Genomic DNA, 461,373 nt, shown 5'->3' with positions numbered 1-461,373 from the left:
CAAATTATAGTGAATCTATGGACTAAAGTCAATGCCCTTTTCAATGATCCACATGGTTGTGCTTGTCCATGTTCGATACGGAACAGTGCCGGACCATCGACCTTGCTAACTTAGAACGGTCGCACATTCGCACTGCAAAAGTTTTGATTTATTGTATTTCTTTTACAAACAAAAATTCGTCCCGTATCGGTATATGGTTCTCGGGATTCATAAGGGGGATTTCAGGCTTTTTCTTTCTCGCGATATTCACGGCATTCGGGATGACCTTTATACATTGATATCCTCTTTTTTGATAAAAACGGATGGCTCTCAAATTATCATTAGTCGTAATAAGTTTCATCTTCTTACAATTTTGTTCTTTAGCAAAAAGTTCAACACGATTCAGCAAAGAAGTTCCAATGCCTTTATTTTCTTCCATACTGTCCAACGATATAATTTCGCATTCATCTTTTGAAATGTAAAAAGTAATGAATCCATTGATTTCTCCTTTTAAGTTTAGAGAGACAAATCCATCCAATTCCAAGCAATCGTATGTACCGCTTGATGTCACCATTTCTGTGCTTCCCCATTGCTCTTTAAAAAATTTTAAAATGAACTCCTTCCTTACATCTTTTATTGGTTTTATCATTCATCATTCTCCTCTCCTTTGCAGTGGTTCAATGGCTATGCATTGATCGTCAAGCATTGTGCCACTCATTTCTTCCATTGAGGAAAAAGCGAGCCTATATGCAAGTTTCTTGGTGTAAAAGTCCAGTTTGGGTTATTTGTTTGAAAAGTGTTTAATGGAAAAGGGAAGACCTAATTTACTAAATAAAAGGAGTGTGACGGGTTATCTTTACTATTTGAATGGAGAAGAACCGCCTTCACTTTCATTGTAAAAGATTTTTTTGTTGCATACACACTTCATTTTGAAGATTATCAGTATTTCGAATTCCATTCGTTCGGCGATCATGTTCGCCATGATGATGAGGATTTATCAGGCCGATAGAAAGAAAAGCAGGCCCTTAAATATGTTTAAAAATGAGATCATGATAAGGCCGACATACAAACAACAGGCTGATTCAGAGAGAATGCCTCTAAAAATCAGCCCGTATAATGAAATTCAATGTTCAACCTTTTTCCAGACTTCGCGTTAAAACGCTACTGCCGGGATAGTAAGAAAGCAAGGCAATGTTTGAACACATTTAATTTTGATAACCGATTTTGTCGAAACTTTTTCCAAATGTCAAACATACTTCTTCGCAATAAGCACCTTACTAGTAACCGAAACCAACGAAAGCCGTACCAACAATAATCAACAAAATAAACAACACAACAATCAACGCAAAGCCACCTGCATAAGCTCCGCCCATCATAACACCTCCATTTGTGAGTACAGAATAACATATTCCAATTGCCCCTCAGATGCCCGGGCTCGTGTAGCTGTCCATCGATTTTTTTCAAAATGAAAAAGAGAGCCTGACATGTGTCAAGCTCTTCCATACCTTAAAAATTAATATATTTCCGTGGATTAACAGCATATCTTTTATCCGGAGTCCATGGCCCTTCATGAATTTCAAAATGAAGATGCTGGCCGGTTGATTGTCCCGTGCTTCCCATATAACCGATCACTTGTCCTTTCGAAACGTGTCCCGATTGGACGAGACGCGCGGACATATGGGCATAAACCGTCGTAAATACTTTTCCATTAATGGAATGTGAAATAAAAATACAGTTTCCATAAGAAGTAGAATAATAGGAGCGAATCACTTCTCCTGATGCGGCAGCCACTATTGGAACGTTGGAGCCGCTGTTCGCGATATCGATTCCTTCATGGAATTCAGAACCTCTAGCGCCAAACTCAGAAGAAATCACCCCGGCTGCCGGCCGAGTAAAGGCCCCAGACGAAACTTCAGGCATCGGACCTTGGCTGGCGGACTGAACGGAATGTTCATTGCCAGTTGGCTGTGGTGCTTGTGCGGCCTCTTTTTTTCGGTTTTTCTCGCTTTGAATCGCTTGTTGAATAGCCGACTGTTGAGATGCCAGCAATTCTTGTTCTTCTTGAAGGCTTAATTTATCGTTTTCAACGTCTTTCTGCTCTTTTGCCAACTGCTTCATCAACGAGTCTTTTTCCGTTCGTTTGGCATTTAAACGTGCCGTTAAATCTTTTAAATCCTGCACCATTCCTGTTAAACGGTCCAACTCTTTTTCTACTTCTTTGCGATTATTCTCTAGCTTTTCTTCATCTTTTTTTTGCTCATCCAAAATCGTTTTATCGGCGTTTACAAGAGCTGTCACCGCTGTGGCGCGGTCGATAAAATCACTAAAACTTTCAGCACCAAGCAGCACGTCTATGTAGCTAGCGCTTCCCCCGCTTTGCTGAAGTGCACGTGCCCGTTCCTTAAGCACTTCGTTCCGTTCCTGAATACGCTTTTGAATTACTTTAATTTCTTTTTTCAGATTTTCGATTTTTTCGTTTGTCTCTTTCATTTGTTTTTGTTTCTCAGCAATTTTTAATTCGGCATCTTGAGCAGCCATATCGATCGCTTTTATTTCTTTCGCCAACTTGCTTTGCTGGTCTTTTAGCTCGTTTAGTTTTTGGTCTTTTTCTTGAAGATGATGCTTGAGGTCCGCCTTTTTTTGTTCGATTTGTGTATTTTTCGATTCCAAATCTGAAATTTTGGAAGCAAAAGCGGCTTTTGTGAAGCCAAAATTGCTTCCAAGCCCTAAAGAAGCAGCCAAAGCGGCTGAAAGAACGACTCTCTTTTTCACCATAAATCCCCTTTCCCTATCATTTTTTAACGTTACAAGTATGTAGATCTAAAAAACTTTAAATTTTCAAGAAGCGGCGAACAGACAAGAAGCTTCCCCACATTCCGATAAAAACGCCGACCAATAAAATAATGGCGCTTACTTGGAACACAAAAGGCGTATAGGAAAGAATTTGGATAAAATGATCATGCACATGCGTTTGAAAATATTGATAGATTACTTTATAGACGACCGCCACAAATGCGATTGGAATGACAGAACCTAAAATTCCGATCCAAAGCCCTTCCAGTAAAAAAGGCCAGCGAATAAACGAATTGGTGGCTCCAACGAGTCTCATAATTTCAATTTCTTTTCGTCTTGAAAAGATGTTCATTTTAATCGTGTTCAAAATTAAAAACATGGCGGTGAACAATAATCCGATCAGAAGCACAAGGCTGACATTCCTTGCCGTTTCAAGCACCCGAAACAATTTTTTGATTTTCTTTTCTCCGTAGACCACTTTTTCCGTATGATCGAAATGACTGATTTTCTCAGCCACTTTTGACGTATCTTTCGGATTTTTCGTTTTGACGATGAACACATCGTAAAGAGGATTATCTTGTTTAAAAAGTTTAAATTCGTCTCCCATGTCTTTAATCAAATTTTGCAATTCTTGTTCTTTTGAGGAAAACTGGACGGATTTCACTTGGGGCATCGATTCAATTTGTTCTTTGAGCTCTTGTTCGTCTTGCTTATTGGCGTTAAGAGCAATATGCACCCTGATTTCGACGTCTTTTTCCATATCCGTGGCTGCTTTGTTCATATTAAATAAAATGATCAGAAACACTCCGACCATCAATAAAGTGACGGTCACTGCCGAAACGGATGCGAACGTCATCCAGCCGTTGCGGCCGAGGCTCTTAAAACTTTCTCGAAAGTGGCGACGCACTGTTCTAGCTTTCATATCCGTACTCACCTCGCTGCTCGTCACGTACAATCCGCCCGTTATCAATAGCAATCACCCGATGGCGGTTTGTATTGACAATTTCTTTGTTGTGAGTCGCCATGACAATCGTCGTGCCTGTTCGGTTGATTTTTTCAAAAAGATTGATAATGTCCCAAGATGTCTCAGGGTCTAAATTTCCGGTTGGTTCATCCGCGATCACCACTTTCGGACGATTCACAATCGAGCGCGCAATCGAAACACGCTGCTGTTCCCCGCCTGAAAGCTCATCGGGAAACATTCTCGCTTTATGCTTTAAGCCGACCAATTGCAGTACTTCCATGACTCTTTTTCTAATTTTTTCCGGTTCTTCTTCAATCACTTCCAACGCAAAGGCGACATTTTCATAAACAGTCAGCGTCGGCAGCAGTTTAAAATCTTGGAAGACAACTCCAATATTTCTCCTCAAAAACGGAACTTTGCTGTTTTTCAAGGTAGAAACGGTGGTCCCATTGACAATCACGGTGCCTTTTGTCGGTTTTTCTTCCCTATAAATCAGCTTGATAAAAGTGGACTTGCCTGCACCGCTCGGGCCAACGATGTAAACGAATTCTCCTTTACCAATCCTTACATTAAAACCATTGGCCGCCACTACGCCGTTCGGATATTGCTTAAAAACATCCTTCATTTCTATCATTTTAAAACCACCTAAGTCTTTTATTTCTTGTCGAATTTATGACTCTAACCCATTTTTTTAGGGAAAAATCGCAAAATCTAGCGAATTTTCAACTCAAAACTCATTATAGCATTGAATATCTTTCACTCATTGAAAATTTATGTTACATTTTGATTTCAGAATGTAAAAATAGTAGAGAAGTCCGCAACCGGCTCATGACGATATACGAAAGAATACAATCCTTTTTTCGATCGAGTAGGAGGGGGTGATTAACCCCCGTCCTCTCACACCACCGTACGTACGGTTCCGTATACGGCGGTTCAATCAAGATAAATGACGCAAGAATTCATAACGTTTCTGTAGACTTTTAAGCCCTTGGTTACTCCAATAGGAGTTTCCAAGGGTTCTGTGTAATATGGGACTTTTTGAGATTCGCCAATAACCTTTGCGACTGTTCCCCCATTCATAAGCTTTCCATTCAGGAACTCCTAGTTTTATGAGGTTGCGTATCCTGGTCTTTGAGGTCTTCCAGTTTTTCCATAAACACATCCGGAGTCTTCGTCGAATCCAGCCATCCAAATCTTCAAAGATACTCTTTGTGTCTGCTAATGCAAAATATCCACACCATCCAAGTAGATATTGGTTAAGTTTCTTAATCCGATATTCCATTGGGTATGGTATTTTTCTTGACGTGATTTCTCGCACCTTTTTCTTCATTCGTTTTAGACTTTGCTTGGCAATCCGAACTTTTGGCTCTTTTGAAGGTGTAAAACTAAATCCTAGAAACTTTCGTTTCCATGGTCGGTCAACCGCAGATTTCTTCTCGTTGACTTTTAGACGAAGTTTTCCCTCAATAAATCGTTTGACACTAGCCATGGTTCTTTCACCAGCCCGTTTTGACTTCACGTAAATATTACAGTCATCGGCATAACGAACAAATTTATGCCCTCTTTTCTCTAATTCTTTGTCTAGTTCATCTAGTACAATATTCGAAAGTAAAGGGCTTAGGGGGCCACCTTGCGGCGTCCCTTCTTCTGTCCTAGATACCACACCATTAATCATGACACCAGCTTGTAGATATTTGCGGATTAGCTTCAATAGTGGCTTTTCTTTAATAGTCTTGGCTAATGTACTCATCAGCCTGTCATGATTCACTCGATCGAAGAACTTTTCTAAATCCATGTCTACTACCCATCTATAACCATCTCTGATATAGCCTTTTGCTTTCCTAACTGCGTCATGAGCACTTCGATTTGAACGAAACCCATAACTATGTTCGGAGAACATAGGGTCATATATCCTCGATAATACTTGGGCAATTGCTTGTTGAATCAAACGGTCTGTTACGGTTGGAATACCTAGTAACCGAACACCGCCATCAGGTTTCGGGATTTCGACTCTTCATGGCTACCTTTGTTCTTTTCTACTCTTTGTAAAGCTAAAAGCATATTCTCCCGTGACAGGATTTGATTCAAAAGCATTGTTATTCTTCCTTCCGTGAATAGCTTATCTTCTTATGCCAGTGGTCACTCCACCCTCCAAGAGGTCCCCCACGGGATTCACCGTTTCCTTCCTCAAGTGAGGTACTACGTTTTCTGTGTTCAACATGACACACTGAATGCAAAGGGCTATTCTCTCTTAATTGTTCAGTCCTTCCGAATTGTTCTAGACCAATTCGTACTATGACCTCTGCTGACTTCTGATGGCTCAGCTACTTATCACTAAGTAGGTTATGAAGGCTACTTCACGTATCCATCAGACCTCCCCGGGTAAGAGTGTAATCTTTCCTTCCATCCATCTGCTTCATTTACTCTGTATCACCTTCGGCAGAAAGGGCTTTGTTTTGTTGTGCAAACTCACCCAGTGATACCTAGCCTCCTATGAAGTTCGTGTTCCTCAGATCGGAAGTTTGCCGCCCGCTTCCTTCAGATTCCGCGTCACCACGGACACCCTTGCGTTAATCTAACTGCTACTTCTGCCTTCGCAGCTCGGGACTTTCACCCTATAGATTACACCCATGCCGGGCGCACACAGAAAAAAAGCTGAGCGCTTCCATCGCACTCAGCTTTTTTCTTTTCATCCCTTTTTCCATTTGATTTTCTAGAAACAACATTGTTAAGCGTTTTATTATTTTTTATTGGCCAGCCATTCTGCCATTTTTTCGGCGTCCTTTCCTTGTACAACTTTTGGAGGCATTTGTCCACGGCCATTTTTCAGAATATTTAAGATTTCCTCTTTGCTGTATTTAGAACCAACTTTTTGCAAAGAAGGACCGACACCGCCTTTTAAATTTTCCCCATGGCAGCTAATGCACTTATTGTTGTAGATCTGTTGCGGGTCATCTCCTTTACTAGCCGATTCTTTTGCATTATCGCCATTGCCTCCACCACAAGCGGCAAGTAGAATCGATGTTCCAAGTATAAGCCCCATCAACTTTTTCATTTTTATCCTCCCTTGTGATCAGAATAGAACTCCTAAAAAATTATACCAATTTTATTTCACTTTGGAACTGTTCCACATCTCTTCCATTTCCCGATGACATCATAAACATGCAGCCAGGACATTCCTTTCCGTAAATGGTTTCTATTTCGTGAATTTCCGTTTGAATCTGATCCAAACCGATTATCTATTATTTATTATGAGCGTAATAAATGAAAAAAATCTTCCTATATAGGGAAACGAATTTCAAAAAGAAAAGGTCTGTTTCTAAAGTCAATAAAATGCCCAGGAGCACCCCTTTCTTCATGTAAAACCTTATTTCGGGTAATTATGGATGATCGCGAAATTCACTCGCTTTCCGCGGGCTCTCCGTTCCTTTACCATTTCAAATAATTCGTATTTAAGAAAAAACATTAAAAAGGCTCCCGAAAACTATGTTATCGGGAGCCTTGATTTCCTGCAGTGAAAATCTTATTTTCCAACGAAATTTGGTTTTCTCTTCTCTACAAATGCCGCTACTCCTTCTTTAAAGTCTTCCGTTGTCCGAAGCAAACCATATGCTTTTCCTTCCAATTCAATACCTGCGCTAAGAGGCGTTTCATCTGCTGCATTCAGTACTTGCTTACATACTTTTAATGCAAGCGGCGAAAACTTTAACAGTTCCTCAACCAGTGCGTCCACTTCTTTTTCCAAATCTGCTTTCGGGACTACTTTCGTGATCAGTCCCCATTGATAACCCTCATCAGCCGGTATCCTTCTAGCTCTCATGATCATAAGCGACGTAATTTCTTCGCGTTCCAATAGTTCAAGGGCTTCTTTTTCATCAAAGTCAGTTAATACGACATATTTGCCATTTAAAAACATGATGGATAAAAGGGATCTCATTCCCATCGTATGATAAAGCGGCATTGTGCCTAACGTACTTTTTTCTAAAGCATCTTCCGCGATATAGCGGTTTTTGGCCGCAACGACCGCTACCGGCTCGCCAACATACCGCACTTTATCAATAGCCATTGGATAGTATTGAACTGGCGCTGTCACTCCGACACTGAATGGATTTAATAAAGGCTCAATATCCTTCCCAGTCACAACTCCTTTTACCCCCGGAATTTCCAGCGCTTCTGAATAATCGATAGAAACGATTTTAGCATGAGGGTAAGGACTTCTTAATATCGCCACATGAGCGGTATTAGGCGGCGTCCCGATATCATCGATGTATTTTCCCTGCCCTGTCAGCAGTCTGGCATCTTCTATACGAGTTACTTTTTTACCAATCAATTGACTCATTTTACCTTACCTCCTTCCGAAGAAGTTCCTCATAATCTTCCGGTGTATCAACATCCTCAGGATATGGTTTATCCAACCTAGCCAAACGAATCTGGTTGGCAAACTTCTTTAAGATGGATCTGGCCCCTTCATCCCCTGTTATATGGAAAAGATACGGAAACATCGAATGGTCAAACAGAACGGGATGCCCTCTTTTGGACTGATATTGCGCTTGAACAATAGGGGCTTCATTCGATACATAACATCGAATGACTTCATTAATATCGTCCGCTGTTACAAGCGGCTGATCACCGAGCAGCACGACGGCAGCATCCGTCGTAGAAGGCAGATTTGTCACCCCTGCTTTTAGCGATGTAGACATTCCTTTACCCGCCTCATCATTCAACACTAGTTTGTTTACAGACGAACTCCGTACTTCCTGTTGAAGCCCGGCTATGTCGGGATTCACGACGACAATGACGCCGTTTAAGCAGGAATTGGTGCTGGCATCCAAAACATGCCGGATCATGGATTTCCCTTTATATGGAAGAAGCAGCTTAGGTTTTCCCATCCTCTTTGAAAAACCTGAAGCTAAAATAATTCCCCAAATGTTTTTTCTCTTCTTCTGTAAAATCGGCAGACGCCTCCTTCACACAGATTGCCTCATATCCGCTAATTGCGATAGCTTCTGTCCGGAGCCACCTCTATATACGATCGTAATTTCGGCCAATATGCTCAATGCGATTTCTTCCGGTGTTTTGGCCCCGATGTCCAATCCTATCGGGCTGTGAAGGAGATGGACTTTGTCATTATTCACAAGGATGTCGCTGGCCGCAATCAATTGATCCGTCCTTTTTCTCGGTCCCAACAGTCCGATATAGGCAGCATCCGAATTTAAAATCTCTTCTAAAATTTCCTTATCGTGCAGGAAGTTATGTGTCATGATAACGACATAGGAGTTTTGGTGAAGAGAAACTTTTGGTACGCTTCCGGAAGGATATAAGCAAAGATCATCCGCATCCGGAAAATGATCTTTGCTGCAATAGGATGGGCGATAATCGAGTACGGTCACCTTCCATTTCAAATTTTTCGCCATCTTGACGAGTGGTATTGCATCAGGACCTGCACCGAAAACGATTAGATGAGGAGGTGGACTTACCGATTCATAGTACACGTATAAATTTTGTTCGCCGCCTAGGTGAACCAATTCATTTTTTAAATTTTTTTTCCTTTTCTTATAATCATCTGCAATATCTTGAACAGAAATCGTTGAACCTCTCTTGGTGTCAACAGCATCGATTATCCACGTTTTTCCTTGCAGTGATTCATCATTCGCTTCTACGACGGTAATGGCATGCAACGGTTTCTTTAAGGAATCTGAAAAATATCGTTCGATCAAGGCTGCCTTTTCAGGCTGCTTTGCAGGAAGATAGGGCTCTAATAAAATATTGATTTTTCCATTGCATCCAACGCCAAGCCCCCAGACAATATCTTCATCTCCGTAAAAATTATAATGAAGGACAGTCGGCTTCTCATTCTCAAGAACTTTGAAGGCGTGTTCCATAATGTCGGATTCAACACATCCCCCACTTAAAATCCCCGTTAAATGTCGATCTTCTGAAATGAAACATTTGGTGCCGGCCTTTTGATAAGTCGAACCCTCCGTTGAAATAATGGTTCCTATGACACCCGAGAGCCCTTTCTTTTTGCAGCGTTCTAATTCTTTTTGGATCGCAATCATGGATTCACCCCCTGTTCTTGAAAATAAAATTGATCCCGATATTCACTTGGCGTTTTCCCTACTAATTTTTTGAAAGTGGTAGCAAAATAGCTGGGATTCGAAAACCCTGTATTATTCGCTATCACCTCAATCGGTAAACAGGAAATTCTGAGCAAACTTTTGGCTTTCTCCACTCTAACAAATGATAGATACTCCACAAACGTCATGCCAACTTCTTCTTTAAACAATCGGCTGAAATAGGATGGGCTCAAATATACTTGATCTGCTACTTGTTTTAGTGTAAGAGAATAGCCATAATTCATCTGAATAAATTGAATCGCGCTTTCAATCGGGTTTTTTAAGTCTGAAGAAAAATGACTGTTCCCTTTGATCGTTTGATGAAGCTCTTGGTTAAGTCCCAGAGGCAAAACCCGTTCTAACGCTTGATACAAATCATTTTTGGAAAGCGGTTTCAATAAATAGGCTGAAAATCCGGAATTAATAGCCTCTTGTACAAGTTCAAACATTTTTAAATGCGACACGATAATAACGGGCAAATCTGAATATAATTGTAATGCCGATCTTCCAAATTTTAATCCATCCATATCGGGCAGCGAAATATCTAAAATTAACGTGCTCGGACGGCTTTGTTTTAAAAGAACTAACCCTCTTTGAGCTGTATTGGCCTCGAAAATGGTCAGAAAACGAAATTTACTTTTCTCGATGTACTTTCTAATTTCTTTTCTCGAATGTTTGTCGTTATCGACAATTAAGACTTCAGCCAATTATTACCCTCCCTGTTCATATGATAGTTAAAATGATCGTTCAATGGTTTTAAAATTTCACTTTCTTGCTTTTGAATTTTTATACTTTGGAATTTTCTGAATAATAATACGGGAAAATTAGGAATCTGCCATTCTTTCAATAAAAATCATATAAACACTTTCAAAATACAATCTCATTTAAGAAACTCCAAAAAATTCGAAGAAAGAACTGCAGCGGCCTTCCTTTAAAATAACGGAAAAAATTTTCGTCGAACGACTCAATCGTTCCGTGTTTAGCTCGTGAGCGGGGCTGTTCATCAATGAAGATTTCCAAATTCTAGCGGAGGGGTCGACTTCCATCAAAATGAGAGCGCTTGTTAAGCGGATCTTGCATGGATATTTCCATTTTACTAAGAAACCATTCTCTTTTAAAGTCAAAAAAAGCTGACTCTAAACCAACGCGATTCGTTCGTTTAGAGTCAGCCCCAACTGTGTTCTGTTTCCTTTCATCTACTCCGTCAGCTCAGACATCCGCTGAAGTCTGAGTATAAAGGATCCCAGATGAAAAACATTATTTCAGCCGTGAACGGAGATAGGCATCGATAAACATATCAATTTCTCCGTCCATTACCGCTTGTACATTTCCGGTTTCTGTATTGGTACGATGGTCTTTCACCATGGAGTACGGATGAAATACGTAGGAACGTATTTGGCTTCCCCAGCCAATTTCCTTTTGTTCGCCGCGGATTTCTGCCAATTCTTTTTCCTGCTCTTCCAATTTTTTTTGGTATAATTTCGCTTTCAACATGTTCATCGCCCGTTCGCGGTTTTGAATTTGCGAACGTTCTGATTGGCACGTCACAACAATACCAGTCGGCAAGTGGGTAATTCTGACCGCGGAATCGGTTGTGTTGACGTGTTGTCCGCCTGCACCGCTTGAGCGATAAGTGTCGATTTTCAAATCTTCATTGCGAATTTCAATTTCAACTTCCTCATTAAATTCCGGCATCACATCGCAAGAAACAAAAGAAGTGTGGCGCCGTCCGGATGAATCAAATGGAGAAATGCGTACAAGGCGGTGGACTCCTTTTTCAGCCTTTAAGTAGCCGTAAGCATTATGCCCCTTAATTAACAAGGTGACACTTTTAATGCCCGCTTCATCTCCAGGCAGATAATCGAGAGTCTCGACTTTATATCCCTTCTTTTCCGCCCATCTTGTATACATGCGAAGAAGCATGGAACCCCAGTCTTGCGACTCTGTTCCTCCAGCACCGGGATGCAGTTCCAGTATCGCATTATTTTTATCGTACGGTTCGCTTAACAACAGCTCCAATTCATAACGATTCAGCCGTTTTGTGAAGTCTTCCAGCTCTGATTCTAATTCTGCTTTCAATTCCGTATCGTTTTCTTCTTTTACAAGCTCATAGGTTAAATCCAGATTTTCTTGCGTCTCTAAAAGATCTTTATACTCGTTCACAAGATCTTTTAATCCATTGGCTTCATTGATGATGGCCTGGGCTTTTTGCTGGTCGTTCCAAAAATCAGGCTGCATCATAATGTCATCCAATTCCGCAATGCGCGCTTCTTTATTTTCTAAGTCAAAGAGACCCCCTAAAATCCGCTAATCTCTTAGCTGTTTTATCCAATTCATTTCGAATTTCAAAAAGTTCCATTCCTTCTCACCTCATCGTTTAATCTCGTAGCTATTTTGTATTTTACCTTCGCCCTAATTTACCGGGCAAGAGAGAACCCCTTCTCTTATCTCATCAGAAAAGAAAAGGGGGCAAAAGAATCACTGCCGGCCAAACGTTTATCCTGCCGTCTTACCATGGCAGTTTTTATATTTTTTGCCGCTTCCGCATGGACACGGGTCGTTGCGGCCGATATTGACTTTTTTGCGGAATGGCTGCCGCTTTACTTTTTCACCGTCTTCTTTCGGATTGACCGCTTGTCCTTTCGCCACTTCTTGGCGTTCCAAATTGCTGTGGATTTCCGCTTTCATAATATATTTTGCCGTTTCTTCCTCAATCGCTTCAATCATAAGCTCAAACATCTGATAACCTTCATTTTGATACTCGCGAAGCGGATCAATTTGCCCGTAAGCACGCAAATGGATGCCTTCCCTGAGCTGTTCCATAGCATCAATATGGTCAATCCATTTAGAGTCGACAGCGCGCAGAAGAATGACTTTTTCAAATTCGCGCATCTGTTCTTTCGACAAGCTTTCTTCTTTTTCATCGTAGCGTTTTTGCACTTTCGAAAAAATCAGATCCACCATCTCGTCCGGCTCTTTTCCGAGCAAGTCTTCTACTGTGACGTCTCCTTCCGGAAGAAGATTGGCATTGACATAATCGACGATTCCTTGCAAATTCCATTGTTCCTCGTCTTCTGCAGTAGAAGCATGGGATTGAACGACTCTTTCAAGAACGGAGTGAATCATATTCTCAATAATAGAACGTAAATTGTCCGATTCCAATACTTCATCGCGCTGTTTATAAATGATTTCCCGTTGTTGACGCAGGACATCATCGTACTCCAACAACCGCTTTCTGGCATCAAAGTTATTGCCTTCCACACGTTTTTGCGCAGATTCGACCGCTCTCGTGACCATTTTGCTTTGAATCGGCTGGGAATCGTCCATACCAAGACGCGACATCATATTTTTTAGATTATCTGAGCCGAAACGCCTCATTAACTCATCTTCCATCGATAAATAAAACTGGGTAACCCCCGGATCGCCTTGACGACCTGAACGTCCGCGGAGCTGATTGTCGATCCGGCGAGACTCATGGCGTTCTGTCCCGATCACGGCAAGTCCGCCTAATTCGCTTACCCCTTCGCCCAGCTTAATATCGGTTCCGCGTCCGGCCATGTTCGTTGCGATGGTGACAGCCCCTTTTTCACCCGCATGGGCAATGATTTCCGCTTCACGCTGATGGTTTTTGGCGTTCAATACGTTGTGGCGGACACCTTTTTTTGTCAGCATCTTCGACAACAATTCAGATGTTTCAATGGCCACTGTCCCTACAAGCACAGGCTGCCCTGTCATATGGCGCTGATAAATATCTTCCACTACTGCGCGAAATTTTCCTTCCATCGTTGCGTAAATCAAATCAGGGCGATCTTCACGGATGACAGGCTTATTCGTAGGAATGACAATGACTCTCATATTGTATATATTTCGGAATTCTTCTTCCTCCGTTTTTGCTGTTCCTGTCATCCCTGCCAATTTCGCGTACATCCGGAAATAGTTTTGGAATGTGATCGTAGCCAACGTCATGCTTTCGTTTTGAATTTTTAATCCTTCTTTTGCCTCGATGGCTTGATGGAGCCCATCGCTGTAGCGGCGTCCTTTCATCAAACGCCCTGTAAATTGGTCGACAATGACGATTTCGCCGTCTTGAACGACGTAATCGACGTCACGGTGCATGCTTACATGAGCTTTCAAAGCTTGGCTGATATGGTGGTTTAGCGTGACGTGTTTTAAATCAAACAAGTTATCGATTCCAAAGTATTTTTCCGCTTTGTTGATGCCTTCTTCTGTCAGCAGCACGGCTTTTGTTTTTTCATCGTACGTATAATCTTCATCGCGTTTTAAAGTTTTGACAAACGCATTAGCTTGGATATAAAGCTGAGTGGATTTTTCCGCTTGTCCGGAAATGATTAACGGAGTGCGGGCTTCATCGATCAAAATCGAGTCTACTTCATCGATGACAGCGTAGTAAAGAGGGCGCTGAACTTTATCTTCTTTATACAAAACCATGTTATCTCGCAAATAATCAAATCCAAATTCGTTGTTCGTTCCGTACGTGATATCTGCTTGGTAGGCTTCTTTTTTTTCCTCTTTTGACATGCTGTTTAAGTTAAGCCCTACGGTCAGTCCAAGAAATTCATAAAGCTTGCCCATTTCCGTGGCGTCGCGGGAAGCCAAATATTCGTTTACCGTCACTACGTGAACGCCTTTTCCGGCGAGAGCATTTAAATAAACCGGCATAGTGGCGGTCAACGTTTTTCCTTCCCCTGTTTTCATTTCCGCAATATTGCCTTCGTGAAGGGCAATGCCACCCATGAGCTGCACTTTGTAAGGATACAGGCCGAGAACTCGGCGTGCTCCTTCCCGTACAACGGCAAAAGCCTCTATTAATAAGTCATCTAACGATTCTCCGTTTTGATGACGCTGTTTAAATTCTTCTGTTTTGGCACGAAGTTGATCGTCAGAGAGCTTTTCCATTTCAGAACTAAGTGCGTCAATTTGGTCAGCCATCTTTTTCAGACGTTTGACCTCTCGCTTGTTGGCATCAAACAGTTTATTTAGTAATCCCATTCATTGTACTCTCCTTTATTAGCTTTCAAAACTCTCTTCTGACTAAAATATGTGGTCAACACTTGGAAAGGAAGAAATTGAACAAAATTGTTTAGCATGTAATAGACCACTTATAAACACAGATCATTGCACTTTTTCACTATTTTATAATACCACTGTCGCTATACAGAGACAACTTTTGTAAACGGCGTCCGATATGGTGGAAATAAACCTTCTTTGTGTGAATGATGAGAACATTGCCGATGATTTTTCCAAAAACAAAGAGCCGGACTTCCTCCGAAAGCACAATGTCTATCGACGATGTACTTTAACTTTAACAAATCGGAGCAGCCCGGCCCTATCATCAGCCTCTTATGATCAATTGTTAATTCGTTTCAATTAAACCGTATTTGCCGTCTTTTCGACGGTATACAATATTGGTTGCATTTGTTTCAGCATCTGTATAAATAAAGAAGTTATGACCAAGCAGATTCATTTGTAAAATCGCTTCCTCACTGTCCATCGGCTTTAAGCTAAATTGTTTTGTCCGGACAATAGTAATGTCGTTTTCTTCTTCAGCATTTGACTGTCCGCTTTCATTGACAGTGAAAAGCTCTTTTGTACTGCCTTGTTCTCTCAGTTTTCGATTAACTTTCGTCTTATGTTTACGAATCTGACGTTCAAGCTTGTCGACAATTAAATCGATTGCTGCATACATATCTTGATTGCGTTCTTCTGCCCTGAGCACAAGATTTGGAAGAGGAATGGTAACCTCCACCTTCGCCATTTTATCTGGATAAACTTTCAAATTTACATGGACGTTTGCATCAGGAGTTTCATTAAAATAGCGTTCTAATCTTCCGATTTTTTTTTCGGCATATTCACGGATTGCCGGCGTTACTTCAATATTTTCGCCTCGAATGTTGTAGTTCATCATGCAAACTCCTCCTTTTATGCAAGAAGCTAAAAGCTATATGTATATATTTCGTTTTCTCCCCTTTCATTCCTGCCTAATCTTCGAAAAAACTGTGTCTATTTTTTGTCGAATAATTCACATTTATTGTTCTAATTCCTTCTACAGATTATGCAGTTCTCTTTCTTTTCGACAAGGAGTAGAACTTCACTTTCGATCATGAAAGAAGAAGCCTACCAGCAGGCAAGCTTCTTTTAATGGACTATATACGGTTTGAAAGTGTTTTGAATTTCACGAAGCCAACGGACAAAAGCAGGGTACAATACATATTCCAAAATCCGTTCTTGTTCGGACAAAACGTTCTCATTTTTTAAAAAGTCTTTCATATGATCTTCCAAAATTTGAAAACTGACAACGGCCTCCAGAGCTTTTTGATCTTCTTTTAAAAACTCAGAAACGGTTAAATGGGCAAAATGAATTTCATGAAAAGCATGAATCACGTCTTTCAGTATTTTTTGAACGGAGTTGGAGTTTTGTCCTTGAAGAAAATGGGAAACAATCCAAACCAACCCCTCATCAATCGTTTCCAAAAGCTGAAGATAGTCTCGCAGCAACTGAAATTGATTTTCTGTCAAATTCACTTTTGGCAATCTTTCCACCTATTTTCTTCTATCATAAAACACGCCATCCGTCTGCAAAGACGCATACGGATTCAAGTACTTTCTCATGTTTTGCTTCTTGTTGTGAATTCCATGAATGCTTTGTTTAATCTCTGCTTGAATTCCCTTTAATGCTTGTTGAATCACATCATTCCATTTCATGATGGTTTGGCCAAGTTTCTCTTCCTCTGCAGTAAATGGCGGCTTAAGGCTTTTTAAGACCTGCTCCCGCTCATCGAGCAAATCAAGCAATCTCTTAATCCATTCATCTCGATCTGCCACTGCCGGCTTTGCTTGAACGTGGTGAAACAATTGCTGCGTAATGTGAAAACAGGTCCGCATGTCTCCCATTACACTCGACCGCCTGTCCCATACTGCTGTTTCCGTTGTTCTTGAATCGCCTGCTTCCACGTATCACGCAGTTCCGTAATGAATTCCATCACCTCATCTAAAATCTCGAGATCATTTTTCACATTTGCTTCAATGAGACGGCGATTCATATAGTCATATACAGCCATTAAATTTTTGGACAGCTCTACATCCATATTTAAAGTGACCATCAATTCACGAATGATATTTTGCGCTTTTTGAATATAGGTATTTTTCTTCTCAAAATTTTTGTCTTCGATAGCTTTCTTTGCCTGAAGCAAAAATTTCAGACAGCCATTATAAAGCATTAACGTCAACTCGCCAGGCGATGCAGTAGAAACAGCGTTTTTTTCGTATGCTTGGTATGGATTATTGATTGCCATGTCCGTATCTCTCCTTTAGTAAGCTGTTAGTTTCCATCCATAGTCCGTTCTGAAATGACCGTTAAGGGACCGGAAAACCTGTTTATCAACGTGGAAATATTTTCGCCATTTTTCTTAATTAATTACCGCCGGAAAGCATTTGTGTTAAATATAAAGATTGCTGATTAGCTTGTTGAATCGCTTGTTCCATTGCAGTGAATTGATTATAATAGCGATTTTCTAAGTCATCCAAGCTGTTTTGCATATCTGTTACACGTTTATCAATATCATCCAATTGACGGCCAATCGAAAACTGCTGATTCGTCGAATACGAATTTCCGGCTTTATCCTTTAATTGACTCATTGCATTATTGACCGTATCATACAGCTGCTGAATAATGCCTCCATCCCCGCGGAAAAGATTTTCAACCGACGTCGGATCATCTTGGATCGCTTGTTTTAACTTCGCGTCGTCGATGATTAATTTTCCGCCGTCTAAAAAGTTGCTCGAAGTGGTAATGCCGATTTTGGCAATTTGGTTATAGTTTGCGGAAACGGAATCATTTTGGACCGTACTGTAAAAATTGGTGCGCATCTTGCTTAAAAGGCCCGTTAAAATCGGATCATTGCGCAAAAGACCGCTTTTTGCCTTTTCTTCCCATTGTTCCTGCTGCTTGTCCGTTAATTGCTCGCGCTGGTCATCAGTCAAAGGCGGGTAATCGCGATAACGTTCTTCCGACGTTTTCTTGCTAATCTTGTCGATCAAGTCATTATATTTATCTATAAAGTTTTTTATATTCTGATACACGGTATCACTGTCATTAGTCACGGACACGGTAACCGGACTATCAAATGTTTGTTTAAGAGTAAAGTTGACTCCATTGACAGTAAAAGTATTGGACGTCCGCTCCGTTTCTAAGCCGTTTAAAGTGAACTTCGCGTTTTTTCCTTCTTGAACGTTCACATAACTATTACTGCCACTGTCCGCTCCATTTGTTTCTAAACTAATTGCTTTGGCAAAATCTCCGGTGATTTGAAGATCCAATCCGGCGCTGTTAAAATCTCCCGTTTCCGTACGTACAACGGACATTTTCCCCGAAAAAGAATCATAGAACATGTTGACACCGACGCCGGAAGAATTCACTTTACTGATGACAGTATTCAGTGAATCGCTCCCTTGAACGAGGAAGTTTTGCTTTACTTCCCCTTTGGATGTCCAAGAATCTATCGAAAAGCTGCTGTATTGTTGAGTAAAGGTTACATCTAATTTTGTATCTTTTGCCAGCGGGTTATTAAACGTGATTTTGCCCGTTGTATAATCAATATTTCCAATAACCGCATTAGTGCTGTCCAATATAGAACCATCAGAATTGACTGTATAGGCTGTTACATTATTATTTGTATCAGTCGTGGTGATAGAAACGTTTCCCACCAGAGTTCTTGAAAGCTGATAAGTCGTAGTACTGCCGTCACTTGTAAAGGATTCCGTTCTATTTGGTGCAATATAATCTACTTTGACAGTATCTCCAGTTACTAATGGTGTTCCAAATTTTAGCGTACCATCTGCAGCAACTTGAACTTCATTTGTACCAGGAGCAGGATCACTTGCTACAATTTTATACGTTTTTCCATTTACCTTAACGCTCCATTGATCGACTGTACTTAGGTAGATATTAGTTAACGAAATTGTTTGATTATCTGAAGTAACATTAAATGTTTGCGTTTCAACAACTCCTGTTTTCCAGTTCGGATTGGTAACAAACGATTGTGTTTGCAGACTTTTAGTCGGATCAAAATTAGCTGCATCATTTGTAATACTATTTTTCGCCGCAATCGTTTCCGCACTGGCCAATTGTGTCACGTTGGAAATGCTGTAAGAGGTGAGTCCCGCAGCACTGGAAGCAGTCGCTGTCACTTTTGAATCGTCTGATGATGCTACTTGACGGGCACGATAATTCGTCGTCAGCTTCATTTGTGTGAGGAGACTTCTGAAATCAAGAAGGGCAGAATTCATATCACGGTAATCATCTCTCTGCCATTCGAGAATTTGTTTTTGCTGCTTTAACTTATCTAACGGCACTTTTGCCGCTGTCATCAACTGTTTCACCATGGAATCAATGTCCATGCCGCTGGCGAGTCCTGTGATTCTCGTTACCATATTTTTCACTCCCCTAAATTTTCTTATCTACTAATATACCTAAATAATTGGCCATTGCTGCATAAATATCCAACAATTTCTTTGGCGGGATTTCTTTCACCACTTCGTTCGTTTCATCGTTCACAATCTTCACATAATATTCTTTCAATTGATCATGAAACACAAATTTCAAATGCGTGTTGGATGATTTTAAAAAATGATTCATGCTCTCGACAATCTCATGAACTTGCTCTTTTGAGTGACTTAGTTGAGGGAAAGCTGGCTGTTGAGTCATCGTTGTTTGATCTTCAGCTGTCCGTTTCAGTACGTCTTGCTGCAACGTCACTGCCTGATAAATCAATTCCGAATTGGCTACTTTCTCAACCATTTTCCGAACCACTCCCCTCTGATAACTCCACATCCTATTCTTTTTATCGTCAGCGGCTGGCTTTTTTTTATCTTTCTCTCTTAAAATTCATAATTCATGCTTAAGGTAAATAATTTTGGACGAATCACCATGTCTGATATTTTTTAATTTAAGAGTCCCAAGATGAGAAAATGATGTTCTGTTCATTAAACTCTTACCTAAAATAAGTTGTTTGCCTAAAACAATATTAGAACAAACGCATAATTTAAAGTGAGCTGTTAAGCTAAGTAAAATGAGGAGGAATGAAAATGCACCCTGATGTGACAAGTGACGAAAGAATAATTGGAAGACCATTTGGGTTTGGGTTCGGAAGACCTTTCGGATTTGGGAGGCCATTCGGGTTTGGGTTTGGAAGACCATTTTTCGGTGGATTTTTAGGAGGTTTGACTTCAGCAGCTTTACTTTCTCCTTTCTTATACGGTCCAGGCTTTGGTTATGGGTACCCCTACGGATACGGAGGATACGGAGGATTCGGTTACCCGTTTGGGGGCGGCTTTGGCTGGTAATCACAGACATTGTATAAAAAAGGCCATCGGCTTCTCGACTTTTTAGAATCGCGAAGCCTTGGCTCTTTTTATTTATGAAACCATATCTTTTAAAAGAATCATAATCATACTGGAATTTTGCCCTCTCAAAAACAAAACAGTACAGATTGAGATCTCTAAAAAAGACCTATATCCGCTGTCTAACAGCGTACAGTTTTTCTGATAATAATTCTAATTCTTGCTTGACCCGCAATATCTCTGTAAACCTGCGAGGTAAACGATGAAACCCCGCTTCCAGCCCTTTCAGTCCACCGGCAATGGAAGCAATGGTATCGCTGTCCCCGCCCCTGTTAGCCGCTTCGATCACTACTTCTTCAAACGTATGGCAATTCCAAAGCCAATGCAATACCCATATCAACGTATGGACAACATAGCCATCAGGAGGACAATCCGGCTCTTTACGAAAGCAAACAGAAGAATAGGATGTATTCATTATTTCTTCTTTCAGGGACGTTTTAAGATTTTCTCCCTTTAACAAACGAAACGCTATTCTGTTATAGATCAAGCAAGCTTCTGCCGCTTCATCGGCGTAATGGGTCATCTTTGACTGCAGAAAGGTAATCTTCTCCATCATCTCTTGATCGGAATAAGCAAGCGCCACCGGGAGGCATCTCATTAAAGATCCGTTGCCGCTGCTTTTTCCTTGCTGCGCACAATGAACGTGAAACGCCGTTTGAAACCAATCCCCCTGATACTGAGAAAGAACAAGGCTTATCGTTCGGCCAACTCCCCGTGGATTCCGACGATACCATTTTAAAAACTCCTCTCCAATAGCCGGAATCGGGTTTTCCGGACTTTGGGTGATTCCGTTGGCAACGGCAATCATCATGTCCGTATCATCCGTTACCTCCCCCGGATCTAGTGTCAGCCAGCCGCCTCCGATAATCGTTTTGATTTTCCCGTACTTTTCTTGAATTTCTTCTTTATTCATACATTCGGTAGTCGCTCCGAGCGCATCGCCGACTGCCGCTCCAAACAATCCTCCTCGAATTTGGTCAAGCACTGTTAATCCCCCCATGCAACATGCCATCTATCCAATAAAATTCCCTTTATTTTTAAGTAGGTAAAACGCCTATTTCTTTTGTTTGCAAGATAATCGCCCAGCATTTCTATCCGCATTTGCATATGATTGATTGAGCTTACAAAATTATAACAAAATTCTAAGGAGGAAAAGGTATGTCTTTTATCAACAATGAAATGAATGGTTACTTGGCCGAAAATCCTTATGAGGAAGAACGAGTAGATCCCTATGGCGGCTATCCCGGAGTAGGGTATCCTTATGGTCATGGATACGGACACGGCGGATATTATCCTGGACATGGTCACTATGGACATTACGGATACCCTCACGGATATGGACATCATTACCCTTATCATCATTATCATCCGCACCATCATTACGGAGGCGGATGGTACGGCGGACATGGCGGATATGGAGGATATGGAGGACATGGCGGAGGCGGATGGTAGCAGTAGAATGAAAGATTTCAACCAAAACGTTTCAACCGTCGTTTAATAATTGGATGGCATCCATTTTGCGCGATCAGGTCGTCGAGTAACCCTCGAAAGCCTGATCCGCTATCTTACTCCTTTTATTAAGAGAAACAAGGTTAAAAACGGATCGAGAGACTATCTTTTGCTTCAAAAAACGTGATAACGGCAATCCAAATTTGCCCATGAACCGTCTACTTTTAAATGTGAATCATTACATATTTCTACCCATAAGACTGTGAAGATGCTCCCATTTATAGCGAAACGGTTGGTTTTGTTTTAAGTTAAAGAGTCTTTTGAAGAAAAACAAATTCGTTTCTGCGTCAAAACACTCGGGTTTATAGCCAATAAATGTATTTCCGTTTTTGCAAAGGTGCTGCCATCACAAATCTGCTTTTGCCGCTCTGGAAAAACCAGAAAAGCATCAAAGAAAAATACACTATTTTGATTTATTCGTTTTTCGGCGGGGTAATGATGGAAAATAGATCGGCAATTCCTCGCGAAGCTTTGGCGTTTTCCGCTTGAATTTCCAAATAGACTTCTTTTCTGTGGATATCGACATGTTTCGGCGCTTGGATTCCGATTTTCACTTGATCTCCTTTGACGGCCAAGACCGTGATTTCTATATCATCACCAATTTGGATCGTCTCGCCCTTTTTTCTTGTCAGTACCAGCATCTTGATTCAACCTCTCTGGAGCGCAAATAGGGGGGTTCGCACATTGTATTTTCCGTCATTTAAAATGACTTGTTTTCCCTTTCGGTTCGTCTTATTCAAAATAAGAGGAGCTTGAAGATTAGCCGTCGTGTTTTGAAACGGCTCTTTCACCGTTAAAATGACCAGCACCAGGACTTCTTCTTTCTTTTTGAGATCCAATTGATCCAACGTCAAATCATCAAGTACAAATTGATAATCGCTAAAAAAGACAAATGGATCGGAAACTACAAACGCTAGCTCAGGCGTTTGAACCGATTGAAGAATCCAATATACTTCATTGTCTGGAAGCGGCAGCAAGACGAATTCCTTTTCCTCCAAAAAGCCCGGAATTCCTTTGTCAAATCGCCAAATATCGGCTTTTTGCACTTCCATTTTGCCATGATACTTCGTTTCAATAATCATTGCCCTCTTCCTTTATACTAAATTTCTTGTTCGTAGTGGATTCCTTTGTATTTTAAATGGACAAAATCAATTTTCAGTGCCGGATACTGGGCCATCTGGATGGAAACATTTCCAGGTCGATAATCTATGATCGTTTTTTGCGCTTTTGTATGATTTTCTGCCTTATGCAAATCCCAATCGATTTTTAATCGATCGGGTTCATAATGAAGTTTTACACTGAAATAAGGCGGAATAAAACCGATGTTAAATTGGTGCTCAGGGGGCTCACTGTTGCGCTTCGCTTGTTCGGCCAGCGGATTGCCTTTATGTTCAATTTCCATCAGTTCACGTCCATCTTCCGCACGTCTTGCAATCCCTTCAAGCCAGTCCTGGTACCCGATTTCGGCAGCTTCTTCTATTCGTTTGGAAATGGGCTTCAAATCCATCGATTCCCATGCTTTCGTTTGATCAATGGTTAAACCGCCTCTTATCCGTTCAATGTGAAGTTCAGCTTTCGCCTGCTTCAGATCCAGCTGGGCAGGAGGCTGTTCAATCGTTTGTTTAGGAGGAGTCGTGGCAATGGAAATTTGTGCTTTTTGCGACTGAATTCGAATTTGCGGAAATTCCACTTCATTTCACCTCGTGATGAACCCGTTAGGCTTTTTCAAAGGGGTGATCCTCTCGCCGTTCTTCCTGCCTCTTGTAAAAAGAAGAACCGGATTAGCAATTTAACGCTTTGCAAATCTATATCCAAGCATCTTATGGATGATAGTTGATCAAATTCTTTACAAAAAAGGTCCAACTCGAACAGGAGTCAGACCCATCGCCCAGCCGTTTACGTCAAAAAGTCCATTAAAGTTGGCTGAAGAACTCTAGCACCTACAGCTAATGCCGCGCGGTGAACGCTTTCCTGAGCCGTTAAATCCGTAATGGCTTTCTCGTAGTCCACATCCTCATTGTCTGAAAGAACTTTTGTGGCAATGACCTCTTGGTTATCTACACGCGATTCCATCATTTCGAGTCGGTTTTGCCGAGCCCCGAGGTCCGCACGGGCATTATTGATCGCATCAATATGTTGGTCGATTTGATCCAAATAACTAGCAGGGTTCTTTCCTTGATCCAAATCATCAGTAAGCGCCTTTAAATCCGAAAACAACTGTTTCCCAAATACTTTTTCTCCCGGTACGTTTACCGGCAAATAAATCCCTTTCGAAAGTTCGATTTCAACCGGCTCGGTCGGCTGGGACTCACTCGGATAATTTCCATTCTGCAGATCTACCGGCTTTTTGGTCGTATTCGCCCCGTTAAACAAATATTTATCTCCAAATTTCGTATTTGCAACCTCCGCCAAATGGTCGCGAAGTTGTTTAATTTCCGCTGAAATGGCCTGTCTTTGAGAAGCATCATACGTATCATTGCTGGCTTCAACTACAAGTTCGCGGATTCTTTGCAAGGCTTGTCCCGCATTGTCTAAAGCCGCATCCGAGTTTTCTATCCAATTGTACGCTTCGGAAAAATTCCGTTTATATTGCTGCACTTCTGAAAGGTCCGCGCGATAAGAAATCCCTTTCATGACCACCACCGGGTCATCGGACGGACGATTGACCTTTTTACCTGTGGAAATTTGATCCTGATATTTCGACAGCCGCTCATAGCTGGAGCTTAGATTGCGAAGCATATTATTGGAAAGCATAGACTGAGTTACACGCATATTTTTTCACCTTCCCTACCGTCCTACAACGCCCATTCCGTTGATGACTTTATCAAGCATTTCATCCATAACCGTAATATTGCGGGCAGCAGCATTATAGGCATGCTGAAATTTTATGAGATTCGTCATTTCTTCATCCAATGACACGGAGCTGACAGACTGTCTTCTTTCATCGGCTGACTGAACCAGCGAATTGCTGTTATTGGATAGCCGCTGCGCCTGTTGAGAGGCGACGCCAAGACCACCGATGATTCCTTCATAATAGGAGTTAATCGTACTTGTCGTAATCGGAACATTCACTTGTTCCGCACCGCTTCCAAAAGTCAAGGTAACCGGATTGCCGGTGCTGTCTTTTACACCTTCAAGCGTATAAGGCTGTGATAAATCCATCGAAAAAATATTTCCTAAATTAATCGCATTTTTTCCGTCTCCTGATAATTTATTGGAAGAAGCTGCGATATCTTTTGTTCCTATATTTGAGTTTAATTGAATATTTTTAGCCGCATCACTAATACTTTGTAAACCAGTAAAAAAGGCATCGGTACCTTGATTTTGGTTTAGATCATAACCATAATGATGAACAGTATTAAACAAAGTTCCAAACGTATAAGCAAGCTTATCCAATTTAGCTTCCATGTCCGGATAAATGCCCGCTGTTATCGGATCTCCATTCGTATCTACACCGACTTTATAACCGTATGATTCAATTAATCCTCGCAACTTTCCTTGAGAAAAAGTTACATTGCCATTTTGATAAAAAGAAATCGAAGCCACTGACTGTCCGGACACGATATCATTATCCATTCGAGACGGATCATCCGGTTGATAAACCACTAAATTGTCTATAGGACCTGTCACCGTGCTTGTAAATTGATTTGGTTGATTGGACGAAAATCCCAGCTGATTGAATTGATTGCCATTAACAAGCGTTACATCATTTCCACCGGAATCTTTAACAGGGTTTCCGTTCGCATCCAAAAGCGTAATTTTATACTGTCCTTCGGCAATATCCAGAGCATTGCCTCCGGACGGCATTTTTTCCACTTTCACATTCAAATAGCTTGACAGTTGATCGACTAGACGGTCACGCTCATCGTACAAGTCGTTCGGCAAATAGCCGTTTGGTTCTACTTCTCCGATCTGTTGGTTCAGTTCGGCAATTTGCTTCAAGATCGAATTGACATCTTTAATGCCGACGCTGATTTGGTTGCCTAAGTCTCCTTGAATGTCGCTTATGGAGTTGGATAAATAATGAAACGTATCGACAACTCCTTGTGCCCGTTGAAGGACGACAGAACGTGCTCCTTCGTTTTCCGGATTGACGCTCAAATCTTGCAAAGATTGCCAAAACTCATTCATCACAGCAGACAAACCATCCGTATCGCTTGGCTCGGCAAACACGTCTTCCAACCGGCTCAAAGCTGTCGATCGTGAATCCCAATACCCCAGTTTGTTATTTTCGTTGCGGTATTGTACATCTAAAAACTGTTCGCGAACGCGTTCAATCGAACCAGCCTCTACTCCTGTCCCCATTTGCCCCGGAATTTGAGGTCTGTTCATTGAAGCAGCCGGGTAAGGCTCTGTTTGAACAAAATTGACGCGCTGGCGGGAATAGCCCGGGGTATTGGCATTGGCGATATTTTGGCTCGTTGTATATAAAGCTGTCTGTTGAGCCATCATCCCCCGCTTGGCGACTTCTAAACCATGAAAAGTGGAAGTCATAAAATATTCCTCCGTTTCTTTCATCCTTGCTTCCATTAAGCTTTTGAATCGAAAAGAGAGCGCCCTTGCCTATCTTTTATTTTTTGATTAGGATGGGAATACGTTGCAGCCTTTGGCTGAGGATGAAGCAAGTTTAAACTGAATGTGATAAATTGAAGCGATTGATAGATTAATTGCTGGTTCAATTTATTTTGTTGTTTTAACAATTCCACGATGTCCATAAGCTTTTCTCGAAGATATACCAGCTTTTCTTTCTCTTCATCCACGGCTTTCTCTATGCAGTCAGAAATGGTTGCATTCTCCCGTCCCAGCCAGTTTGCCACCTCTTTTTTCCGTTCTTTTTCCATTGTCTGTATGGCGGCAATATATTTCTGTTCCTTGGCAAGCAGATTGTTTAGCCCGTCTACATCGTTCTCTTTTACAATCTTTTCTTTTTCCTGCTCCAATTCATACAGGATCTCATGAAGGGCACACAATTTTTCCATTATCGTGATAACTTGAGCACCAGACATTTTCATCCCATCTTTCTATCTGCGGTAAAAACGAAGTATACCTTTGGCAATCTCTTCCGGATGAGGCTTATACTCGCCGCTTTCAATCTTTTGCTTAAGCTCATTTACTTTTTTTTGCCGATCTGCTGTCAGCTGGGAGGCTTCCTGCATTTCTTTAGCTGCAGCGGAAATTTCGACTTTATCCTTCTGGGTATGTTCCGGTTGCTTGGACTCATCAAACTTGCTCATAGCCTTTTTATAAAGATTCACGCCGGATAAGCCGATAGGTTGGATCTTCATCCCATATCCCTCTTTTCTTTTCCGTTGTTCCTATGTTCATTATATCGGTTTGATTATGAAAAAGTTTAGCAACCGTTCATAGTTCCTTTTTCCTTTTTTCCATTATCTTTTTATCCAAAGGATCCTTTTCTTTTCCGCCCTCTAAACAGACCCTTGAATGTTTTCCATACCCGTTATTTCGTATCGTCCTTCAAAGAGTAGTAAGTAATATTTCTTTCCTTTTTTCTTTCCTGTTCTTTTTCAAACGTCTCTAAATCGTGGCGCAATTGATCGGCACAATCGGAACATAATTTTCCTTTTGTAATAATTTTCCCGCAATTGTCGCACGGATATCCCATGTTCGGAAAAACAGCCGGCTGCAGCCTTCCCTTCCTCACCCATTTATAAATCAATTCTTCGTCCACTCCCGTCGCTTCCACTACCCTCGTGATGGTGGCAGCCCGATTTTCTCTTTTTCTCAGAAATTTATATACTTTGTCATAAAGATTTTCCTCTTCTTTATAGCAATTTTCACAAACGTCGCGAAAACTTGTTTTCATAAACAGCGACCCGCAGCGGGGGCAGTTTGAAATCTCTCCCATTATTTCTTTCCTCCCGTTAAATCTCCTTTTTCTTAATATCGTCTTTCATTTCCGCTCATGAAGATTTTTTGCCGTCAAAATGATTTTTCTATCGTCCATTCGGACCTATCCTCTTGCCAATGTCAAGGCGAGCACAGTTTGTGCACCATGTTTTTTCAGCACTTTGGCCGCATGGCGTAAAGTAGAGCCGGTCGTATAAATATCGTCCACGAGTAAAACCGTCTCGTTGGCAAGTGATGCCGGGTGTATCATATAAAATACTTCCGGCAAATGAATTCTTTCAATCCGTGACTTTTTCGATTGTTTTTCCGTATGGAAGCGGCCTAATAGCTCTTCCGCATGAAATCCTGCTTCTTCAACAAGTGCTTTTGCTTGGTTAAACCCCCGCTCCTGCAGACGTTCCTCACTCAAAGGAATGGGAACGATCTTGTCGGGAGCCATCCGCCGGATCTCATTCCGTATTTCTGAAGCAAAACAGCGCGCTAAATGATAATCCCCCCGATATTTAAAACGAGCCAGCCACTCTTTCATACCTTTATTATAATAAAACAGCGATACATTTTTTGTTAAAACGCTCCGCCAGTTCTCATCTTCCTCCCAGCGAACGCAATCCAAGCAGCAATGCGAGCGGGGCCATTCAGCAGGCCATTCTGAAAGCGGCCGCCCGCAAATAGAGCAGCAATCCCCACTGATTCGCTGAAATCGTTCTTGGCAATCTAAGCAAAGCGCAGGTTCTTCTTTTAATCGGAACACCGTCAGCCAAGAATATCGAGAAGATTGTTCTTTCCCGCAATATAGACAGTTCAATCAATCAACCCCCTTTTCTTCGCTTCCAGGTTCATCCGTTCAATATGTCGGATAGCTTTGATGATCTCTCTCGTAAGCCCGTAATGAAAAAACATGATTTCCCCATCGGGATAATCGGCGCTCCGACCCACCCGGCCGGAAATTTGCACAAGTGCGCTTTCATTAAAAATCATCTCTTCTGCTCCTATTACAGCTACATCAAGATTCGGAAACGTAACCCCTCGTTCTAAAATAGTGGTCGTCAACATAACAGGGATCTCTTTGCGGCGCATGCCTTCCACCTTTTCGATGCGGGCGGGGTCTTCAGCGTGGACAGCTTCAATTCGAGAATGAAGCCTTTTAAATAAGGGGAGAGCATCGTTCATCATACGAACGCTGGGGAAGAAAAGAAGGGCTTGCTTGTTTTTTGTCAAACGTTTTTGTGTCCAATCTTTCAGTTCTTTCGGAATACAACCTTTTTTAAAGGATTTTTTCCAATTTCCTATCCAGCGTATTTTCGGAACGGGGAGAGGATGTCGATGATAACGGGCGGGTATGGAGACAAATTTTCTTTTTCCTTGCCGGCATTGCCGCTGCCATATTTCATTTGGAGTGGCCGTTAAATAGATCATGGCCGAGGAAGGCTTACGCGATTTTTCCACCGCATATTGCAACGTGGGATCATAGGAATAAGGGAAGGCATCGACTTCATCTACGATTACAACGTCAAACGCTTCTTTGTATCGATACAATTGATGAGTTGTGGATATGACAAGAGAGCCGTATTCATTTCGCTGCGGGCTTCCTCCGTACAACGCTGTAACAGGGACCGTGGGAAAAACTTTTTTCAGTCTTGGCGACAGTTCAAGAACAACATCTGTCCGCGGAGCAGCGATGCAGACACGGTCTCCTTTCTGAAGCGCGGCATTTATACCGTCAAAAAGAATTTCCGTTTTCCCTGCTCCGCAAACAGCCCAGACTAATAAGTCTCCCTTCTCTTCTACCGCGTTTTGAACAGCCCTAGCTGCCGTTAATTGTCCCTTGGATAATCGGCCGTCCCACTGAAGCAAATCGTGACTGGTAACGGAACGAGGTGGCGGTCCTTTCCATGAAACTAAAGGAGTGCATTCTGATACACGGCCCATCATTATACAACAGCGGCAATAAAGGCAAAACTTCCGGCAACGGGCGCAAGGAAATGAGGCAAACATTTGGGGATCTCGATTTCCGCAGCGGGCGCAAACATAATATCGGCCTTCTTTGCGAATACCGTCTTCCAATTGCAAATATCCGTTGTTTAAATGGTGTTGAATCAAATCTTGAGGAAAGGGAAGTTCTGAAAGCAGCAAATGGCGGCCGGATGTAAAAGATTGGACAGAAGAGGAAAAGCGGTTCATATTTCACCTCTATTCAAATGTATAAAGAGATCGTTTTACGGCTTAAGGGGCTAAGATAGACAGCAGCCCCCGTCAATTTTGGCCGAATAGAAAATGGTGCTTTGCTAGAATAGTTTTTTCGCCCAAGTCATTCCTAAAGCCCCTTCGCCAAGATGCGTGCCGATGACAGGACCGAAATAACTGATCTGGAATTCTGTTTCAGGATATTGATTCTTTAATTCTTCCATCCAGTCAGAAGCTTCCTGAGGGCGATTGGCATGGATTATAGCAGCTTGAAGCGGAATTCCTTTCTGATAGTCTTCGGAAAATAATTGTTCGATCCGTTTTAAAGCTCTTTTTTTCGTACGGATTTTTTCAAAAGGAACAATCACTTTGTTTTCAAAGTGGAGAAGAGATTTTACTTGTAGCAAATTTCCCACAAACGCTTGAGCACCCGACAATCTCCCGCCTCGTTTTAAATGGTCAAGGTCGTCCACCATAAAATAAGCGCGGAGAGTAGCTTTCAATTCATCGAGCTTCTTCAGTATGTTTTGGGGCTCCATTCCTTCCCTTGCCAATCGGCTGGCAGCCATTACATAAAATCCTTGAGCAGCACAGCTGATTTCGGAATCATAAGAAAAAACTTCGAGTCCGTCGACCATTTTACCTGCAGCAACTGAAGTTTGATAAGTACCGCTTATCCCGCTGGAAAGAAGGATGCAAATAGCCGCATCATACTCTTTTGATAAATCTTCAAACAACTCTACAAACTGACCGATGGAGGGCTGAGAAGTTGTGGGAAGCTTCTGTTCATTCTGGACTTCTTCATAAAACTGTTCCGCCGTGATGTCCATTTCTTCTTTAAAAGACTCTCCGCCGATCACCACATTTAAAGGAATCATATAAATGTTCCATTCTTTTCGCAGCGTTTCCGGAATATACGATGTACTATCTGTTATAATCGCAGTTTTCATTTGAACACCTCCTATTAGTTTGAGTGCTGAACGGACGAACTTCATCCTGTGATGTCATCAGACAAATTACTTGTAGAAACCATCGTTTCCGACTGTCGTTTTATCAGTTGAACCGCAGTTGACCTACTCATTCCCTTTACTACTGTAAAATATGGTTTTTATTTTACCAGAAAGCCAAAAGTTTTCATCTTTTTTTTCAATAAACGTTCATGAAAACGTTTTATATTTTTTCTTGACACCTTGTATATACATGAATACAATAAAAGTAAATCTTGTATATACAAATTAAAATTCTTCACCCGGTGAAGCGATCATTTCATTAGATTTTTAGTTATCTTTCTTTCAATTTATAATTTTGGCCACTATTGAAAACGGTTACGGAGGGGAAAGAAATGAGTGAATATCGCGACTCGGTCCGGCAAATCATCGAAGCGGTCGGCGGCAAAGAAAATATCAACACTGGCACTCACTGCGTTACTCGTCTTCGTCTCGTTTTAAATGATGAAGAGAAAGTCGACAAAAAAAAGTTGGAAAATATTGATCTTGTAAAAGGTTCATTTTCGGCAAACGGCCAATTTCAAGTGGTAATTGGTCAAGGAATTGTAGATAAAGTATTCGATGTATTCGTTCAAGAAACCGGCATCGGAACTGCCACTAAAGAAGAGGTAAAAAATGCGGCAGCCCAAAAAATGAATCCGCTTCAACGTGCGATTAAAGTATTGGCGGATATTTTTATACCGATCCTTCCAGCGATCGTTACGGCCGGTCTCTTGATGGGGATTAACAATATTTTAACAGGACAAGATATTTTTTACAAAGGGAAATCCTTTATAGAGGTTCACCAAAATTGGGCCGATATCGCCAGCATGATTAACCTGATTGCCAATACGGCATTTACATTCTTGCCTGCATTAATCGGTTGGTCAGCCGTAAAGCGGTTTGGAGGCAGCCCTTTGCTCGGGATCGTACTAGGTTTAATGCTTGTTCACCCGGATTTGCTTAATGCCTGGGGCTATGCTGAAGCGAAAGCTAAAGGAGCCATCAAGTATTGGGATTTATTCGGATTGAAAGTTCAGCAAGTCGGTTATCAAGGACAAGTATTGCCGATTTTATTTGCTTCCTATTTACTGGCAAAAATCGAAGTATTTTTAAACAAGCGTGTTCATGATTCCATAAAGTTGCTGGTTGTGGCACCGGTCGCTTTGCTGATTACCGGGTTCGCCTCATTTATCATCATCGGTCCAACCACCTTCTGGCTTGGTAATGAAATTACGTCAGGGATTGTATGGATCTTTGACCACTTTGCATGGCTAGGCGGACTGATTTACGGAGGATTATACGCAGTGCTAGTCATAACGGGAATGCATCACACCTTCTTAGCCGTTGACTTGCAGTTGATCGGAACAACCGGAGGAACTTTCCTCTGGCCAATCCTCGCCCTTTCCAATATTTCTCAAGGATCAGCGGCGTTGGCGATGATGTTTCTGGCTAAGAAAAGCCAAAAACTGCGCGGTCTTTCCGGAACCGCAGCGCTATCCGCTTATTTAGGTATTACTGAACCAGCGATGTTTGGTGTGAACTTGCGGTATCGCTACCCATTTATTAGCGCCCTGATTGGATCAGCTATTGCGGGTATGATTCTCTCCATCGGCAAAGTGAATGCTTTTTCCGTCGGAGTTGGCGGTTTACCGGGGTTCCTTTCCATTAAACATGAATATTGGGGGACATTTTTCCTTGGAATCGGAATCGTGCTTGTAGTTCCATTTATTCTCACCGTCATTTTCAGTAAATTTTCCAAAGAAGAAATTTAATGGAAACATTAGGGGTCAGACGCTTTTAGCCTTGACCCCTCTCTGTTTTCAGCACTGAAAATGGACTAGTTAATCAAATGGAAATATGTCTTCAGCAACTTCCCTTATGGCGACAGCATAAGCGAACATCATAAGGGGCCGCTCTGCTTCAACAGGCATTCAATTTCGACCGCCGCGCTCCCCCTCTTTCTTCACTTGATTTTTGGGAGATATGGATCTTACTGCAATGAACTCAATGGTATAGATGCCTGTTTTAGCTAATATTTTGCTGCATGGATTTTTTCACTTGATCAAGCAAAATGGTTACTAGCTTAAGAGCATTCTTAATCATGCTGATTATCAATTCCATTACACCAAGAAAGGAGGAAACACAGGAAGCAATTTTGACAGATGCGGACCGTATCCCGCGTCTATTTTCGAAAATGTTTCCTGTGCAACGAAGATGAAACAGCCATGGTGGAAAAAAGCCGTAGTATATCAAATTTATCCAAAAAGCTTTTATGACGCTTCCGGTGACGGAATTGGCGATATTAAAGGAATCACGGCCAAACTCGACTATTTAAAAACTCTGGGGATCGACTGTATTTGGATTACGCCTATTTATCAATCCCCCCAAAGGGATAATGGCTATGACATAAGCGATTATTATTCCATCGATGAAACGTACGGAACGATGGATGACTTTGACGAGCTTTTAAATGAAGCCCATAAACGGGGCATTAAGGTGATCATGGATATAGTTGTAAACCATACTTCTACAAAACATTCATGGTTTATTGAAGCTCGAAAATCGAAAGAAAGTCCGTACCGTGATTTTTATATTTGGAAAGACGGAAAAGAAACTGGAGAGCCCCCTACCAATTGGGAGTCAAAATTCGGAGGATCCGCTTGGCAATACGACGATGAAACAGGTCAATATTATTTGCATCTATTTGACGTGACACAAGCGGACTTAAACTGGGAAAACGAAACATTGCGCAAAAAACTGTACAAAATGATGCATTTTTGGCTCCAAAAAGGAGTCGATGGCTTCCGTCTCGATGTCATTAACTTGATTTCCAAAGACCAGCGCTTTCCGGACGATCCAGAAGGAGACGGTCGAAAATTTTATACCGACGGACCTCGCATTCATGAATATTTACAGGAAATGAACCGTGAAGTGTTTTCCCAATACGACATCATAACAGTGGGTGAAATGTCCTCCACCACGATAGAAAATTGCATTCTTTATACACGTCCAGATCGCCGGGAACTAAATATGACGTTCAATTTTCATCATTTGAAAGTGGATTATCCAAACGGCGAAAAGTGGACAAAAGCAGAGCTTGATTTTCCACAATTAAAATCGATTCTGTCTACCTGGCAAACGAAAATGCAGGAAGGCGGAGGATGGAATGCTCTCTTTTGGTGCAATCACGACCAGCCCAGAATTGTCTCCCGCTATGGAGACGACGGACGCTATCGGGTGGAATCGGCCAAAATGCTTGCTACCACGATCCATATGATGCAAGGAACTCCTTATATTTATCAAGGAGAAGAAATCGGGATGACCAATCCTTATTTCTCCTCTATTGAAGAATATCGGGATGTGGAATCGCTGAATATGCACAAAATTTTGCTTGAACAAGGAAAAAGCGAAGCCGAAGTAATGGACATTCTCATGCAAAAGTCACGTGATAACTCCCGGACGCCTGTTCAATGGAACGATAAGGAAAACGCCGGGTTTACAACCGGAACTCCTTGGATCGGACTGGCTAAAAACTATAAAGAAATTAATGTAGAAAAGGCGCTTAAAGACCCCGATTCTATTTTCTATCACTATCAAAAATTAATTAAGCTTCGAAAAGAATATGATATTGTGACAGAAGGGGATTACCGGCTGATCTTAAAAGATCACCCTCAAATTTTCGCTTATCTGCGGACAAGAAAAAGTGGAGAGAAGCTGCTTGTGGTGAACAACTTTTTTGCAGAGGAAACGACATTTGAAAAACCGGAATTTCTGGAGGAAGACTCCGGTAAAGTACTGATTTCTAACTATAAAGACACACCGGAGCATTTCCGCCGGCTCGTCCTGCGTCCGTACGAGTCTGTCGTATACTATATCCGCTAAAACATCGTGTTTCTTCCATTTGCTGCCGGAGCTTTCCGGCAGCATTTCATTCACAACACCATGCTCAAACTGATGCAAGACAGCCGCTGATTCTTCTTCTTGTAAAATAGAAAACCTCTTGGATCCAAAAGGAACAGAGAGCTTAGATCTTTTATGATAAAAAAAGAAAGGGCTGTCAATTCTTACTCGATTGCATGCATGTATTTCGATGAAATATTGTAGCCGCAAAGATGCCCTTGCGCCTTTTGGAAGATTGGCAGAATAGAATGGCCAAACGAATCGCTTTTTCCTTTTCTTCATTCGCTAAATGATGAAAAGCTTTTTTGAACTCCATTTTATTTTTCTTTTTAAAAGTTCTGCTTTGATCCGTGGGCGTTTTTTGGTTGTTCCATCCTTTTCAGAGGATGATCACACTGGTCCTGATATGGTACAATGATCATCAGGTGATACTATGAGAAATAATAAATATAGGCAAATTTATCAAGAATTGGCAGATAAAATTCAAAACGGGGTTTATAAACCAATGGAAACGTTGCCATCGGAAAACGAACTTTGCGAATTGTACGACACTTCGAGAGAAACCATTCGAAAAGCCCTCAATTTGTTGGCACAGAACGGATTAATCCAAAAAATCCGCGGCAAAGGATCCATTGTGTTGGATACGCCAAAAATGAGCTTCCCGATTTCCGGCCTAGTGAGCTTCAAAGAACTTCAAGATTCTCTTTGGGGGGACTCCCGAACGATTGTGTACGATCTCGGACTTATTCATCCAGATCCATGGCTTTCAAGACAATTGAATGTTTCCGAAAAAACAGAAGTATGGAAAGTCATTCGAGCTCGTGAAATTAAAGGCGAACGGGTGATATTGGATCGCGACTTTTTCATCAAGCAATATGTCCCGTTGCTTACGAAAGAAATTTGTGAACACTCCATATACGAATATTTAGAAAATGAATTGGGGTTGGCCATCAGTTTTGCCAAAAAAGAAATTGTGGTAGAGCCGTGCACTGAGGAAGATATCCGCTTTTTGGATATAAAAGATTACAATCACATTGTGGTGGTGAAAAACTATGTCTATTTGGAAGATGCGACTCTCTTCCAATATACCGAATCGCGTCACCGATTAGACAAATTTCGTTTCGTCGATTTCGCCCGCCGAAACAAGCATGGATGAATCATTATGTACCGCTTTAAAATGCTAAAGGGGTCAGACCCCCCCTAGCGTACTTCTACCCAACCTCTTTTAATGGCGGTTACGACTGCTTGTGTGCGGTCGTTCACATTCATTTTTTGCAAAATATTACTTACATGGTTTTTTACTGTTTTTTCGCTGATATACAGCGCTTCACCTATTGCCCTGTTGCTTTTTCCGTCCGCCAGCAGCTGGAGCACTTCACATTCGCGTTTCGTTAATAAATGATAGGGGCGCCGCACTTCGCCTTGCTGAAAGCCTTTTTTTCGATCGCTGGAAGTGAGTCGACGATAGTCGGCGATCAAATTATGAGTAACTTTTGGATGCAAGTACGATCCACCCTCTGCCACGACTTTGACGGCTTCAATCAGAGCATCCGCATCCATTTCTTTCAAAAGATAGCCGCGCGCTCCTGATGTTAAAGCGTGCGCCACATAATTTTCATCATCATGAATGGATAAAATGATCACTTTCGTTTTCGGATAGGCATCCACCAATTGTTTCGTTGCCTCTACACCGTTTACGCCAGGCATATTAATATCCATTAAGACCACATCGGGTCTGTGTCTTTCGACAAGCTCAAGCACATCTGATCCGTCGTCTCCTTCAGCAACGATCTTAAAAGATTTTTCAAACTCTAATATTCGTTTTACTCCTTCACGGAATAATTGATGGTCATCGATTATGACAATCTTCGTTGCCATTGTTTCTCCTCCCTTATTATGTCAGCACTTTCTGCTTCTTAATATAATTTCTATTTGGACCAATTATTTCCTTGTTCATATTACCTTTTCATCATTTATTTTTATAAATTCTTTTCAAATTCTTTTCAAATGTTTTACTTAAAGTATAGCTTAATCCTTTCCATGAACATGAATCGGGACGCTTAACCTTACAACGGTCCCCTTTCCTGGTTTCGAATCAATGTTCAACTCACCTTCCAAAAGTTCTATTCTCTCTTTCATGCCAAGAATCCCAAACGAATTTGATTTGCGTTTATGAATGTCAAACCCTTGGCCATTGTCTTTAATGACCGCCAATACCTTCTCTTTCCCAATTTCCAGTTTCACAACAATTTCGCTGGCATTTGAATGCTTTAACGCATTTTGAACGGATTCTTGAATCAGGCGAAAAAGAGCAATTTCCAACTTTGAAGGGAGCCGTACTTCCAGCCCAATGTTTCGAAAGCGAATAGTCGTATTTCTTTGAATGGATCGATTATACTCCTCAAGAGTGCTTAAAAATTTATTCAGAGCCGGGACCAGGCCCAGATCATCAAGCGCCATTGGCCGCAAATCGTATATAATGCGTCGGACTTCATATAGCGCACTGCGAACCATGTTCTTTAAGTTGCGGATTTCTACAAGAGCTTCTTCCACTCCTCTTTCTTTGTACACTTTCTCGATCAAATCCGAGCGCATCAAGACATTGGCCATCATCTGGGCCGGACCATCATGGATTTCGCGTGAAAGCCGCTTTTTTTCTTCCTCTTGAGCCTCTAATATCCTAAGGCCAAACTCCTGCTTCAACTTCGCATCTTCAAGCGCTTGGCCAATTTGCTTCATGTCGCTGGTCATATATTTCAAAACAACTGATATTTGAGCCACAAGATTGTCCGCTCTCTCAATCGTATTTTTCAAATTTTTAAGACGCCGTTCCAAATCATCGCGACGCTCCATCAGCTGTTTTGCCTTTTGTTTCGTCAGGATTAATTTCGTCTGTAAATCATGGGCATACTGATAAGCTTTTCGGATATCTTTTTCAGAATATGTATGAAAAAATTTGCTTACTTCCGAAAGCCTTCTTCTCGCTTGTTTAGTTTGATAATCAAGTTCTTCTTCTTGTTGAAGAGCTTGCTTTACTTCATCTTTGATCGCTTTTAGTTCCATCAATCCCGATTCTAAATCTTGCCGGCATCGTTCGCCGATTTCAAAGATTTCATCTTTACTTTGATTGACTGTAGAAATCATTTTATCTAATATCTCATCTAGCTTTTCCGTTTTGATACCTCTTAATGACATAGAGAAGACCTTCCTCGTGGTTACTGATTTTAAAACAAATGATATTTGTTCATCTGCAACCTTTGAACTGCTGAATAAAAGTAAGCAAAATCTCCTGGTAAAAATACAATCACTTTTACAGACAATTCCATTATATCATGTCATATTTTGCATAGGATTAAAGTTTGGTTACCAATAGATTAAATTTTTTTTCTATATTTGTATTTCAGAGGCTTTTCGTTTGCACAAAGAAGATTTTTCTATATCATAAGGATGTCTATACCCGTTTATTTTGAAAATGAAACATGATGGAGTGAGAGCTTTGCTTCCTAATTACTATACAGTAAAAGGATATGGAGAACACGAAATTGTTATACAAAAGTCACGGTTTATCGCCCACGTCAATCGAGCGGAAACAGAAGAAGAGGCAATAAATTTTATCGCGGAAATCAAAAAAAAGCATTGGAACGCCACTCACAATTGCTCTTGCTACATGATCGGCGAGCATGATCAGATTCAAAAAGCAAATGATGACGGTGAGCCGAGTGGTACCGCAGGTGTTCCGATGCTGGAAGTGCTTAAAAAACGAAATTTAAAAGATACAGTCGTAGTGGTTACCAGATACTTCGGAGGAATCAAGCTAGGGGCCGGTGGATTAATTCGCGCCTACAGCAAATCAGTCTCCGAGGGGCTTAACCATACCGGTATTGTCGAACGAAGATTGACGAGGGTCATGCATACTACATTGGATTACCACCTTCTCGGAAAAGTAGAAAATGAGTTAAGGTCTTCAGTTTATGATATAAAAGATATTCATTACTTGGACCGAGTCACCATTGAAACATTTGTCGAAGAAGGAGATAAAGAAACGTTCAAAAAGTGGATGACTGAGCTGACGAATGGACAGGCAGCCATTACGGAAGGCGATATGCTTTATTTAGAAAAGGATATCGAAATGTAACAAAGCTGAAGCTCTTTACATTCAGTTTAAAAACTTTCTCCGGAAACTCAGCTTAAACATGCCAATCATGAACTTCCAGGTGCCCGGTCTGTACGTCAAATTCTTCATCAAAGAAAATCCCTGTTTCCTTTTTTAACACCGGTAAAAGTCCTATTTCATTTAATCTTATTTATGAGCTTCCGACCATGCCGCTTGTTTTTCCGATCTGTATGGAGAGGTTTCCTTCAAAAAGGAGACCTATTTTTTCTGCAGAATTTTTGAAAATAAACAAAGTCTATTAAGCGATTTCCATAAAATAATTTACGAACAATGCTTCTTCATAGTAAAATGGAGTTTAGAAGACTTGTTGAAATTTGAAAAAATTTGTTGATTTCGCTTTATTTCATTATTCGCAAAAGGAGCAATGGTATGGCTGAACAGAGACAGCAGATCAGAGAACGGAGAAAACGGAGGAAACGACGAAGAAGAATCATGTTCTTTCTACTACTCCCCTTCATTCTAGTGGCATCTACAGCAGCAGGTTATGGAGCCTATTTATATAAAAAAGCAGAAACGGTTTTTACCGATGCTTATGACCCAGCTGTTGAAAAATCTGATTTGAGAGATAAAGCTGTGGATCCTAGCAAGGACAATATCAGCATTTTATTTATAGGAGTGGATGACAGAAGTCCCGATTTCAAACAAAAGACAAGATCAGATGCTCTGATTCTCGCAACACTAAATAGAAAGAATCATAGTGTAAAACTGTTAAGCATCCCTCGTGATTCTTATGTGTATATTCCCATTATTGGAGAAAAGCAAAAAATTACCCATGCTCATGCCTATGGAGGAACTCAGGCAACCATCGATACAGTAGAACACTTGCTTGATGTTCCGGTAGACTTTTATGTCAAAATGAATTTCAAAGGTTTTGTGGATGTGGTAAATGCTCTAGGCGGAGTGAAAGTAAAAGTACCGTATGAATTCACTGAAAAAAATTCAACCGACTCAGAACCCGTCCATTTAACGCCCGGAGTTCATAATCTCAGCGGAGAAGAAGCCTTGGCGTTGGCCCGAACAAGAAAACATGACAACGATATTATGCGCGGCGAACGTCAGCAGATGATTTTAGAGGCGATTGTCAAAAAAGCCAAATCCGTCAATGCAGTCACTAAGTATCCGGACGTAATTGAAGCAGTCGGACAAAATATGAAAACAAACCTTTCGTTCTCTCAGATGAAGTCGCTCGTTAGCTTCGGTACATCCGGCGACTTAAAAATAGACCATTTAACCTTAAAGGGAACGGACGGTCATGATCCGAATAACGGTGCTTATATTTATAAGCTAGATGATGTTGAACTGGAAGTGACAAAACGAATTTTAAAACGTCAATTAGGTATTAACTAAAAAAGACTGTCGTGAAGGCCCTCAATGGAGCCTTTTGCGACAGTTTTTTATCTGCTTTTCCTTTTCAATTTTCCAATCCCATTTCCAGTCATTAACTGAACATTGCCAATGACCGTTAGAAAGAACAACGGAATTTCCTTTATAAAAAAAGCAACCACCGTTCCTTCTCCTTTTTCCTAAGGTTGATCAATCCCCTTTATGGGAAGATCAGCTTACGACTCGTATTATGCATCTCATACAAAATCGTACAAAAACAACGTATGATATCGGTAAAATTCACCGCGACCACGCTACGCTCTGCCGCGCTTTTTATACTTCGCAAAGCCAAAGCCAAGCTACTTGATTACACCGATATCAAGAGTATTTCTAACCCATTTATTGATAAAAAAAGGTGCCCCAAAAGCTTGATTTCAGGACACCCTTTTCTTTTTCCACTTCTAAGCGAAATTGGATTATCTGCTTTTTCTCATGACTAATCTCAACAACGGCTGGTAATCGGATCCGACTAAGCCAACACTTTCGACGAAAAGTTCAATTCCTATAATCAAAATAGCGCCAAACAGAAGAGCCCCCCATATGGTAGCCATTGAAAAAATAATGGCTGCCAGTCCAAACATGGCTGAAATGGCATAGATGATCAGCACCGTTTGTTTGTGGGTGTATCCCATTCGCAACAAACAATGATGCAAATGAGATTTATCAGGCGCTGAGAGTGGCTTCTTATGGATAAAACGGCGAATAATCGCAAAAAACGTATCGGAAATTGGCACCCCGAGAATAATAACAGGGATGACAAATGAAAGAACTGTTACATTCTTAAATCCAAGCAGCGACACAACGGACATCATATATCCTAAAAAGAGAGCTCCTGTATCTCCCATAAAAATCTTGGCAGGATGAAAATTGTAAATCAGAAAACCTAATGTACTGCCAAGCAAAATGAGTGCAATACTCATGACATATGCGTCGCCTTTAAGAAAAGCCATAAAGCTAATGGTAATTAAAGCGATCGAAGAAACCCCGGCAGCCAGTCCATCTAATCCGTCGATTAAATTAATGGCATTGGTCACACCGACGATCCATAAAATGGTTAGCGGAACGCTTAACAATCCAAATTCCAATTGGCCTCCGAAAGGCAAATTAATAAATTCCACATGCACCCCGCCGATCACGACCACGACAATGGCTGCCAGCAGCTGACCAGCTAGTTTAAGTTTTGGCGAAAGCTCAAACTTGTCATCCAGTAATCCTGTAAGGACAATAATAAAGCTGCCAATTATAATCGGCCAGTTATAAGGATCTTGCGGACGTAAAACCAAAAGTCCAATAAGAAAACTTAAAAAAATCGCCAAACCACCCATACGGGGCATTATTTTCTGATGCACTTTTCTGTAATTAGGCTTGTCAACAGCTCCGATAGCGATCGCCAGCTTCTTCGCCAAAGGAGTCAGCAGAAGCGAAGCGATAAAACATAGTACAAAGGTAAGGTAAACCATGCCGTACCTCCTCTTTCTTAGCATGCCCAAAAAAGCAACTAAAGTTCATTGCAAAATTTGTTATTGCATTCAAAAAAAATCGGTATTCTATCTCTCATTTGGAAAATTTCTTCTGCAAAGAATTTCCACCACTTCAATTTCAATATTATAAAACGGATTGGTCATAATATCTATATCAAATTCTTTAAAAATTCATTTCATGCTATTTTTCTTTTATTCTCGACCTTTATTTTACATCTTGTACTGTTTATAGTAAAAAAGCATTGGTTCTGGTAAGATATTAATATAATAGAAGATTAGGATTTTTCTTCAAGGAGCGTACCTAATATGATCTCACTTATCAAAAATATGGTCGATGCGAACGAAAGAAGATTGAAAAAATATTATAAATTAGTTGAGAAAATCAATGAGATAGAACCAGAGTTTGAAAAACTTTCAGACCAAGAATTACAGCAAAAAACCATTTGGTTTAAACAACAGCTGCAAAACGGAAAAACGATTGATGATATTAAAGTCGAAGCCTTTGCGACAGTCAGAGAAGCAGCCAAAAGGATTCTTGGCATGCGCCATTACGATGTCCAGTTGATCGGCGGCCTTGTATTGACCGAAGGCAATATTGCTGAAATGGCTACCGGTGAAGGAAAAACATTGGTAGCCTCCCTTCCCAGCTATTTACGAGCTTTGGAAGGAAAAGGTGTCCATGTCATTACCGTCAATGAATATTTAGCAAAGCGCGATCGCGAAATCATTGGCCCTATCCATGAATTCCTTGGATTAACAGTGGGATTAAATTTACCGCTTATGGAGCAAAGCGAAAAAAAACAGGCCTATCTTGCCGATATCACTTACGGCGTCGGAACAGAATTTGGTTTTGACTATCTGCGTGACAATATGGCTACCCGGGCTGAAGATCGAGTCCAACGCCCTTATCATTTTGCCATTATCGACGAAGTGGACAGTATATTAATCGACGAAGCAAAAACACCGCTCATTATCGCGGGTAAAGTAAGGGCAAGTTCTGAATTGCATTATATTGCAGCTCAATTGGCAAAAAAATTCAAAAACGAAGAGGATTATTCCTTCGATATGGAAACAAAGGCGGTCAGCTTAACCGATCAAGGAATTGAGAAAGTGGAAAATGCCTTCGGTATCGATAATTTATACGACTTGGAACATCAAATACTGTACCATTATGTCATCCAAGCCGTACGTGCCCATGTCATGTTTAAACGCGACGTAGATTACATTGTGAAAGACGGCAAAATTTTTCTCGTGGATAGTTTTACAGGCCGCATCATGGAAGGAAGAACGCTGAGCGACGGACTTCATCAAGCTATCGAGGCTAAGGAAGGACTGGAAATTACAGAAGAAAACAAAACTCAAGCGTCCATTACCATCCAAAACTATTTTCGTATGTACCCGTATTTATCGGGGATGACCGGAACGGCAAAAACGGAAGAACAAGAATTCCTTCGAGTGTACAATATGGAAGTCATTCAAATTCCCACCAACAAACCAAAACAACGCATCGATTTGCCGGACCGGATTTATAAAACGATACACGATAAATACACCGCTGTAGCGAAAGAAGTAAAAAAGCGCCATGAAAAAGGGCAGCCGGTTTTAATCGGGACTACTTCCATTCTTCAGTCGGAAAAACTGGCGAAGTATTTAGACCAAGAGCATTTAGACTATGAACTGTTGAACGCTAAAAGCGCCGATCAAGAGGCAGCGCTGATTGCCAAAGCCGGACAACGAGGACAGATTACGATCGCCACCAATATGGCTGGACGCGGGACAGATATTATTTTGGAAGAGGGAGTCGCCCAGCTTGGGGGCCTTCATGTCATCGGAACAGAGCGGCATGAAAGCAGAAGAATTGATAATCAGCTAAAAGGGCGCGCCGGCCGCCAAGGTGATCCCGGTTCCACCCAGTTTTTTATTTCATTAGAAGATGACATGTTCCAGCGCTTCGCCTCCAAAGAAATGGAAAAATTATCTAAAAAAATCAAAACCGATTCTACCGGCTTAGTGCTAAATAAAAAAATGGACGAGTTTGTCAACAAAATTCAGCGAATAGTGGAAGGCTCAAACTTTTCTGTACGTGAATACAATTTAAAACTGGACGATGTCATTAACATGCAGCGAAATGTCATTTACGGACTAAGAAATAAAATTATTGATGAAAGCGATCTGTTGAAACTATATTTTGAAATGATTGATTCGGCTGTAAAAGAACAAATACAACGACTTTGTCCGGAGACAGAAACACCGGATAATTGGCGTCTGAATCAATTGCTTTCGACGATTCAATCGTTCATTCCCGGTGAGACTGTCAACTTGCCGGAAGGATTGGAAGATCTGAAGGATGTGGAAGAAGCCGTCTTCCCTGCCGTTGCTTCTTACAAAAAACGAATTGAACAATTAAATTTTGCAGAATGGGCCAGTTATATAAAAGAAATTATGCTTTCTGTCATTGACCGACATTGGATCGAACATATGGAAAGCATGACGCGTCTGAAAGAGGGAATCGGATTAAGATCGTATCAACAAGAAGATCCTATGAGGCTTTACCAAAAAGAAGGATATGAAATCTTTTTAGAAACGTACCATGAAATCGAAAAAGAGATCTCTGTCAGAATCGCCGCTTTTTTAAAAGAGATGCAAACAAAGGAGTAGCTGATCATGTTTCCATTATTTCGAAAAAAAAAGAAAGAAGATATCCAATTAGAAGGCTTGACTAATACCATCGACTCCGCTGAATTAGTCGACTCTCCACAACAAGGAGATCAAGATTCAGAAGTGAAAACCGAACTTTCCATCCACCCGTTGTGGAATGTTTCAAAAGAACAATACTATGTATTTCGTTTTTTAAATAATGAGCTGCCAACACTGAAGCCCAATCAGCTTTCTCTGTCCAGCATTCAATGGGAAGAAACACCCGAAGGGCTTTCGGTGACCGCCTTTATTCGTAATTCATTAAAAAAGCCGATCCAATTGGAAGAAGTTCCCCTTATTCTATTAGATGAAAATCGGGAAGTTGTGGCTAAACACACCTTTAACCTTCATGATGCAGGAGAAATCCCGGCCGAAAGCAGCCGACCGTGGACTTTTGTTTTCCCTAAAGAGTCCTTGTTGAAAGATCATCTGCAAAAAGAAGGCTGGACACTCGCCTTCGATTTAAGCACAAAACAACATCAACTCGATTTAGAACCTTCTTGGGAACAAAGTTTGCCTGACGAAGAAAAGAAAAAACTCCAACAGCTCGTTAGCCAATTGGAGCCTCCAAAGAAAAATGAACTCAATTTTATGGGATTAGAAGCCAAAATGCTGCAATCGGGAGATTTGGCCGTGACTCTCTTGATCCGAAACGGCTACGAAAAAGCGATTCAAATACAACAACTTCCGCTGAGAATTATCGATGCGAACGATGCCATTGCGGCTGAAGGGCAATTCAATATCGGTCAATTGGAAATCAAGCCAAATACAACAAAACCGTGGACCTTTATTTTTCCGAAAAACAATATAAAAAAATCTGCTCCTGACTTGTCTTCTTGGAAGGCTGTTGTAATCCAAAAACAGGACTAGCCGATATTGTGAAACTTCCATCAGAAGGGGAAGAAAAACTCCCCTTCTGATGGTTAGTTGAACCAATCGGGCCTTTAGGGGCAGTTAGTCCCAAAGGGTTCTTCTTCCCCGCCAATCCTATGAAAGGGATTTACTGCCCCTTAATGCGGGATACAGTGACACTTCCATTAGAGGGGATTCTTTCCTCCTCCAGCTTTAAACCATAACCTTAAATTTGGACTTATCTCCTCTTTTATAGCTGAATGAACCTAAGACTTTCCATTTAATCAGGAAATAAATCCGTCCGACTTCATCACCATTTCCAGTTCATTTCGTTAAAACGAAAAATCCTTTTTGGGAGTCATTGACTTTCCCCGTTTCCCTTCTCTTATTCTCTGTTCTCAAACATCCTATTCAACCTCAACGGGTACGGTCATTTTCCTTATGGATCCATAGTCCAGATAAATCCGATTACAGACTTTTTTAAGGGAATCGAGTAGGAGGAGGTGTGAACCTCCGTCCTCTCACACCACCGTACGTACCGTTCGGTATACGGCGGTTCAATCAAATAAATGACGCTTTTCACCATATTTTCTATACAGGCTTTTCAGCCCTTGGCTACTCCAATAAGAGTTGCCAAGGGTTTGGTGTAATATGGGACTTTTAGAGATTCTCCAATATGATTTCCTCGAATTCCCCCATTCATATGCTTTATATGGTTGAACTCCGAGTTGAATGAGTTTCTTCACTTTCGTTTTCGGTTTCTTCCACTGTTTCCAGATCATCATTCGGAGCCTTCTTCTTATCCATTTATCAAGGTTCTTAAAGACAGTAGGAGTGTCAGCTAGTGAAAAGTATCCGCACCAACCCATTAGGTACTGATTTAGTCTTTTGATTCTTTCTTCCATTGAGATCGAATGGGAGCGGCTGGTGAGTTCCCTGATTCTTTGTTTCATCTTTTGAATGCTCTTCCGAGCGATTCTTATCTTTGGTTCTTTATGATACGTAAAGCTAAACCCTAGATAATCCCGTTTCCATGGGCGGTCTAATGCCGTCTTTTCCCTGTTCACCTTGAGTGATAGCTCTTTCTCTATGAAGTTTGTCATGTTCTCCATGACTCTCTTTCCGGCTTTTCTACTCTTGACAAAGATATTACAATCATCTGCGTATCTTACAAATCGAAGATTTCTTCTTTCGAGTTCTTTGTCTAATGGATCCAACATTATATTGGATAAAAGCGGACTTAATGGACCCCCTTGGGGGGTCCCTTCAAGGTTTGAAGTGACTAGCCCGTTTTCCATAATGCCTGCCTTCAAGAATTCTCGGATTAGATGAAGGATTCTTCCATCTCTTATTTTCTTGCCAATTAAATGCATTAGCTTATCATGATTCACATGATCGAAGAACTTTTCTAAGTCCATATCAATGACCCAGCGGTAACCTTCTTTGATGTAGGATTTCGCTTTTCGCACAGCTTGATGTGCTTGCTTGTTTGGTCTAAAACCAAAGCTATTCTCTGAAAATCCCGGGTCAAATATGGGTGTTAGCGCTTGGTTTAATGCCTGTTGAATGAAACGGTCTATCACCGTAGGAATCCCTAGTTTCCGTTTACCGCCGTTCGGCTTCGGGATTTCGACTCGTCGGATTGGTTGTGGTTTATAGGTTCCCTCTAATAGAGACGTGCGGATTTCATGCCAGTGTTCCATCATGTACGGTCGTAATTCGGATACACTCATTCCATCCACACCATGACTTCCTTTATTTCGTTCCACTCGGTGAAGTGCCTCTAATAAGTTTTCACGTGATAGTACCTGTTCCATTCTCATAAATATGACTCCTTGCGTGTGTTTTCTATTCTCTTCCATAGACCTAATATAAGCTCCACCCTCTTGAAGCCCCTCGTGGGATTCACCACTACCCTCTTCAAGCAAGTCCGTTTCGGATTGTCTGTGTCATTGCTTCATTAGAATATCCGAGTAGAAAACCCTCTTTGATTGTTCCGTCCTTCCAAATAAGGAGCGACCTTATTTGTACTATGACTTCTGCTGACTTCTGACGGTTCAGCAATCTATCGCTAAATTGGTTGCCAACTTAGTTGGCGTATCAGTCAGACCTCCCCGGGTAAGGGTGCAATCTTTCCTTCCATCCATCTGCTTCATTTACTCTGTATCACCTTCGGCAGAAAGGGCTTTGTTTTGTCTTGCAAACTCACCCAATGATACTTAGCCTTATATGAAGTTCGTGTTCCGAGAGACCCTAAGTTTGCCGCTCGCTTCCTTCAGATTCCGCGTCACCGCGGACACCCTTGCGTTAGGCTAGCCGCTACTTCTGCCTTCGCGGTTCGGGACTTTCACCCTAGAGATTACACCCATGCCGGGCGCACAAGAAAAAGGCACCTGCATGTGTATACATGCAGGTGCCTTTTCGGCCATCACCAACCGTCGCCTCATTCTCTCTCGAACATTACAAAACGGAAAACATTACTCTTTTATTGTACCACAACCTTTTACTTTGACAAGAAATATTTTCATCTAATGCCTCAATTTACCTCCATATAATAACATTTCATTTGTTTTTTCCGCCATGGCACATTCTTTTCACAGTATTCGCAGCTCCTTCAAAATCACTTGAATTTTTGAACCAGCCCATGCTCTAAAAAGTAAAAATCATAACCATTTCTATTGTTCTTTCAGTAATATTTGATATTCTTGTAGATAGAGAAGAAACTAGAAGGAAAGGGATTTAAGAGAATATGAGAAGCGATAGACATAAACATAAAAAAAAGAAAAGACGCGGTTTAAAAATTTTACTTACCGTTTTAGCCATTCTTTTAGCGGGTGCCGGTGTGTACGCGTACTCCATCTACCATTCTGTGAACAAAGCGGTAGAAAGCATGCATGCACCGATTGCTCATGATCAAGCTAATAAACGTACACATCCGGTGTCGCTGGATAACAAAGATCCGTTTAGCGTCCTGTTATTAGGTGTAGACGAGCGGCAAAACGATACAGGGCGTTCCGATACGATGATTTTAGCCGCCGTCAATCCGAAAAAGCAGTCTGTTCAACTTTTAAGCATTCCACGAGACACGCGAACAGAAATTGTCGGAAAAGGAACGGAAGATAAAATCAATCATGCCTATGCTTTTGGCGGTGTACCGATGTCGATTGCAACAGTGGAAAAATTTTTGGATATCCCGATCGACTATTACATTAAAGTCAATATGGAAGGATTTAAAGATATTGTCGATGCAGTGGATGGAGTAACGGTACAAAACGATTTGGATTTTACTTATGAAGGAGAACATTTTCCGAAAGGTACATTGCATTTAAACGGCGAACAAGCTTTAAAATATTCTCGCATGCGTTATGATGATCCTCGCGGAGACTTTGGAAGGCAGCTTCGTCAAAGACAAATCCTTGAAGGAATTCTCGCAAAAGGGATTGATTTCTCTTCCTTATGGAAATATGGTGATATTTTAAACGCTTTACAAAAAAATGTAAAAACCAATTTAACAATGGATGATATGATGAAAATCCAAAAAAATTACAAAGCAGCCCGAAATCATATTCAGCAAAACGAAATAAAAGGAGAAGGTACCAAAATAAACGGTGTATACTACTATATCGTTTCCGATTCAGAAAAACAGCGCCTTTCCCAAATATTTAAAGACCAATTAAACCTAAATTAATGGATTGGAATCCATCATTCCAATCAAAGAACCACTCACTATTAAAGACCCCTAGCAGGAAACATCCGTCCGATGCACAACATTTCCTGTTAGGGGTCTCTCGTACTCTACACAATCATAGGTTCAAAACTTCCTTTATTTGGACCATTTTCTTTTATAGATCATTTTGTCCATACATTTTTCCATAGTCCTGAATCGCGACTTCATTAAAAAGCCTGACCCATTTACCTAAAGGGCAGGATCCAATTCATGGAACTCCCTTCTACACAAGGTTTTAAAGGGTCAGGCTTATTCCTAATTAATAAAATCTCTTGAAGCTGTCGAAGTGGCTTTGATAATAGGAATTGCTCAAGCTGCTGATTTGAACTTGATCTCCTCCGGCATGAATAAATTGATTGTTTCCAATGTAGATCCCCATATGAGAGACGCCTTGTTTGTATGTATTATCGAAAAAGACAAGATCACCAGGTTGTGGGTTGGAGACATAGTAGGAACGGCTGTAGTATCCTTCCGCACTGGTTCGTGGGATGCTTTTTCCGACTTTGTTAAATACATAGTAGACAAACCCGCTGCAATCAAATCCTACCGATGGAGAAGAACCTCCGAAAACATACGGGACGCCAATATATTTTTTTGCTTCCGCAACCACTGCGGTATTGATGTTGCTTCCAGTTTGCTCTATGGAACTGCTATTTGCCGCGCCGCTAGGAATGATCAGTTTTTGGCCAACGTAAATGGTGTCAGAAGAAAGGTGATTGGCTGATTTTATTGCTGAAACGCTTGTACCATATTTAGAAGCTATTTTGGTTAGTGTGTCGCCTTTAACAACGGTATAGGTTTTAGAACCTGAAGAGGAATTGGAGTTGGTTGTTCCGGAAGATTGAGCTCCCGAGCTTGAACTAGCTGCAGCAGAAGCTTTCACTTTTAAAACCTGTCCTGGATAAATGGTATCAGAACTCAAACCGTTCCAGCTTTTCAAATTTTGGACGGTAGTCCCATAAGCTCTTGCAATTTTGGAAAGTGTATCTCCAGATTTCACGGTGTATGTAGCGGTGCCAGAGGACGTGCTGGACGAGCTGGTGCTGACAGATTGCGTTGAACTCTTCCCGTCATCAATTTTTAAAACTTGAGAAACGTAAATCGTATTTGTAGACAAATGGTTTAAGTTTTTAATAGAATCAATCGTTGTATTATATTTTTTTGAAATGCTGTATAATGTATCTCCGGATCGAACTTGATAATTGATAATAGCTGCTTCGCTCTTTGAAGCAAATCCTGCTGAGATAATCGCAGCTGTGGACAAAGTAAATAATGCTTTTCTCATTTTGGGCCTCCCTAATTGAATATTCACGTTTAATATCGGTTTTTTCAGTGTCATATTAACAGATTAATAGTTGAAAATTTTTTAATTCTGTGTAAAATTGTAGAATAAAATGATCTACACTTCTGTTTCGATATGTTTTCGTCATTTCCTTTTGGAAATTTCATACATTTCGTCGAATATTCTTAACAACACACAGCAATATACTATCATAGAGCGACAAAAATCAAAAGGTAAAAAGGACATATTTATCCAAATCTACTAAAAATAGATCATATTTTTGTATAATATTGGTAATTATTACTACTTTTTTTCTGTATGATCAACATAAATTGGAGAATATGTTATCTTATGGCGTTCACGTAATGCTAATTTCGTGTCGCTAAAGGGATCTCTTTGTCAGTCTATAGTATGTAGTAAAACACACTTTTTAAGGCTTTATATCCACTGTTGTTCCTTCTTAAAAGGATGGTATGCAAAATGATATTCCTAAAAAAAGAGGCGGTTTCTTTTGAAACTGCCTCTTTTCTTCTTTATAGAGGGTTCATTTGCTCCCATTGAAGAAAGATATTTTTGGATAATTGAACAACGGAACTGCTGCCGCCTCTGGAATTGACTCCTTCCATTAAAATGGCGAGAACCATATTCGGCTTGTTTTGGTCATAGGCAACGAAAATACCATTCTCTTTTCCCGATTGTCCAAAATTGGATTTTAATTCAGCCGTTCCGGTCTTTCCTGCCAGTTTTAAAGACGGATGATTCGCTTTTTTTGCCGTTCCTTTTTCTACGATAAGCCTCAGATCCTTCTGCAGAATTTTTGCATCTTTTTGAGAGATCAAGTCCTTTTTCCATACTTGTGGTTTTTCATCGCTATACAAAATCGGCTTCATCATTGTGCCTTGATTGACAATGCCTCCGTACATGGAAGCCAAATGAAGCATGCTGACTAACAATTCACCTTGACCGTATCCGGAGTCGCTTAATAGCCTTTCCTTGTCAAAATGGCCACTGTTCGATATCTGCGAAGAGCGGATAGGAAAAGCAAACGGCAACTTGGTTTCAAATCCAAAATTCTTCAACCCATTTTCCATATCTTGCTTTCCAATTTCTAAAGCCGTTTGGGCGAAATAAATGTTGTCCGAATAAACGAGGGCACTTTCCAGATTTATCGGTTTCCCTGGGTCTGTCACTCGAGTCACGTGATAATTTCCCCATGAAGCATCTTTTTGCCATTTGAGCCCTTTAATATTGCGCGCTTTAAACGGATCCAGCTTTCCTGTTTTCAGCCCAATCGCCGCTGTAATCGGCTTGATAGAGGAACCGGGAGCATAAGTAGCTGCAAACCGATTCAAAAAAGGCTTGGCCGGATCATTTTGCATCTGTTGATAACGGCTCTCAGACAATCCTGTAATAAAGTCATTTGGATCAAAGGCCGGTGAACTTACAAGGGCAAGAACCTTCCCGGTTTTAGGATCAATAGCCGCAGCGGTCCCCGGTTGTCCGTTCATTTGGTTGTATATGACTTTTTGCAATTCGGCGTCTATCGTCAATTTTACGGATTTGCCGTTCTTTGCTTTCGTTTCGGCGAGAACAACCTGATTGCCATCCGATTTTTCAATCACTATTTTTTGGCCGTTTATCGCTCGCAGTTTGTCTTCAAGCAGCTCCTCCAATCCACGCTTTCCTATCCAATCGCCTTCCTTATATCCTTTTTTCTTTTGCTTTGCTAATTCCTCCTTTGTGATGGTGCCAACATACCCGGTTAAATGGGCCAAAGCTTGATGATAAGGATATTCTCTAATAAGCTTCTCGTTGGCCAGCACGCCCGGAATACTCAACAATTGATTGATATTTCCATCATCATACAAAACATCTTTCAGCGGCACAAAATAATCGGGTTTCACCCAACTTTGGCTTAACTGTTGATCGATGTAATGGACAGAAACCCCAAGCAAATGAGCAAGCTTACTTTTTTTTCCGGCATCATGACCAAATTGTTTAGGAATGATCCCTACCTCATAACCTTTAGAATTAATGGCTAAGGCATTGCCATTTCGGTCAAATATTTCGCCGCGTTTTCCCTCGACGGTTTCAAGCCGGACTTTGTCTCCTTTTCCAAGCTCAGGGAAAATATAGGTTGTATTCCAATCGACGTACCAATTCTTTTTTCCTTCTTTTTCTTCCAGTTTCAAATGGACATTCTTTTTAAAATGAATCGGACCGGCAGCAGTATCCATTTTTACGTCAATCGGCAGTTCTGCCCGGTCAGCATCTTTCCAATCCTTTTCTTTTGCTGATAACACAGTCACTTTTAAATGCTTCACGTCTAGATCCCTATAAATCGTTTTATACCGATCTGCGAAATCCACTATTTTATATTTTTTTTGAGAGGAAGACGTTAAATAATCATGGTACATTTGGCTGAATTTCTGATCATTCCATAGCTTGACATAATCAGCTAACCGTTCTTCCGGACTCGGTGTTTTCTCGCATGCAGCCATGGAAAGAACGAATAACAGCACCAAAAAAACGGGCGTCAGATTTCGAAAGCGTTTCAATTTAATCCCCCCCTTCGTCCCATTTCATTATATCAAAATCTGGAACTAGGAAAAAAAGCGAGGCGTCTTTCAGCCTCGCTTTAAATTTAAATATTCGTGTTCCAGACAATGTCATGAACGGGTGAATATCTGCTTTCGTCTAAAGAAATAATTGATTTTTTGCTTTAAGCACTAATCATCCCTTTTCGTGACCATTATGTACATCATACGAAACGTCTTGTCTGTTTGGCAGCCAAAAGGAATGATAGAATTGGATGGACGAATAAATCCATGCTTGTGTTTCGAACTGAATGGAAAAGTCATTTGAAGAAATTTGTTGTTTCTTTTTAAATTTTTGCATCGTTCCGGGTTATCACGTTTAAAGATAAATAAATAGAACTTGATAAACGGTGAGGTTCTTTCTGAGAAGTACGGCGCTGGAATTTGGTTTTTCTTTGAAGGCAATGCTTTTGGTGAGGAAGATACGCGATAAAATAGAAAACTTCTCCAATTTTCAACAAAAAACTGGTTAATACCTTTTCTACTACTCTTTCCGGGACCCACTGTTCATTTAAGTTTGATAGTTTGATAAGCCTTTTATTTAAATAAATCTCCATTTTGAATGTCCACTCATCCAATCCCCATCCCACTGTTAACAGAAAGGAATCGTACTCTTCGTGAAGAGGCAATTCAACATAATTCGTGTTACGGATTCGATAAAAAAATTTCTTAGAAGAGTAAATATTGGTGATGACATCGTAAAAACCACATATAGACAATAACTGAACGCAATCCCTATTTTTCTTTTTTCCATTGAAAATAAGAAAAGATTGCTCCTTTTCCACTCGATCTCGCCCCCTCCCATTTAAAATATTTGAGAAATAAGTCTTTTGTAATAGATATATTTTCCTTTATTCCCATCATATAGGAAAAACATGTCGAAGCAGCTCGTTATTCTTTAATGGAATGGATTTTATAATTTCAATTCGGAAACTATTTGTTCTTTTTACAGAAAAATCGCTATCTTAATAATCAATCATGGTAAAACTTTCATAGGTGGGTCTTTATGCATTTTCACGAAAAATTAAAGAAATATAGAGAAGAAATTTTACAACTTTCTCAAAAGGAAGTAGCCTTTCGTTTAAAGCTTTCGCAATCCGCTTTGTCCAAGTATGAAAATGGTCGAGCTCAAATTACCGCGGACATGCTGAAAGATTTTAAAGCCGCTTACGAAATCCCTTCTGATCTTTTCGCAGAAATGCTTTTTGAATCCTCAGACTTATACTCTTCCACTACTCCAGAAGTTTTGCGGGAAAAATTAAAAGAAGCAGAACTTCAGCGCGTAGAAAAAATGGTAGAAGAATACCCGGAGATCAAAAAAATGATTACCAACCTTTCTTACTTGCCAAAGGCAGAATCCAGAAAAAAAGTTAAAGTACTTTTCAGAATTTTTGAGGCGATTAAAGATTTAAAGTAAGAGCCTTTAAAAAAGACGGTTTGTCCGTCTTTTTTTGCAATTCGGAAACATTCTCGATTTCATGACAGTCTTTTTCTTTTTCGATATAATTTTTTCAGAGTATGCTAGGAAGGTTGGATTCTTTTGAAACCACAAACTTGGTTGTCGATTAATTTTTTCTTGTTCTTTTTTACTTGGGGAGTATTTATTCCTTATTGGAATACTTGGCTGATTAATGAAAAAGGGCTTTCTATTCAAGCCGCCGGTACGATCATTGCGGTCGGATTATTGATCCGCGCATTTAGTACATTTTTTGTATTCCCATTTTTAAGCAAGAAAATGGCGATCGGTCATGAAATGAAAATGATTTCCTTGCTTTCTGTACTAATCCTTTTATTATTTCTGCCGGTCCACTCTTTTCGATGGATTTTGGCGGCCATGATTTTATTCAGTTTTGTCTATCCCATGATGTTGGCAATTTCCGAAAGCCTAGGATCGATCATGATGAAGACAGATCAAATTCAATACGGAATCAGCCGATCTTTCGGATCCATCGGCTATGCGACCGCACTAGTAGCCGTCGGAGCAATTTTGTCTTTTTACAATGAGAGTTCTATTTTTTGGACCATGTTTGTTAGTTGTTGTCTTATGGCCATTGCGGCTCATGTCCAAACTCCGAAATCGCTTATGGCCAAGCACCAAGAACAGTCGGTTTCCTATCTGCCTCTGTTTCGATCCAAACGGTTTATGGCGGCAATGGTAGTATGTATCCTTATTCAAGGAGCCCACGCCTCTTACTATAATTACGGATTTATTTATTTACAAAAATTGAATGCCGGAGATTTTTGGAGTGGCATGATTTTAAACTTGGCCGTCCTTGCTGAAACATTGTTCTTTATGACGGCGGATCGCCTTTTTCAAAAAGTCTCCACTTCTCGCATGTTTGCCATTTCCGCGGCGGCTTCGATCGTGCGCTGGGGGCTTGTCTATCTTGTGCCAACGGTATGGATGTTTATTTTCACCCAGTTTCTGCATTCTCTTACATTTGCACTTGCCCATTACGCATTTATACGCCTTCTTCATGAGGAATTAGACAATCGACTCATTCCGGCGGCTCAAGGCATCTATGCCTCTCTAGCTATGGGGCTAAGCATCAGCGTCTTCACTTTTCTGGGAAGCTATCTCTACTCCAAGTCGGCTGGGTTGGCGTTTGCCGGAATGGCAGCAGCGGTCATACCTTCTCTCTTTATCGCACTGATGATGGTCCGAAAATTCGAAATGCATCCCGTGAAAGAATAAAACATTAATTGTGAAATCAATAAAGTATTAAGCCCCCCGGCTCGATTTTACGTTTCCAATGGAATTTTGAAAGCAAGCCTATTTGAAGTTTCGTTTTTCATCTAAAAGGCTGCTTTTACAGGTTCTGTTTCGATCAAAAGGATTCCATAAAAAAACTCGTCCTTTCGCCACTCTCAATAGTAAGCCAACCTAAACCTTGTGGCTATCCATTGAGAATCCAAAAAGGACGAGTATTCTCATTCATTTATCCATATACAAACAGCGTGACTGGTCTTTTTTATTCTGCTTCAAAATCTACTCTTTTACTACAATAGAACACATGTGCCAACAGGAAAATCAATTCATCTATCAAGGGTGTCATCTCAAATGATTTCGAAGGAGGGCATGGTTCCTCCCCCCAATTTAAGTTCCTTATTATTTAAGTACTTTTACTGTTACCGTTCTAACTCCCCAATTACGAGCTTGTTGATCATTTGGAACGAAAACGTCGATTCTGTTTCCGTTAATGCTTCCACCAGTGTCCCCGGCAATCGCTTCACCATATCCTTCAACATATACTTTTGTTCCTAATGGAATGACGCTCGGATCAACCGCAATGACTTTCGCATTCGGATTGGCTTTTAAGTTCATTCCCGTTGCTGTTACACCGGAGCAACCACCGCAATTAGCTGTATAAGCTGTGGCCGTCATAGTAAAGGTTTCTCCTTGAGCAGCATTGTCTGGTTGTGTATTAGACTGCTGTGCCGGCTGAGATTGAACTTGCTGAGCTGGTTGTTGAGATTTTTGTACCGGTTGTTGAGATTTTTGTACCGGTTGTTGAGATTTTTGTACCGGTTGTTGAGATTTTTGTACCGGTTGTTGAGATTTTTGTACCGGTTGTTGAGCATTTTGTGCCGGCTGTTCAGATTGCTGTACAGACCGGCTTGGTTGTGCCGTTGTATTTTGCTGTTGAACAGCTGCTGTTGTCGCTTTTGTTTCAGTTTGACCGGTTTGATTAGCTTGTTGATTTTGAACAGGTTGCTGTGCAGCCTGACTTTGAACAGGTTGTTGTACCGATTTATTCTCAACAGTCTGCTGAACTGCTTTTGAACCGTTTAGTACAATGCGATCTCCCGGGAAAATAAGATCAGAGTTTAATTGATTGATTGATTTTAAAGTTTGGACAGACATACCGTAAGCTTTGGCGATTTTGCTTAATGTATCTCCTTTTTGAACTGTATAATACTCAGGTATATCCGAAGTAGTTAGGACTTGATTTGGGAAGATTAAATCAGAGGAAAGGTGATTCATTTCCTTTAACTTATCTACAGTAGTATGATGTTCACGTGCAATCTTCCATAATGTGTCTCCTCGCTCCACCTTGTACGAAGCAGCAGATGCATCGGCAACAAAAGCACCTGATAACATCGTTGCGGCTGCTAGAGCAATTACAGATTTTTTCACGTAATTAACCTCCTTTATTCACTGACGAGGTTCATTTTAACATGAAAAACAGCACTGTGATTTTAAAAACCGATTACGTTTCCTTGCCATTATGTTACGCGATCATTTCACTTCCCCTTTTTCCCCTTTCTTTGTAACATTCATGTAATGATTATGGATTGATATAACTCAGATGGAAAAAGAAGTAATTGGTAATACATGGTCATTCCAAACAGATTAGTAGATGAAATGCCTTTTCTACTTGATGAAAAAATCGAGTAGGAGGGAGCGATTAACTCCCGTCCTCTCACACCACCGTACGTACGGTTCCGTATACGGCGGTTCAATTAAGATAATTGACGCAAGTCTTTATAACTTCCGTGAATAGCTGTTCTCTTTATGCCAGTGGTCACTCCACCCTCCAAGAGGTCTCCCACGGGATTCACCGCTTCCTCCCTCAAGTGAGGTACTACGTTTTCTGTGTTCATCATGACTCACTGAATACCAAGGGCTATTCTCTCTTAATTGTTCGGTCCTTCTTAGTTGTTCTAGACCAACTAATACTATGACCTCTGCTGACTTCTGACGGTTCAGCTACTTATCACTAAGTAGGTTATGAAGAGTACTTCACATATCCGCCAGACCTCCCCGGGTAAGTACATGCACTTTCACACCATCTATCCGCCTCATTTACTCGATATGACCTTCGACAGAAAGAGCTTTGTTTTGTTATGCAAACTCACTCAATCATACCTAGCCTTATATGAGGTTCGTGTTCCTCGGACCGGTGTTTTGCCTCCAGCTTCCTTCAGATTCCGCGTCACCACGGACACCCTTGCTCTTGGCTAACCTCTACTTCTGTCTTCGGGGTTCGGGACTTACACCCTATAGTTCATGTACATGCCGGGCGCACATAAAAACGTCTGGAATTTTGTTGCTTCCAGACGTTTGAAATTCGATTTTTAATAGGTTTTCTCTGCTGCGTTCACTCCCGTGGGCAGGAGTTCGCCCAACAATTTAGCTCATTTCGTGAGAAGCCAAGATTTCACACGAAATGAGCTAACACGATCAAGATAAACGGAGAAAATTTATTGTAAGATCGTCACCTTCGTTGTCCTTACTCCCCAATTACGTGCACTTTGAAGGGATGGAACAAACACGTCGATCCTATTTCCTTTAATAGCAGATCCTTTATCGGCTGCGATTGCTTGGCCGTATCCTTCCACATATACTTTTGAACCGAGCGGAATAACTTTAGGATCCACTGCAATCACTTTCGCGTTCGGATTTTTTTTCAAGTTGATTCCCAACGCTGTAACGCCGGAACATCCTTTGCAAGATGCTGTATAAGCAGTGGCCTTAACGACGATCACTTTCTTTCCCGCAGTAGAGTTTACGGCGGATGTTGTAGACGTATTCTTGGCTGTTGCGGTCGAACTAGATTGAATGATTAATTTCGTTCCTGCAGTAATGTTGTTAGATGTTAGATGGTTCCATTTTTTTATATTATCGACAGTCGTTTTATAAGCATTGGCAATCTTCCATAATGTATCTCCCTTTTTGACAGTATATGTCGTGCTTGCCGCATTCGAGGAATGAGCAAAGCTGAAACATACTACTGCAGTAAAGAGAGCGGCAATTGCTTTCTTCACACCATAACCTCCTTTTCTATTAACGAGTATCATTCTATCATGACTAAACTACTAGTGATTTTACAGTTCATTATCTTTTTATTACGTAAATGTTTCATTTTCTTAACATGATAGAATAATTGGTTATAATAGTAGAAAGAGGAGGCAGTCACACACAGAGATTATGGTATATTCGTCTGGTATGTGTCTTGCCGTTTCTATATAATAAATAATTGCTGTTATTTATAACCTGTTATGGAGGATGTTGCAACTATGTATCAAGTAAAGCTTTGGAAGGGAGTTTTTAAGACTCGGAATGTGCTTTATGAGCTGGAACAAGCTGAAACCATCCGAGGGTTAAGCAGTCGAATCATCATTTTGCTGGTGATTAGCGTCATTCTATCAGCTGTAAGCAGCTGCCTTGGCATTGGAAGCGAAGACCTTTCTCATCGATTAGCGGATTGGACCGCAAATGAATTGGCTGCAAGAAAAGTCTTTTTTGTTTTAGGAAGCGTGTTTTGGGGCATCCTCTTTGTTTTGTTAGTGTTAGTCGTTCCGTCATTGTTATTTTGGGGCTTAATGGAAGTAGACTTCCGCAAAGCACTTGTCTTGCAGCTTTTTGTTCTAACCATTCTGATAGGAGAAAGGGTTATTCTTTTGCCATTTGAGTTTCTATACGGATTGAAATGGTACTATTCTCCTTTCGCATTAGGAACGGCGATTCGCTATTTGACCGATCATTCGATCCTTATTCGCTTTTTTGGAAGCATCTCTCTTTTCCAAATTTGGACATTAGTCCTGCAATATCGATTCTTAAAAAGAATGACGGATCATAAACCGCTTTATATTGCGGCTGTGATCGCAGGATTATCTATTGTCTTTTGGGCCTTTACCGCTTTCTTCACTTCCATACATATCGAAAAACTTATTTAAGATAGGAGGGCAGAATCGTGCGAAAAACAACGAGAAATATGATCATCGCCGTTTTGTGTGCTTGTTTAATAGCAGGCAATCTTTACTTGATTTTTAAAAAAGATAGCAAAATCGAGAAAACGCAGTGGATAGACAAATGGGCGCGGGTCAAAATCGGCAATCTGGCTGAAACATTCCATACATCGGGCGTTATTACACCACAAGAGGAATATCCGGTCTATTTCGATCCTTCCATGGGGCAATTCAGCAAGTTTTTAGTAGAAAAAGGGGATAAAGTTTCTCCCGGGACGGAACTCTTTCAATATTCGCCGGCTGAAATAGAAGAAGAACGAGCAAAATGGCTGGCAGAAAAAGAGCAGGCACAAAGAGAAATAGATCTGGTCACGGAGGAAGTGCAAAAGTTACAAAACATACAATCTTCTCTAAAAAGCTCTGATCAAACGCCAAGCGCTGCTGAGGTAACAGTTAAAAGTCAAATATTAGAACAGCAAGCGGAAATCGGCAAATTACAAGAAGAAGTGAAAAAGTATGATACTCTTCTCCGTGAACTTGATCAAAGAAAACAACAACTTACTGTAAAAAGTCCTTATGCAGGCTATGTAGAAAAAATCGACGATCGATTAAACAACCCAATCGTAACGATCCGCTCCTTGAAACCGGCCGTTCAAGGGGTATTGAACGAAAAGCAGCGCAAAAAGGTAACAGAAGGATTAAAAGTCAAAGTTTCTGTTGATACAAAGAAAAAACAATATACAGGAAAAATCATAAAAGTAGACTCTTATCCGGAAAATGAACCTTCTGTACATAAAAATAGCTATTATCCTTTTAAAGCCCAATTGTTCAATGTAAAAGATTCAAACGAACCTCTTCTACCCGGTTCAAAAGCAAACATTACCATCATAACGAAAGAATCTTTAAGTACGTTAATGGTGCCATCATCCAGCGTTTTTCAAGATCATAAGAAAAACTACGTACTCGTTCTCAACCGAAAAGGAATCGTAGAAAAACGTGAAATAACGAAGGGGATTCATGTCGGACAAAAACAAGAAATCATTCGAGGTGTAAAACAAGGAGAAGCGGTCCTTCCACATCCACAGGATATTCAGAAAGTCAATTCTCCTTTTATTACACCGCTTAAATTCACTGATGCTGATAAAAAAGCGATTCAGAACATACGCAAAAAAGATATGCTCCTTTATTTTATGTTAGGTGTACTTTCCTAAAATAATGATGAATGGTTGGCCAATTCAAAACATGTTATATAGAATGAAAGAAATCTATTTTTCTATATAACATGTTGACGGCCGCCTTTCCTGTTATGAATGGAAATGATCATGTCGAGACGCTTGTCTTGATTGAAAGAAGAAAAAAGAGTATAATTATATCCGTTTTAGGTTAAAATCCGTTTTAATTTTTTAACAAAATTTAATATTCAGGGGGTTTGTCTATGTCTGAAAAAAACGGAAAAAAATTCGTCCCCTACGTTCCGGCGTCAAAGTCGCTGCCTGAGCTTACTGTCACAGCGATTATATTAGGAATTGTTTTATCCATTTTATTCGGAGCCGCGAACGCTTATCTAGGTTTAAAAGTTGGTTTGACAGTATCAGCTTCCATCCCTGCAGCTGTCATTTCCATGGGAATTTTGCGCGGAATTTTCAGAAAAGATTCTATTTTAGAGAATAATATCGTGCAAACCATGACAACTGCCGGTGAAGCGCTTGGGGCGGGCGCCGTTTTCACCATTCCGGCACTCTTTTTATGGGATATCCCCATCAGTCAGTCCATGCTGATTTTCATTGTTCTGACAGGGGGCTTTTTAGGCGTTTTTATGATGGTTCCACTGCGCCGTATGTTAATTGTCAAAGAACACGAAACATTGCCTTATCCTGAAGGAACAGCCTGTGCCGAAGTGTTAATCACAGGTGAAAAAGGCGGATCGAATGCCATCATGGTTGCGTCCGGTCTTTTGATCGGCGGTTTGATGAAAGCTTTGGGAGACGGCTTTAAGCTGTTTAAAACAGAAATTGAAACCGGCATATATAAATTTAAAAATGCGGTAGTGGGAGCGGATGTTTATCCAGCTCTGCTCGGTGTTGGCTATATTATTGGTCCTCGTATATCCGGTCAAATGTTGGCGGGAGGATTGCTTGCTTGGATTGTCATCATTCCTCTCATCGGATTTTTCGGTGCAGATAGCACCCATGCCATTTTCCCATCGACAGAACCGATTAAACATTTGGATGCGTGGGGAATTTGGGACAACTACATCCGCTATATTGGTGCAGGTGCGGTTGCAGCCGGCGGGATTATTACATTGGCCAAATCAATCCCGACATTATATCAAACCGCGGCTGCCACATTTAAAAATCTTTCCAATGGATCGAATGGCCAAGCGTCCTTAGACAGAACCGATCGGGACATGCCGATGAAATACGTAATTTTAGGTGCACTCGTTCTCATCGTTATCATTGCTCTTGACCCGTTTGTGAAGGTAGGAATTCTCGGAGCGCTCGCTATCGCCGTTTTTGGCTTCTTATTTGTAACTGTCGCTTCCAGAATAGTCGGAATCGTTGGAAGTTCTTCTTCTCCGGTTTCTGGGATGACGATCGCCACACTGCTCATCGTCACGCTTATTTTTAAACTGACAGGTTATCACGGAAAAGAAGGAATGGTTGCAGCCCTTACTGTCGCTGCCATTGTTTGTACGGCACTGGCCGTAGCAGGTGATATTTCCCAAGATTTAAAAACCGGTTATCTTGTCGGAGGAACACCGTGGAAACAACAAGTTGCCATGATGATCGGTGTCTTGGCTTCCGGTCTTGTAATGGGCTTCATCCTTGTGATGCTGCATAAAGCCTATACGATGGGGTCAGCTGCTCTGCCTGCTCCAAAAGCTATGTTGATGAAAATATTAGTAGAAGGAATTATGGGTGGAAACTTGCCTTGGGAACTGATATTAATCGGTGCTTCCATTTCAATCGTGATTGAATTTTTAGGATTGAATTCCCTTGTCGTCGCCGTTGGTATTTATTTGCCGGTTCACACAAGCGTTCCGATTATGGCAGGAGGAATCGTCCGCTGGCTTGTAGAAGTACTTTCAAAATCGAAAGAAGAAAAAGAAAAACGCAGCGAAAAAGGAGTTCTTTTTGCATCCGGTCTGATTGCGGGAGAATCTCTCGTCGGCGTGATCATCGCAATTTTAATTTGGCTGAAGGTGCCGGTTCCTGAAAATGTAGCAACCGAAAACCAATGGCTGCCTCTTCTTTTATTTATCATCATATGCGTGATGTTATACATGGCTTCTACCAGCAAAAAAGGGCTGGCTAAAAAATGATCCGGCGGAAGAAAAATCTCTTGGAAATGGTGCCGGTACTGAAAGACAATCTAAAGATCGACCATGAAAATCAGAGTTTAATCGTTCCACGTACTAATCTGATCGAACGATTTTCCGTCCGATTTTTAAAGCAGCCGTCAGAAAGAAAAATCCAATTGGATGACTTAGGGTTCTTTGTCATCCGACATATAGACGGGAAAAGCACAGTTTTAGAGCTTGCGAATGTCGTAGAAACAAAGCTGGGGGACAAAGCCTCCCCCGTTTTGGAACGCTTAGTCACGTTCCTGTCCATCTTGGAATCCTATGACTGGCTCAAATGGAAAGAAAAATAGTATCCATATTATGTGAGTGCGAAGGCATTCTCCTTTATTTTGATCAGTAAATCGAGTAGGAGGGAGCGATTAACTCCCGTCCTCTCACACCACCGTACGTACGGTTCCGTATACGGCGGTTCAATCAAGATAAATGACGCAAGAATTCATAACGTTTCTGTAGACTTTTAAGCCCTTGGTTACTCCAATAGGAGTTTCCAAGGGTTCTGTGTAATATGGGACTTTTTGAGATTCGCCAATAACCTTTACGACTGTTCCCCCATTCATAAGCTTTCCATTCAGGAACTCCTAGTTTTATGAGGTTGCGTATCCTGGTCTTTGAGGTCTTCCAGTTTTTCCATAAACACATCCGGAGTCTTCGTCGAATCCAGCCATCCAAATCTTCAAAGATACTCTTTGTGTCTGCTAATGCAAAATATCCACACCATCCAAGTAGATATTGGTTAAGTTTCTTAATCCGATATTCCATTGGGTATGGTATTTTTCTTGACGTGATTTCTCGCACCTTTTTCTTCATTCGTTTTAGACTTTGCTTGGCAATCCGAACTTTTGGCTCTTTTGAAGGTGTAAAACTAAATCCTAGAAACTTTCGTTTCCATGGTCGGTCAACCGCAGATTTCTTCTCGTTGACTTTTAGACGAAGTTTTCCCTCAATAAATCGTTTGACACTAGCCATGGTTCTTTCACCAGCCCGTTTTGACTTCACGTAAATATTACAGTCATCGGCATAACGAACAAATTTATGCCCTCTTTTCTCTAATTCTTTGTCTAGTTCATCTAGTACAATATTCGAAAGTAAAGGGCTTAGGGGGCCACCTTGCGGCGTCCCTTCTTCTGTCCTAGATACCACACCATTAATCATGACACCAGCTTGTAGATATTTGCGGATTAGCTTCAATAGTGGCTTTTCTTTAATAGTCTTGGCTAATGTACTCATCAGCCTGTCATGATTCACTCGATCGAAGAACTTTTCTAAATCCATGTCTACTACCCATCTATAACCATCTCTGATATAGCCTTTTGCTTTCCTAACTGCGTCATGAGCACTTCGATTTGAACGAAACCCATAACTATGTTCGGAGAACATAGGGTCATATATCCTCGATAATACTTGGGCAATTGCTTGTTGAATCAAACGGTCTGTTACGGTTGGAATACCTAGTAACCGAACACCGCCATCAGGTTTCGGGATTTCGACTCTTCGAACAGGCATTGGTTCATAGGTACCCTTGAGAATTGCTTCTTTAATGGATATCCAGTTTTCGACTATGTGCTGACGTAGGTTTTGTACGGGCATCATATCTACTCCATGGCTACCTTTGTTCTTTTCTACTCTTTGTAAAGCTAAAAGCATATTCTCCCGTGACAGGATTTGATTCAAAAGCATTGTTATTCTTCCTTCCGTGAATAGCTTATCTTCTTATGCCAGTGGTCACTCCACCCTCCAAGAGGTCTCCCACGGGATTCACCGCTTCCTCCCTCAAGTGAGGTACTACGTTTTCTGTGTTCATCATGACTCACTGAATACCAAGGGCTATTCTCTCTTAATTGTTCGGTCCTTCTTAGTTGTTCTAGACCAACTAATACTATGACCTCTGCTGACTTCTGACGGTTCAGCTACTTATCACTAAGTAGGTTATGAAGAGTACTTCACATATCCGCCAGACCTCCCCGGGTAAGTACATGCACTTTCACACCATCTATCCGCCTCATTTACTCGATATGACCTTCGACAGAAAGAGCTTTGTTTTGTTATGCAAACTCACTCAATCATACCTAGCCTTATATGAGGTTCGTGTTCCTCGGACCGGTGTTTTGCCTCCAGCTTCCTTCAGATTCCGCGTCACCACGGACACCCTTGCTCTTGGCTAACCTCTACTTCTGTCTTCGGGGTTCGGGACTTACACCCTATAGTTCATGTACATGCCGGGCGCACATACAAAAAAGTTCACGGAATCCATATGTTCCGTGAACTTTTTTGCTAATAAACCTCGAAAGATTAAAAGAAAGAATACTAGAATAACAGTTTAAGCCTGAAACTCCCTATCCATCGATCGTGACGTCGCCTTTAGGTTATTTTCTATTTTCTAAAATCTTTTAAACTGGCAGATCAAATGGACCGAACAGCCACAACTCCCTTGATTTCTTTTATTCTTGCTTCTACACTTGGCAGCACATCGCCATTCACTTTATTGTCAATATCAATCAACGTATAAGCCCACTCGCCTTTGCTTCGATTCAGCATATCGGCAATGTTGAGATGGCTTTCTGCTAAAATGGAAGTCATCTGTCCCACCATATTTGGAATATTTTGGTGGATCACCGTAATCCTTTTTCTGCCGACATAAGGGAGCTCTACATTGGCGAAGTTAACAGAATTTTTAATATTCCCTGTTTCTAAATAATCCTTTAACTGTTTGGCGGCCATGATGGCGCAATTTTCTTCCGATTCTTTCGTGGAAGCTCCGAGATGCGGGACTGCAATGACGTTCTTCATGTCCAATATGCGGTCATTTGGAAAATCCGTTATATACTTAGCCACAATCCCTTTTTCAATCGCCTCATTCAAATCATGTTCGTTTACTAGTTCTCCACGAGAAAAATTCAAAATCCGTACCCCTGGCTTCATTTGGCTAAATGCTTCTCGATTGAACATTTCTCTCGTTTGATCCGTAAGCGGCACATGAACGGTAATATAGTCACATGCGGAAAAAATTTGTTCAATGTTCATAGCCCTTTGGACGTTTCTCGACAAGTTCCAAGCCGTATCGACGGAAATAAACGGATCAAATCCAATGACTTCCATATCGAGTTCGAGGGCATCGTTAGCCACCAGGGCCCCTATGGCACCCAAGCCAATAATCCCTAATTTTTTCCCTTTAATCTCTGTTCCGACAAACTCTTTTTTACCTGCTTCCACCAAGGAAGGAACTTGATCACCTTGCCCCCGAAGCGTTTTCGCCCATTCCACGCCATCAAATAAGTTCCGTGAGGAAGCAAGCAATACAGCCAATACCAGTTCTTTCACAGCATTTGCATTGGCTCCAGGCGTATTGAAAACCACAATTCCTCTTTCTGAACAAGCTTGCACCGGAATGTTGTTCACCCCCGCACCTGCACGCGCAATGGCTTTTACACTCCTCGGAATATCAACATTATGCAAATTATAGCTACGCAATATAATGCCGTCCGGTTGGTCGGCATCATTGTTAATCGTAAAATTTTCTTGGCGCAAAATATTTAAACCACTTTCGGCAATGCTGTTGTAAGTTTTAATTGTGTACATTGCTTCTATTCCTCCTAGCTGTTTTTGCCTCAAAGCTTTTCATAAATTCCACCAGCTTTTTTACTCCCTCAATCGGCATTGCATTATATATGCTTGCACGCATTCCTCCGACGGTACGGTGGCCTTTTAATGTTTCCAATCCTTGCTCTTTTGCCTCTTTAATAAATTGAGCGTTCAATTCTTCAGAAGGCAGTGTAAAAGGAATATTCATTAATGAGCGACTTTCTTTTTCCACAGGGGAATGGAATAGCTCGGATTGATCCAAGAATTCGTAAAGCAGCTGGGCTTTTTCTCGATTGATTTTTTCCATCACGGATACCCCGCCCAGTTCTTTCAACCATTCAAAAACAAGTTTTGCCACATAAATGCTGAACGTCGGCGGCGTATTATACAACGAACCTTTATCACTGTGGGTCTGATAGTTTAACATGACGGGGCAATTCTCAGGTGCGTTTCCAATGAGATCTTCCCGTATTATGACGACGGTCAAACCGGCAGGGCCAATGTTTTTTTGTGCTCCCGCATAGATCAGACCAAATTTTGACACATCATATTCCTGTGCAAGAATATTGGAAGACATATCCGCAACGAGAGGGATGCTTCCCGTATCCGGAACTGAGAAATAACAAGTTCCTTCAATGGTATTATTCGTCGTAATATGGACATAATCTGCATCCTCGGAAAACATAGCCGGATCCAAGGATGGAATATAACTGAATTTCTTATCTTCTGAAGAGGCGACAACACGAACTTCGCCGAATTTTTTTGCTTCCGCCATGGCTTTTTTCGACCATGATCCTGTATGTACAAAATCCGCTTTTTTATTTTTCACAAGCAAATTCATGGGGATCATCGCAAACTGCAAAGAAGCGCCCCCTTGCAAAAATAACACTTTGTAATTGTCAGGAATGCTCATTAATTCACGCAGCAAAACTTCTGCTTCCTGAATAATTTCTTCAAATGCACTGGATCGATGACTGAGTTCCATTACAGACATCCCAGTTCCACGATAATTGAGCAATTCTTTTTGGACTTTTTCCAAAACGGGCAACGGCAACATCGACGGACCTGCAGAAAAATTAAAGACTCTCTCCATTCCACTTCTCCTCGTTTTACTTGTGATTTCAATTCTGAAAATTTATACTATAATAATATTTAAAAATTATACGCCAAAATACTCCAACTATCAAGATCCACTTGCAAGAAAACTCATTTAGTTGTGCTTTCACAGCAGAAACGGATGTCTATTTTTATAGGAAACTTTCTCCCTCCCATTTCTTCCGAAAAGGCGGCTTTCATCATGCCCAGATTCGGAAGCCATCTGCTTACTTTTGCAATCCAAAACGGACAAATATCGTGTTCCATCTGCTGCCTTGCCAATAGATCGCTCGGCTGCTTTCTTCCCGCAACTGAAAAGAATGGAATCTTTTCCAACTTTTTTAGATTAAAAAGAGACCGGTTCCTTTTCTTCCAAACCGGTCTCTTTTTTGCACTCTATTTTTCTATGTAAATACCCTGTTTCATTTAAGAGTTGTTCGATTCTAATTTCACCATCTGTGTTTTGATCAAGTTTAAAATATTTTCCAAATTGCTATCTTTTTTATATCCTTCTTCATAAGCTGCTTTTAAAATCGATAAAAACATTTGCTGTTCTTTTGTCATATCCCTCCATCCTTTCAACTTAAAATGTTTGTCAATACGTGTCTATCATAGTTTGTTTTTGACTGATTTACAAGAATTTTCTCTGCATTATGAACCTTAACTAAGCATAAAACAGAATGAGAAAGGCAAATCGACAATCTATGCGTAAAAAGTCTGTACTTTTCCCCTTTCGAAGAAAAGATCTTTTTTCGTCCAATTGATCCTTTAAAAAGCAAAAAAAGCCGGCTCATTATAGGTTGACTCCCTTTTGAGCAAGCCCTATGCTTTCATGGATTCGATATTTTTTCCTTTTTTCACTACTATGTTTTTCTATGTCTCTCGATGAACAGCCAAGGAAATGATCTCCGCCTTAAAGTTGAAAATTAGGCTCGTCCAATCTCTCACTCTATGACAACCCATTCTTTCACGAACTACGCTTATGAACGAGCCATCCTCTATAAACCCTGATCGTCGACAAGACATCTATTATTCATTGTCCGTTGTTTGTTTTATTGGCTGACAAGTAACAAACAAAAGAATTCGATGGATTGGATTGAATGTTTTTCCTTTTTTCACTAGAAATCATTTCTTGCGGAATAACCATTTTTTGGATAAATAACTGTCCAATCTCCTTGCCGGGCAGCGACTTACTAAATAAAAATCCTTGAATTTCATCACAACGGCATTGCTGCAAAAACTGCAACTGCGATTTTGTCTCTACTCCTTCTGCCACGATGCGCGTTCCCATTGCATGCGCCATCTCGATCAACGCTTTTATAATGGCTTGATCAATAACGTTCTCCTCTAAATATTGGATAAAAGAACGGTCGATTTTTAATGTATCAATCGGATATTTTCTTAAGCTATTAATGGAAGAATACCCTGTGCCAAAGTCATCTAAAGCAATCCGCACTCCTAAGTTTTGTATTTTTCTCCATTGTTCCAATACCAGGTCATTCAAAAGAAGTAAAGACAACTCCGTTATTTCCATTTCCAGCTGCGAAGGTTCGATTTGGTGGTCCGTCGTTGCTTGCAGGATCGTTTCATATAAACCTTTTTTCAAAAACCGTTTTGCTGATATATTAATAGAGATCGTTGGAACTTCAATGTTTTGGCTTTGCCATTCATGGATTTGTTCGCATACTTTCCTTATCACCCAGTCGCCGATCTCGTTAATTAATCCTCCTTCTTCCGCCAACGGAATGAACTCCGATGGCAGCACGGTCCCCCATTCAGGATGGTGCCAACGCAAAAGAGCTTCTGCACCAACAATTTGATTCGTGTTGGCTTCTATACGCGGCTGATATTCGATCGATAAGCCATCGTTTTTTAAAGCTTTGCGCAGCTCTTTTTCTAGATGATACATTTTAAACGTCGATCTTTTCATAGACGAAACATAGATTTGGCAATTATTTTTACCGAACTCTTTTGCCCGGGATAAAGCCACTTCTGCGACTTGAAACAATGTGTCAGGATCTTCACCATCGTTAGGATAAAAACTTAATCCAATGCTGGTAGTGATAAAAAGTTCGTATTCTTCCACTTCCATTTTTCTGCCAATCACTTCCATTATTTGCTGCGCTAATTGAACATACGGTTCCCTTTTTTCTCCGTATTTCACTAGAGCAACAAATTCGTCTCCGCCGACCCTATAGACCGTCCCATGTTTCCCGATGACTTCTTGCAACCGTTCGGCTATTTTTTCCAACACTTTATCTCCGATCCTGTGACCTAGTGCATCATTCATTTTTTGAAAGCTATCCAAATCGAAGCAAAAAACAGCAAACATCCCACCGTTGCAATCGATCCATCTATTCAAATCTTCCATGAAAGCATTTCGGTTGCGGAGCCTTGTCAATAGGTCGTGACTGGCCATTTGTTTTATCGACATGTCTTCATAATTTTCTGCAAAAAAAATGGACATTTAAACCGTTTTCCTTCCTGGCACGACTTTTTTTGACGAATCTTTTTGCAGTTCTCTTGCTATGAAAAAGATTCCCTCCATTTACTTATTATAGGAAAAAAACATCTAATAATCTACATATTTATACAAATTTTCCCTTTGATTTTCTGTTTCTTCATTGATTTTTTTATTATTTTTATTTTCTCAATATGTAATTCTCCTATTCAGTTCATCCAATTTTCTACAAAATATGGTATGAACTTGGTGCTTTGCATGGAAAAAATGTCAAGTTGCCCCTTTTCGAATATGGCTGTAAATAGTTGTAATCCAGTCCCAAGACGTTTCTATAAAAAACGGCAGCCAGACAAAAAAATATTATATTAAAATATTATTAATTTTCCGTTAAAATATGGTTAATTATTTTTAAAAGAATGGCACCCACTTTGACGAAACAGCATGATCCATGCCATTCTGCTGCCACCCCATACAGCTTATTAAATCATCAAAATCTCCTATCAAAACTATTTTTTCAATACCATCACAAATCCGAGGCTGTCCGACGATTCATAATCGCTCCCGGTGCATCCCTTTATTCATGTAAAGATTGATATCGGGCATTGCTTTCCGCGGGCGGTCCCGAAGCCTCTTATTTGTCCCCCGCAGTAGGGTCTCGCCCGACTCGCTTTTCCGCAGAAATCTCGTCACTTTCACGATCACAGTAAAATCTTAACTTTGACAAATGAAAAACATCCAATTCTGGTGGGTTGCCGTCACCCATACACTTTCTGAAACAAGCCTTGTATTCCATTTCCCTTTCAAAATACTTATTTACAGCGAATAGTTTGAACTCAACTGAATAGTTTATGAATTTTGGTCCCTTTTTGCCAAAACAAATCCCTCCTATGCAAAACAGTATGGGTTTTTTTCCAACTGTCTACACAAGAGGGATAATATCAACCTCGGCGGGTTTTCTTATTTAACCACGTTCACTGGAGAATCCCAGTATTTTTGTAAATTTCATTCCAGCTTTTTCCCTTGAAATGTCTTTAACATTTGTCCATGTCGATTAATGACTTGCATCCTCAGCTAATCGAAAGCCCTGTTTTATTTCGCTTGCGTTTCTTTTTTTCTCCAAACAACACGGTGGCTAAACTTTCAAAAGGGCGAACCCATTTTTTTGATTTATTTACCTGCGTTGTCCCTAAGCTCTGAATTAAATGACGGTCTCGTTCTTCAATTTTGATTTCTTCCATTTTTTGCTTGATCCACAATTGTTGCTGTTCTAATTTACAAATCAGCTCACGATTAATCTCGATGAGTCGATTTTGTCCTTCTTCCAACTGCTGCAAACGTTCATAAACATCTTGACTTTGAACATGAATTTCCTGTTTTGGAGACTCAATCGCTTGATTTTCTTGTTGCTCCCGGCTTTGTTCGGCCGCCATTTGAATCGCTTTTTCAAAGGAAACGTTATTTTTTGTGATCGCTTCAATGATCCGCTGAATGACTGCCACATCTTTCGGATAAAAGACACGTGAATGGTTGATGCCTCGCTCAAAATGATAGCCATTCTCTTCAAGAGCCAAAGCGTATTTGCGAAGTGTGCTCGCCCCGATCCCTAAGCTTTTTGCTACTTTCGAACTAAAATATGCCTGCTCCACATTGTTCCCTCCCGTTTTTCCTTCTAAATAAGGATATTCAACAAAGCCGTCTAAAAGCCTTTCACTAACTTTGGAGATTCATAAGAAGTTTTGTCAGTGGCACATAAAGGAAATCGACTTCTTTCACATTTGGACAAGGAATTGTTCGAATTTTGTCGTATAATAGTACAAGAAATTTATCTTCATAATTTTTATACAAAAGGAGCTTAATCAATCGATGAAAACATTTGATGTAGATGAGCGGCCGTCTTTTGCAGCTCTAGTTCCGTTGAGTCTGCAGCATCTATTTGCGATGTTCGGCTCAACTGTGTTGGTGCCTATTTTGTTTCATGTCAACCCTGCCACCATTTTGCTGATGAACGGAATCGGCACTTTACTTTATTTATTCATTACGAAAGGCAAGATACCGGCTTTTCTAGGTTCCAGCTTTGCTTTTATTTCACCCGTATTTGTTGTTTTGGGAGAAAAGAGCTATCATGAAGCACTGGGTGGCTTTATAGCAGTAGGAATTATTTTTATTCTGATCAGCCTTATCATTCATCTGGCCGGAACAAAGTGGATCGATGTCGTCTTTCCGCCGGCAGCGATGGGAGCCATTATTACGGTTATCGGTTTAGAACTGGTTCCTACCGCGGCTGACATGGCGGGGTTGATTAAACCTTTAAGCCATCCACCCGCTCATTGGTCGCCGGACGGAAAAACCATTTTCGTTTCTCTTTTGACGTTAGGAGTGACGATTCTTGGAAACGTAGTGCTCCGCGGCTTTTTGAAAATCATCCCTATTCTGATCGGAATCACGGTTGGCTATATCAGCGCCTTATCCCTTGGAATGGTCGATTTTCAACCGATCAAAGAAGCGAAATGGTTTGCGATCCCTGATTTTTATGCTCCATCATGGGATTGGGCAAGCATCGCCATCATCGTTCCAGCCGCTCTAGTAGTTGTCGCTGAACATATTGGACACCTTGTGGTCACGCAAAATATTGTGGGGAAAGACTTATTGAAAGACCCCGGTCTTGCCCGTTCTATTCTCGGAAACGGAATCTCCACCACTTTATCAGGCTTTGTAGGATCCACGCCTAATACTACTTATGGGGAAAACATTGGTGTATTGGCACTGACGAAAGTGTACTCGACTTGGGTGATCGGGGGAGCTGCCGTTCTGTCCATTCTCCTGTCCTTTTTCGGAAAACTGGCTGCCTTGATTTCGTCCATCCCTACACCCGTTATGGGCGGTATTTCCTTGCTATTGTTTGGAGTAATAGCCGTTTCTGGATTGAGAATGCTGGTCGAATCGCAAATCGATTATTCCAAACCGATCAATATGATCTTGACAGCGGTCGTGCTTGTGATCGGGATCAGCGGAACGACTTTTACATGGGGATCTTTCTCGATAAAAGGCATGGCATTGGCTACAGTCGTGGCCGTTCTACTAAGCTTGCTCTTTAAATTGTTCGAAATCTTGCATATTTCGAACGAAGATTAAAACAATCTAGTATTCAAACAGTGATCCCCCAACCAATCTTTTTGCTTGGCGACAGGCGATATGTAAAATTTTCGGGGCAATGAATGAAAATCGGATAGACGTTATCATCAATGTACACTTCCAAACAAATACATTTCAAAAAGACCCTCAAAAATAAAAAGAAAAGGCGAAAATGAAAAAAGGATGAAAGGGAATATTAATGTTCCTCTCATCCTTTTTTCAGTTTATCTTACAGCATTGAATTGAAGATCACACTCTCTCGCCGCTTCATCTCAAATGCAGGCACTAGCTAAAAAAGGAATCGTTTGTTCATCTCTGACTGATGGACGTAAAGCAAACAGGCTGCACGAACTTTAAAGCGATTATCATTTTTGATTCATCACCACATTTTGTGATTTAACCCAAAAATAGGGAAAACACTCACGAATTCCTGGCAGTAATGTTAGCGTCACTTAACATAACAGGAGGTTCTAAAGTGTTTTCCGTATCACTAGATTTGCAATTTGAAGTTGTTAAACAAGTGTTTCTTGAAGATTGCAATTTGTTACATGTTGAGAAAATACTACAGAAGAACGCTGTTCTTACTGCGGTTTTTTTTCTAGTCATGTCCATGACTGGCGGACAAGAAAGGTTCGTGACTTGTCCGTATTAGGTAAGCCCCTTTTCTTATTTGTCAGAGTGTATAGATACCGTTGTCACAACTGTAATGAGGTATTTTCACAAACATTTGAATCTATCAGTCCTAATAAGCATCAGACCAATCGGTACAGAGAATATCTGTACGAAATGTGCATTGGCTCTACTATCCAAGAAGTGAGTCGAAAGGAAAAAATACCTTATACAACTGTTGAAAGAATATTTTATTCCGTTGCTAAAGAAAAAGAGAAGGAGCATGTAGAAACTCTTGAAAGTGTTTTAGAAAACAATGAATTAATCCTTAGCCTTGATGAGATCGCTGTCCGAAAGGGTCACCGATATGAAACAGTTCTTATGGATACCCAATCCGGGAGTGTGCTTGGTATGGAACATCAACGGAGTTATCGTTCAACTCAGATCTTACTTGCCAAGAAGATTCTGTCTGATAAATGCGTTCATACCGTTGTTATGGATATGTGGGATCCCTTCCATAAAGCTGTTAAATCTATATTCCCAGAGGCCTGTATCGTCATTGATAAATATCATGTGGTGCAAAAGGTGACACATGCACTTGACCAAGTTAGAAAGAAAACTCCTGGACTAAAAAAGGGACGGTTTAAACTCTTGAAAGGTTCTGAAAAGTTAACGGCTAATGAAAAACAACAATTAGATGAGATGCTCAAAGAGCATTCAGAATTGTCATATGCCTATTTTCTAAAAGAACTCTTTAGAGAAATATACCAAGTGAATGACTATGATACAGCTGATTCACTCTTAGAAGAATGGATTCAACTCGCATGGAGCAGCCCATTTCCTTCATTTCATCAAGTTGCCAAGACGATAGAAAATTGGAAGGCACAAATTTTACAATATTTTCTTACCCCTTTTACGAATGGCCGGATTGAAGGTACAAACCATAAGATTAAGAACATCAAAAGACGTGCTTTTGGCTTCAGAAACCTTGAAAGATTTCGACTACGTGTATTTTTGGAATGTACAGGTAAAACTTATAAAAATCAGGTTGCTTAACCATGCCCTTCATCAGCTTTCCGCATTGTAGTGGCTAGAATGGAAGCCGTCAAGGAAAGCGCTTGACCTCTTCCATTCTACCCACTTAGTGGTCTGCAAGCTGACGAAGGAGCTACTCTAGATTGAGTATCAATCTCGCTAACTTATTACCGGAATTGTGTGAACATCACAGAATATGGTGATGAGACTCATTTTTTATCAACATTATCCTGATTATACTCATTTTAAAAATTATCACACTTTTAAAAACATCCATACTTTTATTCCAACTATATTTATAGTATATTTAATTCGGAACAGTATTTAATAAAATGGCTTGTTTAAAGTTGCCGAAGGAAAATAAGGTCCTGGCTTCCTTCTTTCGGTTTTCAAACCGTTGGATGAAAATTTTTGAAGCACAGCGTTATTTAACGAGAATTCAAAGGAAAAGGGATGATGAATATGGCCAATTCAAAAGCAAAAAAATGGCTCTTATATGGTGCACTGATTGCTCCAATCGTGTATCCAAAGTTGAAAAATTTTTATGACACCAAAAAACTGAGAAGGCAGTTTCAAGAAGCACAATTTTTGCGGAAATTACAAACAAAAGAAAACTAATGAAAAAACGGACAGAACTTCTTTTGAAGGGAGTCCGTTTTTTCATACACTTTTTCTTCATTTTTCCTATAGAAGGGAACAACTAAGGTTATAGGCAGAATTCCGGTTCATCCAATAAAAACGCTCTCCGCTTCATGAACCCTTATAAATCCATTAAAAGCAATCTGTGAAACTATTGTATTAACAACAGCAACGCTGCTACGGCCGGCGTTAAAACCATGGCTACTTTTAAAACACTTTTCGGGGCTAAATTGGTAAATTTAGCTCCTACATAAGCCCCCGTCATGGTACCTACCAATACTTCCAACAGCAATATCCAGTCCAAGTATCCAGCCTGTCTATACCCCGTTCCGCCTCCAATCGCTATCGGCAAAATCACCAGCATAGTAGTCCCGACCGATTGGCGGATCGTCAAACCAAGCATCGTCAAGAGACCCAACTGAATAAATGGAGTGGCTCCGATTCCAAATGTTCCTGATAAAATTCCGGCCACTATTCCAAGTATTATCGCCTTTATCATTGTCAGCGGCTGATTCCACTTCACTTCTTTCGTTTTTGTCTCTTCGGCCTTTTTAGACAGAGATAAACGGACTAACAGTAAAATGGAGGATAAAAACAGCATTCCCGCTGTCAGCCAATGAAGATCACCGGCAGGGATAACAGTCGCAATTTTAGATCCGATGTAAGAACCTATCGCGCCAAAAATTCCGACAACCAGTCCGACACCGACAGCTGTATTGCCTTCTCTAAAATGGCTATAAGCTCCTGATAAACTGGTAAACGCCATTGCCGTAAGCGACGTTCCCAGCGCCGTATGTATTGGGATGTTAAATAGAACAGTCAATATAGCAATAATAAAGCCAGACCCCCCTGCTCCTATAAAACCGAGCAAGAGCCCCATGGCAAACATGGTCAAAACAATCGCCAACTTCTGTTTCCTCCTTCTTTCTCCACATTCCCAAAGATCATGTTTCTTATTATGGTATACTAGTTTCATTTTTTTCACAAACTTCCAAGAGCACTCTTCTCTATAAAATGGATTTTTTCTTTTGGCTGTTTTTCTTCCCGCAAACCTTCTCTTGCTATTCCTAAATAGCGGCGAATCCTTGTGACAATTGGAAAGCAAAGGGAGCAAGGAGAACAAGTACTTCTATTTTTTTATTCGGCTATACAGAAAACGAGATATAATAAGGGGGAAGGAGTGGGAAGTTTTATGATTCGATATGTACATATGTATTTGGTAGCGATCCTTCTTGTCGCCGGGATCAGTATGTCGTTTCCAAGCGGCCGCCATTCGAAAGCAGAAGCAGCCAGTGACATGAGCGTTCATGCCAAAGCGGCGATTTTAGTGGATGCAAAGTCCGGAAAAATTCTTTTTGGCCAAAATATGGATGAATCGCTGTCGGTCGCTAGCATGTCTAAATTGATGACGCAATATCTCATTTTAGAAAAAATCCAAAAAGGCGATCTCAAATGGGATGATGTCTACCATGCGGATGCCACCGACCAAGACTTGTCCACTAGGCCGGGGCTGGGAAATGTTCCTCTGTATCAAGGGCAATCGTACACCGTGCGTGATTTATATAATGCCATGACGCTGGTATCGGCCAACGCCGCCAGCCGTGCTCTTGGTCGAATGGCCGGCAAATCGGACAAGCACTTTGTCCAAATGATGAATAACAAAGCCAAACAGCTTGGCTTGAAACATTCGTCTTTTGTGAATACTTCCGGATTAAACAACCAGGATCTTGCTCCGTACCAAGTGAAAGGAACAGCTTCCGATGGCGAAAATAAGATGTCAGCCCGTGATCTCGCTTTATTGGCATACCATTTCATTCATTCTTTCCCAAATGAAATGGATATCGAAAAAAAAGAACTTGATCAGTTTCCTGTTACAGATTCGTACAGCATCCCTCTTCGCAATAAAAATCAATTGCTGCCAAATGGCAAATATCCTTATAAAGGCGCCATCGGTTTGAAAACGGGCATGAATGACGCAGCAGGCTACGGCATCGTAGCATTAGCTAAAAGAGGGCAACGCGAATTGATTGCCGTCATCATAGACGCCAAAAATAAAAAAGGAAAACGATCTTCAAAAGCCCGTTACATGCAGGCTCAAAAATTGCTGGACTACGGCTTTACCCATTGGGACTATGAAAAAATTTCACCGGAAAAATTCTTACCAACGAACCAGCAAAAGATCCCCGTAGAAAACGGGACGAAAGAAAAAGCAGCCATTACATCTAAAACAACCGTTACTGAATTGGTTCCTAAAAACGGCCATTCGATCAAAGCCAAGCTGACGCTTATGCCTAAATTTTTAACAGATCAAAAGAAACTTAAATCTCCTATTCAAAAAGGGACCGTTATTGGGAAAATTACGTTGCGGGATGGTTCTTACGGATATTTAACGACAAAATTAGAGAAAAAGGCTCAAGTAAAAGCAACGGTAAAAGAAGAAATTCAGAAGGAAAACTGGTTTGCCGCCCTCATGGACGGAATCTTTTAAAGTGATGAATTCCATCGAGTAGGAGGGAGCGATTAACTCCCGTCCTCTCACACCACCGTACGTACGGTTCCGTATACGGCGGTTCAATTAAGATAATTGACGCAAGTCTTTATAACTTCCGTGAATAGCTGTTCTCTTTATGCCAGTGGTCACTCCACCCTCCAAGAGGTCTCCCACGGGATTCACCGCTTCCTCCCTCAAGTGAGGTACTACGTTTTCTGTGTTCATCATGACTCACTGAATACCAAGGGCTATTCTCTCTTAATTGTTCGGTCCTTCTTAGTTGTTCTAGACCAACTAATACTATGACCTCTGCTGACTTCTGACGGTTCAGCTACTTATCACTAAGTAGGTTATGAAGAGTACTTCACATATCCGCCAGACCTCCCCGGGTAAGTACATGCACTTTCACACCATCTATCCGCCTCATTTACTCGATATGACCTTCGACAGAAAGAGCTTTGTTTTGTTATGCAAACTCACTCAATCATACCTAGCCTTATATGAGGTTCGTGTTCCTCGGACCAGTGTTTTGCCTCCAGCTTCCTTCAGATTCCGCGTCACCACGGACACCCTTGCGTTAAGCTAACTGCTACTTCTGCCTTCGCAGCTCGGGACTTACACCCTATAGTTCATGTACATGCCGGGCGCACATAAAGAAGTCCCTCCTTGACAATGCAGGAGGGACTTCTTTATATGATCTAGTATAAATCGGCACCACCGCATAGCAGGTGGTTTATTGTTTCGCACAATATCGCAAGCTCAACTGACTAATGTCATAAAATCAAAAAGGTTCCCGGGATCAACCCGAGAACCTCTTGTCAAATGGGTAACGGAGAAGGTGGGATTTGAACCCACGCGACGGTCACCCGTCCTAACGCATTTCGAGTGCGTCCCCTTCAGCCGCTTGGGTACTTCTCCATATGACCTCTTTCATTAGCGCAAAATATATTATATACGAAACAAAGCTATTTTGTACAGCCCTTCAATAAATGACGAAAAATTCTTATTAATCTGTCGAAAAGGCAAAAACTTGTCATTCCACGCAATTAAGGCAGCCCCGACTTATAAGAAGTTGTGTCGGGGCAGGATGAAGCAAATTTCCATTGCCCTTTCTAATCCAAAGATTTCGATTTCAAAATCGATTTAACTGTGTATGTCCGTTGCATCCACCGGTCTTTCGGCATCGGTGATTTCTTTTTCCAATTCTTCCATATAAGATTCTTTCGTTTCTTCATCCCAATGAAAAATTTCGGCCATCGTCGCTACAATTGGTTCTTTCCATTTTTTTGCCCATTTTATATCAAAGAAAACAGATCCAGTCCTTCGAATAAAAAAGTCGACAGGTTTTACAGCCATTTCATAACGGATGGCATACAGGAGCTGAGCGTATATAGCAGCCGGCAGCAGCTTTTCACCGGATGCTTTTTGATATTCACTGGCTATCTTATATAAAATTTCGACATTGGAACCGTACAGCTGTGCCAGTCTGCGGCCTTCCTCTTCTTTCAAGCCATACTGCGTCGCTTTTTTTGCCATTTGCGCCACGAAAATCGGCCAGTTGTCCGATCCGCCGACATCACCTCCGGAAATCGGCAAATAGCGGGTTTGGCAAGGCTTAAACGTTTTTCCTTCTTCTGACGCTAATTCTTTTGCCACAAGATCTACCACGGTTTCCGCCATTTTGCGGTATCCGGTCAATTTTCCACCGGCGATGGTAATCAGGCCGCTGTCTCCTTCCCATACTTCGTCTTTGCGGGAAATTTCCGAAGGGTCTTTCCCTTCCTCGTATATAAGCGGCCTTACTCCTGCCCAGCTGGATTCAATATCTTTTTCGTTTACTTGGACATCCGGAAACATAAAATGAATAGCGTTCAACAAATATTCCCAGTCTTTTTTAAGCGGTTTAGGATAGCGAGCATCGCCGTCATAAAACGTATCGGTTGTACCAACATACGTTTTCCCTGCTCGTGGAATAGCAAACACCATTCGACCATCAGGGGTGTCGAAGTATACCGCCTGCCTTAGCGGGAATACAGATTGATCGATGACAATATGAACTCCCTTTGTCAAACGCAAATGTTTACCATTCATCGAATGGTCTTTTTTTCGCACTTCATCCACCCACGGCCCGGCGGCATTGACCACTTTTTTGGCACGAATTTCAAAACTTTCTCCTGTAACACAATCTTTTACGCGGGCACCAATCATTTTTTTGCCGCTGTATAAAAACTGTTCCGCTTTGACATAATTCAGCAAGCAAGCGCCGTTCTCCACTGCTTTTTTCGCTACCTCAATAGTGAGCCGGGCGTCGTCCGTGCGATATTCAACATAATATCCACCGCCTTTTAAGCCTTCTTTCTTAATGAGAGGTTCCTTGCGCAAGGTTTCCTCAGCGGAAAGCATCGTCCTTCTTTCCGATTTTTTGACCCCTGCCAAGAAATCATAAACACGCAGCCCAATGCTTGTCGTAAACGCACCGAACGTCCCGCCTTTATGAAAAGGAAGAAGCATCCATTCCGGTGTCGTCACGTGCGGCCCGTTTTCGTAGACGATCGCCCGTTCTTTCCCGACCTCGGCCACCATTTTTACTTCCAATTGTTTTAAATACCGCAAACCGCCGTGCACGAGTTTGGTAGAACGGCTTGACGTTCCTGCTGCGAAATCCTGCATTTCGACCAATGCCGTTTTCATTCCCCTTGCGGCAGCATCCAAAGCAATCCCGCAGCCGGTAATTCCGCCGCCAATCACTAGCAAATCAAATGTATCTGTTTTCATCTTCTCTATCACTTCGTCACGATTTTCTGAGGAAAAAATCATGGACAGCTCCCTCCCCTTACCGAATGTACATAAGCCCATAAAAAAGGAGAGACCAAAAAAACATTACAGCAACCTATAATGCTTCTTGGTCTCTCCTAATCTCTAGACTTATTATTAACTTGTTTTCATTATAGCATACTTTGTTACCATTTAAAAGCCTGTGCCGCTTCAATCGCTTTTTTCCAACCGTTGTACAATGTTTCACGCGTCTCTTGAGCCATTGTCGGCGAGAATTGCCGATCCTGTTTCCATTGAGAAGATATTTCTTGGCGATCTTTCCAAAAGCCAACAGCAAGCCCAGCCAGATAAGCAGCTCCTAAGGCTGTTGTTTCATTAATAATCGGCCGTTCGACAGGTACATTAAGGATATCGCTTTGGAACTGCATCAAAAAGTTATTCATGACTGCTCCCCCGTCGACTCTGAGCGTTTTCAGGAAGATTCCCGAATCTGCTTCCATGGAAGTCAGTACATCTTTTGTTTGGTAAGCCAGCGATTCCAGCGTGGCCCGAATAAAATGCTCTTTGGACGTACCTCGTGTCAACCCGAAGACAGCCCCCCGGACATCGCTGTCCCAATAGGGCGTTCCGAGACCCACAAAAGCCGGTACGACATAAACTCCTTCCGTTGATTCCACACGAGTCGCATAACTTTCGCTTTCCGGAGCACTTTTTAACATTCTCAATCCATCCCGAAGCCATTGAATGGCCGAACCGGCTACAAAAATACTGCCTTCCAGCGCATATTCGACTTTATTGTCGATCCCCCAGGCAATGGTCGTCAACAAACCATGTTTCGATTCTACCGCTTTATCGCCTGTATTCATGAGCATAAAACAGCCGGTTCCATACGTGTTTTTCGCCATCCCTTCTTCAAAGCATGCCTGACCGAACAGCGCTGCCTGCTGGTCCCCGGCAGCCCCGGCAATCGGCACTTCCTCGCCAAAAAAATGATAAGAAACCGTTTTGGCATAAACTTCCGATGACGGTCGGACTTCCGGCAGCATTTCTTTCGGCACGTCCAGAATTTCCAACAGCTCTTCATCCCACTTCAGCTCATGGATGTTGTAAAGCAACGTGCGGGAAGCATTCGAATAGTCCGTCACATGGGCTTTTCCGCCGGATAGTTTCCAAATCAGCCAAGTGTCAATCGTTCCAAACAGCAACTCTCCCTTTTTCGCCCGTTCGCGCGCACCTTCCACATGATCTAATATCCATTTGATTTTTGTTCCGGAAAAATACGGATCAATCAATAATCCCGTTTTTTTATGAAACAGCTCATTATACCCTTTTTCCTTTAATTGTTCGCATATGTCAGCTGTTTGCCTTGACTGCCATACAATAGCATTGTAGATCGGTTTTCCGGTATCCTTCTCCCAAACGACCGTCGTTTCCCGTTGGTTGGTGATCCCAATCCCCGCTACTTGATTTGCCTCAATCCCTGCTTCGGAGAGTACGGCTGCGATGCAAGCAAGAATAGAACCCCATATTTCATTAGGATTATGCTCGACCCAGCCCGGCTGCGGAAACAGTTGATGGAACTCTCTCTGCGCCGTATGGACAATTTTCCCTTCTTTATCGAATAAAATCGCTCTGGAACTAGTCGTTCCTTGATCTAATGCTAAAATGTACTTTTCCATTAGATTCCCTCCCATTTTTCACTTTTTACTTGGATGCGGTGATTTCTTTTTTTCTCTGCTAAAAAAGAACTGAATAATAGAATCACAGATACAGCCAACATTCCCCATAAGGCCCCTGTTGCTTCTCCTAGAAAAACAGCTCGATAGAATAAAGCTCCGACAGAACCTCCTAATATAGGACCGACAATGGGAATCCAGGCATATCCCCAATTAGAAGAGCCTTTTCCTTGGATGGGCAGCAAAAAGTGAGCAAGCCTCGGTCCGAAATCGCGCGCCGGGTTGATCGCGTACCCAGTTGTTCCTCCGAGAGAAACCCCGACGGCTACAACTAAAAGCCCAACACACAACGGATTTAATCCATCAGTAAATTTATTAGCTCCGATTGTCAAAATTCCTAGCATCAATACAAAAGTTCCGATAAATTCACTCAATAAATTAGCAAAAATATTGGGAATCGCCGGCCCCGTTGCAAAAATTCCCAACTTCGCGGCGGGATCTTCCGTCACCTTCCAGTGCGGCAGAAAATGAAGATACACTATACAGGCTCCAATAAAGGCTCCGATGACTTGAGCCAAAATATAGCCTGGCACCTTGGACCACGGAAAATCTCCATTGAAGGCCAAGGCGATGGTGACCGCCGGATTTAAATGGGCACCGCTGAATTTTCCAACCGCATAAACCCCCATTGTGACACCAAGCCCCCAACCAATAGTAATAACAAGCCAACCCGCATTGTGAGCAAATGTTTTCTTCAAATTCACATTGGCGCATACACCGGCTCCAAATATGATCAGGATGGCCGTACCTACTAGTTCGCCAATATATGACATCCCATCATCCCCTTTACATTTTCATTTTAAAAAAATAAAAACCCACGAAATCACCCATTCATATGAGGATTTTGTGAGTCTCTTCTTCTCCGTCACGATTTATTAACTTAACTCCATCATAACGACGGATGAAAGCGTTGTCAACGGTAATTTGAAATTTTCAATCTACTTTTTATAAAAAATGCGGAATGCCTTTCTTTTCCCGTCTAAGGCGTTCCCGGCATTTTTCAGCCGCCCTATATAAATTGTTTCCATAAATCCACATTGGAAATCGTAATCGCACAAGCCCCAACTGCTAAAGCCTGTTCCGCATCTTCCACGGATTCGATCAGCCTGCAAGCAAATATTGCCTTTTAATTTGTGAAATATTTCACAAGTTTGTCATACATTTTTGCAAAAAACTGATTTATATTAATCGAGTAGGAGGGAGCGATTAACTCCCGTCCTCTCACACCACCGTACGTACGGTTCCGTATACGGCGGTTCAATTAAGATAATTGACGCAAGTCTTTATAACTTCCGTGAATAGCTGTTCTCTTTATGCCAGTGGTCACTCCACCCTCCAAGAGGTCTCCCACGGGATTCACCGCTTCCTCCCTCAAGTGAGGTACTACGTTTTCTGTGTTCATCATGACTCACTGAATACCAAGGGCTATTCTCTCTTAATTGTTCGGTCCTTCTTAGTTGTTCTAGACCAACTAATACTATGACCTCTGCTGACTTCTGACGGTTCAGCTACTTATCACTAAGTAGGTTATGAAGAGTACTTCACATATCCGCCAGACCTCCCCGGGTAAGTACATGCACTTTCACACCATCTATCCGCCTCATTTACTCGATATGACCTTCGACAGAAAGAGCTTTGTTTTGTTATGCAAACTCACTCAATCATACCTAGCCTTATATGAGGTTCGTGTTCCTCGGACCGGTGTTTTGCCTCCAGCTTCCTTCAGATTCCGCGTCACCACGGACACCCTTGCTCTTGGCTAACCTCTACTTCTGTCTTCGGGGTTCGGGACTTACACCCTATAGTTCATGTACATGCCGGGCGCACATAATGTGAAAGCAAGAACCTAACATTCTTGCTTTCATTTACCCTTATATTTGTGAAATATTTCACATTATTTCAAAGTGTAGCCGGCATTATTTGAACTAAAAAAATGGAAACTGCTTAGCACTGCTTTTTAACAAAGGTAGAATTCTACTAATCACGGAAAACTCGAATGCAACGTCCATTTCGAAAGATTTTCTAAAAGGAGTGGGAGTATGAAAGCGGCAGTAGTAAAACAATTTAAGGAAAGGTTAGAAGTGCAAGACGTTCCTAAGCCAAAGCCAGGTTTCAATGAAATATTAGTCCATATCCAAGCATGCGGCGTATGCCATATAGATTTGCACGCCGCTCATGGAGATTGGCCGGTGAAACCAAAGCTGCCTCTCATTCCAGGGCATGAGGGTGTCGGAATAGTAGAAGAAGTAGGAGAAGGTGTTACTCACTTAAAAGTCGGTGACCGAGTGGGTATTCCTTGGCTTTATTCAGCGTGCGGGCATTGTGAATATTGTTTGTCAGGACGCGAAACTCTTTGCTTAAACCAAGAAAATGCAGGGTATTCAGTAGACGGCGGCTATGCAGAATATTGTGTCGCAGCTGCCGATTATGTAGTAAAGATTCCTGACAATTTAGGATTTGTAGAAGCCGCTCCTATATTTTGTGCAGGAGTGACTACCTATAAAGCATTGAAAGTATCCGATGTCAAACCAGGTGAATGGGTAGCCATCTTTGGCATCGGCGGATTAGGTCATCTTGCGGTCCAATATGCTAAAGCTATGGGAATGAATGTAGTGGCCATTGATATGCATGATGAAAAATTAGAACTTGCCTTAAAACTAGGTGCTGATAAAGTGGTCAATGCAGCAAAAGAGGATGCAGCAGCGTGGATCCATAAAGAAATTGGCGGTGTGCATGGTGTTGTTAGTACGGCTGTTGCGAAAAAAGCATTCGATCAAGCTTATCGTTCGATTCGACGCGGAGGCACTTGCGTCATGGTGGGACTGCCACCAGAATCAATAGATGTCCCCATTTTCGATACAGTCTTAAATGGAACCAAAGTTGTCGGTTCTATTGTTGGGACGCGTAAGGATTTGCAAGAAGCTCTGCAATTTGCCGCAGAAGGAAAAGTAAAAACGATCATTGAAACCCGTACGCTAGAGGAAATCAATGATATTTTTGATGACATGTTAAAGGGCAAAATTAATGGACGCATTGTGATTGATATGACAAAATAACACAAAGGAATTTCATATTTTATGAAAGGGAAAGGTCTCCTTAGTTGTCTAAGGGGATCTTTCCTATTCATTCTGCCTCTTTTTGCACCTCGTGAATCGACTTTTATATCGCCTGCAAAGCTTGCAAAATATCCGCTTTCAAGTCATCGATATGCTCAATGCCAACCGAAAAGCGTACGAAATTAGATGGGATCCCGGCAGTCCGCATTTGCTCCTCGTTCATCACGCCTTCCCACATCGCAGCTGTATGTACAACCAGTGAATCGACCCCACCGAGGCTGACTGCGTTAAGCGACAGTTTTAAAGCAGAAACGAAGCGCTGAGTTTCTTCATAACCGCCTTTGACTGCAAAAGCGATCATTCCGCCGAAACCGCGCATCTGGCGTTTCGCCAATTGATGCTGCGGATGGCTGGCAAGACCGGGATAATACACCCGTTCAATCTGCGGCTGCTTCTCCAGAAATTCGGCCAAGGCGAGGGCATTGGCGTTGATGCGTTCAACTCTCATCGGAAGTGTACGCAAACCGCGTAACAGCAGCCATGCGTCCATTGGCGAGAGCACAGAACCGATTGAGATATGCGTGTGCCAAATACGTTCAGCTAATTCTTCGCTTGTGCAAATGACGCCGGCGGTCAAATCATGGTGTCCGCCCAAATATTTTGTTGCGCTGTGGATAACCACGTCGACACCCAGATCATGGGGCCGCTGGTTAATCGGCGATGCAAATGTGTTATCAGCCACGACGATAATGCCCAGTGGACGGGCCAACTCTACTACTGCGGTAATATCGGTTAACACCAACGTCGGATTGGCCGGAGTTTCAATCATAATAAGCTTTGTATTAGGGCGAATGGCTTTTTCAAAAGCTGCCACATCAGATTGCTCCACAACCGTCACTTCGACACCAAACCGCGGCAGCATCTCATCCATAATTTTGGCAGTGCTCATATAATGGCGTGTCTGTGCAACCACATGGTCGCCTGCACTGACAAGCGCTAGAAGCGTCGTAGCAATCGCTCCCATCCCAGAACCTGTTACAAGTGCGGTTTCTGTACCTTCGAGCTCAGCTATCACTTTCTTTACACGCTCATGCAATGGATTGCCGTAACGCGTGTAATATTGCGGATGGCGCGGCGTACCCGCCATATCAGCAAATTCGGAGGCATTATCTGCACGAAAAGTAGCAGAGTAATAAATAGCCGGAGCTACCGTCCGATCATTGGTCACCCAGTCGTCAGCATGTACGGCCAAAGTTTCATTTTGAAGTTCCTCGAGATTGTGATCTTTACGTTTATTCATACTCCCCCTCCTCTTTATTTTTCTTAATAACATTCCGGGAATTATCCTTAAATTAAGAATATAATAAATAATATAAAAATTATACTATTAATTACTCAACTTTCAAAGTTCGTGTATTCGTTAACGGGTTGGAAATCGAGAATAAAAATGATTTTGTTCATTGGCAAAGCGAAAGAAATAAAAAAAGCCCGTTTTTTCGAAAAATGAAGCTCATATTCTTGAATAGAGGCTCATTCATGAAAATAACGGCTCATATTTCTGCACGAATGCTCATAACCTTCCTTTTTTTCATGCTTTGGAGCGGAAAACCCTCATCCAAAACGAGAAACAGTTCCTTTTCCGTGATCATTGATCGATCACCAAATCGCTTCAACAGAATTAAGAGAGATGAACCATGAAGAAGCTAGTACGCAATGGAATCAATAGATAACGAGAGGCGATTCTCGATTTAACGTGTCCGTTTCTTGACATAATACCTATACGCTCTTTAAAGCATGGCATGGACAATGAACAGATAAAAACAAAATTCATTAAATGCTTTACTATTTCAATAGAAGAGTAGGAAATGGATTAAAAAGCAGCCTAAAACCTGAATTAAAGAAGGTCCAGACTGCTTTCTTTTTTTCGACCCTTAAATTTTTTAGGATATGCACTTGTTAAGTGCTTAAAAGAACGGACATCATTCAAGGTTGCTTGCTTATACGAAACTTTTTTACGTCATTTTCATAAATTTAATATTGCCGCTAGATAAGGCTAGATTGAGATGTCGGAAATAAATAGGAAAAATAAATCCGATACCGCTAATTGACTTCGTCTTCACCAGGAAACACTAATTCCAAAGGAATTTGTGTATGTCCTCCGGTAAGGCGTTCGGGCAATCCGATCGGCATTTTTCAGCCGCCCTAAATAAATTGTTTCCATAAATCCACATTGGAAGTCGTAATCGCACAAGCCCCTGCTGCTAAAGCCTGTTCCACCTCTTCCGCGGATTCGATCAGCCCACCGGCAAATATTGGCTTTTTTGTTTTTACATGCAGTTCCTTTATAATTTTCGGCACCACACCGGGAAGCACTTCTATGTAATCCGGATTGGTTTTTTCAACTAATTTAACGCTTCTCTCAAGAGCGCTGGAATCGATGATAAAAGCGCGTTGTGTCGCGAAAATCCCTTTTTGCTTTGCTTTCAAAATGACGCTGCCTTTTGTGGAGATGATCCCGTAAGGCTTGGCGTACTGGACGATAAATTCCGTCGCATTTTCATCGCTCGTTAAACCATGTATCAAATCAATATGTAAAAACATCTTTTTGTCGTATCGGCGTGCATACTCATACACGCTTTTTACCATTCCAAGATGAAGGTCAAGAAATACCCCATATTGATACGGCATCTCCAGCATTTTTTCAAAATCCTTCATGGAACGAATCGCCGGTAAAATTTTTTGCCCATGAAATCCCATGCTAAAGCCTCCTACATCCCCTAATTCCAAATTATTCTTTTCTGACTCATTTTAACATCACCATTTAGAATATAGAAGAGCTCAAAATCACAGGAAACGCATTTTTTCATAGATGGAAATTTGTTTTTCAAAAAATTTTTCAGCTAACCGTATTAGGGCCGCCTTTCATTTCCCGATACATCGTAAGAAGTTTGAACGTAAATTCTTGAACGTTATCATGAGGATTTTCCAATTCTTTTACTACCTTACCGCTTTCCAGAAAGATAATCCGATCTCCTAATTCGGCCGCCACATCCATCATATGCGTAGAAAAAATAATAATCGTTCCTTGTTCTTTCAGCTTTTTCATAATTTGAACAAATTGGTTAATCCAATATGGATCCAAACCGTTTGTCGGTTCATCCAACAAGATCACTTTCGCCTCGGGCAACAGCGCTTGGCCAAATAATAGACGTTGCCTCATCCCTTTTGATAATTGATTGACTTTCACGTTCTTCTTTTCCAGCAGCCCGACAATCGATAACACTTCGTCTATTCTGTTTGTTGGAATTTTTCGGAGAGAACCGTAAAATGAGAGAAATTCTTTCACTTTCAAGTGGCCTTGTGCAAAAAAATCATCCGGCATATAAGAGATTTGAGACAAATATTCCTTCCGGTTTTTTTCCAAAGATAATTCATTGAATGAAACGGTGCCGCTGGAAGGAATAGAGATTCCAGACAACATATCAATCAGTGTGCTTTTTCCCGCACCGTTGCCGCCACAAAGTACAACGCAATCTCCACTATCGGCTTCAAAAGACATAGGAGCCAATGCGACATGATGTTTATATTTTTTCGATATGTTTTGGACAACAAACATTATTTTCTTCTCCTCATCGTTAGATTGGTATCAGAAACTACTATACTGATAAACAAAACCACTACAGTGTAATAGAAAAGCACCGCCCATGACAGCCAATGTTCGTAGAAGGACACAAGCGAGTCATATGCTTGGCCGAAAATAGAACCTCCATTTAGCTGAATCACAAAAATGAATCGAATGAGTTCAGCCGGATTCACAAAAAGAAGGCTTTTTAGAACGAGACCAATCATCTGATAAGGGATGTGGTTTAACACACTAATCAAAGCTGTAGGCCACAGCATGATAAGGAAAAACCAGACAAAAACCGAAATTGACAATGCCTGCCATCGCGTTGAAGTAAAAGAGCCTATGACGATCCCCATCAGGAGGAAAAAAAATATAAGACCCACGGCAAAAAAATAGAGCGCAAGCATCCATTTCATGGAAAAGGGTATTCCGCAAATCAATCCAATCATCAAACTTATCCCATAACTTAAGGTAAAAATCAGCAACTGCGAAGTAAATTGGCCCGCCACTTTTCCAATGACATAAGAAATACTGGAAAGCGGATAGGTGGATAATAAGCGAAATTGGCCATTTTCCATTTCGTTTGCGATCGAGAACGACCCGTTAATCAGCATAAACAACGGAATGATATAGAGAAGAAGGTTCATGATCGTTCCGGTTATATTGGTATATCCGCTAAAAGCAGGGGACGTCCCTTGAAGCAAAAATAAAAACCCGAGAATCACCACCCACAAAATCACAAAAGAATAATACGTTCGCTGTCTGAACGATAACATAAGTTCTGAGCGCCAAATGTTCCGCATGATTCTCACTCCCCTCAGGTGAACATAATCTTTCTTCTTACATACAAATAGTGTAAAAGACAACCTTTCGATTGTCTTTTACACTAAAGCCCGTTTTTATTAATGATGAAACCCGTTAAGAAGCCTTTGGCAGGCATGGCCATTTTCGTCATACGTATGATCACATATTGCCTTTCATCTTTTTCATCATATCTTTATTCTTTACCCATTTATGAGAATTCAGGTCATCATAGGATAAGACTGTTCCGTTATTTTTCTTTGCAAAGGATTGGGCATCGTTTTTATTTTTAAAAGCAACGACATTGTAAGACATAGGAGTTTTCAAGGATTTTGCATAAACATAGGTAGCCTTTTCAGCTTCGAGCCACTTCTTCGTATTGAAATCACGAACGAATTTCGCCTGGATCTTTTGATCTTTATTTTCGCTTATCCATTTATACATACAGCCAAGATCATCAAATTTCATCGTCTTATTATTGGCTAGCACAGCCTCTGTTGCATACTGGTTGTCCATAATACCCATATGACAATATTCGCAAGTATCCGTTTTTGGATTAATGGCCACCGGTTCGGCTTTTTTCCCGCAGCCGCTTATGATCAAAAACAAACCTAATAACGCTATCGCATACCATACTTTTTTCATATTGATTTCCTCCCTAATGTAATAAGTGAAAAACTAATCGTTATCATCGCAATGCTAACGATCCATACCCCTATAGGAGAGGTGGAAGTATTTTTGCTTTCGTTCAGTTGGGCTGTCATTAAAGGCGCATGATCTGATAAAACCAATTGATCCGGGCTTTTCAGCATCTTTTGCAAAAGGATCATTCCGGGCGATTGAAAAAAAATCTGATATTCAGGAACTTCCTCAGTTAAGGATAGAAAAAAAGGATCTGCTTTATACGGAATCATACTGACACCGGAATTTCGAATATCCAGCTTCCAAGCACCATCCCAATAGTTTTTATTAACATCATTTTCTTTACTGTTCACTGCTTGAATATCATTCACATTTCCTACAAATGTATTCTTCGTCACAGTATTAGAATGGGCTTTATAAAATTGAATACCAATAAAATTGGATAATGCCGTATTTTGAAATACTTGGTTGTATTCCGATTTTTCCACTTTCATGCCGATTCTATTATGAGAAAAGTCGTTATGAGCCACTTTCGTAAAAGTGGTGTCAAACAATTGCAAGCCGTAGGAATTCACATTTTGCGCATTGTAAGAAAACGTATTGTTTTCAATAGTACTTTTCGCCGTCTCCATGATCATAGCCCCAATATAGTTTTTCTCTGATTTGTTTTCTTTTATGGTTAAGTTTTTGGAAAACATCAAATGAAAACCGTATCGGGAATTCTCCAATGTATTTCTCAGGAAACGGTTATGATCGCTGTTTTCAATATAAATGGCATCCAGCATACGGGATATAAACGAATCTTGAATGATATTTTCGGAAGATTTCGAAACAATGATCCCGTTTTCCTTGCCACTGCCTTTTATGGTGACGCGGGCAATTTTGGAGCGGTGGACATTTTCCATATCGATTCCTAACGACTTCGTATGGACCGTCACTCCTTCTATGAGATGACCGTTCCCCTTTACAGAGATGGCAGGAATTTTGGGGTCCTTTGACAGCTGTTGAACGGTTAACTGTTTCAACTGAATGGAGTTTCCTTTTAAAGCAATGGTCGGACGTTTACCGTTCGATTGAATGACCGTGTTCTTTTGGCCTACAAGGGTAATAGGCTTTGAAATCGTAATAGGTCCTTTGTACGTCTTTCCCTTCAGTTGAATCACATCACCCGGCTTAGCCTGCTGAATCATGGATTGCAAATTTTGTTCCGCATGAACTTTCGAATTCGGAAACAAAAAGCACAACAAAAGGAAAAAAACAACATAAATTCTTGTTTTCATTTCACCATACCCTTAACTTTTCTTATTGACAATTTTATTATACCAACCAAGAATTCAAGAAATTGCAACGGTTGTGGAAATTTTGTGAACATAGGTGCAAAGTAATCGTTAATATGTTATTTTGCCCAAATGGGAACCTTACTATACAAGCCCACAAAAGAGCTCCCATTGTTTGCTGTCCCAATTTTTTCATTAAAAAATGCAGTTCTTCCTTGGGGAAAACCGCATTTTTATTCACAATTATTGAATTAATCATGATAGAACATCCCGACTGTAATTGAATTGCTAGGGCTTTTATTTTACATATTTGTTTGTAAAACTTAAGATAAATCATACATCCTATAGGACTTTATAGCCGCCCAATGTATGGTACCGTCAAGAATTTTGTGTAAGAGAGTATTCTCAGATACGTTTTTTTAATCTTGGAGGAGGTGTTTAGTTGTCTTATATGAGACTGAATATTCAGTCTCATATAAGACAACTTAGTCTCCCTAGACTCTGTTCTTCATGAACAAAATTTGGTCTTTCAGTATCTTTCTTCAAACATATCTTGAAGTGCCTTGTATGCCGTAGAAAACCCTTTAAGTTTTCTAGTGGACCATTTTTCATTCAAGTCCTGTACCGTTAAGAACGTGATTTTTTCTGCTGCTTCAATACTGGTTAAGCTGTTCATCGTTTTGAGTCGTTTACGTATATCTTTAATCGTTCGTTCAATCGCATTGGTCGTGTAGATGACACTACGAATACTGGTCGGATATTTCATGAATGTTAGGAGGACATCTAAATCTTGTTCCCAAGATTGGACTTCTCTAGGATACTTTTTAGACCACTTGTCTTTAAACTCATGAAAGGCTTGAATGGCTGCGTCTCTTGTCATCGAACGATAGATCAGCTTTAGGTCTTCAGCCACTTCAAATTGGTCTTTTTTCCTTACCTTGTTTAACGTATTTCTTACTTTGTGGACCACACATCGTTGAACATCGGCTTTCGGATAGACGGCTTTAAAGGCTTCTTCAAGACCTGGGAGTCCATCAAAAACACCAAGTAAGACTTCATGAGCACCGCGTGTATAAAGGTCTTGGAGAATCTCTTGCCAGCCATGCGCGCTTTCTTGACCTCCAACGTAAAAGCCAAGAATTTCACGATAACCTTCTTCATTGACACCAAGAACAACGTAAATGACTTCTTTGGCATACGTATCACGACGAACTTTTATATAAAACCCATCAAGATACAACACAGAATACCGTTTGTTTAATGGACGTTGTTGCCATTTTTGAATATCCTCCAACGCGGCATCTGTAATATGACTAATCGTGGTAGGAGAGTAGGTTGAACCAAGAATTCTTTCGATAAACTTCCCAATTTCTCGAGTGCTCATCCCACTTTGATACATTTTAATAATCGCCTGTTCCAGCCAGCCGTCTTGACGTTGATAAGGCTCAAACAGTTGAGTCTGGAAATCCCCGTTGCGATCTCTTGGAACCGTAAGAGCTTCTATTTTCCCGTACTTTGTATCAAGAGTACGGTGATAATAACCATTTCTTGAGTTTTGAACGTGTTCCTGTTCCACTTGGAGGAAATTTTTGATTTCTTCTCTCATGATGAATTCAAGCTTTTCTTGAACAAAATCTTTTATCATATTTTCCAGTTGATTTGCGAAATCTGAGTTGAGTATACTATTACTCATAAGGTAGGGTATCTCCTTTCAGTTTTGTTTGGTCGCAAATCTGAGAATACCCTGCCTTTTTCTTTTTTTCTAGTAGAAAAATTTGCTTACACAAAATAATTTACATCATCCAATGTATTCACTGATGAAATTTTCATTATTTGCTTATCAAATACTCTTTAGGACACTTAGCAACTAATGAATAAAAAGTATCTACCATATTTCCAACGTGGAGTTTTCCTACCTGTGTTAACAACTGATAGGCTTCAAGAGGATCAAATCCATAATCCTCTTGCATCCACATGATCAATTCCTTATAAGCTATTCTTGCCGCATCTTCCATCGGGCGAGCGCTGCCTATGACCATAATCTCATCTTTCGATTCAACACGTGGCCAAGCGACTTTCTTCCCTTTGACTAATTCAATTCGAAAAGTCCCAACGGCAGTATGTTCTAAAGCTACCCCACAAAGTTCACCATCACCCTGATTTGCGTGCGCGTCTCCAACATAAAAATAAGCACCGTCTACATTTACCGGGAGCCAAATTTTATTCCCTACACAAACATCAGGGCAATCCATATTTCCTCCGTAATTGCCAGGTGCCAAAGAAGAAATTTGTTCATTTTCGGGGGCAGTTGCAATACTTCCGTAAAACGGTTTGTACGGAATGCCAATTTGCTCATTGTACCAAACTTTCCCGTTTCTTATTGGATAAACCCAAACCTTTTCTGGAAGTGGTTCATTCAAAAGAGCTGTCATATCCGTTCCTGTCAATCCACCAAAATCTTTAATCAATGCACTAACAGCAAAGTCTCGGGCAGGCTGGATATCAATGATTTCAACGATAATAGAATCTCCCTTTTCTGCCCCTTTTACATAAATAGGTCCGGTCATTGGGTTTAAATTAGGAATATCTTTTAATTTTTCACTAGGCAAATCCGATGTTTTTGTTATTCTACTTTCAAAAGCATCATCAGTATAGACTTTGAAAATTTCCCCAGGTGCAATTTCTACAATGGGCGTAGAATAAGGACCAATAGAATAGTTATAAGAACTGGTTTGTTTGATTTCCTGAATTTTTTTATATTTTTCATATTTATACTCCTCGTTTGTTTATCAAATTAACAAATAATATGAATTTTCAGTAAAAATATAATATAATTATTTAGTTACCGAACGTTTAACAAGTTCCTTTCTGTGATGTGGTTCCTCATAAAAATAAGGAGGAATCCATGTTGTTTTCATATCAGTAGGAAATTGACTAAAATAATAGCGGCCCTTTGTTGCCCTTGTAATGAAAATATGTAAAATCGGCCCAATAATCATTGATAAGAAGGAGGCATAATAAATTGGGTACAACTCAAATACCCCCATTGCCCCAATGACAACCGCAATCAACAAAGATACAATCCCCGAGGGATTCCAAGAACGAAGATATTCACGGCGATATTCCACGAAATCAGACGGAACAAGATTCAACCATTTCCTACAAATGTAATAGTCTGCTAAGATTATAAATACCCATGTATTTGTCAGTATTCCTGTTATAGCCAAAAATGTACTTGTATATTGGGGTACATTGAACGCATAGAATATGACTCCCAGCAGCCAAACTAAAAGCATCCACCATTGTCGTCCCGGACGAAAGTTTAATGCCATATCCATCGTATTCGATAATGCAAGTGAACCTGAATAAAGATTCATTACATTGATTCGAATTTGAGTAATTACGGCGAATACCATTCCCATAAAGCCCATTATAAATGGAAATGTAAATCCTGGATCTGAAGCCAAAGAGGCAGCGTTTGCTTTTCCGAGATGAGGAATTAATGTATAGGCTAGCATAGTTCCAAACAACATTACAAGAATAGCCGGAACTAGCATTCCAATCATGATTATTGCAGTTCCTTTATAAGTGATGGTAGGTTTAGCAAAACGTCCATAATCCGTTGCCATCAGTCCTTGGAAAGCAACTTGGCCATTCGCCATGTTCATGACTGTCCAAATAGAGGCAGCCGTTATTTCATCTTTTGGCATCCAAGATTTTGGACCGATAATAGAATAGTTTACCGATAATTCATAGAGACCAAATAGGAAAAGGATCAAAAAAATCGGAACGCCCCATGTTTGCAGAAATTGCATGGAAGTCATTCCTTTCCAAGCAAACCATATCGTGATCAAACCGATGATAGCAAAGATTGTGATACCGGCAGGGGAATTGATTTCAATTCCCGCATAATTTGCAATAGCATGCGAAACTATAGTTCCTTCAAATAAGAAATAGAAAATATAGTTTACGGCGTAAATCAATGACGTAACGGCAGAACCCATGTATCCAAAGCCTAGACCTCTAGTAAGCAAGCTTAGTGATAACCCCTCTTTACTTGCGATTTTCATCGTACAAGAGCCTATTATCGTTGTCCCGATGAGCATGTACAAAATAGGTCATATAACCATCGGCCATCCTACCTGATAACTTAAATTCGCACCGAAACTAAAAAAAACATGGCCGTTGAATTTCCTAAAAGTACTAGGATTATGGCTGGTATCGGCCAACGATATCGACTCGGTCACGACCAACAGCATAATCTTCAACCGCTTCAGCTTTGGTGATATTTTCCGGACCTTGAAACCATTCTTTAAATTTGCTCAACTTAATCCCCCTTTTTTACATTAGATGAAATAACTCTCTCCTCCTTTTTGTAATTGTGTTTACTATGATGATTGGTTCAGATCAACTACTTGCTATTTTCATTATACTGAATATTGTTACATTCAACAACAATATATGTTATATTTTATTACATAAAATTATAAACACCTTTAAATTCACCATATAATTTTATTGGACAAAGATTTGTCAAAACATTTATGTTATATTATCTATCGTAATGTATCGATAGGCTTCTAAGTTCCTTTTTCTAGGATATTAATTTCTTTTATTATCTGTCCTTTTAAGTCTTCGTGGTTTTTATTTACTCCACTATCTAAAATGGCTACTTTAACTCCCGTTCCATTATTACCAACATTTGAGTTTATTACTTTGTTATATCCCCAAGTTTGTATTTGATTATAATTTTTTTCTTTTAATATATCTAAGTCTGTAGTTTTCTTTGTTGTATCTTTTAATAGTTTAGTATTACTTTCTATTTCCTTTTGTTTATGCATATTTTGGATATAAAAAATGGATACTACTAAAACTAATAGTGAAGTATATACTAATATGTACTTTTTTCCTTTAATCAGGATAATCACCTCTTTAATTTTAATGGAAAATCAAATAATATAAAAAATAATGGCTCAAAAATTAACTTGAGCCATCGGGAACCCTGAACCCTATACTAACCATAAAATGATTTCTGCTAAAGATTCAGCAGTTTTGCCAGGTACTCCGGCAGCTTGTAGAGCTTTAACTAAAGCACCTTTTGTAGCGCTGTTTAGTCTTTCTGTTGCATAAGCAATTTGTCTAGCATAGTGATCAACTAATCTTGCTTTTGATGGAGAAAGTGGTTTAATTGCATATTTTAAAGATTTGCCGCCTACTCTACAAATCCAACCAAATGCTTTAATAGCTTTCAAGGAAGCACCAACAACACCAGAAGCATGTACAGCATCTTCTTGATCTTTTCCAATATAGCTTTTAAATTCTTTTGTAGTAGAAGCATATTGTATAAAGTCTCTAGTATCTTCAACACTAGTTGGTTGCCCTTCAGCGTATATGTAGTCTAAAAGTGACTTCGGCGTTGTTGTATTTTGGTTGCTGTTCACAACAGGAGTATTATCATATTCTTCCGCGAATGTCGCTGTTACGGGTGCTAGACCTGTTATTAGAATTGATAAAGAGGTTGTTAAAACAATTCCTTTAAAAAAACGATTACTTTCCATATAATTCCCTTCCTTTCAAAAATATGGTATTATCACATGTAAAATGTTACCATATAAAAAAGAAAGGAAAAGGAGAATTTTGAAAAAATGACAAAAAATAGCCGGGAACAATATACTGTATCGGATCATGTTTTTGCTATAACTACTGTAACCTTAATGTGCTTAGTAATTATCTCAATACCATTTCTATGTTTCTATTTTGTATTGTATTGTATCTCTTTAACCCCAGATGTAGATATAAATGCATCGGGTACTTTTTCTTCTTTGAAGATTATTTTTAAGTTTTTTGCTACTACAATTGTTATTACAGGTATTGTAGATGTTATTTTTTCTCAGCTAATTAAAACAAAAAGTGGAGTTATTAATACTCTGTCCGAAGTAGCCCTAATGTTTTTAGTTTTTTATTTATTTGTCATGATATATTGTCGTGTAAATGATGATATCATCATAAAACATAATGGTAACTTGTACGTTGCTTTATTCTTACTAGTTTTGTATTTAACGTTGCATTTAATTTACATAGCATCTAAAAAGCTGTATACAATTATGATTAATCGTATACAAAATAAACACAACAATAAAAATGTTTAATTAAAAATTCCCTTAGTCTAAAAGACAAATGTAATAATCGGGACAATATAATACCATTTTTATTATGTATTATAGAGAGGGCACTAACACTCTATTAAAGACAGTGTGTTAGTGCTTAACTGTCTTGCTCGCTTTTTCGCATTAATATTGTCTAATTTACGCTTCTTTCACATATACAACCCATCCGAATTCCTTTTTAATTTTGACTACCATCTGATCGGCATCTTCTTTTTCAGTAGGTTCCAGTCATCAATCGTAAACCATTTTTGTCGACCTCATAAACCGCAATTTTTTCTTTAGCTTTCAACTTTAATGCCGTATTGTGAAGATTAGTTTTATTTTTAAATGTACAAGTCATCAGACGGAATTTACCCAAAACTACACTTGGATTTGTGGTTAATTTACTGTTGCTTAGATTTGTCTTGGCCGGCTTTGTATTGCTTTGTAGTTTCGACAGCAATGTGATTGCTGACGTTTGGTAACCACTCTAAATAGCAATGTCAATCAACAACAGATCATCATCGCTCGGCATTTCATCAATCCAGTAGAAAAGATTCATATTGTAAACCATGTCGCCAAGCACGATGACCTCGCCTTTGTACATCCATCGCCAATAGTCGTAGTCGTTTTCTTTGTACTTCTCAATTTTTCGAATCCATAACATAGCCTTTAGCAATCTTCGCTGATTTAATTTTCATCGGGTCATCCACACAGTAGAAATAAAAAGCTGTGTTTGTTCTTTTGTGTCTAATGATTAGAGGAGATTTACCAAAATAGAATTCATTCTCCAATTTCACATGTAGATAGCCCATTTAATTTGCTCATAAACTGATGTTGAAAGGTATTTTCCAACTTTCCGCAAGACAACCACATTGCCAAATCAGTCAGCAATTTCAAAGAAATGACCGATGATTTCAAAATCCCTCCCCGGCTGGAGAAAAAGAAAAATTAGGCGATTTTTGGGAAGGCGGTGAATATGATTTTGTATTTTCCAAATTAAATGGACAACCTTACACTCCTATGGCTGCTACAAGATGGTGGAAAAGATTTATTAAAAGAACCGGGTTTCGATTTATTCGATTCCATGATTTACGCCACACATCCGCTACTTTATTAATTAATCGTGGTGTACATGCCAAAATAATTAGTAGTCGTTTAGGTCATGCTGATATTAGGACAACAATGCAGAAAAATTTGAAGCCATTTTAAGAGGAAAAAAAGAGTAAAAATATGATTTCGTCACCAATTGGTCACCAACTTTATTTTAGAAAAGAGAAACGCGGTCTCTCAGTTAATGAGAAACCGCGTTATATCAACATTTTTCTTATGCTGGTGACAGGACTCGAACCTGCGACCCCTTCATTACGAGGGTCGATCTCACCAAACCTTATTATATCAACGATTGCAAGAAGATTTCCTACAATCAAAGTCACTTCACAATCATATTTTATGAAAATTATTATAAAGCACATGCCTAAAAATGTAAAGTGACTATGTAAATTTTTCGATATTTTTTAAATTTATTATTCCACTGCCCTCTCACACTTTGCTATAAGCAAACCAACTTTTGTTTTATCGAACCCGATAACCTTATACGTCTCTCCTGAAATCGTAAAAGTATCATTTAATTTAATTTTTCTTGTTGTGTCGTTATCTTGTAACGTTAAATCAACATTTCCATTGGGCAGATTTATTTGTCCTCCGTTTATGCTCGCAGTTTGGTTGGCGATAATACATTCCTCATTTTTGTATATTGGTGTCGTTTCATACTCTGGTCTACCTAAATCATCATATCCTACAATTGTTTTTTGATCTCCTACATGTATCTGAATCACAAAATTTGTTCGTCTCATTAAGCCCCTGTATTTTCCGTATCGTGTACCATTAATTTCTGAAATGATTAGATATGTATTGCCTTGATAATTGATTTTGTCGCCCCTTTTGATTGACTGCAATGTTTTAATCTTTTTGTCATCATAATTTTGATTGATTGGAGTATCAGAAATGACCGCTCTTGATATTACACCGTTAATTTCAACATTAGTGCCTAAGTTATCAAGTAAATAATTAAAATCGTCTGAATTACTATCAAATAAATTGATCAATTATATTCCCCCTTTTTAGTCAGCAAAAAGCATAAAAAAGTCGCTGTCGTTTTGTTCATCCGATTTCATTTGACGGATTTTCCTTTCTAGGCTATCAATCCGATTCATAATGTTAGTATGGAAATCGGATACGGTCATGTCATCTTCCTTGTAATTTTTCATTGTGCTAGGACTGTTTGCTATGGATTCGAGAATCCCAAGTGCCGCTCGATATATATTTTTCTTATTTGTTGCAGAAGAAGGCACATATTCGTCAAAAGGTTGTAAGTCGTTTTCTTGAAGGTAAATAGTCAATTCTTCTTGATCTAAATTAATATTTTGTATCTCCATTTGTAATCGTTGCATGTTATTCATACTATCAATTCCTTTCATAATAGTTTTAAACGCTCCCCAACGAAGGGGAACGTTAAAAAATCATTTAATTAAAATAAAAACTACTGAATACTCATCAATTTTTGTAATTTTTCCTTGTGCGTGTAAATGGGCTTGCTAGGGAAATTTTTTCCAAATTAGGGGTATCGGGTATCCCTTTATACCCCTTCCAATGTCCATTTTTTATACCATTCAAGTTGCCCATATAATATTCATTATATAGGCAACTGTTGATTTTTTGCATATTAATGAATATATTATACATTTTTGATGCTTTACCGACTTCCGATAATATAAAATTATGTAAACTACAATTCAAGAAGAAACATTGATAAATCAATGTTTTTCTGTAAAGTATTTTTACTTGTCAGATAAAAATCGCACACCTACATAGGTATGTTTTTTATACATTATTGCCTATAAACGTTGATATATCAAGGTTTTTGATTGCATAAAAGTTATAAACTATATGATTGTCTCTAATCACTCTTTTTATACGATTTTTGACGCTGAAATGACTAAAAATGTATAAAGAAATGCCTTGTTTTCCATTAAAAATCAACGTTTTTTTTGATTCATTCGCTCATAAAATTGTAAAATAATGGTAATTATATTAGTTTTTTATCCAATTTTTGGAAAATTAACTTTGGAAATGTCCAGTTTCGGGAAATAAAATTATTTCCCATATATTAACAGCGGTGCGAAACTGGACATAACCCCATTTTTCCATTTACAAGATATTTCAACATTTCCATAAAAATATTCAACTAATTAATTATTTTTTGAGTTATCCACATTATCCACAGTATCCACAATTCGGTTGCTATTAACATTTCCGTTATTATTTACAAAATTATTTCCCGAATTATTTCCCAAACTATTCTCTTTTAGTCGTTTTATTTCCGTATTCACATCATTAACGTATGGATTCTTTGCTAATATTGTTTCCAAACTAATTGCGCCCATATTATTAAGCATTTGCAAGTTCTCGATAACCTCTTTGTCATTTGATGGCATATTGTAATGGAATACAAAATCTAATGTTTCGTATTCTTCATCACTAAAAACTATTCCTTGTAATTCTAACAATTGTCTGATCTTATTAAAACGTTGCTCTATGCCTTCACGCATAAATTGTTCATTTATTCCTGCCTTAACATTTGCCAATGAGAATAACAAACGAATAGATACTTCACTAAGGTTTGATATGTCTGTCTTATTCATTGACACTGCTGGCACTTGAGCAATGTCTAACAACGATTGAACCAGCGTTTTAAAAACGGTCTCGAATGATTTATGATCTAATTGATTACTAATATATTTTGCGTCTGCCGTGTCATCTAAATGAATACCTTTGCCAATCACGTCACTTGGAAACGGTTCTCCATGAAGTGACTGCCCTTGAATAATAAATATTGGATCGATAAATTTGTATGTGGCATCCATATATTTTGATAAAATATCTTCAAGCCCATCCAAAATACTAATCCAATCATCCAAATCTGATTTCCCTTCAACCTCACTTAATTCATTCACATTGTGGTAAATGATAGGTAGTCCACTTAATGACACCTTTTTATCAATTAGTTTTAGATTTCCGCCTTCATCACTGTATTGTTCCACTGTGTCACCATTGAACACATTATAATAACTAATCCCATCACTTATGTATGCTTCTACAAAGGCAATTAAATTGTTTTCATGGTCATATATAGGACAACCTTCTGATGGGTCAATTATCTTTGATTTAATAATCCCATTATCTAAATAAACGTATTCTGCCACTTGTCCATACTTTAAAACTTTGTCAAATACCTTTTGGTTTATCCTGTCATATTTCCCTTTTCTATTAACCGTTTGATACTCTTTAACAACCTTCTCATTTCCAGTAAGAGTGATAGGATTGCCCAAAAGATAGTTTTGTTGGAAATTAAGCAAAGTTTTAGCATATTGTAAAACAATCTTTCTAGGATTAAATTCCTTTCCGTTATACTTATAGGATTCTCTTTGTAAAATCTTATGCTTTCCATTTAAGTATTCTTTTTTATTTATAACGTCTAAAATTCTTTGTTGATTCGTCACTGATTCAACCTCTTGAACAAACCAATCAGATTGATTATCATATTTATCTCTTATATATTGTTTCAGTTTACTATTCAATTTAATATTCCCCCTTTTTAAATAAAAAAATGACTTAACATAATAAATCATCCTTTAAATATCAACGTAATATTTACTTTGTTTCATCGCTTGACATGCCATAGCATTGGCAATTACTAAGTCATCATGTAAATTAGCGCCCTTTTTATTACCCATTTTTCCGTTGCTATCTTCTTGATAAATTTTCATTTCTTCTAATGTTTGCACGCAATTAATATTAATAAGCCCCAACTCAAAATTTTCCTTTAGATCATTGATTATAATAGGCTTTGTTGTATTTGTAGTCATGAAGCCTAACTGTAATTTACGTTTCCCCTTTTGATCGAATACTTTCTGTTTAAGTAAATTCATATAGCCATATTCTTTCCGCAATCTTTCCAGCAAAGGCAAACCATATGAATTCCTCTCAACACATAAGAAAGCATAATTAAAAAACCTGCCTACTTCGTTTACGATTTCCGCAAATTTATAGACAGGAACATCATTTGCATAAAAAGAAGCCATTTGCTGACCGTCTGCGTCGTATATAGCAATTGTTGAATTATCTGTTTGATTACCTGCTCCCGAAGCCACGTCCACACCTCCATAGCACCTAACACCTTTCTTAGGCATATGGAAGATAAATAGATTCTTGTTTATGTATGGTTTCAAAACGTCTGGTAACTCATCATATATTTCATTCGTTGATAGTGGCGGAATGACATTTTGTAGACGTTCAATGATCTTATTCGTATCAAAAATACTTTGTGACGTTCCAGCAAAAGCATGATCGGGAATCGTTGGTAGTTCCCGATTAAATTTTTGCTCTGAACCTCTCATTATTTCCCAACGTCTGTACATGAGTTGTTTATATGTAGCACCGTATTTATCGTGTAATTCTCTTTCTGTTTTGTCTAAATCGTCATAAGTCAATCTTCTGCCGCCATTATTTGCTTTATACCACGCTTCGGCTTCTTGAAAAGAGTGCTTATATAAAAGATTGTAACCATCTGCAAGCCAATTAAAAAATATAGGTTTCCATACACTATCCTTTTGTCTATATGCTTTAAGGAATAATTCTGCAAAATAATCATAACCTAGCCCAGTTGATTCGATTATAATTTTAGAATCCTCATTTTTGGCTAATGCAAATGTAGCAGTAGTCAATAATTCTTCTTTTATCTCATCATTTGGCCATTTCGACATCTCCGAAAATTCCACCATTTGCCAAGTCACACCTGAAATGTTATCTGTACCGTTCGCTGTGCCTATGCTTATCATTGAGCCATTACTTAGTTTGAATTCCTCCCGATTATCCAATAAAACAGTAGGGAATAGTTCTGGGTATTTATCATGAGGAAGATTTTTATAATAGAATTTTAATTTATTAAACAATGCCTTACTAACTTTATTATGATGAGTTATTATCAAATAGTTTGTATTTGGTTTACGTATTGCCTGCCAAAGCATATAACAAAGGACGACACTTGAGATCCCGATTTGGCGTCCTTTTAAACAAATTGTCATTTTGCCCAAATTATTAATAAATTCTTCTTGTTCTTTATGCAGAACGAATGAAACCGTATCGCCATTATTGTCAACGATTTTCACAAAATTCTTGCAGAATAACCTAAAATCCCCCATTACTTTTTTTAATGCTCTACTTTGTTTAGTTTTAACCTTCATCATTTCACCTCCAAAAGAAAAAAGAGTGTCAATATAGACACCCATTAATCAAGAATCAATTCATCCTCTTCTTCCTGTTCTTCTTGCTCATCCTCAACCATTTCAAATGTTTTAGCCGCCATTTTGGCATTCTGTTGCACTTCTTTTTGTAACTGTAAAAACAATTTGATCGCTTTTTCATCACCTTTTTTGCTTTTATCCACAACGATTGAGTAAATTTCCTTAAAGTCATCAGCCACTTTTGTTTCCAAATAAAGCATGACCAAATTTTTAAACTCTTGAGTTTTCTCCCATCGCTCAAAGGAATTGATTGTCTTGTTGCCTACATAACGTAAAAAATCCTCTTTAGTTTTAGGTGGAATTGATTTGTCCCACCGCAAATCTGGAAATTTATATTTAAAATACTCTCTTTTCTTCCAGTTAATTTGCTTTAAGGCTTCGTATATATTCATTGTTTACCATCTCCTAATTAATTTTGTTAAATAAAAAAGATTGTCCTAAATGCGGACAATCTTAAAATATTTCTTCAATATTAATAAGTTGTTCTTTTGTTTTCTTTTGAGTATTATCCATTTCTAAACTTTCATTCAATAAGTCAACATATTCATCAGATGGATTTGTTGACTTATTTATTCCTTTTTCTTCCTCATACAGTTGTCTACCCTCTTCAAATTCAATATGAAATTGAGGATTATTTTTTAAATAATTTATGCGTCTTTCAGCAACTTTGATGAATTCTTTTTCCAATCCACTCGGCTCTCTATCCTTTACATTATCCTTAACTTTGAAATAGGTTGTATAATGTTCAGCAGAAGGAAAGACATCTCCATCTTCATCCTCATACGTCTTAAAGAAATACATGGCTTCTTTTATTTCCTCTGTATAATCATCAGGATGAAAACCATTTTTGATTTTATTGGCTCTTTTTTCGTTTGCTTGAACTATTTCAACCTTTTTGGTTTGGAAACTCTTTTCTTCGTTACTAAAAGGAATCGTCTTATATGTGTTTTTATCTTGCTTTTTCTGATCACGATTATTCAATTTTTCTTCTTTGTAATCTCCGATATTTTTATAAATGATTTGCTTTTTGACTGCTTCTTTGATTTTTTCTTTTGCTGTTCTTTCGGTACATCCTAAAATTTTTGCCCATCTTTTATAATCACAGGTAAAGCCACCGAGTTTATCAAACCGTTTGACTGTGAAGTAAATATAATGTTCCATCATAGTTGAAAATGAATTAAATTTAACAAAATCAACATTCTCAAAGCCTTTTACTCCCTTGCCAACGGAATCATCTTTTAAATCGTTCATAAAAGAAATGATTAACAGTGATTTATTATCAATCATCGTTTCATTCTCAAAGTGAATGACTTCTTTTTCTTTAAGTGATAATAAATGTTGTCTAATACGTTGCTTTGATTCTTTTTCTCTACTAAAAAAATTAATCGGTGAAAATTGATGGATAACGTCTACATTTGTGATTGTTACTTGTTGTTTATTTTTTATTGTGCTTAAGAGACCATACAAATACAATTCCTCAATCGACAAATGATACCTTGAATTTTCCTCTGCAAACACGTTATAATATTGGATAGATGGATTCTTCATAATAATGACTCCTTTTCAATTATTTTTTTAAGTTACTTACTACTACCACTTACTCGTTTAATCTTGTAGTAAGTAATCTTGTAAACATAAGTCTAAATGTAATACTAGGCAATATCCTGCCCATTTTGGCAGGATTTTTCTTTTTACTAAGAAATATTATGCCAATTTGGGCAGGATTTTTCAATAATACCATGCCAAAATGGGCATGATTTTTCCAAAAATATATTTTCTAAGAAATTTCATGCCTTTTTGGGCATGTTTTTTCTTTCTTTGAATTCCTTGATGGATTCTTGTAATTTATCAGTTATTGTAAATAACCAAAACTCTCGATTATCTTTAATGCTTAAGGCGTGGGTTATAAATGTAAAGCCCTTATTCGATAAATGATTTTTTAATTTACGATCATATACGAAAAAATAACCTTTCATTTTTGGGACTCCTTTTCATTTTGGTTGGTATGTATATTTAAATTTCTTTCTACCAGTTAAAGCAAAACTTATTATATTTCCTAATTGTTCTTTTGAATGAATATTGTATGTATCGCCTATATCTTCCTTAAATTGATTTCTCAAAGTAAATTGTTTTGTCGGCAATTCTATTGGAAAATCAAAAAACCCCTGCAATTTTGCAAGGGGCAATTTTGTTTCAAGATAACCTTCACTATTCAAATTTATTTTAGATTTCAATTTGTATTTGCCTTGAATTTCCTCAAATTCAAATTTATATGTATTATTCAGCAAATCAATTAATTCCTCAAATTCTAATAACTTTAAATATGCAGTATGTACATCTTTAAATCTGTCATCATAATGACCCAAATAACTACTATCAACTGCAAGAAGTATCATTTTTCCTTCATCTGTTTTTGGTAAAGGTAAGCCATAATAACTCCACATAGTTAATGTTGTAGACATAGCATATTTTTTGAAATAATTCCCTTTATTAATATTCAATAAAGCATTGATATTTGCAGTTTGTGGATTCACATAATCATTTTCATTAATTCTCACAACATGATTGCACCATGACTTACCAAAGTGCAAGGCTAAATCAATTCCTATCGCTTTTCGTTTATCTGTTCTATCAGCAACATACAACTTGTTAAAATTGTAAAAATAATTAATGTCATTGCCTTTGATATACTTTTCTATAGCACAACCTAAAAGAGAGTCTAAATCATCTGTTAAAACAATCGTATTTTGTGCTTGTGTATAATCACTACACCAAGCAGGAAAAAGTTTTTTTAGTTTATCTTTCATGTAACAGTGAAAGAACAGAAAATTCTCCCACTCCTAAACTCCCAAAACAAAACGACAAAATAATAAAATATAAACATCAATAACCTCTTATTATTAAAAACGATAATAAGAAACTCCTTTTACTCCAATTAGATTTTTTTGAAGTAAAAGGAGTGGTCATGACGAATCTTTTGTCACCTTCACTTTTTCACCTCCGCTTTTTTTATTTTTTCTACTTATTTGTTATCTATATATTCTCTATACAATTCCACTTTTTCTTTCTTCATTCCTGATTTCCCACTTTCGTATTTAGAAAGCAACGCAATTGAACATCCAACATATTCGGCTAATTCCTTAAGTTTGATCTCCTTTTTCCTGCGTTTTAAATGATACTCATCACACAATTTGATATTCATTTTTATATTCACCTCCAACAAAGAATTAAAAATTTGAATTTTTTTGATTTAAAAAAAGAGAGGACAGATAATCTGCCCTCAAACTACTTCCATTTTATATGCCGAAATGCAGTTTTTTTAATGCTGCGTTAGTTACAACAGCGAATCGAAAACTGCAAACCTCTTCGCCTGTTGCTTGCAAATTTTTTAGTATTGTGGAAGATAGAAAAGATAGCAAAATCGAAATTTGCGAAAACCTCATTTGCTATCGTAGTTATGTATTGATTATTCAGAAACTGTTAAAACTGCAACTGCTTTTGGAGAAGCGACTTTAAGAGTGGCTTCTGCTACAACTTGCCCTTTTACACTGTCTCCAGTTTTTGCCAGTGGTTCAAATACAGGTTCACGCAAATAAGCCAAGTTTAAATAGGAATCATTAAAGAAAATGGCCTTATCTGCTGGAACATGTTTGGACAATGCAATATTGACCGTTCCATAGTTCGTGTTGATCGAATCAACAACTAAACCAAAATTTGTTGTCAAGTGATTATAATTGTATCTATCTTTATAGATACTATCAATTTGCTCTTTAATATCAGCATTTACCAAGCAATAATAACTACCTTCAGCCAAGTCTTGTTCCCACAATTTACGCATTGCTTGTTTGATTGTATCTTCCGTAACTGCACCAGTAACAGAAACAGCATTTGATGGTTCTGCAAACTCAATTAATCCAGACATTCTGCGAATAAATGGAGATGTAGAACCATCATTTTTAAGTGAGTTTATCAATGCTTTTTCCATATTAATTTTTAATTCGAGTAGCCTATCTGCCACTTCCTCCGCAAATTGAGTAGATTTCATGGCTAATGCAGTGCCACTAATACTAGCACCCTTTTTAAAAATTTGAAGCACGTTGTTTAATTCACGTCTTGCAGATTCCTGGAATACTGTCGTTTCGTCTCCCTCTACAGCCGAAATGTCATCTGTTTTATCGAGCGTCTTTTCCCGCCATGTGTAAACAGTGGACGTTGCTTTTTCTGTACCTTTAGACAATAACAAAGAAGTTAAAGGTGTTGCTTGGACTCCAATCAAAGCAATTTCTTGAGACAAAGAAACTTGTTCCGCATTTGTAAAATTTGACGATTTAAACATAATTTATCAATCTCCTTTAATTATTAGTATTTAAAAAGATTAGCCAGTTTAGTGCTAATCATTCCTTTAGTATCCTTCTTTTGAGCATACATATCGTATTCAGTTTGTTGTTTATGATCACTTGGCACATAGCCCATTGATACTTTAATGTCATTTACAATTTTATTTAGTAATTTAATTACATCTTTTAATTCTTTTTTATCGTTTACTTTTACAATATCCGCAAACGCTTCTAAACCTTCTTCTTTTAAAGTAAGTTTTACTTCCTTATCAAAAAGTTCCTTTTCTTTTGCTTTAATTGCTTTTTCTTCATCTGTTAATTCTTTAGGAAGTTTTGATTTTACTTCCTCTAGTTCAGCGACTACTTTGTCATAATCTTCTTTTAAAACTGTTTCCATATGTTGTTCTTGCTGTTGCTCATGTTGTCCTTGTTGCTCTTGAATTTGTTTTTTCTCCATTTTCTTACCTCCTATTTATTAAATTGAATTTTCACCTTTCCTCTTGAAAGGATAGGTTTTTCGTTGTATAACCCTCGAAACTCGAAAATGATTTCGGGTTTGTCATCGGGTAAAACATAATCATAAAAATAGACACCGATATTTTCTTTATCGCTGTCTGTAAGAGTAATTTGTTCAATTTGTTGTTTATTGGAATCATAAATAGTTAATTTCACGTCTGTTGGCTCAACTGATTGCCCATCAAACGTTTTAAAATGACATTTTAATCTAATCGTATCCCCTGCAAGTGCCATTTAGTTAATCACCTCCACTGTGGAAGGATTTTTGATTGCGTATAAATTAGAAAGATTATCTTCAAATTGTATAATTGAAGGATTTTCAATAATGGATACATAAGCATTTACAGATTTATTTCTTATCGGAGCAATTACGTTTACATTAGATTTAATATTATCAACATAAGACAATAAATGTTTAAACGTCTTTGTTTTACGTTCTACAATCAAAGCAATAGGACTAATATATGTATTTACATTGGAAACAGCCCGTCTGACCGTTCTGTTTGACTTCTGAACGCTTGTTTTAATGGGAAGGGTAAATGTCGTACTTATTCTTTTCGTGGCTATATGACGCTCTGAAAGCGTCTGAATAGAATTTAAAAACGATTGTGTTTGTTTGATTGCTTTATTTGTTTTACTAATTTTTGAATAAAAAGGATTAATGTAAGATTGTACTGTAAATAAAACCTGTTGTGGCGGTCTTGCAGGTGTTCCAAACACTTGCAAATAAGGATAATCACCATTTATGCCCCATACATTAATAAAATCCCATCCAATATACGTTAATTGCTGTTTCATTTGTGCAGTTGTTTTTCCTATGCCACCTGTCGATTGTGTTACTCCACTTTTTTCTATGTCCCAGTAGCACGAAGAAATTGAGACACTTGAGCCTACAACAGTTATAAATCCTGCATATTCTGTATTTCCTGCGGTTGCTTTACCCAAAGAATAACAATTTTGAATCATTGGGGAATCTACAGTGCTAGACACAAAACCCGCTGATCTATAAACTCTTGCATGTGTTCTGACGTCTGTCCAACAGTTTCTTACAGTTGTTGTTCCTCTCACAACCCCTGCTAAACCAGCGGCATAATAATCAGTCGTAATTGTACCTTTAACATAAACATTTTCTATTAATCCTCCATTTGACCATGCAATCCCCACAACACCGCCTGCACGATAACCTGTTGCATTAATATTTACATTCTCGAAACCAATATTTCTAATAAAAAAAGTTTTACTTGAATTTGTACTACTAATAAAGCCGCTATCTCCTGGGCCATTTGTGATGGTTAAATTAATAATCTTATGCCCTTTACCATCTATATTTCCTTCAAAGTTAGCAATAGGTGTCCAATTACCCCAACTAGATAAATCAATGTCATTTGCCAATTCATAATATGCTGAAAGATTATTTCTAATTGAGTTCAAATCGGCTGGTGTTTTAATGATAAATGGATTCTCTTGAGTTCCCGCACCTAACATTAATAATCACCGCCTTTAAACTTGCGGCACTTGGATTTCGTAAATAACTGTCAATTCATCCATATCACTTTCAATCGTAAATGGCGTGAATGATTCAATTGAATAAGGTTGGCCACCCGTAGCAACATTATAAATTGCTGATTTTGCAAATGTTTTAGGTTTAGTAATATCACTGTCAGAACCTTTAATTATCGCTTGTAATTTTAAAGTTTGATCTCCTGCATTATGAACCCACGTTACCCGACTATCAGCAGGACTTAAACGAATAATTGGATTTCCGTTGTCATCTTGTAACTCAATGTATTTCCAATTTGCTTGAATATAATCTCTTAAATTTTGATACGCTTGAGAAGTAATTTCAGCCATCCTAGAACCCCCTTATTAAAATTGTCAATACGTTTATATAATAAAAATTAAAATATTTAACAAAATTTTAAGCAAAAAAATAAAGCCCCAAGAAGAAGGGGCTAAACAAAAAGAAAAAATTGAAACTGCTTCTAAGAAAAAAGACGATATAAAAATAGGAGGTAAATAAAAATGAAAATCACAAAAGATTCGCGCATTGTCGTTTTGCGAAGGAAAATCCTTCATTCAATGCTCACAACAAAGTGAGCAATCAATGAAAAACTCTCCTCACTAATAAGTACATTTTTCAAAAAATGTACCATTCTCCATAAAATTTTATTGATTTCCCTATACTTTTTTTGTCCAAAAATGATAAATTTTTTAATTTTTACCCACCTACTCTTACCCTCTCACTAATAAGTACATTTTTTATTAAAGAAGGGCAAATTCAAATTTCACACTTATTTTTTGTTGATTTTTCAGTGTCGTCATTTTAGTGACAACCTATATTTTTTGCATTTTACCCACTTCAATAAATCCCTCTCACAAATAGGGACATTTTTTATTAAAAGGGTACAAACTCAAATATAGTAGTTGATTTTTCAATGTTTTGTTAACTGATTTATTGATAAAAATTTTAACTTTACCCACCAAATATCCCCTCACTAATAGAGACATTTTCCATTAAATATATCATTTTTAAAATCTTCCTCACTAATAGTGACATTTATCAATAAGTATCGTGTTTTCAAATTTTCACGTTGATTTTACTACCTTTTTGTCTGTTCAACATTCATCATTTACGTTAAATTACCCACGTTAAAAAACTCCCCACACTAATAAGGACATTTTTTATTAAAGTCAACTTTTTTTGGTTAAACTCCCCTCACTAATAGGGACATTTTTTATTAATTATAACCTTTTTTGGTTAAACTCCTTCTCAATAATAAGGACATTTTTTATAAAAGTTATGTAAATTGATATAATCCCATTGATTTTCCAATAATTTTTCTGATCAAATATTGATTAATTTTTGTATTTTACCCACTTCGTTCCTGTATTAAAATTCCTCCTCACTAATAGTGACATTTCTTAATAAATACATCCTTTTTTATTTCTCGCATTTATTTTTCGTTGATTTTTCAACGTTTTTGATTTTGTAAATATCGAGGAATACCATAAATTTTTTGCAATTTACCCACCTCAAGTATTTTTCTCCGCTACCAAAACCACTTTTTGTTGCTACGATATCACGAGTCTCACCCAAATCATTCCGTTCCGGAAAATTTTCCGTATCGGTGCTTGCGTTTTGTTTAAGTGTCGCTTTTTTTCTCTCTTCTGCTTTAACTCTCTCAATTCTCTCCAACCGTCTTGCCCATTCTAGTTTTACCTCAATTTTTTGCTTTATAACATAAGTTTTTTGACATAACCTTTTAATAAACAGAATACCTTTACGTTAGATATTAACCTTAATTTTTTATGTTATAACGTTAAAAATTAAAACAAAATTGTAAATCCTAATGTTTTATGCTTGACTTTTTGTTTTGAGTCGTGGCTTTTAGATTGAGAACGTGGACAACGGCTCGGACATAAGTTGCCTACCTTGTTGCAAGATAAAAAATTATCTTGCAACAGGATAGACGACATGATAATCTAAATACTTTTAGCGTATCGAACTGTGGTATCCGTTTCGTATCATCCCTATTTGTCGCAAGGATTTCTCCAAAACATGCCTACTCTGTCAGGTAGCCCTAAGAGTTTCACCAATCCTTCAATCTTACCGCTTTGGCGTTTTCAATTGATTAATCCCTTACCTTTTTATCTTAAGGACTCGGAAAAGGAATGGTTACTTGTGGCATGTCCTACTGCAACCGTAATTGCACTACCCATCCTCCGATCAGCGTTTAAATTGGTGGCTTTCACCATTCGGACACAGCATTAATAGGGAAATGCTTGGTGTGTCCTATCCTGAATTATTTGCAGTGGCTCAGTCAGACCTGACCAGTTTATTTTATAGTTGCGTTATTGGGCAACCGCAACTGAAACACCCTACCAAAAAAGACAATAGGAAACTAAGCCCTTGATTTTACAATTTTTTTCAAATATAATAAGGGCAGAATAGGATGTTTCTTATTCAGTTTTTACTTCGTTAATATCTGAATCAGGGGCTTAGAGGTGTTCGCAGCACCTCTAAGCCTTTTTTTGTTGTTTTAACCTTTATTGCTTATTCTTAAATCTTCCTCAAATTCCAGCCATTCAAATTGTGGCTCAAAGGCTTCGATTGTGTGTACACTACCATCTGCCAAAGTTACATTTAACTTAATATCTAAAATTGAATCAGGATCGAATTTATTTTTGATTTCTTCTTCATTAAAATTAGTGGGAAAAAATAAGGTAAAATTTCCTTTGCCATGAGCAAACTGTCTCATTTCGTTTTTTCCTCCTTAATTTGCAGAATTTAATGCTTCAAATGTTTGTTGGGCTTCCGCTAGCACTTACTCCTGAAACGTTGTATTTTTACCTTCTTGTTGTGCTTGTTGAATGTCTTTTCTTATTTGTTGAATGTGTGAAAATAAAGCAATTTTAATTGTGATGAGTTCGTCTTCTGTAAGTTTTACGGTTTTCATTAGGCCACCATCTTTCTGATGACTACTTGTTTACCTGCAAATTTATTATCTAGGTAAATTTGTTGACCAGTTAAATCTTTAATGACGAACGAATTGTTAAGCGCAATCAATTCGCCAATTTCTAATTCTAAAAACCACTGCCCATTTAAGAAAATAAGTGTTCCGAATGCTTCCAAATATTGATAACCTCCTAAACATCTAAATTGTTTAATGGATTGTATTTATCATTTTGTTCCTTTAAATCATTGCCCCACATTGCAACATATTTCATCGTTACACTTATATCCTGGTGTCTCATCAGTTTTTGGATAGCAAATGCTGACATTCCAGACATGGCAAGTTTTTGACAGAATGTATGTCTAAAAGTGTGACAACTCAAGCGAACATTCTTAAAATTCATAATTTTTGACAATCTTTTAAAGATTGATTGGACTGCATTCTTTGTCATTTGTTTCCCTTTTATATTGGTAAAAACATATTCAATTTGCTTATCTTTAAAATAACCTTTAACAAAGACTTGGTAAGCCAATAATTCTTTAACCAACTTTTCTGTAATGGGAATCATTTCACGTTTTCGATTCTTCCCAAAAACAGTAAGGGTGTAGTTTTCAAAATCTAAATCCGACCATTTTAAATTGACTACTTCTTGCAATCTAAGACCTGTCCCCAATAAGGTAACGATTAACGTGTAATCACGATAAGCGAATAAACTTTTTTCTCGTTGTTTTATTCGTCTGTAATAAGAAAGCATTTGTTTAATTTGCTGATCTGTAAATACATCAATTTTGACATCCGTTTTTGCTTTTTTAACCTTTTTGGCTGGGTTCTCTTTAATAACATCACATTCAACCATGTAATTTAAAAAAGCCCTAATACGTGCCAATTTGGAATTAATACTTGTGGCGTTATTTCCTTTCTTTTGGCAAGTGACAAGAAAGTTTTTGACTAAGTTAGGAGTTATATCTTCCACATTCACAACTTCATGCTCATGACAAAACTCTTGAAAATCTCTTAAATAATAACGATAGGTGGTCAAAGTGTTTTCTGTTACATTGTTGAACTTTCTATCATCAAAAAAATCCTCAATAGCAAACTTTATGAGCACAAAAAAAGTCACCTCACATTTGACTGCGAAGTGACTTCTGTTTGTCGGAAAAATTCTGCTTCCGACCACTACATATTTGATTGTTTAGAAATCGTTCAAACCGTTGATATTACTGGGTTTATGCTGGTGACAGGACTCGAACCTGCGACCCCTTCATTACGAGTGAAGTGCACTACCAGCTGTGCTACACCAGCATGATATTGAAATTTCCGCTTTTCGCAACGGCCAATATATAATTTACCTCTATTTACTCCAAAATTCAAGTAGAAATTGCAGATTTCCATGATTTTTTTGTTTTGGCACGCATTCACTGCTGATAGGCTTTATCTCTTTTGCTATCGAAGCGGCGTTTTCTCCCTCTAATCCGTGAAAAAGACCTCGTATATCCACCTGCGATTCCCGGACACGAAAAACTCAACGTGGTGCTAGTTACCCTTCCTAAATTAATTTCATCATTGTATTTTTGATCGAATGTTCTAATAATTATGTAAAATTAAATTTGATAAGGGGGAACTAAAAATGGAGTTAATTCCCGAGTCAGCTAATTTAGTGGACTATCTAGTAGAATTAGATGTTGTCAATTTTTCTCACCCTCTCATTCAGAAAAAAAGGAACGAACTGTTTTATGAAGGGCAGTCAGAAATTGAAAAAACTAAAATAGCATTTGAATTTGTAAGAGATGAGATTTCGCACTCGTGGGATATACAAAGCACAAGAGTTACGTGTAAAGCGTCTGAGGTGCTTAGATATAAAGAAGGAATTTGTTACGCCAAAGCGAATTTATTAGCAGCTTTATTAAGATCGCAACGAATACCAACAGGTTTTTGTTATCAACGGCTTATGATATTTGATACTCCTGACAAGGGTTATTCCCTTCATGCATTGAATGGTGTTTTTCTTCGTTCATTCAATCGGTGGATTCGTCTAGATGCTCGTGGAAACAAACCAGGAGTGCAAGCAGAATTTTCTATCGATCAAGAAATCTTAGCATTTCCAATCCAAGAAAAGTATGACGAAAAAGATTTCCCCATCATCTATACGAAACCTATCCAAAAAACCATTGCCGTTTTAGAAAAACACACCAATGCGTTAAACATGTATCAACATTATTTGCCTGAAAACTTATAAAATCTCCAATGCTTATTCATTCATAAGAAAAAGGCAAGCAAACATATTATGCATGATAATATGTGCCTACCTTTTTTTGAAAGATTTTTAGATTTTAGGTCTTAAAAAATTTTTCCAACGATTATAACTTTACAATCGTTCTTCCGCGCATTTCGCCTCTTAAGATTTTAGCCAATACATCCGGCAATTCATCGAGCGTAACTTCATGGCTGATCGAATCCAGTAGATGATCCGGTTTCCACTCATCAGCCAACTTCTCCCAGAGATGCAATCTAGTCTCCATTGGGCAGAAGACCGAATCAATGCCAAGCAAGTTTACCCCACGCAAAATGAATGGAAATACGGTAGATTGAAAGTTGGTTCCACCCGTCATTCCGCTTAAAGCAACAGAACCTCCGTATCGAATCGACGCTAATATGTACGGCAAATATTGTCCTCCGACCGGATCGACAGCGGCAGCCCACTGTTGCTTCAACAAGGCGCGTTTTTCAGGCATGACAAATTCTTCTGGAGAAACAAAATCGCTTGCACCCAACTGCTTTAAGTAGTCATGCTCCGCTTTTTTGCGAGTACTTGCCGTTACTTCATAACCAAGTCGGCTCAGTATGGAAATGGCATGGCTTCCAACTCCTCCAGTCGCTCCAGCCACCAATACCCGTCCTTGGCTTGGAGAAAGATGATTTTTCTCTAGTCGATGGACGGAAAGAGCAGCCGTAAAACCAGCCGTGCCTATTGCCATCGCTTCCTTCATGGAAAGACCTTTCGGCAACGGAACAACCCAATCAGCGGGAACACGAGCCACTTCGCTGTATCCGCCAAAATGGGCCACACCTAAGTCATAACCCGTAATTAACACTTCGTCTCCTTCTTTGAAACGATCATTTTTGGATTCAATAACTTTCCCCGCCAGATCGATCCCCGGAACCATAGGATATTTTCTAACCACTGTGCTGTTGTTTATCGATGCCAACCCATCCTTATAGTTCACGCTGGAATAATAAACTTTTATCGTAACATCGCCTTCTGGAAGATCCTCTTTTGTCAGCTCTTTTATCTTTAGTGAAAAAGCCTCCTCCTGTTTGTCCGCCACTAAGGCACGAAATTTCTCCATGTCGAATCCCCCTTTATTCTAAATTTCCATATCAGAATATAATTCTCCTTTTGCGTTGCTAATTCCTTCTTTTTCGCGATATTTCATTTCGAAAAAGCACTGCTTTTGACGATGCCGTTCATGATCCATCCCTTCTATGTCCTAAGACAAGAAGATCATCTATTCATTTAAATACACAAATTCACCGCCAATGTTAAACTAACCACTCCATAATGAATGATAAAGCAAAAGAAAATCACGTGGTTTGTCATGATTTCAAAACTTAGCTATAGCTCAATTATGAATTCCCATTAGCAAAAAAGAAGCATAGTTCACGAATGGTTTGGTAATGACAGGAAATGTTGGAAAGGTTAAGATAAATCTGTATTATCGTTTATCTTATTCACAGAAGGAGAATGATGAATGGAAAGAGTAAAATTAGCCAGTGATTTATCATTTTCTCGAATCATCCACGGTTATTGGCGGTTGGCGGATTGGAAAAAATCAAAAGAAGAAACTCTTTCAATCATTGAATATTGTCTTGAACTAGGCATTACGACCTTTGACCACGCTGATATTTACGGTAGCTACACATGTGAAGCGCTATTCGGAGAAGCATTGGCCCTTAAGCCAAGTTTGCGAGAAAAGATGGAAATTGTCACAAAATGCGGCATTGTCCTTCCCTCGCCAAATCGGCCGAAACATTTATCACATCATTATAACACCAGCAAAAAACATATCATTCGTTCCGTCGATCAGTCATTAAAAAATTTTCAAACTGACTACATTGATGTACTGTTGATCCACCGCCCCGACCCGTATATGGATCCCGAACAAACTGCCGAAGCCTTTGCCGAATTAAAAAAAGCCGGAAAAGTTCGCTATTTTGGAGTATCCAATTTCAAAGACCACCAATTTGAAATGCTTGAGTCTTATTTAGAAGAAAAATTGATTACCAATCAATTAGAGCTTTCCGCTTATCATTTAGAAAATTTCGAGGACGGTACTTTGAATTTTTGCTTAAAAAAACGGATACCACCTATGGCTTGGTCGCCTTTAGGCGGTGGCGCCATTTTCTCGTCCCAAGAAAAAAAGGCAGTGCGAATGAGAAAAACATTAGCGAAAATTGCCCGGGAAATTCAAGCGGAGAGCATAGACGAAGTTTTGTATGCCTGGCTTTTGAACCACCCGGCCAAGATTATGCCAATCGTGGGGTCCGGAAAAAAAGAACGCATCCAAAAAGCGGTCCGATCTTTAGAGCATACATTAACACACGACCAATGGTTCGAAATACTTCACAGCTCCATGGGACATGAGGTGCCTTAATCCCTTTCCGACCATATAACAACTTTCTAAAATCTTAAACCCAGCCTATGTCCGGCAAATCCCCTTTTCCCGCTCACGGATACAGTGCGGGAGAAGGGGATGATCAATGGTCATGATCGGAAACGTTGAAACAAAGCCGAAAGCCCAATTCCACCGCCTATCCCTAAAGTGGCAAGGCCCGTTTCTCCAAAATCACGCTTTATTTCATGAAAAAGCCTTGTCACAATAATGGCCCCTGATGCCCCATAAGGATGTCCAATGGCTAAGGCGCCTCCGTGAATATTCACTTTTTCTTCCGGCAACCCCAATTCGCGAATGGAAGCAATCACTTGAGAAGCAAAAGCTTCATTAAATTCAACCAAGTCAATGTCCTGTAGGCTGATTCCCGTTCTGTGCAGCAATCTCTTTACCGCTGGAACCGGTCCAATTCCAAGCAGATTCGGATCGACTCCAGCTACGGCACTGTCGACAAATTCCATCACCGGCTCCAGATTCAGTTCGCGACATTTTTCCAAAGACATCACAAGGACGATGGCCGCCCCGTCATTGATCGGACACGCATTCCCCGCTGTCACCGTCCCGCCTTCTTGAAAAACGGGCTTTAGTGCTCTCAATAAAGAAAGAGTAAGTCCGGGACGAGGACATTCATCTTGACTCTTATTGTTTATCGGGACAATTTCTTCAGCGAATAATTGATTTTCTTGGGCCTTGACAGCTTTTTGATGGCTTCGTAGTGCATACTCATCCTGTTCTTCTCGGCTCACATGATACACTCGTGCCACATTTTCCGCCGCGATCCCCATTTCCGGATCCCCGATCCAATCTGGAGAAAATCGTGCGCGTGTATAAATTCGCGGAGCAGCCGCCGAATATAAAGAAGCTGGCTTTTCTATTTTCCATGGCGCCAGACTAGTACTTTCCACTCCACCCGCTATATAGATATTTCCAGCACCGGCCTGAACGAAGCGGCAAGCAGTAATAATAGCTTCCAATCCAGATCCGCACTGACGGTCAATGGTCATGCCCGGTATTTCAACAGGCAAACCCGCTGTTAAAGCGGAAAGCCTGGCAAGATTTCCTCCAGGTCCCACCACGTTCCCTAAAATCACATCATCTATTTCTTCCGCGGGAATAGGGCATTCCTCTAAAACCGCTTGAATCACTTTCGCTGCCAACACTTCCGGCAGAACATTACGGAAAATTCCGCCAATTTTTCCAACAGCACTTCTTTTTGCTGCCACAATCACTGCTCTTGGCATGACAACACCTTCTCCAGCCACTGTTTTAATGTGAAGCGATCTACTTTTCCGCTTTTGGTCAAAGGCCAATGATCCATTTCAACCCATTGTTTTGGGCATTTGTAAGCAGCGAGATGCTGCCTGCAAAAACGCTTGATTTCTTCTTCCGATTCTTTTTTTCTCCACTGCACACACGCGACGCCTTTTTCGCCCCAATACTCGTCCTTTATTCCAATGACCACCGCTTCTTCTACCGAAGGATGCTTTTTAATGACATGCTCTACTTCCTCTGGGTAAACTTTCAGCCCTCCGCTTTTAAACATATTTTTGCGTCGCCCGACAATATGAAGGCGGCCTTGTGAATCCATTCTTCCCATATCGCCAACAGTGGCCCCAAAATGGGTTAACACTTTTTTCGTTTCGTTCTCGTCTTTTACATAACCGGAAAATAATAATGGGCTGTCTATGTAGACTTGCCCGATTTCCCCCGGTTCGACATCCCGTCCTGCTTGATCACAAATGCGAATGTGAACACCCGGAAATGGCTTGCTTCCTTTTTCTTCAGCCGGATATTCTTGATAAGCGACAAAGCTTAGCTCCGAAGCTCCATAATATTCAAACAATCTTGCCTGCGGAAAAAGCTGCTTTGCCCGCTCCTTTGAATTTTCCTCCCAATAAGCACCGGAAGCCAAAATCCATTTGACACTTTGATGGATGATGGGTTTCCATCGGTATTGAGCCATTATTTTTTCCAGCATCGTCGGGACAACATGCAGCATATCCACACAGCCTTGCTTCAACAGACGACAGACTTTGTCCACATCAAACGACTCAAGCATATAAAAAGTGCTGCCGCCATGAACGGCATGAACAGCGGCAAACAACGACAAAGAGTGGCATAAAGGCCCCGGAGCCAAAACGCTATGGCCGCTATGAAAACCAAAGGCTGTCTCTCCGGCGGAAAAGCTTTTAAGCCATGAACCATGATTGCGAACATAGCCTTTCGGTTTTCCCGTCGTACCTGAAGTAAATCCCAAATAAAAAAGGTCGTCTTCTGTCGGAGGCTTTGGCAAATTCGAACTGCCGGCAGAATACTGATACAGCTGTTCGACCGGTATTACCAAAGTTTCTTGCCATCCCGGAGAAGAATCATTCTCTGCAATCACTGCATCAGGGCAGGCAATACTCATGGCATGACGCAATTCCGCCGTCGTCCATTTTCTATCTAAAGGGACAGCGATCCAACCGAGACGAATAATCGCAAAAAAGGCTTCGAGGAATTCCGGCCTATTTCCTAGCCATAAAGCGACTTTTCGTCTTCTTCCCTCACCTAATATTTGAAGAAGCCTATCGGATATTCCTTTGATGTGATCCCGGAATTCCCTATAAGTAATCTGTGTGTGTTCAAAACAAACAGCCGGTGTATCTGGCTGCGTTTCTGCATAGTGCGATAATGATTCTCCTATATACATGACCGGCTCATCCTTCATCCGCAAACCTTTTGAAGGATAAACGCTTTCTCAATTCAATGGCTACTATGGCCGACACGATCGCTTTCGTCAAATCTCCCGGCAAGTAAATCAGAGCTGCTGTCATCGCCGCCAGCCATGGCGTACCGGTAACAACGGATAAATACGTTACTCCGCATAAGTAAACGAAAATCATCCCACCTAAAATATTAAAAAGAAGCAACTTCCACACATTTAGATTATTTCGATAGCGGTCCGCCAAATAACCGATCAAAAACGCCGCAATCGGATAAGACATAATATATCCTCCGCTCGGGCCAAGGAGTACGGACATACCTCCTCTTCCACCTGATAATACCGGAACGCCCATTGCTACTAACAGATCAAATAATAATAAACTCAAACCTCCCAATCTGGGACCAAGGACCGCCCCAGCCAGCATCACTCCAAATGTTTGAGCTGTGATCGGAACTGGCGAAAACGGACTTGGGATTGGCGGTATCAACCCTAGCGCCGCCACCACAGCTGTAAACATCGCCGCTAGCACCATATCTCTTGTTTTCATCTTCATCCTCCTCATGATGTATGATACTAGCATTATAGTAAACAATACTTTTTATGTAAACTGAAAAATAACAAAGTTTACATAAAACAAAACTTGCTCAGCCTGCTATACATTGATAAAAGGCTAGCCATCAAAACCCTATGGAACGCTCCCCCGCCCTCTCTACCTAATGCTTTAATGGCTTTCTTTTTTAATCCCTTTATCAATATCGGTGGACCGTCAATCGATGGAAAAAATCATCCATTAAAAAAGACCGCAACTACATCCTTTCTCAACGAATCACTCATGATCCGCGCTTTTAGGTGTAGTTAACGGTCCTGACAACGAATAGTTTAAGATCTTTCTACTGCATGCCCGCCAAATTCATTTCGTAAAGCAGCAACTACTTTTCCAGTAAAGGTATCGTTTTCGAGCGAACGATACCTCATCAATAAGGACAGGGCGATGACCGGTGTGGCCGTTTGTAAATCCAGAGCCGTTTCCACCGTCCATTTTCCTTCACCGGAAGAGTGCATCACGCCTTTGATGCCGTCTAATTTCGCATCTTTCGAGAAGGCGCGTTCGGTTAATTCCATCAGCCAGGAACGAATGACGGACCCATTGTTCCATACTCTCGCGACTTTTTCGTAGTCAAAATCAAAGTCGCTTTTCTCCAATACTTCAAATCCTTCTCCAATAGCGGCCATCATCCCGTATTCAATGCCGTTGTGGACCATTTTCAAGAAGTGGCCGCTGCCCGGTTTACCGGCATATAAATAGCCGTTTTCCACAGCGGTATCCCGGAAAATCGGTTCCACGATGTTCCAAGCTTCGGGATCTCCCCCTACCATATAACAAGCCCCATGGCGAGCTCCTTCCATGCCTCCGGAAGTACCGGCATCCATGAAGCGGATGCCTGCTTCTTTGAACTCGTTGTAGCGGCGAATCGATTCTTTATAGTGGGAATTCCCCGCTTCGATCACAATATCGTCTTTTTCCAAAAGCGGCTTCAGGTCGCTGAGGACGGAATCCACCACACCATGCGGCACCATGATCCAGACAATTCTTGGCTTTTCCAACGAGTCCACCAGTTCTTGTAAGCTGGAAGTTCCTTGAGCGCCATATTTTTGGATTTCTTCCACCGCCTTGGGATTGACGTCATACGCTACCACTTCGTGGCGATGGTCGATTAAGTTTTGGCCTAAATTCAGCCCCATTTTTCCTAAACCGATTAATCCAATTTTCATATTCATTCTCCTATCTTAATAGAAAAAAATTTTCTTTTTATCCTTATTTTATAATAAAAATTTTTTAATTCAAAGATGGCAATGAAAATATATTTTATTCACAGCTTTTTTCATGTACACTAAAATAAGAAACTTTCGTTCGACAACCCGATACGTATCCGGGACGAAATAGGATCAAAGAGCAATCGTCAAAAATTTTTCCAACTATATAGGTTATTCACGTAAGGCAGGCAACGGAGCTTATCATCATATGGAGATAAGACCTTCGGGAAGTGCAAAACACAAGAAATCAAAACCGTTTAATGGAAGCGTTCACAAGATTATGGTTAACAAAGCCAAAGAACCTGCAGATTCAGCCGCTGCACTATGATCATCCCTGCTTTGGATTGCTTGTCTGTTTTAAAAACACGAAAAAGGAGAGAGTGACTTATGGCCACCCGATCTTGCTTGCAAACCATTCGATCTGCTTATTCCAGCTTTAGTCCTAAGGAACAAACGATTGCCGATTACTTTTTGGAAAAACCGCAAGAAGTTATCCACAGCACTATCAACCAAGTAGCTGACGACCTCCAAGTGGCCGAAGCTACGATTTTCCGTTTTTGCAAACGTATAGGTTTTAAAGGGTTTCAAGCAATGAAAATCGCCTTGGCATCTGAAATTGTGACCCCCATTCAAGATATACATGAAAACATATTAGAAGATGATACAAGCGATCAAGTCGCTGAAAAAGTGTTCCAATCCAATATCCGAACATTGCAAGATACTCTGAACATTTTAAACCTTCAACACTTTGGGGAAGCGGTTGAGTATCTCCTGCAGGCAAAAAAAATTTCATTTTACGGCACAGGCGGCTCAGCCATCGTGGCTTTGGATGCTCAGCACAAATTTATGAGAACAGGCATCCCTACAGAGGCATTTATGGATGCCCACTTTCAAATCATGTCCGCCTCCTTGCTGTCCAAACAAGATGTCGCGGTCTTTATCTCTCATTCCGGAATGAATAAAGATTTGCTTGAAATTGTGGATGTTGCTAAAAAAACCGGCTGTAAAACCATTGCCATTACCAGTTTTTCGAAATCGCCGCTCACTCAAAAGGCCGATCTATCCTTGCATACCGTTTCACAAGAAACCGAATATCGTTCAGAAGCTCTCGCTTCGCGCATTGCCCAATTGTCCATCATTGACGCTTTATTTGTCAACGTCATGAAGGAGAGAAAAGAAAAAGCCGCAGGCACGCTTCAAAAAATACGGGAAGCAATCGCTGTGAAAAAAGTGTGAACAACGCTTTTTCTCTTACGAAAAAAACCACCCATTTGTAAATGAGCGGCAGCATGTAATCCTTCGATTATGGTTGGGGAACTTCTTCCCTTTTTTGAGAGATTTCTTCATAAAAACGGGCTAATGAGCTGTAGACGTAAGGAACTAACCAAAGAAACCCGATACCTAAAGTAATCAAACTGAGGATGAACCAGCCAATAAAACTTAATTGCAGCAGAAAGTATCTCCATTTGTATCCGTTCATCATTTTTCTGCTCTCTGTAATGATTTGATTTAATGAATAGTCCGGATGATCTTTCAAAATAAAGTAAGCTTGAGAATAAGCGAAGCTCTTAATAATACCGGGAATGACTAATAATAAAGACCATAAAAACGTGTAAATGGTTATGAGAATGGTCAAGCCGAGCGATTTCCAGTACAACTTGCCGGAGAACAGCTCGAACGTGTTCTTTATTTGAACAGGTTCTTTTCTCACCAATCGTAAAAATACCCAACTGTATCCAACCGTAACCGGTGTTAACAACAATGTGAGGATTTGAGACACAATGGCAGGCCAGTTTTGCTCTTCAGACGCCCATCGTGTAAAACCGCCGCTTAAAATGACTTCTACTAAATAAGGGACAACTGAATAAACCAAAAAGACGACGATGCTCAAAAGCACTGCAAATCCCCAATGGTTTTTTAGCGCCTGCCGCGCTTCTCTCTTGATGCTCCTTATTTTCATGCTTTTTCATCTCCTCTCCATACAACATATTCAAAAGACATCAAAAATTGTTTAAAAAAAGTTAATGAATAAGTCTATTTTTTTGTTTTCCCACTCCTCCTAAAGCCTAATTGCTTTAGAATTTAACTTATCTAAAACGTACTTTCATTCATCCAATGTGTTGATCTTTTTCCTAAACCCTTCTCCCGATACTGTTTCATTCTCCTTTAACATCTATCTTACGAGCGCTTGTATGAAAAAACTGTTTAAATTGACAATTGTTACTATCACTCTTATACTTTAATTATCGCATTATATTATTTATTAACACTAACTTACTTTTAGTAATAATATTGGTGAATTGGAGGAATCAAAATGACCATTTCCAGATGGATCGTGGACCCGGCCCATAGTAACATTGATTTTTCTGTCAGACATATGATGATATCGAGAGTAAGGGGCGCATTTAAAAACTTCAATGCTTCCATTGAAGCGGATCCAACCGATTTAACAACGGCAAAGATTCAAGTAGAAATCGATTTAGCCAGCATTGACACTCGCAACAGTGACCGTGATCAACATTTAAAGTCCGCTGATTTCTTTGACATCGAAAAATACCCAACATTGACATTTCGCACTACAAACATTCACAAAAAAGGCGATGGAGAGTATGAAGTAACGGGAGATGTCAATTTTCATGGCGTCACTCGCCCAGAAACATTTACAGTAGTGTTTGAAGGCTTGGCGAAAGATCCTATGAGCGGTAAAGAAAAAGCAGGATTTTCCGCTAATGGCGTGATTAAACGCAGCGACTACAACCTGACTTGGAATGCTCCGCTCGAAACCGGCGGTGTTCTTGTCGGCGATGACGTTAAAGTAGCCATCTACATTGAAGCTGCAAAAGAAGATTAAAAGAAAAGCCCGAATGGGGGCCATACGCCTCCTTCGGGCTTTTACATCATCACGTTAGATCGTGGTTCTTTTCTACTCCTATCTTAGACCTTTATCAGGCCAATAAATAAGGACATTAAGTTTTTTATCAAGAACAAATTTTAAAAAGATAAATAAAAGGACATTACATATTTTATATGGCTAAAATGTAATGTCCTTTTTTTAAATGAACGCCCTCTTAGTGGAATAACCTCTTCATTAAATCCACTTGGCAAACCAAGCGACATAGTAGGCAGCGGGAATAAACAAAAATTGAGCCACGATTGTGCCTAAAAATTTTGAACTAACCATTGTCAAAGTGTAACTTTTTAAATAAATATAATCAATTTGATTTTTCATTACTCTATCTGCTAATACAGAAGCTTTTGGATCAATAAACAAAGTTAACAAAATGGTCGCTATTCCATTTATAATCCCAGATGACATTAATGCAGCCTGTGCATAATATTTCGGAACTAACAATGAAGCATATATGGAAGAGAGTACACCAGTTGTAAATATAGCAGAAATAATGATATTTATCACAAAAAGACGTTTAGGTATTGTTTTTAAGGTAATCCCTTTTAGGTAGGTAAATCTCGGCAATCTAAAACATTTCAAAACTTTTTTAAAACCTTCTATATTAAAGAACTTAAAAAATAAAGTGATCATCGAACCTCGTTCATTTGACAATTGAACGATGGCTCTTGAGAAGACGTTGATAAATGTCGGAAAAAGAAAAATCCCCAGTAAAACTCCAATTGAAGTTAATCCCATTAAAATTCTATACTGCTCCTCTATAAAATGTAATCTATTTATATCTGGAGCTTCTGCAATAAGTTTTGCTGTTAAAGGTTGTTGAATGGTTGTAGATAATCTTGAAACGACCACTAATGTACTAAACAAAGATATTGCAGTTGCGATTAACTTTACTCTTGCCCCTGAAATCCTCGTTGAATAGGCCAAAGTCTCAATCATTGTGATAACTAATAAAAATGAAGAGATGATCATTACTTTACTTGTAATTAGTTCCATAAAAATCCCCCTCATAAATAAAATTATTCTAACCGTAAACAATGTTTCATCAACTTACCGACCATATCATTTTGAATTTCTTCATTAGATGAATCGTCTTGTCTGTTTTTTGCTTTAACAAGTTGCAGGGGATTGGCCCTTGCACTCTCATATGGATTCCTCAACCATGGGACAAACTCCATCAAGTTTTCTTAAACGAATCTCCCTGTAATCTTTCTTTTTCTCCCGTAAATACATAAAATATTGCTTTAAAGCATAACGGTTTAGTTTTTACTGTATTACTGCGTTTCCCTGTTGTATTTAAATAGTTCAGATACTCAACGACAGGAATCAAAGGAAATCCCACTTCACCACTAATACATTATCTCCTGCTGTCATTCTCTAAAGACTTCGCTACGCCTCCCGCTTTGGACTATGCCCTTTCCTAAAAAACTAATTATTTTAAATTTTCATCCAAAATCGATATATCTATTATGTATGAAAAAAGAGGATATATGTCCTTAAACTGAACATAATACCCTCTAATCATCTTAGTATATTTAAAATTTCCAAAGTTCTTTTCGTTTTACGTCCCATAAATCCCTCCATAATCCGTTTTGCACTTCGACTTTTATTTTCGTTTCTTGTAAAAGAATGCTGATAAAAATATAGATATACCAAGAGCAATAAATCCGCTTGAATCGAGAAAATTTATTAATGTTGACTTTTCTTTCATATCTTTTATGAATAATAAAAGGCCATACGAAGCAAAAAAAATTCCTGATACAATACTTATTTTTCCAATGAGAGACAAATCTTTCATGAAATACAACACTCCACATTCACCATTTTTTCTATAACATTAGCAGAAACCATTGAAATGATTAAAACACTTCCGCCTTGTTCAGACGGAAGTGTTTTAATCAGAACTTTTGTCCATTATTGCCCTCCTAAATAAGCATGTTTGATTTGATCGCTTTCGTTCAGCTCTTCCGGAGTTCCGGACAGGACGACTTTCCCTGTTTCAATCACGTAAGCTCGATCGGCTACTGACAGAGCCATATTGGCATTTTGCTCCACCAGCAAAATGGTTGTACCAGTTTCATTGATTTCCTGAATAATTCGGAAAATGGTTTTCACTAAAAGAGGCGCTAATCCCATGGAAGGTTCATCCAGCAGCAGCAGTTTCGGACGAGCCATCAATGCTCGGCCCATGGCTAGCATTTGCTGCTCTCCGCCCGATAAAGTTCCCGCCTGCTGCTTCCAACGTTCCTGCAGCCGCGGAAACAACTGAAAAACTTTTTCGTAATCTTTGCGAATCTCATCTTTATCCTTCCTCAAAAAAGCTCCTAATTCCAAATTTTCTTGAACAGACATATTCGCAAAAATTCGACGTCCTTCCGGAACGTGAGAAATCCCCATCTTAACGATTGCTTGAGCCGGTTTTCCCATAATAGATTGATTCTCGTACTCTATTTTTCCTGATTTCGGCTTTAGCAATCCGGAAATCGTTTTTAACAGTGTACTCTTTCCAGCGCCATTCGCTCCTATCAGCGTCACAATTTCGCCTTGATGAATATCCAAAGACACACCCTTTAAAGCATGAATATTTCCATAATAAACATGAATATCTTCTATTTTCAGCATTTACGATACCTCCTCGCCCAGATAGGCTTCAATGACTTTCGGATTGTTTCGAATTTCCTCCGGTGTTCCCTGGGCAATCAGCTGTCCGTGGTCGAGGACGTAAATCCGTTCGCAAACACCCATGACTAAATTCATATCATGTTCAATCAACAAGATCGTCAATTCAAACTGATCGCGGATAAACGCAATCAAATTCATTAAATCATGAGTTTCCTGCGGATTCATTCCGGCTGCCGGCTCATCAAGCAATAAAAGCTTTGGATTCGCTGCGAGAGCTCTCGCAATTTCCAAACGCCGCTGCTGTCCGTATGGCAAGTTTTTTGCCTTTTCGTGTACATAACCTTCCAGTTTGAAAAGCTTTAGAATGTCCAGCGATTTTTCTTCTATTTCCTTTTCATTCTTAAAATGGGAAGGAAGGCGAAAAATGGAGCTGATAATAGAGTTTTTCGCTGAAGAGTGATAAGCCACTTTCACATTGTCAAGAACAGAAAGGTCCTGAAACAGTCGAATGTTTTGGAAAGTGCGGCTGATGCCTTTTCGTGTAATTTTAAAAGGCGCCATTCCATTTAACCGTTCACCGTTAAACAAAAGATTTCCTTCCGTCGGTACATATACGCCGGTTAAAAGGTTAAAAAAAGTAGTTTTGCCGGCTCCGTTTGGTCCGATTAGCCCGACAAGCTCCCCTTTATAAATTTCCATATTGGCCTCGGCCACAGCTTTTAAGCCGCCAAATCGAATTCCGACATTCTCCACTTTAAGCAACGGTTTGTTTGTTGTCATGGTTCGTTCCCCCTTCAGCTGCACGTTTCTTGAAAAATGTCGCCAGTTCTTTTGTCCCCATCAGTCCTTGAGGGCGGAACAACATCATGAGAATCAAAACAAGACTATATATCACCATGCGGGTTTCCGGATAATCTTGAAGAAACGTGGAAATAATCGTCAGCAAGATCGCTGAAATAACCGCTCCAGACATGCTCCCTAATCCACCTAATACAACAAAAATCAAGATATCAAAAGACTTTAAAAATCCGAAGTTAGTCGGCTGAATGATGTAAAAGTTGTGGGAATATAAACCTCCGGCCACCCCGGCAAAAAACGCCCCTATCACAAATGCCACCACTTTATAAAAAGTAGTATTAATCCCCATCGCATCAGCAGCGATTTCATTTTCACGGACGGAAATACATGCTCGTCCATGTCTGGAATTCGTAAAATTGGCTATCACCACAATAGCAATCAGCGTACAGGCAAATACCCATGGCCACGTGGTAAAATGAGAGACTTGCATCCCGCTTGCTCCCCCGACATAATCAATATTCAATAATGCAATCCGCAATATCTCTCCAAATCCCAGTGTGGCAATGGCCAAATAGTCTCCTTTTAAGCGAAGCGTCGGAATCCCGATGATCAATCCTGCCACAGCTGCTGCCACTCCGCCTATCAAAAGGGCTGCCGAAAAAGGCAATTGAAACTTCATCGTCATAATCGCCGATGCATATGCCCCCACCGCTAAAAACCCGGCATGGCCAATCGAAAATTGTCCTGTAATACCAATAATAAGGTGAAGACTGACCGCCAATATGATATTGATGCCAATTAAAAATAGTGTGTTTAAATAGAAGGAATTAAGAATTTGCCCGGTAATAAGAATTTGAACCACTGCAAATGCTGCGAGCGCCAATATGATGGAAAGCCAAAAGCCTTTTGTATGTCTGATCGTCATCATTTTTTCCTCCTACACTTTTTCTCTTACATTTTTTCCAAACAAGCCGGACGGTCGAAAAATTAACAGCAGAATCAAAACGATAAATGCCGCCCCATCGCGCCATAATGAAAAGCCCATTGCACTGACCAACGATTCAATGACACCGAGAAGCAAACCTCCCACCATGGCTCCCGGAATAATCCCTATACCCCCCAATACGGCTGCGACGAAAGCTTTCAGTCCTGGGATAATTCCCATGAGTGGATCAATTTTGGTATAGTAAATTCCAAAAATAACTCCGGCAGCGCCTGCTAAAGCAGAACCGATGGCAAAAGTGGCCGATATGGTGCGGTCTACGCTGATTCCCATTAATCGTGCAGCTTCCGCATCATAGGAAACGGCCCGCATGGCCTTTCCTACCTTTGTTCGATGTACGATAAACTGAAGAACGATCATTAATACAATGGAGGTAAAAAGGATCAACAGCGATTGGCTATTGATCGTAACCCCGAAAATGTTGATATTTTTTTCGGGAAGAACATTGCTTGGATATGCTTCCGGCTGTGCTCCGTGCAAATAGATCGTGCCATATTCAATAAACAAAGAAACTCCAATCGCTGTGATCAGCGCGGCAATTCTCGTAGCATTGCGCAATGGCTTATAGGCAATGCGTTCAATGAGCACGCCAAACACTGCGCAAACCGCCATCGCCAACAGCAAAGCCGGGAAAAAACCGAAATGAAACACGGTGACGGAGTAAAATCCGATAAAGGCTCCTACCATAAAAACATCACCATGTGCAAAATTAATCAATTTCACGATTCCATAAACCATGGTATATCCGAGAGCAAGTAAAGCATAGATGCTGCCGAGCGATATTCCGTTTACTAATTGTTGAACGAATTCCATTATGCATGCTCCTCCCATCCTTGTGGCTTAATCCCTTTGAAAATTCAAAATAGGGGGAAAGATCCCCCCTATCTTCAAGATTATGGATTCACTTTTGTTTTAAATACTTGCTTACCATCCTTATATTCTAAGATAGAGGCGGATTTAATCGGATTATGATCTTTGTCAAAAGTCAAGGTGCCTGACACCAATTCAAGATTCTTTGTGTCTTCCAGTGCTTTTTTGATTTTCTCCGGATCTGTGCTTCCCGCCCTTTTTATTGCATCTGCCAACAGGTAAGCCGTATCATAGCCAAGCGCATTAAAGGCATCTGGAGAATCTCCATTATATTTTGCTTTAAATTTTTTCACAAATTTCTGAATTTTTTGATCCGGATCTCCGGAAGAATAGTGATTCGTAATATAAGTATTATTCAATGCCTTTGGCCCGGCAATTTTCACCAGTTTTGGTGAATCCCAACCGTCTCCGCCCATAATCGGAACGTTTAAACCAATTTCACGAGCCTGTTTTACAATCAGCCCTACTTCTTCATAGTAGCCCGGCAAGTAAATAAACTGTGGATTTTCGCCTTTGATTCTTGTTAATGTAGCATGAAAATCTGTATCTTTTGCTACATACGCTTCTTTTGAAACGATTTTCCCGCCCGTTTTCTTAAAGGATTTTTCAAAAGCACTTGCCAACCCTTTTGCATAATCACTCGAGCTGTCAATGAGAATCGCCGCTTTTTTCACTTTCAGTTGATCGGCTGCAAAATTCGCTGCGACCGTCCCTTGAAATGGGTCGATAAAACAAGTCCGAAACACATAGTCATTCAGCTTTCCACCCTTTACAGTCACTTCCGGATTCGTGGCTGTCGGCGTAATTAAAGGAATCTTGTTATCTTGCGCCACTTGTACTTGTGCAAGCGTATTGGTACTTGTTGCAGAACCTACAAGGACCGCTACTTTATCTTGGCTCACCAGCTTAATGGCGGTGCTCGTAGCTTCAGCCGCATCAGATTTATTATCCGCTTTGATTAATTCAATTTTCTTCCCATCAATTCCTTTTTTATTAATATCATCTAATGCGAGAGCAAATCCCTCAGCAATGGATTGCCCATACGATGCCACATTCCCCGACAGTTCGAGATCGGCGCCCACCTTGATCGTTTTGCCGTTCGATGCGCTTCCGCCGGTGGTGCTGCTGGCTCCGCACCCTGCCATGAGTACGGTTGAGAATAATAAAGTCAGCGTAATACTAGAAAATTTTTTCTTCATAAAAATTCCCCCATTTTTTTATTTCTTTCCTAACAAATGAATGAACGACGCAGACCTCCTTCTTATACTAATAAAATATTACAATTATTTGATATATATTAATATTCTGAAAATATTGTATATTATTCTTTCCTTTTAGTCCAGTCATTCTTTAATATTTTTATTCTTTTTGTATGAATAAAAATACTCATTTACCTACTCGAAATATATTGATTTCCAAGTGTTCATCTAGTTTTTCTTCTATTATTTGGGAAAATTGTCATCTCTTTTTACCTAGGTCCATCTTAATAAATTATCATGATCACTCGCACAAAAAACTTGCTCGTCATTCTGTACGAATGGTTATTAAAGAGCAATAATTTTCTTAAATATTTATGTCTGTATTTTACTAGTATAGGGTTAGCCTTGCTTATATATAGTAATAGACTATTAAGCAAAAACGTTTGTGAAATGGAAAACGGAAAAATCTAAGAGAAAGTAGTCCTAAAGGGTCATGCAGTAAATAATGAAACTAGGAGGCGTTGATTTATAAGATGTTCACTCAACGCTCGATTTGCACTCTATAAAAGCAATGGCTATTCAGTTCTCATATTTGAGAAAAACCACTGTCATTCTTTTCACACATAAGAACGATTTTGCCGTTTTTCACAAAATAGATCTACTTAATAAAAACCCTCTAAAGCAGATCTCAGTTAGCAACCACCCATAACAGGCAGGTCACTCTTGTTTTTGCGTCTACTGTTAGAGGGAATCTTGTTTTTATGAATAAAATCAGGTCAACATGTTCTGACGGAACAAAACGATGCTATTGTTGCTTTCCGACGAAAAAACATCGATCGATTAAGAATTGCACAAATATCAGCCATAGCAGATATCATGATCTTATCGCGGAAGAAGAACGGTCGTATCCAAAACGTCTTTCAATCGCTCTACACGATAGGTCGGTTTTGCTCCCTCCATTTTTTTGCCGTCTCCGTGATCAATCCAGATCGAATCGATTCCGGCGTTATTGGCCCCTAAAATATCAGTACTCACATTATCCCCCACCATAATGGCTTCTTTTGCTGAAATCTCCATTAAGCGGAGAGCATGTTGAAATAAACGAGGATCCGGTTTGCCAAAACCAAAGTTGCCGGAAATCACAATATGTTCAAAGTATGGAATCAAACGCTTCTCCATCGCCAGCTTTTCCAGCTGCAGGGAAGGCGAGCCGTTCGTCAACAGCAGCAACCGAAAACCTCTTGTTTTTAATTGCTCCAAAACTTCATAAGTATCGTCAAACACAAACGATGTAGAACGTCGAACTTCTTGAAACTTTTTTTTCGCTCCTTCCGCCTCCTCTTCCGGAACACCGGAAAGCTGAAGGCCCTCTTTCCACGCTTTCAATTGATAGTCTGAAATAAGCATTCCCATCTCCCGAAACTTCCAATGGTGGACATCCGTAAATCTCCCCCATAATCCTTCAAATGGGTTGATGCCAATTTTTTGGGTAAACTCGAAGAATGGATAAGTGGAATATAATTTTCTTGCACAATCACGGACATTCGCTTCCAGTTCGGCAGAATCCAATCCATATTTTTCTGCCAGTTCCCCACATGTCACATCAAACGCACGCTGTATGCTCTTACGATCGTTTAATAAAGTATCATCCAAATCAAAAAAAATAGCTTTTTTCATTATTTCATAGCTCTCCTTGAACTTTTCTTTGTGCCAAAATCAATAAGTTTTTTCCACTATAACTTACCTCGCCAATTGAACCGATGAAAACATTGGTCATATATTTCTTTTTTTCGACAAAAACTGCTTTATTTCCTACTATATTTTCTGTTTTTTTAAAATTTATTTTATAAATAAAGACCTCTTAGTACCCGCTGTTTTATAATTAAGTTTGAAAAATGTTGAAGTAAAAAAGAATAGAACATTAAAGGTATAATGGTCTACAAATCGAAAATATCTTGAAAACTGTATGGATTGATCAGATTCTTCGATGGTATGTTTCTTATCATTCATGGGAATTTGGTCAAATTGTAAAATGAAGAGAGGCGCAAACATGGAGTTATGGAAACAACTTCTTTTAAACGGCTGTGTAAAGCTATTTTGGAAAAACGAAATTCTATATCAGTTTATAGCAGATATCTCTCAAGAAGGATTTGAAATTTACATTTTTGATTGTTCAAATTGGAATTCTCGAAACTACCATAAAGATTTGGCATCTGTCCCCACTTTCCAAATGATTATGGTAAAAACTTAAATGCCTTTGACGATTGTTTATCAGATGTGGTTCCGGATGGAATAGGTTTAGGTTTAGTTTTAGTATTCAAAAACTATGATATATTCTCCAAAAGAGATCCAAAAGCGGCTTATGACATTTTGGATATCATTCAAAACAATTCTTGGAGATTTCTACTTGAAGACATAAAACTTATTGCTTTCGTGCAATCAAATGATGCCAAAATAGACTTTCCAAATTTGGACGGGATGTCTGCTGAATGGAACAATAAAGAATGGCTGGATCAAAATAGAGGATTATAAGCTTTGTCAATCCATACAGTCTTATTCTGTAAGCTATCAACATAAAAATTTAACAAATGAAAAAGTCCGAGATCTAATTGGATCCCGGACTTTTTCATTCGCCTGGCAGCGTCCTACTCTCGCAAGGGGAATCCCCTCACTACCATCGGCGCTGAAGAGCTTAACTTCCGTGTTCGGGATGGGAACGGGTGTGACCTCTTCGCCATCGCCACCAGACGGTATGAAGTTGTCGGAACGATTGTTCCTTCAAAACTAGATAGAAGAAGCAGTTTCACCGATTTCGCGCTTTCTTTTGGTTAAGTCCTCGATCGATTAGTATCCGTCAGCTCCACGTGTCACCACGCTTCCACCTCGGACCTATCTACCTGATCATCTTTCAGGGATCTTACTTTCCGAAGAAATGGGAAATCTCATCTTGAGGGGGGCTTCATGCTTAGATGCTTTCAGCACTTATCCCTTCCGCACATAGCTACCCAGCGATGCCTCTGGCGAGACAACTGGTACACCAGCGGTGCGTCCATCCCGGTCCTCTCGTACTAAGGACAGCTCCTCTCAAATTTCCTGCGCCCGCGACGGATAGGGACCGAACTGTCTCACGACGTTCTGAACCCAGCTCGCGTACCGCTTTAATGGGCGAACAGCCCAACCCTTGGGACCGACTACAGCCCCAGGATGCGATGAGCCGACATCGAGGTGCCAAACCTCCCCGTCGATGTGGACTCTTGGGGGAGATAAGCCTGTTATCCCCGGGGTAGCTTTTATCCGTTGAGCGATGGCCCTTCCATACGGAACCACCGGATCACTAAGCCCGACTTTCGTCCCTGCTCGACTTGTAGGTCTCGCAGTCAAGCTCCCTTCTGCCTTTGCACTCTGCGAATGATTTCCAACCATTCTGAGGGAACCTTTGGGCGCCTCCGTTACCTTTTAGGAGGCGACCGCCCCAGTCAAACTGCCCACCTGACACTGTCTCCCACCCCGATCAGGGGTGCGGGTTAGAATTTCAGTACAGCCAGGGTAGTATCCCACCGGCGCCTCCACCGAAGCTGGCGCTCCGGTTTCCAAGGCTCCTACCTATCCTGTACAAGCTGTACCAAAATTCAATATCAGGCTGCAGTAAAGCTCCACGGGGTCTTTCCGTCCTGTCGCGGGTAACCTGCATCTTCACAGGTACTATAATTTCACCGAGTCTCTCGTTGAGACAGTGCCCAGATCGTTACGCCTTTCGTGCGGGTCAGAACTTACCTGACAAGGAATTTCGCTACCTTAGGACCGTTATAGTTACGGCCGCCGTTTACTGGGGCTTCGGTTCGCACCTTCAAGCAAAGCTTTAAGCGCTCCCCTTAACCTTCCAGCACCGGGCAGGCGTCAGCCCCTATACTTCGCCTTACGGCTTCGCAGAGACCTGTGTTTTTGCTAAACAGTCGCCTGGGCCTATTCACTGCGGCTTCTCGGGGCTATGCACCCCAAAAAGCACCCCTTCTCCCGAAGTTACGGGGTCATTTTGCCGAGTTCCTTAACGAGAGTTCTCTCGCACACCTTAGGATTCTCTCCTCGCCTACCTGTGTCGGTTTGCGGTACGGGCACCTTTTTCCTCGCTAGAGGCTTTTCTTGGCAGTGTGGAATCAGGAACTTCGGTACTATATTTCCCTCGCCGTCACAGCTTGAGGTTAGTGGCAACGGGATTTGCCTCGCTGCCCCTCTTACTGCTTGGACGCACATCCAGCAGTGCGCTTACCCTATCCTCCTGCGTCCCCCCATCGCTCAAACGGAAAAGAGGTGGTACAGGAATATCAACCTGTTGTCCATCGCCTACGCCTGTCGGCCTCGGCTTAGGTCCCGACTAACCCTGAGAGGACGAGCCTTCCTCAGGAAACCTTAGGCATTCGGTGGAAGGGATTCTCACCCTTCTTTCGCTACTCATACCGGCATTCTCACTTCTAAGCGCTCCACCAGTCCTTCCGGTCTGGCTTCTCTGCCCTTAGAACGCTCTCCTACCGCGGACACCCGAAGGTGTCCACCCGCAGCTTCGGTGATACGTTTAGCCCCGGTACATTTTCGGCGCAGAATCACTCGACCAGTGAGCTATTACGCACTCTTTAAATGGTGGCTGCTTCTAAGCCAACATCCTGGTTGTCTAAGCAATTCCACATCCTTTTCCACTTAACGTATACTTTGGGACCTTAGCTGGCGGTCTGGGCTGTTTCCCTTTTGACCACGGATCTTATCACTCGCAGTCTGACTCCCAAGGATAAGTCACTGGCATTCGGAGTTTGTCTGAATTCGGTAACCCGATGAGGGCCCCTAGTCCAAACAGTGCTCTACCTCCAAGACTCTTTCCTTGAGGCTAGCCCTAAAGCTATTTCGGAGAGAACCAGCTATCTCCAAGTTCGATTGGAATTTCACCCCTACCCACACCTCATCCCCGCACTTTTCAACGTGCGTGGGTTCGGGCCTCCAGTAAGTGTTACCTCACCTTCACCCTGGACATGGGTAGATCACCTGGTTTCGGGTCTGCGACCCCATACTCATGCGCCCTGTTCAGACTCGCTTTCGCTGCGGCTCCGTCTTTCCGACTTAACCTCGCATGAGATCGCAACTCGCCGGTTCATTCTACAAAAGGCACGCCATCACCCGTAAACGGGCTCTGACTACTTGTAGGCACACGGTTTCAGGTTCTCTTTCACTCCCCTCCCGGGGTGCTTTTCACCTTTCCCTCACGGTACTGGTTCACTATCGGTCACTAGGGAGTATTTAGCCTTGGGAGATGGTCCTCCCAGCTTCCGACGGGATTCCTCGTGTCCCGCCGTACTCAGGATCCACCAGGGAGGGAACGAAGTTTCGACTACAGGGTTGTTACCTTCTCTGACGGGCCTTTCCAGACCTCTTCGTCTACCTCGTTCCTTTGTAACTCCACGATTGGTGTCCTACAACCCCAGAAGGCAAGCCTTCTGGTTTGGGCTGTTCCCGTTTCGCTCGCCGCTACTCAGGGAATCGCTGTTGCTTTCTCTTCCTCCGGGTACTTAGATGTTTCAGTTCCCCGGGTTGCCTTCCTTACCCTATGGATTCAGGCAAGGATGCTGCCCCATTACGGGCAGCGGGTTTCCCCATTCGGAAATCTCCGGATCAACGCTTACGTACAGCTCCCCGGAGCTTTTCGGAGTTAGTCCCGTCCTTCATCGGCTCCTAGTGCCAAGGCATCCACCGTGCGCCCTTTCTAACTTAACCATGTTGGTTTTATCCTAGATGGCGATACTCGGTTTATGCTGCTTCTTTTTTCTATCTAGTTTTCAAGGAACAACTTGGAAGGATGAAATCCTTCAAAACTGAACAAAACGAAAGCGTACTTAAGAATATCCCTAGAAAGGAGGTGATCCAGCCGCACCTTCCGATACGGCTACCTTGTTACGACTTCACCCCAATCATCTGCCCCACCTTCGGCGGCTGGCTCCCGTAAGGGTTACCTCACCGACTTCGGGTGTTGCAAACTCTCGTGGTGTGACGGGCGGTGTGTACAAGGCCCGGGAACGTATTCACCGCGGCATGCTGATCCGCGATTACTAGCGATTCCGGCTTCATGCAGGCGAGTTGCAGCCTGCAATCCGAACTGAGAATGGTTTTTTGGGATTAGCTCCACCTCGCGGTTTCGCGACCCTTTGTACCATCCATTGTAGCACGTGTGTAGCCCAGGTCATAAGGGGCATGATGATTTGACGTCATCCCCACCTTCCTCCGGTTTGTCACCGGCAGTCACCTTAGAGTGCCCAACTGAATGCTGGCAACTAAGGTCAAGGGTTGCGCTCGTTGCGGGACTTAACCCAACATCTCACGACACGAGCTGACGACAACCATGCACCACCTGTCACTCCGTCCCCCGAAGGGGAACCCTCTATCTCTAGAGGTAGCGAAGGATGTCAAGACCTGGTAAGGTTCTTCGCGTTGCTTCGAATTAAACCACATGCTCCACCGCTTGTGCGGGCCCCCGTCAATTCCTTTGAGTTTCAGCCTTGCGGCCGTACTCCCCAGGCGGAGTGCTTAATGCGTTAGCTGCAGCACTAAAGGGTGGAAGCCCTCTAACACTTAGCACTCATCGTTTACGGCGTGGACTACCAGGGTATCTAATCCTGTTCGCTCCCCACGCTTTCGCGCCTCAGCGTCAGTTACAGACCAGAGAGCCGCCTTCGCCACTGGTGTTCCTCCACATCTCTACGCATTTCACCGCTACACGTGGAATTCCGCTCTCCTCTTCTGCACTCAAGTCTCCCAGTTTCCAATGACCCTCCACGGTTGAGCCGTGGGCTTTCACATCAGACTTAAGAGACCGCCTGCGCGCGCTTTACGCCCAATAATTCCGGACAACGCTTGCCACCTACGTATTACCGCGGCTGCTGGCACGTAGTTAGCCGTGGCTTTCTGGTCAGGTACCGTCAAGGTACCGCCCTGTTCGAACGGTACTTGTTCTTCCCTGACAACAGAGCTTTACGATCCGAAGACCTTCTTCGCTCACGCGGCGTTGCTCCGTCAGACTTTCGTCCATTGCGGAAGATTCCCTACTGCTGCCTCCCGTAGGAGTCTGGGCCGTGTCTCAGTCCCAGTGTGGCCGATCACCCTCTCAGGTCGGCTACGCATCGTCGCCTTGGTGAGCCGTTACCTCACCAACTAGCTAATGCGCCGCGGGCCCATCTGCAAGCGGCAGCTTGCGCCGCCTTTCAACCTTCCTTCATGCGAAGGAAGATATTATCCGGTATTAGCCCCGGTTTCCCGGAGTTATCCCCGTCTTGCAGGCAGGTTGCCCACGTGTTACTCACCCGTCCGCCGCTAACTTTCAAAAAGCAAGCTTCTTGAAAGTCCGCTCGACTTGCATGTATTAGGCACGCCGCCAGCGTTCGTCCTGAGCCAGGATCAAACTCTCCAAAAAGAAATTTGACTTGGCTTGTTTCTATCGAAACATTGGTTTACGTTTCGTTTTGTTCAGTTTTCAAGGATCCAACTTTTGAATCTATCAAAATCGCATTATCAAAAGCGACGTTTTATATTATATTACCTTCTTGCATTTGTGTCAACAACTTTTTTATTAAAAGTTGTTTTGATCATCTCTTTTAAGTCAGCTATTTATTTATACACCCAACACAAAAGAAATGCAAGGGGAAAATTTTCTCTGAGAAAAAATGCTTTATCGGTTTTTTCCTTTACCGACCTCTTTTGATTTCATGGCGGTCCCGACGGGAATCGAACCCGCGATCTCCTGCGTGACAGGCAGGCGTGATAACCGCTACACTACGGGACCTTGAAAAAAGTTTTTAAAACCAAAAAGACTTAATATTAAATTTCTGCACATAACGGTTATAGAACGAGCTATTAAAACTGAAAATTTTTCATGGCGCGCCCAAGAGGAGTCGAACCCCTAACCTTCTGATCCGTAGTCAGACGCTCTATCCAATTGAGCTATGGGCGCAAGTATATCGAAAAAAGGCTCAAAGTATGATCATGATCAGTTTCAATTTTTCATTCCCTTACTGAAATAAAAAAAGAGCGGAAGACGGGACTCGAACCCGCGACCCCCACCTTGGCAAGGTGGTGTTCTACCACTGAACTACTTCCGCACGACCTTATAAAAGGCATGAAAACCAAATCCTGATGTCCACTACACTTCAAAAAAGTTACATGGTGATGGTGGAGGTTGACGGGATCGAACCGCCGACCCCTTGCTTGTAAGGCAAGTGCTCTCCCAGCTGAGCTAAACCTCCATTGAGGATGACCCGTACGGGATTCGAACCCGTGTTACCGCCGTGAAAGGGCGGTGTCTTAACCACTTGACCAACGGGCCAAAATATTTCATGGCGGAGAGCAAGGGATTCGAACCCTTGAGACGGCGTTGACCGTCTACACGATTTCCAATCGTGCTCCTTCGACCACTCGGACAGCTCTCCCCACTCTTCGCAGACCATTGCTTGTTTATGTCAACTGCCGATTGCGAATCCATTCATTTTACTACGCATCAGTATACAATATGAAGAATGGGCCTAAATGGACTTGAACCATCGACCTCACGCTTATCAGGCGTGCGCTCTAACCAGCTGAGCTATAGGCCCGAACTATTTTTGGAGCGGGTGATGGGAATCGAACCCACGACAACAGCTTGGAAGGCTGTGGTTTTACCACTAAACTACACCCGCTTTATTAAAATGCTTATCAAAAAGACATGAATTATTATAGTATTGTATTTTATTTTTGTAAATAGTTTTTTTGAAATTCTTTTTCCATAGATATGGTGTAAGATTACAATAAAGTTATTTAATTTTATAACCTCAAACACACAAAACCCCATTCTGATTTAGGACGCTAAAGTTTCAAGTGAATATTTTCACAAAAACCCCTAATAAATGCATTCCGGCAGAATGATCAAGCTATTTTTAGAGAAAAAAAGTAACAATTCAACGTTGCTTTTTCCAATTTATCTTATTCGAAATTTTGTACGCTAGGAGAACTTCAACCTAAAAAAGTCGAATTCCTTACTATGCTAAGGTTCCGACTTTTTAAAAAAGGGTTCTTAACAGTTATAAAAATTGACTATTACTAGTTTCTCCTAGTTGAATTTTTCCCTTAGCCTGCTTTAACGTCGCTACTATAAGAAAGCTAACAATCACTAATAAGAGCCATGAACTCACCTTTCCTAGATGAACGAGACTCCATGCATCGGTTTGGTTTGGATATTCCCAAGCTCCAAAGAACGTTGCGATATTTTCGGCTATCCATATAAAAAATCCGATAAGCACAAAAGAAAGTGTGAGTGGCATACGGTAACGAGTTCCATCAACCTCGTATGTGACCCATGATTGCCAAAAGACGATAATTACAAGTCCAGATAACCACCAACGAACGTCAATCCAATAATGGTGGGTGAAAAAATTCAAATAAATCGCAGCTGCAAGAGGTACAACTACCAAAAACGGTGGCCACTTAACCAGTTCAACCTTAAGCCTCCTCCACGCCTGGCAAAGATAACTCGCTACACTTGCGTACATAAATCCACTATATAAAGGCACTCCAAAAATTTTGAAATATCCTTCCTCTGGATAAGACCAGGAGCCCATATGTACCTTGAAAATTTCAAGAGCAAGTCCAATAAGGTGGAACAATGTGATAACCTTAAGTTCATCCCGTGTTTCAAGCCCAGAACGCACCATCCACCACTGCATCAGAAGACAGATGATGAGCAGCCAGTCATACCGTGGTAGGAAGGGAAGTGGCATGATTTTTGTAAAAGCCAAAGAGGCAAAAATAACGACAGGAAACAAACATGATAGGGCCTGCTCCCAACCAAAAAAAACGAGTTGTTTTAGTGCTCTCATGATTTGTTCCTCCAAAGGTTTTTTCTGAATATATGCAAGTCCTGCTTAGTATAGTAGCTAGCTCACCGCCGATAACTTTCTTTTCCTTTCAATGTTTCCTACTTTATTAATCTTGGATGTCTTCATCACTTCGGTATTCTAAGATATCTCCAGGCTGACATTCTAAAGCCTTACAAATCGCATCTAAAGTTGATAATCGAATCGCTTTTGCCTTTCCATTTTTCAATATAGAAAGATTAGCCATCGTGATTCCAACCCTCTCCGAAAGTTCTGTGACGCTCATTTTCCTTTTAGCCAGCATCACATCAATATTGATGATAATTGCCATATTATTCACCTCAGATCGTTAAATCATTTTCTGATTTTATATCGATGGCTTCTTGTAAAAGCCTTTGAAGAACAGCAGCAAAGACTGCAATAATCGTTGAAGCAAAAATAATGCCCAATCCGATTAGCATGATACCTGGGGCGTCTTCTAATTTCGCAACGATATAGAAGAAGGGCAAACCCGGCACATACGAGATACTGATTATGACCGCACAGTATTTTATATTCTTTAAAGCCTTTACGGATAATTCCGAGAAAGCTTTTTTCTTGTCAATATAACTTAAAAGTTTAAAAGCCTGATACAGAGCGAAGAAAAATGGTATCGCCGATACATACATAACGATTAAAAAGCCATATAGTACATAAGCGTACTCCGAATTATTTTCTGCTGCTTCTTTAGCTAACATAGGCAACCCAAATATACATAAAGCAAGAACTGGAGTTCCGATAATAAAAACAGCTATTTTTAAAAACAATGTTGATCTTTGTTTCATAAAAAGCACCTCACTTATTTATTTTTGAATAAATTTTAATACGTTATTTATCGTTTCGCAATAAAAATTTATTAAATATTGATAAAAATTTGTTGTTAAACTTGAACAAAAACTTGAAGTCGGGAAAACCTTACCATTGATTCTCATATAATCGAGTAGGAGGGAGCGATTAACTCCCGTCCTCTCACACCACCGTACGTACGGTTCCGTATACGGCGGTTCAATTAAGATAATTGACGCAAGTCTTTATAACTTCCGTGAATAGCTGTTCTCTTTATGCCAGTGGTCACTCCACCCTCCAAGAGGTCTCCCACGGGATTCACCGCTTCCTCCCTCAAGTGAGGTACTACGTTTTCTGTGTTCATCATGACTCACTGAATACCAAGGGCTATTCTCTCTTAATTGTTCGGTCCTTCTTAGTTGTTCTAGACCAACTAATACTATGACCTCTGCTGACTTCTGACGGTTCAGCTACTTATCACTAAGTAGGTTATGAAGAGTACTTCACATATCCGCCAGACCTCCCCGGGTAAGTACATGCACTTTCACACCATCTATCCGCCTCATTTACTCGATATGACCTTCGACAGAAAGAGCTTTGTTTTGTTATGCAAACTCACTCAATCATACCTAGCCTTATATGAGGTTCGTGTTCCTCGGACCGGTGTTTTGCCTCCAGCTTCCTTCAGATTCCGCGTCACCACGGACACCCTTGCTCTTGGCTAACCTCTACTTCTGTCTTCGGGGTTCGGGACTTACACCCTATAGTTCATGTACATGCCGGGCGCACATTATAGAAGCATCTCTGATTTCACAGAGATGCTTCCAGACTGTCGACAAATCCGAAAAAACCGGATTTGCCGACAGTCTTTTTTTGTATAATTAAGATACCGTAATGAATTGAGGTGGATGAAGTGCTAACAAAAAATACACAGATGAATCGTGATCAAATAGAAATGATAGCTTTAGACCAACTTGTACCTGCAGATCATTTGGTTCGTAAAATCGACGCTGCTATTGATTTTTCATTTATCTATTCGCTTGTTCAAGACATGTATTCATCGGAAAGAGGTCGACCAAGTATTGATCCAGTTGTATTGATTAAAATGGCTTTCATCCAATATACCTTCGGTATTCGTTCCATGCGAAAAACTATAGAGGAAATCGAAACGAATCTGGCTTACCGTTGGTTTCTTGGATTTGGTTTTTATGATAAGGTACCTCACTTTTCAACGTTTGGGAAAAACTACGAGCGACGCTTTAAGGATACAGACTTATTTGAACAGATATTCTATCGCATTTTGAAAGAAGCTGCAGATAAGAAGCTGATAAGCAGTGAGCATGTCTTTATTGATTCTACTCATGTCAAAGCGAGTGCGAATAAGCATAAATTTGTGAAGAAAGTGGTTCGAAAAGAAACGAAAGCCTATCAAGCACGTCTACAAGATGAGATAAATGCTGATCGAGAAGCACATGGAAAAAAGCCATTTCCTCCAGATAAATTTGGGAAAGAAGAATATAAAGAAATAAAAGAAAGTACCACTGATCCGGAAAGTGGTTACTACGTAAAAGACGAGCGAACAAAACAGTTTGCTTACTCATTCCATGCTGCTGCGGATCGAAATGGCTTTGTTTTGGGGGCTATTGTAACGCCAGGGAATATTCATGACAGTTCCGTATTGGAGCCACTTCTTGAAAAAGTCATCGAAAAACATGGAAAACCGGTTGTAGTTGCTGCTGACGCTGGATATAAAACTCCCGCCGTTGCCCAATACATATTTGAAAATGATATGACCCCTGCTTTACCTTATACTCGCCCTCGTACAAAGGATGGTTATTTCAAAAAACATGAGTATGTTTACGATGAATACTACGATTGTTATCTTTGTCCGCAAGGACAAGTGTTAAAATATGCAACTACGACGAAGGAAGGCTATCGTCAATATTTTTCTGATCCAGTCCAGTGTAAAGATTGTCCATTCCTCTCGAAGTGCACCCAAAGTAAGGAGCATAAAAAACTGATTCAGCGACATGTATGGGAATTTTATTTAGAGGAAGCTGATCATCTTCGGCATACACAAGAGAATAAGAGCATTTATGCAAGACGGAAAGAAACCATTGAACGTGTTTTTGCTGATGCAAAGGAAAAGCATGGTATGCGTTGGACAACCTTAAGAGGTCTAAAAAAATTGTCCATGCAGGCGATGCTAACTTTTGCTGCAATGAATTTGAAAAAGATGGCTTGCTGGACATGGAAAAGTCCAGCAATAACATAAAATAGACCCCTGGAGGGGTCTATTCCAAACATTTGAAAGCATAAAAGTGACAAAAGGCATCCGAAAGCGCACATTCGGATGCCTTTTGTCTACACTCTGGAAGCATCTCTGATTTCACAGAGATGCTTCTTAAAATTAGAATATCAAACACAAAAAACATCAAAAGAAGTATATTGGGCTTATTGTGCAACATCCCGTTAATTATAAGTATTTTCCTTTAAAATAACTGGTACGCTATTCAACTAAACGACTTTTTTATTTTTTAAATGACATTTTTATAATTTAAACAACTTTTTTATTACTCAACAAATGGTCCTTTTCTTTTTCGAAGCGTTTCAGCCTAAAAAAGATTGTTTTGTCAGGAATCAACAGCAAAGATGGCTAGAAAAATATCTATTTTAAAAATCACCAGCCCTTTTCTCCGTGATTTAGAGTGGGACTGGCATTATTCATGAATCGGCTACTTATTTCATGATCATTGATCATTCAAATTTTAAGAATGGCATGAATGATTTGCAAAGAGGAATTGCTCATACCCAATCCTTTTACGATGAGAGCTTCCGACATCTCCTGATTTTTCTGTGACGGCTCCCGCTTTCTCAGGCATTCCATTTCCGCAGCTTGAAATATTAATATTTTGTCGCCTCTAATAATAAATCCACAATATGAACAGCTTTTACATCCTTTAACTTCTCTCTTTCTATTCCCAGCATCATTTGCATCAAACATCCTGGATTCGCTGTAACGATCGTTGTTGCTTTTGTTTTCTTGATTTTTACCATTTTTTGATCCAAAATTTCCATGGATGTCTTCGGTTCTACGATGTTGTAGATACCGGCAGATCCGCAGCAACTATCTGCGTTTTCCATTTCTTTGAACGTAATTCCTTTAATAGAACGAAGCAATTCTCTGGGAGCCTTGGAAGTTTTCATGACGTTTCTTAAGTGACAAGAATCTTGATAGGTTACTATTTGTTCCGGAAGAGAGAGGCTGTATTTCTTGTGAAAATCCAGTTCATATAAAATTTCCGTAATATCTTTTATCTTAGCCACGAATGCTTTGGCCCGCTCTGACCATTCCGGTTCATCTTTCAACAAATGGTCGTATTCAATCAAGAAAGCTCCGCACCCGCCTGCGTTTGTAATAATGTAATCGACGTCGTGTTTTTCAAATGCCTCAATATTTTGCTTCGCCAGTTCTTTTGCGATTTCTTTCTCTCCGCCATGACCGTGCAGAGCACCACAACATGATTGCGTTTTAGGAATCACAATTTCACATCCGGCTTTTTGCAATAATTGAATCGTCGCATGATTGGTTTCCATAAACATCGTATCCATTAAACATCCAGAAAAAAAAGCTACAGTCGCCTTTTTCGAACCTGCGGGCGCAAAATGTTCATCCCTATCGATCATTTCTTTTTTCTTAGGAATATCCGGCAGAATTTTTTCCATCTCTCTCAGGTTATCAGGAAATAATTTCATAAATCCTATTTTACGCGCCACTTTTTGAAGACCTGATCTTTGGTAATATCCAACCAAGCTAGTGACATTTATTAGATTACTTTTTTTGGGAAATAATTTTTCAAAGACTACTTTACGAACCGTTCGAACGGGTAAAGAATGTTTTTTATTTTGGTTTATGATGTCTCTGGCTTCTTCCAATAAATGGCCGTAATGAACATCTGACGGACAGACCGGCTCACACGCACGGCAGCCTAAACATAAGTTCAATGAGTTCACAAACTCATCATCCGGTTGTATCACTCCGTCATAAACTGCCTTCATTAAAGCGATTCTTCCGCGTGGTGATTGGCTTTCTTTGTAACCAGATACCAAGTATGTCGGACATGAAGGCAAGCAAAAACCGCATCTCATACAGTTTAATAACTCATCTTCATTCATACGTTCCTTGAAGGCTATTTGAATACTTTTCTTTTCGGATTCCGACATCATTTTGATATCACCACCCGTTTTCGTGTATCTTTTGCGAATAGTTTCCCTGGATTCATAATATTATGGGGATCTAATGCTTCTTTGATCGATTTCATCACTTGGATGCCTGATACTCCCAGTTTCCATTCTAAATAAGGCGCTTTCATAGCTCCCACTCCATGTTCCCCCGTAACGGTTCCGCCCAATTCAATCGCTTTTTCAAAGATTTCAGCAAAAGCTTTTTCCACTCTCTCCATCTCTTCTTTATTACGAATATCGGTTGTGCATGTAGGATGAAGATTCCCGTCTCCGGCATGGCCAAATGTACATATATTGACGTTATATTTATGCGCTATGTCATTGATGGCTTTCACCATTTTGGCTATTTCTGATCTGGGAACGGTGGCATCTTCTAAAATAGTTGTCGGCTGCAGTCGAGCTAAAGCTGACAAAGCCGTACGTCTGGCCGCACGCAGCGCCTCCGCTTCTTCTTCAGACTGTGCGATCTGTACAGAGACAGCATTTTCGCTTCTGCATATTTCTTCCATTATCTTCATATCTTTGTTTACATTTTCAGCGGTTCCATCTTGTTCGATTAGCAACACTGCTTGAACATCCGTCGGCAAACCGATTTGTGCATAGTCTTCCACCGCTTGTAATGTAGGTTGATCTAAAAACTCCAAAGTCGCTGGAATAACTTTATTCGCAATAATTTTGGAAACGGAACGAGCTGCAGCCTCTAAATCTTGATATAAAGCAAGCATTGTCTTTTTTGTTTCAGGAAGCGGAATCAATTTTAACGTCGCCTCTGTAATCACACCCAGTGTGCCTTCTGAACCTACCAATAATCGAGTTAAATCATACCCCGCTACATCTTTTGCTAATTTTCCTCCTGTCCGGATGATATCTCCGTTAGGAAGAACTGCCTCCAATCCCAATACATAATCACGGGTTACTCCATATTTCAGTCCTCTTAATCCCCCGGAGTTTTCGTTTAAATTCCCACCGATCGTCGATATTTTTATAGAACTTGGATCAGGAGGATAAAATAAACCTTTTTGTTCAACCGCATTGATTAAATCAAGTGTTATAACTCCCGGTTGACAAGTCACGGTTAAATTTTCTTCATCGATTTCTAAAATTTTGTTCATATGTTTAAACAGAAGAACAACTCCTCCTTCAACAGGACAAGTGCCGGCACACAAGTTCGTTCCCGATCCTCTCGGAACAATCGGTATTTCCCATTCATTGCACAGTTTTAATATTTCGGATACTTCCTCCGTATTTCTGGGTGAAACCACCGCGTCAGGAATAGATTGAAAATTAGGGGTGGCATCGTATGAATAAACTAACCGCTCTACTTCTGAATCTTCGAAATTTTCCCTTCCTACGATATCCACAAAACGCTTCTTCACATGAGAAGGAATCATATTGAAAACCCTCGCTTTTCTAATTTTTGTTTTATTATAAAGAAAGTTGGGTATTTAATCTATGTATGATCATATGATTAAAATGTGAAATATACCGTTTTTATTGTTTTTTAATCCAAAAGAAGGCGGTCGATGCCCCATGCATTTATCAACCAATTTAGCTTCTAAAATTATTTCAGAAGTTCAGCAAGTAATGAAAGAAGATATTATATTAGTGGATACAAAAGGAATCATCATTTCTTCCACTGAAAAAAGCAGAATTGGCACCTTTCATGAAGGAGCGACCATTGTCATTAAAACAAAAAAAGTACTTTATATTGATCAGGACAAAGCAAAAATTCTAAAAGGAGTAAAAGCAGGCATCAACATGCCCATTATGTTTAATAAGCAAGTAATCGGCGTCATCGGAATAACAGGAGACCCTAAAAAAGTGGAACCGTTTGCGGAATTAATTAGAAGAATGACAGAACTCATTATACAAGAAGCTTATTATACCGAGAGAAACGAATGGGAAATACGCGGTATAGAATCTTATTTGTATGAATGGATCAACTCTACATCGGTTGATAAAGAATTTTTAGAGCGAGGTGTCATGCTGGGAATCCCCGTTTACGACACGCATATTTGCGCCCTCATACAATCCGAAATACAAACACTCGATCACTATGACATTCCCAGAATTCAAAAAGAAATCATGGAATTGTTCTATTCTGTATTCGGGAAAGAAAATCATTTCCTCATTCGCTGGGGGCAAGAACGTTTCTTGCTGTTAAAAAAGATTGGCTCTACTTTTAACAAGAATCATTTCCATAGCCAATTAAAAAACTTTAAAGAAAGATTCGAAAGGAAATATCACCACCATTTAGCAATTGGTGTAGGAAAGACAATGTGCAGACAGATTATCCATAGATCATTTAAAGAGGCAATGAAAGCATTAAAAGTGGCTCAAAAACATCTTGGGATTGTATTTTATGAAGATCTCATATTAGAAATTATCTTAGAAGACATTCCCATCGAAATACAAAAGGATTTTCAAAGAAGAACGATTGACGTTTTGAAAGAAGATCCAATACTCATCGATACTTTGCAGCACTATTTGCATAATAATCAATCGATCAAAAAAACTTCAGAAGAAATGAATATACATATTAATACTCTGCATTATCGTTTAAATAAAATCGAAGAGCTAACCGGAATCAATCCGAAAACCACGGAAGGAATTGTCATATTTTATATATCACTCATGTTATTGAATTCTCATTCCCATCATGAGATGGATAAAAGAAAACTGTAGCCAAACAAAGAATCTCTCTTAATGCATTAAACGATCGATTCTTTGATTGTTTTTACAAATAAAAAGAGAAAAAGGCTGAATCAAACGTTTTTGATTCAGCCCTTTTTAGCTATTCTTTAAACAGAAGCTTCTTTTTTTACATTTAATAATGCAAAGAATTCTTTCATAAATCCCGGCAAATCCGGCCAAGCATGCCCAGACACCAAATTTCCGTCCACATGAAGCAATTTTTCCACGTAAATAGCTCCTGCCGCTTCCACTTCCGGCCGACAAGCGGAGAATGCCGTCATTTCCCTGCCATTGATATATTCTCTTACAGTCGTTAAAACTTGTTGTCCATGGCAGATGGCTCCAAGCGGTTTATTTTCTTTTAAAAAGTGAGCGACGATTTCTTGAACTTTTTTATTTAGACGTATATATTCAGGCGCGCGTCCTCCGGGAATAATCAGCCCATCAAAGTCAGCAGGATCAATTTCGTCTACGGATGCGTGAGATTCGATTTTATACCCCCACTTTTCTGTAACGGTCTCCATTTCAGGGAGGAAATCATGGACAACCGTTTGAAGCTTTTTCTTCACAGGAGACGCAATCGTGCATTGAATATTTTCTTCGATACAACGATAATACGGATAAAATACTTCTAAAGCTTCCACCGCATCACCCGTTACAATAAGAACTTTTTTACTCATTTTTTCATCACCGTTCCTTCTTTAAAAAATATTTTCGTTTTGGACACACTTCTTAACATCTCTTTTCATTACGTCATGCTCATCTAATCGTTAGAGGGCAAATGGTATCGTGTTTCTAACAAACCTCGACAATAATGGGCATTAAATTCCATGCTCATCCGCGTACGCTTGGCGCCTTGCAAGTAAAACGAAAATTCTTCTTCAGACAGCTGTTTATCTTCCGGAGTTGTGAAGGCCAATGTATTGGAGTGATTCAAGGCCCTTTTTTTCTCCAAATATTTGTCTCTCAGCAGATGACCTTCTTCCGATAAAGGCAATTCATTCAATTGTTGCAGAGACAAACCTATCATCTCTTTCTTTGTCATCCCATTTTTTAAGAGATATTTCATCAGTTTTTCTTGCCTTGCATAGTAAGCTTTTATCTCAAACGTTTTGCGCAATTCGTCAAGGTCTCCATCCGATAAGTCACGAAAGACTTCGTTAAACGACTTGCCTTTCGTTGCTCCGTGATTGATTTCATCGGAAGCACAATGATCCAATAAATGGACTTTCACTGAATGCACCCATTCCAGTTCAGATACATATTTCCGTATATCTTCGGCCATGATATAGGCAAAGTTCGGCGAGCACCAATAAGTCGGTAAACGAAAAACAACTTCTACATGATGGTCTTGAATGGCGATGTGATCAATAAACCCTAGCTCTGTTAAAGGTTGATCCAGTTCAGGATCATAAACTTTTTCAAGCATTCTATATACTTGATCTTCTTTTTCCATAATCTTTGATCCACTTCCTTTGTTCGTGAAGATCCTTTAGAAATTAGCTTTGATTTCATTAAGTTTCGCCTTTCGTTCATTTAATTCGCAATTTTTCAACTTTTCTTTTTGCGCTTCGATATCTATGTTGTATAATCTCGCTACATTCTCACCTAAAATTTTCTTCTTCACATTCAAATCCAACGTCACACCTGTTTCTTCTTGGATATCTTCCGGAAGTTCAAATTCAAGGAACTTTTCGATAATCCACTTTGGCTCCCAAATAGCATAATCGCTTCCAAAAATGATACGGTCTTCATCCAGCCAGTACAACAATTCACTTATGATTTCAGCAAAATAACGAGGACGAGTATGGATTAAAGAAATAGCTACCGCCAATCCTCCATACACATTTTTTTCCTGTGTCGCAATCCAGCAAAAATCTTCTAATCTCGGCAGTCCTACATGTTCTACGATAAAGTTTAATTCCGGAAAACAGCTTGCTGCATCATCCACATCTGCTACGTCAAATGCATCCCGATTCAAAGGAGTGACCGTGGGTCCTTCATGAATGTGAATATTTTTAATCCCTAATTCTTGGCACTTTTCAAGATATCTTTTGGACCAGTCGTCTGAAAGTTTATATCCCTTTGAATTTCCATACCAATCCGCTGTATACAACTTAATCCCTTGCCAGTTGTACTTTTCTTTCATTTTTTCCAAATTTTCCAATCCTCGTTCGCCATGCCGCGGGTCCATTGTCCCGTTGCAAATAAAACGATTAGGGTACCGTTTGGAAAGGGCGTCATTTGCGTCAAAATCACCAAAACCATTTTTATAAAACTCTTTTAAATAGACAGGTTGAAAAATGGCCATATCTGCATATCCTTTAACCAATACGTCGTTAACCAGCGTTTCCGGATCATACTTCACAAACTTATCCCAGGGCCAATAATATTCTTTAGGGCTCAGATTTTTGTGATAATCATAAAAACAGCTGATAAATTGCTCTCCATGAATATTCAGTTGATTCTCCTTACTGCCATCCCACAAGGCTATATGAGCATCAATAACAAAAATCTCTTCTCCGTTAGCTGTCTGAATCATTTCCATCCCCCCTTAATTTGTTCATTTTCAGCGCCAAATAATGAAAGCGGTAACATTTTGATTCGAGTGATTATTTTTAGAAAATTCTGATTAAATTATACTGAGAGGCTCCATGAATGAAAATATACACTTAAACAAAAAAGAACGGATTCCGTTCTTGATTTTTTGGATGATATAACAAAACCTTAATTTCAACTATTCTCCAAAAAAGAAAGACAGTCCGTTCTGATTCGCGTGTTTTCTCATTTAAATTGATGATTCCACAAAATTCTTGAATGAAATATTTTATTGCAACATTCATTTATTTTCCGTTCTATATCGTATCTTAGGTTATAGAGTGAAAGTCCCTGTTCAACTAGAATAGAAACTTTATTCATTTGGTGAATGAATGGCACCAGAATATCGATCTTTGTTCACTAGAAATATTTGTTCTGCTTTCCCATGAATGCTCTATCCATACAAATGGAATAATATATATTACCACTATCAAAAGAGGTATTCTTTATGTATTTGCTGCTTTTTACCGTAATTTATCTACTTATTGCCATCCCGATGACGGAATGGACAAAATGGAAAAAATATTATACAACGATCCAGTATTATGTGATTTGCGATTTGCTTTATAATTTTCTTTTTTACGACCATACGTTATGGGAATACCGTTCTGTAGAAACAGAATGGTTAAACCACACAATCATTGATCTAATCTTTACATTTTTGATCATACCGGTTGCCATTTATTTTTATTTATCTTTGCCTGAAGGGAAAAAAATGTTTGTGTACATTACGGGATGGGTTATACTGTTTGAAATAATCGAATTCTTTTTCCACCAAAAAGGGCTGTTTTTATATCATAACGGATGGAATGCCATGTGGTCTTTTATTTTCAATATTATCTTATTTACCATGCTTCGCCTTCACCATCGAAGTAATGTCAAAGCTATCATACTAACGGTCCCCGTTATCGCCTTGTTGTTGTGGTTTTTCCACCCGAGCTTTGCGGATCTTAAATAATGAAAAGCGAGTTGATTTGATAGCGATTTCATACAAAACGAAAAAGAAAGATTTTATAATTGCATAAAGGGTTACACGCATTCTGATCAATGATATGACCAAGTGTGCTTTTCGGGGCTTTGATCAGATCTCATGTTCGTTCTCCTACGGAAAAACGAAGCGGCGCTTAAAAATTCCCAAGCAATCTCAAAAGTTGTTTTCCTCAAATGTGCCATCATTGTTTTCCGTCGGAAGAGAGACTCGTCCGCCTCACGGGTTTCAACAACGAGAAGGCGAACGATTGCAGCTTAGAATAGTAAGGGCTTTTCGTTGCTATTGCTCTTATGATTCAAACCGGGACGCTGACAAAAAATTCTTCATATAAAGCTTGGACCGCCCGTCTTTCCACTTCTTCCTTTACAGCAAACATCATACTGACTTCGGAAGATCCCTGGTTCACCATTTCAATATTCACTCCCGCTTTTGCTAACGCGCTCGCGGCTCGGGCCGTTGTTCCAATATTACGGCGCATTCCCTCGCCCACTAACATAATCAAAGCAAGACGATGTTGAATTTTCACTTCGTCAGCATCTAGTTTCTCTTTTATTTGGTGCAATATCGCTTGTTCTAGCTCCTGATTGAGTTGATTTTCCCGTAAAATAACCGTCACATCGTCAATACCGGAAGGAATATGTTCATAGGAAAGGCCGAAATCTTCTAAAATTTGCAGCAGTTTCCGACCGAATCCGATTTCCTTATTCATTAAATATTTTTGAATATAAATACTGCAAAATCCTTCGTCGCTCGCAATGCCCACGACCGGTCCGTTTTTCGTTTCCCGTTCATTGACAATTTTGGTCCCCGGCGCAGAAGGATTGTTCGTATTTTTGATGTTGACCGGTATTCCGGCGCGGAAAGCCGGAATCAAGGCTTCATCATGAAAAACAGAAAATCCGGCGTAGGACAACTCCCTCATTTCCCGATAAGTCAGTTCTTGAATTTCCGTCGGGTGAGAAACAAAATTCGGATTCACGGCATACACAGCATCGACATCCGTAAAATTTTCATAAAGCTCCGCCTTCACCCCATTGGCTAAAATAGAGCCTGTAATATCCGAACCGCCGCGGGAGAATGTCACCACATCCCCGTTTTTACTGAAGCCGAAAAATCCGGGAAAAATAATGATTCCGCTTTGCTCCCGCAACGAATACAATCGCTTGTAGGATTCCGGCAATACCCGTGCATTCCCCGGTTCGTCAGTGACAATTAATCCCGCTTCTTTCGGACTAACATATCTAGCCTCTACTCCTCTCTCTTGAAAATAAGCGGCAATCAGCTTCGCATTATTATCCTCCCCTGCCGCTTTCATATGATCTAAAAAGCGCTTCGGATCCCCTTTGTATCCTCGTAGCCGCTCCTCTAAATCAGCACGGATTTCCTTTACGATATCGTTTGACATCTCCAAATCCATTGCAATGCTTGCGAATCTTTCCACTACCGCTTCCAGCCAATCTGTCGCATCCTCGCCGCGTAATTTCTTGCGGGCGCACGCAATCAGCAAATCGGTTACTTTCGTGTCATCCGCAAACCGTTTTCCCGGTGCTGAAACCACCACAATCTTTCTTTTCGGATCAGAAATGACAATGTTCAGTACTTTTTGAATTTGTTTTCCTGATGCAAGCGATGTTCCGCCAAATTTGACCACTTTCATAAAGACAACCCCTGCTCATTTTAGAATTTTCAGTTAAATGATTAATTTCCATTATGGACTCTTTCCATATAGGAATCAAGGATTTTCTACAATATAAAGACAAATGTTTTTTCAGAAAAGACAAATCCTACATACAACTTGACAGGGCGAATGGAAAATTTCGGTTGCTTAATCCGTTTTATTTCCCATTCGCCCAATAATCATAGTATTCTTACAAAAAGAACTGTGACCAAAATCCTAAAAACTTCAACACTCCTGTATTCCATCGATCTCATCCTGTATTTTTTAAAGTCTTTCCTTTCGATCCGACTGTGAAAAACCATTTCATCATCGGCGGCGTTGCAATCGTGGTGATCAGAACCACAACAACCAAAACGGTAAACAACTCCTGACTGACCAATTGATGTTCCAAACCAATATTGGCTAAAATTAAAGCCACTTCTCCGCGAGACACCATGGCGGCGCCAATTCCCAATGAACTACCCCAAGAAAATCCGGCCGCTTTTGCTCCCCATGATGCGCCGATTAATTTGGTGAAAACCGCTAAAATGCTCAAAATGACCAATAGCCAGAAACTTTCACCAATACCATGAAAATAAGCTGCCACTCCGACCGAAGTGAAAAATACAGGAACAAATAAGGAATAGCTAATGGTTTCTGTCTTTTCAAATATTTCATGTTTAAATTCTGTTACACTTATCGCGACTCCGGCCATGTATGCGCCGATAATAGCGGATACTCCCGACAAATCGGCTAAATAAGCATATAGAAAACAAATGATGAGAGCTGCAGAAAGGACAGATTGATCCACCTTTAAGAGCGCCAGTTTTTCTAAAATCCACGGAACAACTTTCCATGCAGCGAATATCGCTCCCGCAAAAAACAATCCCTTTGTTAAAAGCATGGTTCCAAAATGAACTTCTCCTCCTATCATACTCATAAAAAAGGCTAAAGCGATCATCACTAAAATGTCATCGAGCACTGCCGCCCCTAAAATTGCAGTACCTTCGGGTGATTTTAATCGGTCCATTTCTTTTAACGCTTGAACTGAAATGCTGACGCTGGTTGCTGAAAGCAATAATCCCATAAACCATGATTGTTCGGATGAAAAGCCCAATGCTTCTCCGAGAAAATATCCTCCTACAAGCGGAACCAAGATGCCGCCGACAGCCACCAACGTGGAAGATTTTCCGGAGCGCAGAAACTCTTTTAGATCAGTTTCCAACCCGGCTATAAACATGAGCAAAATAACACCGATCTCGCTCATCTCCTTTAAAATGTCCGTATCATGAATCACCCCCAGTACCGAAGGCCCAAGAATGATTCCAACCAACAATTCACCTAAAACAGATGGCTGACCGAGCCTAACACTTATATTTCCTGCCAATTTGGAAGCTGCCAAAATCATCGCTAATTGCAAAACAAGCATCTCCTTACCACCTTTCCTTCTTTGTTTTTTCCCAAAAATGAAAAAATAAAAAAGAGCCTGTTACCAAAAGACACAATGATCCCTTGGTGACAGACTCCTCCTCGTCAAATATTATTCTGTTTTATAATACATTATAACATATTTTCCTTTACTTGAAAGGACTCTCTTTCGATCCAAACGATCAGATGCAACCATTTTTATTATACATCTCTCATTCAAAAAAGGAAAAACCCAGTGAAAAATGAATTCATATATGTTTTCTGACTCCGTAAAATAGTTCGTTTTTATTTACTTTTTATGTATAATGTTATTAAAAAAACTATATTTGTTTTATTTAAAAATAAATTTTTATTTACTAAAAGACAGCATACTATTAATATCAAGAAAGGGATGCATGGGATTGACTTCGAAAACAGACAAAATCGCGGAGAGCTTCATCCGACTTCTTCCGCTGATTTACAACAAGATGAACAAACCCGTCGCAAATCAAAAGGCCGCACCCAAAACGTCTGATTTGACCCATTTGCAATTTCATATACTGGAGGAATTGTTTCATACTAAGGAGGGTATCTCCATGACCCAACTAGCGCAAAACATCAACATTTCAAAGCAGCAGTTGACCCCTCTGATCGCTAAGTTGGCGGAAAACAACTATGTGGAAAAAGCGAAGAACGATCGCGATCGGCGATTTGTCAAACTGATGTTAACCGAAAAAGGAAAAGAAACAGTAAAAAAGCGCTGGGAAGACTTCTATTATCTATTCTGCGAGAAAATAGGTCAACTTGACGAAGAGGATTTGATTGATTTTGACTATGCGATCCATAAAATCATTCGAATCCTAGAAAAGCTCGATTGAATGAGCTGAAGTAAAATAAATGCCATTTTTCATCCTTCCCTTTTGGGGATGGAAGTATCCAAAAACATGATGATTAAAGGAGTATGGACGATGTCTAAGAAAAACGGTGAACGGAATATCCACTTGATATCCTTTGGTGCAATCATTGGCGCCGTCATTGGTGTTGTACTAGGTCACATAGTTACTGCCGTTGTGATTGGAGTGGCAATGGGGGCTGTTTTTCATATGATCAATAGAAAGAAACAGAAGTGAACTACCCGCCACCTACTCTTCGCTTAGAGGTGGGGGCTTCTAAGGTAATCGCACCTAACGGTACGAAATTTACTTAGCTATCGAGCCTGTTCCATGCTCTATTTATGATGATGCTAATGCCAACAGTCGCAATCCTTCACGCTTGATATTGATAGAAGCATTCCAATCTCTATCTGCTACAAAACCACAATCACAATGGAATATGCGCTCAGAAAGAGATAGAGACTCCTTTACTTGACCGCAATATGAACAAGTTTTGGATGATGGAAACCACTTATCTATTTTGAGAAGCTTTTTCCCCTGCTCCTCTAACTTGTATTGGAGAAATTTCGTGAACATGCCCCATGCATGATCAGCAACGCTTTTGCCGAAATTGAGTGCTTGGGACATTCCCTTCATGTTGAGGTCTTCGATAACCACGCAATCATATAGTTTCGCTAATTTGTGCGATTCCTTATGTAGAAAGTCTTTTCGTTGATTCGCAATTCTTTCATGTAGCTTCGCCACTTTTAGTCGTTGCTTGTGCCAACGATTAGAACCTTTCTTTCTGCGTGATAGAACACGCTGTTCTTTCGCTAATTTTCCCAAGGCTTGGCGATAGAAACGAGGGTAATTGGCTGTCTTACCTTCTTCACTATCGATAAATAAACCCTTCATGGAAAAATCTAAGCCAACCACAGCTTGTACTTCTTTTTGTACAGGTTGATGTTCGTATTCAGTGAGAATAGAAACATAGTATTTTCCTGTTTTTGTTCGAGAAACCGTACAAGACTTGATGATATGATGTGACGGAATTTCTTGATGTTGTTTGATTTTTACAAGTTTCAGTTTCGGTAATTTGATATAACCATCCAAAAGCATAATGTTTCCGTTGACCACGTTGGTTGTGTAGGACTGTCTCGCCTTTCGGCTTTTGAACTTCGGAAATTCAGCACGACCAGAGAAGAAGTTTTGGTATGCCTTCTGCAAATTCAGTTGAGCGTTTGCCAACGCAAGGCTGTCTACTTCTTTGAGCCATGGAAATTCCTTTTTGTACTTTGCAGGAGTCGGGAATTTTTTTTGCTTTTTCAAGGCTTCTTTGTCGTCCTTGAATGGTTCATATGTTTCCATTCGTTCAGCCAACATTTTGTTGTAGACGAAACGAACGCAGCCGAAGGTTTTTGTAAGAAGTTGCTCTTGTTCTTGTGTTGGGTACAGACGAAATTTATATGCTTTGTTTGCCATATCAAATCACCTCACTTCCTCCCTTGATTTTCTATATACTGCTTTATCACTTCAATGGGCGCACCACCTGTTGTAAGTAAGCAAAAGCTTCTTGACCAAAAATACTCTTTCCAAAGTTTTCTTTTCACTTGTGGATAATGCTTTTTGATAAGTCTTAGAACTTGCACTTTTATAGGCATTGATGAACTTTGATAGTTCACTCGTAAAATATCGCAGACAAGTGATTGATGATACCATATCTGACTATGCAAAAGATATGTTTATTCGACTTGGTGAAAATTACAATATTTCCTTGGTCGAATGGAATCACGATATTGACCATGTGCATATTTGTTCAAAGCACATCCGAATGCCTTCCATTTATATAACACTGATTATATCATAGCACAAAAAAGAGACAGCTTTAGGCTACGCCTAACCGAAATTCATCTCCCACTTTCACTGGTGCCTCCGCACTTTCACGTTTAGAAGTAGGAGACTTTTTTCGGAGGAAAGTTAAAAGACCCTCTAAAAAGAGAGAACTTTCTCAATTAAACAGTTAGTTCAAATCAAAGGAAGAGAATTTCCAACAAAAAAGAGGCTTGATCTCAAAAGTTATTTTGCTTTTGAGTCAGCCTCGTTTTTCTATTAGCGAACCTGCATTGAATTGAGCCGTTTTTGAAGCCTTGTTTTTTCCGAGCCCTTCGGAAGTTTGTTAATATAAGATTGTGCTACTGATTTGTAAGACTTTTTCTTGTATTTTTGAGTTAAATTCACATATTTTTGAGCTTGCTGCAAGTTGATCAAGTATTGCACTTTATTGATTCTCGTTAGCAAATTGTTTTTTTCCGCGGCTGCCGGCAGATTGGAGATCGCTTGGAGCGCTTTTTCGACATTGGCATGAGAACGATGATGTTCGACATACGAAACTAGTTTTTGAGCCTGATCAGACAAGCTTTTTTTAACGGCATCAAGCCTTTTTTGCAGCTGCGTTTTGTCCGCCCCATTGTCCAAGCTATTGATCGCTTGCTGCGCAGCATCCACATATTTCTTCGTACGGTATTTCTCCGCCGATGCTACTGCTTGCTGAGCGATCTTTAACTTAGCTTGCACGTTTTCACTCGCACTCTTGGAAGATACATTCAACGGGTGATAAAAGACCATTCCGTAGCCGTACCAGTCATCTTTTCCTTTTTTTCCAAGATCCATTGCTTCCTTCTCCGCCTCTGCCCGCAGCTGGCTATTCAATTCATTAGGATGCATTTGTTTTAATAGAGCCAACATGCCGGCCACATGAGGAGCCGCCATCGAGGTGCCGCTTCCGACTGCATACTCTCCATTCAAATAAGTGCTGACGATATTTTCACCCGGTGCAGATACTTCAATTTCCGGACCAGTTGCGGAAAAAACAGAACGATTTTTATTTGAATTTAATGAAGATACCGCCACAACACTGCTGTATTTGGCCGGATATTCCACCGTATCTCCTGTACCGGATGAATTCCCATTATTTCCTCCTGCTGCAACAAGCAAGATGCCGCTTTTATATGCCTTATCGACTAAATCATGAAGGATTTTGGAGTCGGTGCTTGTCCCAAAACTCATGTTAATAATGTCCATCTTATTTGCAATCGCCCAATCCAGAGCTTCTGCAATATCTTGCAAGTTTCCGTTTCCGTTCTTATCCAACGCTTTTACGGCATAAATCTGAGCATCCGGTGCGACACCGGCGATCCCTATGCCATTACGTTTAGCGCCAATGATTCCGGCTACATGAGTACCATGTCCATTATCATCTTTATAGGAAGAGGTGTAATCGACAGTGGACACTCCGCCTGCAATATTCAAATCCGAATGAGAGGCAATCCCCGTATCAATCACGGCGATTTTGACGCCTTTACCGGTCACCCCGTTTTCCCAAGCTTTGGATGCATTAATCGCCTGCATGTCCCAAGTTTTTTCATTGGAAGAAACGGCGCGGCTTGTACTTAACGTTTGAAAACTCGAATCAGCCAATTGAAACGGAACATTCTCTTCCACATAGGCAATATTTGGATTCGACTCTAATTGACGAACGTCTTGTTTGTCCGCCGTAACAGAAACGGCCGGAATGCTTTTAAATTGATGTTCTACATCATGGCTGTTTTCAATAGCGGCCTCTTTTCCTTTCATGTTTTTATAAACGACGACCACTTCTTTTTCGCCTTTTTGAGAAGAGGGCTGGTCATTCGCCGAGGCAATCCCCGATTCCACATTCAACCCTAAAGCCAAAGAAACCGACAGCAATAAAGCATAAAATGCCGTTTTTTTCTTCATCTTCCATTCCCCCAGAGGCACACATTTTTATTCTATGTAAAAACAAAATTAGAAAGATATTACAATCTTTTATTTTCATTATATCACCTAACATCTGCTCTACAAAACAGTATAAATGGAAACTTTTGCATCATCGGCGGAGAAAGTGGCTGGCGATTCTCCATGTACAATCTATCTCTATTTATTTCTCGATCGCTTCCTTAAATTTTTCAGGTTACAGTAACATCTCCATAATTGGTGTTATTTTGATCATGATGTTCTCTTCACTACCTCCTCAAAGAGATTTCGGAAAACATTAATCGTTGTCAAAATATAAGTGGAGCAGAATCTCATGTTGAACGTGTTCATACTGCTGTTCAATTTCAAAAAACTATTCATTGGAAATCCAGCATAAATATTACATCTTTTTCGCCAGGAGTAAAATCCTTATAATATGTTAATTTTGACAAAATATCAGGTCTTTGGGCTGATTTAATCTTATTTTTCAAAATTAATAGTGACTATTTAGAGCTTTTTCTCTTAAAATGGAACAACAAGCACTTTTTACAAAAAAAGGGGGATTATATGAAAAAAGTTATTCCTATTCTAGCCTTGCTGTTGGTTCTTCTTGTGCCTTTCAAAATGGTGTCGGCCGCTGAAAAGACATCAGACATGTACTATCCTGAAGATGTGGACGATGATTATTGGGCACATGACGAGATACAGGACTTTTTATCTGCTGATATTATTGATGGAAAGATACAGTATGATGAAGATGGATTCCCTTCCGTCTATGTAAAGCCAAACGAAAATATTACGAGAGCCGAATTTACGAAAATGATTGTCAATGCAATGGGACTGGAGTTAAAAGGAAAAGCCAAGTCTTTTGCTGACGTAAAATCCGGCGCTTGGTATTATCCATATGTTCAAATTGCAAGCAGTAACGGCATTATTAGTGGACGAAACGATGGAACATTCCATCCGGGAGACAAAATTAAACGCAGTGAAATTGCTAAAATGGTGTACAATGCTTTCCAAAACACCATTCAGTTTAACCCCATTCGTAAAACTTTTAGCGATGTGCCAAAATCAAGCTTTGCTTATGAGGCCATTCATAAAAATGCGGCCAACGGAATCATCCAAGGCTATGGAACTACTTTTAAGCCGAATGATTTGGCAACTCGAGCACAAGCCATTGTTATGATTTATCGTGCTTTGCACCAAGAGACAACAGCACTTCCTGACAAACAGCAATTAATTGATTTTGTAAAGCAATTTGAATCAAATGAAAGCCAATATATAAAAGATCAGAATTTTGATGCTTTGACTCAATTGTATAAAGACAATACAATCGGCTATTACCGAGCATCAGGTTTAGAATCAATTGACTTTTATCAATCGTTGAAGAATGAAAATGCTCAAATCACGATTGAACCTATCGGTGATCCTACTTATAACGTAAAAACTTTAAATAATCGTTATGCAACAGTAGAATTAACCAATGCAAAAGTCAAAATCACATTAAAATCTCCAGACTTTAATTTTGATGTAACCGAAGATCTATCTGGTCTATTCTTTTTAAAGCTAGATTCAAAGAGTCAAAAATGGAAAATCTATGATTTCCAAGCATATAGCACAGATCCGGACGAGCTTCCGCTTTTCGGACTCTGATATGATTTTTTCTTAAGGCTAAAACCTCCTGTTTTTTATGAACAGGGGGTTTTTAAATAATCCTTGTCTACCAACGTTATTCTGTAACTCTGCTTGAGTTACTTCATCTCATCCATTTGGCAGAAGAAATATAAAAAAAGCCAAAAGTTTAAATCAGATAGGAAGTTGCTATACTGAAACTATCGCTTCTGAATGGCAAAGGAGGATAAAATATGAAAAGCGTCAATCCTTATATCATTGTGGAAAATTGTCAAGAGGCATTGAATTATTATCAAGAAGCATTGGGCGGAGAAATTAAAAATGTTCAATTAGCAGACGATGTTGAAATGTTTAAAGGGCATGAAGGCAAATGTTTGCATGCCGAGCTGCATCTTGGAAACAGCATCATCCATTTCTCCGATCCTTTCGGCCGTGTGGAAAAAGGGGATAATGTCAAAATCACGATCGAATTTGACAGTGAAGAAGAAATTCGTAAAGTATATCAATCATTGGTTGCCGACGGCCAAGCGATTTTGGAACTGCAAGATACGTTTTGGGGCGCTCTCCATGCCAATGTAATAGACAAGTACGGCATAGGCTGGATTTTGAATTATCAAAAATAATGGCAAAAAAAGAAGCCCTTGATCCGTATCAAAGAAATGCTGAAATACGGATGGAGGGCTTTTTTAAAAAAGACTATAGGTTTTTCAAAGCATCCGCAATCGGAATTTCACCGGAAATAAGATCAAAGGAGCGATAATACGTATTTTCCTCATCCAGAGAGGCTACAATTGTTTTCGCCACATCCTCCCGCGAAATCGTCCCTCTATTTAAATTTTCAGCCGCAAAAATCTTTCCTGTTCCCGGTTCGTTCAACAATCCTCCCGGCCGGATAATGGTATAGGCTAAACTGCTTTGTTCCAGCATAATATCCGCATAGTGTTTAGCCACATAGTACGGCTTGATGGCCTCGTTCCAGTTTTTTCGATTGTGGGCCTGAATGGCGCTCACTATAATAAACCGCTTGATCCACAATTTTTCGGCAGCGTCCATTGTTTTCACAGCTCCATCCAAATCCACCAACAGCGTTTTGTCTGCTCCTGTATGCCCACCGGAGCCGGCAGTAAAGACAATGGCTTCACAGCCTTCCGCCGCTTCAGCAATTTTGTCCACGCTGTCTTCCAAATCGGCAATCGCTGTTTCTACACCCAATTTTTCGAAAGATTGAGCCTGTTCTTCTTTTCTGACCATCGCTCGCACTGTATGTTCATTGCTTTCTTTTAATAACCGAACAACATGCTGCCCAACTTGGCCATTCGCTCCAACAACCAAAACTTTCAAGATTCCCAACTCCTCCCATTCTTATCCTTCTTAAACAAAACCTAATGTTTCATTGCTTTTTATCTCTTCTGGCCCGAGCTATGCAAACGAAACAAACCGATATATTCCATCCACTATCATGGGACATACTCCCCATTTACGTTTCAATTTATTATATCATGCATCGTTTGATCACTTGCAATGTCCATATCAGCTTAAACAAAAATTTTACAATAGGCGCCCTTTGCTGATTTCGAATCATTCTGTACAAAAGTTTAGATCATCGGCAAATGAATCACGCTTCCCACGTTCAACTTTTTATTACTAAAATGAATGGTAAGAAACAGCTTTTTCCCTCCGGCGCCTAAATGTCTGAGCCATTCTTTTATTTCAATGAATCAGGAGTAGACTTTTTCTCTGTAATTTCATCAAAAATATTTATTTGGGAGCTTTCTTTAGATTCTTCATTCTTTATATAGGCTTGCATCAACTTTTTAAACTCCCCCACGGTTAAAGGCTTGGCATCCTCTGTCAACTCATATCCTAATTGTCTGCTTGGTTCAATCGTAGCTGTTTTTATATCAGAAAAATTGGCAATGCCTTGCTGACGAAGACGCAATTCCAGCTGATCCACTGTTAATCGAAGTTTACGCATCGCATCCGTTTGAATTTGTCCATTTTGAATGACGACCATCGCTTTTCCGGATATAAATGTTTCCAATCGATTCGACTTCATCTGCAAAAATTCGGTCACGACCAATGCCACGATAAATGTGGAAGACGCCAAAATGGTGCCTAAGAGGCTTTCTTGCGCCACCGGCTCTACAATAATCGTTCCTATCGATATGATGATAATCGTTTCCGGCAACGTCATTTGTGAAATAGTTTTTCTTCCTGCAATCCGAAGGAGCAGTATGCCAGCAAAGATAAGAAATAAAGCTTTTCCAATAGTCCCAAGCAACACCATAACTCCCTTCTCGTCCCATTGTTCAATAATATGTGTAGGCTGCGCTTAGAACATGCATGTATGAATACAGATGGTCAAAGTGTTATGTGTGTCTGCTTCCGATATGAACCAAGTTCTTCTTCCATTCCCTTTCTTGAAAGCATTTAATTTCTCATCCTAAATAAAAAAGCACAGTTGACTCAGGTTTTCCACTGATTTCAACTATGCTTGAAAAAGATCTTGCATCAATGGTCAGAAACCCTCTACTCTTCGAGAAACAAAGGTCAAACGAAATCCAGCGGCGGAAAAACTGCCCCAAACAGCTCGTTATCTCCAACCCAGCATTTGCGGGAATTGCCCCCTTGCCGATGGCCATCTTATCTTATTTCTCCTTTTCCAATCGTTCAATGGCCTTTTCCGCCCTGTTTTTTAAGTCCATTAATTCCGACTCCACTTTTAAAATCTTTTCCTTTTTCTGTTCAATGAGCAATAATTGCGCATCGACTGTATTTAAAAGATCGGTTAAGGCTTGAATTAAATCCTCCGCTTTGTCTTTTTGTTCGCTTGTTCCTTTTACCTGTCTGTATTTTACTCTCTGCTGTTCCAATGTATTGCTTAAAGAAATAAAATGTTGCAGCTCTTGAAGAGTAAATCCCAACACTTCTTTTGCGTTCGTAATTTTCTTTAAAAACTCAACATGCTGTTGTGAATAAAGTCTAATTCCCCCTTTGCTTCTCGGAGGAGAAGGCAGAAGCCCAATTTGTTCATAGTATCGAATCGTTCGTTTCGTTAAACCGCTTTGCTTGGCCACGTCATCTATTTTTAATTCATCCATGTTCCTCACCTAAATCTCCTTCTGACTGCATCTCCTCGATGAAGGGGATGAAATCCGTTCTTCTATTTATTATACATGAAAAACGGGAACCGATATGAGCGCTTTCCCCTGTCCAAAACCAAGTTCACAGAATTGTTCTATCTCTCTTTCATACGGAATGCTCATCTTTTCCAACGAAAAAGACAAAATAAAAAGCCCTTACTTCCAGGGCTTCATTCACTCCATGATGCAATCAACCAAGCAATAATCGAAACAACGGGAATAACAATGAAAGAAATTTTTAATGTCTTTTTTGGCTGCTTTATAAAATTGACAGCATAAATGGGAATGCCCAATGTGACTGTATCCAAAATGGCTAAGACGATGTTTTTTGAAAGAGATCGCTCCGCATCTTTCACTATTTCATCTCCTCTCTCTTTTATCGTTTCCAAGAATTTTTTCGCACGGCATCCGGCACGATCCACTGAAACCCGCTCCGCAATAACACAAAAATCCTTTGGGGATCATCCCTCTTTATCGTGATCAAATGGTTGAAGCCTTGATCCTTAGGGAAATTCCAAACCTTCGGATTTATATGATGCCTCGTTCATCGCACGCATCGTTGCGAATGTTAAAAATTTATGGATACTTGCCCAATTACTTTTCCCGTTTTTCGTAGTACAAAAACGAAATCGGAAACAAAAAAATTTCAGACAAAACGATCGATTCATTTTGAGAATTTTTTGAAATGATTTTACATTCATTAGATTAGAAGTATACTATTTGTATGCAAAATACTTATTTTTAGCCCAAAAGAACTATTTTTTTATATTTCAATCTGTTAAAATACGGAAAAATGAATTAACATTTAAAAGATAGCATATCTAGGGAGGAATCGTCTTGCGGTCATTAAAAAAATGGAGCTACTTATTTTATTCCATTCTATTAGTGTTTTCATTGCCTATAGGAGCGCATGCAAATGAAAAAGGTATCAATGAGCCTTCAAAAATCTTATATCCAGAAAAAATTTCCAATCAATTTACTAAGCCTTTGAAAGCTAAGCAAGAAACGGATCAAGATTATAGGAATCCTGATGATTACCCATTCGCTTCACCTGGACAACACCTTGGAGTTTTATCGGATAGCTACGGTCAATCTCATTACCTGACTTACAACAACACAGTTGATTATTCGAATTCGGATATGGAAGTCCTACTTGGGTATCAAAGTAATACAACAAATAAAGATGCCTATCTTGATATCGAATTTTATAAGAATGATAATGGTTCCATGTCGTATTTAGGAAGCTCAACTTTTAATGTGAAGTATCTGGTGGGCAGCTTTTCTTTAGAAACCATTATCGGTAAGTCGGTCTATGAAAATGATCCTTATATTTATATGAGAGTAGGAGTTATACCTAGCTTATATGCTTCATACTACTCTGATGTCACTTATTTTAAAGTGAATAATCCATTTTGTAAAGAATCAACGACCCCAGATTCTAATCATTATGTGTTGATTAGCAACGAATCCACTAATGGCGATCAAATCGAAAATTCCGGTTCATTTAAAATCAATAATGATCAATATTCGTTAAACAAAAACATCGCAAAAAGCGCCTATAAAATGGACTATGTGAAACCTTTTGACGCCAAAAAATATAAAAATAACTTCATAAAAAGAGAGGCCAAATCAATCCGCCCATTATATCAAGTAGGAGACAGCAAGAATTTTTGGGTTTCCAATCTTGTAACGAATCAAGATTATCAAATTAAGGCAACTTTGAGTTATAGTGGTTCACACTCAAACGTATGGGTAAATAATAATCAAATTACACAAGAAGAAGCAGGGCAACTCGGAAAAGAATTTGACGATAAAATTCACCCTTTAGATGTAGAAAATTTCGGGAATGAATCAGATGTAGACGGAAACGGAAAAGTGGATATTCTTGTGTATGATATACAAGATGGATTTAATGAAAGCGGAGGATATGTTGCAGGTTATTTTAATCCAGCGGATCTTTATGCTGTTCCTGATTCCAATCAATCTGAAATCTTTTATATCGATACATATCCAACGATGGGGACGAGCTCAAATAAAGATGTCTCTGCTGCTTACTCCACGCTTGTCCACGAATTTCAACATATGATTAATTTCAACGAGAAAGTATTGATTCAAAAAAAAGAGCCTATGGATACATGGATGGACGAAGGGCTTTCCATGGCCGCCGAACAAATTTACGAAAATCAAGCTCTGCAAGATCGAATTGATTACTATAATTATGATACGGATATTACAAATGGACATTCACTCCTATATTGGGATTATGATGGGGATACTTTAGCCAATTACTCTCTATCCTATTTGTTTATGCAATATTTCAAGATTCAATGCGGACAAGGGGATCGAATTTTTAAAGAGCTGATAGATGATCCACACAGCGATTACCAAGCCGTCCAAGATATGATCCAAAAATATATTGATCCAAATCTTACATTTGGAAAATTTATGACAGATTTTAGAGCGGCGCTTCTATTGAAACAAAAATCCGGATTATACGGATTTAAAGGGAATCCGGCTTTCGACTCACTGCAGGAAAAAATCTACAGCGGAAGTTCACTTTATTTGAATGGCGGGGGAGCGGTTGTTAAAAAGGTTCGTTCGCCTGAAGACTATAGTATCCCTGCAGATAAAGGATCAGATGTTACTTATACGTTTTTAACAAAAGATCAAGGCACCTCTGTACAACAACCTACGAAACCATCCGTGAATAAAGTCGGCGATCATGACACGTCTGTGACCGGGACCGCTGATCCAAATAATAAAATAACAGTAGAGGCAAGCGGGAATGTGATTGGTTCTGACGATGCAAATGAAAATGGCCGTTTTTCCGTCGCCATTCCTGTGCAAAAAGCGGGCACTGAATTACATGTATATGCGGAAGATTCGGTGGGAAACAAAAGTGAAGAAACCATTGTAACGGTGAGTGACAACACCGCGCCGACAAAACCGGCAGTCAACGTAGTAAGCGACCGAGATACAGTTGTCACAGGAACAACCGAAGCAAATGCCAAAGTAACCGTAAAAACAGGCAACACCACACTTGGAATTGGTACAGCAAATCAAAGCGGTCAATTTAAAGTAACGATTACGAAACAAAGAGCAGGCACGACCTTAACTGTATTCGCCGAAGACGCGTCCGGAAATAAAAGTGCTGCCGTTGCAGTGAATGTGCTGGATAAAACCCCGCCGGCAAGCCCAACAGTCAATATTTTTGGCGACAACCAATTAACCATAACCGGAAAAGCTGAACCCGGATCAACCGTCACAATCTATTCCGGCAATACCCTACTAGGAAAAGCCACTGCCAATAGTTTAGGAGCCTTTTCAGTTCTTATTAAATCTAAGCAAAAAGCAGGCACAACTTTAATAGCTTATGCCACGGACAAAGCCGGCAACAAAAGTGCAGGCAAGGCTTTTAAAGTAGCAGACAAAACGGCGCCAAGTATTCCAACGGCTAATAAAGTGACATCTAAGTCAACAGTGATTACAGGAAAAGCTGAACCCGGATCAACCGTTTACGTATACAACGGAAATAAATATATCGGCAAGGCCATTGCTGACTCTAAAGGAAATTACAAAATCAAAATATCCAAACAGAAAAAAGGCACGACTTTAAAAATTTATGCGAAAGATAAGGCCGGAAATCAAAGTGGAGTTCGATATGTGAAAGTACAGTAAGGGATTGATCTTAAAAAGAAATTCCACATGAGACTGTTTCAAAACGACGGAGAAAACCATCCAGCATCACTTGATTTAAGTGGTTCGGGATGGTTTTTTTAGTGTTAGATTTAATTGAGGTGCTCTAATGACGTCTTTTCAAGGATCGGACGCATACAACCATTGGAGCTTAAAAGCGTCCACACATTGTATATTCGCCTTCTATGCTTCATTCTTAGCCCAACAACTTTTTGGACGACACAAAATAGATTTCCTCTCTAATGAATCAACCTATAGTGCTCATTCACACTCATCAATCAATAAAAATACCCATCATTTCAACGATGGGCATCTTCTTTTATTCCTTTTCTAATTCATTTTCCAATTCTTTTATTTTGGTCTCTAATCGTTTTAAGGCATAGTCGATTAATTCATCTCGGTTCATTTCTTGTTTTTCTTTATCAAAGATAAGGGGTTCACCGAATAGAACGTGCGATTTTTCTCCCTTCCATAATCCGCTGAAATTGGTTGGACCTTTATAAGCAGCAGGCAATATAGGGGCATTCGATTTTAATGCGACAGTCACAGCCCCTTTTTTTAAAGGAACATCTTCACTTGTTCGCGTCCCGCTCGGAAATATGCCTACACATTGGTTCTTTTTCAAGATCTGCATAGGAATTTTTAAAGCACTCGGCCCCGGATTTTCCCTATTGACAGGAAATGCGTTAATAGAGCGGAAAAAACGATCTCTCCATTTTCCCTTAAAGAGCTCTTGCTTCGCCATATAATGGACAGGTATCGGATAAAGAGCAAGAGCCAACATAATGACATCGACCCATCCCCTATGAGAACACGTCACCACAAATCTTTCATCGGATGGAATATGCTCTTTCCCCTTCACCTTTAAAAGGCGAAACATTTTCACTAACAACAATAAGATCGTACTGATCAGTCGATACATGAATTTCCTCCAATCTTTCACAACATCATGATATGGAGAGGCAAAGAATAAGAGGCAGAAGATTCTCTTTTCTGCCTTCGCTTCATTTTAACATACTCTTAGGATGAAAAATTCCTAAGTTCTAAAATATTTATAAATTTTCATAAACCTTTTTTGACCTTCATTCCAAGTGTTATAAATACAGAAAAAATGCCAATATATGTTTTTAATGCCAAAACCATAAAAGTGCTCAAAAAACAGAGCATTCTTAAGATATCTTTTAAACAATCGTTTTCATTTTATTCAAAGCGGATATATTGTTCAGTAATTCACATAACTGCTCTTTTTCATTTGTGAAATACTGAACTATAATGATGTTTGTGTCAAAAGGAATGATGAATAGTTGTCTACATTTAATACTCAGATGACTGCACGATTCTAAAAAATCGAGGTAATCAAGATGAAAAAAGGTTTTCTATATATCATTCTATCGGCTGTTCTTTTTAGTACGATGGAGATTGTGATTAAAGTCATGTCTAGTGACTTTAACTTTCATCCTATTCAACTGAATCTTATACGTTTCTTTATTGGAGCGATGATTTTAGCTCCTCTTGCTATTCAACATATGAGAAAAAGTGGGTTTACTTTAAAAAAAGAACATCTATTCTTTTTCATCATCACAGGTTTTTTATGCGTTGTCGTTAGTATGACGTTTTATCAATTAGCGATTGTTTATACAAAGGCATCAACCGTAGCAATACTATTCAGCTGCAATCCACTTTTTGTCGTTCCGCTTGCCCATTTTCTATTAAAAGAGAAACTGACTAAGCGAACCATATGGGCATTAGTCATTAGCTTGATCGGCATTTTAAGAATTGTAAATCCATTCGAAATTTCTAATCCAGCAGGCATTGTTTATGCACTATTATCAGCCGTTTCATTTGCCCTCTACAGCGTTGTAGGCAAAAAAGGAATTCGACAATATAAATGTGACGGCGTTATCTTAACTTGTTTCAGTTTTGTAACAGGCAGTTTAGAGATTCTTGCTCTCATTCTTATTTCAAAAATAAATGCTGTGTCTAATTGGCTTACAAGCATCGGACTGGATGTGTTTGCGAATGTACCCGTCACCCAAGGAATTACATGGAGTACATTGCCTAGCTTAATTTATATTGGTATTTTTGTGACGGGACTTGGATTTGCTTTCTACTTTTTAGCAATGGACGTCACATCCGCTTCTACAGCCTCTACGGTGTTCTTTATCAAACCGGCATTAGCTCCGATCTTAGCCTTCTTTCTCTTGAATGAAGCTATTTCTGCCAATACAGCAGCCGGAATTGTTTTCATTATGATTGGTTCATGTCTGATTTTATTTGCAGACAAAAAACCAGCAAAACTCAGTGTCCATCGCCCAAAAATTCATTCACATATACGTTCCAATGGATGACAAAAAGAGCCCAATTTCTTTATCAAAATGGGCTCTTTTCTTTCTCAAAATTGGGCTCTTTTTCATTTTTATACTTTGTTATTTACTTTATCCGTTTGGACTCCTACATTTTGTACAACATCATTATTATTCAATCCATAACGTTCTGCTTCAATTTCTTTTAAACTTTTACCTTGAGTGTTTGGAGCAAGAACGATACCAATCACACAATGAATGACTAAGAAGATAATCATCACAATGCCTGCAACTTGAAATCCTAGTTTATCCATTAAGGTCGGTAAAAGGAACGACCAAATCGCAATTCCAAAACGAACTAAGAAATAAATGAAACCTTGAGCACCTGCACGATATTTAGTTGGGAACAATTCACTGGCCCATAACCCGTAAAATGCCTGAGCACCAAACCCTGCTGCACTTCCCCAAAGAATAACAAACGCAAATAACGAGAACCAATTCATACCCGTATAGGTTAAAATTAGCCAAGCAACAATACCCATGACAGCCCCTAAACCAAATAAGAAACGTCGACTGTATTTATCACCTAGTTTCATAAATACGGTATACGTTGTTAGAACCGTCAATCCCCACAAAAAGGCTTGAAGCAAATTCGCTTGTTCTCCTGTAAGTCCTCCGACATTTTGATAAATATACGGCATAAAATACCCCATTGCTCCGGCAGTTAAATTCCAGAATAAATAAATCCCTACTAGTAAATAGAATGCTTCACGATTTACTTTTAGACTAAATAACTCTTTTAAACTACTTCTATATTTTTTCCCTATTATTAACTCTTTTTCCTTCCCTTCTTTCCAAATTGTGGATTCAGACAAACCTTGACGAATGTACCATGTAATAAACGCAATGACTAAGAGATGAAGAAAAATAATACGGCTACCTAATAAACCAAGTGGTGCGAGTAAGACAGCTAACAAGAATGTGATCATTGGACCTGTTGACCAAGCTAATTGAGCAGTTCCTACATGGGCTGCTCTTTGAGAATGTGGAGCTTCTTCGGCAATATACGTCCAAGATGCTGGCACCCCTGCTCCAACAGCAACTCCTGTAATAATGGTACCAATCAAAAGCATTGGAAAATTAACAGAAACAGCAATTAATAAAACACCTAACATATAAAAGAGCAAATCATATGCGTAAATAAATTTGCGGCCATACTTGTCACATAAATAACCACCAAATAGGGCTCCAATAGCGGCACCAAAAGCATTTGCACTTAAAGCGCTTAAAAGCCCCACCGATATGCTGTCTAAATGAAGATATGCTTGCCACATTGTTAAGCTGCTTGCAGCGGCTATAATAGATCCCGCCTCAATATAGTTAGCCATCGCAACGGATATAGTTGCTTGCCATCCCGTAGTCTTTTTTCTCCCAATGTTCCCCATATTTCTCCCTCCCACCTTATTAATTTTATTTTCATAGAAAACTCGCCAATATTGTTACCGCTTACATTTATAGGTATTTCGATATCCCTAAATTAACCGTAATGGGTTACATAAGCTGTTTCAGTTTTTTAAACATCTGACACCACATACATGAATGTGATACACTATTTATTGGTATGCGGTGCCTTACCCCTGTCTTAATCCAAATGGAAAACTTCTTGTAATTCAATGGAAACGGGACTGTTATCTTCGTCAGTTTCCATCAAAGGTTCCATATAAGCCCACCATTTTTTACAAATCTCAGTTTGTGCTATTTTCTCATATAATGCTTCATCTTCTACTTCCAGGTAAGCGAACAGTCTACCTGTTTTGCTATCTAAAAAAATTGAATAGTTCTTAACACCATGAGCCTTTAATTCTTTTTTCATCTCAGGCCAAACTTCATTATGACGTCGTTTATATTCTTTATATTGATCTTTGTGTACAAACATGATGCTTGCTTTTCTAACCAACTTCGTTCACCTCTTTGATTCAAGATTCCAACTCCAACACACCTGGCCTTGGAACAACTCCGAATGCTTTTGCTAAATCATGTAATTGTTGATCAGTTATTGTTTGTTTAACTCCCCCTTGTGTACAAACAATTGTGTAAACTTGTGCGGCTTTTTCTGCAGTTTCAATTAATCCAAAGGTTTCATCCATGGTTGTACCTGCACCGAAAATACCATGATGCGGCCATAATACAAGACGGACATCTTTCATTTTTTCAGCTGTCGCACGTCCAATCGAATCCGTGCCCGGTACCATCCACGGAATGATTCCAACCCCTTCCGGAAAAACAACTATACATTCTGTACACATTTTCCACAAAGTTTTTGAAAATGCGATCTCATCTAAAGGATGAGTAAATGTCATCCCAATTAAATGCGTTGCATGGCAATGTATAATGACACGATGATTTGGATCGACTTTAAGACGTTGGATATGACCCATGAAGTGCGTAGGTAATTCACTTGTAGGAAAACCATTATCTTCAAGCCCCCATAAAATTTCAATAGTCTTTCCATCTTTTGTTACTCGAATGATTCCTAGATTTGACTCAGGATCATCCATCACATTTTTGAAATATTTTCCTGATCCTGTCACAATAAAATATTTTCCAGCAAGTTCAGAAGCATCAAACTTTATTGGAACCCTTCTAATCACATGATTCAAATTTAAATAGGGGCTGATTTCTTCTTCTTTTAGTAAATAAGTAATATTTCCCCCGTTACGCTCATCCCACCCTAAACGATAAAGATTTGCAGTTGTTTTCATCATTTCTTGTAAAAACTTTGCTGATAAAATATCTAATTGAACCACCATTTTTTCACCTTTTTTCGCTTAAAGATTTATTTCTATTTAACAATACTTCTTGTTCATAATTTCGTACTTCATTGAGCCATTCTTCGCGAATAGGCACTCCTTGAGATGCACAATAGTAATCCCAAACTGCACCAAACGGATATGTTTTAAACTCTTCTCGGAGAGCAAGACGCGCTGTAAAATCCCCTTTTAGTTCAAGCTCTTTCAATTGTTCAATAGGTTCTAAATAGGCTTTGAGGATTGCTTTAATCATATTACGCATTCCAATAACCCAAGCAGCAACTCTGTTGATACTACCGTCAAAGAAATCAAGACCAATATATGTTTTCTTAAACAAGTCATTTACTACTAGTTCTCTAGCAATTTCCTGCAATTCATCATCTAAAAGAATGACATGGTCACTATCCCAGCGAACAGGTCGACTAACGTGAAGAAGAATACCTTTGTTGAATAACGAAATAGCAGATAATTTATTTGAAACAACTTCCGTAGGATGGAAATGTCCTGTATCTAAACATAATAATTTATTGCGCGTGAGTGCATAACCCATATAGAATTCATGAGATCCCACCACATAACTTTCTGAACCTATCCCAAATAACTTGCTTTCAACTGCATCTAAATTGTATTGTGGATCGATTTCTTCACTAAATACTTCATCCAAAGCTTCCTCTAATCTTTTTCTAGGTGTTAGTCTGTCTACAGGCAAATCTTTGTAACCATCTGGAATCCAAATATCAGTCACGCATGTTTGCCCCAATTCTTTTCCAAAATACTCACCTACTTTACGAGCTCGTTTGCAATGTTCAATCCAAAAATCACGAATTTCTTTGTTCGGATGACTTAATGTAAAACCATCTTCTGATTTCGGATGAGAAAAACAAGTTGGATTAAAATCAAGACCAATTCCTTTTTTCTTTGCCCATTCGACCCATTTTTTGTAATGACGAGGTTCAATTTCATCTAAATCTACTTTTTCATCCGTATCTAAATAAATAGCATGTAGATTTAATTTGTGTTTACCCGGTATTAATGAATACGCTTTTTCTAAATCTTGTCGAAGTTCTTCAGGTGTTCGCGCCGCACCTGGATAATTACCAGTTACTGAAATGCCTCCTGTTAATTCTTGATCTTTATTCATAAATCCACGAACGTCATCACCTTGCCAACAATGCATAGAAATCTTAATTTCTTTTAATTTTTCTAATATTTCATCTACGTTAATTCCATGCTTTAGATAAACTTCTTTTGCATCATCATAAGCTCGTTGCACTTGAGGTGTAATCATCGTAGACTACCTCCTTGTATTGGTTAAGGATCGCTATGCGATCGACATGATTGGGGTGATAAGTTTGAATGCGAAAAGAATGACGAACTAGTTTGCGAGCGGTTTCTAAATCAGAAACCTCTCCTGTCGCAATCATCTGCATAATCAGATTGCCAATAGCCGTTGCTTCTGAAGGTCCGGCAAATACCGTTCTACCACTAAGATCTGCTGTTAGCTGATTAAGCCATTCATTATTAGACCCGCCACCAACAATATGCAATTGTTCTATCTTCTTTCCAGTAATCATTTCAAGTTCATCAATGGCAATCGCATAAATGATGGCCAAATTATTGTAGATACAATTTGCTAATTCTCCTGGAGTTAAAGGGACTTCTTGATTTGTTTCTCGACAGTAATTTTGGATTTCTTCGACCATATTGTCTGGATTTAGAAAACGCTCATGATTAAAATTAACGAACTGTTTAAACGCTTTTACTTTTTTAGCTTCTTCTACAAATTGTGGAAAAGTATAATTTTTAGGCAAGTTTCTTCTGACTTCTTGAATTAACCATAAACCCATAATATTTTTTAAAAAACGAATGGTTTTGAAAACTCCCCATTCATTCGTATAATTTTTATAAAATGCTTGATCATTTATAATCGGTACCTCATTCTCTATTCCAAGTAGAGACCAAGTACCACTGCTTAAATATGCCCAATTTTCTCCAAAACCTGGAGTCCCAACGATGGCCGATGCTGTATCATGAGAAGCCACGGTAATAACTTGGACATTTGGCAAATCGTATGATGGAAACCATTCTTTTTTTAGCTGTCCAAGGAGAGTACCAGGTTCTACCAATCTAGCGAACTGTTCTTTTTTTACAGAGATCATTTCTAAGAGCTCATCATCAAACTGATGATTGTGAATATTTAATAATTGAGTTGTGGAACCATTGGTTTCTTCGGTCACCGCTACACCTGTTAAACAATAGCCAAGATAATCAGGGATCATTAAAATTTGATTTGTTTTAGATAGCTCATTTTTACTGTCTTCAAACAATTGATAAATTGTATTAAATGGTTGAAATTGGATGCCTGTTTTTTGATAAATTTCTTTTTTGGATCGCAACTGTGCTACTTTTTCAATCGTGTTTTTGGTTCTGCCATCACGATATGAAATCGATTCCCGTAAGCGCTTACCTTTATCGTCTAACAAAACATAATCAACGGCCCATGTATCAATTCCTAGTGTACATTGGTCATAGCCCACTGATTTTACTTGTTCTAATCCTTGTAATATTTGGTCTAATAAATGATCCAGATCCCAATAACAGGTCCCTCCTACATTGGTAAATCCATTGGCGAATCGACTGATCTCTTTCATTTCTAATATTCCATTTTTAATTTCACCTAAAACCATTCGTCCGCTGGAAGCACCGATATCAACCGCAACATATTGCATCGGGTCCTCCCTCCTTTGGAACTTGATAATCATTTCTGTATTTTAAACATATATTAAACCAAAAACAAATAAAAATCAACACGAAACAAAACAAATACATGTCTTATTCATTTTGTTTCGTGTTGCTTATTGCATGTTTTGCACAAAATTTTTTTAAATACACTAGCTTTTATTTTGAATTCCGCATATAATGTTTTTCCTTTTTGTGGTTTTTTGTTTGTTTTATCTTCTTTTTTATCATTCAGATCTTTGGTAAACTCAAAAGTAGCAAAATGATAATCCCTTACAAAAGAAAACATTTAGGAACAAACACAAACTGGATACTTTTTAATTTATATACAAAAACAGGAGACGAGGTCATTACCATGTTACCATTTGAACGTCGTGAAAAAATCCTTAACACCTTATACAGAGAGAAGAAGGTTTATGTATCAAACCTAGCTAACGAATTTAATGTGACTGAAGAAACAATACGCCGAGACTTGGAGAAATTAGAAAAAGAGGGCATTGTCACGAGAACTTATGGGGGCGCAGTGTTGAATATACACACAAACGAAGATTTGCCTTATCATACTCGCAATACTACTAATATTGAAGAGAAACGTAAGATTGCTAGTAAAATCCACTCTCTGATCTCAGATGGAGACACTTTAATGGCTGATGCCAGTTCAACCGTTTTCGAAGCTCTAAAAGAATTAAATAACACAAAAGAAGGATTAACTGTACTGACGAATTCAGTGGAATCTTTACGTGAATTTACACAATCAAAATTAAATATCATCTCTACAGGAGGGCTTTTACGAAAACAATCTGGTTCACTGGTTGGCTCAATTGCTGAAAACACAGTACGAAACTACAATGTTGATGTTGTCCTTTTAAGTTGTAAAGGAATTTCATTAACTCATGGCATCACTGAATCAAATGAAAACGAGAGCGATTTAAAAAAACATATGATACGACAAGCAAATAAAGTTATTTTACTAGTAGACCATACAAAATTTGATAAAATAGCTTTTGTGAAATTCCTTGATATATCAGACATCGATTTTCTCATTACAGATACTAAACCACGTGAAGAATGGCTAACATTTTTGGAACAGAACCATATTGAAGTCATCTATTAACTTAAATTTGCTTTTAAACGGAATCAGAACATCAATCTCTCAGCCTTAAAAAATGGATGTAAACAATTGTTTAGTTTAAAAAGTATTGTTAAGATCTCTTCATTCGCATTCCATATACGAAGCTAATTACTATTGTCTTTATGGCTGGTCCCTTTATAGATTGGGGCATCTAAAATAACCTAAGCCCGTTATTTGGGCTTAGGTTATATAAATACTTATAGGCTTCTTAAAAGAGATAACCGTTATTCAGGTCATTTCCGGATAAAACAGAACCTTTCCGTAAAATCCTTCTTTGTTCGTGATTTTTGCAAAAATTTCCGGGCCTTCTTTAAGCGAAAGTCGATGAGATATTAACGGTTTGACATTCATTTTTCCTTTTTTCATATAATCGATGGTCGTGCTCCACTCCTTGCCTGGAAATGGAGCAGAAATCGCATTCCATGAGCCTAATACGGTTAATTCATTTCTTACAATTTTTTCAAAGTAAAATCGCTCAATGCTTACATCGCCGTAAGGGATTCCCATAAAAACAACTTGTCCTCTTCGTTTGGCTAACGCAAAAACTTGTGCCGATGTAATAGGAGAACCAGCTGACTCAATCGCTATATCTACACCTTTTCCATCCGTCCATTCCATCAACTGATCATAAGCTGGTTTTTCAAGTGAGTTTATCACGACATCTGCTCCTACTTCTTTAGCGATGTTTAATTTTTTTTGATCAATATCGATTGCATAGACTTTGCTAGCGCCAAATATTTTTGCCCATTGAACAGCTAGCAACCCAATGTTTCCACATCCCACCACGGCGATCTCTGCTTCAGGTATCCTTGTTGTGCGATAAAGACTGTGGACAACGACAGCTGAAGGTTCAATAAAGACAGCCGTATCAAAATCAATCGTATCCGGTAAAGGAAGAACATTTTCCTCAGGAAGTTTTACATATTCTGCAAATGCCCCAGGATATCTCGACCCGATCACGGTCAATTTTTCACACTGTGATAATATTCCTTTTTTACAGCTGTCACACTTTCCGCAATAAAATGTAGGACATCCTGCTACACGATCCCCTATTTGAACATGATGGACATCAGAACCGATTTCCACTACTTCTCCACAGAACTCATGCCCCCATATCATTCCTTCAACGTAAGGGCCTAGTTTGGCATATCTTGACACATCAGAGCCGCATATCCCCGCTGCTTTTACTTTTATAATCACCTCGTTGCTTTTTTCAATAACCGGCTTTTCTGCTTCTTCGAATCTTAAATCTTTTTTTCCATAAAGCTTTAGTGCTTTCATGAAAGTGTACTTCCTTTCCGATCAGTCTCCATAACCTCCTGTAGTTTCCGTCGAGTGCTCTTATTTTTTGGATAAAACCTATATACTAGTGCCAAACCCAACACGATAGAGTTGATCAACAGCTGATGTTGAAAATAAAAATCGCTCATTGATCTGCCGTACTGCCCGAGTACAAAATCAAGAAATTTCTCAACCATATACGTTTATGTCGCCCGCCTTCCGTTTCCCCCGAATATCTACCAAAATCATTTTCTATTCTCGTACAAGCTGCAATCGAGCATTCTTTTTTCATCCATTATTCTGTCGGTTTTAATATTACTTTAATGGACTCACCGTTCTTAATGACCTTATATGCTTCGTCCCATTGTGTTATATCAAATTGATGAGTAACCAGCGCTTTGGCATTGACGAGTTTTTCATTCATTAAAGCTAATGACGGTTCCCAATCACTTGGCTTTTGGCTTCTCGATCCAATGAAAGTAAGTTCTTTTTGAATAATTTTTTCAGAATCAATAGGGATTTCCGGGTTTTTAAAAATACCGACCTGGACAAATTGTCCTTTCTTTTTCAACAAGTCCAGTCCCATATTCACAGCAAGAACAGCACCGGTACATTCCAAAACAATATCAGCACCATATCCATCCGTTAAACTTTGTACAAGAGCGTTGATATCTTCTTCTTGAATATTGACAGCATAATCAATCCCTAGTTCTTTTGCTTTTTCCAATCGAATTTTATCGTTGGATAAACCCGTGATGACAACGGTTGTTCCATAAGTTTTCGCTATTTGAGCAGTAAGCAAGCCAATCGGTCCAGGTCCTAACACAACGACAACATCGCCTTTTTTTATCGCCGATTTCGAAACAGCATGATGAGCACATGCAAGAGGTTCCGTCATCGCTGCAGATAAATAATCTACATGTTCAGGCAGTCTATGAACGCTCTCTTTTCTAGCAATCACATACTTAGTGAAACTTCCATTTTGTTGCGTTCCCAATCCTTTTCGACTGCTGCATAAATTGTAATCTCCTGATTGGCAGTACTTACATTTGCCGCAAATATAAAACGTCGTTTCGGATGTCACTCGATCTCCAGGTTGAAACTCCGTGACATTTTCGCCAACCTCAACTACTTCACCCGAAAATTCATGTCCTAAAATAACCGGTGCACTCACTTTATAATGCCCTTGAAACGTATGAATATCGGTACCGCATATACCAGAATATTTCACCAATATTTTGACTTGATCTTTTCCTACTTGTGGTTCTTCTACTTCTGCCACTTCTAAGTTTCCGGGACCAAGTTTTGTTTTTAACAGCGCTTTCATTAAAATTCCTCCTTGCTCACGATCAATAAAGACAGATTAATGGATCCAGAAGAATAGCTTATAAATCAAGTAGTTAATTAAGTTTCCACCTTGGTCAATGCTAGATATTTTACTCGCTCCATGAGGCATATGGAATTTGGCATCGATAGCCATTTGCGTATGAAGAGTCGCTAGATCTGTCGCCATGTAAAGAGATAAAGCAATCAGAATCGTTCCTACAATCACCGAATGAATAATGTTCCCTCGAGAAGCGCCAACGATAAATGCAACAATAAATGGAATAGTTGCTAAATCCCCAAATGGGAGTACGTTGTTGCCTGGCAAAATAACAGCTAATACAACCGTGATCGGTACGAGAATCAACGCAGTTGAAATGACGGAGGGGTGGCCAATGGCAACAGCTGAATCCAGGCCAATATAAATATTTTTCGCTCCGAACTTCTTTTGAAGTAATTCTCGTGCCGATTCTGAAATAGGCATAAGTCCTTCCATTAAAATTTTCACCATTCTAGGCATGAGAACCATCACGGCTGACATTGATATGCCGATTTGAATCGTTTTACCAATTGAGTAGTCAGCCAATAATCCCAACACGATTCCAAGAATAAGTCCCATAAAAATCGGTTCACCGAATATTCCGAATCTTTTTTGTATCGTTTCAGGATCGGCGTGTAGATTTTTAACTCCCGGAATCTTTTGAATCAATTTCACCAACGGAATCCCAAGCACAGCATAAGAGATGGTACTTCCTGTAGCGACCGATATGCCCGGTAATCCAAAATAATCTTCTAGCATAGGTGCAGTCCAATCGGCGACTTTTAAACAAACAATTTGGAATAAAATCGCTGCTATTAAGCCTTGAATCATACTGCCTGTTAGAGTATAAACAATCGCTCCCGTAAACGCGTAATGCCAAAAGTTCCAAATATCTACGTTCATGGTTTTAGTTGTTTTCGTCACAAGCATCAATATATTCACTAACAGCCCAAGCGGTATAACAAACGCCGCAATCCTAGAAGCCCATGAGATCGAAGCTGCCGCCGGCCACCCGACATCAATTACATTTAACTGAATTCCAAACCTTTTCACCATCCCATGAGCCGCTGGACCAAGATTGTTAACGAGTAAATCTACTACCATAAAAATTCCTACAAAAGCTACACCGATTGTAAGACCCGCACGAAAAGCTTTTCCCGGTTTTTGTCCGAACAATAGACCCAATAAAAAGATGACGATAGGCAATATAACGGTAGCACCCAGGTCCAAAAATGCTTGTATAGCATCAAAAAATCCCTTCATTTCATTGTCCTCCCGATGTCAACTGGTTAGATTTCATGGGTTCAACATGAAATTTATGTCCTTCATACTCTATTTTTTTAATTCCTCTAAAATTTCTTTTTTCGCCTCGTCTAATCCAATTCCGGTTAAAAACGCTCTTGCATTGATGACCGGGAACGGATATTCCTGCTGCACGATCGTTGTACTAATTAATAAATCCGCCGAATCAACATACGATCCTACTTCGGTAATTTTGATTTGGATAATATCGCAATCAATATGATTTTCTTTACAAATTTCTTCAAGCGCCTTATTAACGATCGTAGATGTAGCAATTCCCGCACCGCATGCAACCAATACTTGCTTTTTCTTTTTCACGTTTATTCCTCTCCTTTTTGTACTCGTAAATCATGAATTAATCGATTTTTAATATTGGTTTTATTTTCTTCTGATAATAAATAATTCAATTCTTCTTCGTTTTGAAATATTTCCATTAATTTTTGAAGAAAGGTTACATGTGACCTTTTCTTATCGATCGCAAGCATAAACACTAATTTAACAGGAGTTTCGGCATTCTTCTCTCCCATGATGCCAAAATGAACTTCCTTTTTTAATATCGCTAGACTAATAGCTTTTTTATTTACATGTTCAGGATCTGTATGAGGGATCGCTACAGATACACTTTTCGTCGGTAAACCAGTCGCATAGTTTTTTTCCCTTTCGATGATCGCTTTTATAAAACTTTCTTTTACTAATCCTTTTTCCATTAAATTAGTCCCCATCATTTTCAATAATTCTTCTTTATCCGTAACCTCCAGATCCGTTAAAATTAATGATTCATCCAAATAAACTCCACACACTCATTCTCTCCTCCAGACTTTCTGAAAAACTATTTATTCGTCTATTGCATATTTCTTCATAATCGCTTGTATCTCTTGAACGGACTGGGCGTGAATGATTTGCTCACGATCGCGGTCATTCCTTACTAGCTTCATTAGCTGCATTAATGCTCTAAGGTGTTGGTCTTTGTCTAACGCAGCAATAATGATGATTAACTGGATAGTATAATCAATGGCGAATGATACTCCTTTTCTTAATCGAAGCATACTCATAGACAGTTCATTGACTCCTTCCTCTGGAGCTGCATGAGGAATCGCGGTATTAGGACCAATGACAATATAAGGATCAGAGTGGCAGCGTTGAATCATGGATTCGACATATTGATGGGTAATATGTTTGCTTTTTAATAATGGCTGAGAGGCCAGCCTGATAGCCTCCTCCCAAGAATGAACAGAATGACGAAATGTAATCGTGGAAGGAGTGATTAATTCATATAAATTGGGATTTCTGTCATTCCACCCATAATCAAAGTAAGAATGGTCTTGACGGATATACTCCATTAACTGCTTAGACAAATTTCTTTTATCTTTGATAACGCAATATTTTTGGATGATTTCCATCATATCTTCTATATTTAATTCGTTTGGCACATATCCGTACAATTCATGCATGACTTGCTTCCGCAGTCTTTTTTTCTCGTCATGTCCAAGAAAAGAATTCACATAGAAAAATTTCTTTTTCGTTTCTACAAAAACTGGTGAAAATACAATGTCATAGTCCATCGGATATTGTTGAAATTCTCGAATGGATAATGAATCCAAAAATATAAATTCCGGAAACAAGTTTCTTAAAGTACTAAACATATATCTGGAAACCGAAACCCCTTTTGGACAGACGACAACAGCTTTCATTCTTTTTCCAATATTTTCTCCTTGCCGTATCATCCATCCCCCTATCAACATCGTGAAATAAATGATTTCGTTTTCCGGAATATCACATCCGATTAGGTGAACTAGCGGTTGGATAGATTTTTTCACAAGATGATGGAGTTCTTTAAAATCCTTGTTCACAACTTCATGCATATTATTCGCTTCAGTTAAGCGATATTTAATACGGTAGTAAGCAGGCTTCATATGAAGAAGCAACTTCTGAATCAACTGTTCCCGGTCTTTTAAAAAAATACATGTATTCTTTTCAAACAATACAAGCATTTCATCTAATGCCTGAACTAGATCAGGTATGATTTCTTGTGTTAACCCTTCTGACCAATATACATTCGTTGTGAGTAAATATAGCGTGATAAAAAGACGTTCCTCTTCCGGCACATCTTTAAAATCATGAAGAATTTCCTCAGTCGCCAAATATTCCTTTGTATCCGAAATTTCTTCATAGTGGATATAAAAGGAATCGATTTGATTCCCTTGCTTAATTCTTTTTAATATAAGCAACAAAATATAGGGCATTAATATAACTTTTTCATCCGTAAATTTTAAATTCAACCGTTTTTCCACTCTTTCTATTTTCTTTTGGAATTCTGCTATTTCTTCATCCGTTATACAAGCCATTCTCTTTATTCTTTCTTTACTTTCATCCATTTTTATAACTTTATCAATCGTCGATACCAGCAATTTACGAATGTTGAGCTCTTTTCCTTCGATTAAATACCCAAATTTTCGTGAATAACGAAACTCAAGACCGTATTCAGAAACAATATTCTTAACCCGTTTCAAGTCATCCAAGGCCGTATTCTTACTTACCTTTAATTCACTCGTAAAATGAATTAATGATAACAATTCATCGCAACATAACAGCATTAATAAAATGATGTTCACACGTTCTATTTTTGATAACTCATTTACATTGCCACATTCCCATTCTTCATCTAGACGAAACTTAGATTTTAAGCCTTTATCTACAAGAAAATAGCCTTTATTTGTTCTATCAATTTCGGGAAGATTCCGACTTTTAAGCCAACCATTAATTTTTTCAATGCTATATCCAATCTGTCTTCGACTTAATTGATATTTTTTCTCTAATTCCTTGCTGCTAATATTCGGGTTTGTCATCACCTCTTTTAGGAGATATCTACTTCTCCCGTCAAGCTGCATTGTATACCTCCTTTCTTTTCACACACATTGTAGCACCAGCAAACATAAATATGGATGCGCTTTCATTCCTTTTTTTGAATATATGCAATACAAAATTGTGATTTACCTTTGGATTGAAGTTTTAGTCGTTTTTGTTTTTGCGAATGAATCAATATGAATATGAGCTCACTTCAAATGCAAGCCACTTAATCAGCGTGAAACTTCCTCTCTAATGTAATAAAGGCAGAGGCAGCGAAGGCTGATTTCGCTGCCATCTGCCCATGAAATTATAAGGTGTGTTTAATACCTGAGAATATAACAGGATGTTGTAGTTCAACTATTACAAGTTGTGTAGCTTTTGGTCAAAAGCACTCATTGAGGCGGAATAAATATAGAACAGAGCTGTTCCAAAATCATCTCAGGCGTATAGCCACGCACCTCTCTTTGAAACAAATAGGAATCGCTGCTTAAAGCCGCCAACAATATATCCGCTCTAAAGACATTGTGAAGATGGGTATGCTCGGCTGCAGACATCTCATCAAAAAGTTCGACAAATAGTTGATGCAATTGGTCATATAGAGGACTTCGAGTTCGGTATCTAAGTCGATTGGTTGGTGCGGAGTCCTCGACTCCTTTAAGCAACTGTGCCTTTTTCTCACGAAAACGGATAAATAAGCTGAGGATCCCTTTCAATCGTTTACTTGGCGGCTCTGTCCGGTTCTGATTCAAGTACGCTTCCATATCTTCAAAAAGCAGGGAAATGTTGTCCTTGATTAAATCCAAACATAATTCACCTTTGTTTCTATAACGACGATAGAGCGTTCCCGAACCGACCTGTGCTTCTGTGGCAATTTGATTCATACTGACTTGTTCAACCCCATATTGCTCAAATAGCCTACGAGCCGCATTTAATATACGCTGACGATTCTCGGCAGCATCACGACGTTCAGAACGAGTGTGGTTTGCATCCGCATCATCCACTATACCATCACTCCCTAGAATATAATACTAATCGCTCTTGACAAGCGGAGAACTCTCCGATTAATATTAAGTGGAGAATTCTCCGTTTAATATTAACATAATGAATAGGAGTGTACAATATATGCAGAATCATCACAATAAAACTGCTCTGTTGGTCATGGATGTGCAAAACGGCATCGTATCGCGTTTCGCCGAAAATGAGAAAGTGCTGCTCCCGTTCCAAAAAGCCGTGGAAGCTGCTCGCCGGCACAACATCCCAGTTATTTTTGTGCGAGTCGGATTTCGCGAAGGCTATCCCGAGATCAGTCCACGGAATAAATCGTTCTCAGCCATTGCTGGACTTGGTGGCATGACCGTCTCAGACGCATCAACGCAAATTCATGAATCGGTGCAGCCCCGACCAGACGAGCCCGTTGTGACAAAGCTTCGCGTGAGCGCGTTTGCCGGCAGCGACCTTGAAGTCATACTACGATCCCGCCAAATCGACACGCTGATTCTCAGCGGTATTGCCACAAGTGGAGTCGTTCTATCGACATTGCGGGAAGCAGCGGATAAAGACTTTGCGCTTACGGTGCTTTCAGATGCATGTCTTGATCATGATCCTGAGGTTCACCGTGTTCTCATGGAGAAAGTGTTCCCTCGTCAGGCAGAGGTGCTGACTGTCGACGATTGGATTGGTACCTTGGATTAAAAATATAGCACCCGCGTCCGCGGGCCCTGACGAAAAAATACAAGCATGGTTCAATGATCATTGTTCATGATTGATTCGCTAGCAATGAAAAAGAGCAAGTATAGCAAAAGGAAGGCTTATATTCATGCCGATTTGGAAAAGGATCGTTTGTTGGTTTGGAATGTTTGTAACCAGTATAGGGATGAGTCAAATTGCCCCTGTTTTACCTCTCTACATATTTTTCAATGGGATATTTTTGTTCGTTTTTCTTTATTTTCTCTTTAATGGCTTCCTCTAAATCAATTTCTAATTCATGCGAAAGCAACAGTGCATAAATGACTACATCGGCTATTTCGTCTTTGATGTTTTCAAAGTTCACTTCTACGGCTTCCTCGCTGCTTTTCCATTGAAAATTCTCCAGCAACTCCCCCGCTTCTAAACTCAATGAAATCGCTAAATCCTTTGGATTATGAAACTGACTCCAATTCCGAGCATCGCGAAATTCAATAATTTTTTGCTGTAAATGTTTCAATACCGTCACCTCTAAATAATGAAATGATTTCATTACGAATTGTATCAAAAGACTAGACAGCTCTGTTGCCTTACCAACTCCAACGTTTCATCGGTATCATCTTGACACACTTTGAGCACCAACGATCTGTTGATGTGATGTGCCGTGTTATAATCACTATACCTTATGGTTTTATCCCTTTACGGAAGGAGATCTACTTTTGAATATCATGAAAGAACTATTTTCTGTCAAAGAAGTCGATGATTTTGTTGACCGTCACGAGTTAGCGTTTTTATATATATCCAGAGATCATTGTAGTGTGTGCCATGATTTATTGCCAAAAATTCAAAATGTCATGGCTGATTTCCCTGATATTCAACTGGCTCTTGTCAATGCCGATCACGTTCCGGAAGTTGCAGGCGTTTTACCATTTTCACCGCCCCCGTTTTGTTGTTATTTGTAGATGGGAAAGAAGTACTTCGGGAAGTGCGATTTGTTCATGTCGAGCCGTTTCGGGAAAAAGTGAAAAAAATTTATTGGTTAACACAAAAAAGAGGGTGACTCATAAAGGCATTCTCAAGTCATCCTCTTTTTCGACTATGAAAATTACTTTTATTAGATATTTATTTTATAAAGAGATATCTAGCGTTGTCTGATATGGCCGGAATTAGAAGTCATTAAACCGCCATTAAAAATTGTGTCTCTTCACATATATTTTAACTATCAACTTAATGCCCGAAGCATAAAATCCTCAACATCTTTTTCAGGACCGATGAATTCAATATTTGTACCGATTGCTTCAAAATGTTTGCGGGCAAATTCAATTTTTGCTCTTTCTTTTGGACGTAAGAATTCCTCGATTTCCGTTCCTTTCGTTTCGAGAACGAAGTATAGTTTTTCTTCACCATCTTTGTCCACGACAAGGGCCCAGTCAGGATTGTAAGAGCCTATAGGAGTGTCGATTTTAAACCAGCTTGGCAGCTTAACATATACTTTGACGTTTTCATCGTTTTCAAAACGCTGAGCGAAACTCGCTTCAATATCCGAATCATAAACGATATGGTCATAAGGTGACTTTTCGCTTTGTATGGCATTATCATTTAGGTACGCAATCAGTTCTTCGCTTTGGAACAGCTCCACCGCATAATACGAATTCTCCCCAATTTTGTAATATTTTACACCGTCCTTTAAAAGCAGCTTCATTTCACGTTGAATAATATTTGTCACTGCCTCAATAAACTTTTGAGGATTGTTTTTAAAATCTTCTAATCGCTTGCAGTTAACCAAAATTCTAACAATCGTTTTTCTTGTTAAGTTCGTACGATTTTGTAATTCTGTAATAACATCTGGCAATGTATGATGAGCGGTGACGTAGTCTTCTATTCGTTTACTCACTGTTTGTCCTTGAATTCCTTCTACTTTGTCCATGGTCACTTTTTCTTTTTGACTTAAAATACGAACCTTGTCAATACGCGGCATTTTTTGAATACTTTCAACGCTTTTCTTAATCAATTGTTCGCTATCGATTTTCACTGAATAAACCGTTTTGTATTTAATTTTATCCCATAACTCAAGGAACTCTTTACTATCTAATATCGCTTTATTCAACTGTACTTTTTTCTTTTTACTTCCGTCTTTTATTGGCAATTGTTTTAAATAATGGTTAATTTCTTTATAAATGGATGACTGCCAAGGTTGAAATTCATCGCTTAGTTTTAAATTATAGTTTTCAAGATCTTCTTTTAATTGCTGAGTTGCCTTACCATGATCATCAATGTAATTCTTTTGTTTCAATTCTTCATATAGTTTCGTTGATAAATCATACCCCATCTGTACAGGTTCTTCAGTATTTTCATCAATATAGACTAATTTAGAAAAGACATGTTTTTCGAATTTACCAAATGTGACTCCTGTCTCTTCTTCCATCTCTTTTTGTAAATTGGCTACAAACTCTTCGTACGATTCATTGGCCATAACTGTTAACGTATTGACGTTATAATCTTGAACACGTTCACCGTTTTGATCAACCGCTAAGCGCAAGCCGCGTCCAATCTCTTGTCGTCTTGACACATACGTTCCTGACGAATCTTTTAACGTACAAATTTGAAACACATTCGGATTATCCCAGCCCTCGCGAAGTGCAGAGTGTGAAAAAATAAATCTTAAAGGCTCGTCCAAACTTAACAAGCGCTCTTTATCTTTCATAATCAAATTATAAACATCGCTATCGGCTTTCGTGTTTCCCTTTGTATCTTTTAATTTTCCTTTTTTATCTTGGGCAAAATACCCGTTATGTACTTTTTCTACGTCCATATTGACATCGATATCATTAAATAATGTATGATATTTTGGCTTTTGAATTAATTTATTGTACTCTTCTTCAAACATAATGGCATATTTTCCTTTTATGGGATTGCCATCTTTGTCATAATCCCGATAGTTTGCCACTTTGTCAATGAAGAAAAGACTTAATACTTTTATTCCACGTGGTTTAAGGCGTAATTCTTTATCTAAATGTTCTTCAATCGTTTTGCGTATTTGATATCGTTTCATTTCATCATCGTCAATATCGCCAATGACATCGCCTATACGCAAATGATGACCGTTTACTTCAATGGATTCATTTCCTTGCGTCCAATCAATTTGTTCAACAATATAACCACGGTATAATTCACGTTCCCCCGAAATATCGTATAAGTCATCTCCATATTTGACCGTTTTAGTTTTCCGCTTCACTTTTCCACGTGATTCAACATCAATCTCAATTTTTGCTTTTCCTTCTTTTACTTCGAGTAATTTAATATAAGGTAAATTATAGGACGGTTCTGAACGGATAGACATTACTTCTATTTTCTTCACAAGTTTTTGATTATACGCATCAACCGCATCAAGACGGTAGACCATATTATATTTGTCAACATGGGTAGCAGAATAACGCAACGTACATAACGGATTCAACGACTTTATCGCCATTTTCGACTTTGGCGTCGTATCGACACTTTGCGGTTCATCAATGATAACAATCGGATTTGTTTGTTGAATAAATTCAATCGGTTTATAACCGTTTAAACGATCGTTGGTTCGGTGAATAACATTCGCTTTATCCTCTTTTTCTGGGTCTTCAAAACTCTTGCGAAACGCATCGATATTAATAATCATCACTTGAATGGTTGTCGCAGTAGCAAAGTTTCGAACTTGATCTAGCTTTTGTGAATCATAAATAAAATACTCTAATGGAGTATGATCATACAATTCGTTAAAATGCTCTTTTGTAATTTGCAGTGATTTATATACCCCTTCCCGAATCGCCACAGAAGGCACAACAATGACAAACTTTGTAAAACCATAATGTTTATTTAATTCGTAAATCGTCCGTAAATACACATATGTTTTTCCTGTCCCTGTCTCCATTTCGACCGTAAAATTCATTCCATCGAGGGTCTCACTTCGCGGTAAGCCGTTTTTCATTTGGATTTCTTGCACATTTTTTAAGATTTCATAAGACGTTAGATCCAAACGATTTCCTATGCCTAATGCTGTTTGAATCATACCCGCTTGTTCTTGGGTTCCATAATAAACGGTAAAATTGGACTGTTTCATCTTTTGTCCATTAAATATTTGCACAACGGAATCAATGGCTTGTTTTTGATAGTCTAAGTCAGAAATAAACTTTAATTTCATGTCTTATACACTCCTAACATCTGTGATTCCGTTCTTTTTCAAAGTTTGAATGGCGTTTGTTTTTACTGAATCGTTGATGAAACCAGATTCTTTGAATATGACTTTTGGCTGCATATGCTCTGACTGATATTTCATCATCTCATTCACTATATCTAAATCAATTTCATTTTCCAGGCATAATAAAACAGAACCAAAGCCGACGTTGTAAATAGTTTTACCATTATAGTCGATCTCTTCAATTGGCGTAGTGAGCGGCAAGCCGATTTTTAGCAGAATTTCATACAACAAATCTTCTTTTGTACGGTCTTCTTTAATGTTTTCTTGCAAGTCAAAAAGGGTTTTCTCCAATTTTTCAAAATCAGGATCCCACGTTTTGACGTTAGAAGAATCAAGCTTAAACACTTTAAAACCAATATCTAAATCCGTTTTTCCTGTTTCTTGAACGATTTTTTCTCCAGCGCGACGAATGCGTTCTTTCCCGATTTCACAAATATTTTTATATCCCGCTTTATACGCCTCTGATTTTTCGTCAGTTAACTCAGGCAATTGCACCATGATAAATTTGCGATTACCTCCGTCTTCTGCATTTAGCTGCAAAACAGCATGGGCGGTGGTCGCCGAGCCAGAGAAGAAGTCTAATACTATATCATTATCTCTTGTAGATAACTCTAATATTCTTCTTATCAATTTTACTGGTTTAGGATAATCCATTACCGACTGATTATCAAATAATTCTTTTAATTCCTTTTTAGCATCTTGTGAATGTGATACTTCTTGATATGTCCATACAGTCAATGGAGTAATAGTAGATTTTACCTCACTTAAAAATCGTTTTAAACGTGGGACATTGTTACCGTCTTTACCGAACCAAATTCGATTATCTTTACGATATTCTTCAAATCTTTCCTTTGTTAAGACCCAACAACGCCCCTCTGGAGGTAAAACTCTTCTTCCGCTTGGTGTAACTATTTCATATACTTTCTCTTCAACAACTGGACCTACCGATAAATCTCCTGACATCCAAGGTCCTCTAGGATCATTATCAGGATTAGAATACCTTCCATCAGCATCTTCACTCCTTGATAGACCATAGAGTAATAAACTATCAATTTTTTTCGCGTAACATAGAATAAAATCATGGTTACGAGAAGCAAACTTATTCATATTAACAGGTGCAAAAGCTCTTTGCCAAATAAAAGTTGTTACAAAATTGGTTTCACCAAACACTTCATCACAGAGTTTTCTCAAATTTGGAACTTCAGTATCATCTATTGATATAAATATTGCGCCATCTTCTCTTAGTAGATTTCTTGCCAGTTTTAACCTTGGATACATCATATTTAACCAGTCAGTATGATATCGTCCATTAGTTTCCGTATTTGCTTTCATTGTTTGTTCAGTCAGTTCTTTATAGTTCTTAATATTATCCCGGAAATCGTCTTTATACACAAAGTCTTTCCCCGTATTATACGGTGGGTCGATATAAATCATCTTAATCTTGCCAAAGTATGATTTTTGCAACAGCTTTAGTACTTCGAGGTTGTCTCCTTCAATATAAAGGTTTTCCGTTGTATCCCAGTTTTTGCTGGATGCTTTATCCGGTCTAAGGGTTCCAGTGGATGGCGTTTGAGCCATTTTCATTGCTTTGGTTTTACCATGCCATGTAAATTCATATCGTTCGTTCCGTTTTTCGATTTCTTCTCCAAGCACTAGTTTTAACTTTTCAAAGTCAATTTTTCCTTCTGTGACGACTTCCGGGAATAGCTGCTTTAATGTTTCAATGTTCGTTTTCACTAAATCCAATGATTTCCCATCCAGTCTATTCATAGTTGTTCTCCTTTCACAGCAATTGTTGTTTCAAATGCTCCATTTGTTTTGTTAGTCGTTGAATTTTAATGTTATATTCTACTTTTCTATTAAACTGAGTTTCTTTCTTCATTTTATATTTACAACTTTTTATTTCATTTTTTAATTCTGTAATTTGCTGAATGAGTTGTTGTTGCTTCTCATACTGCTCTTCATTTTTGATCACATGAAATTGACCTGTAATGGCCGTATGCTGAAATGCTTGTACAGCTAAATCTATTTCTTTATAAAATTCAAAGAAATTATAAAATGGTATGTTCGTAACATGGATTGTCTTTATAAACTTTACTACTATTTCATCATGAGATTCTGGGTCAAACCATGGAGTATAATGAAGCTGTTCTAACACGACTTTCGAGGAATCCACTTTATTTAAACGTTTCATACAGGTGCCAACTTGAATATGACCTTGTTTTTCAAATACAACCACAACGGGGTTAGGAAGCGATCCTTGGATGATCTCTCCAATGACTGGGAGATGATTGTCTTTTGCTTCCTCTCGCATTTGGATAGTGATAAACATAACCCCTTCATAATGGAATTCTTTGTTGATGAATGGCTGGATATTGATCGTACTAGGGGTTAATAAATAAGTTAATTCGATTCGTTCAATATATTTTGTAATGAAGTTTTTTTCTTTCTTGTTTAAATCGGCGAAATCATAAAACATCTTTTTATCTAATTTTTTATAGAGCGGACGAACTTTATCGTCCAGCCCAATCATACGGTAAAACATTAATCCAGCCATCGCTCTCACCCTTTTATAATGAGATAAGAAATGATTTCAAAATCCTGCAAGCTTGTATTTGCACTTGTCGCAAGGCTGTCTAAGTTTCCTAAACTAAAAATATTTAATGTCAATTGCTGATCTATTTTTCCCGAAATATCTTCAACTGCTTTTTCTAATAACGATTTATATTTTCCCATTTCTTTTCCGTTGTTTGTTTCTTCATAAAACGTAGCATATAAGTCTTCTTCTACATCCTTTTGTCCATTACATAACGAACGATAGATATCGAGAATTTTCTTGATATGGACTTGGTTATATAACACTTCACCGTCTTCTTTCACATAAACCAAATAATATGGATGAAGCGCATTTTGCTCACTAGACGCTGTGAAATTATTGATTTGTTTCAAGCAGAAAATAATCCCGGGCTTAATTTCTTCTCGCAGTTTTTCATTTTTATTCGTTGTAATGCTAAATAAACCTAGAGGGGCATTCTCGATTACATCTTTGTTTTTCTTCATGAAATTTAATAAATCCATTCGAAAATCATCCATCGTGAAATCGGTTAATGAAATATTCCCAGAAATATCTTCTAAATCAATGACTTCGTTTTGTAATTTTTCTAGTTGTTTACGGCGATATTCGAGATCTTTCATTTCGTTGCTGTTATCGGCGATAACGTTTTCTTCGCCCGTGGAAGAAATATCAAGAATGGTCATTCGGTCTTTGACCCTGCCGACTAGATTAATATATTCATCTAACTCCATCGATGGCCAAAAGTTCACTAATTGAATACATTCATTTTTACTTCCTAGCCGGTCAATTCTTCCAAATCGTTGAATAATGCGCACTGGGTTCCAGTGGATATCATAGTTGACGAGATAATCGCAATCTTGCAAGTTTTGCCCTTCCGAAATACAATCTGTTGCAATGAGAATATCAATCTCTTCCGTCATATTCGGCATGACTTTTTCTCTCTCTTTAGAAATGGGTGAAAAGTTCGTTAACACGCTATTGAAATCGACTTTTTTCATCTTCAATGTTGTCTTTGGATGATCAGAACCTGTAACAACAGCAGAGTGCAGCCCGAAATTATGTAAAATCCACTGATGTAAATTCTCATATAAATATTTTGCTGTATCAGCAAACGCTGTAAAAATTAATAATTTCTTATTTTGACCATTAATTGGATTCTCAATTTTCGTTTGAATAATTTCTTTGAGAGCCAATAATTTTTGATCACGATCAGGAGTGATTCGCTTAGCACGTTTTAACAGCTTTACTAAAATGTCTCGATCATACAATAAATCTTCTTTCCAACGAATTAAATCAATATCTTGAAGCAAAATTTTTACTTTTGATCCAATTAAAGCATCTTCAAGTTCAGGATCGTCCAAATCAATATCATCATCGTTTTCAATGGGTTCAAAGGATGAATGATAATTTTCGATTTTACGGATATGTAAATCAATTTTCTTGATAATGCTTTCTAAGGTTAACGAAAAAGAATGAATACTGCTCTCGAGCCGTTTCAGCAAATTCGTTTTCATTAAGTAAACCAGGTTGTTTTCACGGTCGGTTTGTTTCAAAACACGCCCGTTTGACACTTTTGTATCGTACTTCTCATAATAAAACGATTTCCTATGTGGTAAAATATATTTCATCGGTGAATAGATCGCAAAATGCAACCGTAAGATATCATTATTGATCACTGAAAGAGGAGGAAATTCATTTTTAACGTCGATCGTCTTTTTAATATTTATCGGCTTTAATCGCTGTGGAAATTTTCCGATAGCTTTTATGTTATAATACTTTTCAATGTGACGACGAGAACGAGCAATAGTCAGCGAATCAAGCAATGCAAAATAATCCCAACTCAACATATCCAGCAGTTTCTCAGTAGTACGCTCATTTTCCGGAAGATCGCTCCATTTGTTGAATTGTGATTGCGCACGCCGAATCGTTTGGCTAATGAGTTTAATATTGGCTGTCTCTGCTAATGCTTTGTCATTACCTTCTGTAATAAAGGCAATTTGATTTTTTAAATCATCAAGCTTATTGTTGACTGGAGTGGCAGAGAGCATAAGAACTTTAGTCTTAACACCGGATTTTATAATATCATTCATTAACCGAGTATAGCGAGTAATGTGGCTCTTGCGTGGGTCATTATTGCGAAAATTATGTGATTCGTCAATGACCACCAAATCGTAATTTCCCCAATTTACATGTTCTAAATTAATTGCACCACTGTATCCACGCTCTCGCGATAAGTCTGTATGGTTTAAAAGATCATAAGAAAAGCGGTCATCTATCAGGATATTTCTTTTATCATTTAAACGGTAAACTTCCCAATTTTCCCTTAACTTTTTTGGAGCCAACACGAGAACACGATGATTTCGTAATTCATAATATTTAATGATGGCTAACGCTTCAAACGTTTTCCCAAGACCAACGCTATCAGCAATGATGCAACCTCCGTACGTTTCAATTTTATTAATGGCACCAATTACGCCATCACGCTGAAAGTCGTATAGTTTATTCCAAATTACTGTATTTTCAAATCCAGTTTTTGTTTGCAATACCTCGTAATTTTTTGTATCCTGTAAAAAATCTTTAAAAAGATTGTAGAGAGTGACAAAGTAAATAAACTCGGGCGAATTTTCTTTATATAACACTTTTAAACGCCGTAGTATTTGTTCTTTCACATCTTGTAAAACATATTCATTTTGCCAAATGTCATCAAAATTACGAATTAATTGCTTATTTGTTTCTAAGTCGTCAACAATATTGTTAATGTACATGCTTGAGGAGTTGCTATATCCTAATCCCGGACTTGAAAAGGGCGCTCCACCAACTAGCCCAATTTGGGTACCATCTTTATTTTTAACATGATAAAATCCCCCTTGAATGCGCTTTGTTGTAACGGATTTGATTTGTGCTTTTCTCTTTAACCATTTTGCAAACTGTTTAGCTATATATGCCTGATTTAGTTCAATTTTATATTTTCTCTCTTCTTCGACGCCGTATAAGAATGCTTCATTTTTTTCAATTTGTTCTTTTAAAATATTTTCTCCTTCAATAAAAGCAGGCTCTGTAAAAATAAAGCGAAATTCATCTAATAGTGAAAGTTCTTTTTTTAATTCGACAAATGCGTATAAAGTTAAGTGAGCAGCTGCTATCGATAGTTTACTGCCCTTTGTAATACAATCTTTTAAAACATCTCCTACAAGACCACTTTGTTTATTATCAATAATTCTTGCCATTTTTATTAACTCCTTTATTTGAACACTCCGCTCCAACATACCAACTTGTAATAATCGTTCGATTGTATAGAATAATTATATTGTACTAAAATAATAACCAACAAATTGTCGAATAATGTCGAAAATGTACAAGAGTTATAAAAAACTTTCTAAAATTCTCCACTGTAATGAAATCTTTTTACTAGTCTTGATGACATAAGAATTAACTCTAGCTCCATATAGTTACCTCACAAAAAAATAAAAGCCTCGACTCTTTTTTCGATCTGGAGTTTATTCTGATGTTTATAGGAAATTAGTTCGATCAAAGATAACGGATATTCCAAGTTCCTAATCTCCTACTGTTTTTTCATACTAGCATGCATTAATAGTACTTCGAGAAGCACGGTTTGTTCATGTCGAGCCGTTTCGGGAAAAAGTGAAAAAAATTTATCGTTTAATACAAGAATAGGCAGCCAAATTGGGATGGCTGCCTTTTATTTTAATGAAAGCGCCAATGGTATTCATAGAGATAGTAATTCCTAAATGAATAATGAAAAAAGATCTTCATTCCTTTTTTGCTCATCGTTTTGTCTGATCCGGTTCACAGGAAATATGAACGGTATATTTTATTTACAACGTAACATTGTTATGTTACACTTTTTCGTGTGAAGGAGGTGCCAAGCGGTGGAACAAGAACTGATTTCTAAAAAAGAGTTGCTCGAATTAACCGGAATTTCTTACGGACAGCTGTATCGTTGGAAACGAAAAAAGTTAATTCCCGAAGAATGGTTCATTCGAAAATCGACTTTTACCGGACAAGAAACGTTTTTTCCGAAAGAAAAAATATTAACAAGAATAGAAAACATTAAAAATATGAAAGACGATTTATCATTGGATGAATTGGCGAGTATGTTTTCTCCTAACCCTGCAGATATCACACTCAGCAACGAGGAACTTCTTAATCGTAACATTGTTTCGTTAATGACATTGCGTTTTTATAAAGAACAAAAAGGGGAACATGATACATTTTCATTTGTTCAACTGTTTCAACTCTATGCGCTGGAAAAGCTTCTCCAATCCGGAGACATCAGTTTGGAAGAGGGTAAAATCATCTTGAATGTATTAGAGACCCATTATCCAAAACTTCAAAGTCGAAGTGGTGAATTGATTTTGATACGCAAAATGGGAATATCCACCTGTATGTTAGTGGCGAGCGGAAACGACGTGTATTTTGAAGAGGATGTAAAAGTAGTGGCCCGTCTTCATTTATCAAGCTGCATGGAGGAATTAAAAATGAAAATACTGGAGGGATAACGGGTGGAAAGACAGGATTTAGTGATCGCAGGTTTCGGAAATGCTTCTGGCGGAAATTACAACCTAGTAAAAATTTCCGGAAATGGTGAATTGCAAGGCGATCTTGATTGTATCGAATTGAACATTCAAGGAAATGCCAAAATTTATGGCAATGTGAAATCAGAAACAACCTATGTTGCCGGGACAGCGAATATGCACGGAGCGCTGCACTCAGAGAAGATAAAAATCCAGGGCAAAGCTAGCATTGTCGGAGATGTGGAGTGCAAAGAAGTTCGTTTTAACGGAAGCGGAAAAGTGAAAGGAAATGTACAGGCGGAAGAGTTGCGTATTCACGGCGGAGCGACGATCTCAGGTGATTGTGCATCAGAAGTATTTGAAACAAACGGGAGTTTCCGTGTCGGTGGATTATTAAATGCAGGAAAAATTCAAATTCAGTTGTTTGGAAATTGTCAGGCAAAAGAAATTGGCGGCGAGAACATTGAAGTGAAAAAACAAAGAAGGATATTTTTTAAAAAGTGGTTCTTCAATGCCGTATTAAACGCTGAAAGCATTGAAGGAGACGAAATTTATTTGGAGAATACAAAAGCAAAAGTAGTGAGAGGAAACCGAGTGATACTTGGTCCCGGCTGCGACATAGAATTTGTGGAATATAAAAATCATTTTCAATGCGATAAAAGATCAAAAGTCAAAACCAGCAAAAAATTATAGAGGAGGGAGACTGAGGGTGGAAAATGATGTGCTGCGTCATTTAACGGTGAACGGTACTGGTATTACTTCTGGAGGAACTTTCAACAAAGTAAAAATTCGCGGAGAAGGCACCATTAATGGAGACTTGCATTGCGTTCAATGGAAAGTGTTTGGAACTGCCGACGCAAACGGGCTCGTCAAGGCAAAAACGATTGACATTTTCGGTCAGGCAAATATGAAGGGAAATGTAGAGGCAGAGTCCATCAAGATTTTTGGAGAAGCCGATATACAAGGTCATGCCACGATGAAAGATTTAAACCTTCGCGGAGCCGTTCATATAAAAGAACGTTTAGTCGGAGGACATATTCATGGTTATGGCGAATTGAAGATTGAAAACGATTGTGAAGCGGATTCTATTTCCTTAAAAGGAGCCGTTGCCATTGGCAGAACGTTAAATGCAGAAAAAGTATCTCTCTATCTTCATTTTGAGGATAGCCGCATTGCGGAAATTGGCGGAGAAGTCATTCGCGTCACCAAAAGCAAAGCATTTAATGTCATCAATTTTCTAAAACGATTTAGACAGGATTCCGCCAAGCTCGTTGCAGAAAGTATTGAAGGAGATGACATTTATTTAGAATATACGAAAGCAAAAGTTGTCAGAGGAAAAGAAGTGACAATTGGTCCAGGTTGTGAGATTGATCTGGTAGAATATCAAACCAGCTTTCAACAAGATGAAAAAGCGATTGTAATAGATAGTAAAAAAGTATAGAATCGAATCGTTCCATTTAAGGGGAGGTGGCTTTCGGTGAAAAAGAAAGAAACGAACATAGCGTGGGTTGTGGCAGGTTTATTATTAGGAATTTTCGTTGCGGCAATCGATAACACCATTGTGGCAACGGCTATGGCGACCATTGTAGCGGATCTTGGAGGACTGGACAAATTTGTTTGGGTAACATCCGCTTATATGGTGGCCGAGATGGCTGGGATGCCGATTTTTGGAAAACTTTCGGATATGTATGGTCGAAAACGGTTTTTCATTTTTGGGCTAATCGTGTTTTTAACTGGTTCGATGTTATGCGGCGTTGCCCAAAACATTGTTCAGCTCAGCCTTTTTCGGGCGATTCAAGGAATTGGCGGTGGTGCGTTAGTTCCTATTGCCTTTGCCATTATGTTTGATCTTTTTCCTCCTGAAAAACGCGGAAAAATGGGAGGTTTTTTTGGAGCGGTATTTGGTTTGTCGAGCATATTCGGACCATTGCTTGGCGCTTATATCACGGATTACTTCGATTGGCGCTGGGTATTTTATATTAACATCCCTATTGGTCTTCTATCGTTCTTTTTCGTTACCTTTTTTTACCGCGAATCGCCTGTTCATGCGAAGCAAAAAATTGATTGGTGGGGAGTCGTTACACTCGTTCCCGCGATCATCTGCCTAATGTTTGCTCTTGAACTGGGCGGAAACCAATTTGAATGGAGCTCCAAAGTCATCATCGGTTTATTTTCCGCTTTCGCTGTTTTATTTTTGCTGTTTCTTTATGTGGAGACAAAGGCAAAAGAACCCATTATTTCCTATCATATGTTTAGAAAACGTTTGTTTGCAGCAAGCAATCTTGTAGGGTTCTTTTCCGGAGCCACCTATATAGTTGCCACCGTGTACATTCCAATTTTTATCCAAGGAGTGATCGGCGGTTCAGCAACGAATTCAGGGCTGGTTTTACTGCCGATGATGTTAGCGACGACGGTATCCGCTCAATTAGGCGGTTTTTTAGCCAATAAAATGAGTTATCGAAACGTCATGATCATCTTTACATCGATTTTCATTATCGGCATGTTTCTATTAAGCACAATAACAGTCCATACTTCTCGCCTTATGATTACCTTGTATATGATTATAACCGGATTAGGGGTAGGTGCTTCTTTTTCCGTTTTAGGTATGGCGGCTATCCACCATTTTCAGCATAAAGATCGTGGGGCGGCCAGTTCAACCAATTCCTTTTTGCGTTCGCTTGGAATGACGATCGGGGTCACGGTGTTTGGAATCATTCAAAGAAATCTTTTTAAACATAATTTAACGGACACATTCAGTGGCATGTCGCAAGCACCACAAAACTTGAATTTCAAAGATCCAAGAGCGATACTATCGCCGGACACGCGCTCCCACATTCCGGAACCAGTGCTTGATAAAATCACATCAGCGTTGTCATCTTCCATTGCCCATACCTTTGTGTGGAGTCTTATTCCAGCGCTGCTGACATTATTATTTGTAATGTTTATGACGAATGATCAACTATCCACCAATTTCAGAGCACAACCAGTTAAAATCAATGAAGGAAAATAAGGTTGTATTCTAGGGCAACAAAGCCGATATTCTCTTCATGAATGTTACAACAGATGTTTTAGATCTATCATTTTTCAACAAGACAATTGGCAACACTTTTCGTGTCCAGCATTATTAAGACACTTTGCCAGCAAAATAATAGACTATAAACTTAAGAAAGAAAACATAGTATTCTATCCCCCTTCCGTCATCGTGATGGTTAGGGGGATAAATTTATATATGCTGTTTCTGATTTTTAGGCCAATACAAGCCTTTTATTACCCCTTATAATCTATCTTGAAGGCTTCGTCCATGTCGAATAGAGCCTCGTTTATGCCGTAGCAAGTGTTCTTTTATTGAGTCTGTTTACGCAAAAACAGTATAAGAGCGGTTCCCGCACCAACAACTGGCAGCAGAAAAATAAGCGTGCCAAATGAAACCCCAAACATTTGGTAAACACTATCTGTAATGGCTACAGCAAACACCAATCCTACAAATAATCCTGCAAGTAAGACCACCGTCACTAAAATCGTTTTATTCATTCGAACCATCCTTTCTTCCATTTTGACGAAAAACGCAGCTCCAACACAAAATATTTTCATAATATCTCATCTTTTCACTACGCCTATAACAGACTGCAAGGACCTAAGCGATGGCGCTCCTCCATCCATAGGCCTTGGCTAACTGCTTGAAAGGGAATTTCATATCCATTCAAAAAGATTGCCTATTTGAATAATTTCTGGGTGTTCCCCAATATTCTCTCATTGGGAAATGACCATAATGCTGACGAAACTGATTTCTTTGCCATATTGACGAATCGGATTTTAGTGTTTTTGTCTATCCCCCTTCTTTCCCACCCATATTCTTTGGATTGGTGACGTTCTTATCCTACCAAGACAATGTTGCAAACTTTTGAAGATCTATTACGGATTGGATGAATTTTTTAAAATCACCAAAACAAGAGGGTATAATGAGTAAGAAGATGATAAGAAAGGAAAGGATGTATGACACATACATTGCTGCTGGTCGATGATGAAGAAAAAGTGCTCGAATTTATGGAATCATTTTTGCGTCAGGAAGGGTTTCGAATCATCACCGCCAAAACTGGAAAAGAAGCATTAAAGAAAGCCGAGGAACATAGGCCATCTCTAGCCATACTGGACTGGATGCTTCCAGAAATGAGCGGCATAGAAGTATGTCGTAAACTTCGTCAAAAAAGTCGCATGGGCATTATTATGGTAACCGCTCGAACGGACGAAGCCGACAAAATCGTCGGATTGGAAGTCGGGGCCGATGACTATATGACAAAACCTTTTTCATTGAGAGAATTGGCTGCGCGGATTCGTTCGGTACTTCGACGAATTGAAGAGAAAGAATACGATGAGGAAATGATGCAACGCGGAGAATTAACCATTTCGGAAACGCAATGCCGCGTGTGGAAACGAGGAAAAGAAATTTCGCTTACCCCAACGGAGTTTAAACTTCTTCTCACACTGGCCGCTAAGCCCAATATCGTTTACAGCCGACTGCAGCTATTACAAGCAGCATTGGAAGATGATATTTTGAATGACGAGCGGACAGTAGACGCTCATATTAGCCGTCTCCGCAAAAAAATCGAAGACGATCCATCTCACCCTGTCTACATTCAAACCGTCTATGGTTTCGGCTACAGATTTGGTGATGGGACATGACTGTTGGCCGCAAACTATTTGTCGCGATGGCCTCCTTTATTATAGCGATGGGGTTGTTATTCTCCTTTTTAACTCAGTTTGTTGTCAGAGGAATACTTGAAAATATGTTGGATGTGGACAGAAGCAAAGAAATGAAAGGATTATCCACCCTATTTGTGGATTACTATCAAAAACACGGGGATTCTTGGGACGGCATCCGGCAAGTGAATATCAATAAAACAGACTGGAACAGCCATGAAAAGGCAAGTTTTGTATTATTATCCCTAAAACACAAACAATTGTATAAGGACGGAAACGCTAGCTATGGATTTATAACGAAATTAGGCATTCGACAAAACGTACAATTAGATGGAAAAACGATTGCTTATTTATATTATTACGACCAAGAAGTCGGCAATATTGCGAAATTGCGCCTCGGTGTAAGCAGTTCAGTGACTTTTCTTTTGATTGCGGGTGCCATTATTTTCGTGCTGCTCTCCCTCCTAGTCGCCTATTGGTTGTCGAAGCGGCTAACCGCACCGCTTCGTAAACTGGTTCCCGCTATCGATCGTTTAGGAAAAGGCGAATTCGGATATCAAATACCCGTCGTAACAAACGATGAGTACGGAAAAATTGCCGAAGCATTCAACGAAATGTCTAAGCAATTGCAGCGAGCCGAAGAAGTTCGAAAAAATCTGGTGGCGGATGTGGCCCATGAATTGCGGACACCGTTAACGATCATTCGAGGTAAACTGGATTTCATCCAGCAAAGTGGTTATTCCATCAAACCCGAAAGCTTGCTTCCTCTACAAGATGAACTAATTCGTTTAACTCGTCTCGTTGACGACCTTCACCAGTTGACGCTTGCTGAAGCGAAAAAGCTGCCGCTCGAACGTAAACCAACCAATATTCCTGTACTTCTACAGCGGGTCATTGATCGCGTCACTCCCGACTGTGAAAAGAAAGGAATTCACATTACACTGAATTGTTTTAGCGATACAGCCACAGTTCTTGTGGATCCGAATCGAATGACACAAGTTTTCCTCAACTTGGTTGTCAATGCCGTCCGCTATACGCCCTCGGGTGGTTCTATAACCATTACGATTGATGAGGAAACGACAGAGAACGAAAAGAGTCGTGTTCTTTGCGTTGCGATTTCTGATACTGGAATTGGCATTGAACCTGAACAACTCCCTTTTCTTTTCAATCGGTTTTACCGTACAGATGAAGCGCGAACACGCAACAATGGCGGTATGGGATTGGGGCTCGCTATCGCCAAGGAATTCGTATTAGCCCATGGCGGCACAATAGAAGCAGAAAGCCAACCAGGCAAAGGCACTACTTTCATCGTCAGATTGCCTTTCATGGATTGAAAAGGGGTTGTCTCAAAAGCCCCTTTTAAACAAGAAAAACCCGTCGAGATAAAATCATTTTTCTCGTCGGGTTCTCTCTATTTCGTGATCTTCTTTTTAAAGCAGGCGGTTCTTTTCCTTCTGTTTCAGAAAGTTATGGGCGATGACAGCCAGCTCGAATTCGATGTTTACCTTGGCCAGCCCTTTTGCTTTCATTTCTTCAACACCTCTCTTTTTCCGTTTACCGCAGTTCGATTTCAGGATTTCGACTCGTCGGACTGGTTTGTGGCTTGTAGTTTCCTTTGAGTATAGAAGCGCTGATTTTATGCCAATGTTCCATAATGTACGGTCGTTATTCGGATACACCATCGTCGTTTATGTAAATAATTTTTTCCCCATTCCTCTCCTTAAGATTTAGAAGATGTTTATAAATAAAAATCTCAGCTTTCGCAGTCCAAAATCTTGTTTAAATGCTTGATGTAAATGGTTTTGGGAAGTACAAAATTATCATTTGACATTTTTTAAAACATAAAGAAAGACACCTATTCTTTTGGTAAAATATTGGTGACGAAACCAAATCCAAAAGAAAGGTGTCACCACTATGATAACGAATAAAGACTACTTTGCGCAATTACCAAAAGAAATTAAACAAGGATTTTCCGAATTAAATATTGGATATCATTTAAGAAAAGCGAATATTACGAAACTTTCCGGGTATTCTTGTCTTACTGTTTTCAAACTGATTTTTCTTTTAGTCTTCCAATATAAGAACTGGTTTCGTGCTTTTATGAGTAAACGATCTCAGGATCTGCCCGGAAAGGATACAGTCTATCGCTTTTTAAATACACCAACCTATCATTGGAGAAAGTTTCTGCTTTCATTAAGCAGTGAAATGATCCGTCTGCTTCAACCATTAACTTCAAAAGATCGTGTCACAGCTTTTGTGATTGATGATTCTGTCTTTTCAAGAAACCGTAGTAAGTCGGTTGAACTGTTGGCTAAGGTTTTTGATCACTCTACCCATCAGTACTTGAAAGGGTTTCAAATGCTTACCCTTGGCTGGACCGATAGTTTTACTTTTATTCCCGTTGATTTTGCTCTTCTAAGTTCACCGAAAAAGGAAAATCGCCTGCAAGAAATCAATACCAATATTGATAAACGAACATCTGGCTATAAGCGTCGCCAGGAAGCTCTGAAATCAAAACCGGACGTGGCTTCAGCTTTACTTGATCATGCGCTTGAAAAAGGGATTATAGCTGACTATGTTCTCATGGATTCCTGGTTTACACAAGCGCCTTTAATTGAGAAGATTACGAACAAAGGGTTATTTGTCATTGGCTTGGTGAAGCAATTAAAGCAGCGATACGTTTACAATGGTGAACGTTTCACACTGAATCAACTTTACAAATTGGCAAAACCTCACATGGGTAAAAAAGACATTCGCGGATCCGTTTATGCTACTTTAGACAATGGAATTCCAGTAAAAATTCTATTTGTACGAAACCGTAATAAACGGAGCGAATGGCTTGCCATTCTCAGCACAGATACAACATTAGAAAATGAAGAGATCATTCGTATTTACGGCATGCGTTGGGACATTGAAGTCTTCTTCAAATGCAATAAATCCCTTTTAAATTTAGAGAAAGAATTCCAGGGACGTTCCTACGACATGTTAATTAGCCATACAACCATTGTTTTTACACGATATATTCTCATTGCTTGGCAAATGCGAAAAGAGGAGGATCCTAAGACGATTGGCAACCTTTTTTACATCCTTTGCGAAGATGTAAAAGACATAGATTTTATTACTGCCCTTCAATCACTTATTGACCTTTTCCAAACTTTGGCGGAAGCCGAGGTTTCTTTGAACATGGACATCTTTAAAAATCAAATGAATAAATGGTTGGCCACTATACCTAATTATATCAAGCAATGCTTAAATATTTCTGTGTGCGAAAGTTGAGTAAAAATCTTTTAGAAAAACATCAGTTCTTTTTCCATTGCTCGTTCCTCGATAATCTCGCCGTTCTTAACAACATAAATGTACACTTTATTCAAAATATCAGCTAAATCTTCAAGATGTTCCTCTGATGGCATATAGTTTGGATCGTTCGTTAGGATGATATAGCGTTCTTCGCCGTTAAAGCGTTCGCTATAAAAATCGACTAACGCTAGGCAATCAAACATTTTTATATTTATCCGTCCGTTTTCTTTTTCGTATTTTTCCACTATATTTTTATAGTCAATAGACATGACTCTCTTACTACGTCCTGAAGGTGCAAGTTGTAAAGAAAGTATTTTCTTTGGTGGCTTCATGCTTATATTCTTTTGGCGACGAATGATGTTTAATCGTTCTTCTTTTTTCATATCTAAGTCAATTAGATGAGCGTTCATTTGGTTAATAAGAGCACTATTGCGATTTTCTATATTTTCTTGTTGGTATTTTTCTAATTTCTCTAGCGCGTTACGATATTGATCATTAAAAGATTTCTCTAGGAACGCTAGAAGCTTATCTAATTGTTTTTGACGTTTGGTTTGAACTTGATCTCTAATGAAAGATGAGTGCTTTAGAACATATCCTGTAAATTCGCTTGTCGCATTATCATTTAATTCTATAAAGTTTTCATGAAAATGGCCAACAAATAACCAGTATGGATCTAGCACAATAATTTCACCATTTTCTCGTTTTGCTAAATGAATATAATGATTCTCAAGTTCTTTTCCTGTTCCATCTACAATGCTCATATTGTATACCTCTACCATTAATGGTTCTGGAATATCACAAGTGATTAAGTATCTCCCCCAAGAACGCTTTTCATTTTCTTTTTTCATTAAATCCATGCTTAATTTAAAAATTGGATGATCACTATTTAATAATGTCACTTCCTCGGATTCATATTCACGAATACCTGTAAAACGGTAGCTTTCTCCTTGATAACGCGAAAATTCATGCAGGCTATCTCGAATAAATTTTGGTAAGCGTTCAATTCGTTTTACTTTGCCATCATTTGTTTTATAAACTCGCACTTTTTTCTTTTTTTCTTTTCTAAAATATAAGTTGCTAAATCTGTATATGCCCGAATTGGAATACGCTTTACTGTCAGATCATTTTGTTCCCGTTTTAAACTAGATAAATCGAGCGGATCTCCTGCCATTCGTTCTTCCTGCATAAGTTTTATCAACTTTTTATGCTCTTCAGACAATGTTTTTTCCATGTTTGCAATGACATCATCTAAATGTTCACGATTTATAATGGCTTCCTGCATCAAGTTTGCTAAACTATCAAACTTTTCTTCTAAAACCTCTCCGATAAAATTATAAACCAAGTCAGCTCCTAGATCTTCTTTCATCCGCTCCATTTTTTCCAGCAAGCGAATCATCACATTACCTTCTCGAGTATTTTCTGCTACTAAATTAAACACAAACACTTCGTTCTTTTGCCCGATACGATGAATGCGCCCCATTCGCTGTTCTAATTTATTTGGGTTCCAAGGAATATCGTAGTTAATAATTTGATTACAAAATTGGAGATTGATAGATTCTCCACCCGCATCAGTTGCAAGCATAATTTGACACTCGTTTCGGAAAAGCTCAACTTGTCTTCGACGCTCATCCATTGAAAAACTACCAACGATTTTTGCGATTTTTGGTACATGCTCAAGAAGTTTTCTTTCTAAATAATTCAACGTATCTGTAGACTCCGTAAAAATGAGAATCTTCTCGTTTTGCTGAAGCAGTCCATTGGTCCCAAACAATGTTTTCTCTAATTCTTGATACTTTTTCTCTACCGCGTAAAACTTAAGATTTTCCGTTTGTTCAATTAATTTCTTTAACACTATTATTTCTTTTTTTAATTCCGTCATATCAACTGTATCGATAGCTTTCTCCAGCTTTTTCTCAATTAATTCTTGTTGATCATTTGCCTCCTCCAAATAATTTTCTAACTCCAGTTGTCCTAACTTCTTAATATAATTTTGTCTCTCTTGTTCTGTTTGCTTGAATAATTTAACTAAGCGTTTATATCTTCTTTTAAGGGATAGATGAATCGCTTCCAATGACGAACTTAAACGACGCTGTAGGAGCATCATCGCAAATGCAGTACTATTGTTTCCGTTACTTATTGCTCGGTTAAAATGCTCTCTTACATATTGCGTGACTGCATCATATAAAGCTAGCTCTTCGTCTGTCAAAGTATATTTAATCGTTTTTGTTGTTCTCTTCGGAAATAACGGTGTTCCGTCAAAATTTTTCATGCTCTCTTTTAGGCGTCTAATCATAAACGGATTCGTTTTCTCACGTAAACTTTCATTCCCACTTATATTAGAAAAAATATCTTCATCAATTAATTTCATTAAATGGCGGAAATTCTCCATGTCTCCTTTATGCGGAGTAGCAGTCAGCAACAAACAATGCGGTGCTTTATGTAAGATTGATTCCCCCAATTGATACAATTTTGTTCTTGTGGTGCGCTTCTTTATTGTTCCATGTGTATAAGCCGCCATCTTATGTGCTTCATCAACGATAATTAAATCAAACTCTGCTTCTTGAATTAATAGTTTAATGTTTTCCCGCGAAGCCCAATACATAGAAGCTAGGCATAAATCGTTAACAACAAACGGATTTTTTCCACCATACTCTTTTAACACATTTCGATTAATAATATGAAAGTGTTCATTAAACTTTTCTAACAATTCTTCTTGCCATTGTCTCACTACTAAAGGAGGGACTAAAATTAAAACACGTTCCACACTATATCTGGCTTTTAATTCTTTAATGAGCATGCCGGACATAATCGTTTTACCAGCACCTGGATCATCAGCAAGCAAGAAACGAATTTGTGGGACTTGGAGCATTCTGCCGTAAACTGCTTCAATTTGGTGTGGTAAAGGTAATAACTTTTTGTTTCCTAATGCTCTTGTTCGTGAGTACTTAACCTCATTGTGTAGCATTAAATATTGTAAATATTTTTGAATGTCATTCGCTTGGATATTACCTTCGCCTTTATTTTCTTTTAACCTTTTTAAGTCAGTTAATTTCTCTTTTTCTAGCATAATTTCATAAAATTGATTGGTTTCTCGCCCGATTGCTTCGATAATATAGAACTCGCCAAATAATTCACAACGCTTAATTTCAACACTTTCTGGGAAATGCGGCCCATATACGATTTCACCAATGTTAAACATAAATTTTCAACCTCCACTGAACACTATAGAAGCCATCTAATCTTCACATAGACAATTCCACCGTTAACATATCCATTCCTTGTCTATTTAAACGAAATTGTTGATTGTTGCGTAATTCTCCTGCACTTATATCAAATGAAAACGGAAAAAATAGAAAATGACTTTGAAGTAGATCAATCGGAATGGCCGTAACATTGGTCGCCCGAAGAATGACTTCCGTAATAAACATATTGAGTTCGGTTGATGCTATTGCCAGTTTAGTGTGTAACTTATATGAACGACCTTTCAACAGATCAATGATTCCCCATGTTTTTATACTTGTTAGTACCGCACTTGTTGCTACTTCTACTCGTCTACGATCGCCATACAACTCCTTCATTTTTCTTCCGATTACTGCACTAGGAACGTCATCTTGTAAGCGGAACAGCCTCCCCATTTCGTATACTAAGTCTTTAAAAAATGGATAAGCGAGAACCGTCATCCCCCAATGAACAAGTAATCGCTCTTCTTTTGTCAAATAAGGAAATATTTCAAGCGCTTTGTCTCGTAACGGAACAATCTCATCGTCTACTAAATACCATATTTTCATTAACATCGTGATAGCGTTTTTTCTTGACTTTGCCCCTTTAATATCACTCCGTAAAAAATAATCTAAAACTTCGTACATTTCCTTTCTTGATAATTTTCTTGCCTCATTCGCAGTAAAATCTAAATGATGTAACATGATTTTCTGATCAAAACCGACTGGTTTAACCATTCGTTATCCTCCTAAAGACGGTATCACTTTCACGAAAGGTACGATGACTTCCTCAATACTAATACTACCATGGCTTACAATCCGCTCATTTTTATTCACAAATGCTTGTCCATATGGAGCTAATAAAGCATAATAATCCTTCGGCAATCCCACACCAGTCCAAGAAATGCCATCGATTTTTTTGGCTGCATCTTTAAATAAAATAGCATCTGTATAAACTCGAACACGTTCTCCTTTTTGTTCTACTAGTATGCCTTCTGATATTCTTCCAATACCTATGCTTTCAGTATTCCCGTGGTCAGATGTAATGTAAATGGTGAAATTTTCTCTGTGCAAATCTGTTAGTAATCGTGCTAAATAGTCAGTATTTAACCACAAATGTAGTTCAGACATCAAACTTTTTTCACCTTGTACGGCTCCATGAATAAATTGATCGACCATATCAATAACAGCGCCATATATTTTAATGTTTGGGCGTTTAAACGCTGCAATTCCTTCCTTTTCATAATCTTCTTTTCCTAATCCTTTTTGAAAAGAAACATATTGTTTAAATACTCCGCTATTTTCCCAAAACGTTTTCCAATGGCTTTCTTCTTTTGCCGTTGTACTAATACTTTGTGAAAATACAGCTGGAAAATTACCAGAGAAAATAGCTTGGCGAGAAACAGATGTTAATGTTGGAACCCAAGCATAAACGCTATTTTCTTCAAAGGAAAAACCTTTATCTTTTAAATAATTCTTTATTTTATTCCATTGAACATAGCTCATTCCGTCCATTACTATTAAGGCAATTTTTTCATTTTGTCCGCGCTTCGATGCAAGAAATTGAGGAATATGATGAACCATTTTCGGTTTAGGAATCGGCGGCAGACTTGTTAATGAATGATAGCTTTCCATCATCCATTTTTCGAACTTTTCGTTTACTTGACGGAATAGATCATTTACTTCGCTCTCATATTCTTGTTTGTTTGTGTTTAAAACGGAGCACTTGTATTCAGCCATCAGTTCCATTATGTTCATCCAATCTTTATAGCGAGAAGCAGAAGTAATTTGCTCCATGATTTTTCCGTGAAGATGACGAAATTTTTCATGCAGAGAACCATCTATATCCACTTCTACACCGTGCTTCATCCAAGTTGGCAAGGAATATGATACGTTCGTTTTTACTTTTCTAATATAGCCTTCTGCAAATAAATCGTTCATTAATCTTCTAACATCTGGATCGGAAAATGGATGAGCTAAATACAAAGGACTTTTCTCTAATACACTTCCTTCTTTCAATTCCATGAGTTGATGAACAAATGTAGCCCATTGCTTCTCTATATATTGAAAAAAATAACTAGAGGATGTAATCAAACCTTTAAGGGGTATTCCTACAAACACGTCCTTGTCTAATAACTTTTCGATTAAAAACTGTTGAACAATCAAAGGTAATTGTTTCTGCTCGTAATGAATCGAAAGAAGTAATTTATATAACTCGACTTCACTATCGATTAGCTCATGAACAATTTTATAAACATGTGTAACGATGTATTCCAACGTTTCCTTATCAGAAGGAGAGCCTTGATAATGTTTATGAGCAGAATATAAATCATCGAACACTTCTTTATCTAATTGTTTAACTATTCCTGATGAAAACTTTGGAAACAATTCGTTAATCTTTAATTCAATATAATACCCATTTTGTAAAAAATCATATGGAAAATAAGTATGATTTTCTTCATTGCTAAAGAAAATTAATTTTATTTGATTTTTCTTTACTTTCTCTTTAAGTTGAGACTCATACAAATAACGAATAAATATACTATCGCTAAAATGAATGACTTCATATTCATTCTCTCTTAATTGTTGTAAAATTTCTTCATCGTTCAATAAAAAATCCCGATCATTAACTAGTAGTAATGAATAAGGCTGGTTTACAAATTTTTTTACAATTTCATCACGCCAAGTTCTCATGTTCTCACCTTATTGATTTTTTCCTTGTATATACCATCATAATTTCAATTATCACAATGTTAAATCGAGTAGGAGGGAGCGATTAACTCCCGTCCTCTCACACCACCGTACGTACGGTTCCGTATACGGCGGTTCAATTAAGATAATTGACGCAAGTCTTTATAACTTCCGTGAATAGCTGTTCTCTTTATGCCAGTGGTCACTCCACCCTCCAAGAGGTCTCCCACGGGATTCACCGCTTCCTCCCTCAAGTGAGGTACTACGTTTTCTGTGTTCATCATGACTCACTGAATACCAAGGGCTATTCTCTCTTAATTGTTCGGTCCTTCTTAGTTGTTCTAGACCAACTAATACTATGACCTCTGCTGACTTCTGACGGTTCAGCTACTTATCACTAAGTAGGTTATGAAGAGTACTTCACATATCCGCCAGACCTCCCCGGGTAAGTACATGCACTTTCACACCATCTATCCGCCTCATTTACTCGATATGACCTTCGACAGAAAGAGCTTTGTTTTGTTATGCAAACTCACTCAATCATACCTAGCCTTATATGAGGTTCGTGTTCCTCGGACCGGTGTTTTGCCTCCAGCTTCCTTCAGATTCCGCGTCACCACGGACACCCTTGCTCTTGGCTAACCTCTACTTCTGTCTTCGGGGTTCGGGACTTACACCCTATAGTTCATGTACATGCCGGGCGCACATAATGGAAAGCCTGATTTTGGGAAAAAATCAGGCTTTCCATTGATTATAATCCTAAGCGTATTTGGGCGTTATCGTAATACATTAACAGCTTATCGTCCTCTTGAATAACTTTCTCAGGTAATCGATCTCCTACTTTGACAATCTTTTCGTAATCTTTATCGCTCCATGCTTTCTTAAATCCGGCACGAATGGCTTCTGTGCGGAATTGTTTAAGCTTTTTCTTGCTCTTTTCTAATTCTTCTAAGTAACCTTCAAATTCACGCAACAATGCTTTTTCACGAAGCTTCTCTAAATCAGCTTGTTTGTTTGGATCTGGTACGTACCAACGGTTCATCGCTTTTTCTTTTAGTTTTACATCATCGTTTTCTAAACCGCGTAAATCTTTATAATTTCGGCGAAGATAACTAGCAATTTGATCTGGTACAGGACCGTCTCCTTCATATTTCAAGAAGTTTTGATGCAATAAGTCATCCAACTCAGGCAACTTCTCATGCTTCGCGATATGCTGGATTTCTTTCATAAAGTTTGGATGAATATCTTGCCGAGTTTGCGGTTTCTTCAATAACTGCTGTCGTAGCCATTCGATGGCACTGTTCTCATCAGACACAAACAAATTCATTTGCACGAATTCTTTGACCAACAACCGTTTTTTATCATACTCCGGTACTTGACTTTCTAAAAACACCATTCCATCACGCATAGGGAATCGCTGTGCCACTTTTTCCTGAAACTCTGCCGATGAAATCGGAACAGGCAAACCGTTTTGGACGTGGTAGGCAACCATTCGGTCAAACAAGATACGTGGTGTACGCTCCGCAATAATTTGTGCCTCGCCTTTATGCCCCATAAATACCGGTAACTGTTCAAGATGCTGACGAACAAACGTCCAAGCAGACTCTTCTGTGTTTTGCTCTCGTCGCATTTTTTCAATATGTTCGGTTTTAGGTTTATAGGCGGAGATAACTAGATCTTGTTTGACAGCGGTTGTAGTTGTTACTGCTTTGAAACTCCCCTGTTTTTTGTCGAGCACAGAAACATTAGCAATAACAAACCCCGTTCTCTGCATAGCCTCTTGTATTGAGTTCCACACACTTGCCTGTGAATTGCTAAACTCAACAGTAATCCAATTTCCAGGCTTCAACACTTTATAATAGGTCTCAAAACATTTTTCAATTAACTCCTGATACTCTAACAAACCTTTTCTCTGAAAGGAATTAATAATAGCTTCTTGTTTGTTATTTGTAATGATTTTTAGCCATGATTCCCAAATAAAGCTTAATTCTGAATACATAATGTTGGATCCAAAAGGAGGATCGGTAAAAATATAATCGATAGAATTCGGTTTGATATCTAAGCTAGATGTTGTACAACAAGATACTACTGCCGCCCTGTTTTTAATAATAAATGCATCAATAAACCTTTTTAATTTATTCTCATATGCATCAAAAACATTTGATTCACTAATTTGAGAACCAATATATAAAGTGCCATTTAACGGATTATATGGAAAGGATACTTCAGGTCTAAAACGATTTAATTTTGAAATATTTATTAATTGACTACTAAATAGTAGTTTCAATTGGTTTGAAAATTTACTTTTAGAAATTTCATTAAATAATTCAGACAATATTATTAATATTCTACGTGTATAGAAATGGTGTACATGTGTATAACCGTGACTGTTTATCGGCTGCTTAGTATTATACCCTTCAGGCAACCTGTTTGTAGGAAACCAGGTGTCTATTTTCAAATTATTTACCTTTTCAAGTAATTCAAAATCTCGCTTATCAGGCTTTTTAAATATTTTCTGGTTATTGTAAGAGTAATTAATAAGTACTAACTCTTGTTTTGCCTGTTCAACAACTTCATGAATAGCATCATCATAATAGGAATATTTAACTCTTTCTAAATTATTTTTAGAAAGTTCAGCTTTACAATGAGGGCATTCAAAAGTTTTCTGAACCTTGCCAGTCTCCTTATCAGCGGCAACTTCCCAAAAAACAAGTTCATTAGTACAGCTAGGACAAGTAAACACATCGCTCCATACAAAGTAATTTACTTTACACTCTATTTCTTTACCAGTTGAAGGATCAATATGTGTAGTTGTAAACATCCAATTAAATTTTTCTTTTATCTTTGTCAAAATTCTTTCTGCTTCTTCCTTAAAGTTATATACATCAACAGGTGTACCGAAATTGTAACCAATAAAGCTAGCTTGTGGAGATAAGTCATTGATTATTGAATATCTCTCTCCTAAAATACTTACTTTCTCATTTTGCTCATTTAAAATCAAATTATTTTCATCAATGGTATATCCTAGACTTTCAACTTGTTTTCTATCACCACATAAACTAGCAGCTATAGCTGTCATTCCTGTTCCTGAAAAACCATCGAGCACTATATCTTTGGGATTAGTGTAATGAAGAATATATCGCATTATTGCCTTATGTGGAACTTTTGTATGGTACATGTGTGCATTATATATTGGATCTCTTTTACCTTCTGATATATCTGCAGTGAATGGTTCTTTATTATATTCATATTCGAAATTGCTAGAATCTCTTCCCCATTCTTCAATAAAATCGTTAATCCATGGATTCGGGCATGCTGTATAGTACGGCGGGTCTGATAAGGCGATGATATCCTCATCATCCCCGATTGGGAAGCCTTCGATTTTCTTTAGTTCCGGCAGTTTTTTGCGTAATTCATTTCGGAAATATTCCCGTCGTTCTTCATCATTTTTAAATGTCATACCTAAGCAGACAACGGGACCGTTGTCTGCTTCTTCATGATCATCTAAAAAAGATATTTGTTTTTCGTCCAATGCTGTTTCCTCCTCTTACTTCTTTACCATGATGCGTACACGATGTGGTTGGTTGTTGCCAACAATTGCCCTCATCAACATTTCAAAGTTTTTTCTCACTTCGCCGACTGTTAATGGGTTGCCATCGCCCATCATTTTTACTAGCTGGTCAATATGAATTTCTTCTTTATGGATTCCTTTTAGTAAGTCATTCATAACTTCAAGAAGGCGAATGTCAATTGGTAAATCAAACTGTTTCTTTTCAATAAAATCTTTTACGAGTTGTTGCTGATCAGCACTTAATAGTGAGATTCCTTCTTGAATAGCTGAATCGTTAAAGTTGGTTAATAATGTCTCTGTCCACGTATTTAACAAATCATCTAACCGTTCTTCTAATTGCTCTAATGAAATTCGTTGTACCATAGCTTCGTCACGCGGATTGAACTTACAATATGGACAAATTGGATCATGTTGCAAGTGCTCGCGTGTCAATTGATAACACGACTTTAATGATTGAATGTTTTTATTCCACTCATCTAGTGCTTGACGAGGTAATAAATCAATTCTTGATACCAACTCTTTTAATGCAAGGTAACGTTTGTCATTCAATAATGCTTTTTTCTTGTTTTCTTCGGTCGCATTTAAACGCGCTTGATGGTGTAACTGTAAATAATGTTGAATATATTCTTCTTTTAATTTCTCTAATACACGCATCTCGCTTGAGCAATCGCTATTTTCTTTTAATGCAATCGCTAAGTTGTCTAACGCTACGTCAACGCTTTCGAGCCACTCTCGATTTGTCGACATGACTAATTTCGCTTTTGATAAGTAATCCGCTACTTTCGTGTATTCGTGGATTTTTTGTTGTAATTGTTCAAGCTTAGCAACAATCTTTAAGTTTTTGTTTTGTTGTTCAATATCGGACACGCTATATTTTAAGTTTGTCATTTTTGCGCGCGTGTTATAAACTTGAAGACCTTCTAAAAACGTTTTTAAGCTTTCGAGTTTTGCGATGTATTCTGCACGTTCGTCACTTGAGAATAACGGACCATCCCAAATATGGAAATTATTGCTGATATCGTTTATCATCTTTACCGTTTTTTCAACTGCTTGACGAGATTGGCTAATTATTCGTTGAATGGCAAAATCAAGCCAACCTTCATCGGTAGCATTTCCTTTACCAACGTCAAACATTTCAATTAAAGCGTTAATTGCTGGGATTGGCAACCCACTCGGTTTTTTAATATGGCTAAAATGAGTTAACTTACTTAAAGGAAGTTTGATAAACTCGCCAAAGTTCATCGCTTCGTATGTTTTATTGTCTACTGTGACAACAATTTCCCCTTGTTGGATAAGAGCACCTAATAATACAACTAATAACTCTGGCTCCATTCGGAACTCTTTTGTCAATCTAATATCTTCTGTCCCTTGAACAGTGTACACAGTTTCGATTAATTCGTTTTGATTAAGTACCTGTCCTCGCCCTTTTTCTTCAAGTTTTTCAATGACCCAACGCGCATATCCTGAACCGCGAACGTTTAATTTACCTTTTTGGTCTAATAATACTAATCCGTTTAAAATCGCTTCCCCTTGACTCGTTATCTTTCCGTTTAAATAAGAAAGTGCATCACTGACATAAGTTGCTATATTGTCTTTCGTTAAATATCCTCTCTCTATTTTTCTGAAAGAAGGATAATCTTTATATTTTTCTTCAAACCACTGACTAAGTAATCCGTCAGCCACTGCGTCAATGATTTCAATTAATGTCGCGTTTCCCGGAAGAAACATACCAAATTCTAATACAGAACCTTTTTTACCGCGATATTGAATTTCAAATGCTTCTACGAAATTCTCTTTTAACCAAGTAGTAAGACGTTTTAAGTACATCTCTACCTTACGATTGTATAAATGCTTTGTTGTAGAAGCGTCATTGCTCATTTCACGTGCTCCGCCGTATAGACGCAATAACCGTATAAATTCACCATCCTTTTTTGTCATACGGAAGAACACTTCATCTGCTTTTTCTTCATCTTTAAATTTTGGTGGCTCAAATGGTTGTAACATATAAATATAAAAGTCTCGCTCAGGTTGAGCAGTCGAACGTTCATTTGGCGCACCAAAGAACAAATAACCTTGACGTTTAACGCGGCGGTCTTCCCAAGGAATTTCATGCAACCAAATTTTATAGCCGGTTACATATGTGTTATCAGTTACTTCGGTTGCTTGTTTTAATATTTCAAAATAGTAGCGATCCAGTTGGTTGTCCGTTAACTCTTCCCCACGTTTTTCAATTAACTCATCTACAGCGATATCTTTTTTTACATCAAGGTAATACTGACCGTTCTCTTGGTTCGCAGAAATATATTGGAAGCTAACCGCTGTCATGATTTCTTTTAACACAGATTCAATCGTTGTCTTTAAGAAATCGGCAGCTTCATCCCCCAAATCTAGTAACATTCCAATATTTAAGAATAACTTGTCCCTTAATTCTTCGGAAGTAAGACCCACTGGGGCATTAATATCATCTGTCGCTAGACGATAGACTGCAAGAGCATTGACAATTCGTAACGCCGCTGGTTTATAGGTAGGCCGTTTTAAGCCGTTTTGCACCCGATCTTTTAGTGTCTGTACTTTGCCCATCACTTCTTTTACATCAGGATTACTTTTTAGTGATGAGTCTTCTTCAATATACTGCCAATAGTTGTCAAATGAAATCATCCCTGTTTCATTATCAGGAACCTCTTCTGTCAAGAGCTTGCGAATTTCTTTACTAATTGTTTGCAATACAACACGTTTTTCTGCAATATTTACTTTTTCAAATGTTTCTAAATAGGCCGGATGGATGGGGAAAAGGTTAACATAAGTCTCCATATCTTCCCCAAGGCGATGGTATAATGATGTAAATTTACTTAAATGCTCACGAATGAACGCTTTTTGCTTTTCATCCTTTTTCAATAGACGTTCCGATACAACATAAGCAATGTCTTCGCGGATAATTCTTACTTCTTGGAAACGTTCTTTTACGCGGCGTAATGAATCAGCCACAAATTGAAATTTGGGGTTATCAAATAACATTTCTTGGATCCCGGCGATAAAACGTAAACGAGTTTTACTACAAACTTCTCCGAATTCGCGTAAAAAACCTAAATCTAAAGTCAAATCTTGCTCTTTCCTGCTGCGTAAATAATCTAATAACTCGTCTACTACTAGCATAAGTCCTAGATCTGGATATTGATCATGGAATAATTCCATCATTTCATACAGCATATCTTTATTATTTGTAACTTCACTTGCTTTTGGAAAAGTATAATCAATCCCTAGATTCGCTAAACCTTGCTGAAGAGCTTGACAAATAATATCACGCAGAGACATCGCAACAGCACCGATCTCTGTACGTATTACTTTAAACTTTCCTTCAATTTCTGTTGCTTTTTTGGCAACACGTTCATTTTTAATATGTTTGCTCGCCCCTGGTTGTTCAGCAATCGTCGAAATCACACTCATTAAGTGCGATTTACCTGTACCATAATTCCCGACAATCAATAAACCTTTATTATCTACTATACGATCAAACTGAATTTGTTCGATGATAATATCATCTAATTGCTCGGCCATACGATCGGAAATAACATATGTATCAAGTAAGTGAAACGCGCGTTCTTTATCATCCGCATCGCGTAATTGCACGACGGATTCAATCGGTTCGAATTGAATTAAATCACTGTAACGCAACATGATGATTCTCCTCCATTTATAAAGTTACTATTTTCCCTTCGAATTCACTATATTTAAAGTATTCCGGATGGTCAGGAGTCGCGTAAATTAAAGATTTACCGTCAAACTGTCCTGGCCAAGATACTAGGAGTTTAAATCGTTTACTTAAATGTTCAAGTAATCTTACAGGATGTTGTTGTAATTGTTTGTCAAACAATATTTCAATATTTCCTAGCCAAATTATTGAATCATGATATAGGTTCAATATCTCATTCAGTATTTCTCCAATTTGTAAAGGAATATTAGATTTAGGAATATTCTGCAATTTTTTGCTTAATTGTAAATTGAGATTTATGTATGGAATAGATAAAGTACTTGCAAAGTGTCTATCTTCATCTTCCTTAAATCCAACGATAAAAATAATCTTATTCCAGCGAAATTCCAACGAATCAATCTCAGAGGTAATTTTATGAAGGCTCATGGTCTGTGCACCTTCCATTATATACTATTCACTAATACCAACAGATGATTATTTAACATATTACTATTTTACTAAACAACAAATAAAAATATGCACCATTTTGTCGATAAATATTTCCTTATAATACTATACTCATAATCTGCACTAACTATCAAATGAAAATGTACAATATAATATAGAAACTTCTTCTTTCAAGTACATATCCTATTTCATGTCGGAGGCCTATATATTTAAGAAAACTGTTTCTTCACTATTTTCTGTGACTGAGACTCGATCCATATTCCTGTTAGCTAGATTTGGTGGGTGGGGGTCCTTTTAAGAGTAAAAAATCAACAATATGGAATAAAAACATTTAGTGGTGTCTTTCTTGACGGTCACCAATACGTCAACTATCATTTGAGCAACATTACACACTTTTCGCCAAAGGGAGGAAATAAAAGTATGAACCTTTCGTCGATATTACGAGAAGCGCTTGATCAAATCGGCGACAAAACAGCGATCGTCCAATGCAAAAGCGTATCCGGCGGCGATATCAACGCTGCCTATTATGTAAGAAGTGAACATCGTTCCTATTTTGCCAAAATCAATGAGCGTATTCCTCCTCGCTTTTTTCAAAGTGAAGCAGCTGGTCTTGAATTGCTGGGGCAAACGAATGTCGTTCGTGTTCCAAAAGTATATCATTGCGTGGAAGCCGAAGACGGATCTTATGGTTTGCTGTTGCTTGAATGGATTGAAGGTGAAGAAACGGATCAAACTCCGGTTTTGCTAGGTCAGGCACTAGCTCGCCTTCATCAATGTTACGGTCAGTATTTCGGATTAGCCGAAGATAGCTTCATTGGCCGTCTTCCGCAAAAAAACGGACAATATGAAAACTGGATCGATTATTTTCGGGAACGTCGGCTTCTTACGCAAGTTCAATTGGCAGAACAAAAAGGAAGAATGCCAACATATAGACGAAAGAAAATGGAAGCATTGTTAGAGTCGCTTGATCAATGGCTACCACAAACATGCCAGCCTTCTTTATTGCACGGCGACCTTTGGGGCGGAAACTGGATGGCAGGCGAACATGGAATTCCTTATCTCATTGACCCTTCAGTATTTTATGGGCATTCAGAAATGGATATTGCCTTCACGGAACTGTTTGGCGGATTTCCAAATGCTTTTTATCGCGCGTACAACGAAATTCAACCACTTTCTCCGGAATATGAGGATCGAAAAGAGCTGTATCAACTGTTTTACTTGCTCGTTCACCTGAATCTGTTTGGAGAAACATACGGATCTTCCGTCGATCGAATCTTGCAAAGGTATGTTGGATAATTTAAAGGCGAACAGTGACCATTCCTGTTCGCCATTTTCATTGCTTTTTATTTGATATGTAGATCCGATACAGAGACTGAAGAGACTTCTTTTCCATGCGCTTCTCCGCTGACATTTAAGATAATCACACCGGCAATAATCATCAAGATAGCCACCATTTTTAAGAAAGAAAAGTGCTCTTTGAAGTATAAAATGCCTATGATGGCAATAATTGCAGTACCAAGTCCGGACCATATGGAATAAGCGATGCTTACATCTATCTTTTTCAGTGCCAATGTGACTAACGTAAGGCTGGCTCCATAAAATACAAACATGAGTACAGAAGGAATGAGCTTCGTAAATCCTGCTGACATTTTCATTGAAGTTGTGCCTAAAACCTCCGAAAGAATTCCTAATAAAAGCAAAATCCAACTCATAAACGTTCCACCTCCCTTTTTCAGAAATACATATCATGAAAGGATATTATGAAATTTTCATCACATTGATGCCTTTACAAAGAAGGGTACCATAATACATGTGCAATCGCGATAAATCTCGTCTTGGCGCTTCGGTTTGAGATTGAAAATCGGTCCTTGTCAAACTCTTTTCCCAGTTGTTAAAGATAAATGATCCATACATGATGGAAATGATGATCATAACACAACGAATGGAACCTAAAAAGGTTCCATTCGTTGTTCCAATGATATTGCTTAATATGGACGATCCCCAACGATTGCAACGCGTTCAGCCTTACGCGGATTTGGATAATAGTCCGATACCGCATAATGTTGGGTTGCACGATTATCCCAGAAAGCGATGGAGTCTTTTTCCCAACGAAAACGTACTTGATATTCAGGAATGTGAGCTTGACGGAACAAGTACTGAAGCAGCTCTTCACTCTCATCAGGGTCCAGACCTACGATTCGAGTCGTGAACGATGGATTCACAAACAAAGTCTTCCGTCCAGTTTCCGGGTGGGTTCGAACGACCGGGTGTTCAACAGGCGGAAATTTTTCTTGTTGAACCGCTAACTCTTCCGGTGTCAGTAAATCGCTGAAAGCAGGAGTAAAATCGTGAATGGCGGTAAGGTGATCAATACGCTCCTTCACTTCATCAGGTAAATTATCATATGCAGCGGCCATATCTGCCCATAACGTGTCGCCCCCTACAGGAGGAACTTCTATTAATCTTAATATCGCTGCTTTCGCAGGATTGGGGCGAAAAGTGACATCCGTATGCCAAATATTTTCTTTTCCAGTTTCTTTCTTCCCTTTGGAAAAGCGAACAATTTCCTCAGATTGATCATCTTCAACAGGATAAAATGGATGAACTTCTAATTCACCCCATAACCGAGCAAACGCCCGCTGCTGTTCACTCGTGATTTTTTGGTTGCGAAAGAAGAGAACCTTCCATTCCAATAATGCTCGGTTCAACTCTGCTTGCAACTCCGGAGAAATCGGCTCTCTCAAATCAATTCCGATAATCTCGGCACCTATGATGGGAGTTAACGGCTTGACTTCAAATAACGAGTACGGCCGCTCCTCTACACCTTCAGGCAGACGGCGTAAAATTCGTGGACCTACATAATTATCGCGATTTTCAAACTTAAGTGGTCGTGAAAAATTCGTGTGAATTTCAGACATTGATATTCTCCTTTCATAATGAAATAAAAATAGATAGAGAGTGTTGAAAAGCGCTGTTGGCTTGCGCCTTTCAAACAAGCTAATATATTTCATTCAAAGCGTTTTTTGCATTGAAATGACCTCTTATGGCCGAAATTAAATAATGCCGCAGATCGTTAAATTCCTTTAAATGTTTGATTTCTTCGACTGATTGATTAGGTTTTGATAATGGATTCGGCAAATCGACAACGATTCTTCCCGGTTGAGAATTCATCACTAAAATTCTTTTTCCTAACAAAATAGCTTCTTCTACATCGTGAGTAATAAAAATGATGCATTTCTTTGTTTTTTTCCAAATGTCAAGAAGATGAATTTGCATGTTTTCTCGAGTTAAAGCATCTAATGCGCTAAAAGGTTCATCCATTAAAATGGCTTGTGGATCCGCAGCTAATGTTCTGGCGATGGAGGCTCTTTGTTTCATTCCTCCTGACAGCTGATAAGGCAACATCTTGGCAGAATCCACCAGCCCTACGAGATGCAAATAATAGGAAACGAGTTTTTTTCTTTCTGATTTTGGGACAGATTTCATTTTTAAACCAAATTCAACATTTTTTTCGATGGTCATCCACGGAAAAAGGTTATGGTGCTGAAAGACGACTCCCACATCGGAACTCGGACGAGTGTGGGGTTTATCGTTGATCATGACTTCACCGGCAGTTGGTTTCTGGTAACCGGCTAAAATATTTAATAAAGAAGATTTTCCACATCCCGACGGACCTAATAAACAAACAAAATCATTGGCATCCAATCGAAGATTTATATGGTCCAATACAGGAAGATCGTTTTTCCCATTGGCATATTGCAAGCTAATGTTTCTCAATTCAATTAGCGGGCGGTGTTGAGCTCTCTCTGAATCTTCTTTGATCGAAGCAATTGCCATGATATCCCTTCTCCATTCGTGTTATTTGTATAAATTGCTTAATAGACCTTTTTGATAAGTAGCTAGGCTCGGGGAGGACGGTATATTTTTCTGTTTCACCATAAAATCTCCCGTGTCTTTTAAGATTTTGGCTAATTTGCCCGGCTTCTCGGCATCTCCGAAATATTCCTTTTGCTGCGAAGCATCTAACCATATAATTTGTCTCATGGTTTTTAAGCTTTCCTCAGGCGAGAGCCCTAGTTCTTTCGAAAGCACTTTTGATGACTCTACTGGTTTGCTCCGATAATAATGGACCGCCTGATTTAAAACAGAGATATACCCTTTTACAATTTCAGGATATTTTTCTGCAAAATCTTTATTCACAATGCCGAATTCTCCCGTGGCAATTCCTTTTTTCGCCAAATCTTTTGATGAAATGATGACTTTTCCTCCATCATCGATCAACTTTGTTTGTACCGGCTGCCAAATATACGCTCCGTCGATATCCCCGCGTTTCCAAGCTGCATAAATGTCAGGAGGCTGCATGTCAAGTAGAGTGATATTATTTTTCTTAAGGTCAATCTTCTCTTCTTTCAAAGCTCCCAGTAAACTATAATGGGATGTTGAACTGAATGTTGTAGCAATTTTCTTATTTTTCAAATCTTTTAAAGAGGAAATTCCGGAATCTTTTTTAACGACCAGCGCCTCGCTTTCACCGATAATATCGTGCAGATAATAAATTTTATAAGGCAATCCACTGGCAATGCCAATGGATCCGGGTGGAGTTCCAACGAGTCCAAAATCAATGCTCCCACTTGCCATGGCATTATTGATATCTCTGCCCGAATCAAATTTAATCCATCTAATGTGAATGTTCGGGTATTTTTTCTCCAGCAGCCCTAATGCCTTGGCTAAAAGTTCTCCATTTGGAGAAACTTGGTATCCCAATCGGATCTCTTTTGGCACATTGCTATTAGAAGCGGAAGCCGATGATCCCGCCTTTTGGGAAGAAGCGCTTTGACTAGAACATCCGCTCAAAAGACTAAATATACTAAATAGTAAGATAATTATAATGCTGTTTATGTTTCTCTTCAGCGCCACGCAATTTTCCTCCTTTATCATACTTTATGAGTCTTGTTTTCCAACCCAAGAGAATCGAAAATGCCAATACAATCGAATAAGGCTATCTATAAAAATGGCGATGAATCCCATTATAAAAATTCCTACAAAAACGATATCGCTTCTTAAGTATTTACTTGCGTCCAATACCATCCATCCAATCCCCGAGGTAGCCGCTACCATTTCGGCAGCCACTAATGTACCGTAAGTCACACCGATAGCTGTGCGAAGACCCGTAATGATGTCCGGCAAACTAGACGGAAGAATGATATAGAAAAAGACTTTCAGTTTGGAAGCGCCTAAAGATAATGCACCGTTGATCCGATCTTGCGGAATACGTCTTACGCCCGATACTGTCGCAATAAATAAAGGTGCAAACGCACTTAAAAACAATAAGGCGATTTTCGATCGATCATCGATACCGAGCCATAAAACAAGCAAGGCATAATAGGCTAAAGGAGGAAGCGGTCTATAAAATTCAATAATAGGATCAAATACGGCGAGTATGTATCTTGACATGCCACACAACATTCCCAATGGCACGGCAGTGAAAAAAGCTAAAATTAAAGCGAATAATAATCTGTACATACTATCTAGAATGTGCGTACTTAATGGAGTCCCTTTATATCCATCTCTTATTAATTCCACAAATGCCGTCCAAACGGATTGAGGAGTCGGAAGAAGCAACGGATCGATCCATTTTAAGTTTGTACTCACGGTCCAAAGGATGAACAGCAGGATCACGCAGATCAATGAAATCCCTCTAGTGAGTATATGATTTTTAAATACAAATTTTGGCACCATCTCACATCCCTCTCACCATGAATTGTAGCTGGCCGGAAATTATTAAATTCTCATATGATTACTTGGAAATATGGTAACAAGCGTTTTTTTATTTGTCAATCTTTTTTGAATATTGTTTTTTCAATTATCACGATCAACAGCACCACAAAGCGATATATAACGAAAAAATTCCTTCTACTTGACTTTGGATTTATCGCGGATTTAATTAAAATCCTTCAAAAGTTGAAAATTCCTTTATTTTTACAGCGAAAATTTCTACACAAACGGATTCATCCTCACCTGCGTCATTTCTTGTCATCTTTCCTGTTTTATGATTATAATAAAATGGAATAGCATAAAATAAAAAAGGACATTGGCGGTCACCAATGCCCTAACATACACAGCTTACTGCAAGAAGTGCAGTGGCCCTCGTATTTGCGGATATGACCCACCCTTACTTAGGCTCGGCAGGGTGGGTTACTTTTTGTCTTTCGACACAGAAATGACGGCAACGATTAAGGCCGCAAACGAAATCATTAACGTCAACGCATCGGAAACCGTCATCATCAGTGATACCCCCCTTTCTTCAAGGGAGTAATCACTGCCCACCCTGCATGCAGCTGTACAAGTTTATTATATCTTACATAATTTCCAATTTTTTATTTTTAATCCAAATGATGTAAACTTTCCCCATGGCTGGATTCCGGAAAAACAATAAAAACGCTCTAACCTAAATCACTAAGAACTGCATTTCAAATACCCTTTCACGGGAAAGCTAAACATCCTTATCCGTGTATTGACAACGATGACTTAAAAAATGATCTTCGTTCTTGTTTTGGTCCTGCCCTCCCATTTTGCGATGAACGTTTTTCGCCTGATCTACGCTTCCTACCCTTCTGCCCACTCAGTTACGTTTCTTAATTCCCGTTTGCCTTATTTCTTTATTTTCGAATCTTACCGGCTGTGCTTTCATAAAGTCTTCATCATTTATTTTCAAAGCACGTAATAAGATGATCATATACACATCTCGTTTCCATTGGTATGACCTCTTTAGATTATCTATTTTCCATGTATTCAAGACTCAGTGGACTTCGTTTGGAACACTAAACGTCACACTTGCCATCCCTTTCATTTAACAAAATGTTTTGTTGAGGGAGGGGAGACATTTTGGGGCTGATAAAGAAAAAGAAAAAACGGAATACACCCCCATTTCTTCTTGAAATCAATGAGGAGTTAAAGAAAAAGGGCAAAGGTTTCAAAATGGCCGCGGTAAATGAAGCTGATTTAACGATAGAGGAAAGAAAACTCATCCAACAAATACTCATCCAAACCGAAATCAAAAATCAAAACAATATCACCAGAACGAAAAGCTACTTGGATGTTTATTTGCGTCATCCGGAAATTCATTGGGCGTTTTTGGGACATATGGTTTCCAGAAACGGCGGCTGGAATATGACTGACTTAAAAGGAGATCTCTTGTCCCATTTATTGACGGAACAGGAACAACAATTTTTCTTTTCCTTTTTGGAACGTGGAAATTGGCTTATTTTTCAAGATATATACCCGCAGTTTTTGCTTTATGAAGAAAGTATAAAAAGAAATAAACCGCTTTTTTCCCTTCTCCCTTTTTTTCATGTCTCTACTTTTATGGAAACGATCTGGAACCACTTTTGGAAATATCGTGACCCTTATATTCTCGCCATTGCTCTTGTCATAAATGAACAAAGCTATTTAGAAAAGCGAGTCATTCAAAATGCCCTTTTTCAAAAAAACGTCTTTCATACAATAGAGTTTAAGCTTCAAGATTTTCTTCGATTAAACCATATTTTGTTTCCTTACTATAAAGAAAATGAGAAGCGAAGTATCGGTCTTATGGGGCAAACATTGCAACGTTTCGATTATCTTCATGAACGGATTTTATTAGGAAAACGGTTATATTCCTTGCTTTTTTATAATAAAGAGGGGGTAGACACGTTCATTCGTTGGGCCGTTTCTTGCCCTCACACTGGATCTCGCAAAGATTACTGGCCCCACCTATTTCATGACGTTCGTGAATCGATTCCGGGCCGGCCCTATCGACGCCGTATGAAAAACGGCCAAATACAAAAAGGGGTCCCTCGAATCTATAGTCCAAGATTAGAGTACGCATGGAAAAACGTTTCACATGAGAAAGCAGACATTGGAGATTGGTTCTATGACTGGACGATTACGGATTATTTCAACAAGCTAGATGAAGAAATAAACGGGGAGATTGCCGATGAATATTGTGAGACGATCGAAAAAATGGAACTTGCGGTTATCGCGAAAAAAGCCATTTTCCGTTAAAAGCAAAACCATTGCTGCCTATATTTTGACCGCTTTGTTCGCCTCATGGATAGGAACTTATTTGGATCTTTATTTTGTCGGAAACGAGTGGTACAGCTTTCCGTTAAGACCCTATTCAGCCATTTTCACCATCAACATTGTATTTACTCTTATCGGCTTGCCCATTTTCACCTTTTGTTTTCTATATTTTATGGATAAGTTAAACATTTGGAAAAAAGGGGCTTTTATCATCATGGCAAGTCTAGCAATGTCATTTGTTGAAAAACAATCAGAAGCATTCGGGTGGTTTGTTCATCATAATCAATGGAAACATTCCTATTCTTTTTTTGGATATGGTCTTTTTATGATCATCGTTTGGAAGTTCTTTCGATGGATGAATTCAATCATGAGTTAAATAATAAAATGTCTTTTCAAAAATAATGGTTTTGTGGCTCTCTTCCGCATGTAATCTTTATAACAGTACACTATTAGAAAAGGTTTGCAGTCGAGAGCCGTGGACATGAATTTTGCTTTAATAAAATTTGAGTGCGGATTAGCGACGTTTCCGTCCTCCGACTCATTCTTTACCCTGGCGTCCAGTCGAGATATCTGTATTTCGGATGCATTTGTAGTAATTCTGATACGGTCACAAATTTATATCCTCTTTTTTGAAGTTCCGGTAAAATTTTTTTTAGTGCTTCAATTGTTTGACGACGGTCTCCGCCGTTATCATGAAATAAGACAATATCCCCATTTCGGGCGTTAGATAAAACCTTTTTTACAATATTATGAACGCCCGGTTTTTTCCAATCATACGTATCTTGATGCCATGACCACATCACAACCGTATAACCTTCTTGGTTCGAAACATTAATAATGGTTTCATTGTAATAACCTCCTGGCGGGCGAAACAATTTAGGAGAATATCCAGTCAGTTGCGTAATCGTTTGTTTTGTTTTTCTTAATTCATTTCTAATTTCTTCCTCGTTCAGCCCCCTAAAAACGGAATGATGGTATGTATGGTTCGCTAATTCATGTCCATCCAAAATTTCTCGTTTCACTACATCAGGATGAGCTTTTACACAGGTCCCCACCACAAAAAAAGTTGCTTTGGCGTGATATTGTTTTAAAATATCCAGAATTTGCGGAGTATATTTTGAACTAGGTCCATCATCGAATGTCAATGCAATGACTTTCTGTTTGGTCGGTATTTCCCAAATGGCTTTTCCGTGTTCTTCGTAAAACTTTCGGCCTCTATTCAAATCGTTCGCTTTTACGAAAACTGTACAAATAAACGACAGAGCAACCGAACAACCTATAATCAAGATACACCATAGGACGAACTTTTTGTTGATCATCAAGCAACAACACCTTTTGTGTAAATTCGTTGTTTAGGTTAGTATGTTTCAAAATCATGTCTGCAAGAATGATTCTTCCATTGTTGTTTTTCACATCCATTCAAATGGAAAAAATTCAATCGACGTTTACATACGATGCCAACAAAGAATGGAACTCTCTCCCAATTCACATCTGTCAAAAGCGGAGCAATATCTATGGACTTAGACCCTTCAACAAGAAACGTTGAACAGAAGGGAGTTGAAACAAACGAAATAACACCGGACAGCAAGACTCATGTTTATACGAACAGACGGTTCATGGAAAACAAATGGAATGATAACAGGTTTTACACTTTCAGATAATGGAAACGTTCTTTCGTTCGCTATTCACATCACGCATCTTTTACTCATTTTTCGTCTCCCTTATTTTGTCCAGATGATTAATTTTTATCGAAAACAGATTATGCCAAAGCAAACTGGACAAGCATTGTTGCCCTACATTGACAGAAGTGCATTTCATTAACGAGTCATTTTTATTCCATTCCTTTATTCAAACAGTTTTTTTTTGAGAGAGAGGTGGTTTCCCCTGACCTTTACATCAGAAAGAACCAGAGCCGGTTTTGCTCTGGTTCTTCGACTTTCATCCATCTTATATAATCTTGTTAAAATCCGCTCTGCATCCGTTCTCAAACGGGTGTAGACAAAAGGTCCTTCAGCTGGGCATCGATGTAATTTTTGTCTTCTTCAAAAAATCCCATCATGGTGAAGTGTCCCCACAAGCTTGGAATGACTCGCAGTTCGCTGTTAGGAATCATCTCTTGTTCGGCTTTGCAGTCTCGGACAGGGAAGAACATGTCTTCTTCAAACGGCATAACATATACTTTCGCTTGAATCCGTTCTAAAGCCGCTTTTAAGTCTCCGCCGGTGTTGCGGCTCACGTCTCCCCGCTGCCATTTCCAAGCCATACACAACAAATTGTTTGGATCCATCGGCAAAAACCAATTGTCCCAGTATCCTACCAAAAAGTCGTCCAAAGAGGAGAAGCCGAGACGACGCCACTGTTCCTGCTTGTAAAACTCGGTACATAGCCCCATCACTGCCCAAATTCGGGAGTGGCGGCGCAAACCACGGTGGACTTGTTGATGATCTTCATACCATCCGTCTTGAAATGCAGGGTCAGAAGTGATTGCCTCGATTAAAGTTTCGGTAAAAAGAAAATCATGAGGTGTATTTTTAGCCGTCCCGCCAATCGGAGCCGCTCGCTTCACCATTTCCGGATACCGCACCGCCCATTCATAGGTCTGCTGAGCCCCCATGGACCAACCGACCACCAACTGCAAAGTGTTGATTCCGAATTTTTCGGTGACCAGTTTATGTTGAGCCCGGACATCATCGCTGATCCTCACCTTTGGAAAGGCACCCCTGCCGAATGGAAACGGAGTATTGTGAGGTGAACTGGATAAACCATTGCCAAGCTGATTCGGTAGAATAATGAAATATTTGCTTGGATCTAACGCCATCCCCTCTCCAATATAAATTTCCATCGCCTTGTGGGTTCCGGAATACATGTGGGGAAACAGAATCGCATTATCCTTCGCTTCATTCAGCTTGCCGAACGTTTTGTAGGCCAGTTTACAGTCTCGAATAGTGCCTCCTTCTTCCAACTGAAAGTCTCCCAGTTCAAAGATTTCATATTCACCGTGAACTTCATGAGTATAATAAGCGTTTTCAATCGTTTTCAAAAGTGACGCCCCCTTTGTTTATTCAATATAAAAAAGAAATGCTGCTGAAAAACCGTGAAAAATTTTAGTTGTTTCATAGATGAAAAGATATATGTCTCCCTTTCAATGAGCATGAAGAACAACAGCCCACTAAACCTTTGTGAAAATGTCATTCCGCTGTTTCTGTTTTTATTGATGAAACTTCAATTTTCTAGAACTACGAATGAAGTATTTACTGAACAAATAACAAATCCGGTTCGCTTAAATATTTTTTCAGTTCATTTAAAGCTTTTTGTGCTAAAACGCCGTCGATCAGGCGATGGTCGTAGCTGAGGGACAAAGCCATCATCGATGCAATGTCAATCGAATCATGAACTACAATCGGTTTTTTCTCCACTCTGCCAATGCCTAAAATGCATGATTCCGGATGATTGATAATTGGAGTAAACCAAGAACCGTCTACCGATCCGATATTGGATATTGTGCAAGTGGCTCCTGTCATTTCATCAGCTTTGATCGATCCATCTCTTGCTTTTTTCGCAAGTTCTTGGATTTCTTTAGCGATTTGGAACAACGACTTTTTGTCTGCATGTCGAATGACCGGAACGACAAGACCATGATCGGTGTCCGCTGCAAAACCAATATGGTATTCATCCTTCAAAATGATTTCATCGCGTTCATCGTCCAACGAAGCATTAAGCATCGGATATTTTTTAAGAACGGCCGTTAATGCTTTAACTGTGTAAGCTAAATACGTCAATTTGATGCCTTCTTCTTCCGCAAACGGTTTTACCCTTTGGCGGTGAGACACAAGCTTTGTGACATCGGCCTCGTCGAAATGAGTGACATGCGGGATGACGGATTTCGAATGAACCATGGCTTTTGCGATCACTTTTCGTATGCCGGAAAGCGGTATTCTTTGCTGGCCTTGCGGGATGGCTTCCTCTTTCGTTGTTTCCTTGCCGGCCGCCGCTTCCTGTTCCGCCTCTGCCTGTTGTAATTTTCGATTGGCTAAGACCGCTTCAATATCACTTTTTATGATTCTTCCGTTTGGCCCGCTCGGAGTCACTTCCTCAAGGTTCACATTGTGTTCTCTGGCAAATTTGCGTACAGACGGAGCCGCGATAAAGAATCGGTTGGACGGCTTTTCATCGGTGCTTTTTTGTACTGCGTTCCTAATATCTTCTTCCGTGACTTTACCGTTCGGACCGGTGGGCGTGACAAGACGCCAATCCACTCCAAGATCTTTCGCCAACTTTTTGACGCGCGGAGTCGCTTTTTTCTCTACATGAACGTCTTGTAGAGACTTTTGCTGTTCCTCTGTTGAATCAGACTGAACCGTTTCTTCGACGGTTTCAATGATGGCCAATATATCCCCGATGGCGGCAGTGTCTCCTCTTTTTTTCCTGATTTCTTTTATAATCCCTGACTCCGGAGCTTGAATTTCCGAAACGGCTTTTTCGGTTTGAACTTCCACGATCGTATCGTCTTTTTTGACTTCATCCCCTTCTGAAACATGCCAAAAGGTGATCAAACTTTCATCATGAGTATCGGATAGTCGAGGCAATTGAACTGAGATTGACATGGCTACCTCCTGTATGGAAAATCCATTTTATTCATTTACTAGCTTGATGGCTTCGTGAAAAATTTTATCGGCATTTGGCAAAACAAATTGTTCAAGCGGGCGGCTGTATGGAATGGGCACATCCGGAACGGCCAATCTTTTGACTGGTGCATCCAAATCATATAAACCGTCTTCTGCCGCAATGGCTGCAATTTCTGAAGTCATGCCATATGATAAATAATCTTCATCAACGACCAATAAGCGATGTGTCTTTTTAAGCGACTGAAGAATCGTTTCGCGATCTAAAGGTACGAGCGAACGCAAATCGATGACTTCTGCCTGAATTCCTTGCTGCTCCAACTTTTTCGCTGCTTCTAAAGCGTGATGAACCGTCATTTGAATGCCCACAATTGTGATGTCGGTTCCTTCTCTTACCACTTTGGCTTTGCCGATCGGAACTGTATACGCTTCTTCCGGGACATGTCCGACGGATGCGTCCAATTGATCCATCCAGCCCAGTCCTTGCAATGTTTTATGAAACATAAAGACGACCGGATTATCGTCCCGGATGGCGGAAATCATCAAGCCTTTCAAGTCATACGGAGTCGAAGGCGCCACCACTTTCATTCCCGGCAGATGGGCAAAAGTGGCGTATAAGGTTTGGGAATGCTGAGCAGCATCGTTGTATCCTCCGCCGACACCGGTCATCAGCACCATCGGAAGCTTGATTCGACCGCCTGACATATACGGAATTTTGGCCATATGGTTATAAATTTGGTCCATACAAACACCAAAGAAATCGACGAACATTAATTCAACGATCGGCCGCATTCCATCTGCAGCAGCTCCAACGGCCGCTCCGATAAAAGCGGTTTCAGAAATCGGTGTATCCATGATTCTTTCAGGACCAAACTTTTGAAATAATCCTTCCGTTGCTCCAAATATCCCTCCGTATGCGCCCACGTCCTCTCCCATCACAAACACGTTCGGATCTCTTTCCAACTCTAACCGAATCGCTTCTGCCACTGCTTTATTTCCTGATAACAAACGCTGTTTTGTTTTTTGCATTTTGGACCGCTCCTTTCTTTCCATCATTAGACAAATAAGTCTTTTAAAGCATCTTCCGGTTCAGGATATTCGCTTTCACGCGCGAATTGATAAGCAGCATCGACTTCTTGTTTCGCTCTTTGCTCCAATTCCGCCAGCTGCATGTCTTCTATTCCGTGTTCTGTCAATAAGATGGAGCGCATTCGGACAATCGGATCTTTTTCCCTCAGTAAAGTCACTTCGTTTTTATCTCTGTAAACTTCAGGATCTCCTTGGAAATGTCCTAAATAACGGTACGTTTCAATTTCAATGATGGCTGGTTCTCCATTTTTTCTTGCTTTTTCTACCACTTCTTTTGACACTTTATACATTTCGATCGGATCATTCTCTTCCACATAATATCCCTGAATTCCATAAGCGGCGGCTCTTATAGCGTTGGAGGAAACGGATGTGGATGATGACTTTGGAACAGAAATTCCGTATTGATTGTTTTCAATGACAACAATAAGAGGCAAATTCCACAATGCCGCCATATTTAATGACTCATGAAAAGCCCCTTGGTTGGCAGCTCCTTCCCCAATAAAAGCCACCGCTACGGAATCCGTTCCTTTTTTCTTCGCTGCAAGGGCCGCCCCCAATGCATGTGGAATGCCGGCTCCTACAATTCCTCCGCAAGAAAATTTCACATTCGGATCAAATAAATGCATGTGTCCGCCTTTGCCTTTTCCGAGCCCAGTTGCTTTTCCAAAAATTTCAGCTGTCATTCTATTCAAATCAACCCCTTTTGCGATGGCATGATGATGCGGACGATGTGGAGACGAAACAGTGTCTTCTTTTGTTAAATGAATACATATACCAACTGCGGCCGGTTCCTGCCCTGTTGCCAGATGCATTTCACCAGGTACAGGCCCTGCACCGATATTAAAGACAGGATTTTTTCCTTCGGCATAAGCTTCTGCCATTTTGTCCTCGTAATAACGAATCTTGTACATCGTTTCATACATCCAAATAAGATGTTCCCTGGAAATCGTCAACTCGCTCTCCTCCTTTGCGAAAATAAAACGCTTTCATTGTTTGATAGTGCAATAAATGTGCCAAAAAATAAGAAAAAAACGCATATTGTCGAAAAATCCGAATTTTTTATTATTTTCCCTGAAATTAATGGAAACGATTTTTTCTTGATATTCCGTTTTCACTCTTATTTTTCAAACAAAGTGTTCCAAAATGGAACACTTTGTTGCAACATATTGAAACAATTTGATACAAAATGAAACAGTCGCTTTAATAAGTAATGTGAAATTTTCTCATTTGTCTGTAAAACGTGCTTCTGGAAATGCCTAAATGCTTGGCTGCTTTTGTGACATTTCCATGAAATAGGCATAACGCCTGAAGAATGGCCTGTTTTTTTATATCCTCTTTATGCATGAACGACTTTTCTTCTTTTTGCCCGGAAAACAGATGGAACACTTCCTCCGGCAAATCTTTTGCCGATAAAACCGGCTTTGTCTGTCGATTTAACGTTCTTTCTATAATATTTTGCAATTCTCGTATGTTCCCCGGCCAATCGTATTGAAGTAGTGCTTGCAAAAAATCCGGTCTGATGTCCGGAAACGGCTTGTTTAATTTTTTGCTCAGTTTATCAATAAAATGGCGGATCAGAAGCGGGATGTCCTCTTTTCTTTCTCGTAAAGGCGGCAAGGTGATGGGCATGACATGGAGCCGAAAAAATAAATCTTCTCTAAAGCTCCCCTTTTGGACTTCCTCGCGAAGATTTTTGTTCGTAGCGGCGATAATTCGGACATCTACCGGTATGACTTTATGGCCGCCGATCCGCATCACTTCTTTTTCTTGGATAACCCGTAAAAGAAGAACCTGCATTTCCAAAGACATTTCTCCTATTTCATCTAAAAACAGAGTGCCGCCGTCGGCCAGTTCAAATTTTCCCGCACTTCCTCCTTTTTTGGCCCCGGTAAAAGCACCGTCGACATAGCCAAATAATTCACTGCCCAGAAGATCACGGGGAATTCCGCCACAGTTGATGGCAATGAACGGTTTGTTTCTTCGATCACTTTCATGATGAATGGCTTGTGCGAACATTTCTTTCCCCGTTCCGCTTTCTCCCAATATTAAAACGTTTGAATCCGTCTTGGCCGCTAATTTCGCTTCTTGAATTTTTTGAATAAAAAGGGGATGCTGCCCAATAATATCATCGAATGTAATTTTGGCTTGATTTCCGGATAAATGATTCACAAATTGACGCACTTTATGAATTTCTTTCATCATGATCATCGAACCGATCCATTGTTTGTCTTTATAAATGGGGATTTTATCAACCATAACATGATAGTTTTTTCTTGATGGCCGGACTGCAACATGCAGTTCTTCATTTTGAAGATAGATGGGACCATTGGAAACGATCGTTTGATTTGTAAAAAGTTCTTGGATCTTTTTTCCTTCCAAACCGGATGGGTCAAGATTCAGCAGTTTCTTCAGTTGTTCGTTCGCTTTAATAATGTTTCCTTCCGTGTCGGTGATAAGAATGCTTTCTTTCATATTGTTGGTGGTCGCTTCAAGAAATCTCTGCATCATAATATTTTTTTCCGCATTTTCATTCAATGCCATTTGATACTCTATCGCTTTAACCGCTGAAACGACCATTCCCAATGTGTGAGGGTGCACTTTTTCATAAGGACCGGATACATTTAATACGCCGATAATATTGCCTTTTGAATCATGGATCGGCGCAGCGGAACAAGTCCAAGATTGACAAATTTCGGAATAATGTTCCTCTGCAACAATTTGAATGGGCTGATCCATGACAATGGATGTGCCAATCGCATTGGTGCCGACGGATTGTTCGCTCCAATCGGCTCCTTCCACAAAACCGATTTGTTCAGCCATTAACAACGTGTCCGGGTCACCGATCGATTTTAACAGCTGACCTTTTTCGTTGCAAAGGATGACTAAAAAGCCGGAACCCTTTACGATGGAATAAAGCCCTTCCATTAACGGCATGGCCCAATCAATAAGAGATTGATATCGTTCGATTTCGATTTTTTTGATAGGACCGAACGCTTGAAAAGGGTTGACTTTCCATTTTTTTGATCGAATCCATGACTCTTTCACTATGGGAGAAAGTTCATCATCTAATTCATTTTCAAAAATAAAGCGCTTCCATAATTCTTTGACCCCTTCCCGCCGTATCTTCACCCGAAAACACCTCCGAAACTTTTAAAGAATGGGGACTGTCCATGAACCATCTGACGATTTCTTTTGCTTCTTTAATCAAAATTCCTGTCAGCGTTTCGAACGTGCCGTGTAAATCATTTGTTTTTTATATTGTACCATTGAAAACAGATTTCGTTAGAATTTTTCGAAAAAACGACAAAAAGAAGCATCATCTTCAGAAAAGATCAGTAAAAAACTGCCAATACCTATGTTTAGAAAAAAGCTGACTCGGTTGGAGCCAGCCTTTTCGACCATATTCGAGATCTTTTTTGCAGTTGACCGCACAAATGAACGAGTACTTTCTCTTTTTATTTTCTTCCATATACTGTTATAATTTATTTGCCATATTTTTAAAAAGGCAACATGTCTTTGTAGATTACATAATAATCGAATATTTCAAAAATACAGGATGCTTATTCTCCGGAAATGTTTTTCGACCAAATGAAAAGAAAAAGCCATTTCCTAATACTTTCTCATTCAGGAAACACGATTCTCACGTTTTGACCATATTTCTAACGTATTCTCAAAGAAATTTCGAGAAGTAAGACTATCCACTTTGGTCTACCTTCTGACCCGTCTTTTTACAGAAAAAAAAGATGGGAGATCATTTGACTACCCTTCCAAAGATCCCAAACTCAACATTTTTTCAAAATCATTCTTTTTTAAATGACAACCACTTTGTTGCGTCCCGTTTCTTTTGCTTGATACAAAGCCTGATCCGCTTTCTCCGTAAACTCTTTCAAGTCTTTCTCTTTGCTGTATTTTGAGACCCCCACACTGATCGTTACATATATCCGTTTGTCTTTATATACAAAGTCCGTCTCTTCCACTGTCTTTCGAATGCGCTCGGCGAGTTTAATGCCTTGTTCTAATGAACAATCCTGCAAAAAAATCAGAAACTCTTCTCCACCCGTTCGAACAAATATGTCAGATTCACGAATGATTTCCTTAACGACTCTACATACTTTTTTTAAGACCATATCTCCTGCATTGTGGCCAAATGTGTCGTTAATGGCTTTGAAATAGTCGATATCAAACAAGATCAACGTCATCGACTGTTCTTTGTTTGGAAACAAACTGCTCTTTTCCAAATTCAAATCTAAATATCTGCGATTATAAATTTTAGTGAGCGGGTCTGTTAATGCAAGATTTCCCAATTCCGCGATCATCTTTGCAGTTCTGATTTGAAAAAAAGAAGCCGTCATGAATATAATCCATTCCACTGCTCCTGTGATCATAAGATGAACCGCATCCCGAAATGAAGGTTGTAACGGATGAAATACAAATTCGGTTATCACCATTAAAATGAAGCTTGAAAATCCAACCGTTATGGCTGCTTTCCACGTTGGGCATAAGATGACGGTCGTAACAGCAGGGATCAAGATAAGCATCCATAACGATTCCAAAGACGAATAGTAATTCACCACCAAAACGATTGACAAAGACAACAAAATAAATGCATACATGAACTTTCGTTTTATCATTGTTCTTCCTTTAATCCAATTATTTTAAGCCCTTACCCTTTCTTTTATTAAGATTTTTGACTGTTTGGCATCGTCTTACAATAGTGACTGTCCGTAATGAACTTTCAATGATTTTGCAAAATGGTTCATTACATTAGCAATCCCCTTATTATTCCAGAAATTATTTTTTATACTTTGATCATTTTAAACCTATTGCTTCGATAAGAAAAGAAAAATTCTCTTGAGTTTTAGCGAAAATTAAAAAGAAGGGGGGCAAAAGAAGAAAAAATTCATCCATCATTTTATCCGTGACTTAATGAAGTCACGATCACAGAACAACTATAACCGTCTTTTCATTGGCGCCGTCATTTTCCCGCCCATCAAATTCAACTTCATATCCTTACACTTGCCCATTCATTAGACATCATTCCGACATTCTTCTCTTACAGCATCTCTATGCTGTCCTTAAAAGAATTCTGATTGTTTTGGGACCAAAATAAATTGCACCCATACCATCATTTGAAATTCCATTTTGGATCAAGATATTTAAGAACAAAATCATGGGTGGATATGCCTAAATTCTAATCATTTCGACGTCATTCGACATGGTTTCTACATAAAATAGGCATCTCGTCCCTTCCCAGAAAATACTATTTATAGTATATCATAATTTATTTTGAATATCTATGGTATCTTGGGAAGCTTAATGATTAAAGCTACAGTTACCTAAGAGGTGGTAAAATATGAGTGAATTGCCAAGGATTATTGGAGAGCGGATTCGAACTTTTCGAAAAGAAAAGGGATTGAGCCAGGAAGAATTAGCTGATATAGCCAATCTACACGCTACATATATAGGACAATTGGAAAGAGGTGAAAAGAATGCCACTCTGGAAAGCATCGAAAAGGTTGCTAAGGCTCTGGAGATTTCTTTAGAAGACCTCTTTCGTTCAATCCACCCAAATCCTAACTCTCAAGAATACACACTGTCCCAAATCATCACTCGCTTACAAACACAGAGCATTGAAAATCAAAAAATCTTTCTCCATTTGCTGGAAGTATTGCTTGAATGGAAAAATCGATGAAAAGTCATTCAATTCATAAGTATTCTTGATGATGGCGGAAGTTTCCATTCCGCCCTTTTTTATTTCAAAAATGACTATTTACATTTCACGAGGCATGCTCGTTACGTATAACGTTCCCTTGAAAACGTGGACGCTATAATTGAAGCAAAACCCACTTTAACCATGCCGGTATTTTCCATGATGATAACTGTTTTAGCATCAACGGAAACATTCGATAAAACTTGATCGAACCCCAAACAGCCAACATCATCCATATAAGAACAAACACCCCACCGACAAACCAGTTGGATGTTTTTTCGATGGATTCTCGTTCCTCCTGCCACTTGCCATCTTCCAACGCACCTGCTTGCCATCATTTTTAACGCAGGAACGATTCCAATAGGAACGATGATCAGATCATCTGTATACTAAAATCGGAATGAATATCAGGTATCAAGTAGCTAATACAGCACACGACGTTCTCTCCTTATCCGCCTCGCACTCTTTTTCCATCTTTCTATCATTTTGCTTCCCTCCACCCTCTCCCCCCGCCGAAAACTTGTTTAAAAAAATTCTGCATTCATTCTGTTGCTCTTATTTAAACATCCTGTTCCTTTCTCCCAGGCCAATTTATTCAATATTCCCTTTATACAACAAAAAAGTGTAAATAATCCATTTTATTACAACTAAACCGTCAGTCATTTAATGAAGCATTTGGAATAAAGAATAATCGTCTAAAATATATGTTTAAGTATATAGAAGATCCCTTACAGGGATATTTCAGAGTGTAGACAAAAGGCATCCGAATGTGCGCTTTCGGATGCCTTTTGTCACTTTTATGCTTTCAAATGTTTGGAATAGACCCCTCCAGGGGTCTATTTTATGTTATTGCTGGACTTTTCCATGTCCAGCAAGCCATCTTTTTCAAATTCATTGCAGCAAAAGTTAGCATCGCCTGCATGGACAATTTTTTTAGACCTCTTAAGGTTGTCCAACGCATACCATGCTTTTCCTTTGCATCAGCAAAAACACGTTCAATGGTTTCTTTCCGTCTTGCATAAATGCTCTTATTCTCTTGTGTATGCCGAAGATGATCAGCTTCCTCTAAATAAAATTCCCATACATGTCGCTGAATCAGTTTTTTATGCTCCTTACTTTGGGTGCACTTCGAAAGGAATGGACAATCTTTACACTGGACTGGATCAGAAAAATATTGACGATAGCCTTCCTTCGTCGTAGTTGCATATTTTAACACTTGTCCTTGCGGACAAAGATAACAATCGTAGTATTCATCGTAAACATACTCATGTTTTTTGAAATAACCATCCTTTGTACGAGGGCGAGTATAAGGTAAAGCAGGGGTCATATCATTTTCAAATATGTATTGGGCAACGGCGGGAGTTTTATATCCAGCGTCAGCAGCAACTACAACCGGTTTTCCATGTTTTTCTATGACTTTTTCAAGAAGTGGCTCCAATACGGAACTGTCATGAATATTCCCTGGCGTTACAATAGCCCCCAAAACAAAGCCATTTCGATCCGCAGCAGCATGGAATGAGTAAGCAAACTGTTTTGTTCGCTCGTCTTTTACGTAGTAACCACTTTCCGGATCAGTGGTACTTTCTTTTATTTCTTTATATTCTTCTTTCCCAAATTTATCTGGAGGAAATGGCTTTTTTCCATGTGCTTCTCGATCAGCATTTATCTCATCTTGTAGACGTGCTTGATAGGCTTTCGTTTCTTTTCGAACCACTTTCTTCACAAATTTATGCTTATTCGCACTCGCTTTGACATGAGTAGAATCAATAAAGACATGCTCACTGCTTATCAGCTTCTTATCTGCAGCTTCTTTCAAAATGCGATAGAATATCTGTTCAAATAAGTCTGTATCCTTAAAGCGTCGCTCGTAGTTTTTCCCAAACGTTGAAAAGTGAGGTACCTTATCATAAAAACCAAATCCAAGAAACCAACGGTAAGCCAGATTCGTTTCGATTTCCTCTATAGTTTTTCGCATGGAACGAATACCGAAGGTATATTGGATGAAAGCCATTTTAATCAATACAACTGGATCAATACTTGGTCGACCTCTTTCCGATGAATACATGTCTTGAACAAGCGAATAGATAAATGAAAAATCAATAGCAGCGTCGATTTTACGAACCAAATGATCTGCAGGTACAAGTTGGTCTAAAGCTATCATTTCTATTTGATCACGATTCATCTGTGTATTTTTTGTTAGCACTTCATCCACCTCAATTCATTACGGTATCTTAATTATACAAAAAAAGACTGTCGGCAAATCCGATTTTTTCGGATTTGTCGACAGTCTGGAAGATCCCTTACAGGGATATTTTTTTAAATTGAAATGGGATGAGTTAAACCTTTTATTCCATTCCCCTTCCCCATTTTCCTGCAATAAAAAAAGATTGATCGGACGATTATCAAAACAGGTTCATATATTCAGAAATTCAATGACCGTCAATATTCAGAAGAAAGGTGGAAAAGCAAATTGAATATCATCGGTAAAAGCATTTACCGAAAAGAAGCCCTGGATAAAGTTTCAGGAAAAGCAAAATATACAGCGGATGAACAATCAACGGACATGTTGCATGTCAAAATGGTGATCAGTCCTTATGGCCACGCAAAAATAGAAAAAATTGATACGTCAGAAGCTCAAAAAGCGCCAGGTGTTCGAGCCATTCTAACCGGATCTCCCGAACTTCCGCTTATTGGTGAAGAGATACAAGACCGTCCTCCCATTGCTGTTGGAAAAGTCCGTTACTACGGAGAACCGGTAGCCCTCGTCGTTGCCGATCATCCGGTTTTGGCCAAGCGAGCAGCGGATTTAATAAAAATAACCTATAAACCTCTTCCAGTAGTTAATTCCCCATCCGAGGCACTGAAAAGCGATGCGCCCCTTGTACACGAAAAACTCGATACTTATCAGCGAACCCAAGGTGTTTATCCGGAACCAAATACGAATATCGCCAACCGAACCAAAATACGCAAAGGTAACATGGAAAAAGGCTGGCTGGAAAGCGATTTGATCGTTGAAGAAAATTTTTCATTTTCTCCATCCGATCATGCGGCGATGGAAACGAGATGTGCCATCGCCGAAATTCACCGTGACGGCTATGTGCATATCACTTCTTCCTCTCAAGCTCCCTTTATGATTAAAAAATGGATCAGCCGATATTTCAATATAGACCTCGGCAAAATTGTTGTAAATACTCCATTAGTAGGAGGGGCCTATGGCGGAAAAGCCTCCGTCCAATGGGAGATACTGGCATTTCTAGCTTCTAAAGCCACAGGAGGCAGGCGAGTAAAACTCATTTATTCACGAGAAGAAGATATATTAACGGCCCCATGCCATATAGGGCTCGATGCCCGCGTAAAACTCGGCTGCACCCGAGACGGATTACTGAAAGCCGCGGAGATTGTTTATTTATTTGATGGCGGTGCTTATTCTGATAAATCAACGGATATCAGCAGAGCCGGTGCCGTTGACTGTACAGGTCCTTATCATATTGAAAATGTATGGTGCGACTCTTTGTGCATGTATACCAATCATCCTTACGCCACAGCCTTCAGAGGATTTAGCCATTCCGAGGTATTATTTGCTTTTGAACGAACCATGGACATTCTGGCGGAGAAACTCGGGATGGACCCGCTTGAGTTGCGTCTAAAAAACGCTATACTTCCCGGACATAAAACACCCACTCAAGTCCTTCTTAATAACAGTAATCTAGGAAATTTGCCAAAATGCATTCACCGCCTAAAAGAATTAATAAATTGGGACGAAAAACCAATAATGGAAATCGATGAACGAAAAGTTCGCGTGAAAGGTGTCAGCTGTATTTGGAAAACGTCTACCATCGACCTCGATGCCAGTTCGGGCGTTATTTTAACGTTCAATCGAGATGGTAGCATAAACCTCATTTCTGGTGTGGTAGAGATTGGAACAGGCACGAAGACGATCTTGGCTCAAATTCTTGCTGAACGCATGAAAATGAGCATAGATCAAATTCATGTTCAAATGAAAGTTAATACACAAACGACTCCCGAACATTGGAAAACGGTTGCCAGCCGGGGGACATTTATGGCAGGACGGGCAGTTTTGGCAGCAGCTGACGATGCCATCCGACAGCTAAAAGAGATCGCTTCCTGTATTTTGAGATGTTCTGCTGAAGATCTTGAGGTTGGGTTTGGAAGAATATTTTTAAGAGATGATCCAAAAGTGGGCATTGATATAAAAGACGTGGCGTACGGCTATCAATATCCGAACGGAAATGCAATCGGAGGACAAGTGATCGGAAGAGGAAATTACATTTTAAGACATATGACTCATCTGGATCCTTATACGGGTGCAGGTCAGCCAGGTCCTGAATGGACGGTAGGGGCACAAGGAGTAGAAATTGAATTTGATAAAAAAGATTTTACCTATCGAGTGATCAAAGCGATTTCCGTGATTGATATCGGAAAAGTATTAAATGAAAAAGCAGCCAAAGGCCAAGTGATGGGCGCCATGAGCATGGGACTATCTTTTGCCGGCAGAGAAACATTTATTTTTGACCGCTATGGAAGAATTCAAAATTCTCAGCTTCGAACATATAGACCGATTCATTACGGCGAAAATCCAGAATATATAGTAGATTTTGTTGAAACTCCTCAGCTTGATGCTCCATATGGTGCACGCGGCATTGGGGAACATGGAATATTAGGTATGCCGGTAGCGCTAGCCAACAGTTTATCCGTTGCCGCTGGAGTCCAGCTCAATCAATTGCCGCTTGTCCCTGAATTCATTTGGAGAAGAAAGAAAGGGGTACAAAATGATTTCGTTTGACTTTGAATACTATAAGCCCTCCACGCTTAACGAAGCAGTTCAATTATTTTATACATTACAAATTCAAAAAAAGAGGCCGATCTACTTTTCAGGGGGAACGGAGATTATTACGCTCGGTAGATTGAATCTCGTCACTCCCGGAGCAGTGATCGACATTCATGACATTCCTGAATGCAAGGTGCTGCAGTTGGACGAATACCATCCTGTGATGGGAGCTGCACTCACTTTAACCGAAATAGAAAAAGCGAATGTGTTTCCATTGTTGAGCAAAACAGCCAGTGAAGTGGCTGATCATACAGCACGAAACAAGATTACTTTAGGAGGAAATATTTGCGGGAAAATTTTTTATCGTGAAGCGGTTTTGCCTTTTCTGCTAACGAATAGCCAAGTAGTGATTGCAGGTCCATCCGGAATAAAGCGTGTTCCTATACAAGATGTTTTTTACAAACAACTTCGCTTGCAAACAGGAGAGTTCCTTGTGCAAATCGTCACCAACCGGAATGATCTTTCAGTACCATCTGTCAGTATAAAAAAACGAAGGCAATGGGATACCGGCTATCCACTTGTGACCATTGCAGCGATGAAAACGAAAGAAGGTATACGGACAGCTTTTAGCGGATTATGTCCCTTTCCTTTTCGATCTAAACAAATAGAGGATGATTTAAATCAAACACAACTACCTCTCGAAACAAGAATCGAGCATGCCATTCATCATCTGCCAACCCCCATTCTTAATGATACAGAGGGGTCATCGGAATATCGGATATTCGTTTTCAAAAATACACTTCAAGAAATATTCACCGCGCTGGAGGGGGAGGAGCATGCACAATGATCATATGTTTCAAATAAGCGCTACTTTAGATGTGAATGGAGAAAAAAGAATGGCCACTTTTAGACCCGCGGATACACTGCTATATGTTCTCCGAAGTCAATTAGGATTAACGGGTGCAAAACCTGGATGTCTAAACGGAGATTGCGGGGCTTGTACGATTAATGTAGATGATATGCCAATGAAATCTTGTCTTATGCTGGCCATTGAGGTTGTTGGCAAAAAAATGACAACGATTGAAGGATTAGACGGCACGCCTATACAAAAAGCATTTGTTGAAAAGTTTGCTTTTCAATGCGGATACTGTACTCCAGGATTTATTATGAATTGTCATGCGCTATTGAAGCAGCACCCGGATGCAACCGATGAAATGATAAAAGAATGGCTTGAATCCAATATATGCAGATGTACAGGCTATCAAGAAATCGCAGAAGCCGTAAAGTCTGTATTGACTCGTTATCGAAGTAAAAATAATCCGTAAGATATTTGGCAGTGTAATGTTAAAAGTACGCACGGATAGAAAGATCGGTTAACACTGCTCCTTCGACACTTGCCATACACAGAAAGCCTAAGAGGCCAAAATAGAACGATGAAAAGCTAAATAAAAAGGGAGATACCCATCCTTTCTTTTTTTAATTCTAGTATCCTTTGTTAATAAATTGTAAATGTTCGAGTAACGAATTGACAATTCAGAATTTTCGGAATAGAATTGGGTTGATCCTAATATTTGAAGAAGGAGACAATTATGGGAAAAATTAGAAACGAAAAGTTGAACAAATCCGTTTTCGGAGGCCATGAAACAGTGCGTGTAGCGGCAGTACAAGCCCCTCAAATTGTATTCAACAAAGAAAAATCGATTGAAGTAGCCTGTAAAAGAATCAAAGAAGCAGGGGCGAACGGAGCGAAATTAGTAGCGTTCTCAGAAACCTATATTCCCGTCTTTCCCGCCTATTACAAAGCTGGTTACGCCAGCCAAATAGATGAATGGGCTGAGTGGAATATTGCCCTTCAAAACAACTCTGTTGCCATACCAAGTGAAGACACGGAAATCATCGGAAAAGCTTGTCGGGAAGCAGGGGTCTATTGTGTAATGGGAGTTAACGAAATCGATGATACGGATGGAGCACGCACATTATATAATTGTCAAATCCTTTTTGGTCCTGATGGCTCCATATTAGGACGTCACCGTAAATTAATGCCTACTTACACTGAAAGGACTTACTGGGGACGGGGCGACGGCAGTGATCTCAATGTGTATCAAACCGATATTGCACGAATCGGATCGCTTATTTGCTGGGAACACCATACGATTTTAGTAAGAGCGGCCCAAATGTTGATGGGCGAAGAATTCCATATCGCCAATTGGCCTGGAACTTGGACGTTCGGACAAAAGACCAATAACGGTGAAAGAAAAGGTCGAATATTCCATTCTACAACAGAACCTGGAGATCCTTGTGATTTGCAGTTTGCCATTCGAGAATACGCTTTTGAATCGGGAAGCTTTGTGATCAGTGTAGCCGGTTTGTTGAGAGAACAAGATTTTGAACCTGAACATAAACATTTCATTGATAGTCCAGAGATGGATTTTAGTTGGGCTGTAGGCGGAGCTGCCATTGTCAATCCATTTGGCGAATATATCGCCGGACCCGTTTATCACGATGATACGATTGTTTACGCCGATTGCCATGCCAATGAGATTAAGGCTGCAAAAGTAGTCTTTGACGGATTAGGTCATTATTCAAGACCTGATTCAGTTCAAATTTTATTGCATGACCATGAGCAAAAGAATCTTCTCCGCAGTTCAAAAGGACTTTCCTATCAAGATTTGAAAAATATTTCAGAAAGCACAGAAGTACCGCTTGAAAAACTAGAAAAAGTTCTTGAAAAGATTGAATCCAGACTAAGCAAACCAAAAACAGAAATAACGATTTAACCAATCGTTCCGGGAAAAAGAAGACAGCCATACCGGTCAGTTAATGATTCAGGTGCTGATGATTTGAAAAAATTCAGATTCGATAAATAGAAGCTTATTGCAAAGCCATTCTTTTTAAGAATATTTTCTGCGGTAATGGAATGGGCCTTCCAAAATGATTATCATACACCCACTTTTCTCATTCTTTACCCAGAAATATTCTTGCCTTTTGCTTATCATCTGGTTTTGTGAAATTAAAGGATAAACCCATTGAATTCCCAAATGAACGATATCCTTTTTCTCAATTTTTTTGGTTTATAACAAATCGGCTTTGAAGACATGATAAGTAATGCACACCATTATGAAATCTAATATTAGTAGACGGGTTCAAACAGAATCACCCATTATTTTTTGTTCTTATCTGCAAAAATGCGCATGGCATCACGCATAAATTCCGCAAGGCCTTCACCATACTGATCAATATTTTTCGTGAATCGTTCATCCTCGACATACAGCTGACCTAATCCTTTAAATACATCAAGTGTATAATATTGATTGAAGTGGTTGTTCAAAAAATCATGCCATTCTTTAATGGCCGCTTGTGCTTCTTCGGATTCTGGCGACTGATGACGGAGAGCCGCAAGTTTTTGATAAATCGATTCCATTTCTTGCGACAACGCTTTTTGTTCTTCTTTAGTCATGTTCCGCACTTTCGCATTCGCTCTATCCACCGCTTCATCGCCCCAACGTTTCCGCGCTTCCTCTTCGTATGGATGATGACGAAAGTCAAATCCTTCAAATTTTTCTTTGTTGGACATTTGTATTTCTCCTTTCATATGTTTAATCGTTTTCTCAATTGTGGCGATCATTTGATCAAGCCGCTCTCGTTTCTCCATCAACATTTGTCGTTGCAGCTCCAACGCTTCTTGCCGATCAAAAGAAGGATTATAAATGATGTCCTTAATTTTTTTTAATGGAAATCCTAGTTCTTTAAAAAATAAAATTTGCTGCAGTGTTTCAAGATTTTCATCCGAGTACAAGCGATATCCTGATTCGGTTGTCTCCTCTGGAACTAATAATCCGATTTCATCATAATAATGCAGCGTACGAACACTAATCCCCACTAAATCCGCTACTTCTTTCACTTTCATTCCCATCGACTTGCCTCCTTGCTACTCAATATAAAGTATCACGCAACGGGAGAGTCAACCAAAACTTCAATACTCCACCATGATTTGTTTTTCCGTTTATGAATCTTTTTCCAATGTAAACCAATTGATAAAATAAATTGAATGGCTATTATGCCATCATTTACAAAAAGATAAAATCATAAAAAAAGAATGGAAGCTTTTTTACTCCATTCAACACTTCCATTCTAAATTTTGAACGGTTTTTATGGCTCCGGAATATATCTTTTTGCTCCAGACAATTCGTCATAATAACCTGGTGTATGGACAGGAATTATTTCTACGTTCTTTTTAGAATTGGGAGAATGAATCATCATACCATTTCCGGCATACATCGCCACATGATGAACTTTCCCTTTCCCCTCATCGTATGCGAAGAATAGCAAATCACCCGGTTGTAATTCGTTTAATGGCACTGATTGACCATATTGTGCTTGTACGCTTGAATCTCTAGGTATTGTAATGCCATGAGATTGATAAATGGTAAAAGTAAATCCTGAACAATCAAATCCAAACCCACTCATGCCTGCCCATAAATAATGGAGGCCAAGAAATTTCTTCCCTGTATTCACTAACTCTTCACCCGTAGGCTTTGGTATGGCTTTTTCAGATTGATAAAAATGACTATCCGACTTAGAAATCCATGCATATTTTCCATTAGGCTGCAGAACTTTAAAGGCTTTCTTTGTTTCCGTGACATAAGGCAATCTTGTATTAAAACTAATTTCCATTCCTTTCTTTTTCAAGGAAGCATTTTGATAGAGAAAGGTCGTTGGCGATTCTACCATCACAAACGGTTTTTGTTCACTTCTTGCAAATTTCTTGTTATAAGTCAATTGATGAACAGACATCCATCCCGGATATCCAAGTTCATTTCGAGGGGTTGGTTGTCCCTCGACAGCCACTTTCACCCAGTCTCCGTTTCTTTCAAGAATCGTCACTTTATTTCCGTACAAAGCTTGGGTCTCCAGCATACCATCATCTGATAATTGCAGCTGCTCCTCTAAAGTCATAGAAGATGTCCATTTTCGCATGTCAACAGGATTAGTGGCAGAAGGTAAATCAACTGGCCGTAAAATATTGGGCGCCGTCCATAAGGTGGCGACTGACACATCAATATAGGCAGAATTTCCAACAACCGGGTCTTTTTCTTTCGCCTGTACAGTTTGACTAAATCCAACCGCTAATACAAATAAAATGACCAAATAAATCACGGCTCTTTTCATTTCTCCTCCCCCTTTTCACTAGGAAACGGTTCCAATGCCAGGTTTATTTGGTAATGTAATATTTTCCCCCTCGTATATTAAATATTGAGGTTCCGTGGATAACCAAAGCGGAGCATCCAAATCAAAATATTGAATATTTGGATGAGCAGCCGCTAAATGAGCTGCTGCTCCTACTGATTGAGGCGACTCTATCATACTTCCAATCATACAGGCTACTCCTGCTGCTTCGGCCATACTGGCTATTTTGATCGCCTCACTGATCCCACCGCATTTCATTAATTTTATGTTCAATAAATCTGCATAATGGCCGGATACAATTTTTAGAGCATCTCTTGCAGAAAAAACACTTTCATCCGCCATAATCGGAATATCTACCCGCTCCGTTACAAACTTTAGTCCTTCTAAATCCTGCGCCTTTACGGGTTGTTCGATAAATTCGATAGGAAAGTCTTCTTGTTGTAATTCGCGAATAAGCTTTACTGCCTGTTTTGGCGTCCATCCTTGATTGGCGTCTAATCTTAACTTAATATCATCTGAAACAGTCTTTATAATGGCTTTGATTCTTGCCATATCCAGCTTTGGATCTTCTCCGACTTTCAATTTTAAAATACGGAATCCTTCTTTCACCTTCTCCAACGCGGTTGCTGCCATGGCCTCTGGTTCATCAACACCGATGGTCATACACGTCTGAATAGGCTTTTGATCACCAAGGAACGAAAACAATGGTATATTCCATAATTTGCAATAAGCATCAAATAAAGCTATATCGGCTGCCGCTTTTGCGCTTGTATTTCCAACGCAGCATGCTTGTATTCGTTTTAGCGCCTCCTGAAAATGGAAAATATCCAATCCAATGAGCGCCTCACGAATAGGGCCATTTAAAGCAGCTTCAATGCTTTCAGTAGAATCACCCGTAATCACATATGTCGGAGATGCTTCCCCTCTCCCCTTTATTCCGTTATGGAGCGTAATTTCCACCTGAATACAATCTATCTCAACAGCTGTTCTTAAAGCGGTTTTAAAAGGGGTGTGCAATCTGGTCTTTTCGCGACTAATCTTCAAACTATCAATCCGCACAAAATCTCTTCCTTTCTATATGCCTGATGGTTCCATTAGATCATGGCCAAAACTTTCGCTACCAACATTCCAAAATACGTTCCTATAAAAGCACCCAATAAAGCCATAATCACCCCTATAGGAATTAACGCTCGATTGTATGCCGCGGCTAGCATCGGGGCAGAAGCCATCCCCCCAATATTGGCTAAGCTAGCGACTCCTAAAGTAAATAAGTCATATTTAAATAATTTACCTAATAAAAGCATGATTATAAGATGGATCAACATAATGAAAAATCCTGAAATGATATAAATTGGAGCTTGTGTTAAGTTTGAAAAATCGGAACGTGATGCGATCAATGCCACAACTATATAAAGCATCACATTCGATACATCCAAAATTCCAGGTATTTTGGCAACAGGAGTGACAGCTAAAATGAGGCCAACAACAGAAGCAATCATAATGGTCCAGCTCGTAGCGTTGATCACCGCTCCCACTTCCGGCAAGAGATTGCCTAAATAAGTGGACAAAGCAGAAACAAGCAAGCCAATTCCTAATAAGTACAATAAATGATGAAATTGCGTTCCTTGCGCGTCTTTTTCGTCAGTAGCAGCGACTTCATTAAAACCTTTTTGAATAAAACTCACATCAGCCTTTGTCCATCTGTTAAAAGAATCAGCAAATGGAACAAGCCAAAACATAAACATCACCCACACCGCATAATTAATCGTATCCATCATTAATGCATATCCAAAAATATTTTCAGGAACATTGAGAATTCCTTGAAGGGCCACCATATTGGCTGAACCACCCGTCCAACTACCCGACAAAGCACCAAATGCTTTCCAAGTATCAGCCACATAAAATGGCTTAAAGAGTGCATATACGATGACGAAACCTAAAAAAATACTGATAACGGCAACGACGAAACCTCCTAACATTCTAGGGCCTAATTTTGCTATACTTCGAATATCACATTTTAACAGCATGAGCATAAGCATCGCGGGCAATAATGCCCCTTTGACTTGATTGTAGACTCCATCAATCGACTCATTATTAGCAAAGACGCCAAACGTTTGCATGAGTGCTGCTCCAATATAAATCAGTACAATTCCCGGAATAAATTTCAAAATACGATTCCCTTTGAATCTTCTTTCAATACCAACCATAAGAGCCGCAAATGCAACCAACACACTTAAATACATAAAGCCGTCTTTGATCACCCATTTCGCCTCCTTAACAAAATAAAAACCAGCCCAACTTTTCGTCAGGCTGGATTTTGTCTAGGTTTATGTAGACAAAGCAGCTACAATTTGCTTATATTTTTTCTGCGCATCTTGAAAAGCAACGATAAGCGCCTTTTGTGAGGAACCAAAATAACGTTGACTAATTTCTTGTATTAATACAGGATCTTCTATATTTCTTCCGACAAAAATAGATTTAAGGAACTGCACGGTTAATCGAATGGTAGCGGAACATTCTACATCCACAATTTTTCCACTCGTACGATCTACCACTAATCCTATAAAATATTGATTAAAATGTTTCGTAATGGGGTTATTTAGAGGTGCCTTAGCATCCCCGATAATGTAAATGGTATCAGAATCATAATGCATTGGATCCTTCTCCTTAAAGCGCAATACAGGCAATACAAATGACTCACAAGCGGTCACTTGGAGATTTTTGTATCGAGTATCCGCTTTTCTAGGATTAGTAGATTTATATTGAAATATATCATGAAACAATTTATTTATCAATAGAAAGATTTTATATTTTCCGAAATTTCCAATAATAAATCGAGCAAAAAACTTCTTTCTACTTATTCCACTTTCTAAGTGATTTCCCTGTTAAAAACCCACTTCCATATGCCGACGAATCTCTAAAGCGAAAGTAGTTTAAGCATCACCACTAACATAAATAAAAACTTGCCGCTCCCTCGATTTCAGACTTGATCTGTTTGAACCCCACAAACATCTAATCTATCAAAAGGAAGCGGCAAGTTGTATCTCTATCTCTCAAAGAACAAAAACACTTTTCCTTATTTTTCGAGACCTTTAATCGTCATCTCTTTTACTGGCAAAAATAGTTCTCCTGTATTTAAATATTTCACATTTACTCGATCTCCCGGCTGCAAGTAAATAGCGAGCGGAACAAGTTCTGAGCTGACAACAAAATTCTCTTTATTGTTCAATAAGAATGATACGTTCGTATAATCACCCACTCTTTCTTTAAATACACGTACAACCGTGCCAGCAACGGTTTTAGCATCTGCTTTTGAACTGCCGTTTACGGTGCTGTCGCTGCGTTGAAGAGCCGTTTTGTACATTTTTAGTGCTTCATTTGGTGTGTCTGCGTATACAGATACTTCAGGGTTGGCAGCAGAGACGATGAAATATTTTTGCAAAAAGCCGTTCGAATCTAGCACAGGTGTTAACCAACTTGCTTCACCGTAAAAATTATAAAGAATCGGCATCGAACCTTTCCATTTTTTCTCAATAAATTTTTTCTCGATAATTTGCAAATCTCCTTGTGAATCCATATACGATTCCTGTAAGTTCCCTGTATAATACGTCGCTTTTCCCGTTCTGCCATTGGTCAATGAATAGCCGAGCATGGAGTCAACATCTTTTTTAGGACTTGTGAAATCGGTAAAGTAGTACATATTTCCATGATCATCAAAAACAGGACTTACATTGGCTTCGGTTCCTTCATCAGTTGGTAATTTGACATCTCTTTTTCCGAAAATACTGTTCCAAAAACCATGAACGTATTTACCAAAATAACGATTTTGCAAACTGACAGCCTCAGGAGATACTGCGCCATCTATAAAAGCCGGCACTTTCTTCAAAGAATAAGATTTTGTATCACCCGTTGCCGGATCGACGACAACGACTCCTGTTGTTTGAAAACCATTCCGTGCCGAGATAAAATGCCCGTACGTACGAATGTAATAAGGTTTTCCCTCATCGTCAATTTCTAACTGCGGGTCGCCATAAAAAATTTTCGTCGGGTATTTTAAGCGCATATGCCGTTCTACATTTTTTTGAAAGAAAGAAGATGGTGTATACGCCATTTCTCTTTTCACAAATTTCGGATTATCGTCTGCATTGGTCGCGCTCATCATAAAGTAGCCGGGGGTCACTTTCCCTTTCCACCATTTAAAAAAACCAGAAAACTCTACCGGTGCGATATATACATATTCGCCCTTTACTTTTTGAATTTGCAAATTTCCCAGCTCATAATAGCTCGCATTCGGAACTTGCCCAAACGCTTTTTTCATTTTATTCCGCGCAAATTTAGGCGGAACACTGGCTGGCTTCTCTTTTTCATCAAACGGTTCTATATCTACTTTTTGATCCATTTTGGCAACTTTATATTTTTCATTCGCATTCCATAATGGCGCTGAAAGCATATAGACAGCCACGATTAAACTTCCTAAAAAAAGAACCCCTTTGATGAGCCGTTCTTTCCCATCCGCCAAGAAAAACCCGAATAAAGTCGTTATCATGAACAACGGCCATAAAGCCGTCCAGTTGCGGTCGATGTTCGTCACATAATACACGATAACGGCCACGATAAAAACAACTGCGACGATGCTTATAAAGAACTTCCCTCTACCCGTTATGTATGGCTTTCCTTTTTCATTTCCCCCCGTTAACGGTACAACAAGCACCGCTGTACCAAATGCAATGATAATGGATAATAGTATGATCGATCCCATTTCCACTCTCCTTTCCCTTATCATATTTCTACGCATATACTGGAAAATGGTTTCATTTTACCCGATTGAAGTTATAAAAGTGAATATTTTACAGTTTGGTTGAACAAAAGAAACTGTGAGGGCGGATAAAATGCGGGTTTGTGCTTATCTCGTAAAGGCTAATCATTCTGCAAAATAATTGATCTAAAAATGAAGAGGGTGCCCCATCTTTCCACTTTCGGGGCGCCCTCCTCTCCATATTCTATTGCCGTGTCCATCACAACTATATTCCAAAACTCAAACTTTATTCTTCATAGATCATTTTGATCGTCATGCCACCGTCTATAACAATGTTTTGTCCAGTAATAAAGTCATTCTCAGGATCGGTTAAATAAAAACAGCCTTTCGCAATGTCAATAGGTCGGCCCACTCGCCCCGCAGGATGTTGAGAGTGATCGATTTCGTTCAAATTCTCGTAATTTTTCGTTTCAATCCAACCCGGACTTATGGAATTGACACGAATATGATAAGGGCTAAATGAAACAGCCAACGCATGAGATAATGCAACGATTCCACCTTTCGTCGCCGCATAAGCTTCTGAGTGAGGCTCCGACATAAAGGCGCGAGTCGAAGCCATATTCACAATCGCACCGCCATTTTCATTCTTTTTCATATATTTTGCCGCTTCACGTGAACAGAGAAAGACACTCCTCAAATTCGTATGGATGATATCTTCCCACTCTTCCACTGTCAGCTCTAGCGGATCTTTCCATCGAGAAACTCCGGCATTATTAATTAAAATATTCACCTTGCCGTACATTTCATTGGTTTTCTGAAATAAGTGGATAATATCATTCGGTTCACGCACATCGATTTGAATAGAAACCGCTTCTCCGCCTTGCGTTTTGATTTGTCTGGCAACTTCATTTCCTGTCTCTACATTCAGCTCAGCGATGACCACTTTTGCCCCTTTTTTCGCATATTGTTCTGCGACGGATTTGCCGATTCCACTCCCCGCTCCCGTTACAACCACCACTTGATCTTGAAAGTTCATGGAATCTCACTCCTTTTTCGTATTCAATTAATGACCCTGTTTTCCCCATTGCAAAATATGTCACTAATATCGGTTTTTTGTCCATATATTCCGGACATTCAGTTTCGTTTTTTCAAAAAAATGGATACACCTAAAAGCGTGAACATTTCAAATAAAAAAAGCTTATGGCCACAATCATTATACAAAGAATTTAAACTAATGAATTTTTCTTATTATAGCGCAAAGAGCCCTTTTACTACACTTTCCGGACTATTCTTTTTTTCACCGTCGGCATAATTTCCCATATATACGATCTTCTACACAATTTAATAATAGGTGATCATAAAGACAGTACCTTCATATCTTTTTAAAAAACCTTCTAACGCTTAATCCAAAAAATGGGTCGTCACATAAAAACCCGGCATCGCATCTCCAAAAATATGAACAACCCCTAAAGAGCTGAATAATTTCATGTTCTCGAGGGGAAAATGTCTGTGGGACTACAATCCACTTTAGGAACACCAAATAGGAACACCTAACCTGGTTAGACCAGCATGGGACGACCTTTAATTTTTGTCACCGCAGGCAAATTAGCGAATGAAAACTTAGGAGGAATGTTGATGAAAGCACTTGTATTCCATGGACCGAAAAAAAAATCGAGTGGGAAGAGAAAGACAAGCCGACGATTCAGAATCCAACTGATGTCATTGTAAGAATCACCAAAACGACGATTTGCGGCACGGATTTGCATATCTTAGGCGGGGATGTACCGGCGGTAACAGACGGTCGAACATTGGGACACGAAGGAATTGGAATAGTTGAAGAAGTCGGCACGGGTGTCAACAATTTCAAACCCGGCGACAAAGTGCTGATTTCTTGTGTCACTTCCTGTGGAAGATGCGATTATTGCAAAAAAGCGATGTACGCCCACTGTGAAAACGGCGGTTGGATTTTAGGGCACTTAATCGACGGTACCCAGGCAGAATACGTTCGGATCCCTTATGCCGATACAAGCATGTATCATCTTCCTCCGGGAACCGATGAGGAAGCACTTGTCATGTTGAGCGACATTTTACCGACGAGTCTGGAAATCGGGGTGATCAACGGTGAAGTTCAGCCGGGTGATGTCATTGCGATTGTCGGCGCAGGACCGATTGGAATGTCGGCACTCTTAACGGCACAACTTTATTCACCGGCGGAGATCATCATGATCGACCTTGACGATAATCGCCTAGAGATGTCTAAAAAGTTTGGTGCCACTCAGACAGTGAACAGCTCTAAGAGCGATGCGGTTAAACAAGTGATGGAATTAACGGATGGCAAAGGTGTTGACGTAGCGATTGAAGCCGTCGGTTTCCCGGTAACCTTCGACATCTGTCAGCAAATCCTAAAGCCGGGCGGACGTCTAGCCAATGTCGGTGTACACGGCAAGCCTGTCGAATTGCACCTAGAACAATTGTGGATTCGAAATGTGAAGATCTCAACCGGACTGGTCAGTACAAGTACAACACCGATGTTGTTAAAGACAGTGGAATCAGGGAAGATCTCGCCGCAGCAGTTAGTCACCCATCGCTTTCCTCTGGATCAAATCATCCAAGCATATGATGTATTTGGCAATGCAGCCAAAGAAAAAGCGATGAAAGTGATTTTATACAACGATTAACCTTTTGATTAAGAAATGGCTCGAACCCTCTTAATATGGGCCAATTCATTTTGAGATTGCTTACCTGCTGCTTTTCTGAACGGAGAAAAGAATACAGCTTCTACACAAAGTCGTTTGCCAAAAGACAAACGACTTTTTTCAATAACGCAAGAAAAGATAAATGATATATAAAATTTGTCCTTTATGCACGAAAAAAACTCTGGCCGGCATCCACAATGAAACTATTATTTTACCCGCAAATGAGGTCTAACTTAGTTTCTTAATTTTAGTTGTTGGTTTTCAATGACATATATATGATCTGCTACACGTTGAATAAACATGTGATCGTGTGATACAAGTAGGACAGTACCTTCATATCCTTTTAAAAAGCGTTCTAACGCTTCAATACAGAAAACATCCAAAAAATTGGTCGGCTCGTCTAAAACCAGCACATTGTATCTTCCCAAAAACAATTGACACAATACTAAACGGATCGCTTCTCCACCACTTAAATGGCGGACATTTTTTCTCAAATCATTTCCAGTAAAATTCATTGCGTGTAGGACAGCACGGATCTTGCTTTCATCATAGTCGCTCCGTTCTTTCATAAATGCAAGTACAGTTTCATCTTTCTCAAATTCATAACCCATTTGTTCATACGATCCGATGACAGCTTTAGGAGATACGATAATCCCTTCTCCTTGTTGGATGATATGGCGAAGGAGTGTTGTTTTCCCTGAACCATTTTTTCCTGTAATCACGATGGTGCTGCCTAATGGGAATTGGAAACTAGCTTCTTTGAGCAGGATTTTATTTCCTGCCTTTAGCGTTAATCGGTCTGCCATAATCGGAAACTTATTGTGTAGCTTGAGAGCCGTTGGCTGAGGAAAATAAAGTGCTTGTTCCTTTTTTGGCGCCTCCACTGCTTCGAGTTGCTCCACTCGCTGCTCAATCGCTTTTGCTGCACGTTGGATCGCCTTTTGGCTTGTATCTTTTGATTTCGTCATAAACATTTTATTTGCCTTTGCTTTCGTTTCCTTTTTTGACATACGATTATTGGCCTTGGTCACTTTTTCGGCCTTGGTCATCTTTTCTTCCGCCGCTTTTAAAAGACGTGTTTTTTCTTTCACGTATTTTTCGTAATCCTTAAGCTGTCTATTACGAGCGAGTTCTTTTTGTGCTGAGTAGTCGGAATAATTCCCTGTATATTCCGTTACACGCCCGTCTTCGACTTCCCAAATTTTTGTAACGAGTTCATCTAACACATGACGATCATGGCTAACAAGAACAAGCGCACCGTAATAATAGCGCAGCTCATCGATGAAAAACTGTACACCGGCCTCATCTAAGTGTGTTGTCGGCTCATCAATCAATAACCCTTCATGGTAGGTGGAGAAAATTCCCGCTAACTTCAAACGTGTTTGTTCACCGCCGCTTAAATTTTCAACTTCTGTCTGAGGTATAGAGAGCTTTCCTAGAAGATCAAAATCTATTTCTTTTTCAATCGGTCTTGACAGTTGATCGAAATAAGCAAAATCCGCAAAGCGATTTACTTGGCCTTTATCTGGTGTAATTTGACCGTCCAAAAGTTTCAATAACGTACTCTTTCCAGCCCCATTTTTTCCAACAATCCCGATACGATCAAATTGGTGTACTGCTAATCGCGGGATATCTAATACTAATTTGCCTAAAAAGGAGACTTCGATATTTTTTAATTCAATATATACTTTTTCCATTATTCACTGCCCCCCATTCGATTGTGCGATGATAACTTTCTTTTCAAGCCTTTATTCATACCAACTAAAATATCTAGATCAACTGTGATCCGAGCGGAGTCCCGATGAATAAACGCATCAATACGTGCTTTATCCGCAGACCAAGCAAGAGGGGTCATTTGAACCAAATTTTTTAGTTCCGTTTCATTAAGGTTCTTTGAATAACATAAATGGAAAACATCCAGTAGTCGGAGATGTTTTTTAAAAAGGGATACTGTTTGATCATTTTTATAGACCCTTTTTTCCTTGTGATCATAGAATGCTTCTCGTAGCTCCTTTAGATAATTAGGTCGAGGAACAACCTTAATGACTAGCCCATCTTCCACTAAAATCCTCTTGAATTCCTTGTAGTTGGAAGGAGATAAGATATTCAAAATCACATGAAACGATTGATCTTCCAATGGTGATTTAGCCAAGTCTCCTACTAGCCAAATTTGGTTTTCGTACCTCTTAGCAGCCATGGCAATGCCTTCCTTTGAAATATCAAGACCCACACCAGTCATTGCCGGAACCTTACATTCGTCCAAAATCCTTTGTAAATGAGAACCTTCTCCGCAGCCTAAATCTACAATCATAAAAGGTTTAACAGAAACATCCATATATTCCGTTATCACTTTCGAAATCATTTCATGTATGGGAGTATATAAATGACTTTCGATAATGATCTTGTGTCTGGCTTTAAACAATTCTCTCTTGTAATGACTCTTCGAGGGATGAGTCATCAAATTTACATATCCTTGTTTTGAGAAATCAAAAGTATGGTTTTTAGAGCATATTAAGCTTTTAAAATCAACAACCTTCATCGAACTTTTACAGAGTGGGCATCTGAATGCCTCTACAAATTCACTGACAAGTTCCGCACTTTTTATTTTTTTGGTCATGTGATCTCTTCCTTTCGAAATCGAGTAGGAGGGAGCGATTAACTCCCGTCCTCTCACACCACCGTACGTACGGTTCCGTATACGGCGGTTCAATTAAGATAATTGACGCAAGTCTTTATAACTTCCGTGAATAGCTGTTCTCTTTATGCCAGTGGTCACTCCACCCTCCAAGAGGTCTCCCACGGGATTCACCGCTTCCTCCCTCAAGTGAGGTACTACGTTTTCTGTGTTCATCATGACTCACTGAATACCAAGGGCTATTCTCTCTTAATTGTTCGGTCCTTCTTAGTTGTTCTAGACCAACTAATACTATGACCTCTGCTGACTTCTGACGGTTCAGCTACTTATCACTAAGTAGGTTATGACGAGTACTTCACATATCCGCCAGACCTCCCCGGGTAAGTACATGCACTTTCACACCATCTATCCGCCTCATTTACTCGATATGACCTTCGACAGAAAGAGCTTTGTTTTGTTATGCAAACTCACTCAATCATACCTAGCCTTATATGAGGTTCGTGTTCCTCGGACCGGTGTTTTGCCTCCAGCTTCCTTCAGATTCCGCGTCACCACGGACACCCTTGCTCTTGGCTAACCTCTACTTCTGTCTTCGGGGTTCGGGACTTACACCCTATAGTTCATGTACATGCCGGGCGCACATAAAAAAATCACAGGCGATCTGCCTGTGATTCAGAGTAAAGGGAAGAAGACCCATCCTTATTAGATTAGGGGCTATTAGAAGCCGTCACCAAATAAAGTGAAACTTCCATCAGTGGGGGGCAACGCACAGGATGTGCAAGTGCAGATGAAGACATGGGGACACGGTGCTTTTAATAAGCCTTCATCTGCCACTGATGGTTAGTTGAACTAATCGGGCTTTTACGAGCAGTTATTCCCCACTTGACTTCATTGTTTCCGCTTAAGTCTTGAAGCGGGGACTTACTGCCCGTTGAAGCGGGATAAACCTTCCTTTTGCTAAACAAAAGAAGGAGAATGATACATAAATAAAAAAGACAGAACGATCCGTCTGCCTTCTTCACATTACATATTTTCTATATGAAACGAAGATTATTAAAAAAGGACAGACTGCTCCCGTTTACTCTGCATACACAAACAGAGCCTTTGAACGTATTTAATTACTGGTTCAAAGCCGGGAATCGCAATCTGATAAAATACATTTTTTAATAATCCTCCTCTAAATTTAAAAGTACAGAAATTATTATAGAAATCCTTTTAGAAAAAGTCAAAGAAAACCAACTTATTCCTAATGAATTTTTATAAATCAGCATTAAGCTTGCCCACTTTATCTCATTCTTCAAATCCATTCATATTTGTTTTGATTAAAATCGTCTTAAAAATAAATTTCTCTAATCGGAAGATCTGTACCGTTTACTATGTAGCTGCCAATGGCCCGAGCTTTGTAAACTGTTGGATTATGCGAAGCAATCGTGCGTATGTTTCTCCAATGTCGATCCAATTTCGCCGATTGTCTTGTTGCTGAAGCCCCGCCAACTTCGAAAAGCAGGGTAGCGGCTTTTAAAGCAAGATCGTCTACTACCACCTTAGCTTGTGCGGCTCGAAGCGAAGCCTCATGGCTCAACGAATAATCGATCACACCGTCAACGGCTGATCTCACAGCAACATCAAGTGCTTCTGCAGCAGTTAGCACAATCGCTTCTGCAGCAAATGCCATGCTGGAAAGTTGGCCAATCACCTGTTGAAGCTGCGGATCATCTGTCGGTTTATCTGCTGCCGCAAAAGAAAATGTGCGTTTACGACGATGTACTAAAGAAGAAGCATCCGTTACTACATTTCGCAATATTCCAGCAATGACTGCATGCAAAAAGAGCTGTAGATAGGAATTAAACGGAGTCTTTGTACCGTCAATAAACGTTACTTCATCTTTAAATACATACACATTGTTCAAACGGGTCGTGCCGCTTCCCGTTAATTTTTGCCCGATGCCGTCCCAATCGTCTTCAATAATGACTCCTTCCCGGTTTGCAGGAATGATGACCGATACTGTTTTCCCATCGTGGGTGGACGCCGTCACAAAAACCCAGTCAGAATACATCGTACCTGTACTAAAATATTTCGTCCCATTTAATCGATATCCGTCACCGTCAGGGGATAAAGTGGTCTCAAAAGCATATTTTCCAACATTTTTGGACGAAAGTTCGGTAAATGCATTACCGATAATATCGCCGTTAGCCACCCTCTTCAGCCATTTATCACGTTCTTTTTTATCCGGATTTCGAAGATATTCTTCCACCTGGGAATAATGTGAACGAAGGCTGTGTGCTACATCCGGATCTGCTTCGGCTAAGCGTATGATCACTTGGAAAAGATCCCGAATGCTGGCGCCGCCTCCTCCCTCTTCAATCGGCAAACGCAACGCGCCAAGCTTGGACTGCTTGATTAACTTGATCGCATAATCAGGTCGGGCTTCACTATTCGTATTCCTTCGTTCCTCCGCATCCCGGGCAATTTCCTCAATCAATTGGTCCAGTTCACGGGAATTTGGTTTAACCGGCTCAGAAAATGCCGCAGAGGAAAAGGGATCTTGATCTTTTTTTGAAATTAATTGTTTGGAGCTCATCTTACAAAATTCCCCCTTTTGTTTAAAATAAATTATTCGCATCTTCTTAGTCATATTAATGATAAAAACGGCGCCTTTATATTCGATCATTCTTATTATTGTATTGTACTTTTCGCAGCAAATGCACCTCTATATTTGGCTGCAGGGTGACGTTCATTCAGAAGATCTGATCCAAACAATTTTTTTCGGAAGGTGCTTGGCTCGGAATGGCCTCCACGGGCTAAACCACGTCTTCGTAATACAGGCATCACCAAATCAATAAATTCTTCATAGGAACCGGGAATGACAGCATTGATCATATTGACCCCATCGATTCCTGCTTCCCTCCAAATCTCCAGTTGATCTGCAATGGTTTCAGGGGTTCCAACAATGCGAGACGATCTCGTTCTCAGTTTGGCAAGGTCTCGTACTGTAGGGGTGCGCCCGGGAGTACTTTGCTTTAGCCACTCGTATGTGCTTCTTACTCCCTCTGTTTCAATGTGTTTAAGAGGTGTATCTAAACTGATATTTCCAAGATCAATGCCCATTCCGCCTGCCATATGGGCGATCATCATATCTAAATCAATTTTTTGATCCAGCTCAGCTTCTTTACGTCTCGCTTCTTCTTCCGTCTCACCAATCACAAAAGACAACCCTTGAAAAACGAGAATATCATTCTCATCCCTGCCATTTTGTTTAGCCAATCGCCGGATTTCATTGATCAATTGTCGGGCATTTTCGGGATCAGGTGCTACAATAAAGACAGCCTCTGCATTTCGGGCCGCAAACTCCCTTCCTGTAGAAGATGCTCCGGCTTGAAATAGCACCGGGGTGCGCTGAGGGGATGGTGAAACAAGGTGCGGGCCCTCCACTTTATAACGCTCTCCGATATGATTAATTTTGTGAACCTTTGCCGGATCTGCATGAATGCCGCTCTTGACATCTTGCAACAATGCCCCATCATCCCATGAACCTTCCCAAAGTTTATACAATACATCTACATATTCATCCGCCCAGCGATATCGCTCATCGTGAGGAACTAGACCATCATAGCCAAAATTTCGAAAAGCATTTGCCGAATAGCTTGTAACGATGTTCCATGCAATACGACCTTTGGAGATATGATCCAATGTTGAAACGCGCCTTGCAAAATTAAACGGATGTTCCTGAAGCGGAGCCGCCGTAAAAGCTAATCCTAAATACTTCGTGTTTACGGCCAGTGCAGACATAAGAACCATGGGATCATTGCTTGGTATTTGCAGGCCCGTTTTAACATGATACTCCCAGCCGCCGCGATGATTGCCATATAATCCAATCACATCCGCAAAAAAGATGGCATCAAAGCCACCTTCATCCAATTTTTTGGCTAGGGATACCCAAAGCTCAACATCATTAAAGTTCTTCTGATGCCCATTTTCATCACGCCAAAGACCGTGAATGATGTGAGAAGCTGTATTCATAACAAAAGCTGAAAATGACAGTGGTTTGGACATATTTCTTCATCCCCGTTTAAATGTTTTCTTTTTAATATATTTTTAAAAATGAACGAATTAAAAAACAAAAATTCTAAATTTTAAACATTTATTGTTCTTGAAATAACGACCCGTCAACTGATCTTCATTTCGTTAATCGGTTGATTAAGTCTCCCAACGTTTAAAATGCTGAGTTTTATGGATGCAGACCAGCTTTTGGACTGCCCTTTTCTCAAATTCAAATTAGATTACTTACCTTCATTCCAAAGATTCAACGGCAACCCTACTAAAATTTTGCCAATTTGGTCTCGTCCAATATTATTCGATGGAGCCATTGGGATCCCTGCACGCGCATCCCGATAAAGCCGTTCAAATATTCCTTCAGAATATCCATAACCGCCGGCTACATCCATTGCGACCCGCGCGGCAAAATCCGCCGTTTCAGAAGTGTGAATTTTAAACTCTACCACTTCTGATCCAAGTAAACTCAACGGTTTACCCTCCGCCAAAAATTCATCAAAATGTCTTGCTAAATCTATCTGCCATGCTTTTAATGCCGTAATTTGTATTTTCACTTCTGCCAGTTTTTGACGGATCACTTGGTGGCCAGCTAAACTATTATCAAAACCTTTATTTACTGTTTTCGTAACATGATCAACAGCTGCTTTTAGCGCACCTTGTGCTACTCCAAGCCAAACAGAAGCAATGCCGAGCAAATAAATAGGGTTTCCTCCTTCTTCCATTATCTCTTTTCCTAATCCTTCACGTCCCACCAGATCGCGATGATTTACTTTTACATTACTGAAAGTAATGGGTCCGCTATGATTTCCTCTAACGCCTAGTGCCTTCCACGGCTTTGCCGTAATCCCCTCATTATGTCCGTCAACAATAAAATAACTAAAATCACTTGGGTCTTCCGAATCCGGAGTTCTCGTTTGTAAAATATAAAAATCAGCGTATCCTCCACTAGTCGTAAAGGATTTTTCAGCATTAATGATATAATCCTTTCCATCCCGTTTAGCCTGGCTCAAGTTAAACCATACATGCCCTCTTGTCGCTTTTTCACTTGTAGAAAAAGTCCCAATGGCGCCTTCCCGTACAGGCAATAGCCATCGTTCCTTTTGATCGTCATTTCCATATAGAACAATAACCTGCGTTGCCCCCACATGCATGGCATACACTAACCCTGTAGAAGCATCGACCTTTCCGATTTCTTCTGAAACAATGGAAAAGCCTAAATAACCCAAATCTAATCCGCCCCATTTTTCAGGAACGGTTACAGAATTCCACCCTTCTTTAGCCAGCGCCAATAAATTTTCTCTTGGGAATTTTCCTTCTCTATCAATCGCTTCCGCATTTGGTTCAATGACATTTTGAATGATGGGTTGGACTCGCTCTCTGATTTCTTCCACATAAGTTCTTGAATAAATATTTTGATCCGTTTTTAAAATCCCCATTCTAAATACCTCCTAATATCAGTCAAGATCAATCACTTATTAACAATAGATTTAGCTAGTAAGGCAGAAGGACTTAAAAGTAAACTTCTCTGATTGGAAGTTTAGTATTGTTTACAACGTAGTTCCCTATGGCACGAGCCTTGTAAACGGTTGGGTTATGGGAAGCAATTGTACGAATATTGCGCCAATGGCGGTCGAGATTTTCCGATTGCCTTGTTGCAGATGCCCCTCCAACTTCAAAAAGCAATGTAGAAGCCCTCAATGCCAATTCATCTACAATCACTTTGGCTTGAGCCGCCCTCAATGAAGCTTCATGACTAAGATCAAAATCAAGGTTTCCATCAACAACTGAATCCACCGTGGCGTCTAATGCATCTGCGGCTGTCAACACAATCGCCTCAGCAGCAAACGCACTGCTCGAAAGCTGGCCAATCACCTGCTGCAAAAGCGGATCATCCGTCGGCTTATCAGCAGCTGCAAAACTGAATGTTCGCTTACGACGATGAACCAACGCGGCTGCATCTGTTACTACGTTGCGTAATATGCCCGCAATCACCGCATGTAAAATAAGTTGCAAAAATGAATTAAATGGGGTTTTATTTTCATCAATGAATGTTACTTCATCTTTATATACGAAAACATTCTCAAGACGGGTTGTTCCACTCCCGGTCAATCTTTGTCCAATTCCGTCCCAATCATCCTCAATAATGACGCCTTCCCGATCTGTCGGAATAAGTGCGGACACCGTTGAGCCATCAGGAGTAGAAGCCATAACTAATACCCAATCAGCATATAGAGTTCCCGTACTAAAATATTTCGTGCCATTTAAACGGTATCCGTCGCCATCAGGGGTTAAAGTCGTTTCATAGACCGAATTTCCTACATTATTAGATGAAAGTTCAGTATAAGCATTACCAATAAGATCTCCTTCCGCTACCCTTTTCAGCCATTTATCACGCTCTTTGCCAGCAGGGCTTTGAAGAAATTCCTCCACTTGGTAATAATGAAAACGAAGACTGTGAGCAACATCCGGATCTGCTTCTGCTAAGCGAATGACAACATAGAAAAGATCACGAATACTGGCCCCGCTGCCGCCTAATTCAACAGGTAAACGTAGGGCACCAAGTCTTGATTTCTTGATTAACTCCATTGCATAAAATGGCCGCGCTTCACTACCAGACTTTCTGCGCACTTCAGCATCTTTTGCAATGGCAGAGATCAGTTGTTCAAGTTCATTCGAATGAAATCTTACCGGTTCTGTGAATGTCAATGTATCAGAAGTTAAATGTTTTTGATTAGACATTTATCCATCTCTCCTTTTTCATTAATAGATCCATCTATATTTAGCCGCATTTAAATCTCGTTTAACCTATACTTTTGAGTGTACGTTCGTGTTGTTCGGCAGCGGTCGATTTTATATCTCCGCCGAATGGGCTAAGGAACGTCCGCTGATTGGAAGCATCCTTTTGATTAACCGGAAGTTTCGGAAATAATAATTCCGCTGTTCTATAGGCTTCTTCTAAATGTGGGTAGCCTGATAAAATAAAGGTTTCGATGCCTAAATCAGCGTACTCTTTTATACGGGCGGCAACCGTATCGGGATCTCCTACAAGCGCCGTGCCCGCACCGGTACGCACTAATCCAATACCTGCCCAAAGATTTGGACTCACTTCTAATCTGGTACGGTCACCTTCATGCAAACTCGTCATCAAACGCTGGCCTTCTGAATCCATCCGCTTAAATACTTTCAGCGCCTGTGCAATGGTTTCTTCATCCACATGTTCGATGAGATGATTGGCAGCTTCCCATGCTTCCTCTACCGTTGGACGGACAATGACATGCAGCCGGATGCCAAATTTTAACGTTCTTCCTTGGGCAGCAGCGAGCTCCCTCATTTTATTAATTTTTTTCTCAACTTGGGCCGGCGGCTCTCCCCACGTTAAATAAACATCAATGTGTTCTGCCGCCACCTTCATCGCAGCAGGAGAAGATCCTCCAAAATATAGTGGCGGATATGGTTTTTGAACCGTTGGGTACGGCAATTGCCCCCCTTCAATTCGTAAATATTTTCCTTCTAACTTCACTTCTTCTTCCGTAAACAACTGCCGCCATATCGTTAAAAACTCGTCGGTTAACTCATAGCGTTCATCGTGGTCTAAAAACACACCTTCTCCTGCAAGTTCGACCGGGTCGCCCCCCGCCACCACATTAATTAACAGCCGACCATCGGAAAATCGATCCAATGTCGCCGACATTCGCGCAGCAAAGCTTGGCGACATTAATCCCGGGCGTACGGCTACGAGAAATTTTAGATTTTTGGTTACGGGTGCTAGCGTTGAAGCGACAATAAATCCTTCTTCACATGTTTTTCCTGTAGGAATTAAGACGCCGCTATAGCCCAAGTCATCGACGGCTTGTGCAATTTGTCTGCAATAGTTATAAGTTGCAGGGCGTGAACCCTCTTGTTGATTTAGTTGACGAAAGTCTCCATTTGTCGGAATAAACCAAAAGATTTCCATTTATAATTCCTCCTTGAATATGTCTGTCTATGGGAAGCTTAAATTAAAAAAGGAGACTCCCTTAAAAATGAAAGGAAGTCTCCAGTGGTCCGGTCGACTAAAACACAGATTGCTATTGTCTTTTATCATTGATCCATATGAGAATTGCAGATGATGGCCTAAGTGATTATTTTGCTTCTTCCGCTGATAAAGGTAAAGAAGCACCACCTTTGATTCAGACATCTTTTCAAAATCGATGTTCGCCATAAATGAGAGATTCGAATATCTTAATTGATTTCATTTTAAACCTTTCCTAAAGAGGAAACGGGATTCAAAACATCTTTTTTATTTAAATACGTTTCCTTTAAAGGTGGTTTTCTTGCCGGTTAACAGTGATTTTCACAATCATCGCTGTTCTCTTTTCACATCCAGTGATCTGGTCTGTGTTTATTCATTTAATTTCCCAAATTATTTTCCTATTAATCCTATTAATTTAATATGAATTGTTTCCATAAAATTAACATATTTTTGTTTACACTGTCAACGTATTTTTTCATAAAATGTTATGCTGCCTTAGTGAAACTCTAAATGAAAGTATGATCAAAAACATTTCGCAAGCCTCCATTTTATGATGAAATAATTAGAAGCCTTTTGAAAGATTTTTTCTTATGACGCGCTTTTTAATGGAATAAAATAGGAATTCTGTTTGCTGATCGAGTTAAATGCATTTTAAATATTATCATCCTCTAGCTGCTATTCATTAAACCTTCCCATTAAAATGGTATTATAGTAGTTGCCATCTGATAAAACTCTGTCTTTTTTTAAAATCCCCTCTACTTCAAACCCATATTTTTTATAGAGTTTTATAGCTTTTTCATTGGTTTCGAGTACACTTAAGTTTATTTTTTTAATGCCATTTGAGTCAGCCCAATGAATCGATTCTTTTAGAAGATTTTTTCCTATTCCATATCCCCAATATTCTTTTAATACACAAACGCCAAATTCGGCTTTATGAGAAAATCTTTTTAATTTGTTTCTTTCACATCTGGAAAAACCTACTATCCTCTTATCAACTTCCGCAACTAAAAATAAGTTGCTACTTTCTGCATCATCTTTTATTAATTGATTAAAACCTAATTCGTCTATGTACGCCTCGCCCTTTTCTCTATCTAGATTTTCCGTTTCACCATCTATCTGCAATCTTATTTCAGACAATATTTTGGCATCCTTTTCTATTGCAGGCCTTATAATATAACGTAAATCATTCATCAAAAATTCTTTTGGATTAACTTTCATTGCAGTTCCCACCTTTACTGCATCACCCTGCAAAATATGGATCGAGTGACTATAAAACGCGCTTTTCTTTCGAACAAATCCGAAAATTAAAAACAACCTCTCGCGGATATATTACCTGAGAGGTTCAACCTTATTATAAAAAATAAGGCATGCTTTGAAAATGGAGCGAGTAACTTCTTTATGAAAAAGTTTATTCATTTTAATAAGTTCTTATGAACTAAAGCATCTGTTAATTTTATTATAAATTTCACAATCCAGCTTTTAAAAGAAGTTGCTGTACCACTAAGAAAAAGTCAACAATAATGGCAGCCGTGAAATTTCTTTATTTAGATACCATACTGACTTTTAAATTCGAAAATCTCATCAACAGCTTGGTGATACCCACCCGATTTTTGAAAGGATTCCCTAATATTTGCAACAGCTTGATGAAAAGATGGGTGGTTTAACACATGATCTGCAGCTTCACGTAGTTGATTTGCAGTCAAGCTTTGCATTTGTAATTTAATACCGGCTCCGATATTGGCAACTTGCCCGGCAATGATCGGCTGATCCGCGCTTTGTGGAATTACAATGAGCGGAACCCCATAATAGAGACCTTCATTGGTACTGTTCATTCCACCATGTGTAATAAATAATTTACTGTATTTCAGCACCTCAGTTTGCGGAACATAATTTTTTACAATGAAGTTTTTAGGAATCTCCCCCAAATCAGATATTTGATTTTGTTTCCCAATAGACATGACAACAGTATGATCAGTGTTCCCAAATGCCTTAAAACAAAGCTTATAGAAATCCATTGCTTGGTTAAAGACCGTACCCAGTGATATGTAAATCGGGCTTTTCCCCTTTATTGCAGTAAGATCGAAGTTTTCTTCCATTGATCGTGAAGAGATGGATGGACCTACAAATTTGTAAGTTTGGTCGAATGTTTCTCCAAAAGGTTGAAACTCCCTAGTTGTATAAACGATGGTAAGTGGGGCAGGATTACAAAAAACTTCGTAAGGAGAATGGATCTCCACATCATATTTTTCCTTCACCATATCCGTCAGGCGTTGAAATTCACCGTATAAAGGATTAACTATTTCTGCAGGAATTTCTTTAGAAAGCTGTTCCAACATTTTATCGAATGATGCTTTGGTCTGCGCAAAAGAAGTACAAGAATTGATTGCGGGAAGCTTAAGGATTTGGGCAAGTAAACGTCCACAACTAAACATGGAATCGTGGATGATGTAATCAAAATGCTCCCCTTTGATCTGTTCAAGAACGCTAGGTATGACGATATCTGCCGTATGTAAAAGACCGTTGATTCTTTCAAGTAAATAATTTCTTCCACCTGAAAGAAAGGCTTTTATAAATTTTTGACCGTCAAATGTTCGTACAGTAGCTCCCGTCTTCTCAATACGCTCTCTAAACGCTTCAATCGTAAAGTACACGACCTCTTCCCCGCGCGAAATAAGCTCTTGCACAACTCCAATAGTCGGATTGATATGTCCTTCTGATCCACCATTAATAAATAAAACACGTGCCATCTCTACCACTCCTTAGGTAAATTGTGTAAGAACAAGGGACACTGCTCTCTATACCATTGCTCAACTCAAATAATGGAATTAAATTTATCATAGTACAATACTTGAAAATCTCAAACTTTTAATCACCCTTGTAAATCTATTGATATCGCATCAAATGTCATTTAAAATAGTGCCATTTTCAATAAACCGCGAGGATGTAAGAGGTTTTGTGTAACTGAAACTTACCATTAATAAGATGACCATTGATGCAAAGCGAAAAGGCCACATTGATTCAGGAATTAGCGAAAAATTGTAAAACAGTTGAAGATGGTATTCCATTTACACCATATTATTGATACTCCCAATGTGAATGACACTGGCCCCTTTTCAAGCAAAAAATACCAAAGGCCGGCTGAAATTGGATTCAGCAAAACCTTTGGATCAGGAACGTTAATGTTTATCCTAGTCATGTGGATTTTGTTTCTTTTATTTGATTTTCTTTTTTTCCATGATGGCAAAGTAATTTCCTTCATTATCCACAAAATTAAAAACTCTGCCGCCGGGCATGCTTACAATTTCTCCAACTGTGATGCCTTTATCCGAAAAATCTTTATATAATTGATCGAGATTTTCTGAGTAAAACAGGAGCGAAGGTGAATGAAGATTTACTTCCGGATGCATCTTAGCAATTAATTCCTTATTGTGGAGAACAATACTCGTTTCAGCTTCCTTTGTTGGAGCAATTTCGATCGATCTCAGTCCTTGGCCATTATTTTCTTCAGAAACTACGCAAAACCCAATTTTTTCTGTCCAAAATTTCAATGCCTCATCTTGATTATTGACATACAGCATAATCTGACCGACTTGATGAATCATTTGCTTCTCTCCGTTCCTGCCAGTTCAATTCATATTTATATGTTTTTCTATTGTGTATTCCAATATACTTTCCATTTCAATCATATAACTGCTTAATATTGTACCAAATGCAAGTGCCGCACAAAAAAATTTTCCTTCTAACCTTCTCCCTAATTTTAACAATACATGTGGAAAACTGAGTCTAGTCTTTCACCCTTTTTGATTAAAAATGGATTTTTCTCTTACAGATTTGAATTTATTTTTTATAAAAATGGTGGATTAAGATAATCCAAAATAAATAATAAAAAACACCCCCTCTTGGCATAAGAAGATCTCAAGTGATGCTTTGAAATAAAGTTTAATCAAAAATATCTTACAAACCTGTATTTATAATAAATAAAGAAGAATCCATTTTAAAAAAAGATTAATCAAATGGATTCTTATCTAGCTGTTTTAAGATTTGGCTTGTCCTTCAATGCGCCCTTTTTCGTTACCGGATCGGACATTACAGAATTCCCTGGTGGACCTAGAAAAAAGATTTCTCTTTTCGTTTAAGAAGTGATCGTTGATATACCGAATGGCATGGACATGGAAAAGATCTTTGATGATATTAGATAAAAGTGGACTGGCCCCACACGGGAGGTCCAGTCCAGGTTTGAAATGACCGGCCCCGACCAGTCTCGCATTAACCCTGGATCAAAAGTAAACTTTCCGGCGCAACGTTGCTCAAAAAGGGGCTCGGTTCGCCTACACTATAAAGCTCCAAATGATGCATAGCCCGTGTACAGGCGGTGTAGAACAATTTGCGCAGGCTCTCATCGCCGTATACTTGAGCCGATGCGTCATAAATGATGACGGCGTCGAATTCGATGCCCTTGGCCAAATACGCCGGTATGACGACAACGCCCTGTTCATATTCGGCAGAGCCGCTCTTCACGAGCTTCACTTCTTCAACGCTCTTCAGTGCTTCGTATGCAGTGGTGCTTTCCGCAGCAGATTTGCATATAATTGCGATCGTATTATACCCTCGATTCCGCAAATCCTTGATTTTGGAAACAATGCAACGGTGCAGTTCTGCATGATCGGAAACTCTCGTCAGCACAGGCTTATCACCGTCGCGCTCAAAAGCGACAATCCGTTCGCCGTCGGGCACGAGTCCGCGCGTAAATTCGACGATCTGTCTTGTGGATCTGTAGCTGCGATTCAAGGTGATCACATCCGTTTCATCCGTTCCGTATAAGTCGGTCAGTGTTTGAAAATCGCCCGTTTCGCTGGCATGGGCGAAGATCGCCTGGTTAAAGTCGCCAAGCACGGTCATCCTTGCCGAGGGAAACAAACATTTCAAATACTCGAATTGAAACGAAGAATAATCTTGTGCTTCGTCTACAAGCACGTGTTTGATCGAGATGTTCGTCTGAAAGCCTTGAATCAGATCTTTCAAGAATAAAAACGGAGTTGCATCTTCGTAAAACAGTTTGCCTTCGTCTAGCATTTTCACCGTCAATCGGCAAATATCCTCCCACTCCCCAGGGGTTTCCCCCTCCAACCACAGTTTGATCTGCGTCGGATCGGAGAAAAGCTGCTTGTATATCCCTTTAAAGTCGATGAAACGAAGCGCCCGGATCCGTTTGCGCAACGGCTTCATTTTTTTGCGGACGATCAATTCGCCAAGCGCTTCGGTCTCAATCTCATAATTGTCTAACGATTCTCCTTTAAAGCGGCGTTTTTTCCGTAAATGAGTGTAAGCTTTATGGTAATCCTCGTCGCTAAGCAGCTCGATTTCTTCTTGTACCCATGGCTTGGTCCGCTCAAGTTTCTCCGCTTCATCGATTTGCTTGTTTAGCCATTCCGTCAGCTTTTCAATTCTGTTGTGAAAGCGGAGCGAGGTGTAGCTGCTGTAAAACCTTTCCGCGATTTGTTTAGCGGTGACGATCGGTTTTCCTCTAAATAGAATATCTTTGAATAGCATGCCGGAGGACGCCAGCGACTTCCAGTATGCTTTGATCGCCTCAAAAAAATGGTTTGATGCCTTGAATCGGATGCTCGCCATCCTAGTCCGGTATGAAGGGTCATCCGCTGCAGTCAACACATATTCCAGTTGCTCGTATGGACCCTCGACTTGAAATGCTTTGCTCAGCCGATGGTCCAAGTATTCCTGAAATGTGACCTGCTGCATATTCTCTTCGCCGAGTTCGGGCAGCACATTGGACACGTAGCTATTAAACATCGAATTCGGTGAAAATAAAATGATTTGATCGGCCTTCAGCCTGTCCCGGTACTTGTAGAGCAAGTAAGCGATCCGCTGAAGGGCGGCAGATGTCTTGCCGCTGCCAGCGGGGCCTTGCACAATGAGCATCCTCCCGCGATCATGCCGGATAATCCGGTTTTGTTCCATTTGAATAGTAGCCACGATATTGTGCATATGTTTGTCCGTGACTCTGCCAAGCACCTGCTGTAAAATCTCGTCTCCAATGGTGAGACTGGTATCGAACATCGATTGGATAACGCCGTTGCGGATGATATATTGCCATTTTTTCTCCAGCGTGCCGCGAATTACGCCTCCAGGTGTAGCATATTCGGCCGGACCGGGTGCGTAATCGTAGTAGACACTCGAGACCGGCGCCCGCCAGTCGTAGATAAGGATGTTCTCTCCGCTTGTATCCGTGAGCGTGGAAATACCGATATAGATTCGTTCGGCGACGGAATCCCCTTCTTCAATGAAATCGATCCGTCCGAAATAAGGCACCTCCTGCATGCGGCGCAGCGTGGCCAACCTCTTGAAGGATTGTCTGTGGGTGCTTTGGCTGACGGACAGATTCTGAGCCTGTTGTCTCAAGGCGATGATCGTCTCAAGATAATCGTCGAAAGTATCTGTATTCACCTTGACGTCATCCCAAAAATGTTTGCGCGTATCAATCACTTCTTTCCTGCGCCTAAGGGTTTCATCTTCCAGCATGCCGATTTGCTCCGCAATGATCTCCATTATGCTGTCCAATCGTTCTTGCTCCCGCCGAAGTTCTGTATTCAATATCAATCACTCCTTTAAAAAATGAAAAATGGGGATTGACTAAAGAAAAAATATGATATATAATTATAATGGGATATTATAATTATAAAAAATAAATAAAATGTGTTTCTAACTTAATTTATCATAATTTCTCAATTTTATCAATGTATTTAACACTACCGCCTCTATGATGTAACAGAACTGACTAAAAAAAGGATATCCATATGTACAATTCAGTGAAAGTAAAGTTGGACGAATCATATTTATTGAGAAATCCGTCAGAGAACATATCAAGCATAATCCCGTTATCACCCCATAACAGAGCCTAATAAAAGGGAAGCTAACGCAATAAGTTGGATAGCTTCCCTTTTTATTTTTGGTTCTATACTAAATTTTGGGGTTAAGGATTTTACAGGCAAAATAAAAGCACTTACGAAGATCTCCCTTTAAAATGATAGTTGTCCGACTACATCGAAATGGAGATTTCGTAAATGCATTCTCATTTTATCACAAAACTGCTTGGGTTAGAAGATGTTGAAATCACTCATGTAGAGGATCAAATCACTCACTTTGAAATCCATATTCAAACGCCTGTAAAAGTTCAAAAATGCCCCTGCTGTCAGAAGGAAACTTCCTCTGTCCATGATGATCGGATTCAAAAGATTCGGGATGTAAAGGTCTTTGAAAAATATTGCTTTCTCATCTTGAGAAAGCGCCGATACAAATGTAAGTCCTGTGGAAAACGGTTCTACGAACCCTATTCTTTTCTAGAACGTTACCAGCGCCACACGAAACGACTCCTCCAGCACTTTTGGTTAAAGTGAGGGAGTATAACTTTAAGCAGGTTGCCAAGAAAACAGGACTTGGGCATTCCACCGTCATTCAGCTCTTTGACAAGTACTATTCCTATGACAATAAGGCCCTCCCGAAAGTTCTGGCCATTGATGAATTGAAAGGGACTTCTGAAACGGGCAAGTTCCAATGTATCATTGGCGATCCTGTAAACCGAAGGGTTTACGATATCATTCCTAACAGGAATTTATCCACCCTAAAGGAATACTTCCGTACACTTCCAAGGGAGAAAGTACAGATGGTGGTCATGGATATGTGGCAGCCCTACAAGACGCTCGCTTTGAAAAGTTTTGATAAACCGATTCTGGTGGTCGATCGATTCCATTATGTTCGGCATAATGTATGGGCATTGGAACGAGTGATGAAATGAAACAGCTGAACTGGGAATATAATTAAAATCGTTCGTTTTTTCTATTTAATTAGCTGAAATAATAAGGGCTGCTTTTAGCTTTGTATATAACATTATAATTAGCAGAAAAGACCGACTCATTAAAAAGACGGTCTTTTTATTCAAAATATTAATCTTCCACTAACGCACCCGTTATTTTAAGTGTAATTCTTCACAATCCGTGTAGTAAATCAAACAAGCAAAAGGCGATACCCTTATTCAAACATCGCCCTCAAAAATTATAGTTTTTAAAAACATGTAAACGAAATAATTCTCCTTGTATCAATACCAAATATCATCCAGGACCAACCATTCCATCTGAAACCAGCAACAGATCTTGGACCTACGAAAACGGGATAAAACCAAAACCCTTCACCATTGTTGAGCCATATAAAAGTATTACGAAACAGGCACAACCTAATTGCTCCTGGATCAACAGCAAATGGTGAAGCACTTGCCTGTTGAGGAATAAATGGTGGAGGAGGAGCAGTTGGAGCTTGTGGAATTTGTGATCCGGGTAGACCTGGTAAACCTGATGGTCCCGGAAACCCAGGTCCTGGTAAACCCGGTAAACCTGATGATCCCGGAAACGAGGGCACTGGTAAACTTGGAAATTGACGCTCCAATTGCTGATCATAATTTATATAGGAGTATACTGTCTGATTATACATTTTAAAGTTCACCACCTTATCTTAAATAACTCTCAAAAGTAATAGTATGTTGTACTGTTCTTTTATGAAGCTTATTCGCAGTCTAAAATACTGCCCATTGGCTTCCGAAAAATATACAATAAGAGGCACCGCCACATGCCCATCTAGCTAACAACAAAGTATAACTTTAAGTTGTCCTCCTAACTAATAACTCAATATTGGTGGTATTCTTAAACTACAGACAAAATTTTTATTCAGAGTGCTGTGATGAATGAGAGGAAAAAAGCCCGGCTTTCCTATAAAAAACTTATTGAAGATAAGCCCCCGGTAGTGAATCATAAAAAAAGGTTGACACATCAACCATTTTTTCTATGAAAGCACCCAATGACGGAAAAAAGAAAATTAGTATAAAGATAATCCTACATAAATCTAAACAATATGGAATTTCAGACAAGTCGATAATATTGTCCAGTGCTTTGATTAAGCAAATCGGATGTTAAAAAGACTCCAACAGGTGGTAGAGCTCCGTTTTTAATTGGAGGTCCAGTCAGTTCTCTATTCGTGGTGGCAATCCAAGAGCCGCTCTCTCCTGCCTGAGGAGAAGGAGCTTTCATAACAAAACGTCCACTTAAGATTAAATGACGAATTCTAATTGCCGCACCATCAAATATTTGTAATTGACCAGAAAACGTTGCATAAGGTGTTTCAAAACTTAGTTGTTTGGTATTTTCATCCCAGGTTCCATGGATAGGGACAGGCGTACCTCGAAAATTGGCGATACCGATTACGGTTCTCCCTGAGACCGAGTGAATGTTCAGTCCCCCCTAACAACCGGTCTTCCCGCAATTTCAGTGCTTAATCCCCAGCTTGATTGTGACGGTAAACTCAGTGAAATGTTTTGAGCACTTTGCACATTAATCCCTCCCTCAATAAAGTTTATTTTTCTCCCGAATACTCGCTTTTTCTCAAAATTTCATAGACACTTAATAGAATACACACCTCATTTAATGGATATATGTTGAATTTTTTTAAATAATTTACATGGTAGGGGGCATCCTATCAACCAAATTGTATTTATTTGGTAAAAATAAGGTATAACCGTGCTTCATCATCTCCACATCACTCACGGTCGCTAACCCTCCCACATCTCTCCGGATTGAATTCCATACATTCCTTCGTCCTGCGTATCCATGAGGTGGAGGTTGGATATGCTCCTTTGCTGGGTCACATGCCCGTATGGAATAAATAAGCTCCAACTCTGCACTATTGGTGTTTGTCATTTGAGATAATTACGGTATTCTGAAATGATTTCATGAACTTAATAAAGCCTTAAGCTGCCTGTAATGAATCGATTTGAGGCAAACCTCTCAATAACTTTGAACCATCAAATTCACACTGTTTTTGACCAATGACAAATAAGACACGTAGTAATTTACAACACAAGGCAATCAGTGACTGCTGTTTCTTCAAAGGTCGATCAGGACGCTTTGTGTAGTATTGATGCAGGGCTTTAAACGTTGGATTATGGGCAACGAGTGGACGAATGGCCAAGTATAAAGCTCTTCGCAATCGACTTCGTCCTCGTTTTGTGATCTTGGTTTGCCCCTTAAACTTCCCGGAACTATGTTCACGTAATGACAGCCCTGCCAGATTTACTAATTGCTGGGGATGACTATACTTTGTTATATCCCCGACCTCAGCGAAGAATAGCGCGACTGTTGTAGGACCTAAGCCTTGAATATTGATCATTTCCTTCGCTCCAGGTATCGTTACTACAAGTGCTTCCAGATCCTTATCTAACTGTCCTAATTGCTCTTTGTATAGCTCATATTGATCGAGTAAATAATCCAATTCACGTTTAGCAAACTTGATACCAATTTGGATACCAATGCTCTTTTTCGCTGCTTCTATTAACTTTGTAGCTCGTTTGATTCCTACACCACGGTTTACTTCTTGTTTCCATTTCGCAAGAACTTCTTCTGATGTCATTTCTTTAATCTGAGAGGGGAATGGAAAGTTTCTTAATGTACAAAGAGCTGCCTTTCCTTCCCAGTCTTTAAATACATCGAAAAACTCCGGAAAGTAACGCTGGATGTGATTTTGAATACGACCTTCTGTGATCATAAGCTGCTGGATGAGCTGATCTCTTAATTTGACGCCTTCTCTTAGCTCTGCATAGATGCCATCTAAGAGATTTGGTACGGAGTATCGCCCATCTTTAATCAGCTGTGCAATCACACGTGCATCTTTCGTATCGTTTTTAGTTGGAGAGTTATCATCCAGCTCTTTAGTTTTTTTGACATGCATAGGATTGACCAAGACAAAGTCATAACCTTTAGCAGTCAAGAAATAGGCCAGACTCAGCCAGAAATGACCGGTCGGCTCAACACCAAAAATGACATGTGTTTTTTGGTGTTCCTTTTGATGCCTCGAAACCCAATCAAGCAGTTTTTGATAGCCATGTATGCGATTTTCAAAGATCAGTCTTTTTCCAAATTCGATTCCTCGATCATCCTGAGCTCGAGCGACGTGTTTGTCTTTGGCGATATCAATGCCTACAATTAATGTTGATGGTGTAATTTGCGAGATTTTACGATTTTGCGTATAATTCATCTTGAGTCCTCCTTGGTAATTATTAATTCGGGGTCAATGCATTGACACCCTGTACTATACCAAGAGGGCTCTTTTTGTTTCAAACCTCAAATTTCTTCATTACAGGAATAGCTCCTTTTGTAGTGTATAGGAAATTATATGCAGTTGACGATTATTTGGGTTTGACATCAATTTGGTGATTCATTAGTACTTACCGACAACAAATTAAATAAACCTAAATCGATAGTCCGGAATGTTTATGTTTTTAGAATTTATGCAGGCACAAATTTTTACAAGCAGAGAACACACCATTCGGAACTATGTCCTGAATGTGTATAAATGCAATTTAAATGTAAATTTCCTTTGAATACTTTATACAAAATGTTGAATAAGATTGGATTGAAATTTATGATGGTAAACCGAAAAATGGATTTGTAAAAGAAAGAAAAACTGGAAAATGAATTGGTGGTGAAGGTGGAAGTGGTGGTCAAATTTCAGAAAGTAAATTTAATAGATGATGGAAAAAAAGGGGAGGCATAAAAATGAAATTTACCGACCCCAAACATATATATCCCCCTAATAACTTCTCGTATTAACGCTATCCTTTCTAACAAATTATCTACTTACTCATCTTGACAGCGAATTAAAAAACTTTTCTATATTCGATTTAGATCTTTCTCCTAAAAAATATAGCCTCTTTCGTTAAAACGTTAGAGGCATGACATTACTAAAATCGTTACCCGCTTTTTCCTCATTGGTATAAAGAATTTGCACTGAATTTAACTATGTTCCTCATTAGGAAAAAGGTCAAGGAATTCAGGTCTTTCTTTTCCTCCTTCTCCTCTTTCCAATTAATCCTCTTTATGCCTTGCTATACTTGTTTTCAGGTGCTTATTCGGGCTTTTCCTTGCTCTTTTTCGGACATAAAAAACCGAAGGTAGAATACCTTCGGTTTCGAAACGTTATTTTATTTCAGGTTCCAATTTTTCTAGACACTAGGTCACAACGAACAAAACTTATTTTATTCCACCGTTACGCTTTTTGCCAGGTTGCGCGGTTTATCGACATCGCAGTCGCGATGCAGAGCTGCGTAGTAAGCAATAAGCTGTAACGGAACAACAGAGATAAGAGGTGTTAACAAGTCGTGAATTTGCGGAATGACGAAACGGTCTGATTCCATTTCCAGTCCTTTCATGGAAATCACGCAAGGGTTAGCGCCGCGAGCAACGACTTCCTTGACATTTCCGCGTATACTTAAGTTCACGTTTTCTTGTGTAGCCAGTGCGATAACAGGCGTTCCTTCCTCAATTAAGGCAATCGTACCGTGCTTCAGTTCACCGCCGGCAAAACCTTCTGCTTGGATATAAGAAATTTCTTTTAACTTTAAGGCGCCTTCCAAGCAGACAAAATAGTCGATAGAACGGCCGATAAAGAAGCAATTGCGTGTAGTTGCCAAATATTCCCGAGCGATTCGTTCCATTTCATCTTTGGCATCGCAAAGAATTTCCATTGCGTTGGCTGCGATTCCTAGTTCTTTCACTAGATCAAAATCAACTGCAATATTGCGTGCTTTCGCTGTTACGTTCGCCAAGATAGCAAGTACAGCAATTTGTGCTGTGTACGCTTTTGTCGATGCTACGGCGATTTCCGGACCGGCATGGAGAAGCAATGTATAATCAGCTTCCCGTGACAATGTCGAACCCGGTACGTTGGTAATCGTCAACGCCGGATAGCCCAATTTTTTCGTTTCAACTAAAACGGCACGGCTGTCTGCTGTTTCACCGCTTTGGGAAATGAAAATAAACATCGGTTTTTCAGATAAAAGCGGCATATTGTAGCTAAATTCGCTGGCAACATGAACTTCCACAGGAATTTTTGCCATTTTTTCAATCAATTGTTTTCCAACAAGACCAGCATGGTAGCTCGTACCGGCCGCTATAATATAGAGACGGTCCGATTGATTCAAGGCTTCTACGATTTTAGGATCAATTTCTAATTCCCCGTTTTCGTTTTGGTAAGCTTGAATCAATTTGCGGATAACTAGCGGCTGTTCGTCAATTTCTTTCAACATATAATGAGGGTAAGTACCTTTTTCAATGTCGCTTGCATCAAGTTCAGCTGTAAATGGAGCGCGTTCGATTACTTCTCCATCAAGATTTTTGATCACTGCACGATCTTTTGTTACAATGACCATTTCTTGGTCCATCAATTCTTTAAATTGATTCGTTACTTGAAGCATTGCCATCGCATCAGAAGCGACTACATTAAAGGATTCGCCGATGCCGACAAGAAGCGGGCTTTTATTTTTCGCTACAAAAATCGTATCCGCATTTTGTTCATCCAACACTGCAATTGCATAGGAACCTTTAATTTGTTTCAATGTTTTTCTAATGGCTTCTTCGACTTCCATTCCTTCGTTGACGAACAGTTCAATTAATTGAACAACGACTTCCGTATCCGTATCGCTTTGCAAAGGAACATCTTGCAAATATTGTTGTTTCAATTCTTCATAATTTTCGATTACACCGTTATGAACGATCGTAAAACGGCCTGAAGCACTTTGATGTGGATGGGCGTTCCTTTTGCTTGGCACTCCGTGTGTAGCCCAGCGAGTATGCCCAATTCCGATATTCGCTTTCACACTATTATCCACACTGTTGCGCAGATCGGCAATACGGCCTTTTTCTTTGAACACATGAACGCCTTCGCCATTATTCACAGCAATTCCAGCAGAATCATAGCCTCTATATTCAAGTTTTTCCAGACCTTTTAACAAAATTTCTTTCGCATCTTGATTACCAATATAACCAACAATTCCGCACATGGTGTTCTTCCTCCCTTTAGACAAGGGGGCAAGAAATCGCGGGGGCGTTTCTGCCCCCTTATCTCCGTTTTCAATTTTATCAACATTCGTCAGTACATCCGACTGCTATCTTGAAATCGCATTTCCCTTCCTTTGTCCACCAGGTCGCCCTGATGTTTTAAGAAGAGAATTCACGGCTGTGCGTTCAACCGGGAGGCATCCGCCGAAAACTCGATAAACCTCCTCCTCGTCAACTAAGCCTGTTTTCTCCGCTCTGGGCTTAGTTCGGGCGCTATTATTATCAAATCAACGTGCTAAACCTTGATCCCCCTTTCCTTTTTGGAAACTTATTCAAAACACGTTAATCATACACTATTTTTTTGGATTTCGTCAACTAAAAACATCAAAGATTACGAAGAAATACACATTCTTTATAAAAAATATGCATAAGGAATCAAAATGTTTCCTTATGCATATCATATATCTATATATTAAATTAATCTAACCCCATTTCTTCTTTTACCACATTGACGATCTTTTCAACATAGCGATTACATTCTTCTTCTGTAGGAGCTTCCGCCATCACTCTGACAAGAGGTTCCGTTCCCGACGGCCGGACAAGGATACGGCCATTTCCTTTCATTTCTTCTTCCGCTTCTTGAATCGCTTTTTTCACCTTTTCATTTTCCAACACTTTATGTTTATCGGTAACACGGACGTTTACAAGTTTTTGAGGAAATTTTTTCATTTCTGCAGCTAACTCGGATAACGGTTTTTTGGTTAATTTCATAATGTTCACCAGCTGCAGCCCGGTCAAAAGGCCATCCCCCGTTGTATTATAATCAAGGAAAATGATATGTCCCGACTGTTCGCCCCCTAGGTTGTAGTTGTTTTTCTTCATTTCTTCCACAACGTAGCGGTCGCCGACAGCCGTCTGCACACTCTTGATTCCTAACTCTTCCAGTCCTTTATGGAACCCAAGGTTGCTCATAACGGTTGACACAACGGTCGACTGCTTTAAACGGCCTTCTTGTTGTAAATACTTTGCACAGATGTACATGATTTGATCGCCATCGACGATTTGGCCGTTCTCATCCACTGCAATAAGACGATCGCCGTCACCGTCAAAGGCCAAACCTACATCCGCGCCTTTTTCTTTTACGAATTGCGCCAGCGCTTCCGGATGAGTAGACCCTACTCCGTCATTGATATTTAATCCGTTTGGAGACGCACCCATTGTCGACAGATCGGCTTCAAGATCCGCAAACAAATGAGTGGCCAGCGAGGAGGTTGCGCCGTGAGCACAATCCAACGCAATATGTATTCCTTCAAAATCTTCATCCACAGTCTGTTTTAAATACTGAATATATTTTTGCACGCCTTCAAAATAATCCGTTACTTGTCCAAGTTCTTTTCCAATCGGGCGAGGAAGATTGTCTTCATTCGCATCTAAAAGCTTTTCAATTTCCAATTCCTCTTCATCAGAAAGTTTAAATCCGTCCGGACCAAAAAATTTGATGCCATTATCAGCCACCGGATTATGAGAAGCGGAAATCATGACACCCGCTTGAGCTCCCATTACTTTTGTCAAGAAAGCAACACCCGGAGTGGAGATAACACCTAAACGCATCACTTCCGCTCCAATCGATAACAGACCTGCTACGAGCGCTCCTTCCAGCATGTGGCCGGAAATACGGGTGTCTCGCCCAATTAATACTTTAGGTCGTTTCGCGTTTTTCGTGAGCACATAGCCGCCAAAACGCCCTAATTTGAAAGCTAACTCAGGCGTCAACTCCGAATTAGCCACCCCTCTAACTCCATCCGTACCGAAGTATTTTCCCATTATCTTCATCGCTCCTTTATAAACTATCCATCCAGGTATACTAACGTTTTTTTACCGATAATTGAACGTTTACTTGATCATCCGATAGTTTCCAATCTGTATTGTTGGGTCCGTCTCCTTCAATCTTTAGCTGATGTTCCCCCACTGTCAAACCGGAAAGGTCTATGAACAGGGAAAAATCGTCTTTGCTCAATTTGTCGACGACGCTCTCTTCCCCGGTTACCTCCGCATTTACAGTTGAGGGAGACATCGAATCAAGAACGTAATCATCGCTTAACCCTCGAGTTTCGATCGGGATATCAGCAATCGTTTTGGTTATGACGGAATTCGGTGAATTCGTGTCGTTTGTTTGAGTTTGATTGTCATCAGGCGTAATCTCAGCAGTTCCGTTCTCGTCCTCTTTTGGCTTGGTTCTTTTATCCACTGAAACGACAATTTTTACTTTTTGAGGCGAAACATAATTCAAGCCTTCTTTCAAATGAATTGGAACCTCTTTTACCGTATCCCTTTTTATTTTACTTAAATCTATATTGATTTCCACATTATTTAATTTATCCAACGCCGATTCTTTGCCGTAGACGGTTACTTCTTTTGGATCTATGTCAATATCCTTAATGCTCACGCCTTCCGGAGGATTCCCTATTTCTTTTACAGACACAGGCACTTTTTTATTTGGATTTTTGACTTTTACTGTTACTTCCACCGTCTCGGGATCGACAGCTACATCCAATTTATTCAACTCGCTGTCCAGTACACGCACCCTTGCTTTTCCTGTAAATTCACCATCGATCAGCTCATCGCTGTCAAGGGTTGCTTTCACATACGCAATTTGATTAATTACGTCTTTAGCCCCGGTGATTTCCACTGTTTTAGGACTGACAGACAAACTATCCACTTGGTAGCCGTTCCCCAGCATGCCATCGCTGATTTCCGCTCCCACTTTAAATTCTTTTGTCACTTTTTCTTGAATGGAAACCTCTGCATAAGCAGGTTCAATTTTCACTTTTAATTGATTCGATATATTGTCATATTTTATAGGAACATCATGAGTCCCTACCCCTAGATTGGATAGATCCACATACACTTTAAAATCTTTCAGCGCTTTTGTGGACTGTACAATGCTTTTTGGACCCTCGATCGTTACACTTACTGTTTGTGGGACTCCGGATACCACAAGATTATCCGAATCGTAATATACATCCACCGGCACATCTTCTATCGTCGCAACATTATCGTTAGGAACATTTTCCGTTTTTTTCTTCAAATCCACTTCTTCCACGTTAACTGACATATATAATAATATTGCCAAAAACAGCGCTAAAATTCTCAATACCCAAGGGCTTTCAATCCATCTATCCATTTTTTCGTTTTCCCCTCCAGCTCCACAGAGTCGAGGATCCATGTTTCGATTTTCCCAGGAGCAGTTCTTTTTCCAAAAGTTGTTGGAAGTCTTCTGCAGATAGATCTCGATGCAGCTCTCCATTTTTCGTGACTGAAACGGAGCCTGTCTCCTCTGATACCACGATGGTTAAACTATCGGTCACTTCGCTGATACCGAGGGCAGCCCTGTGTCTAGTTCCTAACTCTTTAGAGATAAAGGGACTTTCAGACAACGGCAGGTAACAAGCAGCAGCTGCAATTTGATTTTTTTGGATAATGACCGCCCCGTCATGTAGTGGTGTATTAGGGATAAAAATGTTAATCAATAATTCGGAGGATACTTTAGAATTTAAAGGGATCCCCGTTTCAATATAATCGGTCATCCCCGTTTCCCTTTCTATGGAAATGAGCGCGCCAATTCTACGCTTAGCCATATAGTTCACCGCTTTGGCCATGGATTCAATGAGATGCATTTGCTCTTCATCTTCTTGTGCTAAACTGCGGCGCGAAAAGAATCTTCCCCGCCCCAGCTGTTCCAGCGCTCGCCTGAGTTCCGGTTGAAAAATGATGATGACGGCTAAAAAACCCCATGTCAAAGCCTGTTCCATCATCCAACTTAAAGTATGAAAGCCAAGGACGCCGCTGAAACCTCGAACAATGATAATGACGAAAATTCCTTTCAGCAGCTGAACAGCTTTTGTTCCACGTATAAGGGTCAGTATTTTGTAAATGACAAACCAAACAAGCAAAATATCTATAATATTGGATAAATAATCCAGTATTGAAAAATTATCAAAATTCCTTAAAAACGGCATATTACATCCTCCAATAATGTAATGAAAAATAGCCGTATAGGGGCCTCTTTCCAATGAATTTATTATATCATACTTCAGACATCGAACTTAAATCAAACAATGGGACAAGATTGGAATTATTTTAAGAGCTTAAGATGCCTTTCACTGCGCTACCAATTCTTTCATATGAAACCAAAGCCATTCAAACATCTGATGAATCTCTTCTATATTCCCGGTCACTTTTCCGGCAGACGCCATGTATTTTTCACCATTAATGACCGTAACATCCCCATCCACTTCTCCCTCAATTCGGATGTCTCCGTTCCGAACAACAAGATCTCCCTTCACTGTTTTCCCTTTTGGAACAATGACCGTATTTCCTTTCACAACAAGATTGGGCTGCTTCGTAAATGAAAACTGTTGATCTTGCTCCCATAAAGCGACAAACGACCCCATCATAAACACAAAAAATATAGCGCAAGCAGTCAAAAATGGATGGAGATGGAACCATCTCTGCAGTTTTATCGTTCTTTTTTCTTTTGGCAACAGAGATAAAACATTTTCGGTAAAATGCTCAGGAGCTTTCACGCTATTGGAAAGACCCCTCACAAACATAATAGACTGTTTCAATTCTTGAAAATGCTGATGGCAATCTTGGCATTGCTCCAAATGTTCCCTTAGTTTGACAACTTGTTCTTTTGGCAGTTCACCATCTAAATACTCATGCATATAGCGCGTTATTTCTTTTTGGCAGTCTGCGTTCATCTTGTAGCTCATCCCCTCGCTATAATTTGCGCAAATGTTTTCGAAGAGCTTCTCGGCCCCTATGTAATCTTGTTTTTACCGTCCCAACCGGCATATCCAATATTCCTGCGATTTCTTCGACAGATAATTCTTCCATGTATTTTAATATTATGACCGCTCTGTATTTTTCAGGAAGCTTTAAAATCGCTTGCTGAATCGACTCTTGTAATTCCATATGTTCTACTTCTTGCTCCGGCAGGTGGCTGGATGAAGCAATTTGCGAATACAGCGTTAAATTTTCAGATCCTTCTATATCTGCATCTAAATGGTAGTCCGGTTTTTTCTTTCTTATTCGATCAATGCAAAGATTGGTCGTAATTCGATACAGCCAGGTTGAAAATTTTCGATTTTCATCATACCGTCGAATGTTGAGATAAGCACGTAAAAACGCTTCTTGTGCTACATCTTCTGCCTCATGCCGATTTCCCAGCATCCGATAACAAAGCTGATACACTTTATCTTTATAAATTTCCACAATCTCTCCAAATGCGTTCTGATCGCCCTTAAGCACTTGCCTTATTTTTTTTCTAATAAAAACATCCATTCACTTGTACCCCCGCTCCAGCGGCAATATATAAATACGAATCAACGAAAAAGAAAGTTTCAAAAATCTTCTCTTCCATCATAACAAATATTGACCTAATCAAGTTTGCACATTTTTGAAAACGGATATGATAATAATAAAAATCAGCAAAAGCGGTGATAGACAATGTCAACAACAGAACATGACTTGCTTCTTCAAATTGAAAACTGCCGAGTTGAAATGATTTCCCAGGCAATGAAAACTTCTTTTGCAAATGATGAAGTGCTTGCATTAAGTGTAAAGCTGGATCAGCTTTTGAATCTGTATGAATCTCAAAGTCCAAAATAATCGCAGCAACCTCGTAAGCAGGAGGCTGCTGTCTATGAAATGGACATAAATGCAGCCGCTGCTATGGCCGCTTTATATTTTGAAGAGATTTTTTGAATTTCAAGTACAGCAGAATCTTTCCCACTCTTCGAACAATTTTGTTTGTAAACAACATCCGCAATGCGAAAGTTCGTCCAAACGAAAGTCTATTAGATTAAAATCAAGAATATCATTATTTTGTCTTAAAATTAGAAACATTTTCTTCCTACTTAAATTAAGAATCAAATGATAATGTATCTAGAGCTGATCCAAATAGAAAAAGCCTCAAACCTAACGGTTTAAGGCAAAAAACGTAAGCTTCCTATCTGAACTGAAAATGGAGCCTAGCGGGATCGAACCGCTGACCTCCTGCGTGCGATGCAGGCACTCTCCCAGCTGAGCTAAGGCCCCATATCTTCCGGCAAATAGAGCGGAAGACGGGACTCGAACCCGCGACCCCCACCTTGGGAAGGTGGTGTTCTACCACTAAACTACTTCCGCAAATACAAAAAAATGAGCCATGGAGGATTCGAACCTCCGACCCTCTGATTAAAAGTCAGATGCTCTACCTACTGAGCTAATGGCTCATCAAAAAACAATAAAAAAATCCTTCAAAAGGATCAACAATAATGGCTGGGCTAGCTGGATTCGAACCAGCGCATGACGGAGTCAAAGTCCGTTGCCTTACCGCTTGGCTATAGCCCAATGATGAATGAACATTATTAGGATATCCAACGATACAAAAACTATTCAAAATTAAATGGTGGAGGGGGACGGATTCGAACCGCCGAACCCTGAGGGAGCGGATTTACAGTCCGCCGCGTTTAGCCACTTCGCTACCCCTCCGCTGCTGGTGCCGGCTGTAGGACTTGAACCCACAACCTACTGATTACAAGTCAGTTGCTCTACCAATTGAGCTAAGCCGGCTTGTTTAAGTATGGTGGAGGTTGACGGGATCGAACCGCCGACCCCTTGCTTGTAAGGCAAGTGCTCTCCCAGCTGAGCTAAACCTCCATTGAGGATGACCCGTACGGGATTCGAACCCGTGTTACCGCCGTGAAAGGGCGGTGTCTTAACCACTTGACCAACGGGCCAAAAAAATCACAGGAAAGCTTCCAACCGGGCTCGAACCGGTGACCTCTTCCTTACCATGGAAGTGCTCTACCTGCTGAGCTATGGAAGCATGGCTCCGCAGGTAGGATTCGAACCTACGACCGATCGGTTAACAGCCGATTGCTCTACCACTGAGCTACTGCGGAACGATATCGCCTGGCGACGTCCTACTCTCGCAAGGGGAATCCCCTCACTACCATCGGCGCTGAAGAGCTTAACTTCCGTGTTCGGGATGGGAACGGGTGTGACCTCTTCGCCATTGTCACCAGACGTTCAAGACAGGTAATATTATAACATAAATTATGCAGATTGCAATAACAAATGGATATTTAGGAAAAAATTATTCCTTCAAAACTAGATAGAAGAAGCAGTTTCACCGATTTCGCGCTTTCTTTTGGTTAAGTCCTCGATCGATTAGTATCCGTCAGCTCCACGTGTCACCACGCTTCCACCTCGGACCTATCTACCTGATCATCTTTCAGGGATCTTACTTTCCGAAGAAATGGGAAATCTCATCTTGAGGGGGGCTTCATGCTTAGATGCTTTCAGCACTTATCCCTTCCGCACATAGCTACCCAGCGATGCCTCTGGCGAGACAACTGGTACACCAGCGGTGCGTCCATCCCGGTCCTCTCGTACTAAGGACAGCTCCTCTCAAATTTCCTGCGCCCGCGACGGATAGGGACCGAACTGTCTCACGACGTTCTGAACCCAGCTCGCGTACCGCTTTAATGGGCGAACAGCCCAACCCTTGGGACCGACTACAGCCCCAGGATGCGATGAGCCGACATCGAGGTGCCAAACCTCCCCGTCGATGTGGACTCTTGGGGGAGATAAGCCTGTTATCCCCGGGGTAGCTTTTATCCGTTGAGCGATGGCCCTTCCATACGGAACCACCGGATCACTAAGCCCGACTTTCGTCCCTGCTCGACTTGTAGGTCTCGCAGTCAAGCTCCCTTCTGCCTTTGCACTCTGCGAATGATTTCCAACCATTCTGAGGGAACCTTTGGGCGCCTCCGTTACCTTTTAGGAGGCGACCGCCCCAGTCAAACTGCCCACCTGACACTGTCTCCCACCCCGATCAGGGGTGCGGGTTAGAATTTCAGTACAGCCAGGGTAGTATCCCACCGGCGCCTCCACACAAGCTGGCGCTCATGTCTCTCAGGCTCCTACCTATCCTGTACAAGCTGTACCAAAATTCAATATCAGGCTGCAGTAAAGCTCCACGGGGTCTTTCCGTCCTGTCGCGGGTAACCTGCATCTTCACAGGTACTATAATTTCACCGAGTCTCTCGTTGAGACAGTGCCCAGATCGTTACGCCTTTCGTGCGGGTCAGAACTTACCTGACAAGGAATTTCGCTACCTTAGGACCGTTATAGTTACGGCCGCCGTTTACTGGGGCTTCGGTTCGCACCTTCAAGCAAAGCTTTAAGCGCTCCCCTTAACCTTCCAGCACCGGGCAGGCGTCAGCCCCTATACTTCGCCTTACGGCTTCGCAGAGACCTGTGTTTTTGCTAAACAGTCGCCTGGGCCTATTCACTGCGGCTTCTCGGGGCTATGCACCCCAAAAAGCACCCCTTCTCCCGAAGTTACGGGGTCATTTTGCCGAGTTCCTTAACGAGAGTTCTCTCGCACACCTTAGGATTCTCTCCTCGCCTACCTGTGTCGGTTTGCGGTACGGGCACCTTTTTCCTCGCTAGAGGCTTTTCTTGGCAGTGTGGAATCAGGAACTTCGGTACTATATTTCCCTCGCCGTCACAGCTTGAGGTTAGTGGCAACGGGATTTGCCTCGCTGCCCCTCTTACTGCTTGGACGCACATCCAGCAGTGCGCTTACCCTATCCTCCTGCGTCCCCCCATCGCTCAAACGGAAAAGAGGTGGTACAGGAATATCAACCTGTTGTCCATCGCCTACGCCTGTCGGCCTCGGCTTAGGTCCCGACTAACCCTGAGAGGACGAGCCTTCCTCAGGAAACCTTAGGCATTCGGTGGAAGGGATTCTCACCCTTCTTTCGCTACTCATACCGGCATTCTCACTTCTAAGCGCTCCACCAGTCCTTCCGGTCTGGCTTCTCTGCCCTTAGAACGCTCTCCTACCGCGGACACCCGAAGGTGTCCACCCGCAGCTTCGGTGATACGTTTAGCCCCGGTACATTTTCGGCGCAGAATCACTCGACCAGTGAGCTATTACGCACTCTTTAAATGGTGGCTGCTTCTAAGCCAACATCCTGGTTGTCTAAGCAATTCCACATCCTTTTCCACTTAACGTATACTTTGGGACCTTAGCTGGCGGTCTGGGCTGTTTCCCTTTTGACCACGGATCTTATCACTCGCAGTCTGACTCCCAAGGATAAGTCGCTGGCATTCGGAGTTTGTCTGAATTCGGTAACCCGATGAGGGCCCCTAGTCCAAACAGTGCTCTACCTCCAAGACTCTTTCCTTGAGGCTAGCCCTAAAGCTATTTCGGAGAGAACCAGCTATCTCCAAGTTCGATTGGAATTTCACCCCTACCCACACCTCATCCCCGCACTTTTCAACGTGCGTGGGTTCGGGCCTCCAGTAAGTGTTACCTCACCTTCACCCTGGACATGGGTAGATCACCTGGTTTCGGGTCTGCGACCCCATACTCATGCGCCCTGTTCAGACTCGCTTTCGCTGCGGCTCCGTCTTTCCGACTTAACCTCGCATGAGATCGCAACTCGCCGGTTCATTCTACAAAAGGCACGCCATCACCCGTAAACGGGCTCTGACTACTTGTAGGCACACGGTTTCAGGTTCTCTTTCACTCCCCTCCCGGGGTGCTTTTCACCTTTCCCTCACGGTACTGGTTCACTATCGGTCACTAGGGAGTATTTAGCCTTGGGAGATGGTCCTCCCAGCTTCCGACGGGATTCCTCGTGTCCCGCCGTACTCAGGATCCACCAGGGAGGGAACGAAGTTTCGACTACAGGGTTGTTACCTTCTCTGACGGGCCTTTCCAGACCTCTTCGTCTACCTCGTTCCTTTGTAACTCCACGATTGGTGTCCTACAACCCCAGAAGGCAAGCCTTCTGGTTTGGGCTGTTCCCGTTTCGCTCGCCGCTACTCAGGGAATCGCTGTTGCTTTCTCTTCCTCCGGGTACTTAGATGTTTCAGTTCCCCGGGTTGCCTTCCTTACCCTATGGATTCAGGCAAGGATGCTGCCCCATTACGGGCAGCGGGTTTCCCCATTCGGAAATCTCCGGATCAACGCTTACGTACAGCTCCCCGGAGCTTTTCGGAGTTAGTCCCGTCCTTCATCGGCTCCTAGTGCCAAGGCATCCACCGTGCGCCCTTTCTAACTTAACCATGTTGGTTTTATCCTAGATGGCGATACTCGGTTTATGCTGCTTCTTTTTTCTATCTAGTTTTCAAGGAACAACTTGGAAGGATGAAATCCTTCAAAACTGAACAAAACGAAAGCGTACTTAAGAATATCCTTAGAAAGGAGGTGATCCAGCCGCACCTTCCGATACGGCTACCTTGTTACGACTTCACCCCAATCATCTGCCCCACCTTCGGCGGCTGGCTCCCGTAAGGGTTACCTCACCGACTTCGGGTGTTGCAAACTCTCGTGGTGTGACGGGCGGTGTGTACAAGGCCCGGGAACGTATTCACCGCGGCATGCTGATCCGCGATTACTAGCGATTCCGGCTTCATGCAGGCGAGTTGCAGCCTGCAATCCGAACTGAGAATGGTTTTTTGGGATTAGCTCCACCTCGCGGTTTCGCGACCCTTTGTACCATCCATTGTAGCACGTGTGTAGCCCAGGTCATAAGGGGCATGATGATTTGACGTCATCCCCACCTTCCTCCGGTTTGTCACCGGCAGTCACCTTAGAGTGCCCAACTGAATGCTGGCAACTAAGGTCAAGGGTTGCGCTCGTTGCGGGACTTAACCCAACATCTCACGACACGAGCTGACGACAACCATGCACCACCTGTCACTCCGTCCCCCGAAGGGGAACCCTCTATCTCTAGAGGTAGCGAAGGATGTCAAGACCTGGTAAGGTTCTTCGCGTTGCTTCGAATTAAACCACATGCTCCACCGCTTGTGCGGGCCCCCGTCAATTCCTTTGAGTTTCAGCCTTGCGGCCGTACTCCCCAGGCGGAGTGCTTAATGCGTTAGCTGCAGCACTAAAGGGTGGAAGCCCTCTAACACTTAGCACTCATCGTTTACGGCGTGGACTACCAGGGTATCTAATCCTGTTCGCTCCCCACGCTTTCGCGCCTCAGCGTCAGTTACAGACCAGAGAGCCGCCTTCGCCACTGGTGTTCCTCCACATCTCTACGCATTTCACCGCTACACGTGGAATTCCGCTCTCCTCTTCTGCACTCAAGTCTCCCAGTTTCCAATGACCCTCCACGGTTGAGCCGTGGGCTTTCACATCAGACTTAAGAGACCGCCTGCGCGCGCTTTACGCCCAATAATTCCGGACAACGCTTGCCACCTACGTATTACCGCGGCTGCTGGCACGTAGTTAGCCGTGGCTTTCTGGTCAGGTACCGTCAAGGTACCGCCCTGTTCGAACGGTACTTGTTCTTCCCTGACAACAGAGCTTTACGATCCGAAGACCTTCTTCGCTCACGCGGCGTTGCTCCGTCAGACTTTCGTCCATTGCGGAAGATTCCCTACTGCTGCCTCCCGTAGGAGTCTGGGCCGTGTCTCAGTCCCAGTGTGGCCGATCACCCTCTCAGGTCGGCTACGCATCGTCGCCTTGGTGAGCCGTTACCTCACCAACTAGCTAATGCGCCGCGGGCCCATCTGCAAGCGGCAGCTTGCGCCGCCTTTCAACCTTCCTTCATGCGAAGGAAGATATTATCCGGTATTAGCCCCGGTTTCCCGGAGTTATCCCCGTCTTGCAGGCAGGTTGCCCACGTGTTACTCACCCGTCCGCCGCTAACTTTCAAAAAGCAAGCTTCTTGAAAGTCCGCTCGACTTGCATGTATTAGGCACGCCGCCAGCGTTCGTCCTGAGCCAGGATCAAACTCTCCAAAAAGAAATTTGACTTGGCTTGTTTCGATTGAAACATTGGTTTACGCTTCGTTTTGTTCAGTTTTCAAGGATCCATGTCTGCCGCCTGTTTTTAACGAGCGACTTTTCTATTATAACATCCCACTAAGGGAATGTCAATAACTTTTTCTTGTTTAATGCTGTCCATCAAGGACAAGTAATAATATATCAGCATAATGATGGAGTGTCAACATCTTTTTTTAAAAAAATTTATTCTCTGCTTTTGGTTCTTTTTCCTACTCTTAAATATTTCATACATTCATGATGACTCGCAACTCTCTTAAATAAATTGAATAAAATGTTATACCTCTCCTTCATCGCCCTTTTCACAACATGATCAATTCTGTGATCATTAAGATCAAACAGAATTTCGTCCATTTCCCTTTTCAACAAATAATAGATCTCTTCTTTTTCCTTTTCATTTATTAGTATTCCGATCATGTAGGTCACTCCTTTTGATAAGTGTCTCATGCGCTGCGAAAAAACCCGGGAACTGGTTCTAACGTTTGCAAGGCCGTCATACAAATAGAAGCAAAGACTTGTCTAGTGGAGGGCCGAAAATGAATTTTTGGTATGTGATAAAGGATAAAAGAGTGAAACAAACATTATTGATTGTTATTATTTCATTTTTTACTGCATTATTATTGTTTACTCAAAATATACTCCATATTCCTGTTTTGGCGGGAAAAGAAGGTCCTCAAGCGATCTACAGAGGCGAAAAAGGAATTGCTTTAACGTTTGATATCGGCTGGGGAGATGAAAGAGCAGAGCCGATTATCAATACCTTAATTAAAAACAAAGTGAAGGCGGCCACTTTTTTTCTTTCGGGTTCTTGGGCAGAAAGACATCCCGATTTAGTCAAAAAAATAGCCGATCATGGATACGAAATTGGAATGTTAGGTTACAGTTACAAAGATTATACCGCCTTGGAAGATGAAGAATTGAAAAAGGAATTTTTAAAAACGAAAGAAACATTTAAAAAACTTCAGTTGAAAAATGTTCATTTATTCCGTACACCGACCGGCCACTTCGACAAGAGAGTGATTAAAACAGCCGATCAATTCGGATTCACGATTGTTCATTGGAGCGTTAACTCTGAAGATTGGAAAAATCCTGGAGTAGATCATATTGTCAAAAATGTTTCAAAGGCGAAAAACGGTGATATCATTTTGCTTCATGCTTCCGATTCCGCTAAACAAACCAAAAAAGCTTTGCCTTTAATCCTCAAGACACTTCAGCATAAAGGAAAATTTGTGACCATTTCGGAAATGATTGCAAACGGCAATGTCGATACTACATTAATCCCTTAATTCTTCATTAGCACCTTCAACAAACTGTCTGAAATCGGAAGATAATAGAAATAAAACAGGAGAATAAACAGAACCGCTGAAAAGAAAAGAGAAAGAGGAAAAAACATGAACAGCATTCATTAGACTTTAAAAATTAGCGGGAGCATTGGAAAAAGCTCCGAATATACATATGGCATTTGCGGGTAAACGACAGGTTTGGCTTCCTTCATCCAAAAGGAAGCCATTCCTTTTTATCAGTGCTACGAACAAACGACAGTAAACATCCGCTCGTTCTTTTTATTTTAAGAAAATTCACTATTTCCCTTTTGCGGCAGGGTGATTTTTTTCATTTGGCGGATAGACGATAGCCTTCTTTTTTCGGGAGATCTCTTCTTGGGATCTCTCAATGTATTTAGGCAGCATAAGAAGCTGGTAAGCATTGCAGAACAGGAGAGCAAACAGCATTAAATACAGCCAGCTTTTTTCATTCACCGTTAAAACCGGCAGCCATTCCAGAACGGTGGCCACTACCATAAAAAAGAGAGCAGAAGCAAACATTTTTTTATTGGATTGTTTTGTTTTGATCCAAGCGACCACAATCGCAAAGGACAATAAAAAAGCCGCCAATCCAAAATAAGGGATAAGTGATTCTCCTTTATCCGCAAAAGCTTGAAAGCGAAAATACACCAAATCAAACAATACAAACGCCACTAAAATCATTTGAACAGCATTCCAAAGAGAATTGGAACGAAACATGCGCAGTCCGAATTGATGAATGGTCAAATAGGCAAAATACCCCATTTGGCTGATAACACTAAACGTGAATCCTACACCGACAAGCCATATAAATACCGAGAAAATGTTAAGAACATCCCCTTTTTGAAACAAAGGAGCAAACTCATCCCAACGAATTATAAACCCCATAATTCCGCCCGTTATTCCCCCAATAAACAGCGTATGTATAAAAAAACGAACCCAATTTCGAATCGTCACGCCGAGTTCCCCCATTTTTCCAGTATTGTATTGATTTTACCAACAGAGGAGCAAAAAATCCAGTTGATAAATCCTTCCCAAAGAATAAATTTTGGCCCTTAGATTATCCTAACGATAAGAAAGTTCTTAGAAAGGAGCTTTTTTTCATGAGAATTGTACGGCCTCTTCTTCTCGTATTTTTTTTATTAACGGCCTGTTCTGGCGATGAACAAATTAGCAGCCGCATGAATTATGATGAGACGAAAAGAATGGTCATTGACATATTGAAAACCGATGACGGCAAAAAAGCCATAAAAGAGGTATTGAAAGATAAAGATTTGAATAAAAATTTAATAATGGAGCAACCGGAAATCACAAAAACGATCGAACAAACACTAACATCGGAAAAAGGCAAAAAATTTTGGGAAAAGTCTTTTCAAGACCCTAACTTTTCAAATTCTTTTGCGAATGGCGTAAAAACAGAAAACGAAAAGTTATTAAAAAGTTTAATGAAAGACCCTGAGTACCAAACGATGATGCTGGATATTTTAAAAGATCCGTCCTATGAACAAGAAGTCATGAAGCTTTTAAAAAGCAAAGATTTCAGACAACACCTTCAAAAAATCATGCTCGAGACGTTTGAGAGCCCTTTATATAAAAAGAAAGTAGCGGATTTGCTGGTGAAAGAAGCTAATGATCAGCTCAGCGGCAAAAACGATCAGCAAAACCAAACAACGAGCGGCGGCCAAAAGTTTAGTCCATAGAAAAAAGCCGGCCCCGAAGTTGCCGGCTTTTCTCGCTTAATTTTGGCTGACCAGTTTTTGATCCACTTTCTTTGCAATATCCATGTAAATTTTTCCGATCGGATGATCTTCTGAATAGACTGACGGAGCAAAATCTGCTTCATTCCAGTCAGGCTGTTGAAGCGGAATTTGGCCAAAAAGATCGGTTTGCAATTCTTCGGCCAGCTTTTCGCCGCCGCCTTTGCCGAAAATATATTCTCTTTCGCCTGTTTTTTTACTTTCAAAGTAAGACATGTTCTCAATGACACCAAGTATTTCATGCTCGGTCCTTAAAGCCATTGCTCCCGCTCTGGCCGCTACAAAGGCTGCTGTCGGATGAGGAGTCGATACGATAATTTCTTTACTGTGTGGAATCATCGTATGAACATCCAATGCCACATCTCCTGTTCCCGGAGGTAAATCCAAAATCAAATAATCCAGTTCTCCCCACTCCACTTCTTTAAAGAAGTTGTTGAGCATTTTCCCTAGCATCGGCCCCCGCCAAATGACAGGCGCATTATCCTCTACAAAGAATCCCATTGAAATGACTTTGACCCCAAATCGCTCCACAGGTATAATCTTATTGCCTTTGACGAGCGGGCGATGAGTGATCCCCATCATATCCGGAACACTAAATCCATAAATATCGGCATCAACAAGTCCGACCTTTTTGCCGAGGCGGGCCAGCGCAACGGCTAAATTAACCGATACCGTGGACTTACCTACTCCCCCTTTACCGCTCGCGATGGCAATGAACTCCGTTTTACTAGAAGGAGAAAGCAAATCATGTCCGGAATCCCCTGCTTGCCCTTTGAATTTTTCCAGCACCTCTTTCGGGAGTTCCGCAAAGCGAATCCCAACCGTTTCTGCCCCGGCATTTTTCAGTAGATTGACAATTTCCATTTGGAGCTGTAATTGTTCAGAGGTTCCCGTTTTGGAAATAGCCAACTTCACACTTACATGTTTCTTTTCTTCTTTTATTTTGACTTCCATAATTCCATTGGTCTCTTCCAACGTTTTATGTAAAAATGGATCTTGCACCTTTTTTAGTAACTCCCGCACTTCTTGTTCGCTAATCACGCTCTACACCTTCCTTTTCATTCCTTTTCAATAGTATAGCATATATTCAGACAATCCATAAAACTTCGCTACTATGTCTATCTTCCCGTATGGCCGTTTACCTTAATGTACTTTCCACCATCCGCAATTATCGCCGCCTTCGCTTTATGATTCTCTAAGTGGAAAGCAGAAAGGTCAAAATAAAAAGCCATTGGATTCTCCCCCCTCCGGCTATTCGGTAAAATATCTTAAAACTCCTTTATAAATGGATGCTGCCACCTTTTCCTGATAGTCATCCGTTTTTAATTGTTCTCTTTCTTCTTGATTGGATAAAAAGCCGATTTCCACTAAAGCTCCTGGTTTTTTCGCATATCTTAAAATATATACATGGTCAATGGCTTTCGCTAAACGATTGGTGTTTTCCAAGTTTAAAACTAGTTCGTCTTGGATTAATTTTGCGACTTTTTGATTTTCTTTATAATGCGGGGAAAAAAACGTCTGGGCTCCTCTCCATTGCGGGGAAGGGATAGAATTTAAATGAATGCTTATAAAAAGGTCGGCATCCGATTTATTAATGAGATCCAGTCTTTTTTTCAAATCTTCTGTTTTGCGTCGGCTTAGTCCGCTCGTGTCTTGGTTTGCTAAGTCCTTATCCTTTTCTCGTGTCAGCACGACGAGCGCTCCCTGCTGTTGTAAATAATCTCTCACCTTTTTGGCTACATTTAAAGCAATGTCTTTTTCCTGCGTACCGTCTTTTGTAGCGCCGCCGTCGGGACCGCCATGCCCAGGATCCAAATAAATGATTTTTCCTGATAACGGCAAATTCCAAGGTTTCCATGAGTGGTTTTCTAAAAATTTAAACTGGATTATTAAAAAAATGAGCACACAGCCTAATATATAAACTCCCCACTTTAATCTCCGGTGCATAGAGCGCCCCCTCCTTGTTCTCTCTACTTTTTAACATATGGGACAAGGGGGGATTTTAGACCAACTCGAAGGCCATTTTCTATGACCGAGTTAATGAAGCCGAAGTTTTAACCGTTTCTTTCCCTGGGAGTATCCTTCATTCCACCAGTAATCAACAAACTGGCTGCAATTGTAGAAAGTGGATTCATCGACGTTATCAGCCACGCCGATTTTCCACCAATACAGCCAAAAATGATATAACGTATCCGTCAAATACTCGATTTCATGCTGACATCTATTTTTCACCACATTGGTGTCTTCACCATAAAATCCAAATTTGCTGTACCTTCCTCCTAATAAGTAGGATTCGATCCCCACATCGAAACAAGCATCCTCAAATCCCGGATCATCCATCAAAACATTTCCAAAAAGATGGATCGTGCCAAAGTACATTCGAATGCTGTTTTGCAAATTTTGGATAGAAAGTTCCTTTAACAGACTTCGTTCAAGTTGAATTTCCTTTTTTCGCAATCGTTCTGTAAAGGAAGTAATAACAGTCATCGATAGAATCCTCCTTTGTCCTATTTTTCGACAAAAAAAAGAAACTATACGATGCTTGTTATCTTGGCGTAGAAGGGAGGATCATTACTGCCATCTAGAGTGAATACAATTTCTTCTAAATAAAAAAGACCCCCAACCATAAAGATTGAGAGCCTTTGATACGTACAATTAACGTTTTGAGAATTGTGGTGCACGACGAGCGCCTTTGAGACCATACTTCTTACGTTCTTTCATGCGTGCATCGCGAGTCAAGAGTCCTGCACGTTTTAGTGGTTGACGATATTCCGGATCAGCTTGAAGCAGCGCACGAGCGATTCCGTGGCGAATAGCGCCTGCTTGACCAGTATAACCGCCGCCTTTTACGTTTACTAATACATCATAATTTCCAAGCGTTTCTGTAATCACTAAAGGTTGTTTAATCACTTCACGTAAAGCTGCAAATGGAATATAATTTTCAACATCGCGGCCGTTAATGACGATACGTCCATCGCCAGGAACTAAACGAACGCGAGCAACTGAGCTTTTACGACGACCTGTTCCGTAATATTGAACTTGTGCCAAATTAATACCCTCCTCTTTCAATTATCCGCGAAGTTCATAATTTTCCGGTTTTTGCGCTTGATGTGGATGTTCCGGACCAGCATAGACATGCAATTTTTTAAACATTTGACGTCCAAGGGAGCCTTTTGGAAGCATTCCTTTAACGGCTAATTCAAGCATTTTCTCAGGATAGTTCGTCCGCATTTCTAAAGCTGTACGAGCTTTTAATCCGCCTGGATGTTGAGAGTGGCGATAATAAATTTTGTCCGTTAATTTTTTGCCAGTTAATTCAATTTTTTCCGCATTAATAATAATTACGTGGTCACCAGTATCAACATTCGGTGTGTAAGTTGGTTTATGCTTACCGCGCAAAATAGATGCTACTTCACTTGCAAGACGTCCCAAAGTTTGGCCTTCGGCGTCTACAACGTACCATTTACGTTCGATTTCATTTGCTTTCGCCATATACGTCGTACGCATGTTTTTTACCCTCCCATATAATCAAAGTCGTTTCATATGATTTATTTAAAAACACGAATAAGTTTCCGGGGCTTATCGTGGGGCTAAATAACATACCGTATCTATGATAAAGGTTTCTAAAAGCAATGTCAAGAAAATGTTACGCCTGGATTAGTTGTCATAGAATACGTTCCACAAATACAGTCCCTCTGGCGGAACGGTTTTCCCGGCTTTCGATCTATCCTTCGCTTCTAAGATTTCAGGGATTTCCTCTGGAGATCGTTTTCCTGTCCCACATTCCAAAAGAGTGCCGACGATAATCCTGACCATATTGTACAAAAAACCGTTTCCGACCAGCTGAAAAACAATCTCCTCCCCTTCTTGGACAATCGCTATTTTGCGGATGGTTCGTACTTTATCCTTGACCTCCGTCTTAGCTGAACAGAAGCTCGTAAAATCGTGCGTTCCCGTTAAATAACGAGCTGCCTCTTCCATCGCCTCTATATTTAATGAATGAGGGAAATGATAGGCATAAAACCTCTTTAAAGGATCGCGGTGGGGAGTGGTATACAGTCGATAGCGGTATTCTTTGCCCGTTGCAGAAAAGCGCGCATGAAAGGCATCGTCGACCGCTTCTACTTGAATGGCTGCAATATCTTCAGGAAAAATGCTATTTAACACTTGCACCCACTTTGTTTCCGGAATCGGAAGGGACGTATCAAAATGGATCACTTGACCGCGAGCGTGAACGCCAGCATCGGTCCGACCCGATGCTGTCACTTTTACTGCTTCTCCTTTATGTAGGACCTTTAATGCTGATTCTATTTCCGATTGGACCGTTCTTTTAGCCGGTTGAATTTGATAACCGGCAAAGCCTGAACCATCATACGAAATCACACATTTCATTCTAACCATATAGGACACTCCGTCTAGCTTCTTAATAGCCATAGCACCACAGCAAAAATAACGATGATCACAAGAACAAAAGTATCGCGAAGTTTCCAAGTCAACAGACGATATTTGGTACGTCCTTCTCCGCCTTTATAGCCTCGCACCTCCATGGCCACGGCAAGATCTTCCGCACGTTTAAAAGAACTGACAAACAGCGGAATTAATAGCGGTACAACCGCTCTGATCCTTTCTTTAAGTGGCCCTCCGGAAAAATCAGTTCCTCTAGCCGTCTGCGCCTTCATAATTTTTTCTGTCTCATCCATAAGAGTAGGGATGAACCGCAGTGCTATCGAGATCATCAACGCCAGTTCGTGGACAGGAAGCTTGATTTTTTTAAACGGTCCAAGAAGGCTTTCCAGCCCGTCCGTAATCGAAATTGGTGTCGTCGTCAGCGTCAATAAAGATGTGACCAACACCAGAATGAAAAAGCGCAACGAGATAAAAACTCCCTGCTGGATTCCCACTTGATAAAATTTGATAAATCCCAGCTGAAAAACGAGAGGCCCTTCTCTTGTAAAAAAGAGTTGAAGTAAAAACGTAAACAAGATCAACCATAAAATCGGCTTCAACCCCGCCAGCAAAAAACGAAACGGAATGCGGGACAAAAAGATAAGGAAAACCGTAAATGCGGTTAAAATGCCATAGGTCGCCATATTATTGGCCAAAAACACAATACACACAAAAGCAATCACAAAGACAAGTTTTGAGCGCGGATCCAGCCTATGTACAATGGAATCTCCCGGTACATAGCGTCCAAAAATCATCTTTTCCATCATGGCTGACCACCCCGCTTGTACAACCGCTCCAACTCATCAGCTAATTCTTGAACGGATAAACACGTTTTTCCTAAACGGATTCCTGATTTTTTTTCAAACATGTATTGAAACTTCACAACATCAGGCACGTTTAATCCTAAGCCAAACAATTCCTCGGGGGAAGAAAAGATCTCTTCTGGCTTTCCTTTTCTGGCCAGTTTTCCTTGATGCATAATGACGATTTCATCAGCATATAAGGCAGCATCTTCCATACTGTGGGTGACTAAAATGGTTGTCATTTTTTTCTCTTGGTGAAGCTTGTAAAAGAGATCCATGATTTCCCGCCTTCCCCGCGGATCCAAACCGGCGGTCGGTTCATCAAGAACGAGCACTTCCGGTTCCATCGCCAGTACGCCAGCAATCGCCACTCTTCTCATTTGGCCGCCTGACAGGTCAAATGGAGATTTCTGCAGTACATCCTCCGGCAGCCCTACTTTCTTAGCTGCCAGACGCGCTCGCCGTTTCGCCTCTTCTTCCGGCACTCCAAAATTGATCGGTCCGTAACAAATATCTTTTTCAACGGTTTCCTCAAACAATTGGTGTTCCGGAAATTGAAAGACAATCCCTACTTTTTGCCTTATCGGTTTTAAATTCTTATTTTTTTTGCCTGCCTCAATCACGTTCTCCCCTATTTTTACTTGCCCGCTTGTCGGTTGCAAAAGAGCATTTAAATGCTGCAAAAGAGTTGATTTCCCGGAACCGGTATGGCCGATGACAGCAAGAAATGTCCCTTCCGGTATATCAAATGAAACATCCTTGAGCGCAAAACGTTCAAATGGAGTTCCGGCCGAATATCGATATTCTACATGTTGAAGTTTAATGTCCATAAATCATTCACCAACTCATCTTCTGTCAAATGATTTTGGGGAATATGAAGTCCCCGTGAACGTAGCTCTTTGCTCATTCTGACCGAAAAGGGGATATCAAGACCGAGCGCTATCAGCTCTTCGTCCATTTGAAAAATTTCCTCAGGAGTTCCCTCTTTATAAACCTTTCCTTTATTTAAAATGATCACACGATCCGCTTTTGCCGCTTCTTCCAAGTCATGTGTAATCGACACAACGGTGAGATTGCGATCCTCCTTCAATTCTCTTACCGTAGCCAAAACTTCTTCTCTGCCACGGGGATCCAGCATAGATGTAGCCTCGTCTAGGAGAATAATATCCGGTCTTAACGCCAGAACGCCGGCAATCGCCACACGCTGTTTTTGCCCTCCAGAAAGATGATGCGGTTCTTGTCTGGCAAAAGCGCTCATTCCTACTTTCTCCAAGGATTCTTGCACTCTTATGACCATTTCATCATGATCTACACCATTATTTTCTAAACCGAACGCGACATCATCTTCCACCGTTGTACCTACAAATTGATTGTCAGGATTTTGAAACACCATCCCCACTTTTTTGCGAATGTCCCAAACGGTTTCTTCCCCTAACAAAATGTCGCCCACCACAATTTTCCCTTTTTCAGGAAAATGAAGACCGTTTAGTAATTTGGCCAAAGTAGATTTCCCGGATCCGTTATGGCCGACGATCGCCAGCCATTCCCCTTTCACGATCGATAGACTTACGTCTTCAAGAGCATATCTCGGTTGTTCAGGATAACGAAAAAATACGTGCTCAATCTGAACAACTATTTCTCTTTTCAATTCGAATCCCCCCTAAACGAACCCGTCCCTGCTTTCTTTTCCTTTATACCACAGTTTGACAAAACGATGAAGCAAAAGTCGGACACATATCGACATCATTAAAACGTGCCATAAAAAGCTGGCGCGCCCAAGGTAGATATTTGGTTCATTTAACACGATTCTAAAGAGACGAAAAGCGCCCTCAGATTGCCGCACAACCGGCGAAAAACAGAACCTTGCAAAATAAACCAAACATCCACTGCTAAGTACTTCTTTAACAGGCTAAGCATTATCTCTTCTCTGAAGATCAGCCCGCCATCAAACCGTTGTTTTGCAGCCCGCAGAGCAGCATGATCTTATTATAATTTTCGAAAAATACAAAAAAAGCCCGCGCCTCTTTTCACGAATGTCGAATGAAAGAGGCGCACGAGCTAGACGAGTCTTATCATTGCTCATCATAACGCTCAAGCTTTGTTGCAATCGCGTACATCAAAAATATAGAAAAAGGGCAGTGGTCAGTTGCTGTCAACTGTCCCGCCCCAATGGTCTACCTTCGTCATTAAACTAATTCAATAACGACCATAGGTGCACCGTCGCCACGACGAGGTCCGATTTTCATAATGCGAGTGTAACCGCCTTGGCGTTCTTGATAACGAGGTGCAACATCGTTAAACAATTTTTGCAAAGCGTAAACCGGTTTTTCCTTTTTCTTTCCATCTGCACCTTCTACTTCAATAGTATCTGCTACTTCATGACGCAAGAAGGCGGCTGCTTGACGGCGAGCATGCAAATCTCCGCGTTTGCCAAGTGTAATCATTTTTTCTACGACAGAGCGCAATTCCTTTGCACGCGCTTCTGTTGTTTCAATGCGTTCGTTAATGATTAAATCTGTTGTCAAATCGCGAAGCAATGCTTTCCGCTGATCGCTTGTACGTCCTAGCTTTCTATAAGACATGAAGATTCCCTCCTTTGTTGAGCTATCTATAACAAAATCGTATGATTAATCGTCTTTACGCAAACTTAGCCCAAGTTCATTTAACTTGGCTTTTACTTCTTCTAATGATTTTCGTCCAAGGTTTCGGACTTTCATCATATCTTCTTCCGTTTTATTTGCCAATTCTTGTACTGTATTGATGCCCGCACGTTTTAGACAGTTGTAGGAACGAACGGATAGATCCAATTCCTCAATCGTCATTTCCAGAACTTTTTCTTTTTGATCTTCTTCTTTTTCGACCATAATTTCAGCATTTTGAGCCTCATCGGTCAAATTAACGAAGATATTTAAATGCTCTGTTAAAATTTTGGCGCCAAGGGAAACGGCTTCCTTCGGTCCAATACTGCCGTCAGTCCAGACATCAAGCGAAAGTTTATCGTAGTTGGCGACTTGACCAACTCTCGTCTTTTCTACTTGATAGTTCACTCTTGAAACTGGAGTATAAATAGAATCTATCGGGATCACGCCGATTGGATGATCTTCGCGTTTGTTTTGATCAGCTGGAGTGTAGCCGCGCCCACGCCGCGCTGTTAACCGCATGCGCAAACTGCCGTTTTCCGCCAATGTAGCAATGTGTAAATCAGGGTTTAAAATTTCCACATCGCTGTCATGGGTAATATCTGCAGCGGTCACAACACCTTCACCCTGCACATCAATTTCAAGCGTCTTTTCTTCATCAGAATATATTTTTAAAGCTAATTTTTTTATGTTCAAAATGATGGATGTTACATCTTCAACGACGCCTTCAACTGTTGAAAACTCGTGCAAAACTCCGTCTATTTGAATAGATGTGACAGCGGCACCTGGGAGTGAGGATAATAGGATACGACGTAAGGAGTTACCCAAAGTTGTACCATATCCACGCTCAAGTGGTTCTACGACGAACTTCCCATAAGTGGCATCATCGCTGATCTCAACCGTTTCAATTTTTGGTTTTTCAATCTCGATCATTCAATTATACCCTCCTTTAAAACGTCGAAACCCCGGCTAGAACAATCACCGAAATTCCCCATGTTTTCGTTCCCGATTGTGCACAATGAAAAGATTTTTTCTGTTTAAACAAAAATATCATTAGTATCCCATTATTGACAGAGATACAAATAATATACAGAAAAATTAAACACGGCGACGTTTTGGCGGACGGCATCCATTATGAGGTACAGGAGTCACATCTTTAATTGCTGTAACTTCCAGTCCGGCAGCTTGAAGTGCACGAATCGCAGCTTCACGTCCAGCACCGGGTCCTTTTACTGTTACCTCAAGAGATTTCATTCCATGTTCCATGGAAGCTTTTGCAGCTGTTTCTGCTGCCATTTGTGCTGCGAATGGAGTGGATTTACGGGAACCTTTGAAACCAAGAGCCCCTGCACTTGACCAAGCGACAGCATTCCCATGGACGTCAGTAATAGTGACAATCGTATTGTTAAATGTAGAGCGAATGTGCGCAATTCCAGTTTCAATATTCTTTTTGACACGACGTTTACGAGTAGTTGTTTTACGAGCCATTGTTGGTGTTACCTCCTTTACCTATTATTTTTTCTTGTTCGCTACAGTTTTGCGCGGACCTTTACGTGTGCGGGCATTGTTTTTCGTATTTTGTCCACGAACAGGTAAACCGCGGCGATGACGAAGTCCACGATAGCTGCCGATTTCCATTAAACGTTTAATGTTCAGCGATACTTCGCGGCGAAGATCTCCTTCAACTTTTAATTTATCGACAAGATCACGGATTTTGTTCACTTCTTCATCTGTTAAATCACGAACGCGAGTATCTTCAGAAACACCAGCTTCTGCCAAGATTTTTTGAGCAGTAGATTTACCGATACCATAAATATAAGTTAAAGAAATCACAACACGTTTATCACGCGGGATATCTACACCAGCAATACGTGCCATATAAGAGCACCTCCTTCAAAATTAACCTTGTTTTTGTTTATGTTTTGGATTTTCACAGATTACCATAACTTTTCCCTTTCTGCGAATGACTTTGCATTTTTCGCAGATCGGTTTAACAGACGGTCTTACTTTCATTTTCCAAACCTCCTTAATTATTTCGGAGTGCAAAACTATTTATAACGGTACGTAATTCTACCGCGTGTCAGGTCGTACGGAGATAACTCAACCGTTACTTTATCCCCGGGCAAAATCCGGATGAAGTGCATACGGATTTTCCCAGAAACGTGCGCAAGCACCGTGTGACCATTTTCTAATTCCACTTTAAACATCGCATTTGGCAAAGTCTCAGTAACGGTACCTTCTACTTCAATAACATCGTCTTTCGCCATCGTATCGTCTCCCTTCTTCCTTCTTGTAGGACCCGCTTCACGATTCATCGTCTAGGCATTGCTCGAAGCTGCAAAAAACATGCTGACATCCACAACCATCTATATGAAGTAAAACCACTTAAAAAAGGGTATGTTTAAGCCGTTTGATCAGGTGGTCAAACAAAACAGCAACCGCCTAAAACAGATTCACTCATTAAAATGAAACTACAAGGCGATCAAACACTTATTTTATCACCCAATTCATCACAAATCAACTCTTATCGCAACGGTCAATAAAAGCGATCTTTCCTGTAAAACACAACAGGAAGCGGCACCATCCTAGTGGAACCGATCTTGAAAATGTTCATTTTCATTGTTGACCACTCCACTATCAGCTACACATGATGAATTCATCTTGATGACCAATTTGAAAGACGTTTCATAGCCGATAAACGGGTCGCTTTTCAACAAGAAACTTGTGATCAAGCCTAAACAAAAATATATTAATCAGCAAGCTTGCCTAGCAGTTGATCAATATCTTCAAATACCTTATTTATTTTCTGCGTGCCGTCAATATTTTTCAAATAGCCTTTTTCACCATAAAAATCAAGCAAAGGTTTTGCTTGTTTTAAATTGACATCCAAGCGGTTTTGAACCGTTTCCGCATTGTCGTCAGCCCGTTGATACAGTTCTCCTCCGCATCGGTCACATTTGCCAGCCACTTTAGGAGGATTAAAGACTAAATGATAGGTGGATCCGCAGCTTTTGCAAATTCTGCGTCCTGTCAACCGTTCCAACAGTAAATCTTTATCGACATCAATGTTGATCACATAATCGATCTTTTTTCCAAGATCGCTCATAATGGACTCTAACGCTTCAGCCTGAGCAACGGTTCTTGGAAATCCATCTAATAGAAATCCTTTTTTGCAGTCGTCTTTGCTTAGACGTTCGCGAACGATGCCAATAGTCACTTCATCGGGAACTAGCTCGCCTTTATCCATATAAGACTTGGCTTTTAAACCCAGCTCCGTACCCTCCTTCATAGCTGCACGGAACATATCTCCAGTAGAAATATGAGGGATTTCGTATTTCTCGACAATTTTTTCGGCTTGCGTACCTTTTCCGGCACCCGGCAGCCCCATTAATACAAGATTCACTCTTCTACCCCCTCAGGTTAAATAAGTTCATATATATCATCGAAACAAGCTATTTGATAAACCCTTTGTAGTGACGTTTTACAAGCTGCGTTTCTAATTGTTTCATCGTTTCCAAGGCAACCCCGACAATGATCAACAAACTGGTGCCTCCAATGCGTGATGAAGGGGGAAGTCCTACAATATCAACAAAGAAAACAGGAAGTACAGCTACCACTGCAAGGAATATGGACCCTGCAAAGGTAAGACGATACAAAACGCGTGTTAAATAATCTTGCGTATTTTTGCCGGGCCGAATACCCGGAATATACCCGCCTTGCTTTTTTAGATTATCTGCTAATTGTTCTGGATTCACTTGCACAAAAGCGTAAAAATAAGAAAACGCAATGATCAATGCGACATAAATCAACATGCCGACAGGTTTTGTATAATCAAAAATATTATGGATCGTACTTGTGACTTTCTCGTTTCCAAAGAAAGTTGCAATCGTTTGAGGAGCAATGAGAAACGAGATCGCAAAGATAACCGGGATTACTCCGGCTGCATTAACCTTTAACGGCAAATGCGTAGATTGTCCTCCAACAGGGCTTCTTCCAACAAGACGTTTAGCGTATTGAATAGGAATTTTTCGCAAAGCCTGCTGAACAAAAATAACACCGACCACAATCGCTAAGACGGCGACAGCAATCAGAAGTAGGACAATAATTTTTAAGAACAATTGATCTCCAGCATTTTGAAGTTGCTGCGCATAAATTTGGTTAATACCGTTTGGAATACCTGCTACGATTCCCGCAAAAATAATGATTGAGATTCCGTTGCCGACCCCTTTAGCGGTAATTTGCTCTCCCAGCCACATTAAGAAGGCGGTGCCGGCCGTCAATACAAGAGCAATCAGGAGATAGGTGCCAATGCCATTACCTACAATTAACAGCCCTCCATATAAACGATTGAATCCATACGACATTCCCAGAGCTTCAATGAAGCCTAGTACAATCGTAAAATAACGAGTAAACTGAATCAGTTTTCTTCTTCCTACTTCACCTTGCTTCGACCATTCCGTGAATTTCGGAACTACATCCATCTGAAGCAATTGAACAATAATGGAGGCAGTAATGTAGGGCATGATCCCCATTGCAAAAATGGAGAAGTTTCTCAATGCACCGCCCCCGAAAGTATTTAAAAAGCCAACAAGTCCGGCCTGCTCTTGCATTTTAAATACATCGGCATTAACGTTCGGCACTGGGATAAAGGTTCCGATACGGAACACAATCAACATAAGAAGGGTGAATATAATTTTTTTTCTTATATCACCCACGCGCATAAAATTGGAGACTGTACGAAACATTAAATCACCTCGGCTTTACCGCCGGCAGCTTCAATAGCTTCTTTAGCAGCAGAAGAGAACTTATGAGCTTTTACCGTTAATTTTTTCTCAATAGCACCCTTCGCTAAAATTTTGATACCTGCTTTTTCTTTGCTGACAACCCCTGTTTCAATCAGAAGTTCTGGAGTTACTTCTGTACCGTCTTCAAAGCGATTTAATGCTTCCAGGTTCACAATAGCATATTCTTTTCGATTGATATTCGTAAAGCCGCGTTTTGGAAGTCTTCTGTATAAAGGTGTTTGCCCACCTTCAAAACCTAAACGCACACCACCGCCGGAACGAGCGTTTTGTCCTTTTTGACCTCTTCCGGACGTTTTTCCGTTCCCTGAACCAATACCACGGCCTACACGATTGCGTTTTTTGCGAGCCCCTTCAGCAGGTTTTAACTCATGAAGTTTCATTTTTCGAGCACCTCCTTATTCAATGATCGATCCTTATTGTTCTTTCACAGTTACAAGATGAGACACTTTGTTGATCATACCACGAATGGCTGGATTATCATCATGTTCAACGGTTTGATGCAGTTTACGAAGCCCTAATGCTTTAACTGTTTCACGTTGATCTTTTGGACGACCGATCAAGCTGCGAGTGAGGGTAATTGCTAACTTGTTTGCCATTTTACTCCCTCCTTATCCTAACAGTTCTTCTACTGATTTACCGCGCAATTTCGCTACATCCTCAGCACGTTTTAATTGTTTCAATCCGTCTACTGTTGCACGAACCATATTGATCGGCGTGTTGGAACCTAGGGATTTGGAAAGGATATCTCCTACACCTGCTAGTTCCAATACGGCACGAACAGGACCGCCGGCAATAACACCCGTACCTTCAGATGCAGGTTTTAAAAGAATTTCCCCTGCACCAAAGTGTCCGATTACTTCGTGAGGAATCGTCGTTCCTACTCTTGGTACTTCAAAAAGATTTTTCTTTGCATCCTCAACCGCTTTACGAATAGCATCCGGAACTTCTTGCGCTTTTCCAGTTCCGAATCCAACATGGCCGTTTTTGTCACCTACAACCACAAGAGCAGAAAAACGGAAACGGCGACCACCTTTTACAACCTTCGCAACACGGTTTACGGTAACAACGCGTTCTTCTAATTCAAGCTTGTTTGGATCAATGCGACGCATTCAAGTTTCCCTCCTTTTATCTTAAAATTGCAAGCCATTTTCGCGTGCAGCATCAGCCAATGCTTTTACACGACCATGATATAAATATCCACCACGGTCAAATACAACAGAAGTAATTCCTTTCTCAACAGCTTTTTTAGCGATAAGTTCTCCCACTTTCGCTGCAGCTTCGACATTACCAGTGGATTCTAAATCAAAATCCTTTTCTAATGTTGAAGCGCTGGCAAGAGTTACTCCTTTCGTATCATCGATCAGCTGAGCATAAATGTGTTTATTGGAACGATAAACATTTAAACGCGGACGAGCAGAAGTACCGGAAATTTTCGTACGTACACGTGCATGTCTTTTTTTGCGCACTTTGTTTTTATCTGGTTTTGTAATCACCAAAGCTCACTCCTTTCTTTACCTAAGCGGCATTACTTCCCTGTTTTACCTTCTTTGCGGCGTACATATTCTCCTTCATAGCGAATACCTTTTCCTTTGTAAGGTTCAGGTGGACGAACATCGCGGATATTGGCAGCAAGGGCGCCTACACGCTCTTTGCTTACCCCTTTAACGACGATTTTCGTATTAGAAGGAACTTCGATTTCGATGCCTTCTTCAGGTTCTATTTCTACTGGATGTGAGTAACCTACGTTTAAAACAAGTTTTTTACCTTGTTTTTGCGCACGGTATCCAACCCCGATCAATTCAAGGGATTTTTCAAATCCTTTTGAAACACCTTCGACCATATTGGCCAGAAGTGCGCGAGTCGTTCCGTGGAGAGCACGGTGTTCTTTTGAATCAGAAGGCCGTGTTACAATAATTTCTTTTTCTCTTACTTCAATGTTAAAATCTGGGTTAAAGGTCCGGGTAAGACTTCCCTTCGGCCCTTTTACTGTTACGGTATTTTTTTCAACGGTAACAGTAACGCCTGATGGAATTTCAATAGGTTTTTTTCCGATACGAGACATTTAAGCTGCACCTCCATTCATAAAGAGAATTATTACCAAATGTAAGCTAAAACTTCTCCGCCCACTTTTTTAGCACGTGCTTCTTTGTCTGTTAACACACCTTGAGAAGTGGAAACAATTGCGATTCCTAAGCCGTTTAAAACTTTAGGCACTTCGTCCGCTTTTGCGTAAACACGCAAACCTGGTTTACTGATTCTTTTCAAACCAGTAATTACGCGTTCGTTGTTCGGTCCGAATTTCAGAAAAATACGGATAATGCCTTGTTTATTGTCTTCAATGTATTCAACGTCACGAATAAAACCTTCACGTTTTAAGATTTCAGCGATTTCTTTTTTGATTTTTGAAGCCGGAAGTTCTAATTTTTCGTGACGAACCATATTCGCATTACGGATACGAGTCAACATATCTGCAATTGGATCTGTCATTACCATAGGTTTTTACCTCCTTCCCTAATTCGGGTATTACCAGCTAGCTTTTTTCACGCCAGGAATTTGACCTTTATATGCGAGTTCACGGAAACAAATACGGCAAAGTTTAAATTTGCGATAAACGGAATGTGGACGTCCGCAGCGTTCGCAGCGTGTATATTCACGCACTTTAAACTTTTGAGGCCGTTTTTGTTTCACGATCATTGATTTTTTAGCCACGATGTCGCCTCCTTTTTGTATGTTAAGAGCGATTATTTTTGAAATGGCATTCCAAATTCAGTCAACAGTTCACGTGCTTCTTCGTCTGTATTGGCAGTCGTAACAATAACAATATCCATTCCGCGCACTTTGCTTACTTTATCGTAATCAATTTCAGGGAAAATCAATTGTTCTTTAATTCCTAATGTGTAATTGCCACGGCCGTCAAACGCTTTTTTAGAAACACCACGGAAGTCTCTTACACGAGGTAGAGAAACGGAAATTAGTTTATCAAGAAATTCATACATGCGTTCGCCGCGAAGGGTAACTTTCGCACCAATCGGCATTCCTTCGCGAAGACGGAATCCAGCAATTGATTTTTTTGCACGGGTAACAAGAGGTTTTTGTCCAGTAATAAGTGACAATTCTTCTACAGCATTGTCTAATGCTTTAGCATTTTGTACAGCGTCACCTACACCCATGTTGACAACTACTTTTTCGATTTTAGGTACTTGCATAACAGATTTGTAGTTGAATTTTTTCATTAATGCAGGAGTAATTTCTTTAAGATATTTTTCTTTTAGGCGGTTCATTTAGAATACCTCCCTTCATCTAAAAACTATTCATCTAATGGTTGACCAGATTTTTTAGCAATTCTAATTTTCTTACCGTCCACAATTTGATAGCCTACTCGGGTAGGCTCATTCGTTTTCGGATCTAAAGGCATAACATTTGATACATGTATAGGTGCCTCTTGGCTGATGATACCGCCTTGAGGATTCAATTGAGAAGGCTTCGCATGTTTTTTAACAATGTTTACTCCTTCCACAATCACGCGGTTTTTCTTAGGAAATGCCGCTAGGATAACCCCAGTTTTTCCTTTATCTTTACCGGAGATCACCATTACTTTATCGCCTTTTTTTACATGCATTTTGTAGCACCTCCTTGAAAGGCCTGAAAAATATTTGGATTATTAAATTACTTCTGGAGCAAGAGATACGATTTTCATAAAGTTATTGTCGCGCAATTCGCGTGCCACAGGTCCAAAAATACGAGTTCCGCGAGGGCTCTTGTCATCACGAATAATGACACAAGCATTTTCATCAAAACGGATGTAGGAACCGTCAGAACGGCGAACACCGCGTTTTGTACGCACAATTACCGCTTTTACAACGTCGCCTTTTTTGACAACGCCTCCTGGTGTTGCTTGTTTAACCGTACACACAATCACATCACCAATATTAGCGGTTTTGCGTCCGGAACCACCTAAAACTTTGATCGTAAGAACTTCGCGAGCTCCAGAGTTGTCAGCAACTTTTAATCTGGATTCTTGTTGGATCATTTGTGTAACCTCCCTTCGGAATGAGCATCAATCCGAACAAATTAATTAAATGATAACAGCTTTTTCAACAATTTCCACTAAGCGGAAACGTTTCGTAGCAGAGAGCGGGCGAGTCTCCATAATACGAACAATATCGCCTACTTTTGCTTCATTTAATTCATCATGAGCTTTATATTTTTTCGAGTATTTAACCCGTTTCCCGTAAAGTGAATGTTTTTTGTATGTTTCCACCAAAACGGTAATAGTTTTATCCATTTTGTCAGAAACAACGCGTCCAGTATAAACTTTTCGGTTATTACGTTCGCTCATTAGGCAAACCTCCTTTCAATTATCGATTGTTAACACCGATCTCTCTTTCGCGAATAACAGTTTTCATACGAGCGATCGCTTTACGTACTTCACGAATACGAGCAGTATTTTCAAGCTGACCAGTCGCTAATTGAAAGCGAAGGTTAAAGAGCTCTTCTTTTAAAGACTTGATTTTTTGTTCAATTTCGGCAGTGGTAAGTTCACGGATTTCATTAGCCTTCATTTGATTCACCACCAATTTCTTCACGTTTTACAATCTTGCACTTAATCGGCAGTTTGTGAGATGCAAGACGAAGCGCTTCGCGTGCAACTTCTTCTGATACACCGGCAATTTCAAACATGATTTTGCCTGGTTTTACAACAGCTACCCATCCTTCAGGAGCCCCTTTACCGGAACCCATCCGTACTTCCAACGGTTTAGCCGTATACGGTTTATGAGGGAAGATCTTAATCCAAACTTTACCGCCACGTTTAGTATAACGAGTCATCGCAATACGGGCAGCTTCGATTTGACGGTTTGTGATCCAAGCCGATTCAAGAGCTTGAAGGCCGAATTCTCCGAATGAAACTTCTGTACCGCCTTTTGCTCGTCCGCGCATTTTTCCGCGATGTTCACGGCGATATTTAACACGTTTTGGCATTAACATATTAATTTCCTCCTTCCTCAGATTTCTTCTTAGCAGGAAGGACTTCTCCACGATAAATCCATACTTTCACGCCGAGTTTTCCATAAGTTGTATCAGCTTCTGCATGTGCATAATCAATGTCAGCGCGAAGAGTATGAAGAGGAACAGTTCCTTCACTGTAATGTTCAGAACGAGCAATATCAGCCCCGCCTAAACGTCCTGAAACCATTGTTCTGATTCCTTTAGCGCCTGCACGCATAGCACGACTGATTGCTTGTTTTTGTGCACGACGGAAAGATACACGGTTTTCAAGTTGACGAGCGATGTTTTCTGCAACTAATTTAGCGTCTAAATCAGCTTTCTTAATTTCGACAATGTTGATGTGAACTCGTTTTCCGGTTAAATCGTTTAAAGCTTTGCGGAGAGCTTCAACTTCAGTACCGCCTTTACCAATAACCATTCCAGGTTTTGCAGTATGAATCGTGATGTTGATACGGTTTGCCGCACGTTCGATTTCCACACGGGAAACGGATGCATCTTCTAGGCGTTTTGCAATATATTCACGAATTTTTAAGTCTTCGTGTAAAAGGTCTGCGTAATCTTTTTCTGCGTACCATTTCGAATCCCAATCACGGATTACACCAATACGCAAACCGTTAGGATGTACTTTTTGACCCACGAATTATCCCTCCTTTTTTTCTGATACCACGATCGTAATGTGGCTTGTGCGTTTATTAATTTGGCTAGCTCTTCCCATAGCGCGAGGACGAAATCTTTTTAAAGTCGGACCTTCATCCACATAGGCTTCAGAAACCACAAGATTGTTTACGTCCATGTCATAGTTATGTTCTGCATTCGCAACAGCAGATTTTAATACTTTTTCAACGATAGGAGATGCTGCTTTTGGAGTAAGACGTAAAATCGCAACAGCTTCACCTACTTGCTTTCCTCGGATCAAATCAACCACTAAGCGAGCTTTACGAGGAGCAATTCGAACTGTTTTTGCAACAGCTTTAGCTTGCATTAGGATAACCTCCCCTCATTAACGTCTTGTTTTCTTGTCGTCACCGGCATGGCCTCTGAAAGTACGAGTTGGTGCAAATTCTCCCAACTTATGGCCTACCATATCTTCAGTAATGTATACAGGCACATGTTTACGGCCATCGTAAACAGCAATTGTATGTCCGATAAAAGATGGAAAAATCGTTGAACGACGAGACCAAGTTTTAATTACTTGCTTCTTATCACTTTCATTCAATTTTTCAATCTTTTTCATTAAATGGTCATCAACAAATGGTCCTTTTTTCAAGCTGCGACCCATATTGGTACCTCCCTTCTTGATTGTTCTACGGCTCTTAAATCGAACCGTAGTGCAATCTTATTATTTTTTGCGGCTGCGTACGATAAATTTATCGCCTTTATGGTTTTTCTTGCGAGTTTTATATCCAAGAGTCGGTTTACCCCATGGCGTAACAGGAGTTTTACGTCCAATTGGAGCACGTCCTTCCCCACCACCGTGTGGATGGTCGTTCGGGTTCATAACAGATCCGCGAACAGTTGGGCGTTTACCAAGCCAACGAGAACGTCCGGCTTTTCCGATATTAATTAATTCATGTTGTTCGTTACCAACTTGGCCGATTGTAGCACGGCAAGCAGCTAAAATCATTCTTACTTCACCGGAAGTCAAACGAACAAGTACATATTTTCCTTCTTTCCCAAGTACTTGCGCAGATGTTCCGGCAGAACGAACTAATTGTCCACCTTTACCTGGTTTTAATTCAATATTGTGAATGATTGTACCAACTGGGATATTAGCAAGCGGCAATGCATTTCCGACTTTAATATCCGCTTCAGGTCCAGACATTACTTCCATGCCGACCTTTAAATTTTTAGGAGCTAAGATATAACGTTTTTCTCCATCTACATAGTTGATTAAAGCAATATTGGCGGAGCGGTTTGGATCATATTCGATCGTAGCAACGCGTCCTGGTATGCCATCTTTATCGCGTTTAAAATCGATAATGCGGTATTGGCGCTTATGACCGCCGCCTTGATGACGAACAGTAATTTTTCCTTGGTTGTTGCGGCCGCCTTTTTTATTTAAAGGCGCGAGCAAGGATTTTTCTGGGGTATCAGTCGTAATTTCAGCAAAATCAGATACCGTCATGCCGCGACGACCGTTGCTGGTTGGTTTATACTTTTTGATCGCCATTCTTGATTCCCTCCTCTTCTGCTAAATTAAGCTTCAAATAATTCGATTTCTTTACTATCAGGAGTTAATGTAACAATCGCTTTGCGACGTTTGTTTGTATATCCAGCGAAACGTCCCATGCGTTTGAATTTTCCTTTATAGTTCATAATGTTGACTTTTGCTACCTTCACGTCGAAAATTTCTTCGACAGCTTGTTTCACTTGAGTTTTGTTCGCTTTTACGTCAACTTCAAAAGTATATTTCTTTTCGGCAGTTTGTTCCATTGAACGTTCAGTAATAACGGGGCGCTTAATAATATCACGAGCATCCATTATGCAAGCACCTCCTCTACTTTTTCAACGGCAGATTTCGTCATGATTAATTTGTCATGACCAAGTACGTCCAATACATTGATGCCGTTCGTATCAATGACAGTCACACCAGGAATGTTGCGAGCTGACAGAACCACGTTTTCGTTGGAACCGTCCGTTACAACAAGTGCTTTAGTATCTACGGAAAGGTTTTTAAGAACTTTAGTGAATTCTTTTGTTTTTGGAACATCGAAATTCAATGCATCCACTACTACGATGTTATTTTCATTCACTTTAGAAGAAAGTGCAGATTTGATAGCCAAACGGCGAACTTTCTTCGGAAGTTTATAGCTGTAGCTGCGTGGTGTTGGTCCAAATACGGTACCACCTCCGCGCCATTGTGGTGCACGAATCGAACCTTGACGAGCGCGACCGGTTCCTTTTTGACGCCATGGTTTGCGTCCTCCACCGCTAACTTCGGAGCGATTTTTCACTTTATGTGTGCCTTGGCGCAATGAAGCTCTTTGCATTACGACCGCTTCATGCAATACATGTTCATTTGGTGTAATACCAAAGATGGAATCATTTAATTCGATATCTCCTACTTTAGTTCCGCTTTGATTGTATAAAGCTACTTTTGGCATTCCTGTTTCCTCCTTTCTTTCGTCAGATTTTATAATGATTTAACCGCAGTTTGGATTTTTACTAACGATTTTTTCGGTCCAGGAACATTGCCTTTAATAAGGATCACATTACGTTCAGGATCCACTTTTACGATTTCAAGATTTTGAATCGTTACTTGTTCTCCGCCCATGCGTCCAGGAAGTTCTTTTGATTTAAATACTCTGTTCGGAGCAATTGGACCCATCGAACCAGGGCGACGATGATAACGAGAACCGTGAGCCATTGGACCGCGAGATTGTCCGTGGCGTTTAATAGCCCCTTGGAATCCTTTTCCTTTAGTTACTCCTGTAACATCTACTACATCGCCTTCAGCGAAAATATCAACTTTGACTTCTTGACCAACTTCATATTGGCTGAGATCAACCCCGCGAATTTCACGAATGAAGCGCTTAGGAGCAGTGTTTGCTTTTGCAGCATGGCCTTTTTGCGGTTTGTTAGCTAATTTTTCGCGTAGATCTTCAAATCCTAATTGAATAGCTTCGTAACCGTCCGTTTCAACTGTTTTCTTTTGCAACACAACATTCGGAGTTGCTTCAATAACAGTTACCGGAATTAAATCACCATTTTCTGCAAACACTTGCGTCATGCCAATTTTTCTTCCTAAGATTCCTTTTTTGGTCATCAGTCACACCTCCTAATAATGATCTGCTTTATCTTTACAATTTAATTTCAATGTCAACACCAGATGGAAGGTCTAATCTCATAAGTGAATCAACCGTTTGTGGTGTTGGATTCACGATATCAATCAGACGCTTATGAGTGCGCATTTCAAATTGTTCACGAGAATCCTTATATTTGTGCACAGCACGAAGAATTGTATAAACCGATTTTTCCGTTGGCAACGGAATCGGACCAGATACTGCAGCGCCAGAGCGTTTCGCAGTTTCCACAATCTTTTCAGCAGATTGATCTAAAATTCTGTGATCATAAGCTTTTAAACGAATGCGAATCTTTTGTTTTGCCATTATTTTCCCTCCTTCTCCGCCTATTTTCAAATAGACATTCTCCATGGAAATTTCCTCACACACTCGCCATGGCAAAGCGGCCGGGTGTGTCAGCAACCTTCCACTTCATCACAGTCAAAAACCAACATTGTCTATTATACATAAAAAATGGTGCAAATGCAACACTATTTAAACAGACAATAGAAATAGCCTCCACTATTATACTGGGGTATTGCCGCAAATTCAAGATGGTGGATAATCAATGGCCGCAGATTAACTTGTAAGGATAAAAACGATGAAACAAAAAAAGCAACAGCACGACATTAGTCGTGCTGTCAGAGTGTAGACAAAAGGCATCCGAATGTGCGCTTTCGGATGCCTTTTGTCACTTTTATGCTTTCAAATGTTTGGAATAGACCCCTCCAGGGGTCTATTTTATGTTATTGCTGGACTTTTCCATGTCCAGCAAGCCATCTTTTTCAAATTCATTGCAGCAAAAGTTAGCATCGCCTGCATGGACAATTTTTTTAGACCTCTTAAGGTTGTCCAACGCATACCATGCTTTTCCTTTGCATCAGCAAAAACACGTTCAATGGTTTCTTTCCGTCTTGCATAAATGCTCTTATTCTCTTGTGTATGCCGAAGATGATCAGCTTCCTCTAAATAAAATTCCCATACATGTCGCTGAATCAGTTTTTTATGCTCCTTACTTTGGGTGCACTTCGAGAGGAATGGACAATCTTTACACTGGACTGGATCAGAAAAATATTGACGATAGCCTTCCTTCGTCGTAGTTGCATATTTTAACACTTGTCCTTGCGGACAAAGATAACAATCGTAGTATTCATCGTAAACATACTCATGTTTTTTGAAATAACCATCCTTTGTACGAGGGCGAGTATAAGGTAAAGCAGGGGTCATATCATTTTCAAATATGTATTGGGCAACGGCGGGAGTTTTATATCCAGCGTCAGCAGCAACTACAACCGGTTTTCCATGTTTTTCTATGACTTTTTCAAGAAGTGGCTCCAATACGGAACTGTCATGAATATTCCCTGGCGTTACAATAGCCCCCAAAACAAAGCCATTTCGATCCGCAGCAGCATGGAATGAGTAAGCAAACTGTTTTGTTCGCTCGTCTTTTACGTAGTAACCACTTTCCGGATCAGTGGTACTTTCTTTTATTTCTTTATATTCTTCTTTCCCAAATTTATCTGGAGGAAATGGCTTTTTTCCATGTGCTTCTCGATCAGCATTTATCTCATCTTGTAGACGTGCTTGATAGGCTTTCGTTTCTTTTCGAACCACTTTCTTCACAAATTTATGCTTATTCGCACTCGCTTTGACATGAGTAGAATCAATAAAGACATGCTCACTGCTTATCAGCTTCTTATCTGCAGCTTCTTTCAAAATGCGATAGAATATCTGTTCAAATAAGTCTGTATCCTTAAAGCGTCGCTCGTAGTTTTTCCCAAACGTTGAAAAGTGAGGTACCTTATCATAAAAACCAAATCCAAGAAACCAACGGTAAGCCAGATTCGTTTCGATTTCCTCTATAGTTTTTCGCATGGAACGAATACCGAAGGTATATTGGATGAAAGCCATTTTAATCAATACAACTGGATCAATACTTGGTCGACCTCTTTCCGATGAATACATGTCTTGAACAAGCGAATAGATAAATGAAAAATCAATAGCAGCGTCGATTTTACGAACCAAATGATCTGCAGGTACAAGTTGGTCTAAAGCTATCATTTCTATTTGATCACGATTCATCTGTGTATTTTTTGTTAGCACTTCATCCACCTCAATTCATTACGGTATCTTAATTATACAAAAAAAGACTGTCGGCAAATCCGGTTTTTTCGGATTTGTCGACAGTCTGACAGCACGACATTAGTCGTGCTGTTGCTTCATATTATAAATACTAACTGACTATCGATTATTCAATGACACTAGATACAGAACCAGCGCCTACTGTACGTCCGCCTTCACGGATAGAGAATTTTGTTCCTTCTTCAATAGCGATTGGCGCAATCAATTCTACTGTCATTTCAACGTTATCACCAGGCATAACCATTTCTACGCCTTCTGGAAGAGTGATAATTCCCGTTACGTCAGTAGTACGGAAATAGAATTGAGGGCGATAGTTTGAGAAGAATGGAGTATGACGTCCACCTTCTTCTTTAGACAAAACATATACTTGCGCTTTAAATTTTGTATGAGGAGTAATGGTTCCTGGTTTTGCTAATACTTGACCGCGTTGAACTTCTTCACGGGAAATACCACGAAGAAGGGCACCGATGTTGTCACCAGCTTCTGCATAGTCAAGAATTTTACGGAACATTTCAACCCCAGTAACAGTCGTTTTCTTAAGTTCATCAGATAAACCGATAATTTCTACTTCGTCTCCGATTTTCAATTGACCGCGTTCTACACGACCAGTTGCAACAGTACCGCGTCCAGTGATAGAGAACACGTCTTCTACTGGCATCATGAACGGTTTGTCAACTTCACGTTCTGGAGTTGGGATGTATTCGTCTACTGCATCCATTAATTCAATAATTTTGCTTTCCCATTCAGGATCTCCTTCTAAAGCTTTAAGAGCAGATCCTTTGATGACAGGAATGTCGTCACCAGGGAATTCATATTCAGAAAGAAGATCGCGAACTTCCATTTCAACTAATTCAAGTAATTCTTCGTCGTCAACCATGTCGCATTTATTTAAGAATACAACGATGTAAGGAACACCTACTTGACGAGAAAGAAGAATGTGTTCGCGAGTTTGAGGCATAGGACCATCAGCTGCAGATACAACAAGGATAGCTCCATCCATTTGTGCTGCACCAGTGATCATGTTTTTAACATAGTCAGCATGTCCTGGACAGTCAACGTGCGCATAGTGGCGTTTGTCTGTTTCATATTCAACGTGTGCAGTAGAAATAGTAATACCGCGTTCACGTTCTTCAGGAGCACCGTCGATTTGATCATATGCGCGAGCTTCTGCTTTACCTTGTTTAGCAAGAACAGTGGTAATAGCAGCAGTCAAAGTTGTTTTACCATGGTCAACGTGACCGATTGTACCAATATTAACGTGTGGTTTTGAGCGATCGTATTTTGCTTTACCCATTAGGGAATCCTCCTTTTACAAAATAAGGTTAAGTATATATATGGGGCTTTGAAGATAGAAGTGTCCCTATCTTCAAAGATACCATAACTTACAATGTTATTTATACTTTATTGCTCACTATAAATCAATTATTCGCCTTTATTTTTTTTAATAATTTCTTCAGCGATGCTCTTCGGAACTTCTTCGTAATGATCGAAGTGCATAGTGTATGTTCCGCGGCCTTGAGTGTTGGAACGCAAGGATGTTGCGTAACCAAACATTTCAGCGAGCGGTACAAACGCTTTTACAACTTGAGCATTTCCGCGAGCTTCCATGCCTTCCACTCTTCCGCGTCTGGAAGTAACATCGCCCATGATATCTCCTAAATATTCTTCAGGAATAACAATTTCTACTTTCATGATTGGTTCAAGAAGAACCGGATCACATTTCGAAGCAGCGTTCTTCAACGCCATAGACGCCGCAATTTTGAACGCCATTTCACTGGAGTCGACATCATGGTAAGAACCATCAAAGAGTTTTGCTTTGATGTCAATTAAAGGATAACCAGCTAAAACACCGTTTTGCATAGCGTCTTCCAAACCAGCTTGTACAGCTGGGATATATTCACGAGGAACAACTCCTCCGACAATCGCATTTTCGAACTCGAAACCTTTTCCTTCTTCATTTGGCGAAAATTCGATCCAAACATGTCCGTATTGACCACGACCACCGGATTGACGAACGAATTTTCCTTCCACTTGAGCAGATTTACGGAACGTTTCGCGATAAGCAACTTGAGGAGCACCTACATTCGCTTCTACTTTGAATTCCCGTTTCATACGGTCGACGATAATATCAAGATGAAGTTCTCCCATACCTGCGATAATGGTTTGACCTGTTTCCGTATCAGTATGGGCATGGAATGTTGGGTCCTCTTCTTGAAGCTTGCTTAATGCGATGGACATTTTATCTTGGTCGGCTTTTGATTTCGGCTCAATAGCAACCTTAATAACCGGATCCGGGAATTCCATGGATTCCAAAATAATTGGGTTCTTTTCATCACATAGAGTATCTCCAGTTCCAGTATCTTTTAAACCAACAGCCGCTGCAATATCTCCCGCATAAACGGTTGAGATTTCTTGGCGGTGGTTAGCGTGCATTTGAAGAACACGTCCAACGCGTTCACGTTTATTTTTCGTCGAGTTCAATACATAAGAACCAGAGTTCAACGTTCCAGAATAAACACGGAAGAACGTTAATTTACCAACATAAGGGTCAGTCATTACTTTAAACGCCAAAGCAGAGAATGGTTCGTCATCGCTTGCATGGCGTTCTTCTTCTTCGTCTGTATTCGGGATCGTTCCTTTAATAGATGGAATATCCACTGGAGACGGAAGATAATCGATCACACCGTCCAGCATTAGCTGAACACCTTTGTTTTTAAAAGCAGAACCACAGAACACAGGGAAGAATTCAACATTGACTGTTGCTTTTCGAATAGCTGCTTTTAATTCTTCGTTTGTAATTTCTTCACCTTCAAGGTATTTCATCATTAAGTCTTCATCCAGTTCCGCAACAGCTTCGATTAGTTTGTTACGATATTCTTCTGCTTGTTCTTTGTAGTCATCTGGAATTTCACGTTCTTCGATACTAGAACCTAAATCGTCAGCATAATAGTATGCTTTCATTTCAATCAGGTCAATAATCGCTTCAAATTGATCTTCCGCACCAATTGGAAGTTGGACAGGATGCGCATTTGCTTGAAGACGCTCATGAAGCGTTTTAACAGAATATAAAAAGTCTGCTCCGATTTTGTCCATTTTATTGACAAACACAATACGGGGAACTCCGTATGTAGTAGCTTGGCGCCAAACAGTCTCTGTTTGCGGTTCAACCCCGGATTGGGCATCAAGAACAGCTACGGCACCGTCAAGTACGCGCAAGGAACGTTCAACTTCTACAGTAAAATCCACGTGCCCAGGAGTATCGATGATATTAATACGATGACCTTTCCATTGAGCAGTCGTAGCGGCAGAAGTGATCGTAATACCGCGTTCTTGTTCTTGCTCCATCCAGTCCATTTGGGATGCACCTTCATGGGTTTCCCCAATTTTATGAATGCGTCCCGTATAGAAAAGAATACGCTCAGTTGTTGTTGTTTTACCGGCGTCAATGTGAGCCATGATACCGATATTGCGAGTCTTTTCTAAGGAGAACTCTCTTGGCATGTTGTCTTTCTCCTTCCTTCACAAAATAATAAAATAAATCCCGCTAGCAATCTCCCGATCATCTCGTAAGTTTCAAGGAGATTCAGAACAAAAATTCAGGTCCAACACCCTTATCCATCATAAGGGGATAAATAAATCCCCTCTGACGAAATTTCAAGAAACAGCAAGTGTCGGTCCATTCTTACCAACGATAATGTGCAAAAGCTTTGTTAGCTTCAGCCATTTTGTGAGTATCTTCGCGTTTTTTCACTGCTGCACCTGTGTTGTTGGCAGCATCCATAATTTCGTTGGCTAAACGTTCTTCCATTGTTTTTTCACCACGAAGACGAGCATAGTTCACTAACCAACGAAGTCCTAAAGTGGTGCGACGTTCTGGACGAACTTCAACCGGAACTTGATAGTTGGCTCCACCAACACGACGTGCTCTTACTTCTAATACAGGCATGATATTTTTAAGTGCTTGATCAAACACTTCCATAGGATCTTTGCCTGTACGTTCACGAATGATATCAAATGCAGAGTAAAGAATTTTTTGCGCTTTTCCTCTTTTTCCGTCGATCATAATTTTATTGATCAAACGAGTGACTAGCTTTGAATTGTAAATGGGATCTGGCAAAACGTCTCTTTTTGCCACTGGTCCTTTACGAGGCATATGATTTCCTCCTTTCGATACTGATTATTTGTGCATTATTTTTTCTCTTTTGGTTTTTTCGTACCGTATTTTGAGCGGCCTTGTTTGCGGTTTTCAACACCCGCAGTATCTAATGCTCCACGAATAATATGATAACGAACCCCTGGTAAGTCTTTTACACGTCCTCCACGAATGAGCACAACGCTGTGTTCTTGGAGGTTATGTCCGATACCAGGAATATAAGCAGTAACCTCAATACCGTTTGACAGACGAACACGAGCGTATTTACGCAATGCAGAGTTCGGTTTTTTCGGAGTCATTGTACCAACACGTGTACATACTCCGCGCTTTTGAGGCGAAAATACATCTGTTTGTACTTTCTTAAAGCTGTTTAATCCTTTATTAAGCGCCGGAGATTTAGATTTAGTTATTTTAGATTTACGAGGTTTGCGTACTAATTGGTTAATTGTAGGCATGAAATTTTCCTCCCTTCGTTTTTGTTTAAGCCCACACATCCAGGTGGTTCATTTTTTGGCAAAAACAAAGTTTTTGTAGTCATCTACAAAAACGCTATTCATTGACAATAGCAACAGCCGCTGCACCAACATCGATCCCACAAGCTTTTCCGAGCTTTTTCATCGAACTGACATAAGTAATAGGTACATTCGATTGTTTCGCTTCTTGAATCACTGCTTCGACGACTCTGCTATCAGCGTCGGAAGCAACGACTACTTCTAGGGCACGATTATTCTTGATGGCTTTTGCTGTTTGTTTTGTTCCTATAATCACTTTTTTTGCCTGTGCTACTTTTTCATAAGACATATTGAAACATCCTCCAAAGTAACAAGGTATAGATAGGAGCACCTTGAATATAATAACACTTTCAATTTTTAATGTCAACGTCAGAATGAAAATTTTCATCCGGCACCGGTGAAGACCGGCGCCGGATAGGTGATTAATTTTGTGCTACAGGCTGTTCCTCTTTTTCTTTAGCTTTTTTTGTAACAACCGGTTCTGATTTGCGATAACGCTGCATTCCCGTACCTGCTGGAACAAGCTTACCAATGATGACATTTTCTTTCAATCCAAGCAATTCGTCCCGTTTGCCCTTGATGGCAGCATCTGTCAACACGCGAGTTGTTTCTTGGAACGAAGCTGCGGATAAGAAAGATTCTGTTTCCAAAGATGCTTTTGTGATTCCTAACAGCACCGGACGACCGGTTGCAGGGGTCTTACCTTCCAATAATACTTTTCGGTTTGCTTCTTTAAATTGATGTATATCCAGTAATGAACCTGGAAGTACATCGGTATCACCGGCATCAATGACACGTACTTTCCGAAGCATTTGTCTTACCATAACTTCAATGTGTTTATCGCCGATTTCAACCCCTTGCATACGATAAACTTTTTGAACTTCTTTCAACAGATATTCTTGAACCGCGGACACATCGCGAACTTTGAGCAATTCTTTCGGATCGATGGATCCTTCCGTGATTTCCTGTCCACGTTCTACTTTATCATTCACACTTACTTTTAATCTTGCGGTGTAAGGAGCTGTATAAGTTCGAGTTTCAACTTCGCCTTGAACCACTATTTCGTATTGACGATCTCGACCTTCGTTAATCGCTGTAACGACACCGTCAATTTCAGAAATAACCGCTTGCCCTTTCGGATTACGGGCTTCAAACAACTCTTGGACACGTGGCAAACCTTGCGTGATGTCGTCTCCTGCTACACCACCTGTATGGAATGTACGCATTGTTAATTGCGTACCAGGTTCCCCGATGGATTGAGCAGCGATAATACCGACAGCTTCGCCGACTTCCACTTCCTGTCCAGTCGCCAAGTTGCTTCCGTAACATTTTTTACATACGCCATGGCGTGTGTTGCAAGTGAAGGCAGAACGGATCCAAACTTGTTCAATTCCAGCATCCACAATCGCTTTTGCTGTATCTTCTGTAATCAATTCGTTTTCGCGAACAAGAATTTCTCCTGTTTCCGGATGTTTCACCGTTTTTCTGGAGTAGCGGCCAACAAGACGTTCTTCTAAAGGTTCGATTACTTCTGTACCATCTTTGATCGAAGAAATTAACAAACCGCGATCCGTTCCGCAATCTTCTTCCCGGACAATGACATCTTGCGCAACGTCGACCAAACGTCGTGTTAAATAACCAGAGTCGGCAGTTTTCAACGCCGTATCAGCAAGACCTTTACGAGCACCGTGAGTGGAAATGAAGTATTCGAGTACGGTTAAACCTTCACGAAAGCTGGATTTAATCGGCAATTCAATAATCCGGCCAGCCGGGTTTGCCATTAAACCGCGCATACCAGCTAACTGCGTAAAGTTCGAAGCATTACCACGGGCACCGGAATCACTCATCATGAAGATTGGGTTTGTTCTATCTAAGTGTTCCATCAATCTGCCTTGGATTTGATCTTTGGCAGCACTCCATATGGAAATAACCCGATCATATCGTTCATCTTCTGTAATAAGACCTCGTTTGAATTGTTTCATGACCGTATCGACCTTAGCTTGAGCTTCTTGCAAAATTTGCGGTTTTTCAGCCAATACGACGATGTCGGCAATACCGATCGTAATTCCTGCTTTTGTAGAATATTTGAAACCGAGGTCTTTCATCCGGTCAAGCATCTTCGAAGTTTCCGTGATTTTGAAACGTTTAAACACTTCCGCAATGATGCTTCCCAAGATTTTTTTCTTAAACGGTTGGATAAGCGGTTGTTTTTTAATATGTTCTTTCACATCCACCGTTGGATCCACAAAATATTTTTCCGGCGTTTTACCTTCCAAATTTTCTTTTGTTGGCTCATTAATGTATGGGAATGTGTTTGGCAAAATTTCGTTGAAAATAAGTTTTCCTACAGTCGTAATCAATAATTGTTTATTTTGTTTTTCTGTAAAGGTTTGGTTATGAAGCGAACCGGCATGAACCGCAATACGAGAGTGCAAATGAACATAGCCATTTTGATAAGCGATCAAAGCTTCGTTCGCATCTTTGAAGACCATTCCTTCTCCGACTGCATTTTCTCGTTCAAGCGTTAAATAATAGTTACCAAGCACCATATCTTGAGATGGCGTTACGACTGGTTTACCATCTTTAGGGTTCAAGATGTTTTGAGCAGCCAACATCAACATCCGGGCTTCTGCTTGTGCTTCTGCAGACAAAGGAACGTGAACAGCCATTTGGTCTCCATCGAAGTCCGCATTATAAGCTGTACAAACAAGCGGATGAAGACGAATGGCGCGACCTTCTACCAATGTTGGTTCAAACGCTTGAATTCCTAAACGGTGAAGCGTTGGGGCACGGTTCAGCAATACAGGATGTTCTTTAATGACTTCTTCTAGTACATCCCATACTTCTGGTTGAACTCGTTCAATTTTTCTTTTAGCGCTTTTAATGTTGTGCGCTAATCCTTTTTCAACAAGCTCTTTCATTACAAAAGGCTTAAAGAGTTCAAGCGCCATTTCTTTCGGCAGTCCGCATTGATACATTTTTAAGTTCGGACCTACAACAATAACAGAACGACCAGAATAGTCAACACGTTTTCCTAGCAAGTTTTGACGGAAACGACCTTGTTTCCCTTTCAGCATATGAGAAAGAGATTTGAGCGGGCGATTTCCAGGTCCAGTTACAGGTCGACCGCGACGTCCGTTATCGATAAGAGCATCGACTGCTTCTTGCAGCATTCTTTTTTCATTTTGAACAATAATATTAGGAGCACCTAAATCTAAAAGACGTTTTAACCGATTGTTTCTGTTGATAACCCGCCGGTACAGATCATTTAAGTCGGAAGTAGCAAAACGTCCTCCGTCAAGTTGAACCATTGGGCGCAGTTCAGGAGGAATAACCGGAAGAACATCTAAAACCATCCATTCCGGTTTATTGCCGGAATTACGGAAAGCTTCCAATACTTCCAATCGTTTAATAGCACGTGTTCTTCTTTGCCCTTGAGCTGTTTTTAATTCTTCTTTTAATGTTTCTACTTCTTTATCCAAGTCGATGTCTTGTAAAAGCTTTTTAATAGCTTCTGCACCCATTGATGCTTGGAATTTATTTCCGTATTTTTCTCTATACGTACGGTATTCTTTTTCAGAGAGGAGTTGTTTTTTCTCTAATGTTGTTTCCCCAGGATCCGTCACAACGTAAGAAGCAAAATAAATAACTTCTTCTAGGGCTCTAGGCGACATGTCCAAGACAAGTCCCATGCGGCTTGGAATTCCTTTGAAATACCAAATGTGGGACACTGGCGCAGCCAATTCAATATGGCCCATTCTTTCCCGACGAACTTTCGATTTAGTGACTTCCACACCGCAACGATCACATACAACACCTTTATATCTCACTCTTTTATATTTTCCGCAATGGCATTCCCAGTCTTTTGTTGGACCGAAAATACGTTCACAGAATAAGCCGTCTTTTTCTGGTTTGAGAGTTCGATAGTTAATCGTTTCGGGTTTTTTTACTTCACCGTAAGACCAAGACCGGATTTTATCCGGAGACGCTAGACCGATTTTCATATACTCGAAATTATTTACATCTAGCAAGGGGCCTACCTCCCTTTTTATATAGAGCTTTGCAAGTTTTAAATCGTTCCTCCCTATTTTGTCATCCGGGAGGAACGACCTATCTGCCAAAAATCTTTTCTGAGTCTATAGAACGACCGAGCATCATTCTTTAGTGCCGACTTTTTCCGATTCTTCATTGCCTTCCGTCACAATGTTTAAAGAGTCAACTTGCTGAATATCGTCTTCATCTTCCAGCTCTTTCATTTCAATTTCTTTTTCATCACCTGAAAGAATTTTGACATCTAAACCTAAACTTTGAAGTTCTTTGATCAATACTTTGAAAGATTCAGGAACTCCCGGTTCAGGAACATTTTCTCCTTTAACAATAGCTTCGTATGTTTTTACACGGCCGACTACATCGTCGGATTTCACCGTGAGGATTTCTTGTAGCGTATAAGCTGCACCATATGCTTCCAGCGCCCACACTTCCATTTCTCCAAAGCGTTGCCCACCAAACTGTGCTTTCCCACCAAGTGGTTGTTGGGTGACGAGTGAGTATGGTCCTGTTGAACGAGCGTGCAGTTTATCATCGACCATGTGAGCCAGTTTGATCATATACATGATACCAACTGATACACGGTTATCGAACGGTTCCCCAGTCCGGCCATCGTAAAGAATGGTTTTGCCATCTCTAGGCATTCCTGCTTCTTCGATCGTTTCCCATACGTCATCTTCACGGGCACCATCAAATACAGGAGTTGCAACATAAATTCCCAATTTTTTGGCAGCCATTCCAAGATGAAGTTCTAACACTTGCCCGATGTTCATCCGTGATGGCACCCCTAATGGGTTAAGCATGATATCGAGAGGGGTTCCGTCCGGTAAAAACGGCATATCTTCCTCAGGCAAAATGCGTGAGATAACCCCTTTGTTACCATGGCGTCCAGCCATTTTGTCTCCTTCATGGATTTTCCGTTTTTGAACGATATAAACACGAACCAACTGATTGACGCCAGGTGGTAGTTCGTCTCCATCTTCACGGTTAAAGACTTTTACATCCAAGACAATTCCGCCGCCGCCATGAGGCACTCTTAAAGAAGTATCTCGGACTTCGCGGGCTTTTTCACCAAAAATGGCGTGCAGCAAACGTTCTTCAGCCGTTAATTCTGTAACGCCTTTAGGAGTTACTTTTCCTACTAGAAGGTCACCGTCTTTTACTTCAGCGCCAATGCGGATAATTCCACGTTCATCTAGATTTTTCAGCGCATCTTCCCCAACGTTCGGAATATCGCGGGTGATTTCTTCCGGTCCAAGTTTTGTATCGCGTGACTCGGATTCATATTCCTCGATGTGGATCGATGTATAAACATCATCTTTTACGAGGCGTTCACTCATGATAATAGCGTCTTCATAGTTATAACCTTCCCAAGTCATAAATCCGACCAAAACATTACGACCTAACGCTAATTCACCTTTATCCATGGACGGACCGTCAGCTAAAATTTCACCTTTTTTCACTCGATCTCCGACTTGGACAATAGGACGTTGGTTGTAGCACATACCTTGGTTAGAACGAACAAATTTCAGAAGACGGTATTTATCCAAGTCGCCTTTTACTTCTTGGCCATCCACTTCTGATACACGACGAACCCAAATTTCTCTTGCCTCTACGTGTTCAACAATACCGTCATGCTTACAGATAACAGCAGCCCCTGAGTCTCTTGCTGAAACATGTTCCATTCCTGTTCCAACAATTGGTGCTTCAGGCTGAATGAGCGGTACTGCTTGACGCTGCATGTTGGCTCCCATTAAAGCACGGTTGGAGTCGTCGTTTTCAAGGAACGGGATACATGCCGTTGCCGCAGACACAACTTGTTTTGGCGAAACATCCATGTAATCAACACGTTCTTTCTTGACGACCGTGTTTTCGCCTCTGATACGCGCAACGACTTCATCATCAACAAACGCTCCATTTTCATCTAAACGGGCATTTGCCTGTGCAACGACATAATTATCTTCTTCATCAGCCGTTAAATAATCAATTTGGTCAGTCACTCTTCCGGTTTCCGGATCTACGCGGCGATACGGAGTTTCAATAAAACCGAAACGATTGACTTTTGCGTAAGTAGAAAGAGAGTTAATCAACCCGATATTCGGACCTTCAGGGGTTTCAATTGGACACATACGACCATAGTGGGAATAGTGAACATCCCGTACTTCAAAGCCCGCACGTTCCCTCGTCAATCCACCTGGTCCCAATGCTGATAAACGACGTTTATGTGTTAATTCTGCAAGAGGGTTGGTTTGATCCATAAATTGAGACAGCTGAGAACTTCCGAAAAATTCTTTGATCGACGCGATGACTGGTCGAATGTTAATTAATTGCTGAGGCGTAATCGTATTGGTATCTTGAATGGACATTCTTTCACGAACAACACGTTCCATTCTCGATAAACCAATGCGGAATTGATTTTGCAGCAATTCACCTACCGAACGCAAGCGACGGTTTCCTAAATGGTCAATATCATCAGTATGTCCCACACCATACAGCAAATTAAAGAAATAACTAATAGATGCAATGATATCAGCTGGAGTGATGTGTTTTACATTCTCATCCGGCACCGCATTGCTGATAATGTTGATTACTTTGTCTTCATCACTGTTGGGGGCATAAACTTTTATGGATTGGACCACGATATCGTCTTCCAAGACACCGCCCGTTTGGCGATAGGTTTTAAAACCAATACCATTTTCGATGTTAGGCAAAATTTTGTCTAAAGTCCGGCGATCTAAAACGGTTCCTTCTTCGGCAATAATTTCTCCCGTCTCAGGATCAACAAGTGTTTCTGCCAGACGTTGACCGAAAATGCGGTTTTTAATATGAAGTTTTTTGTTAATTTTATAGCGTCCTACATTGGCCAAATCATACCGTTTCGGATCGAAAAAGCGGGAAATTAATAAGTTTCTAGCGTTTTCAACCGTCGGCGGTTCGCCCGGACGCAGGCGTTCATATATTTCAATAAGAGCTTTTTCCGTATTGTCTGTATTATCTTTTTCTAATGTATTTCGAAGATATTCGTTGTCACCAAGCAACTCGATGATTTCTTGATCAGAGCCAAAACCAAGAGCCCGTAGAAGAACCGTAACAGGCAGTTTTCTTGTCCGATCAATACGTACATATACGATATCTTTGGCATCTGTTTCGTATTCAAGCCAAGCTCCGCGGTTCGGTATAACAGTTGCTGTAAATCCCTGTTTTCCGTTTTTGTCCATTTTACCGTTGAAGTAAACGCTTGGCGAGCGGACCAATTGGGAAACAATGACCCGTTCAGCACCGTTAATGATAAACGTTCCCGTTTCCGTCATAAGCGGGAAGTCACCCATGAATACTTCTTGATCTTTCACTTCGCCTGTTTCTTTATTGACTAAACGCACCTTTACTCGAAGAGGAGCAGAGTAAGTTGCATCTCGCTGTTTCGCTTCTTCCACCGAATACTTTGGTTCACCGAGACTATAGTCGATAAATTCCAAAGATAAGTTTCCAGTGAAATCCTCGATCGGCGAAATATCCCGGAACATTTCTCTTAGTCCCTCATCAAGAAACCATTGATAAGAGGATGTTTGAATTTCAATAAGATTCGGCAATTCCAAAATTTCTCTAATACGCGCGTAACTTCTACGTTGGCGGTGTCGTCCGTATTGAACTAGTTGACCTGTCAACTGATTCACCCCTCAAATCAAGCGTTTTAGTTGCATCTATCCTTTTATGTCGGGGATAGCCCCTAACAACTAAGGCAAAAAGAAAAAGGTTTTTTCTTAGAAAACCTCAAATTCACAAGAACTAGTTATTATATTATCTTTTCCATAATACCCAAAATTTAACCATCAGCTTATTTTTTCAATTAAGACTTGGATAATATATTGGCATTTTATAATATTAACACAACCATTATTTGTCGTCAATGTTTTTCTGCTTTTAAAACGTAGTAACCTTTCTTTTTCTCTTCAACGGAAACGGATTGAAACAGTTCCTCCAGTTTTCTCATTGCTGATGGGGCGCCCTGTTTTTTTTGGATCACCGCCCAAAACTCTCCTCCGGGTTGAAGTTTATCATAGCTTTGCGAAAAAATTCTATGGACAATCGCCTTGCCCGCTCTTATCGGGGGATTGGTCAGTATAGCAGCAAAGCCATACTCTTTTACGTTATCCAAACCATCGCTTTCATAAATCTGTACATTTTCAATGCCATTCATATCTGCGTTTTCCTTTGCAAGCGACAAAGCGCGCAAATTGATATCGACCATATGCACCGTTCTTTCGGGACAATAAGCAGCAACCGCCAACCCAATAGGACCGTAGCCGCATCCGACGTCGAGTACCGGACCTTCTAAACGAGGCGCTCGAAAACTTTCAATCAGTAAACGCGAGCCAAAATCGACTTCCTTTTTAGAAAAAACTCCGGCATCGCTTTTAAAATGAAAGGAATGATTTTTTAATTGATAATCCCAGTAAATCGGGTTGCTTTTGATTTCGGGGGAACGCGAAAAATAATGATCTGCCAAATTGTATCCCCTCCAAAGGAGTGATTGCGAAGAATTGGTTTAAGAAGAAAAAGTGCAAAAAAGCCCGCTGATTCAGCGAGCTTTTTCATAAAATTGTAATTACTTAACTTCAACGCCAGCTCCAACTTCTTCAAGTTTCGCTTTGATTTCTTCAGCTTCTTCTTTAGAAGCGCCTTCTTTAATTGGTTTTGGAGTATTGTCAACAAGTTCTTTTGCTTCTTTAAGTCCAAGACCTGTGATTTCACGAACCACTTTAATAACTTTGATTTTTTGTGAACCTGCATCAGTCAGAATTACATCGAATTCTGTTTTTTCAGCAGCGTCAGCGCCACCAGCAGCAGCACCAGCGATAGCCACAGGAGCAGCAGCCGTTACGCCAAATTCTTCTTCAATAGCTTTTACTAAGTCGTTTAATTCAAGAACGCTCATTTCTTTGATAGCGTCGATGATTTGTTCTTTCGTCATCTTTATTTTCCTCCTTAAATTATTTTATCACAATGCAGTCATATAATCATAGCAATAAGGATTATGCGCCTTGTTCTTCTTTTTGTTCAGCCACAGCTTTAGCCGCAAGAGCAAAGTTGCGGATTGGTGCTTGAAGCACGCTAAGCAGCATTGAAAGCAGACCTTCGCGAGACGGAAGTTCAGCCAACGCTTTGATTTCTTCTACGGAAACAACTTTTCCTTCGATGACCCCAACTTTAATTTCAAGCGCTTCGTTTTCTTTAGCGAAGTTGTTTAAAATTTTAGCCGGAGCTACAACATCATCGTTGCTGAAAGCGATGGCGTTCGGACCTGTCAACACATCGTTGATTTCCGCCAATTCAGCCGCTTCAGCAGCACGGCGTGTTAAAGTATTTTTATATACTTTAAATTCCACACCTGCTTCACGAAGTTGTTTACGAAGTTCTGTAATTTCCGCAACGTTTAATCCACGGTAATCTACCACAACGGTCGAAACGCTGTTTTTAAATTTTTCCGTAATTTCTTCCACAATTTGTTTCTTTTTTTCGATTGCAGTGCTCATCTTTACACCTCCTATATATGGCAGATGAACATTTATACCGCGCGAGCCAATAAAAAACCTCCATGCGTAGACACGGAGGCAAAGAAGACAATGTCAAAAGGACATACATCTATCCAATCTTACCTCGGCAGGAAATTAAGCTTTGAAGAAAGCACCTGCTGTCTACGGTACAAATGTTATTCGTTTTTCAAACGTGTTTCATTATATTATAATTTATACAAATTGTCAATTTGATTTTACAGCAACGGAAGCTGGATCTACTTTAATTCCAGGTCCCATTGTAGAAGTAACGGAAACATTTTTCATGTACGTTCCTTTAGCAGCAGCTGGTTTTGCTTTTAATAAAGTTTCAAAGATCGTTGCAAAGTTTTCAACAAGCTTTTCATTATCAAATGAAACTTTACCAATAGGAACATGAATGTTTCCAGCTTTATCTACACGGTATTCTACTTTACCGGCTTTAATTTCTTGAACTGCTTTCGTTACATCAAAAGTAACAGTGCCGGTTTTAGGGTTTGGCATTAAACCTTTAGGACCTAAAATACGACCTAGTTTACCAACTTCACCCATCATGTCCGGGGTTGCCACAATCACGTCAAAGTCAAACCAGCCTTCGCTGATTTTGTTGATATATTCTGTATCGCCAACGTAGTCTGCGCCTGCCGCTTCCGCTTCTTTTGCTTTTTCACCTTTCGCAAACACAAGAACTTTCGCTGTTTTACCAGTTCCATTCGGAAGAACAACAGCTCCGCGAATTTGTTGGTCCGCTTTCTTCGGATCAACGCCAAGACGGAAAGCAGCTTCAACCGTAGCGTCGAATTTGGTATAGTTCGTTTTCTTTACTAAATCAATTGCTTCTTCAATAGAATAAGCTTTCGAACGATCAACAAGCTTAAGAGCCTCTAAATATTTCTTTCCTTTTTTAGCCATTTCAATATCCTCCTTATGTGGTATTAACGGAAATCCTCCCACTAATAAAGGCTGCGAGTGAAAGTAATCCAATACATTCAACTTCGCAACCTTGTCAACAATCACTTAAGCGTTAGTCTTCAATCACAATGCCCATGCTGCGTGCAGTACCTTCAACCATTCGCATAGCAGCTTCCACGCTGGCTGCATTAAGGTCCGGCATTTTCAATTCAGCGATTTCGCGTACTTTGTCGCGTTTAATTGTTGCTACTTTGTTGCGGTTTGGCTCACCAGAACCAGATTCGATACCGGCTGCTTTTTTAAGCAATACGGCAGCAGGCGGTGTTTTGGTGATGAATGTAAATGAACGGTCCTCAAAAACCGTAATTTCAACCGGAATGATTAAACCTGCTTGGTCTGCTGTACGAGCATTAAATTCCTTACAGAATCCCATGATATTGACACCAGCTTGACCAAGCGCAGGACCTACTGGCGGAGCAGGATTTGCTTTACCTGCAGGGATTTGCAATTTAACTACTTTGATTACTTTTTTAGCCACGAGACACACCTCCTTAAGTCCGTGATGTGGTACTTGGAGAATCCAATCTCCTCCCACTCATGCAGTCATCTATCAAAATCAGCCTCCCAATCGAGAGACACACTGACTTATGAAATAGTACCATTTTTTTAGCGAAAATTCAAGTTGGTTACAAAATTATTTCTCGACTTGATCAAAATCAAGTTCAATTGGCGTCTCCCGACCAAACATATTTACCAGAACTTTCAACTTTCCTTTGTCATAGTCAATTTCTTCAATGGTTCCGGCAAAATTCGCAAACGGACCTTCTTTCACCGTTACCACTTCACCAATTTCAAAGTGAACGTCAAGCCGTTTTTCCTCAATGCCCATTTGTTTTAAAATGGCCTCTACTTCTTCCGGCAAAAGAGGAGTCGGCTTGGATCCAGAACCAGAAGATCCGACAAAACCGGTGACACCAGGAGTATTTCGTACTACATACCAAGAATCGTCAGTCATGACCAGCTCCACCAGTACATAACCGGGGAAAACTTTTCTTTTTACTACTTTCTTTTTCCCGTTTTTTACATCCGTTTCCTCTTCCTCCGGCACAATCACACGGAAAATTTTGTCTTGCATTCCCATTGATTCAACTCTTTTTTCTAAATTTGCTTTTACTTTATTTTCGTAGCCTGAATACGTGTGTACTACATACCAATTTTTCTCCATTTCCAAGGGACTTAGCGTCCTTCCCTCCTCCAAGTTATACAGCTCTCTGTGGACAGCCACGGATCATTTTTCATTGCAGGAAAATCATTTTCTACCGATCTGCCACATTAGCTTATTAGTGCGTTCGATTGAAAACCGCAAAGAAATATCTGTATCTTCATTGTTTTAGACTTTCGATGAAAACACATGTGGTCAGTTCGCTCTTTTTATCCAAATGAAAAAACCCGAATATCCCGGGCTTTTTCTGCATCTTGACTATTTTGTTTTCATTATACCATGTATGAAGAAGGTATATTCAAGGGAAATAAAAAGATTTTACCATCATTTTAATATCCAGCGAACGATCGAAGAAATTCCCAAGTCCACGACCGCGAAAAAAACGGCCAAAAACGCGACGGTCGCGATAACTGTTATGGTGTAGTTCGTTAATTCTTTCCGATTAGGCCAGCTGACCTTTCTCATCTCAGACGTGACGTTACGGAAAAATTGGGCAATACGTGACATGTCGAAACCTCCATATAATGCTTGCTCTTACGATTATTTCGTCTCCTTATGAATCGTATGTTGATTGCAATATTTGCAAAACTTTTTCACTTCTAAACGCTGAGCAGAGTTGCTCCCGTTAACAGAATAATTTCTTGAACCGCATTTTGAGCAAGCTAAAACGACTTTTTTTCTCATTTTTGGTCACCTAATAAGATTATAACGTTGAAATGTTAAAAAAATATCACTATAATTGTAAAATGTCAAACAAACGTTTAAATAGATAATTGTTTTATTTCAAGATAGCGCTCAAGTTTTCTTTTTACCCTTTGTAAAGCATTATCAATCGATTTGACGTGGCGGTTCAGCTCTTCGGAAATCTCTTGATAAGACTGACCGTCCAAATACAGTGCCAATACCTTTCTTTCAAGATCGCTCAATAGCTCATTCATTTTTTCCTCGATGCTGTCAAATTCTTCTCTGTTGATTAACAGCTCTTCCGGATCAAGCATTTTTGTCCCCGAAATGACGTCCATAAGCGTCCGGTCTGATTCTTCGTCATAAATCGGTTTATCAAGTGATACATAAGAATTTAAAGGTATATGTTTTTGCCTCGTAGCTGTTTTAATAGCGGTTATAATTTGTCTTGTAATGCAAAGCTCCGCAAAAGCTTTAAAGGTTGTAAGCTTGTCCTCTTTATAATCACGGATGGCTTTGTAAAGGCCAATCATTCCCTCCTGAACAATATCTTCCTTATCGGCGCCAATCAGGAAATAAGAACGAGCTTTGGCCCTTACAAAGTTTTTGTACTTGTGAATCAGAAAATCCAATGCTTCACTATTCCCTTGATGAACCAATTCGATAATTTCTTCGTCATCCATCTTTTCCAATACCCCGCCGTTTAAGCTCCGATTATTCAAGCTCACACCATCCCCTCGACCGCAAAAACATAGATAGAAATATTATACAGTAGAAATTTTTTGAACGTCAACGAATCATTTTTGACCACGGCGCCATTTTTCAAAAATTTCCGCCACTTCGTCACTAAGAAAGATTTTTGAAACAGATTTCGCTTCTTGCGTTTTCTTCACTTTCTTTTTTATTTTTTTCTCGATTTCTTTCATCTCGATCAGCAATTCCCGTGCTGAAATACGAAGCGCCCCTTGCCCGAAAATGGCCCATTGTTCCGTATAATCGGATGTTGCTACATATACTTGATTGCGAATATTCGTCAATTCAATCGCCTTTTTTTCAATCCATTCATCGGCAGATTCATTTTCTCTCGTAAAGACGACTTCGACTTGATAATTTTGATATCTTTTTTCAATCCCCTTTACATAGTGGGCATCAAACACGACGATCACTTTAAATCCGCTGTATCCTTGATATTCTGCCATTTTTTCAATTAAACGGTCCCTTGCTGCCGCTAAATCTTTTTTCTTCAATTCCTGAAGTTCCGGCCAGGCTCCGATAATATTGTAGCCGTCGACTAATAGGATGTTCATCTTAATCCCCTAAAGGATAACGATTTCTAAAAATCTCATACATGAGCAATCCGGCTGCAACCGATGCGTTTAATGAGGTTACATGGCCTCTCATCGGAAGTCGATAGAGAAAATCGCATTTTTCTTTTAACAGCCTGCTCATTCCTCGCCCTTCACTGCCAATAATTAAACCAAGCGGAAGCTTTCCGTCAAGACTTCGATAATCCTCATTGCCTTGAGCATCTGTCCCCGCAATCCAAAGGCCTCTCTCTTTAAGCTCGTCCACTGTCCGGGCCAAGTTCGTAACGCGGGCAACAGGGATATATTCTATGGCACCGGTGGAAGCTTTCGCTACCGCCGTCGTCAGTCCTACCGCTCTTCGTTTCGGAATGATAATTCCATGGACACCGACAGCATCGGCCGTTCTCATGATAGAGCCTAAATTATGCGGATCTTCGATTTCATCTAAAATTAAAAGAAAAGGCGTTTCCTTTCTTTCAGCGGCCACTTGAAACAATTTATCTATATCTGCATACTTGTATGCTGCCACTTGTGCGACAACACCTTGATGGTTTTCGTTCACTAGTTGATCAATCTTTTGTTTCGGGACAAATTGAACGAGAATGTTCGCCTTTTTTGCTTCTTTAATGATCGGCGTCATAGATCCTTTTTGAGCACCATCCGCAATCCATATTTTATTGATCTCCCGCTTGGATCGAAGGGCTTCCAACACAGTGTTCCTGCCGGCAATTAATTCCTTATCCAATGGGGCTCCTCCTCCTTTTAATCTGTTGGTATTTGCAAAGATTGATCGATGATGTCATTCAATCGGGATGACTGCCCCGTTAAAAACAAATAGCCGATCAGTGCTTCAAAAGCAGTGCTGTAGCGATAGGTTTGCACATCGGTATTTTTCGGAACCGTGCCGGATTTTGCATTTCTTCCCCTTTTTACTATAGACAACTCCGTTTCGGAAAGAACGTGATCATCGATCAATTTTTTCAAAATCATAGCCTGCGCTTTGGCTGAAACATAATGAGTGGCAGCTTTGTGCAGACGATTCGGTTTTACATATCCGTTTACTAAAAGATGTCGGCGAACATATACTTCATAGATCGCGTCGCCCATATAAGCCAGCGCCAGTCCATTTAATTGTTCAGCGTCCTCCATTTGTTCAAATTCCATCATTCTTTTATCCTCTTTTCCATCTCGTCCCTTGCGGCGTATCTTCCAAAATAATATTCATATTCTTTAATTGATCCCTAATTTCATCCGCCAGCTGAAAATTGCGCTCCTTGCGTGCTTGGTTCCGCTTTTCAATCAGCTGCTCGATCTCTTCATCCAGCCACTCATTCACTTCCAGCTTCAATCCCAAGACGGAAAAGAGATCTTCGAATTCTTTCATAAACGTGGAAATGACTTTTTCAGACGTATGTTTCTCCATCAAATAGTAATTGGCTTGCCGAGACAGTTCAAACAAAACCGAAATGGCGTTCGCCGTGTTGAAATCATCATCCATTTCCTTCACAAACTCATCGTGAAGCTTTTGAATTTTTTCCATCCATTCATGATCATTTTCGGTTAAATTGGTACTGGCTTCTTTCCTGTGTTTTAAATTTTGATAAGAAGTTTTCAACCGTTCCAGCGATGTTTTAGCGTTTTCCAGCAATTCTTCGCTGTAATTGATCGGATGGCGGTAATGGACAGACAGCATAAAAAACCTCAATGCGTCGGGATCATGCTTTTGAATAATATCATGGACCAAAACGAAATTTCCTAGCGACTTGGACATCTTCTCATTATTAATATTAATATAACCGTTATGCATCCAATAACGAGCAAATGTCTTGCCGGAAAGAGCTTCTGATTGAGCAATTTCGTTTTCGTGGTGAGGGAACGTTAAATCTTGCCCGCCCGCATGAATATCAATAGTATCTCCTAAATAATGGCGAGCCATCGCCGAACATTCAATATGCCATCCGGGACGTCCTTTTCCCCACGGGCTATCCCAAGAAATTTCGCCTTCCTTTGCCGCTTTCCACAACGCAAAATCAAGAGCGTCTTCTTTTTTCTCGCCAACCTCGATACGGGCTCCCACTTTCAATTCATCAATGGATTGATGGGAAAGCTTCCCGTAGTCTTTAAACTTTCTCGTGCGGTAATAAACATCACCGTCTACTTCGTAAGCATAACCTTTCTCTTCCAACGTTCGAATAAATTCAATGATGATGTCCATATTTTCCGTAACTCGAGGATGAATGTCCGCCCGTTTGCAACCGAGGGCTTCTACATCTTCAAAATAAGCGTGGATAAACCGATTGGCAAGTGTTGGGACATCTTCTCCCAGTTCTCTTGCCGCCCGTATCAATTTATCATCCACGTCTGTGAAATTGGAAACGTATTGGACATCGTATCCACGAAATTCCAGATATCTTCGCACTGTATCAAAGACGATCGCGGGGCGGGCGTTTCCGATATGAATATAATTGTATACGGTCGGACCGCACACATACATTTTCACTTTTCCTTCTTCCAGGGGAACGAAGGTTTCCTTGCGTCTGGTGAGCGTATTATAAAGTTGAATTGGCATTTTCTTTTTCCCCTTTCCGCAGGTTTTCGATTTCCTCTCGAAGTCTTTTAATTTCCTGTTCCATTTCATGTATTCGATCAGAAATTGGATCCGGCAAATCACGGTGATTTAAATCTTTTTTGATCTTCTTTCCATTTTGGACGACAATTCTTCCGGGGATACCAACCACCGTGGAGTTCGGGGGAACATCTTTTAAAACAACCGAACCCGCCCCAATTTTAGAATTCTCACCAATCGTGATCGAACCGAGGACTTTTGCACCTGTGGCGATCAACGCATTATCTTTAATGGTTGGATGGCGTTTTCCTTTTTCCTTCCCTGTGCCGCCGAGAGTAACACCTTGATAAAGTGTCACATTATCACCAATTTCACAAGTCTCGCCAATCACAACTCCCATTCCATGATCTATAAATAATCTGCGGCCAATTTTGGCTCCAGGATGGATTTCAATTCCGGTAAAAAAACGGCTTATTTGCGAAATCACTCTCGCAAGAAAATAAAACTTTCTTTTAAACAAAGCATGCGCAATTCGATGAGCCCAAATGGCGTGCAAGCCAGAATAAGTCAAGATGACTTCAAGATAGCTTCTTGCAGCTGGATCTTGTTCGAAAACCACTTCAATATCTTCTTTTAATGTTTTAAACATTCAGCTCTCCTCCTTTACATTCATGATTTTGTACAGCTAATTACTGCTCTTGCTTCCTTATCAAGATTGGCAATAAAAGCAGATCCTGTATTCGGCTATGACTTTTATTGTCGTTTATTAGGTGCTTTTTCTTCATCCCGATTTTTTATTTTCATGCAAAAAAGGAGACTAATTTGGCTAAGCATTCAGCTTTTTAAATAGCCAGCTGCAAACAAGAAACCCCCTCCCCTTTATGCAAAAAAGCGTCCCTGTAAAAGACAGAGACGCTTTCAGCGCGGTTCCACTCTGTTTGAGAACATCAGCCGACTGGCCTGTTCCCCAAACTCAATTCCTGTAACGGAGGCTGCCGCCGCATCTTACTTTAACCTTATCAGGCATTTCAGATGCGGACTCCGAGGTGCATTTCGAAAACCGAGAGGTTTAAACCACTTTCAGCCGATGATGGTTCTCTCTGTCAAACATCGGTTTCTACTTCTCCTCATCAACGCTTTATCCTTTATGGTATTCAATATATTGTTTTTCGAAAAATAATGTTAACGAAGAAGATTTTCAATTCGTTCAACCACTTTGTCTTTTCCGAGAAGCTCAATCGTGTTCGGAAGTTCAGGACCGTGCATTTGCCCCGTCACAGCCACACGAATCGGCATGAACAGCTTTTTCCCTTTATGGCCTGTCTCTTTTTGAACAGCCTTAATCGTCTTTTTAATTTCAGCAGCTTCAAACACATCGAGTTCACGAATTTTATTTAAAAAGGATTCTAGGACTTCCGGCACTTGCTCTTCGGAAAGAATGGCCTTCGCGTCTTCATTATACTCAATTTTATCTTTAAAGAACAGCTCGGATAGCTCTACAATTTCCGCTCCATAACTCATTTGTTCTTGATAAAGAGCGATTAATTTTCTTACCCATTGTTCTTCATCCGGAGACAAGTTTTCCGAAACGCGACCCGCTTTAATAAGATGTGGAAGAGACAACTCCACTACCTTGTCCAATTCCAGCTGTTTCATATATTGGTTATTCATCCACATAAGCTTTTGCTTGTCAAAAACAGCAGGAGATTTAGAAAGACGGGCCGGGTCAAAAATTTCGATGAACTCTTCTCTTGAGAAAATTTCTTCTTCTCCTTTTGGAGACCATCCCAATAATGCAATGAAATTAAACAACGCTTCCGGCAGATAGCCAAGTTCTTCATACTGTTCGATAAACTGAATAATGGATTCATCGCGTTTGCTCAATTTCTTGCGGTTTTCATTGACGATCAAAGTCATATGACCAAATTTCGGCGGCTCCCAACCAAAAGCTTCGTAAATCATCAATTGTTTAGGCGTATTAGAAATATGGTCATCACCGCGGAGAACGTGAGTCATGCCCATTAAATGATCATCGATCGCAACCGCAAAATTGTATGTCGGCATTCCGTCTTTTTTCACAATGACAAAATCGCCGATTCCGTCCGATTCAAAAGACACATGGTCTTTGACAATATCATCAAATTCATATATTTTTCCTTCTGGCACGCGAAAACGAATGCTAGGCTGACGTCCTTCCGCTTCCAAAGCTTCCTGCTGTTCTTTTGTTAAATGGCGGCATTTACCCGAATATCTCGGCATTTCTCCTCGGGCAAGCTGAGCTTCCCGTTCTGCTTCTAATTCCTCTTCCGTACAATAACATTTATAAGCAAGACCTCTTTCTAACAGGTCTTCATAATATTTTTTGTATATATCCGTGCGTTCCGACTGACGGTATGGCCCATATGGACCGCCGATATCAACGCCTTCATCCCAGTCCATTCCAAGCCATTTTAGATATTTTAGCTGACTTTGCTCGCCGCCTTCTATATTCCGTTTTTGGTCGGTATCTTCAATCCGGATCACAAACTTTCCGCCTCGGCTTCTGGCGAATAAATAATTAAACAATGCGGTGCGTGCATTTCCAATATGCAAATGTCCTGTCGGGCTCGGAGCATATCGCACACGTATTTCACTAGCCATTATTTGAATGCCTCCTCTTGAATTCAAACGCTAATCGATTCGATGTATGTTTCTGCCGCCGTTGTTTCGACTCTTTTGCTGAAAAAGCAGAAAACAGAAACTGCCATCTATCCTGATCAATAAAAATTCTCTATACGTTTTCTTCCTGTAGTATTTTATCATCTTTGCCTTATTGAATAAAGGTTATTCTCATTCTTTCTCAATCAGGACCACAGCCAAAGAAGCAATCCCCTCGCCTCTCCCGGGGAATCCCAGTTTTTCCGTGGTCGTAGCTTTGATATTTACTTGGCTGATTTCTGCTTCTAAAATTCTTGCAATGTTTTCCCGCATTTGTCCAATGTAAGGGGCCATTTTAGGCTTTTGAGCGATGATAGTGCCATCGACATTGCTCAATCGGAACCCCTTTTCTTGCACCAATTTCCATACATGGGAAAGCAAAAAAGATGAGTCAGCATCTTTAAAAGCAGGATCTGTATCAGGAAAATGGGATCCTATATCTCCTTCTCCAATAGCCCCTAAACAGGCGTCTGCTATGGCATGCAGCAAAACATCCGCATCTGAATGGCCCAGCAGTCCTTTTTCATAAGGAATATGGACACCGCCTATTATCAAAGGCCGGTTTTCCACCAATTGATGAACATCAAATCCTTGTCCCACTCGAAACATTTCTTTTAACTCCTTTGTCATTGTTCATTCAAACGTTTGTTTAAAATAGCTTCAGCAAAAAATAAATCTTCTGGAGTCGTCAATTTAATATTATCATAATCTCCTTCGACAATTTGAACCGGAATTCCAAGCCTTTCTACTAAGGAAGAGTCATCCGTGCCTAGAAAAGAATCCCGTTCTGCCGCTTCGTGTGCCTCTAACAAAATTGGCACACGAAAAGCTTGTGGCGTTTGTACTGACCACAAGCTTGATCGATCAATCGTTTCAGACACCAAACCATCTGCCCCTTTTTTGATCGTATCTTTCACAGGAACAGCAGCGATCGCAGCAGGAAACTCCGTTAACCGATCCACTAATCGATGAATGACGTTGATGGTGATAAAAGGACGGGCTCCATCATGGACAAGAACAGCCTTGCAGTTTTTTAACATATTCAAGCCGCTTCGAACACTATGCTGTCGTTCTCGCCCGCCCGCAACGATGGACTGAACCTTTGTAATTCCGTGTTGTTTCACCAATGATAAAAATATTTCCTTTTCCTCTGGTTGAGTGGCTAAAATAATCCCTTCACACCAAGGATCGCTTTCAAAAACTTTTAAAGTATGAACAATCACCGGCAAGCCGCGCAATTCCATCAATAATTTGTTCTTTTTGGCTCTCATCCGTTTTCCTTGCCCGGCTGCCGGAATGACTACTTGATAATTCATACTTATCCAACTCCATTATCGCTTATAATGCTTTTTCTAATAATTTAGGTTTGGCAAAAATCATTCGTCCCGCAGATGTTTGCAAAACGCTTGTGACTAGAACGTCAATTTGTTTTCCGATAAAGTCTTTTCCTTCCTCTACCACAATCATGGTTCCGTCATCTAAATAAGCAACGCCTTGATTATGTTCTTTCCCATCTTTAATCACTTGAACGTTAATTTCTTCACCCGGAAGAACAATTGGCTTCACGGCATTAGCTAAATCATTAATATTCAAAACCGGAACTTTTTGAAATTCACATACTTTGTTTAAATTATAGTCATTTGTGACAACGATTCCGTTCATTACTTTTGCCAGTTTCACAAGCTTGCTGTCCACTTCTTGGATTTCTTCAAAATCTCCTTCGTAAATCTGAACTTCAATTGGGAGTTCTTTTTGAATTCGGTTTAATACATCCAGCCCTCTTCGTCCCCGATTTCTTTTCAGCGCATCCGCCGAATCGGCGATATGCTGAAGCTCTTCGAGAACAAATTGAGGGATCACGATCACACCTTCCAAAAATCCAGTCTGGCAAATATCCGCAATTCTGCCATCAATGATGACACTCGTATCCAAAATTTTAAATGTTTTCCGTTCAGGCGATTCGGGCTCGCTTTCCTTTCTTCTGCTTACTCTATTCGACGTAAATAATGCTTTGATTTCATCTCTTTTCTTAAAACCCACTTGAAAACCTAAATACCCTAAAAGCAAAGTCAAAAAAATCGGGGCAACTGTATTAATGATGGGAATTTCAATTTTGTTGAGCGGGATCCCTAATAAATAAGCGACAATCAACCCCACAATCAGCCCAACACATCCTGATATCATATCCACAACCGGCATTTTAACCAACCGGTCTTCGATCCATTTTACAAAATTCACAACATAATCCACAGCCCAGAAAGTCAATAAATAAAATATAATGGCTCCTAAAACAGTAGTTGTGTATGGATTGTACAATAATCTTGCCTCAGGCAATTTCAATAAATGAAATAATTCCGGCAAAACAAACAGACCTAATGTTCCACCCAAAATGATAAAAATGGCTTGCACAATACGTCTTAGCATGTACAACATTCACCTCCTCTTTACCATTATAAACACTTTTCTTTTATTATAACCTTTGCAAAGAGAATAATTTTTTATTATAACATAGATGAAAAATTTTCTTTACATTTGAAAAATTCGCCGGCTAAATTAAGGAAAATCTTAGTAACTTGAGAGTAACATCCTACAATGCAACTGTCAATTTAAATGAATGCCTCTCTCTATAATTGACGATCAGCTAACATTTGATCCTTTATTAACTTTAATCCTTCTTTTATTTTTCGCGCCCGCACTTCTCCAATCCCTTCTACGTCATCCAGTTTATCGACATCCGCTTTCACAATTTCCGGCAGCCATTTAAACTTTGAAATTAAATTTTCGATGATGACGATAGGAAGGCGCGGAATTTTTCTTAAAGCGCGATAGCCTCTGGGACATATTCCTTCTTCGATCGGAACGTGGCCCGAAAAACCAAGAAGCTTTAATAAAACCGAATCATCCAGCAGTTCATTCGTCACCAACTCTTGAAATTTGGAGAGCACTTCAAACGGTTTAACTTGACGGTCTTTTGAATAGTCGCGAATAATCAGCATGGCTTCGTCTTCCATGTCAGACAGCAATTCATTCATCTGCAGTTGTATCAGACGCCCCTCCACACCAAGCTCGTTTAAATAAGCCAACAATTCTTTTTTAATCCGCAGAACCATTTCAATTTTATGGAGAACTTGCAAAACATCGCTATATGTAACCAATTCCTCAAATTCCAGCATGGTCAAATTGGCAATGGCTTGATCGAGGACCATTTTATATTTTTCCAAAGTTTGTATGGCTTGATTCGCTTTAGTCAAAATGACTCCAATGTCTTTTAGCGCGTAACGGAACTTTCCCTGATATAAAGTAATGACATTTCTTCTTTGTGAAATCGCAATGACTAATGAATTCGTTTGCCTGGCGACTCTCTCAGCCGTCCGATGGCGCATCCCCGTTTCCGATGAAGGAATGGACGAATCAGGAGCAAGATGGGCATTCGCTAAAATGACTTTCGTACCCGTTTCATTCAAAATAATCGCTCCATCCATTTTGGCCAATTCATATAAATTGCTCGGTGTGAAATCACAATCTATATAAAAGCCGCCATCCACCAATTCTTTCACTTTCTCATTGTAGCCCATGACAATTAGGCCGCCCGTTTTGGCTCTTAAAACATTGTCTATCCCTTCACGAATAGGTGTTCCAGGAGCCACTAATTTTAGAATATCTGAGATGGTTTTCTCCTTTTTATCCTCCATTCTCTATCCTCCCAACGCATACTCCAATGCTTCTTCTACTGTTGAAACTCCAATCACCTCTATTTTCCCTGGAGTATTCCAACCACCAAGATTATGGGCCGGAATAATGACACGGGAAAATCCCAGCTTTTCTGCTTCTCGCACTCGCTGTTCAATTCTCGTTACCCTTCTGACTTCACCGGTTAATCCTACTTCTCCAATTATACAATCTGTTGATCGTGTCGGCTTGTCGCGGAAACTGGACACAATGCTGACAGCAACCGCTAAATCAATGGCAGGTTCATCAAGCTTGACTCCCCCAGCCACTTTTAAATAAGCATCTTGATTTTGAAGAAGAAGGCCGACCCTTTTTTCCAATACCGCCATTAAAAGAGACACTCTATTATGATCGATCCCTGTGGCCATTCGACGCGGATAATTAAAACTGGTCGGTGCTATCAATGCCTGTATCTCAACCAACACGGGGCGTGTCCCTTCCATAGAAGCAACTACCGTTGACCCCGATGCACTTTGCGCACGCTCCTCCAAAAAGATTTCCGACGGATTTTCCACCTCTATGAGTCCGGTTTCTTTCATTTCAAAAATTCCCATCTCATTTGTAGAACCAAAGCGATTTTTAACCGCTCTTAAAATGCGGTAAGAATGATGCCGCTCCCCTTCGAAATAAAGAACTGTATCAACCATATGCTCCAAAATTCTAGGACCGGCAATCGAGCCTTCTTTCGTTACGTGCCCTACAATAAAGATAGCCATTCCTTGGACCTTCGCCATTCTCATGAATTCGGCCGTACTTTCCCGCACTTGGGAAACGCTGCCCGGGGCGGAAGTAACTTCAGGGTGGTAGACAGTTTGAATCGAATCAATGATGACAAATTCCGGATTTAATTGCTCGATCGCAAGGTTTATTAATTCCAAATTGGTTTCTGAATAGATATAGAGATTGCTAGAATCCACATTCAAGCGATCCGCACGCAGTTTGATTTGTTTCGCCGATTCTTCTCCGGATATATATAAAACTTTATGGCCCCCGCTCGCTAGCTGGCTGGAAATTTGCAGCAACAATGTCGACTTTCCGATACCCGGATCTCCTCCGATTAAAACAAGAGAGCCAGCGACGATTCCTCCGCCTAAAACACGGTTGAATTCTTTCATATTGGTTGTCGTTCTAGGCTCTTCCGTTGATTGTACTGTAATGAGCGGTGATGGCTTCGAAATCCGCGAAGATTCGGAATGAATAAATGTTTTCTTTTGTCGCCCCGTCATATCCACTTCTTCCACCATTTGGTTCCATTCCCCGCATCCGGGACATCTCCCCATCCATTTCGGCGATTCATATCCGCATGATTGACAAATAAATTTTGTTTTTTTCTTTACCATATGGATCCTCTTCCTTTATATTATGAACACATTTGAACATTCATGTGAAACAATTCATATTCTCTGGAATTTGCCTTACAAATGTGTGAGATTATTATAACAATCCAAGATAAAAAAGAGGTACACGGATGCTTATCATACGCGTACCTCTTGTTGATTTCCCCCTGGACAGACATCATCCTCAAATTTCCTTGGGAAAAGGTCCTTTATTCAAAAGCCTGATAACTCCCTGACCTGCTAACTGATAACTTTAACGAAGCCAAATAACTTTCGATATCTCCGGGCATCAAAGGGAGGTTGTAACGGCTTTAGATCCGAATTCTTCCAGAATCGGGATAGGGTACTTTTTAGATGTCATTCCATTACTCCAATTGACGGTTGTTTTGTTTTTACGACGAATTCGTTATTTTCCACGTCAATCACGACATTTTGTCCTGGATGGATATTGCCTTTTAAAAGTTCTTCCGACAGCCGATCTTCAATATGTTTCTGGATCGCCCGACGCAACGGACGAGCTCCATATTCAGGATCGTATCCTTCTTCGGCAATTTTCTCTTTTGCTTTATCGGTCAGTTCAAGCTCAATATGCTGCTCTTTCAAACGTTTGGTTAATTGATCAGACATTAACGAAACAATCTGTTTCAATTGATCTTTTTCCAACGAATGGAACACAATAATTTCGTCAATTCGATTTAAAAATTCAGGACGAAATGCTCTTTTGAGTTCTTCCAGCACTTTCCCTTTCATATCTTTAAATTCCTGCTCGCCGTCCTGAATATTAAATCCAACATACTTGTTTTTCTTCAACGCTTCAGCGCCCACATTGGACGTCATTATCAGAACTGTATTCCGGAAGTCAACCGTTCTACCTTTTGAATCAGTTAAACGGCCATCTTCTAATACTTGAAGAAGAATGTTGAAAACATCCGGATGCGCTTTTTCAATTTCGTCTAGCAATATAACAGAATACGGCTTGCGTCTAACCTTTTCTGTCAATTGTCCGCCTTCCTCAAATCCGACATAACCAGGAGGAGAACCAACTAAACGGGAAGTCGAATGTTTCTCCATGTATTCTGACATATCGATTCGGATCATAGCATCTTCATCGCCAAACATAGCTTCCGCCAATGCTCTAGCCAGCTCTGTTTTCCCAACTCCGGTCGGTCCGAGGAAAATAAAGGAGCCGATTGGACGTTTTGGATCTTTTAATCCTGCCCGTGCACGACGAACAGCTTTAGCCACCGCTTTTACAGCTTCTTCCTGGCCAATGACCCGCGAATGTAGAATTTCTTCAAGATTTAACAATCTTTCTGTTTCAGTTTGTGCCAATTTGGAAACAGGGATTCCTGTCCAGCTGGAAACAACTGTCGCAATATCTTCAACCGTCACTTCGCTGTTTTCTTTTCCTTGTTTTTCTTTCCAAGATTTTTTCGTTTCTTCCAACTGCTCGCGCAATTTTTGCTCAGCGTCTCTTAAAGAAGCTGCTTTTTCAAATTCTTGGCTTTGTACAGCTGCATCTTTTTCTTTTCTAATTTCTTCAAGTTTTTGCTCCAGTTCTTTTAAATTCGGAGGAGTGGTAAAGGAGCGTAATCTTACTTTTGAGCCTGCTTCATCAATAAGGTCAATCGCTTTATCCGGCAAGAAACGATCCGAAATATAACGATCCGATAATTTAACCGCCGCTTCAATCGCCTCATCTGTAATGGATACACGGTGATGTGCTTCGTAGCGATCTCTTAGCCCTTTTAAAATTTGAATCGATTCTTCAATGGTCGGTTCATCTACTTGAATAGGCTGAAAGCGTCTTTCCAAAGCAGCATCTTTTTCGATATATTTGCGATATTCATCTAATGTTGTTGCTCCAATGCATTGCAACTCGCCTCTTGCCAATGCCGGCTTCAATATATTGGATGCGTCAATGGCGCCTTCTGCTCCTCCCGCACCGATTAAAGTATGAAGCTCGTCGATAAACAAAATAATATTTCCAGCTTGCCGGATTTCATCCATGACTTTTTTCAAACGGTCTTCAAATTCTCCTCGATATTTCGTTCCGGCTACAACGGTCCCCATATCCAATGTCATAACTCGTTTATCACGAAGAGTTTCCGGCACTTCATTATTGACAATTTGTTGGGCTAATCCTTCCGCAATGGCTGTTTTCCCAACACCCGGTTCACCAATCAATACTGGATTGTTTTTCGTTCTGCGGCTTAACACTTCAATCACACGTTGAATTTCTTTACTACGTCCGATCACAGGATCAAGTTTTCCGTCGCGAGCAATAGCTGTCAAATCTCTAGCCAAGCTATCCAGTGTCGGCGTATTGGCATGGGCGGACGATCCTGATGCATGCCCATTCGTTTCATTGCTTCCTAAAAGCTGCAGCACTTGTTGACGAGCTTTATTTAAACTAATTCCTAAATTGTTCAATACGCGGGCCGCAACACCTTCGCCTTCTCGGATCAACCCGAGTAAAATATGCTCGGTTCCAACATAAGAATGTCCCAGTTTTCTGGCTTCATCCATTGAAAGCTCAATTACTTTTTTAGCCCTTGGCGTATAATGAATGGTTTGGGCGACTCCTTGGCCTTTCCCAATTAAATTCTCCACTTCATTCTGAATTTTTTCAGGGCTCAAACCTAAACCGTAAAGAGCCTTCGCCGCAATTCCTTCGCCTTCCCTTACCAACCCTAATAAAATATGCTCGGTTCCGATATTATTGTGTCCAAGACGGATTGCCTCTTCTTGAGCTAATGCCAGAACTTTCTGAGCCCTTTCGGTAAATCTCCCAAACATCATCTCTTTTCTCCTCCTTTAATATCCATGTTCCTGTCTTAATTTTTCCCGAATCAATGTCGCTCTGCGTACATCTCGTTCCTCGGGGCGAAGCGAAGCTCCTGCATACTGTTGCAAAAATCCCGGCTGAGTTAAAATCAATAATTCATTTAAAACATTCTTAGAAATAGTATTAATATAACCTAAATCTATACCTAATCTAACATCGGAAAGACATTGAGCTGCTTCTTTTGATTCAATAATACGCGAATTGGCCAACACTCCATAGGAACGGAAAATCCTGTCTTCCAATTGTATATGATTTGTTTTGACCAATGCTTCTCTAGCGGATCTTTCTTGATCAATAATTTGGGAAACAACGCTTATTAAATCGTTAACGATTTCCTCTTCTGATTTCCCTAATGTCAGCTGATTAGAGATTTGGAATAAATTCCCCACTGATTGGCTTCCTTCACCATAAATTCCTCGGACGACCAGCCCTAATTGATTAATTGCCGGAATGATCTGATTCATTTGTTGAGTCATGACAAGTGCCGGAAGATGAACCATGACGGATGCGCGAAGGCCGGTGCCAACATTTGTGGGACAACTCGTGAGATAGCCGATTTTTTCGTCAAAAGCATATGGAACTTTTTCTTCGATCAAATCATCAATTTGGTTGGCTTTAACTAAAGTTTCCTTTAATTGTAATCCAGAAGCCAGGCATTGTATACGAATATGATCTTCTTCGTTCACCATAATGCTGATATCTTCATTTTCTGACAAAAAAACAGCTCCGTAATTGGTACCTTCTGCGAGAAGAGGACTAATGAGATGCTTTTCTACAAGCACTCTTTTTTGAAGCGGCTGCAGTTCATTCATTAACAGCAATTCCAGAGGATTTTCATTCATCCCGGGAAACCTTTTTAAAGCTTCTCCCACTTCATGCACGACTTTCATCGCCTCATCGCCAGAAAAAACGGTAGGAAATTGATGATTTTCTAAATTCCGAGCCAGCCTGATTCGGGAACTCAATACGATGTCAGAGTGAGGGCCTTCGTTTTTCATCCAAGAACTTACAGCATGATTAATAAATTTCTCAAGAGACATGATTTTCTCCTCCCTCTTGATTGATTTGACTTTCAAGAGAGCGAATTTCATCACGGACTTGCGCCGCTTTTTCAAACTCCTCTTTAGCTACTAACGACTGAAGTTGCTGCTTCAAATGGGCAATTTTCTTTTTTAAGTGCAGGGCTCCTCCTTTTCGTTTAGGGATTTTGCCATGATGAGCATTATTTCCTCCATGTAGTCGTTTTAATATAGAATCTATATGGTCCGCAAACGTTTTGTAACAATGCGAACAGCCAAATTTCCCTGTATTCACAAATTGTTGAAACGTCATATGACAATAGTCGCATTGCAATTCATCCGGCTGAACAAAAGGATTCTGATCTACCTTTTGAAAAACAGGCTCAACGTTAAACAATCCCGCTAGAAGGTTGTTAATGGAAAACCCTTGGCTTCCTCCAAAAAAAGAAAATTCCCCTTTTTCTTTTGCACAATGCTCACACAAATGAAATTCTGTTTTTTCTCCGTTAATGATCTTTGTGAAATGAAGAGTGGCTGGGCGCAGATGACATTCCTGGCATATCACAATATTCACCTCTCCATTACTTGAATTTTAAAGTTAAAAGCATCGCCTTAAGCATTCTCGCTCTTAACTCGTCCCGCTCCGGCAAATCAATATATAAAACAGAGCGATCCATAACACTGATCATAATTTTGGCTTCCCTTTTGGAAATAACCTCTTCTTCCACTAATCTATATACAATCTGTTCGGCGTTCGCTTGAGAAATTCGATTCCCGACTAAGGAAATCAACTGGTCTATTAAGTGGGATTGATCATGAGTCTGAACTTTCATGATGCGTATATATCCACCGCCGCCTCTTTTGCTTTCCACTAAATAGCCTCTTTCAATCGTAAATCTTGTGTTTATCACATAATTAATTTGAGAAGGGACACATTGAAATTTATCGGCAATTTCACTTCTTTTTATTTCTACAATTTCACTTTCGCTCATTTCTAAAACTTTTTTTAAGTAATTTTCAATAATGTCCGATATGTTTCTCACCAAGCCTCCTCCTCTTCTGACTTTGACTATATTTGACATTAATTATAACGGAAATAACTCTTGTTTGGCAATTTTTAAGTATGTATGATCCGCTTTTTCATAACAAAAAAAATGAATGCTGCAAATCGACTTGCCGCAAAAGCCAAGAATCCCTTCACGACATTTCTCTTTTCAATTATTTTATTCTTACGATCAATAATGTTAACAATTCTCGGCCATTTTATTCTTTTTTGGCGCAAAAAGAAAAGAACAAATTAAAAAATACTAGATTTTGCTCGATAATCGAGTAGGAAAAAAGGGGATTAGCCCCTCCTGTCCGATAGACGGCGTTTCAATGAAATTTAACGCAAATAAATTGCTCCCATTCTTGGTGCACAAAAAAACCCATTACGATTGTAATGGGATTTTCTGCCTGGCAGCGTCCTACTCTCGCAAGGGGAATCCCCTCACTACCATCGGCGCTGAAGAGCTTAACTTCCGTGTTCGGGATGGGAACGGGTGTGACCTCTTCGCCATCGCCACCAGACGGTATGAAGTTGTCGGAACGATTGTTCCTTCAAAACTAGATAGAAGAAGCAGTTTCACCGATTTCGCACTTTCATTTGGTTAAGTCCTCGATCGATTAGTATCCGTCAGCTCCACGTGTCACCACGCTTCCACCTCGGACCTATCTACCTGATCATCTTTCAGGGATCTTACTTTCCGAAGAAATGGGAAATCTCATCTTGAGGGGGGCTTCATGCTTAGATGCTTTCAGCACTTATCCCTTCCGCACATAGCTACCCAGCGATGCCTCTGGCGAGACAACTGGTACACCAGCGGTGCGTCCATCCCGGTCCTCTCGTACTAAGGACAGCTCCTCTCAAATTTCCTGCGCCCGCGACGGATAGGGACCGAACTGTCTCACGACGTTCTGAACCCAGCTCGCGTACCGCTTTAATGGGCGAACAGCCCAACCCTTGGGACCGACTACAGCCCCAGGATGCGATGAGCCGACATCGAGGTGCCAAACCTCCCCGTCGATGTGGACTCTTGGGGGAGATAAGCCTGTTATCCCCGGGGTAGCTTTTATCCGTTGAGCGATGGCCCTTCCATACGGAACCACCGGATCACTAAGCCCGACTTTCGTCCCTGCTCGACTTGTAGGTCTCGCAGTCAAGCTCCCTTCTGCCTTTGCACTCTGCGAATGATTTCCAACCATTCTGAGGGAACCTTTGGGCGCCTCCGTTACCTTTTAGGAGGCGACCGCCCCAGTCAAACTGCCCACCTGACACTGTCTCCCACCCCGATCAGGGGTGCGGGTTAGAATTTCAGTACAGCCAGGGTAGTATCCCACCGGCGCCTCCACACAAGCTGGCGCTCATGTCTCTCAGGCTCCTACCTATCCTGTACAAGCTGTACCAAAATTCAATATCAGGCTGCAGTAAAGCTCCACGGGGTCTTTCCGTCCTGTCGCGGGTAACCTGCATCTTCACAGGTACTATAATTTCACCGAGTCTCTCGTTGAGACAGTGCCCAGATCGTTACGCCTTTCGTGCGGGTCAGAACTTACCTGACAAGGAATTTCGCTACCTTAGGACCGTTATAGTTACGGCCGCCGTTTACTGGGGCTTCGGTTCGCACCTTCAAGCAAAGCTTTAAGCGCTCCCCTTAACCTTCCAGCACCGGGCAGGCGTCAGCCCCTATACTTCGCCTTACGGCTTCGCAGAGACCTGTGTTTTTGCTAAACAGTCGCCTGGGCCTATTCACTGCGGCTTCTCGGGGCTATGCACCCCAAAAAGCACCCCTTCTCCCGAAGTTACGGGGTCATTTTGCCGAGTTCCTTAACGAGAGTTCTCTCGCACACCTTAGGATTCTCTCCTCGCCTACCTGTGTCGGTTTGCGGTACGGGCACCTTTTTCCTCGCTAGAGGCTTTTCTTGGCAGTGTGGAATCAGGAACTTCGGTACTATATTTCCCTCGCCGTCACAGCTTGAGGTTAGTGGCAACGGGATTTGCCTCGCTGCCCCTCTTACTGCTTGGACGCACATCCAGCAGTGCGCTTACCCTATCCTCCTGCGTCCCCCCATCGCTCAAACGGAAAAGAGGTGGTACAGGAATATCAACCTGTTGTCCATCGCCTACGCCTGTCGGCCTCGGCTTAGGTCCCGACTAACCCTGAGAGGACGAGCCTTCCTCAGGAAACCTTAGGCATTCGGTGGAAGGGATTCTCACCCTTCTTTCGCTACTCATACCGGCATTCTCACTTCTAAGCGCTCCACCAGTCCTTCCGGTCTGGCTTCTCTGCCCTTAGAACGCTCTCCTACCGCGGACACCCGAAGGTGTCCACCCGCAGCTTCGGTGATACGTTTAGCCCCGGTACATTTTCGGCGCAGAATCACTCGACCAGTGAGCTATTACGCACTCTTTAAATGGTGGCTGCTTCTAAGCCAACATCCTGGTTGTCTAAGCAATTCCACATCCTTTTCCACTTAACGTATACTTTGGGACCTTAGCTGGCGGTCTGGGCTGTTTCCCTTTTGACCACGGATCTTATCACTCGCAGTCTGACTCCCAAGGATAAGTCGCTGGCATTCGGAGTTTGTCTGAATTCGGTAACCCGATGAGGGCCCCTAGTCCAAACAGTGCTCTACCTCCAAGACTCTTTCCTTGAGGCTAGCCCTAAAGCTATTTCGGAGAGAACCAGCTATCTCCAAGTTCGATTGGAATTTCACCCCTACCCACACCTCATCCCCGCACTTTTCAACGTGCGTGGGTTCGGGCCTCCAGTAAGTGTTACCTCACCTTCACCCTGGACATGGGTAGATCACCTGGTTTCGGGTCTGCGACCCCATACTCATGCGCCCTGTTCAGACTCGCTTTCGCTGCGGCTCCGTCTTTCCGACTTAACCTCGCATGAGATCGCAACTCGCCGGTTCATTCTACAAAAGGCACGCCATCACCCGTAAACGGGCTCTGACTACTTGTAGGCACACGGTTTCAGGTTCTCTTTCACTCCCCTCCCGGGGTGCTTTTCACCTTTCCCTCACGGTACTGGTTCACTATCGGTCACTAGGGAGTATTTAGCCTTGGGAGATGGTCCTCCCAGCTTCCGACGGGATTCCTCGTGTCCCGCCGTACTCAGGATCCACCAGGGAGGGAACGAAGTTTCGACTACAGGGTTGTTACCTTCTCTGACGGGCCTTTCCAGACCTCTTCGTCTACCTCGTTCCTTTGTAACTCCACGATTGGTGTCCTACAACCCCAGAAGGCAAGCCTTCTGGTTTGGGCTGTTCCCGTTTCGCTCGCCGCTACTCAGGGAATCGCTGTTGCTTTCTCTTCCTCCGGGTACTTAGATGTTTCAGTTCCCCGGGTTGCCTTCCTTACCCTATGGATTCAGGCAAGGATGCTGCCCCATTACGGGCAGCGGGTTTCCCCATTCGGAAATCTCCGGATCAACGCTTACGTACAGCTCCCCGGAGCTTTTCGGAGTTAGTCCCGTCCTTCATCGGCTCCTAGTGCCAAGGCATCCACCGTGCGCCCTTTCTAACTTAACCATGTTGGTTTTATCCTAGATGGCGATACTCGGTTTATGCTGCTTCTTTTTTCTATCTAGTTTTCAAGGAACAACTTGGAAGGATGAAATCCTTCAAAACTGAACAAAACAAAAGCGTACTTAAGAATATCCCTAGAAAGGAGGTGATCCAGCCGCACCTTCCGATACGGCTACCTTGTTACGACTTCACCCCAATCATCTGCCCCACCTTCGGCGGCTGGCTCCCGTAAGGGTTACCTCACCGACTTCGGGTGTTGCAAACTCTCGTGGTGTGACGGGCGGTGTGTACAAGGCCCGGGAACGTATTCACCGCGGCATGCTGATCCGCGATTACTAGCGATTCCGGCTTCATGCAGGCGAGTTGCAGCCTGCAATCCGAACTGAGAATGGTTTTTTGGGATTAGCTCCACCTCGCGGTTTCGCGACCCTTTGTACCATCCATTGTAGCACGTGTGTAGCCCAGGTCATAAGGGGCATGATGATTTGACGTCATCCCCACCTTCCTCCGGTTTGTCACCGGCAGTCACCTTAGAGTGCCCAACTGAATGCTGGCAACTAAGGTCAAGGGTTGCGCTCGTTGCGGGACTTAACCCAACATCTCACGACACGAGCTGACGACAACCATGCACCACCTGTCACTCCGTCCCCCGAAGGGGAACCCTCTATCTCTAGAGGTAGCGAAGGATGTCAAGACCTGGTAAGGTTCTTCGCGTTGCTTCGAATTAAACCACATGCTCCACCGCTTGTGCGGGCCCCCGTCAATTCCTTTGAGTTTCAGCCTTGCGGCCGTACTCCCCAGGCGGAGTGCTTAATGCGTTAGCTGCAGCACTAAAGGGTGGAAGCCCTCTAACACTTAGCACTCATCGTTTACGGCGTGGACTACCAGGGTATCTAATCCTGTTCGCTCCCCACGCTTTCGCGCCTCAGCGTCAGTTACAGACCAGAGAGCCGCCTTCGCCACTGGTGTTCCTCCACATCTCTACGCATTTCACCGCTACACGTGGAATTCCGCTCTCCTCTTCTGCACTCAAGTCTCCCAGTTTCCAATGACCCTCCACGGTTGAGCCGTGGGCTTTCACATCAGACTTAAGAGACCGCCTGCGCGCGCTTTACGCCCAATAATTCCGGACAACGCTTGCCACCTACGTATTACCGCGGCTGCTGGCACGTAGTTAGCCGTGGCTTTCTGGTCAGGTACCGTCAAGGTACCGCCCTGTTCGAACGGTACTTGTTCTTCCCTGACAACAGAGCTTTACGATCCGAAGACCTTCTTCGCTCACGCGGCGTTGCTCCGTCAGACTTTCGTCCATTGCGGAAGATTCCCTACTGCTGCCTCCCGTAGGAGTCTGGGCCGTGTCTCAGTCCCAGTGTGGCCGATCACCCTCTCAGGTCGGCTACGCATCGTCGCCTTGGTGAGCCGTTACCTCACCAACTAGCTAATGCGCCGCGGGCCCATCTGCAAGCGGCAGCTTGCGCCGCCTTTCAACCTTCCTTCATGCGAAGGAAGATATTATCCGGTATTAGCCCCGGTTTCCCGGAGTTATCCCCGTCTTGCAGGCAGGTTGCCCACGTGTTACTCACCCGTCCGCCGCTAACTTTCAAAAAGCAAGCTTCTTGAAAGTCCGCTCGACTTGCATGTATTAGGCACGCCGCCAGCGTTCGTCCTGAGCCAGGATCAAACTCTCCAAAAAGAAATTTGACTTGGCTTGTTTCTATCGAAACATTGGTTTACGCTTCGTTTTGTTCAGTTTTCAAGGATCCATTTTCGATCAACTTTTTAAGTATAGCTTAAAAACATAAAAATGTAAATAACTTTTTAAAATTATTTGGTGGAGCCTAGCGGGATCGAACCGCTGACCTCCTGCGTGCAAAGCAGGCGCTCTCCCAGCTGAGCTAAGGCCCCATTACTTTTATTTCAATCGGGAAGACAGGATTCGAACCTGCGACCCCATGGTCCCAAACCATGTGCTCTACCAAGCTGAGCTACTTCCCGTATGGCGCGCCCAAGAGGAGTCGAACCCCTAACCTTCTGATCCGTAGTCAGACGCTCTATCCAATTGAGCTATGGGCGCAAATGAATGCCGAGGGCCGGACTCGAACCGGCACGGTGGTCACCCACCGCAGGATTTTAAGTCCTGTGCGTCTGCCAATTCCGCCACCCCGGCATGATAATGGAGCGGAAGACGGGACTCGAACCCGCGACCCCCACCTTGGCAAGGTGGTGTTCTACCACTGAACTACTTCCGCATTTACATATGCGGGTGAAGGGAGTCGAACCCCCACGCCTTGCGGCGCCAGATCCTAAGTCTGGTGCGTCTGCCAATTCCGCCACACCCGCATAAAGTGAGCCATGGAGGATTCGAACCTCCGACCCTCTGATTAAAAGTCAGATGCTCTACCGACTGAGCTAATGGCTCATAATGGAATTATTTTGTTTTCTTTTCGTACTTATGAATATATTGGAAAATGAATAGAAAAATAATGGTGGAGGTTGACGGGATCGAACCGCCGACCCCTTGCTTGTAAGGCAAGTGCTCTCCCAGCTGAGCTAAACCTCCATCATCGCCTGGCAGCGTCCTACTCTCGCAAGGGGAATCCCCTCACTACCATCGGCGCTGAAGAGCTTAACTTCCGTGTTCGGGATGGGAACGGGTGTGACCTCTTCGCCATCGCCACCAGACGGTATGAAGTTGTCGGAACGATTGTTCCTTCAAAACTAGATAGAAGAAGCAGTTTCACCGATTTCGCACTTTCATTTGGTTAAGTCCTCGATCGATTAGTATCCGTCAGCTCCACGTGTCACCACGCTTCCACCTCGGACCTATCTACCTGATCATCTTTCAGGGATCTTACTTTCCGAAGAAATGGGAAATCTCATCTTGAGGGGGGCTTCATGCTTAGATGCTTTCAGCACTTATCCCTTCCGCACATAGCTACCCAGCGATGCCTCTGGCGAGACAACTGGTACACCAGCGGTGCGTCCATCCCGGTCCTCTCGTACTAAGGACAGCTCCTCTCAAATTTCCTGCGCCCGCGACGGATAGGGACCGAACTGTCTCACGACGTTCTGAACCCAGCTCGCGTACCGCTTTAATGGGCGAACAGCCCAACCCTTGGGACCGACTACAGCCCCAGGATGCGATGAGCCGACATCGAGGTGCCAAACCTCCCCGTCGATGTGGACTCTTGGGGGAGATAAGCCTGTTATCCCCGGGGTAGCTTTTATCCGTTGAGCGATGGCCCTTCCATACGGAACCACCGGATCACTAAGCCCGACTTTCGTCCCTGCTCGACTTGTAGGTCTCGCAGTCAAGCTCCCTTCTGCCTTTGCACTCTGCGAATGATTTCCAACCATTCTGAGGGAACCTTTGGGCGCCTCCGTTACCTTTTAGGAGGCGACCGCCCCAGTCAAACTGCCCACCTGACACTGTCTCCCACCCCGATCAGGGGTGCGGGTTAGAATTTCAGTACAGCCAGGGTAGTATCCCACCGGCGCCTCCACACAAGCTGGCGCTCATGTCTCTCAGGCTCCTACCTATCCTGTACAAGCTGTACCAAAATTCAATATCAGGCTGCAGTAAAGCTCCACGGGGTCTTTCCGTCCTGTCGCGGGTAACCTGCATCTTCACAGGTACTATAATTTCACCGAGTCTCTCGTTGAGACAGTGCCCAGATCGTTACGCCTTTCGTGCGGGTCAGAACTTACCTGACAAGGAATTTCGCTACCTTAGGACCGTTATAGTTACGGCCGCCGTTTACTGGGGCTTCGGTTCGCACCTTCAAGCAAAGCTTTAAGCGCTCCCCTTAACCTTCCAGCACCGGGCAGGCGTCAGCCCCTATACTTCGCCTTACGGCTTCGCAGAGACCTGTGTTTTTGCTAAACAGTCGCCTGGGCCTATTCACTGCGGCTTCTCGGGGCTATGCACCCCAAAAAGCACCCCTTCTCCCGAAGTTACGGGGTCATTTTGCCGAGTTCCTTAACGAGAGTTCTCTCGCACACCTTAGGATTCTCTCCTCGCCTACCTGTGTCGGTTTGCGGTACGGGCACCTTTTTCCTCGCTAGAGGCTTTTCTTGGCAGTGTGGAATCAGGAACTTCGGTACTATATTTCCCTCGCCGTCACAGCTTGAGGTTAGTGGCAACGGGATTTGCCTCGCTGCCCCTCTTACTGCTTGGACGCACATCCAGCAGTGCGCTTACCCTATCCTCCTGCGTCCCCCCATCGCTCAAACGGAAAAGAGGTGGTACAGGAATATCAACCTGTTGTCCATCGCCTACGCCTGTCGGCCTCGGCTTAGGTCCCGACTAACCCTGAGAGGACGAGCCTTCCTCAGGAAACCTTAGGCATTCGGTGGAAGGGATTCTCACCCTTCTTTCGCTACTCATACCGGCATTCTCACTTCTAAGCGCTCCACCAGTCCTTCCGGTCTGGCTTCTCTGCCCTTAGAACGCTCTCCTACCGCGGACACCCGAAGGTGTCCACCCGCAGCTTCGGTGATACGTTTAGCCCCGGTACATTTTCGGCGCAGAATCACTCGACCAGTGAGCTATTACGCACTCTTTAAATGGTGGCTGCTTCTAAGCCAACATCCTGGTTGTCTAAGCAATTCCACATCCTTTTCCACTTAACGTATACTTTGGGACCTTAGCTGGCGGTCTGGGCTGTTTCCCTTTTGACCACGGATCTTATCACTCGCAGTCTGACTCCCAAGGATAAGTCGCTGGCATTCGGAGTTTGTCTGAATTCGGTAACCCGATGAGGGCCCCTAGTCCAAACAGTGCTCTACCTCCAAGACTCTTTCCTTGAGGCTAGCCCTAAAGCTATTTCGGAGAGAACCAGCTATCTCCAAGTTCGATTGGAATTTCACCCCTACCCACACCTCATCCCCGCACTTTTCAACGTGCGTGGGTTCGGGCCTCCAGTAAGTGTTACCTCACCTTCACCCTGGACATGGGTAGATCACCTGGTTTCGGGTCTGCGACCCCATACTCATGCGCCCTGTTCAGACTCGCTTTCGCTGCGGCTCCGTCTTTCCGACTTAACCTCGCATGAGATCGCAACTCGCCGGTTCATTCTACAAAAGGCACGCCATCACCCGTAAACGGGCTCTGACTACTTGTAGGCACACGGTTTCAGGTTCTCTTTCACTCCCCTCCCGGGGTGCTTTTCACCTTTCCCTCACGGTACTGGTTCACTATCGGTCACTAGGGAGTATTTAGCCTTGGGAGATGGTCCTCCCAGCTTCCGACGGGATTCCTCGTGTCCCGCCGTACTCAGGATCCACCAGGGAGGGAACGAAGTTTCGACTACAGGGTTGTTACCTTCTCTGACGGGCCTTTCCAGACCTCTTCGTCTACCTCGTTCCTTTGTAACTCCACGATTGGTGTCCTACAACCCCAGAAGGCAAGCCTTCTGGTTTGGGCTGTTCCCGTTTCGCTCGCCGCTACTCAGGGAATCGCTGTTGCTTTCTCTTCCTCCGGGTACTTAGATGTTTCAGTTCCCCGGGTTGCCTTCCTTACCCTATGGATTCAGGCAAGGATGCTGCCCCATTACGGGCAGCGGGTTTCCCCATTCGGAAATCTCCGGATCAACGCTTACGTACAGCTCCCCGGAGCTTTTCGGAGTTAGTCCCGTCCTTCATCGGCTCCTAGTGCCAAGGCATCCACCGTGCGCCCTTTCTAACTTAACCATGTTGGTTTTATCCTAGATGGCGATACTCGGTTTATGCTGCTTCTTTTTTCTATCTAGTTTTCAAGGAACAACTTGGAAGGATGAAATCCTTCAAAACTGAACAAAACAAAAGCGTACTTAAGAATATCCCTAGAAAGGAGGTGATCCAGCCGCACCTTCCGATACGGCTACCTTGTTACGACTTCACCCCAATCATCTGCCCCACCTTCGGCGGCTGGCTCCCGTAAGGGTTACCTCACCGACTTCGGGTGTTGCAAACTCTCGTGGTGTGACGGGCGGTGTGTACAAGGCCCGGGAACGTATTCACCGCGGCATGCTGATCCGCGATTACTAGCGATTCCGGCTTCATGCAGGCGAGTTGCAGCCTGCAATCCGAACTGAGAATGGTTTTTTGGGATTAGCTCCACCTCGCGGTTTCGCGACCCTTTGTACCATCCATTGTAGCACGTGTGTAGCCCAGGTCATAAGGGGCATGATGATTTGACGTCATCCCCACCTTCCTCCGGTTTGTCACCGGCAGTCACCTTAGAGTGCCCAACTGAATGCTGGCAACTAAGGTCAAGGGTTGCGCTCGTTGCGGGACTTAACCCAACATCTCACGACACGAGCTGACGACAACCATGCACCACCTGTCACTCCGTCCCCCGAAGGGGAACCCTCTATCTCTAGAGGTAGCGAAGGATGTCAAGACCTGGTAAGGTTCTTCGCGTTGCTTCGAATTAAACCACATGCTCCACCGCTTGTGCGGGCCCCCGTCAATTCCTTTGAGTTTCAGCCTTGCGGCCGTACTCCCCAGGCGGAGTGCTTAATGCGTTAGCTGCAGCACTAAAGGGTGGAAGCCCTCTAACACTTAGCACTCATCGTTTACGGCGTGGACTACCAGGGTATCTAATCCTGTTCGCTCCCCACGCTTTCGCGCCTCAGCGTCAGTTACAGACCAGAGAGCCGCCTTCGCCACTGGTGTTCCTCCACATCTCTACGCATTTCACCGCTACACGTGGAATTCCGCTCTCCTCTTCTGCACTCAAGTCTCCCAGTTTCCAATGACCCTCCACGGTTGAGCCGTGGGCTTTCACATCAGACTTAAGAGACCGCCTGCGCGCGCTTTACGCCCAATAATTCCGGACAACGCTTGCCACCTACGTATTACCGCGGCTGCTGGCACGTAGTTAGCCGTGGCTTTCTGGTCAGGTACCGTCAAGGTACCGCCCTGTTCGAACGGTACTTGTTCTTCCCTGACAACAGAGCTTTACGATCCGAAGACCTTCTTCGCTCACGCGGCGTTGCTCCGTCAGACTTTCGTCCATTGCGGAAGATTCCCTACTGCTGCCTCCCGTAGGAGTCTGGGCCGTGTCTCAGTCCCAGTGTGGCCGATCACCCTCTCAGGTCGGCTACGCATCGTCGCCTTGGTGAGCCGTTACCTCACCAACTAGCTAATGCGCCGCGGGCCCATCTGCAAGCGGCAGCTTGCGCCGCCTTTCAACCTTCCTTCATGCGAAGGAAGATATTATCCGGTATTAGCCCCGGTTTCCCGGAGTTATCCCCGTCTTGCAGGCAGGTTGCCCACGTGTTACTCACCCGTCCGCCGCTAACTTTCAAAAAGCAAGCTTCTTGAAAGTCCGCTCGACTTGCATGTATTAGGCACGCCGCCAGCGTTCGTCCTGAGCCAGGATCAAACTCTCCAAAAAGAAATTTGACTTGGCTTGTTTCTATCGAAACATTGGTTTACGCTTCGTTTTGTTCAGTTTTCAAGGATCCATTCTGCTCGCAAATCAGCGACTTTTATATATTATCACTCTTCTCACACAACGTCAATACTTTTTTTTGAAAAATCTTTGATCGTGCGTGATTTAACAGCGACAACGAAAATAAATATATCACCTGTTCAGAAAATGCGCAAGTATTTTTTTAATAGAGCATTTTGCAAAATTAGATTTTTATTAAAAAGAGTTTTAAAAGAAACCCAAATAAATTGGGGTATTTTGTATCTTTGGTTTACAAATATTCTGTTTGTCCTTTTTTGGGCGTACTTGCAGAATTTTTCGCTTTAAAAATTTTTTAAGCGGTTTGTTGCTTTTTACTCTCTTTTGCCATTGCGAGAGCTGAAACCAGTAATACGATGGCGTTCAAGTAAATATGAGTTTTTACTTTATCGATTCCCCACACATGCAGGGAGTTCGCTGTAAGATAACTTTTCATTCTTGAATTGCACCGTTCTACACTGGTTCGCTCATTGTAAAGTTCTTTCCAACGTTTGGAATCGCGGTGTGGATTAGAGTACCGGCGAAGATCCTTATTCACGTTAATTTTTACTACCATTCCATAGTTGGAGGATGAACAGGCTGCCATTCCTAATGGGCAATCCACTTTTCCGGTTGCGTGTGGACATCTGAATTTGAGCTGATCCTTATTGGCTCCCCAATAAGTCATTTCGTACCCCATAGAACAGCGTGGGGTTCCATTGGAGGCAATTCCTTCGGGAGGCTCCTTTTCATTACGCAAATTGAGTGGAATAATAGCTTGAGCCCCAATGTTCTTGGCGGATTCGTAGTTTTTAAGCTGGTCGTACCCACCATCCATTATCAGGAAATCAATTTTAGAGTTTGTACAACTCTTTACTTGTTCAATTAATTGTGGTGCGACATCCCCATCGTTGATATGAGCAGGGGTTACTTCAATCGCCATTGGTAATTCACTTTTGGTGTCAACGGAAAGATGCATCTTATAGCCAAACCAAGTCATTTTATTACCGAAGGAATCAAACTTTGCCCCCCAATTGGCGTTGCCTGTTTGTTCACTTCGCTTCTTAGGCTGCTTCTTTTCGTAAGCATCAATGGCGGCACTGTCGATAGCCTGATGTTTTCCATCAATTACTCCTTCCTCTTGAGCTAACTGGACGAGATCTTGAAAGATTCTTTTCACGAGTCCAGTTTTGGTTAGTGAAGAAAATACTCGGCTAAGAGTAGAGATGGATGGTGCAGGCCTGCTAATATCTAAACCACATTGGTAACGAAAACGCAGGTCATTTTTCAATCGATTGTGAAGAGAAGTAAAAGTATCAATACCTTCTAATGGGGCAGCGATAAGAGCCCTTAATATCCCTTCTTTGGAATGTCCTTCAGCCCCTTGGGGTGAAGAACTTTTCAATTGTTTAGCATAAGGACGCAAATCTAGAGCACTAAAAAAGATCGGTAATTTCTCTTTTGACTCTAAAATTTGCAATTCTTCAAAGGAAAATAGACTTTCTTGTAGAATATACAAAGTGACTTCCTCCTTGTGGATTTTTGTGGTTTGGTCACTTCAAAATTCTACAAATAAGGGGTGAAGTCCTTTTTTATGCTTTAGAAAACCTTATGGCTCTTGGGTTGAAAAATGTGCAAAATGCTCAATAAAAAACGGCTGCTGAAACTAATGCACGCAGCAGTTTCAGCAGCCACAGTCTCTCTTAATCTCTTTGACGCATTAATGGGAAAAGCAGCACATCCCGAATGGACGGTGAGTTGGTTAACAACATAACCAAGCGGTCTACACCGATTCCCAAACCGCCTGTAGGCGGCATTCCGTATTCCAGAGCTTCCACAAAATCTTCATCCATCATATGAGCTTCATCATTGCCTTGTTCGCGTTCTTTTAACTGAGCTTCAAAACGCTGACGCTGATCAATCGGGTCATTTAATTCCGTAAATGCATTGGCATGTTCGCGACCAACAATAAACAATTCAAAGCGATCCGTAAATCTTGGATCTTTTTCGTTTTTCTTAGCCAAAGGAGAAATTTCCACAGGATGGCCATAAACAAAAGTAGGTTGAATGAGTTTGTCTTCCACTCGTTGTTCAAAAAATTCATTAACAATATGACCGAATTTCATATTATCTGTTATCTCAATATTATGTTCTTTCGCCAACGCACGAGCCTCTTCATCGCTCATTTGTTTCCAGAAGTCAACGCCTGTATATTCTTTAATAGCATCGACCATGTGCAGACGTCTCCACTCAGGGGTCAAATCAACCGTATGTTCCCCATACTGAATAACTTGAGTTCCCAGCACTTCTTGCGCTATATGAGAGATTAAATTTTCTGTAAGCTTCATGATATCCGTATAATCAGCATAAGCTTCATATAACTCTATCATGGTGAACTCGGGGTTGTGACGAGTTGAAATTCCTTCGTTTCTAAAAACTCGTCCGATTTCATATACCTTTTCTAACCCTCCGACAATTAGGCGCTTTAGGTGAAGCTCAATGGCAATGCGCATATATAAAGGCATGTCCAAAGCGTTATGATGAGTAATAAACGGACGAGCAGCTGCTCCTCCGGCAATCGCATGCATCATAGGCGTTTCTACTTCAAGGTAGCCGTGGGCATCCAAATACCGACGCATTGATTGAATGATTAAGCTTCTCGTAATAAACGTTTGTTTGCTTTCAGGATTGACGATTAAATCTAAGTAGCGCTGGCGGTAGCGTTGTTCGACATCTTTTAATCCGTGGAATTTATCAGGGAGCGGGCGAAGAGATTTGGTTAACAGTTCAAAGTGGTCCACTTTGATCGATAATTCACCGACTTTTGTTTTAAAAACAGTACCTGTAACGCCAACGATGTCTCCTAAATCTGCTGTTTTAAACAAATCGTATTCGCTGTCTCCAACATTATCTTTGCGTACATAAATTTGAATTTGGCCGGTCAAATCCTGTATATGAGCAAAACCTGCTTTCCCTTTGCCGCGTTTTGTCATAATTCTTCCAGCCACCGCTACTTTTACGTTTTTATTCTCTAATTCTTCATTTTCCAGAGCTTCATATTCAGATCTTATTTCTTGAGATAGATGCGTGCGCTCGAAGCGTTTGCCGAACGGATCGATTCCTTTACTGCGAAGAGATTCTAATTTTTCTCTTCTTACCGCAAATTGATCATGTGTATCTTCATGACTCATTTTTTTCACTCCTACATTGATATTTATTTATTGATGGGCCGCACGTTTATACATTTACGATTGTGCATGTTCTTCATATATAGACATCCCTATTATTTTATAATTTATTTGTCCCAAATAGCAATGTTTATGGAAAACTTCCCTACAAAAAAACTGCCAGAAAGTTGGCAGTTTTCCTATTCATCCTGCTTGAACAGATTGTTTTTCTTCTAGTTCTTCCACAAAAGAAGTCAGCAGATTGACGAGTTCGTCTCGAGTCGTGCAGGCATTAATCGCATTTCTGACTTTGGCGTTTCCGCGAATTCCTTTTAAATACCATGACGCGTGTTTTCTCATTTCTCTAACAGCAATTTCTTCATTTTTCAAAGCAATCAAACGATCCAAGTGAAGGATGCAGACATCGATCTTCTCTCTCGGGGTAGGTTCACCAATTAACTCTCCAGATTCGAGATATTTAACGGTCCGATAAATCATCCAAGGATTTCCTAGTGCGGCTCTCCCTATCATGACGCCATCGCAGCCGACTTCTTCAAGCATTCTTTTTGCATCCTGCGGCGTACTGACATCGCCGTTACCGATGACAGGAATGCTTACAGCTTGTTTTACTTCACGGATAATGTCCCAGTTTGATGTGCCTTCGTACATTTGAGCTCTTGTTCTTCCATGAACGGCAACCGCTTGTCCGCCTGCGCGTTCTACTGCTTGCGCATTTTCCACTGCATAGATATGTTCCTCATCCCAGCCTATTCTCATTTTAACGGTCACCGGTTTTTCCACTGCGTCAACAACAGCAGCTACCATTTCATAAATTTTATTGGGGTCAAGCAACCATTTTGCCCCAGCATCGCATTTTGTAATTTTAGGCACTGGGCATCCCATATTGATATCAATAATATCGGCGTTCGTATTTTTATCAACGAACTTGGCCGCTTCTACGAGAGATTCTTTTTCTCCGCCGAAAATCTGCAAACTGAGCGGTTTTTCGCGTTCATCGATATAGAGCATGTTCATTGTTTTTTCGTTTTTAAAAATAATTCCCTTGTCACTCACCATTTCCGCATAAACAAGCCCTGCGCCAAACTCTTTTACTGTCAATCGAAAAGCCGAGTTGCAAACGCCAGCCATCGGCGCAAGAACCACCGGGTTTTTCATTTCAATATTTCCTATTTTAAGCATATGCTCTATCCCCTTTTACGTTTATTTAGTCGGAAGGGTTAAGCTCTTCCATTGAAATTTGCAGGCATTCAGCCACTTGCCTTAAAAATTCTTCTGTCGGCAAGCGGTTTCCTCTTTCGATCTCTCCTAAAACCGAAACCGAAATTCCTAATTCATTCGCCAATCCCTCTTGAGTATATCCCTTTAGCTTTCGAAAAGCGCGTATACGTCTTCCCCATTTATCTGTTTCCATAACCGTACCCCTTCTTTGTTTGGAATTTGTTCTAATATGTCAATTAAAGGTTTATCTATTGTCGGGATCTTTAAAAAAGGATCGATTTCTAAAATCGGAATAAGTACAAACAACCTTTCGTGCATTCGTGGGTGCGGTATGATCAAACGATCTGTTTTCCTATTTTCATTATTATAAAGCAAAATGTCAAGATCGATCGTTCTTGGCCCCCATTTTGTTTCTCTTACTCTCCCTAGCGACTTTTCAATTTCCAGGCAAGTTTCCAGCAATTCTTCGGCAGCAAGCGATGTTTCTATTTTGACTGCCATATTTAAGAACTTCCCTTGATCAGTATATCCGACCGGATCAGTTTCATAAATGGAAGAAATAGCCAGAACGTTTATCTTCGGATGACAAGCCAATGCCTGAATGGCATGTTTCAAATAATTCATCCGATCGCCGAGATTTGAACCAAGCGATAAATATGCAATATTATTCATGATTTTCCCTGCCTCTAGTAATCTCTACCGCTACATAATTGTAATGGCCCGGGATGGGAGGATTGGGTTTCACCACCTTAATGGTGCATTCATTTACAATCGGAAACTTTTCTAATATTTGTCTGGCGATTGTCTCCGCAGCCGTTTCCACCAATCGAAAAGTCTGTTTCTCCATGATTTCTTTACAAACCGTGTAAACTTCCGCATAATTTACCGATTGAGTTAAATCGTCTGTTTCTCCTGCTTTTTTTAATGATAACCGTAATTCTGCGTCCACTTCGAACCGTTGTCCTAACCGGTTTTCTTCGGGATAGACCCCGTGATAGGCGTAAAATTCCATCCCGTTTAAGATCACTTTATCCAATCCTCTCACCTTTTCCCATTAGTGCATCCATCATTTTCACCATTCGGCTGATCGGTTTCACATCGTGTACACGTACGATATGACATCCTTTTTGCATGCCAAATAAACAAGTTGCGCCTGTCCCTTCCATCCTTTCTTCTACCGGAAGGTCCAGCACATGCCCAATTACTCTTTTTCTAGAAGTAGCTAAAAGTACAGGATAGCCAAGAGCCACAATTTTATCGAGATTTTGCATCAACAGCATATCTTGATCTCTATCTTTTGCAAAACCAATACCCGGATCCAAAATGATTTTATCGTCGGGAACACCCGCTTTTTTCGCTATCTCAATACTTTCATATAAATCAAACAAAACATCTCTTACAAAATTTTCATAATCCATATTAGGGCGGTTATGCATCAAAATGATCGGCACTTTTTTTTCCGCTGCCACATCCGCAATTTCCGGGTCTTGTTTGGCTCCCCAAACATCATTAATTATATGGGCACCTGCTTCAATCGCTTCCGCTGCCGTCCTCGCCTTAAAGGTGTCAATGGAAATAGGCGCATCTACTCGCTTGGATACTTCTTGAATGACCGGAATCACCCTTCGCAATTCTTCCTCTACCGAAACAGGCTTATGGCCGGGACGTGTAGATTCTCCTCCTACATCGATAATCCCTGCTCCATCTTGTACCATCTCGATAGCATGAGATACTGCATCCTCCACCGAATAAAACTTGCCGCCATCCGAAAAAGAATCAGGGGTTACATTTAAAATCCCCATAATATACGTTTTTTTATCAAAATCGAACCGAAAGCGCCCCGCGAGCATTTTCATATGAATCATCCCCTTAGCACGTTAGAACTTCTCTTTTGGACTTATTGTAGCATAATTTTTGAAAAAACGATGGCAAATCAGATGCAAGCGGCGCGGGAGTTTTTTATGAACCAAAAACAGCCCGTAATCAACGAAAAACTATTCATTGCTACTATTCATGTAAAGTTGTGGAAATCGATTCCGGAAGGTTTTTAGAAGGAAAATGATAGACTAATGCCCCGCGTTGTTATTCCAACGAGCTTAAGGGGAGATGATGGATGCAAGGAAATACAGGGATCGAGTAGGAGGGAGCGATTAACTCCCGTCCTCTCACACCACCGTACGTACGGTTCCGTATACGGCGGTTCAATTAAGATAATTGACGCAAGTCTTTATAACTTCCGTGAATAGCTGTTCTCTTTATGCCAGTGGTCACTCCACCCTCCAAGAGGTCTCCCACGGGATTCACCGCTTCCTCCCTCAAGTGAGGTACTACGTTTTCTGTGTTCATCATGACTCACTGAATACCAAGGGCTATTCTCTCTTAATTGTTCGGTCCTTCTTAGTTGTTCTAGACCAACTAATACTATGACCTCTGCTGACTTCTGACGGTTCAGCTACTTATCACTAAGTAGGTTATGAAGAGTACTTCACATATCCGCCAGACCTCCCCGGGTAAGTACATGCACTTTCACACCATCTATCCGCCTCATTTACTCGATATGACCTTCGACAGAAAGAGCTTTGTTTTGTTATGCAAACTCACTCAATCATACCTAGCCTTATATGAGGTTCGTGTTCCTCGGACCGGTGTTTTGCCTCCAGCTTCCTTCAGATTCCGCGTCACCACGGACACCCTTGCTCTTGGCTAACCTCTACTTCTGTCTTCGGGGTTCGGGACTTACACCCTATAGTTCATGTACATGCCGGGCGCACATAAAAAAAGCAAGCCATTTCGGCTTGCTTTTTCAAAGCTTAGTCTTCAAATTGATAAAGCGGTGTGCTTAAGTAGCGTTCCCCATTGTCTGGAACAATCGCCAAAACTTTTTTGCCTTTTCCTAACTTTTTGGCGACTTGAAGAGCCGCATAAATGGCAGCGCCAGCGGAAATGCCTCCGAGCACTCCTTCATTCAGTGAAGCTTTTCTTGCAGAATCGAATGCTTGTTCAGTAGTTACCGTAATCACTTCGTCATAAACATCGGTATCTAAAACTTTAGGAACGAAGCCTGCCCCAATTCCTTGAATTTTATGTGGACCAGGTTGTCCTCCGGATAAAACCGGGGAATCTGCTGGTTCTACTGCATAAATTTTAATATTCGGATATTTTTCTTTCAGCACTTGGCCCGTTCCCGTTATGGTTCCGCCTGTACCGATACCGGCCACAAATGCGTCCAGTTGTTCATCACCGAACTGTTCTACAATTTCTTTACCGGTCGTTCGACGATGAATTTCCGGATTAGCAAGGTTTTCGAATTGTTGAAGCAACAGATAGCCGTTTTCTTTAGCGAGCTCTTCTGCTTTTTTGATGGCGCCTTTCATTCCTTCGGGACCTGGAGTAAGAACAAGTTGAGCTCCATATGCTTTCAGAAGATTGCGACGTTCTAAACTCATCGTTTCCGGCATAACAAAAATCGCAGGATAGCCTTTCGCCGCAGCTACCATAGCAAGCCCGATCCCTGTGTTTCCGCTTGTAGGCTCAATGATCGTTCCGCCAGGTTGAAGTTTTCCTGATTTTTCAGCCGCTTCGATCATGGCCAACGCAATACGATCTTTTACGCTGCTGCCCGGATTGAAATACTCTAATTTTAAATAAACATCAGCTGAATCGGCATCAACAATTCTGTTCAGCTTTACAATCGGCGTATTCCCGATCAATTCTGTAATGGAATTCGCAATTTTTGCCACTTCGATCACCTCAAAACCGAGTAATTTTATTGGTATTATCGTAAATAATTTACCAATAAATTATCAAAATGTCAATTGATAATGTCTGAAATTTATAATAAAACAAAAATAAAACAAAAAAATCTTTGGATTTAAACGGAAAATATATTATTTTAAAAAAATATGATCTAATAGAGAATTCTATCTTAAGTATCCAAAAAAGGAACAACAGCCCTATTATCAAAACGGGCGGGAAAATTTCCCGCCCAATAGATGGTCTTTATTTTGCTTCTTGCAGCATGGCTTCCAATTCGTCTTTAGTAAATACATATTTCTCATTGCAAAAATGACATTGCGCTTCCGCTTGGCCATCTTCATCGATCATGTCTTGAATTTCCTCTTTTCCCAGCCCAATAATGGCAGTCGCAAAACGTTCCTTAGAACAATTGCACTTAAATTGAACAGGTATTTTATCCAGTATTTTTACTTGGTCTTTCCCAAGAATTTCAAATAAAATTTCTTCCGGAGTTAATCCATTCTGAATGAGCTTTGAAATGGGCGGAATCGTTTTGAGTCGTTCTTCTATCCTGTCAATCGTATCATCATCGGTGCCAGGCATCAATTGAATAATAAATCCTCCGGCAGCCAGAATCGAATTGTCAGGATTCACCAAGACTCCCACACCGACAGAAGAAGGGATTTGTTCAGAGGAAGCAAAATAATAAGTAAAATCTTCACCAAGTTCACCGGATACAATCGGAACTTGTCCGGAAAAATTTTCTCTTAATCCAAGATCTTTCACGACTGTAAGTGTTCCTGAGGTCCCAACAGAACGGCGGACATCAAGTTTTCCATGTTCATTTAAATCGAAATGGGTTTGAGGATTGGTGACATAGCCGCGGACATTTCCGTTCGCGTCGCTGTCTACTAAAATAATCCCGATAGGGCCTCCGCCATCCACTTTAATGGTCACTTTGGCGTTTCCTTTCATCATGGAACCCATCATGACCCCGGCTGTCATAGTACGCCCTAATGCTGCAGATGCTGTAGGCCATGTGTAATGTCTTCTTTGTGCTTCTCCGACTGTGTTGGTTGTATTGGCAGCATAAGCACGGACCTTGCCATCAAAAGCAAGGGCTTTTATTAAATAATCACTCATATGTTTCTCCTTTCCTATTCAATGTTTCGCTTATAAATGAGTCTCAAGCCTTTCAACGTCAAAAACGGATCAACGTGATCGATGGTTTCCGACTCGTTGGCAATAAGCGAGGCCAATCCCCCGGTGGCAATCACTTTCGGCTCAATTTTGCTATATGCTTTCATTCGACTGACGATGCCGTCAACCTGTCCTACAAACCCATAAAAAATCCCGGACTGCATGGCTGCAACCGTACTTTTTCCAATGATATGGTCGGGTGCCGCAATTTCTATCCGGGGCAGTTTTGATGCCCTAGTATATAAAGCTTCCGTGGAAATACCAATGCCCGGGGCAATAGCTCCTCCCATATACTGTTCCTTCTCATTGATATAACAATAAGTAGTTGCCGTACCAAAATCGACGATAATTAACGGACTTCCGTATTCGTGTATCCCGGCAACCGCATTCACAATTCGATCCGCTCCTACTTCACGCGGATTGTCGTATTTAATATCCAGCCCCGTTTTAATTCCTGGACCTACAATCAGCGGGTTCACATGAAAATACTTTTGACACATTCTCTCTAAGGAAAACATAATAGGAGGGACTACCGATGAAATGATAATACCATGAATATCTTCAAAGCGAATCCCCACATGCTCAAAAAGAGATTTCACCAACATGCCGTATTCATCTTCCGTTTTACTCCGGTTCGTTTCGATTCGCCAATGGAATTTTAATTCGTCCTTTTCATATACCCCTAATACTGTATTAGTATTTCCAACATCCAATACAAAAATCAACCCACTCACCACACATATTAATCTTAAAAATTCCTGTCAACATCATATCACAGAATATCCGATTTTCGTAAAGATTGGCTCTTGCAGAAAAGTTTCCGAACATACCCGTTGATACTAGCCGTAATCTAAACGAAAAATCCAACTTGTTGAAATCCATGTTCATCTACTGCAGAGACGTATCCATATTCGTTCATCGCAAACATCCAACTCAAAAAAGTCGTTAAAAATCCATTCTGCTCTTTTCCCATCTGTATTCATGAAACAAGTTTGCCGCGAAAGTTTATCTGCTTCATTTCAAAAATAGCCTCCCGGCATCAAAGCTGTTCCATCTTTGATATCCGGGAGGCTTTATATCATTGTCGTCTTACTTTATGCCCAAAAATGCTTCCAAGCAAGCTTGCTTTTCTCTTGAAGGAGTCGATCTTAAACTGTTTTGTCCCCATCGTTCCCTGAATTCGGGGGATTTTTATCAGAATTGGAAGCCGATTCACTCTGATCTGTTGAATCATATTGATTCGATTCTTCCGTCGGCGACTCTTCTTTTTTCTGAATATTTACCTTTACATTATCATTGTTTGTTGCCTTTTTGTCAGTTGAAGCGGAACGGTCCGGTAAAGTGCCGTGTTCCACTAAATGTTTAATTTGAGCCGCATCCAGCGTTTCTACTTCCAACAGTGTTGTAGCAATCAATTTCACTTTATCTTGGTTTTCAGTCAGAATCTTTTTAGCGCGCTCATAACACTCTTTAATAATACGCTGAATTTCAAGATCAATTTCGTAAGCGATTGCATCTGAATAATTTTGCTCACTGTTTAAATCACGTCCAAGGAACACTTGGCCATGAGATTGTCCGAACTGAAGCGGACCCAATTTATCGCTCATTCCAAATTCGGTTACCATTCTGCGAGCGATACTTGTAGCGCGTTGGAAATCATTATGAGCACCAGTCGACACTTCTCCGAAGGTAAGCTCTTCCGATACACGACCCCCGAGCAATCCTGTGATCTTATCCAGCAATTCTGGTTTTGTCATAAAATAACGATCTTCTTTCGGAAGCATAACCGCATATCCACCAGCTTGACCGCGCGGGACAATCGTTACTTTATGAACCATTTCCGCATCATCCAGTACTAGTCCAATCACTGTATGCCCAGCCTCGTGGAAAGCCACAATTCTTCGTTCTTTTTCTGAAATCACTTTGCTGCGTTTGGCCGGTCCGGCAATGACGCGGTCTGTTGCCTCATCAATATCGGACATATCTATTTTTTTCTTGTTTGCACGGGCCGCAACAAGTGCCGCTTCGTTCAACAAGTTTTCCAAATCTGCTCCAGAAAAACCGGGAGTTCTTTGCGCAATCGCCTTTAAATCTACAGAATCATCTAAAGGTTTATTGCGGGCGTGAACTCGAAGAACCGCTTCTCTTCCATTCACATCAGGACGATCTACTGTGATTTGACGGTCGAAACGTCCCGGACGCAACAATGCTGGGTCGAGAATATCCGGACGGTTTGTTGCTGCAATGATGATAATCCCCTCATTTGCGCTAAATCCATCCATTTCAACAAGCAATTGGTTTAACGTTTGTTCTCTTTCGTCATGTCCGCCACCAAGACCTGCACCGCGTTGACGGCCAACTGCATCAATTTCATCTATAAAAATAATACAGGGGGCATTCTTTTTGGCTGTCTCAAATAAATCCCGGACACGAGAAGCACCGACCCCAACAAACATTTCCACAAAATCGGAACCGCTAATGGAGAAAAACGGGACTCCCGCTTCGCCCGCTACAGCTCGAGCAAGCAGAGTTTTCCCTGTTCCTGGAGGTCCGACTAAAAGCACACCTTTCGGAATACGAGCTCCTAATTCGGAAAATTTACGCGGATCTTTCAGGAATTCAACAATTTCAACCAGCTCCTGCTTTTCCTCATCGGCTCCAGCTACATCCCGAAAGCGCACTTTTTTCTTCTCGTCATTATACAACCGGGCTTTGCTTTTTCCGAAGTTCATGACACGACTTCCGCCGCCCTGCGCTTGGTTTAATAAGAAGAAAAATAGTATAAAGATAATCAAAAATGGAATAATTGTAGTAAAAAAGGAGACCCAACCGCTAGTTTCCTTAGCAGGCAGCACTTCCACTCTGGCGTTCTTTGCAGCATTGTCGATGCGGTTAAGAAGAGTGTCGCTGTTCATGACATACGTTTGAAAATAATTGCCATCGTCGCCTTTTAATTGACCACGAACTTCGTAAACGCCTCGCTCAGGCTGCATGGAAAAAGACTTTACATCATTATTTTCCAAGTGAGATATAAACTCGTTATACGTTATATTTTTAGTTGGCTGGTTGTTGTTATTAAAATAACCAACAACGCCAATAATCACTAAAAAGACTAGCAAGTAAAATATGGTATAGCGAAAAATGCGATTCATCCCTTACCTCCTCCCACCATCAAGAAAACTATATACAATAGTATCACATTGAATCTTAGTGTTACAAACAATAATCATCCCTTGAATTCGTTTTTTCATTCGCGCAACCCACTTTACCTATTTGCTTTCATTATTCCTATAAACTTCAGGTTTTAAAACCCCGATGTAAGGTAAATTCCGGTATTTTTCAGCATAATCCAAACCGTAACCAACCACAAATTCATCCGGAACGATGAAGCCAACATAATCCGCTTCAATATTCGCCTTGCGTCCTGTCGGTTTATCCAGAAGGGTTACGATCTTGATCGAATTTGCTTTACGGTAACGGAAAAGCTCGACTAAATAGCTTAAAGTCAATCCGCTGTCGATGATATCTTCAACGATTAGTATGTCCCGCCCTTCGACAGAAGTATCAAGGTCCTTCACAATTTTCACTTCTCCGGATGAAACGGTGGAATTGCCATAGCTGGAAACATCCATAAAATCCATTTCCAAATAGGCGTCCACCCGTTTCAACAAATCCGCCATAAACGGCATGGCTCCTTTCAAAACGCCGATCACAAGCGGAAACTTGTCCTTGTATTCTTCTGTCAAATAGCCAGCCAATTCTTTAATTTTTTCTTGGATCTCTTCTTCTGTGATTAAAATTTTTTCAATATCCTGATTCAGCACTTTGTTTGCCCCCCAGATGATGTTTGCTTAATATAAATTAAAATATCATCATTCTCATTTTCGTTTTGTTTTTCAAAGATCGATTTCCTAAGACCCGGGATCCATAAAACTTTCCCTTTGGAATCGGCCACAATCGGCCAATGATCACGATAAGAACGCGGTACTTTCAAATCAATAAAAAGCTTTTTCACCTTTTTGAATCCATCCATCCCTTTTAATGCGATGCGGTCGCCCGGTTTTCGCGTACGGATAATCAACGGCATTGCGACTGCCTCTCGATTCAGGCAAAATTGGTCATCTTTTGATGGGAATTTGTCTGCGTTCTTCCTTTTTGTCAGGATCAATTGGTCACCGTTCGGAAGGACAACTTTTCCTTCCGTTTTTAATTCATATGAATATTCTTTTGTTTCATCCTTTATGAAACCGAAAAAACATTCCTGATACTGCCGAATCACTTTCAATCCTTCCGGAAGATCAAGGCTTCCAGAGGGATGGTGATGTTGGATCAATTGCAAAATTTGACGAATATGTACATTTGTAAATGGGGTTTTTTTCTTATAAAGATAGTTTAATATTAGATGAATCCCTCTTCTTTGTAAAGACAAAGGCATTTTTTGAAACTCTTCAATATCCAAGGAAATTCCGTCGTTTTTGTGCGTCCATATGTTTTCCATTCTTTCATAGGTCAATTTTAGCAAAAAACGTTCATCTTCCAGCATTTCCTCACTAAATGTTTGAAAATGTTCATGAACTTTCGGATTTTCTGTTTTCAAAAAAGGAAGCACTTCGAGACGAAAACGATTGCGTGTATATGCGCCTTTCGAATTGCTGGGGTCGATTCGAGGATTCAGTCTGTAAAAATCACAGTAGGCTAAAATCTCCTCTTTCGTTATGCCTAACAACGGACGGATGATCCATCCATTGTGGAAAGGCCTCAAATAAGGAATCCCTGCCCTTCCTTTCCCGGATGTTCCTCTTGTCAACCGCATTAAGATCGTTTCTACCTGGTCATCCCCATGATGCGCAAGCGCTAATTTATTAGCCGCAAACCGGGTCATTGCCTGTTGAAAAACTTGATAACGCACCATTCTAGCGGTTTCTTGAAGCCCTGTTCCATTGTCTCGAATGATCTCACTAACGTTGATCCGCTTGGATAAGCACGGAATATGAAATTCTTTACAAAATTCTTCAACAAACAGAAGTTCTTCATACGATTCCTGCCCGCGAAACATGTGGTCAAGGTGAACGGCAAACAGATCGATCCCATAAAATTCTCGTTTTCTCGCCAAATAGTGCAACAAAGATAAAGAATCCGGCCCCCCTGATACCCCGACGACTATTTTATCGCCCTTATCAATCAATTGATGTTTCTTAATAAACTGTCTGACCTTTTCTTCATACTCAAGCATCGCAATTCGTCCTTTATCTTGAAAGCAGGTGAAAGGTTTCACCATGTGGGATATTCGGAATAGAAACCTTTTTTTGTTATGCAATAAAAGGCTCGCTAAATAAGCATGAACGTGGTGAACGTAAAAACAGCAATGCAGTTCCTATTAGACACTGCTTTTGTCGACTTAAAAACAAATGAGGCTTAGGCCTTTTTTCCGTAAAATAGCATTCCTCCGAAATCTCCTCACTAGATAAAGCCATAAAGCACCTGTTCAAGTTTATCTTTTATTTACTTATAATAGTATCATTTAACTTTATTGATCACAAAAATGTTTATATTTTGAATAAACATTTTCAAAGTCGAATGTATGATACATGATTTAGATCAACTGGAAAAACAAGTAGACTAAATAAAGGAAGGACAAACTCACGATGATCAAAAAAGTTTCAAGCAGCTTCCTGTTCTTTTTCTTTTTATGGATGGCTTTTCTGGACGGAAGCGGTTTTGCCGCGGCCTTCGCTGCCGAATTGGCCAGATGTTCATTTTTTTCAGACTTTTTCTGATTAGCTGGTGAAGATAGTGCTAACAGCAGTTCTTTTCTCATTTCTTTAGCTGAAGAATAATGCCCGTTGACAGCTTTCAGCAATACGGGTTTCATCAACTGTAATTCCGGTCTTTTCGTCATCATCTGCACAATTTCCGCTTGACCGTTTACCCGCTTCTCAAATTTTTTTAAATAAGCAAGATTTAAAGCAATCATCGCCACTGAAAAAAGGTCATACGACGGTTCAGCTCTTCTATTCCCCATTCCCCAATAACCTCTGTCGAAAAATTCAGTAAACTCTTTGATAGCCCTCCCTTGGATGGTTGCCCCACCCACATCTATACAACGAATGCGATAAGGAGGACCGGCAACAATTAAATTTTCAGGCTTTAAATCACCAAATACCCATCCTTGTTCATGCAGCGATTCTAAATCTCTTAACAATTGACTGAGCAAAACCCCTATCCAAGAATGCCCTTTTTGCTTAATAAAATCAAGAAGATTAGGCCCTTGAATATACTCCATTACATAAAAAGGGATGGCAGACCCTTTTATGATCCAATCATCAACATCTAATAAAGAAGGCCCCAGGGAAGACCCTTGGACCCTTCGAAAAGCCTTTAGAACATTTACCTCCGATGTGATGGACATGCTGTTTTTGCTCATTTTTAAAGCCGCATACCCATTTTCATTTTGAACTAGATAAACCGTTCCGTTTGCACCATATCCAAGTTCTTTTAACAGAACATACATTTTTTGATTCCATTTTCCCTTAATGACTGTGCCTTTTGGAAAATTAAACGGATTCTTCAAAGAATTCATCATCACTTGACAGCAAACTCCTTGCCGAACGTTTTTTCATAAATTGTCCTAATGCTTCCCGAATAGCAGGACCAGTTGGAGTCATTCCACTCGGGGTCAGTTTTGAAAAGATGCTGTTGAGCGATTCCATCTTAGGAGTCCAATCCAGAATTCTTTCAACTTCTCTTTGTTTCCCGGGAAATATATAGACAGAAAACAAGTTATTTCCCATTCTTGCATTCATGCTTAAAGAAAGATCCAAAAGAGCTTCCTTCACGATCGGCAATTTCTCTTTCATGCTTGCGCTAGTATCTACCAATATCAATACTTCTAAATTAGCCTTTTCACCAAGGTCTTCTACCACTTCCATTACCTCTCCGCGTTTTTCGGGGGGAAGTTCTTCCATGGAAATATCCCTGTTCAAAATTTGTTTTAATTCTTGATTTACCAATCCTTGCAAAGTTTGCGTCATCGCTTGACGCGTCACCATTTGAACGGTTTGCGATAACTGAGCTGCATATACAATTTGGCTGACCCCGCCGCCCGATTTGGCAATTCCCTCAATTTCTTTCATTCCCCTATCATCCATCGCATCGTTCGTTAGCACTCCAATGACATTGACGGTTATCCCTTGCTCGTTTGAAAGAGCCGCCATGGCAATAGGATCTTCTCCATAATTGGAACAGCCGTCTGTAATCAGCAAAATTTGCCGCAGCGTACCTGTTTTCATAAGGTCCCCTCCAATCTTGCACTATCGTTACCATTTTTTCCAACCGGAGGGGCGATTATACATTTCAAGAAAAAGTCATGAAGCATTCTTCTTCTTTTTCAATTTTGTTACCGGAATGGCGGCCCATTTTGGCATATTATGCTCAATCCTTGTAACGACGACTGTCATATCGTCTTCTATGCCGCCTCCCCCTGCACGAATGACTTTTTCCATAATTAAATCCGCTACTTCTTGAGGATCATTTGTTTCAATTTCTCCAATTTTTCTTTTCATCCACAAATCATGATTTTCAACATGCTTCGCTCCTTCAAAAACGCCGTCGCTCATCATAATGAGCAAATCTCCTGCTTTCAGCTGTTCCGAAACGATATCTACATCCACCTCCCGTAAGATGCCCATAGGCAAATTGCCTGCTTCGATTTTTATAATTTTGTTTCCCCTTTTAATAAAACTCGGAGATGACCCAATTTTCAGAAATTTTGCTGTTGCGTTTTGCAAATCAATAATCGACAAATCCAACGTCGAAAAAATTTCATCCGTCGTTCTTAAAGACAAAACGGAATTAATAGACTTGATCGCCACCTTTTCATCAATGCCGGATTGGAGAATTTTTTGCAATAGATTTAACGTTTCATTGCTTTCGTGATGGGCCCTTACGCCATTTCCCATACCGTCGCTGATGGCAACGGCATATTTTCCAACCCCTAAGTCGATCGTTGAATAGCAGTCTCCTGAAACCAAGCCTCCCCCCTTGGCCGCAAAGGCGACTCCTGTTTCTACAACAAATGCTTTTGCCGAACGAAAAGTCGCATAACAATAGCCTCCCGGGAATCCAGTATATTCTTCATTTTGCACCAAAATCGTTTCTCCTAAAATATCCGAAAGCATGGGCGCTACCAATTTTTCACATTCACCGTGACCGCCCGCATAAGGAAAGACCATATCTATATCTACATTTCCTTTTTGGAGGCTGTAAATATCAATCTTTTCCACCTCCAGTCCAAAGGATTGCAGAGCTTCATGTATTTGCTCTTCTTGGTTATGGTGATTTTCACGCTCTTTCTGGATCTCTTTCGCAAAATCGTCCATCACCTTAGAAACGCCCAAGAGTTGATCGGCAACAAGCTTTCGGCTTTCCTGAACTTGCTGTTTTAACTTTTGATTCGCCTGAAGATGAGTGAGCTCCTGCTGAATCACTTCTTGAACCCGTTTAGCCCGGACGCAATGCTTTTCCATTTCTCTTGCTACGGAGCCGGACAGCGTTCCTTCCTCCAAATCCATCGTAGCCTCCCTCATTAATTCGTACGTTTTATGAAAATTTTTGGTCCAGCACTGTTCTTTTTTAAAGCATGTCTGACAAGTCTTTTCCGTTACATTGCCCAGAAAATAATCCAACTCGCGCTCTTCAGATGTTTCTTCATGAAGCCGTCCGGACTGGGCAAAGCTTTTGGATAGAGCCTGAAAGACAGAAGAAAATTGCTCCACTCGATTCGCCGTTACATCACGGATCTTTTTCAAATACTGCTGCTGGTGATGGGAATGTTCCGGAGTGCCGGGAATATGCTTCGCAACTCGTTCTGTTAAATTTCTGGGCGTTAAAAAGAGCAGCATAATAGCAGCCAGAGTTTCATAAAGAGTGGGTATTAAAGAAACATTTTCTTCCCCGTACATCCCTATCAACAACGTAGCCACCAGCATTCCGGCTGCAGCACCGAATTTTTTCCCTTCTTTCAAAAGACCGCCTAGCAATCCGCCAAAAGCCAATAAACTCATTTGATAGAAGCTCGAAACGTTAGCTAAGCTAAAAATTAACCCGGTCACGACTCCTACGGTCGATCCTACAGTGGCACCGGCAACATATGCGAATAGCAGCACCAAATAACGTGAAAAGATATGTTCAACGGATAATCCATATAATCTCCAACCGATGGTTCCTGTCAAAATGGATGCTAATAAAATGATAAGACTGACAATTTCTTCTGTTTTTAATGAAGTTTTTCGTTTATGAATGGATAATAAGGGGATGCTTTGCATAAAAATTAAAGTAAGGATAAAGGTCAAGCCCGCCTCAATCAGTGCCATAAGACCATCATAGAGGCTTAACGTTTGCTGCTGATTGACGTAGGTAAAAGCCAGTTTAACTGTTATAGTAGTAAAAAACACAAAGAACGGCAAAGCATTTAACTCTTCTTTACGAAATTGTCTAGACAGCCGAAAAGCGATTAAAAACAAAGAGATGACGGCAAAGGTGTAGACTAAGTTTCCTATCGATAATGTTAAAGCACCCGATAATAGTCCAATAAAAACGATCGGTGCCCGGTCTCTTCGAATCATGAAAACAGACGCAAAAAATGGCAAAGCAAACGGCGTTAAATGGGATAAAATGAGAGCCCTTCCTAACAGAAAACCTATTAAAAACAACATCATCCCTTTTTGTTGAAGAGCCAATTCCAGTTTAAACAGAAATCTTTTAAACCTCCTTGTCACTTCCAATTTCGTTTCTTCCAGATTGACGTTTCCTACCGGCTCCATTACGTTTTGCTCTACTCTTTCCATCAAATCCATCAAATAATCCTCCCCAACTCGTATTATTGAAGACATTATAAAGGGGACAAGCATAAAACTTTGTCAAAATGACCAGTTCCCGTTCAAGAAAAGTTCGACTATTTTCAGCCTAATCTTCAAAAAGGAAACAAATTGATCACGCAGAGAGGTGCTGCAGAGCAAAACCTGTGAATAAACTTCAAAGGAATTGTAAAAACATCACCCTTTTTCCCTTACGATAGGATTAATTTATCTGATCCGTAAAATGATTGTCGGAAAAAAAGATGATCTTCGCGCCAGCTGAAAGGGATCCATCTCGATGTCTCATTTTTTTGACAAGGAAAAACAAAAAGCCGCCATTCTACCTCTTGACATTTTTTGATGTTGCCATTAATATATTCATTGTGTTTCAAATCACATACTTTGGCGGCGTAGCTCAGCTGGCTAGAGCGTACGGTTCATACCCGTGAGGTCGGGGGTTCGATTCCCTCCGCCGCTATCGATCGATTAAGTAAAAAAAAGCCAAAGAGGGATTAATCTCTTTGGCTTTTTGTATATAAAAAGCGATGCTTTCATATTAAAGCGTTAAATAAATCCTATTTTCCTCTTCAAAATAGGGATCCAGTCCTTTTTCAAACTCTTTTCCATTCTCATTTAGAACGGGTGTTTGAAAAAAGGATCTGACTTTGAAAACCGTATGTCACCGAAACGACACAAAGTTCATTCTTCCAAAGATTCAACAACAGCACGTAAAATGCCTCATCATAAAATGAAGCTGATTACCCCGTTATGGAAAAATAGGTTTATTTATAAGAACAATATAAATCTTACGGCCCCTGCTTGAAATAGACAGCAAGTTAGCCTCTTCTTGCCCCCCTGCCTCCACGACGGGATTCGGTATGACGTTTTAAAGAAGACAGACGATCTTCACTTTCTTTTAAAAAGCGGGCCATCTTCTGTTCGAAACTTTCTTTGGAACGATGATCATTTCCTTTGTTGTGCCGCTGTGGACGCTGGTTTCCATGATGATTATGGCTTGAATGTTGGGGCTGATCTTTTGCTTTGCGGATCGATAACCCTATTTTTCCGTCATTCTCAACGTTGAGCACTTTTACTTCTACTTGATCACCGACATTTAAATGATCGTGGATATCCTTTACATAATTATCGGCAACCTCGCTAATGTGCACCAACCCCGTGGAGCCATCAGGCAATTCAACAAACGCTCCAAAATTCGTGATGCCTGTTACTTTTCCTTGTAACTTGCTGCCTACTTCAATTGACATAAAAAAATTGTTCCTCCTTAAAAAATATCAAGCTTATCTTATATTATATATCGGAAAAAAGGAGTGTCAATAAGACTACTCCACATCCTTTTCTTTCTTTTTCTCCTTGGGGAGATAAAAAATGATCTCACCTTTATCCGACAAAAAATATTTTTCACGGGCTAGCTTGGCAACATAGTCGTCATCCTTTAATTTTGCCAATTCTTCTTTCAGTAAAACCTGTTTTTTTTCAAGTTTGGCCAACGAATGTTCCAATTGTGCTTTTTGCCGCTGTTTTTCTTCCAAACGGGAAGTTTGAGATATAAGTGTCGAAACTAAAAGGATGGTGATGATTAAGAATAAGGAGGAAAAAGCAATCAATCTTCTGTATAGTTTCTTTTTTCGTTGCTGCATCAAATATTGTTTCTTTTCTTCGTTTTCCACATATGTGTTTCTAATGGAAGTGATTCCCTTTACGTTTCGAACCGCCATTCCAAACCTCCCTTTCCAGTATTTACTTCTTTCTGCGTACTCCGTCCATTAGTTTAGTAATAGTATTCTTTATTTTTCCAAAAGTTCCTTTTAAACGTGCCAAGAACTTATCGACGAATATTTTAAACGATTCCGGCAATAACTTCCAAAATCCTTTAAGAATCCAATGAAACGGTAATGCAACGCCTTTTAAAAGCCAAAACAATACTTTCCATATGGCAAGCGTTAACATCAATATTGATTTTCCCATTATTATTATAGCAGTTTGAGTAAACAAAAAAATATACTTTACTGGAATATAAATGAAATTGTAAAGAGTTTTTAACATAAATTTGTAAACAGCTGCTACAAAGGCTATGACGCTTTCCAATATGGCTAAAAATCCTCTTTTCAAAAGGGCCTGATAAGCGGCAAAACCGCATAATAAAGCAAGAAAAATATAAAATCGCATTTCCCCATAATTCACAAGAAATAAAATGTAAAAAATAAGAAGCCCTTCCACCGCCCAAAAAAGCACATCGTGAAAAAAGACGATCCACCTATTCCGCTTGCTTCTTTTTAAAAATCGGTTGTACGTATCAAACGATGCACCAAAAAAGCTTCCCATTGCAATCATGGCAAGCATAGTATAAAACTGAGTTGTCAAGCTCATCGAAACAACTTGCTAAAGAACCCTTTAGCTTTCTCCCCATGCTGATCATCCAAATAAATAAGGTCATATACCCTCCCTTTGATCGATACAATTCCTTGATCGACATCCAAATTTTTCATCTGAAGATTTTCACCTCGAATAGACAAAAAACCCATGACTGTTTCAAGCAAAAACTCCTCATTATCAAAACTTTCTACTTGCTTTACGCCTGTGATATCAAGCAATTTTCTGCCCCTCATAATGACATCGTGTTCTTGATATGATCCATTATTTTTAGACTCTTGAAATTGCGCCATAGTTTCTCCCACGCTTCCTTTCATCGCTTTTTAAAAGGCTTTGTCCGTCATCGTCTTGGTCATTTGTATTTGTTTTTTAGTCTGAACCAACTGAGAAACCAAAGGGATCTACTTATAAACGGAAGCCTTGAAAAAGTACATGCTTTGTAACATACATATGCACGCAAGAGAAGAAATAGAACAAGCCTGTTTTTTATGGAAGGAAATGTTTTCGGGGAGCGTTGACAATCGAGAATTTCACTTGATTTCCGCGGACGGTCCGCAAGACTCCCGTACCTCCGCTGGGAGAGCTGGATTGGTACAATCGAATCAGGCTGATTGCCATCTCCCACAATCTTCTGAAACAAGCGGAGGAAAAGAATCGCCTGCTTCAGAAAGAAAGCCATCCAAAAGAAAAAACCGTCGAGATAAATAGATATATCTCGGCGGGTCTTCTTGTTAAAAAGGGGCTTTGGAGAAAGCCTCAGTTCATTCTTCTATTTTTTCTTCGGACAATACGGAATAGAGACTCGCTGCGTCTTCTTTCCGGGTAGATTCCTGAAGGCTTTCAACACGAACCTTTATGATTTTTTGTCCAAGACGGATGGTCAATTCGTCTCCTGCCTTTACGTTCGTGCTCGCTTTTGCTTGCTGTCCGTTCACGAATACCCTGCCTTGATCCGCCACTTCTTTTGCTAACGTTCTTCTTTTAATAATGCGCGAAACCTTTAAAAATTTATCCAACCGCATCGTTTCCATTGCTTCTCCCCCTTTTCAAGAGTGTTTTCACATTTAGATGGTTTGTTGTAAAAGATTTGCTATTTTCAAAGTCCTTTTTCTTTTGCCTCATTCCAAAAACGGTCAAGTTCCGTTAAGGAGAAATCTTGGAAAGATTGACCGCTTTCCTTCACTTTCTGTTCCACATAAGAAAACCGCCTGATAAATTTATCATTTGCTTGAGCAAGGGCTTCTTCCGGATGAATGGAGAAAAAGCGCGCTGTATTGATTAATGCAAATAACACATCCCCCAATTCATCCACTTGTTTCTTTTTGTCGCCGCTTTTGACTTCATCTAAAAATTCCCGCCATTCTTCTTCCACTTTTTGAGCTGCTTCGTCCGCTTTCTCCCAATCAAAGCCTGTTTTTGCTGCTTTCTTTTGAATTTCGTACGCTCTAATAACGGCCGGAAGTCCTTTTTCGATTTCATCTAAAATACCGCCGCCTTTAGCGCTTCTGCCCTTTTCGCTCTGTTTAATGGCTTCCCAGTTTTTCACAACCTCTTCCGCCGTTTTAGCGGTTTCATCTCCGAATACGTGTGGATGCCGATGCACCATCTTTCGGGATATGGATTCCAGTACATCTTCTATCGAAAACAAACCTTCGTCCTCGCCGATTTGAGAATGAAGCATCACTTGAAGAAGAACATCTCCCAACTCTTCAATCATATTATCAATGTCATCATGATCGATGGCGGATAAAAGTTCATAACATTCTTCGATTAAGTATTTTTTTAACGACTGATGAGTCTGCTTTTTATCCCAGGGACAACCATTTGGTCCCCGCAATATGCGAATGATTTCCCTCAATGAAGAAAATTCGCGGTAAACAAAGTCATCCTTCACCGGCGGTACATAAATGGAGGTTAGGTTGTTGACGGAAGAAATTTCATGATCCAATTGGTAAAGAGGGACTTTCGCTATTTTTTCCTCGCTCGATCCTGCCGCCTGAACGATATAAATCGGATAGTCGTCCGGGTATTTTTCCATTAGTGTCAGCTTCACATCGGATGCTACGAAAGAATCGTACACCTGCCCAATGATGATATGCCCGCGGACATGTATATCGTCTCTATGCAGATCAGTCCCGTCCAAAAATTGAAATCCTTCTACAGGATCGATTTTCAGAGCAGCAAACAACGAATCCAAAAAGCTTTGCCCGCCGCCGATCACCACGTCCACATCCGCATCTTTTCCCCTTTCAAGCAAAAGCTGGACTGTTTTTTCAGCCACAAGGGGATGCCCCGGAACAGCATATAGAATATCTTCCTCTTTTGCTTTGTTCAACAAACGCTCGACTATTTCTTCGTACACTTGTTCAAATTGGTCGTGTTGTTCGTAAACAGAATCAAAACTGATAAACGAAACACCTTCTTCCTCCAGCTGTCGGACGACAGGATGCTCCTTTGTCCGCAAAAAGACGAAAGACTCTTTTTTCAACCGTTTATAGACTCCTAATGGGAGCTGGTCTATATCACCTGCTCCCAATCCAACAATCGTTATTTTATAAGCCATTATACATTTCTCCCATTCAGTTTTTCACTTATTTGAACCAATTTCCCGCCAAACGGAAACAAAACCAATTCTTCTTTGGAGAATATCTTCATTTTTAAGATAAGCACTAGAAAAACAGTGCCGCCTAGAAAAACACCACCGACTGCTTCCAGCGCCGCTTGCATGCGGGTGCCGGAAAAATCCAAGCATCGGAAAAGAAACGACCATACTTGTAAAAGAACAGTCATAGCTGCCGCCGCTAGAAGACTTTGACCAACGGATGACCATGTCAGCACTTGAATGCGCATTAATGTTTTGATTTTCAAAAACAAAATCAAGGATGTCAACATCAATGAAAGAACCGTGGAAAAAGCTGCTCCCACTGCTCCACACATATGGACAAGATATAAGTTCCCGACAAATTTAACGACAAGACCGATGAAAAGAACGATAGCAGGAAAATACGGCGATCCTACCCCTTGCAAAATTCCCGAAAAGGTAAGCGCCATCGAGCTAAGCAATATGCCGGCGCTAAAAAACGCCAAAATATTGGACCCAAATCCATTCTCAAACAGCATGATATTGGTTGGAACAAGAATATTTAACAACCCAACCATGGCAGCAAGGCCTATGACAAAACTGATTTTTACGGCAATGCGAACGCTCTTGTGAACAGACTCATAATCGCTTTCTTGATAGCTGGCGCTAATAAGCGGCACAAGCGTCAATGAAAAGGATGTGGCGACCACCGTTCCCAATTGCAAAAGCGGCTGCCCTCGGTCATAGACGCCTTTCGCAACTTTTGCAGCCGATTTCGATATCCCTGAATCAACTAGCGACGAATATAAACTTAAAGCATCCATAAATTGAAAGAGAACAAGCATCATGCTAGATAAGCAAATCGCAACGCCTTCCAGCACTAAAGTTTGGATCAACCGTCTTTCCATTTCTCCAAAAGAAAAGCGGTGAACATAAAAAATGGACTCTCTCCTATGCTTTAAGAAAAAAATCAACACGATAGAGGAAGCCAATCCGCCCATAATCGATCCAAAAAGAACAGCCCCGCCGACCGTATACAAATTACTGTCTAAATGGATAAACCAATAGGAAAAGCCTAATATCGCCCCAACTCTTATCAATTGCTCAGTCACTTGGGAAACGGCAGTCGGCACCATATCGCCTTTTCCTTGGAAAAGTCCTCTTGCAACGGATAAAAACGGCATCAGCAAAAAGGATAGTGAAATGATTTGAATGAGCCTTGCCAATTTTAGATCGCCCATTACCGCTGCGATCGTTTTTGCTTGAAAATAAAGTGCTAAAAACAATAGCACTCCCAGCAGCGACAAAAATACAAAAGAAGCAGTTAATATTCTGCTTTTGTCCTTTTCTTCTCCTTGCGCTATCAATTTTGAAACAGCCACAGGAAAACCATAAGTAGAAAAGGCAACCGCAATTCCATAAATCGGATATACTTGTTGATATATGTAAAAGCCTACATCCCCGACAATGTTTTGAAAAGGAATTCTATAAACTGCACTGAGCACTTTGACAGCAAGTGCTGCAACGGTCAGCGTTAGCGCTCCTTTCATAAATATCTGTGATGATTGATTCGACAAAAGAACGCCGCCTTTCTTCCATATAATAAGCATCTATAGTCGAATGTATTATATCAAAATGAGAGGTTTGCAGAATACCAATAATTCTCTTTTCTTTTTATCTAAAGCAAAAGCGGCGTTCCTGATTCACGATGCGTCAAATTCGTATGTTTTCTCCTGCTTATGAAAAAAGAACAGCTTTTTCAAGCTGCTCTTCCCGTTCTTATTGTTCCATTTGCCGTGCAAGAAATCCTGAAGCAGTTTCCGCGGCTTTTTTCTCCACTTCGCCTATCGTTCGATCAGTGGAAAAGACAATAACGGCTCCAATTGGATCGCCATTAGCGATAATTGGGGCAATGGTGTATGATTGAACCGTTTCTTCGTGGCCATCAACAAAAGAGACCTCACCTTGGTTTGTTTGGATCACCGACTGTCGTTCTTCCATAGCGTTTTCAATCAAATCACTAATGTTTTTATTTAAATATTCTTTTTTCGACACCCCGGCCACAGAAATTACTGCGTCCCTGTCACAAATGAGGATCGAACATCCTAGGCTGTCATATAATGCTTCTCCGTATTCTTTAGCAAAATCACCCAATTCACTTATCGGGGAATATTTTTTTAATATGACTTCACCATCCCGGTCCACAAAAATTTCAAGCGGGTCTCCTTCGCGGATTCTAAGAGTTCTGCGAATTTCTTTCGGAATGACTACACGTCCTAAATCATCAATACGACGAACAATACCTGTTGCTTTCATCTTTGCTGCCTCGCTTTCATCAGATGATATTTTGGCAATCCATTATTTGCTTGCCAGTTTTACAATCATTCTTTTTGTTGATGTTAGTATCTAACAACTTAGAAGTTCTATTCACTTTCAGTGAGAATTTTCTATTGAAAAAAAATATTTCAAGCGAGGCATTATTTTCAGTTTATACTCTTTTCAACAGTTATCCATAAAAATTTTTCATCATTTTGCATAAGAGGAACGGATCAAAAAACAGCATTCACTTCACGGCAAACAGGTCAATGGCTCCTTTCGGGTGCCGACTTATTCAAGAGGCTTTCTTTTTTGCTTCTTTTAAATTTTGAATAATGTTGTAAGCAATAGAAAACCATTTTTCTACAGGAACATTTTTAATATTCATCGTAATTTTTAATTTATACCCGTCCATTCCATATCCCATCATCCGACCGTATGTTTGGCATAATTCTACCACTTTTGATCCGTCTAAAAGCGGTGTCCCTTTTTCACTGACTAGAATCGTCACTTCATTTTTTGTCTGCTTAATGGACTCTAAATGAACGTCTTTCGCAAAGATTTTCATTTCCGCCACTCGGAATAAATATTCTACTTCTTTCGGATATTCACCAAAACGATCGACCATTTCCTCTTGCAATTCAGCCACCTCTTCCAACGTTTCAAGAGCACGGAACCGTTTGTACATTTCAATTTTTTGCTGTCCGTCTGGAATATAAGCATCCGGAATATAAGCATCGATATCCAGTTCCACTTCAAAAACAGGCGGTTTTTCTTCCACAGTGATTCCTTTTCTTTCTTCAATCGCTTCTTTCAACATTTGCGAATATAGATCGAATCCCACTGAATCAATGAATCCATGTTGCTGAGGGCCTAATAAATTTCCTGCTCCCCGAATCGACAAATCGCGCATTGCGATTTTAAATCCCGACCCCAATTCCGTAAACTCTTTGATCGATTGCAGACGCTTTTCTGCCGTTTCTGAAAGAACTTTATCTTTTCGATACATAAAATAAGCATAAGCGATTCGGTTGGATCGGCCCACTCGGCCTCTTAATTGGTATAGCTGCGATAACCCCATCCGGTCGGCATCATATACAATTAGTGTATTGACATTTGGGATATCGACTCCCGTCTCAATAATGGTTGTTGTCACCAACACATCGTATTCGCCTTCCAGAAAGCTTAAAATGACATCTTCCAGCTCAGACTCGGTCATTTGTCCGTGGGCATACGTAACGCGCGCATCCGGCACAAGTAAAGATATTTCCTCCGCTTTCCGCTCAATATCTTCTACTCGGTTATAAAGGAAGAAAACTTGTCCGTCCCGCGCCAATTCTCTTTCAATCGCTTCTCTGACAACCGTTCCGTTATACTCCATCACGTACGTTTGAACCGGGAACCGGTTTTCAGGAGGAGTCTCGATGATCGATAAATCTCTTACGCCTAACATCGACATATGCAGTGTTCTAGGAATAGGGGTAGCCGTTAGCGTTAATACATCTACATTCGTTTTTAATTGCTTGATCCGCTCTTTATGCGTCACTCCGAAACGTTGTTCTTCATCGACAATCAGCAAGCCTAGATCATGGTATTGAACATCCTTGGACAATAGCCGATGCGTGCCGACTACAATATCAATCGTTCCATTTTTAATTCCTTTAATGGTTTCTTGAATTTGTTTTCGTGTTCGAAATCGGCTTAACATTCCAATATTGATCGGATATCCTCGAAAGCGCTCTTTCATCGTTTCATAATGCTGCTGCGCTAATATCGTGGTGGGAACAAGCATAGCCACCTGTTTTCCGTCCATAATTGCTTTGAAAGCCGCTCTTAGAGCTACCTCCGTTTTTCCATATCCAACGTCTCCGCACAACAATCGATCCATCGGCCGTTCTCTTTCCATATCCCGTTTAATTTCTTGAATAGAGCGCAATTGATCCTCCGTCTCCTGATAAGGGAAAGCCGCTTCAAACTCCCGCTGCAAGTCGCCATCAGGAGAAAAAGCATATCCTTTTGATGCTTCTCTTTCTGCATAAAGCTTGATCAAATCGTCGGCTATATCTTGAACAGACGATTGTACTTTCTTTTTAACCCGCTTCCACTCGCTGCCTCCTAGCTTGTAAATCTTCGGTTCTTTTCCTTCGGAAGCAATATACTTTTGAACTAAGTCAATTTGATCAACCGGTACATATAATTGATCCGTTCCCTGATACTTAATATGGAGATAATCTTTATGGACTCCGTTGATCTCCAATGTTTTAATCCCCAAATATTTTCCGATCCCATGATTCACATGGACCACATAATCCCCGACGTTTAATTCCGAATAGCTTTTTATCCTCTCGGCATTCGAAAGTTTTTGCCTTCTCTTGGACTGTTTTACCTTTTTATTAAATAATTCTTCTTCTGTAATCACGGCAAGCCGCAAAGAAGGAAGTTCAAACCCCGTTTGCAAATTCCCATATAGAATTTGATGATTGCCGATAAACAGATTCTCTTCTTCCTCCAGCAATGAAGCTTCAATCTCATACTCTTCTAAATCACTTTGGAATTTTTTCATTCGTTCTTTGCTGGAACACAAAAAGACAACTGTATATTTTCCATGTTTCCATCGTTCCGTTTCCGCCTTTAAGACATTCATTTGGCCATGAAAGTTTTGCATTGGTTTGCAAGACAAATTCACAATATTTTGCGGATTGGTATGAGGAATATGCCTTAAAAACAAAGAAAAATAGAGCCGTGGCATCTTTATCGATGACAAGAGATCCGCTAGCGAATGGGACACTTGCAAGTCATGTACCATTTGACCTTCTTCAATGAGTGACGTATACCATTCTGCTTCCTCTTTTTCCAGCGAGTCATTCATTTCATTAATTCGGCTTAACTCATCAAAAAACACGATTCCTCTGTCCGAAAGATAATCTATTAAACTTGCAGGATGTTCATAAGCAATCGCTATATATTTGGCCATTTGATCTGGAAGGCTGCCTGTTTTTAATCTCTCAACATCATTTCCAATATTTTGAGTGAGAAGTTCTTTTGTTTTTTCATTCTTCACCTTTTTCAAGCTGTTTGCCAGCGCTGTTTGAAGCCTATCGCCCACTATCACCAATTGATCACGATCGAGCGGCATTTCGGAAAACGGGCCAATGCTGACTTCCTTTAAATTTTCTATGGAACGTTGGTCTTCAATGGAAAACGTGCGAATCGAATCAATTTCCGTGTCAAAAAATTCGATCCTAATGGGATCAGGGGTTGTCAACGGGTAGATATCTAATATGCCTCCCCTTAAACTAAACTCGCCTGGGGTGTTCACCATATCGGCTCGTTCATAACCCATTACGACCAATTCTTGCAAAAAGCTGTCTAAATCTACTTCATCCCCGACAGAAAGCATCTTTTGAAATCTCTTCCAAACATCTTTTGGAGGCAAGATCTTTCGCAAACCGGCTACCGGTACGATATACACACCTTTAGTGCTTGTCGTTAAATGATTCAACATTTCAATCCTTTGGGCTTTTAACTCTGGACTCGCAATAGAGATTTCCGCCGCAATCAGTTCATTGGCCGCATATAAATACACTTCGTTTTCAGGGATGCTTTGAATAAGATCGTCATACAGTTTTTGCGCTTGCAGCAAATTATGGGTCACGACCAATGTCGGACGGTTCGTCTTGTGATATACGGAAGAGATGAGCAAAGAGCGCGCAGAGCCTGATAATCCGGCAATAAGCTGCTCTGAAAGCCCTATTTCTACACCTTGAGTGATGGATTGAATTTCATCATTAGTAAGAAGTAAATTTTCTAAATTTTTTAACATTATTCTCCCCTCCTGGCGTCCAAACAAAAAAACAGAAAAATGCTTTGGACCGCATCCAAAGCTTGTTCAATCAATGTATAAGATAATCATTTTGGTGAAAATCCGGATATCGTTCAAGCGATTCCTGGCAATCTTCACAAATAGATTTTATAGAAATATCGCCATTACTTTCATATTGAACCATCTCTTTTCGTTCATGGTCCGCAAGTTTATGAAGACCTAGCTTTTCACTGCTAATAATATGTTTTTCCAAACTGCCTAGTTTAATGCCGCAATGCCGGCAATAATAATGAATAGCCATTACGTCCTCCTCCGTGTGCACATCTTATTCTTAGTATGTACACATCGAAACGAGGATATTCATTCTTCAGGAGTTAAACTGGTTCATGACTTCGGGAAATGGCTTCTCTAACCATTCAAGGCAAGCATCCGCACTCTTTTTAACGGCTTCATTCATGATCAACTGCTGCTCTTTGTCAAACTTTCCTAATACATAATCAATAACCGTATTATTTCCGTCAGGGCGTCCAATGCCAATCCGAATCCTTTTAAATTGTTCTGTACCTGTATGTTGTATGACTGATTTTATGCCATTATGCCCGCCTGCGCTCCCTTTTTGGCGCAAGCGAATTTTTCCGGGCGGAAGATCTAAATCATCATACACAACCAATAAATTCTCGATATCTATCTTATAGTAACGCATGACTTCGGCAATGCTTTCCCCTGACAAATTCATATAAGTAAGAGGTTTGAGCAGCAAAACTTGATGCCCGCCTGACCGTACAATCGTATAAATTCCTTTGTGTTTCGCAGTTGTCAATGGAGATTGCAATCGATGTGCAAGCTCATCTATCACATCAAATCCAATATTATGTCTTGTTCCTCTATACTTTTCACCGGGATTTCCAAGCCCCGCTATTAATTTTATCATCCAAAAACACCTCAAGTTCCTTCTTTACATTCTAACATATTATGCAGTATGTACAAAAAAAGCGAGGCAACCGCCCTGCTTGAAAAAATAACATTTTTCGTAAAAATTTCTTTTCTTTTTCTTATCTTCAACTGAAGATTCTCTATTCAGGCAAAATAGATGCTTGAAATGGGAAGCGGATAAAAGCATAGAACCCCTTATGATTTTCATCGTAAAAAATTTTTGCCAACACAGTTATATTTCAGTAATAAACACAACTATGAAAGAAAGACACAGCCTTTCATGCTGTGCCCTTACACCTATTAACCTTCGCTTTCTTTGCTTGCCGGTGTTTCCCTTCCTTCTTCATTTTCCGGTATGCCAGGCTCTTGTTGTTCGCCGGTGCTGATTTCTTCTTCTTGACGCGGAGCCAAGATAGAGACAATCGTCTCTTCATCGCCGTGCTGAATCTCAAATGGATAATGTTCTTTTATATCTCCTACGGTAATCGTATCACCGACTTGCAATTGGGAAACGTCCACTTGAATGGCATCCGGTATATCGGTCACTTTGCCTTTTACAGTCAATTCAAATAACGGCTGCTGCAAAACACCGCCATCTTTTACACCTGGAGCTTCCCCTTTTAATTCCACCACAACTTCAGCGGAGATTTCCGTGGAAGGATCGACAGCAAAAAAGTCAGCATGAATCATTTCGCCTGTGAGCGTATCTTCTTGATAGTCGTGTAAAACAGCGCTCTGCTCACGATCATCAATATTTAAGGTGATTATTCCATTCCTTCCCACTTCTTTAATCGTTTTTAGCAAATCTGTTCTGCTTACGTAAACCGCTTGATTTTCTAATCCCTTTCCATATATAACGGCCGGTATGTTTCCTTCACGCCGAAGTTTATTTAATGTCGATTTTCTCAAGTCATTCCGTCTTTTCACTTCTAGTACTGCACTCATATTAGACATCCTCCCGTTCTAGTTTTTTAATGTAAAAACCCTTTTATATGAATTGCCTAAACAGGCAATCTTTAAACATGGTCATTACATGAAAAACATGTATGGAAAGCCGCCCATTATTGCTTCGAACACACCCTTCATTCTTTTGCTCCTTATTTTTGGAATCCATACCATCCGCAAGACCTATTTTCGATGATGGATTAATCAAACAGCATGCTGACAGATTGATCTTCATGAACACGAATAATGGCCTCACCCATTAATGGTGCAACGGAAAGTTCCACGATTTTATCGATTTTCTTTTCCTCGGGAAGAGCAATAGAGTTGGTTACAACAAGTTCCCGGATATTGGAATTTTGAATCCGATCAATCGCCGGCCCGGATAATACCGGATGTGTACAGCATGCATACACTTCTTTAGCCCCGTTTTCTACAAGGGCGTTTGCTCCTAATGTAATTGTACCAGCTGTATCAATGATGTCATCTATTAAAATAGCAATTTTCCCTTCAATATTTCCCACGATATTCATGACTTCAGCAACATTTGGTTTTGGACGACGTTTGTCAATAATGGCAATCGGTGCTTTCATGCGTTCCGCCATTTTTCGAGCGCGTGTAACACCGCCATGGTCAGGGGAAACAATCACAATATCGTCGTCGAACTGTTTCTTTTTGAAATAATCGGCTAAAATTTTAACTCCCATTAAATGATCGATAGGAATGTCAAAGAATCCTTGAATTTGCGGGGCATGCAAATCCAATGTGATGACACGGGTCGCACCGGCTTTTTCCAATAAATTTGCCACTAATTTTGCTGTAATCGGTTCACGAGCGCGCGCTTTTCGATCTTGTCGTGCATAACCGTAATAAGGAATCACAAGATTCACCGTTCTGGCAGAAGCCCGTTTTAAGGCATCGATCATAATTAACAGTTCCATCAGATTATCATTCACCGGAGAACTGGTTGACTGAATGACATAGACATCGCATCCACGAATACTTTCCTCAATATTAATTTGGATTTCTCCGTCGCTGAAACGTTTAACAGAACACTTTCCAAGCTCCACTCCGACAAAATTGGCAATTTCTTCTGCCAATGCCCTGTTGGAATTGAGGGCAAAGATTTTCAAATTTGGATCTAAATACTGGTTATACATGATGGACCTCCGAAATTATTTGTTATGGTTTAATTTTTGAACATAGCCATCCTTATTGATTTGGCGGGCGCGCGCTATCGCTAAAGCATCCCCAGGGACATCTTCCGTAATCGTGGAGCCTGCAGCTATATAGGCGCCTTTGCCGATTGTCACAGGAGCAACTAGATTTGAGTTACAGCCGACAAAAACCCCGTCTTCTATTTTCGTCTTATGTTTATTCTTACCATCATAATTTACGGTAATGGAGCCGCAGCCGATGTTCACTCCTTTGCCCACTTCTGCATCTCCTATATAACTTAAATGTGAAGCTTTGCTTCCGCGGCCAAATACCGTCTTTTTAATTTCAACAAAATTCCCGATCCTTACTTCATCTTCAATTTGGGAATCTGGGCGGATATGCGCGAACGGGCCAATCTTCACATCACTGCCAATGGCACTATCGTATGCAACCGATTGGCGAATCGATGTTCGATCCCCTACGGTGCAATCTTTTATCTCACTATTAGGCCCAATTTCACAATCTTCTCCAATTACAGTGTGACCTGTGATCATCGTGCCTGGGTAAATGATCGTATCTTGTCCGATCACTACGTCCGTTCCGATATAGGTGTGGTCGGGATCAACGATAGTGACACCATTTTTCATATGACGAAGGTTGATTCTTCTTCTCATAATTTTCTCTGCTTGGCTTAAAGCAGCTCGATCATTGACTCCGAGCGTTTCTTCAAAATCATCGATTTGATAAGCGGCAACGGTTTTTCCTTCCGATTTCATAATTTCAATGACATCCGGCAAATAATATTCTCCTTGAGCGTTATCGTTGCTTACTTTCTTTAATGCTTCAAAAAGAGCTTTATTGTCAAAACAGTAAGTGCCAGTATTAATTTCTTGTACTTTTCTCTCTTCTTCCGTTGCGTCTTTATGTTCAACAATCCGCTCAACAAAGCCTTCCTGATTGCGGATTATCCTGCCGTATCCATCCGGCTGATCCATATGAACCGTTAAGATCGTAGCGCTTGATTGATGCTGTTGATGGTGTTCGATAAGCGCTTTCATTGTATCAGCCTGAATAAGCGGCGTATCACCGCAAATCACTAATGTGATTCCTTCTTTATCACCTAAAAGCCCTTCCGCTTGCATAACGGCATGAGCTGTACCTAATTGTTCTTCCTGTACTGCAAACTCCGTTTTTCCATCCAACTGCGCTTTTACTGCTTCCGCGCCGTGGCCTACAATAGTAACAATCTTATCTGTATTCAAAGTCGAAACTTGATCGATTACATGCTCTACCATTGGTTTGCCGCATACAGGATGCAATACTTTATAAAGCTTAGACTTCATTCTTGTGCCTTGGCCGGCAGCCAAAACAATGGCATATATATTTGTCATACAGGGTCCCCCAATAACCTTTTTATCCATATTGAATGATATCCTAAATACACAATCTTTTCAAGGTTGCTTGGGAAACTCATGCTTTCAGCGTGGGAAAGAAAAGGATGGTAAATGATGGGGGGTAGAAGCGCAAAAAAAGAGCCTTACTTATGAAGTAGGCTCATGCTGTTTCATATGTGATTAGGAAGCTCCGGCTTCTTCTAATTCTATTTCTTCTAATTCTCCCAACCGATGATATTCGCTCAATACTGCGTCTTGAATTTTACCGCGAGTATTGGAGTTAATTGGATGAGCAATATCACGGAACTCACCATCCGGTGTCCGTTTGCTCGGCATGGCGACAAATAAGCCATTATTGCCATCAATTACTCGAATATCATGAATAACAAATTCGTTGTCCAGAGTGATGGAAGCGATTGCTCTCATACGACCGTCTGTGTTGACACGGCGGAGTCTAACATCTGTTACTTCCACTCTGTTCACCACCCTTCCTTTGTGAAAATCTAATAAATATATTCAACAGTATTTCTAATTTTCCTTCTTTTAATAGGAAAATTTTTTAAAAATTTTTAGTAGTCACTCCTTTTCTCTTAACGTCTCCAAAATAATTTTGTAAAACAGCCGGTAAAAAAAATGAGGATGATGGATGAACCCATCTCTATTTCCAACCATCAAAGAAGCTGAATCATTATGTGTAAGGAGTCCAATCGAGTAGGAGGGAGCGATTAACTCCCGTCCTCTCACACCACCGTACGTACGGTTCCGTATACGGCGGTTCAATTAAGATAATTGACGCAAGTCTTTATAACTTCCGTGAATAGCTGTTCTCTTTATGCCAGTGGTCACTCCACCCTCCAAGAGGTCTCCCACGGGATTCACCGCTTCCTCCCTCAAGTGAGGTACTACGTTTTCTGTGTTCATCATGACTCACTGAATACCAAGGGCTATTCTCTCTTAATTGTTCGGTCCTTCTTAGTTGTTCTAGACCAACTAATACTATGACCTCTGCTGACTTCTGACGGTTCAGCTACTTATCACTAAGTAGGTTATGAAGAGTACTTCACATATCCGCCAGACCTCCCCGGGTAAGTACATGCACTTTCACACCATCTATCCGCCTCATTTACTCGATATGACCTTCGACAGAAAGAGCTTTGTTTTGTTATGCAAACTCACTCAATCATACCTAGCCTTATATGAGGTTCGTGTTCCTCGGACCGGTGTTTTGCCTCCAGCTTCCTTCAGATTCCGCGTCACCACGGACACCCTTGCTCTTGGCTAACCTCTACTTCTGTCTTCGGGGTTCGGGACTTACATCCTATAGTTCATGTACATGCCGCGCGCACATGAAAAAAAACTGCCGACGATGTCGACAGTTTTTTATCCATCATGATTTCACGAGTGCAACCACTTCTATTTCAATTTTTGCGTCTTTTGGCAGCCGAGCCACTTCCACACAAGATCGAGCCGGTTTATGGTCCCCGAAAAACTCCGCATAAATGTCGTTTACAACGGAAAAATCATTCATATCCTTTAAAAATACCGTTGCTTTTACAACGGTTTCCAGCGACGCTCCCGCCTCTTGCAATACAGCTTGCAGATTGCGGAACACTTGCCTTGTCTGTTCTTCAATGCTTCCTTCCACCAATACTCCCTCAGGCGTCAACGGAATCTGACCTGAGCTGAAAAAGAGGTTATTGACAATGATTCCTTGGGAATAAGGGCCGATAGCAGCAGGGGCATTCTTCGTAGCAACTTGTTTCATCCTTCTTTTCTCTCCTTAAATAAAATGAATATTTTTAGTAAAATAATTCCCTTCATCTACCTTTATTTCCTTCTTTTTTACATCAACATCCCGCAATTTTACAAGTGAAATATAATCTTCCACCAATCGTTCCTCTGCATGCTCGGACTCAACCAAAACGGCGATGCCTGCCACTTCGGCATTAAATTCAGCCAGCATGCTTTTCATTCCGTTGATCGTTCCGCCGGCCTTCATAAAGTCATCCACGATCAACACTCTTGATCCCTCTTTTAAACTTCGTTTTGACAACACCATGGTTTGTATCCGTTTTGTCGAACCGGAAACATAGTTGATGCTTACAGTGGGTCCCTCTGTTACTTTACTGTCGCTTCTGACAATGACCACTGGCACATTTAAATGGGCAGCTGTAGCGTAAGCGATTGGGATACCCTTGGTGGCCACCGTCATAATCACATCTATTTCGATTTCAGAAAACGCGGATCCTAATAGTTTCCCAATTTTGTGTATGATTTGCGGGTTTCCAATGAGATCTGTCATAAATAAATATCCACCGGGAAGAAGCCTCTCAGGTTTTTCTAATTGCTGACATAATTCTTTAATAAATGCCCTTGCATCCTCTTCTTTTACTTTTGAAAAAAACTTGACCCCACCTGCAGCGCCGGGAATGGTCTGTAAAGTGCCCATCCCTCTTTGCTCCAGCGTTTCTTTCAAAATTCCCAAATCCTCACTAATGGAGGATTTGGCGGAACCGTACCTTTCCGAAAAAAAAGTTAAAGATACTAGCTCGCGGGGATGTTCTAATAAATAATAAGTCATATCAATGAGCCGTTCACTTCTCCGAAATTTCATATAATCACCGCGCCTCCTTAAAACCGAATATTTTCTTTTAAATATACATTAATATACGGTTTTACACAATGGTCGGCGGTCCGCCCAGCATTCTAACCGCAAAAACTTGGCCGCAGAATCCTCTCAACCCATTGTAAATCCGATTCATTCGTGAATCATGCTGTACAAGAGCGAAAACAGTAGGCCCGCTTCCGCTCATTAATACTGCATCCGCTCCCGATCGAATCATTTGTTCTTTGATTTGCGCCACTTCCTTATGCATTTTTAAAGTGACACTTTCCAATACATTTCCTACATTTTGGCACATTTTTTCATAATTTTGCTCGACAATCGCTTCAATCATTGCTTTCGTATTCGGATGTCGAACCTCTTCCAATTTCAAATTTCGATAAACTTCCGCGGTAGAGACCCCTATTTGGGGTTTGGCCAAAACCACCCAGCAATTCGGCGGTGTTGGAAGCGGGGTAATTTTTTCCCCTCTACCGGTTGCAAGCGCCGTTCCTCCAAAAACACAAAATGAAACATCAGATCCAATTTGAGAACCTAGGTCGGCCAGTTCCTCTAGAGAGAGACCTAATTGCCACATTTGATTAAGACCTTTAAGCACAGCCGCGGCATCGCTGCTCCCTCCTGCAAGTCCGGCCGCTACCGGAATCGCTTTATCAATGGAAATGGAGACGCCTTTTTTGATGTGATACGTTTCTTTTAACAACTTAGCCGCTTGAAACGCCAAGTTGCGATGATCGTCGGGAACAAAACGGTTATGAGAGTCAATTCTAATTTCATCTTGTCGTAATTCTTTTAACTCTATTCGATCTGCCAGATCAATGGTCGTCATTACCATTTCCACTTCATGATAGCCGTCAGGTCTCTTATGAAGGACATCTAAAGATAAATTGATTTTCGCCGGTGCTTTTACATGCAATTTCATTTATTCACCTACTCTATTGAACCGAAGAATGATGGTTTGATATTGGAAACCGCCCTGAGCAGTTTGAAATCGGAAGGTATTTAGAGACAGAAAAGAACACCCATGTGCCTTTCCTTCATCCCAATCGATCGTTCGATGTATTTGTCAATCAATCATTTACTAAAGAAAAAATAAAACGTTGTTATGCAAATGTATGTATTCTTTCACATTATAGCCATTCAAGTATGTTATTTTACCATTTTCAAAAAACAATGAAAAGACCGGGTTCATGAACTCTATCACTTAGCTGATATCATTGTGAAGCTTTTTAATAAACAGTAGACAAAACGAACGGATAAAATCCTCGTAAACATGCATCATGAATAATTTAAAAACACGGACAGTTCCTATTCAATGCAAAAGAGTCGTTTTACTTCACACAAAACAAAGGTTTAGATGAAGAAAAGTCGATCTCATTTCATTAATTTTTACTTTCCCTGTATCGGAAAATCCGTCTATCATGGTTGTCGCTTCATCGAAATTTTTCTGTGATCTTTGCGTGTTCTTTATTTTGAAGTGATAAAGAGGACACAGTCGAGGAATAAAGAGGATCTCTTCTCTGCATCGAGTAGGAGGGAGCGATTAACTCCCGTCCTCTCACACCACCGTACGTACGGTTCCGTATACGGCGGTTCAATTAAGATAATTGACGCAAGTCTTTATAACTTCCGTGAATAGCTGTTCTCTTTATGCCAGTGGTCACTCCACCCTCCAAGAGGTCTCCCACGGGATTCACCGCTTCCTCCCTCAAGTGAGGTACTACGTTTTCTGTGTTCATCATGACTCACTGAATACCAAGGGCTATTCTCTCTTAATTGTTCGGTCCTTCTTAGTTGTTCTAGACCAACTAATACTATGACCTCTGCTGACTTCTGACGGTTCAGCTACTTATCACTAAGTAGGTTATGACGAGTACTTCACATATCCGCCAGACCTCCCCGGGTAAGTACATGCACTTTCACACCATCTATCCGCCTCATTTACTCGATATGACCTTCGACAGAAAGAGCTTTGTTTTGTTATGCAAACTCACTCAATCATACCTAGCCTTATATGAGGTTCGTGTTCCTCGGACCGGTGTTTTGCCTCCAGCTTCCTTCAGATTCCGCGTCACCACGGACACCCTTGCTCTTGGCTAACCTCTACTTCTGTCTTCGGGGTTCGGGACTTACACCCTATAGTTCATGTACATGCCGGGCGCACATAAAAAAGGCCGGGAATTTGATTTCCCGGCCTTTGTGCGGCTTTTATTCAGATTGTTGCTTATTAATGAGCTGATGTTCGGCCATTTCGATAGCTCGTTTAACCATGTTTCCTGCGTCTCTTGCCGTTATGCCGCCCCAACCATCTCGTTGGACGACATCATAAAACCCAAGTTCTTTGGCAAGTTCTTCTTTGAAACGATCGGACATAACTCCTCGTCTTTTGCCCATATAAGCATCCCCCTTTTATCTTGCTTTAACGAACCCCTACTCTATACAGAGAAAAGAGCTCGAAAAAAGCAAGATCGGTTCACTCATCGGTCATAAAGAATCGATGAAAGTTGTAGCTATGCCGCATATTTATTTTGTTTCGAAGTACTTTATTTATAACAGGGGGCTGCCGCCAATATTGGAAAACAAAAAGCAGCAAACATGATGTCTACTGCTGCCCTAATGCCATATTCCCTGTTGAATCTTCGTAAAATTTTAACTCCACTGTTTCTGTCAACACATCCGCATAGCTGTACGACACTCTTTCAAAAGAGTTTTCGTCTTGATCCAATTCAACGACGAACACAGCTGGATACGTTTCAGCTAATATACCGGATCGCTCGATGGTCTTTCTTCGACCACCATTTGCTCTTAGCAAAAGTCTTTTTCCAAGATTGGAATCAAGTGCTTTTTTAATGTCGGCTAATGTTTTCGGCATTTGCTTCCACCTCACTGTCCTTTATTATAGCACAGCTTGTACATGTGGTCAAATAAATTAATAATTTTATCAACGAAAACCCTTACTGTCAACATTTTTATTTTTTCAAAATATTTCTTTTTTCTACAGTTCTAATATGCCACTTCACTGATGTTTTATGTAAACACCGCTTTAATTTTTTCATCCAATCGAGTAGGAGGGAGCGATTAACTCCCGTCCTCTCACACCACCGTACGTACGGTTCCGTATACGGCGGTTCAATTAAGATAATTGACGCAAGTCTTTATAACTTCCGTGAATAGCTGTTCTCTTTATGCCAGTGGTCACTCCACCCTCCAAGAGGTCTCCCACGGGATTCACCGCTTCCTCCCTCAAGTGAGGTACTACGTTTTCTGTGTTCATCATGACTCACTGAATACCAAGGGCTATTCTCTCTTAATTGTTCGGTCCTTCTTAGTTGTTCTAGACCAACTAATACTATGACCTCTGCTGACTTCTGACGGTTCAGCTACTTATCACTAAGTAGGTTATGAAGAGTACTTCACATATCCGCCAGACCTCCCCGGGTAAGTACATGCACTTTCACACCATCTATCCGCCTCATTTACTCGATATGACCTTCGACAGAAAGAGCTTTGTTTTGTTATGCAAACTCACTCAATCATACCTAGCCTTATATGAGGTTCGTGTTCCTCGGACCGGTGTTTTGCCTCCAGCTTCCTTCAGATTCCGCGTCACCACGGACACCCTTGCTCTTGGCTAACCTCTACTTCTGTCTTCGGGGTTCGGGACTTACACCCTATAGTTCATGTACATGCCGGGCGCACATATAAAAAGCTGTAATGAAACTCCTTCATTACAGCTTAATCATCTAAATTCCAATGGTACGGCATTCCGGTCCTTAAAACTCCCCTCGTTTCTACACCGCCTAACCCTTTATTGCCAGTTAATGTATTCTTAAGGACATCTAACACATTAACCGATTGATGAAAAGGGGTGTAACTGATTTTAGCTACAATATAGACAGGATCCAAGGCATGAATGTTGACTCGAAACGGCGAACTGGCAAAATTGGCGCCGGCCCTAATTAATGATTCAAAATGGGATTGACAAGCACCCGCAAAAATAATTAACTGATCAAGACTCGGTATTTTTTTTCGAGCTTCCTTTACGGTTTGAACAAAATATTTGGAATTTCGATAAGCATTTAAATCCGATTTTTTCCCTTTTGACTTTGAATAGGAATCATGTCCCGTAATGACAAGAATCTCCGGCCGATGCCGTTCCAAAAGCTCCAACACTTTTACCGGCATATCTTTCTCACTGCAATGTACGCCTTTGACGGGAACTCCAAATTGACCATAGACAGCCAGACATTTTTTTAAAAAAGCCGGATCTCCGTCTAAATGCAACACTTTTCCAGGTAGCTGAAATATATTGGATCCTTCCTCGTTGTAGCCCCCTGTAACTTCATATTCTTGCCTTTCCTTCAGCAAATGGAGGTCTCGTTGAAAAAGCTCAAATGATTGTTTTTCCAGCGTTCTGATCTGGCGAGCCGCTTCCAGCTGTTCTTTTTGTTCGATGACGATCAAATCCTCAATCGGGGCGTCTGCCATTAATCGAAAATCCTCACCGTATAAAATCGCCATCTCTTTTCCGTTTATATTTGTGAAATCGATAACCCGAAACAACAAATCGCATTTGTAAGACTGCCGGCCGACCATATCATTGATTTTGATCCCCATAACCGTCATCTCCACAGGCAAAAATAAATATTTCCTTGCCAGCATATGCAATCGCGGAAGGAAGCGTGTATGAGGGGGACCGCCACAAAATTTGCCTCTTTTACAAGAGTTGGAAATCCAAATGATGAGTTCTCCTTGTTAAGAAAATAACGGATAAAGCAAATTGCTTAAACGAGCAAATTCTTGTATGGATAAAGATTCACCCCGGCGGGAAGGATCAATCTCCGCTTCAGCAAGAATGTTGAGAATTTGTTCTTTTTTTTCTTTGCCATTGGGCATTTGCGAAGTTAAGTTATTGATTAACGTTTTTCTTCTTTGCGCAAAAGCCGCTTTGACGAGAGAAAAGAAGAAAGATTCATTATCCACTTCCACGAGGGGCTTTGTTCGTCTTTTTAAATGAATGACAGCAGAGTCGACATTAGGCTGAGGGATAAAAACGGTTTTAGGTACGACAAACGCTGTCTTTGCTTCCGTATAATATTGTACGGCGATGGATAAAGAGCCGTACTCTTTCGTACCTGGTTGTGCCGAAAGCCGATCAGCGACTTCCTTTTGCATCATAACCACCAGCCCTCTAATCGGCAAACATTCTTCCAATAATTTCATAATAATTGGAGTGGTGACATAATAAGGGAGGTTAGCCACCACCATAATATCGGAATATCCGGAAAGCTCTTCTTTAATGACCTCTTTTACATTCGCTTTCAAAACGTCTTGGTGAATAATTTCTACGTTCTTATAGGGGGAAAGCGTGTCCTTCAAAATAGGCAATAGCCGCTTGTCAATTTCAAATGCCACCACTTTTCCCGCTTTTCGCGCCAAATGCTCGGTTAAAGCGCCAATACCCGGGCCGATTTCAATGGCAGCTGTTTCCTTCGTCAGACCGGCGGCTTCAGTGATCCGATTTAACACATTAGGATCGACGAGAAAGTTTTGCCCTAAACTCTTTTTGAACGCAAAGCCATATTTTTTTAAAATTTCTCTCGTTCTGGACGGTGTCGCAATATCTTTCATCGTTTTTCCTCCTGCAGCACTTCCTCCATGGCTTTCAAAAACTGTTCTCTTGTAATTTGAAACATCTTTAGCCTGTTATAAAGCTGTTTTCCGTTTGTGTAGCCTATTTTTAACTTAATCCCTAATTTTTCTCTTCTTTCTCTGGCATTTCCTCCACCGATTAATCCGGCAGTGATCAAATCTTCTTTCCTTATTTGCTCTTCTGCTTCTTTTTCCATCCATTGCGCTTCTTTTAGCGCTTCCCTGATACTTTCAGGACTGGCATGTTCGACTCCGATTCCTTTTCCATTCTTCGGCTTCGCTTCGTCCTTTGGCAAAAAAGCATGCTTGCAATTGGGAACCGCTTGAGAAATAATGTGCCTGATCCGCTCGCCGGGATAATCCGGGTCTGTAAAAACAATGACTCCTCTTTTTTCTTGTGCCAGTTTAATCTTTTCGATCGTCTCTTTCGAAACAGCAGATCCGTTTGTCTCAATTGTATCGGCGTCAACGGCACGCCGGATCGCCGTTGTATCATCTTTCCCCTCTACAACGATCACTTCTTTTATTTTCATGCATTTCCTCCATAAAAATGATTCTTATCCGCCCAATCCAAATGAGGCGGGCAAACCAATTTTTCAAAGCTGCGGAAATGAAAAATATTCTTAAAAAATCATCTCCGTCAGCCGCTTAAGTATTTTTATCATCCGATGAATACTTGTCTATTATATTTTATATAAATAGAAAAAGCGAGGTTCCCCTCGCTTCATCAAGAATCAATCGATAATCTGAATCTTGACTTGTTTCCGGCCCCATTGTGCTGCTGCGGATTGGGAAGGCATAAGAATGTCAATCCGGTTGCCTTTGATGGCTCCACCCGTATCCGCCGCAACGGCATAGCCGTATCCTTCCACATATACCCTAGATCCAAGGGGAATAAGCCCCGGATCGACAGCAATGATTCTCATATTAGGGCTGGAATGTATATTTATGCCTGTCGCTGTAATTCCTGAACAGCCGCTGCAATTGGAGGTATAGGCAGTGGCCGTTACCAAAAGCTCTCTTCCTCTAGTGCCAGCAGCCGACGCCGTTTCAGCTGCAAATTGACCATCTCTCTTTTTCGTGCCTTCCGCAATAATTTTATTTCGACCTTCCACTATCGTCCTTTGCTCTAAAAGTTTTTTAGAGATGAGCCGACCATTTTCATAGACAGACTCATATGTGTTTATCACTGTACCGTTTCGCCCTTCCTGAAGAACCTTTCTCTCTCCTTCCATAAGACTTGGGTCTTTTTGGATGGTGATAGCAAATGCTTTAGACTTTTCCACTACATCGGTGGTTTTTTTAACTCGAACGATTTTCACGGAGCTGTTTGAATGCAAGTAGTCGTCGAATCCAGGCTTTACCTTGTCCCATTTGCCAAAAGTGATCCCCTGTTGTTTTAAAAAATCACCGACAGTAGTCGAAGCAGTCCATACTGTTTTTTTCCTGTTTCCGTCCACTAACGTCACCGGAAACGCCTTATTGATTTTGACATTCATATGATTTTGAAGGGCTTGATTGAACGAAGGAGCCACTTTGTCGAATTGAGAAATGGACAAATGTTCTTCCTTCAGAAAGTCCTTCACCGTATCGGCAGTTGTCCAAACCGTCTTTTTCTTGCCTTCGATCGTAAGATGGATCTGCTTGGATGGCTTCCATTCAATATTCATTCCGTCTTTTATTTTGGTCTGTTTTGAAGGAACTAAATAATCTTTTGGTTTGACAGGCAGCTTGAGTTCTTTCACCACCTCTGCCACGGTGTCGGCCCTTGTTTCAATCGTTTTCTCCCGGTTGTTGATTTTGACCTCAACCGTTTTCTCTGTGCTTTCATAATAAGAATAAGCACTTGTAGATGATAGAAGAACAACTCCAGCTGCCAATAAAAAACTTTTTCTCGACTTAAACCTTGAACGATCCTGTTTAAATTCGTTTACTGTCATTCAAAATAGGCCCCCTTTGTCATCCTTTCCTCAAACAGAGAATCTATCGCTCTGTCCTCTCTCTTTTTCCAACTATTATGCATAGCTGGATAAAAAAATGATAGAAAGACTTATCGACAGGCTTAGTGTATGAATGAAAGGAGGCTTGTAGAACTTTCAAGAAAATCGAAAGTTGACAACAAATTGTAAAGCAATGCGACAAAATTTGCCGTCAGACAATGCCGAATAATTTTTGGGCATTTCCCGTCGTTTTCCGGGCTACCTCTTCATAAGGAATGCCCTTTAATTCGGCAATTTGCTCGGCAACGAGTTTTACGAGTGCAGGTTCATTTCGTTTGCCGCGGTAAGGATGCGGAGCTAAATACGGACAATCTGTTTCGATTAATAGTTTTTCTAAAGGAATTTCAGCAGCAACTTCCTTTGGCTTTTTCGCATTTTTAAATGTTACCGTACCGCCCAAAGAAATATAAAAATTCATATTGATACATTCTCGTGCTGTTTCAACGCTGCCGCTGAAGCAGTGCATAATTCCTCCTACTTCATGCGCTCCTTCTTCTTTCAAAATTTCTATAGTGTCTTGTGTCGCTTCTCGAGTATGGATAATAATCGGCAATTTTACTTTTTTGGCTAGTCGAATTTGTTTGCGAAACACTTCTTTTTGAACCTCTTTTGGGGACTTATCCCAATGATAATCCAACCCTATTTCTCCTATTGCTACTACTTTTGGATGAGAGGTCAATTTTTCAATCCACTCCAAATCAGCCTCTGTCATATCGATAGCATCCACCGGGTGCCACCCTATACTGGCGTATAGAAAATCGTATTGATCTACTAGTTTCATCGCTTTTTCAATCGTAGGCCGGTCAAAACCTACCACCACCATCTTTTCGACACCGGCTTCTTTTGCTCTGTCTATCACCTCGTCCAAATCATCGGAAAATTGTTCATCGTTCAAATGAACATGAGTATCAAACAACATCTTTTGCTCTCTCCTTTACTCTACGTTGTTTCCTTTCAAAAAAGACATGTCAAATAGATTACAATTTTCCCTTTACGCCAAAAATCCAGAACACGCCCATCATCATAGGTAGTTTTCCTCAAAATACAGAGGAAGATGTGTCTTCTGGTCCTTTGTCCATCCTTTCCTTTTCTTCCATCCATATGACAAAATGATGACAATAGCGGTTCATTTGTCATCATAATATCATGTATATTTTTCGATTCCTATTTTTTAAAGCATATACCTTTCAATCAAATTCCTTGATCAGCGGTTTAGCGGAAAAAGAAAAATAGCCAAAACGGAAGACTATACATACTGGACAGTTTTACTAATGAATGGATTTAACGTCTAAGAAAAAAGAAACATAGAAGTTTCCGTCGAATCTTGTTTCACGTGAAACATTCTATGTTTCTTAGTCTTATTATTTAACCTTTGCACCGTTTGGAAGATTTTCATCGACGCTCGCCAATGATAATACGCCGTCTTTTTCTCCGGCTAAAATCATTCCTTCTGATAATTCTCCTCTTAATTTAACTGGTTTTAAATTGACTACGCAAATCACTTTTTTACCGATCAACTCTTCCGGCTTATAATATGGAGCGATTCCTGAGATCACTTGGCGCTTATGGTCTCCTAAATCAAGGCGCAGTTTTAACAGCTTATCCGCTTTTTTAACCGGTTCAGCCTCAATGACTTGAGCGACTCTTAAATCAATTTTCATAAAATCATCAATTGAAATTTCTGCAGAAGAGTCATTTGTTTTTTCTTTTTTCACTTCAGCGGGTTGCGAACCGCCTTGCATTTTCGATTTAATAAATTTCACTTCTTCGTCAATATCCAGCCGCGGAAAAATCGGCTCTCCTTTTTCCACTACTTTTGTGCCATCTGGAATGACGCCGAATGTTTCTAAGCTTTCCCAAGATGTAAACTGTTCCGTAGAAAGGTTCAGCTGCTCAAAGATTTTTTTCGGAGCCGTTGTTAAAAATGGCTTAAGCAGAACAGCTACACGACGTAAAGATTCTGCCAAGTGAACCATGACACTGGCCAGCTCTTCGCGTTTATCTTCCTCTTTTGCCAAAATCCAAGGCTGAGTTTCATCAATAAACTTATTCGTTCGACTAATCAGCTGCCATACGACCGTCAATGCAACGGAAAATTCCATGTTTTCCATCGCTTCTTCGTATTTTTCTACCGTTTCCTTATTGGCTTCCAGCAACTGACGTTCATACTCGCTTTCGGATCCTTTATAAGCCGGAATCCGCCCATCAAAATATTTATTGATCATAGCAACTGTCCGATTGAGCAGGTTTCCGAGGTCATTTGCCAAATCATAGTTGATCCGTTCTATAAACCCTTCTGGTGTAAAGACGCCGTCTGATCCAAAAGGAACTTCGCGCAGCAAATAGTAGCGCAGCGCATCAAGTCCGTAACGGTCGATCAATGTTACCGGATCGACAACATTCCCTTTTGATTTAGACATTTTTCCATCTTTCATCAGCAGCCAGCCATGGGCAAATACTTTCTTCGGCAGCGGCAAATCCAGCGCCATTAGTATGATCGGCCAGTAAATAGTATGGAAGCGGACAATTTCTTTTCCGACTAGATGGACATCAGCAGGCCAATATTTTTTGAATTTTGATTCATTTTCGCTTCCGTATCCAATGGCGGTAATATAATTGGTCAAAGCATCAATCCAAACATAAATGACATGCTTTGGATCTCCCGGCACTTTAATCCCCCAATCAAAGGTAGTGCGGGAAACTGCTAGATCTTCCAATCCCGGCTTAATAAAGTTATTAATCATTTCATTTTTTCGGGATTCAGGCTGGATAAAATCAGGATTTTCTTCATAAAACTGCAACAAACGGTCGACATATTTGCTCATTTTGAAGAAATAGGATTCTTCTTTCACTTTTTCAACCGGCCGGCCGCAATCAGGGCATTTACCGTCTACAAGCTGTCTTTCAGTAAAGAAAGATTCACACGGTGTACAATACCAGCCTTCATATTGATCAAGATAAATATCGCCTTGATCTAATAATTTTTTAAATATCTTTTCAACCACTTTTTTATGGCGGTCTTGTGTCGTGCGAATAAAGTCATCATATGAAATGTCGAGTTTTCTCCATAATTCTTGGATGCCGGCAACGATTTCATCGACATATTGTTGAGGGGTAACCCCTTTTTCTTCCGCTTTTCTTTGAATTTTTTGCCCGTGTTCATCCGTCCCCGTTAAAAACATCACGTCATAGCCGCGCATCCTTTTGTAACGTGCCATCGCATCACCGGCTACCGTTGTATAAGCATGCCCAATATGTAAATTTCCGCTTGGGTAATAAATTGGCGTTGTCAAATAAAAAGTTTTTTTCATTCATATAACCCCCTTTAACAACATAAAATGTGCACCTTGCCATGAGAGAAGAGGTTGCCTCCTACCGATTGCATTCGAGATCGATAGGGCATCCTGCATAAAAAGCGGGGTCGTCCATCTCTCCCATCAAAATGCTTCATAATCAATCGTCACGATTTTTGCTTGCCGTACGCTGATCTCACAGAAGCTGAAAAAAACCGAAGCGGAAATTCCTAACACGGTAATAGCATCCGATCAGTCCATTTGCATGAAAAGACCATTTATGCTACATCATTTCCTCTTATAACATCAAAATATACATAATCTGATAAGCTTCTGCAAATAATCGAATCCTCTTTTTATTTTCTCGCATTCTTTCCTTAATGTAAATACAAAGGGACAAAAGTTTTCCATGATTTCGTCCCGAGATTTTAAAAATTCTTACTTAAAAACAGCATTTATCAAATCCCCTTTATTTACAAATGATAGTAGTTACTAGAAGTCTGACATTTATTAGAAAAATTTCATTTTTCTTGTTGACTACTTTTGGCAGCATTGGTATTATTAAAACATAAACAAAATTTGTCGAAATTTGACGAATCAGAGAGAAATATAGAGAACAAAAAATGAAATGAGAGGAGAATTGACAAATGAAATCAACTGGCATTGTTCGTAAAGTTGATGAACTAGGCCGCGTGGTTATTCCTATAGAGCTTCGTCGTACATTAGGCATTGCTGAAAAAGACGCTTTGGAAATTTATGTAGATGATGATAAGATTATTCTAAAAAAATATAAACCGAGCATGACCTGCCAAATCACTGGAGAAGTTTCTGATGACAACGTAAAATTGGCAGGCGGAAAATTAATTTTAAGCCGTGAAGGCGCCGAATTGTTGTTAAAAGAAATCGAAGAAGCTTTTCACCTGTCCGCAGCGAATAAATAATTTTTATTAGAAAATGCAAAGAGGCCGTATCGACACTGGATTATGCCGATACAGCCTCTTTTATTTTGCCTGATTCGCTTCCTATTTTTATGTATTATGATACATTTGGTATACTTCCCGCTTTGGCATATTTCTGTCTTTTGCCGTTTGTTTCACCGCTTCTTTTGCATCCATTTTCTTTGCGTCAATGTAAAAATTGACATGATCCACAATCGACAGCGACTCCCACCATTTTTCCCCTGTTTCAGCCTCTTGTTCTTTTGCCCCTTCTAAAATTAGACAAAATTCTCCCATGACTTTTTCGTTTTCTACCCAATTCAACGCTGCTTTTATGTCTCCGCGCAAAAATTCTTCAAATTTTTTGGTCAACTCTCTGCATAATGTAATGGGACGGTTGCCAAGAATATCAAGCATGTATTCCAACGTTTCTTTAAGACGATGTGGAGATTCATACAAAATAATCGTATCCGTGATATTTTTTAACCTGTTCAGCTCTTCTTTTTTTTCTTTTTTTTGCCGGCTCAGAAACCCAAAAAAATAAAACGGCTGTGTTGGAAGCCCTGAAGCAATTAATGCAGTAAGAGCAGCATTGGCGCCGGGCAGCGGCACAACAGGAATCTTTTCAGCAACGGCTGCTCTTACCAGTTCATACCCCGGATCGGATATCGTTGGCATACCGGCATCGCTCACTAATGCAACTTGCTCTCCTTGTTTTAACCGTTCTATGATTTGGCGTCCGCTCGCTTCTTTATTATGTTCGTGGTAGCTCATGAGAGGAGTGTGGATGTCATAATAATGACAAAGTTTTCTTGTATTCCTTGTATCTTCGGCAGCAATGACGCTGCTTTCTTTTAAAATGCGAAGCGCCCGAAACGTAATGTCTTCCAAATTGCCGATTGGCGTCGGCACTAAATAAAGAATTCCCCGATTCTCTTGTTCGACATAACTGCGTTGTTTACTGATCATCTCGATCACCTGCCAGCCCCAAAAACTTTTCCTTTTGTTTTCTCGTCAACTTCTTAAAACGATATTCCGCCCTCAACGCTTCTCCTTTTGTCTCAAAAGCTTCCGTATAAATAAGCTTAACCGGACCTTTGCTTCTCGTATATTTTGCCCCTTTTCCGTCGTTGTGCTGGCGAACTCTTCTTTGAACGTCCGTCGTATACCCGCCGTAAAACGAACCATCGCCGCATTTTAAAACGTAAAAATAATGTTCATTTGCTTTCTCCATATAAAATCTTCCTAACTTCTTCCGTATATTCATTATTTTCGTGATAAACCGTCAAAGGCGGCAAAATTTTCATTCCCGGTTTTCCGTCCTTAATCGCCTCAAGCAAAATGGTATTCGCATCTTTTCCCGGTTTAGGATAGACAAATTGCAATCGTTTCGGCTCCAATCGATACTTGCGCATAGCTGTCACCAAATCGAGCAGCCTTTCAGGCCGATGGACAAAAGCTGCTTTTCCGCCTTGTTTCAAAAGCTCGCTGCTCGCCTTCACACAGTCATCAAGCGTGCACATAATTTCATGGCGGGCAATGGCGAAATGTTCATTGAGGTTCGTTTCCCCAGAAGGAGGAGTTGAAAAATAAGGAGGATTGCAAGTGACAACATCATGTTTTTCATATCCAAGCACTCGAGGAGCATCTTTTAAATCGCCGTGCACCATTTGAATTTGATGTTCCAGGTGGTTGTATTCAATGCTTCGCACCGCCATGTCGTATAACTTTTCTTGAATTTCGACACCAACGATCGTTCCTTTCGTCCGCTTGCTTAACAACAGAGGAACAACTCCATTCCCCGAACATAAATCAACCAAACTTCCTTTTTGAATGGGAACGTATACGAAGCGGGCAAGCAACACAGCATCAAGGGAAAAGGCAAACACATTTGGACTCTGGATGATCCGCATATCCTCAGCAAGCAAAAAGTCCAAGCGTTCGTCCTCTTTTAACATCAATGAAAAACCTCCGCTTCCAAGTAGTATCTCAAATAAACTCATATTCCAAACCAGAAGGCCACACGATCATCTCCACAAAAAAAGAAAACAGCACCAATCGAATGCCGTTCTAATGTCTTATTTTATCGGGGGATGAAATCCAAATGGAAAGATCACTGACCGTTAAATTTTTGAGAGCATCGCTTATTTCAATTGTTAAAACTTATTAAATCAATGCTGCCATGCAAAGCTTAAATCGACATTCATCTTTGGAAAAATTCCTCAGAGGAAATTCGCTTCTTTATATATTGGCAGTCTGTCCCCATTATACTGGTTATAAAAGACAACGTACAACGAAAGCTTTGATTTATTTTTTATTCAAAAAGGATAAACAAAATAAACAATCTTCATTTTGACGAGGGCTTCCAAAGTGGACGTTGCAAATATGAAAACCTTCGTGATAAAGTCGGGCAAGGTTATCGTATCCTTCCCCGATATCCATTGTTTTGGGAGAAAAACGGCTGTTTTTTTCAGACGATGCGGTTTGTTCACCAGAGTTCTCCATTTGCTCCAGTCTCCGGCGCAAATGTTCATTTTCCAGTTTAAGGGAATTGTTTTCCTCCAATAACTCTGCCAGTTTTTGTTTCAATTCCCCCAGTTGTTGATACAAATTTCCGATTTGAATTTCCATATGGCTGACTGAATCAAAGAACTCTTTTTTATCCACTGGTTCCACCTCAATTACTCTGTGGCTTGCGATGAAAAGGCACCTTCATTAAAAATTTCTTCCAAAGTAAACTCCAACACCCGATCGTGTTCAGCCAGCTCTACTTGAAGCACCCGTTCCAAAATGTTTAGTCCCACTACTTTGCCGACTCCACGTGGCGTCTTAATGACTTCCCCCAAGTCAGGGAGTTCTTCTTTCGCCGTTTCGTACTCATCATTTTCATATTTTAGGCAGCACATCAACCGTCCGCACAAACCGGAAATTTTTGTTGGATTTAAAGAAAGATTTTGATCTTTTGCCATTTTAATGGACACCGGTTCAAAATCTCCTAAAAATGTGGAACAGCAAAGCATTCTTCCACACGGCCCGATCCCGCCCAACATCTTGGCCTCGTCCCGAACTCCAATTTGCCGAAGCTCGATTCTCGTCCGGAACACTGCCGCTAAATCTTTTACAAGTTCACGAAAGTCCACTCTGCCGTCAGCCGTAAAATAAAAAATCACTTTATTGCGGTCAAACGTATATTCTACATCGACCAGCTTCATTTCCAGCTGATGATCCATAATTTTTTCATTACAAATATGGTACGCTTCCTGGGCAGCTTTTTTATTTTCTTCCACAATATGATGATCTTTTTCATCCGCCGGCCGAATGACTTTTTTCAACGGCAGAACAACGTCATTTTCATCCACCGTTTTGCGGCCTACTACCACATGGCCATATTCGATCCCTCTAACCGTCTCTACAATAACCGGGTCTCCTTTTTCAATCGAAAAATCGCCCGGATCAAAATAATATATTTTGCCCGCTTTTTTAAATCGGACACCTACTACATCATACAAAGGTGAACCCTCCCTGTAATTTTAGCACAAGCTGTTCCATTAACAGCTGAGAATTCATATTGGCTTGCAGCTTGCGCTTCGCCTCAAAAATGGCTTCCATACATTCCGTAAGACGCTTGATCGATAGTTGAAGGGACCTGCTTTCAAAATGTGCACGTTGATCAGGATAGGCTAAATGGTCACTTTTGCCTATTTGGATGGATAATAAATCTCTATATATAAGGAGCAATAAATCCAAGGCTCTTTCTATCTGCTGCTTATCTTTAAAATGTTGATGAAACTCTTCTTGAAGTTTGATCATGGCTTCTAGAGGTTGTTTATTAAGCGCTTCATATAATTTTAACACTATTTTACGCGCTTGCGCAAACCACTCATCTGCGCTCAACTCCAGCGCATCTTGAAGGTTATTCGTAAGACGAGCGGCTAAAGCAGCCATATTGGCACCTACCTGCTCTTCCCTCAGACGAGTTTCAAGATAATCAATCGGCAATGGTTTAAACGTAATCGTTTGACAGCGGGATATAATGGTTGGAAGTACTCGATGATACTGTTCAGTCAACAAAATGGCAGTTGTTCCTGGATGAGGTTCTTCCAAAAATTTCAATAAACTGTTCGCGGCACTTGTCGTCATTCGATCTGCATGTTCGATTATATAAATCTTGCGTTTTGATTCTACCGCCGTTTTGGCAAATTCCCTTTGCAGTGCTTCAATTTGTTGTTTCTTAATCGATAAACTGTCCGTTTCTGTTTCAATCAAATGAAGATCAGGATGGTTGCCATTTTCAATTCTGCGGCAATTGCTGCATTGTCCGCAAGGCGTATAATCAGGAAGAGGCTGTTCACATAATAGGCTTTTGGCCAAAAATAGGGCAGCTTGTTTTTTGCCGGTCCCTTTTTCTCCTTCAAAAAGGTAAGCGTGGGCTATGCGTTCTTTTTTCAAACTATTGTGCAGCATATTGGCTGCCTGTGGCTGTATGTTTTTCCACTCATCCCAATTTTTCAACAACACTAATCCCTTCCTACGCATATAAATTGATAAGCAAGCCTTTAATTTCCCCTATTTTGCCCAAAATATCAATCGTCAACTTTTCTTTATTCACTAGATCCTCGGCCAATTCCACTAATTTTTCATCTATCGTCTTGACTACTTTCAGCTGCCTGCCTTCGCCGTATAAGTTCCAGGAATGGGAACTGCTCAACTCCATTCCATAATCGACTGTTTCCTTTATAAATTTTTTAATTAACGTTTTATATTTTACTAAATCTTGAAGATTTCTGGATTTAGCCAACCGTTCTCCAGCTTCATCAATATTGGCCATTAGCTGTTTGAGCTGCTCATCTTTTAATTTTTGATCATATTGTTGTACCAGATTTAAAAACTGGCCATGAACAGCTGGTGTTCTCTTTATGTCTCCTCGAAAATTTTCCGCTCCGATCCGAAGATCTTGATTTATTTTCATCCTGTACAACCTCCGTTCAAATTGATGAAACTCATCTGCCGAAAAGGATATAACAAGAAAGCGTCATTCATGAATGGCTTTTCCGATTTTCATCAGCTAAAGCAAGTTTCATCAAGAGGCCTCTTTAAAAAGCATTTTCTTTTATTATACCAAGATTGATCATGCTTGTAGAATAAACGAACAGAGAGAAAAGATACAAACGCGGAGAATGGGGGTGCGCTTGCTGGAAAAAGCAGAAAATCTTTGAAAACCAAACCGTATTGGAACGACTGAAAGGGACCAACATACGGTGTTAGGCCGCCTTTCCGTTCCATTGAACTTTTGAGTATAAAGAATCAGCAAGAAACGCTGGTAATTTTGAGAAATGTGGGGAGGAGATTCTCAACGATTGAGGAGAAACTTCAGAACCGTTTTCCAGCTGTCTTGAAACACTGATTCAATTGGCTGTTCAGCATTAATTTTGACCATTCTTTCCGGAAACTGATCAAGCAACTGCCAATATCCTTTTCTCACTCTCTGATGGAAATCGAGCGTTTCAAGATCAAGCCGATTCACTTCTCTCCCTTTGTTCTGTTGAATTCGACGCAAACCAATTTCAGGAGAAATGTCGAAGTATAGCGTTAAATGGGGCATGGCATCATCTACGGCAAATTCATTGATTTTATATACTTCCTCTACGCCAAGCCCTCTGGCATACCCTTGATAGGCAAGAGAACTGTCAATAAATCGATCGCATACTACAATGGTTCCTGCTTCCAGCGCTGGAATCACCTTCTCTACCAAGTGCTGACGTCTGGCCGCTGCATAAAGAAGCGCTTCTGTACGGCCATCCATTGCAGTATTTTGGCTATTTAAAAGAATTTGTCGAATTTGTTCAGAAATGGAAATGCCTCCTGGCTCTCTTGTGTACATAGCCTGGTAGCCTTCTCGTTTTAAATTTTCTACGATCCTTTGGGCGATCGTCGTTTTTCCGGCGCCTTCAGGACCTTCTACCGTAATAAAAATACCATTATTTATCATCTTTCGAACCTCCGGATTCTTATACCTCCAAACACGTACTTAAGTATACCTGATCGAACCGGAAAACAGGAAGGTATCGTACCGCGTTTATTTTTCCAGTTGATCCAACCAAAACGATCTCAATAGTGAGATGAATCACGCTTTTCAAAGGGCTTCATGATGTTAATTTATAAAAAACAAAAGCTTCTCTACAGGAACTCTAATTTGTAGACGAAGCTTTTTCAACATAAATATCGTCCTTTCTATTCTACTGGTTTTCATATGTTAGGAAAATAGCAAAAGATAAGGAAAACCGAAAAGAAATTTAGCTTTCACTAAGAAAAGGATTTGCCGCCATGTTTTCTCACTAATATACAGCGATGAATTCCTCATTCAGCTGATGATCTCCTTGTATATGAGCACCTCTTGCTACTAATTCTTCAATAAAATCGATTTTTTCCTTCGTCACTCTTTCTCCCATCATTAAGAGCGGTATCCCCGGTGGATAAGGAATGATCATGGCGGCGGATATGCTTCCTTCCGCTTCGGAAAGCTTTACCCACCTCTTATCATTTTCCTTCCAATTTTCGAAAGAAACGGGAACAGATGATACTTTAGAATGGGAAAGTGCCGGCAACTCCACAGGTCGTACATTTCGTTCTGTTATTGTCACTCTGGCGATTGCTTCTTTTGCTTGCTGATAAAAAATACGATTTCCTTCCTTTAGTAATGGCAGCGTAAAAAGAATTTGATAAGGATCGGCCAGTTCAGGAAAAACTCCTGCCGTTTCAATATCCTTTTTCAGCTGAAAACCATCGCTGTTTGGACTCCGCACTATTAGCTTCAATGGATCATACGGGAACTCAGACACCGCTACTTGCAAGTCCTTTTCTTTTTGAAGCCATTCCACAAAACGCTCTCTTTCCTCCAACGTAAAAGCCACATCTTCTTCCTTTATCAATGCTAAATACTGTCTGGCAGCATCTAAGGAAGCCATAATCGGATAAGAGGGACTGCTCGATTGAAAAAGCGATAAGTAGAATTCCACTTTTTCTAACGAAGGTCTCTCCGTGCCGACATGAAAAAAAGAACCCATTGTCATCGCCGGAAGCATTTTATGCGCCGATTGAACGACCATATCTGCTCCCATGCTCAAAGCCGATGGAGGAAATGGATCCCCGAGAACGAGATGAGGCCCGTGAGCTTCATCGACCAATACGATACAATCCTTTTGATGGGCATAATCGATCAGTTCCTTGATCGGGTAAGATACGCCGTAATAGCTGGGATAGATTAGAATCAGTCCTTTGGCATTTGGAAACCGCTCCAATGCAAGCTTCAATGTATCCAAAGAAACACCTGCAGGGCTTTTTGTTTTTTCATCATATTCCGGCTCCAGGAAAACAGGGCGAATGTTGGCCAGCATCAATCCGTGGATGATGGATTTATGGCAGTTTCTTTGCACCAATACAATATCCTCTTTCTGAAAAGAACTGGCAATCATGGCAAGGTTGCCGGCGGTGCTTCCGTTTACTAAAAAATAGCTTTTCTTAGAACCGTATAGTTTGGTTAAAAGAGTCTGAGCCTCCAGGATCGCTCCTTCGGGAGAATGAAAATCGTCAAGGCCGGTAATTTCGGTAGCATCATAAGATAAAATCGTCCGAAAATCGTCTGGAATCTCTCCTATTACTGTTCCAAATTTATGACCGGGTACATGAAAAGAAACAGGCCGTTTTTGTTGATGTTTGATTAACGCATCCATAATAGGCATTTTTTCTTGTTCCATCTTGTCTTTTTGTCCTTTCTTGTTTTCTACTCACCATTATACAAAAAGACCCCGTGCAAAAAATCAACCACGGGACTCCGAAATATTTGAAATAATCCATCTTAAAATAGCAAATTGGTATATCGACCGTTCCACTCTATTGGACTAGCCGGCGATAGAAAGAACACTTGCTGCTGAAAAATTGATTCCAATCCTCATACTATAAACAGAATGTTATTTTCAATGAAAATAGCAACATAACGGTACTTATGAATAGACATTGGATGATTTTATTTTTTTTAATTTTTGTACATAGTAGGAGTAATCCGAATGTGTCGTTTCAATAGAAGTCATCTTTTTTTCGCAATCCGTACAAATAAAAGACTCCAATATATGAATGCCTTCCGTTTTTTGATTTTCGCAAATGATACAAATCTCCCCGCTGTCTCTCTGATTCTTCATTTCATCCACCTCCCCTTCTCTATCATTCTGCCCTTTTTCTCCCTTTTTATACGAAAATAGAATATACTTCCGTTGTGGATCACTTTCGCATTATGCAATCGTTCTGATAAAGCATATCTAGCGATGGTCTTTTTTATAGTGAAAGGAACTGGGCGACCAAGGGTCATCATTTTTTCAAACCTTAGCGTTTTAATCCAAAGAATCGCGCCGCTTCCATTTGCTTTTTTGGGACGGAATTTAAACCTTCTAGGACTATTTGCTGTCATTGTTGATTCAAACACGGTTAAAGCCTCTACTTTAAGAGAACAGCTTTTATTTCTAACAACACCTTTATAGAAAAGCGTTCAAGAAAAAAGAGACTTTGATCTTCTAAGAAAGATTGTTTTGACGAAAGATCACTAATTAGACGAAGTAGATTTTTTCAGAAATGATGTCCCTTTCATTCATTAAAATAAGAAAAGAATCTTAACAGCCATCCGTTAAAGCACACCATAACAAGCCAAAACTGTATATCGCTTCTTTCAAATCGAGTAGGAGGGGGTGATTAACCCCCGTCCTCTCACACCACCGTACGTACGGTTCCGTATACGGCGGTTCAATCAAGATAAATGACGCAAGAATTCATAACGTTTCTGTAGACTTTTAAGCCCTTGGTTACTCCAATAGGAGTTTCCAAGGGTTCTGTGTAATATGGGACTTTTTGAGATTCGCCAATAACCTTTGCGACTGTTCCCCCATTCATAAGCTTTCCATTCAGGAACTCCTAGTTTTATGAGGTTGCGTATCCTGGTCTTTGAGGTCTTCCAGTTTTTCCATAAACACATCCGGAGTCTTCGTCGAATCCAGCCATCCAAATCTTCAAAGATACTCTTTGTGTCTGCTAATGCAAAATATCCACACCATCCAAGTAGATATTGGTTAAGTTTCTTAATCCGATATTCCATTGGGTATGGTATTTTTCTTGACGTGATTTCTCGCACCTTTTTCTTCATTCGTTTTAGACTTTGCTTGGCAATCCGAACTTTTGGCTCTTTTGAAGGTGTAAAACTAAATCCTAGAAACTTTCGTTTCCATGGTCGGTCAACCGCAGATTTCTTCTCGTTGACTTTTAGACGAAGTTTTCCCTCAATAAATCGTTTGACACTAGCCATGGTTCTTTCACCAGCCCGTTTTGACTTCACGTAAATATTACAGTCATCGGCATAACGAACAAATTTATGCCCTCTTTTCTCTAATTCTTTGTCTAGTTCATCTAGTACAATATTCGAAAGTAAAGGGCTTAGGGGGCCACCTTGCGGCGTCCCTTCTTCTGTCCTAGATACCACACCATTAATCATGACACCAGCTTGTAGATATTTGCGGATTAGCTTCAATAGTGGCTTTTCTTTAATAGTCTTGGCTAATGTACTCATCAGCCTGTCATGATTCACTCGATCGAAGAACTTTTCTAAATCCATGTCTACTACCCATCTATAACCATCTCTGATATAGCCTTTTGCTTTCCTAACTGCGTCATGAGCACTTCGATTTGAACGAAACCCATAACTATGTTCGGAGAACATAGGGTCATATATCCTCGATAATACTTGGGCAATTGCTTGTTGAATCAAACGGTCTGTTACGGTTGGAATACCTAGTAACCGAACACCGCCATCAGGTTTCGGGATTTCGACTCTTCGAACAGGCATTGGTTCATAGGTACCCTTGAGAATTGCCTCTTTCATAGATATCCAGTTTTCGACTATGTGCTGACGGAGGTTTTGTACGGGCATCATATCTACTCCATGGCTACCTTTGTTCTTTTCTACTCTTTGTAAAGCTAAAAGCATATTCTCCCGTGACAGGATTTGATTCAAAAGCATTGTTATTCTTCCTTCCGTGAATAGCTTATCTTCTTATGCCAGTGGTCACTCCACCCTCCAAGAGGTCCCCCACGGGATTCACCGTTTCCTTCCTCAAGTGAGGTACTACGTTTTCTGTGTTCAACATGACACACTGAATGCAAAGGGCTATTCTCTCTTAATTGTTCAGTCCTTCCGAATTGTTCTAGACCAATTCGTACTATGACCTCTGCTGACTTCTGATGGCTCAGCTACTTATCACTAAGTAGGTTATGAAGGCTACTTCACGTATCCATCAGACCTCCCCGGGTAAGAGTGTAATCTTTCCTTCCATCCATCTGCTTCATTTACTCTGTATCACCTTCGGCAGAAAGGGCTTTGTTTTGTTGTGCAAACTCACCCAGTGATACCTAGCCTCCTATGAAGTTCGTGTTCCTCAGATCGGAAGTTTGCCGCCCGCTTCCTTCAGATTCCGCGTCACCACGGACACCCTTGCGTTAATCTAACTGCTACTTCTGCCTTCGCAGCTCGGGACTTTCACCCTATAGATTACACCCATGCCGGGCGCACACAAAAAAGGACTTGTTCAACAGGGATCTGTTCAACAAGTCCTTCTCTATTGCCTGGCAGCGTCCTACTCTCGCAAGGGGAATCCCCTCACTACCATCGGCGCTGAAGAGCTTAACTTCCGTGTTCGGGATGGGAACGGGTGTGACCTCTTCGCCATCGCCACCAGACGGTATGAAGTTGTCGGAACGATTGTTCCTTCAAAACTAGATAGAAGAAGCAGTTTCACCGATTTCGCTTTCTTTTGGTTAAGTCCTCGATCGATTAGTATCCGTCAGCTCCACGTGTCACCACGCTTCCACCTCGGACCTATCTACCTGATCATCTTTCAGGGATCTTACTTTCCGAAGAAATGGGAAATCTCATCTTGAGGGGGGCTTCATGCTTAGATGCTTTCAGCACTTATCCCTTCCGCACATAGCTACCCAGCGATGCCTCTGGCGAGACAACTGGTACACCAGCGGTGCGTCCATCCCGGTCCTCTCGTACTAAGGACAGCTCCTCTCAAATTTCCTGCGCCCGCGACGGATAGGGACCGAACTGTCTCACGACGTTCTGAACCCAGCTCGCGTACCGCTTTAATGGGCGAACAGCCCAACCCTTGGGACCGACTACAGCCCCAGGATGCGATGAGCCGACATCGAGGTGCCAAACCTCCCCGTCGATGTGGACTCTTGGGGGAGATAAGCCTGTTATCCCCGGGGTAGCTTTTATCCGTTGAGCGATGGCCCTTCCATACGGAACCACCGGATCACTAAGCCCGACTTTCGTCCCTGCTCGACTTGTAGGTCTCGCAGTCAAGCTCCCTTCTGCCTTTGCACTCTGCGAATGATTTCCAACCATTCTGAGGGAACCTTTGGGCGCCTCCGTTACCTTTTAGGAGGCGACCGCCCCAGTCAAACTGCCCACCTGACACTGTCTCCCACCCCGATCAGGGGTGCGGGTTAGAATTTCAGTACAGCCAGGGTAGTATCCCACCGGCGCCTCCACCGAAGCTGGCGCTCCGGTTTCCAAGGCTCCTACCTATCCTGTACAAGCTGTACCAAAATTCAATATCAGGCTGCAGTAAAGCTCCACGGGGTCTTTCCGTCCTGTCGCGGGTAACCTGCATCTTCACAGGTACTATAATTTCACCGAGTCTCTCGTTGAGACAGTGCCCAGATCGTTACGCCTTTCGTGCGGGTCAGAACTTACCTGACAAGGAATTTCGCTACCTTAGGACCGTTATAGTTACGGCCGCCGTTTACTGGGGCTTCGGTTCGCACCTTCAAGCAAAGCTTTAAGCGCTCCCCTTAACCTTCCAGCACCGGGCAGGCGTCAGCCCCTATACTTCGCCTTACGGCTTCGCAGAGACCTGTGTTTTTGCTAAACAGTCGCCTGGGCCTATTCACTGCGGCTTCTCGGGGCTATGCACCCCAAAAAGCACCCCTTCTCCCGAAGTTACGGGGTCATTTTGCCGAGTTCCTTAACGAGAGTTCTCTCGCACACCTTAGGATTCTCTCCTCGCCTACCTGTGTCGGTTTGCGGTACGGGCACCTTTTTCCTCGCTAGAGGCTTTTCTTGGCAGTGTGGAATCAGGAACTTCGGTACTATATTTCTCTCGCCGTCACAGCTTGAGGTTAGTGACAACGGGATTTGCCTCGCTGCCCCTCTCACTGCTTGGACGCACATCCAACAGTGCGCTTACCCTATCCTCCTGCGTCCCCCCATCGCTCAAACGGAAAAGAGGTGGTACAGGAATATCAACCTGTTGTCCATCGCCTACGCCTGTCGGCCTCGGCTTAGGTCCCGACTAACCCTGAGAGGACGAGCCTTCCTCAGGAAACCTTAGGCATTCGGTGGAAGGGATTCTCACCCTTCTTTCGCTACTCATACCGGCATTCTCACTTCTAAGCGCTCCACCAGTCCTTCCGGTCTGGCTTCTCTGCCCTTAGAACGCTCTCCTACCGCGGACACCCGAAGGTGTCCACCCGCAGCTTCGGTGATACGTTTAGCCCCGGTACATTTTCGGCGCAGAATCACTCGACCAGTGAGCTATTACGCACTCTTTAAATGGTGGCTGCTTCTAAGCCAACATCCTGGTTGTCTAAGCAATTCCACATCCTTTTCCACTTAACGTATACTTTGGGACCTTAGCTGGCGGTCTGGGCTGTTTCCCTTTTGACCACGGATCTTATCACTCGCAGTCTGACTCCCAAGGATAAGTCACTGGCATTCGGAGTTTGTCTGAATTCGGTAACCCGATGAGGGCCCCTAGTCCAAACAGTGCTCTACCTCCAAGACTCTTTCCTTGAGGCTAGCCCTAAAGCTATTTCGGAGAGAACCAGCTATCTCCAAGTTCGATTGGAATTTCACCCCTACCCACACCTCATCCCCGCACTTTTCAACGTGCGTGGGTTCGGGCCTCCAGTAAGTGTTACCTCACCTTCACCCTGGACATGGGTAGATCACCTGGTTTCGGGTCTGCGACCCCATACTCATGCGCCCTGTTCAGACTCGCTTTCGCTGCGGCTCCGTCTTTCCGACTTAACCTCGCATGAGATCGCAACTCGCCGGTTCATTCTACAAAAGGCACGCCATCACCCGTAAACGGGCTCTGACTACTTGTAGGCACACGGTTTCAGGTTCTCTTTCACTCCCCTCCCGGGGTGCTTTTCACCTTTCCCTCACGGTACTGGTTCACTATCGGTCACTAGGGAGTATTTAGCCTTGGGAGATGGTCCTCCCAGCTTCCGACGGGATTCCTCGTGTCCCGCCGTACTCAGGATCCACCAGGGAGGGAACGAAGTTTCGACTACAGGGTTGTTACCTTCTCTGACGGGCCTTTCCAGACCTCTTCGTCTACCTCGTTCCTTTGTAACTCCACGATTGGTGTCCTACAACCCCAGAAGGCAAGCCTTCTGGTTTGGGCTGTTCCCGTTTCGCTCGCCGCTACTCAGGGAATCGCTGTTGCTTTCTCTTCCTCCGGGTACTTAGATGTTTCAGTTCCCCGGGTTGCCTTCCTTACCCTATGGATTCAGGCAAGGATGCTGCCCCATTACGGGCAGCGGGTTTCCCCATTCGGAAATCTCCGGATCAACGCTTACGTACAGCTCCCCGGAGCTTTTCGGAGTTAGTCCCGTCCTTCATCGGCTCCTAGTGCCAAGGCATCCACCGTGCGCCCTTTCTAACTTAACCATGTTGGTTCTATCCTAGATGGCGATACTCGGTTTATGCTGCTTCTTTCTTCTATCTAGTTTTCAAGGAACAATCAGATTTGGTGGAGCCTAGCGGGATCGAACCGCTGACCTCCTGCGTGCAAAGCAGGCGCTCTCCCAGCTGAGCTAAGGCCCCTTCATTTCTATTGGGTTTTCACATGGTGGGCCTGAATGGACTTGAACCATCGACCTCACGCTTATCAGGCGTGCGCTCTAACCAGCTGAGCTACAGGCCCCCACCAGGAAGGATTGATCCTTCAAAACTGAACAAAACGAAAGCGTACAATTGATATCTGTCCAGCTCCGGCTCCTAGGTGCTCGAGGTCACAATCCATCTTGCTGCGGTGGTTGAAATACTACCTCCTCGCAAGCTGTCTTGTGCTTGTCGCACCTGAACAGTCGCCTCTGCTTTTCTTCTTCCTTAGAAAGGAGGTGATCCAGCCGCACCTTCCGATACGGCTACCTTGTTACGACTTCACCCCAATCATCTGCCCCACCTTCGGCGGCTGGCTCCCGTAAGGGTTACCTCACCGACTTCGGGTGTTGCAAACTCTCGTGGTGTGACGGGCGGTGTGTACAAGGCCCGGGAACGTATTCACCGCGGCATGCTGATCCGCGATTACTAGCGATTCCGGCTTCATGCAGGCGAGTTGCAGCCTGCAATCCGAACTGAGAATGGTTTTTTGGGATTAGCTCCACCTCGCGGTTTCGCGACCCTTTGTACCATCCATTGTAGCACGTGTGTAGCCCAGGTCATAAGGGGCATGATGATTTGACGTCATCCCCACCTTCCTCCGGTTTGTCACCGGCAGTCACCTTAGAGTGCCCAACTGAATGCTGGCAACTAAGGTCAAGGGTTGCGCTCGTTGCGGGACTTAACCCAACATCTCACGACACGAGCTGACGACAACCATGCACCACCTGTCACTCCGTCCCCCGAAGGGGAACCCTCTATCTCTAGAGGTAGCGAAGGATGTCAAGACCTGGTAAGGTTCTTCGCGTTGCTTCGAATTAAACCACATGCTCCACCGCTTGTGCGGGCCCCCGTCAATTCCTTTGAGTTTCAGCCTTGCGGCCGTACTCCCCAGGCGGAGTGCTTAATGCGTTAGCTGCAGCACTAAAGGGTGGAAGCCCTCTAACACTTAGCACTCATCGTTTACGGCGTGGACTACCAGGGTATCTAATCCTGTTCGCTCCCCACGCTTTCGCGCCTCAGCGTCAGTTACAGACCAGAGAGCCGCCTTCGCCACTGGTGTTCCTCCACATCTCTACGCATTTCACCGCTACACGTGGAATTCCGCTCTCCTCTTCTGCACTCAAGTCTCCCAGTTTCCAATGACCCTCCACGGTTGAGCCGTGGGCTTTCACATCAGACTTAAGAGACCGCCTGCGCGCGCTTTACGCCCAATAATTCCGGACAACGCTTGCCACCTACGTATTACCGCGGCTGCTGGCACGTAGTTAGCCGTGGCTTTCTGGTCAGGTACCGTCAAGGTACCGCCCTGTTCGAACGGTACTTGTTCTTCCCTGACAACAGAGCTTTACGATCCGAAGACCTTCTTCGCTCACGCGGCGTTGCTCCGTCAGACTTTCGTCCATTGCGGAAGATTCCCTACTGCTGCCTCCCGTAGGAGTCTGGGCCGTGTCTCAGTCCCAGTGTGGCCGATCACCCTCTCAGGTCGGCTACGCATCGTCGCCTTGGTGAGCCGTTACCTCACCAACTAGCTAATGCGCCGCGGGCCCATCTGCAAGCGGCAGCTTGCGCCGCCTTTCAACCTTCCTTCATGCGAAGGAAGATATTATCCGGTATTAGCCCCGGTTTCCCGGAGTTATCCCCGTCTTGCAGGCAGGTTGCCCACGTGTTACTCACCCGTCCGCCGCTAACTTTCAAAAAGCAAGCTTCTTGAAAGTCCGCTCGACTTGCATGTATTAGGCACGCCGCCAGCGTTCGTCCTGAGCCAGGATCAAACTCTCCAAAAAGAAATTTGACTTGGCTTGTTTCTATTGAAACATTGGTTTACGCTTCGTTTTGTTCAGTTTTCAAAGATCAATTTCCTGTCAACTTTTAAAGAATATCACAAATCTAAATTTATGTCTACTGTTTTTTCTTTTTTTCAAGAACTAACAGCGACGAGATATATATTATCACCATTAAATATAGCTGTCAATACTAATACTACATTTTTTTAAAGTGTAAAGAAAATTATTCGGTCCAATATGGTAATATCATCATCTTACTTAAGTTACAGCTCTTAATAACGAAAACAAAGAGAATGAAATCTAGTTTCACAAGTCCATTCGATCATATCCAAAAGATTTTTCAAAAGCATGCCTTCACTTTGAACAAGAAGCCGTGTAACAAAAAGATAATCGTAAAAAACAATTGGGATAAGCAAAATGAAAAAGCAAATCAGCGCCACCCGCATAGCAGGTGGTTTATTGTTTCGCACGCTATCGCGAGCTCAACTTACTAAAGTCATAACAAAACAGAGTCGCCCTTGTTGGACGTCTCTGTCTGGTTCAACATACCTTTCAAAAACATTTAAAGAAATTCCAAATAAATGATGATTTCCATTACGAAAAGAAAATATCTCAAATTCCAACATACCCGCCCTGCAAACAGCTCAGCTGAAAAGCAGGTATCGATTCAATCATCGTACAAACATTACGAAAGAATCCATAACTGAATGGCGGCAAGGGCGCAAACTCCAGGAATTCCCAAAAGACCGGCTATAAAAGAAGTTGCTAGGTTAATAGGGACATGCAAACTATACTGGTTGCCGAACAAATTCAGAAGAAATAAGAATAGAGCACCGATGGCCCCCTTTATAACAATGTTGCCTAAAAATTTTAACGGTTTGACATTTGCTTTAAAAGCAATCCACAACAAAAGCAAGATCGCCAATATCCCCAATGAATAAGCAAATTCCAAAAAAGCCCCTCCAATCTCATAAGTTTGTCCACTTAGGAGATCTTATGAACCAGGCTATCTTTTTATGATAATTTTTCTTTTTTTAGCTTCTCGATAGAGAAAAAAATATTTGGCTTCAGCGATTTTCTTTCGCGTGATCAAATCGAGGCTTTGCTCCATGCTTAGTTTTAAAAAATTGCTTTGCTGCAGCCATTCTTGCCGCGCCGCTTCCATCTGTTCAATAAGTTTGTTGTCAAATTCCGCTTTTAATTTATGTTTCTTCCGAATCAGCACTTACCTTCACCGCCTATATCTCTCTTCTTCCTTCCAGTGCTTTCGACAACGTTACTTCATCCGCATACTCCAAGTCTCCTCCAACCGGAAGTCCGTGAGCAATTCTCGTTACTTTGATACCGGTCGGTTTTAGAAGACGAGAAATATACATTGCCGTTGCTTCTCCTTCGATATTGGGGTTGGTGGCAAGAATCACTTCTTGAACCGTTTCATCTTGCAGCCTTTTTAGCAAACTAGGAATATTGATATCTTCCGGTCCGATGCCATCCATAGGAGAAATAGCCCCGTGAAGTACATGATACAATCCGTTATATTCTTTCATTTTCTCCATGGCAATCACGTCTTTTGGATCTTGGACAACGCTGATTACACTTCGGTCTCTTCTTTCATCCTGACAAATATAACACGGATCCTGATCCGTGATGTGCCCACAGATGGAACAATATCCAAGATTTCGTTTAGCGTCGACAAGCGCTTTGGCAAAATCCAATACTTCATTTTCCTTCATGTCGAGAACAAAAAATGCCAGTCGGGCGGCAGTTTTCGGCCCGATTCCTGGCAGTTTCATAAAACTATCGATGAGTTTTGTAATCGGTTCTGGATAATGCATAATTTCCTCCTAGAACAACCCTGGGATGTTTAACCCTTTTGTAAATTGCCCCATTGTTTCATTCGTCAATTCATCTACTTTCTTGAGTGCGTCATTTGTAGCAGCAAGCACTAAATCTTGCAGCATTTCAACATCTTCCGGATCCACTACTTCTTCTTTTATGATTACGTCCAGCACTTCTTTATGGCCAGAAACAACCACTTTTACCATGCCGCCGCCTGCCGTACCTTCTACTCTTTTTTCACCGAGTTCTTCTTGTGCTTGCTGCATCTTCTTTTGCATTTTTTGCATTTGCTTCATCATATTCTGCATATTGCCCATTCCACGCATCATTTTTATCATCCTCCATTTTTATCTGCTCCATGACCTGCTTTAGAAAGGTAATTATTCAATGAGCAGGAGCATTCCTATCACTAAAAATAAGCTGACCAAAATACATATTTCTTAAAAAGACTAAGCCAGGATGTGATATACCATGAATATTAATCTTTAATCTCTAGCAAGTCTTCTCCCACAAGCTTCACTGCTTCGGCAATTAGAGGATCTTCCTCATTACGGCTGCCGTCATCGGCGATGTTCTCCTTTTGTTGTCTGATAAAATTTTCGCGAATGATATGCCATTTTTCTTCCGGAATACCCACCGGCACATAGCGAACTCCCGTCAATTCCCCAAACACCGAAGAAATCGCTTCTACAAATTTTGCATTTTCCATCGCCATTTTACAATGAATGTCATATTTAAATTTTAATACAAACGAATCCGGCGAAGCAGCTACTGGTTCCGCATCGTTCAGTAATGCCGCCTGTGACCGCATTTGGCGTTGATTGAGAATTTCGAGCATTTCTCCCCACCGGCTTTTCAATAATTGCAAATCCTGTTTGGTCGCCTCTTTTAAAATATGCTCGATCTTCTTCACTGGCACTTTATAGTCATGGTGCGACCGTATTGGATTCTTTGGCGGTGTTTTCACAGGGGAAGTTTCTTCCGGGGAAAGTCCTCTGCTTCTCAATTCATGCAACTCTTGCTCTAGTGTTTCGATCCTGCTAAGCAGTTTCGACAAGTCCGGCTGAACTTGCGATGTGACTGGTTTCGTTTCCGCTTGAGACATTTTCACGAAAGCTACTTCCAAATATATTCTAGCATGATTCGTGAATTTCATTTCTTGTTGAGTTTGATTTAAAATCTCTATGCAATCATAGATGAAATCAGTCGGAAACTCTCGAGCCAAAGAAATAAATTCTTCATCAGCAGGGTGCTCTAAAGTATCTTCGAGCTGAGGGGCTGTTTTATATAAAAGGAGATCTCGAAAATAATGAATGAAATCTTCCGTAAATCTTGAAGGGTCTTTCCCTTTCATGAATAGACTTTCCAACCCTTCCATTGCTGCTGCAATATCTTTTTCCAAAATAGCCCGCCCAAGATGATTCAATGTGCTATGTCCAACGGATCCGGTGACTACAAGGGCATCCTCTTCCGTCAACTTTTCATTGCTGAAGGAAATCGCCTGATCCAATAAACTTAAAGCATCCCTCATTCCGCCTTCCGCTGCCCGAGCTATGATCCGCAGAGCATTTTCTTCGTACGAAACGCCAGACTCATCTGCGATCAGCTTCATTCTTTCCACAATCGCTTGGGTTGTAATACGCTTAAAATCAAATCTCTGACATCTTGAAATAATGGTCAGCGGAATTTTATGAGGCTCCGTTGTAGCTAAAATAAAAATAACATGTTTCGGCGGTTCTTCCAACGTTTTCAGCAAAGCATTGAAAGCGCCAATCGACAACATGTGAACTTCATCAATAATGTATACTTTAAAAGGAACCGCACTCGGCGCATATTTGACTTTATCTCGAATATCCCTAATATCATCCACTCCCGTATTGGAAGCGGCGTCAATTTCTATTACGTCCGGTATCGATCCATCCGTAATTCCTTTGCATGCGCTGCATTGATTACAAGGCTCCATAGTTGGTGCATGCTCACAATTGACGGCTTTTGCCAAAATTTTAGCCGCGCTCGTTTTTCCCGTTCCTCGCGGGCCCGTGAACAAATAAGCATGAGAAATTTTTTGTTGAAGGAGGGCATTTTGCAATGTCTTCGTCACATGTTCTTGGCCTACGACATCAGCAAAAGTTTGCGGACGCCAGACACGGTATAAAGCTTGATAACTCATGATTCCCCCTCCGTAAAGTTATGATTCCATTATCTGATCAGGCAGAAGAATCTCTCTTATCGATTGAAATGAAATTTCCAGCAAAAGAGTTCTATCATCTCCACTGATGATTAATGAACCTATCAGACATTTAGAGACAGTCAGCACCGCCAAACGATCATTTTTGCTTCGAATCCTTAATGCAGGAGTCTTACTGGCCCCAAATGAAAAAACATAAATTTTCTGCCTGAGTATGTCTGATTGAGCCAACGAATCGCCACTACAATATACGATTTCCAAATAATAAAAGCTTCACTTTATTATAACCTATAGAAAAAACTTTTTACACCAATACAAAGAGACGATTAGGTAATCAAAAGCGAAAAAGCCCACCCCATGAAAGGATGGACTTTTTTTATTATGTATGAAACTGCCGTGCACCTTCCTTTGACCGACTCCCACAAGCGTTACTTAAGCAGTTAGCTCGGTTCAGGCACCCCTGCGGCACATGAGATGGTCCACTTAATGCTGCTTCCTTCCGGACCTGACATGGTTCGTGGATTCTCATTGCGCAGGACCCAAACGTCAACACCACTTGCTTAAGGCAGACCCTGCAGAATATCGACCGGGGGAAGGGATTCAGTCCCGCTAGAGCGGATTGCGGGTACAGGGCACCGCTACCTCCCCACCTAGCACGGCATAGTTGATACCATATTAAGCACCTTATTGGTGCATATATTAGTATACTAGGTCGACTATAAAAAAGCAACCGATGTTAAGATTTTCATCCTATCATTGATATTTTATATTTATCCCTTATTTTTCTTTTTTTCTTCTCTTAATTTTCGAAAAAAATCCGTCAATATTGCCCCGCACTCTTGTTCAAGCACTCTGGCGGTCACGTCGCATTGATGATTAAAGCGATCTTCCGTCAATAGATTCATCAGCGTGCCTGCGCAGCCTCCTTTTGGATCTTTAGCTCCGTATACCACACGTTCTATCCGTGACAATACAATCGCCCCGCTGCACATGGCACATGGTTCCAACGTAACATACAATGTCGCTCCCTCCAACCTCCAAGAGCCAACGTTTCTGCAAGCTTCTTGAATCGCTAACACCTCTGCATGGGCAACAGCATTTTGGGACGTTTCCCTTTTGTTATGAGCTTTGGCTATGACTTGATTGTTCATAACAATGACTGCGCCTATCGGAACCTCGCCGATTTCTTCCGCCTTTTTTGCTTCTTCGATCGCTATTTTCATAAAAAAAAGATCTTGTTCTTTCATGTGGAACAACTCCTCATATTCGTTTTCGAGGGACAATCATTTCGATCATAAACACTTTTCACCTTAAACAGGGAAAAATCACATCCTCATAAAATACGAAAGGCAAAACCCAATAAGCGGCGCGAGGAAGAATCTTCTTTTCGCACAGAAAAATGAACATATGTACAGTCAATCATATTTTATATTGCACAGGAAAAGCGGATCCGAATGAATAGCCAAAACTTTCGAATATCTTGCTCGTCTCTGTCATAAACATTTACTAATGAATACATCTAGAGGGGGAATCGGATTGCAAATTCATGTGGTTAGACAAAATGAGACATTAACTAGCATTGCCCGAGAGTATAACATAAACGCAAATGCTATTGAAACGGCCAATCAATTGCCGAATCCCGATCATCTGGTAATCGGGCAAGCGATTGTCATTCCTACTTCTGGGAGCTTTTATACTGTTCGTAGGGGGGACAGCCTTTGGTCCATTTCCCGCAGATATGGCTTATCTCCTGAAGAACTTGCTCGCGTAAACGGAATTTCAGTAAACACAGTGCTAAGAGAAGGATTGCGCCTGTTTATCCCCCCATCGCGGAAACGAAATGCAGAATTTAACGCCTATGTTGAGCCTTTTGGAACCTCTGTATCGCCAGAACTCGAATCCAGCGCAAGAGAAGCCGCTCCTTATTTGACTTTTTTGTCTCCTTTTAGTTTTCGAGCAAAAAGGGATGGAACTTTGGACACGCCTCCCCTGGGCAATTTGGCGGCCATTGCTTCACAATACCGCAATATTCTCGTGATGGTCATTACGAATCAAGAACAGGGCCAATTCAGTGCCGAGTTGGGTCAGATTTTGTTGAACGATCAACAAATTCAAAACCGCTTTCTCCAAAATATTATCTCCCTTGCCAACAGATACCACTTTCGAGACATCCACTTTGATTTTGAATACCTTCGCCCCGAAGATCGGGAAGCCTATAATCAATTTTTAAGAAAAGCAAAAGACCTCTTTTCTCGCCAAGGATGGTTCATTTCCACTGCTCTTGCTCCAAAAACAAGTGCAGACCAAAAAGGGAGATGGTACGAAGGACACGACTATAAAGCCCACGGAGCCATCGTTGATTTTGTCGTCATTATGACATATGAATGGGGATACAGCGGCGGCCCTCCAATGGCCGTATCACCTATTGAACCTGTACGTCAAGTTCTTCAATATGCTGTTTCATTAATTCCTTCGCAAAAAATTTTAATGGGGCAGAACTTGTACGGTTATGATTGGACTTTGCCGTTTGTGCCGGGAAGAGATACGGCAAAAGCCATTAGCCCGCAGCAGGCTATTCTCTTGGCAGTGAAATACAACGCCGCCATTCAATATGACCAACAAGCTCAAGCCCCGTATATCGACTACATCGATGAACAAAATCGAAGGCATAAAGTATGGTTTGAAGACGCTCGTTCCATTCAAGCAAAATTTGATTTAGTGAAAGAACTCAATTTAAGAGGCATGAGCTATTGGAAACTAGGTCTTTCTTTCCCTCAAAATTGGCTGCTTCTAGCTGACAATTTCAATCCCGTCAAAAAATAAAAGCGTCATTGAAAGTGTGGCTGCCTGCATTCTTCGGTACAGATCAGCTGTGCCTCCAATAAAAGTCTAAACGGATGAAAGATTCTGTTTCAAGAGCGGGACAAAAAGACATAAAAAAATTCGCTACATAGTTGTAACGAATTTTGTACAATATCTCCAATATTATGCGCTTGTGAGTGATGGCGGAGGAGGAGGGATTCGAACCCCCGCGCGGTGTAACCCGCCTGTCGGTTTTCAAGACCGATCCCTTCAGCCAGACTTGGGTACTCCTCCATACGGACAAAAAATAATTTATCACAATCAATGAATAGTGTCAATAACCAAAAATATAAGAAGAAGGCAGAAGTTTTTTTCCTTCTGCCTATAAAGTTCCGATGACCCGTTGAAAGCATCTTTTCAATCAGGTCCCTTTCCTTTATTTTTCCGGGCGGATCGCTTCTTTTCCTCCCATATAAGGACGGAGTACTTCCGGAATGATCACACTTCCGTCCGCTTGCTGATAATTTTCTAAAATGGCTGCTACGGTACGTCCAATAGCCAAGCCAGATCCATTTAACGTATGGACATGTTCCGGCTTTGCATTTTTTTCTCTGCGGAAGCGGATATTCGCTCTTCTCGCTTGGAAGGCCTCAAAATTGCTGCAAGAAGAAATTTCGCGGAACGTATTGTAGCTTGGAAGCCATACTTCAATATCATATTTTTTAGCCGCTGTAAATCCTAAATCCGCCGTACACATGCTCATGACTCGATACGGAAGTCCTAAAAGCTGCAAAACTTTTTCTGCATGCCCTGTCAATTTTTCCAATTCTGCATAAGAATCTTCAGGTTTGACGATGCGGACAAGTTCGACTTTATTAAATTGGTGCTGACGGATTAATCCCCTCGTATCTCTTCCCGCCGAACCCGCTTCAGACCGGAAGCATGCACTGTATGCAGCAAATGCAATGGGCAGCTGGTCGCCATCCAAAATTTCATCCCGGAAGTAATTGGTGACAGGCACTTCAGCTGTAGGAATGAGGAAATAATCCTCTTTTTCAATTAAAAAGGCATCTTCTTCAAATTTCGGCAATTGTCCAGTACCTGTCATACTGGCGCGATTGACCATATAAGGAGGGAGAATCTCTTCGTATCCGTGCTCTTCCACATGAAGATCGAGCATAAAACTGATTAACGCTCGTTCCAGTCTGGCGCCTAACCCTCTATAAAACACAAACCGGCTTCCTGTCACTTTAGCCGCTCTTTCAAAATCTAAAATACCTAATTGATCAGCAAGATCCCAATGCGGTTTCGGTTCAAAATCAAAGGTTTTGATATCTCCCCACCTGCGGATTTCCACGTTGTCATCCTCAGAATCGCCAACCGGTACGCTTTCATGTGGAATATTCGGAATGGATAACAACAACTGCTGAAGTTCTTCTTCTACAGTTTTCAATTGATGGTCCAACTCTTTAATTTCGTCCCCGACTTCTCGCATCTCTTGAATCAAATGGTCAGCATTTTGCTTTTCTCGCTTCATTTGAGCAATTTGTTGGGACACATTATTTCTTTTGCTTTTCAATTGTTCGCTTTTCGTAAGAAGCTCTCTCCGCTTTTGATCTAGCGTTTCAAACTTTTCAAAATCAGATAAATCTTCTCCACGGTGCTGCAGACGTTCTTTTACTTCTTCAAAATGATTGCGTAAATACTTGATGTCTAACATTATCGCCACTTCCTTTCCAACGTTTTTATATCCATGAATTCGAACAATCAACTAGACGTTGAAGCTTCCAGGCTCAACCGGTTTCTCTGAATCCACAAAAAAACTCTCATCCCTGTATAAGGGACGAGAGTAACCCGCGTTGCCACCCTAATTGAAAGTTGCACACTTTCCACTTCATCTGGATAACGGCGAGAACCGGAAATGCCTACTCATTTTTTCAGCATTCCACTCCAGGATGGATTCACAAGCATCCCGGTTCGATTTCCACCGACCATCGACTCTCTATGCCAGGGATGTCCTGCTACTATTTCCTGTCATTGCTTTGATCTTCTTTAATTTTCAAGACCAATTTACTATAATTTTTGTTCTCTCGCAAGTTGTTTATACGCGAGCTTGTTTGGCTTCTTTTACCATGTTCAAAAAATACTTCGTAAACCGATAATCATCCGTTAATTCCGGGTGGAAAGAACATCCTAATAGATTGCCTTCCCGTGCCGCTACAATCCGATCTTCATGTTTTGCGAGCACTTCGACATTAGGGCCGACTTTCACAATATGCGGAGCACGAATAAATACTGCCGGGAAAGACTCGCCAACGTCTTTAATATCAAGTTCAGCTTCGAAGCTTTCCCGCTGTCTACCAAATGAATTTCGTTCCACCGTCACATCCATGAGTCCTAAGTGCGGTTGTTGATAACCGACAATTTCTTTCGCCAGTAAAATAAGGCCGGCACATGTTCCAAAAATCGGTTTTCCGCTATTGGCCAATTCTTTAATAGGTTCTAAAAATCCATAGCGGTCGATCAGCCGTCTCATTGTAGTGCTTTCTCCCCCAGGAAGAATCAGCCCGTCCAAATCTTTCAACTGATCGACTTTTTTAATTTCAAACGCTTCTTCGCCGCATGCTTCGACAGATCGAATATGTTCACGAACAGCACCTTGAAGTCCTAGTACTCCAATTTTCATGTTGTTTAACCCCTTACCAACCGCGCTCTTGCATCCGGTTTTCCGGAGAAAGCGTGGAGATTTCCATTCCTTTCATCGGAATTCCTAAATTCTTCGATAATTCTGCAATTAATTCATAATCTTGGTAGTGAGTCGTTGCTTCTACAATCGCTTTTGCAAATCTTTCCGGATTTTCAGATTTAAAGATACCAGAACCGACAAATACTCCGTCCGCTCCCAATTCCATCATAAGCGCTGCATCAGCAGGTGTAGCAACCCCACCAGCCGCAAAGTTGACAACTGGAAGACGACCTTCTTTTTTAATTTGAAGCAATACTTCATAAGGAGCTCCTAATTTCTTGGCTTCCGTCATGAGCTCGTCTTCGCTCATATGAACTACTTTTCGAACTTGCGCGTTGACTTTGCGCATATGGCGAACTGCCTCCACAATATTTCCGGTACCAGGTTCTCCTTTTGTCCTTAACATAGACGCTCCTTCCCCAATTCGACGGGCAGCTTCTCCAAGATCACGGCATCCGCATACAAATGGAACCGTAAATTCTTTTTTATTAATATGAAATTCCTCATCTGCCGGTGTCAATACTTCACTTTCATCGATATAGTCTACACCCATCGCTTCCAGCACACGAGCTTCCACAATATGACCAATTCTTGCTTTTGCCATGACTGGAATGCTAACAGCATTCATAACTTCTTCCACAACGCGCGGATCTGCCATTCTTGCTACTCCACCGGCTGCTCGGATATCAGCAGGGACTCTTTCCAATGCCATAACAGCCACTGCTCCTGCTGCTTCAGCAATTTTGGCCTGTTCAGCATTGACAACGTCCATAATGACTCCGCCTTTTTGCATTTCGGCCATTCCTCTTTTAACCCGATCTGTACCTGTACTCACTTGTAATTCCCCCTTCAGACAAGGACGTCTATATGATTATTTGTTAAAAATTTTGAAATATCCGGGTTTTCCGATATGATTGGAGGATCATATGATTCCCTTGAATTTAAATAAACAACAAAAAAAACCTCCTGTCAATACAAGGAGGTCAAAAACTATCAAAACCAGCTTTTAACTGTGGAAAACATTCCATCGAAAAGATCCCCAATACTTCGTAGTGAAAGGATGAACCAGTTCGCTTTATCCACCGCTTTTGCCGTTACAACCGGGATGCTAGCCTTTTTTTCTTCCTCTTTTGACAAGTATCCCAACGGATTGTTGGTTTCAGAATGGAAGGTTAAATAGCCGACTGTTTCACCTTTTTGAACAGGTGCTTTCAAAGCGCCGTTTTTATCAATCTTTGACCTATCTGGCGTGAAAGAAGCGGTATATTTTTTAGGTTCACCTTTTTTTACGAGGTCATAAAAAGGCTTGTTTGTATAAATGGTCACTTCTTTGTCTTTTCCTTTTTCAACCTTTATCGTTTCGTATCCTTTTAATTGTAATTTAGCCGGATAAATTTTTTGTCGAGAGAACTCATTAAACCCATAATCCAACAGTTTTTTCGTTTCGGTAAATCTGGCATTATAAGAACCTTTTCCACTTGGATCCTTTGCATTCATCACAACAGAAATAAGACGTACATTTCCTCGCTTGGCCGTACCTGCAAAACAATATCCAGCAAAATCGGTTGTCCCTGTTTTTAAACCATCCATTCCTTTGTAAGCAAAAACTAATCCCGGCAACATCCAGTTCCAATTTTCCATATTGATTTCATCGGCTGTTCCAGGGCGAAATTTCTTTTTGGGAATGCTGGCTGTTTTTAACACTTCCGGATAATCTTTTATAAGTCGATAAGCTAATTTTGCAGTAGATCTTGCTGTCATCAAATTTTCATCGTTTGGCCCTGAATTTTTCGGATACATTCCTTTTAAATCTTTGTTGCTTAAACCGGTTGCATTCACAAATTTGCACTGCAAGCCAAGTTCTTTCGCTTTTTGGTTCATTAATTTCACAAAGTTTTCTTCGGAGCCAGCAATGGTTTCGGCGATAGCTATTGAAGCAGCATCGGCAGAATAAATTGCCATGGCTTCATATAATTCTCGTATTTTATACTTTTCTCCTAATCGCAGTGGGACATTTGAAAAATTTCTTTCCTGGGAAATTTTATAAACACGATCACTTACTCGATATTCCGTATCCCAGCTGACCTTTTTTTCTTTAATCGCTTCCAAAAGCAAGTATTCTGTCATCATTTTAGTCATACTTGCAATTCCCAACATTTTATCAGCATTTTTTTCGTATAAAATTTTCCCGGTATCTCCATCTATTAGAATTGCAGCTGCAGCGTTAATATTTGGAGTTTCTTCCGCTTGAGCTTGAACGGGAGATTGAAGTAAAACGGTCAATAGCAACAAGCTGACTAAACAGGCGATACTTTTGTAAACCTTCTTCTTTCTCACTCAATAGCCCTCCATCTTTATATGTACACCTTCGATATTTTATCATACTCTCAAGACAAAAAGTAGACAGAGGATTGGACTACTTTTTATTTTCGAAACGATCACAATGGGCCCATAGGCATGACTATATCCGTAGAATCTTTTTTCCTTTCAGCTTATTTGAAATGTATTAAGTAATCTGGTTCATTTCGTTTTACGGCAAGAATGAAAACTGATTTTATGATTTTTAAAACTTGAATTCTATTAGATTACTAAAGGACTCCCTTTCATTGTGACCTACTTTTAGACCAGAAAAAATAAACGGCGGCAGGGCTATTTCCCTACCGCCTCGAGATTTGTCATGTTGACATCAAAAGCAGATTTCAATCATTAAGACAAAGAATAATTTGGGGCTTCTTTCGTAATTTGGACATCATGCGGATGGCTTTCTCTTAATCCAGCACCTGTCATCCGGATAAATTGAGCATTTTCTCTCAATTCTTCCAAATTTTTGGTTCCACAGTATCCCATGCCCGAACGGATTCCGCCAACCAGCTGATAAATCGTGTCAGCAAGCGGTCCTTTATAAGGAACACGACCTTCAATCCCTTCCGGAACTAATTTTTTGGCATCTTCTTGGAAATAACGGTCTTTTGAACCACTTTCCATCGCACCGATCGAACCCATTCCTCGATACACTTTAAAACGTCGTCCTTGATAAATTTCCGTTTCTCCAGGGCTTTCGGAAGTTCCAGCCAGCAAGCTTCCTAGCATAACAGCATGCCCTCCGGCAGCCAACGCCTTGACAATGTCTCCGGAATATTTGATTCCACCGTCCGCAATAATCGCTTTTCCGTATTTTCTTGCTTCCGTTGCACAATCATATATCGCTGTTATTTGCGGCACGCCTACTCCAGCCACAACGCGCGTCGTACAAATCGAACCAGGTCCGATCCCAACTTTCACAATGTCTGCCCCTGCTTCAATTAAAGCTCTTGTCGCTTCTGCAGTTGCAACGTTACCGGCAATAATATTGAGTGTCGGATAAGCGGCCCGTATTTCTTTCACGGTATTAATAACTCCTTGCGAATGGCCATGCGCGGTATCAATGACAATGACATCGACATTCGCCTTTACCAACATCTCCACACGTTTCATCGTGTCTTTCGTAACACCTACAGCAGCACCCGCTAAAAGCCGTCCTTTCTTATCTTTCGCAGAGTTCGGAAACTCAATCACTTTTTCAATATCTTTAATCGTAATTAATCCTTTTAATACACCGTTCTCATCAATCAATGGCAGTTTTTCAATTTTATGCTTCTGAAGGATTTTTTCAGCTTCTTCTAATGTCGTCCCAACCGGAGCCGTTACTAAATTCTCTTTTGTCATCACTTCAGAAATCTTGATGGAATAATCTTGTACAAACCGTAAATCCCGGTTCGTAATAATGCCGACTAATTTTTGTTCTTGTTCATTGTTTACAATCGGGACCCCGGAAATTCTATACTTGCCCATCAAATGTTCAGCATCATACACTTGATGTTCAGGCGTTAAAAAGAAAGGATCCGTAATGACGCCGCTCTCTGACCGTTTCACCTTGTCAACTTGCTCCGCCTGCTGTTCAATGCTCATATTTTTATGAATAATCCCCAATCCGCCTTGACGAGCCATGGCAATCGCCATTTCCGCTTCCGTTACGGTATCCATACCAGCGCTGATAATAGGAATATTTAACTTCAATGTTTCTGTTAAAGAAACACTTAAATCCACGTCTCTTGGCAATACATCCGACTTTGCAGGCATCAACAGAACATCGTCAAAAGTTAGTCCTTCTTTTACAAATTTGGTTTCCCACATTTTTTCTCGCCCTCCTAGTCCAAAATATTATTAGTAGGTTATCAATTGGATAAAATACTGTCAAGATATCCACAATAAGTTTGATTTTTCAAACATTTTGGGAGGCAGTTTATCATGATAGAGAACCATTTTGATCCATTCCAAATTTTAAATTATTTTCAGTCCGCTTCCACCTCTCAAAAATATCTATATCAATGCTATAAATCCTTAAATCGTGAACAAGCCACTGCCCTCAGTTTTCATAATAGCACCCGATTTATGCACTTTATCGAACATGGAACATCCTATTTTCAACAAGTACGACAGTCGCCTGTTTCTTTGCAGCCTATTTTGCTTTTTTACGGCACCATTCAATTCATCAAAGCTTGTTTATTAACAGTAGACCCTTATTATCCGGAAAATACATCTGTGCTTGCACACGGCCTCTCCACCAGAAAAAGAAAAAAACAAAATTATCAATTTCTAGATGATGAAGTGAAAATCCAAAAAAACGGTTTATTTATGCATTTTGCCAATAAATTGTTTCACGTGAAACAACTAGAAGGAGAAAAGTTTGTTATGAAACATCTATTGCTTGAAGTACCTGAACTATCGAATGCCTTCAGATTTCTTTTCGGAAAAAACAGCTTTATTCTTCTTGAAAAGAAACAGCACCAATCTTTCTTATTGACAAAAAATATATTAAACGGTTTTCATATGACCGAAACAAGATTCATCGATTACCTGAACAGTAAAATAAGAGAAGAAATGAACATTGAACAACATGATGACCATTATTTTCAGCTTACCTTTCAAGGGAATAAATTAGAGTATCCTCCGATGCGATACCACTTTGAAAATCAAACACTCGCCTTCCCTATAGAAAAAAGGAACTTTTTTCTACCAGAACTAATGGTTCACTATGCCTTGTTGTACAATCTTAGTATGATCGCGAGATATGAAACAGAGTGGTGGCTTGAACTGATAAAAACCAACCCCAATGAAGACTATCCCTTTATTACCCAATTCATGTCAGTATCTTCTCACAAGGTGCCAATTTTTATTGCTCACTACTTGCAGCAATGGCCAATGGAAAAATAGGATTATCTTCTTAAGATTTTTTATTGAAATATTTAGCATACCATTCTTTTTTTCACATCTTTACTCGATTTCTTCTTTTTTCAATTTCACCTTGAAATCCCGCTATGCTAAGTGCGAGCAACTTGGGAAACATGCCTGATTAAAAAAATGGAACAGTCGATCAAAAGTAAACGCAGTCGATTGTTTTATTTAGAAAAAGAGCCACATTAGTTCCTCTCATTCAAGCGGCATCACAACAAGCCAAAACGGTATATCGCTTTCTTCAAACAAAAAAGGACTTGATCAACAGGGATCTGTTCAACAAGTCCTTCTCTATTGCCTGGCAGCGTCCTACTCTCGCAAGGGGAATCCCCTCACTACCATCGGCGCTGAAGAGCTTAACTTCCGTGTTCGGGATGGGAACGGGTGTGACCTCTTCGCCATCGCCACCAGACGGTATGAAGTTGTCGGAACGATTGTTCCTTCAAAACTAGATAGAAGAAGCAGTTTCACCGATTTCGCTTTCTTTTGGTTAAGTCCTCGATCGATTAGTATCCGTCAGCTCCACGTGTCACCACGCTTCCACCTCGGACCTATCTACCTGATCATCTTTCAGGGATCTTACTTTCCGAAGAAATGGGAAATCTCATCTTGAGGGGGGCTTCATGCTTAGATGCTTTCAGCACTTATCCCTTCCGCACATAGCTACCCAGCGATGCCTCTGGCGAGACAACTGGTACACCAGCGGTGCGTCCATCCCGGTCCTCTCGTACTAAGGACAGCTCCTCTCAAATTTCCTGCGCCCGCGACGGATAGGGACCGAACTGTCTCACGACGTTCTGAACCCAGCTCGCGTACCGCTTTAATGGGCGAACAGCCCAACCCTTGGGACCGACTACAGCCCCAGGATGCGATGAGCCGACATCGAGGTGCCAAACCTCCCCGTCGATGTGGACTCTTGGGGGAGATAAGCCTGTTATCCCCGGGGTAGCTTTTATCCGTTGAGCGATGGCCCTTCCATACGGAACCACCGGATCACTAAGCCCGACTTTCGTCCCTGCTCGACTTGTAGGTCTCGCAGTCAAGCTCCCTTCTGCCTTTGCACTCTGCGAATGATTTCCAACCATTCTGAGGGAACCTTTGGGCGCCTCCGTTACCTTTTAGGAGGCGACCGCCCCAGTCAAACTGCCCACCTGACACTGTCTCCCACCCCGATCAGGGGTGCGGGTTAGAATTTCAGTACAGCCAGGGTAGTATCCCACCGGCGCCTCCACCGAAGCTGGCGCTCCGGTTTCCAAGGCTCCTACCTATCCTGTACAAGCTGTACCAAAATTCAATATCAGGCTGCAGTAAAGCTCCACGGGGTCTTTCCGTCCTGTCGCGGGTAACCTGCATCTTCACAGGTACTATAATTTCACCGAGTCTCTCGTTGAGACAGTGCCCAGATCGTTACGCCTTTCGTGCGGGTCAGAACTTACCTGACAAGGAATTTCGCTACCTTAGGACCGTTATAGTTACGGCCGCCGTTTACTGGGGCTTCGGTTCGCACCTTCAAGCAAAGCTTTAAGCGCTCCCCTTAACCTTCCAGCACCGGGCAGGCGTCAGCCCCTATACTTCGCCTTACGGCTTCGCAGAGACCTGTGTTTTTGCTAAACAGTCGCCTGGGCCTATTCACTGCGGCTTCTCGGGGCTATGCACCCCAAAAAGCACCCCTTCTCCCGAAGTTACGGGGTCATTTTGCCGAGTTCCTTAACGAGAGTTCTCTCGCACACCTTAGGATTCTCTCCTCGCCTACCTGTGTCGGTTTGCGGTACGGGCACCTTTTTCCTCGCTAGAGGCTTTTCTTGGCAGTGTGGAATCAGGAACTTCGGTACTATATTTCTCTCGCCGTCACAGCTTGAGGTTAGTGACAACGGGATTTGCCTCGCTGCCCCTCTCACTGCTTGGACGCACATCCAACAGTGCGCTTACCCTATCCTCCTGCGTCCCCCCATCGCTCAAACGGAAAAGAGGTGGTACAGGAATATCAACCTGTTGTCCATCGCCTACGCCTGTCGGCCTCGGCTTAGGTCCCGACTAACCCTGAGAGGACGAGCCTTCCTCAGGAAACCTTAGGCATTCGGTGGAAGGGATTCTCACCCTTCTTTCGCTACTCATACCGGCATTCTCACTTCTAAGCGCTCCACCAGTCCTTCCGGTCTGGCTTCTCTGCCCTTAGAACGCTCTCCTACCGCGGACACCCGAAGGTGTCCACCCGCAGCTTCGGTGATACGTTTAGCCCCGGTACATTTTCGGCGCAGAATCACTCGACCAGTGAGCTATTACGCACTCTTTAAATGGTGGCTGCTTCTAAGCCAACATCCTGGTTGTCTAAGCAATTCCACATCCTTTTCCACTTAACGTATACTTTGGGACCTTAGCTGGCGGTCTGGGCTGTTTCCCTTTTGACCACGGATCTTATCACTCGCAGTCTGACTCCCAAGGATAAGTCACTGGCATTCGGAGTTTGTCTGAATTCGGTAACCCGATGAGGGCCCCTAGTCCAAACAGTGCTCTACCTCCAAGACTCTTTCCTTGAGGCTAGCCCTAAAGCTATTTCGGAGAGAACCAGCTATCTCCAAGTTCGATTGGAATTTCACCCCTACCCACACCTCATCCCCGCACTTTTCAACGTGCGTGGGTTCGGGCCTCCAGTAAGTGTTACCTCACCTTCACCCTGGACATGGGTAGATCACCTGGTTTCGGGTCTGCGACCCCATACTCATGCGCCCTGTTCAGACTCGCTTTCGCTGCGGCTCCGTCTTTCCGACTTAACCTCGCATGAGATCGCAACTCGCCGGTTCATTCTACAAAAGGCACGCCATCACCCGTAAACGGGCTCTGACTACTTGTAGGCACACGGTTTCAGGTTCTCTTTCACTCCCCTCCCGGGGTGCTTTTCACCTTTCCCTCACGGTACTGGTTCACTATCGGTCACTAGGGAGTATTTAGCCTTGGGAGATGGTCCTCCCAGCTTCCGACGGGATTCCTCGTGTCCCGCCGTACTCAGGATCCACCAGGGAGGGAACGAAGTTTCGACTACAGGGTTGTTACCTTCTCTGACGGGCCTTTCCAGACCTCTTCGTCTACCTCGTTCCTTTGTAACTCCACGATTGGTGTCCTACAACCCCAGAAGGCAAGCCTTCTGGTTTGGGCTGTTCCCGTTTCGCTCGCCGCTACTCAGGGAATCGCTGTTGCTTTCTCTTCCTCCGGGTACTTAGATGTTTCAGTTCCCCGGGTTGCCTTCCTTACCCTATGGATTCAGGCAAGGATGCTGCCCCATTACGGGCAGCGGGTTTCCCCATTCGGAAATCTCCGGATCAACGCTTACGTACAGCTCCCCGGAGCTTTTCGGAGTTAGTCCCGTCCTTCATCGGCTCCTAGTGCCAAGGCATCCACCGTGCGCCCTTTCTAACTTAACCATGTTGGTTCTATCCTAGATGGCGATACTCGGTTTATGCTGCTTCTTTCTTCTATCTAGTTTTCAAGGAACAATCAGATTTGGTGGAGCCTAGCGGGATCGAACCGCTGACCTCCTGCGTGCAAAGCAGGCGCTCTCCCAGCTGAGCTAAGGCCCCTTCATTTCTATTGGGTTTTCACATGGTGGGCCTGAATGGACTTGAACCATCGACCTCACGCTTATCAGGCGTGCGCTCTAACCAGCTGAGCTACAGGCCCCCACCAGGAAGGATTGATCCTTCAAAACTGAACAAAACGAAAGCGTACAATTGATATCTGTCCAGCTCCGGCTCCTAGGTGCTCGAGGTCACAATCCATCTTGCTGCGGTGGTTGAAATACTACCTCCTCGCAAGCTGTCTTGTGCTTGTCGCACCTGAACAGTCGCCTCTGCTTTTCTTCTTCCTTAGAAAGGAGGTGATCCAGCCGCACCTTCCGATACGGCTACCTTGTTACGACTTCACCCCAATCATCTGCCCCACCTTCGGCGGCTGGCTCCCGTAAGGGTTACCTCACCGACTTCGGGTGTTGCAAACTCTCGTGGTGTGACGGGCGGTGTGTACAAGGCCCGGGAACGTATTCACCGCGGCATGCTGATCCGCGATTACTAGCGATTCCGGCTTCATGCAGGCGAGTTGCAGCCTGCAATCCGAACTGAGAATGGTTTTTTGGGATTAGCTCCACCTCGCGGTTTCGCGACCCTTTGTACCATCCATTGTAGCACGTGTGTAGCCCAGGTCATAAGGGGCATGATGATTTGACGTCATCCCCACCTTCCTCCGGTTTGTCACCGGCAGTCACCTTAGAGTGCCCAACTGAATGCTGGCAACTAAGGTCAAGGGTTGCGCTCGTTGCGGGACTTAACCCAACATCTCACGACACGAGCTGACGACAACCATGCACCACCTGTCACTCCGTCCCCCGAAGGGGAACCCTCTATCTCTAGAGGTAGCGAAGGATGTCAAGACCTGGTAAGGTTCTTCGCGTTGCTTCGAATTAAACCACATGCTCCACCGCTTGTGCGGGCCCCCGTCAATTCCTTTGAGTTTCAGCCTTGCGGCCGTACTCCCCAGGCGGAGTGCTTAATGCGTTAGCTGCAGCACTAAAGGGTGGAAGCCCTCTAACACTTAGCACTCATCGTTTACGGCGTGGACTACCAGGGTATCTAATCCTGTTCGCTCCCCACGCTTTCGCGCCTCAGCGTCAGTTACAGACCAGAGAGCCGCCTTCGCCACTGGTGTTCCTCCACATCTCTACGCATTTCACCGCTACACGTGGAATTCCGCTCTCCTCTTCTGCACTCAAGTCTCCCAGTTTCCAATGACCCTCCACGGTTGAGCCGTGGGCTTTCACATCAGACTTAAGAGACCGCCTGCGCGCGCTTTACGCCCAATAATTCCGGACAACGCTTGCCACCTACGTATTACCGCGGCTGCTGGCACGTAGTTAGCCGTGGCTTTCTGGTCAGGTACCGTCAAGGTACCGCCCTGTTCGAACGGTACTTGTTCTTCCCTGACAACAGAGCTTTACGATCCGAAGACCTTCTTCGCTCACGCGGCGTTGCTCCGTCAGACTTTCGTCCATTGCGGAAGATTCCCTACTGCTGCCTCCCGTAGGAGTCTGGGCCGTGTCTCAGTCCCAGTGTGGCCGATCACCCTCTCAGGTCGGCTACGCATCGTCGCCTTGGTGAGCCGTTACCTCACCAACTAGCTAATGCGCCGCGGGCCCATCTGCAAGCGGCAGCTTGCGCCGCCTTTCAACCTTCCTTCATGCGAAGGAAGATATTATCCGGTATTAGCCCCGGTTTCCCGGAGTTATCCCCGTCTTGCAGGCAGGTTGCCCACGTGTTACTCACCCGTCCGCCGCTAACTTTCAAAAAGCAAGCTTCTTGAAAGTCCGCTCGACTTGCATGTATTAGGCACGCCGCCAGCGTTCGTCCTGAGCCAGGATCAAACTCTCCAAAAAGAAATTTGACTTGGCTTGTTTCTATCGAAACATTGGTTTACGCTTCGTTTTGTTCAGTTTTCAAAGATCAATTAAGCGACTTTTATATATTATCACATTCAAATTAGTGAGTCAATATTTTTTTAAAAGAAAAAACATGACCAAAAAACTTTCCGCTAGATATGATAACAATGATCTTGAAAGATTTCAACCCCTATTTTCGTATAATGTCTGTTTTTGTTTTTTTGTTTTTTCAAAAGTATAGTTTAAAACAATAGTTAAACTCCTATTTTCAATGAACTGCGAAACAGCTCGAATTTCAATCATCCATTAAATGTAATTTGATTAAAATAACATAAAAGAATATAGGCCTCCGTGATTGAGCTTTAAACTCTTTTAAAGAACCTTATCAATGACCAAATCTCTTTTAGCCGCCATGTCAATCACTTCGTTTGTACCCTCTATTTTAATAATCGGTCTTGTTTTTTCATTGTCATTTACAAATAGAACCGTTGCGATCCTTTGATCCATCAGCTGGATTCTTGTGCCAATCGATAGACGAGCGAAAACACTTAAAAGAGCATTAACAACTTGAATATCAAATTGTCCGAACAAATCATGACGAATCGTTTCGAGCACTTTAAATAACGGTTGTTTTTTCTCATGAACTCTTTCTGAAACCATATGATGAAAAAGATCCGCAATACCTACTATTTGTGAAAGTAAATGGATTCTCTTACCTTTTTCACCAAGAGGATAACCGCTTCCATCTAGTCTTTCATGATGCTGGAGAATGCTAAGCTTCGTTTCCGTCCTCAATAGATTAATGTTTTTGACCATATTATAGCTATGCATGACATGCTGCTTAATGTCATTATATTGAGAAAATAATTGTTTGTCCGGCTTCAAAAGAGTACCATTGATTTTAGCCATGCCGCAATCCGCTAATAAACCCGCCAGTCCCACTTGAATGGACGTCCCATTTCCAAGCTTCATTTCTTGGGCTAAGGAACTGCTGATCATGCCTACAGATACTGCATGATGAAATAAATATTTCTCTTTTGTGGTAAAATCAAGAATTTCAATCAATTTATCTTTTTGAAATTCGATCGTTTTTATTAAAGGCAGAATAATCTTTCTCACAGCATTTATGTCAATTCCCAATCCGGACTGCCATTTTTTGAATTCTCTTTCGTACGACACTACCCCATTCATATACAAATCAAAAAGGTTTGTTTGCTTATTCGTATTTTTTTCAAATTCTTGCGTTCGAACGGCTGACACTGGCGATTGATTTTTGGATTTAGTGAATGAATTCTTCCGTTCCTTGCCTTTTACATCGACAGATGATACGGAAAAGGCTTTCAAGATCTCGATATGCTCATCTGTTAGTACTGTATTTTTAGGAATAATAGGGTAGCCTGAAAGACCTAAAACATCGCTGTTTAAAGTCAGACCCGCTTCCAGCTCTTCCACTCTTACCTCCATTAAGAATCCCTCCATCATTATCTATTACCAATTTACCAAAAAAACTCCAAAATGAAGAGGGAATTAAAAAAATATTGCAAAAAATTATCAATTTTTTCAATTTTTCCATTCATTTCTAATCAATCTAAAATAGTTCTTTTTTTAATCCCAGTATCAAGGAATTTATACAAAAGAAAAAGGTCTATCTTCTCTTTCTTCAATTGAGAGAGAAGATACACCATTTTTAAGACCACCTAATGAACATATATAAATCGATTAGCTTATATGTTTCTCACATCATTACAGTTAGCGGGAAATTTAATGAAGTGTCCTGAAGAAGAAATTTGACCTATTCTTCCGTTTCTTGATCTTCTTCTTTGTCGCTTTCTTCTTTTTCAACAACGGCTACGGTGGCGACATATTCATCTTCGTCAAGGCGAATTAATTTTACTCCTTGTGCATTTCTTCCCGTTCGAGAAATGTCTTGAACATCCATCCTAATTAAAACACCGCCAGCAGTCATGAGCATGATGTCTTCTTCACCAGAAATCGTTTTTATAGCGACAAGAGGACCGTTTTTCGGAGTGATTCTGCAAGTGCGCAATCCTTTTCCTCCGCGCCCTTGAATTCGATATTCAGCTTCATGCGTTCGTTTTCCATAACCGTTTCGAGTAACGATCAGAACTTCTTCGCCATCATGCAGCAATTCCATTCCAATAACTTCATCGTCATCATCCAACGTAATTCCTTTCACACCAGTAGAAGTTCTACCCATCGACCGAACTTCCGTTTCTTTAAACCGAATCATCATGCCGTTCTTTGTTCCAATGACAATATCTTGGTTTCCATCTGTCAATTTAACCGAAATGAGTTCGTCATTTTCCCTTAATGTCAAAGCAATCAAGCCGTTCGTACGAATATGAGCATACTCTCTCAGCGGCGTTCGTTTTGTAATCCCATGCTTGGTCGTAAAGACTAAATACCAATTTTCATGATATTCTTCCACGGCTATCATGGTATTAATCCATTCATCTTTCTCAATTCCAAGCACATTGATGATTGGAATTCCCTTTGCGGTTCTTCCTAATTCCGGTATCTCATACCCTTTCGTTTTATACACTTTTCCTTTGTTAGTGAAAAATAAAATCGTGTCATGGGTCGACGTCGTAATGAGATGTTCCACAAAATCATTTTCGTTCGTTCCCATGCCTTGAATGCCTCTGCCGCCGCGCTTTTGGCTTTTGTAAGTAGAAAGTGGAAGGCGTTTAATATAACCGTTATGAGTGAGCGAAATCACGATATTTTCCTCGGGAATCAGGTCTTCATCTTCAATTTCGTCGACTCCGCTATCCATGATCGCTGTACGGCGTTTATCATTAAAACGTTCTTTAATTTCTAAAAGTTCGTCGCGGATAATTTGCAGTACTTTCTCTTCATCGGCAAGAATCGCTTTTAGTTCAGCGATCAACCGAATCAGATTTTGATATTCTTCTTCAATTTTTTCCCGTTCCAAACCTGTCAACCGCTGCAGCCTCATATCAAGAATGGCTTGGGCTTGTTTTTCGGTCAAAGAAAAACGTTGCATTAAGCCTTGCCGGGCAATATCCGTTGTTTGAGAGGAGCGGATAAGATTAATAATTTCATCAATATGATCGAGTGCAATGCGCAATCCTTCCAGAATATGTGCACGCGCTTCTGCTTTTCGCAAATCAAATTCCGTTCTTCTGCGAATGACAACTTTTTGGTGCTCGAGATAATAATGCAGGCATTGCTTCAAGTTCAATACTTTAGGTTGACCGTCTACAAGAGCCAACAAATTGATGCCAAAACTTGTTTGCAAAGCTGTATGTTTATATAAATTATTAAGCAATACATTGGCATTGGCATCTTTGCGCACTTCGATGACAATTCTCATACCGCGACGGTCTGATTCATCTCTTAAATCCGTAATGCCATCTATTCTTTTATCACGAGCGAGTTCTGCGATTTTTTCAATTAATTTGGCTTTATTGACTTGATAAGGAATTTCAGTGATGATAATGGCTTCTTTTCCGTTGGATTTTGTTTCAATTTCCGCTTTCGCCCGTAGTGTAATCGACCCTCTGCCGGTTTCATACGCTCTACGAATGCCTCTTCTTCCCATAATAAGTCCTGCTGTTGGGAAATCAGGCCCCGGAATGTACTCCATTAACTCTGAAATCGTAATGTCCGGGTTTTTGCTTAATGCTAAAATGCCATCAATGACTTCTCCCAACTGATGAGGCGGGATATTGGTTGCCATTCCAACCGCAATTCCTGATGATCCGTTTACAAGCAGGTTGGGGAATCGGGATGGTAACACTTCAGGCTCTTTTTCAGATCCATCATAGTTATCTTTATAGTCAATCGTGTCTTTGTTTATGTCCCTTAATAATTCCATCGAAATTTTGGACATACGGGCTTCCGTATAACGCATAGCGGCAGCGGGATCACCGTCAATGGAACCGAAATTTCCATGTCCGTCCACAAGCATATAGCGGTAGCTGAAATCTTGAGCCATACGGACCATCGTTTCATAAACGGCGGCATCACCGTGAGGATGGTACTTCCCAATGACTTCGCCGACAATACGAGCCGATTTTTTATATGCTTTATCCGGCGTCATTCCAAGATCGTTCATCGCGTATAAAATACGGCGATGCACCGGCTTAAGACCATCGCGGACATCGGGGATAGCACGGGAGACGATGACGCTCATGGCATAATCAAGAAAGGAAGAACGCATTTCCTGGCTGATATTCACTTCTTGTACTCTAGAACTAGGCATATCTGCCATTTATTAAGAACCTCCTTCATACACACAGTTCCCGGCGTGTCAGCCGTAAGAATCTGTTTTCTTTACGAAGGCAGGATAGACTTTTCATCTATCCTGCTGTATTAAACATCTAGATTTTTTACGTGCAAAGCATTTTCTTCAATAAATTGTCTGCGCGGTTCTACTTTGTCTCCCATCAGCATTTCAAATGTTTCGTCAGCTTCTATGGCATCTTCCAAACTAACTTGAAGCATTGCTCTTGTTTCAGGATCCATTGTTGTTTCCCATAATTGTTCCGGATTCATTTCCCCTAAACCTTTATAACGTTGAATGCCTGGTTTTGGACTTTCTGGAAGACTGGATAAAATTTCGTCCAATTGCCGATCATTATATGCATACTCAATTCGCTTTCCTTGAGAAACTTTATATAAAGGAGGCTGTGCTATATAAACATAGCCCGCTTCAATGATTTGGCGCATATAACGATAAAAAAAGGTTAATAATAACGTACGGATATGAGCACCGTCTACATCGGCATCCGTCATGATGACCACCTTATGGTAGCGGGCTTTTGAAATATCGAATTCTTCCCCGATTCCGGTGCCTAAAGCGGTAATGATCATTCTGATCTCATTGTTGGATAAAATTTTATCCAACCGCGCTTTTTCCACGTTCAAAATTTTTCCTCTCAAAGGCAAAATGGCTTGGAAATGACGATCGCGGCCTTGCTTGGCAGATCCTCCTGCCGAGTCCCCTTCCACAATAAACAATTCGCTGATGGATGGATCGCGTGAAGAACAGTCGGCAAGTTTTCCCGGTAAACTGGAAACTTCCAATGCACTTTTTCTTCTTGTCAATTCACGTGCTTTTTTAGCTGCCAGCCGCGCTCTCGCCGCCATCAATCCTTTTTCTACGATTTTTCTGGCCACGGATGGGTTTTCAAGTAGGTAGGTTTCAAAATGCTCAGAGAAAAGAGCGTCCGTAACGGTGCGAGCTTCTGAATTTCCTAATTTTGTTTTCGTTTGACCTTCAAATTGAGGATTTGGATGTTTAATGGAAACAATGGCGGTCAGCCCTTCTCTGACATCTTCTCCTGATAAATTTTGATCCGAATCTTTTATCAGTCCGTTTTTGCGGGCATAATCATTGATTACTCGAGTCAAGGCTGTTTTAAAACCAGATTCATGAGTTCCGCCTTCATACGTATGAATGTTGTTGGCAAATGAATAAATATTGCTGGAAAAACCTTCGTTGTATTGCAAGGCAATTTCTACTTGAATATCATCTTTTAAACCTTCAACATAAATGGGTTCTTCATGAAGTACTTCCTTGGTACGATTTAAATGAGCGACATAAGACTTGATTCCGCCTTCGTAATGATATTCATTTTTTCTTTTTTGCCCTTCACGGCGATCTTCGATGGTAATCTTGATATTCCGGTTTAAAAAAGCAAGTTCACGAATTCTTGTCGCTAATACGTCATAATCAAACACGGTGGTTTCCGTAAAAATTTCCGGGTCTGGCTTAAAATGAACGGTTGTTCCCGTTCGATCGGTATGACCGATCGTTTTCAAATCTTCTACTGGGACACCGCGCCGGTATTTTTGATAATAAATATTGCCATCCCGATGGACAAACACTTCCAGTTCAGTGGATAAGGCATTAACAACGGAAGCACCAACTCCGTGAAGGCCCCCGGATACTTTATATCCGCCTCCGCCGAATTTCCCGCCGGCATGAAGAACGGTCATAATGACTTCTACTGCCGGACGGCCCATTTTTTCTTGAATGTCCACTGGGATACCGCGGCCGTTGTCAATCACCGTTATACTGTTGTCTTCTTCAACAATGACATTGATTTCACTGCAATATCCGGCAAGTGCTTCGTCAATACTATTATCAACGATTTCCCAGACTAAGTGGTGAAGACCTTTGCTGCTTGTTGATCCAATATACATACCAGGTCGTTTTCTTACAGCTTCCAGACCTTCTAATACCTGGATTTGGCTAGCATCATACGATTGAGAATTTTGTTCGTTCTTATCTATCGCCAAATTCAATCACCTGCTCTTTCTTCAATGCCTTTTCCTGCTTTCACTGCTCGTGCAGCCCCGCCAAAAAACGGGGAAATAACCGCAAAAGCCCGACACAACATAAGCGGGCATCCAATGTTGATTTATATAAACGATCTAAAGATCTGTATACTTCGCATAAATGAGCCGGGTCGAGTGGATCAGGAGGAAATTTCTCCATTTCGTCGGAAGTCGGAAGTTTGTTGAACATACCTTTCCGGACAGCAAATCCCGAATCCGTTCTTGTTAAGGAAATTAAAAATTAAAAACTGAATGACCATTTATGCGGGTTAAATGTTTTTTCAGAGTACCTGAGGCAAACGGTGAAAAATAGATTTGCTCCGTTGTAATGACGATCGATTTACAGTCAGGAGGCAAAACCGATGATTTCGGGATCTTCCCCGTTCTATTCCAATACTGCAAAAGGCTGGGAATATCCGAACCTTTCCGATCCAAAATGGCCACAATATCTTTTGCATGTATTATGCAATCATCTCCTACATGCAAATACATTCTTTTAACCTCCATCTTGTTTTGACACCCTGCCGGCCATCACATGAAAAGTATCTGCTTCTTTCAACGTTTGATGATGAATGCCGTCTGTACTAGTTGTAGTGACAAATGTCTGAACTTTTTCGCGAATGGTGTTCAGCAAATGCGACTGTCTAAAATCATCCAATTCCGATAAAACGTCATCCAAAAGCAGCACAGGGTATTCGCCGATTTCCGAGCAAATTAACTCAATTTCCGCCAATTTTACAGAAAGAGCTGTCGTTCTTTGCTGTCCTTGCGATCCAAAGGTATGAACGTTTTTTCCATTCACCATAAAAACCAATTCATCCCGGTGAGGGCCTATCAACGTGACCCCGCGCTCAATCTCCCGCTCCTTTTGAGAAGAAATTTTTTCTTCGAATACTTCTACCATTTTTGACCAATCGTCATCTTCTAATACATCGATAGACGGACGATAATCGATTTTTAATTTTTCAAGTCCTCTGGAGATTCCGGAATGAATCGGCTGAGCCCATTCTTCTAAAAGCCGGATAAACTCAAAACGTTTTTGAACAATCTTTACCGCTAACGTAATTAACTGTTCATTCAAAACTTCCAGCATCGTTTTGTCGTGCTGCTTATTAGCCTGCAGCTGTTTTAAATAATGATTTCTTTGCTGTAAAACTTTTTGATATTGACTAATATCATGTAAATAGACAGGAGAGATTTGTCCGATCTCCATATCAATAAAACGGCGTCTAACTTGCGGGCTTCCTTTGACTAAATGAAGATCCTCAGGAGCAAACATCACGACATTCAAATTTCCAACATATTGACTTAATCTTTGCTGCTCAATATGATTGGATTTCGCTTTTTTCCCTTTTTTTGAAATCGTTAATTCTAATGGAATCGAGGTATGCCGTTTTTCCACTCTACCTTCTATTTTAGCATACTCTTCATCCCAGCGAATCAAATCTTTATCGTTTGACGTGCGATGGGATTTAGCCATCGCCAATACATAAATCGCTTCGAGTACATTTGTTTTTCCTTGGGCATTTTCCCCGAGTATCACATTCACCTTATTGTCAAAAGTTAATTGCAAAGATTCGTAATTTCTAAAATTTTCCAATACCAGCTCTTTCATGTACATTTACGCGACACCCTTTTTAAGTTCGTGTAATGACAAATTCACCGACGGAAGGAATGACAACGGTATCGCCTGGTTTTAATTTTTTCCCTCTCCGTTGGTCCAGTTCTCCGTTTATATACACTTCGTTTTCACTCAAAAACCATTTAGCCATTCCACCCGTAGAAATCACATTGATCAATTTTAAAAATTGTCCAAGAGTAATGGTGTCTGTATCGATAAAAACCTTTTCTGCCATTCGTGCTCACTGCTTTCCGATTTTAGTATCTAAAATTTAATTTTACTAAAATAATCAGGTAAATTCAAAATCATACTTGTCTCAAAACACCCAAATCCAAGAATGGAATTAAATAGAGATGGCCGCAACTGATTTTCTCTTTCGATCATCCAATAAAAAACTGACCCTTTTAAAGGCCTGCCTTCGCCATAAAATCCACTATAGAAGGAAGAACCTTAAGAGTCAGATACCAGCAAATAGTGAAAACTCTGTATCAAAACCTTTAAACATTTTGTTTGCAGTGATTTAATCTCAAGCCACCCTATAGCATAATGCTTTAAACAAAGATCCGCCTTGCGGTAATCGTTGAGGCACCGCAAAGCGGACAGCTTTCAAATGGATCGAAAACAGTTTAATTACGAAATTAATACGTTCTCACCGGCAAAATAAGCTGCAAAATTGAGTCATCCATAATAGGTCTTATCACAAAGGGGCGCATAGCTCCCGTAAATTGAATACGAATTTCGGTGCCTTCCAACGCTTTTAAAGCATCCATCATATATTTGGCGCTAAATGAGATTTTTAGCTCTTCCCCTTCAATTCGCTGGCTTTTTACCAATTCAATGACCTTCCCGATTTCAGGAGAATTAGAAGAAATTTCAATTTCATTTTGTTCTACGGTGGATAGCTTGACAACATTATTTCGTCCTTCTCTTGCAAGGAGAGAAGCGCGGTCAATAGCTTGCAAAAACTCTTTTGTATTTAATTCAATGGTGGTTTTGCTTTCGGTAGGAATCAGTCTAGATGTATCCGGATAATTCCCTTCCAGCAATCTTGAAAAGAATAAAATATGTTTCATTTTGAATAAAACTTGATTCTCCATAAACACAATTTCTACTGGATCCGATGAATCATCTAAAATTTTGCTTAATTCGCTTAAACTTTTTCCCGGGATCACCACGCTGTATGCTTCTTCAAATTCAGTTTCTACAGCCGCTTTTCTCAGCGCAAGCCTATGGCTATCCGTGGCTACGCAAATAAGTTCATTTCCTTCCACTTTCCAGTTGACACCTGTCAAGATTGGACGTGTTTCTGACGTGGACACTGCAAAAACAGTTTGCCGAATAATGGTTTTCATTAAATCCGCCGGCAATTGAAAAACATTGCCATCTTCAATTTGCGGCAAATGGGGATACTCATCAGGATCCAATCCATTTAAGTTGAACTCTGTTTGTCCGGATCGTATAACGGTTTGGTAATTGCTTTTATTGGTTACTTCGATTTCTACTGTATCGAGTGGCAATTTTTTAACGATTTCGCTAAAAAATTTGGCCTGAAGAACGACAGCACCGCTCTCCTGGATGGTTGCAATTTGAATATCTTCTTCAACGGTAGGAATAAAGGATTTAATCGAAATGTCAGAATCACTTCCAGTTAAGGAAACTCCTTGGTCATCCGCCACAATTTTAATTCCTGTCAATATGGGGATCGTTGTTCTTGAAGATACTGCTTTCATTACATCTTGAACGCTTTGAACAAGACGATCTTTTTGAATGACAAATTTCATTTTCATTGCCTCCAATGAGAATAATTTTATGTTCAAAAACATATATTATTATTTTAAAAAGTCGTAGTAGTAATAATAGTGGCTGTGGATATGTGGATAAACCTGTTAATTATACGAAAACACAGCCTATCCACATGTGGACAGACTGTGGCTAGCCCTAGTCATGTTATTCACAGTACTCCCATTTAGGATTTAAGTTTATTTTTAATTTCAGCAATGCTTCTTTTCAATTGCTCATCCGTTTGCAGCAGCTTGGAAATTTTTTCATGCGCATGAATAACGGTTGTATGGTCGCGGCCGCCAAACTCTTCCCCTATTTTTGGAAGAGAGGAATCCGTGAGCTCCCTTGACAAATACATGGCAATTTGCCGAGGAAACGCAATGGATTTTGTTCTTTTTTTGGCTTTAAAGTCTTCTAACTTCACATTATAGTATTCGCCCACTACTCGCTGAATTTCCTGGATAGTAATTACTTTGGGCTTAGAACTTGGAATAATGTCTTTTAATGCTTCTGCCGCTAAATCAGCATTAATGTCTTTATTGATAAGGGAAGAATAGGCAACAACACGAATAAGAGCTCCTTCCAGCTCCCGAATATTTGTATCTATTTGATTGGCTATATAAAGCATGGCTTCATTAGGGATGTCCAAACCTTCTGCTTTCGCTTTTTTGCGGAGGATGGCAATTCTTGTCTCCAAATCAGGCGGGGTGATATCCGTAATTAATCCCCACTCAAAACGCGATCGCAGCCGATCCTCCAAAGTTGGAATTTCTTTAGGAGGACGGTCACTGGAGATGACAATTTGTTTGCTTTCCTCATGCAGCGTATTAAAGGTATGGAAAAATTCTTCTTGTGTTTGTTCTTTTTTTGCTAAAAATTGAATATCATCAATTAAAAGAACGTCGACATTTCGATATTTATTGCGAAATTCATCGGATTTGTTATCGCGAATCGAATTAATAAATTCATTGGTGAATTTTTCGGATGTTATATAAAGAACTTTCGCCGCAGGATTATGCTCTTGAACGTAATGTCCGATCGCATGCATAAGGTGGGTTTTTCCCAATCCAACTCCCCCATAGATAAACAAAGGATTGTATGCTTTAGCAGGTGCTTCCGCTACTGCAAGAGAAGCGGCATGAGCAAAACGGTTTCCGGATCCAATAACAAATGTATCAAATGTATACTTCGGATTTAACATGCTATGAGGAAAGTCATACTCTTCATCTTTAGATTGGACTTTTTTGGGAACGGGTATGTCATAATCATTTTCTTCCTGATTTTGAGGGATGATAAATTTAATATCGAGTTCTTCGCCAATCAACTCATAGATGACTCCCGCAATTAATTGCGAATAGCGTCCTTCGAGCCAATCCCTAGCAAATTCATTGGGAGCGATAATGATTAGTGTGTTGCCTTGAAGCGCATGGGCTTTGGTTGACTTTAGCCATGTTTCGAAGCTTGGCTTGCTGATCTTTTTTTCAATACTGGCAAGCGCTTTATTCCACAAATCCTCAATATTCTCCAT

The 461,373-nt window shown here is 40.7% G+C and carries 383 protein-coding genes, 34 tRNA genes, 18 rRNA genes, 1 other RNA gene, 8 pseudogenes and 3 other annotated features; of the genes and pseudogenes, 67 read left to right on the top strand and 377 right to left on the bottom strand.

What is annotated here, in order from left to right; genetic code table 11:
• Window positions 1-148: 148 nt before the first annotated feature.
• The 19 genes and pseudogenes from NST12_RS02215 to flaG all read right to left on the bottom strand — a co-directional run bounded on the left by NST12_RS02215 (window position 149) and on the right by flaG (window position 19,669).
• Window positions 149-628: a GNAT family N-acetyltransferase gene (locus tag NST12_RS02215; protein WP_327797466.1), complete on the bottom strand. Its 480-nt coding sequence runs from the start codon at window positions 626-628 to the stop codon at window positions 149-151.
• A gap of 628 nt (window positions 629-1,256) precedes the next feature.
• Window positions 1,257-1,355, bottom strand: a complete 99-nt coding sequence (locus tag NST12_RS02210; protein WP_147542737.1) for a YjcZ family sporulation protein — start codon at window positions 1,353-1,355, stop codon at window positions 1,257-1,259.
• A gap of 130 nt (window positions 1,356-1,485) precedes the next feature.
• On the bottom strand, window positions 1,486-2,754 hold the full coding sequence (locus NST12_RS02205; protein WP_327797467.1) for a murein hydrolase activator EnvC family protein: 1,269 nt from the start codon (window positions 2,752-2,754) through the stop codon (window positions 1,486-1,488).
• Between the two features lie 55 nt (window positions 2,755-2,809).
• Window positions 2,810-3,694: a permease-like cell division protein FtsX gene (gene ftsX, locus NST12_RS02200; RefSeq protein WP_048622575.1), complete on the bottom strand. Its 885-nt coding sequence runs from the start codon at window positions 3,692-3,694 to the stop codon at window positions 2,810-2,812.
• Window positions 3,684-4,370, bottom strand: coding sequence for a cell division ATP-binding protein FtsE (gene ftsE, locus NST12_RS02195; protein WP_003352363.1), 687 nt, complete (start codon window positions 4,368-4,370; stop codon window positions 3,684-3,686). Before ftsE ends, ftsX begins: the two co-directional genes overlap by 11 nt.
• 303 nt (window positions 4,371-4,673) lie before the next feature.
• Window positions 4,674-5,830: pseudogene (ltrA, locus tag NST12_RS02190) on the bottom strand (group II intron reverse transcriptase/maturase).
• Window positions 5,831-6,476: 646 nt separating this feature from the next.
• Entirely contained in the window at window positions 6,477-6,791 is a 315-nt protein-coding gene (cccB, locus tag NST12_RS02185; protein ID WP_048622574.1) for a cytochrome c551, read from the bottom strand.
• Window positions 6,792-7,259: 468 nt separating this feature from the next.
• Complete coding sequence (locus NST12_RS02180) at window positions 7,260-8,075, bottom strand: enoyl-CoA hydratase/isomerase family protein (RefSeq protein ID WP_053083210.1); 816 nt, start codon at window positions 8,073-8,075, stop codon at window positions 7,260-7,262.
• A 1-nt stretch (window position 8,076) separates the two neighbouring features.
• The gene (locus tag NST12_RS02175; protein ID WP_341030467.1) at window positions 8,077-8,652 is read right to left on the bottom strand and encodes a nucleotidyltransferase family protein; all 576 of its coding nucleotides are present in this window, start codon (window positions 8,650-8,652) and stop codon (window positions 8,077-8,079) included.
• 51 nt (window positions 8,653-8,703) lie between these two features.
• Window positions 8,704-9,795 (bottom strand): XdhC family protein, encoded by a 1,092-nt coding sequence (locus NST12_RS02170; RefSeq protein ID WP_341028110.1) that lies wholly within the window; start codon window positions 9,793-9,795, stop codon window positions 8,704-8,706.
• Window positions 9,792-10,559: a helix-turn-helix transcriptional regulator gene (locus tag NST12_RS02165; protein WP_048622571.1), complete on the bottom strand. Its 768-nt coding sequence runs from the start codon at window positions 10,557-10,559 to the stop codon at window positions 9,792-9,794. Before NST12_RS02165 ends, NST12_RS02170 begins: the two co-directional genes overlap by 4 nt.
• A gap of 550 nt (window positions 10,560-11,109) precedes the next feature.
• Window positions 11,110-12,211 (bottom strand): peptide chain release factor 2 gene (gene prfB, locus NST12_RS02160; protein WP_327823883.1). Its coding sequence is split into 2 segments (ribosomal slippage): window positions 11,110-12,138 and window positions 12,140-12,211, totalling 1,101 coding nucleotides; the frame shifts between segments, so codons are not numbered across the junction.
• A 137-nt stretch (window positions 12,212-12,348) separates the two neighbouring features.
• Window positions 12,349-14,862 carry a preprotein translocase subunit SecA gene (gene secA, locus NST12_RS02155; protein WP_048622569.1) on the bottom strand — a complete coding sequence of 838 codons (2,514 nt, stop codon included), beginning with the start codon at window positions 14,860-14,862 and terminating at the stop codon, window positions 12,349-12,351.
• 364 nt (window positions 14,863-15,226) lie between these two features.
• Window positions 15,227-15,778, bottom strand: coding sequence for a ribosome hibernation-promoting factor, HPF/YfiA family (gene hpf, locus NST12_RS02150; protein ID WP_040341426.1), 552 nt, complete (start codon window positions 15,776-15,778; stop codon window positions 15,227-15,229).
• Window positions 15,779-16,008: 230 nt separating this feature from the next.
• On the bottom strand, window positions 16,009-16,404 hold the full coding sequence (locus tag NST12_RS02145) for a hypothetical protein (protein ID WP_341028107.1): 396 nt from the start codon (window positions 16,402-16,404) through the stop codon (window positions 16,009-16,011).
• A 9-nt stretch (window positions 16,405-16,413) separates the two neighbouring features.
• Window positions 16,414-16,764: a hypothetical protein gene (locus tag NST12_RS02140; RefSeq protein WP_340396736.1), complete on the bottom strand. Its 351-nt coding sequence runs from the start codon at window positions 16,762-16,764 to the stop codon at window positions 16,414-16,416.
• A complete protein-coding gene (fliS, locus tag NST12_RS02135; RefSeq protein ID WP_048622566.1) occupies window positions 16,764-17,165 on the bottom strand; it encodes a flagellar export chaperone FliS in 402 nt (133 codons plus the stop codon). The genes NST12_RS02140 and fliS overlap by 1 nt, the downstream gene beginning before the upstream one ends.
• 118 nt (window positions 17,166-17,283) lie before the next feature.
• Window positions 17,284-19,302: a flagellar filament capping protein FliD gene (gene fliD, locus NST12_RS02130; protein WP_341100121.1), complete on the bottom strand. Its 2,019-nt coding sequence runs from the start codon at window positions 19,300-19,302 to the stop codon at window positions 17,284-17,286.
• A gap of 13 nt (window positions 19,303-19,315) precedes the next feature.
• The gene (flaG, locus tag NST12_RS02125) at window positions 19,316-19,669 is read right to left on the bottom strand and encodes a flagellar protein FlaG (protein WP_004439705.1); all 354 of its coding nucleotides are present in this window, start codon (window positions 19,667-19,669) and stop codon (window positions 19,316-19,318) included.
• Window positions 19,670-19,956: 287 nt separating this feature from the next.
• Between flaG and NST12_RS02120 the strand changes: the two genes are divergently transcribed.
• A complete protein-coding gene (locus NST12_RS02120) occupies window positions 19,957-20,214 on the top strand; it encodes a hypothetical protein (RefSeq protein WP_176572999.1) in 258 nt (85 codons plus the stop codon).
• A gap of 166 nt (window positions 20,215-20,380) precedes the next feature.
• On the opposite strand, the gene NST12_RS02115 is transcribed toward NST12_RS02120, so the two are convergent.
• Entirely contained in the window at window positions 20,381-21,271 is an 891-nt protein-coding gene (locus NST12_RS02115) for an ADP-ribosylglycohydrolase family protein (protein ID WP_048622563.1), read from the bottom strand.
• 158 nt (window positions 21,272-21,429) lie between these two features.
• Between NST12_RS02115 and NST12_RS02110 the strand changes: the two genes are divergently transcribed.
• Complete coding sequence (locus NST12_RS02110) at window positions 21,430-21,723, top strand: hypothetical protein (RefSeq protein ID WP_327798020.1); 294 nt, start codon at window positions 21,430-21,432, stop codon at window positions 21,721-21,723.
• A 470-nt stretch (window positions 21,724-22,193) separates the two neighbouring features.
• Here the strand turns inward: NST12_RS02110 and csrA are convergent, their stop codons facing one another.
• The 11 genes from csrA to NST12_RS02055 form a co-directional block, all read right to left on the bottom strand.
• Window positions 22,194-22,421 (bottom strand): carbon storage regulator CsrA, encoded by a 228-nt coding sequence (gene csrA, locus NST12_RS02105; RefSeq protein ID WP_048622562.1) that lies wholly within the window; start codon window positions 22,419-22,421, stop codon window positions 22,194-22,196.
• 6 nt (window positions 22,422-22,427) lie between these two features.
• Complete coding sequence (fliW, locus tag NST12_RS02100; RefSeq protein WP_048622561.1) at window positions 22,428-22,862, bottom strand: flagellar assembly protein FliW; 435 nt, start codon at window positions 22,860-22,862, stop codon at window positions 22,428-22,430.
• Window positions 22,863-22,879: 17 nt separating this feature from the next.
• Window positions 22,880-23,470, bottom strand: a complete 591-nt coding sequence (locus NST12_RS02095; RefSeq protein ID WP_341100120.1) for a DUF6470 family protein — start codon at window positions 23,468-23,470, stop codon at window positions 22,880-22,882.
• A gap of 206 nt (window positions 23,471-23,676) precedes the next feature.
• Window positions 23,677-24,552 carry a flagellar hook-associated protein FlgL gene (gene flgL, locus NST12_RS02090; protein WP_341100119.1) on the bottom strand — a complete coding sequence of 292 codons (876 nt, stop codon included), beginning with the start codon at window positions 24,550-24,552 and terminating at the stop codon, window positions 23,677-23,679.
• Between the two features lie 15 nt (window positions 24,553-24,567).
• Window positions 24,568-26,274: a flagellar hook-associated protein FlgK gene (gene flgK, locus NST12_RS02085; RefSeq protein WP_341100118.1), complete on the bottom strand. Its 1,707-nt coding sequence runs from the start codon at window positions 26,272-26,274 to the stop codon at window positions 24,568-24,570.
• Window positions 26,275-26,309: 35 nt separating this feature from the next.
• Window positions 26,310-26,786 (bottom strand): flagellar protein FlgN, encoded by a 477-nt coding sequence (locus tag NST12_RS02080; RefSeq protein ID WP_341100117.1) that lies wholly within the window; start codon window positions 26,784-26,786, stop codon window positions 26,310-26,312.
• A 15-nt stretch (window positions 26,787-26,801) separates the two neighbouring features.
• Window positions 26,802-27,065 (bottom strand): flagellar biosynthesis anti-sigma factor FlgM, encoded by a 264-nt coding sequence (gene flgM, locus NST12_RS02075; protein ID WP_048622557.1) that lies wholly within the window; start codon window positions 27,063-27,065, stop codon window positions 26,802-26,804.
• Between the two features lie 173 nt (window positions 27,066-27,238).
• Complete coding sequence (locus NST12_RS02070) at window positions 27,239-27,646, bottom strand: TIGR03826 family flagellar region protein (protein ID WP_048622556.1); 408 nt, start codon at window positions 27,644-27,646, stop codon at window positions 27,239-27,241.
• A gap of 105 nt (window positions 27,647-27,751) precedes the next feature.
• A complete protein-coding gene (locus NST12_RS02065; RefSeq protein ID WP_048622555.1) occupies window positions 27,752-28,453 on the bottom strand; it encodes a ComF family protein in 702 nt (233 codons plus the stop codon).
• Entirely contained in the window at window positions 28,450-29,829 is a 1,380-nt protein-coding gene (locus NST12_RS02060) for a DEAD/DEAH box helicase (protein WP_328202135.1), read from the bottom strand. The genes NST12_RS02065 and NST12_RS02060 overlap by 4 nt, the downstream gene beginning before the upstream one ends.
• A 104-nt stretch (window positions 29,830-29,933) precedes the next feature.
• Window positions 29,934-30,782, bottom strand: coding sequence for a DegV family protein (locus NST12_RS02055; RefSeq protein ID WP_341100116.1), 849 nt, complete (start codon window positions 30,780-30,782; stop codon window positions 29,934-29,936).
• 392 nt (window positions 30,783-31,174) lie between these two features.
• Here NST12_RS02055 and treP point away from each other — a divergent pair, with 392 nt between their 5' ends.
• The 3 genes from treP (at window position 31,175) to treR (ending at window position 35,877) form a co-directional block, all read left to right on the top strand.
• Window positions 31,175-32,593, top strand: coding sequence for a PTS system trehalose-specific EIIBC component (gene treP, locus NST12_RS02050; RefSeq protein ID WP_048622553.1), 1,419 nt, complete (start codon window positions 31,175-31,177; stop codon window positions 32,591-32,593).
• A gap of 442 nt (window positions 32,594-33,035) precedes the next feature.
• Window positions 33,036-34,703 (top strand): alpha,alpha-phosphotrehalase, encoded by a 1,668-nt coding sequence (gene treC / locus NST12_RS02045; RefSeq protein ID WP_341028080.1) that lies wholly within the window; start codon window positions 33,036-33,038, stop codon window positions 34,701-34,703.
• 451 nt (window positions 34,704-35,154) lie between these two features.
• A complete protein-coding gene (treR, locus tag NST12_RS02040) occupies window positions 35,155-35,877 on the top strand; it encodes a trehalose operon repressor (RefSeq protein WP_341028078.1) in 723 nt (240 codons plus the stop codon).
• A 44-nt stretch (window positions 35,878-35,921) separates the two neighbouring features.
• Here the strand turns inward: treR and NST12_RS02035 are convergent, their stop codons facing one another.
• Both NST12_RS02035 and NST12_RS02030 read right to left on the bottom strand, forming a co-directional pair.
• Entirely contained in the window at window positions 35,922-36,599 is a 678-nt protein-coding gene (locus NST12_RS02035) for a response regulator (RefSeq protein WP_004439660.1), read from the bottom strand.
• Window positions 36,600-36,749: 150 nt separating this feature from the next.
• A complete protein-coding gene (locus NST12_RS02030; RefSeq protein WP_048622550.1) occupies window positions 36,750-37,916 on the bottom strand; it encodes a sensor histidine kinase in 1,167 nt (388 codons plus the stop codon).
• 301 nt (window positions 37,917-38,217) lie between these two features.
• Here NST12_RS02030 and NST12_RS02025 point away from each other — a divergent pair, with 301 nt between their 5' ends.
• Together NST12_RS02025 and NST12_RS02020 are read left to right on the top strand one after the other, a co-directional pair.
• The gene (locus NST12_RS02025; protein WP_004439637.1) at window positions 38,218-38,856 is read left to right on the top strand and encodes a YigZ family protein; all 639 of its coding nucleotides are present in this window, start codon (window positions 38,218-38,220) and stop codon (window positions 38,854-38,856) included.
• Window positions 38,857-39,264: 408 nt separating this feature from the next.
• Entirely contained in the window at window positions 39,265-40,242 is a 978-nt protein-coding gene (locus NST12_RS02020) for an LCP family protein (RefSeq protein WP_048622549.1), read from the top strand.
• A gap of 452 nt (window positions 40,243-40,694) precedes the next feature.
• Here NST12_RS02020 and NST12_RS02015 read toward each other — a convergent pair whose 3' ends face one another.
• The gene (locus tag NST12_RS02015) at window positions 40,695-41,738 is read right to left on the bottom strand and encodes a glycosyltransferase family 4 protein (RefSeq protein WP_004439633.1); all 1,044 of its coding nucleotides are present in this window, start codon (window positions 41,736-41,738) and stop codon (window positions 40,695-40,697) included.
• A gap of 327 nt (window positions 41,739-42,065) precedes the next feature.
• Between NST12_RS02015 and secA2 the strand changes: the two genes are divergently transcribed.
• Together secA2 and NST12_RS02005 are read left to right on the top strand one after the other, a co-directional pair.
• Window positions 42,066-44,417 carry an accessory Sec system translocase SecA2 gene (gene secA2, locus NST12_RS02010; RefSeq protein WP_048622548.1) on the top strand — a complete coding sequence of 784 codons (2,352 nt, stop codon included), beginning with the start codon at window positions 42,066-42,068 and terminating at the stop codon, window positions 44,415-44,417.
• Window positions 44,418-44,423: 6 nt separating this feature from the next.
• The gene (locus NST12_RS02005) at window positions 44,424-45,326 is read left to right on the top strand and encodes an accessory Sec system S-layer assembly protein (RefSeq protein WP_048622547.1); all 903 of its coding nucleotides are present in this window, start codon (window positions 44,424-44,426) and stop codon (window positions 45,324-45,326) included.
• A gap of 539 nt (window positions 45,327-45,865) precedes the next feature.
• Here the strand turns inward: NST12_RS02005 and ltrA (NST12_RS02000) are convergent.
• Window positions 45,866-47,131 (bottom strand): group II intron reverse transcriptase/maturase, encoded by a 1,266-nt coding sequence (ltrA, locus tag NST12_RS02000; protein WP_048622546.1) that lies wholly within the window; start codon window positions 47,129-47,131, stop codon window positions 45,866-45,868.
• Window positions 47,132-48,057: 926 nt separating this feature from the next.
• Here ltrA (NST12_RS02000) and tagU point away from each other — a divergent pair.
• On the top strand, window positions 48,058-48,996 hold the full coding sequence (gene tagU, locus NST12_RS01995) for a polyisoprenyl-teichoic acid--peptidoglycan teichoic acid transferase TagU (RefSeq protein ID WP_048622545.1): 939 nt from the start codon (window positions 48,058-48,060) through the stop codon (window positions 48,994-48,996).
• Window positions 48,997-49,294: 298 nt separating this feature from the next.
• Here tagU and NST12_RS01990 read toward each other — a convergent pair whose 3' ends face one another.
• The 3 genes from NST12_RS01990 to NST12_RS01980 form a co-directional block, all read right to left on the bottom strand.
• A complete protein-coding gene (locus NST12_RS01990) occupies window positions 49,295-50,320 on the bottom strand; it encodes a C40 family peptidase (protein ID WP_048622544.1) in 1,026 nt (341 codons plus the stop codon).
• Between the two features lie 530 nt (window positions 50,321-50,850).
• Window positions 50,851-52,875: a penicillin-binding transpeptidase domain-containing protein gene (locus NST12_RS01985; RefSeq protein WP_082142224.1), complete on the bottom strand. Its 2,025-nt coding sequence runs from the start codon at window positions 52,873-52,875 to the stop codon at window positions 50,851-50,853.
• 326 nt (window positions 52,876-53,201) lie between these two features.
• The gene (locus NST12_RS01980; RefSeq protein ID WP_341100115.1) at window positions 53,202-53,699 is read right to left on the bottom strand and encodes a hypothetical protein; all 498 of its coding nucleotides are present in this window, start codon (window positions 53,697-53,699) and stop codon (window positions 53,202-53,204) included.
• Between the two features lie 221 nt (window positions 53,700-53,920).
• On the opposite strand from NST12_RS01980, the gene NST12_RS01975 reads away from it, so the two are divergent.
• Together NST12_RS01975 and NST12_RS01970 are read left to right on the top strand one after the other, a co-directional pair.
• The gene (locus NST12_RS01975; RefSeq protein ID WP_048622542.1) at window positions 53,921-54,331 is read left to right on the top strand and encodes a helix-turn-helix domain-containing protein; all 411 of its coding nucleotides are present in this window, start codon (window positions 53,921-53,923) and stop codon (window positions 54,329-54,331) included.
• Between the two features lie 123 nt (window positions 54,332-54,454).
• Window positions 54,455-55,609 (top strand): MFS transporter, encoded by a 1,155-nt coding sequence (locus NST12_RS01970; protein ID WP_341100112.1) that lies wholly within the window; start codon window positions 54,455-54,457, stop codon window positions 55,607-55,609.
• A 414-nt stretch (window positions 55,610-56,023) separates the two neighbouring features.
• On the opposite strand, the gene NST12_RS01965 is transcribed toward NST12_RS01970, so the two are convergent.
• Together NST12_RS01965 and NST12_RS01960 are read right to left on the bottom strand one after the other, a co-directional pair.
• Window positions 56,024-57,052: a LysM peptidoglycan-binding domain-containing protein gene (locus NST12_RS01965; protein WP_341100111.1), complete on the bottom strand. Its 1,029-nt coding sequence runs from the start codon at window positions 57,050-57,052 to the stop codon at window positions 56,024-56,026.
• Window positions 57,053-58,119: 1,067 nt separating this feature from the next.
• Window positions 58,120-58,683, bottom strand: coding sequence for a 3D domain-containing protein (locus NST12_RS01960; protein ID WP_327798044.1), 564 nt, complete (start codon window positions 58,681-58,683; stop codon window positions 58,120-58,122).
• 252 nt (window positions 58,684-58,935) lie between these two features.
• Here NST12_RS01960 and NST12_RS01955 point away from each other — a divergent pair, with 252 nt between their 5' ends.
• From NST12_RS01955 to NST12_RS01940, 4 genes are all read left to right on the top strand, one after another.
• The gene (locus NST12_RS01955) at window positions 58,936-59,595 is read left to right on the top strand and encodes a hypothetical protein (RefSeq protein ID WP_004439591.1); all 660 of its coding nucleotides are present in this window, start codon (window positions 58,936-58,938) and stop codon (window positions 59,593-59,595) included.
• Between the two features lie 17 nt (window positions 59,596-59,612).
• A complete protein-coding gene (locus NST12_RS01950; RefSeq protein WP_341100110.1) occupies window positions 59,613-60,818 on the top strand; it encodes an efflux RND transporter periplasmic adaptor subunit in 1,206 nt (401 codons plus the stop codon).
• Window positions 60,819-61,042: 224 nt separating this feature from the next.
• Complete coding sequence (locus NST12_RS01945; protein WP_341100109.1) at window positions 61,043-62,929, top strand: OPT family oligopeptide transporter; 1,887 nt, start codon at window positions 61,043-61,045, stop codon at window positions 62,927-62,929.
• A 26-nt stretch (window positions 62,930-62,955) separates the two neighbouring features.
• Window positions 62,956-63,261, top strand: a complete 306-nt coding sequence (locus NST12_RS01940) for a PqqD family peptide modification chaperone (RefSeq protein WP_244878059.1) — start codon at window positions 62,956-62,958, stop codon at window positions 63,259-63,261.
• Window positions 63,262-63,385: 124 nt separating this feature from the next.
• Here NST12_RS01940 and ltrA (NST12_RS01935) read toward each other — a convergent pair whose 3' ends face one another.
• The 6 genes from ltrA (NST12_RS01935) to NST12_RS01910 all read right to left on the bottom strand — a co-directional run bounded on the left by ltrA (NST12_RS01935) (window position 63,386) and on the right by NST12_RS01910 (window position 71,752).
• Window positions 63,386-64,648: a group II intron reverse transcriptase/maturase gene (gene ltrA, locus NST12_RS01935; RefSeq protein WP_003354109.1), complete on the bottom strand. Its 1,263-nt coding sequence runs from the start codon at window positions 64,646-64,648 to the stop codon at window positions 63,386-63,388.
• Between the two features lie 723 nt (window positions 64,649-65,371).
• Window positions 65,372-66,547 carry a phosphoglycerate dehydrogenase gene (locus NST12_RS01930; protein WP_048622535.1) on the bottom strand — a complete coding sequence of 392 codons (1,176 nt, stop codon included), beginning with the start codon at window positions 66,545-66,547 and terminating at the stop codon, window positions 65,372-65,374.
• Window positions 66,534-67,643, bottom strand: a complete 1,110-nt coding sequence (gene serC, locus NST12_RS01925) for a 3-phosphoserine/phosphohydroxythreonine transaminase (RefSeq protein ID WP_048622534.1) — start codon at window positions 67,641-67,643, stop codon at window positions 66,534-66,536. Before serC ends, NST12_RS01930 begins: the two co-directional genes overlap by 14 nt.
• 428 nt (window positions 67,644-68,071) lie before the next feature.
• The gene (locus NST12_RS01920; protein ID WP_004439564.1) at window positions 68,072-68,209 is read right to left on the bottom strand and encodes a hypothetical protein; all 138 of its coding nucleotides are present in this window, start codon (window positions 68,207-68,209) and stop codon (window positions 68,072-68,074) included.
• A gap of 469 nt (window positions 68,210-68,678) precedes the next feature.
• On the bottom strand, window positions 68,679-70,112 hold the full coding sequence (locus NST12_RS01915; protein WP_048622532.1) for a putative bifunctional diguanylate cyclase/phosphodiesterase: 1,434 nt from the start codon (window positions 70,110-70,112) through the stop codon (window positions 68,679-68,681).
• Between the two features lie 1,061 nt (window positions 70,113-71,173).
• On the bottom strand, window positions 71,174-71,752 hold the full coding sequence (locus tag NST12_RS01910) for a hypothetical protein (RefSeq protein ID WP_048622531.1): 579 nt from the start codon (window positions 71,750-71,752) through the stop codon (window positions 71,174-71,176).
• Window positions 71,753-71,969: 217 nt separating this feature from the next.
• On the opposite strand from NST12_RS01910, the gene uraA reads away from it, so the two are divergent.
• From uraA to NST12_RS01895, 3 genes and pseudogenes are all read left to right on the top strand, one after another.
• Window positions 71,970-73,238, top strand: coding sequence for a uracil permease (uraA, locus tag NST12_RS01905; protein ID WP_004439556.1), 1,269 nt, complete (start codon window positions 71,970-71,972; stop codon window positions 73,236-73,238).
• Between the two features lie 475 nt (window positions 73,239-73,713).
• Window positions 73,714-74,903: pseudogene (locus NST12_RS01900) on the top strand (ISL3 family transposase).
• Window positions 74,904-75,338: 435 nt separating this feature from the next.
• On the top strand, window positions 75,339-75,500 hold the full coding sequence (locus tag NST12_RS01895; RefSeq protein ID WP_155814572.1) for a hypothetical protein: 162 nt from the start codon (window positions 75,339-75,341) through the stop codon (window positions 75,498-75,500).
• Window positions 75,501-75,672: 172 nt separating this feature from the next.
• On the opposite strand, the gene NST12_RS01890 is transcribed toward NST12_RS01895, so the two are convergent.
• The gene (locus tag NST12_RS01890) at window positions 75,673-76,428 is read right to left on the bottom strand and encodes a sulfite exporter TauE/SafE family protein (RefSeq protein ID WP_004439552.1); all 756 of its coding nucleotides are present in this window, start codon (window positions 76,426-76,428) and stop codon (window positions 75,673-75,675) included.
• A gap of 285 nt (window positions 76,429-76,713) precedes the next feature.
• Between NST12_RS01890 and NST12_RS01885 the strand changes: the two genes are divergently transcribed.
• Window positions 76,714-78,009, top strand: coding sequence for a D-alanyl-D-alanine carboxypeptidase family protein (locus NST12_RS01885; protein ID WP_156179195.1), 1,296 nt, complete (start codon window positions 76,714-76,716; stop codon window positions 78,007-78,009).
• Window positions 78,010-78,842: 833 nt separating this feature from the next.
• Here the strand turns inward: NST12_RS01885 and NST12_RS01880 are convergent.
• The 4 genes from NST12_RS01880 to NST12_RS01865 all read right to left on the bottom strand — a co-directional run bounded on the left by NST12_RS01880 (window position 78,843) and on the right by NST12_RS01865 (window position 83,296).
• Window positions 78,843-78,930: transfer RNA gene (locus NST12_RS01880), tRNA-Ser, on the bottom strand.
• 225 nt (window positions 78,931-79,155) lie between these two features.
• Window positions 79,156-80,829: a glycerol-3-phosphate dehydrogenase/oxidase gene (locus NST12_RS01875; RefSeq protein WP_048622518.1), complete on the bottom strand. Its 1,674-nt coding sequence runs from the start codon at window positions 80,827-80,829 to the stop codon at window positions 79,156-79,158.
• 143 nt (window positions 80,830-80,972) lie between these two features.
• On the bottom strand, window positions 80,973-82,466 hold the full coding sequence (gene glpK / locus NST12_RS01870; protein WP_048622517.1) for a glycerol kinase GlpK: 1,494 nt from the start codon (window positions 82,464-82,466) through the stop codon (window positions 80,973-80,975).
• Window positions 82,466-83,296: an MIP/aquaporin family protein gene (locus tag NST12_RS01865; protein WP_048622516.1), complete on the bottom strand. Its 831-nt coding sequence runs from the start codon at window positions 83,294-83,296 to the stop codon at window positions 82,466-82,468. Before NST12_RS01865 ends, glpK begins: the two co-directional genes overlap by 1 nt.
• 1,266 nt (window positions 83,297-84,562) lie before the next feature.
• On the opposite strand from NST12_RS01865, the gene adhP reads away from it, so the two are divergent.
• Window positions 84,563-85,579: an alcohol dehydrogenase AdhP gene (adhP, locus tag NST12_RS01860; protein ID WP_048622515.1), complete on the top strand. Its 1,017-nt coding sequence runs from the start codon at window positions 84,563-84,565 to the stop codon at window positions 85,577-85,579.
• Window positions 85,580-85,682: 103 nt separating this feature from the next.
• On the opposite strand, the gene NST12_RS01855 is transcribed toward adhP, so the two are convergent.
• From NST12_RS01855 to NST12_RS01805, 11 genes are all read right to left on the bottom strand, one after another.
• Window positions 85,683-86,879, bottom strand: a complete 1,197-nt coding sequence (locus tag NST12_RS01855; RefSeq protein ID WP_341028042.1) for a trans-sulfuration enzyme family protein — start codon at window positions 86,877-86,879, stop codon at window positions 85,683-85,685.
• A 902-nt stretch (window positions 86,880-87,781) separates the two neighbouring features.
• Window positions 87,782-88,336: a glycerol-3-phosphate responsive antiterminator gene (locus NST12_RS01850; protein ID WP_003353108.1), complete on the bottom strand. Its 555-nt coding sequence runs from the start codon at window positions 88,334-88,336 to the stop codon at window positions 87,782-87,784.
• A 139-nt stretch (window positions 88,337-88,475) separates the two neighbouring features.
• A complete protein-coding gene (locus NST12_RS01845) occupies window positions 88,476-89,195 on the bottom strand; it encodes an ABC transporter ATP-binding protein (RefSeq protein WP_327798056.1) in 720 nt (239 codons plus the stop codon).
• The gene (locus NST12_RS01840; RefSeq protein WP_048622511.1) at window positions 89,195-90,007 is read right to left on the bottom strand and encodes an ABC transporter permease; all 813 of its coding nucleotides are present in this window, start codon (window positions 90,005-90,007) and stop codon (window positions 89,195-89,197) included. Before NST12_RS01840 ends, NST12_RS01845 begins: the two co-directional genes overlap by 1 nt.
• A gap of 160 nt (window positions 90,008-90,167) precedes the next feature.
• On the bottom strand, window positions 90,168-90,656 hold the full coding sequence (locus NST12_RS01835; protein WP_187118541.1) for a nitrous oxide reductase accessory protein NosL: 489 nt from the start codon (window positions 90,654-90,656) through the stop codon (window positions 90,168-90,170).
• Window positions 90,647-91,927, bottom strand: a complete 1,281-nt coding sequence (locus NST12_RS01830; RefSeq protein WP_341028038.1) for a right-handed parallel beta-helix repeat-containing protein — start codon at window positions 91,925-91,927, stop codon at window positions 90,647-90,649. Before NST12_RS01830 ends, NST12_RS01835 begins: the two co-directional genes overlap by 10 nt.
• Window positions 91,928-92,453: 526 nt before the next feature.
• On the bottom strand, window positions 92,454-93,617 hold the full coding sequence (locus NST12_RS01825; RefSeq protein ID WP_048623008.1) for an IS256 family transposase: 1,164 nt from the start codon (window positions 93,615-93,617) through the stop codon (window positions 92,454-92,456).
• A gap of 136 nt (window positions 93,618-93,753) precedes the next feature.
• Window positions 93,754-94,614, bottom strand: coding sequence for an acetamidase/formamidase family protein (locus NST12_RS01820; RefSeq protein ID WP_341030465.1), 861 nt, complete (start codon window positions 94,612-94,614; stop codon window positions 93,754-93,756).
• A 144-nt stretch (window positions 94,615-94,758) separates the two neighbouring features.
• On the bottom strand, window positions 94,759-95,994 hold the full coding sequence (locus NST12_RS01815) for a purine-cytosine permease family protein (protein ID WP_341028037.1): 1,236 nt from the start codon (window positions 95,992-95,994) through the stop codon (window positions 94,759-94,761).
• A gap of 510 nt (window positions 95,995-96,504) precedes the next feature.
• A complete protein-coding gene (locus NST12_RS01810) occupies window positions 96,505-96,852 on the bottom strand; it encodes a S8 family serine peptidase (RefSeq protein ID WP_341028036.1) in 348 nt (115 codons plus the stop codon).
• 81 nt (window positions 96,853-96,933) lie between these two features.
• Window positions 96,934-97,482 carry a hypothetical protein gene (locus tag NST12_RS01805; protein ID WP_244878030.1) on the bottom strand — a complete coding sequence of 183 codons (549 nt, stop codon included), beginning with the start codon at window positions 97,480-97,482 and terminating at the stop codon, window positions 96,934-96,936.
• 87 nt (window positions 97,483-97,569) lie between these two features.
• Here NST12_RS01805 and NST12_RS01800 point away from each other — a divergent pair, with 87 nt between their 5' ends.
• A complete protein-coding gene (locus tag NST12_RS01800) occupies window positions 97,570-98,073 on the top strand; it encodes a hypothetical protein (protein ID WP_341028034.1) in 504 nt (167 codons plus the stop codon).
• A 490-nt stretch (window positions 98,074-98,563) separates the two neighbouring features.
• On the opposite strand, the pseudogene NST12_RS17045 reads toward NST12_RS01800, so the two are convergent.
• Window positions 98,564-98,991 (bottom strand): annotated as a pseudogene (locus tag NST12_RS17045) (phage terminase large subunit); the annotation flags it as partial.
• A 63-nt stretch (window positions 98,992-99,054) separates the two neighbouring features.
• On the opposite strand from NST12_RS17045, the pseudogene NST12_RS01790 reads away from it, so the two are divergent.
• Window positions 99,055-99,282: pseudogene (locus NST12_RS01790) on the top strand (tyrosine-type recombinase/integrase); the annotation flags it as partial.
• A gap of 314 nt (window positions 99,283-99,596) precedes the next feature.
• On the opposite strand, the gene NST12_RS01785 reads toward NST12_RS01790, so the two are convergent.
• The 20 genes from NST12_RS01785 to NST12_RS01690 form a co-directional block, all read right to left on the bottom strand.
• Window positions 99,597-100,178: a hypothetical protein gene (locus tag NST12_RS01785; RefSeq protein WP_341100107.1), complete on the bottom strand. Its 582-nt coding sequence runs from the start codon at window positions 100,176-100,178 to the stop codon at window positions 99,597-99,599.
• A gap of 15 nt (window positions 100,179-100,193) precedes the next feature.
• Window positions 100,194-100,532, bottom strand: coding sequence for a hypothetical protein (locus NST12_RS01780; protein WP_341100106.1), 339 nt, complete (start codon window positions 100,530-100,532; stop codon window positions 100,194-100,196).
• A gap of 789 nt (window positions 100,533-101,321) precedes the next feature.
• Window positions 101,322-102,710, bottom strand: coding sequence for a phage portal protein (locus NST12_RS01775; protein ID WP_341100105.1), 1,389 nt, complete (start codon window positions 102,708-102,710; stop codon window positions 101,322-101,324).
• 54 nt (window positions 102,711-102,764) lie between these two features.
• Entirely contained in the window at window positions 102,765-104,375 is a 1,611-nt protein-coding gene (locus NST12_RS01770; protein ID WP_341100104.1) for a DNA packaging protein, read from the bottom strand.
• Between the two features lie 44 nt (window positions 104,376-104,419).
• The gene (locus NST12_RS01765) at window positions 104,420-104,827 is read right to left on the bottom strand and encodes a hypothetical protein (RefSeq protein WP_341100103.1); all 408 of its coding nucleotides are present in this window, start codon (window positions 104,825-104,827) and stop codon (window positions 104,420-104,422) included.
• A gap of 61 nt (window positions 104,828-104,888) precedes the next feature.
• Window positions 104,889-105,983, bottom strand: a complete 1,095-nt coding sequence (locus NST12_RS01760; protein WP_341100102.1) for a hypothetical protein — start codon at window positions 105,981-105,983, stop codon at window positions 104,889-104,891.
• Between the two features lie 239 nt (window positions 105,984-106,222).
• A complete protein-coding gene (locus tag NST12_RS01755) occupies window positions 106,223-106,411 on the bottom strand; it encodes a hypothetical protein (RefSeq protein ID WP_341100101.1) in 189 nt (62 codons plus the stop codon).
• A 15-nt stretch (window positions 106,412-106,426) separates the two neighbouring features.
• Window positions 106,427-107,242, bottom strand: coding sequence for a hypothetical protein (locus tag NST12_RS01750; protein WP_341100100.1), 816 nt, complete (start codon window positions 107,240-107,242; stop codon window positions 106,427-106,429).
• A gap of 215 nt (window positions 107,243-107,457) precedes the next feature.
• Window positions 107,458-107,637, bottom strand: coding sequence for a helix-turn-helix domain-containing protein (locus tag NST12_RS01745; RefSeq protein ID WP_341100099.1), 180 nt, complete (start codon window positions 107,635-107,637; stop codon window positions 107,458-107,460).
• Between the two features lie 264 nt (window positions 107,638-107,901).
• Window positions 107,902-108,771, bottom strand: coding sequence for a DUF5309 domain-containing protein (locus NST12_RS01740; protein WP_341100098.1), 870 nt, complete (start codon window positions 108,769-108,771; stop codon window positions 107,902-107,904).
• A 23-nt stretch (window positions 108,772-108,794) separates the two neighbouring features.
• Window positions 108,795-109,229, bottom strand: coding sequence for a hypothetical protein (locus NST12_RS01735; RefSeq protein WP_341100097.1), 435 nt, complete (start codon window positions 109,227-109,229; stop codon window positions 108,795-108,797).
• An 11-nt stretch (window positions 109,230-109,240) separates the two neighbouring features.
• Window positions 109,241-109,522: a hypothetical protein gene (locus NST12_RS01730; protein WP_341100096.1), complete on the bottom strand. Its 282-nt coding sequence runs from the start codon at window positions 109,520-109,522 to the stop codon at window positions 109,241-109,243.
• Entirely contained in the window at window positions 109,523-110,773 is a 1,251-nt protein-coding gene (locus NST12_RS01725) for a GLUG motif-containing protein (protein WP_341100094.1), read from the bottom strand.
• A 15-nt stretch (window positions 110,774-110,788) separates the two neighbouring features.
• Window positions 110,789-111,139: a hypothetical protein gene (locus NST12_RS01720; protein ID WP_341100093.1), complete on the bottom strand. Its 351-nt coding sequence runs from the start codon at window positions 111,137-111,139 to the stop codon at window positions 110,789-110,791.
• A gap of 1,090 nt (window positions 111,140-112,229) precedes the next feature.
• On the bottom strand, window positions 112,230-112,484 hold the full coding sequence (locus NST12_RS01715) for a hypothetical protein (RefSeq protein WP_341100092.1): 255 nt from the start codon (window positions 112,482-112,484) through the stop codon (window positions 112,230-112,232).
• 844 nt (window positions 112,485-113,328) lie between these two features.
• Complete coding sequence (locus NST12_RS01710) at window positions 113,329-113,547, bottom strand: hypothetical protein (RefSeq protein ID WP_341100091.1); 219 nt, start codon at window positions 113,545-113,547, stop codon at window positions 113,329-113,331.
• Window positions 113,548-113,613: 66 nt separating this feature from the next.
• Window positions 113,614-113,745 carry a hypothetical protein gene (locus NST12_RS01705; RefSeq protein WP_341100090.1) on the bottom strand — a complete coding sequence of 44 codons (132 nt, stop codon included), beginning with the start codon at window positions 113,743-113,745 and terminating at the stop codon, window positions 113,614-113,616.
• Complete coding sequence (locus tag NST12_RS01700) at window positions 113,745-113,921, bottom strand: hypothetical protein (RefSeq protein WP_341100089.1); 177 nt, start codon at window positions 113,919-113,921, stop codon at window positions 113,745-113,747. Before NST12_RS01700 ends, NST12_RS01705 begins: the two co-directional genes overlap by 1 nt.
• Window positions 113,922-113,935: 14 nt before the next feature.
• Window positions 113,936-114,850 carry a tyrosine-type recombinase/integrase gene (locus tag NST12_RS01695; protein ID WP_341100088.1) on the bottom strand — a complete coding sequence of 305 codons (915 nt, stop codon included), beginning with the start codon at window positions 114,848-114,850 and terminating at the stop codon, window positions 113,936-113,938.
• A 121-nt stretch (window positions 114,851-114,971) separates the two neighbouring features.
• Window positions 114,972-115,044, bottom strand: a tRNA-Thr gene (locus NST12_RS01690).
• A gap of 325 nt (window positions 115,045-115,369) precedes the next feature.
• On the opposite strand from NST12_RS01690, the gene NST12_RS01685 reads away from it, so the two are divergent.
• Window positions 115,370-115,978 (top strand): transglutaminase-like domain-containing protein, encoded by a 609-nt coding sequence (locus NST12_RS01685; protein ID WP_048622508.1) that lies wholly within the window; start codon window positions 115,370-115,372, stop codon window positions 115,976-115,978.
• A 121-nt stretch (window positions 115,979-116,099) separates the two neighbouring features.
• On the opposite strand, the gene NST12_RS01680 is transcribed toward NST12_RS01685, so the two are convergent.
• Entirely contained in the window at window positions 116,100-117,089 is a 990-nt protein-coding gene (locus tag NST12_RS01680) for an NADPH:quinone oxidoreductase family protein (RefSeq protein ID WP_341027884.1), read from the bottom strand.
• A gap of 402 nt (window positions 117,090-117,491) precedes the next feature.
• On the opposite strand from NST12_RS01680, the gene NST12_RS01675 reads away from it, so the two are divergent.
• Window positions 117,492-118,394: an aldo/keto reductase gene (locus NST12_RS01675; RefSeq protein WP_340396950.1), complete on the top strand. Its 903-nt coding sequence runs from the start codon at window positions 117,492-117,494 to the stop codon at window positions 118,392-118,394.
• 110 nt (window positions 118,395-118,504) lie between these two features.
• Here NST12_RS01675 and NST12_RS01670 read toward each other — a convergent pair whose 3' ends face one another.
• The 4 genes from NST12_RS01670 to gnd all read right to left on the bottom strand — a co-directional run bounded on the left by NST12_RS01670 (window position 118,505) and on the right by gnd (window position 122,892).
• A complete protein-coding gene (locus NST12_RS01670; protein WP_270584300.1) occupies window positions 118,505-119,653 on the bottom strand; it encodes a thiolase family protein in 1,149 nt (382 codons plus the stop codon).
• Entirely contained in the window at window positions 119,638-121,104 is a 1,467-nt protein-coding gene (locus NST12_RS01665; protein ID WP_341027880.1) for an AMP-binding protein, read from the bottom strand. The genes NST12_RS01670 and NST12_RS01665 overlap by 16 nt, the downstream gene beginning before the upstream one ends.
• A gap of 7 nt (window positions 121,105-121,111) precedes the next feature.
• Window positions 121,112-121,666 carry a biotin transporter BioY gene (locus NST12_RS01660; RefSeq protein ID WP_048622503.1) on the bottom strand — a complete coding sequence of 185 codons (555 nt, stop codon included), beginning with the start codon at window positions 121,664-121,666 and terminating at the stop codon, window positions 121,112-121,114.
• A gap of 332 nt (window positions 121,667-121,998) precedes the next feature.
• The gene (gnd, locus tag NST12_RS01655; RefSeq protein ID WP_003353154.1) at window positions 121,999-122,892 is read right to left on the bottom strand and encodes a phosphogluconate dehydrogenase (NAD(+)-dependent, decarboxylating); all 894 of its coding nucleotides are present in this window, start codon (window positions 122,890-122,892) and stop codon (window positions 121,999-122,001) included.
• A 429-nt stretch (window positions 122,893-123,321) separates the two neighbouring features.
• On the opposite strand from gnd, the gene NST12_RS01650 reads away from it, so the two are divergent.
• Window positions 123,322-124,170, top strand: a complete 849-nt coding sequence (locus NST12_RS01650) for a MurR/RpiR family transcriptional regulator (RefSeq protein ID WP_003353155.1) — start codon at window positions 123,322-123,324, stop codon at window positions 124,168-124,170.
• A 67-nt stretch (window positions 124,171-124,237) separates the two neighbouring features.
• On the opposite strand, the gene NST12_RS01645 is transcribed toward NST12_RS01650, so the two are convergent.
• Window positions 124,238-124,894, bottom strand: coding sequence for a DUF975 family protein (locus NST12_RS01645; RefSeq protein ID WP_341027876.1), 657 nt, complete (start codon window positions 124,892-124,894; stop codon window positions 124,238-124,240).
• A gap of 354 nt (window positions 124,895-125,248) precedes the next feature.
• Between NST12_RS01645 and NST12_RS01640 the strand changes: the two genes are divergently transcribed.
• Entirely contained in the window at window positions 125,249-125,785 is a 537-nt protein-coding gene (locus NST12_RS01640) for a YceI family protein (RefSeq protein ID WP_003353157.1), read from the top strand.
• 237 nt (window positions 125,786-126,022) lie between these two features.
• Here the strand turns inward: NST12_RS01640 and NST12_RS01635 are convergent, their stop codons facing one another.
• The 7 genes from NST12_RS01635 to NST12_RS01605 all read right to left on the bottom strand — a co-directional run bounded on the left by NST12_RS01635 (window position 126,023) and on the right by NST12_RS01605 (window position 134,011).
• Window positions 126,023-126,838 (bottom strand): lipid II flippase Amj family protein, encoded by an 816-nt coding sequence (locus NST12_RS01635; RefSeq protein WP_082142221.1) that lies wholly within the window; start codon window positions 126,836-126,838, stop codon window positions 126,023-126,025.
• A gap of 918 nt (window positions 126,839-127,756) precedes the next feature.
• Complete coding sequence (locus NST12_RS01630) at window positions 127,757-128,464, bottom strand: ABC transporter ATP-binding protein (protein ID WP_003353163.1); 708 nt, start codon at window positions 128,462-128,464, stop codon at window positions 127,757-127,759.
• Entirely contained in the window at window positions 128,465-129,244 is a 780-nt protein-coding gene (locus tag NST12_RS01625) for an ABC transporter ATP-binding protein (RefSeq protein WP_048622497.1), read from the bottom strand.
• A complete protein-coding gene (locus NST12_RS01620) occupies window positions 129,219-130,190 on the bottom strand; it encodes a branched-chain amino acid ABC transporter permease (protein WP_341027870.1) in 972 nt (323 codons plus the stop codon). Before NST12_RS01620 ends, NST12_RS01625 begins: the two co-directional genes overlap by 26 nt.
• A 9-nt stretch (window positions 130,191-130,199) precedes the next feature.
• Window positions 130,200-131,078, bottom strand: coding sequence for a branched-chain amino acid ABC transporter permease (locus tag NST12_RS01615; protein ID WP_003353169.1), 879 nt, complete (start codon window positions 131,076-131,078; stop codon window positions 130,200-130,202).
• An 80-nt stretch (window positions 131,079-131,158) separates the two neighbouring features.
• Window positions 131,159-132,334 (bottom strand): ABC transporter substrate-binding protein, encoded by a 1,176-nt coding sequence (locus NST12_RS01610; protein WP_341027869.1) that lies wholly within the window; start codon window positions 132,332-132,334, stop codon window positions 131,159-131,161.
• Window positions 132,335-133,216: 882 nt separating this feature from the next.
• Entirely contained in the window at window positions 133,217-134,011 is a 795-nt protein-coding gene (locus tag NST12_RS01605; protein ID WP_341027865.1) for an HAD family hydrolase, read from the bottom strand.
• Between the two features lie 373 nt (window positions 134,012-134,384).
• On the opposite strand from NST12_RS01605, the gene NST12_RS01600 reads away from it, so the two are divergent.
• Entirely contained in the window at window positions 134,385-134,585 is a 201-nt protein-coding gene (locus NST12_RS01600; RefSeq protein ID WP_341027862.1) for a hypothetical protein, read from the top strand.
• 26 nt (window positions 134,586-134,611) lie between these two features.
• Window positions 134,612-134,866, top strand: coding sequence for a hypothetical protein (locus NST12_RS01595; RefSeq protein WP_341027861.1), 255 nt, complete (start codon window positions 134,612-134,614; stop codon window positions 134,864-134,866).
• A gap of 100 nt (window positions 134,867-134,966) precedes the next feature.
• Here NST12_RS01595 and rrf (NST12_RS01590) read toward each other — a convergent pair.
• The 14 genes from rrf (NST12_RS01590) to NST12_RS01525 all read right to left on the bottom strand — a co-directional run bounded on the left by rrf (NST12_RS01590) (window position 134,967) and on the right by NST12_RS01525 (window position 143,036).
• Window positions 134,967-135,082: ribosomal RNA gene (rrf, locus tag NST12_RS01590) — 5S ribosomal RNA — on the bottom strand.
• A gap of 76 nt (window positions 135,083-135,158) precedes the next feature.
• Window positions 135,159-138,091, bottom strand: a 23S ribosomal RNA gene (locus NST12_RS01585).
• 135 nt (window positions 138,092-138,226) lie between these two features.
• A 16S ribosomal RNA gene (locus NST12_RS01580) occupies window positions 138,227-139,781 on the bottom strand.
• The 16S, 23S and 5S rRNA genes sit together here with 8 tRNA genes alongside, the layout of an rRNA operon.
• 293 nt (window positions 139,782-140,074) lie before the next feature.
• Window positions 140,075-140,150: transfer RNA gene (locus tag NST12_RS01575), tRNA-Asp, on the bottom strand.
• A 91-nt stretch (window positions 140,151-140,241) separates the two neighbouring features.
• Window positions 140,242-140,318: transfer RNA gene (locus tag NST12_RS01570), tRNA-Arg, on the bottom strand.
• Between the two features lie 76 nt (window positions 140,319-140,394).
• Window positions 140,395-140,466: transfer RNA gene (locus NST12_RS01565), tRNA-Gly, on the bottom strand.
• A gap of 68 nt (window positions 140,467-140,534) precedes the next feature.
• A tRNA-Val gene (locus NST12_RS01560) sits at window positions 140,535-140,610 on the bottom strand.
• An 8-nt stretch (window positions 140,611-140,618) separates the two neighbouring features.
• A tRNA-Glu gene (locus tag NST12_RS01555) sits at window positions 140,619-140,690 on the bottom strand.
• An 11-nt stretch (window positions 140,691-140,701) separates the two neighbouring features.
• A tRNA-Ser gene (locus NST12_RS01550) sits at window positions 140,702-140,793 on the bottom strand.
• 88 nt (window positions 140,794-140,881) lie between these two features.
• Window positions 140,882-140,955, bottom strand: a tRNA-Ile gene (locus tag NST12_RS01545).
• 10 nt (window positions 140,956-140,965) lie between these two features.
• A tRNA-Gly gene (locus tag NST12_RS01540) sits at window positions 140,966-141,039 on the bottom strand.
• Window positions 141,040-141,420: 381 nt separating this feature from the next.
• Window positions 141,421-142,215: a DUF817 domain-containing protein gene (locus tag NST12_RS01535; protein ID WP_341100087.1), complete on the bottom strand. Its 795-nt coding sequence runs from the start codon at window positions 142,213-142,215 to the stop codon at window positions 141,421-141,423.
• 106 nt (window positions 142,216-142,321) lie between these two features.
• Window positions 142,322-142,543: a helix-turn-helix domain-containing protein gene (locus NST12_RS01530; protein WP_003354823.1), complete on the bottom strand. Its 222-nt coding sequence runs from the start codon at window positions 142,541-142,543 to the stop codon at window positions 142,322-142,324.
• A gap of 10 nt (window positions 142,544-142,553) precedes the next feature.
• Window positions 142,554-143,036: a DUF2975 domain-containing protein gene (locus NST12_RS01525; protein ID WP_048622490.1), complete on the bottom strand. Its 483-nt coding sequence runs from the start codon at window positions 143,034-143,036 to the stop codon at window positions 142,554-142,556.
• A gap of 914 nt (window positions 143,037-143,950) precedes the next feature.
• Between NST12_RS01525 and NST12_RS01520 the strand changes: the two genes are divergently transcribed.
• On the top strand, window positions 143,951-145,312 hold the full coding sequence (locus tag NST12_RS01520) for an IS1182 family transposase (RefSeq protein WP_003354354.1): 1,362 nt from the start codon (window positions 143,951-143,953) through the stop codon (window positions 145,310-145,312).
• A 629-nt stretch (window positions 145,313-145,941) separates the two neighbouring features.
• On the opposite strand, the gene NST12_RS01515 is transcribed toward NST12_RS01520, so the two are convergent.
• Both NST12_RS01515 and glcD read right to left on the bottom strand, forming a co-directional pair.
• Window positions 145,942-147,264, bottom strand: a complete 1,323-nt coding sequence (locus tag NST12_RS01515; protein ID WP_003354828.1) for a (Fe-S)-binding protein — start codon at window positions 147,262-147,264, stop codon at window positions 145,942-145,944.
• Window positions 147,261-148,673: a glycolate oxidase subunit GlcD gene (glcD, locus tag NST12_RS01510; protein ID WP_341027858.1), complete on the bottom strand. Its 1,413-nt coding sequence runs from the start codon at window positions 148,671-148,673 to the stop codon at window positions 147,261-147,263. Before glcD ends, NST12_RS01515 begins: the two co-directional genes overlap by 4 nt.
• Window positions 148,674-148,812: 139 nt before the next feature.
• Here glcD and NST12_RS01505 point away from each other — a divergent pair, with 139 nt between their 5' ends.
• Complete coding sequence (locus NST12_RS01505) at window positions 148,813-149,967, top strand: CdaR family transcriptional regulator (RefSeq protein ID WP_048622489.1); 1,155 nt, start codon at window positions 148,813-148,815, stop codon at window positions 149,965-149,967.
• Between the two features lie 116 nt (window positions 149,968-150,083).
• Here the strand turns inward: NST12_RS01505 and NST12_RS01500 are convergent, their stop codons facing one another.
• From NST12_RS01500 to NST12_RS01490, 3 genes are all read right to left on the bottom strand, one after another.
• Entirely contained in the window at window positions 150,084-150,656 is a 573-nt protein-coding gene (locus NST12_RS01500; protein ID WP_048622488.1) for a DJ-1/PfpI family protein, read from the bottom strand.
• A gap of 83 nt (window positions 150,657-150,739) precedes the next feature.
• Complete coding sequence (locus NST12_RS01495) at window positions 150,740-151,432, bottom strand: iron-sulfur cluster assembly protein (RefSeq protein ID WP_003354848.1); 693 nt, start codon at window positions 151,430-151,432, stop codon at window positions 150,740-150,742.
• Window positions 151,433-151,468: 36 nt separating this feature from the next.
• On the bottom strand, window positions 151,469-152,518 hold the full coding sequence (locus NST12_RS01490) for an amidohydrolase family protein (RefSeq protein ID WP_341100086.1): 1,050 nt from the start codon (window positions 152,516-152,518) through the stop codon (window positions 151,469-151,471).
• Between the two features lie 504 nt (window positions 152,519-153,022).
• Between NST12_RS01490 and NST12_RS01485 the strand changes: the two genes are divergently transcribed.
• Window positions 153,023-153,532: a CBO0543 family protein gene (locus tag NST12_RS01485; protein WP_341100085.1), complete on the top strand. Its 510-nt coding sequence runs from the start codon at window positions 153,023-153,025 to the stop codon at window positions 153,530-153,532.
• A 328-nt stretch (window positions 153,533-153,860) separates the two neighbouring features.
• On the opposite strand, the gene NST12_RS01480 is transcribed toward NST12_RS01485, so the two are convergent.
• Window positions 153,861-155,222 (bottom strand): aspartate kinase, encoded by a 1,362-nt coding sequence (locus NST12_RS01480; RefSeq protein ID WP_341100083.1) that lies wholly within the window; start codon window positions 155,220-155,222, stop codon window positions 153,861-153,863.
• A 271-nt stretch (window positions 155,223-155,493) separates the two neighbouring features.
• On the bottom strand, window positions 155,494-156,651 hold the full coding sequence (locus NST12_RS01475; protein WP_341100082.1) for a cation:proton antiporter: 1,158 nt from the start codon (window positions 156,649-156,651) through the stop codon (window positions 155,494-155,496).
• A gap of 304 nt (window positions 156,652-156,955) precedes the next feature.
• Between NST12_RS01475 and NST12_RS01470 the strand changes: the two genes are divergently transcribed.
• Window positions 156,956-157,507, top strand: a complete 552-nt coding sequence (locus NST12_RS01470) for a MarR family winged helix-turn-helix transcriptional regulator (protein ID WP_341100081.1) — start codon at window positions 156,956-156,958, stop codon at window positions 157,505-157,507.
• A gap of 90 nt (window positions 157,508-157,597) precedes the next feature.
• Window positions 157,598-157,759 carry a septum formation initiator gene (locus NST12_RS01465; protein ID WP_341100080.1) on the top strand — a complete coding sequence of 54 codons (162 nt, stop codon included), beginning with the start codon at window positions 157,598-157,600 and terminating at the stop codon, window positions 157,757-157,759.
• Window positions 157,760-157,861: 102 nt separating this feature from the next.
• Here the strand turns inward: NST12_RS01465 and NST12_RS01460 are convergent, their stop codons facing one another.
• Window positions 157,862-158,983: a transposase gene (locus tag NST12_RS01460; RefSeq protein ID WP_341100079.1), complete on the bottom strand. Its 1,122-nt coding sequence runs from the start codon at window positions 158,981-158,983 to the stop codon at window positions 157,862-157,864.
• Between the two features lie 11 nt (window positions 158,984-158,994).
• Window positions 158,995-159,184, bottom strand: a pseudogene (gene tnpA / locus NST12_RS01455) (IS200/IS605 family transposase); the annotation flags it as partial.
• Between tnpA and NST12_RS01450 the strand changes: the two are divergent.
• Window positions 159,165-159,394: pseudogene (locus NST12_RS01450) on the top strand (transposase); the annotation flags it as partial. The pseudogenes tnpA and NST12_RS01450 overlap by 20 nt on opposite strands.
• Window positions 159,395-159,610: 216 nt before the next feature.
• Here NST12_RS01450 and NST12_RS01445 read toward each other — a convergent pair.
• Window positions 159,611-161,278, bottom strand: a complete 1,668-nt coding sequence (locus NST12_RS01445) for a S8 family peptidase (RefSeq protein ID WP_341027846.1) — start codon at window positions 161,276-161,278, stop codon at window positions 159,611-159,613.
• A 564-nt stretch (window positions 161,279-161,842) separates the two neighbouring features.
• On the opposite strand from NST12_RS01445, the gene NST12_RS01440 reads away from it, so the two are divergent.
• Both NST12_RS01440 and NST12_RS01435 read left to right on the top strand, forming a co-directional pair.
• Window positions 161,843-162,928, top strand: coding sequence for an S-layer homology domain-containing protein (locus tag NST12_RS01440; protein ID WP_328203140.1), 1,086 nt, complete (start codon window positions 161,843-161,845; stop codon window positions 162,926-162,928).
• Between the two features lie 212 nt (window positions 162,929-163,140).
• Window positions 163,141-163,530 carry a VOC family protein gene (locus NST12_RS01435; RefSeq protein WP_048624351.1) on the top strand — a complete coding sequence of 130 codons (390 nt, stop codon included), beginning with the start codon at window positions 163,141-163,143 and terminating at the stop codon, window positions 163,528-163,530.
• A 73-nt stretch (window positions 163,531-163,603) separates the two neighbouring features.
• On the opposite strand, the gene NST12_RS01430 is transcribed toward NST12_RS01435, so the two are convergent.
• From NST12_RS01430 to NST12_RS01410, 5 genes are all read right to left on the bottom strand, one after another.
• Window positions 163,604-164,248, bottom strand: a complete 645-nt coding sequence (locus NST12_RS01430) for an SDR family oxidoreductase (protein WP_328203139.1) — start codon at window positions 164,246-164,248, stop codon at window positions 163,604-163,606.
• A gap of 364 nt (window positions 164,249-164,612) precedes the next feature.
• A complete protein-coding gene (locus NST12_RS01425) occupies window positions 164,613-165,194 on the bottom strand; it encodes a DUF421 domain-containing protein (protein ID WP_341100078.1) in 582 nt (193 codons plus the stop codon).
• A 151-nt stretch (window positions 165,195-165,345) separates the two neighbouring features.
• A complete protein-coding gene (locus tag NST12_RS01420) occupies window positions 165,346-165,549 on the bottom strand; it encodes a hypothetical protein (RefSeq protein WP_328203134.1) in 204 nt (67 codons plus the stop codon).
• Window positions 165,550-165,555: 6 nt separating this feature from the next.
• Entirely contained in the window at window positions 165,556-166,008 is a 453-nt protein-coding gene (locus NST12_RS01415; protein ID WP_040341231.1) for a MerR family transcriptional regulator, read from the bottom strand.
• Window positions 166,009-166,220: 212 nt separating this feature from the next.
• Window positions 166,221-166,472, bottom strand: a complete 252-nt coding sequence (locus NST12_RS01410; protein WP_328203133.1) for a hypothetical protein — start codon at window positions 166,470-166,472, stop codon at window positions 166,221-166,223.
• 415 nt (window positions 166,473-166,887) lie between these two features.
• On the opposite strand from NST12_RS01410, the gene NST12_RS01405 reads away from it, so the two are divergent.
• Entirely contained in the window at window positions 166,888-169,728 is a 2,841-nt protein-coding gene (locus NST12_RS01405; RefSeq protein WP_341100077.1) for an Ig-like domain-containing protein, read from the top strand.
• 337 nt (window positions 169,729-170,065) lie between these two features.
• Here NST12_RS01405 and NST12_RS01400 read toward each other — a convergent pair whose 3' ends face one another.
• Complete coding sequence (locus NST12_RS01400) at window positions 170,066-170,668, bottom strand: lysophospholipid acyltransferase family protein (RefSeq protein ID WP_048622478.1); 603 nt, start codon at window positions 170,666-170,668, stop codon at window positions 170,066-170,068.
• A 439-nt stretch (window positions 170,669-171,107) separates the two neighbouring features.
• On the opposite strand from NST12_RS01400, the gene NST12_RS01395 reads away from it, so the two are divergent.
• A complete protein-coding gene (locus NST12_RS01395) occupies window positions 171,108-172,094 on the top strand; it encodes a DMT family transporter (protein WP_341027839.1) in 987 nt (328 codons plus the stop codon).
• Between the two features lie 68 nt (window positions 172,095-172,162).
• On the opposite strand, the gene NST12_RS01390 is transcribed toward NST12_RS01395, so the two are convergent.
• From NST12_RS01390 to rhaB, 5 genes are all read right to left on the bottom strand, one after another.
• The gene (locus NST12_RS01390; RefSeq protein ID WP_003353997.1) at window positions 172,163-173,494 is read right to left on the bottom strand and encodes an MFS transporter; all 1,332 of its coding nucleotides are present in this window, start codon (window positions 173,492-173,494) and stop codon (window positions 172,163-172,165) included.
• 197 nt (window positions 173,495-173,691) lie between these two features.
• Window positions 173,692-174,006: an L-rhamnose mutarotase gene (gene rhaM / locus NST12_RS01385; protein WP_341100076.1), complete on the bottom strand. Its 315-nt coding sequence runs from the start codon at window positions 174,004-174,006 to the stop codon at window positions 173,692-173,694.
• Window positions 174,007-174,025: 19 nt separating this feature from the next.
• Window positions 174,026-174,859, bottom strand: coding sequence for a rhamnulose-1-phosphate aldolase (gene rhaD, locus NST12_RS01380; RefSeq protein ID WP_003353999.1), 834 nt, complete (start codon window positions 174,857-174,859; stop codon window positions 174,026-174,028).
• Window positions 174,860-174,863: 4 nt separating this feature from the next.
• Window positions 174,864-176,147 carry an L-rhamnose isomerase gene (rhaA, locus tag NST12_RS01375; RefSeq protein WP_003354000.1) on the bottom strand — a complete coding sequence of 428 codons (1,284 nt, stop codon included), beginning with the start codon at window positions 176,145-176,147 and terminating at the stop codon, window positions 174,864-174,866.
• On the bottom strand, window positions 176,116-177,588 hold the full coding sequence (gene rhaB, locus NST12_RS01370) for a rhamnulokinase (RefSeq protein ID WP_048622475.1): 1,473 nt from the start codon (window positions 177,586-177,588) through the stop codon (window positions 176,116-176,118). Before rhaB ends, rhaA begins: the two co-directional genes overlap by 32 nt.
• A 365-nt stretch (window positions 177,589-177,953) precedes the next feature.
• Between rhaB and NST12_RS01365 the strand changes: the two genes are divergently transcribed.
• A complete protein-coding gene (locus NST12_RS01365; protein WP_003354003.1) occupies window positions 177,954-178,712 on the top strand; it encodes a DeoR/GlpR family DNA-binding transcription regulator in 759 nt (252 codons plus the stop codon).
• 246 nt (window positions 178,713-178,958) lie between these two features.
• Here NST12_RS01365 and NST12_RS01360 read toward each other — a convergent pair whose 3' ends face one another.
• The 7 genes from NST12_RS01360 to NST12_RS01330 all read right to left on the bottom strand — a co-directional run bounded on the left by NST12_RS01360 (window position 178,959) and on the right by NST12_RS01330 (window position 186,524).
• The gene (locus tag NST12_RS01360) at window positions 178,959-180,011 is read right to left on the bottom strand and encodes a galactitol-1-phosphate 5-dehydrogenase (protein WP_341100075.1); all 1,053 of its coding nucleotides are present in this window, start codon (window positions 180,009-180,011) and stop codon (window positions 178,959-178,961) included.
• A gap of 295 nt (window positions 180,012-180,306) precedes the next feature.
• Window positions 180,307-181,338 carry a zinc-binding dehydrogenase gene (locus NST12_RS01355; RefSeq protein ID WP_341100074.1) on the bottom strand — a complete coding sequence of 344 codons (1,032 nt, stop codon included), beginning with the start codon at window positions 181,336-181,338 and terminating at the stop codon, window positions 180,307-180,309.
• A gap of 36 nt (window positions 181,339-181,374) precedes the next feature.
• Window positions 181,375-182,637, bottom strand: coding sequence for a PTS galactitol transporter subunit IIC (locus NST12_RS01350; protein WP_327796772.1), 1,263 nt, complete (start codon window positions 182,635-182,637; stop codon window positions 181,375-181,377).
• A gap of 69 nt (window positions 182,638-182,706) precedes the next feature.
• Window positions 182,707-182,994, bottom strand: coding sequence for a PTS sugar transporter subunit IIB (locus NST12_RS01345; RefSeq protein WP_003354007.1), 288 nt, complete (start codon window positions 182,992-182,994; stop codon window positions 182,707-182,709).
• 2 nt (window positions 182,995-182,996) lie between these two features.
• Window positions 182,997-183,476, bottom strand: a complete 480-nt coding sequence (locus tag NST12_RS01340; RefSeq protein WP_270583898.1) for a PTS sugar transporter subunit IIA — start codon at window positions 183,474-183,476, stop codon at window positions 182,997-182,999.
• A 33-nt stretch (window positions 183,477-183,509) separates the two neighbouring features.
• Entirely contained in the window at window positions 183,510-185,564 is a 2,055-nt protein-coding gene (locus NST12_RS01335; protein ID WP_341100073.1) for a BglG family transcription antiterminator, read from the bottom strand.
• Window positions 185,565-185,915: 351 nt separating this feature from the next.
• Window positions 185,916-186,524 carry a TetR/AcrR family transcriptional regulator gene (locus NST12_RS01330; RefSeq protein ID WP_270583896.1) on the bottom strand — a complete coding sequence of 203 codons (609 nt, stop codon included), beginning with the start codon at window positions 186,522-186,524 and terminating at the stop codon, window positions 185,916-185,918.
• A gap of 121 nt (window positions 186,525-186,645) precedes the next feature.
• On the opposite strand from NST12_RS01330, the gene NST12_RS01325 reads away from it, so the two are divergent.
• Entirely contained in the window at window positions 186,646-187,215 is a 570-nt protein-coding gene (locus NST12_RS01325) for a cysteine hydrolase family protein (RefSeq protein ID WP_341100072.1), read from the top strand.
• Between the two features lie 202 nt (window positions 187,216-187,417).
• Here NST12_RS01325 and NST12_RS01320 read toward each other — a convergent pair whose 3' ends face one another.
• Window positions 187,418-187,759 carry a nucleotide pyrophosphohydrolase gene (locus NST12_RS01320; protein ID WP_445662335.1) on the bottom strand — a complete coding sequence of 114 codons (342 nt, stop codon included), beginning with the start codon at window positions 187,757-187,759 and terminating at the stop codon, window positions 187,418-187,420.
• 175 nt (window positions 187,760-187,934) lie between these two features.
• On the opposite strand from NST12_RS01320, the pseudogene NST12_RS01315 reads away from it, so the two are divergent.
• Window positions 187,935-188,266: pseudogene (locus tag NST12_RS01315) on the top strand (thioredoxin family protein).
• Between the two features lie 162 nt (window positions 188,267-188,428).
• Here NST12_RS01315 and NST12_RS01310 read toward each other — a convergent pair.
• The 4 genes from NST12_RS01310 to NST12_RS01295 are packed head-to-tail and all read right to left on the bottom strand — an operon-like array spanning window position 188,429 to window position 197,245.
• The gene (locus tag NST12_RS01310; protein ID WP_328203111.1) at window positions 188,429-191,386 is read right to left on the bottom strand and encodes a type III restriction-modification system endonuclease; all 2,958 of its coding nucleotides are present in this window, start codon (window positions 191,384-191,386) and stop codon (window positions 188,429-188,431) included.
• 3 nt (window positions 191,387-191,389) lie between these two features.
• Window positions 191,390-193,213, bottom strand: a complete 1,824-nt coding sequence (locus tag NST12_RS01305) for a site-specific DNA-methyltransferase (protein ID WP_341100069.1) — start codon at window positions 193,211-193,213, stop codon at window positions 191,390-191,392.
• Window positions 193,214-193,226: 13 nt separating this feature from the next.
• Window positions 193,227-194,000, bottom strand: coding sequence for a DUF4391 domain-containing protein (locus NST12_RS01300; RefSeq protein ID WP_341100068.1), 774 nt, complete (start codon window positions 193,998-194,000; stop codon window positions 193,227-193,229).
• Between the two features lie 5 nt (window positions 194,001-194,005).
• The gene (locus NST12_RS01295) at window positions 194,006-197,245 is read right to left on the bottom strand and encodes a helicase-related protein (RefSeq protein WP_341100067.1); all 3,240 of its coding nucleotides are present in this window, start codon (window positions 197,243-197,245) and stop codon (window positions 194,006-194,008) included.
• Window positions 197,246-197,908: 663 nt separating this feature from the next.
• On the opposite strand from NST12_RS01295, the gene NST12_RS01290 reads away from it, so the two are divergent.
• From NST12_RS01290 to NST12_RS01275, 4 genes are read left to right on the top strand one after another with little or no spacing between them, the layout of a single operon-like run.
• Window positions 197,909-198,538 carry a YhbD family protein gene (locus NST12_RS01290; protein ID WP_341100065.1) on the top strand — a complete coding sequence of 210 codons (630 nt, stop codon included), beginning with the start codon at window positions 197,909-197,911 and terminating at the stop codon, window positions 198,536-198,538.
• Window positions 198,539-198,541: 3 nt separating this feature from the next.
• The gene (locus NST12_RS01285; RefSeq protein WP_327796765.1) at window positions 198,542-199,246 is read left to right on the top strand and encodes a polymer-forming cytoskeletal protein; all 705 of its coding nucleotides are present in this window, start codon (window positions 198,542-198,544) and stop codon (window positions 199,244-199,246) included.
• Between the two features lie 16 nt (window positions 199,247-199,262).
• Window positions 199,263-199,994, top strand: coding sequence for a polymer-forming cytoskeletal protein (locus NST12_RS01280; protein ID WP_341027819.1), 732 nt, complete (start codon window positions 199,263-199,265; stop codon window positions 199,992-199,994).
• Between the two features lie 36 nt (window positions 199,995-200,030).
• A complete protein-coding gene (locus tag NST12_RS01275) occupies window positions 200,031-201,563 on the top strand; it encodes an MDR family MFS transporter (RefSeq protein WP_270584748.1) in 1,533 nt (510 codons plus the stop codon).
• A 332-nt stretch (window positions 201,564-201,895) separates the two neighbouring features.
• Here the strand turns inward: NST12_RS01275 and NST12_RS01270 are convergent, their stop codons facing one another.
• Window positions 201,896-202,144 carry a hypothetical protein gene (locus NST12_RS01270; RefSeq protein ID WP_244878027.1) on the bottom strand — a complete coding sequence of 83 codons (249 nt, stop codon included), beginning with the start codon at window positions 202,142-202,144 and terminating at the stop codon, window positions 201,896-201,898.
• A gap of 402 nt (window positions 202,145-202,546) precedes the next feature.
• Between NST12_RS01270 and NST12_RS01265 the strand changes: the two genes are divergently transcribed.
• The 3 genes from NST12_RS01265 to NST12_RS01255 all read left to right on the top strand — a co-directional run bounded on the left by NST12_RS01265 (window position 202,547) and on the right by NST12_RS01255 (window position 206,527).
• Window positions 202,547-203,233 carry a response regulator gene (locus NST12_RS01265; RefSeq protein ID WP_048622457.1) on the top strand — a complete coding sequence of 229 codons (687 nt, stop codon included), beginning with the start codon at window positions 202,547-202,549 and terminating at the stop codon, window positions 203,231-203,233.
• Complete coding sequence (locus tag NST12_RS01260) at window positions 203,230-204,585, top strand: sensor histidine kinase (RefSeq protein WP_341100064.1); 1,356 nt, start codon at window positions 203,230-203,232, stop codon at window positions 204,583-204,585. The genes NST12_RS01265 and NST12_RS01260 overlap by 4 nt, the downstream gene beginning before the upstream one ends.
• 580 nt (window positions 204,586-205,165) lie before the next feature.
• Window positions 205,166-206,527: an IS4 family transposase gene (locus tag NST12_RS01255; RefSeq protein ID WP_087960047.1), complete on the top strand. Its 1,362-nt coding sequence runs from the start codon at window positions 205,166-205,168 to the stop codon at window positions 206,525-206,527.
• Between the two features lie 11 nt (window positions 206,528-206,538).
• Here the strand turns inward: NST12_RS01255 and NST12_RS01250 are convergent, their stop codons facing one another.
• From NST12_RS01250 to brxF, 7 genes are all read right to left on the bottom strand, one after another.
• Entirely contained in the window at window positions 206,539-207,591 is a 1,053-nt protein-coding gene (locus NST12_RS01250) for a hypothetical protein (RefSeq protein ID WP_341100063.1), read from the bottom strand.
• Window positions 207,558-209,747 carry a DEAD/DEAH box helicase gene (locus tag NST12_RS01245; protein WP_341100062.1) on the bottom strand — a complete coding sequence of 730 codons (2,190 nt, stop codon included), beginning with the start codon at window positions 209,745-209,747 and terminating at the stop codon, window positions 207,558-207,560. The genes NST12_RS01250 and NST12_RS01245 overlap by 34 nt, the downstream gene beginning before the upstream one ends.
• 43 nt (window positions 209,748-209,790) lie before the next feature.
• The gene (locus NST12_RS01240) at window positions 209,791-210,504 is read right to left on the bottom strand and encodes a hypothetical protein (protein WP_270584553.1); all 714 of its coding nucleotides are present in this window, start codon (window positions 210,502-210,504) and stop codon (window positions 209,791-209,793) included.
• A 3-nt stretch (window positions 210,505-210,507) separates the two neighbouring features.
• Complete coding sequence (gene pglZ / locus NST12_RS01235) at window positions 210,508-212,460, bottom strand: BREX-3 system phosphatase PglZ (RefSeq protein ID WP_341100061.1); 1,953 nt, start codon at window positions 212,458-212,460, stop codon at window positions 210,508-210,510.
• Between the two features lie 748 nt (window positions 212,461-213,208).
• Window positions 213,209-215,989 carry a DNA methyltransferase gene (locus NST12_RS01230; protein WP_341100060.1) on the bottom strand — a complete coding sequence of 927 codons (2,781 nt, stop codon included), beginning with the start codon at window positions 215,987-215,989 and terminating at the stop codon, window positions 213,209-213,211.
• Window positions 215,990-216,004: 15 nt separating this feature from the next.
• Complete coding sequence (locus tag NST12_RS01225) at window positions 216,005-219,703, bottom strand: DUF6079 family protein (RefSeq protein WP_341100059.1); 3,699 nt, start codon at window positions 219,701-219,703, stop codon at window positions 216,005-216,007.
• A 16-nt stretch (window positions 219,704-219,719) separates the two neighbouring features.
• Entirely contained in the window at window positions 219,720-220,163 is a 444-nt protein-coding gene (brxF, locus tag NST12_RS01220; protein WP_341100058.1) for a BREX-3 system P-loop-containing protein BrxF, read from the bottom strand.
• A gap of 441 nt (window positions 220,164-220,604) precedes the next feature.
• Between brxF and NST12_RS01215 the strand changes: the two genes are divergently transcribed.
• A complete protein-coding gene (locus NST12_RS01215; protein WP_341100056.1) occupies window positions 220,605-221,480 on the top strand; it encodes a fructosamine kinase family protein in 876 nt (291 codons plus the stop codon).
• 47 nt (window positions 221,481-221,527) lie between these two features.
• On the opposite strand, the gene NST12_RS01210 is transcribed toward NST12_RS01215, so the two are convergent.
• From NST12_RS01210 to NST12_RS01185, 6 genes are all read right to left on the bottom strand, one after another.
• Window positions 221,528-221,896: a DMT family transporter gene (locus NST12_RS01210; protein WP_270584776.1), complete on the bottom strand. Its 369-nt coding sequence runs from the start codon at window positions 221,894-221,896 to the stop codon at window positions 221,528-221,530.
• 273 nt (window positions 221,897-222,169) lie between these two features.
• Window positions 222,170-223,102: a taurine dioxygenase gene (tauD, locus tag NST12_RS01205; RefSeq protein WP_340404108.1), complete on the bottom strand. Its 933-nt coding sequence runs from the start codon at window positions 223,100-223,102 to the stop codon at window positions 222,170-222,172.
• Window positions 223,103-223,181: 79 nt separating this feature from the next.
• Complete coding sequence (locus NST12_RS01200) at window positions 223,182-224,021, bottom strand: ABC transporter ATP-binding protein (protein WP_341100053.1); 840 nt, start codon at window positions 224,019-224,021, stop codon at window positions 223,182-223,184.
• A 21-nt stretch (window positions 224,022-224,042) separates the two neighbouring features.
• Window positions 224,043-225,122: a taurine ABC transporter substrate-binding protein gene (locus NST12_RS01195; RefSeq protein WP_445662318.1), complete on the bottom strand. Its 1,080-nt coding sequence runs from the start codon at window positions 225,120-225,122 to the stop codon at window positions 224,043-224,045.
• 3 nt (window positions 225,123-225,125) lie between these two features.
• Window positions 225,126-225,923 carry an ABC transporter permease gene (locus NST12_RS01190; RefSeq protein ID WP_341100049.1) on the bottom strand — a complete coding sequence of 266 codons (798 nt, stop codon included), beginning with the start codon at window positions 225,921-225,923 and terminating at the stop codon, window positions 225,126-225,128.
• 456 nt (window positions 225,924-226,379) lie between these two features.
• Entirely contained in the window at window positions 226,380-226,469 is a 90-nt protein-coding gene (locus tag NST12_RS01185; RefSeq protein WP_244878026.1) for a putative holin-like toxin, read from the bottom strand.
• Between the two features lie 600 nt (window positions 226,470-227,069).
• Between NST12_RS01185 and NST12_RS01180 the strand changes: the two genes are divergently transcribed.
• Window positions 227,070-228,227 carry a DUF2515 domain-containing protein gene (locus NST12_RS01180; RefSeq protein ID WP_445662317.1) on the top strand — a complete coding sequence of 386 codons (1,158 nt, stop codon included), beginning with the start codon at window positions 227,070-227,072 and terminating at the stop codon, window positions 228,225-228,227.
• Window positions 228,160-228,621, top strand: coding sequence for a CBO0543 family protein (locus tag NST12_RS01175; RefSeq protein ID WP_341027811.1), 462 nt, complete (start codon window positions 228,160-228,162; stop codon window positions 228,619-228,621). Before NST12_RS01180 ends, NST12_RS01175 begins: the two co-directional genes overlap by 68 nt.
• 169 nt (window positions 228,622-228,790) lie before the next feature.
• On the opposite strand, the gene NST12_RS01170 is transcribed toward NST12_RS01175, so the two are convergent.
• From NST12_RS01170 to NST12_RS01140, 7 genes are all read right to left on the bottom strand, one after another.
• Window positions 228,791-229,564, bottom strand: coding sequence for a polysaccharide deacetylase family protein (locus NST12_RS01170; RefSeq protein WP_048622438.1), 774 nt, complete (start codon window positions 229,562-229,564; stop codon window positions 228,791-228,793).
• 665 nt (window positions 229,565-230,229) lie between these two features.
• Window positions 230,230-231,285 (bottom strand): alpha/beta fold hydrolase, encoded by a 1,056-nt coding sequence (locus tag NST12_RS01165; RefSeq protein ID WP_341027808.1) that lies wholly within the window; start codon window positions 231,283-231,285, stop codon window positions 230,230-230,232.
• A gap of 211 nt (window positions 231,286-231,496) precedes the next feature.
• A complete protein-coding gene (locus NST12_RS01160) occupies window positions 231,497-232,849 on the bottom strand; it encodes a dihydrolipoamide acetyltransferase family protein (RefSeq protein ID WP_341027807.1) in 1,353 nt (450 codons plus the stop codon).
• 27 nt (window positions 232,850-232,876) lie between these two features.
• Entirely contained in the window at window positions 232,877-233,896 is a 1,020-nt protein-coding gene (locus NST12_RS01155; RefSeq protein ID WP_048622435.1) for an alpha-ketoacid dehydrogenase subunit beta, read from the bottom strand.
• 26 nt (window positions 233,897-233,922) lie between these two features.
• Window positions 233,923-234,909, bottom strand: a complete 987-nt coding sequence (locus tag NST12_RS01150; RefSeq protein ID WP_003353065.1) for a thiamine pyrophosphate-dependent dehydrogenase E1 component subunit alpha — start codon at window positions 234,907-234,909, stop codon at window positions 233,923-233,925.
• 247 nt (window positions 234,910-235,156) lie between these two features.
• A complete protein-coding gene (locus NST12_RS01145; RefSeq protein ID WP_341027804.1) occupies window positions 235,157-237,085 on the bottom strand; it encodes a sigma-54-dependent Fis family transcriptional regulator in 1,929 nt (642 codons plus the stop codon).
• A gap of 680 nt (window positions 237,086-237,765) precedes the next feature.
• Window positions 237,766-238,587 (bottom strand): GGDEF domain-containing protein, encoded by an 822-nt coding sequence (locus NST12_RS01140; RefSeq protein ID WP_341027801.1) that lies wholly within the window; start codon window positions 238,585-238,587, stop codon window positions 237,766-237,768.
• A 722-nt stretch (window positions 238,588-239,309) separates the two neighbouring features.
• Here NST12_RS01140 and NST12_RS01135 point away from each other — a divergent pair.
• Window positions 239,310-239,648 (top strand): helix-turn-helix domain-containing protein, encoded by a 339-nt coding sequence (locus NST12_RS01135; protein ID WP_003353068.1) that lies wholly within the window; start codon window positions 239,310-239,312, stop codon window positions 239,646-239,648.
• A 133-nt stretch (window positions 239,649-239,781) separates the two neighbouring features.
• On the opposite strand, the gene NST12_RS01130 is transcribed toward NST12_RS01135, so the two are convergent.
• Together NST12_RS01130 and NST12_RS01125 are read right to left on the bottom strand one after the other, a co-directional pair.
• Window positions 239,782-239,985, bottom strand: coding sequence for a hypothetical protein (locus NST12_RS01130; RefSeq protein WP_327796746.1), 204 nt, complete (start codon window positions 239,983-239,985; stop codon window positions 239,782-239,784).
• A 522-nt stretch (window positions 239,986-240,507) separates the two neighbouring features.
• Entirely contained in the window at window positions 240,508-241,869 is a 1,362-nt protein-coding gene (locus NST12_RS01125) for an IS1182 family transposase (RefSeq protein WP_003354354.1), read from the bottom strand.
• Window positions 241,870-242,136: 267 nt separating this feature from the next.
• Here NST12_RS01125 and NST12_RS01120 point away from each other — a divergent pair, with 267 nt between their 5' ends.
• The 4 genes from NST12_RS01120 (at window position 242,137) to NST12_RS01105 (ending at window position 247,232) form a co-directional block, all read left to right on the top strand.
• Window positions 242,137-244,470, top strand: coding sequence for a xanthine dehydrogenase family protein molybdopterin-binding subunit (locus NST12_RS01120; protein WP_341027795.1), 2,334 nt, complete (start codon window positions 242,137-242,139; stop codon window positions 244,468-244,470).
• Entirely contained in the window at window positions 244,457-245,302 is an 846-nt protein-coding gene (locus NST12_RS01115; protein WP_341027794.1) for an FAD binding domain-containing protein, read from the top strand. Before NST12_RS01120 ends, NST12_RS01115 begins: the two co-directional genes overlap by 14 nt.
• The gene (locus tag NST12_RS01110; protein ID WP_341027792.1) at window positions 245,292-245,780 is read left to right on the top strand and encodes a (2Fe-2S)-binding protein; all 489 of its coding nucleotides are present in this window, start codon (window positions 245,292-245,294) and stop codon (window positions 245,778-245,780) included. Before NST12_RS01115 ends, NST12_RS01110 begins: the two co-directional genes overlap by 11 nt.
• A gap of 264 nt (window positions 245,781-246,044) precedes the next feature.
• Complete coding sequence (locus NST12_RS01105) at window positions 246,045-247,232, top strand: carbon-nitrogen hydrolase family protein (protein WP_341027791.1); 1,188 nt, start codon at window positions 246,045-246,047, stop codon at window positions 247,230-247,232.
• A gap of 383 nt (window positions 247,233-247,615) precedes the next feature.
• On the opposite strand, the gene NST12_RS01100 is transcribed toward NST12_RS01105, so the two are convergent.
• The 7 genes from NST12_RS01100 to NST12_RS01070 form a co-directional block, all read right to left on the bottom strand.
• A complete protein-coding gene (locus NST12_RS01100; protein ID WP_048622425.1) occupies window positions 247,616-248,368 on the bottom strand; it encodes a MerR family transcriptional regulator in 753 nt (250 codons plus the stop codon).
• Between the two features lie 236 nt (window positions 248,369-248,604).
• Window positions 248,605-249,624, bottom strand: a complete 1,020-nt coding sequence (locus NST12_RS01095; RefSeq protein ID WP_341027789.1) for a C40 family peptidase — start codon at window positions 249,622-249,624, stop codon at window positions 248,605-248,607.
• A gap of 18 nt (window positions 249,625-249,642) precedes the next feature.
• Entirely contained in the window at window positions 249,643-250,701 is a 1,059-nt protein-coding gene (locus NST12_RS01090) for a dipeptide epimerase (RefSeq protein WP_048622423.1), read from the bottom strand.
• Between the two features lie 35 nt (window positions 250,702-250,736).
• Window positions 250,737-251,903 (bottom strand): DUF819 family protein, encoded by a 1,167-nt coding sequence (locus NST12_RS01085; RefSeq protein ID WP_048622422.1) that lies wholly within the window; start codon window positions 251,901-251,903, stop codon window positions 250,737-250,739.
• Between the two features lie 66 nt (window positions 251,904-251,969).
• A complete protein-coding gene (locus NST12_RS01080) occupies window positions 251,970-252,296 on the bottom strand; it encodes a DUF3870 domain-containing protein (RefSeq protein ID WP_341027786.1) in 327 nt (108 codons plus the stop codon).
• 422 nt (window positions 252,297-252,718) lie between these two features.
• Window positions 252,719-254,401, bottom strand: coding sequence for a hypothetical protein (locus tag NST12_RS01075; RefSeq protein ID WP_341100046.1), 1,683 nt, complete (start codon window positions 254,399-254,401; stop codon window positions 252,719-252,721).
• Between the two features lie 283 nt (window positions 254,402-254,684).
• The gene (locus tag NST12_RS01070; RefSeq protein ID WP_048622419.1) at window positions 254,685-255,434 is read right to left on the bottom strand and encodes an SDR family NAD(P)-dependent oxidoreductase; all 750 of its coding nucleotides are present in this window, start codon (window positions 255,432-255,434) and stop codon (window positions 254,685-254,687) included.
• A gap of 599 nt (window positions 255,435-256,033) precedes the next feature.
• Between NST12_RS01070 and NST12_RS01065 the strand changes: the two are divergent.
• Window positions 256,034-257,076, top strand: a pseudogene (locus NST12_RS01065) (zinc-dependent alcohol dehydrogenase family protein).
• A 251-nt stretch (window positions 257,077-257,327) separates the two neighbouring features.
• On the opposite strand, the gene NST12_RS01060 reads toward NST12_RS01065, so the two are convergent.
• From NST12_RS01060 to helD, 11 genes are all read right to left on the bottom strand, one after another.
• Window positions 257,328-258,791 carry an Msr family ABC-F type ribosomal protection protein gene (locus tag NST12_RS01060; protein ID WP_048622412.1) on the bottom strand — a complete coding sequence of 488 codons (1,464 nt, stop codon included), beginning with the start codon at window positions 258,789-258,791 and terminating at the stop codon, window positions 257,328-257,330.
• Window positions 258,791-259,711 carry a putative RNA methyltransferase gene (locus tag NST12_RS01055; protein WP_341100045.1) on the bottom strand — a complete coding sequence of 307 codons (921 nt, stop codon included), beginning with the start codon at window positions 259,709-259,711 and terminating at the stop codon, window positions 258,791-258,793. Before NST12_RS01055 ends, NST12_RS01060 begins: the two co-directional genes overlap by 1 nt.
• Before the next feature lie 1,351 nt (window positions 259,712-261,062).
• Window positions 261,063-262,310, bottom strand: a complete 1,248-nt coding sequence (locus tag NST12_RS01050; RefSeq protein WP_341100044.1) for an acyl-CoA dehydrogenase family protein — start codon at window positions 262,308-262,310, stop codon at window positions 261,063-261,065.
• A 95-nt stretch (window positions 262,311-262,405) separates the two neighbouring features.
• Window positions 262,406-263,782 carry an LLM class flavin-dependent oxidoreductase gene (locus tag NST12_RS01045; RefSeq protein WP_341100043.1) on the bottom strand — a complete coding sequence of 459 codons (1,377 nt, stop codon included), beginning with the start codon at window positions 263,780-263,782 and terminating at the stop codon, window positions 262,406-262,408.
• Window positions 263,783-264,009: 227 nt separating this feature from the next.
• Window positions 264,010-265,218 carry an acyl-CoA dehydrogenase family protein gene (locus NST12_RS01040; RefSeq protein WP_341100042.1) on the bottom strand — a complete coding sequence of 403 codons (1,209 nt, stop codon included), beginning with the start codon at window positions 265,216-265,218 and terminating at the stop codon, window positions 264,010-264,012.
• Window positions 265,219-265,291: 73 nt separating this feature from the next.
• Entirely contained in the window at window positions 265,292-266,521 is a 1,230-nt protein-coding gene (locus tag NST12_RS01035) for an acyl-CoA dehydrogenase family protein (RefSeq protein WP_341100041.1), read from the bottom strand.
• A gap of 61 nt (window positions 266,522-266,582) precedes the next feature.
• Window positions 266,583-267,737 carry an FMNH2-dependent alkanesulfonate monooxygenase gene (ssuD, locus tag NST12_RS01030; protein ID WP_341100040.1) on the bottom strand — a complete coding sequence of 385 codons (1,155 nt, stop codon included), beginning with the start codon at window positions 267,735-267,737 and terminating at the stop codon, window positions 266,583-266,585.
• Between the two features lie 732 nt (window positions 267,738-268,469).
• The gene (locus tag NST12_RS01025) at window positions 268,470-269,012 is read right to left on the bottom strand and encodes a GNAT family N-acetyltransferase (RefSeq protein WP_048622404.1); all 543 of its coding nucleotides are present in this window, start codon (window positions 269,010-269,012) and stop codon (window positions 268,470-268,472) included.
• A gap of 326 nt (window positions 269,013-269,338) precedes the next feature.
• The gene (locus NST12_RS01020) at window positions 269,339-270,541 is read right to left on the bottom strand and encodes a macrolide family glycosyltransferase (protein ID WP_341100038.1); all 1,203 of its coding nucleotides are present in this window, start codon (window positions 270,539-270,541) and stop codon (window positions 269,339-269,341) included.
• 465 nt (window positions 270,542-271,006) lie between these two features.
• Window positions 271,007-271,396, bottom strand: a complete 390-nt coding sequence (locus NST12_RS01015) for a VOC family protein (RefSeq protein WP_341027751.1) — start codon at window positions 271,394-271,396, stop codon at window positions 271,007-271,009.
• Between the two features lie 664 nt (window positions 271,397-272,060).
• Window positions 272,061-274,403, bottom strand: a complete 2,343-nt coding sequence (gene helD, locus NST12_RS01010; protein WP_341100037.1) for an RNA polymerase recycling motor HelD — start codon at window positions 274,401-274,403, stop codon at window positions 272,061-272,063.
• A gap of 470 nt (window positions 274,404-274,873) precedes the next feature.
• Between helD and NST12_RS17040 the strand changes: the two genes are divergently transcribed.
• A complete protein-coding gene (locus NST12_RS17040) occupies window positions 274,874-275,206 on the top strand; it encodes a transposase family protein (protein ID WP_445662316.1) in 333 nt (110 codons plus the stop codon).
• On the top strand, window positions 275,203-275,604 hold the full coding sequence (locus tag NST12_RS01005) for a transposase (protein WP_341100036.1): 402 nt from the start codon (window positions 275,203-275,205) through the stop codon (window positions 275,602-275,604). The genes NST12_RS17040 and NST12_RS01005 overlap by 4 nt, the downstream gene beginning before the upstream one ends.
• A gap of 266 nt (window positions 275,605-275,870) precedes the next feature.
• Here the strand turns inward: NST12_RS01005 and NST12_RS01000 are convergent, their stop codons facing one another.
• From NST12_RS01000 to sigW, 9 genes are all read right to left on the bottom strand, one after another.
• Complete coding sequence (locus NST12_RS01000; protein WP_061778550.1) at window positions 275,871-276,293, bottom strand: hypothetical protein; 423 nt, start codon at window positions 276,291-276,293, stop codon at window positions 275,871-275,873.
• Window positions 276,294-276,718: 425 nt separating this feature from the next.
• A complete protein-coding gene (locus NST12_RS00995; protein WP_255288015.1) occupies window positions 276,719-276,886 on the bottom strand; it encodes a hypothetical protein in 168 nt (55 codons plus the stop codon).
• A gap of 715 nt (window positions 276,887-277,601) precedes the next feature.
• Window positions 277,602-278,885, bottom strand: coding sequence for an IS110 family transposase (locus NST12_RS00990; protein WP_270584767.1), 1,284 nt, complete (start codon window positions 278,883-278,885; stop codon window positions 277,602-277,604).
• Between the two features lie 1,000 nt (window positions 278,886-279,885).
• Window positions 279,886-281,688, bottom strand: coding sequence for a glutamine--fructose-6-phosphate transaminase (isomerizing) (gene glmS / locus NST12_RS00985; protein ID WP_048622397.1), 1,803 nt, complete (start codon window positions 281,686-281,688; stop codon window positions 279,886-279,888).
• A 475-nt stretch (window positions 281,689-282,163) separates the two neighbouring features.
• Window positions 282,164-283,510, bottom strand: a complete 1,347-nt coding sequence (gene glmM / locus NST12_RS00980; protein ID WP_270584138.1) for a phosphoglucosamine mutase — start codon at window positions 283,508-283,510, stop codon at window positions 282,164-282,166.
• A 40-nt stretch (window positions 283,511-283,550) separates the two neighbouring features.
• Window positions 283,551-284,870, bottom strand: a complete 1,320-nt coding sequence (locus NST12_RS00975) for a CdaR family protein (RefSeq protein WP_341100035.1) — start codon at window positions 284,868-284,870, stop codon at window positions 283,551-283,553.
• Window positions 284,863-285,705, bottom strand: a complete 843-nt coding sequence (cdaA, locus tag NST12_RS00970) for a diadenylate cyclase CdaA (RefSeq protein ID WP_048622394.1) — start codon at window positions 285,703-285,705, stop codon at window positions 284,863-284,865. The genes NST12_RS00975 and cdaA overlap by 8 nt, the downstream gene beginning before the upstream one ends.
• 141 nt (window positions 285,706-285,846) lie before the next feature.
• Window positions 285,847-286,449, bottom strand: a complete 603-nt coding sequence (locus NST12_RS00965; RefSeq protein ID WP_048622393.1) for an anti-sigma factor family protein — start codon at window positions 286,447-286,449, stop codon at window positions 285,847-285,849.
• A gap of 19 nt (window positions 286,450-286,468) precedes the next feature.
• On the bottom strand, window positions 286,469-287,032 hold the full coding sequence (gene sigW / locus NST12_RS00960; protein WP_270584141.1) for an RNA polymerase sigma factor SigW: 564 nt from the start codon (window positions 287,030-287,032) through the stop codon (window positions 286,469-286,471).
• A gap of 165 nt (window positions 287,033-287,197) precedes the next feature.
• Here sigW and NST12_RS00955 point away from each other — a divergent pair, with 165 nt between their 5' ends.
• Window positions 287,198-287,359, top strand: coding sequence for an aspartyl-phosphate phosphatase Spo0E family protein (locus tag NST12_RS00955; RefSeq protein ID WP_081473101.1), 162 nt, complete (start codon window positions 287,198-287,200; stop codon window positions 287,357-287,359).
• 356 nt (window positions 287,360-287,715) lie between these two features.
• Here NST12_RS00955 and NST12_RS00950 read toward each other — a convergent pair.
• The 14 genes from NST12_RS00950 to NST12_RS00885 form a co-directional block, all read right to left on the bottom strand.
• Window positions 287,716-287,788, bottom strand: a tRNA-Ala gene (locus tag NST12_RS00950).
• Window positions 287,789-287,806: 18 nt separating this feature from the next.
• Window positions 287,807-287,878: transfer RNA gene (locus NST12_RS00945), tRNA-Gly, on the bottom strand.
• A gap of 13 nt (window positions 287,879-287,891) precedes the next feature.
• Window positions 287,892-287,964: transfer RNA gene (locus NST12_RS00940), tRNA-Lys, on the bottom strand.
• Window positions 287,965-288,007: 43 nt separating this feature from the next.
• Window positions 288,008-288,082, bottom strand: a tRNA-Gln gene (locus NST12_RS00935).
• 56 nt (window positions 288,083-288,138) lie between these two features.
• A tRNA-Tyr gene (locus tag NST12_RS00930) sits at window positions 288,139-288,223 on the bottom strand.
• Window positions 288,224-288,228: 5 nt separating this feature from the next.
• Window positions 288,229-288,304: transfer RNA gene (locus NST12_RS00925), tRNA-Thr, on the bottom strand.
• Window positions 288,305-288,315: 11 nt separating this feature from the next.
• A tRNA-Val gene (locus NST12_RS00920) sits at window positions 288,316-288,391 on the bottom strand.
• An 8-nt stretch (window positions 288,392-288,399) separates the two neighbouring features.
• A tRNA-Glu gene (locus NST12_RS00915) sits at window positions 288,400-288,471 on the bottom strand.
• Between the two features lie 16 nt (window positions 288,472-288,487).
• A tRNA-Thr gene (locus NST12_RS00910) sits at window positions 288,488-288,560 on the bottom strand.
• A gap of 1 nt (window position 288,561) precedes the next feature.
• A tRNA-Asn gene (locus NST12_RS00905) sits at window positions 288,562-288,636 on the bottom strand.
• Between the two features lie 8 nt (window positions 288,637-288,644).
• Window positions 288,645-288,760 (bottom strand): 5S ribosomal RNA (rrf, locus tag NST12_RS00900).
• 124 nt (window positions 288,761-288,884) lie between these two features.
• A 23S ribosomal RNA gene (locus NST12_RS00895) occupies window positions 288,885-291,817 on the bottom strand.
• 135 nt (window positions 291,818-291,952) lie between these two features.
• A 16S ribosomal RNA gene (locus NST12_RS00890) occupies window positions 291,953-293,507 on the bottom strand.
• 224 nt (window positions 293,508-293,731) lie between these two features.
• Complete coding sequence (locus NST12_RS00885) at window positions 293,732-293,962, bottom strand: hypothetical protein (RefSeq protein ID WP_003354735.1); 231 nt, start codon at window positions 293,960-293,962, stop codon at window positions 293,732-293,734.
• Between the two features lie 119 nt (window positions 293,963-294,081).
• Here NST12_RS00885 and pdaB point away from each other — a divergent pair, with 119 nt between their 5' ends.
• Window positions 294,082-294,831 carry a polysaccharide deacetylase family sporulation protein PdaB gene (gene pdaB / locus NST12_RS00880; protein ID WP_048622390.1) on the top strand — a complete coding sequence of 250 codons (750 nt, stop codon included), beginning with the start codon at window positions 294,082-294,084 and terminating at the stop codon, window positions 294,829-294,831.
• A 294-nt stretch (window positions 294,832-295,125) separates the two neighbouring features.
• On the opposite strand, the gene NST12_RS00875 is transcribed toward pdaB, so the two are convergent.
• Entirely contained in the window at window positions 295,126-295,803 is a 678-nt protein-coding gene (locus tag NST12_RS00875) for a KinB-signaling pathway activation protein (protein ID WP_341027720.1), read from the bottom strand.
• A gap of 146 nt (window positions 295,804-295,949) precedes the next feature.
• Between NST12_RS00875 and gerD the strand changes: the two genes are divergently transcribed.
• Window positions 295,950-296,546, top strand: coding sequence for a spore germination lipoprotein GerD (gerD, locus tag NST12_RS00870; protein ID WP_048622388.1), 597 nt, complete (start codon window positions 295,950-295,952; stop codon window positions 296,544-296,546).
• 36 nt (window positions 296,547-296,582) lie between these two features.
• Here gerD and NST12_RS00865 read toward each other — a convergent pair whose 3' ends face one another.
• From NST12_RS00865 to spoIIE, 100 genes are all read right to left on the bottom strand, one after another.
• The gene (locus NST12_RS00865; RefSeq protein ID WP_327797726.1) at window positions 296,583-297,644 is read right to left on the bottom strand and encodes an Mrp/NBP35 family ATP-binding protein; all 1,062 of its coding nucleotides are present in this window, start codon (window positions 297,642-297,644) and stop codon (window positions 296,583-296,585) included.
• Between the two features lie 210 nt (window positions 297,645-297,854).
• Complete coding sequence (gene cwlD / locus NST12_RS00860; RefSeq protein ID WP_341027714.1) at window positions 297,855-298,550, bottom strand: N-acetylmuramoyl-L-alanine amidase CwlD; 696 nt, start codon at window positions 298,548-298,550, stop codon at window positions 297,855-297,857.
• A 90-nt stretch (window positions 298,551-298,640) separates the two neighbouring features.
• Window positions 298,641-299,090, bottom strand: a complete 450-nt coding sequence (locus tag NST12_RS00855; protein ID WP_048622385.1) for a DUF2521 family protein — start codon at window positions 299,088-299,090, stop codon at window positions 298,641-298,643.
• 168 nt (window positions 299,091-299,258) lie between these two features.
• Entirely contained in the window at window positions 299,259-299,651 is a 393-nt protein-coding gene (gene rpsI, locus NST12_RS00850) for a 30S ribosomal protein S9 (protein WP_003354745.1), read from the bottom strand.
• 21 nt (window positions 299,652-299,672) lie between these two features.
• Complete coding sequence (rplM, locus tag NST12_RS00845) at window positions 299,673-300,110, bottom strand: 50S ribosomal protein L13 (RefSeq protein ID WP_003354746.1); 438 nt, start codon at window positions 300,108-300,110, stop codon at window positions 299,673-299,675.
• 150 nt (window positions 300,111-300,260) lie between these two features.
• Complete coding sequence (gene truA, locus NST12_RS00840; protein ID WP_327797722.1) at window positions 300,261-301,004, bottom strand: tRNA pseudouridine(38-40) synthase TruA; 744 nt, start codon at window positions 301,002-301,004, stop codon at window positions 300,261-300,263.
• 14 nt (window positions 301,005-301,018) lie between these two features.
• Window positions 301,019-301,816, bottom strand: a complete 798-nt coding sequence (locus NST12_RS00835) for an energy-coupling factor transporter transmembrane component T family protein (RefSeq protein WP_341027708.1) — start codon at window positions 301,814-301,816, stop codon at window positions 301,019-301,021.
• Entirely contained in the window at window positions 301,813-302,682 is an 870-nt protein-coding gene (locus tag NST12_RS00830) for an energy-coupling factor ABC transporter ATP-binding protein (protein WP_327797720.1), read from the bottom strand. The genes NST12_RS00835 and NST12_RS00830 overlap by 4 nt, the downstream gene beginning before the upstream one ends.
• A complete protein-coding gene (locus NST12_RS00825) occupies window positions 302,658-303,500 on the bottom strand; it encodes an energy-coupling factor ABC transporter ATP-binding protein (protein ID WP_327797719.1) in 843 nt (280 codons plus the stop codon). The genes NST12_RS00830 and NST12_RS00825 overlap by 25 nt, the downstream gene beginning before the upstream one ends.
• Before the next feature lie 538 nt (window positions 303,501-304,038).
• Window positions 304,039-304,434 (bottom strand): 50S ribosomal protein L17, encoded by a 396-nt coding sequence (rplQ, locus tag NST12_RS00820; RefSeq protein ID WP_003354753.1) that lies wholly within the window; start codon window positions 304,432-304,434, stop codon window positions 304,039-304,041.
• A gap of 45 nt (window positions 304,435-304,479) precedes the next feature.
• Window positions 304,480-305,424, bottom strand: coding sequence for a DNA-directed RNA polymerase subunit alpha (locus NST12_RS00815; RefSeq protein ID WP_003354754.1), 945 nt, complete (start codon window positions 305,422-305,424; stop codon window positions 304,480-304,482).
• A 165-nt stretch (window positions 305,425-305,589) separates the two neighbouring features.
• On the bottom strand, window positions 305,590-305,979 hold the full coding sequence (gene rpsK, locus NST12_RS00810) for a 30S ribosomal protein S11 (RefSeq protein ID WP_003354755.1): 390 nt from the start codon (window positions 305,977-305,979) through the stop codon (window positions 305,590-305,592).
• Window positions 305,980-306,003: 24 nt separating this feature from the next.
• The gene (gene rpsM, locus NST12_RS00805) at window positions 306,004-306,369 is read right to left on the bottom strand and encodes a 30S ribosomal protein S13 (protein ID WP_003354756.1); all 366 of its coding nucleotides are present in this window, start codon (window positions 306,367-306,369) and stop codon (window positions 306,004-306,006) included.
• 21 nt (window positions 306,370-306,390) lie between these two features.
• Window positions 306,391-306,504 carry a 50S ribosomal protein L36 gene (rpmJ, locus tag NST12_RS00800; protein ID WP_003156543.1) on the bottom strand — a complete coding sequence of 38 codons (114 nt, stop codon included), beginning with the start codon at window positions 306,502-306,504 and terminating at the stop codon, window positions 306,391-306,393.
• 35 nt (window positions 306,505-306,539) lie between these two features.
• Entirely contained in the window at window positions 306,540-306,758 is a 219-nt protein-coding gene (infA, locus tag NST12_RS00795; RefSeq protein WP_003354757.1) for a translation initiation factor IF-1, read from the bottom strand.
• 482 nt (window positions 306,759-307,240) lie between these two features.
• Entirely contained in the window at window positions 307,241-307,894 is a 654-nt protein-coding gene (locus tag NST12_RS00790; RefSeq protein ID WP_341100032.1) for an adenylate kinase, read from the bottom strand.
• A 49-nt stretch (window positions 307,895-307,943) separates the two neighbouring features.
• Window positions 307,944-309,236 (bottom strand): preprotein translocase subunit SecY, encoded by a 1,293-nt coding sequence (secY, locus tag NST12_RS00785; RefSeq protein WP_341100031.1) that lies wholly within the window; start codon window positions 309,234-309,236, stop codon window positions 307,944-307,946.
• The gene (rplO, locus tag NST12_RS00780; RefSeq protein WP_003354760.1) at window positions 309,236-309,676 is read right to left on the bottom strand and encodes a 50S ribosomal protein L15; all 441 of its coding nucleotides are present in this window, start codon (window positions 309,674-309,676) and stop codon (window positions 309,236-309,238) included. The genes secY and rplO overlap by 1 nt, the downstream gene beginning before the upstream one ends.
• A gap of 33 nt (window positions 309,677-309,709) precedes the next feature.
• Entirely contained in the window at window positions 309,710-309,892 is a 183-nt protein-coding gene (gene rpmD, locus NST12_RS00775; protein WP_003354761.1) for a 50S ribosomal protein L30, read from the bottom strand.
• A gap of 12 nt (window positions 309,893-309,904) precedes the next feature.
• Complete coding sequence (gene rpsE, locus NST12_RS00770; protein ID WP_003354763.1) at window positions 309,905-310,405, bottom strand: 30S ribosomal protein S5; 501 nt, start codon at window positions 310,403-310,405, stop codon at window positions 309,905-309,907.
• Window positions 310,406-310,426: 21 nt separating this feature from the next.
• A complete protein-coding gene (rplR, locus tag NST12_RS00765; RefSeq protein ID WP_003354764.1) occupies window positions 310,427-310,789 on the bottom strand; it encodes a 50S ribosomal protein L18 in 363 nt (120 codons plus the stop codon).
• A gap of 32 nt (window positions 310,790-310,821) precedes the next feature.
• Complete coding sequence (gene rplF / locus NST12_RS00760) at window positions 310,822-311,358, bottom strand: 50S ribosomal protein L6 (RefSeq protein WP_048622379.1); 537 nt, start codon at window positions 311,356-311,358, stop codon at window positions 310,822-310,824.
• Window positions 311,359-311,390: 32 nt separating this feature from the next.
• Complete coding sequence (rpsH, locus tag NST12_RS00755; RefSeq protein WP_003354766.1) at window positions 311,391-311,789, bottom strand: 30S ribosomal protein S8; 399 nt, start codon at window positions 311,787-311,789, stop codon at window positions 311,391-311,393.
• A 30-nt stretch (window positions 311,790-311,819) separates the two neighbouring features.
• On the bottom strand, window positions 311,820-312,005 hold the full coding sequence (locus NST12_RS00750; RefSeq protein WP_003354767.1) for a type Z 30S ribosomal protein S14: 186 nt from the start codon (window positions 312,003-312,005) through the stop codon (window positions 311,820-311,822).
• A gap of 32 nt (window positions 312,006-312,037) precedes the next feature.
• A complete protein-coding gene (gene rplE, locus NST12_RS00745; protein WP_003354768.1) occupies window positions 312,038-312,577 on the bottom strand; it encodes a 50S ribosomal protein L5 in 540 nt (179 codons plus the stop codon).
• A gap of 26 nt (window positions 312,578-312,603) precedes the next feature.
• On the bottom strand, window positions 312,604-312,915 hold the full coding sequence (rplX, locus tag NST12_RS00740; protein ID WP_341100030.1) for a 50S ribosomal protein L24: 312 nt from the start codon (window positions 312,913-312,915) through the stop codon (window positions 312,604-312,606).
• Window positions 312,916-312,957: 42 nt separating this feature from the next.
• On the bottom strand, window positions 312,958-313,326 hold the full coding sequence (rplN, locus tag NST12_RS00735; RefSeq protein ID WP_003354770.1) for a 50S ribosomal protein L14: 369 nt from the start codon (window positions 313,324-313,326) through the stop codon (window positions 312,958-312,960).
• 45 nt (window positions 313,327-313,371) lie between these two features.
• The gene (gene rpsQ / locus NST12_RS00730) at window positions 313,372-313,635 is read right to left on the bottom strand and encodes a 30S ribosomal protein S17 (RefSeq protein ID WP_003354771.1); all 264 of its coding nucleotides are present in this window, start codon (window positions 313,633-313,635) and stop codon (window positions 313,372-313,374) included.
• Between the two features lie 19 nt (window positions 313,636-313,654).
• Window positions 313,655-313,858, bottom strand: coding sequence for a 50S ribosomal protein L29 (gene rpmC, locus NST12_RS00725; protein ID WP_003354772.1), 204 nt, complete (start codon window positions 313,856-313,858; stop codon window positions 313,655-313,657).
• On the bottom strand, window positions 313,848-314,282 hold the full coding sequence (rplP, locus tag NST12_RS00720; RefSeq protein WP_003354774.1) for a 50S ribosomal protein L16: 435 nt from the start codon (window positions 314,280-314,282) through the stop codon (window positions 313,848-313,850). The genes rpmC and rplP overlap by 11 nt, the downstream gene beginning before the upstream one ends.
• 1 nt (window position 314,283) lies before the next feature.
• Window positions 314,284-314,940, bottom strand: coding sequence for a 30S ribosomal protein S3 (rpsC, locus tag NST12_RS00715; protein ID WP_003354776.1), 657 nt, complete (start codon window positions 314,938-314,940; stop codon window positions 314,284-314,286).
• Window positions 314,941-314,943: 3 nt separating this feature from the next.
• Window positions 314,944-315,285, bottom strand: coding sequence for a 50S ribosomal protein L22 (rplV, locus tag NST12_RS00710; RefSeq protein ID WP_048622378.1), 342 nt, complete (start codon window positions 315,283-315,285; stop codon window positions 314,944-314,946).
• A gap of 18 nt (window positions 315,286-315,303) precedes the next feature.
• A complete protein-coding gene (gene rpsS / locus NST12_RS00705) occupies window positions 315,304-315,582 on the bottom strand; it encodes a 30S ribosomal protein S19 (protein WP_048622377.1) in 279 nt (92 codons plus the stop codon).
• A gap of 60 nt (window positions 315,583-315,642) precedes the next feature.
• Window positions 315,643-316,473, bottom strand: a complete 831-nt coding sequence (gene rplB, locus NST12_RS00700) for a 50S ribosomal protein L2 (RefSeq protein ID WP_048622376.1) — start codon at window positions 316,471-316,473, stop codon at window positions 315,643-315,645.
• Between the two features lie 26 nt (window positions 316,474-316,499).
• On the bottom strand, window positions 316,500-316,784 hold the full coding sequence (gene rplW / locus NST12_RS00695; protein ID WP_003354780.1) for a 50S ribosomal protein L23: 285 nt from the start codon (window positions 316,782-316,784) through the stop codon (window positions 316,500-316,502).
• Entirely contained in the window at window positions 316,784-317,407 is a 624-nt protein-coding gene (gene rplD, locus NST12_RS00690) for a 50S ribosomal protein L4 (protein WP_327797716.1), read from the bottom strand. Before rplD ends, rplW begins: the two co-directional genes overlap by 1 nt.
• A 29-nt stretch (window positions 317,408-317,436) precedes the next feature.
• Window positions 317,437-318,069, bottom strand: a complete 633-nt coding sequence (gene rplC / locus NST12_RS00685) for a 50S ribosomal protein L3 (RefSeq protein WP_003354782.1) — start codon at window positions 318,067-318,069, stop codon at window positions 317,437-317,439.
• Window positions 318,070-318,103: 34 nt separating this feature from the next.
• Window positions 318,104-318,412: a 30S ribosomal protein S10 gene (gene rpsJ, locus NST12_RS00680; protein WP_003354783.1), complete on the bottom strand. Its 309-nt coding sequence runs from the start codon at window positions 318,410-318,412 to the stop codon at window positions 318,104-318,106.
• 414 nt (window positions 318,413-318,826) lie between these two features.
• Window positions 318,827-320,188, bottom strand: coding sequence for an IS1182 family transposase (locus NST12_RS00675; protein ID WP_003354354.1), 1,362 nt, complete (start codon window positions 320,186-320,188; stop codon window positions 318,827-318,829).
• A 145-nt stretch (window positions 320,189-320,333) separates the two neighbouring features.
• The gene (gene tuf, locus NST12_RS00670) at window positions 320,334-321,521 is read right to left on the bottom strand and encodes an elongation factor Tu (RefSeq protein WP_048622373.1); all 1,188 of its coding nucleotides are present in this window, start codon (window positions 321,519-321,521) and stop codon (window positions 320,334-320,336) included.
• Window positions 321,522-321,649: 128 nt separating this feature from the next.
• Window positions 321,650-323,728, bottom strand: a complete 2,079-nt coding sequence (gene fusA, locus NST12_RS00665) for an elongation factor G (RefSeq protein ID WP_341100029.1) — start codon at window positions 323,726-323,728, stop codon at window positions 321,650-321,652.
• 181 nt (window positions 323,729-323,909) lie between these two features.
• Entirely contained in the window at window positions 323,910-324,380 is a 471-nt protein-coding gene (gene rpsG / locus NST12_RS00660; protein ID WP_003354790.1) for a 30S ribosomal protein S7, read from the bottom strand.
• A gap of 35 nt (window positions 324,381-324,415) precedes the next feature.
• Window positions 324,416-324,835, bottom strand: a complete 420-nt coding sequence (rpsL, locus tag NST12_RS00655; protein ID WP_003354791.1) for a 30S ribosomal protein S12 — start codon at window positions 324,833-324,835, stop codon at window positions 324,416-324,418.
• A 94-nt stretch (window positions 324,836-324,929) separates the two neighbouring features.
• Window positions 324,930-325,181, bottom strand: a complete 252-nt coding sequence (locus tag NST12_RS00650; protein WP_003354792.1) for a 50S ribosomal protein L7ae-like protein — start codon at window positions 325,179-325,181, stop codon at window positions 324,930-324,932.
• Window positions 325,182-325,314: 133 nt separating this feature from the next.
• The gene (rpoC, locus tag NST12_RS00645; RefSeq protein ID WP_341027677.1) at window positions 325,315-328,923 is read right to left on the bottom strand and encodes a DNA-directed RNA polymerase subunit beta'; all 3,609 of its coding nucleotides are present in this window, start codon (window positions 328,921-328,923) and stop codon (window positions 325,315-325,317) included.
• A 123-nt stretch (window positions 328,924-329,046) separates the two neighbouring features.
• Window positions 329,047-332,604, bottom strand: coding sequence for a DNA-directed RNA polymerase subunit beta (gene rpoB / locus NST12_RS00640; protein ID WP_048622370.1), 3,558 nt, complete (start codon window positions 332,602-332,604; stop codon window positions 329,047-329,049).
• A gap of 239 nt (window positions 332,605-332,843) precedes the next feature.
• Window positions 332,844-333,446, bottom strand: a complete 603-nt coding sequence (locus NST12_RS00635) for a class I SAM-dependent methyltransferase (RefSeq protein ID WP_048622369.1) — start codon at window positions 333,444-333,446, stop codon at window positions 332,844-332,846.
• Between the two features lie 99 nt (window positions 333,447-333,545).
• A complete protein-coding gene (gene rplL / locus NST12_RS00630; RefSeq protein ID WP_048622368.1) occupies window positions 333,546-333,911 on the bottom strand; it encodes a 50S ribosomal protein L7/L12 in 366 nt (121 codons plus the stop codon).
• Between the two features lie 61 nt (window positions 333,912-333,972).
• Complete coding sequence (gene rplJ, locus NST12_RS00625) at window positions 333,973-334,473, bottom strand: 50S ribosomal protein L10 (protein WP_003354797.1); 501 nt, start codon at window positions 334,471-334,473, stop codon at window positions 333,973-333,975.
• 42 nt (window positions 334,474-334,515) lie between these two features.
• Window positions 334,516-334,659 (bottom strand) — a sequence feature (ribosomal protein L10 leader region).
• Between the two features lie 39 nt (window positions 334,660-334,698).
• A complete protein-coding gene (rplA, locus tag NST12_RS00620; protein ID WP_003354798.1) occupies window positions 334,699-335,403 on the bottom strand; it encodes a 50S ribosomal protein L1 in 705 nt (234 codons plus the stop codon).
• A 112-nt stretch (window positions 335,404-335,515) separates the two neighbouring features.
• Window positions 335,516-335,941, bottom strand: coding sequence for a 50S ribosomal protein L11 (gene rplK / locus NST12_RS00615; protein ID WP_003354800.1), 426 nt, complete (start codon window positions 335,939-335,941; stop codon window positions 335,516-335,518).
• Between the two features lie 156 nt (window positions 335,942-336,097).
• A complete protein-coding gene (gene nusG, locus NST12_RS00610; RefSeq protein ID WP_040341608.1) occupies window positions 336,098-336,628 on the bottom strand; it encodes a transcription termination/antitermination protein NusG in 531 nt (176 codons plus the stop codon).
• Window positions 336,629-336,949: 321 nt separating this feature from the next.
• Entirely contained in the window at window positions 336,950-337,132 is a 183-nt protein-coding gene (gene secE / locus NST12_RS00605) for a preprotein translocase subunit SecE (protein WP_048622365.1), read from the bottom strand.
• Between the two features lie 33 nt (window positions 337,133-337,165).
• Complete coding sequence (rpmG, locus tag NST12_RS00600; protein WP_040341604.1) at window positions 337,166-337,309, bottom strand: 50S ribosomal protein L33; 144 nt, start codon at window positions 337,307-337,309, stop codon at window positions 337,166-337,168.
• A gap of 77 nt (window positions 337,310-337,386) precedes the next feature.
• A complete protein-coding gene (sigH, locus tag NST12_RS00595; protein ID WP_147542803.1) occupies window positions 337,387-337,992 on the bottom strand; it encodes an RNA polymerase sporulation sigma factor SigH in 606 nt (201 codons plus the stop codon).
• 114 nt (window positions 337,993-338,106) lie between these two features.
• Window positions 338,107-338,616 (bottom strand): NYN domain-containing protein, encoded by a 510-nt coding sequence (locus NST12_RS00590; RefSeq protein ID WP_341100027.1) that lies wholly within the window; start codon window positions 338,614-338,616, stop codon window positions 338,107-338,109.
• 1 nt (window position 338,617) lies between these two features.
• Window positions 338,618-339,361 (bottom strand): 23S rRNA (guanosine(2251)-2'-O)-methyltransferase RlmB, encoded by a 744-nt coding sequence (gene rlmB / locus NST12_RS00585; RefSeq protein WP_003354805.1) that lies wholly within the window; start codon window positions 339,359-339,361, stop codon window positions 338,618-338,620.
• A 17-nt stretch (window positions 339,362-339,378) separates the two neighbouring features.
• A complete protein-coding gene (locus NST12_RS00580) occupies window positions 339,379-339,783 on the bottom strand; it encodes a Mini-ribonuclease 3 (protein WP_003354806.1) in 405 nt (134 codons plus the stop codon).
• A gap of 4 nt (window positions 339,784-339,787) precedes the next feature.
• Window positions 339,788-341,185 (bottom strand): cysteine--tRNA ligase, encoded by a 1,398-nt coding sequence (cysS, locus tag NST12_RS00575; RefSeq protein ID WP_327797713.1) that lies wholly within the window; start codon window positions 341,183-341,185, stop codon window positions 339,788-339,790.
• The gene (gene epsC, locus NST12_RS00570; protein ID WP_003354808.1) at window positions 341,166-341,831 is read right to left on the bottom strand and encodes a serine O-acetyltransferase EpsC; all 666 of its coding nucleotides are present in this window, start codon (window positions 341,829-341,831) and stop codon (window positions 341,166-341,168) included. The genes cysS and epsC overlap by 20 nt, the downstream gene beginning before the upstream one ends.
• Window positions 341,832-342,087: 256 nt before the next feature.
• Window positions 342,088-342,325, bottom strand: a binding site (T-box leader).
• Window positions 342,326-342,364: 39 nt separating this feature from the next.
• On the bottom strand, window positions 342,365-343,822 hold the full coding sequence (gene gltX / locus NST12_RS00565) for a glutamate--tRNA ligase (RefSeq protein WP_003354810.1): 1,458 nt from the start codon (window positions 343,820-343,822) through the stop codon (window positions 342,365-342,367).
• A gap of 189 nt (window positions 343,823-344,011) precedes the next feature.
• Window positions 344,012-344,488, bottom strand: a complete 477-nt coding sequence (gene ispF, locus NST12_RS00560) for a 2-C-methyl-D-erythritol 2,4-cyclodiphosphate synthase (protein WP_327797712.1) — start codon at window positions 344,486-344,488, stop codon at window positions 344,012-344,014.
• A gap of 17 nt (window positions 344,489-344,505) precedes the next feature.
• Window positions 344,506-345,195 carry a 2-C-methyl-D-erythritol 4-phosphate cytidylyltransferase gene (ispD, locus tag NST12_RS00555; protein WP_270583437.1) on the bottom strand — a complete coding sequence of 230 codons (690 nt, stop codon included), beginning with the start codon at window positions 345,193-345,195 and terminating at the stop codon, window positions 344,506-344,508.
• Between the two features lie 22 nt (window positions 345,196-345,217).
• A complete protein-coding gene (locus tag NST12_RS00550) occupies window positions 345,218-346,303 on the bottom strand; it encodes a PIN/TRAM domain-containing protein (RefSeq protein ID WP_003354813.1) in 1,086 nt (361 codons plus the stop codon).
• Between the two features lie 200 nt (window positions 346,304-346,503).
• Window positions 346,504-347,571 (bottom strand): DNA integrity scanning diadenylate cyclase DisA, encoded by a 1,068-nt coding sequence (gene disA / locus NST12_RS00545; RefSeq protein WP_003354814.1) that lies wholly within the window; start codon window positions 347,569-347,571, stop codon window positions 346,504-346,506.
• 3 nt (window positions 347,572-347,574) lie between these two features.
• Entirely contained in the window at window positions 347,575-348,948 is a 1,374-nt protein-coding gene (gene radA / locus NST12_RS00540; RefSeq protein ID WP_327825348.1) for a DNA repair protein RadA, read from the bottom strand.
• Window positions 348,949-349,302: 354 nt separating this feature from the next.
• Window positions 349,303-351,747, bottom strand: coding sequence for an ATP-dependent protease ATP-binding subunit ClpC (gene clpC / locus NST12_RS00535; RefSeq protein ID WP_048622357.1), 2,445 nt, complete (start codon window positions 351,745-351,747; stop codon window positions 349,303-349,305).
• A gap of 15 nt (window positions 351,748-351,762) precedes the next feature.
• Complete coding sequence (locus tag NST12_RS00530; protein WP_048622356.1) at window positions 351,763-352,833, bottom strand: protein arginine kinase; 1,071 nt, start codon at window positions 352,831-352,833, stop codon at window positions 351,763-351,765.
• The gene (locus NST12_RS00525) at window positions 352,823-353,377 is read right to left on the bottom strand and encodes a UvrB/UvrC motif-containing protein (protein WP_003354818.1); all 555 of its coding nucleotides are present in this window, start codon (window positions 353,375-353,377) and stop codon (window positions 352,823-352,825) included. The genes NST12_RS00530 and NST12_RS00525 overlap by 11 nt, the downstream gene beginning before the upstream one ends.
• A gap of 16 nt (window positions 353,378-353,393) precedes the next feature.
• Window positions 353,394-353,855: a CtsR family transcriptional regulator gene (locus NST12_RS00520; RefSeq protein WP_003354819.1), complete on the bottom strand. Its 462-nt coding sequence runs from the start codon at window positions 353,853-353,855 to the stop codon at window positions 353,394-353,396.
• A gap of 410 nt (window positions 353,856-354,265) precedes the next feature.
• A 5S ribosomal RNA gene (gene rrf, locus NST12_RS00515) occupies window positions 354,266-354,381 on the bottom strand.
• Window positions 354,382-354,457: 76 nt separating this feature from the next.
• Window positions 354,458-357,390, bottom strand: a 23S ribosomal RNA gene (locus NST12_RS00510).
• Between the two features lie 135 nt (window positions 357,391-357,525).
• Window positions 357,526-359,080: ribosomal RNA gene (locus NST12_RS00505) — 16S ribosomal RNA — on the bottom strand.
• A 136-nt stretch (window positions 359,081-359,216) separates the two neighbouring features.
• Window positions 359,217-359,292 (bottom strand) — tRNA-Ala (locus tag NST12_RS00500).
• A gap of 16 nt (window positions 359,293-359,308) precedes the next feature.
• A tRNA-Pro gene (locus NST12_RS00495) sits at window positions 359,309-359,382 on the bottom strand.
• A 2-nt stretch (window positions 359,383-359,384) separates the two neighbouring features.
• Window positions 359,385-359,461: transfer RNA gene (locus tag NST12_RS00490), tRNA-Arg, on the bottom strand.
• Between the two features lie 7 nt (window positions 359,462-359,468).
• Window positions 359,469-359,554, bottom strand: a tRNA-Leu gene (locus NST12_RS00485).
• Between the two features lie 7 nt (window positions 359,555-359,561).
• A tRNA-Gly gene (locus NST12_RS00480) sits at window positions 359,562-359,636 on the bottom strand.
• Window positions 359,637-359,645: 9 nt separating this feature from the next.
• Window positions 359,646-359,727, bottom strand: a tRNA-Leu gene (locus NST12_RS00475).
• Between the two features lie 6 nt (window positions 359,728-359,733).
• Window positions 359,734-359,806, bottom strand: a tRNA-Lys gene (locus NST12_RS00470).
• Window positions 359,807-359,871: 65 nt separating this feature from the next.
• A tRNA-Val gene (locus NST12_RS00465) sits at window positions 359,872-359,947 on the bottom strand.
• Window positions 359,948-359,953: 6 nt separating this feature from the next.
• Window positions 359,954-360,069 (bottom strand): 5S ribosomal RNA (gene rrf / locus NST12_RS00460).
• A 76-nt stretch (window positions 360,070-360,145) separates the two neighbouring features.
• Window positions 360,146-363,078 (bottom strand): 23S ribosomal RNA (locus NST12_RS00455).
• 135 nt (window positions 363,079-363,213) lie between these two features.
• Window positions 363,214-364,768 (bottom strand): 16S ribosomal RNA (locus tag NST12_RS00450).
• A 370-nt stretch (window positions 364,769-365,138) separates the two neighbouring features.
• Window positions 365,139-366,341, bottom strand: a complete 1,203-nt coding sequence (locus NST12_RS00445; protein ID WP_270583607.1) for a transposase — start codon at window positions 366,339-366,341, stop codon at window positions 365,139-365,141.
• Window positions 366,342-366,525: 184 nt separating this feature from the next.
• Window positions 366,526-368,013 carry a lysine--tRNA ligase gene (gene lysS, locus NST12_RS00440; RefSeq protein ID WP_003352280.1) on the bottom strand — a complete coding sequence of 496 codons (1,488 nt, stop codon included), beginning with the start codon at window positions 368,011-368,013 and terminating at the stop codon, window positions 366,526-366,528.
• Between the two features lie 180 nt (window positions 368,014-368,193).
• Window positions 368,194-369,189 (bottom strand): tRNA dihydrouridine synthase DusB, encoded by a 996-nt coding sequence (gene dusB, locus NST12_RS00435; RefSeq protein ID WP_048622355.1) that lies wholly within the window; start codon window positions 369,187-369,189, stop codon window positions 368,194-368,196.
• 25 nt (window positions 369,190-369,214) lie between these two features.
• Window positions 369,215-369,421 (bottom strand): helix-turn-helix domain-containing protein, encoded by a 207-nt coding sequence (locus tag NST12_RS00430; protein ID WP_048622354.1) that lies wholly within the window; start codon window positions 369,419-369,421, stop codon window positions 369,215-369,217.
• On the bottom strand, window positions 369,373-369,900 hold the full coding sequence (gene folK / locus NST12_RS00425; RefSeq protein WP_341100026.1) for a 2-amino-4-hydroxy-6-hydroxymethyldihydropteridine diphosphokinase: 528 nt from the start codon (window positions 369,898-369,900) through the stop codon (window positions 369,373-369,375). Before folK ends, NST12_RS00430 begins: the two co-directional genes overlap by 49 nt.
• Window positions 369,893-370,264, bottom strand: a complete 372-nt coding sequence (gene folB, locus NST12_RS00420; RefSeq protein WP_341100025.1) for a dihydroneopterin aldolase — start codon at window positions 370,262-370,264, stop codon at window positions 369,893-369,895. Before folB ends, folK begins: the two co-directional genes overlap by 8 nt.
• Window positions 370,257-371,078 (bottom strand): dihydropteroate synthase, encoded by an 822-nt coding sequence (gene folP / locus NST12_RS00415; RefSeq protein ID WP_341102096.1) that lies wholly within the window; start codon window positions 371,076-371,078, stop codon window positions 370,257-370,259. The genes folB and folP overlap by 8 nt, the downstream gene beginning before the upstream one ends.
• A gap of 960 nt (window positions 371,079-372,038) precedes the next feature.
• Window positions 372,039-372,968, bottom strand: coding sequence for a cysteine synthase A (gene cysK / locus NST12_RS00410; RefSeq protein ID WP_048622351.1), 930 nt, complete (start codon window positions 372,966-372,968; stop codon window positions 372,039-372,041).
• 259 nt (window positions 372,969-373,227) lie between these two features.
• Window positions 373,228-374,106 (bottom strand): Hsp33 family molecular chaperone HslO, encoded by an 879-nt coding sequence (hslO, locus tag NST12_RS00405; RefSeq protein WP_048622350.1) that lies wholly within the window; start codon window positions 374,104-374,106, stop codon window positions 373,228-373,230.
• 14 nt (window positions 374,107-374,120) lie between these two features.
• Window positions 374,121-374,888, bottom strand: a complete 768-nt coding sequence (locus NST12_RS00400; RefSeq protein WP_048622349.1) for a type III pantothenate kinase — start codon at window positions 374,886-374,888, stop codon at window positions 374,121-374,123.
• A gap of 423 nt (window positions 374,889-375,311) precedes the next feature.
• Complete coding sequence (gene ftsH / locus NST12_RS00395) at window positions 375,312-377,315, bottom strand: ATP-dependent zinc metalloprotease FtsH (protein ID WP_341100023.1); 2,004 nt, start codon at window positions 377,313-377,315, stop codon at window positions 375,312-375,314.
• A gap of 117 nt (window positions 377,316-377,432) precedes the next feature.
• Window positions 377,433-377,987 (bottom strand): hypoxanthine phosphoribosyltransferase, encoded by a 555-nt coding sequence (gene hpt, locus NST12_RS00390; protein ID WP_341027648.1) that lies wholly within the window; start codon window positions 377,985-377,987, stop codon window positions 377,433-377,435.
• Window positions 377,981-379,396, bottom strand: coding sequence for a tRNA lysidine(34) synthetase TilS (tilS, locus tag NST12_RS00385; protein WP_341100022.1), 1,416 nt, complete (start codon window positions 379,394-379,396; stop codon window positions 377,981-377,983). Before tilS ends, hpt begins: the two co-directional genes overlap by 7 nt.
• Before the next feature lie 360 nt (window positions 379,397-379,756).
• Window positions 379,757-380,749 carry a protein kinase domain-containing protein gene (locus NST12_RS00380; protein ID WP_327798171.1) on the bottom strand — a complete coding sequence of 331 codons (993 nt, stop codon included), beginning with the start codon at window positions 380,747-380,749 and terminating at the stop codon, window positions 379,757-379,759.
• Window positions 380,718-381,452: a hypothetical protein gene (locus NST12_RS00375; protein WP_341100021.1), complete on the bottom strand. Its 735-nt coding sequence runs from the start codon at window positions 381,450-381,452 to the stop codon at window positions 380,718-380,720. Before NST12_RS00375 ends, NST12_RS00380 begins: the two co-directional genes overlap by 32 nt.
• Window positions 381,453-381,527: 75 nt before the next feature.
• Complete coding sequence (spoIIE, locus tag NST12_RS00370; RefSeq protein ID WP_048624342.1) at window positions 381,528-384,008, bottom strand: stage II sporulation protein E; 2,481 nt, start codon at window positions 384,006-384,008, stop codon at window positions 381,528-381,530.
• 413 nt (window positions 384,009-384,421) lie between these two features.
• Here spoIIE and NST12_RS00365 point away from each other — a divergent pair.
• Window positions 384,422-384,495 (top strand) — tRNA-Met (locus tag NST12_RS00365).
• Window positions 384,496-384,853: 358 nt separating this feature from the next.
• Here the strand turns inward: NST12_RS00365 and NST12_RS00360 are convergent.
• From NST12_RS00360 to metG, 26 genes are all read right to left on the bottom strand, one after another.
• Complete coding sequence (locus NST12_RS00360; RefSeq protein ID WP_003352297.1) at window positions 384,854-385,282, bottom strand: S1 domain-containing RNA-binding protein; 429 nt, start codon at window positions 385,280-385,282, stop codon at window positions 384,854-384,856.
• Window positions 385,283-385,357: 75 nt separating this feature from the next.
• On the bottom strand, window positions 385,358-385,753 hold the full coding sequence (locus NST12_RS00355) for an FtsB family cell division protein (RefSeq protein WP_048622343.1): 396 nt from the start codon (window positions 385,751-385,753) through the stop codon (window positions 385,358-385,360).
• Window positions 385,754-385,775: 22 nt separating this feature from the next.
• Window positions 385,776-386,405, bottom strand: coding sequence for a spore cortex biosynthesis protein YabQ (gene yabQ / locus NST12_RS00350; RefSeq protein ID WP_327798167.1), 630 nt, complete (start codon window positions 386,403-386,405; stop codon window positions 385,776-385,778).
• On the bottom strand, window positions 386,402-386,701 hold the full coding sequence (gene yabP / locus NST12_RS00345; RefSeq protein WP_003352300.1) for a sporulation protein YabP: 300 nt from the start codon (window positions 386,699-386,701) through the stop codon (window positions 386,402-386,404). The genes yabQ and yabP overlap by 4 nt, the downstream gene beginning before the upstream one ends.
• A gap of 468 nt (window positions 386,702-387,169) precedes the next feature.
• Entirely contained in the window at window positions 387,170-387,430 is a 261-nt protein-coding gene (locus tag NST12_RS00340) for an RNA-binding S4 domain-containing protein (RefSeq protein ID WP_040340798.1), read from the bottom strand.
• A 74-nt stretch (window positions 387,431-387,504) separates the two neighbouring features.
• Window positions 387,505-388,971 (bottom strand): nucleoside triphosphate pyrophosphohydrolase, encoded by a 1,467-nt coding sequence (mazG, locus tag NST12_RS00335; protein ID WP_341100019.1) that lies wholly within the window; start codon window positions 388,969-388,971, stop codon window positions 387,505-387,507.
• Window positions 388,971-390,566 (bottom strand): putative polysaccharide biosynthesis protein, encoded by a 1,596-nt coding sequence (locus tag NST12_RS00330; RefSeq protein WP_341027641.1) that lies wholly within the window; start codon window positions 390,564-390,566, stop codon window positions 388,971-388,973. Before NST12_RS00330 ends, mazG begins: the two co-directional genes overlap by 1 nt.
• 202 nt (window positions 390,567-390,768) lie before the next feature.
• Window positions 390,769-391,305: a stage V sporulation protein T gene (gene spoVT, locus NST12_RS00325; protein ID WP_003352305.1), complete on the bottom strand. Its 537-nt coding sequence runs from the start codon at window positions 391,303-391,305 to the stop codon at window positions 390,769-390,771.
• A 295-nt stretch (window positions 391,306-391,600) separates the two neighbouring features.
• Window positions 391,601-395,128 carry a transcription-repair coupling factor gene (gene mfd / locus NST12_RS00320; RefSeq protein ID WP_341100018.1) on the bottom strand — a complete coding sequence of 1,176 codons (3,528 nt, stop codon included), beginning with the start codon at window positions 395,126-395,128 and terminating at the stop codon, window positions 391,601-391,603.
• 70 nt (window positions 395,129-395,198) lie between these two features.
• Window positions 395,199-395,429: an anti-sigma-F factor Fin family protein gene (locus NST12_RS00315; protein WP_003352307.1), complete on the bottom strand. Its 231-nt coding sequence runs from the start codon at window positions 395,427-395,429 to the stop codon at window positions 395,199-395,201.
• Window positions 395,430-395,495: 66 nt separating this feature from the next.
• On the bottom strand, window positions 395,496-396,056 hold the full coding sequence (gene pth / locus NST12_RS00310) for an aminoacyl-tRNA hydrolase (protein WP_270583677.1): 561 nt from the start codon (window positions 396,054-396,056) through the stop codon (window positions 395,496-395,498).
• A gap of 305 nt (window positions 396,057-396,361) precedes the next feature.
• Window positions 396,362-397,006 carry a 50S ribosomal protein L25/general stress protein Ctc gene (locus tag NST12_RS00305; RefSeq protein WP_048622336.1) on the bottom strand — a complete coding sequence of 215 codons (645 nt, stop codon included), beginning with the start codon at window positions 397,004-397,006 and terminating at the stop codon, window positions 396,362-396,364.
• A 200-nt stretch (window positions 397,007-397,206) separates the two neighbouring features.
• Window positions 397,207-398,163: a ribose-phosphate diphosphokinase gene (locus NST12_RS00300; RefSeq protein ID WP_048622335.1), complete on the bottom strand. Its 957-nt coding sequence runs from the start codon at window positions 398,161-398,163 to the stop codon at window positions 397,207-397,209.
• Window positions 398,164-398,178: 15 nt separating this feature from the next.
• Complete coding sequence (gene glmU / locus NST12_RS00295; RefSeq protein ID WP_003352311.1) at window positions 398,179-399,552, bottom strand: bifunctional UDP-N-acetylglucosamine diphosphorylase/glucosamine-1-phosphate N-acetyltransferase GlmU; 1,374 nt, start codon at window positions 399,550-399,552, stop codon at window positions 398,179-398,181.
• Window positions 399,553-399,735: 183 nt separating this feature from the next.
• Window positions 399,736-400,029 (bottom strand): septation regulator SpoVG, encoded by a 294-nt coding sequence (spoVG, locus tag NST12_RS00290; protein WP_003352313.1) that lies wholly within the window; start codon window positions 400,027-400,029, stop codon window positions 399,736-399,738.
• Window positions 400,030-400,942: 913 nt separating this feature from the next.
• Complete coding sequence (locus tag NST12_RS00285; RefSeq protein WP_003352314.1) at window positions 400,943-401,320, bottom strand: RidA family protein; 378 nt, start codon at window positions 401,318-401,320, stop codon at window positions 400,943-400,945.
• A 15-nt stretch (window positions 401,321-401,335) separates the two neighbouring features.
• Window positions 401,336-402,169 carry a pur operon repressor gene (purR, locus tag NST12_RS00280; RefSeq protein WP_003352315.1) on the bottom strand — a complete coding sequence of 278 codons (834 nt, stop codon included), beginning with the start codon at window positions 402,167-402,169 and terminating at the stop codon, window positions 401,336-401,338.
• 61 nt (window positions 402,170-402,230) lie between these two features.
• On the bottom strand, window positions 402,231-403,100 hold the full coding sequence (gene ispE / locus NST12_RS00275) for a 4-(cytidine 5'-diphospho)-2-C-methyl-D-erythritol kinase (RefSeq protein WP_003352317.1): 870 nt from the start codon (window positions 403,098-403,100) through the stop codon (window positions 402,231-402,233).
• Between the two features lie 1,286 nt (window positions 403,101-404,386).
• On the bottom strand, window positions 404,387-404,572 hold the full coding sequence (locus tag NST12_RS00270) for a small, acid-soluble spore protein, alpha/beta type (protein ID WP_003352318.1): 186 nt from the start codon (window positions 404,570-404,572) through the stop codon (window positions 404,387-404,389).
• A 208-nt stretch (window positions 404,573-404,780) separates the two neighbouring features.
• Window positions 404,781-405,050 (bottom strand): biofilm formation stimulator Veg, encoded by a 270-nt coding sequence (gene veg / locus NST12_RS00265; RefSeq protein ID WP_048622332.1) that lies wholly within the window; start codon window positions 405,048-405,050, stop codon window positions 404,781-404,783.
• A gap of 863 nt (window positions 405,051-405,913) precedes the next feature.
• Window positions 405,914-406,795 (bottom strand): sporulation peptidase YabG, encoded by an 882-nt coding sequence (gene yabG / locus NST12_RS00260; RefSeq protein ID WP_341027631.1) that lies wholly within the window; start codon window positions 406,793-406,795, stop codon window positions 405,914-405,916.
• Between the two features lie 138 nt (window positions 406,796-406,933).
• On the bottom strand, window positions 406,934-407,809 hold the full coding sequence (gene rsmA / locus NST12_RS00255) for a 16S rRNA (adenine(1518)-N(6)/adenine(1519)-N(6))-dimethyltransferase RsmA (RefSeq protein ID WP_003352322.1): 876 nt from the start codon (window positions 407,807-407,809) through the stop codon (window positions 406,934-406,936).
• Entirely contained in the window at window positions 407,806-408,363 is a 558-nt protein-coding gene (gene rnmV, locus NST12_RS00250; RefSeq protein ID WP_048622331.1) for a ribonuclease M5, read from the bottom strand. The genes rsmA and rnmV overlap by 4 nt, the downstream gene beginning before the upstream one ends.
• A gap of 201 nt (window positions 408,364-408,564) precedes the next feature.
• The gene (locus NST12_RS00245) at window positions 408,565-409,770 is read right to left on the bottom strand and encodes a ubiquitin-like domain-containing protein (protein WP_341027629.1); all 1,206 of its coding nucleotides are present in this window, start codon (window positions 409,768-409,770) and stop codon (window positions 408,565-408,567) included.
• A gap of 211 nt (window positions 409,771-409,981) precedes the next feature.
• A complete protein-coding gene (locus tag NST12_RS00240) occupies window positions 409,982-410,749 on the bottom strand; it encodes a TatD family hydrolase (RefSeq protein ID WP_048622329.1) in 768 nt (255 codons plus the stop codon).
• A gap of 442 nt (window positions 410,750-411,191) precedes the next feature.
• On the bottom strand, window positions 411,192-413,141 hold the full coding sequence (gene metG / locus NST12_RS00235; protein WP_270584467.1) for a methionine--tRNA ligase: 1,950 nt from the start codon (window positions 413,139-413,141) through the stop codon (window positions 411,192-411,194).
• A 629-nt stretch (window positions 413,142-413,770) separates the two neighbouring features.
• Between metG and NST12_RS00230 the strand changes: the two genes are divergently transcribed.
• A complete protein-coding gene (locus NST12_RS00230; protein ID WP_003352328.1) occupies window positions 413,771-414,064 on the top strand; it encodes an AbrB/MazE/SpoVT family DNA-binding domain-containing protein in 294 nt (97 codons plus the stop codon).
• 87 nt (window positions 414,065-414,151) lie between these two features.
• On the opposite strand, the gene rsmI is transcribed toward NST12_RS00230, so the two are convergent.
• The 24 genes from rsmI to tadA all read right to left on the bottom strand — a co-directional run bounded on the left by rsmI (window position 414,152) and on the right by tadA (window position 435,115).
• The gene (rsmI, locus tag NST12_RS00225) at window positions 414,152-415,030 is read right to left on the bottom strand and encodes a 16S rRNA (cytidine(1402)-2'-O)-methyltransferase (protein WP_048622327.1); all 879 of its coding nucleotides are present in this window, start codon (window positions 415,028-415,030) and stop codon (window positions 414,152-414,154) included.
• A complete protein-coding gene (locus tag NST12_RS00220; protein ID WP_270584452.1) occupies window positions 415,020-415,295 on the bottom strand; it encodes a GIY-YIG nuclease family protein in 276 nt (91 codons plus the stop codon). The genes rsmI and NST12_RS00220 overlap by 11 nt, the downstream gene beginning before the upstream one ends.
• Window positions 415,279-416,019, bottom strand: coding sequence for a tRNA1(Val) (adenine(37)-N6)-methyltransferase (locus NST12_RS00215; RefSeq protein ID WP_327805823.1), 741 nt, complete (start codon window positions 416,017-416,019; stop codon window positions 415,279-415,281). The genes NST12_RS00220 and NST12_RS00215 overlap by 17 nt, the downstream gene beginning before the upstream one ends.
• A 349-nt stretch (window positions 416,020-416,368) precedes the next feature.
• A complete protein-coding gene (gene yabA / locus NST12_RS00210; RefSeq protein WP_003352334.1) occupies window positions 416,369-416,728 on the bottom strand; it encodes a DNA replication initiation control protein YabA in 360 nt (119 codons plus the stop codon).
• Window positions 416,729-416,742: 14 nt separating this feature from the next.
• Complete coding sequence (locus NST12_RS00205) at window positions 416,743-417,570, bottom strand: PSP1 domain-containing protein (protein ID WP_003352335.1); 828 nt, start codon at window positions 417,568-417,570, stop codon at window positions 416,743-416,745.
• The gene (holB, locus tag NST12_RS00200) at window positions 417,563-418,576 is read right to left on the bottom strand and encodes a DNA polymerase III subunit delta' (protein ID WP_445662315.1); all 1,014 of its coding nucleotides are present in this window, start codon (window positions 418,574-418,576) and stop codon (window positions 417,563-417,565) included. The genes NST12_RS00205 and holB overlap by 8 nt, the downstream gene beginning before the upstream one ends.
• Window positions 418,577-418,589: 13 nt before the next feature.
• Window positions 418,590-419,030 carry a YaaR family protein gene (locus NST12_RS00195; RefSeq protein ID WP_048622323.1) on the bottom strand — a complete coding sequence of 147 codons (441 nt, stop codon included), beginning with the start codon at window positions 419,028-419,030 and terminating at the stop codon, window positions 418,590-418,592.
• 381 nt (window positions 419,031-419,411) lie between these two features.
• Entirely contained in the window at window positions 419,412-420,050 is a 639-nt protein-coding gene (gene tmk, locus NST12_RS00190) for a dTMP kinase (protein ID WP_003352338.1), read from the bottom strand.
• A 346-nt stretch (window positions 420,051-420,396) separates the two neighbouring features.
• Window positions 420,397-421,815, bottom strand: coding sequence for an aminotransferase class I/II-fold pyridoxal phosphate-dependent enzyme (locus NST12_RS00185; protein WP_341100014.1), 1,419 nt, complete (start codon window positions 421,813-421,815; stop codon window positions 420,397-420,399).
• A gap of 246 nt (window positions 421,816-422,061) precedes the next feature.
• Window positions 422,062-422,256, bottom strand: a complete 195-nt coding sequence (locus tag NST12_RS00180) for a sigma factor G inhibitor Gin (protein WP_048622321.1) — start codon at window positions 422,254-422,256, stop codon at window positions 422,062-422,064.
• Window positions 422,253-422,537, bottom strand: coding sequence for a hypothetical protein (locus NST12_RS00175; RefSeq protein WP_341100013.1), 285 nt, complete (start codon window positions 422,535-422,537; stop codon window positions 422,253-422,255). The genes NST12_RS00180 and NST12_RS00175 overlap by 4 nt, the downstream gene beginning before the upstream one ends.
• A 318-nt stretch (window positions 422,538-422,855) precedes the next feature.
• A complete protein-coding gene (gene ltrA, locus NST12_RS00170; RefSeq protein WP_341100012.1) occupies window positions 422,856-424,118 on the bottom strand; it encodes a group II intron reverse transcriptase/maturase in 1,263 nt (420 codons plus the stop codon).
• Between the two features lie 600 nt (window positions 424,119-424,718).
• Window positions 424,719-424,834, bottom strand: a 5S ribosomal RNA gene (rrf, locus tag NST12_RS00165).
• Window positions 424,835-424,908: 74 nt separating this feature from the next.
• A 23S ribosomal RNA gene (locus tag NST12_RS00160) occupies window positions 424,909-427,841 on the bottom strand.
• Between the two features lie 80 nt (window positions 427,842-427,921).
• Window positions 427,922-427,997, bottom strand: a tRNA-Ala gene (locus tag NST12_RS00155).
• Between the two features lie 23 nt (window positions 427,998-428,020).
• Window positions 428,021-428,097 (bottom strand) — tRNA-Ile (locus NST12_RS00150).
• Window positions 428,098-428,286: 189 nt separating this feature from the next.
• Window positions 428,287-429,841: ribosomal RNA gene (locus NST12_RS00145) — 16S ribosomal RNA — on the bottom strand.
• A gap of 685 nt (window positions 429,842-430,526) precedes the next feature.
• Window positions 430,527-430,793 (bottom strand): pro-sigmaK processing inhibitor BofA family protein, encoded by a 267-nt coding sequence (locus NST12_RS00140; RefSeq protein WP_003352257.1) that lies wholly within the window; start codon window positions 430,791-430,793, stop codon window positions 430,527-430,529.
• A gap of 54 nt (window positions 430,794-430,847) precedes the next feature.
• The gene (locus tag NST12_RS00135; protein WP_003352258.1) at window positions 430,848-431,066 is read right to left on the bottom strand and encodes a YaaL family protein; all 219 of its coding nucleotides are present in this window, start codon (window positions 431,064-431,066) and stop codon (window positions 430,848-430,850) included.
• A 13-nt stretch (window positions 431,067-431,079) separates the two neighbouring features.
• Window positions 431,080-431,676, bottom strand: a complete 597-nt coding sequence (recR, locus tag NST12_RS00130) for a recombination mediator RecR (RefSeq protein WP_003352259.1) — start codon at window positions 431,674-431,676, stop codon at window positions 431,080-431,082.
• Window positions 431,677-431,685: 9 nt separating this feature from the next.
• Window positions 431,686-432,009 carry a YbaB/EbfC family nucleoid-associated protein gene (locus NST12_RS00125; RefSeq protein WP_003352260.1) on the bottom strand — a complete coding sequence of 108 codons (324 nt, stop codon included), beginning with the start codon at window positions 432,007-432,009 and terminating at the stop codon, window positions 431,686-431,688.
• A gap of 149 nt (window positions 432,010-432,158) precedes the next feature.
• Window positions 432,159-433,850, bottom strand: coding sequence for a DNA polymerase III subunit gamma/tau (gene dnaX / locus NST12_RS00120; protein WP_270584107.1), 1,692 nt, complete (start codon window positions 433,848-433,850; stop codon window positions 432,159-432,161).
• Between the two features lie 412 nt (window positions 433,851-434,262).
• Window positions 434,263-434,527: signal recognition particle sRNA large type (ffs, locus tag NST12_RS00115), an RNA gene on the bottom strand.
• 111 nt (window positions 434,528-434,638) lie between these two features.
• A complete protein-coding gene (gene tadA / locus NST12_RS00110) occupies window positions 434,639-435,115 on the bottom strand; it encodes a tRNA adenosine(34) deaminase TadA (RefSeq protein ID WP_341027608.1) in 477 nt (158 codons plus the stop codon).
• 289 nt (window positions 435,116-435,404) lie between these two features.
• Here tadA and NST12_RS00105 point away from each other — a divergent pair, with 289 nt between their 5' ends.
• Window positions 435,405-436,691 carry a glycoside hydrolase family 18 protein gene (locus tag NST12_RS00105; protein WP_340396649.1) on the top strand — a complete coding sequence of 429 codons (1,287 nt, stop codon included), beginning with the start codon at window positions 435,405-435,407 and terminating at the stop codon, window positions 436,689-436,691.
• A 180-nt stretch (window positions 436,692-436,871) separates the two neighbouring features.
• Here NST12_RS00105 and NST12_RS00100 read toward each other — a convergent pair.
• The 6 genes from NST12_RS00100 to guaB form a co-directional block, all read right to left on the bottom strand.
• Window positions 436,872-436,964: transfer RNA gene (locus NST12_RS00100), tRNA-Ser, on the bottom strand.
• Window positions 436,965-437,106: 142 nt separating this feature from the next.
• The gene (gene serS / locus NST12_RS00095) at window positions 437,107-438,390 is read right to left on the bottom strand and encodes a serine--tRNA ligase (RefSeq protein ID WP_003352267.1); all 1,284 of its coding nucleotides are present in this window, start codon (window positions 438,388-438,390) and stop codon (window positions 437,107-437,109) included.
• Between the two features lie 116 nt (window positions 438,391-438,506).
• Window positions 438,507-438,717: a binding site (T-box leader), on the bottom strand.
• Between the two features lie 54 nt (window positions 438,718-438,771).
• Window positions 438,772-439,356 carry a pyridoxal 5'-phosphate synthase glutaminase subunit PdxT gene (gene pdxT, locus NST12_RS00090; protein ID WP_003352268.1) on the bottom strand — a complete coding sequence of 195 codons (585 nt, stop codon included), beginning with the start codon at window positions 439,354-439,356 and terminating at the stop codon, window positions 438,772-438,774.
• A gap of 13 nt (window positions 439,357-439,369) precedes the next feature.
• Window positions 439,370-440,251 carry a pyridoxal 5'-phosphate synthase lyase subunit PdxS gene (gene pdxS / locus NST12_RS00085; protein ID WP_003352269.1) on the bottom strand — a complete coding sequence of 294 codons (882 nt, stop codon included), beginning with the start codon at window positions 440,249-440,251 and terminating at the stop codon, window positions 439,370-439,372.
• Window positions 440,252-440,409: 158 nt separating this feature from the next.
• Window positions 440,410-441,753 (bottom strand): D-alanyl-D-alanine carboxypeptidase family protein, encoded by a 1,344-nt coding sequence (locus tag NST12_RS00080; protein WP_003352270.1) that lies wholly within the window; start codon window positions 441,751-441,753, stop codon window positions 440,410-440,412.
• 369 nt (window positions 441,754-442,122) lie between these two features.
• Window positions 442,123-443,589, bottom strand: a complete 1,467-nt coding sequence (gene guaB, locus NST12_RS00075) for an IMP dehydrogenase (RefSeq protein WP_003352272.1) — start codon at window positions 443,587-443,589, stop codon at window positions 442,123-442,125.
• Between the two features lie 114 nt (window positions 443,590-443,703).
• Between guaB and NST12_RS00070 the strand changes: the two genes are divergently transcribed.
• Window positions 443,704-444,669, top strand: coding sequence for a YaaC family protein (locus NST12_RS00070; RefSeq protein WP_341027602.1), 966 nt, complete (start codon window positions 443,704-443,706; stop codon window positions 444,667-444,669).
• A 317-nt stretch (window positions 444,670-444,986) separates the two neighbouring features.
• Here the strand turns inward: NST12_RS00070 and rrf (NST12_RS00065) are convergent.
• The 13 genes from rrf (NST12_RS00065) to dnaA all read right to left on the bottom strand — a co-directional run bounded on the left by rrf (NST12_RS00065) (window position 444,987) and on the right by dnaA (window position 461,373).
• Window positions 444,987-445,102 (bottom strand): 5S ribosomal RNA (rrf, locus tag NST12_RS00065).
• Between the two features lie 74 nt (window positions 445,103-445,176).
• A 23S ribosomal RNA gene (locus NST12_RS00060) occupies window positions 445,177-448,109 on the bottom strand.
• Between the two features lie 80 nt (window positions 448,110-448,189).
• Window positions 448,190-448,265, bottom strand: a tRNA-Ala gene (locus NST12_RS00055).
• A gap of 23 nt (window positions 448,266-448,288) precedes the next feature.
• Window positions 448,289-448,365: transfer RNA gene (locus tag NST12_RS00050), tRNA-Ile, on the bottom strand.
• Window positions 448,366-448,554: 189 nt separating this feature from the next.
• Window positions 448,555-450,109: ribosomal RNA gene (locus NST12_RS00045) — 16S ribosomal RNA — on the bottom strand.
• A gap of 375 nt (window positions 450,110-450,484) precedes the next feature.
• Window positions 450,485-451,576 carry an HD-GYP domain-containing protein gene (locus tag NST12_RS00040; RefSeq protein WP_328203237.1) on the bottom strand — a complete coding sequence of 364 codons (1,092 nt, stop codon included), beginning with the start codon at window positions 451,574-451,576 and terminating at the stop codon, window positions 450,485-450,487.
• A 328-nt stretch (window positions 451,577-451,904) separates the two neighbouring features.
• Entirely contained in the window at window positions 451,905-454,370 is a 2,466-nt protein-coding gene (gene gyrA, locus NST12_RS00035) for a DNA gyrase subunit A (RefSeq protein WP_048622316.1), read from the bottom strand.
• A 101-nt stretch (window positions 454,371-454,471) separates the two neighbouring features.
• A complete protein-coding gene (gene gyrB, locus NST12_RS00030; protein ID WP_270583207.1) occupies window positions 454,472-456,397 on the bottom strand; it encodes a DNA topoisomerase (ATP-hydrolyzing) subunit B in 1,926 nt (641 codons plus the stop codon).
• Between the two features lie 279 nt (window positions 456,398-456,676).
• Window positions 456,677-456,934: an extracellular matrix regulator RemB gene (remB, locus tag NST12_RS00025; protein ID WP_048622315.1), complete on the bottom strand. Its 258-nt coding sequence runs from the start codon at window positions 456,932-456,934 to the stop codon at window positions 456,677-456,679.
• Between the two features lie 4 nt (window positions 456,935-456,938).
• Window positions 456,939-458,063: a DNA replication/repair protein RecF gene (gene recF, locus NST12_RS00020; protein ID WP_048622314.1), complete on the bottom strand. Its 1,125-nt coding sequence runs from the start codon at window positions 458,061-458,063 to the stop codon at window positions 456,939-456,941.
• Between the two features lie 16 nt (window positions 458,064-458,079).
• Complete coding sequence (yaaA, locus tag NST12_RS00015; protein ID WP_003353420.1) at window positions 458,080-458,298, bottom strand: S4 domain-containing protein YaaA; 219 nt, start codon at window positions 458,296-458,298, stop codon at window positions 458,080-458,082.
• Window positions 458,299-458,701: 403 nt separating this feature from the next.
• The gene (gene dnaN, locus NST12_RS00010) at window positions 458,702-459,844 is read right to left on the bottom strand and encodes a DNA polymerase III subunit beta (protein ID WP_341100009.1); all 1,143 of its coding nucleotides are present in this window, start codon (window positions 459,842-459,844) and stop codon (window positions 458,702-458,704) included.
• A 185-nt stretch (window positions 459,845-460,029) separates the two neighbouring features.
• On the bottom strand, window positions 460,030-461,373 hold the full coding sequence (gene dnaA, locus NST12_RS00005) for a chromosomal replication initiator protein DnaA (RefSeq protein WP_341100008.1): 1,344 nt from the start codon (window positions 461,371-461,373) through the stop codon (window positions 460,030-460,032).

It is taken from the genome of Bacillus sp. FSL W8-1127 (assembly GCF_038006725.1).
GTDB lineage: Bacteria > Bacillota > Bacilli > Bacillales > DSM-4216 > Bacillus_O > Bacillus_O smithii.
The sequence above is the reverse complement of the archived record's forward strand: the minus strand, read 5'-3'. Positions and strand labels throughout refer to the sequence as shown.

Coding starts and splice junctions, on each gene's coding strand:
- NST12_RS02215 (WP_327797466.1), bottom strand. CDS start 628: ATGATAAAACCAATAAAAGATGTAAGGAAGGAGTTCATTTTAAAATTT.
- NST12_RS02210 (WP_147542737.1), bottom strand. CDS start 1,355: ATGATGGGCGGAGCTTATGCAGGTGGCTTTGCGTTGATTGTTGTGTTG.
- NST12_RS02205 (WP_327797467.1), bottom strand. CDS start 2,754: ATGGTGAAAAAGAGAGTCGTTCTTTCAGCCGCTTTGGCTGCTTCTTTA.
- ftsX (WP_048622575.1), bottom strand. CDS start 3,694: ATGAAAGCTAGAACAGTGCGTCGCCACTTTCGAGAAAGTTTTAAGAGC.
- ftsE (WP_003352363.1), bottom strand. CDS start 4,370: ATGATAGAAATGAAGGATGTTTTTAAGCAATATCCGAACGGCGTAGTG.
- cccB (WP_048622574.1), bottom strand. CDS start 6,791: ATGAAAAAGTTGATGGGGCTTATACTTGGAACATCGATTCTACTTGCC.
- NST12_RS02180 (WP_053083210.1), bottom strand. CDS start 8,075: ATGAGTCAATTGATTGGTAAAAAAGTAACTCGTATAGAAGATGCCAGA.
- NST12_RS02170 (WP_341028110.1), bottom strand. CDS start 9,795: ATGATTGCGATCCAAAAAGAATTAGAACGCTGCAAAAAGAAAGGGCTC.
- secA (WP_048622569.1), bottom strand. CDS start 14,862: ATGGGATTACTAAATAAACTGTTTGATGCCAACAAGCGAGAGGTCAAA.
- hpf (WP_040341426.1), bottom strand. CDS start 15,778: ATGATGAACTACAACATTCGAGGCGAAAATATTGAAGTAACGCCGGCA.
- NST12_RS02140 (WP_340396736.1), bottom strand. CDS start 16,764: ATGGGAGACATGCGGACCTGTTTTCACATTACGCAGCAATTGTTTCAC.
- fliS (WP_048622566.1), bottom strand. CDS start 17,165: ATGGCAATCAATAATCCATACCAAGCATACGAAAAAAACGCTGTTTCT.
- fliD (WP_341100121.1), bottom strand. CDS start 19,302: ATGGTAACGAGAATCACAGGACTCGCCAGCGGCATGGACATTGATTCC.
- flaG (WP_004439705.1), bottom strand. CDS start 19,669: ATGGTTGAGAAAGTAGCCAATTCGGAATTGATTTATCAGGCAGTGACG.
- NST12_RS02120 (WP_176572999.1), top strand. CDS start 19,957: ATGCACCCTGATGTGACAAGTGACGAAAGAATAATTGGAAGACCATTT.
- NST12_RS02115 (WP_048622563.1), bottom strand. CDS start 21,271: ATGGGGGGATTAACAGTGCTTGACCAAATTCGAGGAGGATTGTTTGGA.
- NST12_RS02110 (WP_327798020.1), top strand. CDS start 21,430: ATGTCTTTTATCAACAATGAAATGAATGGTTACTTGGCCGAAAATCCT.
- csrA (WP_048622562.1), bottom strand. CDS start 22,421: ATGCTGGTACTGACAAGAAAAAAGGGCGAGACGATCCAAATTGGTGAT.
- fliW (WP_048622561.1), bottom strand. CDS start 22,862: ATGATTATTGAAACGAAGTATCATGGCAAAATGGAAGTGCAAAAAGCC.
- flgL (WP_341100119.1), bottom strand. CDS start 24,552: ATGCGTGTAACTCAGTCTATGCTTTCCAATAATATGCTTCGCAATCTA.
- flgK (WP_341100118.1), bottom strand. CDS start 26,274: ATGACTTCCACTTTTCATGGTTTAGAAGTCGCCAAGCGGGGGATGATG.
- NST12_RS02080 (WP_341100117.1), bottom strand. CDS start 26,786: ATGTCTGGTGCTCAAGTTATCACGATAATGGAAAAATTGTGTGCCCTT.
- flgM (WP_048622557.1), bottom strand. CDS start 27,065: ATGAAGATCCAACCTATCGGCTTATCCGGCGTGAATCTTTATAAAAAG.
- NST12_RS02070 (WP_048622556.1), bottom strand. CDS start 27,646: ATGGGAGAGATTTCAAACTGCCCCCGCTGCGGGTCGCTGTTTATGAAA.
- NST12_RS02060 (WP_328202135.1), bottom strand. CDS start 29,829: ATGAACCGCTTTTCCTCTTCTGTCCAATCTTTTACATCCGGCCGCCAT.
- NST12_RS02055 (WP_341100116.1), bottom strand. CDS start 30,782: ATGAAAACTGCGATTATAACAGATAGTACATCGTATATTCCGGAAACG.
- treP (WP_048622553.1), top strand. CDS start 31,175: ATGAGTGAATATCGCGACTCGGTCCGGCAAATCATCGAAGCGGTCGGC.
- treC (WP_341028080.1), top strand. CDS start 33,036: ATGAAACAGCCATGGTGGAAAAAAGCCGTAGTATATCAAATTTATCCA.
- treR (WP_341028078.1), top strand. CDS start 35,155: ATGAGAAATAATAAATATAGGCAAATTTATCAAGAATTGGCAGATAAA.
- NST12_RS02035 (WP_004439660.1), bottom strand. CDS start 36,599: ATGGCAACGAAGATTGTCATAATCGATGACCATCAATTATTCCGTGAA.
- NST12_RS02030 (WP_048622550.1), bottom strand. CDS start 37,916: ATGTCATTAAGAGGTATCAAAACGGAAAAGCTAGATGAGATATTAGAT.
- NST12_RS02020 (WP_048622549.1), top strand. CDS start 39,265: ATGGCTGAACAGAGACAGCAGATCAGAGAACGGAGAAAACGGAGGAAA.
- NST12_RS02015 (WP_004439633.1), bottom strand. CDS start 41,738: ATGGTTTACCTTACCTTTGTACTATGTTTTATCGCTTCGCTTCTGCTG.
- secA2 (WP_048622548.1), top strand. CDS start 42,066: ATGATCTCACTTATCAAAAATATGGTCGATGCGAACGAAAGAAGATTG.
- NST12_RS02005 (WP_048622547.1), top strand. CDS start 44,424: ATGTTTCCATTATTTCGAAAAAAAAAGAAAGAAGATATCCAATTAGAA.
- ltrA (WP_048622546.1), bottom strand. CDS start 47,131: ATGAGAATGGAACAGGTACTATCACGTGAAAACTTATTAGAGGCACTT.
- tagU (WP_048622545.1), top strand. CDS start 48,058: ATGAGAAGCGATAGACATAAACATAAAAAAAAGAAAAGACGCGGTTTA.
- NST12_RS01990 (WP_048622544.1), bottom strand. CDS start 50,320: ATGAGAAAAGCATTATTTACTTTGTCCACAGCTGCGATTATCTCAGCA.
- NST12_RS01975 (WP_048622542.1), top strand. CDS start 53,921: ATGCATTTTCACGAAAAATTAAAGAAATATAGAGAAGAAATTTTACAA.
- NST12_RS01955 (WP_004439591.1), top strand. CDS start 58,936: ATGTATCAAGTAAAGCTTTGGAAGGGAGTTTTTAAGACTCGGAATGTG.
- NST12_RS01945 (WP_341100109.1), top strand. CDS start 61,043: ATGTCTGAAAAAAACGGAAAAAAATTCGTCCCCTACGTTCCGGCGTCA.
- NST12_RS01940 (WP_244878059.1), top strand. CDS start 62,956: ATGGTGCCGGTACTGAAAGACAATCTAAAGATCGACCATGAAAATCAG.
- ltrA (WP_003354109.1), bottom strand. CDS start 64,648: ATGCTTTTGAATCAAATCCTGTCACGGGAGAATATGCTTTTAGCTTTA.
- NST12_RS01930 (WP_048622535.1), bottom strand. CDS start 66,547: ATGTACACAATTAAAACTTACAACAGCATTGCCGAAAGTGGTTTAAAT.
- serC (WP_048622534.1), bottom strand. CDS start 67,643: ATGGAGAGAGTCTTTAATTTTTCTGCAGGTCCGTCGATGTTGCCGTTG.
- NST12_RS01920 (WP_004439564.1), bottom strand. CDS start 68,209: ATGACAAAAGAACAGCAAATGTTTTTATCGATTTTAAAAGCAGCTTAT.
- NST12_RS01915 (WP_048622532.1), bottom strand. CDS start 70,112: ATGTCCATTTTTTTTGCAGAAAATTATGAAGACATGTCGATAAAACAA.
- uraA (WP_004439556.1), top strand. CDS start 71,970: ATGAAAACATTTGATGTAGATGAGCGGCCGTCTTTTGCAGCTCTAGTT.
- NST12_RS01895 (WP_155814572.1), top strand. CDS start 75,339: ATGAATATGGCCAATTCAAAAGCAAAAAAATGGCTCTTATATGGTGCA.
- NST12_RS01885 (WP_156179195.1), top strand. CDS start 76,714: ATGATTCGATATGTACATATGTATTTGGTAGCGATCCTTCTTGTCGCC.
- NST12_RS01875 (WP_048622518.1), bottom strand. CDS start 80,829: ATGATTTTTTCCTCAGAAAATCGTGACGAAGTGATAGAGAAGATGAAA.
- glpK (WP_048622517.1), bottom strand. CDS start 82,466: ATGGAAAAGTACATTTTAGCATTAGATCAAGGAACGACTAGTTCCAGA.
- NST12_RS01865 (WP_048622516.1), bottom strand. CDS start 83,296: ATGTCATATATTGGCGAACTAGTAGGTACGGCCATCCTGATCATATTT.
- adhP (WP_048622515.1), top strand. CDS start 84,563: ATGAAAGCGGCAGTAGTAAAACAATTTAAGGAAAGGTTAGAAGTGCAA.
- NST12_RS01855 (WP_341028042.1), bottom strand. CDS start 86,879: ATGAATAAACGTAAAGATCACAATCTCGAGGAACTTCAAAATGAAACT.
- NST12_RS01850 (WP_003353108.1), bottom strand. CDS start 88,336: ATGGGATTTCATGGGCAAAAAATTTTACCGGCGATTCGTTCCATGAAG.
- NST12_RS01845 (WP_327798056.1), bottom strand. CDS start 89,195: ATGTTTGTTGTCCAAAACATATCGAAAAAATATAAACATCATGTCGCA.
- NST12_RS01840 (WP_048622511.1), bottom strand. CDS start 90,007: ATGCGGAACATTTGGCGCTCAGAACTTATGTTATCGTTCAGACAGCGA.
- NST12_RS01830 (WP_341028038.1), bottom strand. CDS start 91,927: ATGAAAACAAGAATTTATGTTGTTTTTTTCCTTTTGTTGTGCTTTTTG.
- NST12_RS01825 (WP_048623008.1), bottom strand. CDS start 93,617: ATGAGTAATAGTATACTCAACTCAGATTTCGCAAATCAACTGGAAAAT.
- NST12_RS01815 (WP_341028037.1), bottom strand. CDS start 95,994: ATGAAAATCGCAAGTAAAGAGGGGTTATCACTAAGCTTGCTTACTAGA.
- NST12_RS01805 (WP_244878030.1), bottom strand. CDS start 97,482: ATGGAAAGTAATCGTTTTTTTAAAGGAATTGTTTTAACAACCTCTTTA.
- NST12_RS01800 (WP_341028034.1), top strand. CDS start 97,570: ATGACAAAAAATAGCCGGGAACAATATACTGTATCGGATCATGTTTTT.
- NST12_RS01780 (WP_341100106.1), bottom strand. CDS start 100,532: ATGAATAACATGCAACGATTACAAATGGAGATACAAAATATTAATTTA.
- NST12_RS01770 (WP_341100104.1), bottom strand. CDS start 104,375: ATGAAGGTTAAAACTAAACAAAGTAGAGCATTAAAAAAAGTAATGGGG.
- NST12_RS01765 (WP_341100103.1), bottom strand. CDS start 104,827: ATGAATATATACGAAGCCTTAAAGCAAATTAACTGGAAGAAAAGAGAG.
- NST12_RS01760 (WP_341100102.1), bottom strand. CDS start 105,983: ATGAAGAATCCATCTATCCAATATTATAACGTGTTTGCAGAGGAAAAT.
- NST12_RS01755 (WP_341100101.1), bottom strand. CDS start 106,411: ATGAAAGGTTATTTTTTCGTATATGATCGTAAATTAAAAAATCATTTA.
- NST12_RS01750 (WP_341100100.1), bottom strand. CDS start 107,242: ATGAAAGATAAACTAAAAAAACTTTTTCCTGCTTGGTGTAGTGATTAT.
- NST12_RS01745 (WP_341100099.1), bottom strand. CDS start 107,637: ATGAATATCAAATTGTGTGATGAGTATCATTTAAAACGCAGGAAAAAG.
- NST12_RS01740 (WP_341100098.1), bottom strand. CDS start 108,771: ATGTTTAAATCGTCAAATTTTACAAATGCGGAACAAGTTTCTTTGTCT.
- NST12_RS01735 (WP_341100097.1), bottom strand. CDS start 109,229: ATGGAGAAAAAACAAATTCAAGAGCAACAAGGACAACATGAGCAACAG.
- NST12_RS01730 (WP_341100096.1), bottom strand. CDS start 109,522: ATGGCACTTGCAGGGGATACGATTAGATTAAAATGTCATTTTAAAACG.
- NST12_RS01725 (WP_341100094.1), bottom strand. CDS start 110,773: ATGTTAGGTGCGGGAACTCAAGAGAATCCATTTATCATTAAAACACCA.
- NST12_RS01720 (WP_341100093.1), bottom strand. CDS start 111,139: ATGGCTGAAATTACTTCTCAAGCGTATCAAAATTTAAGAGATTATATT.
- NST12_RS01710 (WP_341100091.1), bottom strand. CDS start 113,547: ATGAGACAGTTTGCTCATGGCAAAGGAAATTTTACCTTATTTTTTCCC.
- NST12_RS01705 (WP_341100090.1), bottom strand. CDS start 113,745: ATGAAAACCGTAAAACTTACAGAAGACGAACTCATCACAATTAAAATT.
- NST12_RS01685 (WP_048622508.1), top strand. CDS start 115,370: ATGGAGTTAATTCCCGAGTCAGCTAATTTAGTGGACTATCTAGTAGAA.
- NST12_RS01680 (WP_341027884.1), bottom strand. CDS start 117,089: ATGGAGAAATTTCGTGCCTTAGTGGCGGACAAACAGGAGGAGGCTTTT.
- NST12_RS01675 (WP_340396950.1), top strand. CDS start 117,492: ATGGAAAGAGTAAAATTAGCCAGTGATTTATCATTTTCTCGAATCATC.
- NST12_RS01670 (WP_270584300.1), bottom strand. CDS start 119,653: ATGCCAAGAGCAGTGATTGTGGCAGCAAAAAGAAGTGCTGTTGGAAAA.
- NST12_RS01665 (WP_341027880.1), bottom strand. CDS start 121,104: ATGTATATAGGAGAATCATTATCGCACTATGCAGAAACGCAGCCAGAT.
- NST12_RS01660 (WP_048622503.1), bottom strand. CDS start 121,666: ATGAAAACAAGAGATATGGTGCTAGCGGCGATGTTTACAGCTGTGGTG.
- gnd (WP_003353154.1), bottom strand. CDS start 122,892: ATGAAAATTGGATTAATCGGTTTAGGAAAAATGGGGCTGAATTTAGGC.
- NST12_RS01650 (WP_003353155.1), top strand. CDS start 123,322: ATGGCCACCCGATCTTGCTTGCAAACCATTCGATCTGCTTATTCCAGC.
- NST12_RS01645 (WP_341027876.1), bottom strand. CDS start 124,894: ATGAAAATAAGGAGCATCAAGAGAGAAGCGCGGCAGGCGCTAAAAAAC.
- NST12_RS01640 (WP_003353157.1), top strand. CDS start 125,249: ATGACCATTTCCAGATGGATCGTGGACCCGGCCCATAGTAACATTGAT.
- NST12_RS01635 (WP_082142221.1), bottom strand. CDS start 126,838: ATGGAACTAATTACAAGTAAAGTAATGATCATCTCTTCATTTTTATTA.
- NST12_RS01630 (WP_003353163.1), bottom strand. CDS start 128,464: ATGCTGAAAATAGAAGATATTCATGTTTATTATGGAAATATTCATGCT.
- NST12_RS01625 (WP_048622497.1), bottom strand. CDS start 129,244: ATGACAACAAACAAACCGTTGCTTAAAGTGGAGAATGTCGGAATTCGA.
- NST12_RS01620 (WP_341027870.1), bottom strand. CDS start 130,190: ATGATGACGATCAGACATACAAAAGGCTTTTGGCTTTCCATCATATTG.
- NST12_RS01615 (WP_003353169.1), bottom strand. CDS start 131,078: ATGGAATTCGTTCAACAATTAGTAAACGGAATATCGCTCGGCAGCATC.
- NST12_RS01610 (WP_341027869.1), bottom strand. CDS start 132,334: ATGAAGAAAAAATTTTCTAGTATTACGCTGACTTTATTATTCTCAACC.
- NST12_RS01605 (WP_341027865.1), bottom strand. CDS start 134,011: ATGAAAAAAGCTATTTTTTTTGATTTGGATGATACTTTATTAAACGAT.
- NST12_RS01600 (WP_341027862.1), top strand. CDS start 134,385: ATGGAGTTATGGAAACAACTTCTTTTAAACGGCTGTGTAAAGCTATTT.
- NST12_RS01535 (WP_341100087.1), bottom strand. CDS start 142,215: ATGAGAGCACTAAAACAACTCGTTTTTTTTGGTTGGGAGCAGGCCCTA.
- NST12_RS01530 (WP_003354823.1), bottom strand. CDS start 142,543: ATGGCAATTATCATCAATATTGATGTGATGCTGGCTAAAAGGAAAATG.
- NST12_RS01525 (WP_048622490.1), bottom strand. CDS start 143,036: ATGAAACAAAGATCAACATTGTTTTTAAAAATAGCTGTTTTTATTATC.
- NST12_RS01515 (WP_003354828.1), bottom strand. CDS start 147,264: ATGATGTCGGAATCCGAAAAGAAAAGTATTCAAATAGCCTTCAAGGAA.
- glcD (WP_341027858.1), bottom strand. CDS start 148,673: ATGATTCCTTCTCATGTGAAGAAGCGTTTTGTGGATATCGTAGGAAGG.
- NST12_RS01505 (WP_048622489.1), top strand. CDS start 148,813: ATGCATTTATCAACCAATTTAGCTTCTAAAATTATTTCAGAAGTTCAG.
- NST12_RS01500 (WP_048622488.1), bottom strand. CDS start 150,656: ATGAGTAAAAAAGTTCTTATTGTAACGGGTGATGCGGTGGAAGCTTTA.
- NST12_RS01495 (WP_003354848.1), bottom strand. CDS start 151,432: ATGGAAAAAGAAGATCAAGTATATAGAATGCTTGAAAAAGTTTATGAT.
- NST12_RS01490 (WP_341100086.1), bottom strand. CDS start 152,518: ATGATTCAGACAGCTAACGGAGAAGAGATTTTTGTTATTGATGCTCAT.
- NST12_RS01485 (WP_341100085.1), top strand. CDS start 153,023: ATGTATTTGCTGCTTTTTACCGTAATTTATCTACTTATTGCCATCCCG.
- NST12_RS01480 (WP_341100083.1), bottom strand. CDS start 155,222: ATGAAAGTGGTCAAATTTGGCGGAACATCGCTTGCATCAGGAAAACAA.
- NST12_RS01475 (WP_341100082.1), bottom strand. CDS start 156,651: ATGCTTGTTTTGCAATTAGCGATGATTTTGGCAGCTTCCAAATTGGCA.
- NST12_RS01470 (WP_341100081.1), top strand. CDS start 156,956: ATGTTATTAAAAAAACTATATTTGTTTTATTTAAAAATAAATTTTTAT.
- NST12_RS01465 (WP_341100080.1), top strand. CDS start 157,598: ATGTCTAAGAAAAACGGTGAACGGAATATCCACTTGATATCCTTTGGT.
- NST12_RS01460 (WP_341100079.1), bottom strand. CDS start 158,983: ATGGCAAACAAAGCATATAAATTTCGTCTGTACCCAACACAAGAACAA.
- NST12_RS01445 (WP_341027846.1), bottom strand. CDS start 161,278: ATGAAGAAAAAAACGGCATTTTATGCTTTATTGCTGTCGGTTTCTTTG.
- NST12_RS01440 (WP_328203140.1), top strand. CDS start 161,843: ATGAAAAAAGTTATTCCTATTCTAGCCTTGCTGTTGGTTCTTCTTGTG.
- NST12_RS01435 (WP_048624351.1), top strand. CDS start 163,141: ATGAAAAGCGTCAATCCTTATATCATTGTGGAAAATTGTCAAGAGGCA.
- NST12_RS01425 (WP_341100078.1), bottom strand. CDS start 165,194: ATGGTGTTGCTTGGGACTATTGGAAAAGCTTTATTTCTTATCTTTGCT.
- NST12_RS01420 (WP_328203134.1), bottom strand. CDS start 165,549: ATGGCCATCGGCAAGGGGGCAATTCCCGCAAATGCTGGGTTGGAGATA.
- NST12_RS01415 (WP_040341231.1), bottom strand. CDS start 166,008: ATGGATGAATTAAAAATAGATGACGTGGCCAAGCAAAGCGGTTTAACG.
- NST12_RS01400 (WP_048622478.1), bottom strand. CDS start 170,668: ATGTATCGACTGATCAGTACGATCTTATTGTTGTTAGTGAAAATGTTT.
- NST12_RS01395 (WP_341027839.1), top strand. CDS start 171,108: ATGAAAAAAGGTTTTCTATATATCATTCTATCGGCTGTTCTTTTTAGT.
- NST12_RS01390 (WP_003353997.1), bottom strand. CDS start 173,494: ATGGGGAACATTGGGAGAAAAAAGACTACGGGATGGCAAGCAACTATA.
- rhaD (WP_003353999.1), bottom strand. CDS start 174,859: ATGGTGGTTCAATTAGATATTTTATCAGCAAAGTTTTTACAAGAAATG.
- rhaA (WP_003354000.1), bottom strand. CDS start 176,147: ATGATTACACCTCAAGTGCAACGAGCTTATGATGATGCAAAAGAAGTT.
- rhaB (WP_048622475.1), bottom strand. CDS start 177,588: ATGCAATATGTTGCGGTTGATATCGGTGCTTCCAGCGGACGAATGGTT.
- NST12_RS01365 (WP_003354003.1), top strand. CDS start 177,954: ATGTTACCATTTGAACGTCGTGAAAAAATCCTTAACACCTTATACAGA.
- NST12_RS01360 (WP_341100075.1), bottom strand. CDS start 180,011: ATGAAAGCACTAAAGCTTTATGGAAAAAAAGATTTAAGATTCGAAGAA.
- NST12_RS01355 (WP_341100074.1), bottom strand. CDS start 181,338: ATGAAAGCGCTGTTAAAAACAAAACTTGGTCCCGGAAACTTAGAAGTG.
- NST12_RS01350 (WP_327796772.1), bottom strand. CDS start 182,637: ATGAAGGGATTTTTTGATGCTATACAAGCATTTTTGGACCTGGGTGCT.
- NST12_RS01335 (WP_341100073.1), bottom strand. CDS start 185,564: ATGCAGCTTGACGGGAGAAGTAGATATCTCCTAAAAGAGGTGATGACA.
- NST12_RS01325 (WP_341100072.1), top strand. CDS start 186,646: ATGCAGAATCATCACAATAAAACTGCTCTGTTGGTCATGGATGTGCAA.
- NST12_RS01320 (WP_445662335.1), bottom strand. CDS start 187,759: ATGAAATCATTTCATTATTTAGAGGTGACGGTATTGAAACATTTACAG.
- NST12_RS01310 (WP_328203111.1), bottom strand. CDS start 191,386: ATGAAATTAAAGTTTATTTCTGACTTAGACTATCAAAAACAAGCCATT.
- NST12_RS01305 (WP_341100069.1), bottom strand. CDS start 193,213: ATGAATAGACTGGATGGGAAATCATTGGATTTAGTGAAAACGAACATT.
- NST12_RS01300 (WP_341100068.1), bottom strand. CDS start 194,000: ATGGCTGGATTAATGTTTTACCGTATGATTGGGCTGGACGATAAAGTT.
- NST12_RS01295 (WP_341100067.1), bottom strand. CDS start 197,245: ATGGCAAGAATTATTGATAATAAACAAAGTGGTCTTGTAGGAGATGTT.
- NST12_RS01270 (WP_244878027.1), bottom strand. CDS start 202,144: ATGAAAATATTTTGTGTTGGAGCTGCGTTTTTCGTCAAAATGGAAGAA.
- NST12_RS01265 (WP_048622457.1), top strand. CDS start 202,547: ATGACACATACATTGCTGCTGGTCGATGATGAAGAAAAAGTGCTCGAA.
- NST12_RS01260 (WP_341100064.1), top strand. CDS start 203,230: ATGACTGTTGGCCGCAAACTATTTGTCGCGATGGCCTCCTTTATTATA.
- NST12_RS01255 (WP_087960047.1), top strand. CDS start 205,166: ATGATAACGAATAAAGACTACTTTGCGCAATTACCAAAAGAAATTAAA.
- NST12_RS01245 (WP_341100062.1), bottom strand. CDS start 209,747: ATGTTTAACATTGGTGAAATCGTATATGGGCCGCATTTCCCAGAAAGT.
- NST12_RS01240 (WP_270584553.1), bottom strand. CDS start 210,504: ATGGTTAAACCAGTCGGTTTTGATCAGAAAATCATGTTACATCATTTA.
- pglZ (WP_341100061.1), bottom strand. CDS start 212,460: ATGAGAACTTGGCGTGATGAAATTGTAAAAAAATTTGTAAACCAGCCT.
- NST12_RS01225 (WP_341100059.1), bottom strand. CDS start 219,703: ATGTTGCGTTACAGTGATTTAATTCAATTCGAACCGATTGAATCCGTC.
- brxF (WP_341100058.1), bottom strand. CDS start 220,163: ATGAGCCTTCATAAAATTACCTCTGAGATTGATTCGTTGGAATTTCGC.
- NST12_RS01215 (WP_341100056.1), top strand. CDS start 220,605: ATGAACCTTTCGTCGATATTACGAGAAGCGCTTGATCAAATCGGCGAC.
- NST12_RS01210 (WP_270584776.1), bottom strand. CDS start 221,896: ATGAGTTGGATTTTGCTTTTATTAGGAATTCTTTCGGAGGTTTTAGGC.
- tauD (WP_340404108.1), bottom strand. CDS start 223,102: ATGTCTGAAATTCACACGAATTTTTCACGACCACTTAAGTTTGAAAAT.
- NST12_RS01200 (WP_341100053.1), bottom strand. CDS start 224,021: ATGGCAATTGCTTCGATCAAAGAAGATTCAGAGAGAGCTCAACACCGC.
- NST12_RS01195 (WP_445662318.1), bottom strand. CDS start 225,122: ATGATAAAGGAGGAAAATTGCGTGGCGCTGAAGAGAAACATAAACAGC.
- NST12_RS01190 (WP_341100049.1), bottom strand. CDS start 225,923: ATGGTGCCAAAATTTGTATTTAAAAATCATATACTCACTAGAGGGATT.
- NST12_RS01185 (WP_244878026.1), bottom strand. CDS start 226,469: ATGATGACGGTTTCCGATGCGTTGACGTTAATGATTTCGTTTGCGGCC.
- NST12_RS01175 (WP_341027811.1), top strand. CDS start 228,160: ATGAATATTGTGAGACGATCGAAAAAATGGAACTTGCGGTTATCGCGA.
- NST12_RS01170 (WP_048622438.1), bottom strand. CDS start 229,564: ATGATCAACAAAAAGTTCGTCCTATGGTGTATCTTGATTATAGGTTGT.
- NST12_RS01160 (WP_341027807.1), bottom strand. CDS start 232,849: ATGTCAATCTCAGTTCAATTGCCTCGACTATCCGATACTCATGATGAA.
- NST12_RS01155 (WP_048622435.1), bottom strand. CDS start 233,896: ATGCAAAAAACAAAACAGCGTTTGTTATCAGGAAATAAAGCAGTGGCA.
- NST12_RS01140 (WP_341027801.1), bottom strand. CDS start 238,587: ATGATAAAACGAAAGTTCATGTATGCATTTATTTTGTTGTCTTTGTCA.
- NST12_RS01135 (WP_003353068.1), top strand. CDS start 239,310: ATGAGTGAATTGCCAAGGATTATTGGAGAGCGGATTCGAACTTTTCGA.
- NST12_RS01115 (WP_341027794.1), top strand. CDS start 244,457: ATGATTTCGTTTGACTTTGAATACTATAAGCCCTCCACGCTTAACGAA.
- NST12_RS01110 (WP_341027792.1), top strand. CDS start 245,292: ATGCACAATGATCATATGTTTCAAATAAGCGCTACTTTAGATGTGAAT.
- NST12_RS01105 (WP_341027791.1), top strand. CDS start 246,045: ATGGGAAAAATTAGAAACGAAAAGTTGAACAAATCCGTTTTCGGAGGC.
- NST12_RS01100 (WP_048622425.1), bottom strand. CDS start 248,368: ATGGGAATGAAAGTGAAAGAAGTAGCGGATTTAGTGGGGATTAGTGTT.
- NST12_RS01095 (WP_341027789.1), bottom strand. CDS start 249,624: ATGAAAAGAGCCGTGATTTATTTGGTCATTTTATTTGTATTAGCGGTT.
- NST12_RS01080 (WP_341027786.1), bottom strand. CDS start 252,296: ATGCATTATGATTCTGATACCATTTACATTATCGGGGATGCTAAGGCA.
- NST12_RS01075 (WP_341100046.1), bottom strand. CDS start 254,401: ATGGGATCGATCATACTATTATCCATTATCATTGCATTTGGTACAGCG.
- NST12_RS01070 (WP_048622419.1), bottom strand. CDS start 255,434: ATGAACTTTCAAGATCAAGTGGTGGTTGTAACGGGAGCGGGGAGTGGA.
- NST12_RS01060 (WP_048622412.1), bottom strand. CDS start 258,791: ATGGAAAAAGTATATATTGAATTAAAAAATATCGAAGTCTCCTTTTTA.
- NST12_RS01055 (WP_341100045.1), bottom strand. CDS start 259,711: ATGACCAAAAAAATAAAAAGTGCGGAACTTGTCAGTGAATTTGTAGAG.
- NST12_RS01050 (WP_341100044.1), bottom strand. CDS start 262,310: ATGAGCTCCAAACAATTAATTTCAAAAAAAGATCAAGATCCCTTTTCC.
- NST12_RS01045 (WP_341100043.1), bottom strand. CDS start 263,782: ATGTCCAAACCACTGTCATTTTCAGCTTTTGTTATGAATACAGCTTCT.
- NST12_RS01040 (WP_341100042.1), bottom strand. CDS start 265,218: ATGGGGATTTTAAAAACGGATCAAAATATTTATTCAAGAACTTATGTG.
- NST12_RS01035 (WP_341100041.1), bottom strand. CDS start 266,521: ATGTCTAATCAAAAACATTTAACTTCTGATACATTGACATTCACAGAA.
- ssuD (WP_341100040.1), bottom strand. CDS start 267,737: ATGGAAATCTTTTGGTTTATTCCGACAAATGGAGACTTTCGTCAACTA.
- NST12_RS01025 (WP_048622404.1), bottom strand. CDS start 269,012: ATGAAAGTTAATCCAAAAGAATTTTTGATGAATGATTTACGTTATATT.
- NST12_RS01020 (WP_341100038.1), bottom strand. CDS start 270,541: ATGGCACGTGTTTTATTTATTAATGGTGGATCAGAAGGACATATCAAT.
- NST12_RS01015 (WP_341027751.1), bottom strand. CDS start 271,396: ATGATTCATCAAGTCGGTCAGATTATGCTGTATGTCAATAATCAAGAT.
- NST12_RS17040 (WP_445662316.1), top strand. CDS start 274,874: ATGCATTCTCATTTTATCACAAAACTGCTTGGGTTAGAAGATGTTGAA.
- NST12_RS01000 (WP_061778550.1), bottom strand. CDS start 276,293: ATGTATAATCAGACAGTATACTCCTATATAAATTATGATCAGCAATTG.
- NST12_RS00995 (WP_255288015.1), bottom strand. CDS start 276,886: ATGAAAGCTCCTTCTCCTCAGGCAGGAGAGAGCGGCTCTTGGATTGCC.
- NST12_RS00990 (WP_270584767.1), bottom strand. CDS start 278,885: ATGAATTATACGCAAAATCGTAAAATCTCGCAAATTACACCATCAACA.
- glmS (WP_048622397.1), bottom strand. CDS start 281,688: ATGTGCGGAATTGTTGGTTATATTGGTAATCAAGATGCGAAAGAAATT.
- glmM (WP_270584138.1), bottom strand. CDS start 283,510: ATGGGAAAATACTTCGGTACGGATGGAGTTAGAGGGGTGGCTAATTCG.
- NST12_RS00975 (WP_341100035.1), bottom strand. CDS start 284,870: ATGGATAGATGGATTGAAAGCCCTTGGGTATTGAGAATTTTAGCGCTG.
- cdaA (WP_048622394.1), bottom strand. CDS start 285,705: ATGCCGTTTTTAAGGAATTTTGATAATTTTTCAATACTGGATTATTTA.
- NST12_RS00965 (WP_048622393.1), bottom strand. CDS start 286,449: ATGAACGCAGACTGCCAAAAAGAAATAACGCGCTATATGCATGAGTAT.
- sigW (WP_270584141.1), bottom strand. CDS start 287,032: ATGGATGTTTTTATTAGAAAAAAAATAAGGCAAGTGCTTAAGGGCGAT.
- NST12_RS00955 (WP_081473101.1), top strand. CDS start 287,198: ATGTCAACAACAGAACATGACTTGCTTCTTCAAATTGAAAACTGCCGA.
- NST12_RS00885 (WP_003354735.1), bottom strand. CDS start 293,962: ATGATCGGAATACTAATAAATGAAAAGGAAAAAGAAGAGATCTATTAT.
- pdaB (WP_048622390.1), top strand. CDS start 294,082: ATGAATTTTTGGTATGTGATAAAGGATAAAAGAGTGAAACAAACATTA.
- gerD (WP_048622388.1), top strand. CDS start 295,950: ATGAGAATTGTACGGCCTCTTCTTCTCGTATTTTTTTTATTAACGGCC.
- cwlD (WP_341027714.1), bottom strand. CDS start 298,550: ATGCACCGGAGATTAAAGTGGGGAGTTTATATATTAGGCTGTGTGCTC.
- NST12_RS00855 (WP_048622385.1), bottom strand. CDS start 299,090: ATGACTGTTATTACTTCCTTTACAGAACGATTGCGAAAAAAGGAAATT.
- rplM (WP_003354746.1), bottom strand. CDS start 300,110: ATGCGTACGACGTATATGGCGAAAGCAAATGAAATCGAACGTAAATGG.
- truA (WP_327797722.1), bottom strand. CDS start 301,004: ATGGTTAGAATGAAATGTGTGATTTCGTATGATGGTTCAGGCTTTGCC.
- NST12_RS00835 (WP_341027708.1), bottom strand. CDS start 301,816: ATGATGGAAAAGATGATTTTTGGACGCTATGTACCGGGAGATTCCATT.
- NST12_RS00830 (WP_327797720.1), bottom strand. CDS start 302,682: ATGGACATTAAACTTCAACATGTAGAATATCGATATTCGGCCGGAACT.
- rplQ (WP_003354753.1), bottom strand. CDS start 304,434: ATGTCTTATAGAAAGCTAGGACGTACAAGCGATCAGCGGAAAGCATTG.
- NST12_RS00815 (WP_003354754.1), bottom strand. CDS start 305,424: ATGATCGAGATTGAAAAACCAAAAATTGAAACGGTTGAGATCAGCGAT.
- rpsK (WP_003354755.1), bottom strand. CDS start 305,979: ATGGCTCGTAAAACAACTACTCGTAAACGTCGTGTCAAAAAGAATATT.
- rpsM (WP_003354756.1), bottom strand. CDS start 306,369: ATGGCACGTATTGCTGGTGTAGATATCCCGCGTGATAAACGTGTTGTG.
- rpmJ (WP_003156543.1), bottom strand. CDS start 306,504: ATGAAAGTAAGACCGTCTGTTAAACCGATCTGCGAAAAATGCAAAGTC.
- infA (WP_003354757.1), bottom strand. CDS start 306,758: ATGGCGAAAGACGATGTTATTGAAGTAGAAGGTACCGTTACTGAGACT.
- secY (WP_341100031.1), bottom strand. CDS start 309,236: ATGTTTCGTACAGTCTCCAATTTTATGCGCGTGGGTGATATAAGAAAA.
- rplO (WP_003354760.1), bottom strand. CDS start 309,676: ATGAAACTTCATGAGTTAAAACCTGCTGAAGGGGCTCGCAAAAAACGC.
- rpmD (WP_003354761.1), bottom strand. CDS start 309,892: ATGGCAAACAAGTTAGCAATTACCCTCACTCGCAGCTTGATCGGTCGT.
- rpsE (WP_003354763.1), bottom strand. CDS start 310,405: ATGCGTCGCATTGATCCAAACAAGCTTGAATTAGAAGAACGCGTTGTT.
- rplF (WP_048622379.1), bottom strand. CDS start 311,358: ATGTCTCGTATCGGAAAAAAACCTATTGAAATTCCATCAGGCGTTACT.
- rpsH (WP_003354766.1), bottom strand. CDS start 311,789: ATGGTAATGACAGATCCAATTGCAGATATGTTGACTCGTATCCGTAAT.
- rplE (WP_003354768.1), bottom strand. CDS start 312,577: ATGAACCGCCTAAAAGAAAAATATCTTAAAGAAATTACTCCTGCATTA.
- rplX (WP_341100030.1), bottom strand. CDS start 312,915: ATGCATGTAAAAAAAGGCGATAAAGTAATGGTGATCTCCGGTAAAGAT.
- rplN (WP_003354770.1), bottom strand. CDS start 313,326: ATGATCCAACAAGAATCCAGATTAAAAGTTGCTGACAACTCTGGAGCT.
- rpsQ (WP_003354771.1), bottom strand. CDS start 313,635: ATGAGCGAACGTAATAACCGAAAAGTTTATACTGGACGCGTTGTTTCT.
- rpmC (WP_003354772.1), bottom strand. CDS start 313,858: ATGAAGGCTAATGAAATCCGTGAACTTACCACTGCCGAAATTGAACAA.
- rplP (WP_003354774.1), bottom strand. CDS start 314,282: ATGTTAATGCCAAAACGTGTTAAATATCGCCGTGAACATCGCGGAAAA.
- rplV (WP_048622378.1), bottom strand. CDS start 315,285: ATGCAAGCTAAAGCTGTTGCAAAAACAGTTCGAATTGCTCCTCGTAAA.
- rpsS (WP_048622377.1), bottom strand. CDS start 315,582: ATGGGTCGCAGCTTGAAAAAAGGACCATTTGTTGATGACCATTTAATG.
- rplB (WP_048622376.1), bottom strand. CDS start 316,473: ATGGCGATCAAAAAGTATAAACCAACCAGCAACGGTCGTCGCGGCATG.
- rplW (WP_003354780.1), bottom strand. CDS start 316,784: ATGGATGCTCGTGATATTATTAAGCGCCCCGTTATTACTGAACGTTCA.
- rplD (WP_327797716.1), bottom strand. CDS start 317,407: ATGCCAAAAGTAGCTTTATACAATCAAAGCGGAACTAAAGTAGGAGAT.
- rplC (WP_003354782.1), bottom strand. CDS start 318,069: ATGACCAAAAAAGGAATCTTAGGAAGAAAAATTGGCATGACGCAAGTG.
- rpsJ (WP_003354783.1), bottom strand. CDS start 318,412: ATGGCAAAACAAAAGATTCGCATTCGTTTAAAAGCTTATGATCACAGA.
- tuf (WP_048622373.1), bottom strand. CDS start 321,521: ATGGGTAAAGCAAAATACGATCGCTCAAAACCACACGTTAATATTGGT.
- fusA (WP_341100029.1), bottom strand. CDS start 323,728: ATGCCAAGAGAGTTCTCCTTAGAAAAGACTCGCAATATCGGTATCATG.
- rpsG (WP_003354790.1), bottom strand. CDS start 324,380: ATGCCTCGTAAAGGACCAGTGGCAAAAAGAGACGTTTTGCCAGATCCC.
- rpsL (WP_003354791.1), bottom strand. CDS start 324,835: ATGCCTACAATTAACCAATTAGTACGCAAACCTCGTAAATCTAAAATA.
- NST12_RS00650 (WP_003354792.1), bottom strand. CDS start 325,181: ATGTCTTATGAAAAAGTAGCACAGGCAAAAAAAGTGATTATAGGAACA.
- rplL (WP_048622368.1), bottom strand. CDS start 333,911: ATGACGAAAGAACAAATCATCGACGCTATCAAAGAAATGAGCGTTCTT.
- rplJ (WP_003354797.1), bottom strand. CDS start 334,473: ATGAGCACTGCAATCGAAAAAAAGAAACAAATTGTGGAAGAAATTACG.
- rplA (WP_003354798.1), bottom strand. CDS start 335,403: ATGGCTAAAAAAGGAAAGAAATATTTAGAGGCTCTTAAGCTTGTTGAT.
- nusG (WP_040341608.1), bottom strand. CDS start 336,628: ATGGAGAAAAATTGGTATGTAGTACACACGTATTCAGGCTACGAAAAT.
- secE (WP_048622365.1), bottom strand. CDS start 337,132: ATGTCACGTATTGCCCAATTTTTCCGTAACGTCACGTCTGAGATGAGA.
- rpmG (WP_040341604.1), bottom strand. CDS start 337,309: ATGAGAAAAAAAGTCGTTTTAGCTTGCTCAAAATGCGGTTCAAGAAAT.
- sigH (WP_147542803.1), bottom strand. CDS start 337,992: ATGGATGACGAAGAAATTATCGAATTGGTTCATCAAGGGAATAGTGAA.
- NST12_RS00590 (WP_341100027.1), bottom strand. CDS start 338,616: ATGAACATCCTATTAGTCGACGGCTACAATATTATCGGAGCCTGGCCG.
- NST12_RS00580 (WP_003354806.1), bottom strand. CDS start 339,783: ATGATGGAATTTGAACAAATGGAGGACGCTGAACAATTAAATGGACTG.
- cysS (WP_327797713.1), bottom strand. CDS start 341,185: ATGCCAATTCAACTTTATAATACGCTCACCAGACGCAAGGAAACCTTC.
- epsC (WP_003354808.1), bottom strand. CDS start 341,831: ATGTTTAAAACATTAAAAGAAGATATTGAAGTGGTTTTCGAACAAGAT.
- gltX (WP_003354810.1), bottom strand. CDS start 343,822: ATGGCTAGTGAAATACGTGTGCGATATGCTCCGAGCCCGACAGGACAT.
- ispF (WP_327797712.1), bottom strand. CDS start 344,488: ATGTTTCGAGTGGGACAAGGATTTGATGTTCATCAATTGGTGGAAAAC.
- ispD (WP_270583437.1), bottom strand. CDS start 345,195: ATGAATTATCAAGTAGTCATTCCGGCAGCCGGGCAAGGAAAACGGATG.
- NST12_RS00550 (WP_003354813.1), bottom strand. CDS start 346,303: ATGCTAAGACGTATTGTGCAAGCCATTTTTATCATTTTGGGTGGAACA.
- disA (WP_003354814.1), bottom strand. CDS start 347,571: ATGGAGGATAAAAAGGAGAAAACCATCTCAGATATTCTAAAATTAGTG.
- radA (WP_327825348.1), bottom strand. CDS start 348,948: ATGGTAAAGAAAAAAACAAAATTTATTTGTCAATCATGCGGATATGAA.
- clpC (WP_048622357.1), bottom strand. CDS start 351,747: ATGATGTTTGGGAGATTTACCGAAAGGGCTCAGAAAGTTCTGGCATTA.
- NST12_RS00530 (WP_048622356.1), bottom strand. CDS start 352,833: ATGTCTCTTGAGAAATTTATTAATCATGCTGTAAGTTCTTGGATGAAA.
- lysS (WP_003352280.1), bottom strand. CDS start 368,013: ATGAGTCATGAAGATACACATGATCAATTTGCGGTAAGAAGAGAAAAA.
- dusB (WP_048622355.1), bottom strand. CDS start 369,189: ATGCTTAAAATAGGAAATATTGAAATGAAAAACCCGGTGGTTCTTGCG.
- NST12_RS00430 (WP_048622354.1), bottom strand. CDS start 369,421: ATGGAAACAGATAAATGGGGAAGACGTATACGCGCTTTTCGAAAGCTA.
- folK (WP_341100026.1), bottom strand. CDS start 369,900: ATGAATAATATTGCATATTTATCGCTTGGTTCAAATCTCGGCGATCGG.
- folP (WP_341102096.1), bottom strand. CDS start 371,078: ATGCTCGCGGGGCGCTTTCGGTTCGATTTTGATAAAAAAACGTATATT.
- hslO (WP_048622350.1), bottom strand. CDS start 374,106: ATGAGTGATTATTTAATAAAAGCCCTTGCTTTTGATGGCAAGGTCCGT.
- ftsH (WP_341100023.1), bottom strand. CDS start 377,315: ATGAATCGCATTTTTCGCTATACCATATTTTACTTGCTAGTCTTTTTA.
- tilS (WP_341100022.1), bottom strand. CDS start 379,396: ATGCTTGAGTATGAAGAAAAGGTCAGACAGTTTATTAAGAAACATCAA.
- NST12_RS00375 (WP_341100021.1), bottom strand. CDS start 381,452: ATGAAAACAGGTACGCTGCGGCAAATTTTGCTGATTACAGACGGCTGT.
- spoIIE (WP_048624342.1), bottom strand. CDS start 384,008: ATGGAAAGAGTAGAGCAAAACGTAATGGAGCCGGTAGGAAACGTCAAT.
- NST12_RS00360 (WP_003352297.1), bottom strand. CDS start 385,282: ATGTCAATTGAAGTAGGCAGCAAGTTACAAGGAAAAGTAACAGGCATC.
- NST12_RS00355 (WP_048622343.1), bottom strand. CDS start 385,753: ATGGCGGTTCGAAACGTAAAGGGAATCACTTCCATTAGAAACACATAT.
- yabQ (WP_327798167.1), bottom strand. CDS start 386,405: ATGAGCTTGACAACTCAGTTTTATACTATGCTTGCCATGATTGCAATG.
- yabP (WP_003352300.1), bottom strand. CDS start 386,701: ATGGCGCAATTTCAAGAGTCTAAAAATAATGGATCATATCAAGAACAC.
- NST12_RS00340 (WP_040340798.1), bottom strand. CDS start 387,430: ATGCGGTTGGATAAATTTTTAAAGGTTTCGCGCATTATTAAAAGAAGA.
- mazG (WP_341100019.1), bottom strand. CDS start 388,971: ATGGCTTATAAAATAACGATTGTTGGATTGGGAGCAGGTGATATAGAC.
- spoVT (WP_003352305.1), bottom strand. CDS start 391,305: ATGAAAGCAACAGGTATTGTTCGTCGTATTGATGATTTAGGACGTGTA.
- mfd (WP_341100018.1), bottom strand. CDS start 395,128: ATGTTAAAAAATTTAGAAAATTTACTTCTTACTAATGATGAAATTCAA.
- NST12_RS00315 (WP_003352307.1), bottom strand. CDS start 395,429: ATGGCTATTCATTATTATTGCCGGCATTGCGGCATTAAACTAGGCAGT.
- NST12_RS00305 (WP_048622336.1), bottom strand. CDS start 397,006: ATGAGTGCAGTACTAGAAGTGAAAAGACGGAATGACTTGAGAAAATCG.
- NST12_RS00300 (WP_048622335.1), bottom strand. CDS start 398,163: ATGTATAACCAGTATTTAGATCCAAATTTGAAAATCTTTGCCCTCAAT.
- glmU (WP_003352311.1), bottom strand. CDS start 399,552: ATGACAAATATATATGCCATTGTTTTGGCTGCCGGCCAAGGCACAAGA.
- NST12_RS00285 (WP_003352314.1), bottom strand. CDS start 401,320: ATGAAACAAGTTGCTACGAAGAATGCCCCTGCTGCTATCGGCCCTTAT.
- purR (WP_003352315.1), bottom strand. CDS start 402,169: ATGAAATTTCGGAGAAGTGAACGGCTCATTGATATGACTTATTATTTA.
- ispE (WP_003352317.1), bottom strand. CDS start 403,100: ATGAAATTGCATGTAAAAGCACCGGCGAAAATCAATTTATCTTTAGAT.
- NST12_RS00270 (WP_003352318.1), bottom strand. CDS start 404,572: ATGGGCAAAAGACGAGGAGTTATGTCCGATCGTTTCAAAGAAGAACTT.
- veg (WP_048622332.1), bottom strand. CDS start 405,050: ATGCCGAAAACATTAGCCGACATTAAAAAAGCACTTGATTCCAATCTT.
- yabG (WP_341027631.1), bottom strand. CDS start 406,795: ATGGGGATCAAAATCAATGATATGGTCGGCCGGCAGTCTTACAAATGC.
- rsmA (WP_003352322.1), bottom strand. CDS start 407,809: ATGAAAGATATTGCGACACCGTCCAGAACGAGAGAAATTTTAAAAAAA.
- rnmV (WP_048622331.1), bottom strand. CDS start 408,363: ATGAAAATAAAAGAAGTGATCGTTGTAGAGGGGAAAGATGATACAACG.
- NST12_RS00245 (WP_341027629.1), bottom strand. CDS start 409,770: ATGACAGTAAACGAATTTAAACAGGATCGTTCAAGGTTTAAGTCGAGA.
- NST12_RS00240 (WP_048622329.1), bottom strand. CDS start 410,749: ATGTTGTTTGATACTCATGTTCATTTGAACGATGAACAATTTTCCGAT.
- metG (WP_270584467.1), bottom strand. CDS start 413,141: ATGAAAAAAACTTTTTATTTGACAACGCCAATTTATTACCCAAGCGGA.
- NST12_RS00230 (WP_003352328.1), top strand. CDS start 413,771: ATGAAATCAACTGGCATTGTTCGTAAAGTTGATGAACTAGGCCGCGTG.
- rsmI (WP_048622327.1), bottom strand. CDS start 415,030: ATGATCAGTAAACAACGCAGTTATGTCGAACAAGAGAATCGGGGAATT.
- NST12_RS00220 (WP_270584452.1), bottom strand. CDS start 415,295: ATGGAGAAAGCAAATGAACATTATTTTTACGTTTTAAAATGCGGCGAT.
- NST12_RS00215 (WP_327805823.1), bottom strand. CDS start 416,019: ATGTTAAAAGAGGACGAACGCTTGGACTTTTTGCTTGCTGAGGATATG.
- NST12_RS00195 (WP_048622323.1), bottom strand. CDS start 419,030: ATGAAAATAAATCAAGATCTTCGGATCGGAGCGGAAAATTTTCGAGGA.
- tmk (WP_003352338.1), bottom strand. CDS start 420,050: ATGATAAATAATGGTATTTTTATTACGGTAGAAGGTCCTGAAGGCGCC.
- NST12_RS00185 (WP_341100014.1), bottom strand. CDS start 421,815: ATGGAACAAGAAAAAATGCCTATTATGGATGCGTTAATCAAACATCAA.
- NST12_RS00180 (WP_048622321.1), bottom strand. CDS start 422,256: ATGAAGAATCAGAGAGACAGCGGGGAGATTTGTATCATTTGCGAAAAT.
- ltrA (WP_341100012.1), bottom strand. CDS start 424,118: ATGCTTTTGAATCAAATCCTGTCACGGGAGAATATGCTTTTAGCTTTA.
- recR (WP_003352259.1), bottom strand. CDS start 431,676: ATGCATTATCCAGAACCGATTACAAAACTCATCGATAGTTTTATGAAA.
- NST12_RS00125 (WP_003352260.1), bottom strand. CDS start 432,009: ATGATGCGTGGAATGGGCAATATGCAGAATATGATGAAGCAAATGCAA.
- dnaX (WP_270584107.1), bottom strand. CDS start 433,850: ATGAGTTATCAAGCTTTATACCGTGTCTGGCGTCCGCAAACTTTTGCT.
- tadA (WP_341027608.1), bottom strand. CDS start 435,115: ATGAAAGAACAAGATCTTTTTTTTATGAAAATAGCGATCGAAGAAGCA.
- serS (WP_003352267.1), bottom strand. CDS start 438,390: ATGTTAGACATCAAGTATTTACGCAATCATTTTGAAGAAGTAAAAGAA.
- pdxT (WP_003352268.1), bottom strand. CDS start 439,356: ATGAAAATTGGAGTACTAGGACTTCAAGGTGCTGTTCGTGAACATATT.
- guaB (WP_003352272.1), bottom strand. CDS start 443,589: ATGTGGGAAACCAAATTTGTAAAAGAAGGACTAACTTTTGACGATGTT.
- NST12_RS00070 (WP_341027602.1), top strand. CDS start 443,704: ATGATAGAGAACCATTTTGATCCATTCCAAATTTTAAATTATTTTCAG.
- NST12_RS00040 (WP_328203237.1), bottom strand. CDS start 451,576: ATGGAGGTAAGAGTGGAAGAGCTGGAAGCGGGTCTGACTTTAAACAGC.
- gyrA (WP_048622316.1), bottom strand. CDS start 454,370: ATGGCAGATATGCCTAGTTCTAGAGTACAAGAAGTGAATATCAGCCAG.
- remB (WP_048622315.1), bottom strand. CDS start 456,934: ATGTATTTGCATGTAGGAGATGATTGCATAATACATGCAAAAGATATT.
- recF (WP_048622314.1), bottom strand. CDS start 458,063: ATGTACATGAAAGAGCTGGTATTGGAAAATTTTAGAAATTACGAATCT.
- yaaA (WP_003353420.1), bottom strand. CDS start 458,298: ATGGCAGAAAAGGTTTTTATCGATACAGACACCATTACTCTTGGACAA.
- dnaN (WP_341100009.1), bottom strand. CDS start 459,844: ATGAAATTTGTCATTCAAAAAGATCGTCTTGTTCAAAGCGTTCAAGAT.
- dnaA (WP_341100008.1), bottom strand. CDS start 461,373: ATGGAGAATATTGAGGATTTGTGGAATAAAGCGCTTGCCAGTATTGAA.